We start from the raw sequence: 443,564 nt of genomic DNA on the forward strand, positions 1-443,564 counted from the left end.
GGCCGGCCGATGCAGCCCCGCTCACGGCCGGCACGCTGGCCCGCCGCGCGCCCGCCTGACGCGAGCTTTTTAGCCGCGCCCGACGAAGGGCATCTTCGTCGCCATGATGGTGTGGAACAGCACGTTGGCTTCCAGCGGCAGGTTCGCCATGTAGAGCACCGACTGGCCCACGATCTTGACGTCGATCAGCGGCTCGATCGCGAGTTCACCGCTGGCCTGCGGCACGCCCTTGGCCATGCGCGCGGCCAGTTCGGTCATGGCATTGCCCACGTCCACTTGCCCCACGGCGATGTCGTACTTGCGGCCGTCGAGCGACGCGGTCTTGGTCAGCCCTTCGACCGCGTGCTTGGTCGCCGTGTAGGCGGCCGAGTTCGGCCGTGGAGCGGTGGCCGAGATGGAGCCGTTGTTGATGATGCGGCCACCCATCGGCGTCTGCGCCTTCATCGTGCGGAACGCCTGCTGGATACAGAAGAACATGCCGGTCAGGTTGATGTCGACCACACCTTGCCATTGCTCGGGCGTCCAGTCCTCGAACGGGCCCGGCGGGTTGCCCACGCCGGCGTTGTTGAACAGCAGGTCGACGCGGCTGAAGCGCTCGACGGTGGCGGCGAACAGGGCCTGCACCGAGTCCGCGTTGGACACGTCGGTCGACACCGCGAAGGCGCGCGCACCGGCACCCGATTCTTGCGCCACCTGTTCCAGCGGCTCCAGGCGGCGCCCCGCCAGAACCACGCTCCAGCCGTCACCCAGCAGCGCCAGCGCGGCGGCGCGGCCGATGCCGGAACCCGCACCCGTGACGATGGCGATGCGGCCCTTGTTGTCTTCAGCGCTCATGCTGTCTGTCTCTTTCTCTTTTCGGTTTGTCGATGGTTCGTGCGGCGTGCGAGGCTTGCTTCAGCGGCGCGGCTTGCGCCCCTTCATCTTGTTGGCGGCCTTCTTGACCGCCGACTTGAAGGCCTGCATCGCCGACTGCGGCCCGGCCGTGGCCGAGGAGCCGCGCTCTGCGCGCGACTCGGCGTTGCCGGCCTCAGCCTTGTGACGCGTGCTGCGCTTGGCCGAGGCCTTGACCGGCACGCCAGATGATGCCGCACCCTTGTCCTTCATGGCACGGGCCGTGAGCTCTTCGCCTTCGCGCACGAGGCGGAAGTCGATCTTGCGGCCGTCCAGGTCGACGCGGCTCACCTGCACCCGCACCCGCGTGCCGATGGCATAGCGGATGCCGGTGCGCTCGCCGCGCAGCTCCTGGCGCATCTCGTCGAACTTGAAGTACTCGCCGCCGAGCTCGGTGATGTGCACCAGGCCCTCGACGTACATCGCATCAAGCGTGACGAAGATGCCGAAGGTCGTGGCCGCAGTGACCACGCCGCCGTATTCCTCGCCGAGATGCTCGCGCATGTACTTGCACTTGAGCCAGGCCTCGACGTCGCGGCTGGCCTCGTCGGCGCGGCGCTCGTTGGCGCTGCAATGCAGGCCTGCGGCTTCCCATGCCAGCACTTCCTTGGTGGGAGCGACAGTGGCCTTCTGCGGCTTGCTGGTTGGCGCTTTCACACGCGACGCGAGCCGCTTGGCCAACTTGGCATGCGCCTCGCCGGGCGTGGGCAGCATCGGCAGCTGGTAGCGCGTCTTCGACAGGATCGCCTTGATCACGCGATGCACCAGCAGGTCCGGATAGCGCCGGATCGGGCTCGTGAAGTGCGTGTAGGCCTCGTAGGCCAGGCCGAAGTGGCCGCTGTTGATCGGCGTGTAGATCGCCTGCTGCATCGAGCGCAGCAGCATGGTGTGGATCTGCTGCGCGTCGGGGCGCTCCTTGGTGGCATCGGCGATCGCCTGGAACTCGCCCGGCTTGGGATCGTCGGTGATGCTCAGGCCGACACCCATGGCCTTCAGATAGCCGCGCAGGATTTCCTTCTTCTCGGGCGTCGGGCCTTCGTGCACGCGGTACAGGCCCGGGTGCTTGCCTTCGGCGATGAAGTCGGCGCTGCAGACGTTGGCCGCGAGCATTGCCTCTTCGATCAGGCGGTGCGCCTCGTTGCGCGTGCGCGGCACGATCTTTTCGATGCGGCCGGCGTCGTCACAGATGATCTGCGTCTCGGTGGTTTCGAAGTCGACCGCGCCACGCTTGCCGCGCTGCTTGAGCAGTGCCTTGTAGACGTCGGCTAGGTTCAGCAGGTCCTTGACGCGGTCCTTGCGCTTGGCAGCTTCGGGGCCGCGCGTGTTGCCGAGGATGGCAGCCACCTCGGTGTACGTGAAGCGCGCATGGCTGAACATCACGGCCGGGTAGAACTGGTACGCGTAGATCTCGCCGTCGGCCGCGACCAGCATGTCGCACACCATGCACAGGCGCTCGACCTCGGGGTTGAGCGAGCACAGGCCGTTCGACAGCTTCTCGGGCAGCATCGGAATCACGCGGCGCGGAAAGTACACGCTGGTGGCGCGGTCGTAGGCGTCGATGTCGATGCCCGAGCCGGTCTGCACATAGGCGCTGACGTCGGCGATGGCAACCAGCAGGCGCCAGCCCTTGCCGCGACCCACCTTCGCGGGTTCGCAGTACACGGCATCGTCGAAGTCGCGCGCGTCTTCACCGTCGATGGTGACGAGCGGAATGTCGGTAAGGTCGACGCGTCCCTTCTTGTCGGCGGGACGGACCTTCTCGGGCAATGCCTTGGCTTCGGCCAGGCACTCCGCGGAAAACTCGTGCGGCACGCCGTACTTGCGCACGGCGATCTCGATCTCCATGCCGGGATCGTCGATCTCGCCCAGCACTTCTTTCACGCGGCCAACGGGCTGGCCGAACAGAGCCGGCGGCTCGGTGAGTTGCACGACAACCACCTGCCCCACCTTCGCGGGACCGGTTGCGCCCTTGGGGATCAGGACGTCCTGGCCGTAGCGCTTGTCTTCCGGTGCAACAAGCCAGATGCCGCCTTCGTGCAACAGGCGCCCGATGATGGGCTGCTCGGGACGCTCGACGATTTCCACCACGCGCCCTTCGGGGCGACCGCGGCGGTCCTGGCGCACGACGCGCGCCTTGACGCGGTCCTTGTGCAACACCGCGCGCATTTCGTTCGGCGGCAGGTAGATGTCTGCTTCACCGTCGTCGCGCTGCACGAAGCCGTGCCCATCGCGATGTCCTTGAACAGTTCCTTCGAATTCATCCAGCAAGCCGCTGGAAGTGACATTATTTTTGATATGATCTCCTTCTTTCCTGAAATTCAAAACATTGCTGCTTCGGCAGCTCTGTGGGCCCAGATGGCGGAATTGGTAGACGCACTAGTTTCAGGTACTAGCGAGTAACATCGTGGAGGTTCGAGTCCTCTTCTGGGCACCAAGTTTAAACAGACCTTTACCAGGTCATTCGATTCAAGCCACCGGCCTCCGGTGGCTTTTTTCATGACCGTTTGAATTCGCATCAAACGCTCGATGCAGCCTTCACAAGCGAGGCCAAGCAGACGCTGGAGCTTCTCCACACGCTTCGAGACGACGAAATTGCCGGGCCAAATTGTGTATACTCGTAGTCTTTGCTGAAAAGCAGAACAAGCCCAGATGGCGGAATTGGTAGACGCACTAGTTTCAGGTACTAGCGAGTAACATCGTGGAGGTTCGAGTCCTCTTCTGGGCACCAAATTCAAGCAGACCCTTACCAGGTCATTCGATTCAAGCCACCGGCCTCCGGTGGCTTTTTTCTTGTCCATTCGAATCCGCATCAAACGGGCAATGCGATCAGGTCGTGGCCCTCGGCACCCACGATGCGCGCGCGGGTGAACTCACCCACCTTCAGCGTCTTGCTGATCTTCTCGGGCGGCAGCAGGCGAACCGTGCCGTCGATTTCCGGCGCATCGGCATACGTGCGCCCCACCCCGCCCTTGCGGCCCATGCCCGGCGCCGAATCGACCAGCACCTGCATCGTCGAGCCGACGCGTCTTTGCAGCTTGGCGATTGACACGGCCTCGGCCACCTCCATGAAACGCGCGCGGCGCGCCTCGCGCTCGGCTTCGGGCAGCATGCCCGGAATGTCGTTGGCGGTGGCGCCTTGGACCGGGCTGTAGGCAAAGCAACCGGCGCGGTCGATCTCGGCTTCACGAATGAAGTCGAGCAGATGCTCGAATTCCTGTTCCGTTTCGCCGGGAAAGCCGGCGATGAAGGTGCTGCGAATCACGAGCTCCGGACACACCTCGCGCCAGCGCGCCAGCCGCTCCAGATTCTTCTCGCCACTGGCCGGGCGCTTCATGCGCTTCAGCACATCGGGATGGCTGTGCTGCAAGGGCACGTCGAGATACGGCAGCACCTGACCGCTCGCCATCAACGGAATGATCTCGTCAACGCTCGGGTACGGGTACACATAGTGCAGGCGAACCCAGGCGCCATATGGCTCGGCGATTTCGCCCAGCGTGCGCACCAGTTCGAGCATGCGGGTCTTGACCGGCTTGCCGTCCCAGAACCCGGTGCGGTATTTCACGTCGACGCCGTAGGCCGAGGTGTCCTGGCTGATCACCAGCAGCTCTTTCACGCCGCCTTCGAACAAGGCCTTGGCCTCGCTCAACACATCGCCGACCGGCCGCGACACGAGGTCGCCGCGCATCGAGGGAATGATGCAGAAGGTGCAGCGGTGGTTGCAGCCCTCGCTGATCTTCAGGTAGGCGTAGTGGCGCGGCGTCAGCTTGAGGCCGGCGATGCCGAAAGTATTCGGCACCAGGTCGATGAAGGGATCGTGCGGCTTCGGCAGGTTCGCATGCACCGCATCCATCACCTCCTGCGTGGCGTGCGGGCCGGTCACGGCCAGCACGCTCGGGTGCATCTGGCGCACCAGATTGCCGCCCTGGTCGCCGGTCTTGGCGCCCAGACAGCCGGTGACGATCACACGGCCATTTTCTGCCAGCGCTTCGCCAATGGTGTCCAGGCTCTCCTTCACGGCATCGTCGATGAAGCCGCAGGTGTTGACGATCACCAGATCGGCACCTTCGAAAGTCTTGGCGGTTTGATAACCCTCGGCACTCAGCTGGGTCAGGATCAGTTCGGAATCGGTCAGGGCCTTGGGGCAGCCCAGGCTCACGAAACCGACCTTGGGGGCGGTCGGCGTGGCCGTACGTTCGGGGGAGGCAACTTCGCTCATATGCCTCTATTGTCCCAGCTATCGGTGACGGCAGGACATTCAGGGCCGCTTAATGCCAAAGGCCCCCAGTACCTGCTCGGTGTTTTTCTGCATCTGCTCCTGCATTTGCAGGAAAACGTTCTTCGATTGCTCGACGTAATTGCCCATCAGCCCCTGCAGCATCGGCGACTGCATGGTCATGAAGCGCGACCACATCTCGGGCGTCAGGCCTTCGGCCTTTTCCGCCAGCTGCGCCTGCACCTCTGTCATGGCCTGGATGTTCTTCTCGAGGTACGGCCCCATGTAGCCCTGCATCGCCTGCCCGTAGAAACGGATGATGTTGGCCAGCACCTGTTCGGTGAACATCGGCGCACCGCCCGCCTCTTCTTCGAGAATGATCTGCAGCAGGATGCTGCGCGTGAGGTCGTCGCCGGTCTTGGCATCGCGCACCACGAACTGGGCACTCTGGATGACCAGTTGCTTCACCTCGGTCAGCGTGATGTACGTGGATGTCTCGGTGTCGTAGAGCCTTCGGTTGGGGTACTTCTTGATCACACGCTGTACCGGCTTGACCCCGGACTTCTTGCTCTGCACTGCGGACTCCTTCACATGGACGCCCATGTCATCGGATGATTCTAGGGAGCGGTTTTGCTGCGCCGCGACAAGGTTTACCCTGACCAGACGCGGCACTTTCCTCAATCCGGCGATGTCGCGTACTCCGCGCCGCATGCGTAGCAGGCCGCCGTCTCGGGTCGCTCCTCGTCGGCCTCCCGAAACCGCAGCGGGGTTTTCTGCCCGTAGACCACCCAGCAGCGCGGGCAGTGCTCTTGTCCCACGGTCGGCAGATATGCGCGAGCGCGTTGCTCAGCGCGCTCTTCGGTCAGAGGCATGCCCTGGCGTTGCGCACGCACCACCTCGCGTGCCGCCATGGTGTCGGTGCGCCCACCTGCATAGTCGTTGATGCCGTAGACAGCACGCGCAAACTCAAGAGGAGCCTGCCTCAACAGTGCGGCCAGGCGCTTGTCGGCATGAGCCCGATCAACAGGCGTTGATCGCGTATTCATCTGATCGCTTATCAAGAAAAGTGGAATGGAATTGCAGGGCAGCCAAGGTAGCACAACAACATGGCCAAGGTCTTTGCCTGCATCACCACAAGGGACGATATGTGCACCGGGGAACCCGGTGCATGCTCTGTCAGCTGATCCGGTGGTTGGCCGGGACTGAAGCAGAAATTGGTAGGCGCGATTGGACTCGAACCAACGACCCCCACCATGTCAAGGTGGTGCTCTAACCAGCTGAGCTACGCGCCTAAGGATGTGTCCGAGAAGCAGCTATTGTAGCAGGAGAAAACGTGCTTTTCAGCGACGACGTGCAGATCGCACACCAATCACTGCCGTGACCATGCCAAGAACCTGCGTGAGCCGCGCGGCATCCGCGATTTCAACGGTGAACGTCATCCACGCCGTGCCCTTGATCGACTGCGTCTGCACACCGATCACGTTCATCTTCTCGCGTGCGAACACATCGGAGATATCGCGCAGCAGGCCCTGACGGTCGGCCGCTTCCACAGCCACGTCCACCGCATACACGGGCGCGTCGGCGCCCTTCTTCGCGACGCCCCACTCCACGTCGATGACGCGCTCGCCATCCTTCGCGGCCATCGTGCGGAAGTTGCTGCAATCGCTGCGGTGCACGCTGACACCATGGCCTCGCGTGACGAAGCCGCGAATGGCATCGGGCGGTGCGGGCTTGCAGCACTTGGCAAGCTGGGTCATCAACGAAGACACGCCCACCACGAGCACGCCGCCCTTGCCCGACTTCTCGCTGCCGCGCGCCTTCTTGATGAGCACGCCGTCGTCCGGCCCCGGCGCGGGCTCCGGTGGGCGCAGCAGCGTCTCGATGTTGCGCAGCGAGAACTCGTCCTTGCCCACCACTTCGAACAGATGGTCCGCCGACTTGAAGCCCAGCTGCGACGCCAGGTCCTCGAGCCGCACGGCCGTCTTGCCTTCACGCTGCAGCAGCTTCTCGACCGCTTCGCGTCCGCGCGCCACGGTCTCGTGCGTGATCTGTGCGTTGAACCATGCACGCACCTTCGCACGTGCACGATGACTGGCCAGATAGCCCAGCTCGGCATTGAGCCAGTCGCGCGAGGGCCCGCCCTCCTTGGCCGCGATGATCTCGACCGTCTGCCCGTTCGATAGCGGCGTGTTCAACGGCACCATCGCGCCATCGACACGCGCCCCGCGGCAGCGATGGCCCAGCGTGGTGTGCACGGTGTAGGCAAAGTCGACTGGCGTCGCACCCTGCGGCAGCTCGACGATGGCAGCATCGGGCGTCAGCACATAGATGCGGTCATCGAACAGCCCCTGCCCCTGCAGGCCACCCGAAAGATCGCGCTCCCACGCCAGCAGTTGCCGCAGCACCGCGATCTTCGCGTCGTACTCGCCGCTGGCCCATACGCCCGCGTAGCCCTTGTGGCCCGCTTCCTTGTAGGCCCAGTGCGCCGCCACGCCATGCTCGGCGTGATCGTGCATCTCTTCGGTGCGAATCTGGATCTCGATCGGCTTGCCCGCCTTGCCATCCACCAGCTCGCGCACCACCGTGTGCAGCGACTGGTAGCCATTGGGCTTGGGCCGCGCGATGTAGTCGTCGAACTCTTCGTCGATCGGCTGGAAATGCGAGTGCACCCACGCCAGGGCCGCATAGCAGTCCTTGACGTCGGGCACCACCACGCGCAAAGCAAGGATGTCGAAGACCTGCTCGAAGTCGAGCGACTTGCCGCGCATCTTCTTGACGATGCTGTAGATGTTCTTCGGCCGCCCCTGCACCGCGGCCTTGACGCCTTCGGCCTGCAGCTCGCTCTCCAGCTGCGAGCGCAATTGCTCGACGTGCCCTTCGCGCTCGATGCGCTTTTCGTCGAGCAGGCGCGCGATCAGCTTGTAGGTTTCAGGTTCGAGGAAGCGGAACGAGAGATCTTCGATCTCCCACTTCACCTGCCAGATGCCCAGCCGGTTGGCCAGTGGCGCAAACACCTGCAGCGACTCGCGCGCAACGCCCTCGGGTGCGGGCCGCTTGCTCGCAGCCGCATGCCGCAGCGTCTGCAGGCGCGAGGCCAGCCGCAGCATCACCACGCGCAGGTCGCGCGAGAACGCCAGCAGCATCTTGCGCACGTTCTCGGTCTGCGCACCGGCGCCTTCGACGTGATGCCCCTGCGAAGCCGAGCGAGCCTGCTCCTGCACACGCACCAGCTTGGTCGTCTCGACCGCGAGCGCCGCGAAGTTGTCGCCGAACACCTTGGCGATCACTTCCTGCGGGCGGTTCAGGTGCTGGCACGAATAGACCAGGTAGCTCGCCGCCTGCATGGCCTCGGAGCCGCCCATCTTCGCGACGATGGTGGCCACCGCGTCGGCGTGTGCGAGTGTGTTCTCGCCCGTGTCGAGCTTTTCATCGGCGATCAGCGGCTCGGCGAACGCACGCGCGCGCGCCAGCATGTTCTCCATCACCGGCGTGCGGTCGGCCGTTGCGGCGGACAACGGGTAGTCGACCATGGCCGCGTCGGACATGGGTGCCGTCTGGAGGCTCGAAGAATCGCGCTTCACGCTTCGTTCACTCAATCACTCAGTCGAAAAGGAAGTCGGTGACGGCAGCGATCTGTGCGGGGTCGACAAAGGTCGGCGCATGGCCCACGCCGTCGAACTCGACCAGCTTGGCATGCGGGCCGCGCTGCGTCATGGCCAGGGCCGTTTCGCGCGAGAGCAGATCCGACACAGCGCCGCGAGTGATGAGCGTGCGCGCCTCGATCGCGTCGTACAGGCTCCACATGATCGCGCCACCCTGTGCCGCAGCCTCGGGGGTAATGGCGCGCAGCGCCACGCCGATGGCCGGATCGTAGTGAAGCAGCCAGGAGCCTTCATCATCACTGCCCGCTTCGACCTTGGCCGAACCGTCGGCCGTGCGCTGCGAGGCAGGCACCACCATGTGTTGCGACAGTGCCAGCCACTGGGCCGGAGTGTGCGGGCCAAAGGTGGTCGACAGCGCCCACATGGCATCAGCCGCCGCCTGCACGCTCTCGTAGCTGCCGTTCTTTCCTACATAGGCACCGATGCGCTGCACCGCGGCCGGCTCGATCGTCGGGCCGACATCGTTCGCAATGAAGCGGCGAATGGGCCGCGCCAGCGGCAGTTCCTTGTGGCCTGCAAGCACGAAGCCGATCAGCCCGCCCATGCTGGTGCCCAGGTAGTCGAGCGTGTCGATGGCCTGCTCGCGATGCAGTTGCGCAATCAGCGCGACCATGTCGGCCGCATACACCGGCACTTGATAAAAGGCCGGGTCACGCAACCAGTCGCTGCGCCCACGGCCCACCACGTCAGGGCAGACCACGCGCACATTGCCATTGGCGCGCGCCACGATGGCCTGCGCCAGCAGGTCGAAATCGCGACCCTGCCGGGTCAGCCCGTGCACGCAGATCACGACATGCGCACTGCGCGCGTCGCCCCATTGCCAATAGGCCATGCGATGGCCGCCCTGGGCGTCGTCGCACGCCACGTAATGAAGCGTCGGTTCGGTCATGAAAACGAAGTCGTCCTGGTGCGGATAATTGTCTCGTCGCATCCTAATTCATCCGGAGATTGATCTTCATGCTCAAAGGCAAAACCGCGCTTGTCACGGGGTCCACCAGCGGCATTGGCCTCGCCATCGCCAAGGCTCTCGCTCAACAAGGAGCAAACATCGTGCTCAACGGCTTCGGCGATGCCCAAGCCCCCAAGGCCGAGATCGAAGCGCTCGGCGTGCGCGCCGAGTATCACGGCGCCGACATGAGCAAGCCCGACCAGATCGAAGACATGATGAGCTTCGCCGCGTCGAAGTTCGGCCGCGTCGACGTCCTCGTGAACAACGCCGGCATCCAGCACGTGGCCAAGGTCGAAGACTTTCCCACCGAACGTTGGGACGCCATCATCGCAATCAACCTCACCAGCGCCTTTCATACGACGCGCCTGGCAATTCCCGCGATGCGCGAGGCCAACTGGGGCCGCGTCATCAACATCGCGTCGGCCCATGGCCTCGTGGCGTCGGCGCAGAAGTCGGCCTATGTGGCGGCCAAGCACGGCATCGTCGGCCTGACCAAGTCGGTCGCGCTCGAAACCGCGACCACCGGCGTCACCGCCAATGCAATTTGCCCGGGCTGGGTGCTGACCCAGCTGGTGCAGAAGCAGATCGACGACCGCGCAGCGCGAGAAGGCATCACGGCCGCGCAGGCACAAAACGACCTGCTGGGCGAAAAGCAGCCTTCGCTGCAGTTCACGACGGTCGAGCAACTGGGTGGCCTCGCCGTCTTCCTGTGCTCGCCGGCAGCCGACCAGGTCCGGGGCGTTGCCTGGGCCATGGACGGCGGATGGACTGCCCAGTAAAGGGTAGCCCGCCGGTACGGGTTTCTCTTATTTGAGCTGCACCGAGCCCGACACGCTCACCACCACGCTGGTCTTGCCGGCCTCGACCGGCACAGCCGAATCAGCCGAGAACGACTTGGCCTGCACCGCCATCATGCGCGGACGGATCGGGCCGTTGTCGCTCGCGTTCACCGACACCTCGCGCAGCGTGTAGCCACCGAAGCCGAAGCCCTTGGCCAGCTCGCCGGCCTTCTGCTTGAAGTTCTCGATGGCGATGTTCTGCGCCTCGGTCTCGGTCTTGGCGCGCTGTTCGCGGCTCAGGCCAAAGCCCACGTTGCCCACGCTGAGCGTGGTGATGCGCCCGGCCGTCTGGGTGATGCGCGGGAAGTCGCGGCCTTCGAGCACCAGTTCGGTCGAGCCCTGCCAGCCGTTGATCTTGCCGTCCTTCGTGTAGCGCGGCGACAGGCTGAAGTTGCCGGTGCGCACGTCCAGCTGGCCCGCCTGCGCGTTCTTCTTCGCTTCGGCCAGTGCGGCGTCGAGCGCAGCCTTCAGTTGCGTCTGCACGGTGGCTGCGTCGGTCGCGTCGCGGGTGGTCACGAGCGTCATGCTCAGCATGTCCTGCTGGACTTCGATCGTGCCGGAAGCCGTCAGCTGCAACACGTTCTGTGGCGCGGGTGTGACGACGTTCTGGGCCAGTGCGTTGCCGGCAGCGGCCAGGGCGGCGCAGGCCGCGAGCAGTTTGATTTTTTTCTTCAAGGCGAAGTACTCCCTTTGTTGGTGTGAAAAACAGGCCCGCGTTCGCAGGCAGGCCAGCCGGCGCGTCAGCGGCGCTGGCTGCGCGGCGCGGTAAGCGACTGGCGATCCGCGGCCGGAGGCACCGGCACGATCCGCTCGGCCGGCTGCGATTCTGCCGAATTGATCAAAGCACCCGCCGCGGGCGGGGTCCATTGGCCACGGACCTGCTGCCGCAGCTCGAACAGTTCGGCGGCGGTAAGACGCCGGCCGGCGATCGCCTGTTCGCGGCGGACCTCCTCGCGCTGCGCGGCCCGATGGGCCGCCACCGCGTCACGGACCTCGCTGCGACGCACCTCGCCCACCCTGAAAAAGTCGCCAGACACCGCCAGCGACGGGCCGCAGGCGAAAACGAGGATGAACGGGAGGGCTGAAAAAGGACGTCTCATTGAGTGGAAGTCATCAGGAAAAGCGACTTTGCCACCCCCGCGCTAACGTCAGATGACCAGACGGCGAGCGTCCGCAAGTTTTGTAACTTAGTGTCAAACCATAAGTAAATCCGGCTCAACGACCACTCAACGCCTTCAGAATCGGCCCTGTTACAAATTCATCGTTGTAGAAATGACTCAAGTTCCCGCTCGCACCGACAAGATCGTGATCGTCGACGACGACGCCCGCATCCGCGACCTCCTGCGCCGCTATCTGACCCAGGAAGGTTTTGAAGTGATCGTGGCCGAGGACGGCAAGGCGCTCAACCGCATCCTGTTGCGCGACACGGTCGACCTGATCGTGCTCGACCTGATGATGCCTGGCGAAGACGGCCTCTCGGTCTGCCGCCGCCTGCGCGCCGCCAACGACCGCACGCCGATCATCATGCTCACCGCCAAGGGCGAAGACGTGGACCGCATCGTCGGTCTCGAAGTCGGCGCAGACGACTACCTCGGCAAGCCTTTCAACCCGCGCGAACTGCTGGCCCGTGTGCACGCAGTGCTGCGCCGCCGTCCGCCGCTCGAAGCGCCGGGCGCCCCCTCCACGGAGAACGAGACCGTCACTTTCGGCCCGTTCGCCTTCGATCTCGGCTCGCGCACCTTGAAAAAGGATGGCGAAGAGCTCTCGCTGACCACCGGCGAGTTCGCGATGCTGAAGGCGCTGGTGCGCCATCCGCGTCAACCGCTGTCGCGCGAAAAGCTGGCCCAGCTGGCGCGCGGGCGCGAGTTCGAGCCCTTCGACCGCAGCCTGGACGTGCAGATTTCGCGCCTGCGCAAGCTGGTCGAGTCCGACGCCGCAGCGCCGCGCTACATCCAGACCGTCTGGGGCGTGGGCTACGTGTTCGTGCCGGACGGCACGGCCTGACGCCACGTTGAGAGGTGGCCATCGGCCAATCCACCAGACCAGGCCCCGCTCAGGAGGACGGCGCGCAGGTCACGATGCCGAGCCCGCTCGAAGCGAGCGCGCAACGTGACCGACGCCCCGGCCTCAAGCTGGGCTTCAGCCTTTTCTGGCGCACTTTCTTCCTGCTGGCGCTGCTGCTGATCGGCTGTACCGTCGCCTGGCTGCAGACCTTCCGCTCGCTCGAATACGAGCCGCGCGCCATTCAAACCGCCCACCAGATCGCCTCGCTCGTGAACCTCACCCGCGCGGCGCTGGTGTATTCGGACGCCATCACCCGGGTGTCGCTGATCAAGACGCTGGCCGACCAGGAGGGCGTGCGCATCCTGCCGCGCGAACCCAACGACCGGTTCCAGCCCTACACCAGCGGCGCGCTCGACCTGCGCGTGACCGAGGAGCTGATCGACCAGTTGGGCGAAGGCACCACGGTGGCCAGCCGCGTGAACGACGAAGCCGGCCTGTGGATCGGCTTCACCATCGAGAGCGACACCTACTGGCTGCTGCTCGACCCGACGCGCTTCAGCCGCGTAGGCGGGCGCACCTGGCTGGTGTGGCTCAGCACCGCCATGGCGCTGTCGCTGGCTGGCGCAGCGCTGATCACCCGGCTCATCAACCTGCCGCTCAAGCAGCTGTCGCGCGCGACCATGCAGGTGCGCGAGGGCGAGTACGAGGCGCACCGGCTCGACGAGCGCGCCCGTACCAACGAAATTCGCGCGGTCAATATCGGCTTCAACCGAATGGCGGACCAGCTCGCCAAGATCGAGCAGGACCGCGCCATCATGCTGGCCGGTATCTCGCACGACTTGCGCACGCCGCTGGCCCGGCTACGGCTGGAAACCGAGATGAGCGTGGCCGACGAAGACGCGCGCGACCACATGGCCGCCGACATCGCCCAGCTCGACGCGATCATTGACAAGTTCCTCGACTACGCGCGCCCCGACCATGTCGATCCGCTCCCCGTGCTGCTGCGCGATGTGGTCGACGCCTGTACCTACGCCGTACAGGACTACGAGGAAATGAACATCAAGGTCGAGGTGCCCCCCGACCTGCGGGTGCTGGGCGACGAGGTCGAGCTCACGCGCGTGATCTCCAACCTGGTCGAGAACGCGCGGCGCTACGGCAAGTCGCCCTCCACGGGCGTGGCCGACGTGACGATCCAGGCGCAGGCCAACAACGACGCGGTGCTCATCAAGGTGCGCGACCACGGCGCGGGTGTCGAGCCCGCCCTGCTCTCGCAGCTGACCAAGCCCTTCTTCCGTGGCGATGCCGCGCGCACGTCAGCCGCCGGTGCAGGCCTGGGCCTGTCGATCGTGGCGAAGAACATCGAGCGCATGGGCGGCACCTTTGCGCTGACCAGCACGCCGGGCCGCGGCCTGGCGGCACACATCCGGATGCCGCGCGCGATGCCACCCGGCAGCGCCAAGCCCGGCGAGCCGCAGGGCGGCGGCAAGAAGCCGGCCTGATCCGGCCGCGTCAGCGGTGAAGGAGAACGGCCGCGCGGGCCTCCATCGCGCGGCCCTCACCCACCGGACCGAGCTTCTCGGCCGTCTTCGCCTTCACGTTCACCTGCTCGATCGCAATACCCAGCATGTCGGCGATGCGCTGGCACATGAGCGGAATGTGCGGCGCGAGCTTGGGCGCCTGCGCGATCACGGTGCTGTCGACGTTGCCGATCTCCCAGCCCGCCGCGCGCACCCGGCGTGCCGCCTCGGCCAGCAGCACCGATGAATCGGCACCGCGAAACTGCGGGTCGGTGTCCGGAAAATGCCGGCCGATGTCGCCCAGCCCAGCGCCGCCCAGCAGCGCATCGGTAATGGCGTGCAGCAGCACGTCGGCATCCGAATGGCCCAGCAGGCCGGTGGTGTGCGGCACCTCGATGCCGCCCAGGATCAGCTTGCGCCCTGCCACCAGCTGGTGAACGTCCCAGCCCTCGCCCACGCGGATATTGAAAGCGCTCGTCATGCCAGGCCCTTCTTGCGGCCCAGCAGAACCGCCTCGGCCAGTGCGAAGTCTTCGGGAAAGGTCACCTTGAAGTTCTGCGCGCTGCCTGGCACCAACAGCGGCGACAAGCCGACCGCCTCGATGGCGCCGGCCTCGTCGGTCACGGTGTCGCCTGTGCGTTCCAGCGCATCGAGCAGCATGCCGATGCGGAACATCTGCGGCGTCTGCGCCAGCCACTTGTCGGCGCGCGGCAGGGTCTGGGCCACGCGGCTTTCGGTGGTCGACGACTTCAGCGTGTCCGCCAGCCGCTGCGCCAGAAGGCCGCCGACGGCGTCGTGCTCGCAGGCCGCGATCAGCGCCTCGATCTGGCTCGAAGTGATGAGGCAGCGCGCCGCGTCGTGCACCAGCACCCAGTCGTGTGCGCCAGCGCCCTTCTGCCGCAGCGCCACGAGGCCGTTGCGCACCGTGGCCGCGCGGGTCACGCCGCCCACGCGCAGCAGGTATTCGTTCTCGGCGGGAAAGCGCGGCAGCACCGCATCCACATCGCGGTCGTCCGGCGACACCACCAGCGCCAGCCCGGCGAAGCGCCCCGCCAGCGCGCGGAAGGCCTCCAGCGTGTGGGCCACCATCGGCAGGCCGGCCAAGCGCCGGTACTGCTTGGGCTGCGTGGACTGCGCATGCCCCGCGCGATAGCCGGAGCCGGCACACGGGATCAGCACGAAGAGTCGGGAAGAGGACATGAGGGAGGGCCCGGCGTCGGCGGTGGCCGACAAGCGAATAAGGGGCCGCCATTCTAGAATTGCCCGCTGTGCACACCCCTCGCCAGCCGGCGCGGGGTGTTGTGCATTTCCACCAAGCGTTCCATGGACCTCCCCCACCTCACGGCGGGCAAGCGTTTCACGCTGCCGCGCCCCCCGTTGTCGGCCGATGCCTTGCTGCTGGCGCAGCTGGCCATGCGCGAAAAAGCCGCGGGGCGCGCCACGGCGATGTTCACGGCCGATGCCAACGACGCCCAGCGCCTGATCGACGAGATCGCCTTCTTCGCGCCCGACCTGCGCTGCGCCCTGTTCCCCGACTGGGAGACGTTGCCCTACGACAGCTTCTCGCCCCACCAGGACCTGATCAGCGAGCGCCTTGCCACCCTCTGGCGCATCAGCCAGAAAGAGGCCGACGTGGTGCTGGTGCCCGCCACCACCGCGCTCTACCGGCTGGCGCCGCCGGCCTTCCTGGCCGGCTACACCTTCCAGTTCAAGGCCAAGCAGAAGCTGGAAGAGTCGAAGCTCAAGGCCCAGCTCACGCTGGCCGGCTACACCCATGTGACGCAGGTGGTGAGCCCAGGCGAATACGCGGTGCGCGGCGGCCTGATCGACCTGTTCCCCATGGGCTCGCCGGTGCCTTTCCGCGTCGACCTGTTCGACGACGAGATCGACTCCATCCGCACCTTCGACCCCGACACACAGCGCAGCCTCTACCCCGTGCCCGAAGTGCGGCTGCTGCCGGGCCGCGAGTTCCCGATGGACGACGACGCGCGCGGGCGCTTTCGCAGCCGCTGGCGCGAACTGCTCGAAGGCGACCCGACCAAGAGCCGCATCTACAAGGACATGGGCAACGGCGTGGCCACCGCCGGCATCGAGTACTACCTGCCGCTGTTCTTCGACGAGACGGCCACGGTGTTCGACTACCTCGGGCCGGATGCCACCGTGGTACTGCACGGCGATCTCGAACCGGCTTTCCAGCATTTCTGGCAGGACACGAACGAACGCTACCGGCTGGTGCGCGGCGACCCTGAGCGCCCAGCCCTGCCGCCCGAGGCGCTGTTCCTGAACGCCGAGCAGTTCTACCAGCGCGCCAAGCCCCATGCGCAGCTCGCAATTCGCGGCGATGTGCCTACGGACGCGCCCTACGCCGAGTTCGACAAACTGCCGCCCTTCGCCGTGGTGCGCGGCGCCGAAGACCCGCTGGTCGGCCTGAAGGCCCACATCCGCGCCACGCCGCATCGCGTGCTGCTGATCGCCGAGAGCGACGGCCGCCGCGAAAGCCTGCTCGACTTCCTGCGCGCCAGCGGCGTGAGCCCGCCGGCCTTCGACTCACTGGCCGAGTTCGAAGCCTCCGCCGACGAAAAAATCGGCATCGCCACCGCGGCGCTGGCCTCGGGTTTCGCCTGGCGCGAACAGGGCATCGACCTCGTCACCGAAACCGAGCTGTTCGCCACCGCGCCCACCACGCGCCGGCGCAACAAGAAGCAGGAACAGGTCAGCGACGTCGAAGCGCTCATCAAGGATCTGTCGGAGCTCAACGTGGGCGACCCGGTGGTCCACACCGCACACGGCATCGGCCGTTACCGCGGCCTGATCCACATGGACCTGGGCCAGGGCACCGACGCCGAAGGCAAGCCGCTGCTGCAGGAAATGCTGCACCTGGAATATGCCGACAAGGCCACGCTCTACGTGCCCGTGTCGCAGCTCCACCAGATCAGCCGCTACACCGGCGTCAGCGCCGACGAAGCCCCACTGCACAAGCTAGGCTCCGGCCAGTGGGAAAAGGCCAAGCGCAAGGCGGCCGAACAGGTGCGCGACTCGGCCGCCGAGCTGCTCAACATCTACGCCCGCCGCGCCGCGCGCGAGGGCCACGCCTTCCGTTACTCGCCGGCCGACTACGAAGTGTTTTCCAACGACTTCGGCTTCCAGGAAACGGCCGACCAGAAGGCCGCGATCCACGCCGTGGTGCAGGACATGATCTCGCCCCAGCCGATGGACCGCCTCGTGTGCGGTGACGTGGGCTTCGGCAAGACCGAAGTTGCGCTGCGCGCCGCCTTCATCGCTGTGACTGGTGGCAAGCAGGTGGCGTTTCTCGCGCCCACCACGCTGCTGGCCGAGCAGCACTACCAGACGCTGGTCGACCGCTTCGCCAAATGGCCGGTGAAGGTGGCCGAGATGAGCCGCTTCCGCTCGGCCAAGGAAATCACCGCCGCAGCCAAGGGGCTGGCCGAGGGCCAGGTCGACATCGTGGTCGGCACGCACAAGCTGCTCTCGCAGTCGGTCAAGTTCAAGAACCTGGGTCTGCTCATCATCGACGAGGAGCATCGCTTCGGCGTGCGCCACAAAGAGGCGATGAAGGCCATGCGCGCCGAGGTCGACGTGCTCACGCTGACGGCCACGCCGATCCCGCGCACGCTGGGCATGGCGCTCGAAGGCCTGCGCGACCTGAGCGTGATCGCCACCGCGCCGCAGCGCCGGCTGGCCATCAAGACATTCGTGCGCAACGAGGGCACCGGCGTGATCCGCGAAGCCGTGCTGCGCGAGCTCAAGCGCGGCGGGCAGGTCTACTTCCTGCACAACGAGGTCGAGACCATCGAGAACCGCCGTCAGAAGCTCGAAGAAATATTGCCCGAGGCCCGCATCGCCGTGGCCCACGGCCAGATGCCCGAGCGCGAGCTTGAGCGCGTCATGCGCGACTTCGTGGCGCAGCGCTACAACCTGCTGCTGTGCTCGACCATCATCGAGACCGGCATCGACGTGCCCACCGCCAACACCATCGTGATGAGCCGCGCCGACAAGTTCGGCCTGGCGCAGCTGCACCAGCTGCGCGGTCGCGTCGGCCGCTCGCACCACCAAGCCTATGCCTACCTCATGGTGCCCGACACCGAAGGCCTGACCAAGCATGCGGCGCAGCGGCTCGACGCCATCCAGCAGATGGAAGAGCTGGGCTCCGGCTTCTACCTGGCCATGCACGACCTGGAGATCCGCGGCACCGGCGAGGTGCTGGGCGAGAACCAGAGCGGCAACATGATGGAGATCGGCTTCCAGCTCTACAACGAGATGCTGAGCGAAGCCGTGCGCGCACTCAAGGCCGGCCAGGAGCCCGACCTGCTGTCGCCGCTGTCGGTGACGACAGAAATCAACCTGCACGCACCCGCCCTGCTGCCCGACGACTATTGCGGCGACGTGCACCTGCGGCTGTCGTTCTACAAGAAGCTGGCCACCGCGAAGACGCCCGACCAGATCGACACGCTGCTGGAAGAAATCGTCGACCGCTTCGGCAAGCTGCCGCCGCAGGCGCAGACGCTGATCGACACGCACCGCCTGCGCGTGCTGGCACGGCCCTACGGCGTGGTGAAGGTCGATGCCGCGCCGGGGATCATCAACATCACCTTCAAGAAGGACGCGCCGGTCGATGGCATGGCCATCATCCAGCTGATCCAGAAGAACAAGCACATCAAGCTCGCCGGCAACGAGAAGCTGCGCATCGAGCGCGAACTGAAAGAGCCCAAAGACCGGGCCCAGCTGGTGCGCGACGTGCTGCGCAGCCTGGGCCAACCCATCGTCAAGGAAACCGTCACCGCATGAGCGCTACAGAAATCTCCCCCGGCCTCGTCATCCAGCGCGTGAAGCCGCCGCTCAAGCTCGCCGACTTCAAGCTGATCGCGTTCGACATGGACTCGACGCTGATCAACATCGAGTGCATCGACGAGATCGCCGATGCGGTCGGCAAGAAGGCCGAGGTGGCCGCCATCACCGAAGCCACGATGCGCGGCGAGATCAAGGACTTCAAGGAGAGCCTGCGCCGCCGCGTGGCACTGCTGCAGGGCGTGCCGGTCGAGGCGTTGCAGCAGGTGTACGACGAGCGGCTGAAGCTCAACCCCGGCGCGAGCGAGCTGGTGGCGGCCTGCAAGGCGGCCGGGCTCAAGGTGCTGCTGGTGTCGGGCGGCTTCACCTTCTTCGCGAACCGCGTGAAGGACCGGCTGGACATCGACTTCGCGCGCTCCAACCTGCTCGACGAAGCCGACGGCAAGCTCACCGGCCAGGTGGTCACGCAGAGCTGGGGCGACATCTGCGACGGTGCCGAAAAGCGCCGCACGCTGCTCGAGGTAGCGTCGCTCATGGGCATCTCGCCGCAGGAAACCATCGCTGTGGGCGACGGCGCCAACGACCTGCCGATGATGGGCGAGGCCGGCCTCTCGGTTGCGTATCACGCCAAGCCGAAGGTGCGCGAGCAGGCCATGGTGGCGATTAACGAAGGCGGCCTCGACCGCGTGCTGGAGGTATTGAAATGACCGACACCACCCCGCTCTACAGCGCCGACGCGCTCAGGGACTACGCCAGCGCCCTGCTGCAGAAGGCCGGGCTCGCCGCGTCGATGGCCGACAGCGTGGCGCGCACGCTGGTCGAAGGCGACCTGCTGGGCCATGACACGCACGGCCTCGCACTGCTGGCCGGCTATGTGAAGGAAATCGAGTCGGGCGGCATGACGCGCGACGGCGCTCCCGAGGTGCTGTCGGACCGCCCCGCCGCCGTGCTGTGGGACGGCAAGCGCCTGCCCGGCCCCTGGCTCATGGACCAGGGCATGGACCTGCTGGTGCCGCGTGCGCGCGAGCTGGGCACGGCCTCGCTCGTGATCCGCCGCAGCCACCACATCGCCTGCCTTGCCGTCTACATGCTGCGCGCGCTGCAGGAAGACATGCTGATGCTGCTGGCCTGCTCCGACCCCAATGCCGCCAGCGTCGCGCCCTTCGGCGGCACGCAGGCGGTGTTCACGCCGAACCCGCTGGCCATGGGCTTTCCGCTGTCGCAGGGCGGCGTGATGGTCGACATTTCGGCCTCCATCACCACCAACGGCATGAGCAACCGCAAGCGCGCGGCCGGCGAGACCTTCGCCGAGGAATGGCTGATCGACGCCACCGGCAAGCCGTCGAACAATCCGCAGGTGCTGTTCGACCAGCCGCCAGGCACGCTGCTGCCGGTCGGTGGGCTGAGCCACGGGCACAAGGGCTACGGAATGGCGCTGCTGGTCGAGACCCTCACGGCCGGCCTCGCGGGCCATGGCCGTGCCGACCCGCCCGAGGGCTGGGGCGCGACGGTGCACATCACGCTGCACGACCTGAACGCCTTCGGCGGCAAGGACGCCTTCCTGCACCAGATGGACCATGTGGCGGCCAAGTGCCGCGACAACACGCCCATCGACCCGGCCAAGCCTGTGCGGCTGCCGGGCGAAGGCGGGTTGAAGCGTCGGGAAGCGCAGTCGAAGAACGGGGTGCGGCTGCACCCGTCGATTGCGCGCTCGCTGCACGATGCGGAGCAGCGCCACGGCCTGCGGCTGGCGCAGGCGCTGGTCTGAGCGAGGGTCAGTCTTCTGCGTCGGTGGGCGGTGCGGCTTCGCCCGCGGGGCGCGCCTTGCGCTGGCCGGGCTTGGCCAGGATCTCGACGTAGAACTGCTTGCCGGCCTCTTTCACCACGCCGTCGATGAGGCCGGTGATGGCCGACAGGTGAACGACTTCGGCGTTCTCGGCCTCGGTGCCGAACTTGCAGTCGAAGTCCCAGAAGTCCGCGCCTTCGGGCAATACGCGCCGCCGCTCGCGCTTGATGTACTTGCGGATCTCGTGCTTGATGGCTTCGAGGAGACGGTCGGGGTGCTTACCCTCGACCTGAAGCTGAAAGGTTTTTCTCATGGGTGATCGTAACCAATGTGAAAGCCACCGAATCCGGCACCGCCCGATGCCCTGGATGGGCATCGATCTTGCTCGCTACCATGGCTGCCAGGCAAATCTCGCGGCGACCACGCCGAATCACCCATGCTGACCTTTTTTCATCCGGAGCAGCTGCTGCACCATCCGCGCAGCTATCTGTCGCGTGGACAGATGCGCACCCCACAGGAAATTCCCGAGCGCGCGCTGCGGCTCGTCGCCGCCGTGCAATCGCTCGGCTTCGACCTCCAGACACCGGCCGATGCCGGCATGGCGCCATTGGCCGCCGTGCACAGCGACGACTACCTGCGCTTTCTCGAAGAAGCACATGGTGAATGGAAGCAGATGCCGCCCGACTGGGGCGACGAGGTGATGTCGAACGTCTACGTGCGCGAGCCCAATCGCCTGCGCGGCATCCTGGCGAAGGCGGCGCGCTACCTTGCGGACGGCAGTTGCCCGGTCGGAGCCGAAACCTGGCGCTCCGCGTACTGGTCGGCCCAGAGCGCGGTGGCCGGCGCGGCGGCCATCACCGACGGCGCCCGCGCGGCCTATGCGCTGTGCCGCCCTCCCGGCCACCATGCACGCGTCGATGCCGCCGGCGGCTTCTGCTACCTCAACAACGCCGCCATCGCCGCCCAGGCGCTGCGCGGGCGCTTCGGGCGTGTGGCGGTGCTCGACACCGACATGCACCACGGCCAGGGCGTGCAGGAAATCTTCTATGGCCGCAGCGACGTGATGTACGTGTCGATCCACGGTGACCCGACCAACTTCTACCCGGCAGTGGCCGGCTACGAAGACGAGCGGGGGACCGACGAGGGCGAAGGCTTCAACGTCAACTTCCCTATGCCGCACGGCGCGCCGGAAGCAGTCTTCTTCGAGCGGCTCGACGAGGCCACGGAGGCGCTGCGGCGCTTCGCGCCCGACGCGCTGGTGCTGGCCCTCGGCTTCGACATCTACAAGGACGATCCGCAGTCGCAGGTTGCGGTGACGACCGAGGGCTTCGGGCGCCTGGGCAAGGCTGTTGGCGCGCTGGGCTTGCCGACATTGATCGTCCAGGAAGGCGGCTATCACCTGGAGAGCCTGGAAGCCAATGCAAGCGCCTTCTTCGGGGGATTCGCGGATATCGCGTGATGGTCTTGGCGGCGACGGCCGCCGCGCTGTGTACAGTCGGCGCTTCGAATGGAAGCAGGTAAAGACATGGCGCGCGCAAACGACTGGGCAAGCAAGGTGATGGCATTGATCAATGGTGGCAACCCCACCGCCGCCATCGCGCAGATCAAGGTCGCGCCCTCGGTCAAGGACCTGAAGGCGCTGCAGACCATCATGACGCTCTCGAAAATGAAAGGCCGCTATCCGAACGTGGATGCGGCCATTGCGGACAACCTGGAGCTGCTTGCGGCGCCCCGGCTGCACCGCTCGCCGTGATCGGCAACGCTCTTTACAGCGCCTGACCGAGACGCTTCACGCCCTCTTCGATCTTCGCCACATCGGCCGTCGCGAAGCTCAGACGCAGCGTCGCCACATCGGGCTTCTCGGCAAAGAATGGCGCGCCGGGCACGAAGGCCACGAGCTTCTCGATCGCTCGCTTCGCCAGTTCGTTCGCATCCGCCAGCTTGCCGTTGGCGCCCGTGAGGCGCGCCCAGAAAAACAGGCCGCCGTTGGGCTGCGTGAAGCTCACCGCATCGCCCAGCTCGCGCTTCAGCGCCGCGCCCATGGCTTGCGCGCGCTGGCCGTACACCTCGCGCACATGCGCCAGCGTGGCGGGCATGCGGCCGCTCTTGAGGTACTGGGCGGCAGTGGCCTGCGAGAAGGTGCTCGTGTGCGCGTCGCTGAACTGCTTGCACATCGTTGCCTTGGCCAGCAGCTCGGGCGGAGCAATCATCCAGCCGATGCGCAGGCCGGGGCTCAGCACCTTGCTCAGGCTGCCGCAGTGGGCCAGCAGTTCGCGGCTGCCCGGCACTTCCTTGCTCAGCGCAAGGATCGACGGCGGCGGGGCTTCGCCGAAGTAGAGGTCGCCGTAGGGGTCGTCCTCGACGATCAGCGTCTGGTACTTCACGGCCAGTTCGAGCACCTTCTTGCGGCGCTCCAGCGTCAGCATCGCGCCGCTGGGGTTGCCGAAGGTAGGGATCAGATAGACGAACTTGGGCTTGTGCTCGGCGATGAGCTTCTCCAACTCGTCGGTCTTCACGCCGTTGGCGTCGATGGGCGCGCTGATGAGCTGCGCGCCATAAAGGCGGAAGCACTGGATGGTCGCCAGGAAGGTCGGGCCCTCGACGATCACCTTGTCGCCGGGCGAGATCATGGTCTTGCCCAGCAGGTCCAGCGCCTGCTGGCTGCCGGTGGTGACGATCAGGCCACTCGGGTCGACGTCGACGCCCTTGGTCTTCATGAAGGCGCTGAGCTGGGTGCGCAGCGGCTCGTAGCCTTCGGTGGCGCCGTATTGCAGCGCGCCGCCGGGCTCTTCGGTGAGCGCCTTCTGGCTCGCCTCCTTGAGCCCCTCGACGTCGAACATGGCGCTGTCGGGGAAGCCGCCCGCGAAGCTGATGATGCCGGGCTTGCCCAGCAGCTTGAAGAGTTCGCGGATGGCGGATGTCTCGACGTTGTCGAGGCGGGAGGCGAATTGCATGGTCAGTCTCACTTTCTGGGTGACATTGTCACCAAAGCTCGGGCAATAAAGCTGCGTAAGGCTATCGCCTTTCAACGATATATTGCGCGAGCCGCTCTCACGAAGCCCAATGAAAAAAGACAACATCCCCCTCTTCTTCGCCACCCTGCAGGCGGCCAACCCCACACCCGAGACCGAGCTCGAATACGACAGCCCCTTCGAGCTGCTGGCAGCCGTACTGCTGTCGGCGCAGGCCACCGACGTGGGCGTGAACAAGGCCACGCGCAAACTGTTTCCGGTGGCGAACACGCCGCAGGCCATCCTCGACCTGGGCGTCGAGGGGCTGGAGGAGTACATCAAGACCATCGGCCTGTACCGCAGCAAGGCCAAGCACCTGATCGAGGCCTGCCGCATGCTGGTGGAGCTGCACGGCGGCGAGGTGCCGCGCACCCGTGCCGAGCTGGAGGCGCTGCCCGGCGTCGGCCGCAAGACTGCGAACGTGGTGCTCAACGTGGCCTTCGGCGAGGCGACGATCGCGGTCGACACGCATATCTTTCGCGTGGGCAACCGCACCGGGCTCGCGCCCGGCAAGACGCCGCTCGAAGTGGAGCTCAAGCTCGAGAAGCGCGTTCCGCCGGAATACCGGCTGCATGCGCACCACTGGCTGATCCTGCATGGCCGCTACATCTGCGTGGCGCGCAAGCCGCGGTGCTGGGAATGTGCGGTGGCCACCTTCTGCGCCTATAAACCAAAGACGCCCTCCCCGAAAACGGCCTGAAGAATGACGACACGAAAGAACGACACCCGGACGCTGCTGGCTACCGCGCTGCTGGCAGCCCTCCTCCCGGCCGCGGCCTGGTCGCAGCAGCCGGCCGCGGGCCTGCCGCCCGACGCCATGACGCTCTACGGCGGCCGCTGGTCGACGAACTGCGCCGACGCCTCGGCGCCGACGCTGCAGGTGCTCCAGGACAAGCTGATCGCCGAGAGCGGCAAGCGCCGCGTGGTCACCCGCGAGCCGCAGACAGCCCACAGCTTCTTCGGCAACAGCCCGCCACCGGCAGGTTTCGACGTGGCGCTGATGAGCGACGCGGGCAAGGCCGGCTCGATGACATTCCTCGTCTACCGCACAGCGCGCGGCCAGTACATCACGCTGGACGCCGACAAGCCGGTCGCCGGCCAGCTGGGCCCCGAGTTGATGAAGCAACGCTACTGGCGCTGCGAAGGCGCCGCGCGGGCCGAGCCCCCGCCCACCGAGCCCAAGGCCAAGGTGCCTCCCCCGCCCACGGGCAGCCCGGCGGCGCTGGCGCAGGGCCCGGCGATGCAGAAGGCCTGGCGCGCCGCCCTGGGCGCGCGCGAGAACGACCGCTGGCTGGTGCGCCGCGAAGGCCCGGCACCCGAGCCGCAATGGGTGACGGTCGAGGGCACGCGCTACCTGCTGCACGCCTTCTGCAAGCCGCACGACTGCTTCGACAACAACGCGATCGCGCTCTACGACCAGGGCTCCGGCCGCATCTACGGCTTGGTGCAGCGCAACGGCAGCAACCGCCTCGTAGGCTCGCCGCCGGCGGCGCTCGCGCCTCAGCTCGAAAAGCTCTGGCGCGAACAGTGGCGGCAGAAGAACTGAGCTGACTGGCCGGGGAGCCTGTCAGATGACGGGTGAATTGTCGAAAGTCAGCCAGCTGCCGAACGCAATCTCGCCGGCAGGCCAATCGGCAGCAGCTGCAGGACAGCGCACACCCCGGTGCAGCAGCGTCATCGCGCGCAGCACGCCAGCGTGGGTGACCCACAGCGCGTCGCCCTTGCCCGCCAGCCATTCATCGTGCGCGGCCGCCACGCGCTGCATGAAGGCACGCACGCTTTCGCCATGACCGCCCGCAGGCGCGTCGGCGAAGTTGCCGGTCCAGGCTTCGAAGTCTTCGCGCGGAATGGCGGACCACGGCCGCCCTTCCCAGCCGCCGAAGTTCATTTCGGCGAGCCGGGCGTCGTGCTGTACCCGGAGATCGGGCCGCAATGCAGCGATGGCATCGGCCAGCCCGGCGCAGCGCCGCAGCGGCGAGCTGATCAACCTGATGTCCGCAGGCAGCAAGGGCGCGATGCGCTGCGCGGCTTCGAGCGTCGCGTCCGCATGGGCTTCGAGGTCCGTGGCACCGTAGCAAAGGCCGGGCTCGGCCACCACGGGCGCATGGCGCTGGAGCCAGAGCTTTCGGCGTGTGCTCATGCACGCCACGCCAGCGCGAGGTAGATCACCAGCTCGCAGACCTGCTGCGTCGCGCCCAGGCCATCGCCGGTGAAGCCTTGTAGCCGCCGAAGAAACAGCCTCGCCATCCAGCCCGCGGCCAGAACGGCCGCAAGCACGGCCGCCCCGACGTGCACGGCGTCGTTCGCACACAGCAGCAGCGCCACCGCCGGAACCGTCCACACCAGCGCAATCACCAGCGCTCCGCCGCTGATCGCATCCGCCAGCGGCTTGGCCTTGCTCGCCCCGCTGTCGCCCACATAAGGCAGCCAGCGGATCAGGAACAGCGGCATCAGTCGCGACAGCACGTGCGCGCCGACGATGGCAACGGCCACGGTCTGCAGGCCACGCCCGGCCAGCACGGCGAGCAGCGCGCACTTCAGGCCCAGCGCCAGCACCAGTGCAATCGCACCGAAGGCGCCGATGCGTGAGTCCTTCATGATTTCCAGCGCCCGGTCCCGGTCGGCCGAACCGCCCAAGCCATCGGCCACGTCGGCCAGTCCGTCTTCATGGAAGGCGCCAGTCAGCATCACGGTGGCGACGGTGCTCAGCAAAGCCGCTGCCAGCGCGCCCGCGACGCCGGGCAGCCCCATGCCGACACCCGTGAACACCAGCGCCGCCACCCCACCCACCAGCCATCCGATGCCGGGCAGATGGGCCGCGCTCGCTCGCAGCATCTGAGGGCTGAAGCCGACCCATGCGGCCAGCGGCCCCGTCACCGGCACGCGCGTGAAGAACTGCAGCGCGAGCAGGAAGTGGCGAACGCCGTTCATCCGCTTCAGGCGTCCTTGCGCGACACGCCAGCCGACTCGAAGCTCGCCATCTCGCGCAGGATGCGGCAGGCCGATTCGAGCAGCGGCCAGGCCAACGCACCGCCCGAGCCCTCGCCCAGGCGCAGTTCGAGGTTCAGCAGCGGGTCCAGCCCCAGCCGCTCCAGCAGCAGCAGATGCCCGGGCTCGGCCGAGCAGTGCGCGGCCACGCAGCGCTGCACCACGCAGGGCTGCAGCGCCTGTGCCACCAGCACCGCCGCGCTGGCAATGAAGCCGTCGACCACGATCACGCGCCGCTCCTCGGCCGCCTGAAGCACCGCGCCGACCAGCGTGGCGATCTCGAAACCGCCAAAGGCCGCCAGTGCGTCCAGCGGCGCCGTCGCACCCGCGTGCAACGCAAGCACCTGCCGCAGCACCTCGCGCTTGCGCGCCAGCCCAGCCGCGTCCAGGCCCGTGCCGACGCCGATGCAGACGTCGATGCCCAGCCCGCCCAGCCGCGACAGCAGCAGCGCGGCAGACGAGCTGTTGCCGATGCCCATCTCACCAAGCAGCAGCGCATTGCCCGGCAGCGCACGCACCACTTCGCGCCCGTTGACGATGGCCTGTGCACACTGGGCTGCCGTCATGGCCGGGCCCGTGGAGGCGTCGGCCGTGCCCTCGGCGATCCGGCGCGACACCAGTCCCGGGCGGGGCTGGAAGTCGCGCCGCACGCCGCAATCGACCACCGTCAGCGCCAACCCGTGCTGGCGCGCGAGCACGCTCACGGCGGCGCCGCCGGCAAGGAAGTTCTCGACCATCTGCCAGGTCACGTCGCCAGGAAACGCCGAGACGCCGCGCGCCGCCAGCCCGTGGTCGCCCGCGCAGACCAGCATCTGCGGGGCTTCGAGCACCGGGTTCTCAGTGCCCAGGATGCTGCCGATGCGCAAGGCCAGCGCTTCGAGCCGGCCCAACGCACCGAGCGGCTTGGTCTTGTTGTCGATTGCGCTGTGCAGGCGGGCGGCAAGCGGGGCGTCGGTGATGTCGGAAATGGTGGGGATGGTCTCGGTCATGCAATCAGTCCGGCGAGCACGCCGGCGTCGAAGTGGGTGTCGATGAAGTCGGCCAGGCCGTCGAAGGTGGCGTCCAGCGTGGGCACGGAGGCACCGAACAATGCATGCAGCGTGCCGGGGTCTTCGAACAGGCCGTGAAGGTAAATGCCGAGCACGTTGCCGCGCGCGTTCTGCCAGGCCAGCCCGTCAGGCATCACCGCGTGGCCATCCTGCGCCATCTGCGGGTGTGCGGCGGTCTGGCCGTGATGAATTTCGTAGCCGACAACGGGCACGCCCGACAGCGGGCCCCAAGTGCCGGTCAGCTCGCCGAAGGTCGCGGCGCGATGCCGCACCGTCTTCTCGCGCGCGAACACGGTCACCAGCGGCAGCAGGCCGAGGCCCGGCGCGTTGCCGTCGATGCCGTGCGGATCGACCAGCGCCTCGCCCAGCATCTGCAGCCCGCCGCAGATGCCCAGCACCGCGCCGCCGCGTTCGGCGTGGGCGGCCACGGCGCGGTCCAGCCCCTGCGCGCGCAGCCAGGCCAGGTCGCCGCTGGTGTGCTTGGAGCCGGGCAGCACGATCCAGTCGGCGCCAGCCACGTCGGCCGGCGTGCGGGCCCAGACCAGCCGCACGCCCGGTACGTTCTTCAGCGCCTGGAATTCGTCGAGGTTGCTGATGCGCGGGTACGCCACCACCGCCACGGTGCGGGTGACGGTGCCGCTGGCGCGGCTGCGGTCGTCGAACACGCCGTCTTCCTCGGGCAGGCCGTGCTGCCACCACATCGGCAGCGTGGCCACGGTGGGCACGCCAGTCAGTTCCTGCAGTTGCTGCGGCGCGGGCGCGAGCAGCGAGGCATCGCCGCGGAACTTGTTGAGCACGAAGCCGCGCAGCAGCGCCCGGTCGGCCTCGGGCAGCAGCGCCCAGGTGCCGTACAGGTGGGCGAAGGCGCCGCCGCGGTCGATGTCGGTCGCCAGCAGGCAGCGCGCGCCAGCATGCCGGGCGATGCGCATGTTGACGATGTCGCTGGCCATCAGGTTGATCTCGGCCGGCGAGCCAGCGCCTTCGATCACGACCACGTCGTTGTCGCCGCGCAGTTCGTCTAGCGCCTGCGCAATCTGCGGCCAGACGCGCTCGCTGCGGCCACGCCAGGGCAAGGCCGAGAGTTCTTCGCTCACCTGCCCCATCAGCACCACCTGGCTATGGGTATCGCGCTCGGGCTTGAGCAGCAGCGGGTTCATGCGCACGTCGGGCAGCGCATTTGCGGCCAGGGCCTGGAAATACTGGGCGCTGCCGATCTCGCCGCCATCGACCACGCGGGCGTTGTTGCTCATGTTCTGCGCCTTGAAGGGCGCCACTTTCAGGCCTTGCCGCGCATACCAGCGGCACAGCGCCGTGGCCAGCCAGCTCTTGCCGGCTCCGCTGGTGGTGCCCAGAACCATGACGCACCGCGCCGGCCCGCTTTTCGCCTTTGAACTCATCGGCGGATTGTCGTTGAGCACCGCGCCGGCCCGAAAAAGACCGAGCGAGACAGAACCAAGCCGACGAAATGAGACATTTTTCACACCCAAGGCGTTGCAAACGCATCCGGTGAATCCAACAGTCCCTTTCTTGCGTACACCCGGCATCACACACCGCACTGCACCCCAGGGACCCATGCCAGCCTTGAACGATTTGGCGCTCACCGTCGAGGAACGCGAACCGGGCCAGTTCTTCTGGACCCTGCTCGAAGCCCGCCATGGCGACGAAGCCTCCGAGACCCTCGACTACCGGGTCTACCGGACGGCGGCCAGGCCGCAGGCCAGCTATTCCAGCGCCCTGGCCATGGGCGCGGCGGAGCTGCAAAAAATAAGCGCCGCCGCGAACCTCGCCGGCAAAGCCGGCTAAGCCCACGACGGCGCAAAGACCGCCTTGCGGCGTTCAGGCTGTCAATTTCAATCCTGGGTCGTCTGGGTCGTCTGGGTCGTCTGGGTCGTCACTTTTCAGCGCGTGGCTATCTTGGTCTGTGCGCCGGCCGCAGCAACGGGCGCCGGAGCTTCCCATCCGCCGCCAATGGCGCGAATCAGCCCCACGGCCGCCTGGTACTGGGCCGACTTCACCTGCAGCGCCTGCCGCCGGTTGCGCAGTTCGCTGCGGCGTGCGTCCAGCAGGTCGAGCTGGCTGATGTAGCCATTGCGATAGCGCGTGTCCGACAGGCTGGTAGCGCGCTGGGCCGAGGTCACGGCCTGCGCCTGCACCACCGATTGCTCCTGCAGGATGCGTATGGCAGCCAGCTGGTCTTCGACCTCCTGGAACGCCACCAACACCTGCGTGCGATAGCTCGCGAGCGCGCCGTCGAGCTGGGCATTGGCGCCCTGCACGCCGGCCTCGCGGCGGCCGCCGTCGAAGATCGGCAGCGACAGCAGCGCGCCCACGCCCCACGAACGCGCCGACCACTTGAAGAGGTCGCCGACTTCGGGCGAGGCATAGCCGGCGGCGCCGGTCAGAGAAATGTCCGGGAACCACGCGGCCTGTGCCACGCCGACACGGGCCTGCGCGGCGAGCACCGCGTTCTGCGCCGCCGACACGTCGGGCCGGCGCGTGAGCACCGTGGCCGGCACGCCCGGTGGGATCGACGGCAAGGCGGTCGACCACTCGTCGGTGCGCAGGCCGAAGCTCGAAGCCGAGTCGCCCACCAGCACTGCCAGCGCATGCTCCACCTGGGCGCGCTGGCGGTCGAGTGCGAGCGCGTCCGACTCGGTCGACGACACCTCGGTCTGCACGCGCGCCACGTCGAGCTCGGCGATGTCGCCGGCTTGTTCACGTCGCTGCGACAGGCGCAGCGTGTCGCGGTAGGCCTCGACCTGTTCGCGCACCAGCGCGCGTTCGGCATCGAGCGCGCGCAGCTGCAGGTAGGTCTGCGCCACTTCGGCCTGTACCGCGAGCCGGGTGCTTTGCAGCAGCGCCTCGCGGCCGGTCGCGTCGAGCTTGGCCGCATTGCTGGCGCCCGAGAGGCGGCCGAACAGGTCGACTTCGTACGAGAACGTGGCACCGATGTTGGTCATCGTGGCCGGCGTGGTGCTGGCCGTGGCCTTGTCCAGGCCGGCGCCGCGGTTGGCGCCGGCGCTCAGGCCGATCTGCGGCAGGCGGTCGGCGTTGGCGCTGCGCGCCAGCGCGCGAGCCTCGGCCAGCCGCGCGGCTGCGGCCTGGATGTTGTTGTTGCTGACGTCGGCCTTCTCGACCAGCGCATTCAGCGTCGGGTCATTGAACGCCAGCCACCAGGCGCCGCGTGCCTGTGCCTCGGAAGGCACGGCGCGCGTGAAGCCGGCGGGAGGCGTCGGGCCTTGCTCCTTGAACTGCGCCGTGGTCGTGATCTCGGGCAGGCCCGAAGGCACGGTGGCACAGCCGGCCAGCACCAGGGCGGCCATCAGCGGCAGCAAGGCGGTACGAAGAGGCTTCACCAGCGGTTGAACTGAGAATTTCATGATGAGCTTTCTCTTTGTTATTGATCAGTCGTCATGCGAGGGACGCGGCGATGCAGGCACAGGGTGCAGCCCACCACCGCCCGAGCCACCGTGCGACGGCGCAGCCGGATGCTCGGCCGACACGAAGTCGTCGCCATGCGGCACTTCGCCATGCAGCTTGAGCGGCCGGTTGCCCGCGAGGCGGCGCAGCAGCACGTAGAACACCGGCGTCAGGAACAGGCCGAAGGCCGTCACGCCGATCATCCCGGCGAACACCGCCACGCCCATGGCCTTGCGCATCTCCGAGCCCGCGCCGGTCGACAGCACGAGGGGCAGCACGCCCATCACGAAGGCCAGCGAGGTCATCAGAATCGGGCGCAGGCGCAGGCGGCTGGCTTCGATGGCGGCTTGTATCGGTGTGCGGCCGGCGAATTCGAGCTCCCGTGCGAACTCCACGATAAGAATCGCGTTCTTCGCACTCAGCCCCACCAGCACGATCAGCCCGATCTGCGTGAAGACGTTGTTGTCACCCCCCGATATCCATACGCCCGCCATCGCGGCCATGATGCCCATGGGCACGATCAGGATGATCGCGATCGGCAGCGTCAGGCTTTCGTACTGAGCGGCCAGCACCAGGAACACCAGCAAGATGGCCAGCGGGAACACCAGGAAGGCGGAGTTGCCGGCCAGGATTTCCTGGTACGTCAGCTCGGTCCACTCGAAGCTCACGCCCTTGGGCAGCGTCTCGGCCGCAATCTTGGTGATCGCGTCCTGCGCCTGGCCCGACGAATAGCCCGGTGCCGGGCCGCCGTTGATGTCGGCGGCCAGGTAGCCGTTGTAGCGCATGGCGCGTTCAGGGCCGAAGGTCGAATTCACCTTCATCAGCGCAGCCAGCGGCACCATCTCGCCCGTGGTCGAGCGCACCTTCAGCAGGCCCACGTCTTCGGCACGGGCGCGATAAGGCGCATCGGCCTGCACTCGCACGCTGTACGTGCGGCCGAACTTGTTGAAGTCGTTCGCATACAGGCTGCCGAGGTAGATCTGCATGGTGTCGAAGATGTCCGTCACCGGCACGCCAAGCTGGCGCGCCTTGGTGCGGTCGATGTCGGCGTACAGCTGCGGCACGTTGACCTGCCAGCTCGTGAACATGCCGGCCAGTTCGGGCGCCTGCTGTGCCTTGGCCATGAAGGCCTTCACTGCCGCGTCCATCTGGTCGTAGCCCACCGAGGCACGGTCTTCCAGCTGCAGCTTGAAGCCGCCCGTGGTGCCCAGGCCCGCCACCGGCGGCGGCGGGAACATCACGATGAAGGCGTCCTGGATGCCCGCGAAGGCACCGTTGAGCTGGCCGGCCACCGCGCCGCCGCTCTGGTCGGGGCGCTTGCGTTGGTCGAAGGGCTTGAGCGTTGCGAACACGATGCCCGAGTTCGAGCTGTTGGTGAAGCCGTTGATCGACAGGCCCGGGAAGGCGATGGCGTCTTCCACGTTCGGGTTCTTCTTCATGATGTCGCCCATGCGGGTGATCACCTCTTCCGTGCGGTCGAGCGTGGCGCCATCGGGCAGTTGGGCAAAACCGATCAGGTACTGCTTGTCCTGCGCCGGCACGAAGCCGCCGGGCACCGCCTTGAAGAGGCCGAAGGTCACGGCGACGAGCGCGACGTAGATCGCCAGCATCAGCGCCTTGCGCGAGATCACGCGCTTCACGCCGCCGCTGTAGGCCTCGGAGCCGCGATGGAACAGCTTGTTGAAGCCGCGGAACAGCCAGCCGAAGGCCTTGTCCATGCCGCGCGTCAGCGCGTCCTTGGGAGCATCGTGGCCGCGCAGCAGCAAGGCGGCGAGCGCGGGCGACAGCGTGAGCGAGTTGATCGCCGAGATCACCGTCGAGATCGCAATCGTCACCGCGAACTGGCGGTAGAACTGGCCCGTGAGACCGCTGATGAAGGCCAGCGGCACGAACACGGCCACCAGCACCAGCGCGATCGCGATGATGGGGCCCGACACTTCGCGCATCGCACGGTAGGTTGCTTCACGCGGCGTGAGCCCCGCCTCGATGTTGCGCTCGACGTTCTCCACCACCACGATGGCGTCGTCCACCACGATGCCGATGGCCAGCACCAGCCCGAACAGGCTCAGCGCGTTGATCGAGAAACCGAGGACGTGCAGCACCGCGAAGGTACCGATCACCGACACCGGCACGGCCAGCAGCGGAATGATGGAAGCGCGCCACGTCTGCAGGAACAGGATCACGACCAGCACCACCAGCATGATGGCTTCGAGCAGCGTGTGGATCACCGATTCGATCGATGCGCGCACGAACTGCGTCGGGTCATAAGCGATGCGGTATTCCAGGCCCTCGGGCATGTTCTTGTTGAGCTCGGCCATCGTCTTGCGCACGTTCGACGAGATGTCGAGCGCGTTGGAGCCCGGTGCCTGGAACACACCCATGCCGACGGCCGGGTCGTTGTTCAGCAGCGAACGCAGCGAGTAGTCGGCGGCGCCCATTTCGAGGCGGCCGATGTCGCGCAGGCGGGTCACGGCGCCATCGGTGCCGCTCTTGACGATGATGTCGCCGAATTCTTCTTCGCTCTGCAGGCGCCCTTGCGCATTGATCGACAGCTGCATGTCCACGCCCGACAGGCCCGGCGAAGCGCCGACCACGCCGGCCGCGGCCTGCACGTTCTGGCCACGGATGGCAGCCACCACGTCGCTGGCCGAGAGGCCGCGCTGCGCGACCTTCTGCGGGTCGAGCCACACGCGCATCGAGTAGTCGCCGCCGCCGAAGATCTGGACCTGGCCCACGCCTTCGATGCGCGCCAGCGGATCCTTCACGTTCAGCACCGCGTAGTTGCGCAGGTAGTTGATGTCGTAGCGGTTGTTCGGCGAGACGAGGTGGACCACCATCGTCAGGTCAGGCGCGCTCTTGACGGTCGTGATGCCGAGCCGGCGCACTTCCTCGGGCAGGCGCGGCTCGGCTTGCGAGACGCGGTTCTGCACGAGCTGCTGTGCCTTGTCGGGATCGGTGCCGAGGCGGAACGTGACGGTGAGCGTCAGCACGCCGTCGGTGGTTGCCTGGCTGCCCATGTAGAGCATGCCCTCGACGCCGTTGATCTGCTCTTCGATCGGTGTGGCGACGGTTTCGGCGATCACCTTGGGGTTGGCGCCGGGGTACGTGGCGCGCACCACCACCGAGGGAGGCGCGACTTCCGGGTACTCCGAGATCGGCAACCCGCGCAGCGCGATCAGGCCGGCTATCAGCATCAATAGCGACAGCACGCCGGCAAAGATCGGCCGGTCGATGAAGAATTTTGAGAGATTCATGATGGTTCTCCGGTGGGCGCGGGTGCGCCCTCCTCCGAAATCAGGACTTGGCCGCTTCCGCGACGCGTTCCGGTTGTTGTTGCTTGGGGTCCGCCTTGGCGTCCATGGTCACTTGCTGCGGCGCCACCAGCGCACCCGGGCGGATGTGCTGCAGGCCGTTGACGATGACGCGATCGCCCGCCTTCAGGCCCTTGCTCACGACACGCAGGCCGTTGATGGAAGTGCCCAGGGTCACTTCGCGGTAGGTGGCCTTGCTGTCTTCACCCACGACCATCACGAACTTCTTGTTCTGGTCGGTACCGATGGCACGCTCGCTCACCAGCAGTGCGGTGTCGTTGCGAGCCTGGCCCATGCGGATGCGGGCGAACTGGCCGGGGATGAGCGCGCCGTCCTTGTTGTCGAACGAGGCACGCACACGCACCGTGCCACTGCGGGCGTCGACCTGGTTGTCGATCAGCTGCAGCTTGCCGGTGAAGGGCGTGCCGTCGAGGCCGGCGGTGCCCATCTGCACGGGAATCGACTCGATCTGGCCGCGGGCGCTGGAGCCGCTCGGCAGGTCTTTCAGCGCACGGGTGATGACCTGTTCGTCTGCATCGAAGCTCGCGTAGATCGGGCTCACCGAGACCAGCGTGGTCAGCACCGGAGCGCCCGGACCGGCCGCCACCAGGTTGCCCACCGTCACCTCGATCCGGCCGATGCGGCCCGACACCGGAGCCCGCACCTGGGTGTAGCCCAGGTTCAGGCGCGCCGACTGCAGCGAGGCTTGCGCCGCACGCAGGTTGGCGTCGGCTTCGCGGCCGGCGTTCACACGCTCGTCGTATTCACGCTGGGCAATGGCCTTGTCGTCCCACAGGCGCTTGGCACGCTCCTGCTCGCTGCGGCTGAACGACTGGCGGGCCTGTGCGGATGCCACCTGCGCTTCGGCGCGCTCGACCTCGGCCGCGTACGGTGCAGGGTCGATGGTGACCAGCAACTCACCCTGCTTCACCAGCGCGCCTTCGCGGAAATGCACCGATTGCACGGCGCCCGCGACGCGGGAGCGCACGTCGACGCGCTCGACGGCTTCGAGCCGGCCCGAGAACTCGTCCCAGGCATTGATCTCGCTCGACGCCACGGTGGCGACAGAAACCGGCGTGGCTTGCGGCGCGGCCGGGGCGTTGTTGGCTTCGGCCTTGAAGCTGTACATGCCAACCACCGCGGCGGCCACCGCCAGCAGTGCGGTAATGCCGGTCACGGCGGGCCACAGGCCCTTGCGGGCTACGGAAGACAGCTTTTTCTCGTTGTTCGACATGATGGTTCGTCCTTCTCGATGACTTTGGGGATGCAACAGGCCGCCCCGGCGCTTTTGGCACCAGGAGGCGGAATTCAGGAAAAAGAGGGCCCTCGCACGCTGCCGCGCTGGCAGCGTGTCGATCAGGCAGCCGTGGCTGGCCGGGAGCTAGCTGGGGTGGTTGGGCGCCGCACCCGTGGGCACGGTGGTCGGCGGTGTGGTCGCGCTGAAGAACTCGCGGAAGTGCTGCTGCACCGTGGCCTCACAGGCCACGCAACCCGTGTTCTCGGTGTCGTACAGCGCCTTGGGCCAGTTCGAGGCGCTGGGCAGCACGCTGCTCGTGACCTCGATGCCGGCGGCACGCAGGCGGCCCGCGAAGGTCAGCGCCTCGTCGCGCATGGCGTCGTCCGCACCCACCAGCACCAGCGCGGGCGCCAGTGACGACAGCCGCAGCGAACCGCTAGGCACCGCATAGGGGTGCGTGGCGTTCGAGGGGCAGCTCAGGTACTTCTCCCAGCCGCTGGCCCAGCGGCACTCGGGCTCGTCGCTGGTAGCGTTGCGCAGCGAGGCGGTACCGGCGCACGGATCGAGCATGGGCGACAGCAGGATCTGGCCTGCCACCGGCGGATGTGCCCGGTCGCGAGCGATGAGTGCCACCGCGGCCGCCAGGTTGCCACCGGCTTCTTCGCCGGCCAGGTACACCTGCGCACCCTTGCCGCCGAGCTTGGTGCGCTGCTTGTAGAGCCATTCGAGGGCGGCATAGCCCACCTCGATCGGCTCCGGGAACGGCGACTGGGGCGCCAGCGGGTAAGCCACCGACACCACCACCGCACCCGCTCCGGCCAGCAGCCGGGCCACATTGCGGCCGTTGTCGAGGTCGCCGCAGACGAAGGTGCCACCGTGGAAGTGGAGCACCAGCGGTGCGACGTCACCCTTGGCGCGCTGGCCGTACACACGGGCACCGACCGGTTCGCGGCCGGGCAGCTCGATCGACAGATCGGCTTCCACGCCTTGCGCCGCAGCGCGGGCGGCGGCTTCGGCAGAACGGGACGATGGAACGGGTGACATGGGCGACCTCAGGGAATTGGGCGATGGTTGAAATATAAGTCGCCCAGTGTGACGTTAAACAGGCAAGCCGCCCCTACTCTGTTTCCAAACCGACAACAATCGCGGCGCTTCGCAAGGGTTTGGCGCCTTGTGTGAGAATCCGCTCCCCCCGGTGTGGGCCGGGCACCAACAACAGGCATTCGATGGATCAAATCCAGGCCATGCGGATCTTTGTCCGCGTCGTGGAAGCCGGCACCTTCACCCGGGCGGCAGACTCGCTGGCCCTGCCCAAGGGCACGGTCACCAAGCAGATTCAGGCGCTCGAATCGCGCCTGCGCGTGAAGCTGCTCAACCGCACCACGCGCCGCGTCACCGTCACGCCCGACGGCGCGGCCTACTACGAGCGCGCCGCGCGCCTGCTCAACGACTTCGACGACATGGAAGCCAGCATGACGAATGCGCAGGCCAACCCCACGGGGCGGCTGCGCATCGACATAGGCACATCGGTGGCGAGGCAGATCATCCTGCCCGCGCTGGCCACCTTCTGCGACCGCTACCCCGACATCCAGGTCGACCTGGGCGTGAGCGACCGCACCGTCGACCTGATCAGCGACAACGTCGACTGCGTGATCCGCGCGGGCGACCTCAGCGACCAGTCGCTGGTGGCACGGCGCATCGGCACCCTGCACTTCGTCACCGTGGCGTCACCGGCGTACATCAAGCGCTACGGCGTGCCGCAGCACCCGAACGACATCGAGAAGCGCCACGTGGTGGTGAGCTATTTCTCGGGCACCACGCGCCGCGTGTACCCGCACGAGTTCAAGAAGGGCGACGAGCACATCGAGCTCAACGGGCACTACCGCGTGTCGGTGAACGAGAGCAACGCGCACATCACGGCGGTGCTCGGCGGCTTCGGCATTTCGCAGTGCATCACCTTCATGGCCGAGCCGCTGCTGGAAAGCGGCGAACTGGTCGAGGTGCTGCCGGACTGGAGTCGCGATCCGCTGCCCATTCACGTGGTGTACCCGCCCAACCGGCACCTGAGCGCGAAGGTGCGGGCGTTCGTTGACTGGGCGGCGGAGCTGTTTGCCAAGAACCCGCGGCTGCAGCGCCGCTGAATCGGCCCGCGCGGGCAGCCAAGGCAGGGAGCGCGTCAGTACACCGGCTCGCAGCGCACCTCGGTCTTCACCGAATTGGCAATGAAGCATTCTTCATGCGCCCGGTGGTGCATCTGCTCGATCTGCTCGCGCGTCGGCACGTTCTCGCCGGAAAAGGTCACTTCCGGCCGCAGCGTGACCACCGTCATCGCCATCTTTCCCTCGGCGTTCTTCTCCATCACGCCGGTGGCTGCATCGAAATACCGGTCGACGACGAACTTGCGCTTCACGGCCATGGTGAGGAACCACAGCATGTGGCAGTTCGACAGCGAGGCGACGAACATCTCTTCGGGATCGACCGCCGACGCATCGGACATCGGCAGCGGCACCACGTGCGGCGACGACGAGCCCGCCACTTCCGCGCCGCCGTCGAAGCGCAGCGAATGCCTTCTGCTGTAGGTGTTGCCGAGAAAGTCCTGCTCGCCGCGCAGCCAGAGGATTTCAGCGGTGTAGTGAGCCATGCGCAATTTTCCTTCAGAGATCGATGCGGTAGCGAAACTTGGTGAGGCTGCCCTGGCTCGGCAGGGTGATGAAGGTTTCGATCAGCACGCCGCCATTGGCCGCGATCACTTTCTGCGACGCGAAGTTGTCCGGGCTGGTCGTGATCTCGACGCGGTTCAGCCCCTCGCCCGCAGCAAGCGTCAGCATGGCGCCGAGCGCACGCGTCGCATAGCCCTTGCGCTGCTTCCAAGGCACGACGTTGTAGCCGATGTGGCCCAGGCAGTAGAGCGGCAAGGCGTCGGTGCCGGGCTGCCAGCGCAGGTCGATGCTGCCGCAGAACTCGCCGTCCCACATCCAGCACTTGTAGCCCGGCAGGCGCCGCACCTTGGAGCCGTCGGGCATGACGATGCGCCCGCCTTTGGCTTCGCGGTCCACCAGGCTGGCAAGGAAGCGGTCGGCATTGGCCTTGATGGCGGCCCGTTCCTCGGAGCCCGATTCGGGCCGCGTCTCGTCGCGCGCCCAGCCCCGGTTCAGGGCCGACACATAGCTTGGCAGGTAGGCCTTGGCTGGCCAGACCAGTTCCATCGGACGGGTCTCGGCCTTGGACATGGATGGTTTCATGCCCCCATCAGCCTGACGATCAGCGGCACCAGCAGCGCTGTCGCGATGCCGTTCAGCCCCATGGCCAGCGCGGAGAACGCGCCCGCCGTTTCATCCACCTGAATGGCCCGCGCCGTGCCGATGCCGTGCGCCGCCATGCCGACCGCAAAGCCGCGCACCGCGGGCTCCCTGATGCGCAGCAGGTTCAGCAGCCCGGTCGCCATGATCGCGCCCGAGATGCCGGCAACGGCCGCGGCCACCGCCGCCAGCGAAGGCAGCCCGCCGATCTTCTCGGCCACGCCCATCGCGATGGGCATGGTGGCCGACTTGGGCGCAAGCGACATCATCAACTCGTGCGAGCCGCCCAGCACCCACGCGATGCCGATGGCCGACACGATGGCCGCGACCGAGCCCACCAGCAGCGCCACACCGATGGGCAGCCACAGCCGCCGCAGCCGGCCGACCTGGCTGTACAGCGGCACGGCAAGGGCCACCGTGGCGGGGCCGATCAGGAAATGCACGAATTTCGCGCCTTCGAAATACGTGTCGTAGGGCGTGCGCGTGAGCAGCAGCACGCCGACGATGACGATCACCGAAATCAGCACCGGGTTGACCACCGGATTGCGCCCGCTGCGGGTGTGCAGCCACAGCGCGCCAAGATAGGCCAGCAGCGTGAGCGACAGCCACAGCAGCGGCGACTGCGCGAGGAAGACCCAGATTTCAGAAAGCTTGGCCGGCGCGGTCATTGCGCGTCCTTGCCGGTGAAGCGGATCATCCAGCGGAACGTGAGCGCCGTGACCGTCATGGTGAAGGCCGCGCCGACGATGCCTGCCGCAAGAAACGGCAGCCACTCGCGCCCCACCCGCTCGAAATGCAGCATGACGCCGGTCACGGCCGGAATGAACAGCAGCATCAGGTTGCGCAGCAGATGGCCCGATGTGTCGGTCAGCACCTGCGGCACGCCGCCGCGCACCAGCAGGCCGATGAACAGCAGCACCATGCCGATCAGCGGACCGGGAATGGGCAGGCCGAGCCACTGCACGAGCAGTTCGCCGGCCAGTTGGCAGAGAAAGAGCGTGGTGATGGCGTAGAGCATTTTTCTTGTGGGTGCGGGTGTATGTGTTCAGGACGCGTTTGTCCAGGCCTCTTTCAACGCCTGCTGGCTGGCGGGCGGCAGCACGCCGAGGCGCACGTGGCCCGGCAGGCCGAAGGAGGCGCAGTCGCGCAGCTTGATGCCTTCGGCGCGCAGGTGCTTCAGCAGACCGGCGAAGTCGTCCACCATGGGCTGGGCGACATGAAAGTTCGCGTCGCTGGGCCCGACGTGCCAACCGATCTCACTGCACATGGCCATCTGCGACGCCTTCCAGTCGCGCAAGGTCCCGAGGCTTTCACGAAGCCAGGCCTGCACGTCAGGCTGCGTCCAGGCCGAAAGCATTGCCACGCCGTGCGAGCCCACCGGCCACGAGGCGCTCAGGCGCAGCAAGGCGCGCACCGCATCCTGCGCGTTTGACGGAGCGATCACATAGGCCGCACGTACGCCTGTCATCCCCAGCGCCTTGTTAGGAGACCACATCTGCCAGAGGCGATCCAGGCGGCTCTGGCTCAGCGCAAGGCGGCCCTCCAGGCGCAAGGGCTCGTAGGCGCGGTCGAGCACGCAGGGCACGCCCTCGGGCAGGGCATCCACTGTCTCGAGAATGCCCTGCTGCGCCTGACCCAGCGGCGTGGAGGGATCGCAGCACCAGGCGAGCCGCAGTTGGCGCGCCGGATGCGGTGCGCGCACCACCTGCAACCCATGGGCTCGCGCGGCCGCCGCATAGTCGCCGTAAGACATGGGCGGCAGCGCGACCTCGCCATGGCCGCCGCGATCTTCCAGGGCCGCCCAGGTGGTGATGCGCCGGATGAACTCGCTGGCCCCGGCTGCAAGCACGATGCGCCAGGCTTCCACGCCGTGCATGACCGCAAGTTGCTCACGCAACGCCGTGTAGGCCGGATCGGGATACCGCGAGACGTCGGCAGCGCTGACCCGCTCCAGAGCCTCGGGGCATGGGCCACAGGCATTGGCATTGGTCGAGAAGTCGTGCGGCGCGGCGCCAGCCGCATCAGGACCGCCATGCACCACCGTGCTCATACCCACCTCCAGCCGGCTGTCGCCACGATGACCAGCGACGCGAACACACCCGCCGCCAACGCGGCCCGGCCACCCAGTTGCGCGGTGCGTTGCATGTCCAACGCGGAAGGCGCACGCCCCTCGGCATTCAGCGCATACACGCCCGGCTTCGCCAGCCGCACACCAAGGAGTAGCGCCATCGCCGCCATCGGCCAGCCGCTGTTGGGCGACGGCGTACGGCGCGCCTCTTCTGACAGCCCCGTGGGCCAGCGGCACGCCGCCAGCGCCAGCAGCCCCACGGTGATGCGCGCCGGCACCCACGAGAGCACGTCGTCCGCGCGCGCGGCCCATTTGCCGAGCCAGGTCCAATCACGGCCGTTGCGCTCGCCGCGGTAGCCCCACATCGCGTCGGCGGTGTTCGCGAAACGATAAAGCGCAGCACCCGGCAGGCCGAACAGCACGAACCAGAACACCGGGGCCACGAGCGAGTCGTTGAGGTTTTCCGCGAGCGATTCGATCGCGCTTTCGCGCACTTCGCGCTCGCTGAGCCGGGAGACGTCGCGACTCACCAAGCGCGCCAACTGCTTTCGGCCGGCATCGAGCGAAACGGCCAGCGCGGCCTCGACCGCAAGTACTTCATCGCGCAGCATGCGCCAGGCAAAGAGTGGCTTCAGCAGCAGGCCCAGCAGGAGTGCAACGGCCCATGCAGGCAGCGACAGCACCATGAGCGTCTGCAAGACCATGGCGACGCCCCAGACGCACGCGCCCCCCACGCACCACACCAACGCGCCAATGAAGAACATCGGCAGATCCACCGGCTTCGCGGGGTACGCAGGCGGCGCGATGCGCGAACCGAGCCCGAGGTAGCGTCCCATCCACACGACGGGATGCAACGCCGCAGGCGGCTCACCCAGCCAGCGGTCGATGGCCAGTGCGATCCACAGCGCGGCGGCTACAGCGATGGCGTATTCGAGATTCTGGAGGAGCATGGGAGCCGCCATTCTCGCGAATCAGGCAGTCGCCCTGCCCCGGCGCCACTGCATCAGTGCACCGAGTGCGACAAGCAGCGCGGTCCCCAACGCCACCCAGAGCCGAAGGACGATGGTCTCGGCCTTGGGCGATGGGGCGTCAGCGGGCGTGGGTTCGAGCTTGAGGCCGCTGACGGGCTGGGGGCTGTCCGGCGCTGGCTCGGCTGCCGGGGTAGGAGCTGGCACGGGCGCTGCCGCGACCACGGGCTCGACCGACGGGCGTGGCTGGTGTGAAGGCGCAGGCTGCGACAACTCCGCCTGCGCGAACCGCTGCACGCCCGCATTCCGCTCGCGCAGCCCGGCCGCGCGCACCGCCTCCGCATAGGCCCGTGCCAGCTCGCGTCGCGTGGCGCCATCCGGCTTCCAGTAGTTCAGTCGCACCGCGTCGAGCATGCGCTCCAGCGTCTGCGCGAAGGCCGCCCGGTTGTCACCTTCCAGCCACTCGCGCGTGCCCAGCTTGTATTTGTCGCGCACATACACGTCGTGCAGCGACTGCCACTGGTCCTGCCGCACTGCCTGCGGCGCCGTGACTTGCCAGCCCCAGAGAAACTGCGCAGTCTTGAGCACCTGCAGCGTGCCGCTGTAGCCCTCGGCCTTCTGCGCTTCGATCCATTGCGGGTGCAGGTAGCGCGTCTGCATCTCGCGTGCGATGGCGCCTGCGGCCGTGTCGGTGCGCACCGCACTGCCGTCGCGCAGGTTCTGCACGTACAGCGCCGGGTCCTTGCCAGTGAGCTGGCGCACGGCCTGCGCGATGCCGCCGAGGTACTGGAACGGATCGTCGTTGGTCAGCACGCCATACAGGTTGGAGCTGCGCGCCATCAGCGCCGCATCGACCTGCATGAGATTGCCCGCATAGGCGCCCGGCCGTGCGGCGCCGTCGAGGCCTTTGCCGTAGGCGTGGCCCATGCGATCCATGTAGAGCTGCGCCATCTGCGCATCGCCGCCGCCGCGCTGCTGCTTCTTCCATACGTCGCTCGCAAGCGCGGCCTCCTCGAGCCCGGCGCCATAGCTGCCTTGCTCGTTCGAGAAAACGCGCGCTGTGGACCAGCGCTGCGCCTCCTGCACCGACGCGCCCTCCGAACGCAGCCTGCGCGCCATCGCCTCGCTGTGCTGCGCGACGGCGTTGCCGGGCTCTCGCAAGGCAGCCACCTGCTGCACTGCCTCGTCGAGCCAACGCATCACGTTGGGAAACTGGTCGCGGTAGGAGCCGGTGACGCTGATCAGCACGTCCATGCGCGACCGCTTCAGCACCGACGCGGGAATCACCTCGATGCCCGTCATGCGCCCGCCCTCGTCCCAGCGCGGCTTCACGCCCATGGCGTAGAAGGCCTGGCTTTCCAGCACGCCCTGGTGGCGCGAGGCCTCGCCAGCCCACAGCGTGAAGGCGATCTTTTCCGGCGCCTTGCCGGCATGGGTCTTCGCGTGTCCGGCGATCCAGGCGTCCATCGCGGCAACGCCTGCGTCCCAGGCCGCGCGCGTAGGCACACGGCTCGGGTCGAAGCCGTAGAGATTGCGACCGGTCGGCAGGCTGTCGGGGTTGCGCACCGGATCGCCACCGTAGCTCGACTTCAGGTAGCGGCCGTCGAGCGCCGTGAGCAGTCCTTCGATTTCTTCGTTGTGGGCAAGCACGGCATCGAGCTTCTGCGCGCGTTCGGCCAGCGACAGCAGACTCCGCTGTTCGGCCGAGGTCTTGCCCATGGCACTCGCTGCCTGCGCATCGGTAAGCGCGAGTTCGACCCAGCGCGCGGGCCGCGAGCCGGCAACGCTCTTCGCATCGATCAGAAAAACCTCGTCGATGTCTTCACCCAGCGCCTCGACCAAAGGCTTGCCGAGGATCTGCAGGATCGTCATGCGCCGGCGCTGCGCATCGGGCGCCTGCCCGAAGGTCGCCAGGCCCAGCGGCTGCGCGGTCTGCGCGAGTTCGTCGAGGTACGGATGCAGCACCGCGATGAAGCCGGCAAAGTCCGCGCGAATCCGCGTGGGTGTCCAGTTCAGGTCGCGGTCGTAGTGCTGCTCCACGAACTCGGCCGTCAGCTGCTTTTCCATCGCCGTCTTCACCGGGCCGGGCGACAGCGTCTCCCAGTCGTGCATGCGCTCGTGCATGGCCTGCACGCCGGGCCGAAAACCGGCGGGCGCGAACATCGGCGTCGAATGGCTCACCATGGTCGCGCGACCGCGGCGCTTTGCTGTCGTGGCCTCGCCTAGGTTGTCCATGATGTACGGGTAGACATTCGGCAGATCGCCCAGCGCTAGCAGCGGATCGTCCTGCACCGACAGGCCGCGCTCCTTGCCCGCAGACCATTCGACTGTGCCGTGCGTGCCCACGTGCACCACCGCGCTCGCACCGAACTGCGTGCGCAGCCAGAGGTAGGTGGCGAGGTAGCTGTGGCTCAGCGGAATGCCCGAGCGGTGGTACACCTGCTCAGCCTTGCTCGCCACCTGCGTGCCAGGCTCGAAGCGCGGCGGCTGGCGCAGCACGACGACGTTGCCGAACTGCACGCGCGGGATCACGAAGGCCTGCTCGCCCGCGACGGGGCGCAGCATGGTCGACTTCTCAGGCGGGCCCCAGTAGCTCTCGATGCGGCGCTGCGTTTCCACCGGCAGCGACCGGAACCATGCGAGGTAGCGCGACAGCGGTATCACGTCGGCCAGGTTCTTGTCGAGCAGCGGCTGCAGCTCGTCGCCCTGCCCCGTTGGGTAGTAGGCCCTCATCGTCGCCTGCACTTGCGCGATGAGCGCGTCGGCGCCCGGCAGTTCGGTGCGGTAGCCGGCGGACTTCATTGCTGCAAGCATGTTGCTCACGCTGCGCGGCACATTGAGGAAGGACGCGCCGAAGTTGGCTTCGCCCGGTGGGTAGTTGTAGACCAGCATCGCCACGCGACGATCGGCGGCCGGCGTGCGTTGCAGGCGAAGCAATGCGGCTGCCTTGTCGGCCACTGAGTCGATCTGCGCGGGCAGCGGCTGCAGCGTGCCAGCCGCTGCGTCGCGGGCGCTCACGAGCATCGGGTCGGTCATGCCGGCCAGCTCGCTCGGGCTGTAGTAGGCAGCAATGTCGGTTTGCGACAGACCGTCTTTACTCTGTGCCCATTGCGTCGCGTCCATGGCCAGCGAGGGCAATGTCTGCAGCACCGGCACGCCGATGCGCTCAAGCTCGGCCTTGCGCTCGTTCGGGCTGAAGACCAGCGAGGCATTGACGATCGCATCGGCCACGCGCCGCTCGCCGGCGTGCGTCATGCGAAAGAACAGGTCTTTCTGCTGGCGCGGGCCGTAGAAGGCATAGGCGCGCAGGCCGCGCCATTCGAGCGAGGCGATCAGCGCATCGAGCCAGCCGGTGTCGTCGCCCGTCACGGTGGCGCTGTTGATGGCAATGGCAACCGTGCCGCTGCTGCCGGGCAGCCGTTCGACGACGGCGATGTCGGTTTCGATGCGCGGCCAGCCCGGGTGATAGAGGCCGGCCAGCGGCAGCGGCACGGGGTCGGGCAGGCCATCGAGCTTGCCGGGCTGCTCCAGGGCCTTCATCGCCGCGCCGAGATTGGCCGCGCCCGAGAAGCGCCAGTACTCGCGCAGGCGCTGCGCCCATACGGCATCGACACCGCGCTCGGTCACCAGCGGCGCGGCAGTGGAGGCTTGCCCCTTGGCCACCAGCGCGAATTCGCCGATCAGCACATACGGCGCAGTGCTTCGCGAGATCGTGTCGCCGAAGCGCGCTGCAGCAGCCTGCGCGACGCTGATGTGCGGTGCATCGATGACGAGCAGACGCGCCCCTTCGAGCGCAGCAGTCAGCGTCTCGGGCGAGTCCTGCGACGCCGAAACCACCTGCAACGGCAACCCGGCTTCACGCGCCGCAGCCTCCAATCGAACCACCCGCGCCGGCGAAACCAGCGAGGTGCTCAGCACAACGACACGCCCCCCCGCAGGCTGGGCCTGTGCCGGCGCAAGAAACCCCAGCACCGCCACCAGCAGCCAGAAGAAAAACCGCGTCACTTCCCGCCCTGCGCCGGAACCGCATCCGCCGGCACATAGACCATCGTGCCGTCCTTCAACCGCCAGGCAGTGCCGGCCTTCTCGCCATCACCCTGCCCCGTCGCGCCGCTGGCCTTGAAGCGCGTGATCTTGCGGCCCTCACGCGTGACGATCTCCATGTTCGGCTGGCCCTCGTTGCGGATGATCGTCACCTTGTCCTGCGCGAAGGGGTTCATCGGGTTGTTGATGACCGCGATCATCAGCATGCCGATCACGACCATGAACACGTCGATCAGGTTGATGGTCGAGAGCACCGGATCGTCGTCATCGCTGTCCAGGCTGCTCAGAATGGAAAACTGGCGTCGGCTCATGAAAGCCGGTCCCGAGCATCGAGCACCGACACCAGCTCGCGCATCAGCCAGCGGCGCCGCACGGTATAGACCACGAAGGTGATCGAGGCCGAGGCCAGCGCCACGATCACGCTCGCGAATGCGGGCGCCAGGCTCTGCGCCACGCCCTGCGATTCGCCCGAGGCCACGGCGACGAGCGCGGGGCCCATCGGGATCATGGTGGCGATCAGCCCCAGCATCGGCGCCACGCGACTGCACAGGCGCACGCCTTCGAGCTGCTTGAGCACAACCAGCTCCATCTGCTCCTGGCTGGCCTGCGCATGGCCCTGCAGCACCAGCGCGCGCGATGGGTCGCGGCGACGCTGCAAGTATTCGATGCCGAACGCGCCAAGGCAGTACACGGCATAGACGAAGGACAGCAGCACGCCCAGCGTCACCGGCCAGAGGAACAGGCGCGCAAGCTCGAAGAGAACGGTGTCGAAAGCCAGCATCAGGTGGGCTCCACGGGAGACGGATGGTCGAAAAGGTCCGAAGGCCGACCCCAGCCCTCGTCGAACACCAGCGACGCGAGCGGCTCGCGCTTCGCCCAGCGTTCGCGCTGCAGCATCGGCTCTTCGTAAAAGCTGTGCACGGGCCCCAGGCACAGCAAGGCAATGGGCTCCGCGCCTTCAGGCAGGCCGAGCAGCACCGACACCTCGGCCGGATCGAACAGCGACACCCACCCCATGCCCAGCCCTTCGGCACGCGCCGCGAGCCAGAGGTTCTGGATGGCACAGGAGGCCGAGGCCAGGTCCATCTGCGGCAACGTGCGGCGGCCGAACACGTGCTTCTCGCGGCCCTCGGCCAGCGTCACCACCAGCAGCTCCGCCGCATCGAGAAGGCCCTGCACCTTCAGGCGCATGAACTCGTCCTCGCGCTCGCCGAGTGCGCGGGCGGTCAGCACGCGCTCGTGCTCGACGACACGGTGCAGTTGCTGGCGCAGCGCCTCACCGCGAATGCGGATGAAGCGCCACGGCTGCATGAAACCGACGCTGGGCGCGTGGTGCGCCGCATCGAGCAGCCGGCGCAGCACCTCCGGCGCGACCTGCCCGCCCGCGAAGTGGCGCATATCGCGCCGCTCGTGGATGGCGCGGTAGACCGCCCTCACCTCGTCGACCGCGAACGCATGTGCCATCACGCTCAATCTTCGATGCCGCGTTGCGCAGGAATGCCGGCCTTGAAGGCGTGCTTGACGAGCGTCATCTCGGTCACGGTGTCGGCCAGTTCGATGATCTCGGGCGGGCAGCGCCGGCCGGTGAGCACCACGTGTACATGCTTCGGCCGCGCGCGCAGCGTTTCGAGCACGCCTTCCAGAGGCAGCCAACCGTAGATCAGCGGATAAGTGATCTCGTCGAGCACCACCAGGAAGAACTCGCCCGACAGGATCGCGGCCTTGGCCTTCTCCCAGCCGTCGCGCGCCAGTTGCCCGGAGCGTTCGAGGTCCTGGCTCTTCCAGCTGAAGCCGTCGCCGAGCCCTTCGATCGGGATGCCGATCTGCTCGAACATCCGGTGTTCGCCGAAGCGCGCAGTCGGCACTTTCATGAACTGGTAGATCTTCACGGCCTTGCCGCGGCCGTGAGCGCGCAGCGCGAGGCCGAAGGCGGCGGTGCTCTTGCCCTTGCCGTCGCCTGTGTTGACGATGACGAGGCCTCGGCGTTCGCCTTCTGGTTTCTCGTATGGCTTTTCGCTTGGGGGGGTCTCTATTTGCATGGGAGTTCCAATTCAGTTTTCGGGGGCTGTTCTGTTGTTCGGGGTGCGTGCGAATGACACCGGGTACTCCCCTCCGCGAATGTCCCCCGGCCTGCGGCCTCTTCCTTTATTTCGCTGCGGGGAGCACCCGATGCCATTCGCACATGGACGCTGCTGTTGTGCCGGCCGATCAACGACGGCGCTGCACGATCGCGCCCCGAACAACGCACCGAAAACACAGCGCATCTCATAACGGCAACGCAATCCATTGCTCAGCCACCCGATGCACCCGAATGCGATGGTCGAACACCTGCTCCAGCGCCGCGTGCGTGGCAGGGTCGCTGCAGCCGCCGTGGTGCACCACCCGGCCACGATCCATCACGACAAGTTCGTCGGCCGCCAGCGCCATCGGCAGCTCGTGCAGCACACTGACCACGGTCTTGCCCTCGGCAACCAGCGCACGAGCAGTCTGCATCCAGTCGGCTTGGTGCGGCGGATCGAGGTTGGCGAGCGGCTCGTCCATCAGCAGCAGTTCGGCCTCGACAGCGAGCGCGCGCGCCAGCAGCACCCGCTGACGTTCGCCGCCAGAGAGCTGACCCAGCGGGCGGTCGCGCCAGTCCCAAGCCTGCGTACTGCGCAGCGCACGCTCCACCGCCTCGCGGTCAGCCTCGCTGGGGGCGGCCAGCCAGCGCTGGTGCGGCAGGCGGCCAAGCATGGCGACGTCATAGACCATCAGGTCGTCGGCGCTGCCCTCGCCCGTGCCGCTCTGGCCGAGCCACGAGAGGCGCTGGGCGCGGATGCGCGCCGGTACCTTGTTCTGCGCGTCGCCGAAGAGCCGCACCTCGCCCCGGTGCGCCAGCAGTCCCGCGAGTGCCTTGAGCAGCGTCGACTTGCCCGCGCCGTTCGGACCGACGATGCTGGTCCAGCGGGCGGACGACAACGCCAGATCGATGTCGTGCAGCACCTCGGTTGCGCCGAGCGTGGCGCTCACGCGGCGCGCTTCGAGAGCCGGGGTGTTGTTGTGTCGGCTGCTCATGCCACGCCACTCCGCGCGCCGCGCCGGTGCATCAACCACAGCAGGTAGCTGCCGCCCAGCACGGCCGTGAGCACGCCAACCGGCAGTTCCTGCGGCGCGATCAGCCAGCGCGCCAGCAGGTCGGCCGCCATCAGCAGCAGCCCGCCCATCAGCGCCGACAGCAGGATCAGCCGCGCGTGCGTGGTCTTGATGGCCGAGCGCACGAGATGCGGCGCCGCGAGGCCGACGAAGGCGATCAACCCGGTCTGCGCCACGGCTGCGCCGGTGGCCAGTGCCAGCACCACGACCAGCGCCGCGCGCATCGCGCCCAGCGGCAGGCCGAGGCTGCGCGCGGTGGCCTCGCCGAGCGCGAGCCCGTCGAGCACCGGCGCCAGCGCCCAGGCCAGCAGCAGGCAGACCGCGCCGACCATCGCCATCACCGCGCAGGCACTCCAGCCGACGAGGCCGGTGCTGCCGAGAATGAAGCCCTGAATGGCTTGCAGGATGTCTGCCGAAGCGATGGTGATGAGGTCTTTCGCCGCGCCGAGCACCACGCCGACGATCACGCCGGCAAGCAGCAGCCGCAGCGTCTGCTGCACGCCCCGCGCCAGCATCAGCGTGAGCATTACCGCCAGCACCGCGCCGAGAAAGGCCGCACCCGTGAGCCCGAGCCGCATCACCCACTGCGCGCTGGCGGCGGAGCCGCCGAACATCAGCAGCGCCAGTGCCACCCCGAGCGAGGCGCCCGAGGCGCTGCCCAGCAGGTACGGATCGGCCAGTGGATTGCGGAACAGCCCCTGCGCCACCGCGCCCGCCAGCCCCAGCAGCGCGCCCGCCAGCCACGCGCCGAGCGTGCGCGGCAGGCGGATGTCCCACACGATCTGCAGTGCCACCGGGTCGTGCCGCGCCGCGAGCAGGCTTTCGAAACCGGTGCTGCCGATGCCCAGGCCCAGCACCATCAGCGCAGCGCCCGCCACCAGCAGGCCTGCGCCAAGCAGCAAGACGCGGCGCAGATGGACCGTGTGCCTTCGCGCTGCGTTCACCATTTGCCGCCTTTGTCACTCAGGCACTGCGCCATCAGGCGCGCGGCCTCGTCCATGCGCGGACCGGGGCGCACGAGCACGTCGGACTGTTCCGCGCTGAAGCGGCAGATGCGGCCCTCGCGCACTGCGCGGATGCCGGCCCAGCCGGGGCGCTGCTCCAGCCCTTGCGCGCTGCGCACGCTGACCATGATGAGGTCGGGGTTCGCGCGCACCACGTACTCGGGGTTGAGCTTGGGGAACGGGCCGAGCGAAGCCGGCACGATGTTCCTCACGCCGAGCCGTGTGAGCGTTTCGCCGATGAACGACGACTCGCCCGCCGCGTACGGCGCGCTGTTCACTTCGAAGTACACGCGCATGCCCCTGGCGCTCGCGGGCACCGACTGCGCGGCGGCCGACACGCTGGCATCGATCACGCGCCAGACCTTCGGCGCTTCGTGCGTGCCGAGCACCTGGTCGAGCTTGTCGAGCACGCGCTGCACGTCGGCATGGCTCTTGGGTTCGAGCACCAGCACCTTCAGGCCCAGCGCCTCGAGCCGCTGCGTGACGCGCGACGACTTGGCAAGCAGCACCGCGTCGGGCTTGAGCGCGACGATGGCCTCGACGTTCGGGTCGATCCCGCCACCGAGCTGCGGCAGCGCCTTCACCTGTTCGGGCGAGTTGGAATAGCGATCGACACCCACCAGCCGATTGCAGGCACCGAGCGCACAAATCGATTCGGTAAGCGACGGCAGCAGCGAGACGATGCGCTGCGGCGGCTGCGGCAGGCTCACGGACACGCCGCGCTCGTCGACCACGTCGAAGGCGTGCGCGGCCAGCGCGAACAGGGCCAGGCCGAGCGCGACCAACGGAGTGCGGATCGTCTTTTTCTTCTTCATGCAGCAGGCGCTTTCAGGCTCAACGGCAGGCCTGCGGCCATCAGGGTGACGCGGTCGCAGGCGGCGGCCACGTCCTGGTTCAGGCGGCCGAGCGCGTCGACGAAGGCGCGCGTCTCGCGGCCCAGCGGAATCACGCCCAGGCCGATCTCGTTGCCGACCAGCACCACCGGCCCGCGCGCCTCGCGCAGCGCGACCAGCAGCATGGCGATGTGCGTGGCCGGGGTGCGCGTCACGGGGCGGGCGTCTTCGGAGTGAATCGGCATCAGCAGGTTGGTGAGCCACAGCGTGAGGCAGTCGACCACCACCAGCGTCTCGGGCGTGCTCTGCGTGACGACGGCGCGCGCGAGTTCGATCGGCTCCTCGATGGTGCGCATGCCGGGCACCCGCTCGGCACGGTCGGCCTGGTGGCGCACGATGCGCTCCAGCATCTCGTCGTCGTAGGCCTGCGCGGTGGCGATCAGCACGGCGCGGTGCGTGCGGGAATCGGCCGCGAACCAGTCGATGGCACGCTGCTCGGCGCGGCGCGACTTGCCGCTCTTCTGGCCACCCAGGATGAACTCGTGCTCGATGGTCTTCGGCTTATTCGATTGCGGCATGGATCTCCAACTCGATGGGCATGGCGCCGAAAAGGCGGGCCGTGGCTTGCGGGCTGGAGGCAAACCACGCGTGGAAGTAACTGGCGCGCACCGGGCCCTGCACGTACAGCGCCTCGCCGCCGCGTGCGCCCACGGGCTGCGTCGCGCCGGGCCTGGCAGTGTGCGCGGCGGGCGCCAGTGGCGTTTCGCAGCGCGAATAGTGGAAGGTGTGTCCGCGCAGGGTGTGGCTGCCGAGGGTGAGCTGTTGCGGGCCAAGGCCGGCGAGCCGCTTCTGCATGGTCACGCGGCCCGGCAGCAGGCCCCAGAGGCGGTGGACCTGCGCGTCGTCTTGCGTGGCCAGTTCGTCGAACAGCGCCATCATGCCGCCGCACTCGGCCCAGACCGGCTTGCCCGCAGCGGCATGCGCGGCGAGCGATTCGCGCATCGGCGCGCAGGCGGCCAGCGCTTCGGCGTGCAGTTCGGGGTAGCCGCCGGGCAGCCAGACCGCGTCGCATGCCGGCAAGGCATCGCCTGCGAGCGGCGAGAAAAAGGACAGCCGCGCCCCCAGCGCCGTGAGCACGTCGAGGTTCGCGGGGTAGATGAATGAAAAGGCCGCATCGCGCGCAATGGCGATGGCGCGGCCAGCCAGCAGCGGCGGCACGGCTTCTGCCTCGCCGGAAGCGGGTGCCTCGAAACGCACCTGCGGCAGTTGACTGGTCTGCATCTGCCCGAGCGGCGTGGCGCCCAGCACATCGGCCGCCGCGTCGAGACGCGCCATCGCATCGCCGAGTTCGGTAGCGGCCACGAGGCCCAGGTGCCGCTCGGGCAGCGTGAACCCCGCGTCGCGCGGCAAGGCGCCAAGCCACTGCGAGGGTTCGCGCAGCGCGTCTTTCAACATGCCCGCGTGCCTCTCGCTGGCCACGCGGTTCGCCAGCACGCCGGCCCATGGCAACCCAGGCCGGAAGTTCTGCAGCCCGTAGGCCAGCGCGCCGAAGGTGCCCGCCATGGCGTGCGCATCGATCACCGCCAGCACCGGCAGGCCGAAGCGCTCAGCCAGGTCGGCCGCGCTGGGCGTGCCGTCGAACAGGCCCATCACGCCTTCGATAATCACAAGGTCGCACTCGGCCGCCGCGGCGCGCAGGCGCGAGCGGCAATCGGCCTCGCCGGTCATCCAGAGGTCGAGCGAATGCACCGGCGCGCCGGTGGCCAGCGCCAGCCAGTGCGGGTCGAGAAAGTCGGGCCCGCACTTGAAGGCGCGCACGCGCCGCCCCTGGCGCGCATGCAGCCGCGCGAGCGCCGCGGCGACGGTGGTCTTGCCCTGCCCCGAAGCCGGGGCAGCCACCAGCACCGCGGCGCACGAGACTGCCGCGGCACCGGCGGTGTCGCCTGGTTGGGTAGCTTGGCTTAGTGAGGCGTCCACTTGAGACCGACGTACGCGGTGCGGCCGGCATTGGCGTACAGCCGCGCGAACTGGTAGTCCTTGTTGCCCACATTGTCGACGCGGGCCACGAGGTTGAGGTCTCGCGTGATCTGCGTGCTGGCCGACAGGTTCAGCACGGTGTAGCCACCGAGCTTGATGGTGTTGGCCGCGTCGTCGTAGCGCTTGCTCGAGGACTGCACCTCGGCGCCCAGCGTCCAGCCGGCGACGCGCCAGTCGGCGCCCAGGGTGCCATGGCGCTTGGAGCGGCGTGCGAGCAGGTTGCCGGTGTCGGCGTCCTTCGGGTCCTGCACGTCGAGCGAGGCGCGCAGCGTGACGTCGCCCAGGCGCTGGCTGGCCGACAGCGTGGCGCCCTGCAGGGTGGCACGGTTCACGTTGGTGTAGCAGCCGAACGTCGAGGCACAGCCCGTGGCGGTGCCGACGAAGTTGATCAGGTTGCGCACGCGGTTGCGATACACCACGATGCCTGCGGTGGTGCCGTCCTTGGCGTAGTTCATGCCCAGCTCGACGTTCTGGCTGCTTTCGGGCCGCAGCGTGGACACGCCGTATTCGCTGAAGCGCTGGTACAGGGTGGGCACGCGGAAGGCGGTGCCGGCCGAGGCCGTGAAGCGCAGCGACGGGGTGATGGCATAGCCGTAGGCCGCGCTGCCGGTGGTCTTGCCGCCGAACTCGCTGTCCCTGTCGTGGCGCACATGCAGCTGCAGCGAATGCGGGCCCTGCACGAAGCCGTAGCCGAGCGAAATCGCATCCTGCGAGCGGTCGCGTGACAGCAGCTTCGACGAGGTGGTGGGCGCGTTTTCGAGCGCGTCTTCGCGGCGCTCGAAGGTGGCCGTCACCAGGTGCGGGCCGAAGCGGAATTCGTTCTGGAACAGGTAACCGCGCAGGTTGGTTTCGGTCCGGTAGAACGAAGGCTGCGTCTTGTAGACCGACTGCGAATCGGTCACCTGCACGCGGGTGCTGTAGATGTCGTTCCACTTGGCCGACCAGGTCAGGCCGGCGGTACGCAGCGTGTTGTTCGACACGTCGTCGCGGAACAGGATCGGCGGCTTGGTCCTGTAGGAGACGGTGGCGTCGTAGCCGGCCTTGATGTCGCTGGTGAGCAGCGTGGCCTCCAGGCGCTGGTCCGGCGTGATCTGCAAGCCCAGCTTCACGTTGCCCGAGGTGCTGTTGTAGCCGTCGCGGTCGGGGCTGGTGTAGCCGTCTTTCACCACGTTGCGCTTGCTTGCGGGCTGCACGTTGTAGCCCTTGCTTTCCTCGTGCGCCACGCCGAACGAATAGTCGAACAGGCCCGACTTGCCGCTCACGCCGCCTTCGATCTTGCGCAGGCCCTTGCTGCCGAAGCCGATGCCCGCGTAAGGCGACACGCCCTCTTCGCCGCGCTTGGTGAAGAGCTGGATCACGCCGCCCACGGCGTCGGAGCCGTACACCGCGGCGGCCGGGCCGCGCAGCACTTCGATGCGGTCGATCTGCGAGAGCGGAATGCCTTCCCAGCCGGCGCCGCCGGTCGATTGCGAGTCGATGCGCACGCCGTCGAGGTACACGGCCGTGAAGCGCGTTTCAGCGCCGCGGATGAACAGGCTGGTGGTGTTGCCCACGCCGCCGCTGCGCGAGATCTCGATGCCGGGCAGGCGCGCCAGCACGTCGGCCACGCCGGTCGCGCCGCTGCGCTCGATGGTCTTGCGGTCGATGATGGACACGTCGCCCACCAGGTCCGACAGCGCCTGCGGCGTGCGGTTGGCCGTGACCACCGTTTCGCCCAGCGTGGGGGCGTCTTGTGCATGGGCCAGGCCACCGAAGGCGGAAGCCAGCGCCAGCGGCAGGCAGGCATGGCGGAGACGGCGCGCAGGAGCGCGGCCGCGAGAAAAGCAAACGTGGGAAATCATGAATGAGCCGAACGAACGTCAATACCCCTCGCCGGCCTCCCCGCCGGCGCCTGGGCGCCATGGCCGCCCCATGCACAGATCACGCATGCGGCAGCCGCCTTGTTGGCCGGTATCCGGGCTGGCAGAACGGCCCCTCACCGCCTTCCCAGGCGCCTGTTTCAGGGCACCCAGTGGCTTCGATGGAAAGGGGTTGGCGCCTTGCGGCGCCGTCTGCTTGACCGTTGCGGGGGCAGCGCAGGCGGCTTCGGCCTTGTTCCGTCCTGATGAGGTCGGGGGCTTCCACTCCTGCTTCCCGTTGAACCGCGGCGCGTGAACCACGCCGCAGGCACCAACGGGCGGGATTTTATGCCAGTGACTTGGCTCGCCCCCAGGCTGCGCGCACTTCGTGTCGCTTCTCCTTCCCCCTACCGGGGGCAACACCTGAGGCCCGGTAAAGCCGGTTCCTCGGTGTTCCCGCCTGGGCGGCGCTCGCAGCTAACATCCCAGCCCATGATGCGGCCCGCCTCGGTAGTTCTCAATCTTCGTTCGGCGCTGCAGCGTGTCTTCGGTGTCTCGGGCTGGCAGTCGATGCTGCTGTGGGCCATCGTGGCCGGTTTGCTCGGCACGCTGGCGACCGAACTTTTTCGCGCGGCGCTTTATCACTTCGAGCATCTGGTGCTCGGTCCGGGCGAAGGGCTGGTGGCAATGGCGAAGCACCTGCCGTGGTGGGCGCGCATCGCCTGCCCCACGCTGGGTGGACTGGTGGCCGGCGGCCTGCTGGTGCTGGCGAAACGCGTCGCCTTGCGCAGCGCCGCCTCCGACTACATGGAAGCCATCGTGCTCGGTAATGGGCGCATTCCGGTGGCGCAGACGCTGGTGCGCAGCGCCTCGTCGCTGGTGAGCATCGGCACCGGTGGTTCCATCGGGCGCGAGGGCTCGATGGTGCAGCTGGCGGCGCTGGCGTCGTCTCTGCTGGGGCGGGTGTTCCGCTTTCCGGTCGAGCGGCTGCGGTTGCTGGTGGCCTGCGGCGCGGCGGCCGGCCTGACCGCCGCCTACAACGCACCCATTGCCGGCGCCTTCTTCGTCGCCGAGATCGTGCTGGGCTCTATCGCGATGGAAAGCGTGGGGCCGATCATCATTGCCTCGGTGGTCGCCAACGTCGCGATGCGCGCCCTGCCCGGCTACCAGCCTCCTTACAAGATGCCGGCGTTCCCGGAAATCCACGGCACCGAGGTCGTGCTGTTCTGCGTGCTCGGCGTGCTGCTGGGCTTTGCGGCGGTCGGCTTCCTGCGCGCGTTGCAGGGCAGCCGTGCGCTGTTCTCGCGCTTGCCGGTTGCGTTGCCGTGGCGGCTGGCGTTGGGCGGGCTCGTGATGGGTGCGGTGTCGGTGCCCATGCCCGAGGTCTGGGGCAACGGCTACAGCGTGGTCAATTCGGTGCTGCACACGCCCTGGCCGTGGACGCTGATCGCGATGGTGCTGGTCGCCAAGGCGGTCGCCACGATGGCCACGGCCGGCTCGGGCGCGGTGGGCGGCGTGTTCACGCCGGCGCTGTTCTTCGGCTGCATGGTCGGTGCGCTGTTCGGCCTTGGCGCGCAGGCGCTGTGGCCAGCGGCCACCTCGGCGCCGTTCGCCTATGCCATCGTCGGCATGGGCGCATTCCTGGCGGGCGCCACGCAGGCGCCGCTGATGGCCATCCTGATGATCTTCGAGATGACGCTCAGCTACCAGGTCATGCTGCCGCTGATGGCGGCGAGCGTCATCGCGTATTTCGTCGCACGCTCGGCCAATGCCGGCTCGATGTACGAGATCACCCTGCACCGCAACGAGCAGCGGGACACGCAGATGCGCCTGCGCGGGCTGCACATGCGCGACCTGGTGCAGCCAGCCGAGACGGTGGTCGGCCCGGAGGCAGACCGCGAAGCGATGAGCAGGCTCTTCCTGCAGCACCCGGTGAAGTACCTGTACGTGGTGGACGCGGGCAACCGTTACCTCGGCGTGGTGCCGCTTTCGTCGCTCGGCACGGCGCCAGCGGAAACGACCGCGGGCGCCCTGCTCTCGCAGGCCATCCAGCCGCTCACCGCCGACACCGGGCTGGGCGAGGCGCTGCAGCGTTTTCTCGATCACCTGGGCGAACGGCTGCCCGTGATCGAGAGCGCCGGCAACCCTGTGCTGCTCGGGATTGTTGCCAAGAGCGCGCTGCTCGCCACCTACGTGCGGCTGAGCGAGTAGCGCAGTACTGCTTTTTTACTTGGCGGGACGTACCGCCATCACCTCGATCTCGACCAGGTAGGCCGGGTTGGCGAGCGCCGCCACCTGCATTGCCGAACGCACCGGCAGTCGGGGCTGGGCGGTGGTGCCGAAGAACTGGGTGTAGCCCTCCATGAAGCCGGCGAAATCCATCTTGTTGTCCTTGGCCGGATCGCCGACGAGAAACACCTGCATCTTCACCACGTCGCCCATCGTCAGGCCCAGGCCTGTGAGGCTCTTCTCGATGGCTTTGAGCACGCCGACGGTCTGGCCCTTGGTGTCGCCGCCATAGGCCGCCGCGCTGTTCTTGGGCGCGGTCGCGTCCTGCAGCGGCGGCACCTGGCCCGAGAGGTAGACGTTGGTGAACGAGGATGGCACTTCCACCGCCGCCGAAATCGGGAAGCTGGAGTTCGGAATGCGGTGGCGAATGATTTCATCGGCCGCATGGGCGGCGCCGGTGCCGGCTGCGAGCAGTGCGGCGACGAGCGCCAGCTTCTTCGTGATGGAGGTCATGGTCATGCGTGTTGTCTCTCTGCTGGGGTGGATGAAGAAAGGATCTGCCAGGTATCGAAAGAAGAAGGCCGATCAAGGCCGCAGCTTCTTGACGCTCTCCGCCGCAATGGCGTCAGGATACTGGTTGCCGAAATGGGTACGCGCGTAGCCGACCACGGAAGCGATCTGCTCGTCGCTCAGCATCTTGCCAAAGGCGGGCATGCCTTTCTGCCCATTGATCACCACGTAGAGCGGGTACTCCGCGCTTGCGAGCCGCGGGTTCGAGGCGAGCGCCGGATAGGCGCCTGCGCCCTTCGCCCCTTGTCCCTGCGCCATGTGGCAGCCCTGGCAGGTCGCGCGGTAGATCGCCTCGCCCGAGCTCTCCTGGAATCGGGGGCCGACGGAAAAGACGGGCTCCGGCGACTGCGCGAAAGCAGCCTGGCCGGCCACCGAGGCCAGCGCGCCCAGCGAAAGGCCGAGCAGCGCGCGCTTGAAGGTCGTGATGTTGTTGTTCATGGTGGGTGTGTCCTTCACTCGGCTTTCACGCAACGGCGCGGGCATGCAGCCGCTGGATGGCGTCGAGCGACGAGAGCAGTGCGCCCTCCTGCCAGGCCGGAATGTAGGAAGCGTGCTCGCCAGCCAGCGCGATGCGGCCGTCGACCTGGCACAGGTTCTTGTAGTGCTTCTGGCGCGTCTCGTCGGTCCACATGCCGTAGCAGCCGTGCGTGCCGGGCACGCGGTGCCAGCCCACGGAAATGCCGTTGTCGAATTCGCTCGCGTACTGCGGATGCAGCTGCGTGCCGAACTCGACCGCGCGGCGCACGCGCTCCTCGGGCGCCATGGCGGTGAATTCGTAGGAGTTCGGGCCGTCGAACACGTAGGCGCCCAGCACCACCGACTTGCCCTTGGCGCCATAGCGCGTCGAGGGATACGAAATGCGCGAGATCGGCAGGTCTGTGTAGCTGATGCCGCCGTAGATGTGCTCGTCTTCTTCCCAGAAGCGGCGCTTGAACTGCAGGCCCACCTTCACCGAAGCGCCGTAAGGCACGGCGTTGATGGCCTCCTGCATTGCCGAGCCCACCTGGATGTCGATCTGGCTGAGCACCGACAGCGGAATGGTGCACAGGCACCAGTCGGCCTTGGCCTGCGTGACCGCGCCGCCCTTTGATGCATCGGTGTAGGTGACCGTCACGCCGCGGTCGTTCTGCTCGATCTTCGTGACCTTGGCGCCGTAGCGGATCAGGCTGCCCACTTCTTTCTGGAAGGCCTTGGCGATCATGTCCATGCCGCCCACGGGCTGGAAGATCGCGCTCTGGAATTCGTAGTCTTGCCCGCTGGCGATGTAACGCCAAAGATTCGATTGCAGCAGCTCGCTCATGTCGAGCGGCTTCGACGGTTTGGCCAACGGCATGAGGCCGCCGCCCGCATCGACTTCATAGCCGCGGCGGTCGCTGCTGACGGTGCCTTCGAGATAGCGGAACTGCGTGTCGAGCGCGCCCCAGCGGCGCAGGCCTTCGAGCAGTTTCTCCTTGTCTTCCTTCGTCAGCGCCGCGTCGAGGTTGCCCTGCGTCGTGGCCTTGCCGAGCAGCTCGGCGACGTAGCCCTGGTAGTCGGCCTGCACGTGGCGGTAGCGCTGCGGCTTGCCGCCGTAGGCCTTGCTCGAATGCACCAGCGCGTTGTAGTTGACCTGGACGAAGGGCTCCAGCGCCACGCCCAGCCGCTTGCAGTAGCCCAGCACTGCATGGTGGTGATAGGGAATGCGCCACGGCCCCGGATTGAAGTACTCGCCCTTGGCGAAGCCGCATTGCTGCACGGCGCCACCCAGCTCGGTGAAGGTGTCGCCGCCGCGCAGTGTCCAGCACCGGCCGCCCGCGCGATTGCTGAACTCGAGGACCTTGACCGAGTAGCCCGCGTTGCGCAGTTCGAGCGCGGCGGCCATGCCGGCCAGGCCTGCGCCAAGAACCAGCACCGACGCACCCTTCTTTGCACCATCGAGCTTCGGTGGTCCGCTGTAGTTGGATTCGGCGGCAAAGCCCAGCGAGGTCATCGCCTGGTACATCGCGCCGCCCCCTGCGGTCTTGCCGATGAGCGTAAGCAGGTCGCGCCGACTGAATAAAGTGTTGTTCTTCGTGGTCATTGACAGGCTATTGGAGTTTGAAAGGCAACTGGAAGGCAGCAGAATCCATGCCACGCCCAGGCACCGCCTGGGGGCCGCTTCCTTGGGAAACTACAATCGCCAACCATGCCCGCCTCCAGCCCTATCGATCAGATCGCCGAGCGTGTTGAACGACTGCTTGTGCGTCACGAAGAGGTGCAACGCACCAATGCGCTGCTGCAGGAGCAGGTCGATGCGCTCACGCGCGAACGCGACGCCCTGAAGTCGCGGCTCGTTGCGGCACGTACGCGCCTCGATGCCCTGCTCGAACGGTTGCCGGCTGAACCACCCTCCGAAGATTCCCCCGCATGAAGCAGATTGAAGTACAGATCATGGGCCAGAGCTATCTGCTCGGCTGCCCCGATGGCGGCGAGGCGCAGCTGCGCGAAGCCGTCGAACGCGTGGACGCAGCCATGTGCAAGATCCGCGATGCCGGAAAAGTCAAGGCCCGTGACCGCATCGCGGTGCTGGCTTCGCTGAACCTGGCGTTCGACCTCGCCGCGCAGCAGGCCGCTGTTGTCGCAGCGCCCGCGGCACCAGTTGCCACTTCGGCTGCAGACAGCGTCGAAACCGACGCGAAGGCCACGCAGCTCATCCAGAAACTCGATCAGGCCCTGGCTGGCGATGGACATTTACTCTGAATAAGGCTGGCACGAAGACGGACGAGGCGTAAAATCCAGTCCGTCTGCAGACTGTGTCGGGCTTAATATTTCCTTGTTCCAATGCTCTCCGGAGCCGGGCTTGGTACATCGCTCGACGGGCGTGATCATCTCGCGTCAGATGAACCCGAAGTCCTGCTGCCCTCGCCCACCTGAACCCTGGTTCAGGATGCGGGTCCGGCACATCACCTGCAGACACCTTTTCCTGCCACGGCCCCCTGCATCCACTGCTCGGGGCCGTTGCTTTTTCCAACCCCTCACTTCTCTTGCGTGACTTTCCCGTGAATATCGCTGCCCTGCTCGACCCCCTCCTGATCGCCGAACTCGCCGCTCTCGGCCTCGGCACCGGTTTTCTCGCGGGCCTGCTGGGCATCGGCGGCGGCATGCTGATGGTGCCGTTCATCACGATCATCATGGGCCATCGCGGCGTGCCGGCCGACCTCGCGGTGAAGATGGCCATCGCCACCTCGATGGCGACGATCATCTTCACCTCGGTGTCCAGCGTGCGCGCGCACCACCGGCGCGGCGCTGTGCGCTGGGACATCGTGCGGCGGCTCGCGCCCGGCATCGTCATCGGCAGCCTTGCTGGCAGCCTGGGCGTGTTCTCGCTGCTCAAGGGCACTGCGCTGGCCATCTTCTTCGCGCTGTTCGTGGGCTTCTCGGCCACGCAGATGTTCCTCGACAAGAAGCCCGCGCCCACACGGCAGATGCCGGGCACGGGCGGCCAGCTCGCGGCGGGCGGCGCGATCGGCTTCATCTCGGGCCTGGTGGGCGCGGGCGGTGGCTTCATCAGCGTGCCGTTCATGACGTGGTGCAACGTGTCCATTCACAACGCGGTGGCCACCAGCGCGGCGCTGGGCTTCCCGATCGCGGTGGCGAACGTGCTCGGCTATGCGGTCAGCGGCCAGTCGGTGCAAGGCCTGCCGGCTGGCTCCTTCGGCTACATCTGGCTGCCCGCGCTGGCCGTGATCGCGCTGTGCAGCGTGTTCACCGCACCGCTGGGCGCGAAGGCGGCGCACAGCCTGCCGGTGAAGAAGCTCAAGCGCGTGTTCGCGAGCATCCTTTACCTGCTCGCGGCCTACATGCTCTGGAAGGGCCTGCACGGCTGATCTGGCCGGGCAAAGCCCTTCGGGCCTGAGGTACGCCCCGTTGCGGTGCGCGAAGCCGCGCCGTATAAGGGTTTCATGAAAATCCTCATCGCCGTCGATGGCAGCGCCTACACCCGCAAGGCGCTCGACTACCTGCTTGCCAATCGCGCAATGTTCGTGGACGGGCACCAACTGGTGGTGGTGCACGTGTGCACCGGCATCTCGGGCCATGTCGCGCGCCACCTGAGCAAAGAATTGGTGACGGACTACTACGCCGAGGAAAACGCCAAGGTGCTCGACCCGGTGAAGGCGCTGTTCGCCGAGAGCGGCGTGAGCAACTACACGATCGACTCGCGCCACGGCCATGTGGCCGAGGAAATCCTCAAGTCGGCCGCGGCGGCACAAGCCGGGCTGATCGTGCTCGGCACCCATGGCCACGGCATCTTCGGCCGCGCGCTGATGGGCTCGGTCGCCACCAAGGTGGTCGCCGAAACCAACACGACGGTGATGCTGGTCCAGTAGCCCTTCTTACTGCATGCGCTGCTGCCGCCATTCGCGCGGCGAGCAGCCGAAGCGCTCGCGGAACGCGCGGCTGAAATGCGCCGCGTCGTTGAAGCCGCGGCCATAGGCAATCTCGGCCACCGGCCGGCCCGCGAGGCGCGGCTCCAGCAGGTCGCGGCTGCACGCCTCCAGCCTGCGCTCCCAGATGTACTGCGACGGCGTCAGCGGCTCGCTCCTGAACACGCGGTGGATGTGGCTCACCGACACGCCCAACCCCGCCGCCAGCGTGCCCACCGACAGCGAGGGATCGGCCAGCTGCTCGTCGATGAGCCGCTTCACGCGCGCCAGGTGATACGCCGTGAGGTTGCTGAGCGACGGCGCACTCGCCGCAGGCAGCGTCTGCAGCCCCGCCACCAGGATGTTCTGAACGCCGTTGGCCACCGCAAGCGCCGACGTGGGCTGCAGCGTATCGATGTCTTCGCGCAGCGTGTGGATCATGCCCAGCAGCAGGTGCCCCGCGCCCGCACGGCCTGACACCGTAGTAGCCGTCAGCGCCTCGGTGTCGCGCAGTTCGCTGCGCAGGCGTTCGCCGGGCAGCTTGAGCACGATCTGCTCGAAGGACTCGTCGAACAGCAGCTGATAAGGCCGCGTGCTGTCGTACAGCGCGAAGTCGCCGGCCGCGAGCACGGCGTCGCGGCCGTCCTGCCGCACCACGCCACGGCCGCGCGCCTGGATGCTCACGAGAAAGTAGTCGTCGCTGGAGTGCGAGATGTGCCCCGGCGTGCGCATCACCTTCTGCGGGCCCGAGGTGACGACCGACACGTCGAGCCCGGGCAGCGCGTGCTGGCGGATGCTGCCTTCGAAATCGCAGGTATCGCCTTCGCGCACCGGATCGCAGCCCAGTTGCACGTAGACGTTGCAGATCATGTCGGTCCAGTAGGCAAGCCGCTGGTCCCGCGGGACGGCGTCGGTGCTGAGCAACTGGGTCATCGGGGGTCCTCGGAAAGCCTTGGCAACAAGGGCATGCAACGCTGGAACAAGAACGCCGCCAATCCGGGTCAAGGCGTTCCGGCGGCGCGAATTTACGCTTCAAGCAACCCGCATGCCACAGCGCAAACCCGGTGCGCCGTAGGTGCGGAAGACGCCTCGTTACTTTCATTGCATCTGGAGAACCCCCATGCCGACCACCGTCCACCCCAAGCTGCGCGTTGCCGCCGTGCAGGCCGCCCCCGTGTTCCTCGATCTCGACGGCACCATCGACAAGACCATCGACCTGATGGCGCAGGCCGCGAAACAGGGCGTGCAGCTCGTCGCCTTTCCCGAAACCTGGGTGCCCGGCTATCCGTGGTGGATCTGGCTCGATTCGCCGGCCTGGGGCATGCAGTTCGTGCAGCGCTATCACGACAACTCGCTGGTCGTAGGCTCGGCCGAGTTCGACCGCATCAGGGAGGCAGCGCGCAAGCTCAAGATCTGGGTTTCGCTCGGCTACAGCGAGAAGGCGGCGGGCAGCCTCTACATTGCGCAGGCGCTCATCGACGACCAGGGCAACACGGCGCAGACGCGGCGCAAGCTCAAGCCCACGCACGTGGAACGCACTGTGTTCGGCGAAGGCGACGGCTCAGACCTCGCCGTGGTCGAGACGGCGCTGGGCAACATCGGCTCGCTCTCGTGCTGGGAGCACCTGCAGCCGCTGAGCAAGTACGCGATGTATTCGCAGAACGAGCAGATCCATTGCGGCGCATGGCCGAGCTTTTCGCTGTACCGCGGCGCGGCCTACGCGCTGGGCCCCGAGGTCAACAACGCCGCGAGCCAGGTGTATGCGGCCGAGGGCCAGTGCTTCGTGGTCGCGCCCTGCGCCACCGTGTCGAAGGCCATGAGCGAGCTGATGTGCACCGACGCGGGCAAGCAGCAGATGCTGCGCACTGGCGGCGGCTTTGCGCGCATCTACGCGCCCGACGGTTCGCCACTGGGCACGCCGCTGGCGGAAGACGAAGAGGGTCTGATCATCGCCGACATCGACCTCGGCATGATCTCGCTCGCCAAGGCGGCGGCCGATCCCAGCGGCCACTACTCGCGGCCTGACGTCACCCAACTGCTACTCAACAAGACACGCCGCGAACCCGTGGTAGTGCAGCACACGCCCGAGCCTGAAAGCAGCGTGCCCGAGCCAGTCGCGGCCTGAACCCAAGGAGGCACGCCATGGAATCCGCCATTGCCGAGCATCTGAAGTGCCCTCGCACGCGGCACCGTCGCGTGGAAGACGACTACACGCCGCCCTACCCCGTGTGGTCGGCCCGTGCGCCAACATCGGTGAAGCAGGTCGTGATGGGCTACTTCGGCGTGCAGTCGCGCGGCCCCGAAATGCAGGGCCGCGCCTGCGCCGCGCTGATGAAGATCGCCCGCGACTTCGCCCTGCCCGACGGCCCGGGCCACCATGACCTGACGCACTACGTCGATGCCGAGGGCTTCGACAACATGATCGCCATCGCCTACTGGAGCGACGCTGCGGCCTACGCACGCTGGTGCGCCACGCCCGCAATCGATGCCTGGTGGCGCTCCGACGATCGGCTCAACGAAGGCCTCGGCTACTTCCGCGAGATCGCGTCGCCGCGCGTCGAGCATTTCGAAACCATGTTCAACACACCCGACCGCTTCGAGGGCGTCGGCGTGGTCATGGGCGAGGTCAGCGGCGAACTGCAGGAGCACGGCTACTGGGGTTCGATGCGCGACCGCATCCCGCTCTCGCAGACCGATGCGATGACGCCTTCGGGCACGCGTGCAGTGATCGCCGGCACGCCGGCTCCGGACCAGCGCGTGCGCATCGCGGGCCACGAGAACATCGCGATGATCCGCTCCGGCCAGGAATGGACCGACACCACCGGGCAGGAGCGCACGCTCTACCTGGAAGACATGGAGCCGGTGCTGCGCGAGGGCATGGACTTCCTGCGCGACCAAGGCTTGGGCATCGGCTGCTACAGCAACCGCTACATGCACCACCTCGACGCGAAAGGCGCACCGCTGCAGAAGTCCTTCGGCCTGAGCTACTGGCGTTCGCTGGCCGACATGGAGCGCTGGGCCGAATCGCACCCCACGCACGTCGCGATCTTCGGCAGCTTCATGCGCTATGTGCAGGCGCTGAACTTCCAGCTGCAGCTGCGCGTGTACCACGAGGTGTCGGTGCTCAAGGCCGACGAGCAGAGCTACGAGTACATCAACTGCCACGCGCGCAGCGGGCTGATGAACGGGCTGGCGCCCGTTGCATGAGCCGATTCGATCAGGCTGCGAACAGCGCCTTGTGCTCCGCGCGCAGCAGCGCCTTCTGCACCTTGCCCATCGCGTTGCGCGGCAGCTCCGGCACGACGAAGCAGCGCTTCGGAATCTTGAAGTTCGCGAGCCTGGCCTTCAGGTCGGCCACGATGGCCTCGGCATCCAGCGAAGCACCTGCCTTCGCGATGACGATGGCCACGCCCACCTCGCCGAAGTCGGGGTGCGGCACGCCGACCACGGCACTCTCGGCCACGCCGGCCATCTCGTTGATGTAGCCCTCGATCTCGGCCGGGTACACGTTGTAGCCGCCGCTGATGATCAGGTCCTTGCTGCGCCCGACGATGACGATGTAGCCCAGGCCGTCGATCTTGCCCACATCACCCGTCTTGAAGAAGCCGTCGGAGGTGAACTCTTCCTTCGTCTTCTCGGGCATGCGCCAGTAGCCCGCGAACACGTTGGGGCCGCTGACCTCGATGTTGCCGATCTCGTCGGTGGTGCAGTCGCGGCCGCTGTCGTCGCGCACGCGCAGTTGCACGCCCGGCAGCGCAAAGCCGACAGTGCCGCCGCGGCGTTCGCCCTGTGCGGCGGTGTAGGGGTTCGACGTGAGCATGACCGTCTCGCTCATGCCGTAGCGTTCGAGAATGGTGTGGCCGGTGCGCTCGCGCCACTCGTCGAAAGTCTCAATCAAGAGCGGCGCCGAGCCCGCGACGAACAGGCGCATGTTGCGCACCGCCTCGCGCGTGAGGCCCGGCTCGGCCAACAGCCGCACATACAGGGTGGGCACGCCCATGAACACCGTGGCTTCGGACAGCTTCTGCACGACGCGCTTCGGGTCGAACTTCGAGAACCACAGCATCTTGCTGCCGTTGAGCAGCGCGCCGTGCAGCGCGACGAACAGGCCGTGTACGTGGAAGATGGGCAGCGCGTGGATCAGCACGTCGCCTTCAGTCCAGCCCCAGTAGTCCTTCAGCACCTGGGCGTTCGACAGCAGGTTGCCGTGCGTGAGCATCGCGCCCTTGCTGCGGCCGGTGGTGCCGCTGGTGTAGAGGATGGCGGCCATGTCGTCGGCCTTGCGCTGGGCCGGCGTGTGCTGGTCACTGCATTGCGCGGCAATTTCGAGCAGCGTGCCCGTGCGGTCGTCGTCCAGCGTGAAGACGTGCTGCGTGCCCGCCGCGTTGGCGATCGGCCCCACCCACGACGCATTGCGGCTGGTGCACACCACCACAGCCGGCTCGGCGTTGCCGATGAAGTATTCGATCTCGGCGCTCTGGTATGCGGTGTTGAGCGGCAGGAACACGTAGCCCGCGCGCAGCGTGGCGAGGTACAGCAGCATGGCCTCGACAGATTTCTCGACCTGCACCGCGATGCGCGCGCCCTTCTCCAGCTTCAGCGCATCGAGCAGGTTGGCGATCATGGCGCTGGCGCGCTCGATGTCGCGCCAGGAATAGAACAGGCCGTTGTCGGTTTCGACGGCGATGCTGTCGAGGTCGGCTGGGAAAGCCGCGCGCAGGGCGGCGAACAGGTTGGCGTTGGCGGTCTTCTTCATCTGACGGTTTCTTATCTTCAGAAATTCGGGGTGCGCTTGGCGAGAAAGGCGGCGATGCCCTCGCGGTGTTCGGCGGAGTCGGCGTAGTCGTAGGCGGTGGCCAGCAGGTCGTGGGCCGACGGGGCTCCGGCCCGCAGTGCGGCAAAGGTCTGCTTGTGCAGGCGCGCGGCCTGCGGCGCGAGCGCGGCGATGCGCGTGGCGTGCAACTGCACGGCGGCCGCCACTTCGTTGTCGGGCAGCACCTGCAGCAGGAAGCCCGCGTCGTACAGGCGCTGCGCACCGTGCACGCCAGCGGCGAGCAGCATGTCGCGCGCGAGCACGTCGCCAATGGCGCCATGCACCAGCGCGGCTTCACGCGGCGCCATCGGAAAACCGAGCTTTGCGATGGGCGCGCCGAACTTCGCGGACGCGCCGGCCAGGCGGATGTCGCAGCAGCTCGCGATCTCGATGCCCGCGCCCATGCAGGCACCCTCGATCTGCGCGACGAGTGGCAGCGCGCAGTCGAGCATGGCCTGCAGCGCGGCCCACACTTCGTTCTCGTGAAACTCGCGCAGGCTGGGCTCTTCGAAGCGGAACGACGGGTACTCGGAAATATCGCCGCCCGCGCAGAAGGCCCCGCCCTCGCCGCGCACGACCACGCAGCGCAGGCCAGCATCGTCATTGCGCAGGCTGTCAAACACGGCGCGCAGCTCACGCCACATGGCGCGCGTCATGGCATTGAGGCGCCCCGCGTTCGACAACGTGACGAACGCGATGGCACCTTCCTGGCGCAACGAGATGCCGCTGCCGCCTGTCATTCGATCTTTGCGCCCGAGGCCTTCACCACCGTGGCCCAGCGCTTGATCTCGGAACTCACGAAGCTGCCGTAGGCAGGGCCCGTGAGGGTCGGGATTTCCGAGCCGTTCTGGGCCCAGATGTTCTTGATGTCGTCAGCCGCCAGCACCTTCTGCATCTCGGCGACGATCTGCGGCTGCACATCGGCGGGCGTGCGCCGTGGTGCCCACAGTCCGTACCAGGTGGTCACGGTGTAGTCGGGCAAGCCCACCTCCGCGGCGCACGGCACGTCGGGGAACGCGGGGTTGCGCTTGGTGCCGGCCACCATCAGTGCCTTGATGCGGCCGCTCTTGATGTACTGGGCCGAGGAGCCGAGGCCATCGAACATCAGGTCGACATTGCCGGCGATCAGGTCCGCCAGTGCCGGCCCGGCACCACGGTAAGGAATGTGCGTGATGAAGGTGCCGGTCTGGATCTTGAACAACTCGCCGGCCAGGTGGTGCGAGGTGCCGGCGCCAGCCGAGCCGTAGTTCAGCTTGCCGGGGTTGGCCTTGGCAAGCGCGATGAATTCCTTGATGTTGTTGGCCGCCACGCGGCGCGGATTGACCACCACCACCTGCGGCACGTTGGCCAGCAGCATCAGCGGCACGAAGTCTTTCTCGATGTCGTAGTCGAGCCTGGGATAGACGGACGGCGCAATGGCATGGTGCACCGCGCCCATGAACAGCGAGTAGCCGTCGGCCGAAGCCTTCGAGGCCACGCTCGCACCCAGCGTGCCGCCAGCGCCGCCGCGGTTATCGATGATGAGCGACTGGTTCGTCAGCCGCGAGAACTGCCCCGACAGCGGCCGCGCGAACGCGTCGGTCCCGCCGCCGGCCGGGAACGGCACGATCATCGTCACGGGCTTCGTCGGCCAGCCCTGCTGGGCCCGCGCTGCGCCGCAGAGAACGGCCGCACCGGCGGCAGCCACGCGCAGGACGTCGCGGCGTTGAAAGCTTGGGTTCATGTGTCTCTTCTCCTGTCTGTCGTTGTGGATCTTGCCGCACCATGCGGCTGTTGCAGGCGCTTGTGGCGCCGGCGCTTGGGACTTTCCGATAAGGACCTCAGCCTTTTTTGAAGTACAGGCTTTCGACGTCTCCCGATACTGCCACCTTGCCATCCGCCAGCCAGGTGCGATGCTTGTCCAGGCGCTTGAGGTCGTAGAGGTAGTTGACCATGAGCCCGTAAGACTGCTTGTGCCCCTTGGGCGACGGATCGCCCGCCCAGTTCAGGCGCTCCACGCGGGCGCCGTTGCCCAGGTGAAAGCGAGCGACCGGGTCGGCCGGCGTGCCGTCGACCAGCGCGCGGCCGAGGTACTCGGCGGCGGCCTGCATCAGCCATTGGCGCAGCGGCGACTTCGCGTCGAAGGTGGCGGCCGCGTCGACCGCGGCGAGCAGGCGCTCGGCGGTCGGCGGCAATGAGCCGACGAGGCGGCCGAGCTCGGCTTCGCGCTTCTCGTCGAGGCGCGGCAGCAGGTCGGCGGCGTTCTTCGCGAGCCAGGTGCGAAAGCCCGGAATCGGCGAGAGCGTGGCGAAGGTCTTCAGGCGCGGCAGCTCGTCCTGCAGGGTCTCGACCACGCGCTTGATGAGCGAGTCGCCGAAGCTCACGCCGCGCAGACCGTTCTGCGTGTTGCTGATCGAATAGAAGATCGCGGTGGTGGCCCTTGCCGGCAGCACGGGCACGGCGGCTTCGTCGAGCAGCGGCGTGATGCCGTCGCTGATGCGATCGACCAGCGCCACTTCGACAAAGATCAGCGGCTCGTTCGGCAGGCGCGGATGGAAGAAGCCGTAGCAGCGGCGGTCGCTGTCGTCGAGCCGGTTCTTCACGTCAGACCAGCTCTTGATGTCGTGCACCGCTTCGTAGCGAATGAGTTTTTCGATCAGCGAGGCGGGCGAATCCCAGTCGATGCGGCGCAGTTCGAGGAAGGCCACGTCGAACCAGGTGGAGAAGAGGTGCTCCAGCTCGGCGTCGAGCGCGAGCAGGCGCTTGTCGGCCTTCAGGCACGGAAGCAGGTCAGCGCGCAGGTCGACCAGGAAGCGCATGCCTTCGGGCTCGACCGCAAAGCGCTGCAGCAAGCGCATGCGCGGCGACACCAGCGCGCGGCGCAGGCGCAGCTCGGCCTGGCCTTCGTCGGGCGTGCCGACTGCCGCCTGGTGCTGGTCGCGGGCAGTCTTGAGCTTTTGCGCATCGGCGGCGAAATGCTCGCTCATGAGCGCCCAGTAGTCGCGGCGCTCTTCGGCCGTGGCGGCGCGGTAGGCGTCCGCGATGGCGTGGGCGCGGCGGCCACCCTCGACCTCGCTCACGCGCGGGTCGATCACGGCCTGCAGGTCGGCCAGCACGCGGCGCAACGCGCGCGGCGACAGGGCTTCGTCGGCCTTGCGCAGAGTGACCTGCAGGCGCTCGGCGGTCGAGCGTGCGCTGGGCTTGGGCGCGTTCTTCGGCGCGCTCTTGGCAGCGGCTTCGGGCGCCACGGGCACCTTGGACTTTTCGCCAGAACGCAGCCGCGCCTGGAACCATTCGGTCGCACTCATCGGGGCACTCCAATTTTTGAGGGGATGGTCACGGCATCACCCTGGATTTCTGATGGCTCATGACTTCGCGCAGCGCCTCGCGCTGGCGGGTCATGTGCGTGCGCATGGCGGCGTCGGCGCCTTCGCTGTCGCGCGCCTTGAGCGCGGCGAACACGGCCAGATGCTCCGACAGGCTCTGGTCGAGCCGACCCGGCGCATGCAGCTGCTGCAGCCGCGCAAGCTTGAGGATCTTGCGCAGGTCGCCGATCACCTGCGCCAGCCACTTGTTGTCAGCGAGCTTGATGATCGCCTCGTGAATGATGTGATTGGTGGCGTAGTAGTCGTTGATGCGGCGCGCCTTGGCGTGGCGCACCAGCCGCTCGTGCAGCGCGTCGAGTTCGTGCAGCTCGGCGTCGCTGGCGTTGCGGGCGGCCTCGTAGGCGCAACGGCCTTCGAGCAGCGCGATGACGGGGAAGATCTCGTCGAGGTCACGCTCGGTCACCTCGTTGACGAAGCAGCCGCGCCGCGGCTCGTGCCGCAGCAGGCCTTCGGCGGTAAGCACCTTGAGCGCCTCGCGCAGCGGCGTGCGCGAGATGGAGAGCCGCTCGCACAGGGCTGCCTCGTCCAGGAAGCTGCCGGGAGTCAGCGTGCCGTCGAAGATCTGCTCGCGCAGCGTGGCGGCGACTTCATCGTGCAGGGAGTTGGGGACCAGGCGCATACGGATCGGGGCAGCAAGTGCGACGTAATTTCCTGTAATTACGCGTAATTCTGAGCCTGCGCCCGATCCGGCGCGGCTGGTACTTACCCTGCGAACTTCCGATTGAAGAGGCTCAAGCGCGCGCGGTGGCTGTCTTGGTGCCCGAGCGACCGAACCAGAACCACAGCGCAATGCCGGCAATCACCATCGGCACGCTGAGCCACTGCCCTTGGCTCAGGTTGAGTGCACGCAGGCCGAGGAAATCGTCAGGCTCGCGGAAGTACTCGGCCACGAAGCGCAGCACGCCGTAGCCGATCAGGAACACCGCGGCCACCTGCCCCTGCTTGCGTTCCTTGCGCGCATAGAGCCACATCACCACGAAAAGCAGCAGCCCTTCGAGCAGGAACTGGTAGACCTGCGAGGGATGGCGCGGCAGCATCGATCCGCTCTGCGGAAACACCATGCCCCAGGGCAAGTCGGGGCTGCTGAAGCGGCCCCACAGCTCGCCGTTGATGAAGTTGCCCACGCGACCGGCAGCCAGACCTGTCGGCACGCAGGGCGCAACGAAATCCATCACCTGCCAGAACGGCCGTGCGCGCGAACGCGAGAACCAGACCATCGCGCCGATCACGCCGAGCAGCCCGCCGTGGAAGCTCATGCCGCCCTGCCACACGTAGAGGATTTCGAGCGGATGCGTGAGATAGAACTCGGGCTTGTAGAACAGGCAATAGCCCAGCCGCCCGCCGACGATGACGCCCATCACGCCGAGGAAAAGAATGTCCTCGATGTCCCTGCGCTGCCATGCGCCTGCGCCCACCAGCGAGCGATACGGCTCATGCCGCAGCCGGCGCGTGCCGAGAAAATAGAAGAGCGCAAACGCGGCCAGGTAGGTCAGGCCGTACCAGTGAATGGCCACCGGCCCGAGTTGCAGGGCGATGGGGTTGATCTGCGGATACATGAGCATCCGCGGATTGTGCCCCGGCCGAATGTCGGGGCCGGGACGGGGATATTCAGGCCGCTACCGAAGAACTAGCGCCCGAACTTCCACCACAGCAGCCCCGCCACCACGGCGGGCACCGCGAAGATCAACAGGAAGATCGGCAGCTCCTCGGCCACCGAGTACCCCGCCTTGATCACGCCCACGGCCATGTTGATGCCCGCGCCGATGAACCACGCCGGAATGAACCATTTGGCCGCCACGGCCAGCGCCGCCGAAGAGCCGTCACCCATGAAGCGCGCGGCCAGCAGGAACACCACCAGCAGCACGAAGCCGCCGCCCATCACCATGATCGTGTGCATGTCGTTCGTCCTCCAGGCGGCATCTTGCCGGATCAGCGTGTGGTGTAGCCGCCGTTGGCAAAAATCGTCTGCCCGGTGATCCACCAGCCTTCGGTGACGAGGAAGCGCACGATGGGTGCAATGTCTTCGATGTCGGTGAGGCCCTTCTTCGAGAACTTGCTCAGCGCGGCGGCGCTGCTGTGGTATTCGACGGCCTCCTTGCTCTCCTGCCCGTAGAAGAACGGCGTGTCCATGGGGCCAGGGCCGATCGCGTTGACCGAGATGCCGCGCTCGCCGAACTCCTTCGACGCGGCGCGCGTGTAGTGCTCCACCGCCGCCTTCGAGCCCGGATAGATCGCATAGAACGGCGTGTAGGCCGCCAGCAGCGAGCTCACCAGCGTGACGATGCTGCCGCCGTCGGCCATCGTGCGGCCGGCCTGCTGGATGAAGAAGAAGGCAGCCTTGGCATTGGCGTCGAAGCTCTTGTCGTAGTCGGCCTCGGTGACGTCGAGGATCGGCTTCTTGATGACCACGCCGGCGGTGTTGATCGCGATGTCGACCTGCCCGAAGTGCTTCACGGCCTGGTCGAACAGCTTCACGCTGTTGTCGACCACCGAGAGATCGCCCTGTACCAGCAGCGCGTCGGAGCCCTTGGCCTTGAGCGCGGCGGCGGTTTTCTCGGCATCGGCGCGCGAGGCGTCGCTGTTGTAGTGAATGGCGACGCCGCGGGCGCCGCCGTCGACCATCTGATGCCCGATGAGGGCGCCGAGGTTCTTGCCACCGCCGGCGATGACGACGACCTTGTTCTTGAGAGTGCGTGCGGACATGAATGGACTCCTTTGTAGAGGGTGATGCGTGACGGGAGCATTCAGTCTATTGATCAGCACACTGCAGATAAATCACCCAGCGAAGGCTAGACTGTTCAATAAATCACGAACAATTCAGATTACCCATGGACCGCATCGACCTCCTCCAGGTTTTCGTGCGCGTGGCCGAGGCCGGCAGCTTCACGCGCGCAGCCGACCGCCTGGGCCTGCCGCGCGCGACCATCTCGACGGCCGTGCAGCAGCTCGAAACCCGCCTCGGCTCTCGCCTGCTGCACCGGACCACGCGCCGCGTGGGCCTCACGCCCGACGGCGAAGTGATGCTGGAGCGCGCCCGCGCGCTGGTGGCCGACATGGAAGACATGGAGCAGCAGTTCCTGCCCGCGCACGGCCAGGTGAGCGGCAGGCTCAAGGTCGACGTGCCGAGCCGCATCGCGCGGCGGCTGATCGCGCCAGCACTCCCGGGCTTCTTCGAGCGCCATCCGGCCATCGAGCTCGAACTGGGCTCCAGCGACCGCGCGGTGGATCTTGTGCTCGAAGGCGTCGACTGTGCGCTGCGCGTGGGTCCGCTGGCCAGCAGCAGCCTGGTGGCACGGCCGCTCGGGCATTTCACGTTGATCAACTGCGCGAGCCCGGCTTACCTGGCACGCCACGGCACGCCGCGCACGCCCGTCGATCTGCCGCAGCACATGGCCGTCAACTACGCCTCGCCGACCAGCGGGCGCGCCGCTCCCTGGGAATGGCAGCGCGACGGGGAAACCGCGAGCTTGCGCATGCGCAGCCAGGTGGCGGCGAACAATGCCGAGACCTACATCGCCTGCGCACTGGCCGGCCTGGGCCTGATCCAGATTCCGGCATACGACGTGCGCGAGCACCTCGCGGCCGGCGAACTGATCGAGGTGCTGACCGACGCACGTGCCGAGCCGCTGCCGGTGCAGCTCGTGTACCCGCACCGGCGCAACCTGTCGCGGCGCGTGCAGGCCTTCGCGGGCTGGCTCGAAACCCTGCTCTCCGATTCGCTCGACCCGCGAGCGGTGTCGAAGACGGGTGGCGCGCGGGCATCGCGCAGATAGAGGCAAAGGCAGGCGCCCTGCCCGCTATTTCGCCTGGGCCCGTGCCGTGCGCTCGCGCACGAACGCCACGAAACGCGCCAGCGCCGGATGCGCGGCCTGTGCGGGCCACACGAGGCTTGTCTCGCAGGCCGGCAAGGCCACGCGGCGCCGCCCAACGCCCTTGAACTCGTCGACCTGCCGGTAGACGACGCCCGCGCGCCGGAACTGCATCACGCTGTGCGGCACCCAGGCAACGCCGATGCCGCCCGACACCAGATTGACGATGGTCTGCATCTGGATTGCCTCCTGCGCCACCTGCGGCACGCGGCCGGCCGCGTGATAGAGGTCGAAGACCGCGTCGTGCAGCGAGGGCACGATGCGGCGCGGAAAGATCACCAACGGCTCGGCCAGCACCTCCGCCAGCGGCACGGGCCGCGCGCGGGCGAGCCGGTGCTGCGCCGGCAGGGCCAGCACCAGCGCCTCTTCCTCCACCGGCAACCGGGCCAGCCCTGGCGGCGCCGCACCGGGCGAATGCAGCATCAGCCCCGCATCGATCTCGCCACGTGCGAAGGCTTCGAGCTGCACGTCGCCGGTGGCCTCGACCAGTTCGAGCGCCACCTCTGGGCACAGCACGCGAAATTCACGTACCCAGGCCGGCAGTTGCTCGAAGCCGACGGTCGAGACGAAGGCGATGCGCACCCGGCCCACCTGCCCCGCCGCCGCCGCGCGGGCCCGGGCGGGCAGCGCCTGCGCGCGAGCCAGCAGCTCGCGCACATCTGGCAGCAAGGCCTCGCCGGCCGGCGTGAGCGCCACGCGCCGCCGGGTACGGTCGAACAGCACCACGCCCAGCGTCTTCTCGAGCTGGGCAATGGCTTGCGTGACCGGTGGCTGCGTCATGTGCAGCCGCAGCGCGGCGCGACCGAAGTGCAGCTCTTCGGCCACGGCGACGAACTGGCGCCAGGCCCGCAGGTCGATCAGGGCTTCATTCATACGCCAAGCATATCAATCTGTGCTTGAAATTGGATTGGAAGCAATCAATCAGAAGTCCGATACTTGGGCTCCCCCGATCTCCCCACGATAGAAGAGACACCATGGACACCAAGCCAATCCAGATCAACCGCCGCAGCGCCAACATCGTCGAAGGCAAGAGCCGCGCGCCCAACCGCTCGATGTTCTACGCCATGGGCTACGAAGAAGGCGACTTCAAGAAGCCGATGGTCGGCGTCGCCAACGGCCACAGCACCATCACGCCCTGCAACTCCGGCCTGCAGAAGCTGGCCGACGCGGCCATCGCGGGCATCGAGGAAGCCGGCGGCAACGCGCAGGTGTTCGGCACGCCCACCATCTCCGACGGCATGGCCATGGGCACCGAGGGCATGAAGTACTCGCTGGTCAGCCGCGAAGTCATTTCCGACTGCATCGAGACCTGCGTGGGCGGCCAGTGGATGGACGGCGTGCTGGTGGTCGGCGGCTGCGACAAGAACATGCCCGGCGGCCTCATGGGCATGCTGCGCGCCAACGTGCCGGCCATCTACGTGTACGGCGGCACCATCCTGCCGGGCCGCTACAAGGGGCAAGACCTGAACATCGTGAGCGTGTTCGAGGCCGTGGGCCAGAACGCCGCCGGCAACATGAGCGACGAAGACCTGCACGAGATCGAAAAGCGCGCCATCCCGGGCACCGGCTCTTGCGGCGGCATGTACACGGCCAACACCATGTCCAGCGCATTCGAGGCGCTGGGCATCTCGCTGCCCTACTCGTCGACCATGGCGAACCCGCACGACGAGAAGGCCAACTCGGCCAAGGAATCGGCCAAGGTGCTGATCGAGGCGATCAAGAAAGACCTGAAGCCGCGCGACATCGTGACCAAGAAGGCCATCGAGAACGCCGTGGCGGTCATCATGGCCACGGGCGGCTCGACCAACGCGGTGCTGCACTTCCTGGCCATTGCGCATGCGGCAGAGGTCGAATGGACCATCGACGACTTCGAGCGCATGCGCAAGAAGGTGCCGGTGATCTGCGACCTGAAGCCCTCGGGCAAGTACCTCGCGGTCGACCTGCACCAGGCCGGCGGCATTCCGCAAGTGATGAAGGTGCTGCTGAAGGCCGGCCTGCTGCATGGCGACTGCATCACCATCAGCGGCCAGACCATCGCCGAAGTGCTGAAGGACGTGCCGGACGTGCCGCGCGCCGACCAGGACGTGATCCGCCCCATCGACAAGCCCATGTACGCGGAAGGCCACCTCGCCATCCTGAAGGGCAACCTGTCGCCCGAAGGCGCGGTCGCCAAGATCACCGGGCTGAAGAACCCGGTCATCACCGGCCCGGCGCGCGTGTTCGACGACGAGCAGTCGGCGCTCAAGGCCATCCTCGACGGCAAGATCAAGGCCGGCGACGTGATGGTGCTGCGCTACCTCGGCCCCAAGGGCGGCCCGGGCATGCCCGAGATGCTGGCGCCGACCGGCGCGCTGATCGGCGCAGGTCTCGGCGAAAGCGTGGGACTGATCACCGACGGCCGCTTCTCGGGCGGTACCTGGGGCATGGTGGTGGGCCACGTGGCACCTGAAGCCGCAGCCGGCGGCACCATCGCCTTCGTGAACGAGGGTGACTCGATCACCATCGACGCGCACGAACTCAAGCTCGAACTGAACGTGCCAGAAGCCGAGATCGCCAAGCGCCGCGAAGGCTGGAAGGCACCGGCTCCGCGCTACACGCGCGGCGTGCAGGCGAAGTTCGCGTTCAACGCCTCGAGCGCGAGCTCGGGCGCGGTGCTCGACAAGTTCTGAAATCCACCACTCAGGCCATCATCCACGCGCCGTAGCCGAAGGCCAGAAACCCGAGGCCTACGATCGCGAGGATGCTGCGAGCCTGGAACTCCAGTGCCGGCGGCAGGCTTTGCACGAGAAAGTGCAGCATGGCGCCGGCGCCGATGGTCATGAAGCCCGCGCCAAACTGCTTCATCGGTTCCGGGTCGGGATAGAGAAACACCAGCGCGAAGCCGGCCAGGAAGACGATGTTGGCGAGCACGGTGCCGCGCGTGCGCCAGCGTTTCTGCACCGGCGTGGGCTCGCGCACAGGTGGTGGCCTGCTGCCGTAGCCGTATCTGCTGCGCCCCTCCTTCAGAGCCATGCCGATGAAGAACAGGCCGAACATGCTCGGAAACGCACCGAAGATGCCGAGCCCCCACACCCCGCCCCACATGTTCTGGAAATCGGCCACCAGCGCCTTCGAGGGATCGGCCACGCTGTAGCGCACCTCCACCGCGTCGCCCCACTCCTTGCCCGACAGGCCGCCGCCCAGCCCCTTGACGCGGCGCTTCTGCCCGTCGGACGCGGTGTATTCGACGATGGGCGCGCGCGAAACCGTGGTGCGGCCGTTGCTGTCCTTGCTTTGTTCGTCGACGAACTCGACCAGGCTGCCTTGCACGCTGGTGGTTCCGGCAATCGACTGGTAGCGATGCCAGCCGATGGTGGCCGCACCGTAGAGGCCGGCGAAGCCGATCACCAGCGCCCCGACACCCACGCCCCAGAAAAAGCTCTTGAGCCACCCCACGAGGCCGCCGAGGGCCGGGCCGAGCAGCAGGGACAGCCCGAAGACGATCAGCGCGTGGGTGGTGGCTTCTTCGTCCATGGCACTTCTGCTTGATGCATGCGGTGCCGGGACTTCGGCCGATGGCGCTGACTCAGCGGCGCGGGCGCTGCCCGTTGCTGGTCTTCATGCCCATGTTGGTCTTCTGGCGGTCGATGCGGTCCTGCTTGCGCCGCTCTTCCCGCTCGATGACCTTGCGCTTGGTATAGCCAGACGAATCGGCCCAGGCCCACCACGCGACGGCCATCGCGAACGGAGACAGCACGATCCACCAGCTCCAGCCGGCGACCATGCCTACTTCGAGATACTTGAGGGCCAGTCCAAGCAGGCCCAATGCCAGAAACCACATTGCGAATCCCTCCGGGTCGTACTGGCAACGCATCCGTACGCCGTGCACGGTGCTACCTACAATCGCGTTGAGTCGAATGTAACTCAGCCCTTACCAAATAGATCCCCCATGAAAAGAGTCTTGTTGTCGGCAGCTCTGGGCCTCGGCCTCGTAACGCTCGCCGCGCCCGCCTTCGCAGACCTGGCCCTGGCGACTTCGAAGAACTGCATGAGCTGCCACGCGGTCGAGCGCAAGGTGCTCGGCCCGTCGTTCAAGGACGTGGCCGCCAAGTACAAGGACGACAAGGGCGCCGTCGACACTCTTGCCAGCAAGATCATGAAGGGCGGCTCCGGCGTGTGGGGACCGGTGCCGATGCCGGCGAACAACCAGGTCAGCGAAGCCGACGCGAAGAAGCTCGCAGCCTGGGTGCTGTCGACGAAGTAGGCCCCAGGGGCATCACGCCTGCGGGTTGATGTCCGCCGGTACCGGCCGGCGCTCGATGCGGTCTTCGAGCTGGCCGATGTGCGCGGCCACGGTGTTGTCGGTCTGGTCCGAGCGCAGGCGGATCGCGGTTTCGAGCTGCTCCAGGCGCGCCAGCATCGCCGCCTGACGATCGGCGTTCTGCGCCATGTGCTTGTTCTCCTGCGCCTCCAGGAAATTGCGCAGTTCGGTGAAGCGCGAGGCTTCGGCCTTGTCCGCCAGGTCGCGCTGGACCTGCATTTCCTTGGTGTGGCGCTTGGTGTCGATCAGCACCGAGCTGTGCAGGTACAGCACGTAGACGAGGAAGAAAGCGGCCAGCACCACTGTCAGGCCCAGCATGATCAGGCCCAGCGGCGCCGAGACGGTCATGAAGCCCAGCCACACATCGGTGGATGCAGACAGCGTGCCCCAGTTCAGCGCGGCGAGCGCCGCGATGAGCAGCACGATGACAAAAAGAAAAGCGGATCTCACGCCCATGGGGGCCTCCTTCGGAAAGATCGAACATGTCGAAAACCCGTGCGCGTCGAGGCGCACGGTGGTTGCGACGGTTTTACCTCAGCGAAGAGCTCCGTTCGGCGCAGATGGCCGCATAGACGGCCATGTCCTACAGCACCGGTCAGTTGGTCTGTGACAACTGTTCGAGGATCGCGGGATTTTCGAGCGTCGAGGTGTCCTGCGTGATCGCCTCGCCCTTGGCAATGCTGCGCAGCAGCCGTCGCATGATCTTGCCGCTGCGGGTCTTGGGCAGGTTGTCGCCGAAGCGGATGTCCTTGGGCTTGGCGATCGGGCCGATTTCCTTCGCGACCCAGGCGCGCAGCTCGTTGGCGATCTGCTTGGCTTCTTCACCTGTCGGGCGCGCGCGCTTGAGCACGACGAAGGCGCACACTGCCTCGCCCGTCACGTCGTCGGGCCGCCCTACCACCGCGGCTTCGGCCACGAGGTCGGTCTTGGACACCAGCGCCGATTCGATTTCCATCGTGCCCAGGCGGTGGCCCGACACGTTCAGCACGTCGTCGATGCGACCGGTGATGCGGAAGTAGCCGCGGTCGGCACTGCGCACAGCGCCGTCGCCGGCGAGGTAGATCGTGCCGCCCATCTCCTCGGGGAAGTAGCTCTTCTTGAAGCGCTCGGGGTCGTTCCAGATCGTGCGGATCATCGAGGGCCACGGCCGCTTGATGACCAGCATGCCGCCCGCGCCGTTGGGCAGGTCCTTGCCGGTCTCGTCGACGATCGCGGCCATGATGCCCGGCAGCGGCAGCGTGCACGAGCCCGGCACCAGCGGCGTGGCGCCCGGCAGCGGCGTGATCACGTGGCCGCCGGTCTCGGTCTGCCAGAAGGTATCGACGATGGGGCAGCGCTCGCCGCCGATATTGCGGTGGTACCACATCCATGCTTCAGGATTGATCGGCTCGCCGACCGAGCCGAGGATGCGCAGGCTCGTGAGGTCCCAGTTCTTCGGGTGCACCTTTTCGTCGCCCTCGGCTGCCTTGATGAGCGAGCGGATGGCGGTGGGAGCGGTGTAGAACACGCTGACCTTGTGCTTCTCGATCATCTGCCAGAAGCGGCCCGCGTGCGGGAAGGTCGGGATGCCCTCGAACACCACCTGCGTGGCGCCGGCCGCGAGCGGGCCGTAGGCGACGTAGGTGTGGCCGGTGATCCAGCCGATGTCAGCCGTACACCAGAACACGTCTTCGGGGCGGATGTCGAAGGTCCAGTCCATCGTGAGCCTGGCCCACAGCAGGTAGCCGCCGGTGGCGTGCTGCACGCCCTTGGGCTTGCCGGTGGAGCCCGAGGTGTAGAGGATGAAGAGCGGGTGCTCGGCGTTGACTGGCACGGGGGCGCACTCGGTGCTCTGGCCCTTCAGCGCTTCGGCGAATGTCTTGTCGCGACCTTCCACGCGGTTCCACCCGCTAGGCGTGCGCTCGTACACGAACACCGTCTTGATCGACTCGCAGCCACCCAGCGCGATGCCGTCATCCACGATGGCCTTGAGCGGCAGCTCCTTGCCGCCGCGCAGTTGGTAATTGGCCGTGATGACCGCTACCGCGCCCGCGTCGATGATGCGCTCCTGAAGCGCCTTGGCCGAGAAGCCGCCGAACACCACGCTGTGGGTGGCGCCGATGCGCGCGCAGGCCTGCATGGCGATCACGCCCTCGACTGTCATCGGCATATAGATGACGACGCGGTCGCCCTTCTGGATGCCCTGCGCCTTCAGCGCGTTGGCGAACTGGCTCACGCGGGCGAGCAGTTCCTTGTAGGTGACGTTGGTGACGGTGCCGTCGTCGGCTTCGAAGACGATGGCCGTCTTGTTCTCGACCGGGGTGCCGATGTGCCTGTCGAGGCAGTTGGCGCTCGCGTTGAGCTCGCCGTCGCCGAACCACTCATAGAACGGCGCCTTCGACTCGTCGAGCGTCTTGGTGAAGGGCTTGGTCCAGTCCAAGTTGTCCTTGGCAAGGCGGGTCCAGAACCCTTCGAAATCCTGCTCGGCCTCCTTGCACAGGGCCTCATAGGCGGCCATGCCGGAAATGCGGGCGCCTTCGGTGGCGCGGGCGTCGGGCGGGAACACGCGGTTCTCGACCAGGACGGATTCAATGTTCTTCGATGCGCTGCTCATGCTCTATGTCTCCTGGATGGGTGCGGCCGTAATGTCGACGGGTCCACTTACGGGTCACTGACGGGCTTGCGAAGGTCAGATGTTAGTTCTCGGGGTTATCACGAGTGCGTCACGGGGGCACCTCTAGAATCCCCGGTCCCCAACCACCGCCTTGCCGATGTCCGCTCCCGAACCTTTCGACCCCCGGAACCCGCCCGTACCAGCCCGCGCTTCACCGCTGCGTCCCCTGCCCAAGCTGATCTTCGCGAGCCGCTGGCTGCAGCTGCCGCTGTACCTGGGGCTGATCGTGGCGCAGGCCGTGTACGTTGTGCACTTCCTGGTCGAGCTGCTGCACCTGGTCGAGGCCGCGTTCGGCAGCAAGGAAGCACTGCAGGCGCTCATTACCAGCATCGGCTACAAGACCACGGCGCCGGTCGGCACACTGAACGAGACGGTGATCATGCTGGTGGTGCTGGCGCTGATCGACGTGGTGATGATCTCGAATCTGCTCATCATGGTGATCGTGGGCGGCTACGAGACCTTCGTGAGCCGCATGGACCTCGAAGGCCACCGTGACCAGCCCGAATGGCTGAGCCACGTGAACGCCTCGGTGCTCAAGGTGAAGCTGGCCACCGCCATCATCGGTATCAGTTCCATCCACCTGCTGAAGACTTTCATCAACGCGGACAACTACACCGACCGCGTGCTGATCGCGCAGACCGTGATCCATATCGCCTTCCTGTTCTCGGCAATGGCCATTGCCTACACCGACCGGCTGATGGCCCCGGCGCCTCACGCCGGCGACGGCCACTGAGCCTTGCCCCCTAGCCTGCGTGCGGCGCGTCCCACGCAGGCACTTCGGTGAATCGCTCGGCCAGGAAGTCGAGCATCGTGCGCAAGGTGGCCGGCATGTGCTTGCGAGAGGCGTACACGGCGTACATGCCCACCACTTGCGGCTCGAAATCGCCGAAGAGCCGCACCAGTTCTCCCTTCTGCAGCAGCTCCGACGTGAGATAGGTCGGCAGCATCGCGATGCCGGCCCCTGCCCTTGCCAGGTACATCAGGCTCGCCGCGTCGTTGGCGGAGACATTGCCATCCACGGCCACGGACACCGGCTCCCCGTTGTCCTTGCGCGTGAAGTTCCAGAGGCTGCGTCCAAAGTAGGAATGCGTGAGGCAGTTGCGCTGGGCCAGTTCTTCCACGCGCAGGGGTTTCCCGTGCTCCTTCAGATAGGCGGGTGAAGCGCAAACCACCGATCGGCACGTGGTGAGCCGGCGCGCGATCAGATTGGGGTCGATCTCTGCCGCTGTACGAATCGCGAGGTCGATGCGCTCGTCCACGAGGTTGACGGTTCGATCCAACAGCACCAGGTCAACCATCACGGCCGGATAAAGCCGCACATAGTCGGCAATCGCGTCGGCCAGTTGTGCCTGCGCAAACGAGGTTCCTGTGGTGATGCGCAATTGCCCGCGCGGCGCCTCGGCCGGATGCCGCACCGCGGCCTGCATGTCGCCCGTGAGCTCCAGCACCTGGCGGCAACGCGGCAGCAGCTCTTCGCCAGCGGCCGTGAGGCTAAGGCGGCGCGTCGTGCGGTGCAGCAGGCGCGCGCCGGTCCATTGCTCCAGTTCGGCCACGTAGCGCGTGACTACCGGGCGGGACATGTCGAGCTTGTCGGCGGCGGCCGAAAGGCTGCCCGAATCGACCACGTTCACAAACACGCGCATGGCGTTCAATCGGTCCATTCGAACGATTTTAGGAATAAACAAGCGCGCAAATCGAGGTATTTCTTTCGAAACCAGAAACCTAAGATGTGGTTCATCCCATCCGATCTTTCGATCTTTCACAGGAGTCACTCATGAGCCACATCGCCATCATCGGCGCCACCGGACGCGCCGGCGGCCGCCTTCTGGAAGAAGCCCTGCGCCGCGGCCACACCGTCACGGCCATCGCCCGCAAGGCCACCGACAAGCTGGCAGGCCGCGCAAACGTGAAGGCCGTCGACCTCGACGTGCTCAATGGCGCAGCACTCGAAAAAGCGCTGGCCGGCCACGACGCCGTGTTCAGTGCCGCGCACTTCTCCACGGTGCCGCCCGCGGCCATCATCGAGCCGGTCAAGCGCTCGGGCGTGAAGCGCCTGCTGGTGGTCGGCGGCGCCGGCAGCCTGTTCGCGGCGCCCGGCCTGAAAGTGATCGACACGCCGAACTTCCCCGATGCCTACCGCGCCGAAGCTTCGGCCGGCGGCGTGTTCCTCGACACGCTGCGCAACGAGAAGGAACTCGACTGGACCTTCCTGTCGCCATCCGCCGAGTTCGTCGAAGGCGAGCGCACCGGCAAGTTCCGCCTGGGCAAGGACGACCTGCTGGTAAGCGCCGAAGGCCGCAGCTGGATCACCTTCGAGGACTACGCAATCGCGTTCATCGACGAGCTTGAAAAGCCGGCGCACTCCCGTCAGCGATACACGATCGGCTACTGAAACAAAAAAGGACCCGACGAGGGTCCTTTTTCAATGGGCTGACCGAATCAACGGCCAGTCATGTTCTCCGGCACCACCCACTGGTCGAACTGTTCGGCCGTGAGGTGCCCCGAGGCAATCGCCGCTTCGCGCAGGCTCGTGCCTTCCTTGTGCGCCTTCTTGGCGATGTAGGCCGACTTGTCGTAGCCGATGTGCGTGTTCAGCGCCGTCACCAGCATCAGCGAACGCTGCACCAGCTCCGTGATGCGTTCGCGATTCGGCTCGATGCCCACCGCGCAGTGGTCGTTGAAGCTCACCATGCCGTCGGCCAACAGGCGCACGCTCTGCAGGAAGTTGTGCGCCACCATCGGGCGGAACACGTTCAGCTCGAAGTTGCCCGAGGCGCCACCGATGTTGATGGCCACGTCGTTGCCGAACACCTGCGCGGCCAGCATCGTGACAGCCTCGCTCTGGGTCGGGTTGACCTTGCCCGGCATGATCGACGAGCCCGGTTCGTTCTCGGGAATGCTCAGTTCGCCGATGCCGCTGCGCGGACCACTCGCGAGCCAGCGCACGTCGTTGGCGATCTTGTTCATGCTGGCGGCGAGCGTCTTCAGCGCGCCGTGGGCGTGCACCAGCGCGTCGACGCTGGCCATCGCTTCGAACTTGTTCGGCGCGGTCACGAACGGCAGGCCCGTGAGCTTCGCCAGCTCGGCGGCCACCTGCTCTGCATAGCCCTTGGGCGCGTTCAGCCCGGTGCCGACTGCGGTGCCGCCCAGCGCCAGTTCGCTCAGGTGCGGCAGCGCGGCGCGCACGTGCGCCTCGCCGTGCGCGAGTTGCGCCACGTAGCCCGAGAACTCCTGGCCCAGCGTAAGCGGCGTGGCGTCCTGCAGGTGGGTGCGGCCGATCTTCACGATGTCGGCGAAGTCCTTGGACTTCTGCTCCAGCGTGCCGCGCAGCTTGGCGATGGCCGGCAGCAGCTTGTGCGTGATGGCCTCGACGGCGGCCACGTGCATGGCGGTCGGGAACACGTCGTTGCTCGACTGGCTGCGGTTCACATCGTCGTTGGGGTGCACGAGGCGGCCTTCGCCGCGCTCGCCGCCGAGGATTTCACTGGCGCGATTGGCCAGCACCTCGTTGACGTTCATGTTGGTCTGCGTGCCCGAGCCGGTCTGCCAGACCACCAGCGGGAACTCGCCCGGGTGCTTGCCGGCAATGACTTCGTCGGCGGCCGCCACGATGGCCTTGGTCTTCTTTTCGTCCTGCAGGCCCAGCGCGTGGTTGACCACGGCCGATGCGCGCTTGACCTGCGCCAGCGCCTTGATGATCTCGCGCGGCTGCTGCTCGCCGGAGATGTCGAAGTTCTGCAGCGAGCGCTGCGTTTGCGCGCCCCACAGCTTGTCGGCCGGCACGTCGATCGGTCCGAAGGTGTCGCGCTCGGCACGGGTCTTGGGGGAAGTCGTCATGAGAAAAAGCTCCGCAGGATCATGAAAGGTCGCGCCGCTCGGCGGGCGTGAGCCCGAGTATCGGCCAATAGGAATAGCTCGCATCTGACGGGGCCATTGGCTGGCCGCTGACATCACGATACGCCTCCCGCCTTGACCGCATCATGTCGAAAAGTTATGATCGAAGGCTTCTGACGACCAACAAGTCATGATGAGTTCGGGTTCCCCGCTCTCTTGAACTTGCAGGTCACCCCTTCACTACTCGCGGATCTCCGAATCCCGTCGCGGTGCAAGGTTCTCCCGCCGGGCCCAGCCCGGCAAACCGGCCGGATCTTTTCCGTCCCCATTGCCACGTCACGCTCATCCAGGCGGCGCCCCTCGACCAGGCCCGTTGCCCTGCGAATGAAGCATCCGGCGGGCACTGGCTTCGTCGCCATGTCGTCTTCAGTGCCTGTCGGCAGCCCATCCAATGGGCTGGGGGCGTGGTCGCGTCGCCCTTGCGGGGGTGGCGATCTGTCAACCCCTCACCAAAGGAGCCCCGACGTATGGCCAAAGGAATTCTCATCGACCATGTCTTCAAGGTGTTCGGCGACGAGCCCGAACAAGCCCTGGAGCTGGTCCGGCAAGGTTTTTCCAAGAAGGAAATCCTGGCGCGTACCGGCCAGTCGATCGGCGTGTTCGACGCCACCTTCGAAATCCAGGCCGGAGAAATCTTCGTCATCATGGGTCTCTCGGGTTCGGGCAAGTCGACGCTGGTGCGCCTCTTGAACCGGCTGATCGAACCGACCGCGGGCCGCATCGTGATCGACGGCGCGGACATCAACGAACACTCCGACACCAAGCTGCGCGCGCTGCGCCGCAAGGACATCAGCATGGTGTTCCAGTCGTTCGCGCTGATGCCGCACATGACGGTGCGCGAGAACACCGCCTTCGGCCTCGAACTCTCGGGCACGGGCAAGAAGGAGCGCCTGGCGCAAGCCGACCTCGCGCTCGCGCAGGTGGGGCTGGCGGGCTGGGGCGACAGCTATCCCGACGAGCTCTCGGGCGGCATGCAGCAGCGCGTGGGACTGGCACGGGCGCTGGCCTCGGACCCGTCGATCCTGCTGATGGACGAGGCCTTCTCGGCCCTCGACCCGATCATCCGCACCGAAATGCAGTCGGAGCTGCTGCGGCTGCAGCAGGAGCAGCGCCGCACCATCGTCTTCATCTCGCACGACCTCGACGAAGCCATGCGCATCGGCGACCGCATCGCGATCATGAAGGACGGCCAGGTGATCCAGGTCGGCACGCCCGACGAGATCTTGCGCAGCCCCGCCAACGACTACGTGCGCAGCTTCGTGCGCGGCGTGGACGCGGCAGCCGTGTTCAAGGCGGCGGACATCGCGCGCAAATCGCTCACCGTGGTGTGCGAGCACCCCGAGCGCGGTGCGCGCGCGGCGCTCAAGCTGCTGGAAGACCAGGACCGCGACTTCGCCTACGTGACGAGCCCCAACAAGCGCTTCCTCGGCGTGGTGTCGGCGGACACGCTGCGCGGCGCGCTCGATGGACATTCAGGCCCGCTGGGGCTGCAGCACGCGTTTCTCAACGAGCTGCCGCGCATCGACGCCGAAGCCCCCGTGGCAGGCCTGATCGGCCAGCTCGCGCAGGCGCCGTGCGCGTTGCCGGTGGTGGCGAGCGACGGCCGCTTCTGCGGTGCGATCAGCAAGACGACGCTGCTCAAGTTCCTCGACCGCGACACGCCGCCGATCGAGCCCGTCTTGCCCAACGCTGCCCCTGCTCTCGCCGCCGAGCCGCACTGAATTCACGAAGGACCTGAACGATGAACGACAACACACTTCCTTCCGACCTGAGCACGCCTGCGGCCCCCGCCTTCGTCGATCCGTGGGAGGCGCTCTCGGCCGCGCCCGACACCTCGGCCACCAGCGCCTGGCTCGACGCGCCAGTGAACGCCGCCCACCAACTTGCGGGACAAGCCGACGCCGCCACCAGCGGCTTCCAGCTGCACCGCCTGTGGGACGGCTCCCTGCCCGTCGAATCGTGGATCAACCAGGGCCTCGGCTGGGTGGTCGAGCACTTCCGCCCCTTCTTCCAGACCGTGCGCCTGCCCATCGACAGCACGCTGAACTGGGTGCAGGGCCTGCTCACCGGCCTGCCCACGCTGGCGATGATCGCCCTCATCGGCCTCTTCGCCTGGCAGTTCGCCGGCCGCGCGCTGGCCATCGGCACCACGGTAGCGCTGCTGCTCGTGGCCATGCTCGGCATCTGGCCCGAGGCGATGGTGACGCTGTCGCTGGTGCTGACCTCTCTGGTGTTCTGCATGGTTATCGGCCTGCCGCTGGGCGTGCTGCTGGCAAGCAGCGACCGGGCGCAGCGAATCATGCGGCCGGTGCTCGACGCGATGCAGACCACGCCGGCCTTCGTGTACCTCGTGCCGGTGGTGATGCTGTTCGGCATCGGCAACGTGCCGGGCGTGATCGTGACGATCATCTTCGCGCTGGCGCCGCTGGTGCGCCTGACCAACCTCGGCCTGCGCCAGGTGCGCCCCGACCTCATCGAGGCCGCACGCGCCTACGGCGCTTCGCCCTGGCAGATGCTGGTGAAGGTGCAACTGCCGCTGGCCATGCCGTCGATCATGGCTGGCATCAACCAGGCGCTGATGCTGTCGCTGTCGATGGTCGTCATCGCATCGATGATCGCCGTGGGCGGCCTGGGCCAGATGGTGCTGCGCGGCATCGGCCGGCTCGACATGGGCCTGGCGACCGTTGGCGGGCTGGGCATCGTGCTGTTGGCGATCTCGCTGGACCGGCTGACGCAAGCCATGGGCAAGTCGCGCCGCAGCGCTGGCCGCCGCTGGTGGCACACCGGGCCGGTGGGCTTCGCGCTGCGAGTGCTGCAGCGCCTCGTGGGTTCGCCTTCGCAACCGGGCAACCAGCCGGTTCCCGCCCTGTCCACGCAAGCGCAATAAGCCGCACGGAGGAACACAACGCATGAAGAAAACCAGTTTCATCGCACGCGGCCTGCTGGCCCTCGCCTTCGTGGCCTCGGGCATGGCCGCCCATGCTGCCAACGACCTGCCCGGCAAGGGCGTTACCGTGCAGCCGCTGAAAAGCTCGCTCGCGGAAGAAGCCTTCCAGACGCTGCTGGTGATGCGCGCGCTCGAAAAGCTCGGATACACCGTCGAGCCCATGAAAGACCTGGAGCCCGCCACCGAGCATCTGGCCATTGCCAACGGCGACGCCACTTTCATGGCCAACCACTGGAGCCTGCTGCACGCCGACTTCTACAAGAACAGCGGCGGCGACGCCAAGCTGTGGCGCAAGGGCGTGTACTCGGACGGCGCCGTGCAGGGCTACCTGATCGACCGCAAGACGGCAGAGCAGTACGGCATCACGAACATCGCACAGCTGAAGGACCCTGCCATCGCGAAGCTGTTCGACGCAGACGGCGACGGCAAGGCCGACCTGACTGGCTGCAACCCCGGCTGGGGCTGCGAGCTGGCCATCGAGAACCACCTGACGGCCTATCAGCTGCGCGACACCGTCACGCACAAGCAGGGCAGCTACGCCGCGCTGATGGCCGACACCATCGCCCGCTTCAAGCAGGACAAGCCGGTGCTGTACTACACGTGGACGCCGTACTGGGTGAGCGCCGTGCTGCGCCCGGGCGCTGACGTTGTGTGGCTGCAGGTGCCCTTCTCGTCCTCGCAAGGTTCCTCGCAGGGCGGCAACGTCGACACGCAGCTGCCCAACGGCAAGAACTACGGCTTCCAGGCCAACCAGGAGCAGATCGTCGCCAACCGGGCCTTCGCCGAGAAGAACCCGGCCGCGGCCAAGCTCTTCGAGGTGATGAAGCTGCCGATCGGCGACATCAATGCCCAGAACCTGCGCATGAGCCAGGGCGCCAACACGCAGCAGGACGTGGAGCGGCACACCGACGGGTGGATCCGGGTGCACCGTCCTCTGTTCGACGGCTGGATAGAGCAAGCCCGAGCCGCAGCGCAGTAGGCGCATCGGCTGAGATAATCGGGGGGCGTTTCACACTCCAAAAAAACTCCCCCCACCATGACGACCACGATCCAGCAGGCCGACCTGATCGAATCGATCAGCGCCGCGCTGCAGTACATCAGCTACTACCACCCCGCCGACTACATCGCCCATCTGGCCCGCGCCTACGAGCGCGAGCAGAGCCCCGCGGCCAAGGACGCCATCGCGCAGATCCTGACCAACAGCAAGATGAGCGCCACGGGCCAGCGCCCGATCTGCCAGGACACCGGCATCGTCAACGTGTTCCTCAAGGTGGGCATGGACGTGCGCTGGGGCGGCTTCACCGGCAGCCTCGACGACGCCATCAACGAAGGCGTGCGCCGCGGCTACAACCACCCCGACAACACACTGCGCGCCTCGGTCGTGGCCGACCCGCAGTTCGACCGCAAGAACACCAAGGACAACACGCCCGCGGTGATCTTCACCGAGATCGTTCCCGGCAACACCGTTGAAGTGACGGTCGCGGCCAAGGGCGGCGGCAGCGAGAACAAGAGCAAGCTGGTCATGCTGAACCCCGGCGACAGCGTGGTCGACTGGGTGCTCAAGACCGTGCCCACCATGGGCGCCGGCTGGTGCCCGCCGGGCATGCTGGGCATCGGCATCGGCGGCACGGCCGAGAAGGCTGCGCTGATGGCCAAGGAAAGCCTGATGGACGACCTCGACATGCACGAGCTGCAGGCTAAGAAGAAGTCGGGCGCCGAGCTGAGCAAGGTCGAGGCGCTGCGCATCGAGCTGTACGAGAAGGTCAATGCGCTGGGCATCGGCGCGCAGGGCCTGGGCGGCCTGGCCACCGTGCTCGACGTCAAGATCCAGATGTACCCGACGCATGCGGCGAGCAAGCCCGTTGCGATGATCCCCAACTGCGCGGCCACCCGCCACGCGCACTTCACGATGGACGGCAGCGGCCCTGTCTACCTCGACCCGCCGTCGCTCGACCTGTGGCCCGACGTGAACTGGGCGCCTGACGAGAAGAAGAGCAAGCGCGTCGACCTCGACAAGCTCACGCCCGCCGAAGTGGCAAGCTGGAAGCCGGGCGACACGCTGCTGCTCAACGGCAAGATGCTCACCGGCCGCGACGCCGCGCACAAGCGCATCCAGGACATGCTGGCCAAGGGCGAGAAGCTGCCGGTGGACTTCACCAACCGCGTCATCTATTACGTCGGCCCGGTCGATCCGGTCGGCGACGAAGCCGTGGGCCCCGCCGGTCCGACCACCGCCACGCGCATGGACGGCTTCACCGAAATGATGCTGGCGCAGACCGGCCTGATCGCGATGATCGGCAAGGCCGAGCGCGGCCCGGTTGCCATCGAGGCCATCAAGAAGCACAAGAGTGCCTACCTCATGGCCGTGGGCGGCGCCGCCTACCTCGTGAGCAAGGCCATCAAGACCGCCAAGGTCGTGGGCTTCGAGGACCTGGGCATGGAAGCGATCTATGAATTCGACGTGGTCGACATGCCCGTGACGGTGGCGGTCGATGCCGGCGGCACCAGCGCGCACATCACCGGCCCGGCCGAGTGGCAGAAGCGCATTGCCAGCGGCGAGTTCAAGACCATCATGATGGAAGAAGCTTGAGCGCTGTAGGCGTCTTCGACAGCGGAGTCGGCGGGCTCAGCGTGCTGGCCGCGCTGCGGGCCGAACTGCCGCACGAACGCTTCGTGTACTTCGCCGACACGGCCTATGCGCCGTACGGCGAGCGCGGAGACGCCTATGTGATCGAGCGCTCGCGCACCGTGGTCGAACACCTGCGGCGCGAGCACGGCATCAAGGCGCTCGTGGTGGCCTGCAACACGGCGACCACGGCCGCCATCCATCTGATGCGCGCCGAGAATCCCGACCTGCCGATCGTCGGGCTGGAACCTGGCCTCAAGCCCGCCGTGGCTGCGAGCCGCACGGGGCGCATCTCGGTGATGGCCACGCGCGGCACACTGGCCAGCGCCAAGTACGCCACGCTGCGCGCCTCGTTCGCCGGGTCGGCTGATGTCCGTCCCGTGCCCTGCGACGGGCTCGTGAAGGCCATCGAAGGCTTCGACTCGGCAGGCATCGCGGCACTGTGCGAACGCTACATGGCCGAAGCCGGCCCCTTCGGCGATGCGCCTGGCGAAGTCGACACGGTGGTGCTTGGCTGCACCCACTACCCGCTCGTGAAGGACGAGTTGCGCCGGCATGCGCCGGCCACGCTGCGGTTCATCGACACGGGCGTGCCGGTCGCGCAGCAAACGCGGCGCCTGTTGACAGCGGCGGGCCAGCTCGCGGACAGCGGCAGTGGCGGCCTGCTTCTGCAGAGCAGCGGCGACGTCGCCGTGCTCGAAGCCGCGGCCGCGCGATGGCTCGGACTCCCTTCTGCTGCGGCCACGACCTGACCTGGTCCGAGTCATGCGTCTCCTGCGCCACGCCGCCCTCCTCCTGTGCCTCTCGGCCGCCGGCCTGAGCCACGCGGCCTGCGAGAGTGGCCTTGCCGAACGCATGCACGCCAAGCTGCATCCCAATCGCCCGCTCGACGAGCGGCTCGCGGCCTGCAAGGTCTGGCCGGCCTTTCCCGGACGCAGCATCGTCGTGCTGCCGATGCCGCGCGAAACCACCGACCGGGGCGCCAAGGTCTTCGACCTGGAAATCCTGCTGATCCAGCGCCCCGACAACGGCAACACCGATCGCGACACCGTCATCGGCCGGCTCGTGCAGCCCGAGGCACTCGACGAAGACGCCACCACGTCGATCCAGGACATCCGCATCGACACCTCGCGCTACGTGCTGTCGCCCGAGGCCCGCGCCTTCGGCCTGCGCGTGCGCTACCGGGGCAGCAACGCGCCCGGCAGCCCTCTGGCCAGCGAAACCGTGCGGCTCTACGTGCACCATGGCAAGCAGTTGCGCCAGGTGCTGCAGGAGATCGAGCTCGATCACGACCACGGCGGGTGGGACTCCACTTGCACCGGCCACTTCGAGAAGCTGCGCACCATGCTGTCGGTCGGCAAGGGCAGCAGCAACGGCTTTGCCGATCTGCAGCTGTCGCGCACGCTGCTGCAGAGCCGTGCGCAGGAGCAGGAAGACCAGGGCTGCGTGGAAAAGGCACTGCCCGCGAAGTTCGACACGGTCACGCTGCGCTATGACGGCGAGCGCTTCAAGGCGCCGAAGTCGCTGCAACAACAGACGCCCTGACGGGCGCCTGACCCACGGCCGGTTTTTCACCGAGCCGTCACACTAAGGTAACAGGATGCGCGGTTTAGCCAAAAGAACTACCGCGCACAATGACTTCACCCTCCCAGACCCGCATCCCCTTCAAGCCCCTGTTGCTCGCCAGCGCACTCGCGTTGCTGCTGGGCGCCTGCGGCGGTGGTAACAATTCAGGCGGTTTCAGCGGATTCATTCCGCCCACCAGCACTGCGCCGCCACCGGCCCAGCCGCCCGCCGCGCAGCCGGAGCCCGACCAGCTCGTGTCGAAGGCACGGTTCACGCCCAATGCGGGCACCACCAAGGGATCGTCCGACGCATCGACCGCCATCGCGCTGCCCGACAACGTCATGATCGTGGCGGACGATGAGGCCAACGTGCTGCGCGTCTACCCGCGCGGCGGCGGTGCCGCGGTGAAGGAATGGAGCTACGAGCTCGAAGGCCCGAAGCTGGCCAAGGAGCTCGACCTGGAGGCCGGCACGCGCATCGGAGACACGCTGTACTTCACCGGCTCCAACAGCAACAAGAAGGACGGCGCCGACGCAGCCGCCGACCGCTCGCACCTCTTCGCAGTCAAGGTCAGCGGCACGGGCGCCGCCACCGCCTTCGACTATGTCGGCCAGTTCTCGCTGCTCGAAGCGCAGCTGATCGCCTGGGACACGGGCAACCTCCATGGGCTCGGCGCCAACCGCTTCGGTTTTGCCGTGTCCGCCGCGGCCGGCATCGTGCCCGAGCGCGTCGACGGCTTCTCCATCGAGGGCATGACCAGCGCACCGGGCGACACCGCCCTGTGGCTCGGCTTTCGCGCTCCGCAGACGGGCACTCAAGTACGCGCCAAGGCATTGATCGTGCCGCTGCAGAACTACGCCGCGCTGATGGCGGGCACCACCACGCAAGCCACCTTCGGCGCCCCCATCGAGCTGGAGCTGGGCGGCCGCGGCATCCGCTCCATCGACAAGGGCACCGACGGCAAGTACCTGATCGTCGCTGGCCCGGCTGGCGCCGCCGCGCCCGAGGTGGACCGCAACTTCGCCCTGTTCGCATGGGACGGCAACCCGAACAGCGCGCCGGTGGAACTGTCGAACGACCTCGATGCGCTGCGCAAGGAAACCGGCGGCAGCTTCGAATCCACCGTCGAGGTGCCTGGCCCCGTGACGGCCGGCACGCAGGTGCAACTGCTGCTCGACAACGGCGACACCAAGTGGGACGGCAAGACGGCCTCGAAAGACCTGCCCGCCGTCGACCAGAAATTCGACGGCTTCGTCGTGCGCCTCGGCAAGCCGTGGGTCGACACCGCCGCGCCGAAGCTGCAGAAGTCAATGCCGGCGGCCGGTCGCGTGGGCGTCAACCTCGACACGTCGATCACGCTGTCGTTCAACGAGGCCGTGCGCCTGGGCTCGGGCAGCATCGTGCTGCACAAGGCCGACGGCAGCGTGATCGAGACCTTCCACACCAACAGCCCCGCCGCGCGCCTGCAGGTGGCCTTCAACGTGCTGAAGCTGGTGCCGACGGCCCCGCTCGAGCTGAGCACCGGCTACTACATCACGGTGGATGCCAATGCCATCACCGACGCGGCTGGCAACGCCTTCGCGGGTATTTCCGATGCGACGAAGCTGAGCTTCACGACCACTGCCGGCGCCACACCGCTGGTGGCCGGCGACCTGCTCTTCATGGCAGCCAATGCCGAAGCGCCCGACGCTTATGCCTTCGTACTGCTGAAGGCCGTGAACGGTGGCACGCAAGTGCTGTTCACCGACCGCGACCGCAAGGCGGGCACGACCGAATTCGCCGGCATCACCAACGAAACAGCATTCTTCTGGACTGCGGACCAGAACCTGCCGGCCGGCACCATCGTGACCATCCAGACCGACGTCACCGGCAATCCGATTGCGGACAAGGGCTTCACGCTCGGATCGCCGGGCGGCATCGGCAAATCGGAAACCATCTACGCCATCGCGGGCGGCACCATCGCCGGACTGGGCAACGGCCAGGCGGGACAGATCACCGCTGTCGGCAACCACCTCGCGACCATCACGCTGGGCGGTGCTGCGGGCACCATCCCCGACGCGGTCACGACGGCCGGCACAGGCATCAGCTTCACGGTGCTGCCCGCCAACCAGACCAACGCGATCTACAACGGCTCGCTCGACCGCTCGGACCTGGCAGCCTTTGCTGCCCGCGTGAAGGACCCGGCGAACTGGATCAAGCGCTACGCACCGGAAGTCGGCTATCCGCTGACCAACGACAGCCTGTTCGGCGACAAGCTGCCTTGATTGTTGGCTAGGCACGCAGCGCGGCTTGCCGGCCGCGCTGCATGTCGATCGGCAGCAGCAGCAACAGCCCCGCCACAAACAGCACCGCGGTCGACAAGATCGCGATGCGCTGGTTGCCGCCGGTCATCCATGTGATGGCGCCGAAGCTCAGGGGGCCGACGATGCTCGCCAGCCGTGTCGCGAAAGTCCAGAGCCCGAAGAACTCTGCGAGTTGCTGCGGCGGCGCCAGATAGCCCGTCATGGCGCGACCGGCCGATTGACTCGATCCCATCGAGAGCCCTGCGATGGCGGCCGCCCACCAGAAGCCGCCCTTGGTCGTCACCAGCGCGGCGATCACGCAGACCGCGATCCACGCGACCAGCGTGCAGGCCAGCGAGACCTTGTGGCCGATGCGGTCCTGGATGTAGCCGAAACTGAAAGCGCCAAGCGCAGCCGCGATGTTGAGCACGAAGATCAGCACCATGGTTTCGCTCGCGACGAAGCCGATCACCTGCTCCGCGTAGATCGCCGCAAGCGTGATGGCCACCGCCACGCCGCCCTGGTAGCAGACCGTGCAGGCCAGCAGCCACATGAAGTCGCGATAGGCCCGGGCCTGCCGATATGTGGCGCGGAGTTGCTGCCATGCACCGCCCTGCTCCGCGCGGGCCGCCTGGGGCTTTGCGCGCTCGGGCAGCAACACGAAAGTGACGCAGGCGGCCCCACCGTAGATGACTGCCGTGATCAGCATAGTCACCGGCACGAAATGCGCTGCCGGCAAGCCCTTCGATTGCGACCACAGCACATAGGCCAGGCAGATGCCCAACGCCAGCATGCCGCCGACGTAGCCGAAGGCCCAGCCCCATCCGCTGACCTTGCCCATGCCCTCGGCCGTGGCGAGTTCGGGCAGGAAAGCACCCGTGAGGGACTCGCCGCAGGAATAGAAAGCGTTGGAGACGATCACCAGCGCCATCGCCAGCGCGACGCCGGACGTGCCCGAAAAACCCGGCGTGATGGCAAGCGCCGCTGTCGCGAAGACGCAGCCGATGGTCGCAAAAACGAGCACCCGCTTCTTGGCCGCGCGCAAGTCGGCCCAGGCACCGATGGCGGGCATCGTGAGCATCACGATTGCGTAGGAGGTACTGAGCGCCGCTGTCCACGCGAAGGCGGCCCACGGCGCGCCCTTGGCAATGCCACCCACGAAGTAGGCAGCGAACACGGCTGTTATGACGACCGTGGTGTAGCCCGAATTGGCGAAGTCGTACATCGCCCAGCCGAACACCTCGCGCTTGCGAACGCCCGGGCGCAGCGCGGAGGCGGGAAACAGGGCCATGCGGCCTTGGACCGGGGCGTGGGGTTGCTTAGTGCAGGTGACGCGGACGGCGACCGCCGCCATGGCCACCGCCGCTGCCGCCGCTGCCCGGTCCACCGGTGCCGCGCGGGCGCTTGCCGATTTCGAGCGAGTTCACCAGCGCGTCGAAACGATCGCTGAAGAGGCGGTCGATCTCGGAGACCACGCCACCCAGCTCGGCGCCGTCGAAGTGGCGTTCCATGAGGTTGACGACGTCTTCCACCAGCAGGTCGCGTTGCACCTGCATGATCGCGGCCGGGTTCGGGCCGACGAACAGCATCAGGAAGTCGTCGCGCGATTCTTCTTCGGGGTCGCCCTCTTCCTCGTCGAAGTCGGTGTCGTAGAAGGTGACCTCGATGGCCGCACCGCGTTCGGAGAGCTCGTTCAGGCCCATGCACATCTCGTCGAGCGCCTGGCGGAAATCTTCGTCGCCGGGCACGGTCCAGCACATCTGCAGCGTGTGGTCCTTCTGCTCGAAGCGGATGCCGGGTTCTTCTTCGTAGGTGCTCGTGGCACCGTCGGCCAGCGACTTGGCGCCGGCGTACTTCCAGAGCGGCTTGAGCGCTTCCTGGATCTGGTCGAAGGTGACGTCCGAACGCAGCGGCACGTCGCCGTGCACATGGATCTCAAATGGAGCGTTGTAGCGAGGCATCGAATGCTCCCTTGTAAGTTTGGTACCCGGAACGGGGGTCGAACCCGTATGCCCCGATTAAGGAAGCGGCGGATTTTAAGTCCGATGTGTCTACCAATTTCACCATCCGGGCGTCAGGTTGAACATCGACGATAACCCAAACAAAACAAGCCCCGGCAACGTGGGTTGGCGGGGCTTGGTAGTCGGGGTCGAATCTGGTTGAACCGAGAGAGTGGAGGCGCGACCCGGAGTCGAACCGGGCTAGACGGATTTGCAATCCGTTGCATAACCGCTTTGCTATCGCGCCACGCAGAAATACGAAATCGAACTAGCGAAAAAAAGGGAAGCTGTTGCTTCCCTTTTTCAAAACTGGAGCGGGAAAAGAGTCTCGAACTCTCGACCTCAACCTTGGCAAGGTTGCGCTCTACCAACTGAGCTATTCCCGCGTTTCGAGCCTCGAATTATATACCAGTTTTTCGAGGCTCCACAAGTTTTGCGATCAACCGGTCAGTGCTTGACCGAGCCTTCCGAAGCTGGCGCCCCTGCGCGCTGCTTGGCCAGTTCTGCCACTGCAGCCGCGGATGCAGCCACTTCTTCGTCGGACAGCGGTTCGGGCATTTTCTCGAGAGCGATCTCGAGCACCTTGTCGATCCACTTCACAGGCACGATCTCGAGGCCGTTCTTCACGTTCTCGGGAATCTCCTGCAGGTCCTTGGCGTTCTCTTCCGGAATCAGCACGGTCTTGATGCCGCCGCGCAGCGCGGCCAGCAGCTTTTCCTTCAGGCCGCCGATGGCCGTCACCTCGCCGCGCAGCGTGATCTCGCCGGTCATCGCGACGTCGCTGCGCACGGGAATGCCCGTGAGCGCCGACACGAAGGCCGTCGTCATCGCCGCGCCCGCGCTCGGGCCGTCCTTCGGCGTAGCGCCATCGGGCACGTGGATGTGGATGTCGCGCTTCTCGAACGCCTCGTCCTTGATGCCCAGGCGGCGCGAGCGGCTGCGCACCACCGTGCGCGCGGCCTCGACCGATTCCTTCATCACGTCGCCCAGCGAACCGGTGCGGCTGATCACGCCCTTGCCGGGCATGGTCACGGCTTCGATCGTCAGCAGGTCACCGCCGACTTCGGTCCATGCGAGGCCAACCACCTGGCCGACCTGATTCTGCTTCTCTGCGAGGCCGAAGCTGTACTTGCGCACGCCAAGGAACTCGTTGAGATTCGTGCCGTCGACCGTGACCTTGGGCGTGAACTGCTTGAGCAGCAGGCCCTTCACCACCTTGCGGCAGATCTTGGACAGTTCGCGCTCGAGCGAACGCACACCCGCTTCACGCGTGTAGTAGCGCACGATGTCGCGCACGGCCTCTTCGGTGACGAGGAGTTCTTCTTCCTTGACGCCGTTGTTCTTCAACTGCTTCGGCAGCAGGTACTTGATCGCGATGTGCGTCTTCTCGTCCTCGGTGTAGCCCGAGAGGCGGATGACTTCCATGCGGTCCAGCAGCGCCGGCGGAATGTTCATCGAATTCGAGGTGGCGACGAACATCACGTCGCTCAGGTCGAAGTCGACTTCCACGTAGTGGTCGCCGAAGGTGTGGTTCTGCTCGGGGTCGAGCACTTCGAGCAGCGCGCTCGACGGGTCGCCACGGAAGTCCGTGCCCAGCTTGTCGATTTCGTCGAGCAGGAACAGCGGATTGCGCGTGCCGATCTTGCTCAGGCCCTGCAGCACCTTGCCCGGCAGCGCGCCGATGTAGGTGCGACGGTGGCCGCGGATCTCGGCTTCGTCGCGCATGCCGCCCAGCGCCATGCGGGTGTACTTGCGGCCGGTCGCCTTGGCGATCGACTGCCCGAGCGAAGTCTTGCCCACGCCCGGAGGTCCCACGAGGCACAGGATCGGCGCCTTGACCTTGTCGACGCGTTGCTGCACCGCGAGATATTCGAGGATGCGGTCCTTGACCTTCTCGAGGCCGTAGTGGTCGGCATTGAGCACGGCCTCGGCATTGGCCAGATCGTGCTTGATCTTGGTCTTCTTGCTCCACGGCAGGCCGATGAGCACGTCGATGTAGTTGCGCACCACCGTGGCTTCGGCCGACATGGGCGACATCAGCTTGAGCTTCTTGAGTTCGCCTTCGGCCTTCTTCAGGCCTTCCTTGGACATCTTCGCGAGCTTGATCTTCTTCTCGATCTCCTCGATGTCCGCGCCCTCTTCGCCTTCGCCAAGCTCCTTCTGGATGGCCTTGACCTGCTCGTTGAGGTAGAAGTCACGCTGGTTCTTTTCCATCTGGCGCTTCACGCGGCCACGGATCTTCTTGTCGACGTTGAGGATGTCGACTTCGCGCTCGAGCTGTCCAAACAGGTTCTCCAGGCGCGCCTTGACGTCGTCGAGGTCGAGCACGGCCTGCTTGTTGTCGAGTTTGAGCGGCAGGTGCGCTGCGATGGTGTCCGCAAGGCGGCCCGGATCGTCGATGCTCGAGATCGAGGTCAGGATTTCGGGCGGAATCTTCTTGTTCAGCTTGACGTACTGGTCGAACTGCTGCATCACCGCGCGGCGCAGCGCCTCGACCTCGGTACCCTTCTCGCCGCCTTCGGGCGCCTCGACGGGCGTCACGTTGGCCGAGAAGTGCGTCTCGCCGTCGTCGATGCGGTTCACGCGTGCGCGCTGCTGGCCTTCGACCAGCACCTTCACCGTGCCGTCGGGCAACTTGAGCATCTGCAGGATGGTCGAGACGCAGCCGACCTCGAACATGTCCTCGACCGAGGGCTCATCCTTGGCAGCGGCCTTCTGGGCCACCAGCATGATGCGGCGCTCCGCCTCCATGGCCAGCTCGAGCGCCTTGATGCTCTTGGGGCGACCCACGAAGAGCGGGATCACCATGTGGGGAAACACCACGACGTCGCGCAGCGGCAGCAGCGGCAGGTCGAGGGCTTCGGGAGGCAGAGGGGTATGGCCAGACATGCAGATCCTTCGCGTCTTTGGCTTTAGGCCTTTTTCGCCGCTTCGCGGTACACGAGCAGCGGGGGCTTGTTTTCGTCGATGGTCGATTCCTCGACCACCACCTTGTCGACATTGGTCGCGTTCGGCAATTCGAACATGGTGTCGATCAGCGACTGTTCAAGGATCGAGCGCAAACCGCGTGCACCGGTCTTGCGGGCCAGGGCCTTGCGAGCGATCGCCTTGAGCGCCGCAGGGCGAATCTCGAGGTCCACGCCTTCCATCTGCAGCAGCTTGGTGAACTGCTTCACCACGGCATTCTTGGGCTCGGTCAGGATCTGGACCAGCGCATCCTCGCTGAGTTCCGCGAGCGATGCGACCACGGGCATGCGGCCCACGAGTTCGGGGATCAGGCCGAACTTGATCAGGTCTTCGGGTTCGACTTCGCGGAACACCTCGGTGATGCTACGTTGGGCCTTGCTCTTGACCGCGGCGCCGAAGCCAATGCCCGAGGCCTCGGTGCGGTTTTCGATGACCTTCTCGAGGCCCGCGAACGCACCGCCGCAGATGAACAGGATGTTCGTCGTGTCGATCTGCAGGAAGTCTTGATTCGGGTGCTTGCGCCCGCCTTGCGGCGGCACGCTGGCCATCGTGCCTTCGATGAGCTTCAGCAAGGCCTGCTGCACGCCCTCGCCCGACACGTCACGGGTGATCGAGGGGTTGTCGGACTTGCGCGAGATCTTGTCGATTTCGTCGATGTAGACGATGCCGCGCTGGGCGCGTTCGACCTCGTAGTTGCAGCTCTGCAGCAGCTTCTGGATGATGTTCTCGACGTCCTCGCCCACGTAGCCGGCTTCGGTCAGCGTGGTGGCGTCGGCCATCACGAAAGGCACGTCGAGCATGCGCGCGAGCGTTTGAGCCAGCAGCGTCTTGCCCGAGCCCGTGGGGCCGATCAGCAGGATGTTGCTCTTGCTGAGCTCGACATCGTCGCCCTTGGCCTTTTCCTTGTGGCGCAGGCGCTTGTAGTGGTTGTAGACCGCCACCGACAGCATGCGCTTGGCCGGCTCCTGGCCGATCACGTAGTTGTCGAGGTTGGTCTTGATCTCCAGCGGAGTCGGCAGATCGCTGCGTGCTTCACGCGCTTCTTCGCCCGCCGGGAGCTCGTCGCGGATGATCTCGTTGCAAAGGTCGATGCACTCGTCGCAGATGAAGACCGAAGGGCCCGCGATCAGCTTCTTGACCTCGTGCTGGCTCTTGCCGCAGAACGAGCAATAAAGCGTTTTTTCGCTGGAAGAGCCTTTTTTATCGGCCATGGACTTTTGCCTCGTGACAGGGTATGCACAATGATAACTAAACAAAAACGGCGTTTCCCGTGTGGAAAACGCCGTTTTTTGCCATTTGGCGCCACCGGCGCCCCGCAGCTTTAACCGCGCTTGGCGACGACCTGGTCCACCAGACCGTATTCCTTGGCCTCGTCAGCCGTGAGGAAATAGTCGCGCTCGGTGTCGGCTTTGACCTTTTCCAGCGGCTGGCCGGTGCGCTCGGCCAGGATGCGATTCATCTGGTCCTTGGTGCGTAGGATGTCGCGCGCATGGATCTCGATGTCGGTCGCCTGGCCGCGTGCGCCGCCCAGCACTTGGTGGATCATGATCTTCGAGTTGGGCAGCGAGAAACGCTTTCCCTTCTCGCCGGCCGCCAGCAGGAAGGCGCCCATGCTGGCCGCAAAACCGAGGCACATGGTCGACACGTCGGGCTTGATGAACTGCATGGTGTCGTAGATCGCCATGCCGGCGCTCACGCTGCCGCCCGGGGAGTTGATGTAGAACGAGATGTCCTTGTCCGGGTTTTCGCTCTCGAGGAACAGCAGCTGGGCCACCACGAGATTGGCCGTCTGGTCGTTGACCTCGCCCACCAGGAAAATGATGCGTTCCTTGAGGAGACGCGAATAGATGTCATAAGACCGCTCGCCGCGGCCCGACTGCTCGATGACCATCGGAACCATGCCGAGGCCTTGAATTTCGTTTGCGATCATGAATTTTCTCTCCGGAAGATGGGATCGTTCACTGCTGTTTGCACTGTACGCCAGAGTGAAATGGGGCTCGTGCCGCAAAGCACAAGCCCCATTGGCGTAGCGGGCGGCGGCGGAAATCAGCCTTGCTGTTGCGCCATCAGTTCGTCGAACGACACCGACTTTTCGTTGACCTTGGCCTTGCCCAGGACGAAATCGGTCACGTTGTTCTCGATGACAACGGCTTCGACTTCGGCCAGGCGGTTGTTGTCGCTGAAGTACCAGCGCACCACGTCGGCCGGCTTTTCGTAGCTGGCGGCCAGTTCGTCGATGTGGGCCTTGATCTGCTCGGGCTTGGCCTGCAGGTTGTTGGCACGCACCAGCTCGGCCACCACGAGGCCCAGGCGCACGCGGCGCTCGGCTTGCGGGCGGAACACTTCGTCGGGGATCGGGGCCTTGTCGGCGTCCTTGATGCCGCGCTGCTTGAGCTCGGCGCGGGCGCCTTCGACCATGCGGTTGACTTCCGACTGCACGCTGGCGTTCGGCAGGTCGAGCTCGGCATTGGCCACCAGGGCGTCCATCACGGCGTTCTTGTTGCGGGCCAGCAGGCGGAACTTCACTTCGCGCTCGAGGTTGCGCTTGATGTCGGCGCGCAGGCCTTCGACCGTGGCTTCGGCGATGCCGAGCGACTTGGCCAGCTGCTCGTTGACTTCGGGCAGGTGCGAGGCTTCGATCTTCTTCAGGGTGACCATGAAGTCGGCTTGCTTGCCGGCCACGTCCTTGCCGTGGTAGTCGGCCGGGAACGACAGCGGGAAGGTGCGGCTGTCGCCAGCCTTCATGCCGCGCACGGCGTCTTCGAATTCCTTGAGCATCTGGCCTTCGCCGACGACGAACTGGAAGTCTTCGGCCTTGCCGCCCTGGAAGGGCTCACCGTCGATCTTGCCTTCGAAGTCGACAGTCACGCGGTCGTCGTCCTGCGCCACGGCGTCTTGCGCGCGCTGGGCGAAGGTGCGGCGTTGCTTGCGCAGGATGTCGAGCGTCTTGTCGATCGCGTCGTCGCCCACTTCGGCCGAGAGCTTCTCGACTTCGGCGCCGGACAGGTCGTTGATCTTGACTTCGGGGAACACTTCGAAGACTGCGTCGAAGGCCAGTTCGCCTTCGGGTGCGTCTTCTTTTTCAGTGATGCGGGGCTGGCCGGCAACGCGCAGCTTGGCTTCGTTGGCGGCTTGCGAGAAGGCCTCGCCGACCTTGTCGTTCATGACTTCGTAGTGCACCGAGTAGCCATAGCGCTGGGCCACGACGTTCATCGGCACCTTGCCGGGACGGAAGCCGTCCATCTTGACGGTGCGCGCGAGCTTCTTGAGGCGCGAATCGACTTCGGACTGAATGGTGCCGACCGGCAGGGTCAGCGTGATCTTACGTTCGAGCTTCTCGAGAGTTTCAACGTTCACGGTCATGATGTCTTCCTTGTGAGGGGGCTGGTGCGCGGGGCCTGCATCTTTTTATCAATACAGATCAAGGACTTACACGCGCTAGCGGGATTTAAGCGGAGGCACACGCGTGCCGCGCGCAAAACTGGGCAACCCGCGATTCTAATCGGCTGGAGACACCCCTTTTGGCCGGGCCGGGGGTCTGCACGCGGAGATTTCGCCTCCATCGCCTTTACAGTGGCTGCGATTCGCCATTGCCCACAGGAATGCCCATGCCCCTACAGCGACTGTTCGCCGCCCTCGCCTTCACCCTGATCCTCGCATTCGGCATGCCTTCGCCCGCGCTGGCCAAGACAGCGGGCGCGCCGGCGACGAAAGAGCCGACCATCCAGCAGATCTACGAAGCGGCGAACGGCGGCAGGATGGCGGAAGCCGACGCGATGATCGCGAAGGTGCTGAAGAACCATCCCAACAGCGCGAAGGCCCACTACGTTCACGCCGAACTCCTCGCGATGAACGGCAAGCTCGACGACGCCAGGGACGAACTGTCCCAGGCCAAGGAGCTGTCACCGGGCCTCAAGTTCGCGAAGGCCGACTCGGTCGCCAAGCTCGAACGCAAGCTCGAGAAGCCGGCCGAGATCAAGGCCGAGCCACCGCCGCCCGTGCCCAGCCCGGTCGCCGCGCCAGCCGCTTCACCCGAGAAGGCAGATACGGCGTCGTCGTCCGGACCAATCCCCTGGACACCGATCGGCATCGTGGCCCTTTTCATCGTCGCCTACCTCGTCTTCCAGCGGCGCAGGCGCGCCACCACCTTTGATGCGCCTGCCGCCGCTGGCGCGCCACGGTTCTCCAGGCCCACCAGCGATTCGTCGATGGGCTATAGCAGGGCCGACGAAGACCGGGAGTACCCCGCCTCGGCTCCCGCAGCAGCCGGCCAGGGCCCGGGCATCGGTGGAGCGCTGGCGGCCGGGGCCGTGGCAGGTGTCGGCGCGGTGGTCGCGGGCGAAGTGCTGCGCCACCTGCTGAACGACCGCTCCGACGACCACAGGGGCAGCACCGTCAACATCTTCAACAACCACCGCGACAGTCACGGCAACGCCAGCATGGGCCGCAGCCTCTGGCCCTCGTCCGACCCGGAGCCCGAGCAGCAACCCGACCGCAGCTTCGTGGACAACGACTTCGGCATCAAGGACACAAGCTCGTGGGACGATTCGAGCAGCAGCAGTTCCAGTTCCGACAGCAGCAGTGACAGCGGAAGCAGCGACAGCAGTAGCAGCAGCGATTGGTAGAAGGCAGAAAAGAAAAAGCCCCGTTCCTTGCGAAACGGGGCTTTTTCACTGCTCGATAGACGGGCTACATAGCAGGGCTGGTGCGCGGGGCCGGACTCGAACCGGCACGTTCTTGCGAACGTCAGGACCTAAACCTGGTGCGTCTACCAATTTCGCCACCCGCGCAGTGCCAATCTTTCAGGTGAATGCAAAAGCGGACGGTCCCTTTGCACCATGGAAGCCCATGGGCCAAAGACCATCCGCTTGAAATCGGTCAACTTTCGATTTTAAACGCTAATCGGCGCCTCTTTCGGCTCCCGCTTCACACGAAATGCCGCTGCATACATTGCCGGCAAGGCCAGCAGCGTCAGCACCGTCGCGACGATCAGGCCGCCCATGATGGCCACCGCCATCGGCCCCCAGAACACGCTGCGCGACAGCGGGATCATCGCCAGCACCGCCGCCGCGGCCGTCAGCACGATCGGCCGCAGCCGCCGCACCGCCGACTCCACGATCGCGTCCCACGCCGGCACGCCCGCCGCGCGGTCGAGTTCGATCTGGTCGATCAGGATCACCGCATTGCGCTGGATCATGCCCATCAGCGCGATCACGCCCAGCAGCGCCACGAAGCCGAAGGGCCGGTTCAGCACCAGCAGCGCGCCAGCCACACCGGCAATGCCCATAGGCCCGGTGATGAACACCAGCAACGAACGGCTGAAACTGTGCAACTGCAGCATCAGCAGCGTGAACACCAGGAACAGCATGATCGGCACGCCGGCCACGATCGAGGCCGAGCCCTTGCTGCTTTCCTCCACCGCGCCCGCCACCTCGATGCGGTAGCCGCCCTGTCCGGCCGCCACCCAGCCGGCTTCGAGCTCGCGCAGCTTCGGCAGCAGCTGCGCCGTCACGGTCGCGCCCTGCAGGCCTTCGACCACGTCGCCCTGCACGGTGATGGCGTAGTCGCGGTTCTCGCGCCACATCACGCCCGGCTCCCAGGTGAATACCGGCTTGGCAATCTGCGTGAGCGGAATCGAACGGCCCGAGGTCGTCGGGATGTAGGCGTTGCCGATGTCCGAGATAGCCTGGCGCTCGTCGGGCGCCTGGCGCAGCACGATGTCGATCAGCAGGTCGTTCTCGCGGTACTGGCCCACGGTGGTGCCGCTGAACATGGTCTTGGAGGCCTGCGCGATGGCCTGGCTCGTCACGCCGAGCGCGCGCGCCTTGGCCTGGTCGATCTCGAGGCGGATCACCTTCACCGACTCGTTCCAGTTGTCGTTCACGCCGCGCATGTTGGCGTTGTCGCGCAGCACGGCCTTCACTTCGTCGGCATGGCCGCGCAGCAGCGCCGGGTCAGGGCCGATCACGCGGAACTGCACCGGGTACGGCACCGGCGGCCCGTTGGGCAGCAGCTTGACGCGGCCGCGCACCTCGGGAAACTCCTGTGCCAGCACCAGCGGCAGCTTGATGCGCAGCGTCTCGCGCACCTTCAGGTCCTTGGCGAGCACGATCAGCTGCGACACGTTTGTCTGCGGGAACACCTGGTCCAGCGGCAGGTAGAAGCGCGGCACGCCGGAGCCGATCCAGGTGCTGACCGTCTTCACGCCGGCCTCCTGCATCACGCGCTGCTCGACGCGCTTGGCCACTTCTTCGTTGGCGGCGAAGGAGGTGCCTTCAGGAAACCAGAGGTCGACCAGGATCTCGGGCCGGCTCGAATCGGGGAAGAACTGCTGCTGCACCTTGCCCATGCCGACAATGCCGAGTGCAAAGATCAGAATCGTGGCGCCGATGGTCATCCAGCGGTGCTGCACGCACCAGTTCACCGTGCGGCGGAAGACGTTGTAGAACGGTGTGTCGAACAGCTCGTGCGGCGGTGCATCGGGGTCGTGCGGCTTCACCTTCAGCAGCAGCGTGCCGAGGTACGGCACGAAGTACACCGAGACGATCCACGACAGCACCAGCGCGATCACCGTCACCGCGAAGATCGCGAAGGTGTACTCGCCCGTCACTGACTTGGCGATGCCGATCGGCAGGAAACCCGCCGCAGTGATAAGCGTGCCCGTGAGCATCGGCTTGGCCGTCACGTCGTAGGCGAAGGTGGCGGCGCGGACCTTGTCGTAGCCCTCTTCCATCTTCCGCACCATCATCTCGACCGCGATGATGGCGTCGTCCACCAGTAGCCCGAGCGCGATGATGAGCGACCCCAGCGATATCTTGTGCAGCCCGATGCCGAAGTAGTTCATCGCCAGGAAGGTCACGGCCAGCACCAGCGGAATGGTGATTGCCACCACCAGCCCCGGGCGCATGTCGATGTACCAGCCGAAGCGCCCGCCCTTGTGCAGGCCGAGCGAGATGATGCTCACGGCCAGCACGATGGCCACGGCCTCGATCAGCACGCCGACGAATTCGTTGACCGAGCTCGCCACCGACACCGGCTGGTCTTGCACCTGCGCCAGCTTGACGCCGGCCGGCAGGCGCTGGTCGATGGTGGCGGTGGTGGCCTTCAGCGCCTTGCCCAGCGCGATGATGTCGCCGCCCTTGGCCATCGACACGCCCAAGCCGATCACTTCCTTGCCCTGGTGGTGCATCTTGACCGACGGCGGATCGATGTAGCCGCGGTGGATGTCCGCAATGTCGCCGAGCTTGATCTGGTTGCCCGAGCTGCCGCGAATGGGCATCTCGCGCAGTTGGTCGACGCTGGTGAACTGGCCCGCGACGCGCACCTGCACCACGTCCTGCGGCGACTGGATCGTGCCCGCGCTCTCGATCGCGTTCTGCGAACCGAGCTGCGCCAGCACCGCGTTGAAGTCGAGCCCCAGCTGCGCCAGGCGCTTCTGCGAGATCTCGATGTAGACCTTCTCGTCCTGCACGCCGAACTGGTCGACCTTGGCCACGTCCTTCACGCGCAGCAGCTGCTGGCGCACGTCGTCGGCCAGCGTCTTGAGCTCGGCGTAGCTGAAGCCTTCGCTCTCCAGCGCGTAGATCACGCCGTAGACGTCGCCGAAGTCGTCATTGAAGAACGGGCCCTGCACGCCGGCGGGCAAGGTGGCGCGCATATCGCCGATCTTCTTGCGCACCGTGTACCAGACGTTGGCAACCTCGGTGGACTTCGACGAGTCCTTGATGTTGAAGATGATCTGCGACTCACCCGGCTTCGAATAGCTGCGGATCTTGTCGGCGTACGGCGCTTCCTGCAGCGTGCGCTCGAGCTTGTCGGTGACCTGCTCGGCCACCTGCTGCGCGGTGGCGCCGGGCCAGTAGGTGCGCACGACCATCGCACGGAAGGTGAAGGGCGGATCTTCGTCCTGGCCGAGCTGGAAGTACGCGAAGGCGCCCAGCACCATCAGCACCACCATCAGGTAGCGCGTGAGGGGCGCGTGGTCCAGCGCCCATTTGGAGAGGTTGAAGCCGGCGGGCTTTTCAGTGGGAGTCGCTGCGCCGCCGCTCATTTGCCGGCACCCGCTGCGATCTCCTTGTTCGTCGCAGCGACAGCCGCGACGGGCTGCGCCGATTCCTTCGCACCGGCATTGGCGGCAGCAGCAGCCGCCTCCTTGGACTGGTAGATGGTGACCTTCTGCCCCGGCGACAGCACGTGCACGCCAGCGGCCACGACCATCATGCCGGGCGCAATGCCGCCGGCGATCACGGCCTCATTGCCGTCGGCCGTGGCCACCTGCACGGTCTGCGAACGCACCGTCATGGTCGACTTGTCGAGCACCCATACAGCCGAGCCCTTGCCTTCCTGGCGCAACGCGCTGGTCGGCAGCTTCATCACCGTGGTGGTGCCGTGCGCGAGCGCCTGCGGACGCGCATAGACCGTGGCGCCGAGCGGCGGCGAGGTGGCTGCGTCGATGGCAACCTTGACCGAGTAGGTGCGCGTCACCGCGTCGGCGCTGGCTGCCACTTCGCGCACCTGGCCCTCCAGTTCGTTGCCGCCCGACCAGCCACGTACCGTGACGGGCGAGCCGGCCTTGATCAGCGTGGCGCGGTCTTCAGGCACCGCGAACACCACGTCGCGCGCGCCGTCCTGCGCAATGCGAACGACCGGCGTGCCGGCCTGCACCACCTGGCCCGGTTCTGCCTCGATGGCGGTGATGATGCCGGCCACGTCGGCCACCAGCGTCGTGTAGTTGGCCTGGTTGCCCTGCGAGGCGAGTTGCGCCTGAGCCTGCTCGAGCTGGGCCTGCGCGGCCTTCCAGGTGGTCTCGCGGCGCTCCAGTTCGGCGCCGCTGATGAAGTTCTGCGCCCGCAGTTCGGCGTAGCGCTTCAGATCGGCGGCCGCGAGGTCGCGATTGGTCAGCGCGGCGGCCTGCTGGGCACGTGCGGCTTCAGCGGCGAGGCGGTAGTCCTGCGGATCGAGCTGGGCCAGCACCTGGCCGGCCTGCACGTGCTGGCCGAGCTCGGCCTGGCGCTTGGTGATCTTGCCCGCCACGCGGAAGCCCAGGCGCGATTCGACACGCGCGCGCACCTCGGCAGAAAACTCGGGCTGGGCATCGAATTCGCTCGCGCCAACGGTCACGAACTTGACCGCGCGAACGGGGTCCTCGGCCGCAGGTTTCGGCGAACAGCCGGCCAGAAAAATGGCGGGAAGCAGCAACCATGCGGCACTGCGGACACGGGACGAGAGGACGGCGGAGGCGGTCATGAAACACCCTGGAAAGGACGAACCGGATCATTACTGACCCACTGGTTAGTAATTTAGGGTAAACGTGAACTACTGTCAATGACCCGCCGGTCACTAGGTGCGTTGACCCATCTCCACAAGCCGGTTGTCAGGCAGCTCGAAGTAATCTGAAGCCCGCCCCGCATTGCGCTGCAGCCAGCCGAACAACACACGCCGGACCGGGTTCATGCCCGGCAGGTTTTCCTCGCCGACCGAGGCGCGCGAGACGAAGTAGGACGTCTTCATCGAATCGATCGCCAACGTCTTCTGGTACGCCAGGATGCGGATGAACTCGGGCACGTCGGGCCGCTCCATGAAGCCGTGGCGCGCCGTGACCATCCAGATGCCTTCCATCAGTTGCTCGGCCTCGATGCGGATGCGTGCATCGACGCGCGGGGTGTCGCAGGGCAGCACGCGCAGCACGATCACCTGCTCGTGCAGCACCTGGTTGTGCTTGAGGTTGTGCAGCAGCGCATGCGGCACCGCAGTGGCGTCGGGGTTCAGGAACACGGCCGTGCCGCTCACACGGTGCGGCATGTGCAACGCCAGCGATTCGACGAACGGCCGCAGCGGCAGGCTCTCGGCCGCTGCGGCCTCCAGTCCCAGCCGGCGCCCCTTGGCCCAGGTGGTGAAGACCACCATCACCACGGCCGCCACCGCCAGCGTGAGCCAGCCGCCCTCGGCCACCTTCAGGCTGTTGGCGATCACGAAGGTCAGGTCGACCACCGCGAAGGCGGCCACGCCGACCACCACCGCCACCTTGTTCCAGCGCCACAGACCCCAGGCCACGATGCCGGCCAGCAGCGTGGTCGTCACCATCGTGATCGACACCGCGATGCCGTACGCAGCCGACAGCGCACCAGAGCTGCGGAAGCCCAGCACCAGCAGCAGCACGCCCACCATCAGCAGCCAGTTGACGGCCGGCACGTAGATCTGCCCGATGGCCGTGCCCGAAGTCTGTATCACCCGCATGCGCGGCAGGTAGCCCATGCGCATTGCATGCGCCGTGAGCGAGAAGGCGCCCGAGATCACCGCCTGCGAGGCGATCACCGTCGCCATCGCGGCCAGCACCACCATCGGCAGCACGCCCCACGCGGGAAAGAGCCGGAAGAACGGGTTGTCGATGGCCGCCGGGTTCGCCAGCACCAGCGCACCCTGCCCGAAGTAGTTCAGCACCAGCCCCGGCAGTGCGATGAACATCCACGCCAGGCGAATCGGCTTGGCGCCGAAGTGCCCCATGTCGGCATACAGCGCCTCGCCGCCCGTGAACGCCAGGAACACCGCGCCCAGCACCGCCAGCGACTGCGCCCGATGCTCGACGAGAAAGCCGAGGGCGCGACGTGGGTCCAGCGCCGCCAGCACCTGGGGCTGCTGCAGCACCTGCCACAACCCGGCTGCCGCCAGCACGACGAACCAAAGCAGCATGACCGGCCCGAAGATCTTGCCGACCACGCCCGTGCCCTTCTTCTGCACCATGAAGAGCGCAACCAGGATCACCACCGTGATCGGGATCACCGCGCGCTGCAGCACCGGCGCCTGCACCTCCAGCCCCTCGACCGCCGACAGCACCGAGATGGCCGGCGTGATCAGGCTGTCGCCGTAGAACATGGCCGCACCCACCAGGCCCAGCATGCCGATGACGCTCCACACCCACGGCTTGGTCTTGGGCCCCGCAACCGCGCTGCGCGCCAGCGCCTGCAGCGCCAGGATGCCGCCCTCGCCGTCGTGGTCGGCGCGCAGCACGAACACCACGTACTTCAGCGTGACCACGAACATCAGCCCCCAGAAGATCAGCGAGAGCAGGCCCAGCACCGAGTCGGGCGAGAACGGCACGCCGTGCTCGGGGTTCATCGTTTCCTTGAAGGCGTAGAGGGGCGAGGTGCCGATGTCGCCGAACACAACGCCCAGCGCCGCGATCATGAGCGTGGGCCCCTTCGGATGCGCCGCCTCGCCGTACGCTGAAACCTGGGGCCCGGAAGCCGAAGCGGATGCTTTCATGAAGCAGAAGTTCAAAGTGGCGACGCTGCGAGCATAGTGCCGGGGCTTTGCATCGTCGCTGACAATCGTGGTGTGTCCGCCACTCCCCACCTCGCTGCGCCGCCTGCGCACTACGAAAACTTCCCCGTCGCCTCGTGGCTGTGCCCGCCGCACCTGCGACCGCCGATCGCTGCGATCTATCACTTCGCGCGCACGGCCGACGACATTGCCGACGAAGGCACCGCCTCGCCCGGCGAGCGCCTGGCCGAGCTGCACGCCTACCGTGAAGAACTCGCCGCCGCCGCCCGGGGCGAAGTGCTCCCGTCGTCGCGCTGGCCGCACGTATTCGGCCCGCTGGCCCACAGCATTGCCCAATACAGCCTGCCCGAAGACCTGCTCGCCGACCTGCTGAGCGCCTTCATGCAGGACATCGAGAAGACCCGCGACCGCGGCACCTACACCGACCGCGCCGAGCTGCTCGACTACTGCCGCCGCTCCGCCAACCCCGTCGGCCGCCTGTTGCTGCATCTCTACGGCGTGCACGACTCCGAGGCACTGGCGCAGAGCGACGCCATCTGCAGCGCGCTGCAGCTCATCAACTTCTGGCAGGACCCGAGCGTCGACCTGCCGCGCGACCGCTTCTACTTTCCGCTGACCGACTGTGCCCGCCGCAAGATGACGCGCGAAAACTTCAAGGTCTTTGCGCCGCTCTCGAACGCCCCGCCGCCGCAGGAAGCTATCAATCTGATAGCAGTGGTGTCGCACTGGGCCCGCGAACTCATGCACGAAGGTGCTCCTCTCGTGCACCGCCTGCCCGGCCGCGCCGGCTGGGAGCTGCGCCTCGTCGTGCAGGGCGGCCTGCGCATCCTCGACAAGATCGAGGACCTGGGCTTCGACACCTTCTCGCAGCGCCCCAGCATCGGCAAGACCGACGCGCCCGTGCTGCTCTGGAAGGCCATGCGGATGCGGAGACAATGGCGGCCCATGAAAGCAGCGCCTCCCCGATGAATCCCGAGCAATACGTGCAAGACAAGGCCGCCGCCTCGGGCAGCAGTTTCTATTACGCCTTCCTGTTCCTTCCCAAGCCGCGCCGCGCCGCGATCACGGCCTTCTATGCCTTCTGCCGCGAGGTCGACGACGTGGTCGACGAGGTCACCGACCCCGGCGTGGCCGCCACCAAGCTCGCCTGGTGGCGCACCGAGGTAGCCCAATCGTTCGCGGGCACGCCGCGCCATCCGGTCATGCAGGCGCTGATGCCGCACACCGCGGCCTACGGCATCGAGGCGCGCCAGCTCCACGAAGTGATCGACGGCTGCCAGATGGACCTGGACCAGACCCGCTACCTCGACTTTCCCGGCCTAGCGCGCTACTGCCACCTGGTGGCCGGCGTGGTCGGCGAAGTCGCGGCCCGCATCTTCGGCCAGACCGATCCGAAAACCACCACCTACGCCCACAAGCTGGGCCTGGCGCTGCAGCTCACCAACATCCTGCGCGACGTCGGCGAAGACGCCCTGCGCGGGCGCATCTACCTGCCGGTGAACGAACTGCAGAAGTTCGACGTGAAGGCGCACGAGATCCTGAACCGCGTGCACTCCGAGCGCTTCGTCACGCTGATGAAGTTCCAGGCCGCGCGCGCCCACGTGGCGTATGACGAAGCGCTCGCCCTGCTCCCGCTCGCCGACCGCCGCGCGCAGAAGCCGGGCCTGATGATGGCCAGCATCTATCGCACGCTGCTGCGCGAGATCGAGCGCGACAACTTCCAGGTGCTGAACCAGCGGGTGAGCCTGACGCCGGTACGCAAGTTCTGGCTGGCGTGGAAGGTCCAGGCGCTCGGGCGCATCTAGTCTTGAAGAAGACAGCTGTCATCGGTGCCGGTTGGGCCGGCCTCGCCTGCGCGGTCGAGGCCACGCGGCTCGGCCATGCCGTCACGCTGTTCGAAGCCGCGCACATGCCCGGCGGCCGCGCGCGGCGCGTCGACGACATGCACGGGCTGGCGCTCGACAACGGGCAGCACATCCTGATCGGCGCCTACACCGCCACGCTGAAGCTGATGCGCGATGTCGGCGTGGATGTCGACAGCGTGCTGCTGCGCCTGCCGCTCTCGCTGCGCTTCGCCGATGGTGGCGGGCTCAAGCTACCACGCCTGCCCGCACCGCTTGACCTGCTGGCCGGCATCTTCGCGGCTCGCGGCTGGACGTGGCGCGACAAGTCTTCGCTGCTGCGCACAGCGATCGGTTGGCGGCTTGCGGGCTTTCGTTGCGCCGCAAGCACCACCGTCGCCGACCTGTGCACCAGCCTCACGCCGCGCGTGATGCAGGAGCTGATCGAGCCGCTGTGCGTCTCGGCCCTCAACACGCCCGTGGCGCAGTCGAGCGGTGAAGTGTTTCTGCGCGTGCTCAAAGACGCCCTCTTCAGCGGCAGCGGCGGCGCCGACCTTCTGCTGCCGCGTGCTGACCTGGGCGCACTGCTTCCCGACGCGGCGATCCGATGGCTGGCGCAGCACGGTGCCGTGACGCGCATCGGTGCCCGCGTGCGCGCCATCGCCCCCGGCGGCGCGCAATGGCGCGTCGACGATGAAGTCTTCGACCAGGTCGTGCTGGCCTGCGCGCCGTGGGACGCCGCCCGGCTCGTCCGTGCGTCCGGCCTGCAAGCGGATGCCTGGTGCGACACCACTGAAGCCCTGCGCTTCGAAGCCATCGCCACCATCTACGTGCGCGGCGCCTCACCACTTGCAGAACCGATGCTCGCGCTGCGCAGCAACCCGGCCACGGCACCAGCGCAATTCGCGTTCGACCGCGGCCAGCTCACCGGTCTGCAAGGCGTGCTCGCGATGGTCGTGAGCGCCAATGAAACACCGCGCGAGGTGCTGGAAGAACAGGTAGTCGCTCAGGCGGCCGCACAGTTGGGCCAGACAAACCTGCAGCTCGTGCAGACAGTGGTCGAGAGGCGCGCCACCTTCGCCTGCACGCCCGCACTTTCGAGACCCGCTTCGGCCATCGCCCCCGGCCTGCAGGCCTGCGGCGACTACATCGAAGGCCCCTACCCCGCCACGCTCGAAGGCGCGGTGCTCAGTGGGCTGGCGGCCGCAAAAGCATTGGCAGCCCCATGACGACCGAACTGCGCTATCTCGATTTCGACTACAGCGAAGACACCGAAGGCCACGGCACCTTCGATGCGATGGCATCCACCACGCCCGACAAGATGCCCGAGGTGCAGGCCGAAATCGCGCAGGTGCTCGCCTGGGCCGAAGCCACCTTCCCCGATGCGCGCGGCGCGCTCGAAGAAGGCGCGATGTGGGACTACGACCTGCAGCAGATGCAGGAAGAAGACGCGCGCTTCGTCACGCACACCCTCTCGCTCAGTGGCACAGCCGATTTCTGCGCGGCACTGCGCGAGCAGTTCGCGCTCGACTGAGCAAGAAGAAAAGAATCAGGCCGTCTTGTTGGGCAAGCGCAGCAGGCTCACCCCCAGCAACACGAACGCCCCACCCGACAGCTTGTTGAACAGCCGCGTGCGGCGCGGGTCCGACAGCTGCTTGCGCAGCAGACGCGCCAGCAGCACGTAGAACGCATGCGACAGCACCGAGGCGGCCGCAAAGGTGGTCGTCAGCACCGCGAACTGCATGGCAAGCGGCGCGTCCTGCGTAAGGAACTGGGGGAACAGCGCCGAGAAGAAAAGAATTCCCTTGGGATTGGTCAGCGCCACCGTCAGGCCGTGACCGAACAAGCGCCAGCTCGAACGCGGCGAGGCCCCTGCCGACGAGCCCTGCAGGTCGGCGAACACGCTGCCCTGGCTGCGCCATTGCTTGATGCCCAGGTAGATCAGGTAGGCCGCGCCGGCCAGCTTCAGCACCATGAAGGCATGAGCCGAGGTCGAGAGCACCACGCCCAGCCCGGCCATCGCAGCGGCCGACACCATGAACAGGCCCATTGCATTGCCAAGCGAACTGATCATTGCGCGTCGCGGGCCCACGCTCATCGAATTCGAGACCGCGAGCAGCACCGCCGGTCCAGGTGTGAAAGCGACGAGCAGCGTGACGCCGCAGAAGATGAGCCAGTTGGAGAAATGCACTTTGGGGTTCCTGCCCGGCGTGAGGCCGCAAGACGTTGAGACAGACGGGAAACTATAGTCAGCCCGGCGAATCGCTGCAGACGCCGCGCCAATACCCCTCATCAGCCCACCTCACGGAACAAGCATCCATGGTCACCTGCTACCTGCGCTACATCGTCGATCCCTACAAGCTCAAGGAATTCGAGCACTACGGCAAGCTCTGGATTCCGCTGGTCGAGAAGTTCGGCGGCCAGCATCACGGCTATTTCCTGCCGTCGGAAGGGGCCAACGACGTGGCACTGGCGATGTTCAGCTTCCCGAGTCTGGCTGCGTACGAAAAATACCGCGCCGATTCGATGCAGGACGCCGAATGCCAGGCGGCTTTCAAGTACGCGGAAGAGACCCGCTGCATCCTCAGCTACGAGCGCAGCTTCTTCCGCCCCGTCTTCAAATAGCGCCTCAGGCGCCCAGCGCCATGCACAGCGCGTGCAGGTTCGGCACGATCAGCTGTGGCCGTGCGCCATGCACCCACGGCCGCTCGTCGCGCACCAGCCAGGCCGCCTGCATGCCGGCGTTGAGCGCGCCGACCACGTCGAGCTCGGCGTCGTCGCCCACGTGCAGCACGTCCTTGGGCAGCAGGCCGACCGACGCGGCGGCCGCGCGGAAGATGGGCGCGTGCGGCTTGCCGCTGCCGAAGGCGCGTGCGTTGAAGGCGGTGCGGAACCAGCGGCCCACGCCGGTCTTGTGGATGTCGGCGTTGCCGTTGGAGACCGCCACCAGCGGATAGCGTTCGCTGAGCCACTTCAGCGCCGGCAGCGCGTCGTCGTACAGCGTCACGCGCTGGCGCTCGGCGAAGAAGGCATCGAAGGCCGGCTCGGCCAGCGCCGGGTCTTCTCCCGCTCGCGTGAGCGCGGTGCGGATCGACTCTCGGCGCAGTGCGCTCAGGTCGTGCGCGAGGTCTGAACGCTCCTTGGCGGTGGCTTCGCGCAGCTCGCGCAGGATGCCTGGAGTCATCAACAGCGAGGCCGTCTTCGGCGCTTCGCGCAACAGCCATTCATGCAGCACAGCTTCGGCGCGTTCGATGGTCGGCCAGATCGGCCACAGGGTGTCGTCGAGGTCGAGAGAGATCGCCGAGATGCGCTTGAGATCGAGGGGCGCGGCGCTTGCGGGGGCCGTGGAAGCGGAAGTCATGCCCGAGAATATCGCATGCCTCCAAGCCACGAGACCGCCTCTCCAAGTACCCCCCGTACCCCGCGCACCGCTGTGCTCTGGTGCAACCTGGGCTCGCCCGATGCCCCCACCGCCGCCGCCGTTCGCCCCTATCTCGCCGACTTCCTGGGCGACCCGCGCGTGGTCGAGATCCCGAAGGTGCTCTGGGCGCTGATCCTGCACGGCATCATCCTGCGCACGCGGCCAGCCAAGTCCGCAGCCAAGTACGCGAGCATCTGGATGCCCGAAGGCTCGCCGCTCAAGGTGTGGACACAGAAGCAGGCCACGCTGCTGGCCGGCTGGCTCGGCGAGCGCGGCCACCGCGTGACGGTGCGCGACGCGATGCGCTATGCCAGCCCATCCATCGCCTCCCGGCTCGACGCGCTGCAGGCCGAAGGCACCACGCGCGTGCTGGTGCTGCAGGCCTACCCGCAGTACTCGGGCACCACCACCGCGAGCGTGATCGACGCGGTGAACGCCTGGAGCAGCAGGCAGCGCCGAGTACCCGAATTCCGCTTCGTCAACGACTACCACGACGACCCCGCCTACATCGAGGCGCTGGCGCAGAGCATCGAGAAGCACTGGAAGACCGACGGCCGCGGCGAGGTGCTGCTGATGAGCTTCCACGGCATTCCCGCGCGCAACATCGCGCTGGGCGACCCGTACCAGGCGCAGTGCCTCGAAACCGCACGCCTGCTCGCGGCACGGCTGGGCCTTTCGAGCACCCAGTACCGCGTGACCTTCCAGTCGCGCTTCGGCAAGGCCAAGTGGCTGGAGCCCTACACCGAGCCCACGCTGCGCGAACTCGGCGCCTCCGGCGTGAAGCGCGTGGACGTGGTCTGCCCGGGCTTCCCGGCCGACTGCCTCGAGACGCTCGAAGAAATCTCCATGGAAGGCCGCGAAGCCTTCCTGCACTCAGGCGGTGAAGCCTTCAGCTACATCCCCTGCCTCAACGACAGCCCGGCATGGATCACCGCGCTCGCGGGCATCGCCGAACGCAATCTGGCGGGCTGGCCTACGCAAAGAACAAGCACCACTCCATGAAGCAGGACCTGCACGAAGCCAACCGGCTCTCGTGGAACGCAGCCACTGTCGCGCACAACAGCCACAAGGGCGACCAGGCCGCCTTCTTCCGCAAGGGCGGCTCCACCCTCTTTCCCGAGGAAGCCGGCCTGCTCGGCGACGTGACGGGCCTGTCGGTGCTGCACCTGCAGTGCAATGCCGGGCAGGACAGCCTGAGCATCGCGCGCCTGGGTGCCGAAGTGACGGGCGTGGACATCTCCGACGAGGCCATCGACTTCGCGACGCGGCTGTCGCAGCAATCGGGCATCGCGGCGCGCTTCGTGCGCTCGGATGTCTACGACTACTTTCGCGATGCACAGGCGCGCGGCGAGCGCTTCGACATCGTGTTCTGCTCGTACGGCACTCTGTGCTGGCTCTCCGACATCGGCGCCTGGGCGCGCGGCGTGGCGCAGCTGCTCAAGCCCGGTGGCCGCTTCGTCTTCATCGAGTTCCATCCTTTCGCACTCGTGTTCGACCCCGCCTGGAAGTTCCACTACGACTACTTCAACGAAGCTCCCGTGCCCGAGGAAGGCGTGGGCGACTACGTGGCCGAGTCCGGCGACGGCCTCGTGCGCGAGGGCTACGAGCGCGGCGTGGATAACTTCAGCAACCCGCATCCGAGCTTCGAGTTCACATGGGGCGTGGGCCAGGTGATGACCGCGCTGTCGCTGGCCGGTCTCGTCATCGAGCGGCTCGACGAGTACCCGTACGCCAACGGCTGGAAGCCCTTCGAAGGCATGCGCGACATCGGTGGGCGCCGCATGGCGCCGCCCGAGGGCATGCCGCGCATTCCGCTCATGTATTCGATCTCCGCACGCAAGCCATGAAACCCTTTCGCATCCTCGGTGGCCTTTTTCTGCTGGCGCCCTTCCTGGCCAGCGCGACTGGAACCGTCGAAGTGCCCAAGGGCGTGTGGGAAGGCACGCTCGGCACCAAGGCCATCGTGGCCTGCTTCAACGCCGAATATCCGAGCGGCAGCTACTTCTACAAGCAATACAGAAAGGCCATCGCGCTGGGCCGCTCCGAGAAGGACAGCTTCTGGCACGAAGGCGGCGAGACCGGCCTGTGGGCGCTCGGCCCGGGCAAAGGCACGACGCTCACCGGCACCTGGAAGAACGTGAAGGGCACGCCAGTGACGCTGCCCATCCAGTTGAACCTGTCCGATGCCACGGGCGGCGACAAGGCCTGCGCGAGCGACGGCTATGCAGGCCTGCTCGAAGCACCGCCGAAGATCGAGACCGGGAAGAAAGAGGAATTCGCGGCCGGCCGCAGCTTTCGCCGCCTGCGCTTCGCCGGGCAGGAAACCATCGAACTCTCCGGCCCCGAGCCTACGCTGGCGGCCATCAACCGCGAGCTGCGCCGCGACTTCGACACCAGCAAAGACACGATCAAGGAGTACTTCGACAAGCGCCGCGAGTTCCTCGGACGGGTCGGCGTGCCGGCGGAAGACGAGAACACCGCCGATCCGTCCTACTGGACCTCGCAGTGGCTGAGCATCCGCAACTACACCTGGACGGCCGGCACGGGCCGTGCCGGCATCTCGTGGTTCTATCGCACCTGGGACCTGCAGACGGGCAAGCAGGTCGACCTGTGGACATGGTTCGCCTCTCGCCAGCCGTCGCCGAACGCTCCCGGGCCGGGCCCCATCGCCACCAGCGGCGGCTCCATGACGCCGAAACTGCGCCGCTTCCTGTTCCGCCACGCCGGCATCGATCCGTCGAAGGCCGAAGAGAACTGCGAGTTCAACTACAGGCAAGACGCCTATTACGACCTGACTCTGGAAGCCAAGGGCATGCGCTTCGCGCAGCCCGACTTCGGCAACGGCTGCGCGATCGAGATCGAAGTGCCCTACGCCGACCTCGGCCCGGTGCTCACGCCCGCGGGCAAGGCGGCAGTACGACGCATCGTCGAATCGCCGAATTAGCCCCGTAGCCTTGGCTCAGGCTGCCGGCCTGCGCGCCAGCAGCACCTCGATCGCGGCCTCCATCTCGGCGTATTCCCCTTCGCCGAAATGCTGGCGCATCACCTGCCCCTTGCTGTCGGCTAGGTAGAACGCGGGCCAGTACTGGTTGTTGTAGGCCCGCCATGTGGCGAATCCGTTGTCCTGCGCCACCGGATAGCGGATGTTGAAACGCTCGATCGCGTCCTGCACATTGCGCGTCGACTTCTCATAGGCGAACTCGGGCGAATGCACGCCCACCACGGTGAAGCCCCGGTCCTTGTACGTCTCGTACCAGCGCACCACGTGCGGCAGCGTGCGAATGCAGTTGATGCAGGAGTAGGTCCAGAAGTCGACCAGCACCACCTTGCCGGCCAGCCCCTGCATCGTGAGCGGCTGCGAGTTGAGCCACTTGTCGATGCCTGCGAACTCGGGGGCCTTGCCGTAGTCCCGCAGGCCCGGGGACGCAGCCAGCGCACTGCGCACCGGCCATCCGCCGCCCGCGACCGCTACGAGCGCGGAAGCCCCTGCCGCAAGCCCCGAGAACGCCCTTCTGGACAACATCTTCATGATCGCAAACCTCGTTCGTGTGTCAGACCGACAGCGGTCTGGCGCGATTGTTTGCGGCGCACGCCGTGCGTGCGCATGTGTCACGGCAATTTGAAGTTTGTCCCGGCGGTGTGAAGGCCGCCGGCCTTCAATGCCTCAGAATTTGCCCAGATAGTCCATCTTGCCGATGGGCATGCCCTTGTGGCGCAGCACGTCGTAGGCGGTGGTCACGTGGAAGAAGAAGTTGGGCAGCGCGAACTGCAGCAGGTAGCGCTGCGCGGTGAAATGTGCTTCGCCTTCGCGCGCCTTGATGGTCACGGGGCGCTCTTCCTGGCCGTCGATCTGCGCGCGCTCGACGCTCTTCAGGAAGTCCTGCGTCTTCACGATGCGCGCCAGCAGGTCGTCCCAGGTCTTTTCTTCGTCGGGAAAGCTCGGCGCGGTGATGCCCGCGATGCGGGCCGTGCCCAGCTTGCAAGCATCGCTCGCGCGCTGGATCTGGCCGGCCAGCGTGAGCATGTCGGGCGCCAGGCGCGCCTCGACCAGCGTGGCCGGGTCGATGCCGTTGGCCTTGGCATGCGCAAGGCTCTTGTCGAGCAGGTGGGTGAGTTGGCCGAGTCCGCGGGTAAAGACGGGCACTGACAGGTCGTACAGAGAGAGCGTCATGGTGTTCGAGGCCTTGTTGTGGTTGGAATCGGCGGCGATTGTCACGCCGCCGCTCCTTCAACGACCGACCGCCCGAATAAACCCTTCGATCGGCTCCAGTTGTCCGGGCACGTTCAGCGCGGGCGCGTGACCGCAGGCAGGCACTTCGATGACCTGCAGCCTGCCGGCCGCGCCGGGGCCCCGGCGCTCCATCTCCTCGATCACGCCGGGCAGCACCAGGTCGGACTCGGCGCCGCGCAGGCACAGCACCGGGGCTTCGATAGCGTCGTAGTGCGGCCAGATCAGGTAGTCGTTGTCGTGCGCGCTGAACTGGCGAACCATGGCCGGGTCGTAGTGCGGCGTGACGCGGCCGTCGGGCAGGCGGCGCGTGGAGCTCTCGGTCAGGCGGCGCCACTGCGCGTCGCTGAGCCAACCGTAGGGCTTGTAGACGGTGCGGAAGAAAGCCTCCAGTTCGGCCACCGTGTCGAATGCGGGCGGCTGGCCCGCATAGGCGCGGATGCGCTCGATGGCGGGTTGGGCCAGTTCGGGCGCGTTGTCGTTCAGCACCAGGCTCGCGATGCGCGCCTTCATGCGCGGCTCGAACAGGCCCGACGCGCAGACTGTGCCGATGGCGCCGCCCATCGAAGTACCAACCCAATGCACGCGCCCCAGGCGCAGCTCGTCGCACAGCGCATTGGCGATGCGCGCGTAGAACGCGAGCTTGTATTCCTCGTCGGGCAGCGGGCTCCACTGGCTCAGGCCGCGGCCGATGGTGTCGGGGCAGATCACGCGGAAGCCGCGTGACGCGAAGTGCTGCGCCAGCTCGTCCATGTCGCGGCAGGTACGCGCCAGGCCATGCCAGGCAATGACCACCGGCGCCTCGGGCGCGCCCCATTCGAGCCAATGGACTTCGCGGCCCGCGAGCTGGGTGTAGCGGGAGAGCGGAATGTTGTTGTCGCTCATCGCGCCGCCCTCGCCCGCAGCTTGCCCACGATGCCGGTCGGAAAGTAGTAGACCGACAGCACGAACAGCACGCCCAGCCACAACAACCAGCGATCGGGCGACAGCAGCGCGGCCAGCCACGGCAGCCCGCTCGCGGCCTCGCTGCCCAGGCGCAGCAGGTCTTGCAGATAGCTCTGCGCCACCACGAACAGCACCGCGCCGATGGCCGCACCGTAGATGGTGCCCATGCCGCCGATCACCACGATCAGCAGCACGTCGATCATGATCTCGAAGCTCAGCGAGGTATCCGGCCCGTTGTAGCGCAGCCAGATCGCAAGCATCGCGCCGGCCAGCGTGGCGAACAGCGCCGACAGCACGGCGGCCGTGGTGCGGTACACCACCACGCGATAGCCGATGGCTTCAGCGCGAAACTCGTTCTCGCGAATGGCCTGCAGCACGCGGCCGAAGGGCGAGTTCACGATGCGCAGCAGCGCCAGCACCAGCACCACCGCGGCCACGAACAGCAGGTAGTAGCACAGCAGCCGGCCATCGAGCGAAACGCCGAGGAAAGGCTCTTCCGAGAACTCGAAACTCGGCGAGATCAGCTCGGGCAGCTTGAAGGTCAGGCCGTCTTCGCCGCCGGTGAAATCCGACAGCTGCGAGGCCAGCGTCTGAAAGGCCGAGGCCACGGCCAGCGTGATCATCGCGAAGAAAATCGCGCGCACCCGCAGCGAGAACAAGCCGATGGCGAACGAGAGCACCAGCGAAATCGCCAGCGATGCACCCAGCCCCACCAGCACCGCGCCCCAGCTGGGCCCGAGCCGCGTTGCCGAAATCGCGATGCCGTAGGCCCCGATGCCGAAGAACATGGTGTGCGCAAAGCTCACGATGCCGGTGTAGCCCAGCAGCAGGTCGAAGCTGGCCACCAGCACCACGAACACCAGGATCTTGGCCGCGACGCTCAGCGCCTTCACGCCCGGGAAGATGAACGGCGCGAACGCCAGTGCGATGAACAGCGCCAGCAGCAGCAAGGCCAGCAAGCGGCTCTTCGGCATGTCGTTGGAGAGAAGTCGTTTCAGGAACATGTCGTCTTCTTCCTCAACGATTCGCCACGGGGTACACACCTTGCGGTCGCCACAGCAGCACAGCCACCATCAGGAAGATGCTCGCGAACTGCGTGAGCGTGGGCAGCAGGAAGCCGATGTAGTTGGTCATCAGCCCCACCAGCAGCGCGCCAATGAGCGCCCCGCCCGTCGAGCCCAGCCCGCCGATGATGATGACGATGAAGATCAGCACGTTGACCTGCGCGCCCATCTGCGGCACGAGGTTCTGCTGGAACAGCCCCCACATCACGCCTCCCAGGCCAGCCAGTGCGCTGCCCACCACGAACACACCGACAAACAGCCGGCCGATGCGATAGCCGAGCGACTCGACCATCTCGCGGTCTTGCACGCCGGCGCGAATGAGCAGGCCGATCTTGGTGCGGCCCAGCGTCCATGCCAGCACACCGAACACGACCATGCCCACAGCCACCGCGAGCAGCCGGTACTTGCTGATGGCCGCATCGCCGATCAGCAGCGAGCCGCGCAGCGCCTCAGGCAAAGGCAGCGGAATCTGCGCCGGCCCCCAGATCACCTTGATGAGCTCTTCGCCAATGATCATGCCGCCCATCGTGATGAGGATCTGCTTCAGGTGTTGGCCGTACACGGGCCGCACGATGAAGCGCTCGAAGGCCAGGCCCACCGCCCCGGCGACTGCCATCGCGACCAGCATGGCCGGGAACACCGCCACGAGGTTGCGCCACAGCTCGCCCGAACCGGTCCAGTCGCCCATCAGCCCGAGCACGCTGCTCGCCACGAAGGCGCCAAGCGCGATGAACACGCCGTGGCCGAAGTTCAGCACGTCCATCAGCCCGAATACGAGCGTGAGGCCCGAGGCGATGATGAAGATGATCATGCCCATCGCCAGCCCCGCGACCGTGAGCGTGAGCCAGGTCGAGAACGAACCGGTGAGCGGCAGCGCGACGAGCGCAAGAATCGGGGCCAGCAGCAGCGGCCTCCAGTCGAAGTCGAGTTTCTTCATAAAGCCAGTCCGAGCAGCGATTGCTGCAATTGCGCGTCCGCCGAGAACGCCGCCATGGAGCCGCTGTGCACCACGCGGCCGTTGTCCATCACCGCAACGTTGTCGCCCAGGCGTTGGGCGAAGTTGATGTTCTGCTCCACCAGCAGGATGGTCACGCCGCTGCGCTTGAGCTCGGCGAAGGCGTCGATCATGTTGTTGATCATCACGGGCGCAAGGCCCTTGCTGGGCTCGTCGATGATGAGCAGCTCGCGCGGTTCCACGATGGCGCGCGACACGGCCAGCATCTGTTTCTGCCCACCCGAGAGCTTGCCCGCCGGGTGGTTCCAGAACTTCTCGACCGCGGGGAAGAGCTTGAAGATCCACTTCAGGCGCGTGTCGTCGATCTGCGCTGCGTTCTTCGCGCTGCGCGCGGCGAGCAGCATGTTCTCCTTCACCGTGAGGTCGGAGAAGATGCCCATGTTCTCGGGCACGTAGGCAATGCCCAGGCCGGCGATCTGCGGCGTGTGCTGCGCGGTGATTTCCTTGTCGCCGAAGCGCACCCTGCCCTGCGACGCATGCCACAGGCCCATGATGGTTCGCAGCGTGGTCGTCTTGCCCGCGCCGTTGCGGCCCAGCAGCATCGTGAGCTGGCCCTTGGGCACGGCGAGGTCTACGCCATGCAGGATGTGATACGCCCCGATGTGCGTGTGCACGCCTTCGAGCGTCAAAAGATTCTGTGTGCTCATGCGGCCTCCTTCGCGACGCCCAGGTAGGCCTCTTGCACCACCGGCGAGGCAATCACCTCCGCTGGTTCGCCGTCGGCCACCAGCGTGCCGTTGTGCAGCACGATGATGCGGTCCGCAAGTTCACGCACCACGTCCATCTTGTGCTCGACCAGCAGGATGGTCTTGCTCTTGTCCTGCTTGAGCTTGCGGATCAGGTCGAGGATGACGGGCGCCTCGGCCGCGTTCATACCAGCCGTGGGTTCGTCGAACATGAAGACCTTGGGCTCCAGCGCCATCAGCAACGCCACTTCCAGCTTGCGCTGGTCGCCGTGCGGCAGGCTCGCCACCGTCGCGTGCTCGCGCGATTTCAGCGCCACGTCGGCCAGGATCTGGTCGGCGCGCTCAGTCAGCGCCTTGTGGTCGCTCCAGATGCTCCACAGGTTGAGCCCGCGCCGGTGCGCGCCCTCGCGCGTGGCCTGCACTGCGAGGCGCACGTTCTCCAGCACCGTGAGGTTCGGGAACAGGTTGGTGAGCTGGAAGGCCCGCCCCAGCCCCGCGTGCGTGCGCGCGGACGGGGACAGGCCCGACAGCAACTTCCCGTCGAGCGACACCGTGCCCGCGCTCGCCTTGAGCTGGCCCGAGATCAGGTTGAAGTAAGTGGTCTTGCCCGCGCCGTTGGGGCCGACGATGGCCGTCAGCGTGCCCGGCGCAAAAGCGCAGCTCACACTGTTGACGGCCACGTGCCCACCGAAGCGGATGGTCAGATCTCGGGTCTCAAGCATCGTTGTTGGTCATTGCGAATCGAAAAGAGAAATGAAGAGCGGCCTGCCTCAACAGGTGCCGATCACGTAGTAGTTGGGGCCCGTCTGCTTCAGCGTGGTCGTGACGTAGATGTTCCACAGGCCCATCGACTGTCCCGAGCCGTAGGCATAGGTCAGGCCCCACAGTGCATAGGCACGCCCGGCGACGGTGTGCGAATAGTTGCTCGCGGTGTAGCACGTTCCGCCGCCGCCAGAGCCCGCGGTGGTCGCGCCCGTGGCTGCGGTCGACATGGCGCCCTCCACGTTGCTGGCGTCCAGCGCGGCCACGGTCCAGCTGTAGGTGGTGGACGCGGCCAGGCCAGTGTCGGTGTAGCTGGTGGCGGCGACGGGCGCGGCGTTGACCTTGCTGCCGCCGCGGTACACGTTGTAGCCGCTGGCACCCGTCACGCCGGCCCAGCCGATCACCATGCTGCTGCTGGTCGCGCCCGATGTGCCCACGCCGGTGGGCGCGGGCAGGCCGCCACCGCCCGCCGAACCGGTGACGCGGTCGATCATGGCCTTCATCGCCGCCATCTGCGGGCCCGACTTCTTCGCGTAGTTGGCACTGTCGTAGCCCCACCAGTCCCAGCAGCTGTTGGTGGCTGCCGTGCTGGTCTGCGGGTAGATCAGCACGATGTTGTTGGTGTCGGCCCAACGGTTGTAGCCGGTCTTGCGCACGTACTGGTCGCTCACGTCGGTGTAGTTCTGCTTGCAGCCGTGCAGCACCAGGTGCACACGACACGACGCGGTGGTACAGGCCTGCGGCACGTAGATCCAGCCGGTGGTGGCCATGCCGTGGCCGGTGACGAACTCCGACTGGTTGAACTCGGTGAAGGTGCCGCCCAGCGTGCCGTTGTTGCGCGGGTTCAGCGGCCCGTAGAGCTGCGTGAGGATCTCGCCCGCCAGGTCGAAGCCGCAGTTGTTGATGTAGGGCGCCGCAGTGGTGCTGCAGGCGCTGCCGTAGTCGTCGGTGACCATCGCGTGGCCCGCACCGATGTTGTTCTTGTAGACCGTGTTGGCCGCGGGCACGAAGCTCTGGTAGTAGGTCTTCAGGTCGTCCATTACCGCCTGCTTGACGGTGTTGTCGGACGTACCCGAGAACAGGTAGACCTTGGAGCCGCTCATGTTCGACACCGGGTCGACCGCCCCGCTGGCCGCCCAGCTGTTGGTGGTGCTCACGAGCGTCGACACCGGGATGCTGGTGCTGTGCGTCATGCAGCGCCCGGTGGCGTTGACCACCGAGCCCTCAGCGCAGTAATACGGCCCGCCCGCCACCACGCCGGCGCCGCGCTTGAATGTGGCCGAGTACGCCACGTGCAGTTGCACTGCCATGAAGCCGCCGGCCGACAGGCCCGACACGCTCACCTCCGCCGGGTTGGCGCCGAGCGCCGGCAGCGGCACCGCCGCCGTCGCGGCATGCGCCGCCACCGCCATTGCCGCAGCCGCGGCAAGTCCCTTCCAGTTCCATTTCATCGCTGGCATCGCTGTCTCCTTGTGTTGTGGGTATCGAACGCTTGCTTGCAGACTGACGAATCGGCCGTAGGTCGCGACAGGCTGCGCGGACGCAGGCTGGCGCTTCGCCCGGCGGCCATCCGGGGCGAAAGGGGAGCAGCGCTTCCTTGAGCGCCGCGCGGGTCAGGGGGTGATCGGCGCTGTCGTGTTCAGCGCTTGTTCTTGATCGGGATGTCCATTTCCTCAGGCTTGATCTCGTGCACCAGCTCCGGCACGCCCCAGGCGAACGCCGGGTCGACCTTGATCTTGAAGTGGTACATCGACTGCATCGCCTGGTGGTCTTCCTTGCGGAAGGTCATCTTGCCCTTGGGCGTGTCGAAGCTCATGCCTTCCATGGTGCTGATGAGCTTGTTGGTGTTGGTGTCGCCGTTGGTCTTCTTCAGCGCCGTCACCACCGCCATCGCGGCCGAGAAGCCGCCGGCCGTGAAGAAGTCCGGCGGCGTCTTGAACTGCTTGTAGTGCGCCGACACCATGGCCTCGTTCACCGGGTTCTTCGGAATGCCGAAGTAGTAGTACGCCGCGCCTTCCATGCCCGGCAGCGACTTGTAGGCCGCCATGGCCGGCAGGATGTTGCCGCCGGTGGCGATCTCGATGCCGTAGCGCTTCAGGTCGAGATCGACGATCTTGAACGGGTTGCCCGCGCCGGCCCACACGATCCAGATGATCTTGCGGCCCGGCTGGTCCTTCAGCTTGTCGATCAGGCGCTGCGCGCCGGCCGTGAAGTCGGTGGTGGTGGGCGGCAGGTACTCCTCATGGACCAGCTTGGCTTTCTTGAGCGCGGCGCCGAAGGCCTTCACGCCGTCGCGGCCGAAGGCGTTGTCCTGCGCCAGCGTGGCGACGGTAACGCCGGCCTTGTCGACGGCCACAGCGTTGGAGATCGCGTCCTGGCTCGAATTGCGGCCGGTGCGGAAGATGTACTTGTTCCACTTGTCGCCGGTGATCGAGTCGGCCACCGCGGGCTCGACCAGCAGGATCTTCTTGTATTCCTCGGCCACGGGCAGCATCGCCAGCGCCACGCCCGACGCAGTCGGGCCCACGGCCAGCGCGGCCTTGTCGTCGGAATAGGCCGCCGCCAGCAGCGACTTGCCGAGGTCGGGCTTGCCCTGGTCGTCCTTCTCGATGACCACGATCTTCTTGCCGTTGACCGTCATCGTGCCGCCGGTGGCGTAGTCCAGGCCCATCATGAAACCGGTCTGGGTCTGCTTGCCGTAGGCCTCCAGCGCACCCGTCTTGCTGTAGATGTGGGCAATGCGGATTTCGTTGGATTGGGCCCATGCGGGGGCGGCAGCGGCACACGTGGCGAGTGCAGCCAGCGCGACGAGGTGGCGACGATTCATATTCATGTCTCCTGATATTGGTGACTGAATATTGCACAGTTCGTGCCACGCGCCAACTCGTTGATAACAAAGGCTTCTTCACTCGGAAGATGTGCCTTTCGCCTGAATTCAAAACACTTGTATTGCCTGAATTTCAGACAAGTGTATTTTTTACAGTCAGGGTTTGCCAGAGGTTTGGCGCTGCGCGATCCACTGCTCGAACTGGCGCTGCGCCTGCAGCCTGAATTCGTTGCGCGTGTGGTTGCAGATGGCATGCGCGAGCCGCCGGTACTTCGGCTTTCGAACGCCGCCCAGGGTCGCGTCGAAAAGATGCTCGATGGTCGCCGAATCGGGCTTGTCGCGCGGCTCTTCGAAATTCATCGGCAGGCCGCACCAGTGACAGTTGGATCCGAAAGACGATCTGAGTGCTTGCACGCTCATGGGTGATACGAAATGGGGGTGATGCGATGCCCCCATTCTCGGACCACCCGGATCGCCTACACCGCGAGGCCGATGTCGGCACGCGCGGTGTAGCCAGCGCTGGCGCTGCCCGACATCGTGGGCGTCATCGCCGCAATCTGCGCGGCCGTGTTGTCGCCGAAGACGTTGTCGGTGGACAGCGACACCGCCGCCAGGTTGGCCACGCTCGCGCTGTAGCCGGTGACGTTCGGGTAGATCGCGTTGCAGACGTCGCTGGGCATGGCCAGCTGCGAGGTGAGCACGGAGTTCTTGCCGGTGGTAGCGGCCGACAGGCTGGTGAACACCTCGAAATGCATGTGCGGCCAACGGCCCGAGTAGCAGGCCGGGAAGATGGTCGTGAAGCTCACCTGCCCCGCGCTGTCGGTGACCTGCACGCCGCGCAGGTAGCTTTCGGCCGAGGCCGTGTACAACGAATAGTTGCCGCTGCGGTCGCAGTGCCACAGGTAGATCGCATAGCCCGCCAGCCCGGCGCAGCTGGCGTTGGTGTTCTGCAGCGTCAGCGTGATCGTCAGGGCCACGCCCTGCGCCACGGTGCTCGAACTGATGAAGCTGCTGCGGATGTCGCTTCGCACGATGCCACTGGCGGTGAGCACGTCGGAGGTCGAGCCGGAGGCGGTGTTGGTGCCGTCCGCGGGATAGGGGCCGGAGGTCTCAGCGGGCAACGCGGGGCAGGCACTGCTGCTGGTGCTCGTAGTGGTGCTGGTCGACGTGCTGGAGGTCGTACTCGTGCTGGCTGCCGTGGTACCCGACGTCGCCGCAGCGCTTACGGCGGCAGCGGTCAGCGCACTGGCGCCGCTCGAATCGCTGCCGCCACCTCCGCCGCAACTGGCCAGCAGCGCCGAGGAAGAAAGCCAAAGCAAAGCTCGGCGACGCTCCAGGAGTTGCGCCTCCATGCGCGGAAGGTCTTCTGCCAGGCTGTGGCCGTGGTGTTGCGATTCGGGGTGGGCGCCGAAGGTTTTCATGCGGGGTTTCTTGCAGGTTAAAACCCGCAGCTTCCGCAAGCCGCTTTGCGCACAAATTTCACCGTGTTGCAGCTTTGTTGCTGAACGCGGCCGGCCCGCGGGCCCGGGCGCTTCCTCTTCAGCGGAGCGGATTCGTCATGCGCTCGTACAGCGTCGCGCGCGAAATGCCGAGCAGCCGCGAGGTGGCGAGCTTGTTGCCGCCCGTGCTCGCGAGCGCGGCGGCAATGGCCTTGTGCTCCAGCTCCGCAATCTGTTGGGCCAGCGGCCGCAGCAGCGCTCCCTCTTCGTCGCCCGACAGCTGCATGGCGTCAGGCGGCGCAATCTGGTCGAGCCCCGCTTCGCGCAGGATGCGTTCGAGCTGCACGGCGTCGATGCGCTGCGAGTCACTGCGCATGGTCACCTGCTCCAGCACGTTGCGCAGCTCCCGGATGTTGCCGCGCCAGTGCTGGCCCGCGAGCAGAGCGAGCGCGTCGGGCGTGAGTTCGGGCGGTGCCTCGCCGCTGCGCAGCGCCATGTCTTCGCCCAGCGCTTCGACCAGCGCGGGAATATCCGCGCGCCGCTCGCGCAATGGCGGCACGCGCAGCGGCAGCACATTGAGGCGGTAGTAGAGGTCTTCGCGGAACTGCCCGCGCCGCACCAGCTCGGGCAGGTCGCGCGAGGTGGCGGCGATCACGCGCGCATCGAAGGGCACGAGCTTGTTGGAGCCCAGCGGCTCGATCTCGCCTTCCTGCAGCGCGCGCAGCAGCTTGGCCTGCAGGCCGAGCGGCATGTCGCCGATCTCGTCGAGGAAAAGGCTGCCGCCGTCGGCCAGCTTGAACTTGCCTTCGCGGCCTTTGCGGTCAGCGCCGGTGAAGGCGCCGGGCGCGAAGCCGAAGAACTCGGCTTCGAGCAGCGTGTCGGGCACGGCCGCGATGTTGACGCTGACAAACTGCCCCTTCGCGCGCGCGGACGAGGCATGAATCGCATGCGCCAGCAATTCCTTGCCAGTGCCGGTTTCGCCCAGCAGCAGCACCGGACTGGCCGACTGCGCCGCACGGCGCGCGTGCCGCTTCACTTCCACCGCCGCCGGGCTGCTGCCGATGAAGCTCGCAAAGGTGTACTTGGAACGGCGCTGGCCGTCGGGCGCGTGCTGGTACAGCGGGTTGTTGCGCTGGCTCGCAAGCTCGCGCCGCGCATCGTCGAGGTCGCGCTGCAGCAGCGCGAACTTGCTGATGAGCGGCTGCAGCGTGGTCTCGGGCTGGTCGAACAGCACGATGCCGATGGCACCGATCACCTCACCCATTCCCCCTTCGCCACCCTCGCGCTCTTCGCGCAGCGGAATGCGGCTGACCACGAAGGTGCCGGCCTTGTTGGTGAGCAGGTCGATCAATATCGGCTCGCCGGTCTCGAGCACGCGCCGCATCTGCGTGTTGGGAATCACGTCTTCCACCATGTGCCCCATGAACTGGTCGATGGAAGAAAAGCCCAGCGCCGGCAGGAAGCGCCGGTAGCCTTCATTCACCCACACGATGCGCCCGCTGCTGTCCACCAGGAACATGCCCTGGCTGATGCTTGAAAACAAATGAAACATCGAGCGCGCGGCCAGCGCGAGGATCCCTTCGGCATCGAGGGGCAATGTGGGCGGTGCGGTGGGAGCGGCGGGCATGGCGCGAATCGTAGCGCGCATCAAACCGCAACAAATCGGGCATCAAATGCCTTCAGGAATTGCTCAGGATCCGGCCCGCGGACAAAACCCTTCAGCAAGCCTTAAGTAAATCAATCGTTTGATTTCATGCGTGGTGTAATGCCGGGCATGAACGCGAGAGACCCGATTACCCAGGCCCCGCGCCGCGCACCGCGCAGCGATGGTGCCGAGGCACGCCACCGGCTGCTCCACACCGCGCTGCGGCTGTTCGCGCAAAAGGGGTTTTCCAAGACCTCCACGCGTGAGATTGCCCGCGAGGCCGAAGTCAACATCTCGGCCATCAGCTACTACTTCGGTGACAAGGAAGGGCTGTACACGGCCACCTTCTGCGAGCCGATGGGCGGCGACTCCAGCGACCTGATCGTCGCCTGCAACGCGCCCGGCCAGTCACTCGAAACCACGCTGCGCCTGTGCATGGTGTCCATGATCGACCCGCTCAAGCAGGGCGAGATCGTGCGGCAATGCATCCAGCTGCACATGCGCGAGATGCTGGAGCCCACCAGCCGCTGGGCCGAGGAGCTGGAGCGCGACATCAAGGGTCCGCACCGCGCCATTGCCGACCTGTTGTGCCGCCACCTGAAGGTGGAGCGGGCCGACGACGATATCCACCGCCTGACCTTCGCGATCACCGGGCTGTCGATGCAGCTCTACGTGAGCCAGGATTTCATCGAGGCCATCCGCCCTTCGCTGCTGCGCACGCCGCGCGCCATCGACACCTGGGCCGACCGCCTCACGGGCTACGCGCTGGCGCTGGTGGAGGCCGAAGCGGTCCGCCGTCGCGCCGAGAGAAAGCTGAAGAAATGATGAGAAGACTCCGACTGAAATTGATCGTCACTCTCTGCCTGGGCATCGGCCTGGCAGGTTGCTCGCTGACGCGTCCGCCGACGCAGGTGGAAGCGCCCGTCCCCGCGCAATGGCACGCTCCCCTGCCCCATGGCGGCTCGCTCGCGTCGCTGGCCGACTGGTGGCGCCAGCTCGACGATCCGCTGCTGGTCGAGCTGATCGCCGCCGCCGAGGCTGCGAGCCCCAACGTCGCCAGCGCCGCGGCGCGCGTGGCCGAAGCGCGCTCCACGCGCGTGCAGGCCGGCGCCGCGCTGCTGCCGAGCCTCGACGGCACGGCATCGGCCAGCCGCGGCACCTCGGGCTTTTCTTCCAGCAGCAGTTCGAGCAGCAGCCTCTCGGCCAGCACGCCAATCACCACGCTTCAGGCCGGTCTGCAGTCGAAGTGGGAAGTCGATCTGTTCGGCCGCCTGCGCGCCGACCGCGACTCCGCCGAAGCCAAGCAGAACAGCGCCAACGCCAAGTGGCACGACGCCCGCGTGGCGGTGGCAGCCGAAACGGCCAACGCCTATTTTTCAGAGCGCGCCTGCCAGCAGCAACTGCGCGTGTCCGAAGCGGACGCGCGTTCGCGCTCCGAAACCGCGCGGCTCAACGACCTCTCCGCGAAGGCTGGCTTCACCGCGCAGGCCGATGCCGCGCTGGCACGCGCCAGCGCCTCCGACGCCTCGGGCCGGCTCACGCAGCAGCGTGCCCAGTGCGCGGTGCAGCGCAAGGCGCTGGTGGCGCTCAGCGGCATCGACGAAACCACGCTCGAACAGAAGCTCGCCGCCTCGCCCGCGCAGCGCGCGCTGCCGGTCGTGGGCAGCATCGCCAGCGTGCCGGCCGAGGCGATCTCGCAGCGGCCCGATGTGTACTCGGCCGAACTCGGCGTGGCCTCGGCCAGCGCCGACGTGGGCTCGGCCGAGGCCGAGCGCTACCCCAAGCTCACAGTGTCGGGCTCCATCGGGCGCACGCAGTACCGCGTCGATGGCCTGCGCCAGTCGCTCGAAACCTGGACGGTGGGCCCGATCTCGCTGACCGTGCCGCTGCTCGACGGCGGCTCGCGCAAGGCGAACATCGATGCCGCCAAGGCGCGCTACGCCGAAGCCGTGTCGCTCTACCGCTCCAACGTGCGGCAGGCGGTGCGCGAAGTCGAGGAAGCGCTGGTCAACCTCGACGCCACCGACGCCCGCACCACCGATGCCGACGCCGCGGTAAAGAACTACCAGGCCTCCTTCGACGCCACGCAGGCCCGCTACAGCAGCGGCCTCGCGAGCCTGTTCGAGCTGGAAGACTCGCGCCGCACGCTGTTCACCGCGCAGACCGCGCGCGTCACGCTGCAGCGCGAGCGCACCGAGGCATGGGTTGCGCTGTACCGCTCGATGGGCGGCGGCTGGAACCGCCAGTCGGCCTCGGCCCCATCTTCCGAATCGTCCTCACTGACCTCCACCCCGGCCACCAAGGTCGCGACGTCGCCATGAAATCAATGAAGCGTTCCACCCTCGTCATCGCGCTGATTGCGCTGGTCGTCGTCATCGCGGCGATCTTCTTCATGACGCGCGGCAAGCCGTCGGACAAGTCGGCCGATCCTGCCGCAGCAGCCAAGACCAAGGACGGCGCCCACTCGCCCAAGCCCGCGCTGACCGTCACCGTCGCCAAGCCCGAAGCCACCGAGCTGATGCTCACGCTCGCGGCCAACGGCAACGTGGCCGCCTGGCAGGAGGCCGTGGTCGGCTCCGAGTCCAATGGCCTGAAGCTGGCCGAGGTGCGCGTGAACGTGGGCGACCTGGTCAAGAAGGGCCAGGTGCTCGCGGTGTTCTCGCCCGAGACGGTGCAGGCCGACATCGCGCAATCGCGCGCCTCCCTGGCCGAAGCCCGCGCCACTGCTGCCGACGCCGCAGGCAATGCCGCACGCGCCCGCACGCTGCAGGCCACCGGCGCACTGAGCCAGCAGCAGATCAACCAGTACCAGACCACCGAGCAGACCGCCAAGGCACGCGTCGAGGCGGCAGAGGCCGTGCTGGCCGCGCAGCAGGTGCGCGGTCGCAATACGCAGGTGCTGGCACCCGACGACGGCGTGATCTCGGCACGCACCGCCACGGTGGGCAGCGTGGTGTCGGCTGGCACCGAGCTGTTCCGGCTGATCCGCCAGGGCAGGCTCGAATGGCGCGCCGAAGTGACCTCGGCCGAACTCAGCCGCGTCGCGGTCGGCACCACCGCCTTCGTGGTGAGTGCCAGCGGCGCACAGGTGCGCGGCAAGGTTCGCAGCATCGCGCCCACGGTCGATCCGCAGACGCGCGCAGCGCTGGTGTACGTCGACCTGCCCAACGTGCAGCAGAACACCGGCATCAAGGCCGGCATGTTCGCGCGCGGCGACTTCGAGTTGGGTCGCAGCACGGCGCCGACGGTGCCACAGGCCTCCATCGTGCCGCGCGACGGCTTCAACAACGTCTTTCTGCTGAAGCCCGACAACAAGGTGACCCAGCTGAAGGTACAGATCGGCCGGCGCCTGAACGACCGCATCGAGATCACCAGCGCGCTTCCCGACGGCGCCCAGGTGATCGTGCAAGGCGCGGGCTTCCTCAACGACGGCGACCTGGTGCGTGTGGTGGATGCGCCCGCATCCGCATCCGCGGCGCAGCCGGCCAGGTCTGCGGCCTCCGCTGCCGCGGCCAAGTAAGCAATTCAAAGGAACACGCCCATGAACGTTTCCGCCTGGTCCATACGCAACCCGATTCCGGCGGTGATGCTGTTCGTGCTGCTCACCTTCGGTGGGTTGCTGTCGTTCAACGCGATGAAGGTGCAGAACTTTCCGGACATCGACCTGCCGACCGTGACGGTCTCGGCGTCGCTGCCCGGCGCGGCGCCTTCGCAGCTGGAGACCGACGTCGCGCGCAAGCTCGAGAACTCCATTGCCACCGTGCAGGGCCTGAAGCACATCACCACCAAGGTGCAGGACGGCGCCGCCACGCTGATCGTCGAATTCCGCCTCGAGAAGCCGGTGCAGGAAGCCGTGGACGACGTGCGCTCCGCGGTGCAGCGCGTGCGCGCCGACCTGCCGGCCGACGTGCGCGACCCGGTCGTCACCAAGCTCGACTTCGCGGCCCAGCCGGTGCTGGCCTTCACCATTGCCTCGTCGGCCATGGACAGCGAGGCACTGAGCTGGTTCGTCGACAACGACGTCACCAAGAAGCTGCTCGCGCTGCCCGGCGTGGGCGCGGTGAACCGCGTGGGCGGCGTCACGCGCCAAGTGCACATCGACCTCGACCCGAGCAAGCTGCAGGCGCTGGGCGCCTCGGCGGCCGACATCTCGCGCCAGCTGCGCCAGGTGCAGACCGAAAGCGCGGGCGGCCGTTTCGACCTTGGCGGCAGCGAACAGCCGGTGCGCACCATGGCCACCGTGAAGTCGGCCGACCAGCTCGCCGACATGCAGATCGTGTTGACCGACGGCCGGCGCATCCGCCTCGACCAGGTGGCGCGCGTGAGCGACACCATCGCCGAGCCGCGCGCGGCCGCGCTGCTCAACGGCAAGCCGGTGGTGGGCTTCGAAGTGGCGCGCAGCCGCGGCGCCAGCGAAGTGGAAGTGGGCCACGCGGTGCAGAAGGCGCTGGCCGACATGCGCGCGCAACGCCCCGACATCGAGCTGACCGAGGCCTTCAACTTCGTCGACCCGGTGGAAGAGGAATACAACGGCTCGCTGCACCTGCTGTACGAGGGCGCCATCCTCGCGGTGATCGTGGTGTGGCTGTTCCTGCGCGACTGGCGCGCGACCTTCGTCTCGGCGATTGCGCTGCCGATGTCGGTGATTCCGGCGTTCATCGGCATGCACCTGCTGGGCTTCTCGGTCAACGTGATCTCGCTGCTCGCGCTGTCGCTGGTGGTCGGCATATTGGTGGACGACGCCATCGTGGAGGTCGAGAACATCGTGCGCCACCTGCGCATGGGCAAGTCGCCCTACCAGGCGGCCATGGAGGCGGCGGATGAAATCGGCCTGGCCGTGATCGCCACCACCTTCACGCTGATCGCGGTGTTCCTGCCCACGGCCTTCATGAGCGGCGTGGCTGGCAAGTTTTTCAAGCAGTTCGGCTGGACGGCCTCGCTCGCGGTGTTCGCCTCGCTGGTGGTTGCGCGGGTGCTCACGCCCATGATGGCGGCCTACATCCTGAAGCCCGTCGTCGGCGCCGAGAAGGAACCCGGCTGGCTGCGCTGGTACATGCGCGCGGTGGAGTGGAGCACGCACAACCGCTTCAAGACGATGGTGCTGGCCACCCTCTTCTTCTTCGGCTCGCTAGCGATGATCCCGCTGCTCAAGACCGGCTTCATTCCGCCGGACGACAACTCGCAGACGCAGATCTACCTGTCGCTCGCACCCGGCTCCACGCTGGCGCAAACCACCGCGGCCGCCGAGGAAACCCGCAACCGCGTGATGCAGATCAACCACGTGAAGAGCGTCTACACCACGGTGGCCGGCGGCAGTGCGGGCGGCGACCCGTTCGCGAACTTCGGCACGCCCGAGACGCGCAAGGCCACGCTCACCATCAAGCTCGATGAGCGCGGCGACCGGCCGCGCAAGCAGGTGATCGAGAACCAGATTCGCGCCGCGCTCGAAACGCTGCCCGGCGTGCGCAGCACCGTGGGCCTCGGCGGCTCGGGCGAGAAGTACATCCTGGCGCTGACCGGCGAAGACCCGGTGGCGCTGGCCAGCGCAGCCAGCGCGGTCGAGAAGGACCTGCGCACCATTCCTGGCCTGGGCAACATCACCTCCACCGCGAGCCTGATCCGCCCCGAAATTGCCGTGCGCCCCGACTTCGCACGCGCCGCCGACCTGGGCGTGACCAGCTCCGCCATTGCCGAAACGTTGCGCGTGGCCACTCTGGGCGACTACGACCAGTCGCTGGCCAAGCTCAACCTCGCGCAGCGGCAGGTGCCGATCGTGGTGAAACTGGAAGACTCCGCGCGAAAAGACATCGACCTGCTCGGACGCTTGGCAGTGCCAGGCACGCGCGGGCCGGTCATGCTGAACCAGGTGGCTTCGCTCACGATGGAAGGCGGCCCGGCCGTCATCGACCGCTACGACCGCTCGCGCAACGTGAACTTCGAGATCGAGCTGTCGGGCGTGGGCCTGGGCGACGCCAAGGACGCGGTGACGAAGCTGCCGTCGATCGTGAACCTGCCACCGGGCGTGCGCATCGCCGAGATAGGCGACGCGGAAGTCATGACCGAGCTGTTCGCCAGCTTCGGCCTCGCGATGCTGACGGGCGTGCTGTGCATCTACATCGTGCTGGTGCTGCTGTTCAAGGACTTCCTGCACCCGGTCACCATCTTGTGCGCGCTGCCGCTGGCCCTGGGCGGTGCATTCGTGGGGCTGCTGATCGGGCAGAAGGCGCTGTCGATGCCCTCGCTGATCGGGCTCATCATGCTGATGGGCATTGCCACCAAGAACTCGATTCTTCTGGTGGAGTACGCCATCGTCGCGCGCCGCGACCACGGCATGAGCCGCTGGGACGCGCTGCGCGACGCCTGCCACAAGCGCGCGCGGCCCATCATCATGACCACGCTCGCCATGGGCGCGGGCATGCTGCCGATCGCGGTCGGCTTCGGCGCGGCAGATTCGAGCTTCCGCTCTCCGATGGCGATGGCGGTGATCGGGGGGCTGATCACCTCGACGGTGCTGAGCCTGCTGGTTGTGCCTGCCGTGTTCACCTACATCGACGATATCGAGCACTGGATTCGTCGCACCGTGCGCAAGCTGCGCGGGCAGCCGGTGGATCCGCATATCGACGACGACCTGATCGAGACGCCTGCGGCGGGGCGGTAAGGCGCCCCGGCGGAAATAAAAAAAGCTGCGGCATTGCCGCAGCTTTTTTTTCGTGCCCCAAGGAAGATCAGGCGTCCAGCTGTGCCAGCCGCTTCAGCTTGCGTTCGCTCATGCGCTTGGCCAGGCGCGGAAGCACCAGCACGGCCACCACGATGACGACCAGCGCGATCGACATCGGGCGCTGGAAGAACACCACCGCGCTGCCCTCGCCGATCGACATGGCATTGCGCAGTTGCGCTTCGGCGAGCGGGCCGAGGATCATGCCGACCACCACGGGTGCGGTCGGAAAGTCGAAGCGGCGCATCACCACGCCCAGCAGGCCGATGGCGTACAGCAGGAACAGGTCGAACCCGCTCTGGCGCATGCCGTAGGCACCCACCGTCGCGAAGATCAGGATGCCGGCGTAGAGCTGGGGCTTCGGAATCTTCAGCAGCTTGACCCAGAGGCCGACCATCGGCAGGTTCAGCACCAGCAGCATCACGTTGCCGATGTAGAGCGAGGCGATCAGCGCCCACACCAGCGCGGCCGAGGTGGTGAAGAGTTGCGGGCCCGGCTGGATGCCGTAGTTCTGGAACGCGCCCAGCAGGATCGCGGTGGTGTTCGAGGTCGGAATGCCGAGCGTGAGCAGCGGAATCAACGCGGCCGTCACCGTGGCGTTGTTGGCGGCCTCGGGGCCGGCCACGCCTTCGATGGCGCCGGTGGTGCCGAACTCGGCCTTGGCGTCCTTGTCCTTGGCGAGCTTCTTTTCCATCGCATAGCTCAGGAAAGTCGGAATCTCGGTGCCGCCGGCCGGAATGCAGCCGAAGGGCGTGCCGATGGCGGTGCCGCGCAGCCAGGCGGGAATGGATCGCCTCCAGTCGCGCTTGGTCATGTGCACGCGGCTGAGCTTGTTCTGGCCCTCGACCACCTTGCCTTCATACAGCACGGCGTACAGCACTTCGGCCACGGCGAACAGGCCCACGGCCACCAGCACGATCTCGATGCCATCGAGCAGCTCGGGCACGCCGCCGGTGTAGCGGCCCTGGCCCGAAATCTGGTCGAGCCCGACGCAGCCGGCCGCCAGGCCGACGAACAGCGCCGTCATGCCGCGCAGCGTGCTCTTGCCGAGCACCGCGCTCACGGTGGTGAAGGCCAGCAGCATGAGCAGGAAGTACTCGGGCGGGCCGAGCTTGACCGCAAACTCGGCCACAAAGGGCGCGAACAGCGTGACGATGACGGTGGCAATGGTGCCGGCCACGAAAGAGCCGATGGCGGCCGTTGCGAGCGCCGCGCCCGCCCTTCCGCTCTTGGCCATCTTGTTGCCCTCCATCGCCGTCACCATGCTCGCGGTTTCGCCGGGCGTGTTCAGCAGGATGGAGGTGGTCGAGCCGCCGTACATGGCGCCGTAGTAGATGCCCGAGAAGAAGATCATCGAGGCCGTGATGTCGACCTTGCCGGTGATGGGCAGCAGCATGGCCACCGCCACGGCCGGGCCGATGCCGGGCAGCACGCCCACGGCCGTGCCCAGGGCGCAGCCGACGAGGCACCAGAGCAGATTGATCGGGGTGATCGCCGTGGCGAAACCCGCCATGAGTGCGTTGAAGATTTCCATGTCAGAACCACCCGGTGGAAGTGAGGCCAGGCAGGTTGATGGCCAGGAATTGCGTGAACATCCAGAACACCGGGGCCGCGATCAGCGCCCCGGTGACGATGTCGATGAGCCAGGTGCGCGGTGAGTTGACGCCGCCCAGTCCGCTAGCGCGGCGCAGGCCCTGCACGGCCAGCAGGTAGCACAGCGTGCAGCTCACGATGAAGCCGAGCGTGGTGATGAGCGCCGCGTTGAGCAGCAGCCCCGCCGACACCCAGACAAAGCCGGGCCAGTAGGCATGCTCCGCGCCCGAGGGCGCATCGAGCTCGCGGAAGCCGCCGGTGCGTGCCTCCCACAGGATCCACCCGCCGCACAGCACGAGCACCACGGACACCAGCCAGGGCAGGAAGTTGGGGCCGACGCCGCCGTAGCCGGCTTCGGAAGAAATGCCGATGGCGCCGAAGGCCAGCGCCAGGCCGGTCAGCAGCACGCCGACGCCGACCAGGGTTTGCGGCCAAGTGGCCGCGGGTTGCGCAGGGGCCGAGGATTCTGGAGTTGTCATTTTTTTGTCCTGGAGTGGGAGTACGGGTGCCCCTTCCAGAAACACCGCGGAACCGGCTTTGCCGGGCCGCAGGTGTTGCCCCCGGTAGGGGGTTGGCGCGCGACACGAAGTGCGCGCAGCCTGGGGGCGAGCCGATTTCAGACCATGCCGGATTTCGTCATGATGGCGCGCAGGCTGGCGAAGTCGTCGTCGACGAACTTGGCAAAAGCTTCGCCCGACAGCACGGCCGGCGTCCAGTCGTTCTTCTTGAGCGATTCGGCCCACGACGCGCTCTTCATGGCGGCCAGCACCATGTCGGTCAGCGCCTTGCGCTGCTCGGCCGAGATGCCGGGGGCGCCGTACACGCCGCGCCAGTTGCCGATTTCGACGTCGATGCCCTGCTCCTTCAGCGTGGGCACGTTGATGCCCGGCAGGCGCTGCGCGGAGGTGACGGCAATGGCCTTCATCTTGCCGGCGGCGATGTATTCGGCGAATTCGCTGTAGCCGCTGCCGCCGACGGTAACGTTGCCGCCCAGGATGGCGGCGGTGGCTTCACCGCCTCCGCGGAATGCCACATAGTTGATCTTGGAAGGATCGGCGCCCACCTTCTGCGCAATCATGGCCGCGGCGATGTGCTCGGTGGACCCGCGCGAACCGCCGCCCCACTTCACGCTGCCCGGGTCTTTCTTGAGCTGGTCGACCACGTCCTTCATGGTCTTGAGCGGCGAATTGGCCGGCAGCACGAACACGTTGTATTCGGTGGTCAGGCGCGCAATGGGCGTGGCCTGCTCGAGCTTGACCGGCGGCTTGCCGGTGATGATGCCGCCCAGCATGACCGAGCCCATGACCATCAGGGCGTTTGCGTCGCCCTTGGAGCCGTTCACGAACTGGGCCAGGCCCAGTGCGCCGGCAGCGCCGCCCTTGTTGTCGTAGGTGACGGTGTCGGCCACCTTGGCGTCGCTCAGCGCCTTGCCCAGCGCACGGCCGGTGGTGTCCCAGCCGCCGCCCGGGTTGGCGGGGATCATCATCTTGACGTTGGCTGCAGCACGTGCCGAGAGCGGCAGCGCTCCGGCGGCGGCCAGTGCGGCCAAAGACTTCAGAAAGGTGTCGCGACGCATGCGTGTCTCCTGGAATTGGAAGGAACTTGAAAGGAAGCTGACTTTTAGCTGAGCGCTATCATGCGCCGCCCTGCTGTCAGTTGGCTGTCCGCCAGACTGGGGAAAACACCAAAGTAAACACGCCCGCCGCCACCGTATGAAGCTGCTGCTGGTCGAAGACGACCCCTCGATGCAAATCACCCTGCAGCGAACCCTCGGGCGCCGCCGGATCGACGTGCGCGTCTGCGGCGACGGGGCCGAAGCCGTCGCCCAGTGGCGCGCCATCGAGCCCGACGTGGTCGCCCTCGACCTGAGCCTGCCCAACCTCGACGGCCTGCAGGTGCTGGCCCAGGCACGCGCCGAGGGCCTGCGCACGCCGGTGCTGCTGCTGACGGCGCGCGGTACGGTCGGCGACCGCATCGTCGGCCTGAACGCCGGTGCCGACGACTACCTGCCCAAGCCCTTCGACCTCGACGAACTCGAAGCCCGCATTCGCGCGCTGCGCCGGCGCAGCCACGGCGTTGCCGGACCGGACGCGGGGCTCAACCCGCAGGAGATAGGCGGGCTGCGCTTCGAGCCCGACAACGGCGCCATCTACAACCGCGCCGAACTGCTCGAACTCACGCCGCGCGAGCTGGCGCTGCTGAAGGCGCTGATGATGAAGCCGGGCCACGCCGTGACCAAGGAGCGCCTGTTCGAGCTGGTGTTTCCGGGCGAGACCGAGGTGCAGTACGAGGCTATCGAGGTGGTGGTGTACCGCCTGCGCAAGAAGCTCGCGGGCACCGGCGCGGTGCTGATGACCATGCGCGGCCTCGGCTATTTATTGCGCCCCGAGGCATGACCCGCGTCTCCTCGCTTCGTGCGCGGCTGCTGCTCGGCATCCTCGCGCCGATTGCGGTGTTCATCGTGATCAACAGCGTGAGCCTGTACCGCCAGAGCCTCGCGGCCGCCACCACGGCCTACGACCGCACGCTGCTCGCATCGGCCAAGACCATCGGCGAACAGCTCGACGTGGAGGGCTACGACGACCTGGCGCAGCTGCGGGCCATCGTGCCCTATTCCGCGCTCGAGGCCTTCGAGGCCGACAACCGCAGCCGGCTGTTCTACCGGGTCTCGGCGCTCGACGGTGAAATGATCTCGGGCTTTGCCGAGCTGCCGTTCTGGCGCGGCCGCATTCCGGACCGCAGCGCGTACGCGGCGCTGGTCGACTTCTACGACGCGCAGTTCCGCAACCAGCCGGTGCGCGTCGCGGTGCTGCTGCAGCCTGTAGCAAGCGCAACCGGCCGCGGCATGGCCGTGGTGCAGGTGGCCGAGACGCTGGAGTTGCGCGAAACGCTGGTGCGCAAGCTGCTGATCGACACGCTGTGGCGCCAGTTGCTGCTGATGGGCGTGATCGCGCTGGTCACCGTGTTCGTGGTGCAGCGCGCCACGCGGTCGGTGCGCGAGCTTGGCGAAGCCATCGAGAAGCGCCAGGCCGACGACCTCTCGCCCATCGACGCGCCCGACGCGCCGCGCGAGCTGCGGCCGCTGATCGACGCCACCACGCAGGTCATGGGCCGGCTGCAGCAGCTGCTCGACCACCAGAAGCGCTTTGTGCGCGACAGCGCCCACCAGCTGCGCACGCCGCTGGCTGTGCTGAAGGCACAGGTGCAGTCGGCGCAGCGCGGCGACGTGGCGCCCGAGCAGGCGCTGGGCGAGATCAGCCACACGGTGGAGCGCGCGACCACGCTGGCCAACCAGATGCTGTCGCTCGCCAAGGTGGAGCAACTGCGCCAGCAGCCGGAGTCGGTAACGCTCGACTTCGGCGAGGTGGCCCGGCAGATCGCGCTCGACCTGTCGCCGCTGGTGGCCGACAAGGCGCTCGACTTCGAACTCGCCATCGACGAGCCCGTGCCGGTGCAGGCCCATCACTGGATGCTTCAGGAGCTCACGCGCAACCTGCTGCACAACGCGATCAAGCAGAGCCCCGCGGGCGCCGCGCTGTCGGTCTCGGTGCGCTCCGAAGGCGGGGACGCGGTGCTCACGGTGCGCGACAGCGGCCCCGGCATCTCGCCCGAGCTGCGGCAGCGCCTGTTTGCGCCCTTCTCCGCCGGCAGCACGTCGAGCGGCTCGGGGCTGGGGCTGGCGATCTGCCGCGAGATCGTGCTGGCGCTCGGCGGGCGCATCAGCCTCGACAACCGCAGTGCGCCGGCCGGGGAGGATGGCACCGAACGGGTGATCGGGCTCGACGCCGTCGTGCGCCTGCCGCTGTCGTCGGCGCCGCTCTCGCGGCACAATTCCTGAAATCCACTTCCGACACTCCATGGACCGTCTGCGCATCGACAAATGGCTCTGGGCCGCCCGCTTCTTCAAGACGCGCTCGCTGGCCGCGGAGGAAATCGGCAAGAACCGCGTGCAGGTGAACGGCGACGTCGCCAAGGCCTCGCGCGAGGTCAAGGCGGGCGACACCGTGGCCATGCGCATGGGCCCGCTGACGCGAACCGTGAAGGTGCTCGGCCTCAGCGGCCAGCGCGGACCGGCACCGGTCGCGCAGCAGCTCTACGAGGAAACAGCCGAAAGCGTGGCGGCGCAGGCCGCGTTCCGGGAGCTGCGCCGCATGGGCAGCGAACCGGCGCTGGCCATCGAGCAGGGCCGCCCCACCAAGCGCGACCGGCGCGATCTCGACGGCGCGGTACGCCAGCATGCCGATTGGGACAACCGCTGGAGCGCCTCGCTGCCCCCTGAAGACGACGACCGCTGACGACCATCCATCGGGTCGATCGCTTACGCTGTCGGCTTCGTTGTTCTTCACGGAGTCCTGCTTCATGGCCAGCTTCAAGAAATACCGCGTCGGCGGCAAGTTCAAGCTCTCGCACATCGACCCCGGCGACACGCCCTTCTGCGAGGGCGACGAAGCCTCCCAGCGCGCCGAAGTCGATGCGCTGGCCGTCGAGCTCGACGAGCTGCAGGACCTGCTGCACGCGGAGGGACGGCGCAAGCTGCTGCTGGTGCTGCAGGGCATGGACACCAGCGGCAAGGACGGCACCGTGCGCTGGGTGTTCTCGCGCACCTCGCCGCTGGGTGTGCGCGTATCGGCCTTCAAGGCGCCGACCGTGGACGAACGCGCGCGCGACTACCTCTGGCGCTGCCACGCCGTCGTGCCGCGCACCGGCGAGATCATGGTGTGGAACCGCAGCCACTACGAAGACGTGCTGGTGCCCGTGGTCGAGGGCTGGATCGACAAGGCCGAGGCAAAACGCCGCTACGCACAGATCAACGACTTCGAGCGGCTGCTCACCGAGACCGGCACGGTAGTGGTCAAGTGCATGCTGCACATCGACAAGGACGAGCAGCGTGAACGCCTGCAGGCCCGCATCGACACGCCCGGCAAGCAATGGAAGTTCAGCATGGACGACCTGGAGGTGCGCACCAAGTGGAGCGCCTACCAGCAGGCCTACCAGAACGCGCTGGGCGCCACCTCGACCGACCATGCGCCGTGGTACGTGGTGCCAGCCAACAGCAAGCGGCACCGCAACGTGATGATCGCGCAGCTGCTGGTGAAGACGATGCGTCAGATGAAGCTCAAGGCTCCGCCGCCGGACCCGGCGCTCAAGGGAATGATCGTCAAGTGAGCGACGGCTGAGCAGGCAGGGCCCTCGCGGGCCCATCGAAGCTCAGGAGCGGCGGATCAGCGCCTGCGCCAGCACGCGGCACTTGCCGAACTCGCAGCGCACCGCCCAGGTTCCGCCGTTGTCGCAAGGCACGTTGTAGGTTTCGTAGCCGGGGCCCTTGGCCGTGAGTTCGGCGCGCGGCTGAAGGTTGCAGCGGCCGGCCTTGGCGAGCGTTTCGACGTTGTAGGTATCGACGCCGGTGCGGCGCGGCTTCATGACGACGCCGGGGTCGAAGGTGTTGCCATAGAACGAGTCGCGCACGTTGGGGTCGAGGTTGCGATAGCCGCGCTTGGCCATGCAATGCACGATGGCGATCTGCTGGTGCTCGGCAATCAGCTCCGAGTCGGGACGGCCGTTCCAGTCGATGACGGCGGCGGTGATGCCGGTGTACGACGCCGCGGCGACGATGCCCTGCCCGTACACCGTGATCAGGCCGACGCCCAGCGCGCCCCACATGGCGTCGCCGGTTTCGCTGCGCGCCGTGATGCGGTTCGACGCCGTGCGGCATTCGGCCACGTCGTTGTCGTAGCGCACCTTGTCCACGCCCTCCATGGCGACCATGGGCACATAGGAAGTGCCCCTGCCCGTTCCGGGCTCGGTGGGTGTAGTCGGTGCGCTGGCGCAACCGGCCAGGGCCACGGCAGCGAACGCAATGCTCAGCAGCAGCTTCATGCAATCCCTCGTCTTCTTCGCGATAGTTGCGGGGATTTAACCATACATATAGTTACTCTTGAACCGCATTTGTCGTGAATGCACTACGGCTGACCTGGATCAGTGGGGCCATACCGAGAAGCCCCGTGCGAGCAACATCGCGCGCATGGTTACAGAATGAGAAAATAGGTTACATAAGCGCTGCCGCATCAGCTTTGGGCGCGGCACATCCGAACACCCCTTGAACTACCGTCCCGCACCCTTCTTCGCCAACGTGGTGCTCGTCCTGTCGATGGCACTGCTGGGCGCCATCGGTGCCTTCCTGGGCGGGACGGCCGGCTTGCAGCAATCCGACTCGCTGCTGCACCTGACGCGCGCCGACTGGCAGGTCGACGAAGCCTCGGGCTTCAGCACTCCGCCGTTGAAGCAGGACAGCGGCGCCCTGCCGGACACCTGGAAGCGGGTCGAACTGCCCCTGGCCCTTCCCATCGCGCTGCTGCGCCAGGCGGAGGCCTCCTCCACCAGGACGACGCGCACGACCTGGATCAGGCTGTCCACGCGCGGCCTGCCGCCCGATGCCGGGCCGCTGGCGTTGTACGGCATCCGGATCAAGACCGACGGCACCATCGCGGTCTATGCCGACGGACAACTGGTCCATCGCGCGCAGCAGTCGGGCCCGTTGTGGAACAGCACCCGCACTCCGCTGTGGGTCCAGCTGGACAACAGTGCCGACAGCAAGCCGCCCAGCGAGATCCTCCTGCGACTGGAGCACACCCGCAACGCCCAAGTGGCGCTGTCGTCGCTGTGGATCGGCCCCATCGACGCACTCAGGGGGCGCCACGGCATGCGCCAGTGGCTGCAGCAGGAGCTGCCCGCGATGCTCGGCGCAGCATTCATGGCCGTGGGCGTGTTCGCGCTGTTCGTGTGGTTCAGGCGCCGCGACGAGACGGGCTACCTGCTGTTCTTCAACCTCGCGGCCACTTCCTTCATGCGGGGACTGCACTTCTACGTGAGCCTGCCCGTCGCCAATGACTGGTTCGCGTGGCTGACCGTCAACTCGCTCTTCTGGCTGGTGATGGTGGTGCACTTCTTCCTGCGCCAGTTGCACGGCCTGCAGCTCAAGTGGCTGACCGTCGGCGTGGTCGTGGCGACCACCACCATCGGCCTCGTCACTCTGCCCGGCTTGAACATCGTGCAGAACACGCCGCAGGTAACGCCCCTGATCTACGCTGTCGCGGCGCTGATGGGCACGCTGGTCTGCCTGGTGGGTAGCGTCAGCGCATGGCGCCGCTCCACCGAAGGCCGGCTGGTCGCGGTCGGCATCGGCATCTGCGTGCTGCTGGGCATGACCGACTGGCTGCTGCAGAACAACTTCATCAGCCCCGAAGGCTGGTACCTGGGGGCGTACACCAACGCCGTCACCTTCAGCGTTTTCGGCGCGCTGATGTACCGCCGCTACATGCACGCCATCGGCGAAGTCGAGCAGCTCAATGCGAGCCTTGCGCAGCGCCTGCAGAAGCGCGAGGCCGAACTCGAGCTCAGCCACCGGCGGCTGCGCGAGGTCGAGCGCCTGCAGACCATCAGCGACGAACGCCAGCGCCTGATGCAGGACATGCACGACGGCCTCGGCTCTTCGCTGATCAGCGCCATCCGCTCGGTCGAAGGCGGCGGCATGAGCGACGACAAGGTCTCGCAGATTCTCAAGAGCTGCCTGGACGACCTGAAGCTCACGCTCGACTCGCTGGAGCCGATCGAAGCCGACCTGCTGCTGCTGCTGGCCACGCTGCGCTACCGGCTGGAACCGCGGCTCGAAGGCACCGGTGTCTCGCTGCGGTGGGAAGTGCAGGAGCTGCCGGCCCTCGACTGGCTCGACCCGTCGAGTGCGCTGCACATCCTGCGCATCGTGCAGGAAAGCATCTCGAACATCCTGCGGCACACGCGCGCGACGGAGATACGCGTGGGCACCTCGTTGGAGGGCGCGGGCGTGCAGGTGACGATCGAGGACAACGGCCAGGGCTTCGACGTCCAGAAGGTGATGGGCAATCAGTCCGCGGGGGGCCGAGGCCTGCAGAACCAGCGGCGGCGAGCGCAGGCGATCAAAGGCGTGGTGCAGTGGGAATCCAAACCGACGGGAACGCGGTTCGTGTTGTGGCTGCCGTTGCAGCGGGAGAAGCAGGCGGCTTGAGGCCAGCCTTCAGATGGATACCGACTGCGCCGCCTCAGACACATCAGCGCGAGAGACGATTCCGCGCAGATCCGCCCCAGTGGCCAGAGTCCCCATCACTCCGGCGTGCTGGCCGCCCAGGCGCGACTCGACGAAGCGCTGTGCCACCGCGCCATCGCTGTGCCTGAGCATCTCGCTCGCCTGAAGCGCAAGGGCCATGCGCGTCACGATGGCGCGCGAATTGCCCTCATCGACTGCACCCGCAGAAAGATCGTCGCGCAGACCGGCGATGAACTTCGCATACGCCGCGTTGGCAACTCCCGGCTGGGAGACTTCATCGAGAAAGACTTCGAGCGAGCCCTTCTCGCGGACGAGCGCGCGCACCACGTCCATGCACATCATGTTCGTCGTGCCTTCCCAGATCGAATTGAGCGGCGCCTCGCGGTACAGCCGCGCGATGGGGTTCTCCATGATGAAGCCGTTGCCGCCGTGAACCTGCAATGCCTCGTAGACGAAGTACGTCGCACGCTGGCAGTTCCAGTACTTGACCACGGGCGTTGCCACGCGGGCAAGAAGCCGCTCGCGTTCGTTCGATTCCATGCTGTCGGTTGCGCGTGCGACACGCATCGCCGACAACATGGCCGCTTCGCTTTCCAGCGCCAGATCCGCCAGCACATTCGTCTGCATGGGCAGGTCGGCCATCCGGCGACCGAAGCCGTCGCGTGTCGATGCGTGGTTGATCGCCAGCGTGAGCGCCTGGCGCATCAGGCCCGCAGAACCCACTGCGAAGTCGAGGCGGGTCAGGTGTGCATGCGAGAGGATCTCGCGGATGCCTCGCCCCTCTTCGCCGACCAGCATCGCCCAGGTCTTGTTGAACTCGACCTCGCTCGATGCGTTGGAGCGGTTTCCGCACTTGTCCTTCAGGCGCTGCACGGCAACGCGGTTGGCACTGCCGTCCGGCAGGAAGCGCGGAACGAAAAGGCAGCTCACGCCCGAATTGGTTTGAGCCAGCGTGTAGAAGCCGTCGGAAGTCGGAACCGAAAAGAACCACTTGTGGCCCGTCACGTTGTAGATGCGAGCACCGTTCTCGGTTCCGACGAAGGTGGCCGTGGTCTGCGTCTGGCGCAGGTCGGAGCCGCCCTGCTTCTCGGTCATGGCGTAGCCGATCACGGCGCCCGTTTTCTGCGGGAGCGGCAGGCGGCGCGGGTCGTAGCGACCGGAAAGTGTCTTCTCCCTCCAGAGTGCAAACTCCGGCCGCCCCGCAAAACCAGCACAGGCAGCGTATGCCATGCCAGTGGGGCATCCGGTGCCGTTCTCGACCTGGTTCCACAGGTAGCTCAGCACCGCACGCGCAAGGTGGCCCGAGGGCTCATTGGTTGTCCACGCAAGGCTCGGTACGCCATGCGCGAAACCCAGGGCCATGAGTTGATGCCATGCAGGATAGAACTCGACCCAGTCCAGGCGATTGCCGAACCGATCATGCGTGCGCAGTTGCGGACTGTGTTCGTTGGCCAATCGTGCAAGGTCCTGCACCTCTTCATTGCCCGCCAATGCGCCGACCGCCGTTGCGTCAGGAATGCTCCAGGCCGCATGACGCTCCACGAGCTCTCGTAGAGCCACATCGCCTGTGAATGCGTTGTGGCCGGTGCAAGCACTGGCCTGGTTGAATACCCTGTGCGTCTCGACGCCATCGGCCAGGGGAAACTGAAACGCCAGAGCCGTACTTTCGAGGGGCATGTTCATGAAGGTCTCCAGAAGTTCGCCGCGCTGCAGGCATAGTGAATCATTCTTCGCGATTCGTGAACCTGAATCCGTTCTTTCCCGGGCCGGGCACCCGACGCACCAGGACCGCAAAATGGCACAGTCTTTGCGTGCTCAAGGTACAGCGACCTGGCGCCGCCCCGCCCGCTCCCCAGATCGCGCCGTAGTCACTGGAATAGACAGCCTTGCTCACCATTCAGGTGCCATGCAACCGGTTGGACGCTGAAAGCGTTACAACCGCTGATCCAAACGGAGGCTTCGTTGGCCAAGCTGGACCCTCTGAATACATCGCGCTACTGGCATGTGCCCGGCATGCCGGGCATGGACATGCTGCATGCGGACTTCACGACGCATGAATACGCGCCCCACGTGCACCATTCCTTCGTGATCGCGGTCACCGAGGTTGGAGGCGCCGAATTCAAGAGCCGCGGCCGCACGGGCATTGCCAATCAGCAGGCGCTCCTCGTCTTCAACCCGGCCGAACCCCATTCGGGCCGCATGGGCGGCAGTGCCCGATGGCGGTACCGCGCCCTCTATCTGGCCGAGCCGGGCATCAGGCATCTGATGACGACACTGGGCATCGATCAGACCCGGTACTTCGGATCGAACATCTATTGCGACCAGGAGCTCATCGGCAGCTTTCTGGAGCTTCATCGCGCCTACGACGGAAACAGCGATCAATGGGACCCTCTACGGCAGCAGGAGTTGTTCGTACATAGCTTCGGAACGCTCTTCCAGAGCCACGCACAGCCGGGACAACGCGTGCTCCCGGTGCCGGCAGATGCCAACGTGCTCGCGCCAGTGCTGGAACTGCTGCGCGACTCTTTTGCAGAGCGATTGACCCTCGAGCAGATGGCGGCGGCCGCCGACCTGACGCCCTTTCAGCTGATCGGCGCATTCAACCGCACGATCGGATTGACGCCCCACACGTACCTCACGCAGCTGCGGCTCAGGGCCGCCATCAGTCACCTCACTGCCGGCCGGCCGCTGATCGAAGCCGCTGTTGCGAGCGGCTTTTACGACCAGAGCGCGCTCACCAGGCACTTCAAGCGCACCTTCGGCATGACGCCTCTCCAGTACGTCCGCGCCCGGACCTGCTGAGAAGCCGCTCCCCCCGCCCTCGAGCCATGCGCTGAGGGCCTTCTTTCCTCCGCTTCTTGTTTCCGCTCGGCTCGCGCGGAATTCGGATTCGTCTTTTTGGCGCGATTGCTTCCGGCCGCAATTTTTACCAATACGGGTTTCTCCGCGCTGACTATCGTGCAACTAAATGGTTTCGACCAGCGCAAAGTAATCAGTTCGTTTTCAATAGTGTTTAACCCACAGGTGACCCATGCAAAATGTTGATCGCGGCATTACTGGTTCCTCCCTCGCAGGCTCCGCAATCCTGCTGGAAATAGGTGCAGAGTACGGAATCATTGAATTTCTCCAGAAATCGCCGGTCGTGGACGCTGCAACGGCGTCCCGATCCTGCGGAATCAAGGAATCGGTGATTTCCGCCTACCTCGACTCCCTGAGCAAGGCCGGAATCATCGAGGTGTTGGATGAAAAAGCACCCGCCACCTACAAGGCCGGCAGCAATTTCGACGAATTGATCAATGAAGTCGGATATCTTTCCTGGGCGCTCCGCGCTTGCGCCCCCTTGATCAACAACGCGAAAGAATTTTCGGAAAACAACGAAGAAGCTCAACTCAAATACCCGCGCAGCGGAGGTCTGGTCGCCCGCACATCGAAATGGATGGGAGAAAAATCCTTCTATCCGCAGCCGGAAAACGCCATCGTCGCGATGGCACCAAAGAAAATCGTAGATCTTGGATCAGGCTCCGGAGGGTTCCTGATCCGCATGCTCAGGAAAATTCCGGGCTCAAAAGGCGTTGGAATTGATCTGAGCGCGTCGGCCACCGAACAGGCCGTTCGCGCAGCCAGTGAAGCGGGAATGAGCGACAGGCTCCAGTTCGTGACTGCCCCCATCCAGATCCTCACGGAAGATGCCTCTCTCATCAGGGACGCGGACATCATCCACGCAGGATTTGTCATGCACGATCTTCTTCCCGCCGAAGAAGAAACGCTCGACTCGTTGCTGCGTGCCTGCTGCGCCAATGCAATCAAGGGCACGCTGATCATCGTCGATGCGATTCCTGTTGCTCAATCCGGCTGGGAAAAGCCGTTCGCCGCGGCATTCAATCATCTGCACAATCATTTCATGTCCAGAAAGCTTCTCAGTGAAGATGAATGGACTGAAAAATTGTTCCGCGCGGGCTTTTCCAATGTGCGGGTCGAAATACTTGATCACCCTGGAGGGCGAATGTTGATGGCCAGTAAATAATTGAATTTTCACGGCATTTTTTAACCAACTGTAATTAGGAGCACGAAATGAGCGTTACCATTTCCGATCTGGTTGAGAGAGTTAAAAGTCATCGTTGCTATTCCCACCCGATTTTCAAGAATTGGGTAAAGATCGAACCGGAGCCTCCTGTTGTGGGAGCCCTTTTCCACCAGATCCAGAGCTTCTGCGCGTCCACGCGTCCCGGATGGAGCTTTCCGGATGCGCTCAAGGAGCACGGGCTGCACAGGCAGAGCGAGCTGCTGGAAGAAATCGTCGAGAGCGAATCTGGCCACGGTCCTGAACTGGCGACGATGGCGGGATACATCGTCAACCAGTCGGCCGAAAAGCCCGTGTTTGCAGACCTCTACAACCAGGAGAAGGTCGAAGCGAAGCTCAAGGACTTTTCCAACCAGTTGCTCGGCTCCCTGCCCGGCTACGACATGGACACCGGGTTGACCGCGCAAGTCCGCAAGGCCATCGGTGTCTTCGATCACCGCAAGATGACGGACATCGAAAACACCTACCGGAATCTCGGCACCACGCTGGCGCTGGAAATGATCTCCAACCAGCAATTGATTCCGGGCGAAAAGTATTGCCTGGTGGACAGCGGCATCTACAACGCCGACCTCGAAGTGCCTGAAATGCACTACCTGCTGGAGCACTGGGGCGAAGTCGGCGCCGAGCAGCACCACGAGCAAAACGCCCGCACCGCGGTCGAACTCGCCTTGAAAACCGAATACGCCCACTTGGTCATCGAAGGCGCGGACGATTTTCTCGATTCGCTGACCGGTCTCTGGGACGTTCTGGATGCGGCATTGCTGCAATCCGGTGTCGCCGCAGAGCAGAGAAAAGTGGCTTACGTATAACGGCGGCCCCAAGCCTGGTTGTCATATGGTCGCCTATCTGATTGGCCGGATGTCCATTGTGGACCCGGATCAATACAACCAATACAAGCAACTCACGCCCGGGATCATAGAAAAGTTCGGAGGCAGGTTTCTGACGCGGGGAGGCGAGCGCATGCATTTGGAAGGCGCTCTGGATGATCGGCGCGTGGTTCTTGTCGAATTCAAATCTGCCGATGCGGCGAGAAAATTCTACGAATCGCCGGAATACACTTTTGCAAAGGAATTGCGAAAGGGTGCTGCAGCCGATATGCAGCTCATGGTGATCGAGGGATTTGAATAGCGATAGCTCTTCGCCCTGCCCTTTTGATGCTTTAAAAAACAAACTGGCTGGCACGACCGATGGAGACCCGGTCGTGCCGGAACGAAATATGACAACTATTGCCCTACCTGTTGCTTCAAAAAGCAAAAACTTCTTTTCTTTCGTTGCGCTTCTGCTTGGCGCGGCGGCGTTGGCGCTGGGCGGCGTTTTTCTTCGCCACAGCGAATTGCCTCCGACCGCGAGCGCGGTCTATCGGGTTGCGCTGGCAATTCCGATTTTCTTTCTGCTCGACATGCTTGCGGCAAGAGCCGAGCCCGTGCGCACGACCGGCTCGCCCGCTGAAAAAATGCCGGCCATTCCGATCAAGCTAATTCTTGTCGGATTCATCTTTTCCGGAAATCTGGCGCTTTATCACTGGTCGATGACGCTGACCACGCTGGCCAATTCCAATCTTCTGGCCAACCTTGCCCCGATCTTCGTGGTGCTTGGGTCCAACCTGTTTCTGGGGAAGAAATTCAAGCCCGGCTTCCTGTTCGGAATGCTGTTTGCGCTGGCCGGCGCATTTATCCTGATCGGGCATCGGCTGGATTTTGGTTCGACCTACATGGCAGGAAATCTGTTAGGCCTTTTGACCGCAGTTTTTTATGGCTCGTATCTTCTGGCAGTCAGCCTCGTGCGCTCGAACTATCGAACGATGACTGTCATGGCGTGGAGCAGCGTCGGTACGTTGATCATTCTCCTGCCCATCACGATCCTGCGCGGCGAGTCGCTTGTTCCGCACACGATCAACGGAATGCTGATGCTGCTGGCCTTGGCTGTCGTGTCACATGTCGGAGGCCAGGGCCTCATTGCCTATGCGCTGGCCAAGCTCCCGGCCGCGCTTTCTTCAATCACCCTGCTGATACAGCCTGTCATTGCAACCGTGCTCGGCGCCTATCTGTTCCACGAATATCTGAGCGCCACCGAGTTTGCGGGGGCCGTGATCATTCTGATCGGCATCGTTACCGCACGACGATTTTCATAAGTGTTTCGCCAACCGAGGAATTCATGTCTCCTTATCTCTGCCATATCGAACCCGATTGCTTTCAATTCGAAGCCAATGTCATAGCGCGCCGCCCGAATGCGGTTCTTCTCGACCGGTCTTTCTTCTATCCGGGCGGTGGCGGGCAATTGGCGGATCGCGGCACGCTGCAATGGAATGGTGGCGAAATCAAGATCGGCCGGGTCGAAACGGAGGGTCGCAATGCGTGGCACATCTTCGACGAAGCTGAAACCGCCTCCATTCCCGGCGACAAGGTCGTCGCCAAAGTGGATCAGGATTTCCGCTTCATGATGAGCCAATTGCACACGGGCCTGCACATCCTCAATGCGCTCGTCTATCAGCGCTTCGAGGGCTCGCTGGTAACGGGCGTGCAAATGGCGGCCGACGGCACGGCCCGCATCGACTTCGACTTGCCCGCGGCCGACAACAACGAGTTGCGCAAGCTCGAGCCAGAGCTCAACACCCTCATCTCCGACGGGCTGCAGGTGAATGCGGTGTACCTCGACGCCGCCGGACTCTCGCGCGAACCTGGGGTGCTACGCAGCCGGTCCGTAGCACCGCCGAGCCAGGACGACGGCACCACGCGCATCATCGAAATCGTGGGACTCGACCGGCAAGCCTGCGGTGGAACGCATCTTTCGAAGACTTCGCAATCGGCACCGTTGCGCATCCTGAAGATCGAGAACAAGGGGCAGCACAACCGGAGGATCCGGATCGGCCTGGTCAAATAAGACGAGCGAGCCATGCCGCCCGTTGAACCGCCCCCCTCGCGCCCTCTGCCCGAGGGCTTTTTGCCTCCGAACTGCACGTTCTCCGAGCAAGACTGGCCGGTTCTGGCCAGGCAATGGTTTCCAGTCTCACGTGTCGACGAGGTGCCGGCAAAGCCGAGGCAGGTGATCTTGCTGAATCTGCGGTTGGCCATCTATCGCATGCCGGATGGCATTCGCATCGGCCGGGACATGTGCCCGCACCGCGGACTGCCATTGAGCACGGGGCGCATCGAAGACGACGAACTGGTCTGCGCTTACCACGGCCTCCGCTACGGGTCCGATGGGCAATGCCGCAAGGCTCCGGAGAAGCTTGCACTCAAGACGGTGGAATGCTTCAGGATCACGATGTTTCCTGCTGTTGAACGCCATGGCCTTGTCTGGACTTGCCTGATCCCCCAAGGCGAGCCGGGAATACCGGATATTCATTCGACGATCGAAGCCTCCGATCCGGAGCGTCCGGCATCGCCAATCAAACTTCAATATGAAGATTGGATGAGCTCGGCCAAATTCGAATTTTCCGGCGGTGAAATAACAATCGACTCCGAGCATCACCGGTCGCTGCAGGATCTCGCGCTGAACGAGTACCAAAGGCTGTTCAGCGAGATGGGATTGATCACGACAGCGCCCGCATTGCAGCCGTCCCGCGCCTGATCTTGCGGCGCCAAATTTTCACCAATATCACCGCGTCTCCCGATGTCATGCTGTGCCCAACAGCGAGGCCATCACATGACGCAATCATTCCGCCAAGCAAGCCCTGAAGTTCTGTCGCTCACCGATGCGGTGCTCGACGTTCCTCCAGTAGAGCTATCGCTATATCTACACCGCTTGCTGCTGTTTCTAGCCTGCACTCCCGGGCATTGATGCGGCAGCGGCCCTGGAGCAGGCCGCGTCCGCATTCGTTCACATCGAAACTCAAAAAACAGATAAGTAAATGACCGTCTTCTCTACCGAGTCTTTTGCGGACCATGAACAGGTGGTCTTCGTATCCGACGATCGGGTCGGGCTTCGGGCCATCATCGCCATTCACAGCACCCGGCTCGGGCCGGCCCTGGGCGGATGCCGCATGTATCCCTACGCTGACGAAGCTTCCGCCCTGCGCGACGTGCTTCGCCTGTCGCGTGGAATGACTTTCAAGGCCGCGGCCGCGGGACTCGGCCTGGGCGGTGGAAAGTCGGTGATCCTCGGCGACCCGCGCAAGAGCAAGACGCCCGAACTGCTGCGGGCGTTGGGCGTGGCGGTCAACCGCCTGGGCGGCCGCTACATCACCGCCGAGGACGTGGGCACCACTGTCGCCGACTTCGCCTGGGTGCGACAGAACACCCGGCACGTGGTCGGGTTGCCGGAAGAACTGGGAGGCACCGGAGATCCTTCGCCGACCACGGCACTGGGCGTCTATCACGGCATCGTGGCCAGCGTCGCGCATCGGCTGGACCGCGACCTGCGTGGGCTGACGGTGGCGGTGCAAGGCCTGGGCAACGTCGGCTGGAACCTGTGCCGGTTGCTCGCCGGCGCGGGGGCACGCCTCACGGTATCCGACGTCGATGCGGCGCTCGCGCGCAAGGCCTGCGCCGAGTTCGATGCGCAGGCGGTCGAGCCCGACGAGATCTATGCCGTTCAGGCCGACGTGTTCTCTCCTTGCGCGATGGGCGCCGTCGTGAACGATCGAACCCTGCCGCAGATGAAGTTCCGGGTGATCGCCGGCGGCGCCAACAACCAGCTGGCCGGCGACGAACATGGCAGGCAGTTGCGCGACAAGGAAATCCTGTACGCGCCGGACTTCGTGATCAACGCGGGCGGCCTGATCCGCGTGGCGTCGGAGCACGAGGGTTTCAATTCCACAAAAGTGGATTCGCAGGTGAAAGCCATCGGCGCCACCCTGCAGAGGATCTTCGAACTCGCCGGGCGCACCGGCACACCGACCCAATCCGCGGCCATGCAACTCGTGCAGGAGCGGCTCGGCGGCGGCAACTCCGGCAGAAGCTCGAGCAACGGCAACAACAGCGCCAGCAATGCCCTGGCCGAGCGTGTCGCATGACCACCATCGAGATCCTCAGAACCCTGGTGGCATTCGATACGACCTCGCATCGCTCGAACCTCGACCTGATCCACTGGATCGCCGACTACCTCGCGGGACACCGGGTGAAAGTGCACCTGGTGCACAGCGAGGACAAGCGGAAGGCGAACCTGCTCGCCAGCATCGGCCCCGACATGGCGGGCGGCATGGTGCTCTCCGGGCACAGCGACGTGGTGCCCGTGACCGACCAGAACTGGAGCGCCAATCCCTTCACGCTGGTCGAACGCGACGGCCGCTTCCACGGCCGCGGCGCGGCGGACATGAAGGGCTTCATCGCCGCCTGCCTGTCGGCCGTGCCTGCCTGGCAGCGGCGCCCCTTGGGCCGTCCGATCCACCTTGCTTTCTCCTATGACGAAGAGATCGGGTGCCTCGGCGTTCCGGAGCTCGTGAACCGCTTGAAGACGCAAGTGGAAGCCCCCGCGCTGGCCATCATCGGCGAGCCGACCGAGATGCGGATCGGCGTCAGGCACCGGGGTTTCTTCGGGCACAGGGCGCTCTTCAGCGGGCTTCCCGCGCATTCGAGCGACCCGTCGCTCGGCGCCAGCGCGATCGAGCCCGCCGCCTACCTGGTCACCTGCCTGGCCGGGCTGCGACGCAGCTTTGCCAGCCGGGGTGGCGAGGCCACCATCAACATCGGCCGGATCGACGGGGGCACCGCCATCAACATCGTGCCGGGGTGCTGCGAGGTCTTGTGGGAGTTTCGTCCGCAAGATGAAGCGGCGGCGGAACTCGTGCGCGATACGGTCCGGGATGCGCTGATGGACCTTCCCCTTGGCGTCACGGTCGAGGCGGTGCAGGTAGCGGGCGTGCCGGCGCTGTCGGCACACGACAACGACGCTGCGGTCTCGGTCGCGCGCGAACTCGGCGCACTCTGGCCGGAGGCAGACCTGCCGTTCGGCACCGAAGCGGGCTTCTTCCAGCAGGTCGGCATTTCAACGGTGGTATGCGGCCCCGGCTCCATCGCGCAGGCCCATCAGCCGGACGAATGGATCTCCGCAGCCCAGCTGCAGGCGGCCGATCGCTTCATGCAATCGGCCGGCGCATGGGCGCTCGCCGAAGCCGATGTCTCACCCGCCCCCTCTCTCAAGACAGCATGAAAAACCTCGACGCAGCCACGGTGGCTGATGCCACCAGCGCCTTCGGCACCCTCACCTCCAACGAGCCCCACGATGCAACGCGCCGGATGATTCCCGCGGCGGTCATCGGCAACACGCTCGAGTGGTTCGACTTTGCCGTCTACGGTTTCTTCGCGATCACTATTTCCAAACTGTTCTTCCCCACGGGCGACGAAACCTCTTCGCTGTTGCTGACCGTGGCGACCTTCGGCGTGGGCTTCGTGATGCGGCCGATCGGTGCTGTGATTCTTGGCGCGCTCGGCGACACACATGGGCGCAAAGCCGCGTTGTCGACAACGATCCTGCTGATGGCGCTTGGAACGGCAATGATCGGCCTGGCGCCGACGTACGCCGATGCGGGCCTCTGGGCGCCCGCGTGGATCGTGCTGGCGAGGCTGATCCAGGGCTTCTCCGCCGGCGGCGAGGTCGGAGGGGCGACGGCGTTTCTCGTCGAGCACGCGCCGAAAGATCGCAAGGGCTACTTCGCAAGCTGGCAGCAGGCGAGCCAGGCCGGTGCACTCCTGCTCGGTTCGCTCTTTGGCGCGACGCTGACGGGGGTTCTGAGCCCCCAGCAACTGGAAGCGTGGGGCTGGCGGATTCCGTTTCTGTTCGGCCTGGTCATCGGCCCGGTGGGCTGGTACATCCGCGCCAAGACGCGAGAACCCGCAACCTTCGAGCGGGCCAAGGCAGCCAACCAACAGGCGTCTCCGCTGAGGCAGGTGATGGGCTCCTACCGCAAGGAAATCGTCGCCGGGTTCGGCGTCACCATCGTGTGGACGGTGTGCACGTATTTCTTTCTGGTCTACATGCCGACGTACGCCGTGCGCACGCTGAAGCTGCCGCAGAGCGCATCGCTGTGGGCAAATGGCGCCGGGCTCCTGGTGCTGGTTGTGCTGGCGCCGGTTTTCGGCGGGCTGTCGGACCGGATCGGACGCCGGCCGCTGCTGGTCGGGTTTGCTGCCGCGATCCTCGTGCTGGCCTATCCGGCGCTCTGGCTGCTCACGGCCTTTCCGAGTGCCGCGACCTTGACGGCTGTGCTGATCGTCTTTGCCGTGCTGATCGCCGGGTTCACCGGCCCCGCTCCCGCCGCCATGGCCGAGCTCTATCCACCGCAGGTGAGGTCCACGGGGCTTTCGATTGCGTACAACTTTGCTGTCACGATCTTCGGCGGCTTCGCGCCGTTCATTGCCACGGCGCTGATCGCCCGGACCGGGAGCCCGCTCGCCCCTGCGTGGTACGTGATGTTCGCCGCGGCCGCCAGCCTGGTGGCGCTCCTGGTCGGAGGTTCGGCTCTGCGCAGCAAGGCTTAGTGCCAAAGTTCTTTTCTGCCATGGGCTCGGACAGAAAAAAGCCCCTGTAGTCTCACAACTACAGGGGCTTTTGTCTTGGCGGAACCGGAGGGATTCGAACCCTCGATGAGGCTCTACACCCCATACTCCCTTAGCAGGGGAGCACCTTCGGCCACTCGGTCACAGTTCCTGAAAGAAGCCGAGATTATGCCATCACTTAAGCGCTCGGTTGGTCGAGATCGAACGCTTTATGCAACGCTCGCACGGCCAGTTCCATATATTTTTCGTCGATCACGACCGAGGTCTTGATTTCGCTGGTCGAGATCATCTGGATGTTGATGCCCTCTTCGCTCAGCACGCGGAACATCTTGCTCGCCACGCCCACGTGGCTGCGCATGCCGATGCCGACGATGCTGACCTTGCAGATCTTCGTGTCGCCGACGATTTCGGTCGCGCCCAGCGAGGGCATGACCTTCGACTGCAGCAGGTCGATCGTCTTCGCGTACTCGTTGCGATGCACGGTGAAGCTGAAATCGGTCTTGCCGTCCTTGCTGAGGTTCTGGATGATCACGTCGACTTCGATGTTGGCGTCTGCCACAGCACCGAGGATGTGATACGCGATGCCGGGCTTGTCGGGCACGCCGAGCACCGAGATCTTGGCTTCGTCGCGGTTGAATGCGATGCCGGATACGACGGCTTGTTCCATGTTTTCGTCTTCCTCGAAAGTGATCAGCGTGCCGGACTTGGCCTCTTCATTGATGTCGATGTCCCACGGCGTGAAGCTCGAAAGCACACGCAGCGGCACCTTGTACTTGCCGGCGAATTCCACCGAGCGGATTTGCAGCACCTTGGAGCCCAGGCTCGCCATTTCGAGCATCTCTTCGAAGCTCACGGTCGTCAGGCGACGCGCATCGGGCTCGACGCGCGGGTCGGTCGTGTAGACGCCGTCGACGTCGGTGTAGATCAGGCATTCGTGCGCCTTCATGGCCGCGGCGATGGCCACGGCCGAGGTGTCACTGCCGCCACGGCCCAGCGTGGTGATGTTGCCGTCGTCGTCCACGCCCTGGAAGCCGGTAATGACCACCACCTTGCCGGCGTTCAGGTCGGCCATCACGCGCTCGTCGTCGATGCTTTCGATGCGGGCCTTGGTGTACGAGTTGTCGGTGCGAACCGACACCTGCCAGCCCGCATAGCTCACGGACTCGACGCCCTCGGCCTGCAGCGCAATAGCCAGCAGCGCCGACGACGCCTGCTCGCCGGTCGAGGCCAGCATGTCGAGCTCGCGGTTGTGGGCCACGCCGGGTTTGCTGGGCGCCAGTTCCTTGGCCAGGCCGAGCAGGCGGTTGGTCTCGCCGCTCATGGCACTCGGAACCACGATCATCTGGTGGCCTGCGCGCGCCCACTTGGCGACGCGCTTGGCGACATTCTTGATGCGCTCGGTCGAGCCCATCGACGTACCGCCGTATTTGTGAACGATCAATGCCATGGGTGAAATCAGAGAAAAGGAAAGGGCCGCTTGAAAGGCGGCGCCCTGCGCGCTGTCAGAGCAAAGTCTTTGGCGAGGGCGGGGCATTGTACCAATGCAGGAAATCGCCCTGCCGCTGGACAAAACCGGCGGCCACCTTGAGGTGGATGCGGTGGCCCCGCGTGGTGCAGGCACGGACCTGGTCCAGCAGCTGGTCGAGCTGCGCAGCGCTGGGGGCGCAGCCATGCGATTGCATCAGCCAGTGGCGCAGCACGTTGGCCTGGCGGCCACGCGACAGCGTCTGCAGCGTCGCAATGCGCGGCGGGTCGCCCACGGCGTCCAGGTCTTGCGCCGCCAGCTCGCTCAACAACTGCTGCGCCTGCGCGGCGTGGCCGGCGCTTCGCGCAAAGGTGGCGCGGAACTGCGGAAATGCTTGCTCCAGCGCGGGCAGCAGCACGGAGCGGATTTTGTTGCGGGTGTAGCGCGCGTCGTCGTTGGTCGGGTCTTCGATCCACGGCAGATCGCGGCCGGCCAGCCATTCACGGATATCGGCGCCGGCAACCGCGAGCAGCGGCCGGTAGATGTCGAGCCCGTGGCGTTGCGCATGCACTGGCATGGCCGCCAGCCCCGGCAGCCCCGCGCCGCGAGACAGCGCCAGCAGCAGGGTTTCGACCTGGTCGTCGGCATGGTGCCCCAGCGCTATGGATTTGATAGCCGCCCTCGCCCCATTAGCGCGCGCCATCTCGGCAAACGCCCCATAGCGAGCACGGCGGGCCGCGTCTTCAGGGCTGTCGCCGGGCCCATGCCGGGCATCGACGCGATGAACGACCAGCGGCACGGCCATGCGCTCGCACACCACACGGCAATGCTGCTCGAAGCCGTCGGCCGCAGCCTGCAGCCCGTGATGCACATGAAAGGCAAGCACCTGCCCCGGCCAGCGCGCCGCGCAGGTGGCCAGCAAGGCGGTTGAATCGGCACCGCCGCTGAACCCCACCGCCAGCGGCCAATGCGCCGGCTCGAACGCGGCAATGGCGCGTTCGAAAGCGGAGTTCATGACAGCGCCTGCGCGTTATCTGCCGGTGTCGGCCTTGGTGTCGTTGAAGCGGCCGTAGCTCTGCAGGCGCTCGTAGCGGCGCTCCAGCAACTCCTTCGGCTTCAGGTCGCTGACCTGGCGGAAGGCATCATTGAGCGCGCGCTTGAGAAACGCAGCCATCTGGCGATGGTCGCGATGCGCGCCGCCTACGGGCTCGTTCACGATCTTGTCGACCAAACCCAGCGCCTTCAGGCGGTGCGCGGTAATGCCCAGCGCATCGGCCGCTTCCTGCGCCTTTTCGCTGGTCTTCCACAGGATGGAAGCGCAGCCTTCGGGGCTGATCACGGAATAGATCGAGTACTGCAGCATCAGCAGCTGGTCGCCGACCGAGATGGCCAGCGCGCCGCCGGAGCCACCTTCGCCGATGATGGTGACGATGATCGGCACTTCGAGCTGCGCCATCTCGAAGATGTTGCGGCCGATGGCTTCCGACTGGCCGCGCTCTTCGGCGTCGATGCCGGGGTACGCGCCGGGGGTGTCCACGAAGGTGAACACCGGCAGCTTGAATTTCTCGGCCGTCTTCATCAGGCGCAAGGCCTTGCGGTAGCCCTCGGGCTTGCTCATGCCGAAGTTGCGCGCGGTACGCTCCTTCGTGTCGCGGCCCTTCTGGTGGCCGAGCACCATGCAGGGCACGCCGTTGAAGCGCGCGAGGCCGCCCACGATCGACAGGTCGTCCGAGAAATGCCGGTCGCCGTGCAGTTCGACGAAATCGGTGAAGATTTCGTTGACGTAGTCGAGCGTGTAGGGGCGCTCCGGATGCCGTGCGATCTTGGTGATCTGCCAGGGCGTCAGGTCGCTGTAGATGTCCTTGGTGAGCTGCTGGCTTTTCTTGCCGAGCTGATCGATTTCTTCAGAGATGTCGACCGCGGATTCGGTCTGCACATAGCGCAATTCTTCGATCTTTGTTTCGAGTTCAGCAATGGGCTGCTCGAAGTCGAGGAAGGTTCGTTTCGCCAACGTCTTCTCCTGTTGTTCAGTACGCGACTGGAACCGGGTCCAGCGATCGCCAAATATACCAAGTCGCCACGCTGCAATATGGTGCCCAGGCCACGGCGACGTCGCGGGCATCGCTTCGGCTGACCGGATCGCCCGAAAAATAATTGACGCTGATGCCGTTGAGCAGCCCCAGGTCGTCTACAGGCAGCACGTTCGGGCGCATCAGGTGAAAGATGAGGAACATCTCGGCCGTCCAGCGGCCGATGCCGCGAATGGCCACGAGTTCTTCGATGATGAGCTCGTCCGACATGTCCTTCCACGCATCGACGTGGACCATGCCCGAATCGAAATGCAGGGCTAGGTCGACCAGGTACTCGATCTTGCGCGCCGACAGCCCCGCCCCGCGCATGTCGTCGACCTTGAGCTTGAGCACGTTGGCCGGCGTCAGCTTGCGCGGCAGCGCGGCAAACTTGTCCCAGACCGACTGCGCGGCCTTCACCGAGATCTGCTGGCCCACGACGCTGCGAGCGAGCGTGGTGAACGCATCACCGCGCGATTCGAGACACGCGTCGCCGAACTTCGGAATCAGCCGCTTCATGACGCGGTCTTTCCGCGAGAGGTGCTTGCATGCCTCTTCCCAATAGTCCGGCGTGTAGATCTGAACGCTGGTCTTCTTGCTGGCGGGCATGGGGTTCGTCGTTCCGTTCACTGCGCAGCCGCCCAGGTCGTGCCCGTGGGCGAATCCTTGAGCACGATGCCCTGCTCGAGGAGTTCCTGGCGAATGCGATCGGCTTCGGCGAAGTTCTTCGCGGCCTTGGCGGCGGCGCGCTCCGCGATACGGGCCTGGATGGCCGCGTCGTCCAGCGTGCTGCCGGCCTGCAGGAAGGCCCGCGGGTCGCCCTGCAGCAGACCCAGCGAGCCGGCCAGCGCCTTCAGCAAGCCGGCGATCTCGGCGGACTTTGTGCGGTTGACCTCGCCAGCCAGCTCGAACAGCACGGCGATGGCTTCGGGCGTGCCGAAGTCCTCGTCCATGGCGGCCTTGAAGCGCGCCGCATGGGGATCGGCCCAGTCGACGGCCACGTCGGCCGGGGCAACAAGGTCGAGCGCGGTGTACAGGCGCTTGAGCGAATTGCGCGCGTCGTCGAGGTGCGCATCGCTGTAGTTGAGCGCGCTGCGGTAATGCGTGCGCACCAGGAAGAAGCGCAGGCTCTCGGCGTCGTACTTCTGCAGCACTTCGCGGATGGTGAAGAAGTTGCCCAGGCTCTTGGACATCTTCTCGTTGTCCACGCGCACGAAGCCGTTGTGCACCCAGAAGCGCGACAGCGGCTTGCCGTTGGCGCCTTCGCTCTGGGCGATTTCGTTCTCGTGGTGCGGGAACTGGAGGTCCGCCCCGCCGCCGTGGATGTCGAAGGTCTCGCCCAGGGTGGCGCAGCTCATGGCCGAGCACTCGATGTGCCACCCCGGCCGGCCTGTGCCGTAGGCACTTTCCCACTTGGCGTCGGCGGGCTCGGTCGGCTTGGCGGCCTTCCAGAGCACGAAGTCGAGTGGATCCTGCTTGCCGTCGAGCACGGCAACGCGCTCGCCCGCATGCAGCTCGTCGAGCGACTTGCCCGACAGCTTGCCGTAGCCCGGGAACTTGCGCACCGCGTAGTTGACGTCGCCGTTGTCCGAGCGGTAGGCCAGACCTTTTTGCTCCAGCTTCTCGATGATGCCGAGCATCTGCGGCACGTATTCGGTGGCGCGCGGCTCGATGGTGGGTGGCTCGATGCCGAGCGCGCCGATGTCCTCGTGCATGGCCGCGATCACCTCGTCGGTCAGCTGGCGGATGGTGATGCCGCGCTGCACGGAGCGGGCAATGATCTTGTCGTCGATGTCGGTGATGTTGCGCACGTAGGTCACGGCGTAGTCGCTGGCGCGCAGCCAGCGCTGCACCACATCGAACGCCATCATCATGCGGGCATGGCCGATGTGGCAGAAATCGTAGACCGTCATGCCGCAAACGTACATGCACACCTGTCCCGGTTGCAATGGGGAGAATTCCTCCAATTCACGCGACAGCGTGTTGTAGATGCGCAGACTCATGAGATTCGGAAAGCGTCGCTTCGCGCACGTACGGCACGGGCGAACGACGGTGTTTTTCAGGGGTGACGGGGACTGTGGTCGCGAGGGGTTGGACATGGCCCCTCGGCTACAATGAAACCAAGTATAAACGGCTGCCACCGCGCAGCGTTCGGGTGTTCCCCAAGCCCGCAAGCCTGCATCTCCCCCCATTTCCGCCGAGGCTTCATGAAGCACGCCGCATTCTCCAGACTCTCCATTGCCTTCGCACTGCTGTTCAGCCTGTGGGGCTCCGCCGTGCACGCCAACGAATACGACGACGTGAACGCGCTGCTGCGCCAGGGCAAGTCGAACGAAGCGCTCGCCAAGGCCGACACCTACATCGCCGGCAAGCCGCGCGACCCACAGATGCGCTTCCTGCGCGGCGTGATCCTCACCGAGCAGAACAAGCAGGCCGAGGCCATCACCGCCTTCACGCAGCTCACGCAAGATTTCCCCGAGCTCTCCGAGCCCTACAACAACCTGGCCGCGCTGTACGCTTCGCAAAGCAAGTTCGACCAGGCGCGCAACGCCCTCGAGCAAGCCCTCAAGCTCAATCCGAACTACGCCACGGCACACGAGAACCTCGGCGACGTGTACGCCCGCCTCGCGGCGCAGGAATACGTGCGCGCGCAGCAGTTCGCCAGCACCAACGCCAGCGTCGCGCCCAAGCTCGCGCTGATCCGCCAGATCTTCAGCTCGAAGGCCGAAGCCGAAGCGGCCGCCCTGCCCGCGCCGCCGGTGGTCATCCGCAAGCCGGTCGGCCGCACCAGCAAGTAATCGCCGCCGGCATGGGCGCCCGCAGGGTGCCAGCCGCGCAGCCCCGTCCCTTCATCCGCACATGGAGCCCCGTTTGACGATCCACACCCTGTCCCGTTTCAGCCGCCGTAGCGCCCTCGTCCTGGCCGCCGCACTCACGTTCGCCGCCACGGGCTATGCACAAACGGCCGCGGCACCGCGCGTCAAGCTCGCCACCTCGGCCGGCGACATCGTGGTCGAGCTCGATGCAGCCAAGGCGCCCAAGTCGGTCGAGAACTTCCTGCAGTACGTCAAGGACAAGCACTACGACGGCACGGTGTTCCACCGCGTGATCGACGGCTTCATGATCCAGGGCGGCGGCTTCACGGCCGACCTGCAGCAAAAGCCCACGCGCGCGCCCATTCCGCTGGAAGCGAGCAACGGCCTGAAGAACGACAAGTACACGATCGCCATGGCCCGCACCGGCAATCCGAATTCCGCGACCTCGCAGTTCTTCATCAACGTGAAGAACAACGACTCGCTCAACGCGCCCAACCCCGACGGCTACGGCTACACCGTGTTCGGCAAGGTCGTTGCCGGCACCGACGTGGTCGACAAGATCCGCGCGGTGGCCACCGGCAACAAGGGCGGCATGCAGAACGTGCCGCTCGAAGCCGTCACCATCAAGTCCGCCACGCTGCTGGCGAAGTAATCCCTTTCCCCCTTTCTCAAGCAGGAGCCCTCATGAGCAACCCCCAAGTCGAACTGCATATCAAGAACTACGGCGTGATCACGCTCGAACTCGACGCCGCCAAGGCGCCGAAGTCGGTCGAGAACTTCGTCTCGTACGTGAAGAAGGGGCACTACGACAACACGGTGTTCCACCGCGTGATCCCCGGCTTCATGGTGCAAGGCGGCGGTTTCGAGCCCGGCATGAAACAAAAGCCCACCGACGCCGAGATCCAGAACGAAGCCAACAACGGCCTGAAGAACGACAACTACACCGTGGCAATGGCCCGCACCAGCGCGCCCCACTCGGCCACCGCGCAGTTCTTCATCAACGTGTCCGACAACGGCTTCCTGAACCACACCGCACCTTCGGCCCAGGGCTGGGGCTATGCCGTGTTCGGCAAGGTCATCAACGGCACCGACGTGGTCGACAAGATCAAGGCCGTGAAGACGGGCCGCAAGGGTTTCCATGACGACGTGCCGCTCGAAGACGTGGTGATCGAAAAGGCCGTTGTCACCGCTGAATGACGAACAGGCGCGACGCGGCATGACGACTGTGGCGAACCCGGCTTTTACCGAGCTGGTGGCGCCGCCCGCGTGGCGCACCGTCGACCTGATTTCCGACCTGCACCTGCAGGCCGGCGAGCCCGCCACCTTCGAGGCCTGGCAGGGCTATCTGCAGACCACGCCTGCCGACGCACTGATCATCCTCGGCGATCTGTTCGAAGTGTGGGTCGGCGACGATTCGGCCACCCTCCCCGGCTTCGAGGCGCAGTGTGCCGACTTGCTGCGCCGCACCGCTCAGCGGCTGCCGGTGTTCTTCATGCACGGCAACCGTGACTTCCTCGTCGGCCCGGCGTTCGCGGCGCAATGCGGTCTCACGCTGCTCGACGACCCGACAGTGCTCGTGCTGCACGGCCAGCGCTGGCTGCTGAGCCACGGCGACATCCTCTGCCTGGAAGACACCGAGTACCTCAAGTTCCGCGCGCAGGTTCGCACGCCCGAGTGGCAGGCCGCGTTCCTCGCAAGGCCGCTGGAAGAGCGCCGCGCGCTCGCGCGCTCCATGCGCGTGCAGAGCGAAGACCGCAAGCGCAATCCGTCGACCGTCTGGGCCGATGTCGACACGGCCGCCGCACGCGAGTGGCTGCAACAGGCAAACGCCAGCACGCTGGTGCACGGCCACACGCATCGCCCCGCCGATCACGACATGGGCAACGGCCTGCGCCGCGTCGTGCTGAGCGACTGGGATGCTGCTGCCCATCCGCCGCGCGCGCAGCTGCTGTGCCTCTCCACCGCCGGCGCGCAGCGCGTCGATCTGCGCTAGCCGCGCCGCCGCCAGCAATGTTCAAGTGGCTGCGCCGCCTGCGCGCCCTGCCCCCGATTCCTGAAGCCGCCTGGCAGGCCGCGCTCAGGCGCTACGCCTTCCTGGGCGCACTGCCGGACGCCGACCGGCAACGCCTTCGCACGCTGACGGCCGAGTTCCTGCGCGACAAGGAATTCCACGGCGCCAAGGGCTTCACCATCACCAATGAAGTGGCCCTGGCCATCGCGGCCCAGGCTGTGCTGCCGGTGCTGCACCTCAAGGGCGGACTGAACTGGTACGACGATTTCGTCGGCATCGTCGTGCACCGCTCCGAGGTGGTAGCGCGACGCAAGGTGGTCGACGAGGCCCAGGTGGTGCACGAGTACGGCGAAGTCGTGGCTGGCGAAGCGATGGAGCGTGGCCCCGTCATGCTGAGCTGGGACGACGTGCTGGCGAGCAGCGTCACCAGCGAGCGCGGCTACAACGTCGTGATCCACGAGTTCGCCCACAAGATCGACATGCGCAGCGGCGACGCCAACGGCTGCCCGCCGCTGCCGCCCGGCTTTGCGGGCCAGCGCAACGCGCGCGCGGCCCGCAAAGCCTGGCTCGCCGTGCTGCAGTCCGCCTACGACGACTTCCGCGAGCAGACCATCAAGGCTGAGCGCTTCGGCACCGAGCCGCCGTGGCTCGACGCCTATGGCGCCACGTCGATCAGCGAATTCTTCGCGGTAGCCTGTGAGGCCTACTTCGTGAGCCGTCCCAACTTCGCTCGCGACTTCCCCGGCGTGCTCGCGCTCTTCGATGAATTCTTTCTGCCCAGAAGGCCCTGACACCTGAACAGGGGGCAGTCGATTTGCAGCAGCTGCCCCAAAGAAAAAGGCGCCCCGCGGGGCGCCTTTTTCATGGCCATCGATATCTGGCCGGAGGCCTTGGAGGTTGCCCCTTACTTGCGCAGCAATGCCTTCAGCGCATTCTGCAGACGGCGCGCACTGGAAGCATCGTGCGCCGCGGCCAGCACCTTGCCGGCATCCTGGCCCCAGGTCTGGGCCGGGGCCGGATCGCCACGCTTCGTCAGCAGCTTGAGTTGCAGTGCACGGCGCGCGTCGAGTTGCTCGGCAGGCGTCGGCACTTCGGCGGCCATTTCGAGACGCAGCAGCGCTTCGGCGGCATCGTTCGCGGCGGCCGTCGGCGCAGAGCCGATGGCCTGCGACCATCCAGTGCGCACCGCGGGCGTGACCGCGCGGCCCAGTTCCTGGATGCTCGGCAAGCGGCTGGCGTCGCGCTGTTCCCATGCGCCCAGCACCTGCGTCAGGGCTTCGCCATGCGCTTGTGCTGCGAGCTTGCGCAGCGCCATGTCGGCGCGTTCGAGCGCTTCGCGCTGCGCACGGAAGGCTGCGTCGCCGAGGCGCGGACCGCGATCTTCGAAGCGCGGCGGACGATCGCCGAAGCGGCCGGCTGGTGCACCGCGATCGCCACGCGCGTCGCCACGGGGCGCCCCACGGTCGCCGCGATCACCAGGGCGACCCGGGCCACCGGCACCAGGACGTCCGCCATCGCGACGGTCACCGAAACGGCCACCGGCACCGCGGGCTGCAGGCGCTGCTTCGGCTTTCTTGCTGCTCGGGCGGTCGTCGCCACGCATGGCCACGACTGGCTTCGGTGCGGGCTTCGGCGCCGCGGCTGGCGCTTCCGCAGCGGCGGCTTCGCCGGCGTCATGCGCCTCGCCATCGGTGCGTGCCGAAGCATCGGCGCCGTCGGCGGGAGCCACGAGATCGGCCGAAGCGGCGGGCGCTGCATCGGCGGTCGTGCCGGGCGAGGCTTCCGCATCGCTCGGGCTCGGTGCCTGCTCGGCGCTTTCGCCGAATTCGGCAGCCGCCTGCCCCGGGGCCACGACCTCGGTCGCGCCGACCGATGGGCCGTCGGTCGCGACAGCGGCTTGCTCGGCCTTCGGCGCGGGCGGCGGTGCCTCGCCGCGCAGCGCGCCTTCCAGGCGGGCAATGGCGGCACGGATCTTCTGCACGTCACCGCCGGCATTGGCTGCGTCGAGCGCCTTGGACGCCTCGAGCACATAGCGGTCGTGCTCGCTCATCGCGGCCGACGCCTTTTCGCGCTCTGCCGTCTTGCGGTTGAAAGCTTCGTCGATGGGCGCGCGGAACGCGTCCCACAGCTTCTGTTCGTGGCGGCGGTCGAGCGGCACGCTCTGCGCCTCGGCCTGCCAGCGCTGCTGCAGCGCCTTCACGGCGTCGATGCGCAGCATCGGCTGGGCGCCGAGTTCAGCCGCCTCGGCGATCATGGCCTGGCGGCGTTCGACGCTGGCCTTCTGCGCCGTCTCGAACGGAGCGCGGGCCGCGCCGAAGGCTTCGTTCCACAGCGGCTGCAGCTCTGCGAACACCTTTTCGCCCACGTGGCCGGCATCGCGCCAGCGGTCGGCAAACTGGTGCAGCGCGCGGTTGTGCGCCTTCAGGTCGGTGGCGCCGGCATGCTCGGCGGCCCAGGCCTTGACTTCCTCGATCAGCGCGACGCGGAGCGCGCGATGCTCGGCCGCATCGGCGCGAACCTTTTCGAGCCAGGCCTCGACCACCTTGTGGGCTTCGTTGCAGGCTTCGTCGAAGCGCTTCCAGAGCGCGTGGTTCGGCACGCCGCCCTGGTCGGCCTGCTTCCACTGGTCGCGCAGGGCGCGCAGCGTTTCCTGCATCTTGCGACCACCAAGGGCCTGGCCTTCGGGGCGCTTGAGCAGGCCTTCGGCCTTGGCGACGAGGTCTTCGCGCACCTTGTCGGCGCTCCAGCGCTGCCAGCCTTCGAGTTCGCCGGCTGCCACCAGCGCGGCATGCACGCGGGCTTCGAGCGGCGCTTCGACCAGCTTGCCGTGCTCCTTGAGCACGGCGCGCAGCGCGGCAGCCGCGCCGGCGCTGGCCTTGCCATGGCCTTCGGCGGTTTCCTGTTCGAGCTTGGCGAGCGCAGCCTGCACGGCGTCTTGCGCGGCGGCGCGCACGGCCGGATCGACCTTGGGTGCGGCGGGGCGAGCAGGCGCGGCGGGCTTAGGTGCCACGACCTCACCGCGCGCGGCGCGCAGTTCGTCGGCCCACACGGGCACTGGCGGCAACGGCGCAGCAGCATCGGCGGCAGCAGCAAGGGCCTGGGCCAATGCGCTGTGGAACGCATCGGACACCACCAGCAGTTGCGACTTGGACGATTCGAGCTGCGGCGCGAACTTGGCGTCGAGGCTGGTCCAGTTGGCGTCGGTCGTGATTTCGGCCGCCTGCTGCTGCCAGTGGGTCACGTCGGCGCGCAGCGATTCTTCGGCGGCCTGGGCGTCCTGCCAGCCCTTGGTGGACAGCACTTCGAAGCGCTGCGCCAGCAGCACGGCGGCTTCACGGTGCACCTGGGCGCGGTGCTGCAGGTCTTCGATGCCCTTGACGCGTTCGGCCAGCTTGAGCTTCAGGCCGGCCAGCGGCTCGCGCGACAGCGGCGCGCCGGCCTTGGCGGCGTCGCGCTGCCAGGCCAGCGCATCGGCGATGTTGAGCTTGGACTGGCCCAGCAGGGCTTCGGCCTTTTGTGCCCATTCGGCGGCAATGGCTTCCTGCCCCTTGGCGCGCTTGAGTTCGTCGAGCTTTTCGCGCAGCAGGCGCGCGGCGCCCTTGTCACGACCGCTCAGCTCCTTGAAGACCTCCTGCATCTGCTCGGCAGTGGGAGTGCCCGCGAGCCAGTCGCGGATGCGCGCGGCGCGCTCGCCGGAAGTCGGCGCGGTGAAGGCGCCGCCGGTGAGCGTGTCGAGGGCCTGAAGGTCGTGTGGCTTGGAAGAAGTAGAGGTCACTGCGCGAAATCGTTGTCTTGGTAGAGAAAGCGAAGGCGCCGGCAAAGGCCGGCGCACATCGACATTTTCACCCACTTGCGGCTGGCCATTGAATTCCGTCCAGAAACGGTGGCGTACGCGGGGTTGTGGGCGTGGAGGTTAACGGACTACATATATAGCAAGCTGGAGAAAAAAACCAAGTCCGCGGACCGGATCCTGATCGGGTCGTCGCGCCTCACTTCATGGTCAGGCTGAGCTCGGCGCCCGGCTTCCAGTCGCTGCCGCTGGCACTTGTGCGCACGGCTCCCAGGAAGAGGCGCTCGCTCGGCAGCTTCTTCGCGAGCAGGTAGTCGCGCACGGCCGCGCCGCGCTCGACCGCCAGCTGGCGCATCGACTCCTCGTCGACCGGCACGCTGGCGAACAGCAGTTTTTCCATGTCCGGCACGGGCAGGTCTTTGGCCAGGCCGACGAGGTTGCGCGGCTTGGTGATGTCCGCGCGCTTGTACACGGCGGTCAGCAGTTCGGGGTATTCGGCGTCGGTGACGGGTGGCACGTCGGTGCCGGTCTGGCCGCCGCGCACCGCAACGCGGCGCTTCTCGGCGTAGGCGAGCTGGCGCACGCGCTGGCGCTGGTAGGCGTCGCGCTCCTTCTCGAGGCTGGAAGTGCCGATCACCGTCATCTGCAGCGTGGTCCGGTCGGTCAGCGCCTTCGCGACCTTGTCCAGGCCTTCTTTCGCGGCGGCGCTCAGCTCGGAACTGCCGGGCTCGAAGGTGATGGCACTCGATTCACCGCTGCCGCCGCCCAAACCACCGGTAAGCAGGCTGAACGGTGCCGTCACGGCCTTGACGATCAGGTTGACCACGGCCTTCCAGATCAGCGGGCCGACGCTGAACTGTGGATCGTTGAGCGAGCCGCTGAGCGGCAGGTCGACGTCGATCACGCCGTTGCGGTCGGCCAGCAGGGCCACGGCCAGCTTCACCGGGAGGCTGGCAGGCGCGCCCGCCACCTCGTCGCCGAACTGCAGCTGGTTGAGCACCAGCTTGTTGGTGGCCGTCAGCTGGCCATCGGGCGCGACCTTGTAGTTGACGTCCATGCTCATCTTGCCGCGCTCGATGCCGTGGCCAGCGTAGCGCACCGAGTACGGCGACAGCGGGGCCAGGTCGAGATCGCGCATCTTGGCGGTGATGTCGAGTTCGAGCGGTTTGGCCAGCGGGTTGAGCTTGCCGGTGATTTCCAGCGCGGCTGTCTGCTGCGCCTTGCCGCGCAATTCGAGGTCGGCCAGCGCGGGCCGGCCGCTCTCACCCTTCGGCGGGTTCGACGAGAACGAGCTGAGCTTGCCGGTCAGCTCGCTGAGGTCGGCCGAGTAGTTGGGCTTGACGAACAGGTCAGTGAAGTCGATCTTGCCGTTGACCAGGCTCATCGGGCCGAAGTTGATGACGGGCGCGGGGCCGCTGTCCGCCTGCGCGGTGGCGACTGGCGCGGCGGCTGCCACCGGCTTGGCCGGCTCGGGCGCTCCCCCGACCATGTTTTCGGCCGACACCGGTGCGCCGCCCGAAGGCCTCGCCGGCACGGCTCGTGTCGTGGTGGTCGTGCCGCCCGGGCCCTTGCGGGTGGAGGCTTCGCCCGCTGCCGCAGTGGCGGCGTTGGCTTGTGCCTCGCCCTTCTTGGTCAGGTTCAGCAGGTTGAGCCGGCCGGTGGGGTCGATGATCACGCGGGCGAAGAAGTCGGTCAGCGTGGTCTCGCGCACGTCCACGTTCGGCGGCGCGTTGGGCGCCATGCTGACCTGCAGGCCGCGCAGGCTCAGCGTCTTCCAGCTCAGCAGCTGGTTGGTGTTGCGGTCGAAGCCGGGCGACTGGGTGAGCGAGACACTGTTGGCGCGGAAGTCGTCGAGTGCGGTGTCGCCCGACAGCTTGATGCTCATGCCCGCCGGCAACGTCGCATAGCGCACCGTGCCGCGATAGCTCGCGAAGGCGCGGCGGATGTCGACGTTGAGCGCATCCGCGTAGTAGGCCTTGAAGGTATGGGCGGGGAACGACACCACCTCCAGCCGGCCCTCGGCCGCGAGCGGCTTGAGCACGACATTGCCCTTGTAGTCGAAGCGCCCCGGGTCGGAGCGCCCTGAACCGATGCGGCCGGAAACTTCGAGCGGCGAGGTCGTATTGGTGTCGGGCGCGATCTTCTGGGCGTGGAGCTTGAAGGCAGTGACTTCCACGGTCACCGGGTTCGCGCCGGCCTTGTCCGCATAGGAGAGCGCGCCGTTGTCGACCGCCAGCGTGCCGATGGTCAGCGCCCAGGGCTTGGTGTTGGCGCCGGGCTGCGGCGTTTCGGCAGCCGCAGGCTTGGGGGCAGCGACCTTCGCTTCGGCTTCCTTGGTGCCGCCGCCGGCCGGCGTCTTGAGCCAGCGCTCGAACATCCAGCGTTTCTCGCTGTCGCGCTCCACGCGCACCTTGGGGTTGGTCGCGGTGAACGAGGCCACATTCAATGTGTGCTTCGTCATATCGACCTCGGCGTCGACCAGTTCGAAGCGGCCGACGCTGGCCAGTGCGGTCTTGGCCTGCGTCAGCGCAAGCCCGTCAGCGGCCAGGCGGCGCGCCTTGAACTTGAGATCGGGCTGGGCCCAGGCGATGTCGATCTGCCCGCTGAGCTTGCCATCCAGCGTGGGCTCCAGGCTCTGCGCCAGGTAAGGCGCGGCCAGCGACAGCGGCAGCGCGTCGACCTCGGTCTGCACGTCGGCCACCTTGTCTGTAGCGCTGCCCTTGAACTTGAGCGAGGCGCCGGCAATGGCCGTGCTGCCATTGAACTCTGCCGGCTTTTCCATCGGCCAGGTGACGCCGGTGACGTCGATGCCGAGGTCGGTCACGTCGACGGCGGCAGCGGGATTGACGGTTTCGTCGCGCCAGCCGATGCGCCCGCCGTTCAGGGCCACCTTGTCGACCTGCACCTTCAGAACGGGCTTTGGTGCCGGCTTGCCGGCCGGTGCGCTCGCTGCCGCGGCGGGCGGTGACGCGACCTTCTCGGTCGCGCCGGTGGCCGGGTCGGTGGCCAGCAGATTGAGCTTTCCGGCCGCGTCGCGCGCCACCGCCAGTTGCGGCTTGACCAGCGCGACTTCGCTCAGATGAAACACCGACTCCAACGGGCGCACGTCGGCCAATGCCAGCTTGAGCGAATCGAAGGCCAGCAGGTCGCGGCCACGCGCATCGGCCACCTTGGTGGCATGCGCCTCGACCGTGCCGGTGATCTTCAGCCCGGTGGTCGCGGCTTGCTCGAAGCCGATCTTCAGGTCGGCATCGAGGCTGCCTGCCTGGAGTTTCACCGGCAGGCCGCCCGGGATGTAGCCAAGGTACGGCACGAGGTCCAGCCCCTTGAACTGCACGTGGGCGTCGGTCTTGCGGTTGTCGGAGAAGGGTGTGGTGAAAGCCGCCGAGTCGAATTTGCTGCCGTTGAGCGCGAAGGCGAGCTTGGGCTCGGTGTTGATGTCGCGCTTGGAATCGAGGTTGCTCAGGAAGGGCACCTTGAGCACGAAGTCGCGCAGCTCGTGCTTGCGCTTGACGGTCTGGTCGTCGAAGTCGACCGAGCCGCCATTGATTGCGATGTTGTAGATGGCAAAGCGCGCCGGCTTGGCGTTCGGGTCGGGCGGCGGGCCAGCCGAGAGCTTGGCAAGGATGTCGTCGATGTCGTATTTGCCGTCGGCCTGGTGCGTGAGCAGGATTGCAGGCCCGTCGACCGTGACCGCGTCGATCACTGGTGCGAGCCGGAAGATCGACTGCAGTTCGGCGTCGGCGTAGATGCGGTTGATGGCCACCTGCGACTTGCTGCCATCCGCGGTGGCAATGCGCAGGTCGTTCAGCGTGAGTTCGAGCGTCCAGGGCTTGAAATCGATCTTGCCGACTGTTACCTGCCGCCCCAGCTTCTCGCTTGCGATCTTCTGAAGCTGGCTCTTGGCAATCGGCGGCACCGCCAGCCAGGCAATGACCCAGAAGGCCAACAGAACCAGCACCGCGACGATCCCACGTCGCACCCATTTGTTTTGTTTGATCGAAGCTACGTCCATCGCCAGAGTGTGCCGCAAACAAGCGGCAACGCGAGGTACGCAAAAAGGACGCAAGCCCACCTCCGGAAGAAATGCCAGAAACACCGAGGAACCGGCTTTGCCGGGCCTCAAGTGTTGCCCCCGGCAGGGGGTAGGAGAAGCGACACGAAGTGCGCGCGGCCTGGGGGCAAGCCAAAAGAAAGCCCGGTGATTCGACGGAGTGTCTAGTCACCGGGCTTGATGGCGGGCACAAAACCCATGCCATCGATTCGCGCGACCGGAAGTCAATGGTTCCTGCCGTGCTGGCAGCAAGAGATTGCCACCGTGGATCCTCGGACGCTGAACCCTTGACTTGCACCTCGGGCTGCCGGACCTCGGAAAAACACCTGAAAAGCTCAGGCCCGTCCAGATTAGGCGTCGCACCCTCGGATTGCAAACGCGTTTTACAAAGGGATTTCCCCTAAGCCGAAACGCCTCGAAACGGCAACTTTTTTAAACAACTATTAGCATAACGAAGCAAGTCCTTATGCTTGACCGGGTATTTAGCCACGCTAGAATCCGCCCTGCTCTGATCGCCCGACGCGGCAGAGCCACCCTGAATCCGCTGCCGAACTCCCCCGGCTTGATCAGGTCGCCGCGCCCCTAACCCCCTTCACTCCATGCGCGGAGCCTGATTCGTACCAATCCAAGCGCCGCTGCCTTCATCCATCGCCTTCCGTGGCGTTGCGACTCGGGTGCCGCACAGAAAGGAAGAGCGATGAACAAGGCGTTTGATGTCACGGCCCGCGGGCTAAGGACCTTCGTGTCCGATGTGGCAGACGGCTTTTTTGAAATCACCCACAACGGGTTTGCACTGGTCGGCCTGGCCATTGTGTTCGCGGCCCTCGCCCTCGTGGCGCGGCCCGACCTGCGCAAGACCGGCGAGGAACAACTGATGGGCTGGCTGCAGTCGCGCAAGCCTGCGCCTGAAGTCACCGATCTCGAGCCCACCGCCATCGAGCGCACCACGGCCGCGAGCCCCGCCGACCTGCCCAAGCAGCAGGCCGCCGTGGCTTACTGGCTGAGCAAGAAGTACCGCGTGGCCGCCGAGCCGCTGAGCGTGCTCGTGGCCGAGGCCTATGGCATCGGCAAGCGCACGAAGATCGACCCGACCCTGATCCTCGCGATCATGGCCGTCGAATCCAGCTTCAACCCGTTCGCCCAGAGCCAGGTCGGCGCGCAAGGCCTCATGCAGGTCATGACCCGCGTGCACGGCGACAAGTACGAAAGCGCGGGCGGCACGCTCACCGCCTTCGACCCGGTGACCAACATGCGCGTCGGCGTCAAGGTGCTGCAGGAATGCATCTCGCGCGCCGGCTCCCTCGAAGGCGGCCTGCGCTACTACGTGGGCGCGGCCAACCTCGAGGACGACGGCGGCTACGCCGCCAAGGTGATGGCCGAGCACGAACGCCTGCTGCAGGTGGCCAACGGCCGCGCGCCGTCGACGGTCACGCCGCCAACCGTGCGTCCGCAGCCGATCCCTGTGGCAACACCGCCCAAGCCTGCCGAAGAACGCACTGAGCCGGCCAAGGTGGCCCTGCTCTCCTCCGTTTCCTGAAGAGGTTTCGGGCCGGGTGTAAGCTACACTCGGCGGGTACGCGACTGGCGATAGGCGCAGCACCCGAACACGGTGCCACGCGCTGACGTGGAATACCACTGGGAAGCGTACCGCCTGACCACAACAGGCGTTCAGCCGTTCGCCTGGGCAGCCCTTGTTTGGTTGAAGAACAAGGACCTCGTCTTCAAAGGACTGCCATGTACCAACGCAACATCCTGGTCGAACAGACCGATCCCGAAATCTGGGCCGCGATTCAAGCCGAAAACGCGCGCCAGGAACATCACATCGAGCTGATCGCCAGCGAGAACTACGCCTCGCCGGCCGTCATGGCTGCCCAGGGCTCGCAGCTCACTAATAAGTACGCCGAAGGCTATCCGGGCAAGCGCTACTACGGCGGCTGCGAGCACGTCGACGTGGCCGAGCAGCTGGCCATCGACCGCGTCAAGCAGATCTTCGGCGCCGACGCCGCCAACGTGCAGCCGCATTGCGGCGCCTCGGCCAACGAAGCCGTGATGCTCGCCTTCCTGAAGCCCGGCGACACCATCATGGGCATGAGCCTGGCCGAAGGCGGCCACCTGACCCACGGCATGCCTCTCAATATGAGCGGCAAGTGGTTCAACGTCGTGAGCTACGGCCTGGACGCCAACGAAGCCATCGACTACGACGCGATGGAACGCAAGGCGCACGAGCACATGCCCAAGCTCATCATCGCGGGCGCCTCGGCGTATTCGCTGCGCATCGATTTCGAGCGCTTCGCCAAGGTGGCCAAGGACGTCGGCGCGATCTTCATGGTCGACATCGCCCACTACGCAGGCCTCGTGGCCGCGGGCGTGTACCCCAACCCGGTGCCGCATGCCGACGTGGTCACCTCCACCACCCACAAGAGCCTGCGCGGCCCGCGCGGCGGCATCATCCTGATGAAGTCGCAGCACGAGAAAGCAATCAACAGCGCCATCTTCCCCGGCCTGCAAGGCGGCCCGCTGATGCACGTGATCGCCGCCAAGGCCGTCGCGTTCAAGGAAGCCATGGCGCCCGAGTTCAAGGCTTACCAGCAACAGGTGGTCAAGAACGCCCAGATCGTGGCCGACACCCTCACCCAGCGCGGCCTGCGCATCGTGAGCGGACGCACCGAAAGCCACGTGATGCTGGTCGACCTGCGCGCCAAGGGCATCACCGGCAAGGAAGCCGAAGCCGTGCTGGGCAGCGCCCACATGACGATCAACAAGAACGCGATCCCCAACGACCCGGAAAAGCCGATGGTCACCAGCGGCGTGCGCATCGGCACCCCCGCCATGACCACCCGCGGCTTCAAGGACGAAGAGGCCCGAATCACCGCAAACCTGATCGCCGACGTGCTCGAGAACCCGCGCGACGCGGCGAACATCGACGCCGTGCGCGCCAAGGTTCACGCGCTGACGAGCCGCTTCCCTGTCTACCGCTGATTCCGAGCAAGAAGACCTGACCGCATGAAATGCCCTTTTTGCGGTCATCTTGAAACGCAGGTCGTCGAGACCCGCGTTTCGGAAGACGCCGACTTTGTCCGCAGGCGCCGCCAGTGCAGCGCCTGCGACAAGCGCTTCACCACCTACGAGCGGCCCGACGTCAACTTTCCCGTGGTCGTGAAGAAGGACGGCAGCCGCGCCGACTTCGACTCGACCAAGGTTCGCGCCTCCATGATGCTGGCGCTGCGCAAGCGCCCGGTGAGCATCGAGCAGATCGACAACGCCCTGCTGCGCATCGAGCAGAAGCTGCTGGCCAGCGGCCTGCGCGAAATCGACTCGACCAAGGTCGGCGAACTCGTCATGCGCGAACTCAAGAAGCTCGACAAGGTCGCCTACGTGCGCTTTGCCTCGGTGTACCGCAGCTTCGAGGACGTGGACGAGTTCAGGCAGTTGCTGCGCGACATCTGAGCCGCGTCGGCAACGGCCGTACTCTCACAGGCACCTCAACGGTTCCAGCAAAGCTGCACCAGCGCACTCGAAGCGTCGGTGCTGCTGCCCGCCAGCTTGACGCCCAGCTGGTTGACCGTGAGGGTTCCGCACTCGTCATTGCGCGAAGCCCCCGCTGGAACGGCTTGCAAGGTGTAGCTGGTCTCGTTTCTTGCGACATAGCTGATGGAATAGTTCGCCGTGCCGGACGACGGCGACTGCCCCAGTCCGGCCGGCAGCGCGACGGTCGTCGGCGGATAGCGTCCGTTGGCGGTCATGTAGCGCTCGGTCCACTGCGCCGCCTGCAACAACTGTTGTTTGGCATCGGCGCGCTTGGCCCGCAGCACGTAGCGCGTGTAGTTCGGGTAGGCGATGGCGGCGAGGATGCCGATCACCGTCGTCACGATCATGAGTTCGATCAGCGTGAAGCCGCGCGAGCGGCCCCGTCTACCAGTCTGTGTCCTGGATTGCTTTTTCATGGTTCTCCTCCCTTCAGTCGGTCGACATCAGGCTGCGCCAGCCGAAGCGGCGCACGACGTCGGGCCGTGTCAACGTCTTGCACTCTCCGGCGGCATTGCAGATCACGTCTTTGCCCTTTTCCTTGTTCTTCGGCTGAAGAACCATGTCGTCCTTGCCGGAGCGATTCCGGAAGCCGGCATAGGCCCCCACCGCGCCGGAAGTGGAATACGCAATGCCCTCGGGCGCCGAGCCGCTGAAGAAGTCGATTACCAGCGACCAGCCGTCGTCGCCCGTTCCGGCGGTGCAGGTGACCGAATTGCTGACTGAGCCGGGAATGGTGCTCGAGAACAGCCCGATGCCGCTGGTCAGCACATCACCCGGATAGACGACACGCTCTCCCGACGCAGGCAGCTTCAGGTGCCAGCCGCGCTTGGCCTCCGAGCCGGTGTAGCTCACGGCGTTGTGGGAGACGGTGCGCAACTCGGCATCGCCCTCCTCGACCGGTGTGGCGCCGATGGTCTGCACCACGAGGTCGTTCCTCGTCGCGGTGCTCGAGCTTCCGTTGACCGGGTCCCAGATGCCGTACAGGTACTGGTCGGCGGTCGAGCGCTCGTCGCCGGAGGCGAACAGCCGACCGGTGCCGAACACCACCATGTAGCCACCGCGCGGATGCCCCACAACCACCGGCGCCGTCGTGATCGGCTGGCTGGCGCCGGCCGCGAACAGCGGCTTGTTGTCGAGGCCGGACGGGGTCGCGGCCCCGGTTGCGGCCGGACGATTCGAGCTGAGAGGCCCCATCGTGGCTTTCCACTGACGGCTGTCGGTGCCGCCGAGGTCGAACTTCCAGAGATTGCCGAGCAGGTCTCCGGCGTAGACAAGGTCGACCTTGCCATCGCCATTGAGGTCCACCGGACGTGGCGCGGACAGGCCGTTGCCCGTGTCCTTCTCCTGCGTGACCGGCGCCGGAATCTTGAGCACCGCCTTGTCGCCATCGAGATACTGGATCCACAGCACCGCCTTCTCGCTCTTGCTGTTGTAGCCGTTGCCCAGGATCAGGGCCTTTCGGTCGTTGCTCAACTGGGCGACCTGCAGCGCCCGCCCCGAGAAGGAATCGAGCGCAGGCTGCTGGAACTGATGGCCCAGGTCGTCGTCCGCAAGCGCGGTCGTGTCGATCAGCGCGACGCTGGCGGCCTTGCCCTCGTCGACGCTCTCGGGCCTGGTGGCGTCGAGCACGAAGTAGCCTTTGCCACCCGCGCCCAGCGTGCCCACGAGCAAAGACTTCCAGTTCGCCGCCTTCTGCTCGTCGGTCGTCTTGGCCGAGGATGTCGGCCCCATGTAGATGTCGGCGACGAAGGCACTGCCGTCGACGTAGTACCGGTGGGTGTAGCCGCCTTCGCTGAGCCGCTTGAGATTCGGCGCCGCCGCCGTGCCGTAGAGGCCTTCGGGCACGTAGGCGAACGCCTCCTTGCCGGAGCTCGCGTTGAAAGCATGCAACATGCCGTCGTTGGCGCCGACATAGACCATCGGCGCGCGGGGGATGGCCGCGAACGCCGCATAGGCGTTGCCAGTGAAGCCACTCTTCGGCTGTCCCGCGTACCAGACGCTGGAGCCCACGATGTCGCCGAGCACATGGCCGCGCTTGCGGAACTGGCGGCCGGCGCCCTCGTTGCTGCGGTCGCCGCGCAGGAAGTCGAGCACGGCCCGGCCGAGGGCGGTGCTCTCGGCGTCGGTGTCGGTGCTGGCCTTGAGCGCGGCCCTCTGCGCGTCGCCCAAGTGGGCCCACCTGAACGGCACGCCCGCGCCGGTGGTCGCTGCGCGGCCCGCCGACGCAGCCGTGGTGCCGGAGAAGCTGAGTACAACGCGGTCCCGGTCGTGTGCGCCAGTGCTTGCCATGCGGGTATCGAGCAGGTCGCGCGCCGACCAGTCGGCTTTGGCAGCAAGCCTGCCGTCGGTGCCGAACTTCGTGGCGCTGAGTCTGCCGGACCAGTCGGCCGTGTCGTAGCCGGCCTGATAGACGGAGGTGCCTGTCGAGACTCGGGAAGCGCTGGCGGAAATGGAGGTCAGCGGGGTGCCGGTGTTGACCAGGACCTGTCCAAGGATGGATTTGAAGGCGCTGCTCAGGGCTTTGGCATTGGAAGCCGGCGTGAACGTGCCACGGCTGTTCAGGGCGGCATGCCAGAGGTCCATGCGTGCATTGCCACTGAACGGATCCAGCCATTGGATCGAGCCGTCGACCACGCCGGCATAGTCTCCGCTGTAGGTGGGGTGCAATGCAGTCGTCGAGATTTTCGGTCGCGACCACCAGTCACCCGCAGCACCGAACCCGATGAAGTGGGTCGTCAGGTGCTGCCAGGTGGCCGGATCATTCTTGGGATTCCAGTACTCGGGAACCTTGGCACGCCCCACTGTCACATCGCCCGGTTCGGCAATGATCTTCTTCAGGTTGTTCGGCACGCCTGGTTGCAGATCGCGGGCCCAGTACTCGAAGGTCAAGTCAGCGAGCGTCGGGCGCTTCATCCTCCCGAAGTTGTCGGCATAGGGTGCGTGCGGCGCGTAGAGGGTGCCGTCCGGGAGCCGCCGGTGCGTGCCGTCTTCGTTGGCGACGATGGGCATGAAGCTCTCCAACCCCGAGGGAGGCCAGTAGTCGCCATCTGTCATGAAGATGTGGAACGACCTGCGGCAACCCGACTGCGGGGCTCCGGCCACACCCGGATCATCCGAGAAGGGGCTGTGCTGGCCGGTGATCTGCATGTACTCGCCGGCACGGGTCATCATTTCGTGAAGAGGCGTGCCCCCCGTCGCCTGAACGGCATTGACCCAGGCCATGAAATTGGCGCGGTGAGTCCGGTCCAGCGAACGCATCAGGTTCGCGTTGACACGTCCGCCGATCCTGCAAGGAAGCGCGGCGCTTCTGAATGCAGCGCAGTTGCGATCACTGCGATCGTCGTTCAGCGCCTGCCAAGCGAGGCGGATGCGGTGATCGGGAATGTTAGCCTCGGAGAAGTTCTCCCTGAGAGCAGCCTGCAGGGCAGCCATACCGCTGCCGTACATGCTTCCGGAGTTGTCGACGGAAACGATCACGTTCGGCGCCGGCTCCGCGACCGCGGCATTTCGCGGCACCTGCGCCAGCGGATACTGCGCGGCGTGCACGACGGTCTGTGCCAGCACCAGGCCGGACACGACGGCGCGTCCCGGCAGCTTCCTGATCCTCATCTCTTTCTCTCCCTATATTCAGTTCACCCCGGAGACCGGGTCCGGATCGAAGGACACCTGCAGCTCGACCTTCGTCGCATCCCCTTTGCCGGTGCCGCTGCGCGCTCCCGTGGCAGTCGCCGTGATGCGATACAGCGGGTATTTGCTGTTCCTTCGATCGATCACCTCGATCCAGTACCTGGCGCCGCGCAGCGCCGGACTGCCGGCACTGGGCGCTCCGGTGAACTCGCCGTACCTGGCGTACTCGGCCTTGTAGGCATCGCCGCGCCAGAAGCGGTAGGCCTCGCTGCCGGCGGCGGCGGCGACCGAATCGGGTTCGGAGAAATAGCAGATGCCCCGCTCGCAGCTGTTGGGGCCGTCGTTCATGTAGGCGGTGACCCAGCCCGTATCCCGGTCGGGAAAGACGCGGCCGTCTTCTGCCTTGCGGCAGCGCGCCGCGGCAAGTGCCGAACACGCCACGTAGGTCTTGCTCGCGGAATCGAAGACCAGTTGCCGGATGTCGCGCTCCGCATCCAGCAGCGCTGCCTCGGCAGCCTCGAAGGCGCGCTGGTATTCGCGCTGGTTGCCCGCCATCGACTCGAGAAGCACCGCGGTGCGCGCGCCACCGATCAGCAGCAGGGCCGAAAGCAGCAGCATGATCATCACGATGAACAGCGTGAAGCCATGCTGCGCCGGCAGTTCGCCGGCCAGCCTGCGGGCGGGACCTGTCGCCTTCGCCGTGCTCACAACGCCCCCAGGTCGTTTCGCAGCGAGAACACTGCCGTGTAGACGCGCCGCAGCCTGCCGTCGCCGCTCGTCTTCGAGACCCCGTCGCAGTCGACATGGCTGCCTGCAGGGTTGCTCCTGGAGGTGCCTGCGAGTTGCATGCAGATGCGAACCGTGCGGACGTCGCGGAAGCCCTCATCGACGTCGTCGGCCGTCACGTAGCGCACCACCTGCCGGCTTCCGGATGTGGCGCTGACCCCATACATGACGTCGAAACGCTCCACACCGTCGATGACCGGCTGCGGGGTCGTATTGCCGCTGCCCCGGCACCTGAGCACGCCGTCCGACACGGAGAACTCGCTGGTGATGAGCCGCGCGTTGCCCTGCGCTTCGGGGGCGGCCCTGTCGTATTCGCCGCCCGAAGACCGCCCTGGCTCCTGACCCAGGCAGTCCTTGAAATAGTCGGGGTTCGGTGCATAGCCCAGCTTCAGCTTGTCATTGGCGGAGCCTCCCGCAGACTCCACGCCCTTGATCGCGAAGAAAGCCCGCTCGTCGTTCAGGTTGGTGCCCCGGTCGGCACTGACGTTGAAGTAGTAGAGCGGCTCAGTGGGATCGATGGGGATGTAGCCGGCCTGCCGTATCTGCTGGCCCAGCATCCTGAAGGCCAGCGCCGAGGACTGGTTGAGCGTGTTGACGTCGTCGCCGGTCATGGCGGCGCTGCGCGTGCCGAGCATGGCCGCGATCGCGGCCAGCACGATCAGCATGCCGACGACCAGCGCGACGAGGAACTCGACCAGCGTGAAGCCGGATGGCGTTCGGCGCTTCATGGCTGCGGCACCGCGACGGCGACTTCGAGGCAGGCCTTTCCCGTGGGGCACTGCCAGTTCGGGTCGGGTGCGATGGGGTTGAGCACCGCCGGCTCGTCCCAGGCAACGTGCATGAACAGCATGCCGCCCGCCGTCGCGCTGGCCCTCACGTCGGCCACCCCGCCGGGCAAGGCGGCAGCTATCGCGCGCTTCCAGCTCCACAGATCGTGCGCCGCGAGTTCGGCGGCGTTGCAGGCCGCCCTGCCCCCCTCGCAAGAAGGGCTGGGCCGGTCGGCTGCTGCAGCCGACCAGTCTGACACGTACCGGCTGGGCTTCGCCGCCGCTGCTGCGGGATTGGCACGGATGCGATCGGCCATGTCGCCGGCCAGCTGCATTGCGAAGTTCTGGTTGCTTGCGCCGACGCTGTCGACCAGCACGCGAACCTGGAAACCGGCCAGCGCCAGCAGGCCCAGCGAGAGCACGAGCAGCGCGACCAGCGCTTCGATCATCGAGAAGCCCGACTGCACCCGATGCCGCCGGCGAACGCAAAGACGCTGCATCAGCACGAGCCGTCTCCCTTCCCCAGCCGTACGCGCCCGCCGAGCGCGAGGCATACCGCAACGATGTTGGATGAATCGGCGCTGTCGGCCGGACGAAGGCGAAAACGGCCCGCGCCGGTCGAGTAGCCCATGGGGTCGAACGACATGGCGCCAGCCGCGCCCTTCTCGATGGAGACACGGCCGTCGGGGTCCTGGCGCTTGAGGATTTCGGCGGCGTCGCCGCTTCCGACCAGCGTCTCCCAGCCGCAGCTCCAGTCCCGGCCCTGGCACCCCGTGCGCTGCTGCATGGTCACCTTCACCCCTCGGCGAGCCGCCTCGGCGCGGGCATCGGCGATGCTCGCCATCAGCGCCTTGGCCATGGCTTCGACCCGATACCGTTCGACGAGGCCGTTGAAACTCGGCAGCGCCATTCCCAGCATCACGGCCATCAGTACGATCACGACCATCATCTCGATGAGCGTGAAGCCTCGTTCGGACGCGCAGAATCCGTTGTTGTCCATGTCGTGCCGCCCGCCGCCTTGCACCTGTGTGCCGGACGGGCGCTCCTCCCTGATTTCGATGGGTGCGAATTCTATTTTTCCGATTTCCCGTTGGCCGGCCAATAACGCCAATTGCGCGACAGACGGTCAAAACAAATGGATTGGCGGCGAATTGTTTTCAATGGATTTCAAAATTGACATTTGCAAGGCAATTGATTTAACAAAAGAATGACAAAAGAAAATCCGAATTTCATGATTCAGGCCCTGGATCTCGCGCGCCAGGCCGGCCCGGAGACCGATCCGAACCCCCGCGTCGGCTGCGTGCTGGTGGCGCCCGACGGCACGGTGATCGGGAGGGGCCACACCCAGCAGGTCGGCGGTCCGCATGCGGAGGTGATGGCGCTGCGCGATGCGGCGGCGCGCGGCAATTCGGTCGCCGGCGCGACGGCCTGGGTCACGCTGGAGCCCTGTTCGCATCACGGCCGTACAGGCCCGTGCTGCGATGCCCTGGTCGCGGCCGGCATCGGCCGGGTCGTGGCGGCGATGGCCGATCCCAACCCGCTGGTTTCGGGCCAGGGCTTCGAGCGGCTGCGTGCCGCGGGCGTGGCGGTCGAGGTCGGGCCTGGAGCCGATGAGGCTCGGGAGCTCAACCTCGGCTTCTTCAGCCGGATGGTCCGCAAGACGCCGTGGGTGCGGCTCAAGGCGGCGGCCTCGCTCGACGGCAAGACCGGCCTGCGCAACGGCGTGAGCCAGTGGATCACCTCCGAGCCGGCACGCGCCGATGGCCATGCCTGGCGGGCTCGCGCCAGCGCAGTGCTGACCGGCGTGGGCACGGTGCTGGAAGACGACCCGCGCCTCGACGTGCGGCTGGTGCAGACCACGCGCCAGCCGCGCGTCGTGGTGATCGACAGCCAGCTGCAGACGCCCCCGGCTGCGACGCTCTTCATGCCCGGCCGCGCGGTCTGGATCTACGCCGCCAGGCAGGACGAACAGAAGGCCGCCGCGCTGGAGGCGCGCGGTGCAACCGTCACCTACTTGCCGAATGCGCAGGGCAAGGTCGACCTCGCTGCGATGCTGAAGGATCTCGCCCGCCGCGAAGTCAACGAATTGCATGTCGAGGCCGGGCACAAGCTCAATGGCTCGCTGCTGCGCGAAGGGCTGGTCGACGAGCTGTTGATTTACCTGGCGCCCAAGCTGATCGGCGACGGGCTGGATATCGCCTCGGGCATCCACGTCGGCGGCGCATTGACCGAATTGACGGGCGCTCTTCCCCTCGAATTCCGCGGCTTCGAGCAGATCGGGCCCGACCTGCGCATCGTGGCCCGAGTCGCCGGAAGGGACACCTTCTGACGTTTAGCCCGAAGCCCCTCTCGTTCTCTGCGAAAATGCCGAGATGTTCACCGGAATCATCACCGGCGTGGGGCGCATCGCCGCCATCCACGACCTCGGCACCTCCTCCTCCTTTGGCAAAAGACTCAGCATTGCGGTGCCCGACGGGTATCTCGATGACGTGGGCCTTGGCGACAGCATCGCGCTCAACGGCGCCTGCATGACCGTCACCACGCTCGCTCCCGAGCGACAGCAGTTCACCATCGACATTTCCGCCGAGTCCCTCGACAAGACCGCGGGCCTGACCGACGAGGGCAGCCGCATCAACCTCGAAAAGGCCCTGCGCGCCAGCGACCGTCTCGGCGGCCACATCGTGTCGGGCCATGTGGACGGCATCGGCACCGTGAGCTTCTTCGAGCCCATCGGCGAAAGCTGGGAACTGCGGGTGGTGGCACCGCCCGCGCTGGCCCGCTTCCTCGCCTACAAGGGCTCGATCACCGTCAACGGCGTGAGCCTCACCGTCAACAAGGTGAACGACATCGAAGGCGGCGCCGAGATCAGCATCAACCTGATCCCGCACACCGTCGAAAACACTTCCCTCGGCGGCCTGAAGGCCGGCTCGAAGGTCAACCTCGAAATCGATACCGTGGCGCGCTACGTGGAGCGCATGCTTCAGGCGGGCGTGCTGGTGCCCCCCTCTTCCACGTATTCCAAGGACACAGCCGAATGAACGCCTCCGTCACGCCGATCGGCGCTCCCCGCGCCGCGCGCGCCCCAGCCCCGATCTCGTCGGTCGAGGAAATCGTGGCCGAGCTTGCCGCCGGCCGCATGGTGATCCTGGTCGACGAGGAAGACCGAGAGAACGAAGGCGACATCGTCGTCGCGGCCGACCACATCACGCCCGAGGCCATCAACTTCATGGCGCGCCATGCCCGCGGCCTGATCTGCCTGACGCTGTCGCGCGAGATGTGCGAGCGGCTGCAGCTGCCGCCGATGGTGCAGCGCAACGGCGCCAAGCATTCGACCGCGTTCACCGTTTCCATCGAAGCGGCCGAAGGCGTGACCACCGGCATCTCCGCCGCTGACCGCGCCCGCACCGTGCAGGCCGCCGTGGCACCCAACGCCGTAGCTGCCGACCTGGTGCAGCCCGGCCACATCTTCCCGCTGCAGGCAGTGGACGGCGGCGTGCTGATGCGCGCCGGCCATACCGAAGCCGGCTGCGACCTCGCCGCTATGGCCGGCTGCTCGCCCGCCTCGGTGATCTGCGAGGTGATGAACGAAGACGGCACCATGGCCCGCTTGCCCGACCTGCAGATCTTCGCGGCCGAGCACGGCCTCAAGATCGGCACCATCGCCGCGCTCATCGAGCACCGCAGCCGCGTCGAGTCGCTGGTCGAAAAAGTCGGCTGCCGCGAGATCCAGACCAACTGGGGCGCCTTCACCGCCCACGCTTTCCGCGACAAGCCCAGCCACGGCGTGCACCTTGCGCTGGTACGCGGCAAGTGGGCCCCCGAAGACACGGTGTCGGTGCGCGTGCACGAGCCGCTGTCGGTGCTCGACGCGCTCGAAATCAACCGCTCCTTGCACTCGTGGAGCCTCGACGCCAGCCTTTCGCACATCGCGAACGAGGGCAAGGGCGTGGCCGTGCTGCTGAACTGCGGCGAAACCGCCGGTGAGCTGCTCGCGCAGTTCGACGGCACCGCGCGACCCGCGCAAGCGCCCGAGCGCGGCCGCATGGACCTGCGCAGCTACGGCATCGGCGCGCAGATCCTGCGCGAATGCGGCGTGCACAAGATGAATCTGCTGGGCACGCCGCGTCGCATGCCAAGCATGGCGGCGGGCTACGGGCTCGAAATCGCCGGCTACCTCACGAAAGACTGAACGACCATGCAAGGTTCAAACAAGGGCGAGACAACGCTCAACGGCAAAGGCCTGCGCATCGGCATCGTGCAGGCGCGCTTCAACGCCGACATCACCGATGCGCTGGCTTCGGCCTGCCTCTCGGAGCTCGAGGCGCTGGGCGTGGCTGCCAGCGACATCCATCACCTGCAGGTTCCCGGTGCGCTCGAAGTGCCCGTGGCGCTGCAGGCGCTCGCCGAACGCGGCGGCTACCACGCGCTGGTGGCGCTGGGCTGCATCATCCGCGGCGAAACCTATCACTTCGAACTCGTGGCCAACGAATCGGGCGCGAGCGTGAGCCGCATTGCGCTCGACTACCGCCTGCCCATCGCCAACGCGATCCTCACCACCGAAAACCTCGAGCAGGCCATCGCCCGCCAGACCGACAAGGGCCGCGACGCGGCCCGCGTGGCGGTCGAGATGGCGCAACTGCTGGCCACCCTTTCATGACCGAAGACACCTCCAAGCCCCTCAAGCCCGCTGGCGCCAAGCCGCGCCAGTCGCGCGTCGGCCTCACCAGCACGGGCGCGCGCAAGGCTTCGGCCAAGTCGAACCGCAGCCGCGCGCGCGAGTTCGCGCTGCAGGCGCTCTACCAGCACCTGGTGGGCCGCAACGACCCGACCGACATCGACCATTTCACGCGCGACCTCGCAGGCTTCCACAAGGCCGATGCGCTGCACTACGACGCGCTGCTGCACGGTTCGATCGAAGGCGCCGAGCAGCTCGACGCACTGATCCGCCCCCTGCTCGATCGCAAGTTCGAAGAGATCTCGCCCATCGAGCACGCCGTGATGTGGATCGGCGTGTACGAGTTCCAGAACTGCCCCGACGTGCCGTGGCGCGTGGTGCTCAACGAGTGCATCGAACTCGCCAAGGAGTTCGGCGGCACCGACGGACACAAGTACGTGAACGCCGTGCTCAACGGCCTGGCGCCGCAGTTGCGTCCACTTGAAGTGGAAGCAGACCGCGCTTCGGGGAAAGCAAAGGCATGAGGATTTCGACGCGCGCGCAGCGCATCGAGCCCTTCTATGTGATGGAAGTGGCGAAGGCCGCCAGTGCATTGGCGCGCCAGGTGGCCCACACCGACCGGCCGATGATCTTCCTGAACATCGGCGAGCCCGACTTCACCGCTCCGCCTCTGGTGCAGGAAGCCGCAGCCCGCGCCGTGCGCGCCGGCGCCACGCAGTACACGCAGGCCACCGGCCTCGACCACCTGCGCGAACGCATCAGTGCCTGGTACCGCCAGCGCTTCAACGTCGACGTGCCGGCCCGCCGCATCGTCGTCACTGCCGGAGCCTCGGCCGCCCTGCAGCTTGCCTGCCTCGCGCTGATCGAATCCGGCGACGAGATCCTGATGCCCGACCCGAGCTACCCGTGCAACCGCCACTTCGTGAGCGCGGCGGACGGCAAGGCCGTGCTGGTGCCGACCACCGCCGAAGAGCGCTTCCAGCTCACGGCCGCCAAGGTCGAGGCCGCCTGGACCGACAAGACGCGCGGCGTGCTGCTCGCCTCGCCGTCGAATCCGACCGGCACTTCGATCGCGCCCGACGAGCTGCGCCGCATCCACGAGGTGGTGTCGCAGCGCGGCGGCATCACGCTGATCGACGAGATCTACCTCGGCCTCTCGTACGACGATGCCTTCGGACAGACGGCGCTGGCCATCGACGACAACGTCATCAGCATCAACAGCTTCAGCAAGTACTTCAACATGACCGGCTGGCGCCTTGGCTGGCTGGTGGTGCCCGAAGTGCTGGTGCCGGTGGTCGAGCGCCTCGCGCAAAACCTCTTCATCTGCGCGAGCACGGTGTCGCAGTACGCGGCGCTGGCCTGCTTCGAGGACGAGAGCATTGCCGAGTACGAACGCCGCCGCGCCGAATTCAAGGCGCGCCGCGACTGGTTCATTCCGCAGCTCAACGCGTTGGGCCTGAACGTGCCCGTGGTGCCCGACGGCGCCTTCTACGCCTGGGCCGACTGCACGAGCTTCGCCGAAAAGCTCGGCATCTCGGGCAGCTGGGACTTCGCCTTCGAGACCATGAAGCGCGCCCACGTCGCCGTCACGCCCGGTCGCGATTTCGGCACAGCCGAGACGGCCAAGTTCGTGCGCTTCTCCACTGCCAGTTCGATGGCGCACCTGCAGGAATCCATCGAACGCCTGCGGGCCATGGCAGAGAACCAGGCGCAATGAGCTACGCGTTTCCGATCCGCGTCTACTGGGAAGACACCGACGCCGGCGGCATCGTGTTCTACGCCAACTACCTGAAGTTCATGGAGCGCGGTCGCACCGAATGGCTGCGCTCCCTGGGCGTCGAACAGCGCAAGCTGCGCGAGGAAACGGGCGGCCAGTTCGTGGTGAGCGAAACGCAGCTCAAATACCATCGGCCCTCGCGGCTGGACGACGAACTGCTCGTTACAGCCGATCTTCAACAATTGGGCACTGCGTCGTTGATAATCGGTCAGCGAGTGCTATCAAAAACAGAGCAAGAGCGAACGGGAGCCTCGGCACCCGTCTTGCTGTGCGAAGGCACGATCCGCATCGGCTGGGTGGACGCCGCCACATTGCGTCCCGCACGCATTCCGAAGCAAGTGACGGGAACCCTCGAGCGCTACAGCGGCTCCATGACACAACCTTTCAAGCCATGAACCAAGACCTCTCCATCATCAATCTCCTGCTCCATGCGAGCTTCGTGGTTCAACTGGTCGTGCTGCTGCTGGTGATCGTCTCGATCGCCAGCTGGGCCGCGATCATCCGCAAGTACTTCGCGCTGCGGCGCATGCGTGCCCTCAACGACGACTTCGAACGCGAGTTCTGGTCGGGCACCAGCCTCAATGAACTGTTCGCCTCGGCCGCGCAGAACGCCAAGTTCGCCGGCCCCATGGAGCGCATCTTCGCTTCGGGCATGCGCGAATATCAAAAGCTGCGCGAACGCCACGTGACCGATGCTCCCACGCTGCTCGACGGCGCCCGCCGCGCGATGCGCGCCAGCTTCCAGCGCGAGCTGGACGCGGCCGAGCAGAACCTCTCGTTCCTGGCCACCGTGGGCTCGGTCTCGCCTTACGTCGGCCTGTTCGGCACGGTCTGGGGCATCATGCACGCCTTCACCGGCCTGGCTGCGCTGGCGCAGGTGACGCTGGCCACTGTAGCGCCTGGCATCGCCGAGGCGCTGGTGGCCACGGCCATCGGCCTGTTCGCTGCCATTCCTGCCGTTGTCGGCTACAACCGCTTCGCCCGCGAGATCGACAAGATCGCCATTGCCCTCGAAACCTACATCGAGGAGTTCTCCAACATCCTGCAGCGCAACCTGTCGGCCAATCCGACGGCTGGCGGCGCCGCATCGTCGGTGGCTCCGGCCAACCGCTGAACGGAGGCGCAGCGCATGCCCGCCGTTTCATCCCGGGGCCGCGGCCGCCGGACGATCAACGAGATCAACATGGTCCCGTTCATCGACGTGATGCTGGTGCTGCTGATCATCTTCATGGTCACGGCACCGCTCATCACGCCGAGCGTGATCAACCTGCCTTCGGTCGACCGCGCCAACAAGCAGCCCGACAAGCCCATCGAGATCGTCATCAAGAGCGAAGACGAAGTGCAGATCAAGAAAGACCCGTCCACCGGCTCGGGCGGCACCTCGATCCCCATGACCCAGATCGGCTCCGCGGCCAAGCAGGCCCAGGGCGGCGACGACCAGCGCCCGGTGGTCATCAGCGCCGACAAGTCGGTGAAGTACGAAACCGTCGTGAAGGCGATGAACCAGCTCAAGCGCAGCGGCATCGAGCGCGTGGGCCTGTCGGTCACGACCACGGGCGGCAAATAAGGCATGTCGCTCGCACTGGATCGCCCCGAGTTCGCGCCGCCGCCGCAGCGCGGCACGCCGCGTGCCGTCGTGCTGGCCCTCATTGCGCATGCGCTGCTGATTGCCGCGCTGACATGGGGCGTGCGCTGGCGCAGCGACCCCGACGAAGGCGCGGTCGACGCGGAGCTGTGGTCGTCCACGGTGCAGCAGGCGGCACCCCGTCTTCAAGCACCGCAAGCCCCCACACCTGCCCCCGCGCCGCCGCCGCCCGCACCCGCACCGCCGCCCCCACCGGTGGCGAAGGCGCCCGAGCCCGCACCCGCGCCGAAGGCGCCCGACATTGCCCTGGAGCGCGAGAAGAAGCTCAAGGAGCAGAAGGAACAGAAAGAGCGCGAACTCGAGCAGCAACAGCAGCAGAAGAAGAAAGAGCTCGAAGCCAAGCAGCGCGCCGAAGACGAGGCCCAGCGCAAGAAAGAGCAGCAGCAGAAGCTCGCCGACCAGAAAAAGCAGCAGGAAGCCGAGGCCAAGCAGGCTGAAGCCAAGAAGGCCGACGCCGCTGCGAAGCAGGCAGCCGCCGATCGTGCCGCCGCGCTCAAGCGCATGCAGGGTCTTGCGGGCGCCAGCGGTGCCGACGATTCGAAGGGCACAGCCCAGCGTTCGTCGGGCCCCTCGAGCGGCTACGCCGGCCGCATCGCCGCGGCCGTGCGCCCGAACATCACCTTCCCCGATGCCGACATGGTGAACGGCAACCCGGCCGCGGAGTTCGAAGTCAACCTGGCGCCCGACGGCACCATCGTCGGCGTCAAGCTCAGCAAGTCGAGCGGCCTGCAGGGCTGGGACGAGGCCGCCGAACGCGGCCTGCGCAAGACCGAGAAGCTGCCGCGCGACACCGACGGGCGCATCTTCCCCTCGCTGATCGTGTCGCTGCGGCCCAAACGCTGACGGCACAACGTCGATTCGTGCATCGATTCCGGGCGGCAATGAACAACCGCCCGGAACTCGTTCGATGCCGCGCTGTCTACACGCGGACAACAACAGCCGGGCGCCACGCCCGCACAAGATGAATCCCAACGGCCGCATCCGCTACGGCAGCAGTCCGCTGCTCGCCAGCCCCACCCCCGTGTGGCGCAGCAAATTCATCGTGGCCAGCATCGCCTTCGGCTTCGTGCTGCTGGCAGGTCGGGCCGCCTATGTCCAGATCTTCAACAACGACTTCTTTCAACATCAGGGCGAGGTGCGCTACCAGCGCACACTGGAGCTGCCGGCCAACCGGGGCCGCATCCTCGACCGCAACGGGCTGATCCTGGCCTCCGACATTCCGGCGCCCAGCATCTGGGCCATTCCCGAGGACATCGAGCGCGACGACCCCGAGGTACAGGCCAAGCTCAAGCAGGCCGCCAAGCTGCTCGGCATGCCGCAGAAGGACTTCGACAAGAAGCTGGAGGACGAGGACAAGACCTTCGTATGGCTCAAGCGCCAGGTCGACCAGCCGGTTGCCAAGGAGGTTGCGGCGCTCAACATCAAGGGCATCTACCTGCGCCGCGACTACCGTCGCCAGTATCCCGAGGGCGAGGCGGCGGCGCACCTGGCCGGCTTCACCAACGTGGAAGACATCGGGCAGGAAGGCGTGGAGCTGGCCTTCAACCAGGAGCTGGCTGGCAAGTCCGGCTCGCGCCACGTCCTCAAGGACCGGCTGGGCCACATCGTCGAGGACACCGAGGACCAGGTGCCGCCGACCGAGGGCCACGATATCCAGCTGAGCATCGACGATCGCGTGCAGTTCGTGGCCTACGAGAAGATCCGCGACGCCGTCGTCGCCAACAAGGCGCGTGCCGGCAGCGTGGTGGTGGTCGATGCGCAGACGGGCGAGCTGCTGGCCATGGCCAACTACCCGAGCTACGACCCCAACGACCGCCGCAACCTCACCGGCGAGCAGCTGCGCAACCGCGCGATGACCGACGTGTTCGAGCCGGGATCGACGATGAAGCCGATCACCATCGCCACCGCGCTGCAGCTGGGCCGAGTCACCCCCAAGACCATCATCGACACCAACCCCGGGCGCATCACCGTGTCGGGCGCGACCATCCACGACGACGAGAATTTCGGCGTGCTGACGGTCGAGGGCGTGATCCAGAAGTCGAGCAACGTGGGCGCCACCAAGATCTCGCAGCGCATGACGGCGCAGGAGATGTGGAACTCGCTCACGGCCGTGGGCCTCGGGCAGAAGCCGCAGACGCCCTTCCCCGGCGCGGTAACAGGCCGGCTGCGGCCGTGGAAGTCGTGGCGCCCCATCGAGCAGGCCACCATGTCGTACGGCTACGGCCTCTCGGCCTCGCTGTTCCAGATCGCGCATGCGTACACCGCCTTCGCGCACAACGGCGAGGTGATCCCGGTGAGCCTGCTGAAGAACATGGGCGAGGAGCCGGCCGGCGTGCAGGTGTTTTCGCCGCTGGTCGCAAGCGAGGTGCGCCAGATGATGCACATGGCTGCCGCGCCCGGCGGCACCGCGCCGCTGGCACAGACCGTGGGCTATTCGGTGGGTGGCAAGACCGGCACCGCGCACAAGCAGGTCGGCAAGGGCTACGCCAGCAACAAGTACCGCGCCTGGTACACCGGCATGTCGCCCATCGACAAGCCGCGCATCATCGTCGCGGTGATGGTCGACGAACCCAGCGCGGGCAAGTACTTCGGCGGGCTGGTGGCGGCACCTGTGTTCAGCCAGGTTGTGCAGCAGACGCTGCGCATCATGAATGTGGTGCCCGACCTCGCCGTGGCGCCAATGGCGCACTGAGCCCGCGAACCCGGTTCAGCGCACTACGCTGAGCCGCTTCACGTCGAGCTCGGCCTTGTTGCCGACCAGGTCCTTGTCGAACTCCCCGGATATCTCGACGCGCACCTTGTCGTCGATCTTCACGCCGGCCGGGAAATGCTTGGCGTCGATCTCCACTTTCATGCGGCCGGTGTCGTCGGCAAAGGTGTAGTGCTCGCCGCCGTCATGCGACACGATGAAGCCGCGCAGCGTGGCGTGCTGATCATCCTTTCCGGTGTCGAGCAGTTGCTTGACGCTCATCGTCGGCACGGTGCTGGGGCCGGCGTACTGGGCGGATGCGGCAAAGGGCAACGCCAGGGCCAATGCGAGGACGAGGGATGATTTCTTCATGGCGAGTTCCTCCTTGAACTGCTGATTGGAAAAAGCAGAAAGGATCGTAGCGGGCCCGTCAAAGGGCCCACGCCACCCAAGCACTTGTCGCGCTCTTGCAGCGCGCGATCAGATCAGTCGTAGACGATCAGCGCCTTGCCCGCTTCCGCCTGCGCGGTCCAGCTGGCCAGCGCAGCATCGGTCGGGAAGAACTTGGCGCGCTCGCCCAGTTGCAGCTCGACCTGCGCGCCGCCGCGCGCCATCGACAGACGCACCGGCAAGCCCTGGATCAGGTCGCCGACCTCGGTCTGCTCGGTGCGCGGCGGAAAGTCTTTCAGCAGGCGTGCGATGTCGGGCGCCTTGCCGTTCACCGCCACGCGCAGGAACTTGCCGAAGCGGCAGCGCGCCGTGGCAAGGTCCCACACCTGCTGCACCTGGAAGCGCGCCTCGAAGCCGCCGCGCGCGGGCTGTAGCCGGCCGCTGACGATGACCAGTTCGTCGTCTTTCAGCGTGTTGCGGTTGGCGTTGATGGTCGCCTCGTCGGCGGTGGCGTCGATCGAGTCCGACTTGTCGTCGAGCTTGAAGATCGCCAGCCGGCCGCGCTGGCCGTTGATCACGCGGAAGTCGCTCACGATGCCGGCAATGACCTGCTGGTCGCGGCTGTCGAGCAGGTCGCCGATCTCGCGCTTGCAGAAGCGCCGCACCTCGTGCGAAACCTCGTCGAACAGGTGGCCCGAGAGGTAGAAGCCGACGGCTGTTTTCTCGAGCGTCAGCCGCTCCTTCACGCCCCAGGGCGTGGCGTCGACGAGGTCGGGCTCGGCGGTGGCCGAGCCGTGCTCGGCGTCGCCGAAGATGTCGACCTGCGATGCATTGGCCGCGGTGGCATTCGCAAATTCGAAGGCGCGGTCGAGCGAGGCGATCAGCGACGCGCGGTTCTGCTGAATGGCGTCAAAGGCGCCGGCCTTGATCAGCGCTTCGACCGTGCGCTTGTTGATGCGCTGGCGGTCGATGCGTACGCAGAAGTCGAACAGGCTCTTGAACGGCCCGCCCTCTTCGCGCGCCCGCACCACGGCCTCGACCGCGAGCTGGCCCGTGCCCTTCACTGCCCCCAGGCCGTAGCGAATGATCTTGTTGGTGACCGGCTCGAAACGGTAGTTGCCGCGGTTCACGTCCGGCGGCTCGAAGGTGATGCCGAAGTTTTTCTGGGCGTCTTCGAACAGCAGCTTGAGCTTGTCCGTGTCGTCCATTTCCACGGTCATATTGGCGCAGAAGAACTCGGCCGTGTAGTGGACCTTGAGCCAGCCCGTGTGGTACGCCAGCAGCGAGTAGGCGGCAGCGTGCGACTTGTTGAAGCCGTAGCCCGCGAACTTCTCCATCAAGTCGAAGATTTCGTCGGCCTTGTCCTGGACGATGCCGTGCGTTGCAAGGGCGCCCGCGCGGAATTTCTCGCGGTGCTCGGCCATCTCCTCGAGCTTCTTCTTGCCCATTGCACGGCGCAGCAGGTCGGCGCCGCCGAGCGAGTAGCCGCCCAGGATCTGCGCGGTCTGCATCACCTGCTCCTGGTAGACCATGATCCCGTAGGTCTCGGAGAGCATCTCGGCCACGGCCGGGTGTGGGTACTCCACCGTCTCGCGGCCGTGCTTGCGCGCCACGAAGCTGGGAATCAGGTCCATCGGGCCCGGGCGATACAGCGCGTTCAGCGCAATCAGGTCTTCCAGGCGCGTCGGGCGCGCATCTTTCAGCATGCCCTGCATGCCGCGAGATTCAAACTGGAACACGGCTTCCGTCTTGCCGTCGGAGAACAGCCGGTAGGTGGCCGCGTCGTTCAGCGGGATGTTCTCGAACGCGAAGTTCTCCTGGCCCTTGTGGCGCTTCATGATGAACTCGCGCGCAATCTCCAGGATGGTGAGCGTGGCGAGGCCCAAGAAGTCGAACTTCACGAGGCCGATGGCTTCGACGTCGTCCTTGTCGTACTGGCTCACGGCCGATTCGCTGCCGGGCTGCTGGTAGAGCGGGCAGAAGTCGGTGAGCTTGCCCGGCGCGATGAGCACACCACCGGCGTGCATGCCGATGTTTCGGGTCATGCCCTCGAGCTTCTGCGCGAGCTCGACCAGCATGCGAACTTCTTCTTCCTTCTCGATGCGCTCCGCCAGCTGCGGCTCCATCTCGATGGCGTAGTTGTTCTTGTCGCCCTCGATCTTCTTCTCGGGCGGGTACTGCAGCGTGACCGACATGCCGGGCTTGTTCGGAATCAGCTTGCTGATGCCGTCGCAGAACATGTAGCTCATGTCCAGCACGCGGCCCACGTCGCGGATGGCCGCGCGCGCGGCCATGGTTCCGAAGGTGGCGATCTGGCTCACGGCGTTGCGGCCGTACTTGTCCTTCACGTAGTCGATCACGCGGTCGCGGTTGCCCTGGCAGAAGTCGATGTCGAAGTCGGGCATCGAGACACGCTCGGGGTTCAGGAAACGTTCGAACAGCAGCTTGTATTCGAGCGGGTCCAGGTCGGTGATCTTCAGCGCATAGGCCACCAGCGAGCCCGCGCCCGAGCCCCGGCCCGGGCCCACCGGGCAGCCGTTGGCTTTGGCCCACTGGATGAAGTCACCCACGATCAGGAAGTAGCCGGGGAACCCCATGTTCAGGATCGTGTTGATCTCGAACTCCAGCCGCTCCACGTAGCGCGGGCGCTCGGCCTCGCGCTTGGCCTCGTCGGGGTAGAGGTGCTTCAGGCGCACCTCCAGGCCTTCGAACGACTCCTGGCGGAAGAAGTCATCGATCGGCATGCGCACGCCTTCGCTGACGAAGGGCGTCGGAAAGTCGGGCAGCTGCGGCTTGCCCAGCACCAGCGTCAGGTTGCAACGCTTGGCGATCTCGACCGTGTTGGCCAGCGCGCTCGGCACGTCGGCGAACAGCGCCTGCATTTCGGCGGTCGACTTGAAATACTGCTCTTCGGTGAACCGGCGCACCCGGCGCGGGTTGCCGAGAATTTCGCCTTCGGAAATGCACACGCGCGCCTCGTGCGCTTCGTAGTCTTCGCGGGCGGCGAACTGCACGGGATGCGTGGCGACCACCGGCAGGTGCAGCCGGGCCGCCAGCTGCACAGCGGCGATGACGTGCGGCTCATCCTCGGGCCGGCCTGCGCGCTGCAGCTCGATGTAGAAGCGGTGCGGAAAAATCCCCGCCAGCCGCAATGCCAGCTCGGCCGCGCGCTCGCCCTGCCCCTGCAGCAGCGGCTGCCCCAGCGGCCCGGCCTGCGCGCCCGAGAGCGCAATCAGCCCGCCCGCGAGCTCTTCGAGCCATTCCAGCTTGCAGGCCGCCTGCGACTGGCCCCGGCCCACGTTCTGCGTCCACGCCCGCGCCAGCAGTTCGGATAGGTGCAGATAGCCTTCAATGTTCTGCACCAGCAGCACGATGCGGGTGAGCACGCCGGGCTCCTTGCCCAGCCCTTCCACGAAGACTTCCGCACCGATGATGGGCTTGACGCCCTTGCCGCGGCCCTGCTTGTAGAACTTGACCGCCCCGAACAGGTTGTTCAGGTCGGTGATGGCCAGCGCGGGCTGCTTGTCGGCAGCGGCGGCCTTGATGACTTCGTCGATCCGGTTGGTGCCGTCGACGACGGAAAATTCGGTGTGCAGGCGCAGGTGAACAAACATCCGGCCATTGTAGAAACTGCCACTCCACGATGTGGGTTGGCAATCCCTACAATCGCGCCCCGTGCAAGAGATTCTGAATATCGCGGCCTACAAGTTCGTGGCCATAGACGACAGCCCCGTGCTGCGCGAAGACCTGCGCGCCCGCACGCAGGCCCTGGGCCTCATGGGCACCATCCTGCTGGCGCCCGAGGGCATCAACCTGTTCCTGGCCGGTAGCGCCGACGGGGTGCGGGCCTTTCTTGCCCATTTGCGTGCCGACGCCCGCTTTGCCGACCTCGAGGCCAAGGAAAGCTGGTCCGCCGCTCAGCCCTTTCGCCGCATGCTGGTGAAGCTCAAGCGCGAGATCATCCGCATGGACCATCCGGCCATCCAGCCCGCCGCGGGCCGGGCACCCGGCGTGGACGCCCCCACGCTCAAGCGCTGGCTCGACCAGGGCCACGACGACGAGGGCCGCGAAATCGCCCTGCTCGACACACGCAATGCCTTCGAGGTCGATCACGGCAGTTTCGAAGGCGCCATCGACTGGCGCATCGGCAAGTTCACCGAATTCCCACCCGCCCTGAAAGCGCACCGCGACGAGTTCAAGGGCAAGACGGTCGTGAGCTTCTGCACCGGCGGCATCCGCTGCGAGAAGGCCGCGATCCTGATGCGCGAAGAAGGCGTGGAGCACGTGCTCCAGCTCGAAGGCGGCATCCTCAAGTATTTCGAGCAGGTCGGCGGCGCGCACTACAAGGGCGACTGCTTCGTGTTCGATGGCCGCGAGGCCCTGGCACCCGACCTGAGCGCGCGCTCGGCACGCGCTAGCGCCCGCGCCTCGGAAGACCCCGACCTCGCTATCAAGCAGTAACGGCAACAAGCCCCACGCACGACAGGCCTCCCATGCGCATCCTCCTGGTGGAAGACGAACTGGACATGGCCTCGTGGCTGATCCGCGCGCTCACGCAAAGCGGCTTCGTTGCCGACCACGCGCCCGACGCGCGCACCGCCGAAGCCTTCATGGCCGGCACCGAATACGACGCCATCGTGCTCGACCTGCGCCTGCCCGACAAGCACGGCCTGAGCGTGCTGGCCGACATGCGCAATGCCGACGACCGCACGCCGGTGCTGATCCTCACGGCGCAAGGCGCCCTGCAAGACCGCGTACGCGGCCTGAACCTCGGCGCCGACGATTTCCTCACCAAGCCTTTCGAACTGGTCGAACTCGAAGCCCGCCTGTCGGCCCTGGTGCGCCGCAGCCGCGGCAAGCAGCACCCGCGCCTGCAGTGCGCCTCGCTCTCGTACGACAGCCAGAGCCACGCCTTCACGCTGCGCGGCACGCTGCTGTCGCTCACGCCGCGCGAGCAGGCCGCGCTCACCGCCTTGCTGATGCGCAGCGGCGCGCCGGTCGGCAAGTCGCAGCTTTTCGCCAAGGTGTTCACCAACGACAGCACGGCCGGCCCCGACGCCATCGAGGTGGTGCTGCACCGGCTGCGGCGCAAGCTCGCGGACAGCGACGTGCGCATCGTCACCGTGCGCGGCCTGGGCTACATGCTGGAGAGCATTGCCGATGGATCCTCAGCCCCAGCCCAACCCGAACTCCCCGGCGAAGACGACTGAGCCGCAGCCCCAGCGCTTCGGCATCCGCGCGCGGCTGCTCGCGCTGCTGCTGCCTGGCATCGTCGCGCTGCTGGCGCTCGACAGCTGGAACGACTACAAGGCCCTGACCGATTCGCTCGTGGTCGCCTACGACCAGAGCCTGCTCGAACCCGTGCAGGCGCTGGCCAACGGCATCGTGGTGGCGAGCGACGGCAGCGTGCGCGTGCAGGAGCCGTTCTCGATTCAGGCGATGTTCGAGTCCACGCACCTGCGCTACAAGTACCTGCACGTCGGCGTGCAGCGCATTCCCAAGGGCGAAACACTCGACGTGAATTCGCCCGAGACCACGCTCATGGGCGTGCCCGGCCTGCCCCGCCCGGCACAGCAACCGCCCGACGGCACGCCGGTGTTCTACGACGCGGTGCACGAGCAGCACCCGGTGCGCGTGGCCGCGCTGCGGCAGACGGTGTACGACAACGTCCACCCCGGCGCGGCCTACAGCGTGCTGATCCAGGCGGCCGAGGGCACCGGCCCGCGCACCGAGGCCCAGGCCGAGTCGCTGCGCCAGGAGCTGCTGCGCGACACGCGCATGGTGCTGGTGATGGCGCTGCTGGTGTGGCTCGGCGTGGCGTGGACGCTGCGCCCGCTGGAGCGCCTGCGCAGCTCGCTGCGCGAGCGATCGCGCGACGACCTGACGCCGCTCGACGCCAGCGGCGTGCCGCAGGAGGTCGCGCCGCTGGTGGACGCGGTGAACCACCACATCGCGGGCCATCGGCGCATGGTGGCCGAGCAATCGCAGTTCCTGGCCGATGCCTCGCATCAGCTGCGCACGCCGCTGAGCATCCTGTCGATACAGGCCGGCTACGCGGTGCGCGAGACCGATCCGGCGCGCATGCGCGAGTCGCTGCATGCCATCGTCGGGCAGCTCGCGCGAACGCGCCGCCTCAGCGAACAACTGCTGGCGCTGGCCCATGCCACCACCGAAGACGAAGTCGCCCCTGCCGAGCCCACGGTGGTCGACCTCAACGCCATCGCGCGCGAGGTGGTGCTGCAATACCTGCCGCTGGCGCGCGAGAACGACCAGGACCTGGGCTGGGTCGATGCGCGCGGCGACGGCGCCGCCGAACGCATCGCCACCGCGGGCGACGACGGAGAAGACACGGACGGCACCGACGAAGCCGGCGATGAAGACGACTCACCCGTGCTGCCCGTGGCAGCCAACGCCGCCGAGCTGCACGAGGTGCTTGCCAACCTTGTGCACAACGCCATCAAGTACACGCCGCGCGGCGGCAATATCACCGTGACCGTGCGGCGCGAGGCCTCATATGCGCTGGCCGAGGTGTGCGACAGCGGACCGGGCATCGCACCCGAAAGGCGCGACAGCGTGTTCGAGCGCTTCCATCGCGACCCATCCGTGGCTGCCGTTGCAACACAGGGCGCGGGCCTCGGCCTCACCATTGCGCGCAGCTATGCGCGGCGCAACGGCGGCGAGATCGAACTGGGCAACGCCGACATGCCCGAGAGCCCCAACGGCGGCGGACTGCGCGCGATCCTCAGGCTGCCGCTGCGCGCCTTCTGAGGCCCTTTTTTGCAAGGGTTTCACCCGATACACCGGTACGTGATTACACGTATTTTGCGGGTCGCCGGGCCGTTTGCGCCTGCTCCGAAAGGCGATTGAAAGCCTCGATTCCTAGACTGCGCTCCTTCCAATCGAAGGAGACTCAATGCAGCACCAGCTCGGTGAAGATCCGGCCTCGCACGCGCTTCGGCCCGCTTCAAAATTCAAAAAAGATTACTACGGCGGCGCCCTGCTGATCGTCATCGGACTGGCCGCCGTCTATGCCGGCATCGGCTACCGCGTCGGCGAGCTTGCGCACATGGGGCCGGGCTTCTTCCCGGTCGCGCTCGGCGCGCTGCTGGCGCTCACGGGGCTGCTGATCGCTGTCTCCGCGCGCGGTGACAAGCAAGCTGAAGGCGCAAGCGAAGAAGCCGCGTCGCACGGCCATCCGGGCGGCATGCCCGACATTCGCGGCGGCATCTGCATCATCCTGGGCATCCTCGCGTTCCTGCTGTTCGGCGAGTACGGCGGCCTGCTGCCGGCCACCTTCGCCATCGTGTTCATCTCGGCGCTCGGCGACCGAGACAACACGCTGACCGAGGCGCTGCTGCTGTCGCTGGCGATGTGCTTCATCGCGGTGGTGATCTTCTGGTGGGCGCTCAAGCTGCAGCTGCCCCTGTTCCAGTGGGGAGGCTGACACCATGATCGGTCAATCGCTCCACGACCTCTGGTTCGGCTTCGGCGTGGCCTTCCAGGGCTCGAACCTGATGTGGTCCTTCTTCGGCGTGCTGGTGGGCAACCTGATCGGCGTGCTGCCGGGCATGGGCGCGCTGCAGGCCATCTCGATCCTGCTGCCGCTCACCTACGTGATGCATCCGGTGCCCGCCATCCTGATGCTGGCCGGCATCTTCTACGGCTCGCAGTACGGCGGCGCCATCGGCGCCATCCTGATGAACATGCCGTCGCACCCGCCGCATGCGGTGACCTGTCTGGACGGGTACCCGATGACCAAGCAGGGCAAAGGGGGCGTCGCGCTAGGGGTGACGATGATCGCCTCGTTCTTCGCGGCGTCGGTCGGCATCATCGTGATGATCTTCGCCTCGCCCCTGCTGGTGCAGATCGCGTTCAAGTTCGGCCCGACCGAGATCTTCTCGATCATGCTGCTGGGCCTGCTCGCCGGCTCCACCATGTCGCGCGGCTCGCCGCTCAAGGGCGTGGCCATGACGCTGTTCGGCCTGCTGTGCGGCGTGGTCGGCACCGACGTGAACAGCGGCAGCTTCCGCTTCGCGTTCGGCCTGCCCGAGCTGAGCGACGGCCTCGAACTGGTGGCGATCTCGATGGGCCTGTTCGGCGTGGCCGACTTCCTGCTCAACGTGAACCGCATGAAGACCATCGGCGACACCGGCACGCTCAAGCTCAGCGACATGCGCCCGAGCAAGGAAGAGCTCAAGCGCGCCTTCCCCGCGATGATCCGCGGCACCATCGTCGGCACGGTGTTCGGCGCAATGCCCGGCACGGGCCCGACCATCACCACCTTCATCGCCTACGCGCTGGAGCGCAAGGTGTCGAAGACGCCGAACAAGTTCGGCACCGGCATGATCGAAGGCGTGGCCGGCCCCGAGGCCTCGGCCCACTCGAAGACGCAGGTCGACTTCATCCCGACGATGAGCCTGGGCATTCCGGGCGACGCGGTGATGGCGCTGATCCTGGGTGCGCTGCTGATCCAGGGCATCCAGCCCGGCCCGCAGCTCATTACCGAGCATCCGGACATCTTCTGGGGCCTGATCGCTTCGTTCTGGATCGGCAACGTGATCCTCGTGATCCTGAACGTGCCGCTCATCGGCGTGTGGGTGAAGCTGCTGAAGGTGCCCTACAAGTACCTGTTCCCGGCCGCGATGTTCTTCATTGCGACGGGTGTGTACAGCACGCAGAACAGCCTGTTCCAGATCTGGGAAGTGCTGGTGTTCGGCATCGTCGGCGCCCTGCTGATGTCGCTGGAATTCTCGGTCGCGCCGATCTTGCTGGGCTTCGTGCTCGGGCCGATGGTGGAAGAGAACTTCCGCCGCGCGCTGCTGCTCTCGCGCGGCGACATGTCGGTGTTCGTGACACGGCCGATCAGCGGCACCTTCATCGGGCTGTGCGTGCTGCTGCTGCTGGGCGTGGGCTACTCGGCCTGGCGCGGCCGTGGCGGTCGCAAAGGCATGGTCGAGTTGCCGAAGCTGCCAGAGGGGACGCCGCCTGCTGAGGCTGCCTCGATGGGGGGCGGAGGTAAGTGAGACCACCTGACTCAATGGAAATCCAATAGGAGGAAATCCAGACCGCAATGCCCCGCACGAGCGGGGCATTTTTCATTGGGGCGGACGTTGCCTTAAGCGGTGTAGTCGCACTGCGTCCCACGCGGGGTCGACTCCCGATTCATGGACGTCGTGTGATGGGGGGCAAGAGTGCACAAAACGCGGCCTCGATATCCGCGGCCTCCGGCAGGGAGCGGTCCGCCTCAAACGTCACCGTTTCGATTTTTCTTTTACCGGTTGTCAAGCTCATCATCCGGGCATTTCCTCGATTTGCATAAATGATGACTCCATCCAGTCCGAGTGAATTCATCATCCCATCATCTTTATAATTTTTCAATGCCAAATTCAGACTCCTCATTTGACTCGAACTCTTCTTTAGAAAAACATCATCAATCAAATCATCAGTGATGAGCCTGGGCCGCTTCTCCATATATAACAGAGGCCCTCTCAGCCATTGCCCATCACAATCGGTTGATTTTTTATTGGCGAAATTTTTTATTATTTTGTCAATTCTTTTTCCGCCGGAAGATTTATCAAGATTCACCCACACAACATAAGGACCATTTGCCGCCCCAGCCGTAGCCGCAGAGGGTATAAAAAGCAGAAGGAACACGCCGGCAAGCAATCGACACCAGTCCACCGATTTTTCGACAAGATTTCGATATTTTTTCATGCTACGTGGTCCTTGGAGAGTTATTTTTGTCAATCTCCACTCCTTCGATTCCCATTTCCTTGTTTATCTCGGCCGCATCAGCTTGTTCGATTCCCGGACTGGAAAGATCTTTTTTTGCTTGCTCGTAATAAGCGACTGGAACAAAAAAATTCAAACGATTAGGCCGGCCTTTTATTTTGACGATCTTCCCATCCTTTCTTTTTTCTTCGTGCGGTTCAACTGGATCGATCCTAAAAGGAGAGAAATTTATCTGATCTCCTTGATTGCCGCCCAGCAATATCAAATTTTTGGATCCGCTTTTAGCATAGACAAAGCCCACATGGCTTCCATGTCCGGTCTTGCTATTCTTGACCATGGCAATAGCTCCATATATTGGCTCTTCCAGCTCGACAAATAAAGGGTTTCTGATTTTCAATCTCTCATTCATTTCATAAAACCCGTGCGCGCGCCCCATTGTGGCCTTGCGGTCCGCATAGCCCGCATTTTCAATAGGGTAGTTCGCCTTTGACAAGCACCAGTTCACAAAAGCCGCGCACCAAGCCCGATCGGACATGGATATTGAACCGTCCTTGATTTCTGCGTGATAGTTGATCTCTTTTTCTATCAGTTGCTCCACTTTTCCACGCCTGAGTTTGGCTTCCGCAATGGCAATTGGCATCCAAGGGGCTCGCCCCGGCATCGGATTTATAAGAGCCAAAACTTTACCTGCTCCCTCTTTGGATCGCACTGAGTCCGACGGCTCTGTGCTGGAAGGAATCGGGGGTATCAAAGGAGGAGCGGGACGTGGGGCCTGAGTTGCTCCTGTCAGGCTGGATTTCGACGGCCGCGCGCCGCCGGTTGACCTTTCCTCCCCGCCCCCGTGAATCAGCAGTACTTCACCGGGAAAAATCTTGTCGCCAAGTCGATTGTTTTCAGCCTTGATTTTGGCAATGGTGGTTCGATAAAATTTTGAAATTTTCCCCAGATTGTCTCCAGGCTGAACTACATAGCGCATTGGTCTTTTGATTTCTGTTTTGGAATTATTTATCTTTTCAGAGCCCGCCACGCCTTTCCATTTTCTGGTTCTCGACAAGAGATTGAAGTCCCTTCCTGTTTCGCCCTGAATCTCTCCAATTTTCACCACTTCATTGGTCTTTGGGTTGACCACTTTGACATGCACTGCTGATTTGTCCGCAGGATGAATCACTGGAGGAAAGCGCCCCGTCACATCGGATTTTATTCTTTCCTCCTTGCCACCCATCTCTATTATTATTTCCGTATCCTTCAGAGGCTGGATGCCATTGGTTGCATTGATCCGGCTTACTTCAACCCAGGTTTCCTTTCGAGTTTCCGGTTTGGCGTGATAGCCCTCTATTTCTGCGATGCCATTCATTATTTTGATCAACTCGGCATCACTGCAGTCACGAATCTTCTTATCTCCCGGAATACTGCTGATTTTCAGCAGATCATCTATATATTTTTGAGTATTGTTTTCTTTCTTGGGTGCGTAAGCAGGAATTGCCTCCGAAATTGTCCGGTCTCCGTGCATTCTCTTCAAATTCGCCTTCAACTCCATGCGTCCGGTCTCCTCATCTGGAAAGATAAGAAATGTTCTCCCGGATCTAGTTGTAGCGAAGCCCACATAGCCTTTGGCTTTTTTCGGAGAAGGTATTCCATCCACCATCCGAGCAGTCAGATCTCCCGGATTATTGATTCGCCAGGGCAACGTTCCGCCGTGCCTGAGCAAATGCCGGCCGTCTTCACAAATAAATTCGGCGACCTCGATGTTCGGATGGTAAGTCGCTGAAATCAGTTTTGCCATACTCACTTCTTCCGTTTAAAAATCCAATTCAAATAATCCGGCCCTCATATTCCAAGAGGAAATGATCGATGCCAAAATTTTTTCAGATCACACGTACTTTGAGCGCGCGCATATGAATGCCGCCGAAGTTGTTCGGCAGGGTCAGCGAGGAGCTGGAGCTGAGCGAGTGATCGTTTCGTCAGTCTGGGGCGTGCGGGCCCAGCACCATTGCAAACAATGGTTGCCCGCCGTCAGGCGGCAGACAAAGCCGACGAGAGTGCGAAGTAGTTTGCAGCCGCCGCAATGAGAAATGCCCACCGGGCAAACGCCCGGCAGGCATATATCTCGGGCGTCATCCGTACTGCTCGCGCAACTAGCGTCACGCCGACGCAGTGCAGCTCGCTTTAAACCGGCGTGGTGCCCGTATCGGGTTCGCGCACGCCAAAGGGCTTGCCGGGCAGCGGAATGAATTCGGTCTCGCCGGGCACGTGGCCCATGCGCTGGGCGGCCCAATCGGAGCCGGCCTCGAGGATGCGCTCGCGCCGGCTCGATACGAAGTTCCAGGTGATGTAGCGCGGGCCGTCGAGCGGCTCGCCGCCGATCACCATCAGGCGTGCGGCGGCGCTCGCCGTGAGCACCGCGCCTTGCCCGTCGGGCAGCACGGCCATGGTGTGCGCTTCGACCGGCTCGCCATTCACGCTGACATCGGCATCGACTGCGTAGATGGCCAGCTCGGATGCGAGCGCAGGCAATTCGAAGCGCCCGCCTGCAGGCAAGGCGATGTCGAGGTACACGGTCTGCGAAAGCGTCTTGACCGGCGAGCGGGCGCCGAAGGCTTCGCCCACCAGCACGCGCACCGCCACGCCCTGCTCCACTAGCTCAGGAATCGCATCGGCCGGCGTGTGCTCGAAGCTGGGTTCGGTTTCTTCATGCGCCTGCGGCAGCGCGGCCCACAGCTGCAGGCCGTGGTTCACGTAGGTGTCGGCCTTGAGGCGATCGGGCTTGCGCTCGGAGTGCACGATGCCCTTGCCGGCGGTCATCCAGTTGATGGCGCCGGGAAGAATCTCCTGCACGCTGCCCAGGCTGTCGCGATGCATCATCGCGCCCTTGAAGAGGTACGTGACCGTCGAGAGGCCGATGTGCGGATGCGGCCGCACGTCGTGCTCGCTGCCCGGCTGCTCGGTGGCCGGGCCGAAATGGTCGAAGAACACGAAGGGGCCGACCGAGCGGCGCTGCGCCGCGGGCAGCAGGCGCCGCACCTTGAAGCCACCGCCGAGGTCCTTGTCGTGCGGCTTGAGCAGTTGGGTCTCGGGGGCGGTGTCGGTCATCGTGTTCTCCGTGGGGTGGCGGGTTGCCGGTTATTCGCGCAATCTTGCCACTGTGGCAATGCGTTCGCCGAATGCCCGGGCGGTGTCGAAGTCGCCTTTCAGCATTTCGGCCGGGCTCGCATCGGACGGCGATTGCGTCAGCAGGCCGCCGTAGCCGCCCACGTAGTTCATCGAGTCGCGCGTGGCGGCCTTGCTGTTGCTCGGCAGGATGCCCATGCTGACCCAGATGCCGCTGTGCTGCATCGCGAGCGTCCACAGGTAGGTCATGGTCGTGACCTTGTCGCCGTTCATGGTGGCGCTGTTGGTGAAGCCGGCGAAGAGCTTGTCCTTCCAGCCCTGCGTGTACCAGACCTTCGACGACGCATCGGCGAACTTCTTGAACTGCCAGCTCACGCCGCCCATGTAGGTCGGCGAGCCGAAGACGATGGCGTCGGCCTCGGCCAGCAGCTCCCAGCCGCCTTCGGGCAGGTTGCCGTCCGCGTCGATGGCGAGCAGCTGGGCGCCCGCGCCGTCCGCCACGGTTTGCGCCACGCGCTGGGTGTGGCCGTAGCCGGAATGGAAGACGACGACGATGTTTGCCATGTTTGGGTGCTCCTGAGTGGGTGAGGTGTTGCGATCAGCGCTTGTCGATGCTGAAGCGGCCGGCACCGAAGCCTGCGAGGGCAAGCAGGCCGCCTGCAATGGCGATGTTCTTGTTGAAGTTGATCTGCTGCATCATTTTCATGGCGTCGGGTGCGGACCAGTACTTGTGGAAGAACAGCGCGGTCGCCACGGTGAAGATTGCCATCACGATCGCGGTCCAGCGCGTCTTGAAACCCAGCAGCAGCGCGATGCCGAGACCCAGCTCGACGATGATCGCAATGGCCGCACCCACTTCGGGCAGCGGCAGGCCGACGGACGTGATGTAGCCAACGGTGCCGCCGAAGCCCATGAGCTTGCCGATGCCGGCGGGAATGAACAGGTAGGCGATCAGGATGCGGCCGATCAGGGCCAGCGTGTCTTGTGCCGAATTGGGTGCAGTGGTTGTAGTTGCCATGATTGAAAAACTCCTCGGTTGTTGAAATTGAAAAGGGAAAAGGAAAAAGAGAAGCCGGGCGGCAAGCGCCCGGCAAGGGGGATCAGGCGGCCAGGTCGAACACCAGCACTTCGGCGTCCTTGCCGGCGCCCAGCGTCAGTTGCGATTCGCCTTCCAGCATCGCGGCGTCACCGCCCACGAGCTTCTGGCCGTTCACTTCGAGCTCACCGCGCACCAGGTGCACGTAGCTCTTGCGCTTCGGGTCGAGAGCCAGGCTGGCTTTTTCTTCGCCATCGAGCAGGCCGGCAAACAGGCGCGCATCGGCATGCACCGTCACCGAGCCACCGGTGCCGTCGGGCGAGGCCACGAGGCGCAGCTTGCCGCGCTTCTCGGCGTCGCTGAACTTCTTCTGCTCGTAGCCGGGCTCGATGCCGCGCACGTTCGGCTGGATCCAGATCTGCAGGAAGTGCGTGGTCTCGTCGGCCTTGTGGTTGAACTCGCTGTGCATCACGCCGCGGCCCGCGCTCATGCGCTGCACGTCGCCGGGTGGAATGCTTTCCACGTTGCCCATGCTGTCCTTGTGCGCCAGCTCGCCCGAAAGCACGTAGCTGATGATCTCCATGTCCTTGTGGCCGTGGGTGCCGAAACCGGCGCCCGCCGCCACGCGGTCTTCGTTGATCACCCGCAGGTTGCCGAAGCCCATGTGCTCCGGGTCGTAATAGTTGGCGAAAGAAAAGCTGTGGAACGAGCGCAGCCAGCCATGGTCGGCATAACCGCGTTCCTGTGATTTACGGACTTGCAACATCGTCGAACTCCTTCGGCCCTGCCCTGTGGGGGTGTGCGGGCCTTTTTCGTATGCCGCGCCGGATGCGCAGCGGATGTAAAGAACTTTAGGTCCACACCCCATTCGGAAAGACGCCGCAGTTTGATGGCACCATTCAAATAATTTGATCAATGGAGCCGCCATGCCCAGCCCCCGTGACGTGCTGACCCCCGACGCCCTCTCCATGCTCCAGACCGTGGCCAGCACCGGCAGCTTTGCCGCCGCCGCCCGCGCCCTCGACCTCGTGCCCAGCGCGCTGAGCTACCGGGTGCGCCAGATCGAGGACGCGCTCGACGTGCTGCTGTTCGACCGCAGCGCCCGCCAGGCCAAGGTGACCGAGGCCGGCGCCGAGCTGCTGCGCGAGGCCGACCGGCTGCTCAACGAGATCGACGCAGTGGCCAACCGCGTAAAGCGTGTGGCCACCGGCTGGGAGCCGATGCTGACCATCGCGGTCGACAGCGTGATCGCGCGCGACCCGCTGCTCGACCTGGCCACAGCCTTCTTCGCGCTGGAGCCGCCCACGCGGCTCAAGCTGCGCGACGAGACGCTGCTGGGCACCATCGAGGCGCTGACCAGCGGCGAGGCCGACCTGGCCATCGGCGCGGTGCTCGATGCCGCGAGCCTGGCACTCACCGCCACGGGCATCCGTACCCGGCCGATCGGCGAGCTGCGCTTCGTCTATGCGGTGGCGCCCCACCATCCGCTGGCGCGCCTGGCCCAGCCGCTGAGCGACGCGGTGATGCGGCAGCACCGCGCGGTGGCCGCGGCCGATTCGGCGCGGCACGGACCAAGCATGACGGTGAACCTCATGGGCGGGCAGGACGTGCTCACCGTGCCGAGCATGCAGGCCAAGATCGCGGCGCAATTGCACGGACTGGGTGGCGGCTTTCTGCCTGAGCCGATGGCGCGGCCCTACATCGAGGCCGGGCATCTGGTCGAGCTGAAGACCGAGCGCATGCCGCCAATGGGAACGATGCATTGCGCATGGCGCGTGCGCAGCGCGGGCAAGCCGGGGCGGGCGCTCGAATGGTGGCTGGCGCAGTTCGAGCATGAAGGCACGCGGCGTGCGCTGCTCGAGCGGCATCGGGGTCGATGAGGGGTTGACGAGTATTGCCGAGGATTCGCGCAGCGCCGCTAAGGGTGTGTCCTCAGGCGAAGCGGCTCTCGGACCGATGTAGAGTGCAGACACATCCAACCGCATTCCATCCAGAAGAAAAGAGTTCGTCATGAGCACTCGCGCAACTGCAAAGAAGCCGGCCAAGGCCGCCGACCGTCACCGAACCCCGGCCACCCCGCGCGCGCCGCGCAATTTCGCCGTCATCGGCGCCGGCATCGCCGGGGTGGCTTGTGCACGAACGCTGGTGCAGGCCGGCCACAAGGTCACGCTGTTCGAACGCGAGGCCACAGCCGGCGGGCGCATGGCGAGCATCGACACCGCCTTCGGCCGCTTCGACAGCGGCGCGCAATACTTCACCGTGCGCGACCCGCGCTTTGCGCTGGCGCTCGAAAGCACGCCCGGCCTGTGCAAGCGCTGGAGCGCCAACCTCGTGCGCGTGCTCGACGCCCACGGCCGCGTGGCCGAGGCGGCCCTGCCCTCGCTCGAGCCCCACTGGGTGGCGCAGCCCGGCATGGACGCGCTGGCCGCCCACTGGGCCAAGCCGCTGGGCGACAGCCTCATTACCGGCACGCAGGTCACGCAGATCGAGCCCGATGCGCTCGATGCGAAGCGCTGGCAACTGCGCACCGCGGGCGCCGACGATTCGCAACACGTGTATTCCGGCTTCGACGCCGTGCTGCTCGCCGTGCCGCCCGCACGCACCCGCGCGCTGCTGGGCGACGGCAAGCTCTCGGCCACGCTCAGCCGCAAGATCGAGCCCGTGCGCATCGCGCCCTGCTGGACGCTGATGGTCGCCTACCCCCAGGCCAACCAGCCCACCATGTCGCACCTTGGCCCGCAATGGAATGCAGCCCGCAGCACCCACCACCGCGTGGCGTGGCTGGCGCGCGAATCGTCCAAGCCCGGCCGCGAGCCCATCGAGCGCTGGACGCTGCAGGCCAGCGCCACGTGGTCGCAAGAGCACCTGCGCGACACGCCCGCGCGCGTCGAAGCCAAGCTGCTGCGCGCCTTCGCCGAGATCACCGGCATCCATGCCACGCCCGCGCACGCCCAGGCCCTGTGCTGGAACGAAGCGCAGACGCAGGTGCCCGTGGGCACGACGCACCTCTGGGACAGCAAGGCCCGCATCGGCGTGGCCGGCGACTGGTGCACCGGCCACCGCGTCGAAGACGCTTTCCTCTCGGGCCTGTCGCTCGCGCTCGACGTCATCTGATCGGGAGATGAGGGAGACCGGCCGCTTCGCGCCCTCGCCCACCGGCCCGCTGCATGCGGGCTCGCTGGTGGCCGCGCTCGCGAGCTGGCTCGACGTGCGCGCCCGCGGTCCGCAGGCGCGCTGGCTGATCCGTATCGAAGACGCCGACACCGAGCGCTGCCTGCCCTACATGGGCGAACACATCCTCCAGCAACTGGCCGACTGCGGCCTGCTGCCCGACGAAACCCCGGTGTGGCAGACGCAGCGCACCGCGCGCTACGAAGCCGCGCTGGCCCGGCTGCAGGCGCGCGGCCTCGCCTACCCCTGCGGCTGCTCGCGCAAGGACATCAACGAAGCCCTCGCGCGACTCGGCCAACGGCACGAGCGCCACGGCGAGCGCGTCTACCCCGGCACCTGCCGCGATGGGCTGCACGGCAAGCCCGCGCGGGCCTGGCGCTTCGCCACCGAAAAGTTCGAGGCCGACCGGCCGCCCACGCCGGGCGTGCCCTGGGATGAAGCGGCCGATTCCGGCACGGGCAGCGAACTCTGCTGGACCGACCGCCGCCTCGGCCGCCAGTACCAGAACGTGAGCCGTGAGGTCGGCGATTTCGTGCTGCGCCGCGCCGACGGCCCCTGGGCCTATCAGCTCGCCGTGGTGGTCGACGATGCCGAACAGGGCGTGACCGACGTGGTCCGCGGCGAAGACCTCACCGACAACACCGCCCGCCAGATCCTGCTGCAGCGCGCGCTGGGCTTTTCCACGCCCAGCTACCTGCATACGCCGCTGGTGCGCGGCGCCGACGGCGACAAGCTGTCGAAGCAGAACGGCGCAACATCCATCGACACAGGCTCCCCCGCCGCCGCGCTGGCCGCGCTCGACAGCGCCGCGCGCGTGCTCGGATTGCGGCGCACCACGGGCGCCAACTGCGCGGACGCCCTGGCCGGTTGGGTGCCCGAATGGCGCGCTCTCTACAATTCGCGGCCTCCATGAACTTTCCCGACACCGTGCCCAACGACATCCCGCGCAGCGAAGATGCGCCCACTCCAGACGCCAGCGACGAAGAAGAAGCGGCCAAGCCGCACCCGCTGCACCGCCGCCTCAAGAGCTTCGTCAAGCGCGCCGGCCGCACCACCGAAGGCCAGGCACGCGCCTTCTCCGAACTGGGCCCGCTGTTTCTCGTGCCCTACAAGCCCGAACCGCTCGACCTGACTGCGGCCTTCGGCGGCCGCGCCGGCCCGACCGTGCTGGAAATCGGCTTCGGCATGGGCGAGGCCACGGCGCACATCGCGACCGTGCTGCCCGAAACCAATTTCTTCTGCTGCGAAGTGCACGAACCCGGCGTGGGCGCGCTGCTCAAGCGCATCGGCGAGCAGTCGCTGTCGAACATCCGCATCTGCGCGCACGACGCGGTCGACGTGCTCGACCACATGCTGCAGCCCGGCACACTTGCCGGCGTGCATGTGTTCTTTCCCGACCCGTGGCACAAGAAGCGCCACAACAAGCGCCGCCTGATCCAGCCCGAGTTCGTGACCAAGCTGGCGCAGCACTTGCGCCCCGGCGGTTACATCCATTGCGCCACCGACTGGCAGCCCTACGCCGAGCAGATGCTCGAAGTGCTTGCGGCCGAGCCGCTGCTGCGCAACACCGCCGAGGGCTACGCGCCCAAGCCCGAATACCGCCCGCTCACCAAGTTCGAGAACCGCGGCATCAAGCTGGGGCATGGGGTGTGGGACCTGGTGTTCGAACGCGCCGCCTGAACGGCCTCGGCCCTTCCCGGGCCCTCTCATCAGGGAATTCCGCCCCGGCACCCGACTTCCCCCCCGGCCCCGTTATTGCTACACTTTTTTACTAATGTGAAAGAAGGTGTCCAATGAACCCATCTCGCAGGGAATGGTTGAGCAAGGCGGCGTGGGGCGCACTGGCGCTGGGAAGCGGCATCGTCCGACCGGTCATGGCCCAGTCCACGCGCGCGGCGGGCGGCACACCGCGTGTCGTGCTGCTCGGGCAATCGGTGCCTCTCACCGGCAGTGCCTACGAAATAGGCACCGCCTTCGCCGCCGGCAGCCGCCTCGCGGTGAGCGACTTCAACGACAAGAACGCCGCCACCGGCCTGCAGCTGAAGCTGCTTCAGCTCGACGACGGCTACGACGCGGCCCGCGCCGCCGCCAACGCGCGCACCCTGCTCACCACCAACAAGGCCGACATGCTCTTCGGCTTCGTCGGCACGGCCAGCAGCGAGGCCGGCGCGAACGTCGCCACGCAGCAGGGCAGCCTGCTGTTCGCGCCCTTCGCGGCCTCCGACACGCTGCGCGGCGCCGAACACCCCAACGTGTTCCATGTGCGGCCCGGCATGATCGACGAGGCCCTGAAGATCGTGAAGCAGTGCGCCACCGTGGGGCAGACCCGCATCGCGCTGGTGGGCGACGACGACGCCATGGGCCGCGCCGGCCTGGCGGCCGTCGAGCAGGCCATCACCGAGCTCAGGCTCACACCGCTGGTCGCGAGCGCGCTGGTGCCGCCCACCGGCAACAAGCTCGATGCAGCACTGAAGACCGTGCAGCAGCAATCGCCCCAGGCCATCGTGCTGGTGTCGCTCTCGGGCACCACGGCCAACGCCATCCGCGCGCTGCGCAAGAGCGGTTACTCGGGCAGCTTCATGGCTTTTTCCATCGTCGGCATCGACCCGCTCTACGCCACGCTGGGCAAGGACATCGGCGGCATCGTGATCTCGCAGGTGGTGCCGTCGCCGCGGCCCTCGGCCATTCCCATCGTCAAGGAATACCTCGCGGCCGTGGACAACTCCGACCAGACCGCGTCATACGAGGGCCTCGAGGGTTTCATCGCGGCCAAGGCGGCCGGCGAAGCGGTGCGCCGCGCCGGCCGCGGCTTCAACACCGCGAGCCTGCAGCGCGTGATGTCGGGCATGACCGACTACGACGTGGGCGGCTTCCGCATCAACCTGCGCCCGGGCCTGCGCGACAGCGTGCGCAACATCGACCTGATCAGCATCTCCGCCGACGGCCGGGTCTTGCGCTGACGGCAGCAGGCGACCCTAGCCCGTGCTTACCAGCTTCTGCAGCGCATCGAGCGACAGCAGCTCGATGCGCCCGTAGCCCAGCGCGACCACGCCCTCGCCCGCCAACGCATTGAGCTCCTTCGACAGCGTCTGCCGCGTCACGCCCAGCATCATCGCCAGCGCTTCCTGCGGCAGTTGCAGCTCGTGCCGCAGGTGCACCGACTGCGTGGCATCGCCGCGCGCCAGCACCAGCAGCCGATGCGCCACGCGGGCGCGCAGGCTGCGCAGCGTGGCATCTTCGGTCAACCCGTAGAGCATGCGCACGCGCGCCGCCAGCATCGCGGCGATGGCGTTGGAAAAGACCACATCGCGCATCAGCTGCCCGAAGGCCTCGGGTGGCACCATCAGCAGGTCGAGCGCCTCGAGCGCGGTGGCGTCGTGCGTGCGCGGCGAGCCGTCGATCAGCGTGATCTCGCCGAACCAGTTGCCGGGCTCCAGCACCGCGAGGATGGCCTCGCGCCCGTCCTGGCGCAGCGATGAAATCTTGATGGTGCCCGCCACCAACCCGTAGAAGCCGCCGCCCGCCGCGTGAATGGGATCGCCCTGGCGAAACACCATTGCGCCGCGCCGCACGTGGTGGAGTTCGGCCGCGCCCAGCAGCGCCTCGCGCTGGGCGCGCGGCATGCTCATGAACCACGGATTGCCCTCCAGCGCGGCGCGGTGCGCAGCGGAAAGACGCGGTCTAGAGGAGGCAGCCATGGGCATGAACCGCTGCGAGGCGGGGGTTTACCAGAACCCCACATTGTCAAATTCTTGACAGTTCAAGGTCAAGCGCAGGCATACAGTGGCCGGCACCCCACAAGAACGGAGACCCCAGCGATGAACGCACGCGCAAGTTTCAAGAGCATGCAGGAAAGCACGCGCGAAGACTGGCAACTGATCGGCGGCGAATTCATGCAGTTCACGACCGGCCTGCCGGCGCGCGTGATCAAGCACCTGCAGATTCTCGAAGGCGACTACGGCGGCTTTCCGGTCGACCGCTACACCCACTCGCTGCAGACCGCCACCCGCGCCCTGCGCGACGGCCGCGACGAGGAGTACGTGGTGTGCGCGCTGCTGCACGACATCGGCGACACGCTGGGCAGCTTCAACCACCCCGACATCGCCGCCGCCATCCTCAAGCCCTTCGTGAGCGAAGCCAACCACTGGATGGTGCAGAACCACGGCATCTTCCAGGGCCACTACTTCTTTCACCACATCGGCCTGGACCGCGACATGCGCGACAACTTCAAGGACCACCCGCACTACGAGCGCACGGCCGAGTTCTGCGCGCTCTACGACAACCCCGCCTTCGACCCCAAGGCCGAGACGCTGCCCATCAGCGAGTTCGAGCCCATGCTGCGCCGCGTGATGGCGCAGCCGAAGCAGAGCATCTACAAGGCCGCGCTGACCGAACCCGCGGCCGCCTGACATCGACAAGAGGAAACCATGAACGCCTTCTCCCAACCCGAAATCCAGAAGCTCGTCTCCGCCGAGGAGTGGCAGCTTCGCGTCGACCTCGCCGCCTGCTACCGCCTGGTAGCGCTCTACGGCTGGAGCGACCTCGTGTTCACGCACATCAGCGCGCGCATTCCCGGCCCCGAGCACCACTTCCTGATCAACCCCTACGGCCTGATGTTCGACGAGATCACCGCGTCGAGCCTGGTCAAGGTCGACCAGCAGTGCAACAAGATCATCGACTCGCCCTACCCCGTGAACCCGGCGGGCTTCGTCATTCACAGCGCGGTGCATGCCGCGCGCGAAGACATCCAGTGCGTGCTGCACACCCACACCAAGGCCGGCATCGCCGTCAGCGCGCAGAAGAACGGCGTGCTGCCCATCAGCCAGCAATCGACCTTCGTGCTGGCCTCGCTGGCCTATCACGACTACGAAGGCGTGGCCTTCCGCGACGACGAAAAGCCGCGCCTGCAGGCCGACATGGGCAGCGCCAACTTCCTCATGCTGCGCAACCACGGCCTGCTGACCTGCGGCAAGACCATTGCCGACGCCTTTCTTTCGATGTACACCTTCGAGAACACCTGCCAGATCCAGATTGCGGCGCAATCGGGCGGCAGCGAACTCACGCAAGTCAACCCGAAGATCGTCGAGGGCGTAGGCCAGGCGATGAAGGTGCAGACCGGTGGCCTGGGCGGCCAGTTCGTCTGGCCCTCGCTGATCCGCAAGCTCGACCGCATCGACGACAGCTACAAACAATAAGACAGCGTCGACCCCGGTTTCCACGGCTGCCAGCGCCTGCACGACAGGTGCTGGCGGCTATTTTTTTACGCATCAAAACTACAAGAACCACCGAGGAGACAAACCCAATGGACGCCACCGTCATCGTTACCCGCTTCCTGTTCGGCGCGCTCGCGCTTGTGATGTTCGGGCTCGGGCTTTCGCTTTCGCTCGCCGACTTCAGGCGCCTCTTCAAGCACCCGAAGGCCGTGACCATCGCGCTCGTGCTGCAGGTCATCGGCCTGCCGCTGGCTTGCTACGCGATCATCGTGGGCTTCGGCCTGTCGCCCGTGTTCGCGGTCGGGCTGATGCTGCTCGCGGCCTCGCCCGGCGGCATCTCGGCCAACCTGTTCTCGCACCTGTTCGGCGGCAACGTGGCGATGAACATCTCGCTCACGGCCGTGAACACGCTGCTGTCCATCGTCACGCTGCCGCTCATCGCGAACTGGGCCATCGGGCACTTCGCTCAAGGCGGCCAGGTGGTGCCGCTGCAGACGCGCAAGCTGGTGGAGGTGATCGCCATCGTGCTGGTGCCGGTGGCCATCGGCATGTTCGTGGCCTCGCGCAGCCCCGGCTTCGCGGCGCGCATGGAAAAGCCGACCAAGATCTTCAGCGGCGTCGTGCTCGCGGTGGTGACGGTGCTCGCCATCGCCAACGAGTGGAAGACCATGGCCGCCACCTTCGCCGAGATCGGTGTGCCGGTGCTGCTGTTCAATCTCGTGAGCCTGCTCGCGGGCTACTACCTGAGCCGCGCCGCGGGCCTCGACAAGCCGCTGGCCACCGCCATCAGCTACGAGATCGGCATCCACAACTCCACGCTCGCGATCTTCATCGCGGTGAGCGTGCTCGGCAGCTTCCAGCTCGCGCTGCCGGCGGCCATCTACTCGGTGGTGATGTACATCACCGCGCCGCTGTTCGGCTGGCTGCTGTTGCGCCGGCCCGCACCGGCCGCCGTGCCTGCGCGATGATCGGGCGATGGAACTCCGGCAACTGCGCTACTTCGTCAAGGTCTGCGAGCTTCGCAGCATGGGCCGCGCGGCGGTCGAGCTGGGCGTCGTCACCTCGGCGCTGAGCCAGCAGATCAGCCGGCTCGAAAGCGAGTTGTCCACCCGGCTGCTGCAGCGCAGCTCGACCGGCGTTGCGCCCACCGATGCGGGCGTGGCCTTTCTCCACCAGGCCCAGCTCACGCTGCGCCATGCCGACGACGCGGTGCGCGCCGCGCAGCAGGCGCGGCTCTCGGGCCACGTGAGCGTGGGCCTGGCACCCACCACCGCCACGGTGCTCGGCGTGCCGCTGATGCGCGCCATGCGCGAGCGCTACCCCGAGGTGCGGCTGCACATGGTCGAAGCGCTGTCCGGTCACCTCACGACCATGTTGCAGGCGCGGCAGCTCGACCTGGCCGTGCTGTTCCAGACCGACACGCCGCGGCGCTGGAGCGTGACCCCGCTGCTGGCCGAGAAGCTCTTCGTCATTGCATCCCCCACGCTGCCGCAGCGCCCCACCGGTGCCCGCGTGCGCCTGTCGCAACTGGCCGAACTGCCGCTGATACTGCCCAGCGGCAGCCATGGCCTGCGCGCCACGCTGATGGCGGCCTTCGCCCGGGCGCGCATCGCGCCGCGCATCGTGGCCGAGGTCGACGGCCTCGCGCTGCTGATGGATGCGGTGCGCGCGGGACACGGCGCCACCATCCAACCCGGCGCCGCTACCGCACGGCACGACCGCGACGACCTGCAGCTCACGCAGATCGCCGACGCGCACGTGGGCCGCCGCAACCTGCTCGTGAGCCTGTCGGACGACGAGCTCTCTCCCGCCGCGCTGGCCACCCGCGTGGTGATGGCCGACACGGCGCGCGCCCTGGTGCGCGATGGCAGTTGGACAGGAGCAAGTCTTCTCGAAAACTGAACACCCGTTGCCCGGATCGGCCTTTCGCCTGAAGGCCGGCGTGCCTAGAGTCTCCCGTATTCCAAGGAGACCCACGAGTGATAGATGTTCTGGTTGTCGGTGGCGGCAATGCCGCGCTGTGCGCCGCCCTGATGGCACGCGAGGCCGGCGCCTCGGTGCTGCTGCTCGAAGCCTCGCCCAAGGCATGGCGCGGCGGCAACTCGCAGCACACGCGCAACCTGCGCTGCATGCACGACGCCCCGCAGGACGTGCTGATCGAGGCCTACTCTGAAGAGGAATACTGGCAAGACCTGCTGAAGGTGACCGGCGGCCTCACCGACGAGCATCTGGCGCGCCTGGTGATTCGCGCCTCGTCGAATTGCCGCGACTGGATGCGCAGCCACGGCGTGCACTTTCAGCCGCCGCTGTCGGGCGCGCTGCACGTGGCGCGCACCAACGCCTTCTTCATGGGTGGCGGCAAGGCGCTGGTGAACGCCTATTTCCGCAGCGCCGAACGGCTGGGCGTGCAGATTCGCTACGACACGCCCGTGGCCTCGGTCGAACTCGATGGCGACCGCTTCATGGCCGTGCGCACCGAAGCCGGCGAGCGCATCGCCGCAAGAAGCTGCGTGCTGGCCGCCGGCGGCTTCGAGTCGAACCGCGAGTGGCTGCGCGAGGCCTGGGGCCGGAACGAGCGCGGCGAGTGGCCGGCCGACAACTTCCTGATCCGCGGCACGCGCTTCAACCAGGGCGTGCTGCTGAAGCACATGATCGCCGCGGGCGCAGACAGCATCGGCGATCCGTCGCAGGGCCACATGGTGGCCATCGACGCGCGCGCACCGCTGTACGACGGCGGCATCTGCACGCGCATCGACTGCGTGTCGCTCGGCGTGGTCGTCAACCGCGAGGCGAAGCGCTTCTACGACGAGGGCGAAGATTTCTGGCCCAAGCGCTACGCCATCTGGGGCCGGCTCGTCGCGCAGCAGCCGGGGCAGATTGCCTGGTCGGTCATCGACCAGAAAGCGGTCGGGCGCTTCATGCCGCCGGTGTTCCCCGGCACGCAGGCCAACACGCTCGGCGAACTGGCACGCAAGATCGGCCTCGACGAAGCCACCTTCGTGCGCACGGTGGAGGACTACAACACCGCCTGCCATGTGGGCCGCTTCGACCACACCGCGCTCGACGACTGCCACACCGAAGGCCTCGCGCCAGCCAAGACGCACTGGGCGCGCCCCATCGACACAGCGCCCTTCTACGCCTACCCCGTGCGCCCCGGCATCACCTTCACCTACCTCGGCCTGAAGGTGGACGAAACAGCAGCCGTGCGCTTCGGCGGCCGGGCCAGCCCCAACCTGTTCGTGGCCGGCGAAATGATGGCCGGCAACGTGCTCGGCAAAGGCTACACGGCGGGCGTCGGCATGAGCATCGGCACGGCCTTCGGGCGCATTGCCGGCACGCAGGCCGCGAACGCGGCAAAGAACCTTTCGAAGAAATCCCCGGAGACCGCCCTTGCAGCAGCTCACTGATCTCGTCGCACGCGCCCGTGCGGATGCCGACGGCATCGGTGGCGGTGCCACGTCGCGCGTGATCCCGATACAGCCCGCCCTTCCGTTGACAGCGAGCGAAGGCGAAGTCGCCCGCATCCTGCAGATCTGCAACGCCTGCCGCTACTGCGAAGGCTTCTGCGCCGTGTTCCCGGCCATGACGCGCCGGCTCGAATTCGGCAAGGCCGACACGCACTACCTCGCCAACCTGTGCCACAACTGCGGCGCCTGCCTGCACGCCTGCCAATACGCGCCGCCGCACGAGTTCGCGGTGAACGTGCCGCAGGCGATGGCGCAGGTGCGCATGCAGACGTATCACGACTACGCCTGGCCGCCTGCAATGGGTGCGCTCTACCAGCGCGCGGGCCTCACGGTTGCGCTCGCTCTGGCCGGTGGGCTCGCGCTCTTCCTGGTGCTGGCAGTGGCGATGTCGGGCTCGCTGCTGCACGAGCCGCTCGCGGGCAATTTCTACGCGATCTTTCCGCACAACTTTCTCGCGCTGGTGTTCGGCGCGGTGTTTCTCTTCGTGATGTTCGCGCTGGCCATGGGCGTGCGGCGCTTCTGGCGCGAGGTATCGCCGTCGCGCGACAACGTGCCTGCCGAAGTGACCGGCGTACGCAACGCAGCCAGCGCCGAGGCCGCGCAAGACGCGCTGCGCCTGAAGTACCTGGGCGGCGGCCACGGCGAAGGCTGCAACAACGAAGACGACCGCTTCACCCTGTGGCGCCGGCGTTTCCACCACTTCACCTTCTACGGCTTCATGCTGTGCTTCGCGTCGACCTGCGTGGCCACGCTGTACCACTACCTGTTCAGCCTGCATGCGCCCTATGCGCTCACCAGCCTGCCCGTGCTGCTGGGCACCGCGGGCGGCATCGGCCTGGTGGTGGGCCCGGTCGGACTGCTGTGGCTGAACCTGCGGCGCGACCCGGCGCACGGCGACGCGGCGCAGCGCCCCATGGACCGCGGTTTCATCGCCCTGCTGCTGCTCACCAGCATCACCGGCCTTGCGCTGCTGGCGTGGCGCGACACGCCCTTCATGGCATTGCTGCTGGCGGTGCACCTGGGCGTGGTGATGGCGCTGTTTCTCACCCTGCCCTACGGCAAGTTCGCGCACGGCATCTTCCGCTCGGCCGCCTTGCTGAAGTTCGCCATCGAGAAGCGCCTGCCCAACCGCCTGCAGCTTGGCGCCGACTGAATGAACCCCATGCATCCGAACGAAACCCCATGACACAACCCGGCGTACTCCAGATTCCCTCCATGAAGGGCCGATGCTCCGATGCCGAATGGCAGGCCCGCATCGACCTCGCGGCCTGCTACCGGCTGGTGGACCTCTATGGCATGTCCGACATGATGGCCAACCACATCTCCTCGCACGTGCCGGGCGAGAAAGGCGCCTTCCTCATCAACCCCTACGGAATGATGTACGAGGAGATCACCGCCTCCAGCCTCATCAAGGTCGACCAGGACGGCAACATCCTCTCGAAGCCCGACTTCGGCGAGCTGGACTACGGCATCAACAAGGCCGGCTACGTGATCCACAGCGCCGTGCACGCGGCACGGCCCGACGTGGCCTGCGTGATCCACACGCACAGCTGGGCGTCGATGGCGGTGTCGTCGCTCGAATGCGGCCTGCTGCCGCTCACGCAAACCGCCATGCGATTCCTGAAGATCGGCTACCACGACTACCAGGGCGTGGTGCTGAACACCGAGGAGCAGGCCTCGCTGCTGGCCGACCTGGGCGACCGCGAGGCCGTGATCTTCCGCAACCACGGCGCGCTGGTGGTGGGCCGCAGCGTGGGCGAAGCCTTCAACTGGATGCACCGGCTCGAGCTGGCCTGCCGCGCGCAGATCGGTGCGATGTCTTGCAACACGCTGCTAAGGGCCGTGCCGCAGCAAGTGCTGGAGGAAACCTGGAACAACTACCAGCCCGGCACGCGCCGACCCTACGGCCTCATGGAATGGCCTGCGCTGCTGCGCAAGCTCGACCGGATGGACCCGGGCTTTCGCGACTGAACACCAGACCGACTACCCACGAGAACACAACAATGACACGAGACAAGCCTTCTTCCCGCTTCTTGCAAAAGCTCTTCTGCGCCACGGCACTGCTGGCCGCCGGCCTCAACGCCACCGCACAGACGGCCTACCCGAGCAAGCCCGTGCGCGTGGTCGTCGCCTTCACAGCCGGCGGCACCACCGACATCCTCGCGCGCGCCGTCACGCAGCACATGTCGGAAAAACTCAAGCAGTCCTTCATCATCGACAACAAGCCCGGTGGCGGCGGCAACATCGGCACCGAATTCGTGGTGCGTGCACCGGCCGACGGCTACACGCTGATCGTCAATTCGGTCGGCCCGATGGCCGTCAACCAGACGCTCTACAAGAACCTGCCCTACGACCCACTCACCGACCTTGTGCCGGTGGTGCAGATCGCCGACGTGCCCAACGTGCTGGTGGTGAACCCCGAGGTGCCCGCGAAGACGCTGGAGGAATTCATCGCCTACGCCAAGGCCAACCCCAACAAGCTGAACTACGGCTCCACCGGCGTCGGCACCTCGTCGCACCTGTCGAGCTACATGCTCAGCAAGCGCATCGGGGCCGAGACGCTGCACGTGCCCTACAAGGGCGCTAACGCGCTCAACGACCTGCTCGCGGGCCGCGTGCAATTCATGTTCGCCACCATTCCATCGGTCATCGCGCACATCAAGGCGGGCAAGCTCCGGGCCATTGCGGTGAGCAGCCAGAAGCGCTCGCGCTCGCTGCCCGACGTACCGACCGTGGCCGAGAAGGGCTTCCCCGATTTCTCCGCCGGCTCGTGGTTCGGCTTCTTCGCGCCCAAGGGCACGCCAGCCCCGGTGATCGCGCTGCTCAACAAGTCGGTGAACGAGGCGCTGCCCTCGCTCGAGGCGCAGATGATCCGCGAGGGCGCCGACCCGGTGGGCGGCACACCCGAGCAGTTCGGCAAGTTCACGCGCCAGGAGTACGAGAAGTGGAAGGCGATCGTGCGCGAATCGGGTGCGACGGCCGAATGAGCTCGCCGCTGCGCATCCTGATGACGCCGCAAGCCGCGGCGCAGACGGCGCCCGGCCTGCCCGCGGCGCTCGGCGACCGCACCCACGTGGTGGTGAACCCGGGCGACGACGCCGACGTAGCTTTTGTCTCGCGCGACGTCACCGGCCTGTCGACCAAGCACGAGGTGCTGCCGCACACGCAGGCCTTTCACGACGCAATGCGCCACGCGCCCTCGCTGCGCTGGGTGCACGCGCATTCCGCGGGCGCCGACCGGCCGGTGTACGGCGAGCTGCGGGCGCGCGGCGTGGAGGTTACGACCTCGTCGGGCGCCAACGCCGGCGTGGTCGTGCAGACCGCGCTGGCAGGCGTGCTGATGCTGGCGCGGCAGTTTCCACAGCTGCTGGCCGCGCAACGCGCACGCACTTGGTCGCCGCTCATGGGCAGTGGCCTGCCGCGTGATCTTGCGGGGCAGACGGCAGTGGTCGTCGGCTGGGGGCCGATCGGGCAAGGCCTCGGTGCGCTGCTCGCGGCGCTCGGGCTTCGTGTCGTGTCCGTGCGCGGGAGCGAGGCCTCGGCCGCCGCGCCAGCCCACCAGAGTGTGAGCTACGAACAGCTGCACACAGTGCTGCCGAAGGCGGACTGGCTGCTGCTGGCCTGCCCGCTGAGCGATCGCACGCGCGGCCTCATCGATTCGGCGGTGCTGGCGCGCATGCCCGCCGGTGCGCGGCTCGTGAACGTCTCTCGCGGCGAAGTGATCGACGAGCCGGCGCTCATCGATGCATTGCGCAGCGGCGCGCTGGCCGGTGCGTATCTCGACGTGTTCGCGCACGAGCCCCTGCCGGCCGACTCGCCGCTATGGAGCCTGCCGAACGTGATCGTCACGCCCCACAGCGCCGGCCATTCGGACGGCAATGAGGCCCGCGTGGCAGCGATCTTTCTCGACAACCTGCGGCGCTGGGTACGCAACCAGCCGCTGCTGAACCGCGTGGCGTGAAGCGCGCGCTCTTTTCAATAGCCAATAACAACGACGCCACGACATCCAGACCATGAAATCCTCCCTCCCGCACCCCTCGACTTTTCTGCGCACCTGCATGGCCGCCCTGCTGCTGGCCACCGCCGCGGCGTCTTCCAGCGCGGCCGATTGGCCCGCCAAGCCCATCACCCTCGTCGTGCCCTTCGTGGCGGGCGGCACTACCGACATCGTCGCGCGCACCGTGGGCCAGAAGCTGTCGGAAGCGCTCAAGCAGCCGGTCATCATCGACAACCGCGGCGGTGCGGGCGGCACTGTAGGCGCGGCCATCGCGTCGAAGGCGCCGGCCGATGGCTACACGCTGTTCATGGCCACCATCGCACATTCGATCGCGCCGGGCCTCTACAAGCGCCTGCCCTACGACTTCCAGCGCGACTTCGATCCGGTGGCGCTGGTGGCATCCACGCCCAACGTGCTGATCGTGAACGAGAAGGTGCCCGTGAAATCGGTGGCCGAACTCGTCGCCTACATCAAGGCCAACCCGGGCAAGGTCAACTACGGCTCGGCGGGCAACGGCAGCACGGAGCACATCTCGGGCGAGCTGTTTCGTTCAATGACGAAGACCGACATCGTGCACGTGCCCTACAAGGGCGGCGCGCCGATGATGGCCGACCTGATGGGCGGGCAGATCCAGATGGCCATCGAAACCAGCCCCTCGGCCGCACCGCACATCCGCGCCGGCAAGGTGCAGGCGCTGGCCGTGACCACGAAGACACGTTCGCCCGCCTACCCCGGCGTACCCACGCTCGACGAGGCCGGCCTCAAGGGCTACGACATGACCACCTGGTTCGCGCTCATGGCACCGCACGGCACGCCGCCCGAACTGGTGCAGCGCCTGAACACCGAGGTGTCGCGCGTGCTGCAGCAGTCTGACGTGGTGAAACGCTTCGAGGAACAGGGCGTGACGGGCGGCAGCATGAAGCCGGCCGAGCTCGCAACCTTCATCGGCAGCGAGACGACGAAATGGGTGAAGGTAGCGAAGGATTCGGGCGCCACCGCAGAGTAAGCACGGCCCCGGCTATCGGAGAAGACCTACGGCCAGCGCGGAAACCCGCCGAGAGGGCATGGCGGCGTTATCTGCAGAATAGGAGGCCATGCGCATCAGAACCCCGGCTTCCTTTCTCGCTCCCGCCTCCGCCCTTCTCTCCCTCGCGCTCCTGCTTCCCCCTGCATCCGCTGCCCCTGCCGCGGCAGATGCAGCGCTGACGCCCGAGGCCCGCATCGAGGCTCTCATCGCCCGTATGACAGTGCAGGAGAAGGCCGGCCAGCTCACCCTGTACGGCCCCGCCGACATCGACACTCCCAACAACCCCCAGGCCGGCTGGCGCAATGCACAGCAGGAGACTGCCGACGTGCGCGCCGGCCGGCTCACAGGCCTGTTCAACAACGCCGGCCTCGAAGGCAAGCGGCGGCTGCAGCAGATTGCGGTGAACGAGTCGCGCCTGGGCATTCCGCTGATCTTCGGCGCGGACGTGATACACGGCTTTCGCACCATGTTCCCGATGCCGCTGGCCGAGGCCTCCAGCTGGGAGCCGGACCTGGCCGAGCGCACCGCGCGCGCCGCGGCGGTCGAGGCCACGGCCGACGGCTTCCGCTGGACCTTCGCGCCCATGGTCGACATCGCGCGCGACGCACGCTGGGGCCGCGGCCTCGAAGGCGCGGGCGAAGACGTATACCTCTCGCGGCAGTTCGCCGCCGCGCGCGTGCGCGGCTTCCAGGGGTCGGACCTTTCGCGGCCCGACTCGATGCTGGCCACGCCCAAGCACTTCGCGGCCTACGGCGCGGGCGAAGGCGGGCTCGACTACAACGTGAGCGACATCTCGCAGCAGACGCTGCGCGAGGTGTACCTGCCGCCGTTCCGCGCGGCGCTGGATGCCGGCGCGCTCTCGGTGATGAGCGCCTTCAACGAAATCGGCGGCGTGCCCTCCACCGCCAACCACTCGCTGCTCACAGGCGTGCTGCGCGACGAATGGAAGTTCCAGGGCTTCGTGGTCTCCGACTACACGGCCGACGAAGAGCTGGTGGAGCACGGCTACGCCGCCAACCCGCGCGAGGCCGCCAAGCAGGCCTTCATGGCCGGCACCGACGTGAGCATGCAGAGCGGCCTGTACATGCGCTACCTGCCCGACCTCGTGGCCTCGGGCGAAGTGCCGATGGAGCGGCTCGACGAGGCCGTGCGCCGCGTGTTGCGCGTCAAGCAGAAGCTGGGCCTGTTCGACGACCCGATGCACGGGCTCGACGGCCCACCCGCCTCGCAGCGCCCCGAGAACCCCGAATTCATCTCACTGGCCCGCGAGAGCGCGCGCCGCTCCATCGTGATGCTGAAGAACGAGCGCATGCTACTGCCGCTGCCCAAGGCCGGCACGAAGATCGCGCTGATCGGGCCCTTCGCCGAGGGCACCGTCGACCTGATGGGCGCGTGGAGCCTGTTCCCCGGACAGTCGGCACCAGTGGGCATCGACCAGGGCCTGCGCGGGGCGCTGGGGCCCAACTCGTCGGTGAACGTGGTGCGCGGCTCGGGCATCGAGTCGACGCTGCCCGGCGGCATCGACGCCGCGGTGGCGGCCGCGCGCGATGCCGACGTGGTGGTGCTCGCCATCGGCGAGAGCGAGAAGATGTCGGGCGAGGCGCGCTCGCGCAGCGACATCGGGCTGCCGCAAGCACAGCAAGACCTGGCCGAGGCCGTGGCCGCCACTGGCAAGCCCGTGATAGTGCTGTTGAGCAACGGCCGAGCGATGGCGCTCAAGGGCGCGGTGCGCAATGCGCGCGCCATCCTCGTCACGTGGTTCCTCGGCGTGCAGACCGGCAACGCGATCGCCGACGTCGTGTTCGGCGACTTCAACCCCTCGGGCCGCCTGCCCGTGAGCTTTCCGCAAACGGCCGGCCAGGTGCCCTACTACTACGCCCACAAGCGCACCGGCAGGCCGTCGCCCGAGAACGCGCCAGGCACGTCATTCAAGACGCGCTACCTGGACGCGACGAACGAAGCGCTCTACCCCTTCGGCTTCGGCATCGGCTATTCACCGGTGCGCTACGACAACGTCGAGCTGAGTACAGAGCGGCTGCCGATGTCGGAAACGCTGCGCGTGCGCGCCACCGTCACCAACACCGGCCAGCGCGACGCGGAAGAAGTAGTGCAGCTCTACATCGGCCAGCGCGCGGCAAGCGTGACGCGGCCGGTGCGCGAGCTGAAGAGCTTTCGCAAGATCGGCATCGCGCCGGGAGCTTCAGCGGTCGTCGAGTTCACGCTCACGGCCGACGACCTTGCGTTCATCGGCCGCGACATGAAGCCGACCGTCGAACCCGGCGAGTTCGACCTGTGGGTGGCGCCTTCGGCCGCAAACGGCATCCGCAGGCGCTTCGTGCTCACGCGCGATTGACGCCGGGCGTGCAAGGCGCCGCGGCGGCTCAGTAGGTGGTCGCGCCAGTTGTGTTGGTGGCGTGTGTCATCGCCGCATCCGGCTGGTTCGCAGAAGCCACCGGCGGCTGCACCTGCGATTCCAGAACTTCCGTCGGATGGATGCCGGTGTTCGCGCGAATCGCCTCGGCCTGCACCTGCGCACGGTCGGCGCCCGACACAGGCGCCTGCACCTGCGATTCCAGAACCTCTGTTGCGTGAATGCCGTTGTTGGCGCGCATGGCGTCCTCGGCCACCGCATCGCGCGACTGGGTCGAATGCGAGATCTGCGGATAGTCGGGATCGGCCAGCCCGCCTGCGTGCGCGAGCGATGTCAGCACCAGCGCCGGAACGGCGGCAATGCAGAGGGTTGCGATACGAAATCTCATGGTTGTCTCCTTGAGTGATGACGATGAATTCACTCTAGGACGCGGTACTTACCAGGCCGTGAGAGGCCGCTTACGCAGCAGTGAGAGTTTGCTTAGATGAGCGTGAGAAGGCGCGCAACCGGCAAGGGCGCATACTGGCCCACCTTTGCTGCACCGGGGCCTCGCACGCGAGACCCTGCCCCTTTCGATGCCGGGCTATCTACTCAAGCTGGAGCGCATCGCCATCGCGGGTGCCGACGACCTCGTCATTCAATCGCTGCTCGATCGGCAACAGTTCTCGGACCCTTTGGGCACGGCTGCCGCGCAGGGAATCTCTTCTGCCTCGTGGCCAATGTTCGGGCTGCTGTGGCCCTCGGGCGCGCAACTGGCCGCGCGCATGGCATTGCACCCCGTGGTGCTGGGCGCGCGCGTGCTCGAGATCGGCTGCGGCCTCGCGCTAGCAAGCCTGGTCGGCCATCGGCGCGGCAACGACATGACAGCGAGCGACTGCCACCCGCTCGCTGGCGGCTTCCTGCTGGAGAACCTTCGGCTGAACGCCTTGCCGCCCATGAAATACAGGCGCGGCCATTGGGGCATGCAGGAGACCGGCGCCGACGGCGACGTGCACGGCCTGTTCGACCTCGTGATCGGCAGCGACCTGCTGTACGAGCGCGATGCGGAAGGCCTGCTCGCCGCCTTCATCGCCCGCCACACCAGCCCCGCCGCCGAGGTGTGGATCGTCGACCCGGACCGGGGCAACCGGTCGGCATTCAACAGGCAAATGGCGGACGAAGGCTTCGGCATGTGCGAGGAGCGGCTGGACCAGATCGCAACCGTGAGCCGGGCGGCGTATCGGGGGCGGTTGCTGACGTACCGGCGTGCGACTGTTTGAGGCTCTATATTCGGCCGCTTCTGAATCGGAAGGCTGCCTTGTGGAGACAACGAACATCCGACGCGCCAGACCGGACGATGCCAAGGGCATCGAGGCGCTGTACTGCGAGCTGATCGGCGACACGCGCGTGTGCGTCCTGCCGGAGCACATCGCCGAACTGGCGAACGACTCTCGAACGGCGCTGCTTGTTCTGGAGCATGAGGGCGTGCTGCGCGCGACGGCCTTGCTGAACTTCTGCACCGATGTGATGTACAGGGCCCAGCCCTTCGCCGTGGTCGAGAACATCGTTGTCGGCGAGGCGTTTCGCGGCCAAGGCTCGGGAGCGGCACTCCTGCGGCACATCGAAGACGAATGCATCGCGCACGACTGCTCCAAGATCATGCTGCTCAGTTCAGTCGAGCGCGGCGAAGCACACCGGTTCTTCGAGCACTGCGGCTTTGCAGGCTCGAAGAAGAAAGGCTTCGTCAAGTACCGCAGAGACTTCCAGCGCGACGATGCGGGCATCCGAACACCATGACGATCACGCCCAACCACGCCCTCCCCATCGACCACTTCCTCGACCTCGTGTCCGACACGCTGGTCAACAGCTACTGCTTTCGATCGACGGGCCGAGTGACCGCGACGATCGGCAAGAAGAACGGCCCTTTGGCCGGGCCGCTGTTCAACTACCGCCTGATATCCGACGACAGCATCGAGATCATCCATTCGGACGGGCGCATCGAACGCTGGATCGGCATCCGCGTCGAAGGCGGCCTGCTGCACGTCGAGCGCGACGGCCAACTCCAAACCTTCACGATCAGAAAACCTACCCCATGAAAGTCAAACGACTGGTCGCCAACTTCGCAACGCCCGAGCCCGCGCGTGCGGCTGTCTTCTACAAGGACATCCTCGGCCTCGATCTGCTCATGGACCACGGCTGGATCCAGACCTACGGCTCGCAGGCCGAGATGACGTTGCAGGTCAGCTTCGCGTCGGAAGGCGGCTCGGGTACGCCAGTGCCCGATCTGTCCATCGAGGTCGACGACATCGACACGGCCTTCGAACGCATGAAGGCCGCGGGCTTCGCCATCGAATACGGCCCGGCGGACGAACCCTGGGGCGTGCGCCGCTTCTACGTGCGCGATCCGTTCGGCAAGCTGGTCAACATCCTCGCGCACGCCTGACGGCCACGCGCTCTCGCGAGCCTCAATCGAGCCCGTGAAACACGCTGTCGTCCGGCCCGATATGCGAGGGCGGCGTCCAGGCAGCATCGCGCATCGAGCGGCTGACGAGTTTTTCCACGCCCAGCAGCGTGGCAAAGATCGCCATGCGCACCGGGATGCCGTTGTCGGTCTGGCGGAAGATGGCCAGGCGCGGGTCGTTGTTCAGGTCGACGCTCAGGTCGTGCGAGCCGGGGCGGCCATCGCGCGGCAGCGGATGCATCACGACCACCTCGGGCTTGCAGGCCGATTCGATGAGCGCGCGGTTGATCTCGAACGCGTTGTCGAAGCCCTCCAGCACTTCGTCGTTCGCGAAGCGCTCTTTCTGGATGCGCGTGGCGTAGATGATGTCCGCGCCAGCAAGCGCCTGCGCGGGCGTGGCGGCGGTCTCGACGACGTGGCCGTTGCGGCTCACGGCCTCCACGATTTCCGCGGGCATTGCGAGCGACGGCGGCGAGACCAGCGTGAACTTCAGGCCGCGGTACAGCGCGAGCAGCTTGATGAGCGAGTGCACGGTGCGCCCATACTTCAGGTCGCCGACCATCGCGATGTGCGCGCCGTCGACCAGCTTGCCCAGGCGCGAGAACTCGCGCTGGATGGTGTACAGGTCGAGCAGCGCCTGGCTGGGGTGCTCGCCCGGGCCATCGCCGCCGTTGATGACCGGCACGTTGGTGGCGCGCGCGAATTCGGCGACCGAGCCCTGCTCCGGATGCCGCACCACGATCGCATCGGCATAGCCGCTGATGACGCGGCTGGTGTCGTAGATCGATTCGCCCTTGGCCATCGACGAAAAAGTGAAGCCCGTGGTGTCGCACACCGAGCCGCCCAGCCGGCAGAACGCCGCGCCGAAGCTCACGCGGGTGCGCGTGCTGGCTTCGAAGAACAGATTGGCCAGCACGGCCCCTTCGAGCACGCGGCTGACCTTGCGTCGGCGCGCGATGGGCTGCATCACGTCGGCCAACTGGAACAGTTCGTCGATGGCGTCGCGGTTGAACTGGCTGACCGACAGCAGGTGGTGCGAGCCTTCAGTGGCCAGCGCCTGGCGCAAGGCACCTTCATGTGCGCTTTGCGTATATTCACTGCGCCGCCCGTCTGAAGCCAGGATTTCGCTCACGAAGCGCCGTGCGACTTCGGGCATGGCCCTGAATTCATTGGATTCGTCGGGCAGGAGCCAGGCGTCGAGCGCCCTTCTGCGGCTGCCGATGCGCTCTGCGAAAGCATCACGCGTCATGTTGAGTTGACGCATCGCGTCGCGAAGGAGCACCTGTTGCGGCATGTTCATGGGCCGCAAATATATACTCAATGCGTATATTTTGGCAACAACCACAAAGTGATCGGCCATGAAAAAACGGGCCCGAGGGCCCGTTCTTTCTTTTGCAACACCCGAAGGTGTCGTGGTCGGTGCTTACAGGCCAGCTTGGCGCGTGAACGACACGCTGGGCTTCTTGTACGCAGCCGGCACTTCGTCGCGGTAGAACGCGCGGCGGTCGAGGCTGGCGAACGGGTCGTGTGCCTTGGCAACGGCTTCGGCTTGCACGGTCGCGCGATTGGCGGTCGAGGTAAAGGCTTGTGCGCCAGCGCCCGAGGCATCGCTGTATTCGTTGCCAGCACGAGCGGCGGCAACGGCTTGCGGTGCGACTTCAGCGCGGGTCACAGAAGAGTTCACGACGTGCACGCCGTCGTAGGTTTCTGCGTGGGCTCCGGCAGCAGCCAGGAGCGAGAGGGCAGCAGCGGCGAGGATCTTCGAGGCATTCATTTCAATCTCCTTCAAGTGATGGGTTGGTGAGGAGAAGTTTGATCCTGAAGAGCCCTGAAAAACGCCGTCGAAATGAACCACGGCGTTCACAGGATTGAAACAATCAGGGCCTTGAAAAGAAGCCGGTCAATAGGGGTTGCCCCATGAAACGGCAGCCTCAGTGGCTGATCATCCACGGCCGCCTCGAAGGCGCGGACTTGGCCCCGTTGGGCGCCGTCACCGTCGCACCCCGCTTGCCCGAACTGCAGCAGCCGCAGCCCGCCGGATGCTTGAAGCGCGCGTAGTCGCGCGAACTGCCGGGCTCATGCCGTGCGCGCTCGTTGGTCTCCATGGCGCGGCGCGTGCCCGAGGCCATCAGCGCGAGCCGCGGTGCGGCTGAAAGTACGCGCGGCGAGGCGCATCCGCAATCGGGGCATGCGGCGGGCTCGTCGCGCAGGCCCGAAGGCCGCAGCGCCTCGAAGCCGCCACATTGCCCGCAGGCGTAGTCGTAAGTGGGCATGGCCTGGCTGTCTTTCAACGCAGGTCGTGCGACAGCGGCATGCTGATGCTGCCGTCGATCATCTTCACCGGGCCCGAGGCGTTCGGATTGATGTCGAAGTCGAAGATGCCCGTGGGCAGCCACAGCGTGGCGCACGAGTTGGGTACGTCGACCACGCCGCTGATGTGGCCCTGCACCGGCGCCGTGCCAAGAATCGAATAGGCCTGCGCACCCGAGTAGCCGAACTTCTTCAGGTACTCGATGGCGTTCAGGCAGGCCTGGCGGTAGGCGACGTTCACGTCGAGGTAGTGCTGCTTGCCGCTCTCGTCGACGGAGATGCCTTCGAAGATCAGGTAGTCGTTGTACTGCGGCGTGATCGGGCTGGGCTTGAAGATCGGGTTCTTGATGCCGTACTTGGCCATGCCGCCCTTGATGAGCGTGACCTTCATGTGCACCCAGCCGGCCATTTCGATAGCGCCGCAGAAGGTGATTTCGCCGTCGCCCTGGCTGAAGTGCAGGTCGCCCACGCTGAGGCCTGCGCCGTCGACGTACACGGGGAAGAACACTTTGGAGCCGCGCGACAGATCCTTGATGTCGCAGTTGCCGCCATGTTCGCGCGGCGGCACGGTGCGCGCACCCTCGGCGGCGGCCTTCGCCCTCGCCTCGCCGGTCATCTTGCCCATGTGGGCGGTGCCGGCGAACGGCGGATTGGCAAGGCCGGGCACGCGATCGGGGTCGGTGGCAATGAGCGCCTTCTCGCGCTCGTTCCACATGTCGAGCATGGGCTTGTCGGGCAGGCAACCGATCAGGCCGGGGTGGATGAGGCCCGCGAAGTTCACGCCCGGAATGTGGCGCGAGCTGGTGAACATGCCCTTGAAGTCCCAGATCGATTTCTGCGCTTCGGGAAAGTGGTCGGTGAGAAAGCCGCCGCCGTTCTTCTTCGAGAAGAAGCCGTTGAAGCCCCAGAGGCTGTCCTGCTTGGCGCCGATGTCGAGCAGGTCGACTACCAGCAGGTCGCCGGGCTCTGCACCCTTCACGCCCACAGGGCCCGAGAGGTAGTGCACCGTGCTCAGGTCGATGTCGCGCACGTCGTCGGCGCTGTCGTTGTTCTTGATGAAGCCGCCGGTCCAGTCGAAAGTCTCGAGGATGAAGTCGTCGCCCGGGTTGACCCAGCAGGCCATCGGAATGTCCGGGTGCCAGCGGTTGTGAATCAACTCGTTCTCGGTGGGCGACTTGGTCAGATCGACCTTGATCAGCGTGTCCGTCATTTGCAGTGGCTCCTGGTTGGGTTGTGGTTGAACGGAAATCAAACGGAGAGGTAGGCCTTGATGTGGTCCACGTCGGTCTTGTCGCGCGCGGTCTCATGCACGAGGCGGCCGCCTTCGATGACGAAGAGCCGATCGGCCACGTCCATCGCAAAGCTGAGCACCTGCTCGGACACGACGATGGTGATGCCGCGCAGCTTGCGGATCTCGTTGAGTGCCTTGGCGATGTCCTTGATGATCGAAGGCTGGATACCTTCGGTGGGCTCGTCGAGCAGCAGCACCTTGGGGTCGGTGACGAGGGCGCGTGCAATCGCAAGCTGCTGTTGCTGGCCGCCCGAGAGGTTGCCGCCCTTGCGGCTCTTCATGTCCCACAGCACGGGGAACAGCGCGTAGATTTCTTCGGGAATGCGGCGGGTCTTCGAGTTCTCGAGCCCGGTCTGGATGTTCTCTTCCACCGTCAGTGTCGGAAAGATCATCCGGCCCTGCGGCACGTAGGCAATGCCTTTTGCCACGCGGCGGAAGCTCTCGTCGCGCGACACGTCCTGGCCCGCCACTTCGATGCGCCCGCTCTTCAACGGCAGCACGCCCATGAGGCTCTTGAACAGCGTGGTCTTGCCCATGCCGTTGCGGCCCATGATGGCGATGGTTTCGTTGGCATGGCCCTCGAAGGAGATGCCGTGCAGGGCCTCGCTCTGGCCGTAGGCTACGTGCAGGTCTTCTACCTTCAGCATGAGGTTGCTCATATCTTTGGACTCTCTCGGGTTGTGTTCGGGGTGCTTGCACAGGCCGCTGGTGCACGACTGATCAACGACTGCTCTGTCCAACGATCACGTCGATGGGGTGCCTTGCGCAGCGAAATAAAGGAGGAGCCCGAAGGGCGGGGGACATTCGCGGAGCAAGGTACCCCGTCGGCGTGATCGCACCCTGAACGACGGCCCTTCATCTAGTGCCCCAGATAAACATCGATGACCTTGGGATCAGCCTGCACCTTCTCCATAGGCCCCTCGGCAAGGATCTTTCCCTGGTGCATCACGGTGACCTTGTGCGCGATCTGCTTCACGAAGGCCATGTCGTGCTCGATGACGATCACCGCGCGGTTCTGGCAGATGCGCTTGAGCAGGTCGGCCGTGAGCTCTCGTTCGCGCGCGCTCATGCCGGCGATGGGCTCGTCGAGCATCAGCAGCTCGGGCTCCTGCATCAGCAGCATGCCGATCTCAAGCCACTGCTTCTGGCCATGGCTCAGCAGGCCGGCCTCTGTGTCGAGACGGTCGGCCAGGCCGATCTCTTCCGCAATCGCCTGCACCTTGGCCTTGACCTCATCGTCGCACTTGAAAGCCAGCGCGCCGAACACCGAGCGGCCCTTCGGGAACGACACCTCCAGGTTCTGGAACACGCTCAGGTTCTCGTAGATGGATGGTGTCTGGAACTTGCGGCCGATGCCCAGCCGCACGCGCTTGTGCTCGGCCATCTTCGTGAGCTCGGTGTTCTTGAACTTGATGCTGCCCGCGCTTGCGCGCGTCTTGCCGCAGATCAGGTCGAGCAGCGTGGTCTTGCCTGCCCCGTTGGGGCCGATGATCACGCGCAGCTCGTTGCGGTCGATGTACAGCGTGAGGTCGTCGATGGCCTTGAAGCCGTCGAAGGAGACGGTGAGGTCTTCCACGGCGAGCGCGAAGTCGGTGTTGCTCATGAGGGTGTGGCTCCGGGTTCAGTCGTCAGGCGCGCTGGCTGCCGACGCCTTCGGGCAGCGTGGGTTCGGGTTGTGATGCTGTCGGCGGCGCCACTGGTGCGGCTGCAACCGGCGGCTTGACGGCTGCATCGCGCAGCGCCTGGCGACGCGACTTCCACCACGGCCGGATCTTTTCTTCCCACACTCCGGCAAGCCCCATCGGGAACGCCATGGTCACGCCGATGAAGAGCCCGGCCATCAGGAACAGCCACAGGTCCGGAAAGCTCTCGGAGAACAGCGTCTTGCCCGCATTCACCAGCAGCGCGCCGTACACCGCGCCCACCAGGCTCATGCGCCCGCCTACCGCGCAGAAGATCACCATCTCGATCGAGGGCACGATGCCCACGAAGCTCGGCGACATGAAGCCCACCTGCAGCGCGAACATCGCACCACCGATGCCCGAGAGCCCGGCCGCCAGGCAGAAGATGAAGACCTTGAAGTTCGACACGTCGTAGCCCGAGAAGCGCACGCGGTCTTCCTTGTCCCGCATGGCAAGCAGCAGCGTGCCCAGCTTGCTGGTCTGCACCCAGCGGCACAGCAGGATGCTCGCTACCAGCAAGCCGACGCAGACGTAATACAGCACGTACTTGGCGCTGTCGGTGCGCGTGTCCCAGCCCAGCATCGTCTTCAGGTCGGTCATGCCGTTCACGCCGCCCGTGTAGCCCTGCTGGCCGATGATGAGCACGGTGCAAATGAGCGCAACCGCCTGCGTGATGATCGCGAAGTACACCCCTCCCACGCGCCGCTTGAACATCGCAAAGCTCACGAGCCAGGCCAGTGCCATCGGCGCCAGCACCACCAGCGCAAGGCTCAGCGGCAGGCTCTTGAAGGGCAGCCACAGCGTGGGTAGCTCGGTGATCTGGTTCCAGTCCATGAAGTCCGGAATGCCAGGCGTCGACTGGATCTTGGTCGTGATGGGATCGGAGGCTTCGAGCTTGAGGAACATCGCCATCGCATACCCGCCGATGCCGAAGAACACGCCCTGCCCCAGGCTCAGCACGCCGCCGTAGCCCCACACCATGACGAGCCCCACGGCCACGAAGGCGTAGGTGAGGTACTTGCCCACGAGGTTGAGGCGGAAGATGTCGAGCGACAGCGGCAGCACCACCGCGAGCAGCAGCACCAGGAGCAGCAGGCTGCCGAGCTGGTAGCGCTGGATCGAGGCCTTGATGAAATTCATCGATGACTCCAAAGCAAAAAAGAGGAGTTGAATGCGCGCAGGAACCGTAGCGAGCGGCCCGAGGTCGCATTGAGGACCGGAGCCGCACTCTCGTGCGGCGAGGACCGCAGATGCGAGATCGGGTCGCGCAGTAGGTTCATGCGTGCCTTCAACGGCGGACCTTGACGGCGAACAGGCCTTGGGGGCGCATCATCAGAATCAGCACGATCAGCGACAGCGTCAGCACCTTGGCCATCGAGCCGGTCATGAAGAACTCGGAGATCGACTGCGTCTGCGCAATGCCAAAGGCCGAAACCACCGTGCCGAAGAGGCTGGCCGCGCCGCCGAAGGTGACGACCAGGAAGGCGTCGACGATGTAGAGCGAACCCGAGGTCGGCCCGGTCGAGCCGATGGTGGTGAAGGCCGCGCCCGCCATGCCGGCAATGCCGCAGCCGATGGCAAAGGTCAGGCGGTCGGTCTTCTTCGTGTCGATGCCGGTGGCGTTGGCCATCGTGCGGTTGGCCACTGTGGCGCGCACCCGCAGACCCCAGCGGCTCTTGTGCAGAGCGATGAGCACGCCGCCCGTGACCAGCGCTGTGAGCGCCAATACGAACAGGCCGTTGATCGGGATGTCCAGGCCTTCATGCGGCGTCCACGAGCCCATGAGCCATTCGGGCAGCGTGGGACTCACTTCCTTCGGGCCGATGAAGGTGCGAAAGATCTGCTGCAGACCCAAGCTCACGCCCCAGGTGGCGAGCAGCGTGTCGAGCGGTCGCTTGTACAGGTGGCGAATCAGCACCCACTCCACGATCCATCCGGTGACGAAGGCGAAGACGAAGGCCAGCCCGATGGCGATCGGGAAGTAGTACGGCATGAACGCCGGCGCCAGGCTTTCGGTGATGCGTGCAGCCAGGTAGATCGAATAGGCGCCGATGGTCATGAACTCGCCATGCGCCATGTTGATCACGCCCATCTGGCCGAAGATGATCGCCAGGCCCAGCCCCATCAGCAGCAGCACCGCGAAGAGGCTCAGCCCCGCGAAGCCCTGCATGAGGCCGATGTTCATCATGTCCGACAGAGTCATGGCGGGAAGTCCGGAATGTTGGAGTTGCCCCCTCTCCCGCCAGCGGGAGAGGGTTGGGGTGAGGGCCGACGGCCTGCTTGCTGGCTTACTGGTAGCCCTTCGGGAACGGATCCGGCTTGATCAGCTCAGCCGACTCCGCCACCACCTTGAACGTGCCATCGAGCTGCCCCTGCCCGATACGCGCCTTGCTCCACAAGTGGTGGTTCGCATCCAGCTTCACGTAGCCTTCTGGCGCCGTCTTCAGCTCGATGCCCGGCGAACCCGCGACTACCTTGTCCACGTCGAAGCTGCCGGCCTTCTCCACCGCCGCCTTCCACAGCCACGGACCGAGGTAGCCCGCTTGCGTCACGTCGCCGATCACCGCGTCCTTGCCGTACTTCGCCTTGAAGGCTTCCACGAACTTCTTGTTGTTCGCGTTGTCCAGCGTCTGGAAGTACTTCATCGACGAGTAGAAGCCCGCGAAGTTCTCGCCGCCCACGCCGGTCATTTCGTCTTCCGTCACGGCCAGCGTCAGCAGGAATTGCTTGTCGCCCGTGATGCCCGCAGCCTTGAGCTGCTTGTAGAAGGCCACGTTCGAGCCGCCCACCACGGCCGCAAAGATGCAGTCGGGCTTGGCCACCTTGATCTTGTTGATCAGCGAGTTGAAGTTGGTGTGGCCCAGCGGGTAGTACTCCTCGCCCTTGACCGAACCCTTCTGGAAGTTCTCGATGTGCTTGCGCGCGATCTTCATCGAGGTGCGCGGCCAGATGTAGTCGGAGCCCACCAGGAAGAAGGTCTTGGCCTTTTTTTCCTTCGCGCCCCAGTCCAGGCCCCAGATGATCTGCTGCGTGGCTTCCTGGCCGGTGTAGATCACGTTCTTGCTCTGCTCCAGGCCTTCGTAGAAGGTCGGGTAGTACAAGAGGCCGTTCTCTTTCTCGAACACAGGCAGCACGGCCTTGCGCGAGGCGCTGGTCCAGCAACCGAACACGGCCGCGCAGTGATCGTTGACCAGCAGCTTCTTCGACTTCTCGGCGAAGGTCGGCCAGTCGGAGGCGCCGTCTTCCTTGATGACCTTGATCTTGCGGCTCAGCACGCCGCCCATGGCGTTGATCTGGTCGATGGCGAGCTGTTCGGCCTGGATGGAGCCGGTCTCCGAAATCGCCATGGTGCCGGTGGACGAATGCAGCTGGCCCACCGTTACCTCGGTGTCGGTCACGGCGAGCTTGGTGGTGTTGACCTTGGCCGTGGGGAATTGCCCCTGGCCGAAGCTCAGGCCGCTCAGGCCCATCACGGGCAGCGCGGCGGCGCCCTGCAGCAGACGGCGGCGGCGCAATGCCAGGGCATCGAGAGAAAGATCTGAATCACGCGACATCAGGAAACTCCAGGCAGGTTGTTGGAAAGTAGAGCCGCGCACCATCGCAGTGCATCGGACGGTGCCTCGAGCACCATGGCTGGTACTTTAGAAATCACCCGGGTTTGCGCGAATACGTCATTCAACGTAGCGGCGGGAGCCGGCCCTGCCCGCAGACTCGCGAGCCAGACATCGGTGGAAAACATCGAGGGTAAAGAAGCACAGGGAGCGCTTCTTGCTGTACCTGCCCCATGCCACCGCCGCCGCGAGAACCAGCCATGCAATCCGTCTCCGGACAGAAGATCTTTCGCATCCGCCGCGACTACAACGCCTGGGTCGCGAACGAAACGCTGGAGGACTACGCGCTGCGCTACACGCCGCGCAGCTTTCGCAAGTGGTCGGAGTTCCGCGTGGCCAACGCGGCCTTCGGCGCCACCTCGTTCCTGGCACTGGAGGCCATCGGCGGCGCCATCGCGCTGAGCTACGGCTTCTCGAATGCGCTGTGGGCCATCCTGGTGGTGGGGCTCATCACCTTCCTCACGGGCCTGCCCATCTCGTACTACGCGGCCCGGCACGGCGTGGACATGGACCTGCTCACGCGCGGCGCGGGCTTCGGCTACCTTGGCTCCACGCTCACATCGCTGATCTACGCGAGCTTCACCTTCATCTTCTTCGCTCTGGAGGCGGCCATCCTCGCGCTGGCGCTGCAGATGTACCTCGACTGGCCGCTATGGCTGCTGTACATGGTGTCGTCGATCGTCATCATTCCGCTGGTGGCGCGGGGGATCACGCTCATATCGGGGCTGCAACTGTGGACGCAGCCGATCTGGATCGTGCTGTTCGTCTGCCCGTTCATCGCGGTACTGGTGAAGAAGCCCGAGCTGTACGCCGACTTCACCAGCCTGGTCGGACGCACCTCAGACAGCAGCGGCTTCGATCCGCTGATGTTCGGCGCCGCCGCCACGGTGGCCTTCTCGCTGGTGGTGCAGATCGGCGAGCAGGTCGACTACCTACGCTTCCTGCCAGAGAAGACCGCCGCCAACAGTGGCCGCTGGTGGACCGCGGTGCTCATCGCCGGGCCGGGCTGGATCGTGCCGGGCATGCTGAAGATGATGGGTGGCGCGTTCCTCGCCTTCCTGGCCCTGCAGCACGAGATACCGGCCAACCACGCGATCGAGCCCACGCAGATGTACCTCACGGGCTTCTCGTACGTGCTGCGCGACCCGGCCTGGGTGCTGGGCATCACGGTGCTGTTCGTGGTGATCTCGCAGATGAAGATCAACCTGACGAACGCCTACGCAGGTTCGCTCGCGTGGTCTAACTTCTTCGCGCGGCTCACGCACAGCCACCCGGGGCGCGTGGTGTGGCTGGTGTTCAACGTGGTCATCGCGATATTGCTGATGGCGCTGGGCGTATTCGCGGCGCTGGAACACGTGCTGGGCTTCTACAGCAACATCGCCATCGCATGGGTCGGCGCGCTGGTGGCCGACCTGGTCATCAACAAGCCGCTGGGCTGGAGCCCGAAGACCATCGAGTTCAAGCGCGCGCACCTGTACGACATCAACCCGGTGGGGCTGATGGCGATGCTGGTGGCGGCTGCGCTGGCCATGCTGGCCTACTCCGGCGTGCTGGGGCATTGGGCCCGCGCCTTCTCGCCCTTCATCGCGCTGGTGACGGCCATGGCCGTGTCGCCTCTGCTGGCCTGGCGTACGCGCGGGCGCTACTACCTCGCGCGCACAGACATCGACCGCTGGAAGCCGGGCCAGAGCGTGAAGTGCTCGGTGTGCGACAACAGCTTCGAGTCTGAAGACATGGCGCACTGCCCTGCCTACAGCGCGCCGATCTGCTCGCTGTGCTGCACGCTCGAATCGCGCTGCCACGACCGCTGCAAGACAAACTCGCGCGCGGCCGAGCAGATGAGCGGCTGGCTGCAGGCGCTGCTGCCGCCGGCGCTGTCGGCGCGGCTGAACTTCCGCGTGGCGCACTACCTGCTGATAGCCGCCTCGCTCATCGCGTTGCTGGCCACCGTGGTCGGCGTGGTCTACGCGCAGGAGGCGCTGGCGGGCACCAGCGATTCGGTCATGGCCACTGCCTTTCTCAAAGTGTTCGCATTGCTCTCCGTCGTGGCCGCTGTGGCCGCGTGGTGGGTGGTGCTGGGCAGCGAAAGCCGGCAGATGGCGCAGGAAGAATCGAACCGCCACAACAACCTGCTGGCCCTCGAAATCGAGGCGCACCGCCGCACCGATGCTGCGCTGCAGACCGCCAAGGAAGCCGCCGAGGCCGCGAACCAGGCCAAGACGCGCTATGTGGCCGGCATGACGCACGAGTTGCGCACGCCGCTCAACAGCATCCTGGGCTACTCGCAGATCCTGCTGAAGGGCGACGCCGTGACGCCGCCGCGCGAGGCGGTGCAGACCATTCACCGCAGCGGCGAGCACATGCTGGGCCTGATCGACGGCCTGCTCGACCTGGCGCGCATCGAGGCCGGCAGGCTGCAGCTGGAGCCCGCGCCGCTCGCGCTGCCGGCCTTTCTCGACCAGCTCGTGCACATGGTGCGGCCGCAGGCGGAGAACAAGGGCCTGGCCTTCGTCTTCACGCACGCCGGGCAGTTGCCGCCATGGGTGCATGCCGATGCGAAGTGGCTGCGGCAGATTCTCATCAACCTGCTGACGAACGCGGTGCGCTTCACCGACAGCGGCACCGTCACGCTGCATGTGGATGCGCGGCGCGAGGTGCTGCGCTTCGACGTGGTCGACACCGGCATCGGCGTGGCGGCGCAGGACCACCAGCGCATCTTCCTGCCCTTCGAGCGCGGTGCGGCGGGCCGCCGTCGCGGCGAGCCCGGCACGGGGCTGGGCTTGACGATCACCGGGCTGCTCACTTCGCTGATGGGCGGCGAGCTCAAGCTGGCCTCGACCTCTTCGCAAGGCAGCACCTTCAGCGTACGCGTGTACCTGCGCGAAGTGGCCGACCCCGGCCCGCAGGCCAGCAAGGCCGGCGCGCTGCGGCAACCCGTGTCGGGCTATATCGGCGCGCGCCGCACGCTGCTGGTGGTGGACGACCAGCCCGTGCAGCGCCAGATGCTCGCCGGCATGCTCGCGCCGCTGGGCTTCGAGGTGCGCGAGGCTGCGAGCGGCACCGAATGCCTCGACAGCCTGCGCGAGGAGCTGCCCTCGGCCATCCTGCTCGACCTGACGATGGACGACATGGACGGCTGGCAGACCGCCGCGTCGGTGCGCGCCTCGGGCTTTCGCGACATCCCGATCATCATCGTCTCGGCCAACATGTTCGAGAACCAGAGCGAGCGGCTGCGCGCGGCGGACTGCCAGGCCTTTGTGGGCAAGCCGGTGATCGAGTCGGCGCTGATCGCCACGCTGGAGCGGCACCTCGGCCTCGAATGGCTGTCGGGCAGCGATGCGTTGCCGCCCGCCGCTGCAGAAGACGTGCCGCAGCGCCCGCGCCAGCTTGCCCTTTCGGAAGACGACCGCGCCGAGCTCATGCGCCTCGTGCAGATGGGCCATGTGCGCGGCCTGCACACGGCGCTCGACCGGCTGGCGGCCGCCTCGCCCGCAGCGGCATCGACCTGCACCTGGCTGCGCGGCATGGTCACGCGCTTCGAACTCGACAACCTCCGCAACGCACTGGCCGAAGATGCAGACACCCTCGCCCCCTGAATCGCCATCATCATCCGAACGCCCCGTGGTGCTGGTGGTGGACGACGCACCCAGCAGCCTCGGCATGCTGTGCGACACGCTGGAGGCCAGCGGCTACACCGTGCTGGTGGCGGCCGACGGCGAGGCCGCGCTGCAGCGGCTCGAACTGGTGGTGCCCGACGCAATCTTGCTCGACGGCCTGATGCCCGGCCTCTCGGGCTTCGAGACCTGCAGGCGCATCAAGGCCAACCCGGCATGGGCGCACATTCCGGTGCTGTTCATGACGGGGCTTTCTGAAACCTCGCACGTGGTCGAGGGCTTCGAATGCGGCGGCGTCGACTACGTGGTGAAGCCGATCCGCGCGCAGGAGGTGCTGGCGCGGCTGCACACGCATGCGCGCAACGCGCGCATCACGCGCATGGCGCGAGACGCTGTCGACGTGGCCGGCATGGGTGTGGTGTTCATCGACACGCGCGGGCGCATCGCGTGGCGCTCGCCGCAGGCCGCGCTGTGGCTGCATGCGCTGGAAGACCCGGTGGCGCCGGGCCTGCTGCCCGCTTCGCTGGAACCGGCTCTCGCACCGGGCGCGGCCATTGCCATAGGCACCGCCACGGGCATGCGGCTGTCGGTGCGCAACCTCGGCGCGGCGGCACTCGGCGAGACGATGCTGCTCTTCGCCATCCAGCGCGAAGGGCCGGCCGCCCGCCTGGCCGACGCCGCACTCACGCCGCGCGAGACCGAGGTGCTGTCTTGGCTCGCCAAAGGCAAGACCAACCGCGACATCGGCGAGATCCTGGGCACCAGCCCACGCACGGTGAACAAGCACCTGGAGCACATCTTCGAGAAGCTGGGGGTGGAAACGCGGGCGGCTGCGGCGGCGCTGGCGAGCGGTATGTAACCCCCATGGGGTAACCGCCCCAACGGCACTGGGCTATAGCCCTCGAATGCTCTGGTTGCACCCAGAATGGGCATGCCACCGGAGAAATAGATGCTTTCAAGCCTTCTGCAGTTTCCTCCCCGCGAAAGTGCGTACAGGCGCAAGTTCCTGAACAACACGGACGAGAACCTGTTCATGGGTTCGTTCGAGAGCTTCGCGGCGGCCGAGGCTGGCGCACCGCCCTCCAAGGCCGTTGGCTACGCCAATGCCGACGCGGGCGAGCTTTACAGCCCGCAGATCTATTTCTACGACTATCCCGGTCTCTTCTGGCTGGGCCGCTCCATCGACGCGGGCCTGACGCGCGTGTTCGACCTGGGCGGACACGTCGGCATCAAGTACTACGCCTTCCGCCGCGTGCTGAGCTACCCCGACACCCTGCGCTGGACGGTGTGCGACGTGCCTGGCGTGGTCGAGAGCGGCCGAGCGATGGCCGTCAAGCGCGAAGCGACCGAGCAACTCGGCTTCACCACCGACTACCGCGATGCGAGCGGCTGCGACGTGCTGTATGTGTCGGGCAGCCTGCAGTACCTGCCGACCCGCATGGACGCGATTCTTTCCGCACTGGCCGTGAAGCCCAGGCGCATCGTCATGAACACCACGGCCGTGCACCCCGAGCGCACGATCTACACGCTCAACAGCATCGGCGTGGCCGTGTGCCCGTACCGCATCCAGCACCACGACGAACTCCTGGCCGACCTCGCGCGCTCCGGCTACAGGAAGCGCGATGTGTGGCGCAACGAGGGCAAGCCTATCGAGGTGCCCTTCGTCGACGGCGGGGACAAGCCGTACTACGCGGGCTGCTGCTTCGACCTCATCACCTGATCGCCCGCCGATGCATCGGCCCGGTCAGGGAATGACGGCCGGCAGGTTCTGGTCGGCCGTGTGGCGCTGTTCGGGCGTCATTGCGTCGTAGAGCTTCGACAACGCATCGCTTACTGCCTGCGTGCGCCGGGCACGGTCTTGTGCCTGCATGGCGCGCTGCTGCGCGAACTGCACGGCGGTCAGGTCGTCTGGTGGCGCCGCGGCAGTCATGCCGGCGCGGCTGGCCATGTCCCACACCGCATCGGAGAAGCGGTCCCACAGCTGTGACTGCTCGGGCGTGATCATGAGTTGCACGCGCAAGTCGTAGAGCTTGTCGCGGATCTTGCCCGCAGCGGTTGCCGGCGTGGACAGGCCGTCGCCTGTGCGCGGGCTCGTCGTGCTGTCGGGCCGCGTACCGCGCCGGCCTCCGCCCATGCCACCGCCACCGCCACCGCCGAATTGCGCAAAGCAATGGCCGCTCACGGCGACAAGGGCAGCGGCAAGCGCGAAGCGCTGCAGGGGTCGATTCATCATCATTGCGGGTTCTTTCGATGCCTGGCCCTCGAAGGACCACCGCGCATTTCAGGCGCGGCAGCTGTCCCGGGCGTTGCGAGCCCGTAAACCCGGGGTAAAGCAGGCCGTCTTTACTTCTGGATCGAGGCAGCGCTTCATCGGCATCGAAAACATCTTGACGGCCTTCAAAAAGATATTAAAGTGATATCACTTTTAACGGAGGCTACATGCAAGAGAAGACCCCCACAACACCGCGCAAGGTCCGCAAGGAGCGCCCCTACCGGTCGATCAACGGCTACGGCGTGTCGGCCGTGGTGCTGCTGCTGATCGCTGTCGGCATATGGGCGCTGGTGCAGCGCCTGATGCCGCTGCCCATGAGCATTCTGCTGATCGTGATCGGCCTCGTGCTGATCCCTGGCCTCTACATGCTGCAGCCCAACGAGGGCATCATCCTCACGCTGTTCGGCGAGTATCAGGGCACCGACCGCACCGAGGGCCTGCGCTGGACCAACCCGCTGCAAAGCGGCCAGAAGATCTCGCTGCGCGCACGCAACCTCAACACACCGCCGCTGAAGGTGAACGACAAGCGCGGCAACCCGGTGGAGATCGGCGCGGCGGTGGTATGGAGGGTCTACGACACGGCGCAGACCGTGTTCGAGATCGACGACTACAACAAGTTCGTCGCCATCCAGGCCGAAGCAGCCATCCGCCACCTTGCCACTCTCTATGCCTACGACAGCGGCGACGACCTGCAGAGCGAAGAAACCACGCTGCGCGCCGGGCTCGACACGGTGGCCGATGCACTCAAGGACGAGCTGAACCAACGCTTTGCCAGCGCGGGCGTCGAAGTGCTCGACGCCAAGCTCACCCACCTCGCCTACGCCCCCGAGATCGCGCAGGTGATGCTGCGCCGCCAGCAGGCGGTGGCCATCGTCAGTGCGCGGCACCAGATCGTGGCGGGCGCGGTCGGCATGGTCGAGGCAGCGCTCAAGGGCCTGTCGGAGCGCAATCTCGTGGTGCTGGACGACGAGCGCAAGGCCTCGATGGTGTCGAACCTGCTGGTGGTGCTGTGCTCCGACCGGGAGACGCAGCCCGTGGTCAACACCGGTACGCTGTACACCTGAAGCCCGTCTCTCTACCCGCACCCGATGGCCAGTCCCGGAAAAAAATCCTACCCCCTGCGCATCGATCCGGCCCTGTGGGCCGAGATCGAACGCCTGGCGGCGCAGGAGCTGCGAAGCGCGAACGCGCAGGTCGAGTTCCTGCTGCGCGAAGGGCTGGCCAGGCGAGGAAGGCTGCCCGCCGCGGACGCAGGCAAGCCCGACGAGCCTGCGTCGTCCCCTCAGTGATAACCCCGAATCCGCTGAAGGCCGAATGACAGCCCCGGCTTCTACGATGGCAGTAGCAGGCAGCGCTCACGCCGCCGCTTCCTTCCTCCTGGAGACATCGTGACGAAGCCCATTCTTTCTTCTTCCTTTCGCACCCTCACCCGCCGCGCAGCCCTTCCGCTGATTGCAGCCCTCGCGCTCGCCGGCTGCGGCGGCCTCGGCGGCGGCAGCAAGCCCGCCACCGGCGACATCCACGTCATGACCTCGGGCGGCTTCACCGCCGCCTACAACGACCTGCGCCCCGAGTTCGAGCGCAGCAGCGGCCGCACCGTGAAAACGGCATACGGCGCCTCGATGGGCAATGCCGACGACTCGATCCCCAGCCGCCTCGCGCGCAACGAGCCGGCCGACGTTGTGATCCTCGCTCGCCCCGCGCTCGATGCACTCGTCGCACAGGGCAAGGTCGTGCCCGGCAGCCAGGTCGACCTGGTGCGCTCGGCCATCGGCTTCGCAGTGCGCAAGGGCGCACCCAAGCCAGACATCAGTTCCGTCGATGCACTGAAGCGCACGCTGCTCGCGGCCCCGTCCATCGCCTACTCGGCCAGCGCAAGCGGCACCTACTACGAGACCGAGCTGCTCAAGAAGCTCGGCATCGAAGACCAGGTCAAGCCCAAGAGCAAGCGCATCCTGAGCGAGCGCGTCGGCACGGTGGTAGCGCGCGGCGACGCAGCGCTCGGCCTGCAGCAGGTGAGCGAGCTGTTGCCCATCGCCGGCATCGACTACATCGGCCCGCTGCCGGCAGAAGTGCAGCAGGTGACGGTGTTCTCTGCCGGCGTGGCCACCGCATCGAAACAACCCGATGCGGCACGGCAGCTGATCCGCTATCTCAACTCGCCCGCTGCCGCGCCCACCATTGCCAAGACGGGGCTGGAGCCACTGACCGCGCCGTAAACTGACGCGCATCCCCCAGCTCTCATCGACGACACACGCCATGACGATCTCCCCCGCCCTCGTTTCCGCTTTCGCGCCCGGCGGCACGCTGCGCGCCTCGATCAACCTCGGCAACCCCATCCTGGCCAACAAGGACGCGGCCAGCGGCGAGCCGGTAGGCGTCTCGATCGATCTGGCGCGAGAGTTCGCACGGCGGCTCGGTGTGGGCGTCGAGCTGGTGGTGTTCGAGAAGGCGGCGGCTTCGGTCGAGGCTGTAAAAAACGAAAAGGCCGACATCGGCTTCTTCGCCATCGACCCGGCACGCAGCGAAGGGCTGCTGTTCACCGCGCCCTATGTGCTGATCGAGGGTAGCTACCTCGTGCCCGAAGCTTCGGTGCTCGCCGACAACGCGCAGGTCGATGCGAAGGGCCACCGCATCTCGGTCGGCTCAGGCAGCGCCTACGACCTGTTCCTCACGCGCGAGATCAAGGCAGCCGAGATCGTGCGGCTGCAGGGCGCGGGCCCGGCGCTTGCAGCACTGCGTTCAGGCGAAGTCGAAGTGGCGGCCGGCATCCGCCAGATGCTCGAAGGCGAAGCGCAGCGCGCACCCGGCGTGCGCGTGCTCCCGGGCCGCTTCATGGTGATCCAGCAGGCCATGGGCACGCCGGCCAGCCGCGGCGCCGCGGCACAAGCGCTGCTCGCCGCCTTCGTCGAAGAGATGAAGGCCAGCGGCTTCGTGGCCGATGCGCTGAAGCGCCATCGCATCGAGGGCGCGAGCGTGGCACCCGCGGCCTGACCTACCGGCGCTTCAGCCGTCAGAGCTTGTACGCCTCCACCGGCCCCCGCGAGTAGAAGAGAAAGTAGCCCGTCGAAGTCTGGAAGCCGTTCTTCTTCCAGCCCGCCGGCACTTTGAAGATGCCTAGCTGCTCGCTCGCCATGCCAACGAAGGCGGTGCCCTCCTTGTCGGTGGTGATGCGAGCCCATTGCTCGCGCGTGACCGGCTTCATCTGCATCTTCGGTTCGCTCCACTCGGGCGTGCGCACCTTGTCGCGCATCACGTAGCGGTCGCCCTGCTTCTCTATCTTGATCAGTTCCTTGAGCGCGCCGTTCTGCTTGACGGCGTAGGTGCCGACCAGTTCGGCCTCGGGTCCGCTGCTGCTGCTTGCGCCGCATGCGGCAAGCAGCAATGCCGACGCCCCGGCGGCCAGCCATTTCAATGCTGTGTTCATGTTGATCCTCGTGCGATGAGGCGCGCACCGACCGATATGCCGGGCGGCGCGCGCCGGTTCAAACAATGCTCAGCGCTTGTCGTTCTCGCGCAGCTTCAGGCTGCCCTGGAAGCGCAGCGCATGCGGGTACTCTTCCTTCTCGACCCCGGCATCGACCGCCGCCATCTTCTGCTGGCTCACCTGCGTCTTGGCCAGCAAGGTCGCCGGCAGGTTGACCACACCCTTGATCTGGTCGTACTGCGCCTGCGTGATGCGCCCCACGCTCAGCAGCCGGAACGCATCGCGCTCGATATTCAGCAGCAGCGGCTTGTTGCTTGCAAAACTCTGCGCCTTGGCCAGCAGTGCGCTCCAAGACTGCGCGCTGTAGTTGCTCACGTAGTAGTCCTGCCCGGTCGGCCCGGCCAGTACGGCCGTGCAGCCTGGTAGCTCGATCTGCGTGCTGTTGTTCGACATCACGAAGGTCTGGCGCTTTTCCATCGCGTCGCCGTATGCCAGCGTGACGGGAACGGTCCAGGTCGAGGCCGGGTACACGTTCTGGTTGGGGAACGACTCCTGCGTGATGTTCACGTAGGTGCTGTTGCCCGCGCACTGCGCGTCGACCGTGAGCAGCGGAATGCCGGTCTGGCGGATGAGGCTGTCGCCGATGTCGCTCACCTTCTTGTCGGTGGCCTTCTCCAGCGAACTCCACAGCCGCGAAGGCGTGACGTTGCCGTACGCGTAGTCCTTCAGGTAGATCTGCAGGCCCTTCTGCATCGCCTCTTCGCCGATGTAGTTCTGGATGGTCTCCAGCACGTGGCTGCCCTTGTTGTAGACGAAGATCGACGGGCTGATGAAGCCGAACGAACCCGCGTCGTTGAGGTTGCGCTGCACCGGCACCGCCGTGTTCTTCAGGTCGGCCACGATCACGTTGTGCTTGTCCAGCACGTAGTCGGAGAAGCTGTAGTACTCGGGGTGGAACTTGATCGTGGTGCGCCTTTCGAACCAGCGCGCGAACGACTCGTTGAGCCACACGTTGTCCCACCAGTCGAGCGTGACCAGGTCGCCGAACCACTGGTGCGCCACCTCGTGCGTGACCACCGTCACCGAGTACAGCGTGGGCGTGTCGCCCGGCTTGGTGAGCACCGAATCGGCAAACTCGAAGATCGAGCCCCAGTTCTCCATTCCACCGAAGCCGGTGTTGGGCTTGTTGTTGTAGCTGTCGTTGGCCGCGACGGTGTCGAACTTCTTGAAGGGCAGCGGGATACCGGTGTACTTGTAGTAGTAGTCCATCGACACCTTGGTCCACTCCATCGCGAACTTGGCCCAGTCGGCGCGGCCCGGCGGCGTGAACCAGCGCAGCGGCATGTCGCTGCCGTCGAGCGGGTTCTTGAAGTTGTCGGCCAATATGTCGAACTTGCCGCCGCCGAAGAAGGTCAGGTACATCGGCATCGAGGGAGTCTTCTCGAATGCCACGCGCTGGTAGCCGTCGGGCAGCTTCGTTGCCTCGGTCTGTGCGCCGTTCGACACCGTCTTCCAGTCGCCCGGCACCTCGGCCGAGATCTCGAAGGTGTGGCGGAAGGCCGGCTCGTCCCAGCCCGGGAACCACTGCCGCGCGTAGTTGGTTTCGCCCTGCGTCACGATGGCATCGCTGCTCACGCCCTCGGGCGTTGAGAGCCCCACCTTGAAGATGCCTGTGGCGGCCGAACAGAACGGGTTGCGCGCCACCTCCGCGGGCGGGCAGTACTCGGCGTCGGAGAACTGGATCTTGCCGTCCCACTCCATGTGCAGCAGGTACTTGCCCTTTGCGATCTGGCCGTCGTTCAGGCGCAGCTGCACGAAGTCGCCCAGCGTCTGCGGCGTGGGAATCAGCGGAATCGCCTCGGCGGGGCTCGACACCTTGCGCAGCGTGGTGCGGCCCTTTGCAAAGTTCAGGTTGTGCGCGGCAACGACGATGGCGTCGACCGGCTTGAGCACTTCGATCTCCACATCGCCACGGCCCACGAAAGTCTTGAGCGCCGCATCGGGACGGAACCACAGCTTGTAGTTGCTGGGCCAGACGGTGTCGGGCAGCTCCATCGGCTTGGCCGAACGATCGACCGCTGCGACGGCGGCATTCGCCGAATTGGGCACGCCGTCGTCGGGCGTCTTCGAGGTGGGGTCGGACACGGGTGCCGAAACAACGGAGTCCGAGGGTGCGCTGAGGCCGGTGCCGGCACCGCCGAGCGAAGCGCCGCCACTGTCTCCGCCGCCGCCGCATGCCGTCAGAACGGCAAGGGTCACTGCGGTGATGGCAAGATAATTGACCACCGGGGTACTGAATTTTTTCATGATCGCCTCTGAGTACTCTTGGTAAGAAGAAACATGCGCCGTCCCGCATGCGCCCGGCGGATAGCCGGCGATGCGCGTAACGCGCGCGGTGATGAGATGAACAACGGGGTTATCTGGGAAGAAAAACGGGCAACACACTGCCCTCCCGGCGAACGCTTTCGTTCGTCAGGACCGCACAGTCATGCAAGGTCACACCGCGTGCGAGGCGGTGGTCCCAGGATGCGAGGCGTAAGAGGTTCCATTCCCGTCAGACGCGGGGTGATGGGATGCAAGCGCGGGGCTGTAGTGCGAAGGCTCGCGCTCAGTGCCGGCGCATCTGCGCGGTGCGTTTCCGCGAAGCGGAAGCAGCACGAACCATGTCGGTTATGGCAAGACTTTCTGCGGCTCTTGTCGTTGATTTCACGCGCATTCCCTCGTCCATTGATGTGCGCCAGTTTTAGCTGAACGAACAAGTCAGCTCAACGAATCGCGGAACTTTTCTCTCTCAAAATGTTCGCGCGCCATAGGCCGAATGGCGTCATGACATGCAGCGCACGCCGTGCGCTATGTAGATGGTTCTAGCGTCGAAACACCTGCTCACGCAGATGACAGAAATCGGCCCCATGCACTGTGACTGCGTGGCCACAGTACGAAGGTACAAGCCTTAGAAAAGCTCAGGAAAGCTGTGAACCTGAGACTGCTGCAGCGCCGTGCATGCGGTCGCGCAGCCACAACAAGAGGCCGCATGCGAACACCACGACCTGCGTGCCGATCAGCAGCGCGAAGCCCGCGAAGAAACCGGAGGCCGATGCCGCCGATGCAGCGGCCGTGCTCGCGGTGCCCGAGACATGCGACACCGCGCCGATCACGCCGCCCATCAGCGCCGGCATGAAGCCCGCCACAAGGCTGCCCGCGCCATTGGTCACGCCGAACGCACTGGCCGTGTGCTCGGGCCGCGAGCAGTACTGCACCGTGCTCGGAATGGCCGGACTCTGGAGGCCCCAGAAGAAGTTGGCCGCCACTAGGCAGCTTGCCGCCGCGTATGGATCGCGTGCGTTGATGGCCATCAGCACCGACAGCGCCACACCCAAGCTCGCACCCATGAAGATGAAGGGCACACGCTCGCGCCCGACCTTGTCGATGAGCACGCCGCCCATGAACACCGCGAGCACCGTGGCGTATTGCGGCAGCGAGGCCAGCCAGCCCATCTCGCGCATCGAAAAGCCTCGCGCTTCGCGCAGATACGTCGGCAGCCAGTTGCTGCTGCCCCAGAGGTAGGCCAGCGCGGCCGAGGTCAGCAGCGTGATGAGGAACAGGTGCCGCGTGTGCAGCGCGCCCTTCACGATGCCGCCCACGCGCGCCATCGCCTCGCCGAACGACGAAGGCTTCACGCCATCGGCATGCACCGGCGGCATGCGCACGAAGGCCAGCACCAGCGGAATGCCGAGCACGATGTTCAACACGCCGAGCACGTGGAACGATGTGTCCCACGCGAACTGCGTGAGCAGATAGCCAACCAGCGGATAGCCAATGGCCAGCCCCAGCCCCGTGCCCATGTTCACGAAGGCATTGGGCTTGCCGTTCTCGTCGCTGCGGAAATGCGCCTTGATGTACGCAGAGGCCAGCGAGAACAGCGGCCCCTCCGACACGCCCAGCAGGATGCGCGAGGCCAGCAGCATGCCGTAGCTGTGGAACATCGGCGAGGCCCACGTCACCACGCCCCAGAGGATCAGGCCGTACACCAGGCTGCGCCGCACACCGAACAGCGCCGAGCAGAACGGCGTGAGCACGAAAGCCGACACGCCGTAGCCCAGCATGAAGGCCGTCGCGAGGAAGCCCTGGCTCACGCGGTCGGTGGCCGCGATGCCCACATGGTTCAGGAACGCGGCATCGGTGATCAGCACCGCGATGTTGATGCGGTCCACGTAGGAGATCGCGACGATCACGAACAGCGTGATGACACCGTACCAACGAAAGTTCTTGCTACTGCCGATGCTGTTGCTCTGCATGACCTGTCCTGCCGATGTGGGAGTGGTGACGCGCCTGTGCGCCTAGAACATGTGGCGCATGCCGAACTCTGTGCCGCTGGAGGCGCGGTTCGGCGCGGTGATAGCGCCCGAAAGAGCTTGCGACGCACCATTGCTGTTGCTGATGCGCGCGATGGTGGCGTACAGCGCGGTGCGCTTCGACAGGTTGTGCACGTAGCCGATCGCCAGCTTCGACGAGGTTGGCTTCAGCGCTGCACCGACAGGCTCCAGCCGGTAGCGCGCATACGAGGCCTTGATCTCGCCGGGCCCGATGGGCAGCTGCAAGCCGACGAGCGCGCCCTTGGCATCGGTCGAGCCCTTCGACTCCTTGTACAGCTCGCTCGTGAGCTTGAGGTTCATGAGCGACGCATCGAAGGTATAGGACGCGCCGAGGTTCGTCACGCGCAGGTCGCCGCTCGCATAGCGCGTGCGGCCGGTGGCCAGCGCGATGTTGAGCCCGCCGCTCTGGTAGCCGAAGCGCGCGCCCGTGTGGTCGCCGTCATGCTCGTTCGACACCCGCGTGCCAGGCAGCACCGAGTTGGAATCGTTCTCGCCCATCGCGTACATCACCTGCCCGTAGAAGCCGCCGAGGCTGGCCGGCAGCAGGTAACCGATGCTGTTCGAGGCACGCGTGCCCGTGGGCGCGACGAGGCCACCGAGGCCCGAGAAGTAGATCTGGTTCGCGCCGATGCCGCCGCCCGTGCCGAAGGGGTCGAAGATGGCAGTGTTCCAGAACGCCGGCACATAGTCGCGCCCCAGCCGCAGCTCGCCGAACGGCCCTGCAAGGCTCACGGTGGAGCGGCGGTTGAAGCTCAGCACGCCCGCGGTGCCGTTGCCGCTGGCCTGGTTGTTGGAGTTCGACGGAAAGCCCGTGCCGCTGTCGTTCTGCAGACCCATCTCCAGCCAGAAGTTGGCCGAGTAGCCGCCGCCCAGGTCTTCCGTGCCGCGAAAACCGAGGCGGCTGAACATGTTGCCGCTGTTGGTCAGCTGCGTCTTGTGGGCCGAACCGTTGCCGCTGCCCTTGGTGTAGGTGACGGCTGCGTCGACCACGCCGAAGAGCGTGAGGGAAGATTGGGCCAGCGCTCCGCCAGCCGTGCTGGCCGCAGCCAGCGCGATCAAGTAGTTTTTCATTGGATTTTCGGGAGTGGTTTTTCTCTGGCCGCGGGCCTCAGATGTCGAGCACCAGCCTCTCGCCCTTGCAGCGGGAGACGCAGATCATCATGGTCTTGTTGGACGCACGTTCGATCTTGGTGAGGATGCCGTCGTGATGGTCGACCTCGCCTTCGAGCACAGCCGTTTCGCAGGCGCCGCAGACGCCTTCCTTGCAGCTGTGGTCGGGGTTGAGGCCGGCGTCGATCAGGCTGTCGAGAATCGACTTGCCCGCCGGCACCTCGACGCTCTTGCCGCTCTTCGCACACTGCACCACGTAGCTCTGCGTGGCGCTGGGCGCCTCCACATGCACGGCGGCGAAGCGTTCGATGTGCGCGTTGGTGTAGCCCAGTTGCTCGCAGCCCTTCTCGAAGGCATCGAGCATCGGCGTGGGGCCACAGCAGTAGTAGTGGCTGGCGCTGCCCTTGCCCGACAACAGCTCGGCAAGGTTGGGCGGCGCGCCCTTCTCGTCGTCGAAGTGCCAGGTCAGCTGCACCGACTTTTCTTTCGCCAGCGCTTCGATGCCGTCGCAGAAGGCTGCCTCCTTGCGGGTGCGTGCGCAGTACAGGATCTCGACCGGCTTGCCGATGGCCACCAGCCGCTGCAACATGCACCAGATGGGCGTCACGCCGATGCCGCCGGCCACGAGCACCGAGCGTTCCGCGCCCTCCTCCAGCTTGAAGTTGTTGCGGGGCGCCGAGATGGGCAGCGTCATGCCCACGCGCAGCTGCTGGTGCACGTAGCGCGAGCCGCCGCGGCTCTTGCGGTCGTTGAGCACGCCCACCACGTAGCGCTGGCGGTCGCTCGATGGGTTGCACAGCGAGTAGCTGCGCACAAGCCCGTTGGGCAGGTGTAGGTCGATGTGGGAGCCGGCCTCGAAGGCAGGAAAGTCCACGGCAGGCGTGGCCGGCCGGAACTCGACGCTCACGATGCCGTCGGCCTCGTAGCGCATGGTGTGCACGAGGGCGTTGAGCGTGGGAGAAGACATGGCGATGCTCGCTTCCCGCTCAGGCTGTTGCGGCTTCCGCCAGCTGGGCCTGCGCCAGGTTGCGCATGTGGCGACGCAGGCGAACGATGCCCAGATCGTGCTGGTACAGGTTCTCGTGCTGGTTGGCGTCGGGCTCCATCTCTTCGAGCATCACGCGGTCCTGCTCCAGCACGTGCCAGTGGCGCGCTTCCAGCCGGTTCTTGTAGAGAAAGCGCCAGGTGTCGCGCTGCCAGCCCGGCTCCAGCTTGCGCACGCGCCAGAAGAAGGTGGCCGTCATGCCCTTCACGATCGGCGAGAAGGCTCCAATGATGATGAAGTTGCCGCCAGGGCCGCCGGTCTTGGGGTACGGAATTTCCAGGCGCATCCAGTGGATGCCGGTGTCAGCCCACTCGGTCCAGTCGAAGTTGACGTTGCGCTGGCCTTCCTTCTCGAACACGAAGCCGATGTCGGTCGGACGAATGCCGAACTTCGCACTCGAGTCGCCCTCGGCCATCGAATGCGACTGCTTGTGCAGGTACGTGCCGTGCATCGGGTCCATCACGTTGTCGAGCACGTAGCGGTAGTCGCCCTTCCACTCGGTGTAGCAAAGGAAGCTCGAATACTCGGCGTCGTCGGTCAGTTGCTCGGGCAGCACCAGCGGCGGCGCAATGTCGACCGGTTCCTTCGAGTTGTAGAGAAACACCGCACCCGCGCGCTCCTGCACATGGAAGTGCCGAGTCGCCTTCGAGCCTTCGAGCTTGCAGCCGGGGCTGCCGGGCACGCGCGTGACGACACCGTCATGCCGCACCTCGACGCCGTGATACGGGCACGAGAGGCGGTCGCCCAGTACCACGCCCTGCGACAGCGGCGCACCGCGATGCGGGCAGCGGTCTTCCAGCGCATGCAGCACGCCTTCGCCGTCGCGCCACAGCGCGATCTTGCGGCCGAGGCGGCGCAGGGAGATGGGGTTCTCCTTGATGAAGTGCGAGGGGCAGATCGGATACCAGAGGTCCTTCAGGCCGATCTCCAGAAGATGATCGACAGGATCGGCGGGAACGGGTTGGATGGCGATGGTCATGGTGGGTACTCCTCAGGCGGCCAGCGCGGCCATTTCCTTGCGGTACAGCGCCTCGGTCCAGGGCTGGCCGCCTGGCGTGGCAAGGCCGCTGTCGTTGAGCCGCTGCACGAGCCCTGGCAGGTCGTGGATGCCATCGCCGAAGGCGCGCTCGATCACGTCGCCCAGCAGGTCTTCGTAAGTGGTCGCGGGGCGCTGGCGCGCCTGGTGCGGTTGCAGGTAGCGGTCTTGGGGTTGCATCGTGAGCCTCCGTGGGGCGAGCGAGGTGAAGTGAATCAGGCGGCGGCCATGGCCGGGGTTGCGAGCGGCGCGGTCCAGGCGTCGTAGCCATAGACCCAGTCGGCATTGCCACCTTCGCGCAGCCAGTTGTTGCCGCGCGAGCCGAGCTGCACCTGGCTGGCGCGTTCGATGCGCGCCTTCTCGAAGCCCTGCAGTGCGGCCGGAACGTCGGCCATGGCCACGCCTTCGAGGTGGCGCGAGAGCACCACCGCGTCTTCGATGGCCATGCCCGCGCCCTGCGCCATGAAGGGCAGCATCGGGTGCGCGGCGTCGCCCAGCAGCGCCATGCGGCCCTGCGCCCAGGCGGGCATCGGATCGCGCTCGTACAGCGCGGTCTTCAGCACCGTGTCGCAGGCGTCGAGCAGGGCACGCGCCTCGGGGTGGTAGGCCACGTACTGCTCGCGCAGCTCGTCGACACTGCCCGGCGCGGTCCACGACTCGAGGTGCCAGGTGTCCTGCGGCGTGGTGGCGAAGATGAAGATGTCCTTGCCGCGGTTGAGCGGGAACGTGACGATCTGGCTCTGCGGATTGGGGCCCCACCACTTGGTGAAGGCTCCCAGGTTGGGCACGCCGGCCACGCGCTCTGCGGGCACCACGGCGCGGTACGCGACGATGCCGGTGAAGCGCGGGCTCTCTGCGCCGAACATCGCGGTGCGCACGCAGGAGTGGATGCCATCGGCACCGATCAGCGCGCCGACGCGGGCACTGGTGCCGTCGGTGAAGGCGATGGTCACGCCGGCTTCATCGGCGGCGATGGTCTCGGCGCGCTTGCCGAGCGCGACCTGCTCCGCCGGGAACATGTCGGCCAGCGCGGCCAGCAGGTCGGCGCGGTGGATGGTGAGCTGCGGCGCGCCATAGCGCTGCTCAGCTGAGTCGGCCATCTCCAGGCGCGAGGTTTCTTCGCCGGTGTCGTAGGTGCGGCTGATGCGGTGCGACGGGCGTGCTGCCGTCACGCGGGCCGCCTCGCCCACGCCGAGGCCGTCGAGCGCGCGCACGGCATTGGGCGTGAGGTTGATGTCCGCGCCGACGCGGGCGAACTGCTTGGCCTGCTCGAACACGATCACGTCGTGGCCCGCGCGCCGCAGCGCAATGGCAGCCACGAGGCCGCCGATGCCGGCGCCGACGATGCCGATGGTTGATTCGCTTGTCTTCATGAGAGCTTCTTTCGCGTGCGGCCGGCTTATTCGGCAACGATGTTGCGGGCCTTGATGATCCTGGCCCATGTGGCCGTCTCATCGCGGATGTAGGCGGCGAACTCGGCGGGCTTCATGGCCGCGTCGGTCATGCCCTGCAGCTTCAGGCGCTCGCGCACCTCGGGCTGCGACAGCATCTCGGCGGCGTCCTTCGCGAGCTGTTCGACCACGGCGGGCGGCGTGCCCTTGGGCGCCATCAGGCCGTACCACGAGGTCACGGTCACGCCCTGGATGCCCTGCTCCGCCAGCGTGGGAATGTCGGGTGCGGCGGGGCTGCGCTTGGCCTCCGTGATGCCGATGGCGACCAGCTTGCCCTGCTTCAGGAAAGGCAGCGTCGCGGGCAGGTTGCTGAACATCAGCGGCACCGAGCCGCCGAGCACGTCGTTGAGCGCGGGCGGCGTGCCCTTGTAGGGCACATGTAGCATGTCGATGCCGGCCTGCTGCTTGAACAGCTCGCCCGCCAGATGCAGGCCGCTGCCCACGCCGGGCGAGGCATACGACAGCGTGCCGGGCTTGGCCTTGGCCTGCGCCACCAGCTCCTTCGCATTCTTGATGCCCGATGCGGGCGACGCCACCAGCACGTTGGGCGCCTTGGCCAGCATGGTGATCGGCACGAAGTCCTTCGCCATGTCGAACGGGAAGTTGGGCATCAGCGTCGGGTTGATGGTGACGTTGCCCGCCGGAATCACCAGCAGCGTGTGGCCGTCGCCCTTGGCGCGCTTGACCTTCTCCATGCCGATGTTGCCGGCCGCGCCGACCTGGTTGTCGACCACAGCCGCCTGACCGTAGCGCTTGGCAAGGCCATCGGAAAGCACGCGGGCCAGCGTGTCGACCGGGCCGCCGGGCGGGAACGGCGAGATGATGGTGAAGCGCTCGCTGGCGAGCTGCTTCTGGGCCTCGCTCTGCTGCGCGTGCACGGGTGCGGCGAGCGTGAAGGCCGCCAGTGCGGCGAACAGAACGGAGAAGGAGAAACGTCGTTGCATGAGAGTCGAGGGATTCGAGGGGTTCATTTCTTTTCGGTGAGGAAAGCGCCCTTCGGGCCTTCCGCGTTCTTCTGGCGGCGCGTGTTGCCGTCGAGGCCGCCGTCCACCGCCCATTCGGCGAACACCGTCGGGCCCGGCTCGAACTCGCGCGGCTGCCATTCGGCGGTGAGCTGGTCTTCGTCGGCGTAGTACTCGATGAGGCCGCCCGCCGGGTTCTTGAAGTACCAGAAGTACGCCGACGACACCGGGTGGCGGCCCGGGCCCAGTTGCGTCTCCCAGCCACGGCGCGAGAAGTGCAGGCCACCGCCGAACACTTCGTGGATGTCGCGCACGGTGAAGGCCACGTGGTTCAGTCCGCGCTTGCCCGAGGGAATCTGCAGCAGGAACAGGTCGTGGTGGCCGCCCTCTGCCGCGCAGCGCATGAAGGCGCCGCGGTTCGGATAGCTGTCTGACGCCACGAAGCCGAAGCGCTGCGCGTAGAACACGCTGGTGGCCTTCACGTCGCTCACGAAAAACACGACGTGGCCGACTTCGATGGGTGTCGCGCGCTCGTAGATCGGCGCGGCCTGGTTGATGCGCAGCTTGGCATTCCAGGTGTTCATGGCGGCGCAATCGACTTCCACCGCGCGCTTGCGGCTGACCTGCAGGCGCACGGCCAGACCGTTGGGGTCGATGCAGCCGATACGGCGTGCGCCTTCGACCGTGCTGTCGAAGAAGACTGGGTCTTGCGCGATGGCAGCGGCATAACGGTCGAGATCCGCATCGCTCTCGACGCCCCACACCACTTCGCGCAGCGTCGGGCCCTCTTCCATCGCGGGCGGCAGGCCTGGCTTGTCCAACGCCGCGACGACTACCTTGCAGCCGTTGAGGCATTCGAAGACGAGTTCGTCGGCGGCTTCCGACTTCAGCGTGAGGCCCCAGTCCTCGAAGAACTGGCGGCATGCGGGCAGGTCGTCCGCGCCGTAGGTGATCTGGTCGATGCCAAGTACGCTCATGGTGCGGTCCTCTTCAGTTCGCCCATGGGAGCGGTTGTTCGTTCGTGCCCCAGTACATGCTCTTCTGCTCCATGTACTGGAAGATGCCTTCGCGGCCCTTCTCGCGGCCCAGGCCGCTGTCGCGCCAGCCGCCGAACGGCGTGGACACGGAGAACTGCTTGTAGGTATTGACCCAGACCGTGCCGGCCTGCACCGCGCGGCCGAGCTTCCAGGCGCGCTTGAAGTCGCGGCTCCACACGCCTGCAGCCAGCGCGTAGACGCTGTCGTTGGCCTGCGCGATCAGCTCTTCCTCGTTGTCGAAAGGCATCGCGACGAGCACCGGGCCGAAGATTTCTTCCTGGCTGATGCGAGCGCTGTTGCCCAGGCCTTCGATGATGGTCGGCTTGTAGAAATAGCCCCGGTCATAGTCATCGCCATGCGGGCGTACGCCGCCCGTGCGAATCCTGCCGCCTTCGGACACGCCGAGGTCCACATAGCGCTCGATGCCTTCGCGGTGCTTCGCCGTGATGAGCGGCCCCATCTGCGTGCGCTCCGAAGCCGGGTCGCCCACGCGCAGCGCATTGGCGCCTTCCGCGAGGCGCGTCAGGAACTCGTCGTAGATGCCGCGCGCCACGAAGAGGCGCGAGCCCGCGATGCACGACTCGCCCGACGAACTGAAGATGCCGTACAGCACGCCGTTCACCGCGTGATCGAGGTCCGCGTCGTCGAGCACCATGGTCGGCGACTTGCCGCCGAGCTCCAGCGACACCAGCATCATCTTGTCGGCCGCAATGTGCGCGATGTGCTTGCCCGTGGTGGTGCCGCCAGTGAACGACACGCGCTTGACCAGCGGATGCTTGGTGATCGCATCGCCAATCACCGAGCCCTTGCCCGGCAGCACGCTGACGATGCCCTTCGGCACGCCGGCCTGCTCGCAGATGCGGGCCAGTTCCAGAGCCATCAGCGGCGTCACCTCGGCGGGCTTCACGACCACCGCGTTGCCGGCAGCCAGCGCAGGCGCCAGCTTCTGCGCCTCGCTGGCAATGGGCGAGTTCCACGGCGTGATGGCCGCGACCACGCCCATGGGCTCGTGCACGCTCATCGTGACAAACGCGCCGCGCGACGGCGTGATGGTTTCTTCCAGCGTCTCCAGCGCGGCGGCGAAGAACTGGAAGGTGCCCGCGGCGCTGGCCACGAGGTTGCGTGTTTCGGTGATCGGCTTGCCGTTGTCCAGGCGCTGCTTCTGCGCGAGCGATTCGCTCTCTTCTCGGATCAGTTGCGCCACACGGTGCAGCACGGCGGCGCGCTCGTGCGGCAGGCGCTGGGCCCAGCCGCTGGTGCGGAAGGCCTGGTCGGCGCGAGTGATGGCCTCCTCGACATCGGCGAGGCTCGCGGCCTTCAGGCGCGCGATGGGCTCGCCGGTAGCGGGGTACAGGCTTTCGTAGACGTCGCCGCCGCCCAGGCGCCATTCGCCGGCAATGCAGATCGGAAGGAGTTCGGAAGAAATCATGGAGTGACTCAGATGGCGAGCGCGGCGACGCGGTTGCGTAGCGCGCGCACGGCGCTGTACACGGTGAGCGCGGATGTCTTGGGGTTGGCCGCGAGCGGCTTGTTGCGCATGGTCAGCTCGAAGCTGCCGAAGGCGCCTTCGGCTTCGACGGTGTGCACGTTCTCGGTGGTGGCGGGGTCGGCAATCAGGCGCACCTGTGTCCTGTCGAGCCCGAGCCCCGCGAGCGAGACGGTGGCGGCGACGTTGGCGTTCTTCGGATAGAGCAAGGCCGCTTCGCGCGCGCTGCCTTCGAAGATCACGGTGGGCTGCACCAGCGCATCGAGGTCGCGGCCCTGTTCGGCCGGCGTGCCCTTCCATGCCTGCGGCGGTTTGCGGCCGGTGTAGCGCACGCTGTCGAGGCCGCCGATGCGGGCCGCGGCGAGTGCATCGATTGCACCGATGGCGCCGGGAATCAGCTGCACCTGCGTCTTGCCTGCGATGGCGGCGGCTTCGAGCTTTTCGGCGAAGCCGGCGGCCGACAGCGCGCCGACCGAAGCGACCACGCAGGGCGTGCCGCGTGCCAGCGCGGGCAGCACATGCTCTTCGATGGCCGCATGGCCAGCCGTCTCGACCACGAGGTCGATGCCATCGGCAGGCACGCTACTGCCAACCTGCACGCCGGGCGCAACCTTCTGCGCCGCGGCCACGCCCTCGGCGGGCACGACGATGGCAACCACCTCCAGGGCAGCATCGCCCTTGAGCAGTTCGAGCACCGAGGTGCCGATGGCACCGCAGCCTACAAGGGCAATACGCAATGCGGGCAATGCGCTCACGTCCGTCACTCCACCGAAGCGGCGGCAGCCTTGCCGAGCGCCGGAATCTGGGTGACGGTGTTGGTCGGCGGGCCTGCGAAGGCGCTCTTGAAATCGCCGATGGAGAGCATGTCGATCTCCAGCAGGAACGGGCCCTTCTTCGCCAGCGCCTCGCCCAGCTTCGCCTTCAACTCGTCCATGCGCTGCACGCGGGCATGCGGCAGTGACAGCGACTTGCACAGCAGCGCGTACTCGGGCGTGTGCAGGTCGGCATAGCAGCGGCGGCCGCCGTACTGCGCGTCCTGGATGTTCTTGATGACGCCGTAGCCCTTGTCGTTCATGAGCACGATGACCATGTCGGCCTGTTCCTGCACGGCGGTTGCGAGTTCGCCGAGGTTCAGGATGAAGCCGCCGTCGCCGGCCAGGCAGAAGGTCTTGCGGCCCGAGGCCGTTTCGGCCGCGCCGATGGCAGCGCCAATGGCCATGGGCATGCCCTGCCCGATGCCGCCGCCCGTGGCGTGCACGCCTGCGCTGGGTTCGAAGATGCGCAGCTCGCGGTTGCCCCAGGTGCTGTTCGACACGGTCACGTCGCGCACCCAGTTGAAGTTGCGGCCGGCGGCGGACTGCAGCGCCCTCACGAGCTCGGCATACGGGCCGAGGCCGTCGGTGAGCGAGGCCACGGCCTGCTCGTGCGCGGCGCGCAGGTCGGCGAGCAGTTCGGGGTCGGCCTTGTACTTCGCGGCTTCGAGGCGATCGGCCAGGCCTTCGAGGGCCAGAGCGGAGTCGCCGCAGACGAACAGGTCGGTGGCGTAGCCACGGCCTTCGGCGGCAGCATCGGCATCGATGCGCAGCAGCGGGCGCGGCAGCTTCAGTTCGTACTTGAGCGTTTCGTTGCCGCGCAGGCGCGAGCCGACAACCAGCATCGCGTCGCAGCGCTGGTACAGCGCCTCGACCGGCTTGTGGATGTTGTACGAGCCGAGCGAACCGGCATCGTCTTCGGGCACCGTGCCACGGCCCTGCGTGGTGGTGACCACGCCGAAGCCGAGCTTCTGCAGGCGCTGGATGGCGGCTCGGGCGTGGCGCGCGCCGCCACCGACCCACAGCATCGGGCGCTTGGCTGCAGCAAGGCGCGCAGCCAGTGCGTCGAGCGAGGCCGCCGAAGGCACAGGCCGCTCGATGGGCAACGGCGACAGGTCGGCCGGCATGGTCGTCAGGGCGGACTGGATGTCGATCGGAATCTCCACGCTCACCGGGCCGGTCGGCGCCGTCATCGCAAGCTGCACCGCGCGCTTGAGCGTGCCGAGCACCGTCTCGACGCTGCGCACGCGCAGGGCCGCCTTCGACACGGCCTTGAGCATGGTGAGCTGGTCGGGCGCCTCGTGGATGTACGACATGCCCTTGTCGAGGTACGGCGTCTCGATCTGCCCCGTGATGTGCAACAGCGGCGCGCCGGCGGTCAGTGCCTCGACCATGCTGCCCGCGATGTTGCCGGCGGCCGGGCCGGTGCTGGTGAGGCACACGCCGAGGCTGGCCGTGGAGCGCGCATACGCATCGGCCATGTTGCCGGCTCCGGCCTCGCCGCGCGCCGGCACGAAGCGGATCGCACCGCGCTGCGCGAAGGCGTCGAGGATCGGCATGTTGTGGATCGAGATCACGCCGAAGGCCGCCTTGACGCCGCACTGTTCGAGAAAAGCGGCGACGACTGCGCCGACGGTGACCGTATTGTTGTTCGTGGGGTTATGCATGGCGCGAGAGGCCTCCGGAAATGTCGATATGGCTGCCCGTCGTGTACGACGCGAGCGGGGAAGCAAGAAAAAGAATCGCGCGCGCGGCTTCGGTCGGAAGCCCCAGGCGACCCAGCGGGATGTGTTTGTTCTTCGCGAGCTGCCCGCTCCATGCGGCCCAGTCTTGCGACTTGTCTTCGCGCGCCTCGAAGCGGCGGCGCCATTGGCCCGACTCGACCAGGCCGATCAGGATGCCGTTGACGCGCACGCCCTGCGGAGCGAATTCGGTGGCCATGGAGCGCACGAGGTTCAGCAGGCCGGCGCGCGCGGCCGAGGTGGCAACCATGTGCGGCTCGGGCTGGCGCGCCAGCAGCGAGTTGGCGCAGACGATGGAAGCATCGCCCAGCACCACGCGCTGCGCCGCGAGTTGCGGCAGGAAGGCGCGCGTGGGGTTGATGACGGAGAAGAACTTCAGGTTGAGCTCTTCGGTCCAGGCTGCATCGTCGGTGTCGGCGAAGGTGGAGACGCGGCCCTGCCCTGCGTTGTTGACCAGCATCGATGCCGGGCCGAGCGCGGCTTCGCTGGCGGCGGCGAAGGAGCGGACCGAGGCACCGTCGAGCACGTCGCATGGCTGGGCGAAGAGCTTGGCGTTCGGGTACCGCGCGTGCAGATCGGTCACGGCGTCGTCGAGCCGCTCTGCATTGCGGCCGCATAGCGCGACAGATGCGCCGCAGCCGAGCAGCAGTTCGACGGTGGCCAGGCCGATGCCCGACGAACCGCCCGTGACCACGGCCACGCGGCCGGCCAGCGCCTTGGCTGCAAAGAAGGAGGAAGTCTGCTGTGCCATGACCGTCATGCGCTGCGAAGCGGCACCACCTTGGCGGCGCGCGCTGGGGAGTAATTCAGCAAGCCCGAGATCTCGTCGGCCGTGCCGCGCACGCGCAGCACCATCTCGTCCATGCGGCTTTCTTCGATGTGGTCCGAGGTGATGGTGGCGCCCAGCGCCGCCACGATGTGGCCGCTGTGGTCACGCACCGGCGCGGCGATGCTGGAGATGTTCGACTCGAAGAAGCCCTCGCCCAGCACATAGCCGCGCTGGCGGTCGGCCTGCACCATGTCGAAGAGTTCGTTCACGGTCTTGGGCGTGCTCGGCGAGAAGGTTTCGAGCTTGTCCTCGGGGTAGAGCGCGCGCAGCTGCGGCAGCGTGAGGTCTTCGAGCAGGATGCGGCCGAGCACGGTGGCATGGGCCGGCAGACGCGTGCCGACGGTGACCGAGCTGGCAAAGGGCGTGGGCGGTGCGACCTTGGCAACGTAGACGATGGAGCGGCCATCGCGCACCACCAGGTTGCAGGGCGTGCGCAGTTCGTCGCACAGGCGGTTGAGCAGTGGTGTGCCGAGCTGCGTGAGTTCCAGCGAGGCGAGGTATTCGAAGCCCAGGCGCAGCACGGCCAGGCCCAGGCGGTAGTCGCGCCCACCCTCGGCGCGCTCGAGGAAACCCATGTTCTCAAGCGTGGTGAGCAGGCGGAAAACGGTGGAGCGCGGCAGGTCGAAGCGGCGGGCCAGTTCGGGGGCGGAGAGCGTGCGGCTTTCGCGGCTGAACTCGCACAACACGCGCAGGCCGCGCTCCAGCGCGGGCACGTTGTAGCGGTCGGCGCCCTCTTCCATCGTCTCGTTGTCGTTGTTGGCCATGCCTCTTTTTCCTTCCTTGGATGTCTTGTGTTTGTGTTGCGGTCAGCCGGCGAGCGATTCGCGCAGCAGTGCGGCGACGGCCTGCGGTTGTTCCACATAGCCGGCGTGGCCCGCATCGTCCACCAATTCAAGCGGCACGCCGCACTGGCGCGCGACTTCTTCGCAGGCGGCCGGAGGCGTGATCACGTCGAGCGCGCCGCAGGCCACGCGTACGGGCATGGGCGGCGGCAGGTCGGCCAGCAGGTCGGCGTTGCACAGCAGCTCGACGGCCTGGCGATAGCCGCGGTCGTTCAGCCGGGCCATGTTCCAGCGCACCCATTGGCGGGCGTGGCCGCTGGCCTTGTCGGAGACGAGCCGGCCCGCGCGCTTCGCGGCCATGCCGGCGATGCCGAGTTCGTCGAGCGTGGCGAGGCGTTCGGTGCGCACCTTGGCACGAGCCTCCGCGCGGGACGGAGCGCCGTAGCCGATCGCCGGGCTGACGAGCACGAGGCGGCGGATGCGCGAATCGGTGCGTGCGGCCGACGCAGCGGTGATCGCGCCGAGCGAATGGCCGACCAGCACGCACGACTCGATGCCGAGTGCATCGAGCAAGGCGCTGAGACATGCCGCGTAGTCGGCTGCGGTCGGCGCGGCGGCTTCGAGCGGCGTCGATTCGCCATAACCCGGTGCGTCCCACGCAACCACGCGGGCCTGCGACGCGAGCAGCGCGGCGGTGTCGATCCACGACGCCGCGCCCGAGCCGATGCCGTGCAGGCACACGACGACCGGGCCCTGGCCGCATTCGCGCACCGACACCACGGCCCCACCGGCGACCGCGACATTGCGGGCCGGAAAGCGTGCGTCGAGCCGCGCCAGCTCGGAGGCCGGCAGCGTCAGCGCGTCGGTGGCGATGGCGTCGTTCATGGCTTGTTCGCTCAGCGCTTGATCTTTGCGAGGGGGTGATCGGCCGGGTACGTCGGCGTCACGGGCTTCTTCGCGCCGAGCATCACGCACATCAGCGCGTCTTCGTCGCCGATGTTGATCTCTTCGCGGTACACGCCGGGCGGCACCGAAATCAGGTCGCGGTCGGTCATGATGGTTTCGAAGCGCTCGCCGTCTTTCTCGATCACCACCTTGAGCTTGCCGCGAATCAGGAAGAACACTTCTTCCACGTCGGTGTGCAGGTGCGGCGGGCCTTCGTGGCCGGCCGGGATGACCATGGTCGAGAAGGTGAAGTGCTCGGCGGGCACGGTGTTGACGTCTTTCGCCACACCGGTGCCGCCCGTGCCCACGTAGCGCATCTGCGCGCGGCGGAACTTGGGGTCGAAGTCGGACTGGAACTTCAGCGCGTCCCAGTCGTACTTGCGGGTTTCGTAGCGCGCGATGCGGGTGTTCATCCACTCCGCGAGGCTGCTGCCTTCGGGCTGCGCCAGGCTATTGGTGCCGGCTTCGTTGATCTTCTGCTGTTCGGACAGATCGCTCATCGGGTGTACTCCTTGGTCGGAAAAATTCAGTGCATCGCGAAGCCGCCGTTGACGGCCAGCAACTGGCCCGTCACGAAGCGTGCGAGGCCGGAAAGCAGGAACAGGGTCGCGCCGCACACGTCGGCGGCTTGCTGCTCGCGGGGAATGGCGCGGCCTTCGAGGTACTTCTGGTGGCGCGCCATCGGCACGTATTCGGTGGCCTCGACCAGCGTGAGGCCGGGCGCGACGGCGTTGACGGTGATGTTGTCGCCGCCCCACTCGCGCGCCAGCGAGCGCGTCATGGAGATGACGGCTCCCTTGCTCGATGCGTAGGCCAGCAGGTTGGGCGCGCCCCACAGCGCCGTGTCGGACGCGAGGTTGACGATGGCGCCGCGGCCGCTTTCGGCCAGCGCGCTGCGGCAGGCGCGGCCCATGAGCCAGCTGCCGCGCACGTTGACGTTCATCACGCGGTCCCACATGTCGATTTCGAGCTGGTGCGCGTCGCGGCCGCCCGAATTGGTAATTGCGGCGTTGTTGACGAGGCCGTCGAGTCCGCCGAGCAGGCGGATGGCTTCGTCGGCGCAGGCCACGATGGAGCCGGGGTTCGACAGGTCGACCGGCAATGCGTGGGCTGTGTGGCCCGCTTCGCGCAGCGCCTTCGCCTCGGTCTCGGCCAGTTCGCCCAGGATGTCTGCCAGCACCACGCTCGCACCTGCCGCGGCAATGCACTGCGCGAAGGCAAGGCCCAGGCCGCGCGCGCCGCCGGTCACGAGGACGCGGCGGCCGGCCAGCAGGTTGGCCGGCAGTTCGGCCAGCAGTGCCTGCAGGCTCGATGGATCGGGAATGGCTTTGAGTTCGGTCATGGGATGCGGGCTTCAGTCGGTTCAGTCGGCCTGGATGCCGAGCTCCTTGATGACCTTGCCGAAGCGCGTGTAGTCGGCGGCGTTGGTCTTGCCGAGCACGTCGGCGTCGCCGCCCACGGGCGTGGTGCCGAGCACCGCCATGCGCGCAACGATCTCGGGCATCTTCAGGATTTCGTTGAAGTGGCCGTTGAGCGTCTTCACGATTTCGGGCGGCAGGTTGCGCGGGCCCCAGAGGCCGTTCCAGGCCGTCACTTCGACGTCCTTGTAGCCCTGCTCCGCCAGCGTCGGCACGTTGGGCGCGAGCGGCGAGCGCTGGGCCGAGGCCACGGCCAGCGGGCGCAGCTTGCCGTTGGCGAAGTACGGCGACACCGGGCCGAGCGTGATGAAGGTGACGGGCACGTGGCCGCCGAGCACGTCGTTGACGGCGGGCGCCACGCCCTTGTACGGCACGTGCGCGAGGCTAGTGCCCGAGGCGCGGGCGAACATCTCGCCGAGGATGTGCATCGGCGAGCCGCTGCCCGGGCTCGCATAGCTCAGCGACTTGCCGCCCTTTGCTGCGGTCACGGCGTCCTTCAGCCCGGCGAAGCCGCTGCCGCCGCTGGCCACGAGGAACAGCGGCTGGCTGCCCGTCTGCACGATGGGCGTGAAGCCGTTCAACACGTCGTAGCCCGACGAGCCATTCGTCTTCAGCACCAGCTGCGCGATGGAGAAGGTGCTGGGCGCGAGCAGCAGCGTGTAGCCGTCGGGCGCTGCCTTCGACACGTAGGCGCTGCCGATGATGCCGCTGGCGCCGGGGCGGTTGTCGACCACCACGGGCTGGCCGACGCGCGTCGAGAGCTTTTCGGCGAAGAGCCGCGCCAGTGCGTCGGTGTCGCCACCGGCCGGATAGGCAACGACCAACGTGATCGGCTTGCTCGGGTAGCTGTCTGCCCAGGCGAGTCCGGTGGCGCAAGCGGCGGCCAGGGAAATGGCAGCGGCGATGGCGTGGCGGCGTGTCTGTTTCATCGGGTCCGTGTGATCGTGGTTTTGTTTCACTAAAGAAACAACGATTTATTAATGGAACGCCGTGAGAATACCGAGGAAGACAACTTCGTGACTAAGTAGAAACCCTTATTTTTGTGACTCAACGAAAACAGGGCGGCCTGTTCGGGCCGCCCTGCGGGGGGGTGGGAGCGTCGGGCTCTTCAGCCGCCGTAGCGCGCCACGGTGAGGCCTTCCATGTCGATCTCGGGCGCCTTGCCCGCAATCAGGTCGGCCATCACACGGCCGGTGCCTGCCGCCATGGTCCAGCCGAGGGTGCCGTGGCCGGTGCTGAGCATCAGGTTGGGAATGCGGGTGGCGCCGATCACGGGCGTGCCGTCGGGCGTCATCGGGCGCAGGCCGGTCCAGAAGGAGGCGTCGCGCACGTTGCCGCCCTTGGGGAACAGGTCGGTCACGACGTGTTCGAGTGTGTCGCGACGGCGCTCGTTGAGCTGCAGGTCGAAGCCCGAGAGCTGGGCGGTGCCACCCACTCGGATGCGATCGCCGAGACGCGTGACCGCCACCTTGAAGGTCTCGTCCATCACGGTCGATTCGGGTGCGCCGCCAGCGTCGGTGATGGGCACGGTGATCGAGAAGCCCTTGACCGGATACACCGGCAGCCGAATGCCCAGCGGCTTGACCAGCGCGGGCGAATAGCTGCCGAGCGCGACCACGTAGCGCTCTGCGGTGAAGCTGCCGGCATCGGTGCGCACTGCCGTCACGCCCTTGGCTGCATCGTGTTCGATGGCCTGGATGTTGATGCCGAACCTGAACTTGACGCCCTCGGCTTCCGCCAGCTTGGCCAGCGCCTGCGTGAACTTGAAGCAGTCGCCAGTCTCGTCACCGGGCAGGCGCAGGCCACCGACGAATTTGTCTTTCACGGCCGCGAGGGCGGGCTCGTACTGCACGCAGCCTTCGCGGTCGAGCACCTGGTACGGCACGCCGGAAGCCTTGAGCACTTCGACATCCTTCGAGGTGCCGTCGAGCTGCTGCTGCGTGCGAAAGAGTTGCAGCGTGCCCTGCATGCGCTCGTCGTAGGCGATGCCGGTGTCGGCGCGCAGTGCCTTCAGGCAGTCGCGGCTGTATTCGGCGAGCCGCACCATGCGGCCCTTGTTGATCTCGTAGCGCGCCTGCGTGCAGTTGCGCAGCATCGACAGGCCCCAGCGCCACATGGCCGGATCGAGCATGGGCTTGATGACCAGCGGGCTGTGCTGCATGAGCATCCACTTGATGGCCTTGACCGGCACGCCGGGCCCGGCCCACGGCGCTGAGTAGCCGGGCGAAACCTCGCCCGCGTTGCCGAAGCTGGTTTCGAGCGCGGGCGCCGGCTGGCGCTCCAGCACCGTCACCTCGTGCCCGGCGCGCGCCAGGTAATACGCCACCGAGGTGCCGATGACACCGCTGCCGAGAATCAAGACCTGCATGAGAACAACCCTTTGAAAGCTGCTGCAACGCAGCCGAGGGTACAGGCTAAGCGCTACAGGCCGAGAGCATCCTGCAATTGCCGTGCCGTCCAGCGCTTGGGCTGTTGCGGCCAGGCATCGAGCAGCGCGACCATGCGCGCGTTGCGCGGTGCGCTCAGGCCGTGCTCCTGCGCGAGGCGCACGACCTCGCCGCTGAGCGAATCGATCTCGGTGCGGCGGCCGAGCGCGAGGTCGTCGGCCATGCTGGAGCGCGCCTTGGCATCGATGCGCAGCATGCGTCCCGCGATGATGCGGAACAGCCAGTCGGGCAGGCGCAGCAGGCTGACCAGCCGATGCGCCGGAACGGCAGCCACCTGCGCCGGCGCAATGCCCGCAACATTGAGGATGCCCAGCGCTTCCTCGATCAGCGACGCGAAGCAGCGGCGGTAGCCGCGCAGCATCAGCTCTTCGCGCAGGGGCAGGCCCGAGAGCGCGTTGACGGGGTTGTTGAGGTTGAGCATCAGCTTGCCCCACTGCACGGGCAGCAGGTCGGCATGCAGGTCGAGCGGCACGCCGGCGCGCTCGAACACGGGCAGCCACGGGCGCAGCGCGGCGTCGTCTTCCGCGGCCAGCCGGCCGGGAGTGCCGCGATGGAAGGCGCCAGGGCCGATCTCGGCCACGTTGTAGGGCACCATGCCGGCGCGCACATTGAGCGAAGGGCCGGTCTGCGATGCGGCCGCGCAATTGGAAATACCGTTCTGCAGCGAGACCACCGTGGTGCCCGCGGGCAGCGCGAAAGCCAGCTCGCCCGCCGCCGCAGCCGTGGCGCCGCTCTTCACGCACAGGAGCACCAGCGAAGGCCGTGCACCGACGGGGACCTGCTCGCTCAATCGCAGCTTTTCAGCGGACAGCTTGCGCGTTGCGCCGTCCATGTCGGTGAGCGTCAGGCCGTGCTTGGCGAGCTTTTCGAGCACGCGCGGACGGCCGACGAAAGTAACGGGCACACCGGCCGCCGCGAGGCTGCCGCCTATGAAGCACCCGATGGTGCCCGCCCCCATCACAAGCACTTCATCGGGGGTAGCGACGGGCATGAAGTGCTTGTTCCTGATGCGTGTCTGTCAGGCGCGTTCCGCGACCCAGGCCTGCACCGATTGCAGCGCGGCCGGAAGGCCCGCCGCATTGGTGCCGCCGGCCATGGCCATGTCGGCCTTGCCGCCGCCCTTGCCGCCGACCTGCTGGGCCACGAAGTTGACCAGCTCGCCGGCCTTGACCTTGCCCACGCTGTCGGCCGTGACGCCGGCTGCGATCTGCACCTTGTCGCCGTCGACTGCGGCCAGCACGATGGCGGCGGTCTTGAGCTTGTCCTTCAGTTTGTCCATGGTGTCGCGCAGCGTCTTGGCGTCGGCGCCGTCGAGCTTGGCGGCCAGCACCTTGATGCCCTTGACGTCCACGGCCTGCGACACGAGTTCGTCGCCCTTGGACGATGCGAGCTTGCCCTTGAGCGCACCCACTTCGCGCTCGAGCGCCCTCACCTGTTCCAGCACCTGCGTGAGCCGGCCCTGCAGCTCGGCGGCCGGCGACTTGAGCGTGGCGGCCACGCTGTGCACGGTCGATTCGAGGTCCTGCAGGTACGACAGCGCATTGGCGCCCGTGACGGCTTCGATACGGCGCACACCAGCGGCCACGCCGCCTTCGCTGACGATCTTGAAGAGGCCGATGTCGCCCGTGCGGCCCACGTGGGTGCCGCCGCACAGTTCGCGGCTGGTGCCGATGTCGAGCACGCGCACAGTCTCGCCGTACTTCTCGCCGAACAGCATCATCGCGCCGGTCTTCTGGGCCGACTCCATGTCCATCACGCGGGCGTGCGTCTCGGAGTTGGCGAGGATCTCGGCGTTGACGCGCTTCTCGATCTCGAGGATCTGCGCGTGCGTGACGGGTGCGTTGTGCGCGAAGTCGAAGCGCGTCTTGTCGGCATCGACCAGCGAGCCCTTCTGCTGCACGTGATCGCCCAGCACTTCGCGCAGGGCCTTGTGCATCAGGTGGGTGACCGAGTGGTTGCGCATGGTGGCGGCGCGGCGGGCGGTGTCGACCGCGGCCTTGACCGCGTCGCCGACCTTCAGCGTGCCCTGGGTCTGCGTGCCGTGGTGGCCGAACACGTCGGCCTTGATCTTCTGTGTGTCTTCCACGCCGAACTGCACGCCTTCGGCAACGAGCACGCCCTGGTCGCCGACCTGGCCGCCGCTCTCCGAATAGAAAGGCGTGGTGTCGAGCACGACGATGCCGCTCTGGCCTTCCTTCAGCTCTTGAACAGCCGCGCCTTCGAAGTACAGCGCGACGACCTTGGCGCTTTCCTCCAGGTGGTCGTAGCCGGTGAAGGTGTTGCCCGCGCCGGCGTATTCGACGTTGCGGTCCATCTTGAACTTGCCGGCTGCGCGGCCCGCGGCCTTCTGCTTTTCCATGGCGGCGTTGAAGCCCGCCTCGTCGACGCTCACGCCGCGCTCGCGGCACACGTCGGCCGACAGGTCGAGCGGAAAGCCGTAGGTGTCGTGCAGCTTGAAGGCCACTTCGCCCGGCAGTACCTTGGCGTCGCCGGCCAGTGCCGCATCGAGGATTTCCATGCCGTTGGCCAGCGTTTCGAAGAAGCGTTCTTCCTCGGCCTTCAGCGTGTCGGTGATGCGCTTTTCGTCGGCCACGAGCCTCGGATATGCGTCGCCCATGAGCTTCACGAGGTCGGGCACGAGCTTGTGGAAGAAGGGCTTCTTCTGGCCCAGCTTGTAGCCATGGCGAATGGCGCGGCGGATGATGCGGCGCTGCACGTAGCCGCGGCCTTCGTTCGACGGGATCACGCCATCGGCCACCAGGAACGAGGTGGCGCGGATGTGGTCGGCGATCACCTTGAGCGAGTTGTTGCTCAGGTCTTGCGTGCCGGTTTCGCGGCCGGCGGCCTTGATGAGCGCGTCGAAGATGTCGATTTCGTAGTTGCTGTGCACGTGCTGCAGGATCGCGGCCAGGCGCTCCAGGCCCATGCCGGTGTCGACGCAGGGTGCGGGCAGTTTCTTGACCGAGCCATCGGGCTGCATGTCGAACTGCATGAACACGTTGTTCCAGATCTCGATGTAGCGGTCGCCGTCTTCGTCGGGGCTGCCGGGCGGGCCGCCGGGAATCTCGGGGCCGTGGTCATAGAAGATTTCGGAGCACGGGCCGCAGGGGCCCGTGTCGGCCATCATCCAGAAGTTGTCGGACATGTAGCGTCCGCCCTTGTTGTCGCCGATGCGCACGACGCGTTCTGGCGGCAGGCCGATTTCCTTGGTCCAGATGTCGTAGGCCTCGTCGTCCTCGATGTAGACCGTGGCCCAGAGCTTCTCGGCCGGCAGCTTGTAGACCTTGGTCAGCAGCTCGAAGGCCCAGGTGAGCGATTCGCGCTTGAAGTAGTCGCCGAAGCTCCAGTTGCCCAGCATCTCGAAGAAGGTGTGGTGGCGCGCGGTGTAGCCCACGTTCTCGAGGTCGTTGTGCTTGCCGCCAGCGCGCAGGCAGGCCTGGACCGAGGCTGCACGCACGTAGTTGCGCTTGTCTTCGCCGAGGAACACGTCCTTGAACTGGACCATGCCCGAGTTGGTGAACATGAGCGTCGGGTCGTTGCCCGGCACCAGCGAGCTCGAGGCCACGACAGTGTGGCCCTTGGAGGCGAAGAAATCGAGAAAGGTCTTGCGGATGTCCGCGACCGTGAATGTGGGCTGGCTCATCTTTGGATTCGTCTTCTGTCGAGGGCGGCGCGGCGATGGCGACCCTCTTGTCGAACCCACTGCGGCGAACCGGCCTAACTGCTTGATTTGCTTGAACAAACGATTATAGGTTTGGCCATGGCGCCCGCGCCCGGATCGGGCCGCACCGGGAAAACTGCACGATCCGGACTCCGCGGCTAATATGTGACTTGGCGCAAAAAACGAGAACCAAATACGGTCTGCGCCATCCGTACTTGTACGGACAAAAGATCAAGGAGTTCGCATGGCAAGCCAAGAGGCGGAACAACACTGGCAGATCGAAGACCTGGATTTCTCGCGCATCGCGCTCGACAAGGTACGCCCGGACGAGAACCTCTTCTACCTGGTGACGTCCGCCTCCTTCATAGAGAGCGGCTCCGACCTCTACACGCAGAACCTGGTCGACTTCTTCCGGGGCGACGACGAAGTCACCGACTGGCTGTCGAACCACTGGGAGCAGGAAGAATTGCAGCACGGCAAGGCCCTGCGCGCCTACGTTCGCCACGTGTGGCCTGAGTTCGAATGGGACACCGCCTACCAGGGCTTCCTTGAGGAATACGCGACCTACTGCAAGGTAGAGCTGCTGGCGCCGACCCGCGCCCTCGAAATGACCGCCCGCTGCGTGGTCGAGACCGGCACCGCCACCTACTACCGCGCCATGGCCCGCAGCACCAACGAGCCCGTGCTGCAAGACCTGGCCACCCGCATCGCGACCGACGAGGTCAACCACTACAAGCACTTCTACCGCTTCTTCCGCCGCTATCGCGAGCAGGAAAAGCTGAGCCGCTTCCGCGTGATGGGCACCATCGGCCGCCGCACGCTCGAACTCAAGAGCGAGGACGCCGACTGCGCGATCCGCCATGTGGTGAAGGCGCGCTCGCCCGGCCGCGCCAGCGACACGGCCTACGTGGAGCGGCTGAGCGCGGACATGAACAGCACCATCCGCACGAACCTGAGCCCCGGCAACACGCTCAAGATGCTGATGCGGCCGCTGGAGCTGCCGGCGAAGGTGCAGGCGGTGATCCAGTACCCGATCAGGCAGTTCATGCAGCACGTGTTCCTGCGCTGAGGGATGGCTGGATAGATAGATGTGCGGGTTGCCGGCGCCGCACAAAAAAAACCCAGCACAGGGCTGGGTTGAACCTCTTGAGTGCTGTCACGCACAGAGAACTCGCACTTCGAAGCGAGTCCGCAAAATCTAGGGCCTCATGCCCCGGCGCCTTGTCGGACAGGACCGACACTTCAGATCGATGGGTCTGATCAGGTGAGCGCCAGCGGTCTGCCAACCGCACAAAACTGCCAAATAGTTCACGTTTTAATAAGTGTCCTACGGCGACTGCCTGTTTCCGGCTGACACCGGCGTCCGGGGCGACCACAGACCATACCGATGCTGTCACGCAACAGGGCCGCATAAAAGAAGAGCTCTCTGTCAGTGCTTAGAGCCGGCCCACCAGGGTCACTCGGACCCGCTTCGGCGGGTATTTTTTTGGCGCGACGCCGCACGGACCGAGCCCACGCCCCGGCCCCCTCGCTGCTTTCAGTTCGCCGAGGTCAGCCCCGGCTTGCGGGTTCCGTCCAGCGAATACAGCTGCGGCCGGTCTTCCGCGGTGCCTTCCGCCACCAGCCCATGCGCCACCGCCTGCGGCTGGCGATAGAGCTCGTTCTCGAGGCGCCTGACGCGTTCGGCATACATCCGGGCCAGGGCGCTGTGATGCTCTGCCGCCGCCTGATGCTCGATGCGCGCCATTTGCGCCTCTTCAAGAAGTGCCGCCGCGCGCCGGAGGTACGCGGTGTGATTCGGGCGAAACAAGAAGTCGAACGTCATTTCACGCTCCTTTCCGCAAGGGTGCGGTGGAGTCATGTTCCTCCGCGCCCGCCTTCAAGTCTGTCGGAACGCGCCTACCCTCGGGCTACCCATTTTCTCTTGACTTGCCCATACCACACGGCCGTGACACGTTGTTCCTTCTTGACGGGGACAACGTTGTGGAAAACTGTGTGCGCATCGCTCGAAAGCCTTGCCTGGCGTGGCCTGCAACGCGATGCCTGCGAAAGAGGCAGTGCGCGAAAAAAATTTATGAGTGCCGCCGACCGCTGCCGGACTACCCCATATCCGACCGCTTGCAATTGAAGACCGTGCCCGAATCGACCGCCCGCAGCATCGGCACCTTGCCCACGAACGTCACCCCGGCACTTATCAGACGCCACTCCCCCGCCTTGAACAGCTTGAAAAGGTTCGTGACTTCATCGCCCGCGGCAGGAATGGCATTGAAGACGTAGACCGGCTCGCCGCCCTGGGTCTCGTCCATGCTCAGCAACTCGGCCCGCATCTTGCCCATGGTGTCTGTGTCTTTGGTCCTCTGGCGCACGATGTCCATGTTGACGGTACGAGAGTGCTCGTCGATCGAGATCCTGCGGATCCAGGGCGCCGGCCCTGCGCTGTTGTGGGCTGGCACGCATGCGATCGTTCCGGCTGTGGCCAAGCCTGCTGTCGCGGCGAAGAACAGGTGAAGGGCTAAGTGAGTGGGCTTGAGTTTCATGCTCGGTTGAGGCTCCTGGGTCGAAGGACATGCATCTATACTCCCGCCTGTCGTCGCTCGCAGGCATGCAGTCGGCGACTTGCCAGATGCGGGTGTAGTTCAATGGTAGAACGGCAGCTTCCCAAGCTTCATACGAGGGTTCGATTCCCTTCACCCGCTCCAACAGCTCCCGCGAATTCCTGCGTGTCTTCCTTCAGGCACCTGCCGTATTGCTCCCGGCACCAGCAAGACCGTGTCGAAACGGTCGGGGCGCTGTGGCAAAGGTGCCTCCATACGGCCTTTGCGATCACGTAGCATCCGGCCCATGAGCTACACCGTGAAACTGGTCGATTTCCCCGACGCCCCGGCCGACGTCATCGCCACTGCGGAGTCGCGCTTCCGCCGCGAACTCGACAAGCTGCTGGGCGAGAGCGTCGAAGCCGCGCTGAAGGCATTCGAGAACGCCAGCGAGTCCAGCGCCGACGAACTCAGCAAGGACGAACTTGCGCTGGCCGCCACCTGGGCCAAGGCCTACGAAACCGCCAAGACTGCCGGCTTTCGCGCACTCGGCGAAGCCGACGAGGCCTACTTCGAGATCCGCCTCGACTGACCTGCCCGTTCTTTCCCCTCGACTCCAGGACCAGTCCATGAAACTGCTGTTCGCCCTGCTTCTCTGCGCCCTGCTCTGCGCCTGCGCGAGCGCACCGAACACGGCACCGGCCGCAGGAACAACGGCAGCAACGCCGCCCGCCGCCGAGTCGGCACCGGCCCCGCCCACGGGCGTGCAGTGGCGCTACATCAACTCCAAGTCTTACGAGGCACTGAATGCGGGCCTCGGCAACAGCCACCGCTTCGAGAGCAGCGTCGGCTGGATCGATGTCTACGTGTACGACATGAAGCGCGCCTGGCAGCCGGGCGTGGACGACCCTCAATTCGACGAGCACTTCAAGAGCACCATCGCCGAGGTGCAGCGCGCCACCGCCCAGGGCATGTACGCAAGCGCCAGGATCGGCCCCACCCGCGACGTGCGCATCGAAGGGCTGACCTTCCGCACGGTCTCGTTCCGCCTCGTGCATGCAAAGGACGCCAAGGCCTACGACTCGTTCACCTACCTCGCGGTGCGCAACGGCAAGCTGCTGAAGTACCGCATGTCCTTCAACGCGCCAGCGCCGGCCAACGTGGAAGTCATTGCGCGCGAGTTCATCGAACGCAATGTGCGCACCGGCCCCGACACGCCAGTCGGCACGCGCCAGCTACGCAGCACCTGACGGGCGCAGCGGCAAGACGCCTTCTGCCTTGTAGCCGCGCAAGCCGCCAAGATCGAGCACCGTCAGCCCGCGCTTTTCGAGGCGGATGAGTCCCAACGCCTGAAAGCGCTGCAGCGCAACATTCACGCGCTGCCTCGATACGTTCGCGAGCAATCCGATCTCTGTCTGCCCCACTTCCAGAAAGCGCGGCGCATCGGGATACAGATCAGGGTTGAACAGGCTCGCCAGGCAGTTCGCGACCCGCGCGTCGGTGTCGAGCAGGCGCTCATGCTCCAGCGCGCCGATGAAGAGACTGAGCCGCGCGTTGAGCAGTTCCTGCAGATAGTGGTTGAACGGCACGCTGGTGCCGCGCAGCCATTCGAAGGTGCGCCGAGGCATCAGCGCCACGCGCGTGGGTCGCAGCGCGAACACGTCGTAGCGGCGCGCCTCGTGCTTGAACAACGAGCCTTCGCCGAACCACACGCCGGCCGACACGCCCGTGAGTGTCGAGACCCGTCCGTCTTCGGATGCGACCGACATCTTTGCGAAGCCATCGATCAGCGCCATCCAGTGCTCGACCGGCTCGCCGGCGCGCGCAATGCAGCCGCCGCGCGCGAACTGCCGTTCCTGCATGCTGCCGAGCACGTGTTCGAGGTCAGCCGGCGACAGGGCCGACGCCCATTTGGAACGCCGCACCGTCTCTTCCAGCACCTGCGCAGCGGAGGAAGAAGAAAAAGGCTCGCTGGGTGAATCAGGGATTACCTGTAGCAATTCGCGCGTCATGTGTCGTCGCAACGACCGCGCCCCGGAACGTCCATTCGTATTCTTTCAAGACATACAACACAGGAGACGTCCATGTTCGCTACACCCCGTCGCCCGCACAAGCGGGTTTTTCCGTGGCCGCGCCGGCCCCGCGCCCTTGCCGCGGGTCTCGCCATGGCAGGAGCTCTGCTCGTCGCGGGATGCGGCGGAGGCTCCGACGGCGGATCGGGGTTTTCGTTCATTCCCGGCGCCAGCCCACCGCCCGCGACGCAGACGCCGGCCGCGTTCCAGGTGAAGACGCTCTCGTCGTCGCCCGACATGGTCAGCGGCGGCGACTCGCTGATCGAAATCACCGCGCCCGTTGGCGTGGCGCTCGACAAGGTTCGCGTAAGCCTGAACGGCAAGGACGTGAGTTCGCAGGTGCCGGTGGCCGACAGCACGGCCCGCGTGCTGCGCGGCCTCGTCACCGGGCTCACGACGGATGCTTCCAGCACCACGGGCAGCACCAATACGCTGGTGGTCAGCAACGCCGACAACACTGCGCAGCGCACTGAGACGAAGCTGGTCAACTACCCCATCACCGGGCCCATCCTGTCGGGCCCGCACATCTCGCCCTATGAATGCCGCACGGTGCAGAACGGCCTGGGTTCGCCGCTCGACGCCGACTGCTCGGCCGCGACGCAGGTGGTCTGGTACTACCGCAGCACCTCCAATACTTTCAAACCGCTTTCAGACCCCACGGGCACGCGCCCCGCTGACCTCGCGACCACCACCACCAACGACGGCAACACCGTGCCCTACATCGTGCGTGTGGAGTCGGGCACCATCAACCGCGGCGTGTACCGACTCGCGGTGCTCGACAACCCGACCAAGGACGCACCCGCCACCTGGAAGCCCGGCGCGGGCTGGAACAAGAAGCTCGTCGTGTACTTCGACTGCTGCGGTTCCGCCCAGTACAACCAGGGCGTGCATCCCATCGAGACGATCCTCGGCGATGTGGGCCACATCCAGCTGTCGCGCGGCTTCGCCTTCATGAACTCGACCGAGCTCTGGAACAACCAGCACGCCAACCCGCACCTGCAGGGCGAGACGCTGATGATGCTGAAGGAGCACGTCATCGAAGAATTCGGCGCCGTGCCCAAGTGGACGGTCGGCTTCGGCGGCTCGGGCGGCGCGATCCAGCAGTACCTGATCGCGCAGCTCTACCCGGGCCTGCTCGACGGCATCCAGCCCATCGTGTCCTTCCCCGAGACGCTGATGCCCGAGGTGATGGAGTGCCGGCTGCTCAACAACGTCTACAAGCTCGACACCACCACCTGGACCACGGCCAAGCAAAACGCGGTGAACGGCTTCAACACCAACACCTGCACGAGCTGGGACCTGTCCTTCGCGAGCATCATCAAGTCCGACAACGCGGTGGGCTGCGGCTTTCTCGAACCGGCCAACGTGTCGAACGTGTTCAACCGCACGACCAACCCCAACGGCATCCGCTGCGACCTGTTCCAGACCAACGTGAACCTGCTCGGCAAGCGCGCCGGCACGCAGGAGGCGCGTCGCCCCATCGACAACGTCGGCGTGCAGTACGGCCTGGCCGCGCTGAACAGCGGCGCGATCTCGGTGACGGAGTTTCTCGACCTGAACGAGAAGGTCGGCGGCTACGACGGCGACGGCAACACGCAGGCTGCGCGCTCCGTGGCAGACCCCGATGCGCTGAAGCTCACCTACGCGGGCGGCTTCAAGAACAGCTTCAAAGGACCGGGCCTTGCGAACATTCCGATCATCACGCAGCGCGGCAATGCCGATGCCGTGGGCGACATCCACGACACGATGCAGGACCTGATCATCCGGGCCCGCCTGCAGCGCGCCAACGGCCGCAGCGACAACCAGATCATCTGGACGCTGGGATCGAAGTCGCCCGTCGACTACATGTCGGCCTCGCTCGACCTCATCAACAAGTGGCTGGACAACATGGCCGCCGACACGGCTGCACCGTCCATCGACAAGGTGGTGCGCAACAAGCCCGCTGGCGCGAACGATGCCTGCTGGGACGCGAGCGGCACGCGCATCGACGAAGCCGCGTCGACCAATCCGGCGGCCAGCTGCAACGTGGTGTACCCGCGCTTCAGCACGCCGCGCCTCGTTGCTGGCACGCCGCTGGTCAACGACGTGCTCAAGTGCCAGCTGAAGCCGGTGAATGCGGCTGACTACTCGGTGACCATTGCGGGCGCCGATCTGGCGCGCCTGCAGACCATCTTCCCGAGCGGCGTGTGCGACTGGAGCAAGCCGGGCGCGGGCCAGGAGGCGCTGCGCGGCACCTTCTTGCGGCTGCCGCTGAACTAGCGAGACGAGGTTGGGCGGGAGGCGCCCGGCAGCTTCGCCACCCGCTCGGCCAGGAAGTCCACCAGCACGCGCACGCGCAGCGGCTGGCGGCGGCGCGGGGCATACAGCAGGTGCACCTCCTGCGCCGGGCCGGTGTGGCGGCCGAGCACGCGCACCAGCCGGCCATCTGCGAGCAGGTCGGCCACCATCCAGGTGGGCTGCAACGAGATGCCGGCGCCGCCGAGCACGCTGTCGAGCAGAGCCACCGCGTTGTTCACCCGATAGCGGCTGCGCACCGGCACGGTGACGGGGCCATCGGGGCCTTGCAGCAGCACGCCGTCGTCGCCCGCCGCGTAGCGCAGGTAGTCGTGCGCCAGCAGGTCCTGAGGCTTGCGCGGCTTGCCGCGTGCCGCGATGTAGTCCGGTGACGCGACCAGCACGCGCGGCCACGTGCCCAGGTGGCGAGCGACCAAGTCGGGCGGCAAGGCGCCGCCGACGCGCAGCGAAACGTCGATGCGCTCCTCCAGCGGATCGACGAAGCGGTCGTCGAGCGCCAGCTCCAGTTCGATGTCCGGGTACAGGCCCAGGAACTCCACCGCCATCGCGTTGAGATGCCGCTGGCCCATGGTCACCGGCGCGCTCATGCGCAGCAGGCCGCGCGGCTGCTGGATGCCTTCGCGCACGTCGGACACCGCGTCGCCGTAGTCCTCCAGCATGCGCCGTGCGCGCTCGTGAAAGCGCTGGCCTTCCTCGGTCAGGCTCAGGCCTGCTGCGGTGCGCCGCAGCAGGCGCACGCCGAGCGAACGCTCCAGCCCCGCGACCAGCTTGCTGACGGTGGGCTGCGTGGTGTCGAGCGCGCGGGCCGCGCCCGACAGGCTGCCCAGCTCCACGCTGTGCACGAAGGCTTCGAGGGCGCGCAGGGTGTCCATGGTGTATTCGCATTTGGAATGGTCTGGATGCCATTCTGCCGTCTACCCATCCGGATACGCATGAAAGAAAGTCGAGGCCTTGCTTCAGCTTTCATCCAAGGACCTCTTCTCATGACCACATCGACACTCGCATCGATCCTGCGCCACGGCGCCCTCGCGCTCACCCTGGCCGCCACAGCCGCAACTTCAACAGCAGAACCGGCGGCCTACTGGAGCCCCAGCTGGATGGCCAGCACGCAACCCATCTGGAACGGCGACTTCGTGCTGCCCACCGGCCTGCCCTTCCAGTTCAACCGGCAGACCGTGCGCCAGGTGGCGCGGCTGAGCATCGGCGGGTCGCGGCTGCGCGTGGTGATCAGCAACGAAGGCGGGGTGGCGCCGCTGTACATCGGCGCAGCGCGCGTGGCCCGGCATGCCGAAGGCTCCGCGGTGGTCGAGGGCAGCGACCGGCCGCTGCGCTTCGGCGGGCAGGCCGACGTCACCATCCCGCCCGGCGCGCGGCTGGTCAGCGACCCGGTGGACATCGCCATGCCCGCTCTCGGCAAGGTTGCGGTGTCGCTTTATCTGCCGCGGCCGAGCCAGCCCGCGGGCTTTCACTTCGATGCGCGGCAGATCGCCTACGTGGCCGATGGCGACCTGACCGGCGCCGCGCACCTGCCGGCAGCGGCAACGCAATGGAGCACCCGTGTCTACGTCAGCGGCCTGATCGTCGAGACACCCCAGCCACCAACCACCGTCGTCACCCTCGGCGATTCGCTGACCGATGGCAACGGCTCCACGCCCAGCGCCAACACCCGCTGGCCCGACGCGCTGGCCGAGCGGCTGGTGGGGCGCAATGTCGCGGTGCTCAACGCCGGCATCTCCGGCGGCCGCCTGCTGAAGGACGGCATGGGCCGCGCCGGCCTGGAACGCGCAGGCCGCGATGTGTTCGCCCAGCCGGGCGTGCGCGCCATGATCGTGCTGCTGGGCACCAACGACATCGGCTGGCCCGGCGGCCCGTTCGCACCAAACGAACCCGCCGTGCGCGCGGAAGCCGTCATCCAGGGCCTGCGGCAGCTGGCGGAGCTGGCCCATGCCCACAACGTGCGCATCATGGCCGGCACCATCGCGCCGACCGAACGCGCGCTGGAGGGCACACCGCTCGAAGGCCACTACTCGCCCGACAAGGACAAGGTGCGCCAGGCCGTGAACCGCTGGATCCGCGAAGGCGGCGCGTTCGACGCCGTGGTCGACTTCGACGCGGTGTTGCGCGACCCGGCCCGGCCCTCGCGGCTGAAGGCGGCGATGGACTCGGGCGACCACTTGCATCCGGGCGATGCGGGTTACAGGGCGATGGCAGCGGCGGTCGACCTGGATGCTCTGCTGGGCACGCCTGCTCGACCCTGAAAATACTGTACATAAATACAGTATTTCTCTAAAATTCGTCGTCTCCAAGAACAACTTCAAGGCGACGCCGATGACCACCGCCAATCCGCCTGCGCTCACTGCGCAGGTTCTTTTTTTCTCCAGGTTGCACCAGTTGCAGCCTCCCTCCCGTACGGGTCGGATCTCGACCTGGCCTTTCAAAGTGACCCGCGACAAGGGGGACATTCGCGTGCAGGCAGCGCGCGTCATCCGCACGACGGCCGAGAGCTGGTGGCCGTCTGAATCCTGAAGAAGCGCCCGATGGCCGAGTCCAATAAGCTTCTCGTCGGACTCTTTCCCGCCAGGGAAGTGCAAGCTGAAATAGAGGCGCACCGCAAGAACTGGTGGTGGCCCAGAGGCTGCTCCTTTCCGCCCGTAGACCGCCTGCACCTGACGCTCCAGTACCTCCCCGATCAGCAGGGCAACGCCGAGCAACGTCTGCGCGCCGCGCTCTCCGAAGTGTCGATGCAGCCACTGCAACTCACGCTCGACCGCTCCTGCACATGGTCGAACGACGCCTCGGTAGTGCAACCGTCGGAGCATGAAGATTTGCGGCGCCTTCAGTACGACATCAGCCGTGCGCTGGTGCGAGCCGGCTTTTCCCTCGATGTCCATGTCCGTGGATGGACGCCGCACGTCACGATCGCACGGGACGCCGAACGCGCAGCAAGGCCCACTTCCCTGGAGCCCATCCGCTGGACGGCAACAGAGTTCCGACTGGTCCGTTCGCACTTAACGCATCCGTTTAACCACGAACCTCTCGGCTCCTACCCCCTGCATTGAGGTGCGGCATTCCTCCGGCGCTACAGTGGCTGCATGCTGACGCCCCCCGACCTGTCGCGCGAAACCGTCGCGCAATACCTCGCCGATGCCTATGGCCTGCACGACGCCCGCATCGAATTCCTGCCCCTCGGCGCGGATGTGAACTCCGCCGTCTTTCGCATCAATGCGAGTGACGGCGCCGCGTACTTCCTCAAGCTGCGCAGAGGCGATTTCGACCAGCCGGTCGTCGCGGTCCCAGCCTTCCTTCACCACGAGCAAGGCATCGAAGCAGTGATGGCACCGTTGCCCACAACGAGCCGGCAACTCAGCGCGCAAGGCCACGGTTTCGACTGGGCGCTCTATCCCTTCTTCGACGGCAAGAACGGTTTCGAACGCACATTGACGAACCGCCAATGGACCGCGCTCGGCACCGCATTGGGCGCGATCCATCGCACCGAACTACCCGAAGCGCTGTCGGCCGGTCTTCCCAAAGAGCACTACGCCCACCACTGGCGTGAAGGCGTCCGCCGCTACCAGCGCCGGTTCATCAACGGCGTGAAGGGCGACGACATCGTCAAGCGCTTCCTCGCCTTCTGGGAGGAGCATGCGGAAGAGATCGACACCGTCGTCTATCGCAGCGAACAGCTCGCCTCCATCCTGCTCGAACGCCCGCCGCAGCTGGTGCTGTGCCACTCCGATCTCCACGCGGGCAATGTTCTCGTCGGCGACAACGACCGCATTTCCATCGTCGACTGGGACACGCTCATCCTCGCCCCGAAAGAGCGCGACCTGATGTTCATCGGCGGTGGCGTCGGCCACGTGTGGAACCAGCCGCAGGAAGAAGCGCTGTTCTACGAAGGCTACGGACTTAAAGACATCGACCTCGTCGCCCTCGCCTACTACCGCTACGAACGCATCGCAAAAGACGTGCTCGAGTTCTGCGACCAGATGTTCGATGCCACGGCCAGTGCTGAAGACCGCGAAGAAGGCCTGCGCCAGATGCAGAGCCAGTTCCTGCCCGGCGACGTCGTCGCCATCGCGCACCGGAGCTACGACGACATCACCTGACCCGGCCCGAGGTCGTCAGATCAGCATGTCCTGCACGTCGTCCTCGAATCCGGCAATCGGCTGCGCCTTGGCCAGCGCAAGCCACACCGCGAACGGAATGCGATCGAACGCGCGATGCACGGCCGCTCGCGCGACCACAAGGCGTTCGCCCTCCAGCACCATCACGCCGCATTCGACCGGCACTTCTTCTGGTTTGGCGATGCAGCGGCCCTTCGCGTCGTTGCCCAGCACGTACCAGCACTCGCCACCCAGGTCGAGGTACGCCGCGCGCTTGTCGGGCTTGCGCAGGTCGCCCAGCAGGTCGGCGCGGCTCACCTTTACCTCGTGCACGATGGGGTGCGCGTAAGCCTCCACGCTGGTATTGCGGATGGAGAACACATCGGGCCGCGCAACGCACCAGCGCGGCTTGTCGCCCTCTTCCAGCGGCGGCAGTCGGGCGCGCAAGCCCAGGCCGCGCCATGCGATGCGGCCGCCGCGCGTCATCTCGCGCGCCACGCGCTCCACCAGCGCTTCGTGCGGCGACAGCGCGGCGCGGTTGATGGTGAGCGTGGTGGCGATGCGCGCAATGCCGGTGTCGGTCACGCGCAGCGTCTCGTGGCCGTGCACCGTACGCACGCGCTCCAGATAGCCGCTGGCGAGCAGTTCGACCTCGATGGTGTCGCAGCACGGCCAGCCGGCCGAACGGTAGATCTCGCGCAGGCGCCGCGCATGCGGCTTGCCGAACGGCACCGCCGTCTGCATCGGTGGCGGAGGCTCCACCACCGGTGGCGGAAAGCCGGGGTCGGTCACAGGCGGCACGACTGGTGGCGGGTCGCCCTCCGGCGGTGGCATGGGCGGCGGCGGTGGTGGCACGGGCACATCGGGCGCTGGTGGCGGCGGCCCGATAGGCGTGGCGACGATGGGGTCGAAAGCGGCGAGTGCGGACATGGCGGAAACAGGTTAGCGAAAAGCGGAGGAAGGCGCGAGGCATGGAACGATCGGTTGCATTCGGTCGTTCCCTTCCCGCGTCAATGAAAGTCGCGGCTCGTGTTGCTCTGCGCGAGCCGGCCCATGAGCGGCGTCAGGTCCCTGAAGCCCGTGGCGATCAGGTGCTGCACCTTGCCGCCGCTGTCGTCGTCGCGCTGCCATGTGCCCTGCACTGCGAGCAGGTGCGACTTGAGCAGCGGCTCGCGCCAGGCCTCGATGACATGGCTCCAGACGATGACGTTGACGTTGCCCGTCTCGTCCTCCAGCGTGACGAAGATGGTGCCGTTGGCGGTCTGTGGGCGCTGCCGTCCCTTGACGATGCCGCAGGCGCGCGCGGTCTGCCCGCTGGGCAGCGAACGCAGTTCGGCCGCGCTCATGAGCTTCATGCGCGCAAGGCGCGGGCGCAGCAGCGCGAGCGGATGGCGGCGCAGCGTGAGACCGAGCGCCGCGTAGTCGCCGACGATCTCCTCCCCCTCGGGCGCGGCCGGCAGCAGCAGCGCCTGCTCGTTGATCGGCACGCCCCGCAGCAGAGCCGGCGACCGGTGCTGCGCGGTGGCGTCCCACACCTGCTGGCGCCGATGGCCCGAGAGCGACATCAGCGCATCGGCGGCGGCCAGCGCGGCCATGTCCTTGCCGTCGAGTTCGGCGCGCAGGGCAAGGTCTTCGGTGCTCGTGAAGGGCGATTGGTCGCGTGCTTTGAGCAGGCGCTCGGCGCCACCCTTGCTGAGGCTCGATATGCGGTTCAGGCCCAGCCGCACCGCAGGCTGGTTCTCGTTGCCGAGGCGGTCGATGTAGCGTGGATCGATGCCTGGAGAACGCAGCGCATCGGGATCACGGGCTTCGAGCGTGGTGTCGAGTTCGCTGCGCGTGACGTCGACCGGGCGCACCTCGACGCCATGGCGACGTGCGTCCTGAACGAGCTGCGACGGGCTGTAGAAGCCCATCGGTTGCGAATCGAGCAACGCGGCGAGGAAGCAGGCCGGCTCGTAGTTCTTGAGCCAGCTGCTCACCGTTACCAGCAGCGCAAAGCTGGCGGCGTGGCTTTCGGGGAAGCCGTAGTCGCCGAAGCCCATGACCTGCTTGAAGATGGCCTCGGCGAATGCCCTGGGGTATCCGTTTTTGACCATGCCATTCACGAGCTTTTCGTGGAATTTGTCGAGGCCGCCCTTGCGCTTCCATGCCGCCATGGCACGCCGCAGTTGATCGGCCTCGTCGGCCGTGAACTTGGCCGCGATCATGGCGATCTGCATCACCTGCTCCTGGAAGATCGGAATGCCCAGCGTTCGCTCCAACGCAGGGCGCAGCTCTTCCTTCTCATAGTGGATAGGCAGGTTGTTGCGCTTCCGCTCCCGCTGCTTGAGATACGGATGCACCATGCCGCCTTGTATGGGCCCGGGCCGCACGATGGCAACCTCGATCACCAGGTCTTCGTACGTTCGCGGCTTCAGGCGCGGCAGCATCGACATCTGCGCCCGGCTCTCGATCTGGAACACGCCGATGGTGTCGGCGTCGCAGATCATGTCGAACACCTTCTGGTCGTCGCTCGGTATCTGGTGCATCTCCAGCATCGAGCCCCGCCAGCGATTCATGTGAGCGAGCCCCCGGCGGATCGCGCTGAGCATGCCGAGCGCGAGCACATCGACCTTGAGCATGCCCATCGCTTCGAGATCGTCCTTCTCCCACTGGATGACGGAGCGGTCTTTCATCGACGCCTTCTCGACCGGTACCAGCCGCGTGAGCTTCGTGTGCGTGAGCACGAAGCCGCCCACGTGCTGGCTCAGGTGGCGCGGAAAGCCCTTGAGCCGCTGCGTCATCTCGATCCAGTGCATCAGCTTGAGTTCGTCCTCCTCGACACCGACGCGCGCCGAAGCCTGGCGCAATTGCTCGCCGAGCACTGTCTCGTCGAACCAGTAGTGGTCTTTCGCGAACTCGTCAATCAACCGCTCGTCGATGCCGATGGCCTTGCCCACGTCGCGCAACGCGCTGCGTGCGCGATAGCAGATGACGACGGCGGCGATGGCGGCACGGTCGCGGCCATATTTTTCGTAGATGTACTGGATGACTTCCTCGCGCCGCTGGTGCTCGAAGTCGACGTCGATGTCGGGCGGCTCGCGGCGATGGCGGCTCAGGAAGCGCTCGAACAGGAGCGTGCCCTTATCTGGGTCGATAGCTGTGATGCCAAGGCAGTAGCACACCGCCGAGTTCGCGGATGACCCACGCCCTTGGCAAAGGATCTTCTGCGATTTTGCGAAGCCGACAATGTTTTCCACCGTGAGAAAGAACATCTCGTATTCGAGGTCGATGATGAGATCGAGCTCCTTGCGGACCTGCCGGCAAACGCTCTCCGGAATACCCGAGGCATACCTTTCAAGCGGATACCTTTCGAGTGCCCCTTCCCACGTCTTGCGCACCAGCGTCTGCGCCGGCGTCTCGTGGTTTCCCACGCTCTCAAGCGGGTACTTGTAGTTCTCGCGGATCACTTCAGGGTCGAACCTGCACCGCCCGGCCACCAAAAGCGTGTTCGTCAGCATCTCCTGAAAATAAAGTTCCGCCAGCCGCATGCGCGGCCGCAGATGCCGCTCGGCATTCGACTGCAGCGCAAAGCCGCATTCGGCCACCGTCTTGCCTTCGCGCACCGCCGTCAGCACGTCGTGCAACGGCTTCTGCGAGCGCACGTCCATGCGCACGTCACCGGCGGCCACGAGCGGCACGCCTGTTTCCTCGCCCGCCTGCATCAGCGTGACGAACCAGAGGTCGTCGTCGAGTTCGTTGAACAGCTCCACGGCCAGCCAGAGGTTTTCGCCGTACAGCGCCTTGGCGGCCATCAGGTCTTCGTGCAGCGTCGCAACATCCATCGCACCGCCGGGGTTGCGATGCGGTACGAAAAGAACCTGGCAGTGCTGCAGCGAAGCCACGTCGCTGTCTTCCCAGCTCACGCGGTACTCGCCCTTGGGCAGTTCGGTGTTGCGCGCGGCGGTGATGAACTCGCACAGGTTGCCCCAGCCCTCGGTGTCGTTTGCGATCACCACAAGCTTGAAGCGCTCGAACTGGAACTCGCTGCCGAACAGCAGGCGGAAAGCGGAGTTACGCGGGATCTCCGGCTCGTCGGGATGCTCGCGCTCGTGCTCGGCCAGCTTCGCCGGAAGGTCGCGCAGGGCCACATGGGCCCGCACGATGCCCGCCACCGAGCATTCGTCGGTAATGGCAAGCGCGATATAGCCGAGCTGGTAGGCCCGCTCCACCATCTGCTCCGGCGTCGAAGCGCCCCGCTGGAAGCTGAAGTTGGTCAGGCAATGCAGCTCGGCATAGTCCGGCAGCGTCGGCGCGGCTTTTTTGCGCAGCGGCAACGGCAGCGCATGCACCTTGGCCGAGTTGCGCCCGCGCAGTTGCTTGCCGCTCAGGTCAGGCATAGAAGCCCTGCAGATACCAGCGCACCTCGCCGGAAGAAAAGCGCGCGGCGGGCCGCTCGCGAAAGATCCACACCAGCCCGGCTTCGGGGCTTTCCGCGACGTAGTAGTCGCGCATCGCGGGCTGGCCGCCGTCTTCCTTGTCGCCCCACCAGCCCGTCTCGACACGCTGCGGCCCGATCAGCCTGCTCAACGGGCCGCGATAGCACGGGCGCTCGCCGTCCATTTCGAGCAGCAGCGGCTCGGGCAGCAGCCACGGCGGGTAGATGGCATCGGGCTGCGACGCCGCGGCCCTTGCGGCCTTTGCTTCCTTGCGGGCCTTGTCGCCGGGCGCCTTTTCCTTTTCTTTCTGCAGCGCGGGCTGCCATGCCTGCTTGCGCTCGGGCCGGTGGTCGGCCTGCGCCGACGGCACCACCACCTGCTGCGCTCCGAGCCGCACGCTGAGCCGCTCGACCATCTCGTGCAGCCTGTCGCCCTTGCGGTTGTCTTCCGGCAGAAAGCTGGTGCTGGCGCCAGCCCACGGATCGGTTTCGAGCGTGCGCAGCCTGAGCCAGCTCGCGGGCGCGGCCAGCGTGGTGAGGGCCAGTTTTTCGGACAGCAGGCGGCGCAGGTGCGCCATGTCCTGCGTGGGCTCGGCCGTGCGCACGGTGACTTGCTGGTGCGGCGGCAGGTTCACGCCATTGAAGCGCTTGAGATCGAGCGTCCACTCCAGTTCGAGCGCGCGCGCACCACGCTGGCGGGCACGCAGCCAGATCTGCAGGGCCGACAGCAGCCGGTTGGCCGACCACATGAGTTCGGGGGCGGTCTCGGCCAGCGCGGGCAGCTCCAGCTTCTGCTCGAACACGTCGGGCAGCGTGAGCCAGGCATGGCTTTCGGGGCGCAGGCCCCATGCGGCGTCGAGCGCCTCGCGCAGCCCTGCGCCGAAGCGCCGCGTGAGGCCGCCGCGCGGAAGCGCCGCCACCTCGCCCCAAGTGCGGCAACCCAGGCGCGCAAGCAGGTCGAGGTGTTCGCGCGCGGCGCTCAGAGTGTCGAGAGGCAGTCCGGCCGGCACCTCCTGCGGCCGCTTTTCCTGTCGCACGAACAGGCGCAGCCGGGCCAGCGCGATCAGGCTCGTGGCGCCCTGCGCACCCTGCATGCGAACGTCGGGCGCGGGGTTGTCGGCAAGCAACTGGCGCATCAGCTGCAACCGCCCGCCCCACAGGCGCTCGCAGGCGGAGACTTCGAGCATCAGTGCCTCGTCTTGCCAAGCCACGTGGGGCGTGTACTGCAGCGCCCACCAGCCCAGCGCTTCGGGCGTGGGCAAGACAGGAGCATCGGGCGTGTCGGCGTCAAGCGACCACCGCAAGGCGATCCAGTGCATCCGGGCCTCCTTTCCACGCGTCGATGCGCACCACGGTCGCCGAGGTTGCCGACTCGCCGGCCGGCACCGTACCCAGTTGCTGCAGACGCAGCTTGCGGCGCAGCCGGGCGGCGGCCAGCAATGCGGTCATGCGTTCGTTGCGCGCCGGCAGCATCACCGGCGTGGCCAGCGGCGGGCCGCGACGCTTGAGGATGTGCAGCTCGATCTGCGATGCGTCAGCCTCGCAGCGCCCGGCACGAATGCGCAGCCGCGCCGGCGAGGCCGACAGCGCGACCGATTCGGGCCGGCACACGAACAGCAGCACCTCGTGCTGCGCAGCCGCCAGCTGCAGCCGCCGCAGCTCACCCACCCGCGCCTGCGGCAGCCAGGCCACGACGGCGGCGATGTCCGCGCAGCGCAGTGCCTGCTCGCAGGCCCACAGCCGCGCGGCCGGAGCCTCGCTCCTGATCCACATGAGGGCCTCCACCGGCAGTCCCTGCGCCGCGAGCGACGGCCCGCAAGGCTCATAAGGTGCACCGACCAGCACCACCGGCCCGCCCCGCGCCTGCACCGCCTGCGCCAGCGCGGGCAGCAGCAGCCGCCAGACATGAGCCTCGGGCACGGCCTGCAGCAGCTCCGTCATCGCGCCGACCGGCCAGCCGCCACCCGGCAACTGCGCGTCGAGCGCAGTGTGGCCGGTGGCGACGACCTGCGCGTCGGCCAGGCCGAGTTCGTCGGCATGCCAGACGCCACGGCCTGCGGCAGCGGAAAAGGAGTCGAGGAAAGGAAGGCCCATGGTGAAGACTGTTAACTGTATTTTTATACAGTATTCCATGGCCCACGACAAGAAAGCTGCTTTTCTCTTTTTTGCCCCATCGTCGGATACTGGCCGCCGATGCCGCCCTCGAAGGATTTCCCTCTCACCCGCGCCGAACTGCTGCGCCTGGGCGCCGCGCTGTGCGCAAGCGCCGCGCTCCCCGCCTCCGCACAACCGCAGAGCAAGTCCGCCATGAACACCCGCCCCATCCCCTCCACCCAGGAAGCCCTGCCCGTGATCGGCTGCGGCACCTGGATCGGCTTCGACCAGCGCCCCGGCAGCGAGGAATACAAGCGCCTTCCCGGCGTGCTCGACGCCCTGTTCGCGGCCGGCGGCACGATGATCGACAGCTCGCCGATGTACGGCCGCTCCGAGGAAACCACCGGCGAGCTGCTGGCCGCAGCGAAGCCGCGCGACAAAGCCTTTCTTGCCACCAAGGTCTGGACCTCGGGCCGCGAGGCCGGCATTGCGCAGATGGAGCAATCGTTCGCGCGGCTGCGCACGCAGCGCATGGACCTGATGCAGGTGCACAACCTCGTCGACTGGCGCACGCACCTCGCCACGCTGCGCGGCTGGAAGGAGAAAGGCCGCGTGCGCTACATCGGCATCACGCACTACACGGCCTCGGCCTACGACGAGGTCGAGGCCGTGCTGCGCGCCGAGAAGCTCGACTTTCTGCAGATCAACTATTCGCTCGACGCGCGCGAGGCCGAGCAGCGCCTGCTGCCGCTGGCGGCCGAGCGCGGCGTGGCGGTGATCGTCAACATGCCCTTCGGCGGCGGTGGCCTGCTGCGCCGGCTTCGCGACAAGCCGCTGCCCGCGTGGGCCGGCGAGATCGGCTGCACGAGCTGGGCGCAGGTGCTGCTGAAGTTCGTGCTGAGCCACCCGACGGTGACCTGCACGATTCCCGGCACCAGCCGCGGCGAGCACATGGCGGACAACGCTGCGGCCGGCGCAGGCACATTCCCCGATGCCGCCTTCTGGCGCCGCGAGGCCGCCGCTATTCGAACTTGACGTTGTGCTCCCGCACGGTGGCGCCGAAGGCGTCGTACTGCGTGCGGAAGAACTCGGCGAACTTCGCGGGGCTCATGCCGTAGCCCTCGAAGCCCTGCTGCACCAGTTGGGCATGCACGTCTGGCCGCTTGAGCGTGTTCTGCAGCTCCAGCGAGAGCTTGTCGGTAATCGCCTGCGGCAGCCCCGGCGGCCCGAAGAAGCCGGCCCATGGCGTGATGGTGAGCTTGCCCAGCCCCAGTTCGCCGCCGGTCGGCACGTCGGGCAGCAGGCCGCTGCGCTGCGGCAGCAGCGTTACCAGCGCGCGGATGCGCCCTTCCTTCACGAAGCCCGGCGCCAGCGTGCCGGTGGTGAACATCATCTGGATCTGGCCGCCCAGCAGGTCGGTCATGGCCTGCATGTCGCCCTTGTAGCGCGCGTTGACCACCTTGCGGTCACCCAGCAGCTGCAGCATCGCAAGCTCCGAAGCGCTGTTGCTCGATGCCGAGTTGTAGGCGCCCGGCTTGGCCGAGACCATTGCCAGCAGTTCGTTCACGCTCTTCACCGGCAGGCTCGTCGGCACCACGAGGAACATCGAGAACTGCCCGGCCGAGCTGATCGGCGTGAAGGCCTTGAACGGGTCGTAGGGCGGCGTCGGCCGCAGCGTGGGCGCCGCCACCATCGCGGTGTTGGTGCCCATCAGCAGCGTGTAGCCATCAGGCCTGGCCGACGAGGTGGCCTGCGCCGCAAGCACGCCGTCGGCGCCGGGCCGGTTCTCCACGATCACCTGCTGGCCGAGCTGCTTCGACAGCCCCTCCGCGATGATTCGCGTGAGCACGTCGGCGCCGCCGCCGGGCGCGAAGCCCACGATCAGCCGCAGCGGCTTGTTCGGATACGCATCGGCGCTCCAGGCCGCCGCGCCGGGCAGCATCGCGGCCGCAAGAGCCGGGAGCGCCGCCATGGTCAGGGTTCTGCGTCGCATGAAAGGCTCCTTGGTTCAGAAGAGATGCCGCACACCGAATTCCCACCCCGACGAGCGCTGCCCTGCGCCCGGTGCAACGCCGCCGCTGACCACATAGCGGGCCTGCCCGCTGTTCATCAACCGCGCATAGGTGCCGTAGAGCGCGGTGCGCTTGGAGAGGTTGTGCACGTAGCCGATGCCGAACTGCCGCGCGTCGTCGCGGTTGCGCGGCATGCCGTTGGCGTTGCGCAGGCTCTCGTCGCTGCGGTCGTCGAGGTAGGCATAGCTGATGCGGATGCGGCCGACCTCGAAAGCCGGAATGTGCGCGCCGATCTCGGTGGTGTTCTTGCGCACCGTGCCGCCCGCGAGCTTCACCGTCACCTTGTTGTAGAGCGCGAAGAACTTCGCGAAGCCCGCATCCCACGAGCCGCCGATGTTGGCGTGCGTGTAGTTGCCGATGGTGGTGGTGGCGTCGAAGTGCGAGCGCGTGACGGCCGCCGCGATGTCGAATGCGCCCGAGGCGAAGCCGAAGCGCGCGCCGGCGAAGTTGCCGTCGTCGCGGTTCGCAACGGTGGAGTCGTTCTCGCCGGTGCCGACCATCGCCATGCCGTAGAAGCCGCCGATGTTGGGCGGCAGCCAGTAGCTCACCGTGTTGCTGCCGGTGATGGCCGTGGGCAGCGGCCCGGTGCCCGCGCCCGCGAAGGTGAGGTTGCCCGCGCGCGCCACGCCGTTGGCGTTGAAGGGGTCGAAGTAGATGCTGTTGTAGTGCGTGGGAATGAAGTCGTGGCCCAGCCGCACTTCGCCCAGCGTGTCCGACGAGAGGCTCACGAAGGACATGCGGTCGAAGGTTATGGGCCCTGCCGCGCCCGCGCCGCTCGTCTGGTTGTTGCTGTTGCTCGGCCGGCCGGTGCCGTTGTCGGGGTTCAGGCTGCCTTCGAGCCAGAAGCCCGCGCGCAGTCCGCCGCCCAGGTCTTCGGTGCCGCGAAATCCGAGCCGGCTGGTCGAGAGCCCGCCGTTCGACAGCGCCTTGACCGAGCCGCTGCCGGCGCCGCTCGTGTACTGGATGCCGAGGTCCACCACGCCGAACACGGTGACGCTGGATTGCGCATGCGCCGCGCCGCTGCTTGCCAGCCCCAGCGCCGACCACATCAAAAATCTCTTCATGGTTTTTTGTCTCCTGCTTCTTCTCTTCGGTTGAAAAACTCTGGAATCGCGCGCAGGGCTGCGCCACCGGGTGCGAACGGGGGTTCGCACCGGTTGGCGAAGGCCGGGGATGAAAAAGGTCTAGCTCGAGGGCTCGGGGCGTTCGGTGCGCACGAGCACTGCGCCCTTGGAGAGCGGACTCACGTTGCGCCGGTACTGCTGCAGCCAGCCGGTGTCGAAGGCCGGCGGCGGCGCCTGCCAGTCGGCGCGACGGGCCTGGAGTTCGGCGTCGGTCAGCGCGATGTCGAGGCGGCGCGCGTCGAGGTCGATGGTGATCACGTCGCCGTCGCGCACCAGCCCGAGCGGGCCGCCCAGCGCGGCTTCGGGCGACACCTCGGCCACCACGAGCCCCTTGCAGACGAGGCCCGAGAGATGCCCGTCGGTGAGCAGTGCGACCTGGTCGCCGAGGCCCGCGCCATCGACAGCGAAGACCACGCGCGATGCCCCGCCACCCATGGCCGGACCGCCGCAGGCGCCGGCGCCGCGCATCACGACCACCTGGCCGGGCACGATCTCGCCCTTCTTCAGCGCGGCGATGGCTGCGTCAGATGTCCAGAAGCACACGGCCGGCCCGGTGAAGCGCCGCACCTTGCGCTCTGCGATGCCGGTCTTGATGAGGCCCGATTCGGGCGCGAGGTTGCCGCGCAGCAGCACGATGGCCGGCAGCGGTGCGACCGGGCGGTCGATGGGGCGGATCACTTCGGCGTCGGCCACTTCGGCGTTGCGCAGGTTCTCTGCCACCGTGCCACCGGTGACCGTCAGCGCACTGGTGTCGAGCAAGGGTTCGAGCTGCTTCATCAGCGCGCGGCAACCGCCCGCTGCCTCGAAGGCTTCGATGGAATGCTCGCCGATGGGCCGCACGCCGGCCAGCACCGGTGTCGTGGGGCCGAGGCTTTCGAAGAGGCCGTACACGTCGACGCCGCACTCCCCCTCGGTCGCTATCGCCTGCAGGTGCTTGGCGGTGTTGAGCGAGCCGCCGACGGAAAGCACCGCGCGCACCGCGTTGACGAAAGCGCCGGGCGAGAGGATGTCGCGCGGCTTCAGGTCGTTCCACACCATCTGCACGATGCGCGTGCCCGCGGCGCGCACGTCGGCCATCATCTTCTCGCTCAGCGCGGCCACCGGCGCGCTGCCGGGCAAGGCCATGCCGAGCGCTTCGCAGACGATGTGCATCGAGTTCGCGGTGCCCAGGCCCGAGCACACGCCCGGCCCGCGGATTGCTTCGCGGCTCATGCCCACGAGTTCTTCCACCGGCAGGTTGCCGGTGACAGCGTGCATCGCGCCGATGAACACTTCCTCGATGTCCATGTGCCTGCCGCGGTACTCGCCGCTGGGCTGGTAGCCGCAGGGCACCAGCAGCGTCGGAATGTTGAGCCGAGCGGCAGCCATGAGCTGGCCCGGCACCGTCTTGTCGCAGGAGGTGAGGCACACCATGCCGTCGAGCTGTGCGCCTTCGACTGCCACCTCGATGTCGTTGGTGACCAGATCGCGTGCGCCAAGCATGTAGGCGCCGCGCGCGCCGGCGCCGGTGATGAAGTCGCTGGGCGCTGCCGTGCGGATCTCGAAAGGAATGCCGCCCGCGGCGCGGATCGCGGCCTTTATCTCCCCCGCCACGCGGTCGAGATGGCTGAAGCAGGCGGCCAGCTCCGACGAACTGTTGACGACGGCGATCTTGGGCTTCTCGCAATCCTCTTCCGGAATGCCGAGCGCGCGCCAGTGCGCATTGCGCACCGACCACAGGTAGGAGCCGCGCGGGAAGTTGCTGCGCAGGGGGCGGGTCATGAGCGATCTCCGGATGCGTTGTTCTTCTTGGTGATCTCGATCACGCCGCGGTCGGCGTCCACGCGCACCCAATCGCCGGTTGCGATGCACTCGAGCGGGTCGCGCTCGAAGTCGGTCATCGAGGGCGAGTGCGTGACCACGGCGCCCAGCGCCATCTTGGTCGTCATCTCGTTGAAGAGGAATGCTGCCGGCGCCGAGTTCATGAGCCGCGTCATGTGGAACATCGCCGACCAGCCCGACGAGCCCTTGGCTCCCGGAAACACCAGCACCTTGCCCGCGAAGCTCTGGCCGCGCAGTTCGTGCCGCGTCTCGATGACGGTGCCGGTGCGCGGATCGATGCCGCCCCAGCCCGAGATGCGGTCGCGCGTGACCAGGGCCTCGCCCTCGGCTACGCCGCCCACCACCTTGCGGCCACGGATGACGATGGTTTTCTCCGTGATGACTGCGTCGCTCATGCGTAGCCTCCGTTCCAGCGGCCGGTGCAGGCGGCATCGATGCATTCGGCCGTGCTGCCGAACCAGGCCTGCACGCCGAGGATGGCGGGCAGGTAGTGGGCCTGCTTGGCCGAATCGAGCGCCACCGTCTTCGTGCCCTTGGGCACGGCGCGGCTCATGGCGGAGCAGCTGTCGCTCATGATGATTCCGCCCGCGTCCTCGATGATCTTCGTGTATCCGTTGCGATCGGCCAGTGACTTGATGGCGCGCGGCGTGAAGATCCACAGCTCGCAGCTCGGATGCACCTTGCGGCCCTCGATGAGCTGCGCGGCCTCCCAGATCTGCTCGATGGTGTAGTGCGGGCAGCCCAGCATCACGTACTGGATTTCCGAGTCCTTGCCCGTGACGTTGATCTTCTCGTAGGTGGCGCGGCGCTCGGCCTCGCCGTAGCGCAGCACCTCGACCGGCGCACGGCCGCCGAGCGCCTGCTCGAGCGTGAGCGCCTCGGGCGTGATGCCGGCAATGTGATACATCTCCACGCCACCCGATGAAGATGCCGCGGCGCCGAAGTGCTTGAGCCGCGGCAGGTTGGGTACGCGGCCAATGCCGCGCCTGCTGTGCACCACCGGCACGCGCTCCTGCACGTGCTCGCCGATGTAGTAGCCGAGCAGGCCCCAGTCCTGCACAGACTCGACCTCGATGTCTAGCTCGACCACGTGCGTGGCGCGGCGATTCTCGTCGAGGTGATAGCCCCAATACGGAATACGTCCGGTGAGCATGGCGGCACCCGTGCTCTCGCGGCCTTCGGTGTTGGTGCGCGCGCCCAGCACCGAATTGCAATACACGACCGCCGACGACTCCATCCACGCGCAGTGCTCGCCGCGCGTCGGGATGTTGCCGACCTGGTAAGGCGTGCAGGTGTTCATGATCTGCGCGCCCAAGCCGGCTGCATGCCGCTCGCTCTTGTTGTAGAACTGGACGATCTCCTCGCTCACGCCCATGCGCTCGGGCTGGCCGGGGTCGAAGCCCAGCTGCAGGTGGCTGGTGAAGACCTTGAACTTCGGGATCTCGACGGTTTCCTGGCTGTCGAGGCTGAATTCGGAGAACACCGCATCCATGCCGCCGCCCTTGGCGAGCGCGAAGTCGCGCTGGAAGGGCGTGGTCGATGTGATGGTGGCGCAGACGTTGCGCGTCTCGACCAGCCGCTCGGCGCCCAATGCCTCGCCGTAGCGCATCAGCAGGTCCATCGCCTTCTGCACGGCCGGGCCGTCGCGCCCGTCGTACATGGCTTTTTCTTCATCGCTCAGGTGCATGGCCTGTGTCTCCGTTCTTCTGTGTCGTGGGGGGTGAACCCCGGCCGGGCCTGCTAGCCCGGCGAGGGTGTGGGCACGTGGCCGCCGATGTCGCGCGCAATGCTCAGCGCGATGTCGTGCAGGCGCGGTGCGAGTTCGTTGCGCAGGCGCTCCTCGGTGAAGACGAAGGCAGCGCCGCCGCCGTTGAGCGACATCACTTCGCCGTCAGGCCCGATGAGGGGCACCGACACGGAGTTGATCTCGCGGTGGAATTCGCCGAGCGACAGGCAATAGCCCAGCCGCTTCGATTCGCCGATGGCGCGATTCATGTTCGGCGCGATGCTGTCCCACTCGGGGCCACGCAGCAGGCGCATCGAATCGATCAGCTGGTTGCGCTGCACCTCGGGCAATGCCGAGAGGTACGAGCGGCCGAGCGCCGAGTTGGCCAGCGGCGCGCGCGAGCCCACGTCGAGCCGCGCCGAGAGCATCGACGAGCGCGGGCGGCAGGCTTCGATGAGCACCATCTCCATGCCGTCGCGGATCGCGAGGTAGACCGAGGCACCCACCTCCTCCGCCATCGCCTGCATGCTGGGCCGAGCTGCGGCGCGCACGTCGAGGCTGCCGAGGAACACGCGCGACAGCGACACCACGCCCGGCCCGAGCATGAAGCGGTCGGCCGCCTGCGCGGGCTTGAGCATGCCCAGCGAGAGCAGCGTGGCGACCAGCCGGTTGACGGTGGGGCGCGGAATACCGGTGATGCGCGCAATGTCGGCATGGCCCAGCACCGGGCGTTCTTCGCTGAAGCAGCGCAGCACCGAGATGCCGCGCTCCAGCGCGCTCACGGTGTCGGAGCGCTCGCCGCGCACTTCCACCGGTTCGGCCGCGGAAAAGGAGGTGTCGTTTTTTTCAGTGGACATGGAGGGACCCTTTGCAAGACTCTTCTCAGGACTCTCCAATGTAGAGGCTCGCGAAGAGAGGGCGTCCGGGGTCATGGCCGATGGCTCAGGCGCCGGCTTCGGCCGTTGCAGGCGACGCCACGCCCTGCCCAATTCCGGGTGCCCCGGCTCGCAGGTACACGCCCTGGGCCAGCAGCTCGGACTGCAGCGCCCCCACGTCGATGAAGCGCGGCGCGATGCCGCCGCGCGATGCCAGCGCCGCCGCCACGCCCGCGGCCTGGCCGGTTATCCAGCACTGGGGAATCTCGCGCATGAAGCCGTGCGAGTTGCGGTCGCACGAGATGTGGCGCCCGCAGGCCAGCAGGCCGTCGAGCTTCTGCGGCACCAGCGCGCCGTAGGGAATGGAGATGTTCGGAAACTTCGGCGACACCGCGGGCGACACGCCGATCTCGTCGGCCAGCGGCACACCGTCGGGCCACTGGCTGCGCAGCACCGAGCCCACGCCGCTCAGGCGACGCGCATGGCGCACGCCGATCTGCGGCGCGCTCAGCATCAGGTAGGCGTTCTCGAAGCCCGGTGCATGGGCGCGGAAGTAGTCCAGGTGCGCGGCCATGGCGCGGTGCGAGCGCACTTCCACGGCAGTGAGGTCGTCCACGTCGAGCGCCGAGTAGCCCGACTGGCGCGGCCCCATGAAGAGGGCAACGTCGTTGCGCCACGAGACGAAAGGCCGCTCGAACAGGCCGCATTGCTCGCGGCCGCCCGCCATGAAGGCGGTGAAGGCCTCGGGCTGGCCGGCCTTGAACTCGATCCAGCGGTTCATGTCCACGCCGCCGAAGAGCCACGAGGTGTTCATGCAGTGGTGCACGTCGGCCTCTTCGATGTCGTTCACGTAGTCGGCGCCGGCGCGGGCGAACAGGTCGCCGTCGCCGGTGGCGTCGACCACCACGTCGGCCATGATGGCCATGCGGCCTTCCTTGCTCTCGAACACCACGCCCTTGACGGCACCGTCCTGCACGATGGGAATGGCGGCCCATGAGTGGTAGATGAGCTTGACCTTGCGCTCCAGCACGATCTCTTGCGAGAGCAGCTTCAGCCGCTCGGGGTCGATGGTGGGCGACCAGGTGACGACGCCGTGATAGGCGGCAGTGCGCTGCGACCAGTGTGCGGCCTTGGCCGTGTCCTGCGAGCCCCAGTCTGCAGGCGAGGGGCCGGCGATGGCGTCGGCCGGCAGTCGGTCGAACAGCTCTTCGGCGAAGCCGCGGATCACCAGCTTGCCTTCCCAGTCGGTCATGCGGTCGATCCAGATGACGAGGCCGCCGGTCGACAGGCCTCCCAGGTGGTTGTAGCGCTCCAGCAGCGCCACATCGGCGCCCGCGCGGGCCGCTGCTGCTGCGGCCGCCGTGCCCGACGGGCCGCCTCCGACCACCAGCACGCCGCAGCGGTGATAGACCGGAATGCTCTTGCCGGGCTCGGCCCAGCTGCCGTGGTCAGGCCGCTTGACGCGGCTGTCGCGGTCGAAGATGTCGGAAGACAGGATGCGCTCGTCGGTACGGACGACAGTTTTCATGAATGCGTTCTCGGCTTGGCTTGTTTCGTCGTATTTTGATTTCACTTTCCATTTTGTCAAACTCAAAAGCCATATCTCTGGGGTATTCCCTAGTAAATATGGATTTTTATGGTTTTCAAGATCAATATAGAAAAAGAAATCCAACGGAGACATCGATGAAGAAACTTCACGGCACCCGCCGTGCCTTCGGCTCGGCCCTCGGCGCCGCAGCCTTCCTGGGCCTTGCATCACTGGCCGTGGCGCAGGACTTTCCGGCGCGCGGCAAGCCCATCCGCATCGTCGTGGGCTTCACCGCCGGCGGCGGCACTGATGCGCAGGCGCGCATCGTGGCGCAGAAGCTCGGCGAGGTGCTGGGCACCAGCGTGATCGTCGACAACAAGCCCGGCGCCAGCACCATGCTGGCGGCCAACGAGGTGTCGCGCGCCCTGCCCGACGGCTATACGCTGCTGTACGCGCCCTCGTCCACCATGGCGCAGAACCCGCACACATTCGCCCAGGTGCCCTACGACCCGTTCAAGGACTTCACCGCCATCTCGATGGGCGGGCGCGGGCCGCTGGTGCTGTCGCTGAGCACCAGCGTGCCGGTGAACAACGTGAAGGAACTGGTGGCCTACGTGAAGGCGCACCCCGGCAAGGTGAGCTATGCCTCGTTCGGCGCGGGAACCTCGTCGCACATCTACGGCGAGGCCTTCGTGAAGAAGACCGGCATCGACGCGGTGCACATCCCGTACAAGGGCGGCTCCGACGCGGCGAAAGACCTGATCGGCGGACGCGTGCAGTACATGTTCGACTCGGCCTCGTCGGCCATCATCACCTCGGCCACGGGCAAGGTGAAGATCCTCGCGGTGGCCGCCAACGCGCGCATTGCCGCGCTGCCCGACGTACCCACATTCGCCGAGCAAGGCTACGCGGGCCTCGACCTGCCGAGCTGGCTGGGCTTCTACGGGCCGGCGCGCATGCCGGCGCCGGTGGTCGAAAAGCTCAACACGGCGCTCGCGAAGGTGCTGGCGATGCCGCAGGTGCGCGATTTCTATCGCAGCGGCGGCTACGAGGCCGGGGGCACCACGCCGGAGGAGTTTGCCGGCATCACGCGCTCGACCTACGACAGCTGGGGCGCGATGGTGCAGCAGGTCGGGTTGGCCAAGCAATGAGCGGCATGCGCTCCCTTCTTGATCGCCGCCGCTTTACCGCCTGGCTTGCGCTCGGTGCGGCCATGCCACTGCTGGCAGCCCATGCCGCCGCACCTTTTCCGGACAAGGGCCGCACCATTCGCATCGTGCTGGGGCTGGCGGCCGGTGGCGCGTCGGACTCGCAGGCACGCTTCGTCGCCAACAAGCTCGCCGAGGTGCTGCAGACGCCGGTGATCGTCGAGAACCGGCCGGGCGCGAGCTTCATCCTTGCGACTGAAGAGGTGATCCGCGCCGTGCCCGACGGCTACACCTTCATGTACGCGCCCTCCTCCGTGGTGGCGCAGAACCCGCAGACGCTGGCGCAGGTGCGCTACGACCCGTTCAAGGACCTGACGCCGATCTCGCTAGGCGCGCGCGGGCCGCTGGTGCTGACCGTGCATGCGAGCGTGCCGGCGCGCACGGTGCAGGAGCTGGTGGCGTACATCAAGGCCAACCCGGGGAAGATGAGCTACGCCTCCTTCGGCACCGGCACCTCGTCGCACATCTACGGCGAGGCCTTCGCGCGGCAGGCGGGGTTGGACGTGGTGCACGTGCCCTACAAGGGCGGCGCCGACGCCGCAAAAGACTTTCTCGCAGGCCGCGTGCAGTACTACTTCGATGCCGCGCCCAACGCCATACAGAACACGGCCACCGGCAAGGTGCGCATGCTGGCCGTAGCGGCGCCCAAGCGCAGCCCGATGCTGCCCGACGTGCCCACCATGGGCGAACAGGGCGTGAGCGGCGTGGACATGCCGAGCTGGCTGGGTTTCTATGGGCCGGCGCGCATGCCGGCTCCGGTGGTCGAGAAACTGCATGCCGCGCTGGCGCAGGTGCTGGCGATGCCGGCCACGCGCGACTTCTTCCGCCAGGGCGCGTACGAAGCCGAGTCGTCGAGCCCCGCGGAGCTGGCCGCGCTGACGCGCGCGACCTACGAGCAGTGGGGCGACATCATCCGCAAGCTGGGGCTGGTGAAGCAGCAGCAATAGGGTTCAGCGAAAGAACTCCAGCAGCCGCGCATTGACTTCGTCGGCGCGCTCGTACTGCGCCCAGTGCCCGGCGCCGTCGATCACCACGCCTTCGCGCCCCGGGCCTTCGGCCACCAGCCGCGCCACCAGCGGGCGCGGGTCGGCGGTGACGTCGTACTCGCCCCACAGCAGCAGCGTAGGCACGCCCAGCGTACCGAGCGCCTGCTGCAGCCCGCCCGACTGCGACACCTCCTTGCTGCGAAAGCGCGTGCCATGGCACGAGATGTCATGGATCTCGAAGGCCAGCGCGTCGATGGCTGCCGGGTCGTGCAGCATCAGCGCGGCCAGGTTGTTCAGCAATGCGGCGCGTTCCGCCTCTCGGTCTGGGGCGGCGCGCCAGTTGATCATCTGAGCCGTCATGCGCCGCAGCGTGCCGTGGCCGCCGCTGCCCACGAGCGCGAAGCGGCGGATGGCTCCGCGTCGCACTGCGAACCGTGCAGCCGTCAAGCCGCCGAAGGAGAAGCCGCCGAGGTCGATGGGCGTGCCAGCGCCGATGAGCTGGTCGAGCGTGCCGCCGAGCGCATCAAGCAGCGGTGGCAGCGAGTCTTCGCCCGGCGCCACGCGCGGCGGCGCATCGGATTCGTTGAAACCTGGCATGTCGGGCAGCCACAGCGTGCGGTCGGCCGATAGCGCCTCGGCGTTGCGCAGCCAGTGCATCCAGCTGCCATGGCCGCCGTGCAGCAGCACCAGCGGGGGCCGGGCGGTGTCGGTGCCGAAGCGGCGCCAGCGCACGCGCACGCCCTCGTGCACCGGGTCGTAGTGGGTCGACAGCGCGTCGATGCGGGCGATGGCCTCGCGGGCCTCGGTTTCTTCTTGTGTGGTCATGGCAGCATCCGCTGGAGTTCGGCCTCGCCGTCGAAGAATTGGTGCTTGAGCGCGCCCAGCACGTGCAGCGCGAAGAGCACGTAAAGCACATAGCCCGCCCAGACATGCACGCCGCCCAGCACGGTGTGCCAGGTTTCCTTCATGGTGGGCTCGATGGCCATGATCCAGCCGATGCGCGGCCATTCGAACAGGCCGAAAAGCTGCATCGGGTGGGTGGCGGCGTCTTTCCAGGCCGAGTCGTGCATCCAGCCCGACAGCGGCAGCAGGATCATCAGCAGATACAAGGCGCCGTGGGCCGCATGCGCCGCGAACCGTTCGAGCGCACCGTACGAGCCCGGCATGGCCGGCGGCTTGTGCGTGGCGCGCCACAGGAGCCGCAAAATCACCAGGCCCAGCACCGTGATGCCGATCGACTTGTGGGTGTCGACGGCCGGGCGCACCCAGTCGTCGGGGTAGTGGTCGACCAGCAGGATCAGGGCGATGTTGACGGCCATGAGCACGGCTATCAGCCAGTGCAGCGCGATCGCGGTTCGGGTGTAGCGGGTTTGTGCGAGCATGCGGGGAATTTTCGGGCGTGGGGCGACTCAGTCGATGACGCGTGCGATTGTCCCGGCTTTGCCTTGGGACTTTCGAAACCGCAGGCCGAGTTTTTGCGTATCGACAACGAACCACCGACCGACAGCCGCCCGGGCACCTTCTCTTGAACGATCCTTTCCAAAGCGCCTTCGTGGCCGCATCGCCGCGCCTGTCTCCACCCAGCACGCCACTGCGAAGCTGGCTCATTCATGGAAGCGTGCTCGTGCTGTGGGCACTGCTCTTCGCCATGGCCTTCAAGGTCGGCAACGTCGGAGCCTGGTCGGTGGGGGTGGCCTACGTGCTGTACGACACCGTGCTGCTGCTGTTCGTCGCCTGGATGACGCTACCGATATTGCGGCCCCGGCCCTCTCCTTCCCCTGCGGCCGCGGTGAGGCGCAACACGCTGGGCGTGATCGTCGCCTCGCACAACGAGGCCGCCGTGCTGCCCGTGACGCTATCTGCCCTGCTCGGCCAGACCGACGCACCCGACCGCATCGTGATCGCGGACGACGGTTCGACCGATGGCACGGCAGAGCTGCTGACCACGCACTACGGGCTCGTCGCGCCCGAACTTGGTTCGCTGAGCGCTGCCAGTGCAACACACCCCTCTCTTTACTGGCTGCGCCTGCCGCACGGCGGCAAGGCAGTGGCACTGAACGCGGCCGTCCTGTGCATCGACACCGACACCGTGCTCACGGTCGATGGCGACACGCTGCTCGACAGCCATGCCATCGGCGCCGTCCGCCGAGCCTTCTCCGAAGAGCCGAACCTCGTCGCCGCTACCGGCGTCATCACCCCGGTGTGCAGCCGCTCGCTGGCCGGCCGCTGCTTCCAGTGGTTCCAGACCTATGAGTACATCCGCAACTTCCTCTCGCGCTATGCATGGATGCGCGTCAACGGCCTGCTGCTGATCTCCGGCGCCTTCGCCGGCTTCAGGACCGACGCGGTGCGCGCCGTGGGCGGCTTCGACACCGACTGCCTGGTGGAAGACTACGAACTCATCCATCGCCTGCACCGCCATGCGCAGGCGAACGGCCTGCCATGGACAGTGCGCGTGCTGGGCGACGCACAGGCACACACCGATGCCCCGAGCAGCACCGGCGCCTTCCTGCGCCAGCGCCGCCGCTGGTTCGGTGGCTTCCTGCAGACGCAGTTCTGGTATCGAGCGATGGTTGGTGACCGGCGCTACGGCTGGCTCGGCGTCGCGATGCTGCCGGTGAAGGCCATCGACACGCTGCAGCCGCTCTACGGGCTGGCCGCCTTCGGGCTGCTGCTGATGTATCTGGTGCGCGGTAACTTCGGCGTGCTGGCGCCGGTGGCCGGCGTGATCGGCGCGAAGATCGTGCTCGACCTCGCCTTTCACCTGTGGTCGGTGTACCTGTACCGGCGCTGGATCGGCCACAGCAGCGAAGCGAACATGGCGCAGGCCTTCATGGCTGCGCTGGTCGAGCCGTTCACCTTTCAGATCCTGCGCCACACGGGTGCGGCCTGGGGTTGGTGGACTTTCCTGACGGGGCGCGGTACGTGGGGGCGGCAGACGCGCGTGGGGTTGGTCGATGCCGATGGTGCGCGGCGGGGCCCGCACTAGTGCGTCAGGCGTAGACACACGCATCCACCGTTGGCGTTCGTGAAGTCAGCCGCGCGAACACTCGCGCGCTGAAGACAAAGTGTTGCTCAATCTTTTGACCAGATTGACAGCAAGACTTGGGAATCACCGGAGGTTTCGCATCAAGCGAGATCCCGGTGGTTCTTTGTCACTTCACTCACGTTGGACGCCAGATGCTGTCACTCGCCCAATCTCGAGAACCCGAACTCCTCGACGAGAGGCCCGCCCGTCAATCCCGTTCGGCCACACCAGCAGACCCGACGCTGTGGGAACTCTATGAGTCACACCGAGGCAAGGTCTCGGACAAGTGGATGCTCTACCTTTCGGAGTACGAGCGACTGCTGGCGCCGCGGCGCCCATCGGTCATGCGCATGCTGGAGATCGGCGTCCAGAATGGTGGATCGCTGGAAATCTGGGCGCGCTACTTCCCCGAGCTTCGCCGATTGGTCGGATGCGATATCAATGCCGACTGCGCAAGACTCTCCTTCGAGGACGCCCGCGTCTCAGTGGTGCTCGGCGATGCCAACACCGATGCCGTCGCCAAACGGATCACCGCGCATTGCGAACGCTTCGACCTGGTCATCGACGATGGCTCGCACCTGTCGGGCGACATCGTCCGGTCGTTCTGCCGCTACTTCGATCATGTGACGGACGGGGGCCTCTACATCGTCGAAGACCTTCATTGCAGCTACTGGCACAGCCATGAGGGCGGGCTTTTCCATCCGACTTCGCCCATGGCTTTCTTCAAGCGCCTTGCGGATGTGCCGAACCACGAGCACTGGGGCGTGAGTCGCACGCGCAGGGATAGCCTGCATCTCTTCCTCCAGGCCCATGGCGCAGACATCGACGAGGCAGTGTTGAGCCGCGTGCACTCGGTGGAGTTCATCAACTCCATGTGCGTGATCCGCAAGGACGCACCGTCCGCCAATGTCCTCGGCCAGCGCTTCATCGCCGGTCGCGAGGAGCCCGTGGTCACAGGGCTTGTGCCCCTGCACCTGAAGGAGCCCATTCGTACCGATGAGCAGTTCAACCCGTGGGCCCGCACGAAAGTGGAGCGGGAGAAAACGCTGGCAAGCGCCCTGGAGGCTTGCGAGCAGCGATGCGCGACCCTTTGCGAGCAGCTTGCGCAACGCGAGTGCGAACTCGCACAGGTATCGGCCACTTCCGATAGAGCGCTCAAAACCCTCGACATCACGCGCGCGCAACTGGCCGAGGCCGACACCCAACGCCACGCCCTGCTGCAATCGACCAGTTGGAGGGTGACGGTGCCGCTGCGATGGCTGGGACGACAGGCGCGTCGGGCCAGGCGCGTGCCGCGACTGCTGTCCGCCGTTGCGGCGCAACGCCGTGGTGCGGTCCAGACGGTCCGTTCCGCAGCACGGATCTATCGAGAGTCTGGTTTCGGCGGGGTCGCTCGTGCGGCTGCAGCCTTGGAAGCTCGTGCCGCGCAGGCCACAACAAACGACGCGCCGCCCTATGCGCGCTGGGTCGAGCGCTATGACAGCATCGATGAAAGAAAACGCGCCGACTTGCGCCGGCACCTGGCACAGCTGCCTCGGCAGCCGCTGATCTCCGTGGTGATGCCGACCTACAACGCCAACCCCGCTTGGCTGCGCGCGGCCATCGAGTCGGTAAGGGGCCAGATCTATCCGAACTGGGAGCTCTGCGTCGCGGACGACGCATCCACTGACCACAGGGTCCGGAAGGTGCTCGACTCTTATGCGCACGACGTGCGGATCAAGGTGATCTACCGCCCGGAGAACGGGCATATCTCGGCCGCCTCCAACAGCGCTCTCACTCTCGCCGAGGGTGAATGGATAGCGCTCCTGGACCACGACGACCTGCTGAAGGAGGACGCACTCCTGTGGATGGCCGACGCGATTGTTCGTGCGCCCGAAGCGCGACTTTTCTATTCCGACGAGGACAAGCTCGACGCGAGCGGTGAGCGTTTCGATCCCTACTTCAAGCCCGACTGGAATCCGGACCTCTTCTATTCGCAGAACATGTTTTCGCACCTGGGCCTGTACCACGCTGAGTTGGTGCGGCAAGTGGGCGGCTTCCAGGTCGGCATGGAAGGCGCGCAGGACTATGACCTCGTGCTGCGCTGCATCGAGCACGTCGCGCCAGAGCAGATCCGGCACGTTCCGCGGGTCCTGTATCACTGGCGCGCTCACGCGGAAAGCGCAGCGGGCAATGTCGACGCCAAACCCTACGCGCAGCTTGCCGGCGAACGCGCGCTCAATGAGCATTTCCAGCGCCGTGGTATCCAGGGTTTCATCGCACATTCGGACAACGGCTACCGGGCGCACTACGCGTTGCCCGAAGTCCGCCCACTGGTGACGCTGATCATCCCCACACGCAATGGCCTGTCGCTGCTGCGCCGCTGCATCGGCAGCATCCGGACGCGGACGGACTACCTGAACTTCGAGATCCTGGTGATCGACAACGGCTCCGACGAACCTGAGGTCCTGGACTATCTCGACGAGCTTTCGAGCCAACGCGATGCCAGGGTGCTCCGGATCGACGGCCCTTTCAACTACTCCGCGCTGAACAACCGCGCCGTGGCCCACGCAAAAGGCGAACTCGTCGCACTGCTGAACAACGACACCGAGGTCATCTCACCGGATTGGCTGTCTGAGATGGTCTCCATCGCATTGCAGCCCGGGGTGGGCGCCGTCGGTGCGAGGCTCTGGTACGCCGACGATACGCTGCAGCACGGCGGTGTCGTACTCGGCATCGGCGGCGTGGCAGGCCACAGTCACAAACGGCTGCACAGGCAGGGCCTCGGCTACTTCGGGCGTGGCAGCCTCATCCAGACATTCTCGGCTGTGACCGCGGCGTGCCTGGTGGTTCGCCGCTCCACCTACCAGGCGGTGGGTGGCCTCGACGAAATCAACCTGAAGGTGGCATTCAACGATGTCGACTTCTGCCTGAGGCTGCGCGCGGCCGGGCTGCGCAATGTCTGGACGCCTTATGCCGAGCTCTACCACCATGAATCCGCCACTCGCGGTTCCGACGAGGCACCGGAAAAGCAGCAGCGTTTTGCAGCGGAGGTGCACTACATGCTGGACCGATGGGGTGACGAACTGCACTGCGATCCTGCCTACAACCCCAACCTGACGCTGACGACAGAAGACTTTGCGCTGGCGAGCCCGCCGCGCCTGTCGACTCCCGCCTGACGCTGCGGCGTGCCAGGCCGCAGTCAGCTCAAGCGCCGAAGCGGAAGCTCGACACCACCAGACCGCCCATGAAGGCGTCTTCGTGGTACACGCGCTCGCCAGCCTCTGCCTCGGCCGCTCCGACGGCCACCATCAAAGGAATCAGATGCTCTTCACGCGGATGCGCCATGCGCGCCGCCGGGGCTGAATCCCAGTCGAGCAATTGCGCGCTGCGCTCGCCAGCGGAGCTCTTCACCACCGCCTCATCGAGCCAGTCGTCGAAAGCCTTCGACACCCCATGCGCCTGCGGGCCGAAGTTGCGCAGGTTGTGATAGCTCAGCCCGCTGCCGACGATCAGCACGTTTTCGTCGCGCAGCGGTGCGAGTGCGCGGCCCAGCGCTAGGTGCTCGGCCGGGTCGAGCCCGCGCCGCAGCGACAGCTGCACCACCGGCACGTCGGCCTTCGGGTACATCGCGGCCATCGGCGCGAACATGCCGTGGTCGTAGCCGCGCTCGGGATCGATCTGCACCGGCAAGCCGGCAGCAGCGATCAGCGACTGCACGCGCTGCGCGAGTTCGGGCGAGCCGGGCGAGTCGTAGTGCACCTCATAGGTGTGGGCCGGGAAGCCGCCGTAGTCGTAGATCATTGGCGGCTTGGCGTTGCCCTGCACCGTGAAGGCAGGTGCCTCCCAATGCGCCGACACCATGAGGATGGCGCTGGGCGTGCGGCCGATCTGGCGTGGCATGTCGGCCAGCGAGGCGGCGAGCTGGTCGTAGGTCGGGCCCATTTCCTTCTTCATCCAGGGCCAGGGGCCGCCGCCGTGCGAGATGAAGTACGTGGGCAGGCGCGAAGCGTTGTTCGCGGTGGTGTTGTCGTGGGTCAAGCCGATGCTCCTTGAAAGCGTTGCATCGACTGTAGACATTTCCTGCAGGGAAATCGACAGGCTACGATGCATCGAATCAGTTCCTCACAGGAAAGCTTGAAGGATGCTCACATGGACCGGATGACCAGCCTGCGGGTGTTCCGCGAAGTCGTGGAGGCGGGCAGTTTCGTGGCTGCGGCCGAGCGGCTGAACATGTCGCCGCCAATGGCCAGCAAGCACGTGGCGCAGCTTGAGAAATCGCTCGGTGCGCGGCTGCTGCACCGCTCCAGCCGCCACCTGAGCCTGACCGAGGCTGGCACCGCCTGGTACGAGCAGAGCCGCCGCGCACTCGACCTGCTCGACGCGGCCGAAGCCGCCATCGGCCAGACGCACGACACGCCACGCGGCCAGCTCAAGGTGAGCGCGCCCGTGTGGTGCGCCACGCCGCGTTTCGCGCGGGTGCTGGCCGACTATCGCGAGAAGTACCCGGAGGTGCTGGTCGACATGCACCTGGAAAACCGCAAGGTCGATCTTGCGGCCGACGGCTACGACCTGGCCTTGCGCGCCACGCAGGAGCCCTCGCCCGCCTTGATCGCCAGGCCGCTGTGCCGCGTGCCCTTCTTCCTGGCGGGTACACCGGCCTACCTGAAGCGCATGGGCGGCGTGCCAGCCGTGCCCGCCGACCTCGCGAAGCTGGGCGCCATCGTGCCGAGCTACGTGAACCTGGACAACCTCGCGCTCAAGGGCCCGGGCGGGCGGATGTTTCCGCTGCGGCTGGCGCCCGCCATGCGCTCCGACGACACCACGCTCACGCTGCATGCGGTGCACGCGGACATGGGCATCGCCTTCATGCCGCTGTGGCTGATCGACGACGACATCGCGCAGGGCCGGCTGGTGCGGCTGCTGCCGGAGTTCGAAGCCACGCCCGTCACGCTCTTCGCGGTGTACACCAGCAGGCAGTACATGTCGCCCAAGCTGCGTACTTTCATCGACTTCCTGGGCGAGCGGCCGGGCCTGGATGCGCCACCGAACGCACCTTTTCGGGGCAAGGTCATGCAGGCGCGGCTACAGTCCTGAGCTCTCCGGGAGACTCAGTCCTTGTTCCGCTTCTTCGAAAAACTCCTCCATCCGTACCCCGCCGCCGAACCCGCATTGCCGCCGCAGGGCTTCCTTGCTTTTCTCTGGGCCTGCACGCACGGCGTGCGCGGCAAGATCGCGGCAATGGCGGCGCTCACCGCCGTCATGTCGATCTTCGAGGCGGCGCTGTTCGCGATCCTCGGGCGCATCGTCGACTGGCTCGGCCCACAGGTGCCTGCGCGCCTGTGGGCAGACCGCGGCACCACGCTCATGTGGCTGGCCACGTTCCTGGTGATCAGCATCGGCGTGGTCGCGCTGCAGACCATCGTGAAGCACCAGACGCTCGCGGTGAACCTGCCGATGCGCCTGCGCTGGAACTTTCACCGGCTGATGCTGGGCCAGAGCATGGCCTTCTACCAGGACGAGTTCGCCGGCCGCATCACGGCCAAGGTGATGCAGACCGCGCTCGCGGTGCGGGACACCGTGTTCGTGCTGGCCGACGTGCTGGTGGCCATGGGCGTGTACGTGGCCACCATGATCATCCTGGTGGGCGTGCTCGACGCGCAGCTGGTGTGGCCCTTCATCATCTGGCTGGCGCTGTACATCGGCTCGCTGGTGTACTTCGTGCCGCGCCTGGGCAAGGTCGGCAAGGCGCAGGCCGACGCCCGCGCGATGATGACCGGCCGCGTGACCGACGCCTACACCAACATCGCGACCGTCAAGCTGTTCTCGCACACGCAGCGCGAGGCCGGCTTCGCGCGCGACGCGATGCGCGAGTTCATGAAGACCGGCTACGGCCAGATGCGCCTGGTGAGCGCCTTCGAAATCGTCAACCACACGCTGAGCATGGGCCTCACGGCCGGCATGGCGGGTGTGGCACTGTGGCTGTGGTCGCACGGCACGGTCGGCGTGGGTGCGGTGGCCGCGGCCACGGCAATGGCGCTGCGGCTGCAGGGCATGTCGCACTGGATCATGTGGGAGATGACCAGCCTGTTCGAGAACATCGGCACCGTGCAGGACGGCATGAAGACGCTGTCGCGCCCGCGCACCGTGCTCGACGCGGCCGATGCCTCGGTGCTCGACGTGCCGCGCGGCGAGGTGCGTTTCGAGCATGCGAGCTTCCGCTATGCCGACGCAGGCCGCCGCGTGATCGACGACCTGAACCTGACAGTGAAGCCGGGCGAGAAGATCGGCCTGGTCGGCCGTTCGGGCGCGGGCAAGTCGACGCTGGTGAACTTGCTGCTGCGCTTCCACGACCTGGAAAGCGGCCGCATCCTGATAGACGGGCAAGATATCGCGCACGTCACGCAGGACTCGCTGCGCAGCCACATCGGCATGGTCACGCAAGACACCTCGCTGATGCACCGCTCGGTGGCCGACAACATCGCCTACGGCCGGCCCGACGCCACGCATGAGCAGATCGAGGCGGCCGCCGGGCGTGCGGAAGCGCACGACTTCATCCAGACGCTGGGCGACGCGAGCGGGCGCCGCGGCTACGAGGCACATGTGGGCGAACGCGGCGTAAAGCTCTCGGGCGGCCAGCGCCAGCGCGTGGCCATTGCGCGCGTGATGCTGAAGGACGCACCGATCCTGCTGCTCGACGAAGCCACCAGCGCGCTCGACTCGGAAGTCGAAGCCGCCATCCAGCAGAGCCTCTACACGCTGATGGAAGGCAAGACGGTGATCGCGATCGCGCACCGGCTGTCGACCATCGCGGCGATGGACCGGCTCATCGTGCTCGACGAAGGCCGTGTGGTTGAAGAAGGCGACCACCGCACGCTGATGGCGCAAGGCGGCCTGTATGCGCGGCTTTGGGCGCACCAGAGCGGCGGCTTCCTCGGCGACAGCCTCGAGGAAGACGAAGCACTGCGCGCCTGATCGTTGTCAGGTCGGCAACGCGCCGGCCTCGTATTGCGCAGCGAACTCCCCGCTCGGCGGGATCGGCTTGATGATGTCGATCAACACACCGTTCGGGTCGCGCGTGATGAAGTGGCGCTGGCCGAAGGCCTCGTCGCGCAGCGGCAGCAGGATCGGCAGGCCGGCGGCCTTCAGCCGGTCGTGCACCGCGTCGGGGTCGTCCACCTCGAAATTCAACAGCGTGCCGCCAGCCACCTGCCCGCGCGCGGCCGCCGGAATGGTTTCGTGCCGGCCGTCGAGCACGGCGAGATTCACCGAGGGCTCGTCCGCCAGTTGCAGGTGCACATACCAGTCGCTCGTGAACAGCGGCGTGAAGCCGAAGTGCGCCTGGTAGAAGTTCGCCGTTCTCGCCACGTCGTTGGTCATGAGAACGGGGTAGTAGCTCGTCACTTTCACGATGGGTCCTTTCATTTAACATACAGGCTGCATGTAAATTTGAATATAACTTACAGACAGACTGTATGTAAATGGCCGATTCACCCACCCCAGTCCGAACCAATCGTGAACGTACGGAAACCACCCGCCTTGCGCTGATCGAGGCGGCGCGTGCGCTCTTCGTCGGCAAGGGCTACGGCGATACCTCGACGCCGGATATTGCGACGGCCGCCGGCATCACCCGCGGCGCGCTGTACCACCACTTCGCGGACAAGCGCGACCTGTTCCGTCAGGTGCTGCTGCGCGAAGGCGAAGCCGTGGCCGCCGACATCGAGGCGGCCACGCCCGAGCAACTATCGCCGCGCGAGGCGCTGCTCGAAGGCAGCAAGGCCTATCTGAACGCGATGACGGCGCCGGGCCGCACGCGGCTGCTGCTGATCGACGGCCCCGCGGTGCTGGGCATGGCCGAAGTCATGGCCATGGACGATGCGACCTCGGCAAAGTCGCTGCGACAGGGGCTGGAGCGCGCCGGCCTGGGCAAGGACAAGGGCGAGGCGTCGCTCGACGCCCTGACCCCGCTGCTCGCGGCGGCCTTCGACCGGGCCGCGCTGGCCATCGACGCAGGCGCGGACGTAGAGGAAACCCGTACGGCGATGCTGTGGCTGCTCGAGCGGGCGCTCGGCCCGGTCAGGAAGCGCTGATGCGGGACATGTCGTGGGCCGATGCTTCGCACGCGCCTACATCGCACGCCGCCCCCTGCCGACAGTGATGCCGCGAACGCGGCGCAATGCTGGACTCATCTTCAACCCAGAGGAGTCTTCGCGTGAATTCCATCATCTACATCGTCGGTCTGGTCGTGGTTGTCGTAGCCGTGCTTTCGTTCTTCGGCCTTCGCTGAGACCGGGCACGCGCCACCGACTCCCGCACCATGCACAACGGGGCCGCTTGCGGCCCCGTTTCTTGTCGTGGCCGCCCGAAGCTCGCCGGGCATAATTTGCGCGCCCCGGCGCCGTGCGGGGCCTCATTGACCGATTGGCTGCGAAGGGACCCTGTTGACCAACACCGCGCTGCGCGAATCTGCTTTTCCGGATGCGGTGATCACCGAGGCGATCCGATGGACCGAACAGAGCGGCCCGCTCGACGACGCGCAAGCCCTTCGCATCGCCGCCTCGCGCACAGCCGATGCCCACGGGCAGATCACCGAACGCGCGCTACAGCTCGGCGAGCGCATCGGCCTGCAGCCTGAACTCGCACGTGCCCGGCAGTGGGCGCCGTGGGTGCTGCTCGCGCTGGTGGCGCTGATCGTCATGGCCGGTCTCGGGCTGGCGGGCAGCGTGGTCGGCGGCGGCGAGCGCCACATCAACGTGATCGTCGCGCTCGTGAGCCTGCTGGGCCTGCACGCGCTCACGCTGCTGCTGTGGCTCGCGGGCCTGTGGATGCCGCTCGGCTCGTTCAATACCGCATCGCTCGGCTGGATCTGGCTGTCGCTCACGGCGCGGGTGGCGGGCGGCAAGCGTGGACAGGCGCCGGTGCTGGTGCGCGCGGCCACGGGGCTGCTGTCCCGCGCAAAGCTGTTGCCATGGGCCTTCGGGCTGGTGAGCCACGGCATCTGGTCGCTGTCGTTTGCCGTGGTGCTGGCCGCGATGCTATTCGCGCTCGCGTTTCGCAGCTACACGTTGAGCTGGGAGACGACGATTCTTGACCCGGACTTCTTCGTGCGCGTAGTGCAGGTGCTGGGCTGGGCGCCAGCGAAGCTCGGCTTTCCGGTGCCCGATGCCGCCACCGTGCTGGCCGCAACTCCCGGCGCTGCAGGCCAGCGCACCTGGGCGCTGTGGCTGACCGGCTGCATCGTCGTCTACGGGCTGCTGCCGCGCGTCGTGCTCGTGCTGCTGAGCGCCTTCGTCTGGAAGCGCCGCCGCAAGGCGCTGCAGCCCGACTGGCGCGAGCCCTACTACCGCAAGCTGCTGGCCCGCTTCGCCGCGTTGGCGCCGGCGGCCATCGTCGATGCCGATCCAGGTCGCACGCACAGCGCCCTGCCCGCGGGCCTGCCTGCCTCGGAACTGCATGACGCCCTCTTCGTCGTCGGCTTCGAACTGCCGCCCGACATGCCGTGGCCTCCAGCCGCCCTGCCCGCCGGCGTCGAGACGCAGGCGCAGCGCATCGACGGCAGTGCGCCCGCGCGCCGCGCCCTGCTCGACCAATTGGCCCATACCCATCCGCGCACGGTACTGCTGGTGTGCCACGCCGCATCGAGCCCCGACCGCGGCACCGAACGCTTCCTGCGCGAAGTGCTGGCGCATTGCGGCGAGTGCCGCCTGTGGCTGGCCGACGCACCCGGTGCGAGCGCCACGCAGCGATGGCTCGACTGGCTGCGCGACACTGGCCTGGAGCGCATCACCGCCAGCGATCGCCTGGACATCGCCTTGCCGGAAAGCGCGATCGCCCCATGACGCAACAGCCCATCCGCATCGCCGTCGTCGGCCACACCAACGCCGGCAAGACTTCGCTGCTGCGCACGCTCACGCGGCGCATCGGCTTCGGCGAGGTGTCGCAGCGCCCCGGCACCACGCGCCATGTCGAATCGGTCGACCTCGACGTGAACGGCGAAGCCGCCGTGCGCTTCTTCGACACGCCGGGCCTCGAAGACGCCGTCGCGCTGCGCGAGCACCTCGCCGGCTTCGATGCGCAAGCGACGCCCCCCGACCGCATCCGCCAGTTCTTGCAGGGCCCCGAAGCCCATGGCGTGTTCGAGCAGGAGGCCAAGGTGCTGCGCACCATGCTCGACATTGACGCGGCCTTTCTCGTCATCGATGTGCGCGAACCGGTGCTGCCCAAGTTCCGCGACGAGATCGAGCTGCTCAACTCCTGCGCGCGCCCCGTGCTGCCGGTGCTGAATTTCGTGCGCGATGCCGCCAGCCGCGAGCCCGCGTGGAAAGAGCTGCTCTCGGCCTACGGCCTGCACGTGCAGGTGCGCTTCGACGCGGCCGCCCCGTTCGTCGGCGCCGAGCAGGACTTGTACAACGACCTCGCCACGCTGCTGCGCGAGCGCCGCGACCTGCTGCACGGCGTTGTCGATGCACTGGCCGACGAAGCGGTGCAGCGCCGCCAGTCCGCCTGCACGCGCATCGCCGCCCTGCTGGTCGATGCCGCTGCGGTGCGCCGCACGGTGTCCTCCACCGAATTTGCCGACGCCGCGCGACGGCAGGCCCTAGTCGCCGCGTTGCAGAAGGCAGTGTTCGACAAGGCCCAGCGCTGCACCGACGACCTGCTCGCGCTCTACGGCTTTCGCCAGGGCGACGCCGATGAGGCCCCGCTGCCGATGATCGAAGGCCGCTGGACGCTCGACTTCTTCAGCCCCGAAGCCATGAAGGACGCGGGCCTGCGCCTCGGCAAAGGCGCGGTCATCGGTGCGGCGGTGGGCGTGGTCGCCGACCTAGCCGTGGCCGGCATCTCGCTCGGCGCGGGTGCGGCGCTGGGCGGAGCCATCGGCGGTGCGGTGTCGCAGGGCTGGGGGCCGCTCGGCCGCAAGCTGGCCAACAAGCTGCGCGACGTGCACGAACTCACCGTGGAAGACGGCGTGCTGTTCACGCTGGTCGCGTGGCAGCTGAAGCTCACGCAGGCGCTGGAGCAGCGCGGCCATGCGGCCACGCAGCGCATCGCCGCCGAATCGCCCCAGGACGGCGATTCCCCCACGCGAGCCGCCGCGGCCGCGGTGCGCGGCGCGCAGCCGGCACGCAACCATCCCGAGTGGGAATCGACAGGCATTGCAACGCGCAGTTTCTGGCGCCCCTCGCCCCAGCGCGAAGCGCTCGTGGCCGAGCTGTCACAGACGTTGCTTCGCGCTTTCGAAGCGCCTTAATTCGCCCCTGCCAGCGCCTGCAGCTTTGCGTAGTCGCCCGGCCGCGCCCCTACCTGCTCGGGCGTCGAGCGCTTGACGATCCGCTCCAGGAACAGCTGCCGGTTGACCGGCGCCACGGTCATGCCCTTGTCGCGCAGGAACTTCTCGTCCTCAAGCTCGCCGGCGATCACGCCGACGTTGGTCCACTTCGCGGTTTCCACCAGTACCTTCTCGACCATCGCCTGCTGCGCCGGCGCGAGCCTGGCCCATGCGGCCTTGCCGATGACGATGCCCAGCGTGTCGTAGACATGCGCCGTCAGCAGCACGTACTTCTGCACCTCATAGAGCTTCTTCGACTTGACGATGTCCAGCGGGTTTTCCTGCGCCTCCACCTCGTTCTTCTTGAGCGAGCTGTAGAGGCTCATGAAAGGCAGCGTCACCGGCTTGGCGTCGAGCGCGGTAGCAAACAGCTGGTAGGCCGCGGCGGCAGGCACGTAAAGACGCAGGTCGCGGAAGTCTTCGGGCTTCGACAGCGGCTTGGCCGACGTGACCTGGCGCGCGCCGTAATACACGGCGGCCACCATGCGGTTGCCGCTCCGCTCGTTGTAGCCCTTCATCAGGTCGGCCAGCAGCGGGCTCGCCAGGTACTTGCGCATATGGTCGAGGTCCTTGAAGGCGAAGGGATAGCTCCCCAGGCTCAGCGGCGGATAGCCCTCGGCCAGCGTGGCCTGCCCGACGTAGGCGATCTGCACGGAGTCGTTCGCCAGCATCAGCGGAAAATCGGCCTCCTGCCCCAGCTTGGAAGACGGCACCACCTCGATCTTGATCTTGCCGTCGGACTGTTCGGCGATCTTGCGCGCCGCAAGCTCTGCCTGCTGGTGGAAGATGCTCGTGGGCTCGTAGACATGGCCCCACTTGAACTGCAGCACCTGCGCATGGGCGGCTACCGCCCCTGCGAGCGCCATGCAAAGAACACCGGCGCGGCGCCATGGCAACAAGCTTTTCATCGACTCTCCCTCGGGTTGAGAACAGTCCGGCCGTATGCAAGATCGACGCCATGGCAGCGGACGGACGCCGGGCAAATGCGCCCGACCCGGGAATCGTAAATATTTGCAACAAACATCGAAAGCGGGTTTGCCCGACTCCGGCCCGCGCGCCTACGATGCCAGCCCCGAGCCACCGCACCATGACGACCACCCTTCGCGCCATCCGCGCCGACATCACCACGCTGCAGGTCGACGCCATCGTCAACGCCGCCAACTCCTCGCTGCTCGGCGGCGGTGGCGTGGACGGCGCGATCCATCGCGCCGCAGGGCCGGAGCTGGTGCACGAATGCCGGCTGCTGGGCGGCTGCAAGACGGGCGATGCCAAGCTCACGAAGGGCTACCGCCTGCCTGCCCGCTTCATCATTCACACGGTCGGCCCTGTGTGGCGTGGTGGCGAGGCGGGCGAGCCCGAACTGCTCGCGTCGTGCTACCGGCGCTCGATGGCGCTCGCCGCCGGGCAAGGGGTGGGCAGCATCGCGTTTCCGAGCATCAGCACGGGCATCTATGGCTATCCCGTCGAACTGGCGGCAAAGGTCGCGGTGAGCACCGTGCGCGAAGTGCTGGCGGTCGTCACGTCAGTGGAGGAAGTCGTCTTCTGCTGCTTCTCGCCGGACGACCTTGCTGTCTACGAGGCTGCACTGGCCGAAGGCGCGCGCTGAAAGAAAAGCCAGAAAAGCTGTCAGCGAGTCAAATACCAGTTCCGACGAACAACAAAACCACGTCCCATGTCCGAATCTCCCTTCGAGCCCGACGACAACACCGACAACAGCAACGCGGGCATGCGCAAGGGCCTGACCAGCTATGGCGACCGCGGCTTCTCGCTCTTCCTGCGCAAGGCCTTCATCAAGGGCGCGGGCTACACCGATGCGGCGCTCGATCGCCCCGTGGTCGGCATCGCCAACACCGGCAGCGCCTACAACCCCTGCCATGGCAATGCGCCTCAACTCATTGAGGCCGTCAAGCGCGGCGTGATGCTCGCGGGCGGCCTGCCGATGGACTTTCCGACCATCTCGGTGCACGAGAGCTTCGCCGCGCCGACCAGCATGTACCTGCGCAACCTGATGTCGATGGACACCGAGGAGATGGTGCGCGCGCAGCCCATGGACGCCGTAGTGCTCATCGGCGGCTGCGACAAGACCGTACCGGCGCAGCTCATGGGCGCGGCCTCCGCCGGCCTGCCGTCGATCCAGCTCATCACCGGCTCGATGCTCACGGGCAGCCACCGCGGCGAACGCGTGGGCGCCTGCACCGACTGCCGGCGCTACTGGGGCAGGTATCGCGCGGGCGAGATCGACGCCGAGGAAACCGCCGACGTCAACAACCAGCTGGTCGCGAGCGTGGGCACCTGCTCGGTGATGGGCACGGCCAGCACCATGGCCTGCATTGCCGAGGCGCTGGGCATGACGATGCCGGGCGGCGCCTCGCCGCCAGCCGTAACGGCCGACCGCATCCGCATTGCCGAGCAGACCGGCGCGCAGGCCGTGCAGATCGCGCGCGACCGCCTCACCATCGACAAGGTGCTGACCCCCGCCGCCTTCGAGAACGCGATGCGCGTGCTGCTGGCCATCGGCGGTTCGACCAACGGCATCGTGCACCTCGCGGCCATTGCCGGCCGCATGGGCCTGGACATCGACCTGCTCGCGCTCGACCGCATGGGCCGCGAAACGCCGGTGCTGCTCGACCTGAAGCCCTCGGGCCAGCACTACATGGAAGACTTCCACGCCGCCGGCGGCATGGCCACACTGCTGCGCGAACTCAAGCCGCTGCTGCACCTCGATGCACTCACGGTCACGGGCCGCACACTGGGCGAGGAAATCGAGCGCGCAGGGCCAGGCTTCAGGCAGGACGTGGTGCGGCCCGCCAGCCAGCCGATCTATCCGCAGGGCGGCATCGCGGTGCTGTGGGGCAACCTGGCGCCAGGCGGCGCGATCATCAAGCAATCGGCCGCCGACCCGGCGCTGATGGAGCACGAGGGCCGCGCCGTGGTCTTCGAGAACGCCGAAGACCTGGTGCAGCGCATCGACAGCGACGCGCTCGACGTCACGCCGCAAGACGTGCTGGTGCTCAAAAACATCGGCCCCAAGGGGGCGCCTGGCATGCCCGAGGCGGGCTACATCCCCATTCCACGCAAGCTCGCGCGCGCCGGCGTGAAAGACATCGTGCGCATCTCCGACGGTCGCATGAGCGGCACCGCCTTCGGCACCATCGTGCTGCACGTGACGCCCGAGTCGGCCATCGGCGGGCCGCTGGCGTATGTGCGCAGCGGCGACCGCATCAGGCTCAGCGTGGCCAAGCGCGAGATCTCACTGCTGGTGACGGACGAAGAACTGGCGCGCCGAGCGGAAGAGACGACGGTGGTCGAACCCACCGCCGAGCGCGGCTACAAGAAGCTGTTCCTGCAGACCGTGATGCAGGCCGACAAGGGCGTGGACTTCGACTTTCTTCGCGCGCCGAACACCGTGGGCAAGGTGCCACGATAAAGCGCATGACCGACGATTTCTACGACGAGCTCGCACCGCTCTATCACCTGATCTATCCGGACTGGAACGAGAGCATCCGCCTGCAGGGCGACAAGCTCTCGCAACTCATCGAGGCCGAATGGCCCGGTGGTGGCGCGCATCGCAAAGTGCTCGACGTGTCGTGCGGCATTGGCACGCAAGCGCTCGGGCTCGCGGCACTCGGCCACGTGGTGACGGCCTCCGACCTGTCGGCCAACGAGATCGAACGCTCGCGGCATGAAGCGAAACTGCGCGGCCTCGACATCGCTTTCTCGGTGTGCGACATGCGCGAAGCGCACACGCATCACGGCAGCGGCTTCGACATCGTGATGTCGTGCGACAACTCGATGCCGCATCTGCAGACCGACGCCGACCTGCGGACCGCCCTGCGCCAGATGACCGCCTGCCTGCGCCCCGGCGGCGGCTGCGTCGTCAGCGTGCGCGACTACGCGAAGGAAGAGCGCGGCAGCAACATCGTGAAGCACTACGGCGCGCGCGTGGAGAACGGCCAACGCCATGTGCTGTTCCAGGTCTGGGATTTCGATGACGGAGGCACGGGCGAGCACTACGACCTTGGCTTCTTCTTCGTCACGGAAGACCTCGCCACGCACGCAGTGAGCACGCGCGTGATGCGATCGCGCTACTACGCCATATCGACGACGCGGCTGAGCGAGCTCATGCAAGAAGCGGGGCTGCAGAACGTTCGGCGCATCGACGGCGCGTTCTTCCAGCCGGTGCTGGTGGGTACGCGGCCCTGAGCGCCTCGACTCACCTCTTCATGCGCAGCATCGACCGCATTCCCGTCAGGAATTGCTCGTCGGTGCTGTTCCACCGTGCATTGGCCAAATGGGCACTGTCCGGTCCGGCCGGGAAGCGCAGCGCTTCCGACTCTTCCGTAGCAGCAGCGAAGACGGCCGCCGCGACCTGATCCGGAGTCGTCACCGCGCCGGCAGTCCCGAACTGCGCCATGAGCTGCCCTGCATACGCCTGGTACGGCGGCGAGATCAAGCCGTTCATGCGGTCCATGCCGTTTGCCGTGAAGGCCGTCCCGGGACCATAGCCGGGCTCCACGAGCCTGACGTGCACACCAATGGATTCGAGTTCGAAGAACAGGGCCTCGGTGAACCCTTCGATGGCGAACTTGCTCGCCGCGTAGGGCGCAACCATCGGCATGCCGGCGAAGCAGACGCTGGAGGTCACGTTGACGATGGCCCCTTCCCCGCGCTCGCGCATGAGCGGAATCATGGCCTGGGTCATTGCCATGACGCCGAAGGTGTTGGTCTCGAACACCTCGCGCACGGTTTCCATTGGCGTCACCTCGAAGGCCGAGAACAAGCCGATTCCCGCGTTGTTCACCAGCACATCGATCTTGCCGAAGGCGGCGATGCCTTGGCCAATGGCTTGCACGATGCTGTCGTTGTTCGTCACGTCGAGCTGGACCACGCGCAAGCGCTGCGAAGGCTCACCCAGAAACGCCGGATCCGGTTTGCGCATCGTCGCGACGACGTTCCAGCCTTGCTTGAGGAAATGCTCTGCCGTGGCTTTGCCGTAACCCGAAGAGCAGCCAGTGATAAGTACAGTTTTCATGTTCGATGTCCTTTGAAGATCGGTCCGATGCTAGGGTTCTTGACCAAGACGATCCATCCCGCCTAATCTCGATTTCATGCGCGATCGTCTAAACGCTGACCCACTGGCTTCCATCGTGGCTTTGCTCCGTCCACGAACCGTTCTGTCGAAGTTCGTCAGCGGCGCGGGTAGCTGGGCAGTGCAATACCCGAACTACGGACAGCCCAGCTTCTGCCTGATGCTGAAAGGCTCGTGCTGGCTGAGCCTGGACTCGGCTGAGCCCTTCCTGATGGAACCCGGGGACTACGTCTTGCTGCCGGCAACGCCCGGCTTCCGGATGGGCAGCGACCTCGAGGCCATGGATCGCCCCACGATGCGCATCGCAGATGCCAGCCCGGCGGGAGAGATCCGCCATGGCACCCAGGGTGACGAGGCGGCAGTCAGGATGCTCGGCGGCTACTTCCTGTTCGACCCGACGAGTGCCCCGCTGCTGGTGGGGCTCCTGCCGACAGTGGTCCACATCAAGGCCGCTGACAGCGGAGCGGCGCGCTTGACGTGGATTGCGCGCGCCATCGATGAAGAGAACACGACGCCAAGACCCGGTGGCGACGCCATCCTGACGCGCCTTGTCGAGATCATGCTGATCGAGGCCCTGCGCTGGCGGCCGACACAAGACGACGCGCCGATTTCCGGGCTCCTGGCGGGCCTGGCAAATGCGCGAATGGCGGATGCGCTGCGGCTTATTCACGAGGACGTGGCACGGCGCTGGACCATCGAGGATCTCGCAAAGAAAGTCGGAATGTCGCGCGCCGCATTTGCCGCCCGCTTCACACAGATTCTTGGTGTGCCCCCGATGGAGTACGTGCTGCGATGGCGGATGGCTCTGGCCAAGGACATGCTGTGGCATAACGGTCTTTCGCTTGGAGAGGTCGCGCATGCAATCGGCTATCAGTCGGCAAGCGCGTTCAGCACTGCCTTCAGCCGCTCGGTGGGGCTGTCTCCAAGCACGTTCGCACGCACTGGTCGCACCAACGCGCCTGCGTGATTTCAGGGCTCGTCAGCGGGCACTCGCTGGTCACTGTCCCGTCACGGGGCAAACCTAGCATCCGGCGGCTTTCGTTTCTCTTTCAACAAATATTCGAAAACTTCACATGAAAAAGAACGTTCCCGCGCCCGCGCCCCGCCCGGTTCGCGCCGCCATCGCAACCATCGGTGGCTGCCTCGTGATAGCCGCCTGTGGTGGCGGCAACGACGGAGGTGTCTCGTTCCCGGTCCTCCCGCCGGCACCGGCGCCCGCACCCGCCCCGGCTCCCCCTGCCCCCGCACCGCTGGGCACGCTCGACGGCTCCGTGCCCCTGGTCATCGGCCATCGCGGCCTGCCGGGGCTGTACCCCGAAGAAACCAAGGTCGCCTACGAAGCCGCGGCCGATGCCGGCGCCGATTCGCTCGAGACCGACCTGCACCTCACCAAGGACTGCGTGCTCGTCGCACGTCACAACCCCTGGCTCAGCGACAACACCAACATCGCCGACGTCGCCGCGACCAACACCACCGTTGCGGGCCGCAAGCGCACCGTGCCCGGCGTGCTGGTCGACGTGAAGTACCCGGCCATCGAGGCCAACGGCCCGGCCCAGTACCTGAGCGACCTGACCGACCCGAGCGATCCGAAGTCGGTGCTCAAGTCGCTCATCGTCGACGGCGAGGACCACACCAACGACTGGTCCATCACCGACTTCACGATGGACGAGCTGCGCCAGTGGATCCGCGGCACCACCTACGACGCCAAGGACCAGCGCCCCACCGACCTCAACGGCAAGCTGCCGATCCTGAGCTTCCAGGAAGTGATCGACATCGCCAAGGCCAAGAGCGCCTCCACCGGCCGCACGCTCACCGTGTACCCGGAAACCAAGAACCCGATCTGGAACAACGCGCAGGCCATTGCCAACGGCTGCGGCCCTGCTGGCAGCCATCCGCTCGAAGACGCGCTGCTGAAGATCATGAACTTCAACGATCTGAACCGGAAAGACGCGCCGATCTTCGTGCAGAGCTTCGAGCCCGAGAGCCTGAAGTACCTGCGCTCGGCCGGCATGAAGGCCCGCGCCGTGCAACTGGTGGACGGCAACGACGTCAACTACCAGACTGGCGAGATGATCTACGTCACCAAGGACGTCTACACCTTCGTCGACGGCCGCCCCTACAGCTGGACGCTGGCCGGCAACCCCAAGTGGTTCGGCGAGATGCTCACGCCCGCGGGCCTGGCCGACGTGAAGACCTATGCCGACGGCATCGGCCCGTGGAAGCCGCAGGTCATGGCCCACACCATCGTGCCCTTCGTCACGCCCAACAAGGGCCTGGCCGACGTGAACACCATCAAGCCCACCAGCCTGATCGCCGACGCGCACAAGGCCGGCCTGTTCGTGCACAGCTACACCTTCCGCAACGAGGCGAAGTACCTGGCCGGCATCTACAAGGGCGACCCGACAGCCGAGTACCTGGCGTACTTCCGCGCCGGCATCGACGGCGTGTTCTCGGACTTCGCGAACACGGCGTTCGCGGCGCGCAAGACGTACCTGAAGGAAACGGGCCGCTGAGGCAGAACGGCGAAAGGCAGCCAGCACGATGTACCCCGGAGAACGACTCAACGGATACAGCCACCTGCTGGGCCTGCTGCTCGCGCTGCCTGCAACGGCGTTGCTGCTCGCCAAGACCTTGCCCACCGGCGACCCCGCGCGCATCGCGGGAGCGCTGGTGTTCTCACTCTCGGCCGTGGCCCTGTATGCGGCCTCCACCCTCTTCCACAGCACGCGCGGGCGGCTCAAGCGCATGTGGGAGCGTGCCGACCACTGCGCCATCTACCTGCTGATCGCCGGCACCTACACACCCTTTGCGCTGGTCACGCTGCAAGGCCCATGGGGCTGGCTGCTGCTGGCGACGATCTGGGGCGCGGCGCTCTTCGGCATCTGGCGCGAGCTGATGCCGGCCAAGGGCGGCGGGGCGAAGAAGCCCTCGCTGGCGCTGTACATCGGAATGGGATGGCTCGGCGTGCTGGCCGCCGTGCCGCTGGCCGCGCGGCTCGACGGCGCGGGGCTCGCATGGCTGCTGATCGGCGGCGTGCTCTACACGGCGGGTACCGTGTTCTATCGCAACAGGCAAGGCTTCCGGCACGCGCACGGTGCGTGGCACCTGTTCGTGCTGGCAGGCACTGCGAGCCACTACGTGGCGGTGGGCTGGTTCGTGCTGTAGGGGCCCGCGGCCCGGTCGTGCGGGGATAATCGCCGACCGATGATCGTCCGACCCCGCCCTCATTGGCTGCGCATGCTCTTCGTGTGGCGCGGCTCGGTCCTGCTGGACATAGCGCCGCAGCTCCTGTGGACCACCGCCTTCGCGGTGCTGGTGACGGTGCTTCACGGCCGGCTGTTCCAGTGGAAGGTGCCGCTCAATTTCGTGCCCTTCTCGCTCATCGGCCTGACGCTGGCCATCTTCCTTGGCTTTCGCAACGGCACGAGCTATTCGCGCTACTGGGAGGCGCGCACCCTGTGGGGCACGCTGCTCAATGAAACCCGCTCGCTGGTGCGGCAGGTGCTGACGCTGGCCGATGCGCCCGCCGAGGCAGGCAAGCCGACGCTTCGCCTCATCGCCTTCGTGCATGCTCTGCGCCACCAGTTGCGCGGCACCGATCCCTCGGCCGACCTCGCGCGGCTGCTGTCGCCCGAAGACTGCGCCCGCCTGCAGGCCGCGCGCTTCAAGCCGGCCGTTCTCCTGCTGATGGTCGGCGAATGGCTGCGGGACAAACGGAGGGGCGGCCATCTCGACCCGACGCTCGCGCAGGCCATGGAAATTCCGCTGGGCCGCCTGACCGAAGCGCTGGGCGGATGCGAGCGCATCGCGGGCACGCCGATTCCGTTCACCTACTCGGTCATCATCCACCGCACGATCTACCTGTACTGCGTGCTGCTGCCCTTCGGCCTGGTGGACGCCATCGGCCCCATGACGCCGGTGGTGGTCGCGTTCATCGCCTACACCTTCTTCGCGCTCGAAGCACTCGGCGCCGAGATCGAAGACCCCTTCGGCACCTCGCCGAACGACCTTGCGCTGGACGCAATGTCCCGCACGATCGAATCGACCTTGCGCGAGATGATCGGCGAGCCGCAGCCGATGCCGACAGAGTCAAGATCCGACAAGTACATGCAAACCTGAGAGGGAATACTCGCGCCATGGAACAAAAGATCGTTTCCCCCGCTAAGTCGGACCTTCGGGCCATTGCCACCCAGCTCATGCACGCGTCGGAGCTGGTGTCCGAAGCCAGCGGTCACGAGTTGACCGGTACAAGGACAGACCTCGCCGCACTGCAGAAAGTCATCGACTCGAAGCTCGTCGAGCCTGAAGCCACCTACTCCCTTCAGGCGCTGGGCCTCGCATTCGGCAAAGTGTTCATCAGCACTCGTACCGATTTCGACTGGTGGATGGTCGAGGACGAGTACGGACGGGACCCCGCGCTCCGGTACAAGCAGACCTCGCTCCTGCTGTTTCCCAAGACCATGATCTCCAAGCGGATCGAGGACGGCAAGGCAGTCAACGTCACGGAGATGTTCGAGGGGCTGCAGGAAACCGTTCGCGAGGTGTTGGCCGAGCACTACCCGGATGCCTGATCTGGCTCGAAGCACCGCATGAAAACCATCGCGCCAATCGCCGCCATGCTTGTGGCCGCCTGCACGACCATCGCGCCCAGCGCCTACGGACAGGCCCCGGCTTACGCAGGCCCGCTGTTCGACACGCACCTGCACTACAACCAGGAAGCCTGGGACGGCAACACCGGCCCTTACCCGCCCGCCGAGGCGCTCGCGCGCATACAGCGCAACAACGTCAAGGCGATCATTGCCAATTCGCGCCCCAACGCTGGCACGCAGACCCTGGCCGCAGCGCGCGAGACACGCGCCGCGGGCGTGACGGTCGTGCCCTTCGTGCGCCTGTACCGCAACCGCGACGACTACACCAACTGGTTCCGCGACGAGACCATCTACGAGATGGTGCAGACCGAGCTTGCGCGCGGCACCGCGAGCGGACCCTATCGCGGACTCGGGGAATTCCACCTGTACGACAGCGCCGATGCCAACGGCCCCGTGGCGAAGAAGCTGATAGCGCTGGCTGAGCAGCGCAAGCTCGCGGTGCTTGCGCACGTCGACGACGTGGCAATCGACCTGCTGATGGCAAACGCGCCATCGAAGGGCCAGGCCCTGCGCCTGATCTGGGCCCACACCGGCATCGGCGGCCCACCGGTCGAACGGGTACAGGCGCTGCTGGAGCGCTATCCGCTGCTGATGGGTGAGCTCTCGTACCGCCCGGGGCTGACCTGCGAAGGCGGCAGGCTGTGCCCCGAATGGCGTGCGCTGATCCTCAAGTACCCGGGTCGCTTCATGGTCGGCTCCGACACCTGGGTCAACCAGCGCTGGAGCGCCTACGACGAGACGATGCGCGGCTACCGCACCTGGCTCGGCGATCTGCCGGCCGACGTAGCGCAACGCATCGCCTGGGGCAACGCCGCCGCGCTGTTCGACCTTCGCTGATCAGCCTGCCAGCGCGGCCACCGCAATGCGCGTCGCCGACGCAATGACATCGTTGCGCCCCTTCGCGTCCTTCTGCGGAAAGGTCAGGTAGACCGACAGCACGATCGGTGCACCGGCCGGCGGCCACAGCACGCCGACATCGTTCGTGGAGCCATACGAGCCCGATCCGGTCTTGTCCCCCACCTTCCAGCCGGCCGGCACGCCCGCCAGAAAGCGCTCTGTGCTCGTGGTGTTGCCCAGCAGCCAGGTCTGCAGCTGGTCGCGCTGCACAGTGCCCAGCGCATCGCCCAACGCCAGCCGCTGCACGCTGTCGGCCATGGCCGCGGGCGTGGTGGTGTCGCGCGGGTCGCCGGGGATGCTGGTGTTGAGCTCGGGCTCGGTACGGTCGAGCCTGAAGGCCTGGTCGCCGATGCCGCGCGCAAAGGCGGTAACGGCGGGCGGGCCACCCAGCACCTTCAGCAGCAGGTTGGCGGCCGCGTTGTCGCTGTACTGGACGGTGGCGGCGCACATCGCGGCCACGGTCATGCCGGTGGCAATGTGCTTCTCGGTGATCGGCGAATAGGCGACCAGATCCGCCTTGCTGTAGCTGATGTTCCTCGACAGCAGGCCGCTGTCCTTGGTGCTGCGTTCGAGCACGGCCGCGGCCAGCATCAGCTTGAAGGTGCTGCACAGCGGAAAGCGTTCGTGCGGCCGGTGCTGGATGCGCGCGCCGCTGCCGGTGTGGAAGCCGACCACGCCCAGGCGGCCGCCCGAGGCACTTTCGAGCGCGGCGAGCTGCGCTTCAGCCGAAGACTGCGATGCCGTACCAGACCACGCAGTGCATGCGCTGGCGAGCGGCAAGACGGAGGCGGCAAGCAGCAGGCTTCGGCGCTGGACTAGAGGGTTCATTTCGTTTTCTCTTTCTTTGGTCGAGTGGATGGTACGAAGCGAATCCTAGGAGCGGCACCCTCGTCGTTCCAGCCTCCGGACGGCGTTGTGCGTCCCGGGTGTATCCGCTGTAACGGCAAGGTTTATTCAACCATATAGTTGAATACTGATCTGGAAATGCCTATATTCAACCTCATGGTTGAACTAGAACTCGCAGACGAACGGCTCGACGCCGTATTCCACGCCCTGGCCGACAGCACGCGCCGCACCATGCTGCAGTTGCTGTCCCACGGCGAATGCAGCGTGGGCGAACTCGGTGCGCCGTTTCGCATGTCCTTCGCGGGGGCGTCCAAGCACGTGAAGACGCTGGAGCGCGCGGGCCTGGTATCACGCACCGTGCAGGGCCGCGCGCACGTCTGCCGGCTGGAGCCCGCAGCACTGGCCACGGCAGATGCCTGGCTGCGCTACTACGAAGGCTTCTGGAACAACCGTCTCGACGCGCTGGAGCAGGAACTGCGGCGCGAAGAGAAATCGCGCAAGTGATCTCCCCTTCTTCATTCACAAGGAGCACATACCCATGACGATCAAGCACAGCCTCGGCCAGAAGGTCGACCCCGGCACCCTGCGCATGGAGCGCACCCTGCCCGCCCCCATCGAGCGCGTGTGGGCCTACCTGACCGACCCCGACAAGCGCGCCACCTGGCTTGCCGGCGGCACCATGGCGCAGAAACCGGGCGAGATGTTCGACCTGCGCTTCAACCATACCGAACTCACCGGCGAGGTGGCCCCTGATCGCTACGCCGAATGCCGCCAGCCCATCGTGCAGAAGTCGCGGCTGGTGCGCATGGAAGCGCCGACGCTGCTCACGATCAGCTGGGACGAAGGCCCGGCGCCGTCGGAAGTCACCTTCGAGCTCAAGCCGCAGGGCAACACCACGCAGCTCGTGCTCACGCATCGCCGGCTGGCAAGCCGCAAGGACATGGTCAGCGTGGCGGGCGGGTGGCATGCGCACGTCGATGTGCTCATCGAGGTGCTGGCGGGGCGCAAGCCACAGGGCTTCTGGACGAACCACGCAGCGCTCGAGAAAGACTACGAAGCGCAGATTCGCTGACTGAAGCAGCACGTTCCTCCTTTCATTTCTCTCACGCGGGGCCTTCGGGCCCCGTTTCTTTTGGGCGTTGGCGTTCGCGGGGATTGTCAAACCGTTGTCACCTGAGAACCTCAGCATCTGAGGCATTAAGAGTATTTGTGTGTTTTGTTGTAAATAACTTAATTTGCACAAGAACAGAAAGACACCCACGTTCCTTCGGCGCAGCCGCGGGATATGCGTCTCAGAACTTCGAGGGAAACATGATCAGAGGAATGAACACGCGCCGCGCATGGGCAGGAACAAGCATGTGCGCCCTGCTGCTTCTTACCGCTTGCGGTGGAGGTAGCGGCAACGGCTTCCCACCCATCGGCACACCGTCGCCTGGTAGCGGAAGCAACCCGGCGCCGACAGTCAACCAGGGCAAGAGCGGGCCCAAGGCACTCGTCGTCGAGATCGACGGCCTCACGCATGCGGCGCTTCGCGACGCCATGGCACAGAACAAGGTGCCGGCATTGCAGTCGCTGCGCGTTGCACCGGCATGGACCGGCGGCGCCAACGGCACGCTGAGCGAACAGCGCACCACCGACGGCCCGGGCTGGGCCACGCTGCTGACCGGCACATGGGCGCAGCGCCACGGCGTGCGCTGGGACACGAACGACCAGCGCATCGACGTCAAGCTCGCGCCCTCGGTCTTCGCGCTCGCCAGGCAGAACAAGACGACCGCCTACAAGACAGCTTCCGTCACCGCAAGCGCGCTCTATCCGCTGCTGCTGTCGAACGAAACCGGCACGCTCGACAGCGCAATCGACTGCGCCGGCGCCGACACCTGCGTCACCGACCGCACCGCGCAACTCATCGACACGGGCTACGACCTGCTGGTCGCGCAGTACGGCGCACCGGGCGCGGCGGCAAGCAGCGGCCTGAAGAGCGACGCGTACCAGCGCGCGATCGCCGACACCGCCGCCGGCGTGGGCCAGTTGCTGGCGCGCATCGCGCAGCGCACTGCCAACGATCCGAAGGAAGACTGGCTCGTGATCCTCACGACCAGCCACGGCCTCGACACCTTCGGCGGTGCAACCGGCCTGCAGGACAACGACAACAAGACCATCTTCATCGCGAGCAACAAAACGCTCGCGGCGCAAGCCGGCGTCGGCACGACCGCTCCTGCTGACGCAAGCCTGCTCGCACTTTCGGCCGCCACCGACATCGCGCCGACCGTGTTGCGTCACCTCGGCGCGCTGCCCGCGGCCGCCGACTACCGCTTCAACGGCCAGGCCCTGCAGGCGGCCACGTCGCTGCGCGGCCTCTCGGCGAAGACGGGTGCGGACAAGCGCAGCATCGAGCTGTCGTGGACGCTCGCCGGCACCACGACCGCGCCAGTGCAGGTGCTGCGCGACGGCAAGCTGGTGGCTACGCTGCCCGCCGGCTCGACTGCCTACGTCGGCCCCATCGTCGCCGAGAGCGACGGGCTGTACACCTTCCAGTACGCGGTCGTCGCCAACGAGGTCACCGTGGCGCTCACCGCGCAGATCGCCTACGTCAAGCCGGTACCGCCGGAACCGCCGGTGACGCTCGCTCCCACGCTGGTGAACGGGCTGGTCAACTACTACCCGCTCAACGCCCTGCCTGCAGTCGATGCGAAGAGTGCCTCCACGCTCGCCCCTTGGGCTGCCGACGCCAACGGCGGCACGCTGGTCGACGACAGCTTCCCGGCACCCAACAAGGCCAAGGCGCTGCGCGTCGACAGCACCGTGAAGAACGCCAGTGGCATGGCCGGCTATCGCCTGGTGCAGAACAGCGACGTAACCACCAACCCGGCGGTCACGGCCTTCACCATCGGCTTCTGGATGCGCACCGACAACACCTGCAGCCAGGGCGTGAGCAACGGCGGCACGGTGATCGGCAACAAGAACTACACCACCGGCGGCAACGCGGGTCTGGCCATCGGGCTGTTCGGCAGCTGCGAGATCCGCTTCAACGTAGGCACGGGCAGCGCACGCGCCGACAGCAACGGCTACAGCCTGAGCGCTGGCCAGTGGGCCTACGTGGCGGTGGTGATCGACAAGGCCGCACTCACGATGAAGGGCTACGTGATGGACCCCGTCAGGGGCATCCAGACCAACAGCACCGCCATCACCAGCGCGCTGGTCGACAAGCTCGGCGGCCTGGGCAACGGCCTGGGCCTGAACGAGGACGGCACCGGCCTCTACTACCAGCGCGAAACCTCTTCGCCGCGCGGCGCCATGGACTTCGACGACTTCGCGATCTGGAACCGCTCGCTCACGAACGACGAGCTGACCAGCATCTTCAAGTCGGGCACGCCGCTGTCGACGCTGCCCTGACCCCAATCACCCCCGAGCCCCAAGACAACAACGATTCCAGAGGATCAAACCATGCAAGTTCAAACCCTTCTTTGCGCGCGCCTCGTGCCCGCGCTCGTTCTGGCCTGCGCCCTTTCCGCCTGCGGCGGCAGCGGAGGTGGCGGCGGCTTCGTCGGCGGCACACCGACGCCCCCCACCACGCCCACGCAACCCGACACCGGCGTTGCCCCCGTGAAGAGCTGCGCACCCTGAGCCCCGCCGAACCATGTCCAACCAAAACAACAAGCCCATGACGAACTCACGTCGCAAATTCCTCACCGGCACGGCCACGACCGGCGCCGCCGCCCTTGCGCTCTCGGCCTTTCCGCCGAGCATCCGCCGCGCGCTCGCCATTCCGGCCAACAACAAGACCGGCACCATCCAGGACGTCGAGCACATCGTGATCCTGATGCAGGAGAACCGTTCGTTCGACCAATACTTCGGCACGCTGATGGGTGTGCGGGGCTTCGGCGACCGCTTCACCATTCCGCTGCCAAAGGGCTTGAACGTGTGGCAGCAAAGCGATGCCAGCGGCAAACCTATCCTGCCCTACCACCTCGACAGCCGCAAAGGCAACGCACAACGCGTGAGCGGTACCCCCCACTCCTGGAGCGACGGCCAGAACGCCTGGGACGGCGGGCGCGCCTACCAATGGCCGCGCTACAAGACCAATGCGTCGATGGGCTACTTCAAGGAGGCCGAAGTAACGTTCCAGTTCGCGCTGGCCAATGCCTTCACGCTGTGTGACGACTACCACTGCAGCATGCATACGGGCACCAACTCGAACCGCATGTTCCACTGGACCGGCACCAACGGCCCCACGGGCGCCAACGTGGCCACCGTCAACAACGAATGGGACGACATCGGCCCGTCCACCACCGGCTACGAGTGGAAGACCTACCCCGAGCGGCTGCAGGAAGCCAAGGTCAGCTGGATCATCTACCAGAGCCTGCCGGACAACTTCACCGACAACCCGTTGGCCGGCTTCAAGCAGTACCGCAAGGCCAACGAGGATTCGGGCAAGCCGGTGAGCAACGACGGCCCGTCGCCCGCCTACGACCCGGCCAGCGACGACGCCGGCAACCCGCTCTACAAGGGCATTGCCAACACCATGCCCGACGGCGGCTTCCTCGAGCAGTTCCGCCAGGACATCAAGAACGGCAAGCTGCCGAAGGTGTCGTGGATCGTTGCGCCCGCGGCCTACTCCGAGCACCCCGGCCCCTCGAGCCCGGTGCAGGGCGGCTGGTACATCCAGGAAACGCTGGACGCGCTCACCGCCGTGCCGGACGTGTGGAGCAAGACCGTGCTGCTCATCAACTTCGACGAGAACGACGGCTACTTCGACCACTACCCCTCGCCGGCCGCGCCCTCGCTCAACCCCGACGGCTCGATGGCCGGCAAGACCACGCTGCCCGAGGCCGACCTCGCCGTGGAGCGCTTCACGCACCCGAAGCCGCCGGGCACCAGCGGCCAGCCCGCACCTGATGGCCGTGTGTACGGCCCCGGCGTACGCGTGCCGATGTATATCGTCTCGCCATGGAGCCGCGGCGGCTGGGTCAATTCGCAGGCCTTCGACCACACCTCGGTGATCCGCTTCATCGAGGCACGCTTCGGCGTGAAGGAGCCCAACATCTCGCCGTTCCGCCGCGCAGTGTGCGGCGACCTCACCAGCGCATTCAACTTCGCCACGCCCAACACGGAAGCACTTCCCACGCTGACGGGACGCACGACCAAGGCTGACGCCGACAAGCTGCGTGCCGACCAGCAGGCCCTGGCGCAAGTGGCGTTGCCGCTCGACCCGCAACTGCCGCGCCAGGCCACCGGCACACGCCCCTCGCGCGCCCTGCCATACGAGCTGCACACGAGCGCGCGCGCCGATGTCATCAAGGGCCAGATGCGGCTGATCTTCAAGAACAGCGGCAAGGCTGCGGCCGTGTTCCATGTGTACGACAAGCTCAACCTCGACCGCCTGCCGCGCCGTTACATGGTCGAGCCCGGCAAGACGCTCGACGACACGTGGAACCCCACGACCGACAACAGCGGCTTCTACGACCTCTGGGTGCTCGGGCCAAGCGGCTATCACCGCCACTTCAAGGGCGACCTCAACCGGCTTCGCGCCGGTGGCGCACCCAGCCCCGAAGTGCAGGTGTGCTACGACATTGCAAACGGCAACGTGTACCTGGAAATGCTCAACGGCGGTGGTGGCGCCTGCAAGTTCACAGTGCGCGCCAAGGCCTACCGCGACGACGGCCCGTGGAACGCCACGGTGAACGGCGGCGGCAAGGCCGAGCAACTGTGGGTGCTGGCCAGCAGCGGCCAGTGGTACGACTTCGCCGTTACCTGCGATGCCGATCCGGCCTTCTATCGCCGCTTTGCCGGCCGCGTCGAAACCGGCAAGCACTCGGTGAGCGATCCGGCCATGGGCCTCGCCGATCTCTGACAACGGACGGGGCCAACGCACCTGCATCGGGATATTGGCCGGCACAATTGCACGGCCCCTGTGCCTGTTCACGTGCAACCGGGGCGGCTGTCACACTGACGCCGCCCCTTTTTCTTTTTTACGCCGGCATTCCATGCTCCAAGAAGAACGATTCCTGCGCATCCGCAGCCTGCTCGCCACCTTCTCGCGACTCAGCGTCGAGCGCGTCATGCAGGACCTCACGGTGTCGCGCGAAACGGTGCGCCGCGACCTGCTCGAACTCGAAGGCCTGGGCGAACTGCGCCGCGTGCATGGCGGTGCCGTTGCCATCAAGGCGGAGCCCGAGCCGCCGCTCGCGGTGCGGCTGGTGGCGCGCCAGCGCGAAAAGCGCGCCATTGCCAAGGCCGCCGTCGCACTACTGCGGCCGGGGCAGACCATCTTCATGGACGCGGGCAGCACCATGTCGATCTGCGCGGAAGAGATCGGCACGCTGAGCGGCATGACGGTCATCACCAACTCGCTGAACATCGCGCTCAAGTTCGCGGGCGCGGGCGAAGGCCGGCTCACCGGCAACCAGACCATCCTGCTGGGCGGCCAGATCGACGTGAAGGCGCAGGCCACCTGCGGCGACACCACGGTCGAGGCCATACGCCGCTACCGCGCCGACGTGGCGCTGCTGTCGCCGGTGGGGCTGCACGCCAAGCATGGCGCGATGAGCTTCGAGCACCACGAGGCCACCGTGGCGCGCGCCATGGCCGAGCAGGCGCAGCAACTGGTGCTGTTGGCCGACCACGCCAAGATCGGCCAGGCCAGCCGCGTGACCTATGCGCGGACGACGGACATCGACGTGGTGGTCACCGATGCCAAGGCGCGCGAACTGCCGGGGCTGTCGGCACTGCGCAAGGCGTGCGAGCGGGTGATAGTGGCCTGAGGCGCATCGCATGCTGCGACCGGACGCGCCCCCTGCCTCACGATGGGCGATGGCGGCCCTGGGTGCCGCAGCCTTCTTGCTCGCATCCGCGCCGGGCCTGGCTTCCGCTGCATCAGGCTGCCTCGAAACGGCCACGCAGGCCCCTTCACCGTCGCGCGCACTCGCGATGGCGACCTTCGCACTGCAGGAGCACGAGGCCTTCGGCGGCCAGTCCATGGATGCCGAAGGCCGCATGACCGAAGCCGGCGACTCCGAAGCCGAGGACACGCGCCGCACGGTGCCGGGCCTCGCGCCATGGCAGCGGGTGCTGGGCTACTGGCAGGCCGTCGATCCGCAGCTCCCGTCGCTCGTTCGCTTCGGCGCACTGCGGGGCGCCGACCGGCACCTGCTGATGCAGGCGTTGAACGAAGCGACGGCCGGGCGCCTGCAGGGCATGGGCGTCGGCCCCGACGAGGGGCTTGATTCAGTGGAGCTGCGCGCCGTTCAGGCCGCACTGAGCCGGGTCGCGGTGATCGACACGCCCTGGTCCGCGGCCTTCATCAGCTGGCTGGCGCGGCAGGCGGGGCTGGCGGACGACGAGTTCGTGTTCTCCGAGGCACACGTCGACTATGCGGGTGCTGCGTGGCAAGCCGGCGTCGAGGAGGCTGCGGGCCGCCCCACGCGCTACGCCCTGCGCGCCTGCGATCTGACACGCACGCCGCCGCGCGTCGGCGACCTGGTCTGCCAGGCACGCGGCGCGGGCGCCGGATTCGACACCTTCGACAAGATCGGTGAAGTGCTGGCCGCGCGGGACACCGGCGGCGAACCGCTGCCCATGCATTGCGACGTGGTGGTGGCTGTGGATGCCACGGGCTTCGACACCGTGGGCGGCAACGTGCTGCAGTCGGTCACGCGGCGCCGGCTCGACTTTGCGCCGGGCACGCGCTGGCTGGACCCGAGCTACCTGCCCGAGGGATGCACGCCGGGCGCTCCGGGGTGCATCGATCGCCACATGAGCCGCCAGCCCTGGTCGCTGCTGCTGCAGTGGCGCTGAGCGCGCTTACGCTTCCTTGTAGTACGCCTCGACTGTGCCCTTGAGCTTGAGCAGCAGCGGCTTGCCCTTGCGGTCGAGGGTCTTGCCGGCGGGCACCTTGATCCAGCCTTCGCTGATGCAGTATTCCTCGACGTCGAGGCGGTCCTTGCCGTTGAAACGGATGCCGATGTCGTGCTCGAACGCGGCGGCCACGTGGTGCGGGCTGCGCGGATCGATGGAGAGGTGGTCGGGAAGGGGTGGGCGGGGAGTGGCTTCTGTCATGGCGCGTGATGATAGGGGCTCCCGGGCCCGACCCTATCGCCGCTTCTTCGCGGGCCTTGCAGGCGGCTTGGGCGCGAAGCCCAAGGCGGCGCGTGCCAGTGCGTCGGCCTCGCCGTTGCGGTGGCGCGGAATCCACTGCACGCGCACGTCGTCGAAGCTGCCGAGCAAGGCGCGGGCATCGTCGAACAGGCCGGCCAGGCGCTCGATCGGTTTCGCCCCGGCCGGGCCGAGCTGCTCGACCAGGATGCTGTTGTCGCTATAGGCCCGCACCGCCGTCGCGCCCCGCTCGCGCAGGTCTTGCAGCGCGAGCGTCAGCGCCCGCAGTTCGGCCTCGTTGTTGCAGCCTGTGGCATGCGTGGCTTGCGACAGCGTGTGGCGCTTGCCGTCAGGCGCGGTGATGACGGCGCCGATGCCCATGCGCCCCGGGTTGGGCGTGGCGCTGCCGTCGCAGTAGACGGTCCACGGAAGGCTGTCGGGCCTGGCTTCTCCTGCACTCATTCAGCAGTTGCCGCGCTTGATGCCTGCGAGGTTCTGGCAGGGCCGCTGGCCGGGCGGCGGCCCAGGGTCGTGCGCATGCGGTGGCGGCCGGCGAATGGGGCGCACGCCGTCGTAGTACGGGTCGGGGCTCAGGATGACGACGGCCGGGGGATCGGCCGCCGCGGGCTGCGTGTCGGCGGGATAGCGCGGGATGATGGCCGGGCCCGAGGGCGGATTGCTCGCCACCTGGTTGGGCGGTGCAATCGGTGCTGTCGGGGTCGGCGCCGGCGTGTAGTCCGGCCGGCGCGCCTCGGCGGGCGGCGACTCAAGGATCGGCACCTGCCGCGACTGCTTGCTACCCGCCGGGCAAGCCACGTTGGTGTAGGAGATGGCCCCGCTGGCGTCCGTGCAGCGCACCACCTCCGCCGCATGTGCGCCCAGCGCCGCAGCGAAGATCATGAGGGAGGCAGCCAAGGTGCGCATCAGTCGATTTTTCGGCAGGGTTGCAGTCAGGTCAAACACCCGGGGACCGCCCCGGGTCATCCACTGTAGCCGTTGCGAGCGCGTTGTGCACCTGCGGCATGATCGCGGGCATGGACAACCACCGCCCGCACCCGCTCGTCATCGTCAAGCTTGGAGACACCTTCGAGGCCCTGCGCGCGCAGCGCGGCGACTTCGAGCACTGGATCGCCGACGGGCTCGACACGCACGCGCTGCCCCTGCTGGTGGTCGATCCGCGCCGCGGCGACGCCCTGCCCGACCCGGCCGAAGTGTCAGGCGCGGTCGTCACGGGTTCGCACGCGATGGTGTCGCACCGCGAACCCTGGAGCGAGACCACGGCCGCCTGGCTCGCGCAGCTCGTGGCGCGCGACACGCCGGTGCTCGGCATCTGCTACGGCCACCAGTTGCTCGCGCATGCGCTCGGCGGCGAGGCCGGCGACCACCCGCAGGGCGCGGAGGTCGGCACCGTGACCGTCACGCTCGACAATGCCGCCGCTACCGACCAGTTGCTGCACGGCCTGCCCGCGCAGTTCCCGGCCCACGCGGTGCACTGGCAGAGCGCTCTGCGCCTGCCCGAAGGCGCAGTGCGGCTGGCCGGCAACGACCACGAGCCGGTGCACGCGTTCCGCGCGGGCGCGCATGCCTGGGGCGTGCAGTTCCACCCCGAGTTCGACGCCGACGTCATGCGCGGCTACATCGACCAGCTGGCCGGCGACCTGGCTCGCGCCGGCACCGACCCGGCCGCACTGCGCGAGCACGTGGTCCCGACCGATGCAGCGGCCGGCCTGCTCGGGCGCTTCGCACGGATCGTCGAAGCGCATCACGGCGTCTGACGCCATGCGCTGACAAAAAGCGCGTTTCGCTTCGGTTAAGGTGCGGTCCATTCGCCGTTTGCCCAACCCATCTTTCATGACCACTCCCTCCCCCGCGCCGACCCGCAAGCATTTTTCGATGCTCCGGGAATTCCACCTGGCCGACGCCTTCACGCTCGGCAATGCAGCCTGCGGGGTGGGCGCGGTGTTCCTCGCAATGGCCTTCATGGCGAGCCAGTCGCTCGCGCAGTTCCTGTGGTCGGCCGCGCTCGCACCGGCCGCTTTCATCTTCGACGTGCTCGATGGCCGGATCGCGCGCTGGCGCCAGACGCAATCTGCCCTCGGTCGCGAGCTCGACTCGCTGGCCGACATCATCTCCTTCGGCATGGCGCCCGCCGCGCTCGGCTTCGCAGCCGGACTGAACAGCGGCTGGGACTGCGTGATCCTGATCTATTTCGTGGGCTGCGGCGTGAGCCGGCTTGCGCGCTTCAACGTGACGGCCGAGGCACTGTCGGCCGGCTCCGACAAGGTGAAGTACTTCGAGGGCACCCCCATCCCGACCAGCGTGGTGCTGGTGGGCGTGCTGGCATACGCGGCCTGGCAGGGCCACATCGGCAGCGCCTTGTGGGGCGGCGCCTGGGTCATCGGGCCGTGGCAGTTGCATCCGCTCACGCTGCTGTTCGCCCTGTCGGGCACGCTCATGATCAGCAAGACGCTGCGAATCCCGAAGTTCTGACCGCTCACTCGAGACGAAGGAGACACGCCGATGACCATGAAGCTGTATTTCGACCCGCACAGCCGCTCGCACATCGCCAAGTGGATGCTCGACGAAGCCGGCGCCGACTACGAGATCGTGACCACCCTGCTCAAGGACAAGGCGCACAAGAAGCCTGAGTTCCTGAAGATCAACCCTGCGGGCAAGCTGCCGGCGCTGGTCGACGGCCAGGCGCGCGTCTTCGAGAACGCCGCCATCTGCATGTACGTGGCCGAGAAGTTTCCCGGCAAGCGGCTCGCTCCCCCCGTCGGCACACCGGACCGGGGCCGCTACCTGTCGCTGATGGTCTATTCGACCGCGCAGCTGGAGCCCGCGATGGGCGACGCCATCCTGAAGATCCGCAGCAACAACAGCGCGCGCGGCTGGACCAATTTCGAAGCGGCCAAGGACGCGGTCGAGCGCGAACTGCGCTACGGCCCCTACCTGTTCGGCGCGCAATTCACCGCGGCCGACGTGATGATCGGCTCGATGCTCATCTGGCACCGCGCCTTCGGCGGCGTCCTGAACCGGCCTACGCTCGACGCCTACATCGACCGGCTGCAGGCCCGGCCCAAGGGCATGAAGTTCGGCTGAACTCTGCGCGGCATGCCGCGCTGGTGACAACGCGCGGCAAAGGTACGTCCTTTAATCGGCTTCCTTGTTCCTTTCCAATAAGAGAGACGCCCGCATGACATCGAAGAACGCCACGCCTTCCCGGTTTTCGCTCACGGCCCTTTCCGTGGGCCTGGTCGCCTTGCTCGCCGCCTGCGCGAGCACGCCGCCGCCCGGCGGGCGCAGCGTGACCATCGAGCGCACCACCTTCGGCATCCCGCACATCACCGCGCCGGACTACGAGGGCCTGGCGTACGGCAGCGCCTATGCGCATGCGCAGGACAACGTCTGCCAGACGGCCGAGCACCTGCTCACACTGCGCGGCGAGCGCTCGCAGTTCCTGGGCGCGCAGAACACCGGCGACCTGGGCCTGGGCCGCGCGCCGAATGCGCAGATCGACCTGTTCATCCGCTATCACATGGACGACGCCGCGCTGGCGCGTGCAGGCGCTACCACGAGCCCCGACGTGCAGGCCGCGCTGCGCGGCTACGTGGCCGGCTACAACCGCTACCTGCAAGACGCCGGCCCCAACGGGTTGCCCGAAGCCTGCCGCGGCAAGCCCTGGGTGCGGCCGATGACGACTGGCGACCTGTCGCGCGCCACCGAGATGTCGATGATCCAGGGCGGCCTGGGCGCGCTGGCGGGCGCAGTGCTGGCCGCGGTGCCGCCCGCCCCCGGCGCCAAGACCAGCGCCGCGCCGGTGGACCTGAAGGAAGCCGTGGCCGAAATCGGCCGCCACAGCTTCAACGCCAACCCCGAGGGCGGCGAGCTCGGCTCCAACGGCTGGGCCTTCGGGCGCAATGCCACGCCGGACGGCAAGGGCCTGCTGCTGGGCAACCCGCACTTTCCGTGGACCGGCACCAACCGCTTCTGGGAAATGCACCTCACCATCCCCGGCAAGCTCGACGTGATGGGCGCCACCGGCGGCCTAAGCCCGGTGGTGGCCATCGGCTTCAACAAGGACGTGGCCTGGACGCACACCGTGTCGACCGGCAAGCGCTTCACGCTGTACGAGCTGAAGCTCGACCCCAATGACCCGACGGTGTACCTGGTCGACGGCCAGCCGAAGAAGATGGTTGCGCGCACCGTGGCACTGCCCGCCGCGGCAACGGGCGGCACCGCGCCGCCGGTGCAGCACACCTTCTATTCGACCGACTGGGGCCCCGTGATCTCGCTGTCGCGCGCCGGCCTGGGCTGGACCGCGCAGAAGGCCTACGCCATCCGCGACGCCAACACGCTCAACGTGCGCTCGGCCGAGAGCTGGATGAAGATGGCACTGGCCCGCAACGTGACCGAGCTACGCGCCGCCATGGGCAACCAGGGCATGCCGTGGATCAACACCATTGCGGCCGACCGCGACGGCAACGCGATGTACGCCGACCTGTCGGTGGTGCCCGACGTATCGGCCGACATGCTCAAGAGCTGCGCGCCTTCGCCTGCCGCCGCCGCGCTGCTCAACGCGGCCGGGCTGCCGGTACTCGACGGCTCGCGCAGCGCCTGCGCATGGAACCGCGACAGCGCGGCCGCCGCGCCCGGCATCATCGCGCCGGCGCGCATGCCGGTGCTCATCACGCCGGACTACGTGCAGAACAGCAACGACAGCTTCTGGCTCAGCAACCCCGAAACCGCGCCGATGGCTGGCGTGTCGCCGTTGGTGGGCCCGATCGGCGTGCCGCAACGGCTGCGCACGCGCAGCGCGATCATGGAAATCCGCGGCCGGCTCTCGGGCGGCGACGGCCTGCCCGGCAACCGCATGGGCGCGGCCGAGCTGCGCAGCGTGATCTTCCGCGACAGGAATCTCGCAGGCATGCTGGTGATGGCCGACCTGCAGGCCGCCTGCAGCGCCGCCGGCAACACGCTCACCACCGATCAGGCGCTCGGCTGCCGCGTGCTCACCGCCTGGGACCGCACCAGCAATGCCGACTCGAAGGGCGCACCGCTGTTCCGCGAGTTCTGGCGCAAGACGAAGGACGTGCCCAAGGTCTGGCGCGTGCCGTTCGACCCCGCGCAGCCGGTGGCGACGCCCGCCGGGCTCGACATGGCCACGCCGGCCACGCGCGAAGCCGTGTTCAAGGCGCTGGGCGACGCGGTCGGCATCCTGCGCACCGCCGGCTTCGCGGCCGACGTGCCGCTGGGCGTGCCGCAGTCGCGCCTGGTGCGCGGCCAGAAGATCGCGCTGCACGGCGGCGACGAGTTCGAGGGCGTGCTCAACAAGCTGGAGTCGCAGGGCCAGTCGCTGATAGACCCGAAGGGCTACAACGTCAACTACGGCAGCAGCTACATGCAAGTCGTGACCTTCGACGCCAACGGCCCGGTTGCTCAAGGCCTGCTGACCTACGGCCAGAGCAGCGACCCGGCTTCGCCGCGCGCCTACGACCAGTTGCCGCTGTTCGCGGCCAAGCAGTGGCACCCGCTGCCATTCCACCCCGCCGACGTGCGGGCGCAGCGCGAAGGCACTCCGCTGCAGCTCGCGTACTGACACCGCCCATCCATGTCACAGCAAACCGCCCCTTCCCACACCGCCCCGAGCGGGCTCGGCGAACTGATCCGCATCGCCGAGGCGCAGCCGCTGTCGCCAGCCTGCGATCACTTCTACTTCCTGCGCCACGGGCAGACCGGCCGCAATGCGCTGCGCATCTTCCAGGCGGTGGACGAGCCCCTGAGCGAGCTTGGTCTGCAGCAGGCCGCGCGCGCCGCGGGGCTGCTGGCCGGCGAGCCGATCAGCACCGTCGTGTGCAGCGACGCGCGGCGCGCGCACGACACGGCGTACACCGTGGCCACGACGCTGAAGCTCGTGCCGGCCGCACAGGCCGCGCTGCGCGAGCGCAACTTCGGCGCGCTGATCGGCACCTCGTCCGCCAACATCGACTGGGCATGTGAGCCAGAGGGCGGCGAAACGCTCACGCAGTTCGTCACACGCACGCGCGACGCGCTCGACACGGCCCTGCGGCTGCCCGCCCCGGTGCTGGTGGTGGCACATGGCGGCACGCTCTACGCGCTGGCCGCCCTGCTGGGCGTGCCGGTCGACGTCGGCCTGCTCGGCAATGCACAGCCCTTGCGTTTCGAGCGCCGCGGCCCCACATGGGCCGTGACGCCGCTGCTGCGGCAAGCCGACGGCGACGCAGCCCTGGCCTAGCCTCCCCCCACTCCTCGGGCCTTGTTGCCGTCCACCCAACGAACCGCCACACACCATGGAATTCAAGGACTACTACAGCGCACTGGGCATCGACCGCACCGCGTCCGACGACGAAGTGCGCAAGGCCTACCGCAAGCTCGCCCGCAAGTACCACCCCGACGTCAGCACCGAGCCTGACGCCGAGAAGCGCATGCGCGACATCAACGAGGCCAAGGACGTGCTTGGCGACAAGGAAAAGCGCGCTGCCTACGACGCGCTGGCCGATCGTGTCGCGCGCGGAGGCCATCCTGAGGGCGACTTCCAGCCACCGCCGGGCTGGGACGAAGGCTTCGAGTTTCACCGCGGCCCGCGCCAGGGCCCGGCCGACCACGCTGACTTCAGCGAATTCTTCTCGTCGCTGTTCGGCGAGGCCGAACGCCGCGGCGCCGCGCGGCAGAACTTCCGCGCGCGCGGCGAAGACCATCACGCGGCCATCGAGATCACGCTCGAAGACGCGCTCAACGGCGCCGAGCGCGAGATCACGCTGCGCGCGCAGACCGTCGACGCACAGGGCCACCCGCAGTGGGAGAACCGCACGCTCAGCGTGAAGATCCCGCCGGGCGTGCACCCGGGCCAGTTCATCCGCCTCGCGGGGCAAGGCATGCCCGGCCACGGCGGCGAGCCGCCCGGGGACCTGTACCTCGAAGTGCGCATCGCGCCGCACAAGCTGTACCGCGTGGAAGAGCGCGACCTGTACATGACGCTGCCCATCACGCCCACCGAAGCCGCGCTGGGTGCGCAGGTGCAGGTGCCAACGCCCACCGGCGGCGTGGTCGAAGTGACCGTGCCGCGCAACGCGCGCAACGGCCTGAAGCTGCGGCTCAAGGGCCGTGGCTTCGCAGGCAAGACGCCCGGCGACCTGTACCTGCTGCTCGACATTGCGCTGCCGCCCGCCGACAGCGACGATGCGCGCAAAGCCTACGAACAGCTGGCGCAAGCCACGGCATCGTTCCACCCACGCCAGCATCTGGGAGTCTGAGCATGGTGAATTTCACTGTCACAACCGCCACCGCCGTCAGCACCTCGCAACCGCTCGCGGCGAGTGAACTGGCGCACGCCGTTGGCGCCGACACCGCCTGGGTCGTGCAACTGGTCGAGGTCGGCATCCTGCGGATCGAAACGACCGAGACCCAGCCCGAGCGCTGGCAGTTCTCCAGCGCCGACCTGCAACATGCGCTCGAAGCGCGCCGGCTGGAGCGCGACTTCGGCGTGGGGCTCGACGCTGCCGCGCTGATCCTCGACCTGCAGCACGAGGTGCGCCGGCTCAAGGCGGTGCTGCAGGCGCGCGGCCTGCGCTGAGCTACTGCATCTGCTGCAGGTTGCCGATGCGCACCAGCATCTCGGTGAACATCTGCAGGTCGGCGTCGAGGTCGGGCACTTCCTTGTATTCCTTGGCGTTGTGCCCGGTGTACTTCTTGCCGGGCATGCCGGGGCCGAAGCTGATCGCGTTGGGCATCTGCTTGGCCGTGGTGGCGCCGGCCGCGGATACGGGCTTGGCCTCTAGGCCGGTGGTGTCGCCGTAGATGTTGAGCAGCGTCGTCAGCCACTGGCCAGAAGGGTCGCGCGCCATCCAGTTGCCCTGGTCGTACTTGATCTCGACTGTGGCCTTGTTCGCCGCAGCCCAGTCATTGATCTTCGCGGTGACTTGGGCCTTGAGTTCTTCGGGCGTGCGGCCGCGCGGCATGCGCGTGTTGACCGCCACGACCACCCGGCCGTCGGCACCGGTGCGGATCAGGTTGGGAGAGAAAGTCAGTGGCCCCATGAAGTCGTCCCTGTAGCCCAGGCCGATCTTCTCGCCGAGGTAGCCGGTGCCGTAGAGCGCATCGACGTACTTCACCGCCTTGAGGAACTGGTTGTCGGCCAGCGTCACACCGGACTCCAGCAGGAACAGGCCCAGCCGCGGCAGCGGATTCACGCCGTTCTGGGGCTCCGAGCCATGGGCCGAGGTGCCGGTGACCTTGATGGCGATGCTGTCCCCGTCACGCGTGATGGCAATCGCAAACTTGCCGCCCTGCGGTTCGTACTTCTGCAGGAAGGCCGGCTTCGCGGCTTCGAGCTTTGCGAGCACCGCAGCGAGGTCGCCGCCCTTGAGCGTGGCGGTGGCGGTCTGCGAAATCGCGTTGACCGCGGCGGCTGCGCCCATGTCCGTGATCGCGGTGACTGCACCATCGGTTTTCTCCGCAGGGAAGAACACACTCAGCGAGCCCGCGCCCTTCTCGGCCACGACCGCGGGGTAGCCGCTGTCGAGCACGATGTTGTAGGCCGGCAGCGGCACCTTGCCGCGGTAGTACTCCATGGCGTCGCCACCGGTTTCCTCGGTGGTCTCGATCATCAGGCGCATGGTGCGCTGGATCGGCAGGCCGCTTTCCTTCACCGTCTTCATTGCATAGAGCACGGCAGCGATGGAGCCCTTGTCGTCGATGGTGCCGCGGCCGTAGAGGCGGTCGCCCACGCGCACCATGGTGAACGGGTCGAGCCGCGTGCCGTCGTCGAGCACCCATTCTGAAAGCACCGCGGGCACCACGTCGGAATGCGTGAGGATGCCGAACTCTTCAGTGCCCTTGCCCTTGAGGCTGACTTCGAAGATGCGGTTGTCGACGTTGCGATACGCAAGCCCGAAGTCTCGCGCCATCTTCTCGACCAGCTTGCCGAAGTCGATGATCGTCGGGTTCTCGTGCGGCGGGATCTGCACGTTGCGCGCAGTCGGCAGCGCCACCATGGCACCGAGGCTCGCGATCACGGCCTTCTGGTTGTGCAGGCGGTTGTACAGGCCGAGCAGACGCGCGATGTTGGTGAGGTCGTCACCAGCCAGCGGTGCCTTCTTGCGATAGGCGGCCACGGCGGGCTTCAGCTCGGGGTTGGCCTTCTCGGCCTGGGCCAGGAAAGCGTTGAAGCTGGAGGCGGGCTTGCCGCCTTGCCAGGCCGCGGCCAACTGGTCGAGCGCGGGTTTCTTGAGCGTCTCCGAGAAGGCCGGTGCGGTGAGGCCAACTGCCATCAAGCCCATGGTGAGGGCTGGCAACGAGAAGCGAAATTGCAGCATGTGCGTGACTCCCTTTTCACAAAAATGGAAGCCTTCGACGATACCCGAGCCACGCGCTGCGACAGGTCTCTGCGCACTACGAAGAAACGTTGCGCACGAGGGAGAAAGCGCAGCGTTAAGTTCGCCAACCGCGCGCGTTACTGCATCTGCTGCAGGTTGCCGATGCGCACCAGCATCTCGGTGAACATCTGCATGTCGGCGTCGAGGTCGGGCACTTCCTTGTACTCCTTGGCGTTGTGCGCCGTGTACTTCTTGCCGGGCATCGCGGGGCCGAAGTTGATGGCGTTGGGCATCAGCTTCGCGGTGGTGCTGCCAGCCGTGGGCACCGGCTTGGCCTCGAGGCCGGTGGTGTCGCCGTAGATGTTCAGGAGGGTCGAGAGCCACGCGCCCTTGGGGTCGCGCGCCATCCAGTTGCCCTGGTCGTAGGCAACCTCGAGCTTCACGTTGTTCGCGCTCGCCCACGCATCGATCTTCGACGTGACCTGCGCCTTCAGCTCGTCGGGTGTGCGCCCGCGCGGCATGCGCGCGTTGACCGTGACTTCGAGCCTGCCGTCATTGCCCATGCGCACGAGGTTGGGCGAGAAGGTCAGCGGGCCCATGAAGTCGTCGGCGTAGCCCAGGCCCATCTTCTCGCCGAGGTAGCCGGTACCGTAGAGCGCGTCGATGTACTTCACGGCCTTCAGGTAGTGGTTGGCGGCCAGTGGCACGCCGGACTCCTGCAGGAACAGCGCGAGGCGCGGCAGCGGATTCACGCCTTCCTCCGGCCGCGAACCATGGGCCGAAACGCCTGTCACTTTCAGCTCGATGCTGTCGGCGCCGCGCGCAATGTCGATGGCGAACTTGCCGCCCTGCCCTTCGTATTTCTGCAGGAAGGCCGGCTTTGCTGCTTCGAGCTTTGCGAGCGCGGCCGCAAGATCGCCGCCCTTGAGCGTGGCCATCGCCGTCTGCGAAATCGCGTTGGCCGATGCGGCGCCGCTCATGGCCGTGATGGCTGTCGATGCGCCATCCGCCTGCTCCGCCGGGAACAACACCTTCAGCGCGCCCGAGCCCTTCTCTGCAACCACGGCCGGGTACTTGCTGTCGAGCACGATGTTGTAGGCCGGCAGCTGCGTCTTCGTGCGGTAGTACTGCATCGCGTCGCCACCGGTTTCCTCGGTGGTCTCGATCATCAGGCGGATGCTGCGCTCGATGGGCAGGCCGCTTTCCTTCACGGCCTTCATTGCATAGAGCACGGCCGCGATGGAGCCTTTGTCGTCGATGGTGCCGCGGCCGTAGAGGTAGTCGCCCACTCGGGTCATCTTGAAGGGGTCGAGCCGCGTGCCATCGTCGAGCACCCATTCGGACAGCACCGCAGGCACCACGTCGGAATGCGTGAGGATGCCGAACTCCTCGCCGCCTTTGCCCTTGAGGCTGACTTCGAAGATGCGGTTGTCGACGTTGCGGTAGGCAAGCCCGAAGTCGGTCGCCATCTTCTGCACCAGCTGGCCGAACTCGATGATCGACGCGCTTTCATGGGGCGGCACCTGCACGTTGCGCACCGTCGGAATCGCCACCATGGTGCCGATGCTCGCAATCACGGCCTGCTGGTTCTTCAGGCGGTTGTAGAGGCCGAGCAGGCGCGCGATGTTGACGAGGTCGTCGCCGGCCAGCGAGGCCTTCTTGCTGCGGCACGCATTCACGCTGCTCTGCAACGCGGGCTGGCTCTTTGCAGCCTGCGCAAGGAAGGCGTTGAAGTCGGCGGCCGGCTTGCCGGCCTGCCACGCGGCGGCGAGCTGATCGAGTTGGGGCTTCTTGATGGTTTCGGCGTGCGCCTGCGCACCAAGGGCGAGCGCGACGCCCAAGGAAAGCGCCGACAATGAAAATCGAAAATGCTGCATCAGGGTCTCCCCCTCATTCTGAAAACACTCCCCGACGATAGCCGAGCAAAGAATCGAACGAACAATGAACAACAGCACCGACAAGATCCGCTGCGCCTGGGCCCAGACCGACCCGCTGCTGGCCGCCTATCACGACGCCGAATGGGGCGTGCCCGAGCACGACAGCCGCGCGCTGTGGGAAAAGCTCATGCTCGACGGCTTCCAGGCCGGCCTCTCGTGGCTCACCATCCTGCGCAAGCGCGACGCGTTCCGCAAGGCTTTCAAGGGCTTCGTGCCGGAGAAGATCGTCAAATTCACCGAGGCCGATGTCGAGCGGCTGATGCAGGACGCCGGCATCGTGCGCTCGCGCTCGAAGATCGAGGCCACCATCGGCAATGCACGCGCCTACCTCGCGATGCAGGCGGCGGGCGAAGATTTCTCCGAATTCATCTGGGGCATGGCGGGCGGCAAGCCCATCGTCAACCGCACCGGCAGCGTTCCGGTGAAGACGCCGCTGTCGGAGGATATTTCCGCGGCGCTCAAGAAGCGCGGCTTCAAGTTCGTGGGCCCCGTCATCGTCTACGCGTGGATGCAGGCCACAGGCATCGTGGACGACCACGCGCACGACTGCCACCGGCACGGCGCCAAACACAACCCCAAGCCCCAATGAAAAAACCGGACGCTGCTTTCGCAGGTCCGGTTTTTTATTGACGTGTGACTGAGGCGGCTTGCGCCGCCTTCAATTACAGGCCGGCTTGACGCGTGAAGGTCAGGCCCTTCGCTTGCGAGGGGATCACGCTGCCAGCGAAGGTTTCGGGACGCAGGTTCTGACCAGGTGCGTGTGCAGCGGCAACAGCCTCGCTGCGAACAGTGGCGCGGTCGACCGAAGCGGCCAGTGCGGGCGTTGCGGTCGACGCAGCGCCTTCGTTGTCGCCATAAGCGTTGCCGGCACGGGCAGCTGCCACGGCTTGGGGCGCCACTTCGGCGCGGCTGTAGCCGGAGGTCAGGGGCTGAACGCCTTCGTAGGTTTCTGCATGGGCGCCAGCGGCGGCGAGCAGGGACAGAGCGGCGGCGGCGAGGATGTTCGAGGTCTTCATTTCAATTCCTTCTTCATTGGGCTTTTGGGTGCCCCAAGTGTGCACCGCGATTCCTAGGGTAAACCCCCGCTTAATCGAATCGCAGTGTTCATGAAATTGAAACAATAACGAGGAACTTTCGGTCGAGGCTAACTCAACTGCCCTTTCGGTCGCCGGAAATGCGGTTAGTTTGTGTACTTTTCTTCTAGCCCGTCAAGCGACGGCCATCGCGCAAGCAAATCCAAGCACGTTGCATGCCAGCTACTTCGCCTGCAAGCTCTCTGTCTCCCCAATGGGCCCGGTCCGCGACCTTTGCACAATTCGCAATTCAAGAAAGATCGTGCCCATAATGAAGGCTTGATTGGGCAAATGGTTGCGAATGAGCCTCGCCGTATTTGCGAATCTTGCGAATAACCGGATCAAGCGATGAAGAAGACTTTCATGGGCGTGCGGCTGCGCAGCCTGCGCGAAGAGCGCGGCCTGAGCCAGCTCGCGCTCGCGCAGCAGTTGGGCCTGTCGCCCAGCTACCTGAACCAGATCGAGCAGAACCAGCGGCCGCTCACGGTGCCGGTGCTTCTGCGCCTGCATGCCACGCTGGGCGTCGACATCCAGGCCTTCTCCGAAGACGAAGAAGCGCGCCTCATCGCCAGCCTGCGCGAGGCACTGGCCGACAACCCCGGCGGCGATGCCGTCGCGCTGGCCGAGCTGCGCGAAGTCGCCACCCAGATGCCCGCCGTGGGCCGCGCATTGGTCGCGCTGCACCAGCGCCACCGCGATGCGATGGAGCGGCTCGAAGCACTGGCAGGCGAACTCGGCGACGGACGCGGCGATCTCGCACGAATGCCGCAGGCGCGGCCCATGCCCTTCGAGGAAGTGCGCGACTTCTTCTTCGCGCACCAGAACCACATCGCGCCGCTCGATGAAGCGGCCGAAGCCCTCGCCGCGCAATGGCGCCTGCGAGAAGGCAGCCCCGGCGACCGCCTCGCGCGCCAGTTGCTCGATGCGCATGGCGTGCGGGTTGTGCCCGCCGAAGACGGCGAGGCCGGCGCGCAGCGGCGCTACGACCCGGGCTCGCGCGTGCTGCGGCTCTCGCCCTACCTGGAGCCCGGGCAGCATGCATTCCAGCTCGCCACGCAGCTCGCCTTCTTCGAAGTGGGCGACATGCTCGACGAGCTGGTGGCCGCCGCGCCGCTGTCGAGCGACACGGCCCGCTCGCTCGCGCGCATCGGCCTGGCCAACTACTTCGCCGCCGCGCTGCTGCTGCCCTACGGCGAGTTCCTCGAAACTGCCGAGCAGCTGCGCTACGACATCGACCAGCTGGCGCGCCGCTTCGGCGTGGGCTTCGAGACCATCTGCCACCGCCTGAGTTCGCTGCAGCGGCCCGAGGCACGAGGCGTGCCTTTCTTCCTGATCCGCGTCGATCGCGCGGGCAACATCTCGAAGCGGCAATCGGCCACGCACTTCCACTTCTCGAAGACCGGCGGCACCTGCCCGTTGTGGAACGTGTACGAGGCCTTCGCGCAGCCCGGCCGCGTGCTCACGCAGCTCGCTCGCATGCCAGACGGACGCGCCTATCTCTGGATTGCACGCACCGTGTCGCACGGCTATCGCGGCTACGGTTCGCCCAACAAGACCTTCTCGATCGGGCTGGGCTGCGACATCAGCCACGCCACGCGGCTGGTCTATTCAAAGGGCATGGACTTGCGCGATCCCGATGTGCCCACACCCATCGGCGCGGGCTGCAAGGTGTGCGAGCGCGAGGCCTGCCCGCAGCGCGCGTTTCCGTTCGTGGGCCGGCCGCTCGACGTGGACGAGAACCAGAGCCGGTTCATGCCTTACGCGGCAGCACCGTCCGGCAACAACGCGATCGTCAGGAGCGCGGCCAAGCGCGCACCAGGGTCCGCAGCGCGACCCCGCCGCTCCCCTTGACCTCGGCGCGATAAGTGCCCACCAGGGCCTCGCGCTCGGCTGCGGCCTGCGGGTCGTTGCGCCAGGCCAGCAAGGCGGCCACATCGGCATCGGGCAGCGCAGCGAGCAGTGCCTGCGTTACCTGCTTTTCGAACTCGCGCGCCACCAGCATCAGGTTGCGCGGGCGCGTCGACGTCACACCACGCGACCACAGCGTGTCGAGAGCCATGTCGAGCGTGCGGTCCGGCAGCGAGCTGAGTTGTCCGCCGTTGCCGCGCGCCAGTTGCTTGACCACCGCGCTCATCAGCAGCTGGCTTGAAAAGTCGATCTCGCGAACATCGGCCACGGCCATGCGTTCGAGCAGTTCGGTGCGCACGGGATCGGCCGGCTTGGCGCGCTCGCGGTTGAAGAACTCGGCCCTGCTGGCCTCGCTCATCGCGGTGTAGTCGGTGCGCAGCTTCACGAAGCGGGCCACAGCGGCCTGCACTTGCGGGCTGAGTGCGGCACCGCCGTTGCCTGCCGATGCCACTTCCTGCTGGATAGCGGACACCGAGGCAGCGGTGTTGAATGCGCGCGTGGCGGCCGTGTCCAGCGCCTTGAGCGCCTTGTCGGCGATGGCCTGGTCATCGGGGTCAAGCAGTTCCTTCGCACCGCGCGCGACAGCGCCGGGTGCATAAGAAGCCTGGTAGCGCGCCTGCACGCCTTCGAACTGCAGGAGTGCTTCCGCGCGGTTCTGCGCCCAGCCCATCAACGGGGCCAGAAACAGCAAAAGCAACAGGGAGAAACGGAACGGCGAAAGACGGATCGGAGAGAGCATGGTGCCATTATTGGCACACCTGCCCGCTCCCCACGTCGCGCCATCTTGTGAAGTAACTCAAAAGTTCAGGCTCGTCGCCATGGAATCGAAACGTGCCGGCTTGCAGCCAAGCAACTGGATGTGACCGGCCGCGAGGCATATGATTCAACCGAGATATTTCGCAAATTCGATTGAATAATTTTCATGCTCCAGTCGATCCTCGAAATACGTCATCTGCGCACGCTCATCGCGCTTCGCGACACCGGCAGCCTGGTGCGCGCGGCGCAATTGCTCAACCTCACGCAATCGGCGCTGTCGCACCAAATCAAGCTGCTCGAAGACCGCTACGACGCACAGCTGTTCGAGCGCAAGTCGGTGCCGCCGCAGTTCAGCACCACCGGCCTGCGTCTGCTGCAGTTGGCCGACACGGCGCTGCCGCTCATCGAAGAAGCCGAGCGCGACGTGGCGCGGCTCGCGCTGGGGCGCAGCGGCCAGCTGCGCATCGTGGTCGAGTGCCACGCCTGCTTCGACTGGCTCATGCCGGCAATGGATGCGTTCCGCCAACGCTGGCCCGAGATCGAGCTCGACATCGTCTCGGGCTTTCACTCCGACCCGATCGCGCTGGTGACGCAGAACCGCGCCGAAGTGGCGGTCGTGTCCAGGGAAGGCTCCGACGAAGCGGTGGACTATCACGCGCTGTTCCGCTTCGAAATCATGGCCCTGCTGGCCAACGACCATCCGCTGACGGCCAAGGCCTATCTCACCGCGCGCCACTTCACTGACCAGACGCTCATCACCTACCCCGTGCCCGATGAAGTGATCGACGTCGTGCGGCAGGTGCTGGCGCCTGCGGGCGCGGAGCCTGCGCACCGGCGCACGACCGAGCTCACGGTGGCGATGCTGCAGCTGGTGGCGAGCGGGCGCGGCGTGGCAACACTGCCGCTGTGGGCGGTGCAGAACTACCTGGACCGCGGCTACGTCACAGCCCGGCGCGTGGGCAGCAAGGGGTTGACGGGGCGGCTCTACATGGCATGCACGCCGGGCACGTCGGAGCAGCCGTGGCTGGCGGACTTCGTGCGCATCACGCGAGAGAACTGCTTCAGGAGCCTGCCGGGAATCGAACTGCTCTGAGCGTTTTTTCTCTTCAGAACCGCGTGCCCACCGACAGCCGCACCATGTCCTGCGCGGTGAAGTTCACCTTCGGGTCGTAGGCCGCGCGAACGAACCAGCGCGGCCAGTCGTAGGTGACTGTCAGGCCCGCGCGGCGAATGAACCGGCCATCGACAGTGCCCTGCTTGGCCAGCAGGTCGACAGTCAGGCGTTGCCGCTCGGGCAACGGCACGCGGTAGATCAGATGCACGTCCTGCTGGTCGGGGTTCAGCCGGTTGTCGCGGATCAGCGAGAGCGACAGCGCCGTGCCGTCCGTCCACTTGTAGCCGCCATACACCGTGTACGAATCGTTTGGGTCGAAGTTCAGGTTCGCGTAGTTGCGAAGGTTGGTGCGGCCCAGCCCCGCGCCGACGAACCAGCTGTCGCCGGTTTCCACCGCCAGGCTGCCGCCCACGAACCCACCCGAGGCGGCCTGCAACGACGGCAGCACCCGCACCGGCCCCAGCGTGAAGGTGTGGTCCCACCCCACGCGCGGCTGCGCGAAGTCGAGTACCGGCGAGCGGAACCAGCCGATCCAGACATTGCCGTCGCCGTAGGTGTAGCGCAGGTTCATGTCCAGCCCTGGCCCTGCGGGAAGACCGCCGCCTAAAACCCGGTAGGCGCCCACGGTGAGCTTGAATGGCAGTTCGGCCGGTTCATCGTCGGCCCATGCGGCCGGCGCGAGGCACAGCAGGGCCGTGGCGGCGACGAATCTTCGATGGCGTGCCGGCGTGCTCAAAACATGCTCGCGCCGATGTTGATGAGCAACGCGAGCACAGTCGTGTTGAAGAGGTAGGCCAGGATGCAATGCACCGAGCCGATGCGCCGCAGAGGCTTGGACACGAAGGACACATCCGCCGTCTGCCCCGAGGTGCCGATCACCGCGGAGAAGTAGAAGAAGTCGCCGTAGGTCGGCGGGTCGTCATCCGGAAACTGGAGGCCGGGTTTTCGCCCCTGGCCCGCCCCAGCGTAGTAGTCATGCGCGTAGTGCAGCGTGAACATGATCTGCGTGAAGGCCCACGACGACATCACCGTGAGCCCGGCCAGCGTGATGTGCGCGATCTTCTCCAGGCCGTGCATGTCCTTCACCACCGCGAGTTCGCCGCCGATGGCCGCCAGGCTCGCAATGGCGGACACCACCACCAGCACGAGGATGACGATCTGCCCATCGTCCTGCATCTGCGCGCGATAGCGCATGTGCTGCTGCGACGACCGGGTCATCATGACCGCGGCCAGCAGCACGTACAGGCAGGCTCCCGTGTTCCACGCGATCAGCAGGCGCGTGACCAGGTGGGCTTCGACAGCCGAGGGTATGAGCACGCCGGTCGCAATGGCGATGGCCGTGGCAATGAAGAGTCGCGGCCGGGCGGCCATCTGGCGGAGGAATCTGTGTCGCTGGAGTTTCATCAAGGCTTGGGCACGGCACGCCGCCGGGGTGGCGGCGCTACGGCCTGACCTGCGACTGTCGACGATGCTCTCTTGCGGCTACCTGACGAAGCGCCTTTCTGGCGCACCGCGCCGAGCAGCCAGTCACGAAAAGCCGCGACTTTCGGCCGGTCGCGGCTGCCCTCGGGGCACACAAGGTAGTACGCGAAGTCTTCGAGCCACGTCACTTTCGAGAGCTGCACGAGCCGGCCCTGCGCGATCTCGGGAGCCATCATGGCCGCGGGCAGCAGCGCGGCGCCCTGCCCTGCGAGCACCGCCTGCAGCAACAGGCCAGCGTCGTCGAAAGAAGGCCCGCGCGCCGGGCCGGCATCTTCGATGCCCTGCGCCTCGAACCACAGGCGCCAGCCCTTGCGATCGGCATCGTTCACGCGCGGCCACTGCAGCAGGTCGGCCGGTTTCTTCGGCTTGCCGTATTCGACGACCAGCGCGGGAGCGGCGACGGGAACCATCTCGACCGTGAGCACGCGCTGGCTGGCAAGCCCGGGGTACTGGCCCATGCCGTGACGGATGGCGACGTCTACGCCGTCGCGCGAGAAATCGGCCAGCGCATTGCTGGTCAGCACCTGCAGGTCGATGTCGGGATGCGCGTCCTGGAAGGACTTCAGGCGCGGCACGAGCCACGCCGAAGCAAAGAACGGCGTGGCGCTCACGGTGAGCAGGCCGGTCTCCGCAGGCACGGCCACCTTCTGCGTGGCATCGCTGATCTGCCTGAAGGCATTGCGCACGGGCGGCAGATAGGCCTGGCCCGCGTCGGTCAGGAAGACGCCGCGATTGACGCGGCGGAACAGCTGCACGCCGAGATGCAGCTCCAGCGTCTTGACGAGCTGGCTCACGGCGCCGGGGGTCACGCACAGCTCGTCCGCCGCGTTCTTCACCGAGAGATGGCGCGCCGTGGCTTCGAAGGCGCGGAGTGCGTTGAGGGGCGGGAGCTGGTGTTCCATTATTTAGAAATTCTGATTCAGTAACAGCAGAAATTCTGGTTTGCGGCTCAGATTGATAAGCGGGAATATTCGCACACCCGAAATCAATCAATTCAGATATTCTGATCTTTAAAGGTCTATGCCCTTGAGCCACACGCCAACCTCATCGCAAGCCGGCGGCCTCTTCCGCGGCTGGCTGGTGGTCGCAGGCGCCTTTGCCGTGACCTTTGTCGGCTTCGGCAGCGCCTACACCTTCAGCGCCTTTCTCGAATCGCTGCAGAAAGACTTCGGTGCCTCGCGCGGCTCGGTCTCGCTGGTGTTCTCGCTGGCAGGCTTTCTCTACTTCGGCCTCGGCGTGCTCAGCGGCCCGCTGGCCGACCGCTGGGGTTCGCGGCGGCTGGCCGTCGCCGGCATGGTGCTGGTCGGGCTGGGGCTGGCGCTTGCGGGGCAGGCGCGAAGCCTGACGCAGATCTATCTCGCTTATGGGCTGGGCGTCGGCCTCGGGGTCGGCGCGTCGTATGTGCCGGTGCTGGGCGCGGTGCAGCGCTGGTTCGTCAGGCGGCGCGGCTTTGCCTCGGGGCTGGCCGTGAGCGGCATCGGCGTGGGCACGCTGGTGATGCCGCCGCTGGCATCGCTCTTCATCGAGACGCTCGGCTGGCGGAACGCCTACCTGGCGCTAGGCGCGCTGGCGATGGTGGTGGGCGTGGGCATGGCGCTGCTGATCGAGAACGACCCGCGCGACCGCGGGCTCGGCCCCGACGGCGATCCGCCGCAGCCTCTGGCCACGTCCGCCCAAGCCGAGGGCTTCACGGTGCGCGATGCCGTGCGCTCGCGGCGCTTCGCCGGCCTGTACGTGGCCTGCCTCATCAGTTCCTTCGGCCTGTTCGTGCCCTTCGTGCATCTGGTGCCCTACGCGCTGGACCATGGCGTGCCCAATGCGCATGCGGTGCTGCTGCTGGGCGCCATCGGCGTCGGCAGCACGGCCGGGCGCTTCTTTCTGGGCGGGCTGGCCGACCGTATGGGACGCGCGCAGACCATGCTGCTGATGTCGGCCGGCATGGCGCTGTCGCTGCTCGTGTGGGCAGCGTCCAGCGGCTTCTGGGGGCTGGCGGTGTTCGCGTTTTTCTACGGCGCGTTCTACGGTGGCTTTGTCGCGCTGCTGCCGGCGCTGGTGATGGACTACTTCGGCGGACGCAACATCGGCGCGATCATCGGCGTGCTCTACACCAGCGTGGCCTTCGGCACGCTGGTCGGCCCGGCCGCTGCGGGCTTTGCCTTCGACGTGAGCCGCAGCTACCTGCTGCCGATTCTTTTCAGCGTGGGGGCCAACCTCGTGGCGGCCGGCATCATGTGGGCGATGTCGCGGATGGACGCTTCTGCAAAGCTGGCCAGCACGGCCTCGCCGCGGGGTACAGTCGGGCATGACCCAAGCACCGCCCGCCGCTCCTAGTCCGCCTCCCGCATCGGCTGCACCTGCCGAAATCACGGAAAACCAGGCGATCATGCGCGCCTGGGTGCTTTTCACCGTGTTGTTCGTGGTGGTGATCGGCCTGCTTTGGGCCCTGCACTCCCACTACGGCTGACCACCGCCAGCGTCCGGCTCAGGACGCCTTCTGCACCAGCTTCAGCACGCTCGAAAAATCGAGCGCGCCATGGCCCGCGAGGCTGTGTGCCGCATACAGGCTGCGCGCCAACCCACCCAGCGGCGTTGCCGCGCGCACGGCGGTCGCGTTTTCCTGCGCGAGCCCCAGGTCCTTGAGCATCAGGTCGGTACCGAAGCCGCCGGCATAGTTCTTCGAGGCGGGCGAGGTTTCCATCACGCCCGGCATCGGGTTGTACTTTTCGAGCGCCCAGTTGCCGCCCGAGCTGCGGCGCATGATCTCCGACAGCACCTTCGGATCGAGCCCGTTGGCCACGCCCAGCGCCAGCGCCTCCGAAGTGCCGATCATCAAAATGCCGAGCAGCATGTTGTTGCAGATCTTCGCTGTCTGCCCCGCACCGGCAGCGCCGGCGTGGAAGATGTTGGCTCCCATCTTTTCGAGCACCGGACGCGCGCGCTCCAGGTCTTGCACTTCGCCGCCGACCATGAAGGTCAGCGTGCCGGCAATCGCGCCGCCAGTGCCGCCCGACACGGGCGCATCGATCATCGCGATGCCCTTGACGGCGGCCGCTTCAGCCACCTTGCGCGACGTGGCCGCGGCGATGGTGCTGCTGTCGATCACCAGCGTGCCGGCGCGAATGCTGTCGAGCAGGCCGGGCTTGCCAGCGCCACCGAGGAACAGGCCCTCGACATGCGCGCTGGCCGGCAGCATGCTGATGACGACCTCGGCGTCGACCACCGCTTCTGCAGCCGAAGCGGCAATGGGCAGGCCCTCGCCGCCGAACTTCTTGCAGGCCTCGGCCGAGAGGTCGAAGGCGCTGAGCGTGTGGCCGGCCTTGAGCAGGTTCATGGCCATCGGGCCGCCCATGTTGCCGAGGCCGATGAATGCGATCTTCATTTGTCTTGTCTCCGTTGTTCTGTGCGGGAAATGATGAAACTCAGACCAGCGACGCCAGCTCGGCAGGCATTTCGCCGCGCGGGCGCAGGTGGTCTTCGATGAAGGCGGGCGTGATCTCGTCGAGCGTGGCCGGGCTCCAGCGCGGGTTGCGGTCCTTGTCGACCAGCACGGCGCGGATGCCTTCGGCAAAGTCCTTGTGCGCGCAGAAGCCCAGCGAAGCCCAATACTCAAGGCGGAACACTTCGGCCAGCGACATGCGCAGCACACGCTGCCACAGCTCGAAGCTCAGCGCAGCCGAACTCGGCGCGCCCTTGGCGAAGGTCTTGGCCGCCGTCTGCAGCCACGCGTCGTCGCTTTGCAGGTCATGCAGGCGCTTCGCGATGTCGAGCAGGTCGTCGCCGGCCATCAGGGCGTTGATGATGTCGTAGTGCTCTCGCACCTTCGAGGCCGGCATCTCCGCCCCCTCGCCTGCCTTGGCGAGGATGCGCGACAGCGTGGCGCGGTCGGCCTTCTGCTCGCCTGCCCACCGCGTGGCGCCGATAGCTTCGAGCACTTCGCCCTTGCGCTCCTGCGGTACCAGCACATCGGCCAGTCCGCAGAAGATGGTGTCTGCGGCATTCACGTTGGCAGCCGTGAGCGCGAGAAACAGCCCCGTGCGGCCCGGCGTGCGGCGCAGGAACCAGCTGCCGCCCACGTCGGGGTACAGGCCGATGTTGATCTCGGGCATCGCGATGCGGCTTTGCAGCGTCATCACGCGGTGCGATGCGCCGGCCAGCAGGCCCACGCCGCCGCCCATCACGATGCCGTGGCCCCAGCACAGGAAGGGCTTGGGGAAGGTGTGGATCAGGTAGTCGAGCTCGTACTCTTCGCGGAAGAAGTCTTCGGCGTAGGTGTTGCGCGCGGGACCGCAGTCGAGCAGCGTCTGGTAGAGCTGGCGCAGGTCGCCGCCGGCGCAGAAGGCCTTCTCGCCTGCCGCCTGCAGCAGCACGCCGACGATGCCGGCGTCTTGCGCCCACTCGCGCAGCTTTGGCGTGAGCAGGCGCACCATGTCCACGGACAGCGCGTTGAGCGAAGCCGGTGCGTTGAGCGTGGCTACGGCAAAGCGCTGGCCACCGGCGGTCTTGATTTCGTCGAAGAGAACTACGGAGTCGGTCATTGTCTTGAGGGGTTCTGGATGCGGGGCTTCAGCGGATATCGCTGTCCCCTTCCAGCAATTTTCGCGCAACGATCACGCGCATGATCTCGTTGGTGCCTTCGAGGATCTGGTGAACCCGCGCATCGCGAACCAGCCGCTCCAGCGGAAACTCGCTGAGGTAGCCGTAGCCCCCGTGCAGCTGCAGCGCGTCGTTGCAGACGTTGAAGCCCGCATCGGTCGCAAAGCGCTTGGCCATCGCGCAATAGGTGCTCGCATCGGCATGGCCAGCATCGAGCTTCGATGCCGCGAGCCGCACCATCTGCCGCGCAGCAACCAGTTCGGTCGCCATGTCGGCCAGCTTGAACTGCAGCGCCTGGAAGCTCGCCAGCGGCTTGCCGAACTGCTGGCGCTCGTGCAGGTAGCGGCGCGCTGCATCCAGCGCGCCCTGCGCAGCACCCACCGAGCAGGTCGCGATGTTGATGCGCCCGCCGTCCAGCCCTTTCATGGCGATGCGAAAGCCCTCGCCTTCCTTGCCCAGCAGGTTCTGCGCGGGGATGCGCACGTTGTCGAAATTGATGGTGCGCGTGGGCTGGCTGTTCCAGCCCATCTTGTGCTCCTTCTTGCCGTAGCTGATGCCCGGCGCGTCAGCCGGCACCGCAAAGGCCGAGATGCCGCTCGCGCCCGCACCACCCGTGCGTGCCATCAGCACCAGCACGTCGGTCGAGCCCGCGCCCGAGATGAAGGCCTTGCCGCCGTTGATGACGTACTCGGCGCCCTGCAGCTCGGCGCGCGTCTTGAGCGAGCCAGCATCCGAACCGGCGCCGGGCTCGGTCAGGCAGTACGAGGCGAGCTTGCGCCCGCTCGTCAGTTCTTCGCCCCACTGCTGCGCCACTGCATCGGTCGCCCAGGTGCCGAGCATCCACGTCGCCATGTTGTGGATCGTGATGAAGGCCGTGGTCGAGGGGTCGACCGCGGCCATCTCCTCGAACACCAGCGCTGCGTCGAGTCGCGGCAGGCCGAGGCCGCCGACGCGCTCGGGCGCATAGAGGCCGCAGAAGCCCAGTTCGCCGGCCTTTGCGATGGCCTCCTTCGGGAAGATGGCCTCGGCGTCCCACTGCGCCGCATGCGGCGCGAACTCGGCCTGTGCAAAGTCGCGCGCACTCTGTGCGAAGGCGCGCTGCTCTTCGGAAAGTTCGAAGTCCATCCGGCGGACTTCTTACTTGAGGCTGATCGTCGTGTTCACGCCGTGCGAGACGGTGCTGTCGTCGAACCAGCGTGCCGTCACCGTCTTGGTCTGCGTGTAGAACATGATGACCTGCTTGCCGTACGGGCCCAGGTCGCCCAGCTTCGACGCACGCGAGCCGGTGAACGAGAACATCGGAACCGGCACCGGAATCGGCACGTTGATGCCGACCTGGCCCACGTCGATGTCTTCCTGGAAGCGGCGCGCCGCAGCGCCCGACTGCGTGAAGATCGCCGTGCCGTTGCCGTTCGGGTTGCTGTTGATCAGCTCGATGGCTTCGTCGATGTTCTCTGCATCGGCAATGCAAAGCACCGGGCCGAAGATTTCCTGGTCATAGATCGTCATGCCGGGCTTCACGCCGGTGAAGATCGTCGGGCCGACGAAATTGCCCTTCTCGTAGCCGGGTACGGTGGGCTTGCGGCCGTCGAGCACCAGTTGAGCACCGTCAGCTTCGCCACGTTCGATGAGGCTGTTGACGCGGTCGTACGCCGCGCACGAAACCAGCGGGCCCACGTCCACGCCCTTTTCAGTGCCGGCGCCGATCTTCAGCGTCTTCGCCTTCTCGATGAGCTCGGGCACCCAGTTGCGCGCCTCGCCCACCAGCACCGCGACCGACACGGCCATGCAGCGTTGACCGGCGGCACCGAAGCTCGCGCCGGCCAGCGCATTGAGCGTCTGCTCCTTGTTCGCGTCGGGCATCACGATGGCGTGGTTCTTCGCGCCCATCATGCATTGCGCGCGCTTGCCGTTCAGCGTGGCGCGGTTGTAGACGTGTGTGCCGACCTTGGTCGAACCCACGAAGCTGATCGCCTTGATGTCCTTGTGATCGCAGATGCCGTTGACGATGGCTTCGCCGCCATGCACCACGTTCAGCACGCCGGGCGGAATGCCGGCTTCCAGCGCCAGTTCGCACAGGCGCATGGTGACCATCGGGTCCTGCTCGGAGGGCTTCAGCACGAAGGTGTTGCCGGTGACGATGGCCATCGGGAACATCCACAGCGGAATCATGGCCGGGAAGTTGAACGGCGTGATGCCGGCGCACACGCCCAGCGGCTGCAGCAGCGTGTAGGTATCGACGCCATTGGCCACGTTGTTGGCCAGCTCGCCGAGCTGCAGGTTTCCGATGTTCGATGCGTGCTCGACCACTTCGAGGCCGCGGAACACATCGCCTTCCGCGTCGGGCAGCGTCTTGCCCTGCTCGGCCGTGAGGATCGCGGCGAGCTCGCCCATGTGTTCGCGAATGAGTTGCTGCAGCTTCAGGAAGATGCGGGCGCGCGCACCGATGGGCGTCTTGCGCCAGGTCTTGAAGGCTTCCTTGGCAGAGGCCACGGCGGCATCCAGCTCGGCCGGAGTCGCGAAGGGCACGCGGGCCAGCACCTGCTGCGTGGCCGGATTGACGACGTCGCGCCATTCGGTGGTCTTCGATTCGACCAGCTTGCCGCCGATCAGCAATTTGACGGTGGCGACCTGGGTCGAGGGCGTGGTGGTGGCGTCCATGGGGTTTGTCTCCTGTGAATCCGGTGAAATTCGGGTGCCGGTCTGGCCGGTTCGGTCACGCATCCTAGCTTTGCAGATTTGCCATGACAATAGACAAATATGCGCGGCCGCTTTGCAAAAATGCAGAGCCTCAAACCAAAAACACGAGGGCACATGGACTGGGACAACCTTCGCTACTTCCTCGAACTCGCCCGCTCGGGCACCCTGATGAGCGCGGCCCGCCGGCTCGAGGTCGACCACACCACCGTCGCGCGCCGCATCCAGGCACTGGAAAAGGAAGTCGGCGCCCCGCTCTTCTCGCGCGAATCGGGCGGCCACCGGCTCACCGAGGCGGGCCGGCGGCTGCAACCGCAGGTCGAGGCAATGGAGAGCGCCTTCCGCACCGTTGAAAGCGCAGCGCCGGCCTCGCAGGAAGGCTTGTCGGGGCTGGTGCGCATCGGCGCGACCGAGGGCTTCGGTACGGTGGTGCTGGCGCCGCAGCTGGCGCTGTTCGCGGTGCAGCATCCGAAGCTCACCATCGACCTGCTCGCGATGCCGCGCCTCGTGCATCTGTCGCGGCGCGAGGCCGACATCGTGATCTCGCTCGAGCGCCCGGCGCGCGGGCCGGTGGTGGTCACCAAGCTCACCGACTACACGCTGCGGCTCTACGTCTCGAAAAAGTACCTGGCCGCACACAAGCCCATCAAGACGCGCGAAGACCTGCGCGGCCACACCTTCATCAGCTACGTCGACGACCTGCTTTTCAGCAAGGAACTGCAGTACCTCGACGAACTGCACCGCCCCGACGCCTTCGCGCTGCGCAGCACCAGCGTGCTCGCACAGCACAGTGCAGTGGTCGCGGGCGCAGGCATCGCGGTACTGCCAGCCTTCATCGCGGAGAACGACAACGCGCTGCGCCCCGTGCTGCCCGGGCAAGCGAACTTCACGCGCACGTTCTGGATGTCGATGCCGGCGGAGACCAAGCATCTCGGGCGCATGCAGACGGTGTGGAACTTCCTGCGCGAGACGGTACAGGCGCGGCAGGCGCTGTTGCTTCTGGCCCCGCCCGGCGATGAGAATGGCGCGTCACAGCAGCAGCAGCAACGCCCGGCCCGCCCGCGCAGGCCAGCCCCGTAGCCAGCCCCCAAACACGGAGACCCGCCCCATGCCACGCCACCGCCCCGCACGTCTTGAACACATCGCAGGCATCGGCGTCGACCGCATGGGTGCCATTGCCGACGATGCCGATGGCCCGCCGTTTCTTCGGCTCGAGAACCTCGACGTCGACATCCCGCCCGACCCCGAAGCCATTGCGCGCACCGTGCGTGGGGCCTCGGAAGATTCGGACAACAGCTACTTGCCCTTCGTCGGCCAGTCGCGATTGCGCGATGTGGCGGCGCGGCATGTGTCGGCGCTGTCGGGCGTGGCGTACAGCGGCGCGCGCAACTGCGTGATCTCGGCAGGCGGGCTCTCGGGCATCCTCAACGCGCTGCTCGCGACCGTCGAGGTGGGCGACGAAGTGCTGGTGACCGATCCGACCTACGCGGGGCTGCTCAACCGCATCCGCCTCGCCGGCGGTACGCCGAAGTACGTGCCGTTCCAGTTCAACCCCAGTGGCGAATGGAAGCTCGATCGCGCCGCGCTGCAAGCCGCCGTCGGTCCCCGCGTGCGCGTGATGCTGCTGATGTCGCCCTCGATGCCCACGGGCGGCTGCTTCGATGAAGACGACTGGCGCGCCATCGCCGCACTGTGCGTGCAGCACGACCTGACGCTGATCCTCGACAGCGCCATGGAACGCCTGCTGTTCGACGGCCGGCAAGTGATCCACCCGGCAGGATTGCCCGGCATGGCCGAGCGAACGATCACCGTAGGCTCGTCGGCCAAGGAGCTGCGCATGATCGGCTGGCGCGTCGGCTGGACCGTGGCGCCGGAAAGCTACATGCCTGATCTCGTGGCCGTGTCGCTGGCCAATGTGGTGGTGCCGGTGGGCATCGCGCAGGATGCAGTGGCAACGGCGCTGGAACAATCGGTGCGCACGCTCGCGCCGTACGTGGGCGAGCTGGAGCGGCGGCGTGACACGGTGCTGGACGAACTTCGCGGCCTGCCTGTCGGTGTGCCGGGCGGCGGCTGGTCGCTGCTGCTGCGCACGAGCGACTTCGGCATCGATGGGCAGACGCTGTCGCAGCGCCTGCTGTCGCATCGCGTCTGCGCCACGGCAATGCAAGGCTGGGGCGAGACGCATGGCGCGCAGTATCTGCGCTTCGTGTTTTCCAACGAGCCGGTCGAGCGGCTGCGCGGGTTGGGAGACAAGGTGCGGGCTGCGCTGGGCGCCTGAGCGCTCAGGACAAGCTCAGGAAAAAAGGCGCTTCAGAAATCCAGGCTTTGCCGCGGGCGCTGCAGCCTTCTCCAGCAGTTCGATCAGCCCTTCCACGCGCGGCTTCTTGAGCCGGCGCGCATAGTCGATGTAGCTCTCGTCCTTGTCCATCCTGTAGAGCCGCGGCGGCATCGGCAGGCCTTGCACCGCGCCCAGCAACACTCGCAGCACGTCGATCTGGTTCATGCGGATGGCGCTCGTGATCGCGGACTCGCCGAACGACGGAATGATCTCGTTGGACTGTGCGAGGCCCGCACCGAGCAGGGCCTTGATCGCCGCCACATCGCCTTCGACAGCCGCCGCGCCCAATGCATCGAGCGCCGCCGACTTTTCGGGCGAGAGACTGGCCTTGTAGGCATCGCTGCGCTTGTCGTCCTCGTCGCGTGCGTCGCCGCCTTCCATGATCATGAAGTCGGTCACCAGCGCCACGGGTTCGCCTGCCGCGTCGAGCGCCCAGAAGCTGGGGTAGCTGCCGTCGCCCCAGCCCGAGCGGAAGATCACCATGTTGCTCGCCGAGCCCGGCCCGAGCGGGTAGTGGTCAACGACGTTGGCGTCGCCCATCTCGCCCGCGAGCACGTCGTCGTAGTAGCTGATGAAATCGGGGTCGGCGGATTCGCGCTTGTCGCGCTCGGCCATGGCGGCTGCGGCGTCGGGGTCCATGAAGCAGCCGACGCCTGCGTCGACCGGGTAGCCGTAGAACTCGCCGTCGCCCAACGCTTCGAGCGACTCCCCTTCCATCAGCGCCATCTGCCAGTTCAGATCGGCGGCGCGCAGGCTGCCGCGGTCACGCAGCCACAGCACCGCCAGCGCATGCCGGCCCTTGTCGTGCAGCACTTCGACGGGGAAGGCGCCGCGCGCCTGCAGCTCGCGCGCCAAGGGTTGCCGTTCGGGCTGCACCAGCGGATCGCAGGCCACCACGCGCCCGCTCGTGATCTGCACCGGGCCGCAGGGCAGCCGCGCCAGGTGCCGCGCGCGCAGCGCATCGTCGTCGAGGAAAACGGCCTGGAGGTTGTCGATGTCGAGGTAGGGCATCGGCCCAGTTTCTCACTTCGCTGTGTCGGCCGGCCACACCGGCGGATGGCTGCCCGGCGGCATCGAAGGGCGCGGCCACGCGGCGGGCGTTCGCGACAGCTGCGCGCTGTGGCGCAGCGCGGCCAGTTCACCAAAGCCGGAGGCCGAGGTCTCGACGCACGGCTTGAGGTCGGGCCTTGCAATCGACAAGCCGCCGGGCACGCGACCGAGGCTGCGCAGCCAATGCCCCGTCTGCGCCAGCGACACCTGCACCTGCCAGCTGCCGCCCTCCTGCTGCTGTCGCCACAGCGCAGCGGCGGCACCGAATGCGATCAGGTAGCCGGTCGCTTCGTCGAGGATCTGCATCGGCAGCGGCTTCGGCTTGCCATCGCCGGCGGCCTCGCCTTCGGCGTGGTTGAAGCCCATTGCGGTCTGCACGAGCGAATCGAAACCGCGGCGATTGGCCCACGGACCTTGGGTGCCGTAGGCCGTCAGCGACACGCACACGATGCCCGGCCGCAACCGCGCCAGCTCCGCCGGCCCGAAGCCCAGCGATGCGATGCCGCCGGGCCGGTAGCCCTGCACGAAGACATGCGCCTGCGTGGCGAGCTGCTGCAGCACGGCCCGGCCCTCGTCGGTGCGCAGGTCCACATGCGTCGAGAGCTTGCCGCGGCTGGTGTCGGCGATGGATTCGATGTTCGGCAGGTTCGGCGAATTGACGAGCATCACGTCGGCGCCATACGCCGCCAGCGCGCGGCCACCGACCGGACCCGCGAGGATCCGCGTCAGATCCAGCACGCGCACGCCGGTGAGTGGCCGTTGATCTTCGCGCAGCGGCGTCAGCGCGAGCGGCGGTGCGTCGCCGATCCGTTCGATGGTGAACAGCGGTTGCGCCGCAATGGCCTGGCCTTGCGGCGTTGCGTCCCACTCGTCGAAACGGCGCAGCGCGGTTGCCACCAGCCCTTGCGCAGCGGCGGCATCCTCGAATTCATGCGCGCGCCAGGTCGCCATCACCGCCTCGGCTTCGGCGCGCGTGGCAGTGGCCGGGTCCAGCTTCATGAGCCTCAACGCCCCATCGCGGTGATGCGCAAAGTTCGCGTGAATGCGCACCCAACCATCGGCGCAGCGGTACAGCCCCGAGAAGGTGTCCCACGGATTGGGCACGCGCCCGTCGAGGCTGAACCAGCCGGTGCAGTCGAGCGCCGCATGCTGCATGTCGACGCCGACCTGCTGGCGCGCCGAACCTCGCAGGTGCCCGAGCTCGCAGGCAGCCAGTGCCGCCGCAGCGATGGTGCTCTGTGCCGCCACGCCGACAGCGAAAGACGACGGCAGCACCGGGTCGGCGCCCGTAAGCCGTACAAACGGCAAGGCTTCTGCGGGCAAGCCTGCCTGCCGCCAGATGCCGCCCAGAACTTCGCTTGCATTCATTCCTGTGTGCTCCAAAGAAAAAGGCAGGGCCCGCTCTCGCGGCCCTGCCCTTCGTTGTCGTTACGTTCGCTGCCCTGTTACTGGATCAGCTTGGCGCCGGTCTTGGACTGCAGCGTGTCGAAGCTGACGCCCGGCGCCAGCTCGACGACCTTCAGGCCCTCGGGCACCACATCCATCACGGCCAGGTCGGTGATGATGCGGTCGACCACGCCCACGCCCGTCAGCGGCAGGGTGCACTTCTCGAGGATCTTCAGGTCCTCGGTGCCGTCCTTCTTCTTGGCCACGTGTTCCATCAGCACGATCACGCGCTTCACGCCAGCCACCAGGTCCATCGCACCGCCCATGCCCTTGACCATCTTGCCGGGGATCATCCAGTTGGCGAGGTCGCCCTTGGTGCTGACCTGCATCGCGCCCAGGATCGACAGGTTGATCTTGCCGCCGCGAATCATCGCGAAGCTGTCATGGCTGCCGAAGATGGCCGAGCCGGGCAGCGTGGTCACGGTCTGCTTGCCGGCGTTGATCAGGTCGGCGTCGACCTGGTCTTCGGTCGGGAAGGGGCCAATGCCGAGCATGCCGTTCTCGCTCTGCAGCCACACTTCTTTCGTGCCGGTGTGGTTGGCCACCAGCGTCGGAATGCCGATGCCGAGGTTGACGTAGAAGCCGTCTTCGAGTTCTTGCGCGGCACGGGCCGCCATCTGGTCTTGGGTCCAGGGCATCTCAGGCTCCTTCTTTCTTGTTGGCGGGCACGGTGGGCACGGGCACTTCGCTGGTGGCGGCGGCCTGGGCGATGGCGGTCTGGGCCTCGACCTTGGCGGCGGCGGCATCGACCGAGGCGCTCACGGTGCGCTTCTCGATGCGCTTCTCGGGGCTGGCGTTGAGCACGATGCGGTGCACGTAGATGCCCGGCAGGTGGATGTCGTCGGGAGCCAGCTCGCCCACTTCGACGATCTTCTCGACCTCGACGATGCAGATCTTGCCGGCCATGGCAGCGGCCGGGTTGAAGTTGCGCGCCGTCAGGCGAAAGCGCAGATTGCCCGACTTGTCGGCTACGTCGGCCTTGACCAGTGCCACGTCGGGCACGAGCGAACGTTCCATCACGTAGGTTTCGCCGTCGAATTCGCGCAGCTCCTTGCCTTCGGCCACTTGCGTGCCCACGCCGGTCTTGGTGAAGAAGGCCGGAATGCCCGCGCCGCCGGCGCGCAGCTTCTCGGCCAGCGTGCCCTGGGGCGTGAATTCGAGCTCGAGTTCGCCGGCCAGGTACTGGCGCTCGAACTCCTTGTTTTCGCCCACGTAGGAGGCGACCATCTTCTTGATCTGGCGCGTTTCCAGCAGCTTGCCGAGGCCGAAGCCGTCGACGCCCGCGTTGTTCGAGACAACTGTGAGGTTCTGCACGCCGGAGTCCTTGAGCGCTTCGATCAGCGCTTCGGGAATGCCGCACAGACCGAAGCCGCCGACCGCGAGCATCTGCCCGTCGGCCACGACCCCCTTGAGTGCCGCGTCTGCGGAGGGATAAATCTTGTTCACTCGGGCTCCTTGATGGATGAATGGAGAGTGGGTGGGAAAGCCCTGAACGATACTACCTACTCGCATACGTAGTATTTCGTAATGGTGACCCCCGATGCCCGAGATCGATTACCGGCTGGCTTTTGAGCATGCACCCGTCGGCATGGTGGTTTCGAGCAACCGCACCATCGTGGCCTGCAACGTGCGCGTGTGCGAGATTTTTGGCGCAACGCCCTCCGCGCTGGTCGGGCATTCGTTCAGCATCCTGTACCCCAGCGTGGCCGAGTTCGAGCGCATCGGCAAGCGCATGGAGCCCTTTCTGAACGCCAGCGGGCACTACGCCGACAACCGCATGATGAGGCGCCTGGGTGGCCTGCACGGCGCCATTGCAGGCGAAACCTTCTGGTGCCACGTCACGGGCCATGCGATGAATCGCGCCGCCCCGCACGAGGCCGGCATCTGGACTTTCGAAGACCTGGGCTCGCGCCGCGCAGTAAAGGCCGAACTCACGCCGCGCGAGCGAGAGGTGGCGGCGCAGGTGATGCGCGGGCTGACCTCCAAGGAAATCGGCAAGGCGCTGGGCATCAGCCACCGCACGGTGGAGCTGCACCGGGCGCGGTTGATGCGCAAATACGCGGCTGCGACCACGGCCGAGCTGGTGCAGAAGCTGATCGCGGGTTAAGCCCGACGATTGCCGGGGCCCGCCGGAAGTTCCGGCCACAAGCCACCTGATCGTTGCGAAAACGGAAACGCCGTGTCGTCGAAACGCCTGCTCCGTTGCGCGCAGCGAGGCCTATCGTTGAGGCCATGCAGGGCAGGAAGCCCGCAACCACTCAGGAGTCTGAAATGTCCACACGTATCCATTCCGAAACCAGCCTCTTGCTGCAAACGCAGGCCTCGTTCGCACGGGCCCACGCGCTCGCTGTGCAGAAGGTGCCCGTCGCACTGACGCTCTCGGCAATCATCCTGTCGATCATCAACGTCAAGCTGTAGCCGTTCATGCTGTGGCAGGCTTGGGGCTCGACTCCAGGCCGCCCGACATGACCGTTCCATCCAGCATTCTTCCCTTCTGGGAGCGATTCCAGGCCGCCGCCGGCGCCGACGTGTCCGCCCGCTTTGGCGAGGCCTTCTACTTCGACGACAACGAGGCCGGCGCCACCGAACTGGCAAAGCTCGTCCTGGACGGGCGCAAGCGCGGCACCGCGAGCCTCGAATGGTCCTTCGAATCGACCGGCAGGCCACGGCCCAAGCCCGGTGACCTGAGCGTGGTGACCGACTGGCATAGCAAGCCCCTGTGCGTGATCGAAACCCTCAGCGTGGTGGTCATGCCCTTCGATGAGGTCGGTGAAGACTTCGTGGCCGTCGAGGCCGAAGGCGATTGCTCGCTGCGCTACTGGCGCGAAGGCCACTGGAAGTACTTCAGCGGCGAATGCGAGCGTCTCGGCAGGAAGCCCGACCTGCGCATGCCGGTGCTGTGCGAGACCTTCAAGGTCGTCTACCAGGAAGACTGAGGGCCCCGCCCCCTTCAATCCGGCTTGATGTCCGCCGACTTGATCACCTTCGACCAGGTCGCCAGTTCCTGGTCGACGAATTTCGCGAGCGTTGGCGAGTCCATGTAGGTCGCGAAGGCGCCCTGCTCGTCGACCTTCTTGCGGAAGGCTTCGCTCTCCACGATTTTCTTCAGCTCCGCGCTGAGCCTGGCGACGACCTCGGGCGGCGTCTTCGCCGGCGCGAACACCGCGAACCACGACTCGACCTCGTAGCCCGGCAGGCCCGCCTCGGCCGATGTCGGCACATTGGGCATCGACGGATGGCGCTTTGTGCCCGTATAAGCCAGCGCCTTGATGCGCCCGCCCGCGAAGTGGCCGATGACCGAGGGCGGCGTGGTGATGAACATGTCGACGTTGCCCGAGATCAGGTCGTTGATGGCCGGGCCCGAGCCCTTGTAGGGCACATGCGTCATCGCCTGCTTCGACTGCCGCGACAGCAACTCGCCCGCGATGTGCTGGATCGAGCCGTTGCCCGACGAGGCGTAGAACAAGCCGCCCTCCTTCTTCTTGCCGTATTCGATGAGTTCCTTCATCGAGTTCACCGGGAGCTTGCCGCTCACCGCGACGACGTGCGGCGCGCGCATCACCATCGCCACCGGCACGAAGTCTTTCGTCGGGCTCCACCTGATGTTCGGGTAGAGCGAGGGGTTGCCGACGTGGAAGCCCGAGTACTGCATCAGCAGTGTGTAGCCGTCCGGCGCGGCGCGCGCCACGAACTCGGTGCCGATGTTGCCGCTGGCGCCAGGCTTGTTGTCGATGACCACGGGCTGGCCCAGCGCGCGCTGCAGCGGATCGCCGACCATGCGCGCCATGATGTCGGTGGAGCCGGCCGGCGACGTGGGCACGATCATGGTGATCGGCTTCGAGGGCCATGTATCGGCAGTTGCAGCCGAGGCAGCCAAAGCAAGGACGACCGCGAGAAGGCGGTGGATGGGTTTCATGGTTTGTCTCCGGTGGTTTTGTATTTGGCTTGCTGTCTTCGGGGCCGCGCCGTCAGGGCGCCAGCTCCGATATCTCGATCAGGTTCAGGTCGGGGTCGCGCACATAGACCGAGCGGATGCGCGATGTAGCGCCCGTACGCATCACCGGGCCTTCGAGGATCGGCACGTCGTGCTCCTTCAGCCGCGCGATGACTTCCTCGAGCGGCACGCTGGCAATGAAGCACAGGTCGAGCGACCCCGGCGTCGGCAGCTGCGCCTTGGGCTCGAACTCGTGGTCCTTGATGTGCAGGTTGATCTTCTGGTTGCCGAAGCGAAAAGCCTTGCGGCCGGCGCCGAAGCTTTCGAGCGCCATGCCCATCACATCGACGTAGAAACGGATGCAGGCTTCTTCGTGCGCAGTCGTCAGCACGAGATGGTCCAAGTGGTCGATCACGGGTGGAGCTCCTTCCGTCCGCGCTCCTTGGCACGGGCAACGATGTCATTGAAATCCGCGGGCGGTGCATGCCGCGTCAGCCGATGGCCCGCGCGCGAGACCTGGCTCGACAGCTCGTGCTGTACGAGCGATTCCAGCTCGGCCGCGGCGGCGATCAGGCCGCCCAGGTCCATGCCGGTGTCGTAGCCCATGCACTGCAGCATGTGCACTACGTCTTCGGTCGCCACATTGCCGGTCGCACCCGGGGCATAGGGGCAACCGCCGACGCCGCCGAGCGACATGTCCAGCCGGTGGATGCCGGCCTCGACGGCGGCCACTGTGTTTACAAGGCCCATGCCGCGTGTGTTGTGGAAGTGGGCGGTCCAGTCCATCTGGGGATGAACCGCGATGACGTTCTCGCAGAGGGCCTGCACCTGCGTGGGATAGGCCATCCCAGTCGTATCGCACAGCGTGATGCCCTGCACCTCCAGCGCGGCGAAACGGTCGATCCAGCCTTGCACCGCTGCCAGCGGCACCTCGCCCTCCATCGGGCAGCCGAACACGCACGAGAGCGACACGTTCACCGGCACCCCGGCCTGCTTCGCCAGCGCAACGACCCCGGCCAGCTGCGCGAACGACTGCTCACGCGTCATGCGCAGGTTGGCGAGGTTGTGCGTCTCGCTCACCGACATGACGATGTTGAATTCGTCGATGCGGCTTTCCAGCGCACGCTCGGCGCCACGTACGTTCGGCACCAGCGCGGTATAGACCACGCCGGGGCGCCGGGCGATGCGGTGCATCACCTCCTCGCCGTCGCGCAATGCCGGAATCGCTTTTGCCGAAGTGAACGACGTGACTTCGATCTTGGCGTAGCCCAGCGCGCTGAGCCGGTCGATCAGCGCGACCTTGTCGTCGGTGGGAATGAAGCGGCTCTCCATCTGGAAGCCGTCGCGGGTGGCGACCTCGTTGATGAGCAGCCGCGTGCCGTTGCCCGTCTTCATACGAGAAGCCCGCTTTCCGCGCGGCGCGCTGGCCAGCCGGCGCTTTGCAGATCGCCGGTGTGCTCGCCAAGGCGCGGCGCGGGATGCGCGATGCGTCCCGGCGTGGCGCTGAGCTTGGGTACCACGCCGGGCACCTTCAGCGTGGCGCCGTCCGATGTGGGCGCCTCAACGATCATCTCGCGCGCCAGGTACTGCGGGTCGCTCGCGATGTCGGCCACGGTGTAGATGCGCCCGACCGGCACGCCAGCAGCGTCGAGTGCGGCCAGCACTTCATCGCGGCTGCGCTGCAGCGTCCATGCCTCGATGGCAGCGTCGATCTCCGCCACGCGCCGCACGCGCCCATCGTTGTGCACGAGCTCCGCGTCGTTCTCCAGGTCCGCGCGCCCGATGGCCCGCATCAGCCGGCGGAAGATGCTGTCGCCGTTGCCGGCCACCAGCACGTAGTGTCCGTCGTTGCACCGGTAGGCGTTGGTCGGCGCAATGCCGGGCAACGCGCTGCCGGCGCGCTCGCGCACGGCGCCGAAGGCGTCGTACTCGGGCAGCAGGCTTTCCATCACGTTGAACACCGACTCGTACAGCGCCACGTCGATGAACTGACCTTCCCCGCCATGAGCCATACGATGGTGCAGCGCAGTCAGCACGCCGATCACGCCGTGCAGCGCTGCCAGCGTGTCGCCCAGCGACACCCCCACGCGCACCGGCACCCGCCCCGGCTCGCCGCTCAGATAACGCAGCCCGCCCATCGATTCGCCAAGCACGCCGAAGCCGGGCTTGTCGCGATAAGGCCCGGTCTGCCCGTAGCCCGAGATGCGCAGCATGATCAGCCGCGGGTTCAGCGCGTGCAGCTGCTCCCACCCCAGGCCCCAGCCTTCGAGCGTGCCGGGCTTGAAGTTCTCGATGAGCACGTCAGCCTCGAGCGCCAGCGCGCGCGCTGCCTCCTGGCCTTCGGCGCTGCGCAAGTCGAGACACACCGAACGCTTGTTGCGCGACTGCACCTCCCACCATGCCGAAGTGCCATCGCGCAGCAGCCGCCACTTGCGCAGCGGGTCGCCGACACCGGCCGGCTCGACCTTGATCACATCGGCGCCGAACTCCGCCAGTGTCTTCCCGGCGAAGGGGCCGGCAATGAGCTGGCCGAGCTCCAGCACTTTCAGGCCTTCGAGTGCATTCATGTCCGCGTCCGTCTCCTTGTTGGGTAAGGTCCGACTCTAGGAACAGATTGCGCCGGGCGGAATTGCTGTGATGGCAGTACCTCTTCGCAAAACGCGAAGGGGTGGCCCCGCCTCTCTAGAATCCGCCGATGCCCAGCCCGATCAACCCCGCCCGCGTCGACTTCGTGACGCTGCGCCTGTTCTGCGCGGTCGCGCAGTCGGGCAGCATCACCAAGGGCGCGGAGGCCTGCCACCTCGCGCTGTCGGCGGCAAGCCGGCGGCTTTCGGACTTCGAGGCAGCAACAGGATCGAAGCTGCTCGAACGCAGCGCGCAAGGCATCGCGCTCACGCCCGCCGGCCATGTGGCGATGCAGCATGCGATGCGGCTGTTCCAGGGCTTCGAGCAGTTCAGCAACGAGATCAACGACTATTCGAGCGGCGTGCGCGGCCACGTGCGGCTGTGGGCCAACATGTCGGCGCTGACCGAGTTCCTGCCCACGACGCTCGCGACTTTTCTCGCGCAGCATCCCGACATCCGAGTGGAGGTCGAAGAGCAGTTAAGCGGCGACATCGTGCGCGCACTGGTCGACGGGCTCGCCGACGTCGGCGTGTTCGCGGAGAACACACCCGCCTATGGGCTCGACGTCGCGCCCTTCCAGACCGACGAGCTCGTGGTGCTGTGCGCAAAGCAGCATCTGCTGGCGCGCAGCCGCGTGAAGCAGGTCGACTTCAAGACCTGCCTCGCGCACGAATTCGTCGGCCTGAACCGCAGCAGTTCGCTGCTGGAGCTCACGTCGCGCGCGGCAGAGTTGGCCGGCATCCCGATGCGCCTGCGCGTACAGGTGCGCAGCTTCGATGCGATGTGCCACATGATCGCGGCCAACCTCGGCATCGGCGTGGTGCCGCTGGCCGCGTGCAAGGCGCAGGTTGCGGCGCTCGATCTGAAGGTCGTGCGGCTGAAGGATGCGTGGGCCACGCGGCGGTTGCTGATGGCGACGAAGATGGGGGCCACGCTCTCGCCCGCTGCACAGCTGTTGGTGCGTCAGCTACTCGCCTCATCGACCTAGCGGGCGAAGACTCAGCCAGCCATCATCCGCTTGACCGCCGCGATCCACTTTTCGAACGCCTTCATCTGGTCGCCGACGAACTTGCGCGTCGTCTCATCGGTGCAGTTGCCGTCCGCGTCGAACTTGCCACCTGCGCCGCCGATGAAGACCTCGGGCTTCGCCAGCACCATCGCGTTCACGAACAACAGCACGCGGCGCAGGTCGTACTGAACGCGCGCGCCGCCAACCGGCCCCGGCGATGCCGACAGGATGGCCACCGGCTTGTGCGCGAAGGGCTGGTCTTCGCCGCGGCTGAGCCAGTCGATCATGTTCTTGAACCCGCCCGGAATCGAGAAGTTGTATTCGGGCGTGGCAATCACCACGCCGTCGGCGCGGCGGATGCGGTCGCGCAGCGCCTGCACCGATGCGGGGTAGCCCTTGGCGAACACGTCTGCGTCGAACACCGGCACCTCGCGCCACTCGACGACCTCCATGGCCATCGGCTCGGGCATCAGCGAGCCTGCGAGGTTCAGGGCGGCCCGGTTGATGGAGCCGGTGCGAAGACTGCCGCAGAGGCCGACGATGTCGAGGGTGCTCATTCGGTTTCCTGTTCTTGTGCTGGGGTTGGTGGTCGGCAACTATGGCGTCGGCCAGGTCACCGGGAAAGTGGTTTTCGCGGAAACCACATTTCCTTCAAACGGAAAAGTCCGGCGCGCAGCCGGACTCGAGGGCGCGCTGATCTTCACGGGGTGCTCCTTGGAGATTGATCGAAAAACGCCCCCAGTCTATCTGCGCAACGCCCTCCCGCCTTCCCTTGCTACTTCGCCTCTTCGGCCTCCAGCACCGCCCACTCCTCGTCGGTGAAGAGCCGCGAGCGCGTCAGGAAGCGCAAGCCTTCCGGCCCCTCCAGCGAGAACATGCCGCCGCGCCCCGGCACCACGTCGATGATCAGCTGCGTGTGCTGCCAGTACTCGAACTGCGGCCCGCTGATGTAGAACGGCATGCCGCCGATGTGGCCGAGCAGCCGGTCGTAGTCGCCCACGATGAACTCGTCGCGCCCGTAACACATGGGCGCGCTGCCGTCGCAGCAGCCGCCCGACTGATGGAACATCAGCGGGCCGTGCTTTGCGGCGAGCCTGTCGATCAACGCGAGCGCGGCATCGGTCGCGGTGACGCGCAGGACTTCGCCGGTCATCAGAAGAAGCCCAGCTTGTTCTCGCTGTAGCTCACCAGCAGGTTCTTGGTCTGCTGGTAGTGGTCGAGCATCATCTTGTGGTTTTCGCGACCGATGCCCGACTGCTTGTAGCCACCGAAGGCCGCATGCGCCGGATAGTGGTGATAGCAGTTGGTCCACACGCGGCCGGCCTGGATGCCCTTGCCCATGCGGAAGGCGCGGTTCATGTCGCGGCTCCACACGCCGGCGCCCAGCCCGTAGAGCGTGTCATTGGCAATGGCGAGCGCTTCTTCCTCGTCCTTGAAGGTGGTGACGGACACCACGGGGCCGAAGATTTCTTCCTGGAAGATGCGCATCTTGTTGTGGCCCCTGAACACGGTCGGCTTCACGTAGTAGCCGTCGGCCAGGTCTCCTTCGAGCTTCTGGCGCTCGCCGCCGATCAGCACCTTCGCACCCTCCTGCTTGCCGATGTCGAGGTACGACAGGATCTTCTCGAGCTGCTCGCTGGAAGCCTGCGCGCCGATCATCGTGGCCATGTCGAGCGGGCTGCCCTGCTTGATGGCGGCCACGCGTTTCAGCGCGCGTTCCATGAAGCGGTCGTAGATCGACTCCTGTATCAGTGCGCGCGACGGGCAGGTGCACACCTCGCCCTGGTTCAGCGCGAACATGGTGAAGCCTTCGAGCGCCTTGTCGAAGAAGCCGTCGTCCTTGTCCATCACGTCGGCGAAGAAGATGTTGGGCGACTTGCCGCCCAGCTCCAGCGTGACCGGAATCAGGTTCTGGCTCGCGTACTGCGAGATCAGCCGGCCGGTGGTGGTCTCGCCGGTGAAGGCGATCTTGCCGATGCGGTTGCTCGACGCCAGCGGCTTGCCCGCCTCCACGCCGAAGCCGTTGACGACGTTCAGCACGCCCGGCGGCAGCAGGTCGCCGATGATTTCCATCAGCACCAGGATCGACACCGGTGTCTGCTCGGCCGGCTTCAGCACCACGCAGTTGCCGGCTGCCAGCGCTGGCGCCAGCTTCCACACGGCCATCAGGATCGGGAAGTTCCAGGGAATGATCTGGCCGACCACGCCGATGGGCTCGTGGAAGTGGTACGCGAAGGTTTCATGGTCGATCTCGCTGATGCCGCCTTCCTGCGAGCGGATGCACGAGGCGAAGTAGCGGAAGTGATCGATGGCCAGCGGCAGGTCGGCCGCCGTGGTTTCGCGGATGGGCTTGCCGTTGTCCCAGGTTTCGGCGGCCGCCAGAACCGCCAGGTTTTCCTGCATGCGGTCGGCGATCCTGTTCAGGATGTTGGCGCGCTCGGTGGTCGAGGTGCGGCCCCAGGCGCCCTTGGCCTTGTGCGCGGCGTCGAGCGCGCGGTCGATGTCGGCCGCCGTGGAGCGCGGCACCTCGCAGAAGACCTTGCCGGTGACGGGTGTGATGTTCTCGAAGTACTGGTTGTCCACCGGCGCGACCCATTCGCCGCCGATGTAGTTGCCGTAGCGCTTCTTGAACGGCACCGCGGTACCGAATTTGCCCGGTTCGAGCATGTCCATGACTTTGTCTCCATATGCAAGGTAGTGGCGCCACGACATGCGGCGGCCCGCATGGACTACCGCAAGCCACATACCCGGCCGGATCGGGACATTCCCTAGGCACCTGCGCACTGCAAACCGATGCCGGAGCGGGTTTTCATTCGCAATCTGCGACATGTTCGCGCGAATATGGCGACTAGGATGTCGCACAAGGCGAAAACCTATCGGAGACACGCATGAGTGGTGAAGCGCATTTGCCATCGATCGGAGTGGATCAGGCCCGCGAGCTGTTCTTCGCGCAGGGCCGCGACCCTGCGCCGTGGATCGCACCGCACATCTCGCGTTCCTGGCAGCGCAGCCGCCCGGTCGACCATCACGTGATCGACCCCGAGCCGATGGCGCTGGCATTGCTGAGCGAACGGCGCGAGCAGGCCATGCGGCTGCTGAACTGCGCACAGCCCGAGCTCGACGGCCTTGCCGAGCATGCGGTCGGCAATGGCTGCGTGGTGATCCTGTCGGACGCCAGCGGGCTGATCCTCGAAGAGGTCGGCAGCGCCGACTTCCTGCCCAAGGCCGAGCGCATTGCGCTGCAGCCCGGCGTGGAATGGTCGGAGCACAACCGGGGCACCAATGCCATCGGCACCGCGCTGGCGGAGCGAGAAGCGCTGATGGTGCTGGGCGGCGAGCACTACCTGGCGCAGAACGGCGCGCTCGGCTGTGCGGCAGCGCCGATCTTCACCGGGCGCGGCGAACTGGCGGGCGCGCTCGACATCTCGGGCGAGACGGTGCGCGTGAACACGCATGCTCTGGGGCTGGTGCGCATGGCGGCGCAGCAGGTCGAGCACCGCATGATGCTGGCCGAGGCCGGCGGCCACGTGCTGCGCTTCCACGCGCGGCCGGCACTGATCGGCACCGCGCGCGAGGGGCTGATGGTGATCGAGGGCGGGCGCATCGTCGCAGCCAACCGTGTAGCGCTCGAACTGTTCAGCCGCTCGTGGGACGGCCTGCTCGACCTGGATGCCGAAGCTTTTCTCGGCGCGAACTGGCCGCGCATGGAGCACCGGCGCAACCTGCTGACGCTGCCGGGCGGGCGGCAGATCGCGATGGTGATGGAGCGTTCGAACACGCCGGACACAGCGCGTACCACCACTCGCCACGCCACGTCGTCCCCGGGCATGACCACTGAAGCCGACGATATACAACCGCTGCTGCACAAGGCCGTGCGGGTGCTGAACGAAGGCGTCTCCGTGCTGGTCAACGGCGAGACCGGCAGCGGCAAGGAAGTGTTCTCGCGCCGGCTGCATGCCGCGAGCCGGCGCAGTGCGGGGCCCTTCGTGGCAGTGGACTGCGCCTCGCTGCCAGAAACACTGATCGAGTCCGAGCTGTTCGGCTACGAGGAAGGCGCTTTCACCGGCGCGAAGCGCAAAGGCATGGCGGGCCGCATCCGGGAGGCCCACGGCGGGGTGCTGTTCCTCGACGAGATCGCGGAGATACCGCTGCCCTTGCAGACGCGCCTGCTGCGCGTGCTCGAAGAACGCGTGGTCACGCCGCTGGGCGGCGGCCAGGGCGTGGCGGTGGACTTCGACCTGGTCTGCGCCACGCACGGCCACCTGCCGGCACTGGTGGAGGCCGGGCGCTTTCGTGCCGACCTGATGTATCGCGTGGCAGGGTTCACAGTCGCCCTGCCGCCGCTGCACCAGCGCGGCGACCGGCACGCGCTGATCTCGCGGCTGTTCCTCGAAGCGGGCGGCGCGGCCAAGCACCTGCGGCTGGAGAGCGATGCGCTCGAAGCGCTGGCCGCCTACCGCTGGCCGGGCAATGTGCGGGAGCTGCGCAGCACGCTGCGTGCGGTCGTGGCGTTGGCCGATGCGGGCGATTCGGTGACGACCGCCATGCTTCCCGCGCATCTGGTCGGCGCGTGGACTTCGCCGCCCGACGACGCGACGCCCCATGCCCTGCCACACACCGAACCGCTGATGAGCATCACACGCCACGCCATCGACGAGGCACTCAAGGCCTGCGATCACGACGTGGCGAAGGCCGCCCGCCGGCTGGATGTTCACCGCAGCACCATCTATCGCCATCTTGCGCGCCAGCGCGGCAAGCCCGAGGCACATTGACTGGACAGTCCGCAGGCTGAAGGCGCGGGCCTGCGCAGACATGCGCTTCTCACCCGCCGGCATAACCAAAGACTGACTTGCCCCGCAATGCCGGAGCGGCCAGACTTTGTGCATGGCCTCTCTTCCGCATCCATGACCACCGGCAGACGTGCACGGCGCTTGTCGGCCGTTCCTTCGACCTTGCGGATTCCCCTGGCCGCCCGGGCTTCGGGCGACGCGATGTTTCCGCAAGTGGCCGTGCGGGACGCATACGCCGCGGGCATCCTGGAGCAGATCCGCGACGACGGCCAAGCGCTGCCGGAAGACCGGGCAACCATCTACAGCATCCTCTCGCGCACCCGCCGCTTCCGCAGCCTGGCCCAGGACTTCCTCAAGCAGCACCCCGGCGGCCGCGTGGTGAACATGGGTTGCGGCCTTAGCCATTACTTCCAGTGGCTGGACGACGGCAAGTCCCACATGACCGACGCCGACCTGCCCGAGGTGCTCGAAATGCGCCGCGAGCTGATCCCCGAGACGAATGAACGCCACGACCTGCGCGAGCTCGACCTGACCGCGCCCGACTGGTGGGAACAGCTGGGCCTGCCGCGCAAGCGCAACGCTGCGCCGGTTTTCCTGTTCACCGAAGGCGTGCTGATGTACCTGAAGCCCGAGCAGGTGCAGGCGGTGCTCGCCACCTTCGGCGAACGCGCGCCCGCAGGCTCGATGCTGGCCTTCGACGCCATGTGCTGGCTTGCGGTGGGGCGCGGAAGGCAGCATCCGTCGGTGCGCACGACCGGTGCAGAGTTTCTCTGGGGCATCCGTCGCTCTACCGAACTGACGCAGCCCCACCCGCGCCTGCAGCTGACCGACACTTACCGCGTGCTGGAAGGCATCGGCCTGCCCTACACCTTGTTCGCGCCGATGGTCATGCTGTTCCTCGGGGTGCCGCTGTATGCGCTCTACGCGCTGAAGGCGACGGACGTCGCCGATACATAAACGCACAATTTTGCGAAGTGCCGGCTTTGTCCGGCCCGCGCTGCGCGGAATGGCTGACGCGGTGCGGCCCCGGGCCAGGTCAAGCTACCAGCTGTTCCCGGTCGCGGAGAATGCTCTATCGTCTTCGCTGCTTTTCTTTCTTCCCCCTCAAGATTCGCAACCCTCAAGAACCACATGCTTGATCGCCGATCCTTCCTTGCCGCCGGTGGTGCCGCTGCCGCACTCGCCGCCCTCGGACTGCCCCAGGAGGCACTGGCCGCCAACGGGCTGCAACTGAGCCAGCCCACGCCCTTTTCCTTCGACGCGTTGATCGCACAGGCGAAGTCGCTCGCCGCCAAGCCCTATGCGGCGGCCGCGCCACTGGCGCCCGAGGTGCTCGACCGCATCGACTACGACGCGCACGGCAAGATCAAGTTCGACCCCGCCAACGCCCTCTTTCGCGACGGGCCCGGCGCCTTCCCCGTTACCTTCTTCCACCTCGGGCGCTTCTTCCAGACGCCCGTGCGCATGCACGTGCTCGAGAACACCGACGGCGACGCATTTTCCCGCGAGGTGCTCTACAGCCCCTCCTATTTCTCGATGCCGCCCGACAGCCCCGCGCGCGCGCTACCGCCGGGCGCAGGCTTCGCGGGCTTTCGCCTGCAGGAAAGCCGCCTGGGCGACCAGAGCAAGCTCGACTGGCAGAAGAACGACTGGGTCGCGTTCCTCGGCGCCTCGTACTTTCGCGCAATCGGCGAGCTCTACCAGTACGGCCTGTCGGCGCGCGGCCTTGCGCTCGACGTGGCAGTGCCCGACAAGCCCGAGGAATTTCCGACCTTCACGCGCTTCTACTTCGAGACGCCGGCCGCCAACAACACCACGTCGATGACGGTCTACGCGCTGCTCGAAGGGCCGAGCGTCACGGGCGTGTTCAAGTTCATCATGCAGCGCGGCAAGGCCGTCATCATGGACATCGACGCGCGCATGTTCCTGCGCCGCGACGTGTCGCGCCTGGGCCTGGTGCCGCTCACGTCGATGTACTGGTACTCGGAAACCATCAAGCCCACCGCAATCGACTGGCGCCCCGAGGTGCACGACTCCGACGGCCTCGCAATCTGGAACGGCGCGGGCGAGCGCATCTGGCGCCCGCTCAACAACCCCACGCAGACGCGCGCCTCGGCCTTCGCCGACACCAAGCCGCGCGGCTTCGGTCTGCTGCAGCGCGATCGCGCCTTCGACCACTACCAGGACGGCGTGAACTACGAGAAGCGCCCGAGCCTGTGGATCGAGCCGCTGGGCGACTGGGGCGAGGGTTCGGTGCAGCTCATCGAGATTCCGACCGACGACGAGATCCACGACAACATCGTCGCCTTCTGGGTGCCCAAGGCCGATGCGAAGGCCGGGGCCAGCTACAGCCTGCAATACCGGTTGCATTGGACCGACCAGGAACCCTTTCCGTCGCCGCTCGCGCGCTGCGTGGCCACGCGCATCGGGCGCGGCGGGCAGCCGGGCCAGCCGCGTCCGCAGGGCGTGCGCAAGTTCATGGTCGAGTTCATCGGACAGCCGCTGCAGGCCGTGCCCTTCGGCGTGAAGCCCGAGGTGATGCTGACGGCAGCGCGCGGCAAGTTCTCGTACGTGTTCGCGGAGGCCGTGCCCAACGGCGTGCCGGGGCACTGGCGTGCGCAGTTCGACTTCACGCCCGAAGGCAACGAGCCGATCGACATGCGCATGTACATGAAGAACGGCGACCAGACGTTGACCGAGACCTGGCTGTACCAGTACCAGCCGGGCTGAAATCGCGGGCGCTTCAGCGCTTGCCGGCCTTGATGTAGGGCGCGAAGAGTTCCACCGCCCAGTCCACGAACACGCGCAGCTTGGCGCTCAGGTGCCGGTTGGTCGGGTACACCACGTGCAGGGGATACGGCTCGGGCGCCCAGCCCTGCAGCACCTCGACCAGCGCGCCGCTGGCCAGGTAGGGCGCGGCCATCACATCGAAGGTCTGCGCCACGCCCATGCCGGTGAGCATCGCGCTCAGGTGCGCCGTGCTCTCGTTCACGCCCACCACGGTGTGGCCGTGGATCTCGATGCGCTCCTCGCCGCGCCCATAGCGCAGCGGAATCGGCCGGTTGCTCAGCGACGAGAAGTAGCCCACCACGCGATGCGTGCCGTCGCCGAGGTCCGCAGGCGTCTTCGGCACGCCGTGGCGCTCCAGATAGGCCGGCGTGGCGCAGGTCACGAAGGGCAAGGTCGCGATGCGGCGCGCCACGAGCGACTGGTCGGTCAGCTCGCCGGCACGGATCACGCAGTCGACCGCATCGCCGATCAGGTTCACCGGCCGGTCGCTCACGCCGATCTCGAGTTCGATCTCGGGATAGCGCGCATGGAACGTCGGCAGCTGCGGAATCAGGATCATGTTGGCCAGCGAGGAGCCGACGTCCACCCTCAGCCGACCGCGCGGATTGGCCTGCGCGTTGGTGAGGTCGGACTCGATGTCTTCCAGTTCAGCCAGCACGCGCGCGGTGCGCTCGTAGTAGGCCGCGCCCTCGGGCGTGACCGTCACGCGCCGCGTGGTGCGCTGCAGCAGCTTCACGCGCAGGTGCGTTTCGAGCTGCTGCACCATCTTCGTCACGGTGGGCTTGGGCATCTGCAGCGAGTCGGCGGCGCGCGTGAAGGTGCCGGCCTCGACCACGCGGGCAAACACGCGCATGGCGGTGATCTGGTCCATCGCCGGATTATTAGTGATCCGGAAATAAACAAATCCCGCGCGCCGTCTTGGTCCGCGTGGGGGTCGCGCCCAAACTTGCTTCCATCGACAACGCTGCATTGCAGCAACCACCAAGGAAGAAACCATGACCCTCAAGCTCGACGACAAGATCGCCCTCGTCACCGGCGGCACCAGCGGCATCGGCCTGGCCACCGCGCAACGCTTCGTGGCCGAAGGCGCGCACGTGTTCATCACCGGCCGCCGCAAGGCCGAACTCGACGCGGCCGTGAAGGCCATCGGGCGCAACGTGACCGGCGTGCTCGGCGACGTGTCGAAGCTCGAAGACCTCGACCGGCTCTACGCCACCATCAAGCAGGAGAAAGGCCGCCTCGACGTGCTGTTCGCCAACGCGGGCGGCGGCAGCCTGCTGCCGCTGGGGCAGATCACCGAGGAACACTTCGACAAGATCTTCGGCACCAATGTGCGCGGCCTGCTCTTCACGGTGCAGAAGGCGCTGCCGCTGATGCCCAAGGGCTCGTCGATCGTGCTCAACGCATCGATCACCAGCATCAAGGGCAACCCGGCCTTCAGCGTCTACAGCGCGACCAAGGCGGCGGTGCGCAGCTTTGCGCGCAGCTGGACGGTGGACCTGAAGGACGCCGGCATCCGTGTGAACGCCGTGAGCCCGGGCGTGGTGCCGACCCCCGCCTACGACCTGCTGGGCCTCACGGCGGAGCAGGTGCAGGGCTTCGTCGAGGGACAAACCCAGAACATCCCGCTGGGCCGGGTCGGCACGCCCGATGAAATCGCCAAGGCCGTGGTGTTCCTGGCCTCCGACGACAGCAGCTTCGTCAACGGCGTCGAGTTGTTCGTCGACGGCGGCATGGCGCAGATCTGACGATCAGCGCTTGGTGACGGACACCAGCTCCACTTCGAAATTCAGCGTGGCGTTCGGCGGAATCACGCCGCCCGCGCCGCGCGAACCGTAGGCAATCGACGGTGGGCAGGTCAGCTTGGCCTTGCCGCCGGGCTTCATCTTCTGCACGCCTTCGGTCCAGCATGGGATCACGCCGTTGAGCGGGAACTCGGTGGGTTCGCCGCGCTTGTAGGAGCTGTCGAATTCCTTGCCCGTGTCGGGGAAGGTGCCGCGGTAGTGAACCTTGACCACGTCGGTGGCCGCGGGCGAAGCGCCGGTGCCTTCCTTGATCGACTGGTAGATCAGGCCGCTTGGCGTGGTCACGGGCGCAGATTGCGCGAACGCGGCGGGCATTGCAAAGACGGACACGAGAGCGGCACAGAAAAGAGACTTCACAAAACACCTCGAAGGTTGAGAGGCCCCGATTATGGCCAGCGGCCCATATCGGCCCATGCCGGCCTCGTTGGAACGGCCCTTGCTTTGCTGAATGTGCACTGTCAACATTCACGCAGAGAGGAAGCCGCATGAACTCCACCGAAGCCAGCACAGGCGCAGCAGCGCCGGCCCACACAGGCACCGGCCATCTCAAGAAAGTGCTCGGCCCCGTGCAACTCTGGGGCATTGCGGTGGGCCTCGTCATCTCGGGTGAGTACTTTGGTTGGAGCTACGGCTGGAACACGGCCGGCACGCTCGGCTTCCTGGTTGCCACGGTGCTGGTGGCCACGATGTACACCACCTTCATCTTCAGCTTCACCGAGCTCTCCACAGCCATTCCGCATGCGGGTGGTCCTTTTGCTTATGCGCGGCGCGCCTTCGGACCCAACGGCGGTTTTGTCGCGGGCTTTGCGACGCTGATCGAATTCGTCTTCGCGCCGCCGGCCATCGCGCTGGCCATCGGCGCGTACCTCAACGTGCAGTTCCCGGGCATCAACCCGAAGTGGTTCGCCCTGGGCGCGTACGTGATCTTCATCGCGCTCAACTGGGTCGGCGTGGGCATAGCGGCGGCCTTCGAGTTGTTCGTGACGGTGCTGGCCATCGTCGAGCTGCTGGTGTTCATGGGCGTGGTCACGCCGGGCTGGACCATGGCCAACTTCGTGGCCAACGGCTGGGCTGGTGGCAGCGTGCTGAACGGCGCGGCCATCTCGGGCATCTTCGCCTCCATACCGTTCGCGATCTGGTTCTTCCTCGCCATCGAGGGCGCGGCCATGGCCGCCGAAGAGGCGCGCGACCCGCACCGCACCATTCCCATCGCCTACACCACGGGCATCGTCACGCTGGTGGTGCTGGCCTTCGGCGTGATGATCTTCGCGGGCGGCGTGGGCGACTGGCGCAAGCTCGCCAACATCAACGACCCGCTGCCACAGGCCATGAAGGCGGTGGTGGGCGATAACAGTGGCTGGCTGCACATGCTGGTGTGGATCGGCCTCTTCGGGCTGATCGCTTCGTTCCACGGAATCATCATGGGTTACTCGCGGCAGATCTTCGCGCTGGCGCGCGCGGGATACCTGCCGCGCTACTTCGCCGGCCTGAGCCCGCGCTTCGACACGCCGCACCGCGCGCTGCTGGCCGGCGGCGTGATCGGCGTCATTGCCATCTTCAGCGACGAGTGGGTGCAGTTCGGCGGCCAGACGCTCACCGCCAACATCGTGACCATGGCCGTGCTCGGCGCCATCGTGATGTACCTGATCTCGATGGCCGCGCTGTTCAAGCTGCGCCGCACCGAGCCGAACCTGCTGCGCACCTACCGCGCGCCCTTCTACCCGGTGTTCCCGGCCATCGCGCTCGGGCTCGGCGTGGTGTGCCTGGGTGCGATGGTGTGGTTCAACGGCATGCTCACGCTGCTGTTCATCGTGCTGATGGCCGCGGCATACGGCTACTTCCTGCTGACATCAGCGCAGCGCAAGGCGGCCGCGCCCGACGAGATGCTGTCTTCTTCGACGACCTCCGCCTGACACCTGAAGAAAGATGCTGTATCGCACCACCATCGCCGACCAGGTCTTCGCCTTCGAAGACCTGCGGCAGGTCATGGCCTTCGCGAGCCCCGCGCGTTCGGGAGACTACCTCGCGGGCATCGGCGCGGCCACCGCGCAGCAGCGCATGGCCGCGCGCCATGTGCTGGCCGACACGCCGCTCAAGCAGTTCCTCTCTGAAGCGCTGATTCCGTACGAGAGCGACAACATCACGCGCCTCATCATCGACAGCCACGACGCGCAGGCCTTCGCGCCGGTGTCGCACCTCACGGTCGGCGACTTTCGCAACTGGCTGCTGTCCGAGGCTGCCACCACCGCCACGCTCACCGCGCTAGCGCCGGGCCTCACGCCCGAGATGGTGGCGGCCGTGTCCAAGATCATGCGCAACCAGGACCTGGTGTCGGTCGCAAAAAAGTGCAGCGTGGTCACGCGCTTTCGCGACACCATCGGCCTGCCCGGCCACCTGGCCGTGCGCCTGCAGCCCAACCACCCGACCGACGACCTGCGCGGCGTGGCGGCCTCCACGCTCGACGGCCTGCTCTACGGCGCGGGCGATGCGGTGATCGGCCTCAACCCGGCCTCGGACAGCATGCCGGTGCTTGGCCAGTTGCTGCGCATGCTCGACGAGGTGATCCAGCGCTTCGAGATTCCCACGCAGAGCTGCGTGCTCACGCACGTGACCAACACGCTCAAGCTGGCCGAAGCCGGCGCACCGGTGGACCTGGTGTTCCAGTCGATTGCAGGCACCGAGAAGGCGAACCTCTCCTTCGGTGTGACGCCCGAGCTGCTCGACGAGGCCTACGCGGCGGCGCTGTCGCTCAAGCGCGGCACCATTGGCGACAACGTCATGTACTTCGAGACCGGCCAGGGCAGCGCGCTCTCGGCCAACGCCAACTTCGGCGTCGACCAGCAGACCTGCGAGGCGCGCGCCTATGCGCTGGCGCGGCGCTACAAGCCCTTTCTCATCAACACTGTCGTCGGCTTCATCGGGCCGGAGTATCTGTACGACGGCAAGCAGATCATCCGCGCCGGTCTCGAGGATCACTTCTGCGGCAAGCTGCTGGGCCTGCCCATCGGCTGCGACATCTGCTACACCAATCACGCCGAGGCCGACCAGGACGACATGGACACGCTGCTCGTGCTGCTGGGCACGGCGGGCATCAACTTCATCATGGGCATCCCGGGCGCGGACGACGTGATGCTCAACTACCAGAGCACCTCCTTCCACGACGCACTGTTCCTGCGCGAAACACTGGGCCTGAAGCGTGCGCCGGAGTTCGAAGCGTGGCTGCAGCGCATGCAGATCACCAATGCGGCCGGCCAGCTGGCACCGCCCTCTTCCAACCGGCTGCTGGCCGACATGAGCGGGCTGTCCGCACTCGCGTCATGAGCGATTCACCGGTCACCCCCAACCCCTGGGCGCAATGGCGCTCGGCCACGCCCGCGCGGCTGGCACTGGGCCGCGCCGGCGCCGGCATGCCGACCGACGAGACACTGCGCTTCGGATGGGCGCATGCGATGGCCCGCGACGCGATCCACGCCGCGCTCGACGTCGATGCGCTCGAAGCCGCCTTGACCGCGCAGCGCTGGGAAGTGGCGCGCGCACGCAGCCGCGCCGCGGACCGCACCGAATACCTGCGCCGGCCCGATCTCGGCCGCCAGCTCGATGAAGACGCAGCCACGCGCCTGCTCGGCGACCGGCGCTACGGCTGCGATGTCTGCGTGGTGGTCGGCGACGGGCTCTCCTCGCTCGCGGCGGCGCGTCATACGGTGCCGCTGCTCGCGGCATTGCGATCGCACCTGCCGCCCGACACGAGCTTTGCCCCCGTGGTCATCGCCACGCAGGCGCGCGTGGCGCTGGCCGACGAAGTGGGCGAACTGTTCGGCGCGGCGCTCTCGGTCATGCTGATCGGCGAGCGCCCCGGCCTCAGCTCGCCCGACAGCCTCGGCATCTACCTGACCCATTCGCCAAAGCGCGGCCGGCACGACGCCGAGCGCAACTGCATCTCGAACGTGCGCCCCGAAGGCCTGCCCTACGAAGTGGCCGCGTTCAAGCTGGCATGGCTGATGCGAGAGTCCCTGCGCAGGGGGCTGACCGGCATCGGGCTCAAGGACGAGAGCGATCTCGCGGTGCTCGAACAGCGCCAGGCGCCATCACTCGCGCGCTGAGCACAACCCACAAGCGGCAACGCCGGAACTGTCACGAGCGCTTCGTACGCTCGTCATCGTCTTTTTTTGTCCAACGCATGCACTCAAACAGGAAAAAAGCAATGCAACGTCGCCTCCTTCTTCTCTCGCCAATTGCCGCTGCGATGGCTGCGGCCGGCTGTGCCAGCCTGTCGTCCTCGGCGGGGCCGGCCCTTTCGCCCGGCCACTGGGATGCCTTCAACCGCGCACAGATCGAGAGCCTGATCGCCAGCCTCGGCAAGGGCAGCCCGGGCTACAACGCCGCGAAGCGGCCGTACGTGGTATTCGACTGGGACAACACCAGCGTCTTCCTCGACATCGAAGAGGCCTCGCTCATCTACCAGCTCGAGAACCTCGTCTTCGGTGCCACGCCCGCGCAGCTCGAAGTGGCGCTGCGCAAGAACATCCCGAAGAAAGACTTCCTGCCCGCGTACAACAACGCGGCCGGCCAACCGGTGAACATCGACCGCGTGGTGCCCGACATCGTCGCGAGCTACACATGGCTTTACCAGAACTACAGGGGCCTGAAGGGCGACCAGTCGCTGGCCGTGGTGGCACTGAGCCCGCACTACGGCGCATTCACCACCAAGGTGCGCTACCTGTACGAAGCCATCGGCGACACCTTCGACCACGACACGGCCTACCCGTGGGTCACGTACCTCTTCGCCGGCATGAACGAGGCGCAGGTGCGCAAGCTCACGGCCGACACGGTGGCGTGGCAGCTGAAGGAGCCGGTCGCCAAGGTCAAGTGGACTTCGCCCACCGCGCTGTCGGGCCGCGCGGGCGTGGTCTCGGTGAGCTGGAAGAACGGCCTGCGCCTGCAGCCCGAAATGCAGGAGCTGTATGCCGCCTTCCGCAACGCGGGCTTCGACGTGTGGGTGTGCTCGGCGTCGTTCGTCGATGTGATCAAGGAGATCTCGTCGAACCCCGCCTTCGGCTACAACAACCCGCCCGAGCGCGTGCTCGCAATGGAGCTGGAGCGCGATGCCAGCGGCGTGATCCAGCCCGAGTTCCGGCGCGGCTACGACCAGACGCAGGGCCCGGGCAAGACGAAGAACATCCAGCGCTTCCTGGTCAGCAAGTACGGCTACGGCCCGAGCTTCGTGGCCGGCGACAGCGAAGGCGACCAGAACATGATGGCCGACTTTGCAGACACGAAGAAGGTGCTGATCGTCAATCGCCTGCGCGACCCGAAGACCGACATCGGCAAGTTCTCGGCCATGGCAGTGCAGAACTACGGCAAGGCCGACACGCGCTACCTGCTGCAGGGGCGCGACGACAACACGGGCTCGTGGGTACCCTCGCAGCTGCACACGCCGCTGGGTGCAGCACAGGGCAAGGCGCTGAAGTAAACGCGGCGCACCGCGGGCGGTTGCCTATGATCCTGGCATCGAACACCAGGAGACAACATGACAACGGCCCGCTACCCCCTTGCCGAACTGAAAGACCTGCCCGAGGACATCCGCACCGCGATCCTCGCCGTGCAGGAAAAGGCCGGCTTCGTGCCCAACGTGTTCCTCGGCCTGGCGCGCCGCCCCGCCGAGTGGCGCGCGTTCTTCGCGTATCACGACGCGCTCATGCTCAAGGAAGAAGGCTCGCTCACCAAGGGCGACCGCGAGATGATCGTCACCACCACCAGCGCGGCCAACCAGTGCCTGTACTGCGTGGTGGCGCACGGCGCGCTGCTGCGCATCTACGAGAAGAAGCCGCTGGTGGCCGATCAGGTGGCCGTGAACTACCGCAAGGCCGACATCACGCCGCGCCAGCGCGCGATGCTCGACTTTGCAATGAAGGTCTGCGACCGCTCGCACGAGATCGACGACAGCGACTTTCCGCCGCTGCACGCCCACGGCTTCGACGATGAGGACATCTGGGACATCGCGGCCATCACCGCCTTCTTCGGCCTGAGCAATCGCCTGGCCAGCTTTAGCGGCATGCAGCCGAACAACGAGTTCTTCCTCATGGGGCGGCTGCCCCGCGAGAAGAAGTAGTCGGGCCCGCTCAGGCCTTGTTGCGGCAGGACGCGAGCGCGTCCAGTGCCGGCTTGTAGGTGGGCGTGGTCACGTCCATCACGCCGAGCACCGTGTGGTACAGGTTGTCGTGCGTGAGCGGCGCATCGAGCCCCGCCTCCATGCACGAGCGCGAGAGCTTGCGCCGCTCGCTCATGCCTTCGCTGAACCACGTGACCATGGGCACGTGCTTCTGCGCCTCGGGCGCGAAGCTGTAGGGCACACCGTGCAGGAACAGGCCGTACTCGCCGAGCGACTCGCCGTGGTCGCTCACGTACAGCATGGCCGGGTCGTACTGCTTCGATTGCGCCTTGAGCCAGTCGATGGTCTGGCCGAGGAAGCGGTCGGTCTGCACGATCGAGTTGTCGTACACGTTCATCAACTCGGCGTGGCCGCACTCGGCCAGCGCATTGGTCTTGCACTCGGGCAGGAAGCGCTTCACATCGGCCGCCGAGCGCTTGTAGTAGGCCGGGCCGTGGCTGCCCATCTGGTGCATCACCAGCACGATGCCCTTGGCGCGGCGCTCGGCCGGCAATGCGGCGATGCGCTCGTCCAGGCCCTTGAGCATCACGTCGTCGAGGCATTCGTCGCCGTCGCACAGAGCCTTCTTCGTGGCGGCATCGAGGCCGTCGAAGGCCGAGGCATTCGGCACGCGGGTGCAGACGTCCTTGCAGCCAGCCTGGTTGTCGAGCCAGAACACGGCCAGCCCGGCGGCCTGCAACACGTCGACGAGGTTCTCGTAGTCGTCCTTGCGTGACTCATATCCCTGCTTGCCCAGCGGCGAGAACATGCACGGTACCGAGGCCAGCGTGTTGGTGCCGCAGGAATGCACGTCGCGGTAGCTCAGCACGCCGCGCTTGGCCAGCTCGGGCGTGGTGTCGCGCGCATAGCCGTTGAGGGCGAAATGGTCGGCGCGGGCCGTCTCGCCCACCACCACCACGAACAGCGGCGGCTTGGTCTGGGCCGCATAGCTCGCGCCCAGCGCCGTGCCGGCGGTGATCGGAATCAGCTTGCCGCTGCGCTTGAACAGCGGCTTGATGAGCAGCGCACCCGTGGAATAGAGGGTTGCGATGGGGTTCATCATGTAGCGCAGATGAACGTTGTTGCGCATCAGCGGCGCCAGCTCGCGGTTCATGGACACCGCCGCGCCGAGCGCCACGACCACCGACAGCAGCAACAGCGCCACGTTGCGCCATAGCTTCGACAGAATGCCCATCGGCGCGACGGGCACCCGCCACAGCAACCAGGCCGCAGGCAGCACCACCACTCCCACGTTGAAGGCCATGCGCCAGCTCAGCAGGTCGCGCGCCTCGTTCGGGTCGGTCTGCAGCGCGTTGGCGATCATGGTCGGGTCCATCACCACGCGGTACTCGAGCATGTAGTGCTGCACCACCGCGGCCAGCACGACCACGGCGAGCCACAGCGGCTTCATCCAGCGGGACCAGGCGGTGAGCGACAACATGGCCGCCGAGCCGCACAGCGTGAGCAGACTCATGACCACGATGGTCGTCATGTAGGTGCTCGGCGCACCACCGATGCGGGCCAACTCGTTCCACAGCGGCCAGTTGGTGGTCAGGACGAGGTAGAGGCTGAGCCACAGGACGACCACGGCGGCCGAACGCGGCCGCTCCAGCCAGAGATTGAAGCGCACCCACGGGCTGCCGGAGGCAGGCGAGTGTGGCGTTTTGGAGTCAGAAGTACCCACCCGCTGCAATGGGGCGGGAGCGATTCGCGAAACAGACATGTGCCGAATGTAACGAACCCGCCTGAAGGGAGCCTGAACTGACTATTCAGTCAGTGTTCAGGCTGGCCCTGCGCATCCTCAGCATCCTCATCCTCGCGCGCCGCCGCGTCACGAAAGCACCGCTGGAAACGGCCAGGCTCAGCGGCCGACTGATGCCGCGTTCCACCATGATCGACACCACCGCGCCCAGCATCGCCGCCGCCACGATGTCGGAGGGGAAATGCAGGCCCAGGTACACCCGGCTCCACGCCACCACGGCGGCCACCAGCAGCGCCGCCAGCATGGGCCAGCGGGAAGGCAGGCACCAGAGCGCAAAGGCCGCGGCAAAGGTGCCGGCCGCATGCAGGCTCGGGAAACCGGGCCGCACGCCCTGCGGAACCCACTGGATGCCCAGGCCATAGAACGCAGGCCGGGGAATCGGCGCCACCGCACGGATCATGTTCACGATCAGCCACACGGCCAGCACACTCATCAGCACCGTGAACAGCGCATAGCGCCAGCGCCGGCTGAACAATGCGCAGACCCCGATGGCGAGCGTCAACAGAGCAGGCAGCAGGTTGGAGGAGAACTCTGCGAAGCCCAGGCTCCGTGCCGGTACCGACATGCCCGCGTTGATCAGCCTGAACAGCGCGAAATCAAGGTCCTGCATGTGCGGGCACCGCCGGCCTCACTGCGCGCGAGCCGAAGCGCGTTACTCCCACCTCGATGGCAAAGCCCACAACCCAGCAGACCCAGGCCGTCCAGAGCGTGTGGCTCATGTAGTGGGCGCCGCGCAGCTGCTGTGACACACCCAGCACGAGCCCTGCAACCATCGCCGCCCCCAGCCAGATTGCTGCAGCGCGGGACGACACCCGGCGCAGCACGAAATACCCGCCCACATAGGCAAAGGCCGCCGAAGCATGGCCGGCCGGGAAGCACCCGCCGGGCCCGCCGTCGTCGACGCCCCACGACCAGTGAGACACATAGCGCGCCAAGCCGCCGAACTCCTGCAGATCCCAAGGGCAGCTGGTGTGGCTGGCATGCTTGAGCAGGCTGACCGCAATCACCGAGAGCAGCACGGTCAGGGCCAACTGGGCACGGCTGCCTGTACTCAGGCGGCGCAGCAGGCCGAGCGGCCACCGGATCGCGGCGAACAGCGCGATCACGAGCACCCAGCTCAGATTGCGGGCGCCTTCATGCATGACATGAACCATGAAAGGGTTTTCGCGCAGGGGAAAACCCATATGGGAACCCGCCATGCGCGCCAGCATCAGATCCCCGCCCGTCGCGTCCCACGCCATCAGTGCAACCAGTGCGATAAGGGTCAGAACCCCCAGACGAAAATTGGGAAAACGAGTCATGGACGAAGGCAGGACTGAAAAACAGTCGCGAGCCTACGTTTGCGGAATGAACCGAGCCTGAAGCAAGATGAACCGAACCTGACTGAAAGGCCCGGTGCAACTCGGTGACGCTAGACTGCAATTTTTCTTGGAAAGACATGCGTGCGCATATTGCTGGTCGAAGATGACAGTGCATTGGCAGATGCCGTCTGCAGCTATCTGTTGGCCAAGGCTTTCGTGGTCGACGTGGCGCCCAGCCTGGCCGACGCGCGCGGCGCCCTGCTCTCGGTGCAGTACGCAGCCGTGCTGCTCGACCTGCACCTGGGCGACGGCGACGGCCTCTCGCTGCTGCCGCAGATTCGCGCCCTGCCCGAGCGCCCCATCGTCATCGTGCTGACGGCGCGCGACCAGGTAACAGACCGCATCCGCGGCCTGGATGCCGGCGCCGACGACTACCTCATCAAGCCCTACGACCCCGCCGAGCTGCTTGCACGCCTGCGCGCGGTCGAGCGGCGCCGCAGCTCCAGCAGTTCGCCGGTGCTGCACCTCGGCACGCTCGAGATCGACCTGGCGCACGACATGGTGCGCAAGGACGGCTCGCCGATCACGCTGACGCAGAAGGAATGGGCGCTGCTGCGCGTCATGGCCACGCGGCCCGAGCGCATCCACACGCGCGAGAACCTCGCCGATGCGCTGTACGGCTTCGGCGACGAGGCCGACAGCAACACGCTAGAGGTCTTCATCAGCCGCCTGCGGCGCAAGCTCGGACGCAGCCACATCCAGACACTGCGCGGCCTCGGCTACCGGCTGTCGTTCTCCGCGGACGACGACGAATGAGTGCCTCCAGCTTCGCGGCCGGCCGCGACTCGCTCGCCGGCCGGCTGACCCGCACCCTGATCATCTGGGTCGGCGGCGTGTGGCTGTTGTGCGTGTTCGCCGTGGTCTGGTATGTGGACCGCGAGATCAACCACAACTTCGACAACGAACTGGTCGAGGTCTCGCACCGCATGTTCGCGATGGCGGTGCAGGAACTGGAAAAGCTGCAGCACCCGGGCCAGGAGCCGCCGCGCGAACCGCTGATCGCGCCCAAGCAGCTGTTCTCGGAAGACGCGGTGATCTACCAGATCGTCGATCTGCACGAGCATGTGATGCTGCGCTCCGCCGAGGCGCCCGCGGACACCTTCGACGTGCCGCTGGCCGCCGGCTTCGCGAACAACCCGACCTGGCGCATCTACACCGTGCGACACCCGACGCTGGGCCTGTTCTTCCAGGTGGCGGACCCGCTCGACGAACGCCGCCACGCCCTCAACCGCACGCTCTTCGGCCTGATCATTCCGCTCGGCGCAGTGCTGCCGCTGCTTGCGCTGGTGTTGCGCAACGTGGCGCGCACCGAGCTGCGGGTGCTGCAGGATCTGGCCGGCGAGATCGAGAAGCGCAGCGGCGCCGACCTGAGCCCGATCGCCCTGCCCGGCGGGTTGCCCAAGGAGTTGCGCACTGTCGGCGATCACGTCAACCGGCTGCTGGAGCGGCTGTCTCACTCGCTCGACGTGGAGCGCGCCCTGGCGGCCAATGCCGCGCACGAGCTGCGCACGCCGCTCGCCGCCGCCCGCCTGCGGCTGCAGACCGCGCTGGAGCACGACCTGCAGCGTAACGACGTGCAGGCCGCGCTCGATGCGCTGCACACTCTCAGCCATCGCACCGAAAAGCTGCTGCAGCTGTCGCGCGCGGAATCGGGCGCCTCGCTCGCGCGCACGCGGGTCGACCTGGTGCAGCTTGCCGGCACCGTGGCGCAGGAGTTCTGGCAAGACCCGCAGAATGCCGAGCGGCTCATGCTCAAGGTGCCCGACAGCGTCGTGCCACTGGCCCTCGGCGACGTCGATGCTCTCGCAATTGCCCTGCGCAACCTGGTGGAGAACGCGCTGCGCTACGGCGGCGGCCGCGTCGTCATCGAGGTGATGTCGCCTTGCACCCTGGCCGTGCGCGACACCGGCCACGGCGTTACCCCCGCGCAGCTCGAAACCCTGCGCGAGCGCCACGTGCGCCACAGCTCCGACCGCGCGGGCTATGGCCTGGGCATTTCGATCGTGGGCACCATCGTCGAGAAGCACGGCGCGAAGCTCGAACTCTCGTCGCCGCCCCTGGGCGCGGCGCACGGCTTCGAGGCGCGCATCGTGCTGCGGCCGGCCTGAGCCTCTTCAGCGCCGGGCAGCTTCCTTCTTCGGCACAAAGCCATAGGAGTTGTCGAAGCCGAACTGCCCGGCGTCGTACATCGCCTTCATCTTCTTCACGAGATGCCGCTGCACCGGCTTGGGCAACGCAAAGTAGTTGTCATTGGCGGTGGTCTTGCGATCGCCGTCCAGATGACCGGTGATGGCGTGGATCGTCGCCTTGCGGCCCAGATGGAAAGCGACGATCTTGATGCGCCCCACGTAGTCGTCGTTGTCGATGTGATCGGCGTCAACGGGGTTGAAGAAGCGATACACGAGGATCGGGTCGACCAGCCCGTCGCCGTCGATGTCCGCGAGTTCGATGAGCTTCGAGCGAAAGTTGACGCCGGCCTCGTCCTTGTTGGCGAAGTCGCGGATCGACCATTCACGGGTCAAGGTGTTGTCGCCGCCCACCTTGTAGAGCGAGGCCTGGATGGCCGAGGACAGCAGTTCCCCGTCGTATGGCTCGTCCTGCTTTTCGCCGAGCAGCAAGACGTAGCTGCCCGACTTGTCGGTGTAGCAATAGCGCTTGAATGCGGGGAGTTCAAGCCCAGCCTGCTTCAGCGCCTCGGCGCTCACGTACGGCGCATTGGCTGCGCATTCGTTCTTGCCGGGTAGGCTTGTCTGGGCGTGACTGCCGGTGACAAGCAATGCCAGGAGCGTTAACGCCAGGAGCTTCCGCTTCATCGGACCGCCGTTCACTCGCTCACCAGCGCGCGCAGCCAATCGGGCAGCGCCAGCGCCTTCTGCTTCGGAAAGTCGACCCAGATGGTGGTCGCGCCGCCAGCTGCGCAGATCACGTCGGGCTCTTCCTCGCGGGCCATGGTGCCCCAGCTCTCGAAGGTGGTGCGGCCGGGGTCGCTCACGTACATCTTGAGCAGCACGTTGCCCGGGTATTCGATCTGGCGGTAGAAATTGCAGAAGGCGTTGACGATCACCATGCCCTCGCCGCCAGGCTCGGGCTCGAAGCCGATGGAGTGCATCCAGTCGATGCGCGCGGTTTCGAGGTAGCGAAAGTAGGTGCCGTTGTTCAGATGGCCCATTGCATCCATGTCGCCCCATCGGATCGGGATCGACGTTTCATACACGAGCTTTTTCTTTTCAGGGATTTCGATTCTCATCGGTGCGCCTTGATGGATGCGAGGATGCCCAGCACGAACAGCAGCGCCGCCGCCCACTCGGCGGCCTGCGGCCAGCGGCCGTCCCAGACGAAGGAATAGAACAGCGCGAACAGCGTCTCGCTGACGATCAGCTGGCCGCACAGGCTGGCGGACAGGCGCTGGCTCGCGACGTTCCAGAGGATGGTCGCCAGCCACGACGAGCCGAAGCCGCTCGCCAGCGCGATCCACACGAACAGCATGCCGTCGGGCTGCGCCTTCAGAGTGGCCACGTCGCTGCCCGCAACCAGCCACAGCAGCAAGGCGCCCAGGCCAGTCGCCACGCCGAGCCAGTTGGCCCAGTCGGTTGCGTTGAGCTCGGTGTGGCGCTGCAGCCAGGCGGCGTTGAGCAGGCCGTACACCGTCCAGCTTGCCATTGCGGCCAGCGCCAGCGCGATGCCCCAGCCGAAGCGGGCACCGCCACTGCCTGCGCCGTGCTGCGCGGACCATGCGCCGTAGATCATCAGCGCGATGCCCGCGCCCGTGAGCAGCAGCCCCGGCAGCAGCGCGCGCATCCGCAGGCCGACGGGCCGGCCCAGCAGCATCATCCAGACGGGGATCGTGCCGATGATGAGGCTGGGTACCTCGGTGCCCGCCGCCTCGATGCCGAAGGCCAGCAGCAGGTAGTAGCCGGTAAAGCCCAACACGCTGAGCCCCAGCGCCGCGAGCGCCTGCCGCCCGTTCGGCCAGCGCACGGCGGCAGGCCGCGCAAACACGGCAAGCGCCGAGATCGCTCCGAACACCGCGAAGCGCGAGGCCGTGATGTCCACCATGCCGAAGTGACCCACCATGCGCGGTGCCACGAAGGTCAAGCCCCAGAGCGCACCCGCGGCCAGTCCGGCCGCAATGCCGACCCAAGCCCGCGGACTCAGAGCGAGAACCCGTCGTCGGCCGCGATGACGGCGCCGTTCACGAAGTGGCTCTGGCCGCTGGCCAGCAGCACGATCAGGCCGTCCAGGTCTTCGGGCTTGCCCACGCGCTTGCGCGGCAGCATGTTGACCAGCTTGGCGCCGCCTTCGGTGCTCCAGTGTTCCTCGTTGAGCTCGGTCGTGATGTAGCCCGGGCACAGCGCGTTCACGTTGATGCCGAAGCGACCCCATTCGAGCGCCATGGCCTTGGTCATCTGCACCACGGCGATCTTGCTCATGCAGTACGTGCCGATCTGCGGCATGACCTTGAGCGCCGCCGCCGACGCAATGTTGATGATGCGCCCACCGATGTAGGTGCCAGGCGCCGTGCCCTGGGCGCGCGCCAGCATGCGCTTGCCGACCTCTTGCGCCACGAAGAAGGAGCCCTTCACGTTGGTGTCGAAGATGTAGTCGTAGTCGTCGGGAGTCACGTCCTGCAGGCGCTGTGTGGTGCTCACGCCCGAGTTGTTGACCAGGATGTCGATGGCGCCCACCTCTGTCTCGGCACGCGCGACCGCCGCCTTGATGCTGCCGATGTCGGTCACGTCGAGCTCGACCACGTGGGCGTCGCCGCCCTCGCCTTCGATGCGTGCGCGCAGCTCCTTGAGCTTCTCGACGCGGCGGCTGGCCAGCACCACCGCGGCGCCCGCACGAGCCAGGGTTTTCGCGAACTGGGCGCCGAGCCCGCTGGAGGCGCCGGTGACGAAGGCCACGCGGCCGGAAAGATCGATGCTGTATGCCATGAACTGAATCCTGTGGAGTCGCGCAGGTGACGCCCAAGCGCCCCGCCCACGAGTGACACGGACCGCCCGTGGACGCCGCATAAAATGCCCCGCAACCCGGGAAGCCCCGCGCCTCGAAAAATCATTATCGACCCAACCCACATGACCCACGACGAAATCCTCGCCCAGTTCGGCCCTCGCGAAGCCATGGAATACGACGTGGTCGTGGTCGGTGGCGGCCCGGCCGGCCTCTCGACCGCGATCCGGCTCAAGCAACTCGCCGCGCAGCACGAAAAAGAGATCTCGGTCGTGGTGCTCGAAAAGGGCTCGGAGCCCGGCGCGCACATCCTCTCGGGCGCCATCATGGACCCGCGCGCGCTCAACGAACTACTGCCCGACTGGAAGGAACTGGGCGCCCCGCTGAACCAGCCGGTGACAGACGACGCGATGGTGTTCCTGGGCGAGAAGTCGAGCCTGCGCACTCCCAACCTCTTCCTGCCGGCCTGCTTCCAGAACCACGGCAACTACATCATCAGCCTGGGCGCCTTCACCAAGTGGCTGGCGCAACAGGCTGAAAATCTCGGCGTCGAGATCTTCCCAGGCTTTCCTGCCGCTGAAGTGCTCTACAACGAAGACGGTTCGGTGCGCGGCGTGGCCACCGGCAACATGGGTGTCGGCAAGGACGGCGAACCGACCGAGAACTTCCAGCTCGGTATGGAGCTGCTGGGCAAATACACGGTGTTCGCCGAAGGCGCGCGCGGCCACCTGGGCCGCCAGCTCATCGCAAAGTACAAGCTCGACGCAGGTAAAGACCCGCAGACCTACGGCCTCGGCGTGAAGGAAGTCTGGGAAATCGACCCCAAGCGCCACCAGCCCGGCTTCGTGCTGCACACCGCCGGCTGGCCGATGGACAACAACACCTACGGCGGCGCCTTCCTCTATCACATGGAGGACAACAAGGTCACCATGGGCTTCATCACGGGACTGGACTACAGCAACCCCTACCTGAGCCCGTTCGAGGAAATGCAGCGCTGGAAGCTGCACCCCAACATCCGCTGGTACCTCGAAGGCGACGAGGCCAAGGGCATCAAGCCGGCCAAGCGCATCGGCTACGGCGCGCGCGCCATCACGGCCGGCGGCCTGATGTCGCTGCCCAAGACGGTGTTCCCGGGCGGCGCACTGGTCGGCTGCGAGGCCGGCTACCTCAACGTGAGCCGCATCAAGGGCAGCCACGCCGCCATCAAGACCGGCATGCTGTGCGCCGAGGCCGCCTTCGACGCGGTCACAGCCGGCCGCCAGCACGACGAGCTCACGGCCTACCCGGCCGCCTTCGAGAAGAGCTGGCTGCACGCCGAGCTGAACAAGGCGCGCAACTTCAAGGCCTGGTTCAAGAAGGGCCTGGGCATTGCAACTTTCATGAACGGCATCGAGCAATGGCTGCTCAAGGGCCACATTCCGTGGACGCTGCACCGCAACAAGCCCGACCACCAGTACCTGAAGCCCGCGGCGGAGTGCAAGCCCATCGTCTATCCGAAGCCGGACGGCAAGCTCACCTTCGATCGTCTCTCCAGCGTGTTCATCAGCAACACGAACCATGAAGAGCAGCAGCCGGCCCACCTGACGCTGAAGGACGCGACGGTGCCGGTCAACGTCAATCTCGCCAAGTTCGCGGGCCCTGAGAGCCGCTACTGCCCGGCCGGCGTGTACGAGTTCGTCGGCACGGAAGACGGCAAGCAGCGCCTGCAGATCAACGCGCAGAACTGCGTGCACTGCAAGACCTGCGACATCAAGGATCCGACGCAGAACATCGTGTGGGTTACGCCTGAGGGCGGTGGCGGGCCGAACTACGTGGGGATGTAAGGCGCTCTGCGCTTGTGTGGCAAAGCCCTCTTCGGAGGGCTTTTTCGTTTCGGTGCTGTTTGCGTTCGGGGGTGCGCGCGAAGGCCACCGAGTGCTGCTGGCCCCGACCTTTAGCGGGGACCAGTGGACTCCACGCGAGGCGTGACCCTGAAGAACTTGCGGGCCTTGGCCGAGAAGCCGAAGGCGTACACCCACCACGCCATGAGGCCGAACAGCAGCACGATGCCCGCTGCCTCCGCCGAGTTGTCCACGCTTGTGCTCGAAGGAGCGAGGCGCCAATACGAGTTGCGCGTCGACATGAAAGGCAGGCCGAGCTTCAGATATGCAAGCAACACGACCGCCGCAGCGAGCAACAGCAAGCCCAGCCACCGTCCATAGGCGGTGCGCCGTTGCGTGCCGATCAGTGCGCCAACGGCGCTCGCGACGAGTCCCAAGCGCCATGCGAAGTCGAAGAACAACAGCATGCCGCCCGCTTCAATCTGCGGGTTCTGCACCAGGTAGGCCATGAGACGCCAGATACCGAGCGCCGACAGCCCACCGACAACCACCGCAAGAAGTTGCAGAAGCCAGGCCGCGATCGGCTTCCTTGCTGCAGGCCGCTGTGGCGGTGCCCGATCGACTGGGGCCTCGGGCGGCGCGTAAGGATTGGCTTGGTGCGCACCGGGCCCCACATCTGGCACTTCAAATCTGCTGTTCATGGTTGGTCCTCCGCTCCAGCGGGTACTTTAAGCGCGAACTTTTACGAGGCAGGAGCACGACAGGAACCTCTCGTCCGTTTTTTTCGCGGCGATGCGTCCGTTCGGAAACCCGTGGCGTAAATGGAATCAGGACGGCGATGCACGTCGCAGTCCGCCAACCCATTCAACCTATCGAAGAGGATCTTTCGCCATGAACACCCTGCTCCACCGCATCGCCATCGCCGCCGCTCTGACCGTCGCCGCCGGCCACGCGCTCGCCGCCGACCCAGCCCCCGCTCCTGCGCCGGCCACCAAGGCCGCGCCTGCCAACAAGCTGTCCGCCGCCCGCGCGCTGATTGCCGACAGCAAGTGGACTGCAGCCATCAGCGAACTCGAACGCGTCAACGACACCGGCAATGCCGACTGGAACAACCTCATGGGCTACACCCTGCGCAAGTCCGGCGCCGGCAAGTGGGCCGCCTCGGAGAAGTACTACGACGCCGCGCTGAAGATCGATCCGAAGCACGTCGGTGCGCTCGAATATTCGGGCGAGCTGTACATCTCGATGGGTGACCTGCCCAAGGCCGAGCAGCGTCTTGCCGCGCTGGGCCAGGCCTGCAACATGGCTTGCCCCGAGTACAAGGACCTGAAGGCTTCCGTCGAAAGCTTCAAGGCCGGTGGCGCCAAGACGAGCTGAGCATGAGGCGGGCCGGCCGGCCCGCCTCATGCGGCTACTTGGCAACCAGGAAGACGTAGTCCGCGCTGTAGTCCTGCCGGATGCGCTTGCCTGCATCGGCCTGCGCCTCGCACCCCTTTGCCGGCGCAGTGCCGCCAAGGGTATTGATGCGCTGCACGCCGGTGACATCGGCCAACTTGCCGGGACCGCCGGCCGACTTGGCGGACAGCAGCAGCCACGGAATGTCGGCCTCGCGCTGGCCGTTGGCGCGGGCCTTCACCGTGCCCAGCGTCTTGCTGCCGTCCAGTGCGGTCCAGTTGGGCCCCGCGCCGTGCGTGCCGGCTTTGGCGCCGCCGGGGCCGTAAAGCTCCGCCTCGGGCGCCACGAACTGCCAGGCCAGCGCGCCCTTGTCGCCGACCTTGCATTCGTAGATCTGCACGCCCACTGCGTGCCAGGTGAAGGCGGCGCGTTCGCCATCGGATGCCCTGATGGCGGCCGGCAGCTCGGTGGCTGGCGATGCGCAAGCGGCAAGCAAGGCGGCGCCCAGCAGGGCAGTGCACGAGGGAAGAATTCGCGTCGATTTCAATGTCATGGCATTTCCCGGTTCAAGAAGAAAAGATAAACGAACGAGTGCGGACCGGATCATCCGGCCCTTCTCCAGAAACGACACGCACGCAGGAACGGATGCAATACTCGCCCGCATGAATAGAAATATTCTGATGAGCCTGCAAGACCTGATCGCCGGCGCGGCCCGTGGCGACCACGCGTGCTTTGCCCAGATCTACGAACGCACGCACCTGCATCTGTTCGGCGTCGCGGTTCGTATGTTGGGCAATGAACAGGCGGCCGAAGACGTGCTGCAAGAGGCCTATGTGAGCATCTGGAAAAACGCGGGCGGCTATCGCTCCAGCGTCGACGGGCAAGAGATCCAGCCCATCACCTGGCTGATCGCGATCGTGCGCAACAAGGCGCTGGACGCGCTGCGCGCGCGCAAGCGGCGCAACACCCACGAACAACCGCTGGCCACGGGTCCGGACGGCGAGGCAGAAACCGAGGCCGATACGGCAGCCGACCCGGCCCCCGGCGCAGCGCAGCTGTTCGACCAGGCCATGCATGCGCTTCGCATCGATGGCTGCATGTCTGCGCTCGACGGCAGCTTCCGCCAGAGCCTGGCGCTTGCCTACTACCAGGGCCTGTCGCACACCGAGGTGGCTGCACAGATGAATGCGCCGCTCGGCACGGTCAAGGCCTGGATCCGGCGCGGGCTCGACAAGCTGCGCGCCTGCCTGAGCGCGCAAGGGGTGGCGCCATGAGATACACCGACGCCCGCCTGCTCGATGCACTGGCATCGGCCTACGCATTGGGCACGCTCGAGGGCGGCGCGCGGCGGCGCTTCGAGCGGCTGATGCGCGATCGCGCGGACGTGCGCGACGTGGTCGCGCAATGGGAGCAGCGGCTCGGGCAGCTGGCCCTGTCGGTGCCGCAGCGCAAGCCTTCGGCCGATCTCTGGCGCGCGATCGCCGCACGCACCCAACCCGCCCAAGCACAGCAAGCACGACAGGCGCGGCCTTCTCGCTGGACCAGCTGGCTGCGGCCCGCAGGCTTCAGCTTCGGCGGGCTCGTGGCGGGCGTCATCGCCGCAAGCGCGCTGTTCCTTGCCGTGCCCGGCACCTTCATCACGAGCGACCAACTCGCGATGCGCACGGGCGAGCGGCTGCCGCAAAGCTATGTGGGTGTGCTCACCGACACCGAGGGCCGGGGCCGATTGCTGGTCAGTTCGCTGCGGCATGGCCGCACGGTCACGCTGAAGGTGCTGGGTGCGACGGCGCTGCCCGTTTCGGGCGATGAACGGCTCGTGCTGTGGGCCTTGCCCGCCGATGCAGCGCCCTTCGCCATCGGCACGGTGCCCGCGAGCGGCGCTGGCACGCTGACGCTGCCCGACACCTCCGAGAAACTTCTGTCGAAGGTCTCGCGACTCGTCGTGACGCGCGAGCGCAGCGCCTCGCCCGCGGCTCCCAGCGCCGACGTAGTGTTGAGCGGCGCCTGCGCCAAGCTCTGGTGAGCCTCGCTTATTCTTGCGGCTCACAGGAGACAAAACCCATGCAGATCGTCATCACCGGCGGCGCCGGTTTTCTGGGCGCGCGCCTCGCACGCACGCTGTTGAAGCAAGGCAAGCTTTCGCTGGCCGGCGCACCGGCCCAGCCCATCGAACGCATCACGCTGGTCGACCGCGCGGGCGCTCCCGCCGACCTCGCGGCCGATGCGCGCATCACCACCGTGACGGGCGACCTGAACGCACAGCTCGCCGCTGACGCAGATGCCACCGTCTGGCGCGAAGCCGATGCCATCTTCCACCTGGCCGCCGCGGTGAGCGGTGAATGCGAAGCCGACTTCGACCTCGGCATGCGCAGCAACTTCGCGGCCACGCATGCCTTGCTCGAAAAAGTACGCACGCTCGGCACGAAACCCGTGCTGGTGTTCGCCAGTTCGCTCGCAGTGTTCGGCGATTCGCCCGAGCAGCCGCTGCCGAAGGTGATCGAAGACCACACGCTGCCCACGCCGCAGACCAGCTACGGCATCCAGAAATTCATTGGTGAACAGCTGGTGGCCGATTTCACGCGCAAGGGCTTCGTGCGCGGGCGCAGCGTGCGGCTCATGACAGTGAGCGTGCGCCCGGGCAAGCCCAACGGCGCGGCCTCGGGCTTCTTCAGCGGCATGATCCGCGAGCCGCTGGCCGGGTTGCCCGCCGCCTGCCCCGTGCCCGACGCAACGCCTGTCGCCATTGCGTCACCGGCGCGCACCATCGAAGGCATCATCCGCGCCGCCGAGGCCAGCGATGCGCAGTGGGGCCCGCGCACCGCGCTCAACCTGCCCTCTCTCGCCACCACGGTCGGCGAAATGGCCGCGGCGCTGGAGCGCGTGGCCGGCAAGGCCGCCACCGCCCTGCTGGACCGCACACCCGACCCGACGATCCAGCGAATCGTGAAGACCTGGCCGGGCCACATCGATACCGTGCGCGCGAGGGCGCTGGGGCTCACGTCCGACGAAAACTTCGAGGCCGTCATTCGCGAGTACGTCCGTGAAAATCCCGACGCGGTAAAGCTCCCGGGTGTTGCATAGTCCGTTGCGCCTGACGCGCACCTGACCCCAACCCCCGGAGACATCATGAAACTCGGCCACATCGCCGCCGCCTGCCTTTCGCTTGCCCTGGGCACTTCCGCCTTCGCGCAGCAACCGACCGTTCTGAAGATCGGCTATGCGACCTCCAAGGAGTCGCACTATGGCGTGGGCTCCACGGTGTTCTGCGAAGAAATCGAGAAAGGCACCCAAGGCCGCTACAAGTGCCAGCACTTCGCCAACTCGGCACTCGGCGGCGAGCGCGAGCAGATCGAGGCCATCCAGCTCGGCACGCAGGACCTGGTCAACACCTCGACCGGTCCGGTGGGCAACTTCGTGCCCGAGGTCAAGATCGTCGACATTCCGTTCCTGTTTCGCGACTACGACCATGCGCGCAAAGTCATGGACGGCCCCATCGGCCAGGACATCCTGACCAAGTTCCCGAGCAAGGGCATCATCGCGCTGGCCTGGACGGAGAACGGCTTTCGCCACATGACGAACAGCAAGCGCGACATCGTCAAGCCCAGCGACGCAGCCGGCCTGAAGATGCGCACCATGGAAAACAAGGTGCACATGGACGGCTACCGCACCTTCGGCATCCTGCCCACGCCCATGGCTTTCCCTGAACTGTTCGGCGCGCTGCAGCAAGGCACGGTCGACGGGCAGGAGAACCCGATTCCGGTGATCCTGTCGTCGAAGTTCTCGCAGGTGCAAAAGCACCTCTCGCTCACGGGCCACGTGTACTCGCCGGCGCTGCTTCTGCTGTCGCCGAAGGTGTGGAACAAGCTGTCTGACGCCGACAAGAAGGTATTCACCGAAGCCGCGAAGAAGGCCGCCATTGCCCAGCGCAAGAAGGTCAACGACGACGAGAACAACGGCATTGCCCAGCTCGAGAAAGACGGCATGAAGGTCACGCGCACCGTCGACGGCGCCGCCTTCCGCGAGGCGCTGAAGCCCGCCTACGTGAGCTACGCCAAGGAATTCGGCGCGGACAACATCAAGAAGATCACGGACGTCAAGTAAGCCCTGAGCCGCAACGGCCGGCCCTCCGGCAACGCGCCCGGCACGCATGCGTGCGCCGGGCGCTTCGTTTTTCAGACAGAACAGAGAACAACACAAAGTGCAAGCCTTCGAGCGCTACTTTCTCGCCGCCAACCGCTGGGCGCTGATTCTTCTGCTGGCCGCCATGTCGGTCATCATCTTCACCAACGTCGTGCTGCGCTACACCACGAGCCAGTCGCTCGAATGGGCCGAGGAGGTGTCGCGCCACATGATGATCTGGCTCACCTTCCTGGGCGCCGGGCCGGTGCTGCGCTACGGCGGGCACATCGCGGTCGAGAACCTGCAGGACGCCTTGCCCCGCAGCGCGGCCGTCGCGGTGCGCATCGTCGTCGCCGGGCTGCTCTTCGCATTCTTCGGCTTCATGGTCTGGTACGGCTGGCTGTACATGGAACGCACGATGTTCCAGCTCACTGCCGTGACTCAGATTCCGTTCGCCTACATCTACAGCGCGATGCTGTTCGGCGGCATCTTGTTGATCGTGCACTGGCTGCTGGTGGTGCGCGGCTACGTGCTGCGCAGGGAGTTCGCGTCCGACGCGCACTTCGACGCCAACGCCTCGGCATCGCTGTAAGGAGAACGACCATGGATGCCAGCATTGTTCTGATCGTTTCCGCCTGCATTTTCCTGGCCATCGGCGTGCCGGTGGCCTTTGCGCTGGGCCTTTCCACCGTTACCACGCTGATCCTCGCGGAGAACTACCCGCTGATGGTGCTGCTGAAGGAAACCTTCACCGGCATCGACAGCTTTCCGCTGATGGCGGTGCCCTTCTTCATTCTTGCGGCCGAACTCATGAGCGGCGGCTCGCTCACCGAGGTGCTGCTGCGCTTCGCAGGCCAGTTCGTGGGCCACCGACGCGGCGGGCTGGGCTACACCAACGTGGTGTCGCTGACCTTCTTTTCGGGCATCTCGGGCTCGGCGCTGGCCGACGCGGCGGGGCCGGGGTCGATGCTCATCAAGATGATGGACAAGGCCGGCTACGACCGCTCGTACGCGGCGGCGCTCACGGCCTCGACCGCCATCGTCGGGCCGATCATTCCGCCCTCGATCATCATGATCATCTACGCGCTGCAGGACGAGAGCGTATCGGTCGGCACGCTGTTCGCGGCCGGCATCATGCCGGGCATCCTGATCGCGGTGGCGATGTGCGTCGTGAACTTCTACGTCTCGAAAAAGCGCAACTACAAGGGCGATGGGCAAACGCCTCCGCTGCGCGAGATCCTGGTCACGACCTGGAAGGCGATTCCTGCGATCCTGCTGCCGGTGGTGATCCTGGGCGGCATGCGCGCCGGCTGGTTCACGCCGACCGAGGCCTCGGTGGTGGCGGTGTTCTATGCGCTGGTGTGCGGCAAGTTCGTCTACCGCACGCTCGAGTGGAAGATGCTGCCCGACATCCTCTCGCGCTCTGCCCTGCTGTCGGCTTCGGTGCTGATCATCATCGGGCTGTCGGCCTCGTTCGCGTGGGTGCTGACCATCGAGGGCATTCCGCAGCAGATGGCCGAATGGCTCATCAGCATGAACCTCTCGCCGTGGATGTTCCTGATCATCGTCAACGTGTTCCTGCTGCTGTTCGGCATCTTCATCGAGCCGCTGCCGGGTGTGATGGTGCTGGCGCCGATCCTTGCGCCGGTGGCCATCAAGCTGGGTGTGGACCCGGTGCACTTCGCGATGATCGTGATCTTCAACCTCACGCTGGGCATGATCACGCCGCCGGTGGGCGGGCTGCTGTTCGTGACCTGCAACGTGTCGAAGGTGCCGATGTCGGCGCTGGTGAAGGAGCTGGTGCCGTTCCTTTGGGCCCATGGGGCGGTGCTGGTCATCCTGACCTTCGTGCCCGCGCTGAGCACGTGGCTGCCGCACGTGCTCGGGTTCAAGTAGCGGCCCGGGCTCCGGGGCCTGATCGGCCCGGTGAATCGGCGGATGTTCACTGCCAGAATCGGGCGACGGGCCAAGGGCCAACAACCGACAAGGAGGGGACTGCGCCATGAATCGATTCCTGAGCTGCCTGCTGGGCGGCGCCTTGCTGGCTCCGGCTGCCTTCGGCGCCCCGCCCGCAACGCCCGCCGCGGCACCAGCCCCCGTATCGGCAGCAGCGCCGGCCGATCCCGCCTCCAGCATCCGCGAAGTCGAAGCCGCCGTGCGCGCCTGGGCCGCGGCCTGGTCAGCCCGGGACGTGGTGCGCTACCTGGCCGCCTATGCACCCGACTTCACGCCGCCGCGAGGCCAGGACCGCAAGGCCTGGGAGGCGGACCGCCGCGCGCGCATTACCGACAAGACGACCATCAGCGTGAGCATCGACAGCCTGGTCATCAGCGTCCAGGGGCAGGCGGCCAGCGCGAGCTTTCAACAGACCTACAGCGCCGACAAGCTGCGCGAGAAGAGCCGCAAGACGCTGGAATTGCAGCGCGTGGGCAACCAGTGGCTCATACGCAAGGAAAGCGCGGGCTGAAGGCCAGCCGCGATTGCCCCTGTAAGGCAAACGGTTCATGAAGATGTCACCACTTGCAACGATGCTGCAGCCCTCGATTCCCGAAAGCTGTGGCTGCCATGTTTCCCACCAAGACCGACAAGGCGCGCGACGAACTCCAGGGCGGACAGCGCACGCTCAGCCAGCGTGAGCGCGCCCTGCTGCTGATGGCCGATGGCCGGCGCTCGCTGACCGACTTCAGTCCGCTGTTCTCCAACCGGGTTGAAGCCGAACAGGCGATCCAGGCGCTGGTGCAGCGGGGTTACCTGCAGGCCCCGCAGGCTGCTGCTGCGGCACCGGCGCCCGCACCGGTAGCAGCCCCCGCCCGGCCCGCGCCTATCGCCGCCGCCGAGCCGATCCAGGTCGCCACCACCTCGGCCGACACCTTCGACGGCAAGCGCTCGCTGGCCACCACGCGCATGTTCCTGTTCGACATCTGCGAGCGCATGTTCGTGCGGCGCGACCCGAAATTCGCGCTGCAGATGCGCGACGCCCTGCGCGAGGCCCGCGACCGCGAGGCGATGCTGACCATCGCCGCGCTGATGCTCACCGAGATCGAGAAAACCGCCGGGGTGGAGCGGGCCGAATCGCTGCGCGAGCGCATCGACAAGCTGCTGCCGCCGGCCGAAATCATCCACTGACGCCGAACCCCGGCCCCGCGCGATCCACTACACTCGCCAGGGTCAGGAGAGAGCCCCGCGTGCCGGGGCCGCCGAAGGCGCAGGGGTTTCCCGAACGCTCAGGCAAAAGGACTGACAAGGCGCCGGTGAACACCGGCGTTTCCTTGCTGGAGAGAGGCCGTTGCAGTGAAAACTGCCCATCGGCCCACCGAAGGAGCAAACCCCGATCGTGGGGCGAATCTCTCAGGTAAAGCGGACAGCAGGGGTGGCCCATGGCTTGCGTCATGGATTTCGTCTGCCCCTTTGGAGTGCCCCGTGGCTGCTTCTTCCGCCCCCGCTACCGAACTTCTCAAGACGCCGCTGTACGACCTCCACGTGGAGCTCGGTGCCCGCATGGTGCCCTTTGCCGGCTATTCGATGCCGGTGCAGTACCCCGCCGGCCTGATGGCCGAGCACAAGCACACGCGCGACGCGGCCGGCCTGTTCGACATCTCCCATATGGGCCAGCTGCGCCTCGTCGGGCCCGATGCGGCGGCGGCTTTCGAAACCCTGATGCCCGTCGACGTGGTCGACCTGCCCGCCGGCAAGCAGCGCTACGGCCTGCTGCTGAACGACGAAGGCGGCATCCTCGACGACCTGATGTTCTTCAATGAAGGCAACGGCTCGATCTTCGTGATCGTCAACGGCGCCTGCAAGGTGGCCGACATCGCCCACATCCAGCAGAAGATCGGCAGCCGCTGCCAAGTGCAGCCCCTGCCCGACCACGCCCTGCTCGCGCTGCAGGGCCCGCAGGCCGCGGCCACGCTGGCGCGGCTGTCGCCCGGCATCGAGCGCTTCGTGTTCATGACGGGCGGCGCGGTGCAGATCGGCGGCATTGCCGCCTTCGTCACCCGCAGCGGCTACACCGGCGAAGACGGATTCGAGATCTCGGTGGCCGCCAAGGACGCCGAGGCGCTGGCCCGCCTGCTGCTGGCCCAGCCCGAGGTCAAGCCCATCGGCCTGGGCGCGCGCAATTCGCTGCGGCTCGAAGCCGGGCTTTGCCTCTACGGCAACGACATCGACACCACCACCACGCCTGTCGAGGCCTCGCTCAACTGGGCGATGCAGAAGGTGCGCCGCACGGGCGGCGCGCGCGAAGGCGGCTTTCCAGGCGCGGCAAAGATCCTCGCGCAGCTTGCCGTAGCTGCCGCAGGCGCTGCCGGCCACACCGACCACGACACGCTGAAGCGCAAGCGCGTGGGCCTCGTCGCCCTCGAACGCATTCCGGTGCGCGACGGCACGGTGCTGCAATCTTTCGAAGGCCATGACATCGGCATCGTCACCAGCGGCCTGCTCGGCCCGACGGCCGACCGCTGCATCGCCATGGGCTACGTGGCCACCGCCTTCGCCGAGCCGGGCACGCGCGTGCAGGCCATCGTGCGCGGCAAGCCGGTGCCGATGGAAGTCTCGACGATGCCTTTCGTGCCCACCCGCTACTACCGCGGCTGAGCCTGGTCGACAGGCTAGGCTCTGCACCCCGATTCATTTTTTCCACGAGGAGTTTTTCCATGAGCATCAAGTACACCAAGGACCACGAATGGGTGTCGGCCGAAGGCGACGCAGCCACCGTCGGCATCACCGTGCATGCGCAGGACGCGCTGGGCGACGTGGTGTTCGTCGACCTGCCCGAAGTCGGCAAGACCTTTGCGCAAGGCGAAGTTGCCGGCGTCGTCGAATCGGTCAAGGCCGCGGCCGACGTGTTCATGCCCGTGTCGGGCGAGATCACCGAAGTGAACGAAGCGCTGCGCGCCGATCCGTCGCTGGCCAACAGCGACCCGCTGGCCGCCGGCTGGTTCTTCAAGGTCAAGCTGAGCGAGCCCGCGCAGCTCGACGCCCTGCTGGACGCGGCCTCCTACGACAAGTTCGCCGCCGAATCCTGATCCGCTGAGTTCCTCAGCCACCTTCCTTCTTCTCCCCGAGCCCTCACCGCCATGCCGACGCCCGCCCTTCCCTCTTTGCAAGAACTAGAGAACGCCGAAGAATTCCTCGCCCGCCACATCGGCATCGATGCGGCGGACGAGGCGCGCATGCTGCCGGTGATCGGCTCGGAAACGCGCGCGGAGCTCATCGACGGCATCGTGCCCGCGGCCATCCGCCGCGCAAAGCCGATGCGCCTGCCCGCACCGGCAACCGAAGCCGATGCGCTGGCCGAGCTGAAGGTGATGGCGTCGAAGAACAAGGTGTTCAAGAACTTCATCGGCCAGGGCTACTACGGCACGCACACGCCGGGCGTCATCTTGCGCAACGTGCTCGAAAACCCCGCCTGGTACACCGCCTACACGCCCTACCAGGCCGAAATCTCGCAGGGCCGCATGGAAGCCCTGCTCAACTTCCAGACGATGGTGTGCGACCTCACGGGCATGGCCATCGCCAACGCCTCGATGCTCGACGAGGCCACGGCCGCAGCCGAGGCCATGACGCTCGCCAAGCGCAGCGTGAAGAGCAAGAGCAACGTGTTCCTGGTGTCGGGCGATTGCCATCCCCAGACCATCGAAGTCATCAAGACGCGCGCCGCGCCTCTGGGCATCGAAGTGAAGGTGAGCACCGTGTCGGAAACGCTGCCGCACCTGATGGTGAGCGGCGAGTTCTTCGCCGCGCTCGCACAGTACCCCGCCACCACCGGCCACGTGCACGACCTGCGTCCGCTCGCGGGCCACGCGCATCAGTGCGACGCCGCCCTCATCGTCGCGGCCGACCTGCTGGCGCTCACGCTGCTCGTCGCACCCGGTGAATTCGATGCCGACATCGTCTGCGGCACCACGCAGCGCTTCGGCATGCCGCTGTGCAACGGCGGCCCGCACGCCGCCTACCTGGCCTGCCGCGACGAATTCAAGCGCTCGCTGCCGGGCCGCCTGGTCGGCGTGAGCGTCGACACGCACGGCCAGCCCGCATACCGCCTCGCACTGCAGACGCGCGAGCAGCACATCCGCCGCGAGAAGGCCACGTCCAACATCTGTACCGCGCAGGTGCTGCCGGCCGTGGTGGCCAGCATGTACGCCGTGTACCACGGGCCCGATGGCCTCACGCGCATTGCGCAGCGAGTGGCAGCGCTCACGGCAATCCTCGCCAAGGGCCTCACGCAGATGGGCCGCGAGCCGGTCAACACCACCGCGTTCGATTCACTGACCATCCGCACCGGCGAAGACACGCCGGCGATCATCGAGCGCGCGCAAGCCGCCGGCGTCAACCTGCGCCAGCGCCTGCAACAGCACCTGGGCATCTCGCTCGACGAGACCAGCACGCGCGCCGACGTCGAAACCCTGTGGAGCCTCTTCGCGCCCGCCGGCACGCAGGCGCCGCGCTTCGATGACCTGTCGGGCAGCACCACGCCGCTGATCCCCGAAGACCTTCGCCGCAGCAGCGCCTTTCTCACACACCCGGTGTTCAACACCCACAAGAGCGAAACCGCGATGCTGCGCTACATCCGCAGCCTGTCGGACAAAGACCTGGCGCTCGACCGCAGCATGATTCCGCTGGGCAGTTGCACGATGAAGCTCAACGCGACGAGCGAGATGATCCCCATCACCTGGCCCGAGTTCGCCAACATCCACCCCTTCGCACCGGCTGACCAGCAGCAGGGCTATGCCCAGCTCGACGCCCAGCTGCGCGCCTGGCTGTGCGAAGCCACCGGCTACGCGGGCATCAGCCTGCAGCCCAACGCCGGCTCGCAAGGCGAGTACGCAGGCCTGCTGGCCATCCGCTCGTTCCATGAAGCCAAGGGCCAGGGCCACCGCAACATCTGCCTGATTCCGTCTTCCGCACACGGCACCAACCCCGCGAGCGCGCAGATGGTGGGCCTGCAGGTGGTGGTGACGGCCTGCGACGCGCAGGGCAACGTCGACATGGACGACCTGAAGCGCGCCTGCGAAAAGCACAGCGACAAGCTGGCTGCAGTGATGATCACCTACCCCAGCACGCACGGCGTGTTCGAAACCCGCGTGAAGGAACTGTGCGAGCTGGTGCATGAACACGGCGGCCGCGTGTATGTCGACGGCGCCAACATGAACGCGCTGGTCGGCGTGGCTGCGCCGGGCGAGTTCGGCGGCGACGTGAGCCACCTGAACCTGCACAAGACCTTCTGCATTCCGCACGGCGGCGGCGGCCCCGGCGTGGGCCCGGTGTGCGTGGTCGAAGACCTCGTGCCATACCTGCCTGGCCACGCGACGGCCGGCGTGCCGTCGAACGGCGTGGGCGCCGTGTCGGCCGCACCGCTGGGCAATGCGGCCGTGCTGCCGATCAGCTGGATGTACTGCCGCATGATGGGCGCCAAGGGCCTGCAGGCTGCGACCGAAACGGCCATTCTCAGCGCCAACTACATCAGCGCGCGCCTGAAGGACCACTACCCCACGCTGTACGCGAGCCCCAACGGGCACGTCGCGCACGAGTGCATCCTCGACCTGCGCCCGCTGAAGGACACCAGCGGCGTCACCGCCGAAGACGTGGCCAAGCGCCTGATCGACTACGGCTTTCACGCGCCCACGCTGAGCTTCCCCGTGCCTGGCACGCTGATGGTCGAGCCGACCGAGAGCGAGCCGCTGGCCGAGCTCGACCGCTTCATTGACGCGATGATCGCCATCCGCGGCGAAATCCGCCGCATCGAAGAAGGCGTGTGGCCGAAGGAAGACAACCCGCTCAAGCACGCGCCGCACACGGCTGCGAGCCTGCTCGGCACCGAGTGGAGCCACCCGTACTCGCGCGAACTCGGCGCGTTTCCGCTGGCCGAACTCAAGAACGCGAAGTACTGGCCGCCCATCGGCCGCGTCGACAACGTGTACGGCGACCGCAACCTGTTCTGCAGCTGCGTGCCCGTGGACGACTACAAGGAAACCGAAGAGGCCTGACGAAACCCGAGAAGGCGGGCGGCAACCCAGCGGCCCTTCTATGGCGGGGATTCGCGACGATAGGTCGCCCACTTCACGGTCAGGATGTCTGCAGCGATCTTGGCGGCATTGACGCCCGCATAGGCTTCGGACGGATCGAACTGGAATGCCTCCTGGTATCGCTTGACCTGCGCATAGTCCTGGTCGAAAGTCATCGGACCCATGAGTTCGGCAGGATCGGTGCCCGCTGGAAGCGCGAGGAATTTCTCCGAATCGGTTGCACTCTGGTAGAGGTCGACGCTCATCAGGTTCATACGGGTGTCCTCGAGGTTTTGATTTTGAGAACAAAGCCTCAGCGACATCCGTGCAGCACGCAATCGGTCCGCGCCTACACAGCGCGCCGGAGGAATGCTCACGGGCGCCCGTGTACGTCGGGCGCCGTGCGGCGTCAGGGTTGCTTCTTCTTCGCCACGTCGCCCGTGGCGATCTGCTGGCGCAGGCCGCGCAGGCTGGTCTTCACCTTGCGCTCGTTCTCCGGCCCCATGCGCACCATGATCTTCTGGCCGGAAGACAGCGACTCCAGCTTGGGGTCAGCGTATTCATAGCGCACCCACGGCCGGGTCGAGGGCACGTCACCCTTCACCTCGACCAGCCGCACCTCCACCGGCCCCTTGGGCTCGGGCGCCTGCAGCAGATGGTCGATCACGGCAATGAGCCGGTCGTTGAAGTAGCGGCCCGGATAGCCCAGCTCTTCGTACGCCTGCTGGAACAGCGGATAGAGCTTTGCGTACACGGCCGCCGCCTTGGCCGGGTCGACCGACTCGGCCAGCAGGACGACGGCGTTGTAGCGCGCGGCGTTGTTCGCGGCAATCGTCTGTACCTGCCCCTGCTGCCCGTCGGTGATGAAGCGCTGGCCCGTGGGCAGCACCGGCCATGCGCTGGGCGGAGCCTGTTCGCGCGCGAGGTTGTCGACGGTGGTGACGAAGCGGCGCACGATGCCGTCGGGGTGCATGTACGCTGCAACGTTCTTGCCGCCGAACAGTTCGATCAGCGCCTTCGTCACGCGCGCATCGGAATCAGGCAGCTTGGGCAATGCCGCATCGGGCGGGGCCAGTGCATCCATGGGGTTCTGCGGCTCGGCGGACGCTGCCGAGGGCGGCGCCGGTGGTGGCGGCGGTGCGGGCGCGTCATTGGGCGCCGCGGCCACTGGCACGGGTTCTGCCAGCATCTGCTGCTGATACCAGCGCCAGCCAAGGTAGGCAGTCCCGAGCAGCACCAGCACGAAGGCGACGATGGCGCCTATGGGCATTTCGCGGCGGGGTCTGAACTCAGGGGCGTCGCGCGTGTCGCTGTCGGGCTCGGGCATGAGGTGGGTTTCCTTGTGCGGGAATGTCGGGGAAGCGAACGGCTATGGTGCACCAATTCGGGCTGCGCACCAGCCTCGTCGTCGTAACGCCCTGTGACGCGCCCGCCGCGCGGAAGTTCGCACGCTCAGCCCGCGAGCCGCACCACATGCGCCTGCCGCGGATCTACCTTGCCCGCGTGCAGGTCGGCGATCACGGCTTGCGCATGCGCGAAGCCCTCGCCTTGTGCCAGCGTCATCCATCGATTGCCGGGCCTGCTCAGCTCGGCGATGAAGCTGCCTTGCGCCTCGTTGAAGCGCCGGTTGACCTCCTGCGGGCCCCAGTCGGCATTGCGCTTGCGAATCTGCACGGGGGCGAAGTAAAGCTTGGGCGTCGGGCCGGGCAGCGAGGTTGTGTCACCGAGAAATTCCGTCTTCTGCGCGGAGCCCGCATAGCAGTCGTACACCAGCGCTTCGCCGAAATGGTGGTGAATGGTCGCGCGCAGGTCGTCGTTGCCCGAGAAGTCGACGTACAGCGTGGGCACATCGGCCGGCAGCGCCGTCACTTCTTCATAGCTCAGCGTGCGGTCGTAGCAACCCAGGCTCTCCACGAAAGCGCGATTGGCGTTGGACGTGGCCGCGATCAGCTGCAGCCCTTTGCGCTCGCGCAGGCAAAAGGCCGTGCCGAACGCGGTCTTGCTCGACGCGCTCGACACCACGACCTGCTTCGCGCCGAAGAAGGCGCTGTCTTCCAGGAAGTCGGCCAGCATGAACGAGGTGATGAACAGCGGGCGCACCAGCATCTGGTAGTCCTCCAGCGCGGCGACGTAGCCCGCGTCGTTGCTGCAGCGCATGTACTGGTTGTAGGCCGACACCAACTCGCTGCGGTGCGGCGCGCCGTCGTAGAAGCCGCGCGGCGTTACGCGCACCGGCTGCATGCGCAGGTGGCTCGCTATGGGAAAGTAGCCGTAGAAGCGCTCGCCCACCGCCACGCCCTCCACATTCGAGGCGACCACATCGGCAAAGCCCCAGGCCGGCATGTGGCCCCAGTCGGCATCACCAGTCGGAAAGAACTGCCAATACTTCATGACCGCGTCGCCGAAAGCCGCGTAGGTGATGTTGTTGGTGGTCAGCGAGAAGCGGCCGATCTTCAGCAGCACCTCGCCGGGCTGCAGCTCGCCGGTGTCCTGCGTGGTCACGACACGGGTGGTGCCGAGGGCGTTCTTGCGCGTTTCGAGGCGGGTTAAAGTGAATGCGTTGTTCATTCGCAAACTGTATGGCGGCCCGTTTCCCGGCGGGTTCGGAAAACCGTCGATGCCGGACGCACCCCGCTCCAAGCCCCTGAAACGCCCCACGCAGGCACGCAGCAAATTCACCGTGCAGGCGATCTACGACGCCTTTGTTCGGATTTGGTCCGTGCACGGCTGGGAGGGCGTGACCACGCGCGCAGTGGCGCTGGAAACCGGCATCGCGGTCGGCACGCTCTACGACTACTTCCCCGACAAGGAAGCCCTGCTCTCGGGCTATGTGCGCCACTGCATCGAGGCGCTACTCGCGCGGCTCGATGCGGAAGTGATCGCACCGGCCGACATCGGCTGGCAAACGCGCGTGCAGCGCCTCGTGCGCATCACCTGCGACACTCGGCTCGAAGGGCTGCCGGCCTTCGACCACGAGATGCTGATGCTCGAACACCGCGTGGCGGAGCCCAAGCATCACCGCCGCGTGTACGACGAACTGGCTGACAGGTGGCTCAAGGCCTTTGCCGCTTGCACGGACCTGCAGCCGCAGCCCTCCCCCGCCACCATCCATGCGCTGCTGACCGCCGCATGGGGCGGCCGGCGCTATCGCCTGCTGGTGCAGCCCGAAGCGGGCAACGACGAGTGGGTGGCCGAGATGGAAGCGATGGTCATGGCGCGCTTGTCTACGAACTTGTCGGCGCGCTGAGCGATTGCAGCCACGCCAGCGTGGCCTGCAACTCGGCCGGACGGATCTCATGCGCACCCGGAAAGTCCGCCCCCGACAGCGCCACCGGCAACGTACGTGCGAACTCGCGCGTGGCCTGCGCAGCGCTCGGCGGAATCACGTTGTCGGCGCTGCCATGGCTCACCCACAACGCCTTGCCCTCGAAGGCCTCGGGCGCCGCGACGTGCGGCAGCACCTGAGACAGCAGCCGGCTGTGCCACACCATCGCGGCACGCACGCTCTCAGGCTTGGTCAGCAGCAGCGACAGCGCCATGATGCCGCCCTGGCTGAAGCCGCCGACCACCACGCGTTCTGGCGGCACGCCGAGTTGCTTGCCAGCCGAGGCGATCATCTCGCCGACCAGGAAGCGGCTTTCGCGCTCCTGCTCTTCGTCGATCCGGCGTTCACCGCCGGGCAGCACCTGGAACTCGAACCACGCGTAGGCGTCGGGCGACAGCACATAGGGCGCGCGCAGGCTCAGCACGTTGAACTGCGGCGGCATCATGCGCGCGAGGCCGAACAGGTCTTGCTCGTTGCTGCCCACGCCGTGCATCAGCACCAGCAGCCAGGGTTCGCGAACATCGGGTTGCGCGCCGTGCGCGAGAAACTTCAGGGGCAGATGCAGTTGGGTCATGGTTCGAAGCTCAATGAAATCCTTGTGCCAGCTCGCGCGTGACCTCGGCGGCAGGCAGCTCGCGGCAGCCCGTGGCGTTCTGCCCCGACCACAGCGGAGAGAAGTCGCCGTTGCCCTGCGCCTCGGCCTTGGCACGCAAGGGTGCGATTCCCGATGTGGCCAGCGGAAACTCCGGTGCGGCCGCGCCGATGGGCCCCAGCTCGCGCATCACGCGGTTCACGATGCCGCGCGCCGGCCGGCCGGTAAAGAGATTGGTCAGCGCCGTATGCCGCGCGGCCCTGCTCTTGAGCGCCTCGCGATGGAGCGCGCTCGTGGTTGCCTCGGGCGTCAGCAAGTAGGCCGTGCCAATCTGCACGCCCGCCGCGCCCATCGCCATGGCCGCGGCCACGCCCGCTGCATCAGCAATGCCGCCGGCCGCGATCACCGGCACCTTCACGGCGTGCACCAGCTGCGGCAGCAGCGCGAAAGTGCCGAGCTGCCGCGTCAGGTCATGCGACAGGAAATGCCCGCGATGCCCGCCGGCTTCCAGCCCTTGCGCAATGACCGCATCCACGCCGCGCGCTTCGAGCCACTGCGCCTCTTCGACCGTAGTGGCCGAAGCCAGCACCTTCGCGCCCCAACCGTGCACCTGCGCCATCAGCGCTTCTGACGGCAGCCCGAAATGAAAGCTCACCACCGGCGGGCGGAATTCGGCCAGCAAATCGGCCACTTCCGCGCTGAAAGGGTTGCGCCCCGGGCCGGTGGGAATGTTCGCCGCGTCGATGCCGAACTCGGCGTAATACGGTGCCAGCGCGGCACGCCAGGTCGCTTCACGTTCGGCGCTCGGCACCGGCGGGGTGTGGCAGAAGAAATTGACGTTGTAGGGCTTGCCGGTGCCCGCGCGAATGGCAGCGAGCTCGCTGCGCATGACGTCGGGGCTCAGCATGGCACCTGGCAGCGAGCCCAGGCCACCGGCATTGCTGACAGCAATGGCCAGCGCGCTACCCTGCACGCCGGCCATAGGAGCCTGAATGAGCGGAAGGTCCGTTCCGATGAGTTGTTGCAGCGTGGTCATTTGGAGCGCTCCTTGTTCGTGTGTCGCCGGGTGCCGGCCATTCTCCCGCCAAGCCGGAGGTTGCGGCGGCGGCGGGGTCATCATCGCCAAATGGCTTCGGCACAATCGCGCGCATGCCCATCCTGAACCCGACGCGGCCCGCTCACTCGCGGCCGCTGCAGCGCACCATTGCTGCTGCCATTGCCACCGCCAGCCTCGTCATGCTCGGCGGCTGCCCGCAGAAAGAAGAAGCCCCCGCTACCACCGCCAACGCGCAGCCGGACGAAGCCGCAGTGGCCGTGGCAACCGCCGAGGCCGTTGCCCCCGCCGCACCGCCAGCACCACCCGCACCACCAGTGCCTCGCCCCACCGCATCGGCCACGCTCAAGCGAGCCGAACTCATGGCGCTGGTGTTCCCCGACTCCCAGGGCCCGGGCGCCTCGCCCCGACAGCCCGACACCGTCTCGCTGCCCGAGAGGGCCAACGAGGGCAAGACAGTGCCCGGCAGCGAGGCCGATCAACAGGCTCAGGTGTCGCCGCGCGAGGTGGTGCGGCTGGACGATACGCACGCCGTCATGCTGACCGAGACCGTGCCGCTCGACGACCGGGGCGAGCCGATGAACGGCCACGTGAACGGCGCATGGCTCGGCGCCTACTTCTTCGAGCAGAGCGCCGAGGGCTGGAAACTCGCGAGCCGCAGCGACGCTGTCGACTACCTAGGCTTCATGGGCAACCTCGGCACCACCAAGGTCGAGCGCATCGCACCCCAGCGCTTTGCGCTGACCATTGCCCACGGCAGTTGCTGGCAGGGCTACTGCGGGCAGTGGCTGTCGGTGTATGGGCTCGAAGCGGGCAAGGTGCGCGTGCTGGCAAGGGGCATTGCGCTGTCGGCCACCAATGAAGGCGCCGACGAGTCCTGCGAGAAAGCGCCCAGGCCCGGCAAGTCGGAAGAGCCGCCACGTGGCGCGTGCTTCGACGTCAGCGGCACGCCGAGCTTTACGCTGGGCACCGACGAAGCGCCGGGCGAAATGCGCATCGCGTTCAAGGGCGAACGGACGAGCGGCACCAAAAACCGCCGCGTGCTCACCATCGACAGCACACTGGTCTATGCCTGGCGCAACGGCGCCTATGTGCTGACCGAAGGGCGCAACCCCGTTCCGTCGTTCTGACGGGCGAGCGCTGCGACACCAACCCCGCCAGTTATTCCTCGCTCGTCCACTCAACCTGCACGCCCAGGCTGCGCAGGTTCTCCACGAAGCGCGGATGCGCCCGGCGGATCGGTGCGGCGTTGCGGATCTCCGACTTGCCCTCGATGCTCGCCGCCACCATGAACAGCGCGATCGCCACGCGAATGATGTAGGGGCTCTCGACCACCGCGGGCGTCAGTGGATTGCCGCCGAAGGTAATGAGCCGGTGCGGGTCAGACGAGAACACGTGCGCCCCGAACTTCGAGAGCTCGCCCGTCCAGCCCAGCGCCCCGTCGTACACCTTGTTCCAGAACATCGCATTGCCCTGGGCGCGCACGCCCAGCGCAATGAAGATCGGCAGCAGGTCCACCGGAAAGTACGGCCACGGCGCCGCCTCGACCTTGGTGAGCACGTTGCTCGTGAAAGGTGTCTGCACCTTCAGCGGACCAGTGCGGATGGCACGCGACCAGCCGTCCGCATGCTCGATCTGCACGCCGAACTTGGCGAAGGTGCGGTCGAGCAGCGGAAAGTTTTCGGGGGCGCTGTTGCGCACGACCACGTCGCCGCCGGTGATGGCGCCCAGCGCCAGGAAGGTCGTGATCTCGTGGAAGTCTTCGTCGAAGCGAAACTCGCCGCCCTTGAGCGCGCCGTTGCCATGCACCGTGAGCCGCGAGGTGCCCATGCCCTCGATGCGCACACCGATCATGGCCATGAAGCGGCAGAACTCCTGCACGTGCGGCTCCGACGCGGCATTGGTCAGCGTCGAGGTGCCGCCCGCGGCGGCTGCGCACAGCACGAAGTTTTCGGTGGTCGTGACCGAGGCGTAGTCGAGCCAGTGGTCGGTCGGCGTGAGCCGGCCTTTGCTGCGCACCAGCAGCGAGCCCTCGGTGCGCTCGACCTCGCCGCCGAAGCGCTGGAACACCTCCACGTGCGGATCGATCTCGCGCACCCCCAGCGTGCAGCCCTTCACGTTGTCTTCAAGCCGCGCAACGCCGAAGCGCGCCAGCAGCGGCGGCACCAGCATGATCGATGAGCGCATCTCCTCGGGCAGCCGGTGCAGCGATGCGTCGAAAGTGGTCTCGCGGTGGTGCAGCTCGAGCGTGCCGGTCTCGTGGTCCATGTGCACATCGCTGCCGAGGGTGCGGAAGATGTCGAGGATCTTGCGCACGTCGGTGATGTCGGGCACGCCATGCAGGCGCAGCGGCTCCCAGGTGAGCAAAGTGGCACAGAGCACCGGAAGCACGGCGTTCTTGTTGGCGGAGGGGGTGATGCGGCCACGCAGCGGCGTACCGCCGTGCACGATGAGGTTGGACATGAAGAAGAAACAGAAACGGGGGGAGCGGGAGGCGGCGGGAAAAGGGTCGGAAACAGTCCGAAACCGGAGACGGGCACTTTACCGTCTGAAACCCGCATGTACGGGGCCGAAGTTGTAAGAACTTCAAAGCAGAAGCCACTGAGTTGGCAATTCTTTCGCATTACTGCACGCCAGCAAGTTCGGTCAGGACAGCCGGTTTGCGGTACTTCATGATCGCCGCATGGACAACCCGATGCCCCGCGAGCCCGACATATTCGTCCCCCTCATGGCCTGGATCGAGGAGCGGCTCGACGACCACCTCACGCTCGAACTGATCGCGCAACGCGCGGGCTTTTCGGCGTACCACTTCTCCCGGATGTTCACCGCCCGCATGGGCCGCAGTGTCATGGCGCATGTGCGCGGGCGTCGACTCGTGCGCAGCGCCCGCAGGCTCTGCAGCGAGCCCGACGTGAAGCTCATCGATCTGGCCCTGGATTGCGGCTTCGAATCGCAGGAGGCTTTCACGCGCGCATTCAAGCGCCTCTTCGGCGCGTCACCCGGCCGCTTTCGTTCCGGCTTCTCTCCTACCCCCATCGAAGGACAGTTTCCAATGAATTCCCCCAGCAGCACCCCCACGGCAGTGGCCCGATTGCCCGAATTGACCAGGCTCGAGGCGTTCCGCGTCGCGGGCCCATCCCGGCGCTTCGACGACGCGACGAAGTCCGACATTCCCCAACTGTGGTCTGCGCTTGTCGGTGCCTTGCCGCTGAAGGGCCAGGCCCCGAGCTGGGCGACGTACGGCGTGGTCTGGAGCGTGGACCAGGAGGCCGGGAGCTTCATGTACATGGCGGGCGTGGGCGTGGAAACCGACGGCGATCTCCCCAAGGGCTTCGAAGTGAAGGAGATTCCGGCGGCAACCTACGTCGTTTTTCGCATCGCCCTGAACGGGTCCGCGCTGCACCCGCAAGTCAAGAGCGCCATGGCGATCATCTGGGGCGAGTTGATTCCCGCCTCCGGCCTGCGGGTCGTCGACAGCCCCGACTTCGAGATGTACGACGGTCATTTCGCGCCCGACCAGCCAGGGGCCGTGATCGACTTCTACGTGCCCGTGGAAGCCTGAGCTCCCGGGCGGTGCCCACTCACGACGAACTTGTTACTCCCCCGCCGCGCCCTCGCTCGCCTAAATTGGTTGCACCCAGCCAGCCCCGCTGGAAAACAACCTCGAAAGGACAAGACAAATGAGCCACGCCTACACCGGCGGCTGCGCGTGCGGCGCAATCCGTTACGAGATCTCGGCCGAGCCCATCTTCCAGAACGACTGCCAGTGCCGCGACTGCCAACGCAAGAGCGGCACCGGCCACGGCTCGTACCTCACCTTTCCACGCGCCGGCGTGAAGCACAGCGGCAATGCCACGCTGTGGGACATGGTCGGCGACAGCGGCAACGTCAAGACCCGGGGGTTCTGCCCGAACTGCGGCTCGCCCGTGTACCTGACCTTTGCGGCGATGCCCGACGTCTTCACCGTGCACGCGGCAAGCCTCGACGACCCCGGCCGGTACAAGCCGCAGGCGGTTACATACACCGTGCGCGGGCACGGATGGGACTTTCTCGATCCGGCACTGCCCAAGTTCGACAAGATGCCGCCGATGTAAGCGGCCCCGCCCGCTCGCTCAGGGTTCTGCTACCGGCCCGGCAACTCGATCACCTCGCGCACCAGGTCGATGAAGGCTCTCAGCCCCGCCGGCACGTTGCGCCGGCTCGGGTAATACAGGCAGATGCCCGGGTAGCTTGGCGACCACTCTTCCAGCAGCGGCACCAGCCGGCCGCTGGCCAGGTCTTCTGCGACGTGGAACATCCCCATGTAGGCAATGCCCACGCCTGCGCGCGCCGCCTCCAGCATCAGCAGGGGCTCGTCGAGCGTGATGGGGCCGGGCACGTCGAGCGTCATCGCCTCGCCGTGGCGCGCGAACTCCCAGCGGTAAACGATGCCGCTCGAAAAGCGCCAGCGCACGCAGCGGTGCGCCATCAGGTCGTCGGGCACCTGGGGCGCGGGGTGCTTCTGCAGATATTGCGGCGATGCGACCACCACCATGCGCTGCTCGCCGCTCATGGACACGGCCACCATGTCGCGCGGCACGGCCTCGGCCAGGCGGATGCCGGCGTCGAAGCCCTCGGCCACGATGTCGATCATCCGGCGCTCGGTCACGATGTCTACCTTCATGTCGGGGTAGCGGCGCAGGTACTCCAGCACCACCGGCGCGAAGATCATCTGCGCCGCACCGACCGAACTGTTGAGCCGCAGGGTGCCGGTGGGCGTGTCGCGCAGCTCGTTGGTCGCCTCCATGGCACCGCGAATGTCGGCCAGCGCCGGCGCGATGCGCGCGATGAACTGCTCGCCCGCCTCGGTGGTGGACACGCTGCGCGTGGTGCGGTTGAACAGGCGCACGCCCAGCCGCGCCTCCAGCCCCGCCACCGTGGCGCTGAGGGCCGAGCGCGACATGCCCATGTCGACCGCCGCCGCCCTGAAACCGCCGTGCCGGGCCACCGCCAGCACCGCCTCCAGCTCTATCAATCCGCTGCTGTGCATGGTGGATTGTCCTGATTATCTGAATGACGCATGGTGATTTGGCCGGCTTCTCAAGTCAATGCTCGCGCCCTAGATTTGATTCAAGCCGGTTTTCCGCTCCGGCGAATCCAAGGAACACACCATGCGCAACATCGACCAGATCTACATCGACGGCGCCTTCGTCACCCCCCACGGGCGCGAACAGGCCGAACTCATCAACCCCGCCACCGAGGCCGTCATCGGCCACGTCACCCTGGGTGACCGCGAAGACACGCTGCGAGCGATTGCCGCCGCCAAGCGCGCCTGGCCCGCCCATGCACGCAGCACCAAGTCCGAGCGCATCGCGCTGCTGCACCGCCTGCATGCCGCGGTGCTGGCCCGCGCCGACGACATCAATGCCGCCACCACCGAGGAGTACGGCGGCCCCGTGTCCCGCGCCAGCTGGGTTGCACGGTATGCGGCAGAGGCCTTCCTGCTTGCGGCGAAGACGCTGGAGCAATACCCCCTCACCCGCCAGATCGGCAGCGCGCAGGTCGTGATGGAGCCGGTCGGCGTGGCCGGCCTCATCACGCCCTGGAATTCCAACGCCGGCTTCATCTGCAACAAGCTGGCCACCGCGCTGGCCGCAGGCTGCACCGTGGTCATCAAGCCCAGCGAGATGAGCGCCATCCAGACCCAGGTGGTCACCGAGGCGCTGCACGCTGCGGACCTGCCGCCGGGGCTGTTCAATATCGTCAACGGCCGGGGCGACGTGGTGGGCGCAGAGCTCAGCAGCCACCCCGACATCGCCAAGATTTCTTTCACCGGCAGCACTGCCGTGGGCAAGGCCATCCAGCGCGCCGGGGCCGACACCCTGAAGCGCGTGACGCTGGAGCTCGGCGGCAAGTCGCCCACCGTGGTGCTGGACGACGCCGACTTCGCCACCGCCATTCCCCTTGCAGTGACGGCCGGCTTCCAGAACAGCGGCCAGGCCTGCCTGGCCGGCACCCGCATCCTGGTGCCCGAACACCGGCTGGACGAGGCCATCGCGCTGGCCCGGACGGCAGTCGAGGCCGCGAAGGTCGGCGACCCACGCGACGCCGCGACCGAGATCGGCCCCATGGTCAGCCGCAAGCAGTGGGAGCGGGTGCAGGGCTATATCCGCAAGGGAACGGAAGAAGGCGCGCGACTCATTGCCGGTGGCGAGGGCCGCCCGGCCGGCCTCGACGCCGGCTTCTACGTGCGCCCCACCCTGTTCGCCGGAGTACGCAACGACATGGTCATCGCGCGTGAAGAAATCTTCGGGCCCGTGCTCTGCCTCATTGCCTACCGCGACGAGGAGGACGCCATCGCAATCGCCAACGACACGGTCTACGGCCTGCAGGCGGTGGTGCTGTCGGGCAGCGACGAACACGCCCTCGCCGTGGGCTCCCGCCTGCAGGCGGGCCGGGTGCTGATCAACGGCCTGCACCACGAGCCCCTGGCGCCCTTCGGTGGATTCAAACAATCGGGTATCGGCCGCGAATTCGGCACCTTCGGGCTGGAGGCGTATCTGGAGCCCAAGTCGGTGATACGGGCGGCCTGAACTCGAAGGCCTTCCCTACCCCATCAGCGCCTCGCACTGGACTTCGATACGGGCGTGGAGCAGGCCCAGCGTTACCGAGAGAAGCCGCTGCAGCGAGCCGCGCTGGCATGCATCGAAGAGCGGCGCGGGGTCTGCGTCGGACGAAGCGGCATCGCGCCGGTCTTCGTCCCAGGCGAGGAGCTGAACCAGCGTTTGCGCGCCCTGCACTACGTCGCGTGCGTCGTTCAGGAATGCGGCCTGGCTTTGTTGAGAAAAATCGAGTCGGTCGCCCTGGACCCATTCGAAAGGTTTGAACTGGGCGGTGGGTCGATAGAGCGCGCAAGCACAACGGGCGTTGGTGCTTGCGTCGTTTGAAGAAGCATTGGCCATGGGCCTCCCAAGGATGTCGATTTGCAAAAACCGACGCACCCGCTGCTAAACGAGGGCGGCAGCTCGAACGGGTTAGCAGACCGGGACATCCTTGCGGAAACCGGCAGGGCGCGAGCCCTCCCGTTCGAGCCGCCTAAAAAATAGGCGCAAACGAAAAAGCCGCAGACCATGTGCGGTAGCTGCGGCTTTCGTCGCAGGATGTCAGCGGGCTGCTAAACCCGGCCTCGCTTGTCGCGGGGCGGAGGCAATGTACGCGGTGTCGGTGGCGGCCGTCAAGTTTGGGAGGTTAAGGGAATTGCGCTGAAGTCGCCGGGTGAGTCGATGAGTTGCGCATCGATTGAGACAGCTGAACTCCCCACCACAAGAAAGAGGCCCTCCAGGGCCTCCTTTTACTCAGGGATAGGCTTGGCCTTCTTGTTGCCCGTGTCTTCTGGGTAAGCCTCAAGGGCTGCCAAGAACTGGGCTAGCTCCCGCTTTGGGAATGCTCGGGGCAACCGGTGTGTCACACCCATTTTCTTCAACCGTTTTTCAGCTCCATTTACTATGTGAGCCCAACGACCGTCCAACAGTACCAAGTTGGCCGACATGACCGCGCCGAACGCATGAACGAAATCCGAAGAGTCGTGCTCGCCAAAAACTGCCTTCTCGTCAACGACAAAATCGCGAAGCAAGGCGTTCATAACCAAGTCGCGCAACGTCGCGCCTAGCGCCCGTTTATCGATATTGGCAAACGCTACTTTTTCGGGGTCGGATTTCACTGAACCCACCGCCTTGGCAATGCCAATTTGGAGCTCTTCAAGAGCGCTCCTCACAATCGCTCGATTCTCGTCAGAGTCGCTGATAAGGCCGGCCATGGTGAGCTTGTTGCCGTTATCCAGCCAGCGACGAGCCAGCTCAAGCAGTATGAGGTTCTCTCGTTTCCCGTCTTCAGTGGATCTCCCATGAAGCTGTATGAAGCCGGGGTCTGCGCCGAAATCAGCCACAAACATTCGAGGAAGCGCTAGGTCAAAAAACTCTTCGGCGGCAATCGCTTGTTCGGTGTCGCTCACGCCACTGAACTCACCAAAGTTGTGTAGCGAGACGAGCAACGTACCGCCCGAGCGATGAAGGGCAGCTATAAAGCGGTCCCTCAGTGGCTTGTCCTCGGAAAACTGCCGCACGGCCCAATGGTCCATATAGACGACCGGCTCAAACAAGGTCTGGCGCATTTGCTGTTCACCAGCCTCGTCCTTAAAAAAGTAGATCATGCTTGGCTTTCTTGTTAGGTGTCCGTATCTGCGCGATGGCAGATGCTCATCTCTGCGCTACAAGCCGCCGCCGGGAAGCAAAAGTTGCTACGGCGGATTCGCTGCGTAGCCGCCGTCCAAAGGAGCTCCCTAGCATCTTCGTTCATCCAACAAGAGCATTGGGATTGACGGAAATGCCCTCGCACTGAAGTCGCATAGTTGTGTGCGCGATGCACCTCCTCCCCAGTCCTCAGCATGATCCGCTTGGCGCATCCTGTAAGCCTACCGATCGCCGTCGTTGTCGCTTCGGACAACTTGCCGCAACACACGTTCTGCCGATCGAATGCAGGCGCAGATCATCATCTCGCCGATCGTTCACCATAGATCCATTGCAGCCCATAGCTCTGTCGCGGGAACTCGCATTGGTCAACGTGTGCGTCTAAGCCCGCAAAATGAACCTTCCGCCCCACATGATCAATCCAAATGATGCTCCGCCCGCCGACCGGTACAAGCGCTTCCATTGATGACTTCCGCACTAGTGGCTGGAGAACTGCAGCCTGCGGCTCCGAGGATTCAGGCTACTTTTCAAGGTGGAACGGTCTCTGTACTGCCGCAGTAGTGGCCACCCAGGCCGGTGAATTCCCGAAAGCCAAGATTCTTTGGCTGCTCGGCGACGCGTGTTCCCTACGCATCGAGTCGAGCAACCTCAATGAGCCACTCGGCCCCTTCTCCAAGCAGTCTGGTCAGTCGTTTAGCTTGGCGGACTTTGACGACCTCGATATCGAGCTGTTCGATGCATTCCTCCCCGAGCTCGACGACGTCTTCCTGCGCGCCAGGATCGCGGACATCCTATGGCTACGCCGCCGGCCTCGCAAGATCCACGATGCTCTAACAGCCATCGACGCCTACCGAAGCACCGCCCTCAATTGCCAAGCATGGTTTATGCAGGATACGAAGGATTGCTGGCATAGAGCCATCACGCTCGCGCTTCAGATTCGAACGCCCGCCGAAGCTCTTCTTGCTGAAATGACAATGTCGCTCCTGTCTGCGATCAACTTCGAACTGAACGATGGTGATGCGGCTCATTCGATGGTTGAGACGCTGCTCGAGTATGGTCTCGCCGAAGAGCAACTCGGCAACTTGGCTGAACGGCTCATCCTGCGTTCACAACGCTTTTTGTCGTCGGAAGAAGGAAATCGCTTCTTCCTCGCAAGACACTACCTCTCCCTCGCCAAGCGCTGCCTCGGCCTGGATGAAGAGCCAGAACGATGCGCAGACGTCGACTGCCTTATCGCGCAGGCATTCGCCGACGAAGCCGCGGCGCGCATAGCAGGCGAGCATCGCAGCTATGTTGTAGCGGCGAGCTTCTACGCGGATGCTGTCCAAGCGTTGCTCGCCATCCCAAAATCTCTACGAGCTGCGCGGGGCGTAGACGAAAAGCTGAAAGTTCTTCGTCAGACGCAGAGGGAAGTGGCTATGCACTCGACAGGGGATTTTTTGCCAATGCGCGGCAAAGCTGTCGACGTCGAAGATATCCGCCGCAGCGTGCGCGAAGAGGTGTCAGGCAAGGACTTGTTGGAGGCACTTCTCGCTCTTGCCGAAAGCTGGCCACTGGCCTCACGGAGGCGAACCGAGGAGACAACACGGCAGCGGATGAAGGAGTTTTTCTTCAGTCGCCTATTTGCATCCGAAAAGCTTTCTAGCGACGGTCGAGTTATCGCCAGGAGCCCAGCCTCCGGCGATTTCACTCAGGAATCAGAAGCATCGAGCGAGGCGGTGTGGAACAAGATGGTTCAAGACCATGGGGTCCATATCCACTACGGCGTTCAGTCTTCTATCGTTCCTGCTCTCAGGCAGGTTTTGCTTGAGCACTTCATCAATGGCGAAGACTTGGTCAATATCGTCGCGCAGTCAGGAATGATTCCGGCCGAGCGCGTGCCTTTGGTAGCGAGGGGACTTAAGGCTGGTTTCGACGGGGACTTCATCGTTGCCTTGCACCTCCTAGTGCCTCAGCTAGAGCATCTGGTCCGAATGCACCTACAGAACAAGGGAGCAAAGACGATCACGACTGATGCTGAAGGTCTTCAGATGGAAGCTGGATTAAGCAGCTTGGTCAAGCTTCCCGAGATGGAGGCGGTGTTTGGTCCAGATCTAGCGTTTGAAATTCGCGCGCTGTTTTGCGATGGATTCGGCCCGAACCTCCGTAATGAGCTAGCGCATGGGCTGCTGGCCCCGGGCGCTCTCTTGAGTGCAGAGAGCATCTACGCTTGGTGGCTCATCTTCAGCACCATCTATCAACAGTATTGGTACCGAGACACAGCAAAAACCGCTACTGGCAAAGGAAAATAGACGCCGCTCGAAGGGCGTTCCCGCAGCGGACCACACCACCGAACGGACTGTCTTATTTATCTACGCCAACTCCCGCAACGCCGCCCGCGCACAAACCAAAAACGGCTCAATCAACGGACTATCCCAATCGCTCCGCCAGCAAGCCGCAATCTCCATCCGCGCATCGACATTGCGCAAAGCCCTGAACACCACCCCGGGCGGCCGACCGATTTGCGCACAGGCGGGCAATATCGCCACGCCCTTCCCCGCCAGCACCAGCGCCAGTGCCGACACCATCGTCTCGACCCGCTGCGCAATCGGCATGCTCACGTCGTGCCGCCGCAGCAGCGACGCGACGACCGATTTGTCTACATCGCCCTCGGGCATGGGCAGCCCGATAAGCGGCAGGCCCGAGAGGCGCGCCAGCGGAATGCTGGGCAGTCGCGCCAGCGGTGAATCGGCACGCACGGCAAGCATCAGCGGCTGGCTGCCGATGCGCTCCGACGCAATGCCCGCCTGCGCAATGGGAGGAATGCAGATGGCCACCGACACGTCGGAGTTGGTGAGGGCCGATACGTTGTTGACGGCGTTCAGCTCCGCATACTGGATCTCCACCTCGGGCAGCCTGCGCCGCAATTCGTTTTCCAGACGCGGCAGCACCAGGTAAGACAGCACGACCATGGTGCCGATGGTGAGCCGGCCCCGGCTGCCCGAGCCGACGGCGCGCGCGGCGTCGAAGCCTTCGTTGGCCAGCAGCAGTGCCTCTTTCGCGCGCCGAAACAGTGCATTGCCCGCATCGGTTATTTCCATGCCGTGCGCGGCCCTGCGAAAGAGCGGCGTGCCCACCGCCGCCTCGAGGTTCTTGATGTGAACGGACAGCGGCGGCTGCGCCATGTTGAGCCGGCGCGCGGCCTTGCCGACGCTGCGCTCCTCGGCGACGGCCACGAAATAGCGAAGGGTTCGAAGGTCTGGGGTAGCCATACGCTGTGCATATGCCTTTTCTGGAAAACAGTATTGGACGACTTGTTGCGGCGCATCAATCATTTGCGCCATGAAAAACTTTCCCGTCCTTCTTCCAAAGTCCGAGATCTGCGAGATGCCAGCAACAACCATGCGCAGGCTGGTCGCGCAGCGCGAGCTCTCGCCGGTGGAGATCGTCGAAGAGGTGCTGCGCCGCGCCGATGCGCTGCAGCCGCACCTGAACTGCTTCATCACGCTGTGCCATGAACAGGCGCTGCAGCAGGCCAGGGAGGCCGAACAGGCGCTGATGCGCGGCGAGGCTTCGGGCCTGCTGCATGGCCTGCCCTTCACGGTGAAGGACATCGTCGATACGGCGAACGTGCGCACCACTTACGGCTCTTTGCTGCACCGCGACCATGTGCCCACGAAAGACGCGGTGGCCGTGGCGCGGATGCGCGAGGCCGGCGCCATCCTCATCGGCAAGACCACCTCTTCTGAATTCGGCGCCAAGTGCCTGACCGATGCGCCGCTGTTCGGAAGCACCCGCAACGCGTGGAATGCGTCGCGCACGAGTGGCGGCTCCAGCGGCGGTGCGGCGGCGTCGATGGCGGCGGGCATCGCGCCGCTCGCCATTGCCACCGACGGCGGCGGCTCCACGCGCATTCCCGCCGCGTGCAACGGCGTGGTCGGCCTGAAGCAGAGCCTGGGCGTAGTGCCCCACAGCCAGGTGCAGGACGCGTTCGGCAACTACACCTACGTGACGCCCACCACGCGCAACGTGGCAGACACGGCACTGATGCTGCAGGCCATGACGGGCGCGCACGGGTCCGACCCGTGGTCGCTGGGCGTGCCGGCCCAGCGCTACTTCGACGACCTGCAAGCCGGCGGCGATCTTCGCGGCAAGCGCATTCTTTTCTGCGCCGCGCCTGCTGGGCGGCCGATTGCGGCAGAGGTTGCATCTGCCTTCGAAGCCGCTCTGGCAACGCTGGAGTCGATGGGTGCCGTGCTGGAGCCGATGTCGGGCGGAGGCTTCGACGTGGAGCCTGTGTGGCGCGTAATCAACCACACCAGCTGGCGCGGCCGCTTCGCGCCCATGGCTGCGGCGCACGGCGACCAGATGAGCCCGTCGCTGCTGCAGCAGCTTGCACTGGCCGAGCATGTGGACGGCGTTGCGTTCCAGCAGGCGATGTTCGCGCGGACTGCGTTGTTCCGCGACGTACAGGCACGGCTGGAAACGCACGACTTCATCTTCACGCCCACGCTCTCGCGCACGGCCCTGCCCATCGACCAGGACCTGTTCGGCAGCATCGAGATCGACGGCAAGGAATACGCCGAGGTGCGCGCGAACTGGTTCCCCTGGACGATGCCGTTCAACCTCACGGGTCACCCCGCGATCAGCCTGCCCTGCGGCGCGGACCGCGAGGGCCTGCCCATCGGCATGCAGTTGGTCGGCCGCTTCCGCGAAGACGGGCAACTGCTGCAAGCCGCTGCCTCGTTCGAAGCAGCGCACTGGCCGGCGAATCCGCTGCCGGTCGTGGCTTTCTGAAGCCACCGCCCCTTTTTGCTCTTTTCTCTCTTCCGATTTTTCAACCAGCAGGTAGCCACCATGACCTCGTTCCTGAAGACACTCGTGCTCGGCGCGTCGATTGCCCTGGCCGGCATCACCGCGCACGCCGACAACGCGCCCGTGCGCCTCATCATCGGCGTTCCGCCGGGCGGAGCGCTCGACAACCTGGCACGCTCCATCGCCGAAGAATTGCGCGGCTCGCTCAAGGAGCCCGTTCTGGTGGAGAGCCGCCCCGGTGCGTCCACGCGCATTTCCATCGAGGCGGTGAAGGCCGCTCGACCCGATGGCCGCACGATCCTCATCGGCGCAACACCGCCCTTCGTGCTGTTTCCGATGACCTATGCGCGGCTGAACTACGACGTCGACAAAGACTTCATTCCCGTCGCGCATCTGGCCAACGTGCCCAGTGTCGTTTCCACCGGCGCAGACCAGCCGTACAAGACGATTCCCGAATATGTCGCGTGGATCAAGAAGAACCCCGCTCAGGGCAGCGTGGGCATAACAAACCTCGGCGGCGGCCTGCACTTCAGCGTGTGGCAGCTGTCGAAGGCCATCGGCGTGCCGCTCACGGCCGTCTCTTACCGGGGCGGCGCTCCGCTGGCGACGGACATCATCGGCGACCACGTGCCGCTGGGCGCCGACGCGCTGGCCACGCAGCTGGAGCTGCACCGCTCGGGCAAGCTGCGCATCCTTGGCGTGGCGGGCACGAAGCGGCTGAGCTGGCTGCCCGATGTTCCGACCCTCAAGGAAGCGGGCTACGACGCCTTCGACCGTGCCAACGCGTCCTATGCCGCCTTCGTGCCGGCGGGCACGCCGAAAGACGTTGTCGCGAAGCTGGAGAAAGCCTTCCTGGCCGCAATGCGCAGCCAGCAGGTGCGCGGCCAGCTCGACCGCATGGGGCTCGACGCAACCGGGCTGCCCGGCGCCGAAGTGACGCGCCTCATGAACGAAGACCGCGAGTACTGGCGGCCCATCGTCAAGGCTTCGGGCTTCAAGAGCGATGAGTGAAGCGGCGGCGGAAGACGAGGAAAGGGCCGCGTGGGCGGTGCTCGTTGTTGCAAGCCTGGGTGCGTTTCTCTGCTTCCTGAACCTCAGCGCGCTCAACGTGGCGCTGCCTTCGGTGGCGCGCGGCCTGAACGCTTCGCCATCGCAGGCGAGCTGGATCCTGCTGTCTTACATGCTGGTCAGCACGGTGTGCATCCTCAGCTTCGGGAGGCTGGCTGATCTGTGGGGACGGCGGCGGCTTTTTCTTGCGGGGCTGGGGCTCTTTCTGATTGCGTGTGCGGCCTGTGCGGCCGCAACGAGCTTCGGCGCCATGCTGTTCTTTCGCATCTGCCAGGCCGTGGGTGCGGCTGGCGTCATGGCCAACTCCAGCGCATTGGTGGGCGATGCCTTCGGCCGCAAGAAGGTGGGGCTGGCGCTCGGCGTACTCGCCATGGTGGCCGCGCTTGCGCAGGTCGTGGGGCCGCTGGCTGGCGGCTTTGTCGTGTCGTGGTGGGGCTGGCGCGTTCTCTTTGTGCTGAACGTGCCTGTCGGGCTTTGCGTGCTGGCTTGGTCATGGCGGGTTCTGCCGAAGAGCGCGGCGGCGGCCAAGGCCGAGCGCTTCGACCTGACCGGTGCCCTGCTGTCGTTCGCCGGCATCGGAGGCGTGATCTATGCGCTCTCGATGGTGGGAACGCGCGGCTGGGCGAGCACGCCGGTGTGGGCCTTCATGCTCTCAGGCGTCTGCGCCCTCCTCTTGTTCGCCAAGGTGCAGCAGCGCACGGCGAGCCCCTTGGTCGACCCGGCGTTGTTCAGGGACTCGGGGCGTCGCACGGCGTACGCAGGCATCCTGCTTCTGTCGATGTCGCAGGCTGCGCCACTGCTGCTCGTGGCCCTGTATCTCCAGGCTTGCGCGGGGCTGGCGCCATCGGAGGCGGGCATGCGCATCGCGCCGGTCGCGCTGGGGATGCTGATGGCCGCTCCTACAGCCGGCAGCCTGATGCGGCGCTTCTCGCCCCAAGCCATCTGCGTGGCGGGCCTGCTGCTTGCCGCAGGCGCGCTGGCGCTGTTGGCGGCCATGCTGCAGCCGGCCATCGGCGCCGGGCAACTGGCCGCATGCCTGTGGATGCTGGGCCTGGGCATCGGGAGCTTCGTGACGCCCAACAACGCGTCGATTCTGCAAAGCGTGGTGCCGCAGCGCCGGGGCATTGCGAACGGCGTGCGCTCGACGCTGCAGAACACCGGAATCATGATGGGAACGGCCCTGGCGTTGAGCGTGGCGATGGCCGGTCTGCCCTACAGCTCGCAGCTCATGATTCTCGGGAATGGCGGTTCAGGGCTCTCGGGCGTCGATGTCGCTGCATTCACTCAAGGGGCGAGAAATGCTTTCGCGATGCTCGCCTGTCTTTGCCTTGCAGGTGCGGCGCTGATCCCGAACTGGAAGCCGTAGAACCACGCAATGTGATTTTGGGTCTGCTACGATGCCGCTCGCGGGAAAACAGCCTCCCGTTCTGCAAAGTCAGACGGTGTCCCGTCCAAGCGCTGGTGACTCACAACGGAGCTATCCGTGGACACCGCCTTTCCTGACGCACCCATTGCGCTTGCCGCGCCACCCCAGCCGATCTCTCTCATCGAAGCCCCTGCGCTTCTGGCTGTGAAAACCCGATGAGCACCACTTCCGCATCTCGCCCACGCATGGGTTTCGCGCGCCTGCTGCCTTCCGGAGTCGATCCTGGCGCATTGCCCTTGCTCGCGGCGCGGGGGCTTCGCGCCTTCGGGGACGGGTACATGGCGGTACTGCTGCCGGCCTATCTGCTGTCGATCGGACTCGGGACGCTGGAGGTAGGCATCGTCAGTACCGCGACGATGCTGGGCTCGGCGCTGGCCACGCTCGCGGTCGGCGCTTGGGGATACCGCTTTGCTGGCGGTCGGCTGCTGCGCGGCGCTGCTTTGCTGATGGCCGCTACGGGCCTGGGCTTTGCGGGCCTGTCCTCGTTCTGGCCGTTGTTGGTGGTCGCGCTGGTCGGCACGCTCAACCCCAGTTCCGGCGACGTCAGCGTGTTTCTTCCGCTTGAGCACGCCCGCCTGGCAGCGGCGGCACAAGGCCATGCACGAACAGCATTGTTTGCACGCTACAGCCTCCTGGGTGCCCTGTGCGCAGCCTTGGGCGCGCTGGCCGCCGCCGTACCGGACTGGCTGGTTCGGCACAGCGAGCTCGCGCGGCTCGACGCGCTGCGCGGGATGTTCGTGGTCTACGCGGCAATCGGGCTGATCGTCTTCTGGCTCTATCGGAATCTGCCTGCCCACGCCGGAGCCAACAACGCGGACAGCCTGCCCGTCGCGCCGACACCCCTGGGGCCGTCGCGCCGCGTCGTGGTGCGATTGGCGGCACTCTTCAGCGTGGACGCGTTTGCCGGCGGACTGACGGTCAACGCGCTGATGTCGCTGTGGCTGCTGGAGCGATTCGGCTTCTCGCTGACCCAGGCCGGCGTGTTCTTCTTCTGGACCGGACTGCTCAGCGCAGCGTCGCAGCTCGCTGCACCGCTGGTCGCCCGACGCATCGGGTTGCTCAACACCATGGTCTTCACGCACCTGCCGGCCAACGTCTGCCTGGTGCTGGCAGCGCTGGCGCCAAGCCTGCCCGTCGCGCTGGGCCTGCTGATGATCCGCAGCGCACTCTCGTCGATGGATGTGCCAACGCGAACGGCCTACGTGATGGCGGTCGTGACGCCAGCGGAACGCAGCGCCGCGGCGAGTTTCACCGCCGTGCCGCGGAGTCTGGCCGCAGCCATCAGCCCGACGCTCAGCGGCGCCCTGTTCGCGGCCGGATGGATCTCGTTGCCGCTAGTCGCATGCGGGTTGCTGAAGATTTCCTACGACCTTGCGCTCTGGCGTGCCATGCGACGGGATCGACTCGACGAGGGGTAGCCGCTCGGCCCTGATTGCGAAGAACAGGCGTGCCGTGGCTTTCAGGGAAGCTTCGCGATCACCTTGATCTCGAACTTGAAGCCGTAGAGCCACGTCACGCCGATGCCGGTCAGCGTTGGATGCGGCGCGCTGCCCCAATAGTCCGGCAGCACTTTCCAGACCGTGTCGAAGTTCGATTCCGGGTCGACGATGAAGACGGTCACGTCGACCACGTCGTCGAAGGTGCAGCCCGCGGCCCCGAGGATCCCGTTCAGGTTTTCGAACGCGAGCCGCACCTGCGCCTCGAGGTCGGGCTCCGGAGAGCCGTCTTCGCGGCTGCCGACCTGCCCTGAGACGAACAGGAAGCCGTTGGAGCGGACTGCCGGCGAGTAGCGGTTCTTTTCATAGAGCGCCTGGCGCCCGGGCGGGAAAACGACGTCGCGTTTGGCCATGAGTTGCTTCTTCCTTCTTTGATGGCGATGAAGGGACTTTAGGCAGCCGTGCTTCTCCGATAAACGGGCAAAGCCAACAATCACTGTTTGCAGAACCCAAACAATCGTCGGATCAACAGGAACAGCGGGCATGGATCGTTTTGACGCAATGCAGGCATTCGCCCGCGTGGTGGAAGCAGGCAGCTTCACCAAGGCGGCCGAGACACTGCACATGAGCAAGACCAGCGTGACGCAGCTGGTGCAGCAACTGGAGGCAAGGCTGCGCGTGAAGCTGCTCAACCGCACGACGCGCAAGGTGAACGTCACGGCCGACGGGGCGGCCTACTACGAGCGCGTGGTGCGCCTGCTGGCCGACATGGACGATGCGGAGACCAGTCTGTCGAGCGCCTCGGCGTTGCCCCGCGGACGGTTGCGGGTGGATGTGCCCAGCCCGCTGGCCCGCATGATCCTGGTGCCGGCAATGCCGGCGTTTCACGCCCGCTACCCCGACATCCAGCTCGACATGGGCGTGAGCGATCGCATGGTGGACGTGATCGGCGAGAACGTCGATTGCGTTGTGCGCGGCGGCGAGCTCACCGACCAGTCGCTGATGGCGCGCCGCGTGGGCAACCTGCAGCTGGGGGTTTACGCGGCGCCGAGCTATCTGGAACGCGCGGGCATGCCTTCACACCCGCGGGAGCTGGAAGACACGCATCACCGCATCGTGGGCTTCCTGTGGTCGCGCAGCGGCAAGACCTTTCCGTATGCCATGCGCCTCGGCGACGAGAGCATCGAAGTGCAAGGCCGCTATGTGCTGTCGGTCGATGACGGCAACGCTTACCTCGCGGCCGGGCTGGCGGGCATGGGGGTGCTTTGGCTGCCGGACTACATGGCCGAACCACATCTGCCGAGCGGCGAGTTGGTGCCTCTGTTCGAAGGCTGGCAACTCGATCCGATGCCCTTGTACGTGGCGTTTCCGCCGAACCGGCATGTCAGCGCCAAGCTGCGGGTGTTCATCGATTGGGTCGTCGAGCTGATGGCGCGCCACGCGCCCGTCGACGGCCGGGGTGATGTCAGGCCGCGACGGTAACGCCGTTGCGCTCGAGCACCGCCAGCAGTTTTGGAATATCGGGCGGCCCGGCCGGGATCTCGTGGTCGACGGCGGCGAACATCTGGGCGGCCAGCGCGTTCTGCCCGGTGATCTCGAGCATCTGCCCGCCACCCTTGCCGTAGTGAAAGCCGTGCACCGTGCCGCGCGGTACATGCACGAGCGTGCCGGGCCGGCACATGTGAGCGGCGCCATCGCAGAGAAACTCGACCTCGCCGCCGAGCACGTAGAAGGATTCGTCCCAGTCGTGGCTGTGCGGCGGCGGCCCGGTTCCTTCGTCACCCCGCTGCAGGGTGATGCCATAGCTTTGCGTCGCCGCGTTCGATGCCAGCACCGTCACCTTCGTGCCGAGCACGTTCAGAGGAAGTTCACGCCGGTCGGGCGTCAAGACAAAGTACGGAATCGTCATGGTCAAGTCCTCGGGAGTGCGAGCGCGATTCTGCGCGCCCGCACTCCAGGAGACATATGCCGATGCTCCGGATGCAGCCTTTTCATTCCGTTACCGACGGTGGCCCCTGCGTCTTCGACGACCTCAGGGTGCGCGAACCGGCGTGACCTTGCGGATCAGGTTGCCGAAGGTGTCGGCCACGTACAGATTGCCGGCAGCATCCACCGTCACCCCGTAAGGCTGCTTGAACGTGGCAGCCGCGCCGATGCCGTTCTGCGCGCCCAGCACACCGGGCTGGCCAGCGAGCGTGGAGACCACGCCTGCCGGCGTGATCTTGCGCAGCAGGCTGTTGCCTGTGTCGGCCACGTAGACATTGCCGTCGCTGTCCACCGTCAGGCCGCCAGGCCTGCTGAAAGATGCCGAGCTGCCGGCCCCGTCGGTCGCGCCAACCTGGCCCGAACCGGCCAGCGGCATGACCACGCCGCCGGGCGTGATCTTGCGGATCCGGTTGTTGCCGCTGTCGGCAACGTAAATGTTGCCGGCCGCGTCAGTCGCTATGCCGTAGGCCTGCCCGAAAGATGCCGCAGTCCCCGTGCCGTCGGCGAAGCCTGCAGTGCCCGAGCCGGCCAGCGTGGTGACGTCCTCGGCAGGCGTGATCTTTCGGACAACGGCGCCGATGAATTCGAGCACGTAGATGTTGCCGTTGGCGTCCGTGGCCACCGACGAAGGGGTATTGAACGTGGCAGAGGTGCCGTGGCCATCGAGCGACCCGATGGCCCCACTGCCCGCGATCGTGATCACGTCGGCCGCGGGCGTGATCTTGCGGATGCGGTTGCCGCCGAATTCCGCGGCATAGGCATTGCCCGTGGAGTCCAGCGCAAGACCGGACAGGCCCGAGAACGAGGCTGCAGTGCCGTTGCCGTTTTGCGAAGTACCGCTGCCGCCACCGCCCGCAAATGTCGTGACATCGCCAGCGGGCGAGATCTTCCGCACAAGGTTCGTTGCCGTATCCGACACGAGCAGGTTGCCGCTCTTGTCGACGACCACGCTGTACGGGAGATAGAACGATGCGGCGGTACCGTTGCCATTGACCGAGCCGGTAGTGCCGGACCCAGCGAGCGTGGACACCTGCGCCACCGCCGCCGAGCAGGCGACCGCCACGTCGCCGATGTCGGCCGAGGCTTTGCCGCTGCCCTTGGTCACGGTGCAGAACTGCCACAGGGGCTGGGTGCGCACGCTGACCTCGTAGGCCGAGCCTTCGGTGAGCGCGGTGGCAAAGGTGAACTTGCCGTCGGCCGTGAGTTTCAGGTCGTCGCCCGCATTGTTCTGGAGCACCAGGCTGCCGGTGAGGCCGGTGACGGTGCCGCCGACCGTATGCGTCACGACGACGGGGGTCTGGGGTTGCGCCGGCGCGACGATCGGCACGAAGCCCGAGCCGCCGCCACCCCCACCGCCGCAGGAAGCCAGCAACACGATCGCACTGGCCACGGCACCGCAGCGCCCGTAAAAACTCACTTGACTGGAAAACATCCACTGCCCTCTTTGGTTTTGTCGATTCACGAAGAGAAACCCGCGCTCCGGTCGAAGTGCTACCGGCGGTTTCAGATCGTTGATTTTTGTTAACTATTTGTTTCTTCGCCATCACCGGAACTAGGTAGATGGCGGAGCGAGGCACGGCTGCGCCCGCGCGGCGCCGCGGCGGGCAGAGTCTTCAGGGCCGCGAGGCGGACACTTCGCGCAGGCGCTGATGCGCTGCACCATCCCACGCCACGGGCTGCTGGTTCTTCGCGCTCAGATAGTGGTGCGTGAACACCACCAGGTAGGCATCCAGCGTCTGTTCGGCGGCATGCTCGCCTGCCAGGTTCATGCACATCGCGGCCACCTCGCTGGTGCAGAAATGGTCGTCGCGGCCGGAGTTGCGCAGCTTGTACTGCGTGATCTGCTCCGGCTGCAGGCTCAACACCGGCAGCCGGTCGAGGTAGGGGCTCCTGCGAAACATCTTGCGTGCCTCGGCCCATGTCGCATCGAACAGGATGAAGAGCGGGCGTTTCGCGGTGCCGCTGCTGGCCTGGTCAGGCGACGGAACGGTCAGAACCACGCGCTCGGGCGCCGCGTACTGCCCCGGGAACACCACGTAGGGTTGCCATTGCGGGTCGTTCAGCAGTGCCAGCAGCGCGGGATCGGTTTCGGTACGGGCCCAGCCGAAGGCGAAGGTATCGGCCACCACGTCGGCGACCAGCCAACCGGTGTTGGTGGGCTTGAGCGGCTCGATGTCGGCCATGAGCAGGCACACCCCCGCGCGCGTTGCCACCGAAGGGCGCACGGCGCACATGCAATGGCTGGGCACCAGGCGGCAGCCCGCGCAGCGCTCGCGCTTGAAGCCACCACGGGCGAGAAAGGGCTTGGCGCTTCGCGCCAGGCGGGCGGCGCGAAGGAGGGAGACGGCGTGGGGCATGCGCCGATTCTCGGTCCCACCGGAATCCGTAGAAATTACACATTCGCGCCGATAGAGGCTCTGGCAGGCCCTGCACTGGAGGAAAATCCATTGCATACAAAGGCAATACACCCATAACGCCATGACACTCGACGAACTCTTTGCCAATGACGAGTCGCTCCCCACCGTGCCGAAGGTGGTGTCCGACCTGATTGAGATGCTGCGCGACGACGACGTGCCTTTCGCGGCCATCGCGCATCGGATCGAGCTTGACCAGGTGCTCGCGGCCAGGGTGCTGCAGATGGTCAACTCGCCGTTCTTCGGGCTCCGGCGAAAGATTTCCTCGATCCAGGGCGCGATCCTGATGCTCGGGCTCTCCGCCATCCGGTCATTCGTGGTGAGTTCGGGTTTGTCAGGCGCCTTCCGGAAGGTGGACGGAGTCAACCTTCCAGCCTTCTGGGCCCACAGCCTGCGCGTGGCGTCGGTCTCGAGGTATCTGGCTTCGAAGACCCGGCACGTCGACCCCAACCTGGCGTTCACCGCGGGCAGCATGCATGCCATCGGCCACCTGATCATGGCGCAGGCAATGCCCGATCGCATGGCCGCGCTGAATGCCGTCCACCCCTTGGACGCGCTGGGGCGAGCGCAGCTCGAGCTCGTCGAGTTCGGCTACCACTACGGCGATGTGAGTGCATCCCTGGCGCAGCGCTGGGGCTTCGCTCCCGACCTCGTCGGTGGGCTTTCGAGCTTCGTGAGCCCGGCAAAGTCGGAACATGCCGATGCGCTCGGCGGCATTCTTCATCTGGCCGTGTGGCGCGTGGCACTGGAGCGCCAGGGCGTGGACCTGAGCAATATCGGCGGCTTCTGGCCGAGCCAGTCGGCGCTGGCCGTCGGTATCACCGAGGACATGGTCCAGGAAATGCCGGCGCCGCGTGAGCTTGCTGCGGACCTCGAGTCGATGATCGCCTGACGGAAGGAAGACATGGGCGGCCCGGATGGCCGCGGCACGCGGACCATGCGAACATCCGCGCCCATGAACGACTTCCACTTCGGCATCGACCGCTTCTCGCACTTTCAGGGCGTATTGCGACTGGCAGGCCATGCCTTCTCGCGCAGCGCCGAGGTGCGCACCATCGAATTGCTGTTGGGCGACGGGCAGATCGCAGCCCTGGAGCGCATCCGGTTGCCGAGCGTGGACCTGGCGGGGCGCCACGGGCGTGTCGCGGTGGCCTGCCGCTTCGACGAGACACTGGTGGTGGGTGAAGATCCGGCCCCGTTGATGTCCGCGCGCCTGCGCATCCGGCTGAGCGACGGGAGCGAGCACCTGATCGAAGAGCCCGGCTCCCTTGGCAGCAAGAACCGGGTAACGGCGCTGTTCGATCGCTTCAAATCGATGGTCTGCGAGCGGCCGCCGGGGCATCTGCTGGAAGTAGGTTCGCGCGCGCGGGTGGGCGTGACGCGGCGCGAATGGCTGCCCGAGGGCTGGCGCTACACCGGCATGGACGTGGTGCCGGGGCCGAACGTGGACGTGGTGGGCGACATCCACCTGGCCAGCAGCTTCCTGCCGGTGGAAGGCTTCGACGCAGTGATGTCGCATGTGGTGTTCGAGCATCTGATGATGCCCTGGAAGGCGGCGGTGGAAATCAACCGCGTGATGCGCACCGGCGGCATCGGCGCCATTCTCGCGCCGCAGACCTGGAGCCTGCACGAGGAGCCGTGCGACTACTTCCGCTTCTCGCGCCATGCGTGGCAGGCGCTCTTCAATGCCGCCACCGGCTTCGAGATCATCGAGGCGCAGCACGACATGCCGGGGTACATCGTCGCGCAGCACCTGATGCCGGACACGGCCTTCCGCGAGCTGCCGGGCATGCTGACTTCCGGCGTGCTCTTTCGCAAGACAGGGCCCAGCACGGTCGACTGGCCAGTGGATCCACGCCAGATCAGCGACGACCGCTACCCGGTGGTCTGAGCCGCGACGCGGCGCCGCGCGAGGATCGACAGAGCGGGCCCGGCGGGGTGGTCGGGCTGCTCATGCGCGATGCGCAGGTCGTTGAAACCGAGCATGCCCAGCACCTGCAGCAGCGCGTCGCGCTCCATCCAGGCCGGTGCATGGACGAGTCCGCCGCAGAAGATCGGGTCGTCCTGCTGGCCTGGGCCATAGGGCACGCGGCGGTGGTAGCGCAGGGCGCGCCCGCGCCAGGCAACGTTCTCCACCCCGGCGACCAGGTCGCGGCGGGTATCGCCCTGCGGCATCGCGGCATCGTCGATCACGTGGGTCCAGAGGAACAGGGTGTCCGTGCGCTCAGCCAGCGCCTGCAGCAGCTGGAGCGGATCGGCCATGTGGTAGAGCACCCCGCTGGCGACTATCAACGGCCAACGCCGCGCATCGTTTGCGAAGAAGCCCATGAAGTCGCCCAGCAGGAAGGAGGCGTCGCGCAGGCCGCACAGTTCCTTGACGATCAGGCACTTGAGAAAGGCCTGCCGGTTGGCCTCGATCGCAAGCACCGAGCGCGCCCCGGCCTGCAGCAAGGCGGCGGTGTGTGCGGCCTCCAGCGGACCCAGTTCGAGCACATCGCGGCCCTGCAGCCCGCCGAGCGTGTCTGCCAGCCACCGAATGCGCGCGTCGTCCCAGAGATCGCTGCGCGTACCGGCGCTCAGGCCGAGCGCGGGCGGCAGGCTGCCGACCCAGCTGCCGCGCATCAGGTCCAGTGCGTTCTGAGGGTGTGGCGAACGCAGCTCGTAAGCGGCCTGGCCGGACGCGCCGCCGTCATGCTCGATGTTCTCGCGCATTGCCTGTTGCGCCAGGGCCAGCCGGTCCTGGCCGCTGCCGCGTGCCCCGCGCTGCAGCACCATCAGGAACTCGCAGCCTATGCAGTCATGGAAGAAGGTCTCGCCCAGCGCGACCAGCCCGAGCTCGCGCAGCTCCTGCATGATCAGCCGGAAGCTGGAGGCGGTGAACACCCAGGCATGGCAGTCGCGGTAGACGGAGGGGTCGGCACCCAACGCGTTTTCGTAGCCTGCGTGTGCGACGCCGGCAATGCCGAAGGGGCCCTGCCAGCCGGGGCCCCACACCGCCGCGCCGCTGCGCGTGGCGCTGTAGGCGGCCTGGTCGTACAGCGCGCCCACGCCGTGCCGACGGCGTCCGTCGACGAAGGCCTGCAGCACCTGGCCGGTGGTCGAGACCGGGCGGAAGTAGTCGAAGGTGTAGCGGCGATCAGGGATCAGCAGATACAGGCGGCCGGTGTCCGACAGCGCTCGCTCGCAGCGCTGCAGAAAATGAACCGGGTCGGTCAGGTGCTCGAACACGTGGCTTGCCACGATGTGCTCGAAGCGCTCCCCCTGGGGCAGCAGCACGTCGAGCTCGGCGCCGTCGTCGATGGCATCCACCTCCTCGATCATCGAGATGTCCACGCTCGGATCGTCCGCGTATTTGCGCCGCAGTTCATCCGCGCTCGCGTGGTCGACCACCGACACGTTGAAGCCGGCGGACTTGCGCAGGATCGGTGAGTAGGAGGCGCCGAACTCGAGGGCCCGTTCACCGGACGCGATGTGGGAACGGATGTGGTCGCGGAAGTTCATGGGTAAAGCACGGCTGTGCGCATGGCGTTGCAGGATGTATAAGACCCGCAGTGTGGCCGAGAAGGGCCCGCTTTTACTAACGGTGTCCGGAGACTTCATGCGAACGATTCACTCATTGCTGTCCTTCGCGCGTCGCCGCATCGTCCAGATCGTTCTCTGGTTCTACACCGCCGGCTCGAAGCTGCGGCAGCAGCGCGAAGTGCGCGGCGAGCGCCAGCCACGCTTCGAATCCGACGAGATCGTCGTACCGGCGCATGGCGACATGTACGCGATCGTGGTCAAGTACGCGGGCCACGGCGAATCCGCCAACCTGCATGTGCTGCTGGACGCATTGCGGCGCGCGCAGGTGAACACCGTGCTCGTGTGCAACGGCGAAGTGCCGCCCGAGGAGCTTCGCGCGCTCTCGCAGCGGGTGCACCGGGTGATGGTCCGGCGCAATATCGGGCGCGACTTCGGCGCCTACCGCGCCGCCACGCTGAGCCTGCTGTCGCAGGGCGTGAAGCCAGAGCGCATGATGTACTTCAACGACAGCCTGCTCTACATCGAGGGCACCGAGCTCGACCGCCTGGTGGCCGAATTCATCTTCAGCGAGTTCGACGTGGTCGGCCTGGGCGAGAACCAGTACCAGCATCACGTGGGCTCCTATGCCCTGTCCGTGAGCGGTGCCGCCTTCACGCACCCAAAGTTCCGCCAGTTCTGGCAGGACTACATACCCTACGACCTGCGCAAGCACACGATCCATGCCGGAGAGCTGGGGTTGACCGGCGTACTCAAGGACCTGAGCTGCTCGATCGACGTGGTCTACGACGTGACGCGGCTCGCCCGCAAGCTCGGCAGCATGCCGCTGCACGAAGTGGTGGACGCCATGCGATGGCTGCCTTTCGGCTTTCGCCGGCACGCGCTGATGGACGTGCTGGGCCAGTCGATCAGCGCGCGCGGAATGATCCTGAACGCCGGCGCGCTTGAAGGCAGCGCTGCCGCGCACGATGCGCCGGCCGCCGGCCAGCGGCCCGCAGGTACGCCGACCCTCGGTGCCATGCGCAGCCTGCGCGACGCGGACGGACGCGTCGCCTTGCTGAACCGGGAGACGCCTGCAGTGCGCGCGACGCCGAAGACGAGCGCATCGGAAGGCATGGCACAGAGCGCACAGCGGCTGTCGCGCCAGCTACTGATCGACCACATCCTGGAGCACGTGACCAACGGCAGCCAGCTGCACTTCGGCTTCGGACTCTTCTATCGCCTGTTGGGCTGCCCGGTGGTCAAGCGCGACCTGTTCTCGCGCGGCCTGTATCGCGAGCATGACTGCGCCGATATCCTGGACA

Annotated in this window: 414 protein-coding genes, 9 tRNA genes, 1 pseudogene and 4 riboswitches (2 of these 428 only partly in view); of the genes and pseudogenes, 205 read left to right on the forward strand and 219 right to left on the reverse strand. The window is 66.4% G+C overall.

Annotated elements, in window-relative coordinates:
• A protein-coding gene (locus ACZYSP_RS03750) for an NAD(P)H-hydrate dehydratase (protein WP_093073867.1) crosses the window boundary here: on the forward strand, positions 1 to 59 show its 3' portion. It extends 1,402 nt beyond the left edge of the window; the window shows 59 of its 1,461 coding nt (coding positions 1,403-1,461); its start codon lies off the left edge, out of view; its stop codon occupies positions 57 to 59.
• A 10-nt stretch (positions 60 to 69) separates the two neighbouring features.
• On the opposite strand, the gene ACZYSP_RS03755 is transcribed toward ACZYSP_RS03750, so the two are convergent.
• Together ACZYSP_RS03755 and rnr are read right to left on the reverse strand one after the other, a co-directional pair.
• Positions 70 to 834, reverse strand: coding sequence for an SDR family oxidoreductase (locus ACZYSP_RS03755; RefSeq protein ID WP_093073865.1), 765 nt, complete (start codon positions 832 to 834; stop codon positions 70 to 72).
• 60 nt (positions 835 to 894) lie between these two features.
• Complete coding sequence (gene rnr / locus ACZYSP_RS03760; protein WP_371258766.1) at positions 895 to 3,159, reverse strand: ribonuclease R; 2,265 nt, start codon at positions 3,157 to 3,159, stop codon at positions 895 to 897.
• A gap of 81 nt (positions 3,160 to 3,240) precedes the next feature.
• Between rnr and ACZYSP_RS03765 the strand changes: the two genes are divergently transcribed.
• Positions 3,241 to 3,325 (forward strand) — tRNA-Leu (locus tag ACZYSP_RS03765).
• A 209-nt stretch (positions 3,326 to 3,534) separates the two neighbouring features.
• A tRNA-Leu gene (locus tag ACZYSP_RS03770) sits at positions 3,535 to 3,619 on the forward strand.
• Positions 3,620 to 3,700: 81 nt separating this feature from the next.
• On the opposite strand, the gene rimO is transcribed toward ACZYSP_RS03770, so the two are convergent.
• The 6 genes from rimO to ACZYSP_RS03800 form a co-directional block, all read right to left on the reverse strand.
• The gene (gene rimO / locus ACZYSP_RS03775; RefSeq protein WP_093073863.1) at positions 3,701 to 5,107 is read right to left on the reverse strand and encodes a 30S ribosomal protein S12 methylthiotransferase RimO; all 1,407 of its coding nucleotides are present in this window, start codon (positions 5,105 to 5,107) and stop codon (positions 3,701 to 3,703) included.
• A 39-nt stretch (positions 5,108 to 5,146) separates the two neighbouring features.
• Positions 5,147 to 5,707 carry a polyhydroxyalkanoate synthesis repressor PhaR gene (gene phaR, locus ACZYSP_RS03780; RefSeq protein ID WP_093073861.1) on the reverse strand — a complete coding sequence of 187 codons (561 nt, stop codon included), beginning with the start codon at positions 5,705 to 5,707 and terminating at the stop codon, positions 5,147 to 5,149.
• A gap of 74 nt (positions 5,708 to 5,781) precedes the next feature.
• The gene (locus ACZYSP_RS03785) at positions 5,782 to 6,150 is read right to left on the reverse strand and encodes a hypothetical protein (RefSeq protein WP_093073859.1); all 369 of its coding nucleotides are present in this window, start codon (positions 6,148 to 6,150) and stop codon (positions 5,782 to 5,784) included.
• 169 nt (positions 6,151 to 6,319) lie between these two features.
• Positions 6,320 to 6,396: transfer RNA gene (locus ACZYSP_RS03790), tRNA-Val, on the reverse strand.
• A gap of 48 nt (positions 6,397 to 6,444) precedes the next feature.
• Positions 6,445 to 8,649, reverse strand: a complete 2,205-nt coding sequence (locus ACZYSP_RS03795; RefSeq protein WP_371127378.1) for a RelA/SpoT family protein — start codon at positions 8,647 to 8,649, stop codon at positions 6,445 to 6,447.
• Between the two features lie 55 nt (positions 8,650 to 8,704).
• Positions 8,705 to 9,697: an alpha/beta fold hydrolase gene (locus ACZYSP_RS03800; RefSeq protein WP_093073857.1), complete on the reverse strand. Its 993-nt coding sequence runs from the start codon at positions 9,695 to 9,697 to the stop codon at positions 8,705 to 8,707.
• A gap of 26 nt (positions 9,698 to 9,723) precedes the next feature.
• Between ACZYSP_RS03800 and ACZYSP_RS03805 the strand changes: the two genes are divergently transcribed.
• Entirely contained in the window at positions 9,724 to 10,494 is a 771-nt protein-coding gene (locus ACZYSP_RS03805) for a 3-hydroxybutyrate dehydrogenase (RefSeq protein WP_093075152.1), read from the forward strand.
• Between the two features lie 27 nt (positions 10,495 to 10,521).
• On the opposite strand, the gene ACZYSP_RS03810 is transcribed toward ACZYSP_RS03805, so the two are convergent.
• Both ACZYSP_RS03810 and ACZYSP_RS03815 read right to left on the reverse strand, forming a co-directional pair.
• Entirely contained in the window at positions 10,522 to 11,229 is a 708-nt protein-coding gene (locus tag ACZYSP_RS03810) for an SIMPL domain-containing protein (RefSeq protein WP_093073855.1), read from the reverse strand.
• A 65-nt stretch (positions 11,230 to 11,294) separates the two neighbouring features.
• Positions 11,295 to 11,654, reverse strand: coding sequence for a hypothetical protein (locus ACZYSP_RS03815; RefSeq protein WP_093056529.1), 360 nt, complete (start codon positions 11,652 to 11,654; stop codon positions 11,295 to 11,297).
• A 172-nt stretch (positions 11,655 to 11,826) separates the two neighbouring features.
• Here ACZYSP_RS03815 and ompR point away from each other — a divergent pair, with 172 nt between their 5' ends.
• Both ompR and ACZYSP_RS03825 read left to right on the forward strand, forming a co-directional pair.
• The gene (gene ompR / locus ACZYSP_RS03820) at positions 11,827 to 12,558 is read left to right on the forward strand and encodes an osmolarity response regulator transcription factor OmpR (RefSeq protein WP_007837017.1); all 732 of its coding nucleotides are present in this window, start codon (positions 11,827 to 11,829) and stop codon (positions 12,556 to 12,558) included.
• A gap of 74 nt (positions 12,559 to 12,632) precedes the next feature.
• Positions 12,633 to 14,057: a sensor histidine kinase gene (locus tag ACZYSP_RS03825; protein WP_489012950.1), complete on the forward strand. Its 1,425-nt coding sequence runs from the start codon at positions 12,633 to 12,635 to the stop codon at positions 14,055 to 14,057.
• A gap of 10 nt (positions 14,058 to 14,067) precedes the next feature.
• Here ACZYSP_RS03825 and ispF read toward each other — a convergent pair whose 3' ends face one another.
• Together ispF and ispD are read right to left on the reverse strand one after the other, a co-directional pair.
• Positions 14,068 to 14,556, reverse strand: a complete 489-nt coding sequence (ispF, locus tag ACZYSP_RS03830) for a 2-C-methyl-D-erythritol 2,4-cyclodiphosphate synthase (protein ID WP_093073853.1) — start codon at positions 14,554 to 14,556, stop codon at positions 14,068 to 14,070.
• Positions 14,553 to 15,275, reverse strand: a complete 723-nt coding sequence (ispD, locus tag ACZYSP_RS03835) for a 2-C-methyl-D-erythritol 4-phosphate cytidylyltransferase (protein WP_093056590.1) — start codon at positions 15,273 to 15,275, stop codon at positions 14,553 to 14,555. Before ispD ends, ispF begins: the two co-directional genes overlap by 4 nt.
• 123 nt (positions 15,276 to 15,398) lie before the next feature.
• Between ispD and mfd the strand changes: the two genes are divergently transcribed.
• The 3 genes from mfd to ACZYSP_RS03850 are packed head-to-tail and all read left to right on the forward strand — an operon-like array spanning position 15,399 to position 20,649.
• On the forward strand, positions 15,399 to 18,881 hold the full coding sequence (gene mfd / locus ACZYSP_RS03840; RefSeq protein ID WP_093073851.1) for a transcription-repair coupling factor: 3,483 nt from the start codon (positions 15,399 to 15,401) through the stop codon (positions 18,879 to 18,881).
• On the forward strand, positions 18,878 to 19,588 hold the full coding sequence (gene serB / locus ACZYSP_RS03845) for a phosphoserine phosphatase SerB (protein WP_093073849.1): 711 nt from the start codon (positions 18,878 to 18,880) through the stop codon (positions 19,586 to 19,588). The genes mfd and serB overlap by 4 nt, the downstream gene beginning before the upstream one ends.
• Positions 19,585 to 20,649, forward strand: a complete 1,065-nt coding sequence (locus ACZYSP_RS03850; protein WP_093073847.1) for an Ldh family oxidoreductase — start codon at positions 19,585 to 19,587, stop codon at positions 20,647 to 20,649. The genes serB and ACZYSP_RS03850 overlap by 4 nt, the downstream gene beginning before the upstream one ends.
• Positions 20,650 to 20,656: 7 nt before the next feature.
• Here the strand turns inward: ACZYSP_RS03850 and ACZYSP_RS03855 are convergent, their stop codons facing one another.
• Positions 20,657 to 20,980: a DUF6172 family protein gene (locus ACZYSP_RS03855; RefSeq protein ID WP_093056523.1), complete on the reverse strand. Its 324-nt coding sequence runs from the start codon at positions 20,978 to 20,980 to the stop codon at positions 20,657 to 20,659.
• A gap of 123 nt (positions 20,981 to 21,103) precedes the next feature.
• On the opposite strand from ACZYSP_RS03855, the gene ACZYSP_RS03860 reads away from it, so the two are divergent.
• Together ACZYSP_RS03860 and ACZYSP_RS03865 are read left to right on the forward strand one after the other, a co-directional pair.
• A complete protein-coding gene (locus ACZYSP_RS03860) occupies positions 21,104 to 22,126 on the forward strand; it encodes a histone deacetylase family protein (protein ID WP_093073845.1) in 1,023 nt (340 codons plus the stop codon).
• Between the two features lie 66 nt (positions 22,127 to 22,192).
• Entirely contained in the window at positions 22,193 to 22,420 is a 228-nt protein-coding gene (locus ACZYSP_RS03865) for a hypothetical protein (protein ID WP_081267286.1), read from the forward strand.
• Positions 22,421 to 22,433: 13 nt separating this feature from the next.
• On the opposite strand, the gene ACZYSP_RS03870 is transcribed toward ACZYSP_RS03865, so the two are convergent.
• Positions 22,434 to 23,621 (reverse strand): aminotransferase-like domain-containing protein, encoded by a 1,188-nt coding sequence (locus ACZYSP_RS03870; RefSeq protein ID WP_093073843.1) that lies wholly within the window; start codon positions 23,619 to 23,621, stop codon positions 22,434 to 22,436.
• A 109-nt stretch (positions 23,622 to 23,730) separates the two neighbouring features.
• On the opposite strand from ACZYSP_RS03870, the gene nth reads away from it, so the two are divergent.
• Entirely contained in the window at positions 23,731 to 24,378 is a 648-nt protein-coding gene (gene nth / locus ACZYSP_RS03875; protein ID WP_093056519.1) for an endonuclease III, read from the forward strand.
• Between the two features lie 3 nt (positions 24,379 to 24,381).
• On the forward strand, positions 24,382 to 25,224 hold the full coding sequence (locus ACZYSP_RS03880; RefSeq protein WP_093073841.1) for an Ivy family c-type lysozyme inhibitor: 843 nt from the start codon (positions 24,382 to 24,384) through the stop codon (positions 25,222 to 25,224).
• 21 nt (positions 25,225 to 25,245) lie between these two features.
• On the opposite strand, the gene ACZYSP_RS03885 is transcribed toward ACZYSP_RS03880, so the two are convergent.
• From ACZYSP_RS03885 to ACZYSP_RS03900, 4 genes are read right to left on the reverse strand one after another with little or no spacing between them, the layout of a single operon-like run.
• Positions 25,246 to 25,818: a histidine phosphatase family protein gene (locus tag ACZYSP_RS03885; RefSeq protein WP_093073839.1), complete on the reverse strand. Its 573-nt coding sequence runs from the start codon at positions 25,816 to 25,818 to the stop codon at positions 25,246 to 25,248.
• Positions 25,815 to 26,609 carry an adenosylcobinamide-GDP ribazoletransferase gene (locus tag ACZYSP_RS03890; protein ID WP_093073837.1) on the reverse strand — a complete coding sequence of 265 codons (795 nt, stop codon included), beginning with the start codon at positions 26,607 to 26,609 and terminating at the stop codon, positions 25,815 to 25,817. Before ACZYSP_RS03890 ends, ACZYSP_RS03885 begins: the two co-directional genes overlap by 4 nt.
• A gap of 5 nt (positions 26,610 to 26,614) precedes the next feature.
• Complete coding sequence (gene cobT, locus ACZYSP_RS03895) at positions 26,615 to 27,655, reverse strand: nicotinate-nucleotide--dimethylbenzimidazole phosphoribosyltransferase (protein WP_093056515.1); 1,041 nt, start codon at positions 27,653 to 27,655, stop codon at positions 26,615 to 26,617.
• Positions 27,652 to 29,112 carry a cobyric acid synthase gene (locus ACZYSP_RS03900; protein ID WP_093075149.1) on the reverse strand — a complete coding sequence of 487 codons (1,461 nt, stop codon included), beginning with the start codon at positions 29,110 to 29,112 and terminating at the stop codon, positions 27,652 to 27,654. Before ACZYSP_RS03900 ends, cobT begins: the two co-directional genes overlap by 4 nt.
• Positions 29,113 to 29,287: 175 nt before the next feature.
• On the opposite strand from ACZYSP_RS03900, the gene ACZYSP_RS03905 reads away from it, so the two are divergent.
• Positions 29,288 to 29,518: a hypothetical protein gene (locus tag ACZYSP_RS03905; protein WP_093073835.1), complete on the forward strand. Its 231-nt coding sequence runs from the start codon at positions 29,288 to 29,290 to the stop codon at positions 29,516 to 29,518.
• Between the two features lie 95 nt (positions 29,519 to 29,613).
• Here ACZYSP_RS03905 and ACZYSP_RS03910 read toward each other — a convergent pair whose 3' ends face one another.
• The 4 genes from ACZYSP_RS03910 to ACZYSP_RS03925 form a co-directional block, all read right to left on the reverse strand.
• Positions 29,614 to 31,095: an efflux transporter outer membrane subunit gene (locus ACZYSP_RS03910; protein ID WP_093073833.1), complete on the reverse strand. Its 1,482-nt coding sequence runs from the start codon at positions 31,093 to 31,095 to the stop codon at positions 29,614 to 29,616.
• A 24-nt stretch (positions 31,096 to 31,119) separates the two neighbouring features.
• Positions 31,120 to 34,389, reverse strand: a complete 3,270-nt coding sequence (locus ACZYSP_RS03915) for an efflux RND transporter permease subunit (protein WP_093073831.1) — start codon at positions 34,387 to 34,389, stop codon at positions 31,120 to 31,122.
• 40 nt (positions 34,390 to 34,429) lie between these two features.
• Entirely contained in the window at positions 34,430 to 35,680 is a 1,251-nt protein-coding gene (locus ACZYSP_RS03920; protein ID WP_354336290.1) for an efflux RND transporter periplasmic adaptor subunit, read from the reverse strand.
• 147 nt (positions 35,681 to 35,827) lie between these two features.
• Positions 35,828 to 36,727 (reverse strand): alpha/beta hydrolase, encoded by a 900-nt coding sequence (locus tag ACZYSP_RS03925; protein ID WP_093056510.1) that lies wholly within the window; start codon positions 36,725 to 36,727, stop codon positions 35,828 to 35,830.
• Between the two features lie 182 nt (positions 36,728 to 36,909).
• On the opposite strand from ACZYSP_RS03925, the gene ACZYSP_RS03930 reads away from it, so the two are divergent.
• Entirely contained in the window at positions 36,910 to 37,824 is a 915-nt protein-coding gene (locus ACZYSP_RS03930; protein WP_093056509.1) for a LysR family transcriptional regulator, read from the forward strand.
• 35 nt (positions 37,825 to 37,859) lie between these two features.
• On the opposite strand, the gene ACZYSP_RS03935 is transcribed toward ACZYSP_RS03930, so the two are convergent.
• The 17 genes from ACZYSP_RS03935 to ACZYSP_RS04015 all read right to left on the reverse strand — a co-directional run bounded on the left by ACZYSP_RS03935 (position 37,860) and on the right by ACZYSP_RS04015 (position 54,909).
• Positions 37,860 to 38,324: an OsmC family protein gene (locus tag ACZYSP_RS03935; protein WP_093056508.1), complete on the reverse strand. Its 465-nt coding sequence runs from the start codon at positions 38,322 to 38,324 to the stop codon at positions 37,860 to 37,862.
• Between the two features lie 13 nt (positions 38,325 to 38,337).
• The gene (locus ACZYSP_RS03940; protein ID WP_256216625.1) at positions 38,338 to 38,925 is read right to left on the reverse strand and encodes a GNAT family N-acetyltransferase; all 588 of its coding nucleotides are present in this window, start codon (positions 38,923 to 38,925) and stop codon (positions 38,338 to 38,340) included.
• Positions 38,922 to 39,650: an LrgB family protein gene (locus tag ACZYSP_RS03945; RefSeq protein ID WP_093073827.1), complete on the reverse strand. Its 729-nt coding sequence runs from the start codon at positions 39,648 to 39,650 to the stop codon at positions 38,922 to 38,924. The genes ACZYSP_RS03940 and ACZYSP_RS03945 overlap by 4 nt, the downstream gene beginning before the upstream one ends.
• Positions 39,647 to 40,000, reverse strand: coding sequence for a CidA/LrgA family protein (locus ACZYSP_RS03950; RefSeq protein ID WP_093073825.1), 354 nt, complete (start codon positions 39,998 to 40,000; stop codon positions 39,647 to 39,649). Before ACZYSP_RS03950 ends, ACZYSP_RS03945 begins: the two co-directional genes overlap by 4 nt.
• A 27-nt stretch (positions 40,001 to 40,027) precedes the next feature.
• Positions 40,028 to 41,032 carry an aminotransferase class I/II-fold pyridoxal phosphate-dependent enzyme gene (locus tag ACZYSP_RS03955; protein ID WP_093073823.1) on the reverse strand — a complete coding sequence of 335 codons (1,005 nt, stop codon included), beginning with the start codon at positions 41,030 to 41,032 and terminating at the stop codon, positions 40,028 to 40,030.
• On the reverse strand, positions 41,029 to 42,000 hold the full coding sequence (gene cbiB / locus ACZYSP_RS03960; RefSeq protein ID WP_093073821.1) for an adenosylcobinamide-phosphate synthase CbiB: 972 nt from the start codon (positions 41,998 to 42,000) through the stop codon (positions 41,029 to 41,031). The genes ACZYSP_RS03955 and cbiB overlap by 4 nt, the downstream gene beginning before the upstream one ends.
• 21 nt (positions 42,001 to 42,021) lie before the next feature.
• A complete protein-coding gene (gene cobN / locus ACZYSP_RS03965; RefSeq protein ID WP_093073819.1) occupies positions 42,022 to 46,023 on the reverse strand; it encodes a cobaltochelatase subunit CobN in 4,002 nt (1,333 codons plus the stop codon).
• On the reverse strand, positions 46,020 to 46,373 hold the full coding sequence (locus ACZYSP_RS03970; protein WP_093073817.1) for a DUF2149 domain-containing protein: 354 nt from the start codon (positions 46,371 to 46,373) through the stop codon (positions 46,020 to 46,022). Before ACZYSP_RS03970 ends, cobN begins: the two co-directional genes overlap by 4 nt.
• The gene (locus ACZYSP_RS03975) at positions 46,370 to 46,843 is read right to left on the reverse strand and encodes a MotA/TolQ/ExbB proton channel family protein (protein WP_093073815.1); all 474 of its coding nucleotides are present in this window, start codon (positions 46,841 to 46,843) and stop codon (positions 46,370 to 46,372) included. Before ACZYSP_RS03975 ends, ACZYSP_RS03970 begins: the two co-directional genes overlap by 4 nt.
• Positions 46,843 to 47,526 (reverse strand): 5,6-dimethylbenzimidazole synthase, encoded by a 684-nt coding sequence (bluB, locus tag ACZYSP_RS03980; protein WP_093073813.1) that lies wholly within the window; start codon positions 47,524 to 47,526, stop codon positions 46,843 to 46,845. The genes ACZYSP_RS03975 and bluB overlap by 1 nt, the downstream gene beginning before the upstream one ends.
• 5 nt (positions 47,527 to 47,531) lie before the next feature.
• Positions 47,532 to 48,101: a cob(I)yrinic acid a,c-diamide adenosyltransferase gene (gene cobO / locus ACZYSP_RS03985; RefSeq protein WP_093056498.1), complete on the reverse strand. Its 570-nt coding sequence runs from the start codon at positions 48,099 to 48,101 to the stop codon at positions 47,532 to 47,534.
• 226 nt (positions 48,102 to 48,327) lie between these two features.
• Positions 48,328 to 49,116 carry an ABC transporter ATP-binding protein gene (locus ACZYSP_RS03990; RefSeq protein ID WP_093073811.1) on the reverse strand — a complete coding sequence of 263 codons (789 nt, stop codon included), beginning with the start codon at positions 49,114 to 49,116 and terminating at the stop codon, positions 48,328 to 48,330.
• Positions 49,113 to 50,138, reverse strand: a complete 1,026-nt coding sequence (locus tag ACZYSP_RS03995) for a FecCD family ABC transporter permease (protein WP_093056496.1) — start codon at positions 50,136 to 50,138, stop codon at positions 49,113 to 49,115. Before ACZYSP_RS03995 ends, ACZYSP_RS03990 begins: the two co-directional genes overlap by 4 nt.
• Positions 50,135 to 51,013, reverse strand: a complete 879-nt coding sequence (locus ACZYSP_RS04000) for an ABC transporter substrate-binding protein (protein ID WP_093073807.1) — start codon at positions 51,011 to 51,013, stop codon at positions 50,135 to 50,137. The genes ACZYSP_RS03995 and ACZYSP_RS04000 overlap by 4 nt, the downstream gene beginning before the upstream one ends.
• Positions 51,010 to 51,609: a bifunctional adenosylcobinamide kinase/adenosylcobinamide-phosphate guanylyltransferase gene (locus ACZYSP_RS04005; RefSeq protein ID WP_093073805.1), complete on the reverse strand. Its 600-nt coding sequence runs from the start codon at positions 51,607 to 51,609 to the stop codon at positions 51,010 to 51,012. Before ACZYSP_RS04005 ends, ACZYSP_RS04000 begins: the two co-directional genes overlap by 4 nt.
• Positions 51,593 to 53,008: a cobyrinic acid a,c-diamide synthase CobB gene (locus tag ACZYSP_RS04010; RefSeq protein ID WP_093073803.1), complete on the reverse strand. Its 1,416-nt coding sequence runs from the start codon at positions 53,006 to 53,008 to the stop codon at positions 51,593 to 51,595. Before ACZYSP_RS04010 ends, ACZYSP_RS04005 begins: the two co-directional genes overlap by 17 nt.
• Positions 52,993 to 54,909, reverse strand: coding sequence for a TonB-dependent receptor domain-containing protein (locus tag ACZYSP_RS04015; protein ID WP_093073801.1), 1,917 nt, complete (start codon positions 54,907 to 54,909; stop codon positions 52,993 to 52,995). The genes ACZYSP_RS04010 and ACZYSP_RS04015 overlap by 16 nt, the downstream gene beginning before the upstream one ends.
• Before the next feature lie 87 nt (positions 54,910 to 54,996).
• Positions 54,997 to 55,256, reverse strand: a riboswitch (cobalamin riboswitch).
• Positions 55,257 to 55,398: 142 nt separating this feature from the next.
• On the opposite strand from ACZYSP_RS04015, the gene ACZYSP_RS04020 reads away from it, so the two are divergent.
• Entirely contained in the window at positions 55,399 to 57,117 is a 1,719-nt protein-coding gene (locus ACZYSP_RS04020; RefSeq protein WP_354336292.1) for a ClcB-like voltage-gated chloride channel protein, read from the forward strand.
• Between the two features lie 15 nt (positions 57,118 to 57,132).
• On the opposite strand, the gene ACZYSP_RS04025 is transcribed toward ACZYSP_RS04020, so the two are convergent.
• The 3 genes from ACZYSP_RS04025 to ACZYSP_RS04035 form a co-directional block, all read right to left on the reverse strand.
• Positions 57,133 to 57,654, reverse strand: a complete 522-nt coding sequence (locus ACZYSP_RS04025) for a RidA family protein (protein WP_218149736.1) — start codon at positions 57,652 to 57,654, stop codon at positions 57,133 to 57,135.
• A gap of 66 nt (positions 57,655 to 57,720) precedes the next feature.
• Positions 57,721 to 58,143 carry a c-type cytochrome gene (locus tag ACZYSP_RS04030; RefSeq protein ID WP_256216624.1) on the reverse strand — a complete coding sequence of 141 codons (423 nt, stop codon included), beginning with the start codon at positions 58,141 to 58,143 and terminating at the stop codon, positions 57,721 to 57,723.
• A gap of 25 nt (positions 58,144 to 58,168) precedes the next feature.
• Positions 58,169 to 59,764, reverse strand: coding sequence for a flavin monoamine oxidase family protein (locus tag ACZYSP_RS04035; RefSeq protein ID WP_218149735.1), 1,596 nt, complete (start codon positions 59,762 to 59,764; stop codon positions 58,169 to 58,171).
• A 105-nt stretch (positions 59,765 to 59,869) separates the two neighbouring features.
• Between ACZYSP_RS04035 and ACZYSP_RS04040 the strand changes: the two genes are divergently transcribed.
• The 4 genes from ACZYSP_RS04040 to ACZYSP_RS04055 all read left to right on the forward strand — a co-directional run bounded on the left by ACZYSP_RS04040 (position 59,870) and on the right by ACZYSP_RS04055 (position 62,051).
• Positions 59,870 to 60,094: a hypothetical protein gene (locus tag ACZYSP_RS04040; protein ID WP_019652365.1), complete on the forward strand. Its 225-nt coding sequence runs from the start codon at positions 59,870 to 59,872 to the stop codon at positions 60,092 to 60,094.
• Complete coding sequence (locus ACZYSP_RS04045) at positions 60,091 to 60,423, forward strand: cell division protein ZapA (protein WP_093073796.1); 333 nt, start codon at positions 60,091 to 60,093, stop codon at positions 60,421 to 60,423. Before ACZYSP_RS04040 ends, ACZYSP_RS04045 begins: the two co-directional genes overlap by 4 nt.
• Positions 60,424 to 60,728: 305 nt before the next feature.
• Complete coding sequence (locus tag ACZYSP_RS04050; RefSeq protein ID WP_093056586.1) at positions 60,729 to 61,550, forward strand: sulfite exporter TauE/SafE family protein; 822 nt, start codon at positions 60,729 to 60,731, stop codon at positions 61,548 to 61,550.
• Positions 61,551 to 61,625: 75 nt separating this feature from the next.
• Positions 61,626 to 62,051 carry a universal stress protein gene (locus ACZYSP_RS04055; RefSeq protein ID WP_093056488.1) on the forward strand — a complete coding sequence of 142 codons (426 nt, stop codon included), beginning with the start codon at positions 61,626 to 61,628 and terminating at the stop codon, positions 62,049 to 62,051.
• 6 nt (positions 62,052 to 62,057) lie between these two features.
• On the opposite strand, the gene ACZYSP_RS04060 is transcribed toward ACZYSP_RS04055, so the two are convergent.
• Positions 62,058 to 63,020, reverse strand: coding sequence for an AraC-like ligand-binding domain-containing protein (locus ACZYSP_RS04060; protein ID WP_093073794.1), 963 nt, complete (start codon positions 63,018 to 63,020; stop codon positions 62,058 to 62,060).
• Between the two features lie 187 nt (positions 63,021 to 63,207).
• On the opposite strand from ACZYSP_RS04060, the gene ACZYSP_RS04065 reads away from it, so the two are divergent.
• Both ACZYSP_RS04065 and ACZYSP_RS04070 read left to right on the forward strand, forming a co-directional pair.
• Positions 63,208 to 64,212 (forward strand): carbon-nitrogen hydrolase family protein, encoded by a 1,005-nt coding sequence (locus ACZYSP_RS04065; RefSeq protein WP_093073792.1) that lies wholly within the window; start codon positions 63,208 to 63,210, stop codon positions 64,210 to 64,212.
• 17 nt (positions 64,213 to 64,229) lie between these two features.
• Positions 64,230 to 65,294 carry a phenylacetaldoxime dehydratase family protein gene (locus tag ACZYSP_RS04070; RefSeq protein WP_093073790.1) on the forward strand — a complete coding sequence of 355 codons (1,065 nt, stop codon included), beginning with the start codon at positions 64,230 to 64,232 and terminating at the stop codon, positions 65,292 to 65,294.
• Positions 65,295 to 65,304: 10 nt separating this feature from the next.
• Here the strand turns inward: ACZYSP_RS04070 and ACZYSP_RS04075 are convergent, their stop codons facing one another.
• The 8 genes from ACZYSP_RS04075 to ACZYSP_RS04110 form a co-directional block, all read right to left on the reverse strand.
• Positions 65,305 to 66,843 (reverse strand): malonate--CoA ligase, encoded by a 1,539-nt coding sequence (locus ACZYSP_RS04075; protein ID WP_093073788.1) that lies wholly within the window; start codon positions 66,841 to 66,843, stop codon positions 65,305 to 65,307.
• Positions 66,844 to 66,860: 17 nt separating this feature from the next.
• On the reverse strand, positions 66,861 to 67,640 hold the full coding sequence (locus ACZYSP_RS04080) for an enoyl-CoA hydratase/isomerase family protein (protein ID WP_093073786.1): 780 nt from the start codon (positions 67,638 to 67,640) through the stop codon (positions 66,861 to 66,863).
• Positions 67,637 to 68,623 (reverse strand): Bug family tripartite tricarboxylate transporter substrate binding protein, encoded by a 987-nt coding sequence (locus ACZYSP_RS04085; protein WP_093056482.1) that lies wholly within the window; start codon positions 68,621 to 68,623, stop codon positions 67,637 to 67,639. Before ACZYSP_RS04085 ends, ACZYSP_RS04080 begins: the two co-directional genes overlap by 4 nt.
• Before the next feature lie 97 nt (positions 68,624 to 68,720).
• Entirely contained in the window at positions 68,721 to 70,187 is a 1,467-nt protein-coding gene (locus ACZYSP_RS04090) for a malonyl-CoA decarboxylase (protein ID WP_093073784.1), read from the reverse strand.
• A 28-nt stretch (positions 70,188 to 70,215) separates the two neighbouring features.
• The gene (locus tag ACZYSP_RS04095) at positions 70,216 to 70,884 is read right to left on the reverse strand and encodes a GntR family transcriptional regulator (protein WP_093073782.1); all 669 of its coding nucleotides are present in this window, start codon (positions 70,882 to 70,884) and stop codon (positions 70,216 to 70,218) included.
• 112 nt (positions 70,885 to 70,996) lie between these two features.
• Entirely contained in the window at positions 70,997 to 71,827 is an 831-nt protein-coding gene (gene lgt / locus ACZYSP_RS04100; RefSeq protein WP_093056479.1) for a prolipoprotein diacylglyceryl transferase, read from the reverse strand.
• Between the two features lie 65 nt (positions 71,828 to 71,892).
• Positions 71,893 to 72,162 carry a hypothetical protein gene (locus ACZYSP_RS04105; protein ID WP_093056478.1) on the reverse strand — a complete coding sequence of 90 codons (270 nt, stop codon included), beginning with the start codon at positions 72,160 to 72,162 and terminating at the stop codon, positions 71,893 to 71,895.
• 32 nt (positions 72,163 to 72,194) lie between these two features.
• Positions 72,195 to 72,968 carry an SDR family oxidoreductase gene (locus tag ACZYSP_RS04110; protein ID WP_093073780.1) on the reverse strand — a complete coding sequence of 258 codons (774 nt, stop codon included), beginning with the start codon at positions 72,966 to 72,968 and terminating at the stop codon, positions 72,195 to 72,197.
• A gap of 125 nt (positions 72,969 to 73,093) precedes the next feature.
• On the opposite strand from ACZYSP_RS04110, the gene ACZYSP_RS04115 reads away from it, so the two are divergent.
• Positions 73,094 to 74,038 (forward strand): LysR family transcriptional regulator, encoded by a 945-nt coding sequence (locus tag ACZYSP_RS04115; protein WP_093073778.1) that lies wholly within the window; start codon positions 73,094 to 73,096, stop codon positions 74,036 to 74,038.
• A gap of 24 nt (positions 74,039 to 74,062) precedes the next feature.
• Here the strand turns inward: ACZYSP_RS04115 and ACZYSP_RS04120 are convergent, their stop codons facing one another.
• Positions 74,063 to 75,007, reverse strand: a complete 945-nt coding sequence (locus ACZYSP_RS04120; protein ID WP_093073776.1) for a LysR family transcriptional regulator — start codon at positions 75,005 to 75,007, stop codon at positions 74,063 to 74,065.
• 101 nt (positions 75,008 to 75,108) lie between these two features.
• On the opposite strand from ACZYSP_RS04120, the gene ilvD (ACZYSP_RS04125) reads away from it, so the two are divergent.
• Entirely contained in the window at positions 75,109 to 76,803 is a 1,695-nt protein-coding gene (ilvD, locus tag ACZYSP_RS04125; protein ID WP_093056474.1) for a dihydroxy-acid dehydratase, read from the forward strand.
• 10 nt (positions 76,804 to 76,813) lie between these two features.
• Here ilvD (ACZYSP_RS04125) and ACZYSP_RS04130 read toward each other — a convergent pair whose 3' ends face one another.
• Positions 76,814 to 77,647 (reverse strand): DUF3592 domain-containing protein, encoded by an 834-nt coding sequence (locus ACZYSP_RS04130; protein WP_093056473.1) that lies wholly within the window; start codon positions 77,645 to 77,647, stop codon positions 76,814 to 76,816.
• A 52-nt stretch (positions 77,648 to 77,699) separates the two neighbouring features.
• Positions 77,700 to 77,954, reverse strand: a complete 255-nt coding sequence (locus tag ACZYSP_RS04135; protein WP_093056472.1) for a TIGR04438 family Trp-rich protein — start codon at positions 77,952 to 77,954, stop codon at positions 77,700 to 77,702.
• Between the two features lie 108 nt (positions 77,955 to 78,062).
• Here ACZYSP_RS04135 and ACZYSP_RS04140 point away from each other — a divergent pair, with 108 nt between their 5' ends.
• Positions 78,063 to 78,377: a c-type cytochrome gene (locus ACZYSP_RS04140; RefSeq protein WP_093056471.1), complete on the forward strand. Its 315-nt coding sequence runs from the start codon at positions 78,063 to 78,065 to the stop codon at positions 78,375 to 78,377.
• 12 nt (positions 78,378 to 78,389) lie between these two features.
• On the opposite strand, the gene ACZYSP_RS04145 is transcribed toward ACZYSP_RS04140, so the two are convergent.
• Together ACZYSP_RS04145 and acs are read right to left on the reverse strand one after the other, a co-directional pair.
• On the reverse strand, positions 78,390 to 78,890 hold the full coding sequence (locus tag ACZYSP_RS04145; protein WP_093073774.1) for an SPFH domain-containing protein: 501 nt from the start codon (positions 78,888 to 78,890) through the stop codon (positions 78,390 to 78,392).
• A 139-nt stretch (positions 78,891 to 79,029) separates the two neighbouring features.
• On the reverse strand, positions 79,030 to 81,027 hold the full coding sequence (gene acs / locus ACZYSP_RS04150) for an acetate--CoA ligase (RefSeq protein WP_093073772.1): 1,998 nt from the start codon (positions 81,025 to 81,027) through the stop codon (positions 79,030 to 79,032).
• 157 nt (positions 81,028 to 81,184) lie between these two features.
• Here acs and ACZYSP_RS04155 point away from each other — a divergent pair, with 157 nt between their 5' ends.
• Positions 81,185 to 81,820, forward strand: coding sequence for a YqhA family protein (locus ACZYSP_RS04155; RefSeq protein ID WP_093056468.1), 636 nt, complete (start codon positions 81,185 to 81,187; stop codon positions 81,818 to 81,820).
• Between the two features lie 10 nt (positions 81,821 to 81,830).
• Here the strand turns inward: ACZYSP_RS04155 and ACZYSP_RS04160 are convergent, their stop codons facing one another.
• Complete coding sequence (locus tag ACZYSP_RS04160; protein ID WP_093056467.1) at positions 81,831 to 82,748, reverse strand: LysR family transcriptional regulator; 918 nt, start codon at positions 82,746 to 82,748, stop codon at positions 81,831 to 81,833.
• Between the two features lie 113 nt (positions 82,749 to 82,861).
• Here ACZYSP_RS04160 and ACZYSP_RS04165 point away from each other — a divergent pair, with 113 nt between their 5' ends.
• Positions 82,862 to 83,479: an NAD(P)-dependent oxidoreductase gene (locus ACZYSP_RS04165; protein WP_093073768.1), complete on the forward strand. Its 618-nt coding sequence runs from the start codon at positions 82,862 to 82,864 to the stop codon at positions 83,477 to 83,479.
• Between the two features lie 47 nt (positions 83,480 to 83,526).
• On the opposite strand, the gene fumC is transcribed toward ACZYSP_RS04165, so the two are convergent.
• A complete protein-coding gene (gene fumC, locus ACZYSP_RS04170) occupies positions 83,527 to 84,924 on the reverse strand; it encodes a class II fumarate hydratase (RefSeq protein WP_093056465.1) in 1,398 nt (465 codons plus the stop codon).
• Between the two features lie 524 nt (positions 84,925 to 85,448).
• On the opposite strand from fumC, the gene proV reads away from it, so the two are divergent.
• The 7 genes from proV to ACZYSP_RS04205 all read left to right on the forward strand — a co-directional run bounded on the left by proV (position 85,449) and on the right by ACZYSP_RS04205 (position 94,384).
• Positions 85,449 to 86,702 carry a glycine betaine/L-proline ABC transporter ATP-binding protein ProV gene (gene proV, locus ACZYSP_RS04175; protein ID WP_093073766.1) on the forward strand — a complete coding sequence of 418 codons (1,254 nt, stop codon included), beginning with the start codon at positions 85,449 to 85,451 and terminating at the stop codon, positions 86,700 to 86,702.
• 20 nt (positions 86,703 to 86,722) lie between these two features.
• Entirely contained in the window at positions 86,723 to 87,868 is a 1,146-nt protein-coding gene (gene proW, locus ACZYSP_RS04180; protein ID WP_093073764.1) for a glycine betaine/L-proline ABC transporter permease ProW, read from the forward strand.
• Positions 87,869 to 87,890: 22 nt separating this feature from the next.
• Positions 87,891 to 88,907 (forward strand): glycine betaine/L-proline ABC transporter substrate-binding protein ProX, encoded by a 1,017-nt coding sequence (gene proX / locus ACZYSP_RS04185; RefSeq protein WP_093073762.1) that lies wholly within the window; start codon positions 87,891 to 87,893, stop codon positions 88,905 to 88,907.
• Between the two features lie 57 nt (positions 88,908 to 88,964).
• Positions 88,965 to 90,518 (forward strand): fumarate hydratase, encoded by a 1,554-nt coding sequence (locus ACZYSP_RS04190; protein WP_093056461.1) that lies wholly within the window; start codon positions 88,965 to 88,967, stop codon positions 90,516 to 90,518.
• Positions 90,515 to 91,306 (forward strand): glutamate racemase, encoded by a 792-nt coding sequence (murI, locus tag ACZYSP_RS04195; RefSeq protein ID WP_093073760.1) that lies wholly within the window; start codon positions 90,515 to 90,517, stop codon positions 91,304 to 91,306. Before ACZYSP_RS04190 ends, murI begins: the two co-directional genes overlap by 4 nt.
• Positions 91,307 to 91,319: 13 nt before the next feature.
• The gene (locus tag ACZYSP_RS04200) at positions 91,320 to 92,099 is read left to right on the forward strand and encodes a PA3715 family protein (RefSeq protein ID WP_093073758.1); all 780 of its coding nucleotides are present in this window, start codon (positions 91,320 to 91,322) and stop codon (positions 92,097 to 92,099) included.
• Positions 92,100 to 92,188: 89 nt separating this feature from the next.
• A complete protein-coding gene (locus tag ACZYSP_RS04205) occupies positions 92,189 to 94,384 on the forward strand; it encodes an Ig-like domain-containing domain (RefSeq protein WP_354336297.1) in 2,196 nt (731 codons plus the stop codon).
• Between the two features lie 7 nt (positions 94,385 to 94,391).
• Here ACZYSP_RS04205 and ACZYSP_RS04210 read toward each other — a convergent pair whose 3' ends face one another.
• From ACZYSP_RS04210 to tig, 9 genes are all read right to left on the reverse strand, one after another.
• Positions 94,392 to 95,693 carry an MFS transporter gene (locus tag ACZYSP_RS04210; protein WP_093073755.1) on the reverse strand — a complete coding sequence of 434 codons (1,302 nt, stop codon included), beginning with the start codon at positions 95,691 to 95,693 and terminating at the stop codon, positions 94,392 to 94,394.
• A gap of 28 nt (positions 95,694 to 95,721) precedes the next feature.
• Positions 95,722 to 96,363, reverse strand: a complete 642-nt coding sequence (locus ACZYSP_RS04215) for a DUF6806 family protein (RefSeq protein ID WP_093056456.1) — start codon at positions 96,361 to 96,363, stop codon at positions 95,722 to 95,724.
• 20 nt (positions 96,364 to 96,383) lie between these two features.
• Positions 96,384 to 96,475: transfer RNA gene (locus tag ACZYSP_RS04220), tRNA-Leu, on the reverse strand.
• Between the two features lie 100 nt (positions 96,476 to 96,575).
• A tRNA-Cys gene (locus tag ACZYSP_RS04225) sits at positions 96,576 to 96,649 on the reverse strand.
• 63 nt (positions 96,650 to 96,712) lie between these two features.
• A tRNA-Gly gene (locus ACZYSP_RS04230) sits at positions 96,713 to 96,788 on the reverse strand.
• A 61-nt stretch (positions 96,789 to 96,849) separates the two neighbouring features.
• On the reverse strand, positions 96,850 to 99,291 hold the full coding sequence (lon, locus tag ACZYSP_RS04235; protein ID WP_093056455.1) for an endopeptidase La: 2,442 nt from the start codon (positions 99,289 to 99,291) through the stop codon (positions 96,850 to 96,852).
• A 23-nt stretch (positions 99,292 to 99,314) separates the two neighbouring features.
• Complete coding sequence (gene clpX, locus ACZYSP_RS04240; protein ID WP_007829783.1) at positions 99,315 to 100,580, reverse strand: ATP-dependent Clp protease ATP-binding subunit ClpX; 1,266 nt, start codon at positions 100,578 to 100,580, stop codon at positions 99,315 to 99,317.
• Between the two features lie 110 nt (positions 100,581 to 100,690).
• Positions 100,691 to 101,299: an ATP-dependent Clp endopeptidase proteolytic subunit ClpP gene (clpP, locus tag ACZYSP_RS04245; protein ID WP_093056454.1), complete on the reverse strand. Its 609-nt coding sequence runs from the start codon at positions 101,297 to 101,299 to the stop codon at positions 100,691 to 100,693.
• A 116-nt stretch (positions 101,300 to 101,415) separates the two neighbouring features.
• Positions 101,416 to 102,732 (reverse strand): trigger factor, encoded by a 1,317-nt coding sequence (gene tig / locus ACZYSP_RS04250; protein ID WP_093056453.1) that lies wholly within the window; start codon positions 102,730 to 102,732, stop codon positions 101,416 to 101,418.
• A 245-nt stretch (positions 102,733 to 102,977) separates the two neighbouring features.
• On the opposite strand from tig, the gene ACZYSP_RS04255 reads away from it, so the two are divergent.
• Positions 102,978 to 103,994: a tetratricopeptide repeat protein gene (locus tag ACZYSP_RS04255; RefSeq protein ID WP_093073753.1), complete on the forward strand. Its 1,017-nt coding sequence runs from the start codon at positions 102,978 to 102,980 to the stop codon at positions 103,992 to 103,994.
• Positions 103,995 to 104,072: 78 nt separating this feature from the next.
• Here ACZYSP_RS04255 and ACZYSP_RS04260 read toward each other — a convergent pair.
• From ACZYSP_RS04260 to ACZYSP_RS04275, 4 genes are all read right to left on the reverse strand, one after another.
• A tRNA-Leu gene (locus ACZYSP_RS04260) sits at positions 104,073 to 104,159 on the reverse strand.
• Between the two features lie 101 nt (positions 104,160 to 104,260).
• The gene (locus ACZYSP_RS04265; protein ID WP_093073751.1) at positions 104,261 to 107,419 is read right to left on the reverse strand and encodes an efflux RND transporter permease subunit; all 3,159 of its coding nucleotides are present in this window, start codon (positions 107,417 to 107,419) and stop codon (positions 104,261 to 104,263) included.
• Positions 107,416 to 108,615, reverse strand: a complete 1,200-nt coding sequence (locus tag ACZYSP_RS04270) for an efflux RND transporter periplasmic adaptor subunit (RefSeq protein ID WP_093073749.1) — start codon at positions 108,613 to 108,615, stop codon at positions 107,416 to 107,418. The genes ACZYSP_RS04265 and ACZYSP_RS04270 overlap by 4 nt, the downstream gene beginning before the upstream one ends.
• 93 nt (positions 108,616 to 108,708) lie before the next feature.
• The gene (locus ACZYSP_RS04275; protein WP_093073747.1) at positions 108,709 to 110,553 is read right to left on the reverse strand and encodes a potassium transporter Kup; all 1,845 of its coding nucleotides are present in this window, start codon (positions 110,551 to 110,553) and stop codon (positions 108,709 to 108,711) included.
• Positions 110,554 to 110,703: 150 nt separating this feature from the next.
• Here ACZYSP_RS04275 and hpnC point away from each other — a divergent pair, with 150 nt between their 5' ends.
• The 4 genes from hpnC to ACZYSP_RS04295 are packed head-to-tail and all read left to right on the forward strand — an operon-like array spanning position 110,704 to position 114,024.
• Positions 110,704 to 111,618: a squalene synthase HpnC gene (gene hpnC / locus ACZYSP_RS04280; protein WP_093075139.1), complete on the forward strand. Its 915-nt coding sequence runs from the start codon at positions 110,704 to 110,706 to the stop codon at positions 111,616 to 111,618.
• A complete protein-coding gene (gene hpnD / locus ACZYSP_RS04285; RefSeq protein ID WP_093073745.1) occupies positions 111,615 to 112,454 on the forward strand; it encodes a presqualene diphosphate synthase HpnD in 840 nt (279 codons plus the stop codon). The genes hpnC and hpnD overlap by 4 nt, the downstream gene beginning before the upstream one ends.
• A 2-nt stretch (positions 112,455 to 112,456) precedes the next feature.
• Positions 112,457 to 113,719 carry a hydroxysqualene dehydroxylase HpnE gene (gene hpnE / locus ACZYSP_RS04290; RefSeq protein ID WP_093073743.1) on the forward strand — a complete coding sequence of 421 codons (1,263 nt, stop codon included), beginning with the start codon at positions 112,457 to 112,459 and terminating at the stop codon, positions 113,717 to 113,719.
• On the forward strand, positions 113,716 to 114,024 hold the full coding sequence (locus ACZYSP_RS04295) for a hypothetical protein (RefSeq protein WP_093073741.1): 309 nt from the start codon (positions 113,716 to 113,718) through the stop codon (positions 114,022 to 114,024). The genes hpnE and ACZYSP_RS04295 overlap by 4 nt, the downstream gene beginning before the upstream one ends.
• A 15-nt stretch (positions 114,025 to 114,039) precedes the next feature.
• Here the strand turns inward: ACZYSP_RS04295 and ACZYSP_RS04300 are convergent, their stop codons facing one another.
• Positions 114,040 to 114,681, reverse strand: coding sequence for a LysE family translocator (locus tag ACZYSP_RS04300; protein WP_093073739.1), 642 nt, complete (start codon positions 114,679 to 114,681; stop codon positions 114,040 to 114,042).
• A gap of 128 nt (positions 114,682 to 114,809) precedes the next feature.
• Between ACZYSP_RS04300 and ACZYSP_RS04305 the strand changes: the two genes are divergently transcribed.
• Positions 114,810 to 115,115 carry an NIPSNAP family protein gene (locus ACZYSP_RS04305; protein WP_093073737.1) on the forward strand — a complete coding sequence of 102 codons (306 nt, stop codon included), beginning with the start codon at positions 114,810 to 114,812 and terminating at the stop codon, positions 115,113 to 115,115.
• 4 nt (positions 115,116 to 115,119) lie between these two features.
• On the opposite strand, the gene ACZYSP_RS04310 is transcribed toward ACZYSP_RS04305, so the two are convergent.
• Complete coding sequence (locus ACZYSP_RS04310) at positions 115,120 to 115,851, reverse strand: HAD family hydrolase (protein ID WP_093073735.1); 732 nt, start codon at positions 115,849 to 115,851, stop codon at positions 115,120 to 115,122.
• A 15-nt stretch (positions 115,852 to 115,866) separates the two neighbouring features.
• Here ACZYSP_RS04310 and hemH point away from each other — a divergent pair, with 15 nt between their 5' ends.
• From hemH to ACZYSP_RS04325, 3 genes are read left to right on the forward strand one after another with little or no spacing between them, the layout of a single operon-like run.
• A complete protein-coding gene (hemH, locus tag ACZYSP_RS04315; protein ID WP_093073733.1) occupies positions 115,867 to 116,913 on the forward strand; it encodes a ferrochelatase in 1,047 nt (348 codons plus the stop codon).
• Positions 116,910 to 117,758: a class I SAM-dependent methyltransferase gene (locus tag ACZYSP_RS04320; protein WP_354336304.1), complete on the forward strand. Its 849-nt coding sequence runs from the start codon at positions 116,910 to 116,912 to the stop codon at positions 117,756 to 117,758. The genes hemH and ACZYSP_RS04320 overlap by 4 nt, the downstream gene beginning before the upstream one ends.
• A complete protein-coding gene (locus ACZYSP_RS04325) occupies positions 117,755 to 118,855 on the forward strand; it encodes a hypothetical protein (RefSeq protein ID WP_093073729.1) in 1,101 nt (366 codons plus the stop codon). Before ACZYSP_RS04320 ends, ACZYSP_RS04325 begins: the two co-directional genes overlap by 4 nt.
• 15 nt (positions 118,856 to 118,870) lie before the next feature.
• Here the strand turns inward: ACZYSP_RS04325 and ACZYSP_RS04330 are convergent, their stop codons facing one another.
• The 12 genes from ACZYSP_RS04330 to ACZYSP_RS04385 all read right to left on the reverse strand — a co-directional run bounded on the left by ACZYSP_RS04330 (position 118,871) and on the right by ACZYSP_RS04385 (position 130,504).
• The gene (locus tag ACZYSP_RS04330) at positions 118,871 to 119,434 is read right to left on the reverse strand and encodes a thioredoxin family protein (RefSeq protein ID WP_093075136.1); all 564 of its coding nucleotides are present in this window, start codon (positions 119,432 to 119,434) and stop codon (positions 118,871 to 118,873) included.
• A gap of 141 nt (positions 119,435 to 119,575) precedes the next feature.
• Entirely contained in the window at positions 119,576 to 120,082 is a 507-nt protein-coding gene (locus ACZYSP_RS04335) for a DUF1993 domain-containing protein (RefSeq protein WP_093075133.1), read from the reverse strand.
• 57 nt (positions 120,083 to 120,139) lie between these two features.
• The gene (locus tag ACZYSP_RS04340) at positions 120,140 to 121,024 is read right to left on the reverse strand and encodes an alpha/beta fold hydrolase (RefSeq protein WP_093073727.1); all 885 of its coding nucleotides are present in this window, start codon (positions 121,022 to 121,024) and stop codon (positions 120,140 to 120,142) included.
• Entirely contained in the window at positions 121,021 to 122,088 is a 1,068-nt protein-coding gene (locus ACZYSP_RS04345; RefSeq protein ID WP_093073725.1) for a branched-chain amino acid ABC transporter permease, read from the reverse strand. Before ACZYSP_RS04345 ends, ACZYSP_RS04340 begins: the two co-directional genes overlap by 4 nt.
• Positions 122,089 to 122,101: 13 nt before the next feature.
• On the reverse strand, positions 122,102 to 123,085 hold the full coding sequence (locus ACZYSP_RS04350) for a branched-chain amino acid ABC transporter permease (RefSeq protein WP_093073723.1): 984 nt from the start codon (positions 123,083 to 123,085) through the stop codon (positions 122,102 to 122,104).
• On the reverse strand, positions 123,082 to 123,810 hold the full coding sequence (locus ACZYSP_RS04355; RefSeq protein WP_093073721.1) for an ABC transporter ATP-binding protein: 729 nt from the start codon (positions 123,808 to 123,810) through the stop codon (positions 123,082 to 123,084). The genes ACZYSP_RS04350 and ACZYSP_RS04355 overlap by 4 nt, the downstream gene beginning before the upstream one ends.
• Positions 123,807 to 124,571, reverse strand: a complete 765-nt coding sequence (locus ACZYSP_RS04360; RefSeq protein WP_093056434.1) for an ABC transporter ATP-binding protein — start codon at positions 124,569 to 124,571, stop codon at positions 123,807 to 123,809. The genes ACZYSP_RS04355 and ACZYSP_RS04360 overlap by 4 nt, the downstream gene beginning before the upstream one ends.
• A 48-nt stretch (positions 124,572 to 124,619) precedes the next feature.
• Complete coding sequence (locus ACZYSP_RS04365) at positions 124,620 to 126,071, reverse strand: extracellular catalytic domain type 2 short-chain-length polyhydroxyalkanoate depolymerase (RefSeq protein WP_307615215.1); 1,452 nt, start codon at positions 126,069 to 126,071, stop codon at positions 124,620 to 124,622.
• Between the two features lie 179 nt (positions 126,072 to 126,250).
• Entirely contained in the window at positions 126,251 to 127,438 is a 1,188-nt protein-coding gene (locus ACZYSP_RS04370; protein ID WP_093056432.1) for a substrate-binding domain-containing protein, read from the reverse strand.
• A 156-nt stretch (positions 127,439 to 127,594) separates the two neighbouring features.
• Positions 127,595 to 127,798: a hypothetical protein gene (locus ACZYSP_RS04375; RefSeq protein ID WP_256216622.1), complete on the reverse strand. Its 204-nt coding sequence runs from the start codon at positions 127,796 to 127,798 to the stop codon at positions 127,595 to 127,597.
• Positions 127,799 to 127,914: 116 nt separating this feature from the next.
• Positions 127,915 to 128,859, reverse strand: a complete 945-nt coding sequence (locus ACZYSP_RS04380) for a dioxygenase family protein (protein ID WP_093073715.1) — start codon at positions 128,857 to 128,859, stop codon at positions 127,915 to 127,917.
• Between the two features lie 118 nt (positions 128,860 to 128,977).
• Complete coding sequence (locus tag ACZYSP_RS04385; RefSeq protein WP_093075131.1) at positions 128,978 to 130,504, reverse strand: sigma-54 interaction domain-containing protein; 1,527 nt, start codon at positions 130,502 to 130,504, stop codon at positions 128,978 to 128,980.
• Between the two features lie 138 nt (positions 130,505 to 130,642).
• On the opposite strand from ACZYSP_RS04385, the gene ACZYSP_RS04390 reads away from it, so the two are divergent.
• From ACZYSP_RS04390 to ACZYSP_RS04405, 4 genes are read left to right on the forward strand one after another with little or no spacing between them, the layout of a single operon-like run.
• A complete protein-coding gene (locus ACZYSP_RS04390; RefSeq protein ID WP_093073713.1) occupies positions 130,643 to 131,347 on the forward strand; it encodes a TetR/AcrR family transcriptional regulator in 705 nt (234 codons plus the stop codon).
• Positions 131,347 to 132,843, forward strand: a complete 1,497-nt coding sequence (locus ACZYSP_RS04395; protein WP_093073711.1) for an efflux transporter outer membrane subunit — start codon at positions 131,347 to 131,349, stop codon at positions 132,841 to 132,843. The genes ACZYSP_RS04390 and ACZYSP_RS04395 overlap by 1 nt, the downstream gene beginning before the upstream one ends.
• On the forward strand, positions 132,840 to 134,042 hold the full coding sequence (locus ACZYSP_RS04400) for an efflux RND transporter periplasmic adaptor subunit (RefSeq protein WP_093073709.1): 1,203 nt from the start codon (positions 132,840 to 132,842) through the stop codon (positions 134,040 to 134,042). The genes ACZYSP_RS04395 and ACZYSP_RS04400 overlap by 4 nt, the downstream gene beginning before the upstream one ends.
• A 21-nt stretch (positions 134,043 to 134,063) precedes the next feature.
• Positions 134,064 to 137,180 (forward strand): efflux RND transporter permease subunit, encoded by a 3,117-nt coding sequence (locus ACZYSP_RS04405; protein ID WP_093073707.1) that lies wholly within the window; start codon positions 134,064 to 134,066, stop codon positions 137,178 to 137,180.
• A 67-nt stretch (positions 137,181 to 137,247) separates the two neighbouring features.
• Here ACZYSP_RS04405 and ACZYSP_RS04410 read toward each other — a convergent pair whose 3' ends face one another.
• The 3 genes from ACZYSP_RS04410 to ACZYSP_RS04420 all read right to left on the reverse strand — a co-directional run bounded on the left by ACZYSP_RS04410 (position 137,248) and on the right by ACZYSP_RS04420 (position 140,406).
• Entirely contained in the window at positions 137,248 to 138,771 is a 1,524-nt protein-coding gene (locus ACZYSP_RS04410; RefSeq protein WP_093056426.1) for a tripartite tricarboxylate transporter permease, read from the reverse strand.
• 1 nt (position 138,772) lies between these two features.
• Positions 138,773 to 139,309, reverse strand: a complete 537-nt coding sequence (locus ACZYSP_RS04415; RefSeq protein ID WP_093073705.1) for a tripartite tricarboxylate transporter TctB family protein — start codon at positions 139,307 to 139,309, stop codon at positions 138,773 to 138,775.
• 137 nt (positions 139,310 to 139,446) lie between these two features.
• Positions 139,447 to 140,406 carry a tripartite tricarboxylate transporter substrate binding protein gene (locus tag ACZYSP_RS04420; protein ID WP_093073703.1) on the reverse strand — a complete coding sequence of 320 codons (960 nt, stop codon included), beginning with the start codon at positions 140,404 to 140,406 and terminating at the stop codon, positions 139,447 to 139,449.
• A 136-nt stretch (positions 140,407 to 140,542) separates the two neighbouring features.
• On the opposite strand from ACZYSP_RS04420, the gene ACZYSP_RS04425 reads away from it, so the two are divergent.
• From ACZYSP_RS04425 to ACZYSP_RS04440, 4 genes are all read left to right on the forward strand, one after another.
• Entirely contained in the window at positions 140,543 to 141,226 is a 684-nt protein-coding gene (locus ACZYSP_RS04425; protein ID WP_093056424.1) for a response regulator transcription factor, read from the forward strand.
• Positions 141,223 to 142,668 (forward strand): sensor histidine kinase, encoded by a 1,446-nt coding sequence (locus ACZYSP_RS04430; protein ID WP_093073701.1) that lies wholly within the window; start codon positions 141,223 to 141,225, stop codon positions 142,666 to 142,668. The genes ACZYSP_RS04425 and ACZYSP_RS04430 overlap by 4 nt, the downstream gene beginning before the upstream one ends.
• A 19-nt stretch (positions 142,669 to 142,687) precedes the next feature.
• Positions 142,688 to 143,125, forward strand: a complete 438-nt coding sequence (locus ACZYSP_RS04435; RefSeq protein ID WP_093056422.1) for an RNA-binding S4 domain-containing protein — start codon at positions 142,688 to 142,690, stop codon at positions 143,123 to 143,125.
• Positions 143,126 to 143,189: 64 nt separating this feature from the next.
• Positions 143,190 to 143,996, forward strand: coding sequence for a PPK2 family polyphosphate kinase (locus tag ACZYSP_RS04440; protein ID WP_093073699.1), 807 nt, complete (start codon positions 143,190 to 143,192; stop codon positions 143,994 to 143,996).
• A 42-nt stretch (positions 143,997 to 144,038) separates the two neighbouring features.
• Here ACZYSP_RS04440 and ACZYSP_RS04445 read toward each other — a convergent pair whose 3' ends face one another.
• The gene (locus tag ACZYSP_RS04445; RefSeq protein ID WP_093073697.1) at positions 144,039 to 144,707 is read right to left on the reverse strand and encodes a hypothetical protein; all 669 of its coding nucleotides are present in this window, start codon (positions 144,705 to 144,707) and stop codon (positions 144,039 to 144,041) included.
• A 220-nt stretch (positions 144,708 to 144,927) separates the two neighbouring features.
• Here ACZYSP_RS04445 and ACZYSP_RS04450 point away from each other — a divergent pair, with 220 nt between their 5' ends.
• A complete protein-coding gene (locus ACZYSP_RS04450) occupies positions 144,928 to 146,871 on the forward strand; it encodes a sensor histidine kinase (RefSeq protein ID WP_177192709.1) in 1,944 nt (647 codons plus the stop codon).
• Between the two features lie 9 nt (positions 146,872 to 146,880).
• On the opposite strand, the gene ACZYSP_RS04455 is transcribed toward ACZYSP_RS04450, so the two are convergent.
• Positions 146,881 to 148,593 carry an acyl-CoA dehydrogenase family protein gene (locus tag ACZYSP_RS04455; protein ID WP_177192733.1) on the reverse strand — a complete coding sequence of 571 codons (1,713 nt, stop codon included), beginning with the start codon at positions 148,591 to 148,593 and terminating at the stop codon, positions 146,881 to 146,883.
• Positions 148,594 to 148,872: 279 nt separating this feature from the next.
• On the opposite strand from ACZYSP_RS04455, the gene ACZYSP_RS04460 reads away from it, so the two are divergent.
• The 10 genes from ACZYSP_RS04460 (at position 148,873) to ACZYSP_RS04505 (ending at position 158,409) form a co-directional block, all read left to right on the forward strand.
• The gene (locus ACZYSP_RS04460; protein WP_093073695.1) at positions 148,873 to 149,712 is read left to right on the forward strand and encodes an AraC family transcriptional regulator; all 840 of its coding nucleotides are present in this window, start codon (positions 148,873 to 148,875) and stop codon (positions 149,710 to 149,712) included.
• A gap of 229 nt (positions 149,713 to 149,941) precedes the next feature.
• Positions 149,942 to 150,934: a class I SAM-dependent methyltransferase gene (locus ACZYSP_RS04465; protein WP_354336309.1), complete on the forward strand. Its 993-nt coding sequence runs from the start codon at positions 149,942 to 149,944 to the stop codon at positions 150,932 to 150,934.
• A 47-nt stretch (positions 150,935 to 150,981) separates the two neighbouring features.
• A complete protein-coding gene (locus ACZYSP_RS04470) occupies positions 150,982 to 151,800 on the forward strand; it encodes a hypothetical protein (RefSeq protein WP_093056417.1) in 819 nt (272 codons plus the stop codon).
• Between the two features lie 25 nt (positions 151,801 to 151,825).
• Positions 151,826 to 152,119 (forward strand): DUF1330 domain-containing protein, encoded by a 294-nt coding sequence (locus ACZYSP_RS04475; protein ID WP_093073691.1) that lies wholly within the window; start codon positions 151,826 to 151,828, stop codon positions 152,117 to 152,119.
• A gap of 88 nt (positions 152,120 to 152,207) precedes the next feature.
• Positions 152,208 to 153,122, forward strand: a complete 915-nt coding sequence (locus ACZYSP_RS04480) for a DMT family transporter (RefSeq protein ID WP_093073689.1) — start codon at positions 152,208 to 152,210, stop codon at positions 153,120 to 153,122.
• A 23-nt stretch (positions 153,123 to 153,145) separates the two neighbouring features.
• Positions 153,146 to 153,871, forward strand: a complete 726-nt coding sequence (locus ACZYSP_RS04485) for an alanyl-tRNA editing protein (RefSeq protein WP_093073687.1) — start codon at positions 153,146 to 153,148, stop codon at positions 153,869 to 153,871.
• Positions 153,872 to 153,883: 12 nt separating this feature from the next.
• A complete protein-coding gene (locus tag ACZYSP_RS04490) occupies positions 153,884 to 154,561 on the forward strand; it encodes a Rieske 2Fe-2S domain-containing protein (RefSeq protein WP_093073685.1) in 678 nt (225 codons plus the stop codon).
• A gap of 280 nt (positions 154,562 to 154,841) precedes the next feature.
• Positions 154,842 to 155,945, forward strand: a complete 1,104-nt coding sequence (locus ACZYSP_RS04495) for a Leu/Phe/Val dehydrogenase (protein WP_354336314.1) — start codon at positions 154,842 to 154,844, stop codon at positions 155,943 to 155,945.
• On the forward strand, positions 155,942 to 157,081 hold the full coding sequence (gene argE / locus ACZYSP_RS04500; RefSeq protein WP_093073681.1) for an acetylornithine deacetylase: 1,140 nt from the start codon (positions 155,942 to 155,944) through the stop codon (positions 157,079 to 157,081). The genes ACZYSP_RS04495 and argE overlap by 4 nt, the downstream gene beginning before the upstream one ends.
• Positions 157,078 to 158,409: an MFS transporter gene (locus ACZYSP_RS04505; RefSeq protein ID WP_436318302.1), complete on the forward strand. Its 1,332-nt coding sequence runs from the start codon at positions 157,078 to 157,080 to the stop codon at positions 158,407 to 158,409. Before argE ends, ACZYSP_RS04505 begins: the two co-directional genes overlap by 4 nt.
• A gap of 76 nt (positions 158,410 to 158,485) precedes the next feature.
• Here ACZYSP_RS04505 and ACZYSP_RS04510 read toward each other — a convergent pair.
• From ACZYSP_RS04510 to cysS, 6 genes are all read right to left on the reverse strand, one after another.
• Positions 158,486 to 158,578, reverse strand: a tRNA-Ser gene (locus ACZYSP_RS04510).
• Between the two features lie 27 nt (positions 158,579 to 158,605).
• Positions 158,606 to 159,874, reverse strand: coding sequence for an aspartate kinase (locus ACZYSP_RS04515; RefSeq protein WP_093056409.1), 1,269 nt, complete (start codon positions 159,872 to 159,874; stop codon positions 158,606 to 158,608).
• Positions 159,875 to 159,929: 55 nt separating this feature from the next.
• The gene (gene tilS, locus ACZYSP_RS04520) at positions 159,930 to 160,907 is read right to left on the reverse strand and encodes a tRNA lysidine(34) synthetase TilS (protein WP_489012965.1); all 978 of its coding nucleotides are present in this window, start codon (positions 160,905 to 160,907) and stop codon (positions 159,930 to 159,932) included.
• Between the two features lie 15 nt (positions 160,908 to 160,922).
• Positions 160,923 to 161,903 carry an acetyl-CoA carboxylase carboxyltransferase subunit alpha gene (locus ACZYSP_RS04525; RefSeq protein WP_093056407.1) on the reverse strand — a complete coding sequence of 327 codons (981 nt, stop codon included), beginning with the start codon at positions 161,901 to 161,903 and terminating at the stop codon, positions 160,923 to 160,925.
• A 16-nt stretch (positions 161,904 to 161,919) separates the two neighbouring features.
• The gene (locus tag ACZYSP_RS04530; protein ID WP_093056579.1) at positions 161,920 to 162,570 is read right to left on the reverse strand and encodes a DNA-3-methyladenine glycosylase family protein; all 651 of its coding nucleotides are present in this window, start codon (positions 162,568 to 162,570) and stop codon (positions 161,920 to 161,922) included.
• Between the two features lie 17 nt (positions 162,571 to 162,587).
• Entirely contained in the window at positions 162,588 to 163,964 is a 1,377-nt protein-coding gene (gene cysS, locus ACZYSP_RS04535) for a cysteine--tRNA ligase (RefSeq protein WP_093073675.1), read from the reverse strand.
• A gap of 204 nt (positions 163,965 to 164,168) precedes the next feature.
• On the opposite strand from cysS, the gene ACZYSP_RS04540 reads away from it, so the two are divergent.
• From ACZYSP_RS04540 to ACZYSP_RS04560, 5 genes are all read left to right on the forward strand, one after another.
• Positions 164,169 to 164,759 (forward strand): tetratricopeptide repeat protein, encoded by a 591-nt coding sequence (locus tag ACZYSP_RS04540; protein ID WP_093056405.1) that lies wholly within the window; start codon positions 164,169 to 164,171, stop codon positions 164,757 to 164,759.
• 61 nt (positions 164,760 to 164,820) lie between these two features.
• Positions 164,821 to 165,429 (forward strand): peptidylprolyl isomerase, encoded by a 609-nt coding sequence (locus tag ACZYSP_RS04545; protein ID WP_093073673.1) that lies wholly within the window; start codon positions 164,821 to 164,823, stop codon positions 165,427 to 165,429.
• Between the two features lie 32 nt (positions 165,430 to 165,461).
• A complete protein-coding gene (locus ACZYSP_RS04550) occupies positions 165,462 to 165,974 on the forward strand; it encodes a peptidylprolyl isomerase (protein ID WP_093056403.1) in 513 nt (170 codons plus the stop codon).
• A 19-nt stretch (positions 165,975 to 165,993) separates the two neighbouring features.
• On the forward strand, positions 165,994 to 166,770 hold the full coding sequence (locus tag ACZYSP_RS04555) for a UDP-2,3-diacylglucosamine diphosphatase (protein ID WP_093073671.1): 777 nt from the start codon (positions 165,994 to 165,996) through the stop codon (positions 166,768 to 166,770).
• 17 nt (positions 166,771 to 166,787) lie between these two features.
• Entirely contained in the window at positions 166,788 to 167,579 is a 792-nt protein-coding gene (locus ACZYSP_RS04560) for a M90 family metallopeptidase (protein WP_093056401.1), read from the forward strand.
• Between the two features lie 113 nt (positions 167,580 to 167,692).
• Here ACZYSP_RS04560 and ACZYSP_RS04565 read toward each other — a convergent pair whose 3' ends face one another.
• Together ACZYSP_RS04565 and ACZYSP_RS04570 are read right to left on the reverse strand one after the other, a co-directional pair.
• A complete protein-coding gene (locus ACZYSP_RS04565; RefSeq protein ID WP_093055964.1) occupies positions 167,693 to 170,563 on the reverse strand; it encodes a DUF349 domain-containing protein in 2,871 nt (956 codons plus the stop codon).
• Positions 170,564 to 170,777: 214 nt separating this feature from the next.
• The gene (locus ACZYSP_RS04570; RefSeq protein ID WP_093073669.1) at positions 170,778 to 174,593 is read right to left on the reverse strand and encodes a DUF748 domain-containing protein; all 3,816 of its coding nucleotides are present in this window, start codon (positions 174,591 to 174,593) and stop codon (positions 170,778 to 170,780) included.
• Positions 174,594 to 175,329: 736 nt separating this feature from the next.
• Between ACZYSP_RS04570 and ACZYSP_RS04575 the strand changes: the two genes are divergently transcribed.
• The 3 genes from ACZYSP_RS04575 to nrdR all read left to right on the forward strand — a co-directional run bounded on the left by ACZYSP_RS04575 (position 175,330) and on the right by nrdR (position 178,079).
• Positions 175,330 to 176,169: a lytic transglycosylase domain-containing protein gene (locus ACZYSP_RS04575; RefSeq protein ID WP_093055958.1), complete on the forward strand. Its 840-nt coding sequence runs from the start codon at positions 175,330 to 175,332 to the stop codon at positions 176,167 to 176,169.
• 30 nt (positions 176,170 to 176,199) lie between these two features.
• Positions 176,200 to 176,325: riboswitch (ZMP/ZTP riboswitch) on the forward strand.
• Positions 176,326 to 176,366: 41 nt separating this feature from the next.
• Positions 176,367 to 177,611 carry a serine hydroxymethyltransferase gene (gene glyA, locus ACZYSP_RS04580; RefSeq protein WP_093073667.1) on the forward strand — a complete coding sequence of 415 codons (1,245 nt, stop codon included), beginning with the start codon at positions 176,367 to 176,369 and terminating at the stop codon, positions 177,609 to 177,611.
• A gap of 24 nt (positions 177,612 to 177,635) precedes the next feature.
• Complete coding sequence (gene nrdR, locus ACZYSP_RS04585; protein ID WP_007836918.1) at positions 177,636 to 178,079, forward strand: transcriptional regulator NrdR; 444 nt, start codon at positions 177,636 to 177,638, stop codon at positions 178,077 to 178,079.
• Between the two features lie 35 nt (positions 178,080 to 178,114).
• Here nrdR and ACZYSP_RS04590 read toward each other — a convergent pair whose 3' ends face one another.
• The 6 genes from ACZYSP_RS04590 to ACZYSP_RS04615 are packed head-to-tail and all read right to left on the reverse strand — an operon-like array spanning position 178,115 to position 184,340.
• Complete coding sequence (locus ACZYSP_RS04590; protein WP_093073665.1) at positions 178,115 to 178,576, reverse strand: type IV pilin protein; 462 nt, start codon at positions 178,574 to 178,576, stop codon at positions 178,115 to 178,117.
• Positions 178,577 to 178,589: 13 nt separating this feature from the next.
• Entirely contained in the window at positions 178,590 to 181,769 is a 3,180-nt protein-coding gene (locus tag ACZYSP_RS04595; RefSeq protein ID WP_489012974.1) for a pilus assembly protein, read from the reverse strand.
• Between the two features lie 18 nt (positions 181,770 to 181,787).
• Positions 181,788 to 182,495 (reverse strand): pilus assembly PilX family protein, encoded by a 708-nt coding sequence (locus ACZYSP_RS04600; protein ID WP_093073661.1) that lies wholly within the window; start codon positions 182,493 to 182,495, stop codon positions 181,788 to 181,790.
• Complete coding sequence (locus ACZYSP_RS04605) at positions 182,492 to 183,301, reverse strand: PilW family protein (RefSeq protein WP_093073659.1); 810 nt, start codon at positions 183,299 to 183,301, stop codon at positions 182,492 to 182,494. The genes ACZYSP_RS04600 and ACZYSP_RS04605 overlap by 4 nt, the downstream gene beginning before the upstream one ends.
• Positions 183,298 to 183,840 (reverse strand): type IV pilus modification protein PilV, encoded by a 543-nt coding sequence (gene pilV, locus ACZYSP_RS04610; RefSeq protein WP_177192732.1) that lies wholly within the window; start codon positions 183,838 to 183,840, stop codon positions 183,298 to 183,300. The genes ACZYSP_RS04605 and pilV overlap by 4 nt, the downstream gene beginning before the upstream one ends.
• A complete protein-coding gene (locus ACZYSP_RS04615) occupies positions 183,840 to 184,340 on the reverse strand; it encodes a GspH/FimT family pseudopilin (RefSeq protein WP_093073655.1) in 501 nt (166 codons plus the stop codon). The genes pilV and ACZYSP_RS04615 overlap by 1 nt, the downstream gene beginning before the upstream one ends.
• A gap of 58 nt (positions 184,341 to 184,398) precedes the next feature.
• Here ACZYSP_RS04615 and ACZYSP_RS04620 point away from each other — a divergent pair, with 58 nt between their 5' ends.
• The 12 genes from ACZYSP_RS04620 to ACZYSP_RS04675 all read left to right on the forward strand — a co-directional run bounded on the left by ACZYSP_RS04620 (position 184,399) and on the right by ACZYSP_RS04675 (position 194,129).
• Entirely contained in the window at positions 184,399 to 184,551 is a 153-nt protein-coding gene (locus ACZYSP_RS04620; protein WP_354336324.1) for a hypothetical protein, read from the forward strand.
• Positions 184,548 to 185,669, forward strand: a complete 1,122-nt coding sequence (ribD, locus tag ACZYSP_RS04625; protein WP_436318303.1) for a bifunctional diaminohydroxyphosphoribosylaminopyrimidine deaminase/5-amino-6-(5-phosphoribosylamino)uracil reductase RibD — start codon at positions 184,548 to 184,550, stop codon at positions 185,667 to 185,669. Before ACZYSP_RS04620 ends, ribD begins: the two co-directional genes overlap by 4 nt.
• A 43-nt stretch (positions 185,670 to 185,712) precedes the next feature.
• On the forward strand, positions 185,713 to 186,378 hold the full coding sequence (locus ACZYSP_RS04630) for a riboflavin synthase (RefSeq protein WP_093073651.1): 666 nt from the start codon (positions 185,713 to 185,715) through the stop codon (positions 186,376 to 186,378).
• The gene (ribBA, locus tag ACZYSP_RS04635) at positions 186,375 to 187,529 is read left to right on the forward strand and encodes a bifunctional 3,4-dihydroxy-2-butanone-4-phosphate synthase/GTP cyclohydrolase II (protein ID WP_093073649.1); all 1,155 of its coding nucleotides are present in this window, start codon (positions 186,375 to 186,377) and stop codon (positions 187,527 to 187,529) included. Before ACZYSP_RS04630 ends, ribBA begins: the two co-directional genes overlap by 4 nt.
• A 6-nt stretch (positions 187,530 to 187,535) precedes the next feature.
• Complete coding sequence (gene ribH, locus ACZYSP_RS04640; RefSeq protein ID WP_093055938.1) at positions 187,536 to 187,997, forward strand: 6,7-dimethyl-8-ribityllumazine synthase; 462 nt, start codon at positions 187,536 to 187,538, stop codon at positions 187,995 to 187,997.
• Positions 187,994 to 188,539 carry a transcription antitermination factor NusB gene (gene nusB / locus ACZYSP_RS04645; RefSeq protein WP_007837974.1) on the forward strand — a complete coding sequence of 182 codons (546 nt, stop codon included), beginning with the start codon at positions 187,994 to 187,996 and terminating at the stop codon, positions 188,537 to 188,539. The genes ribH and nusB overlap by 4 nt, the downstream gene beginning before the upstream one ends.
• Positions 188,536 to 189,732: a pyridoxal phosphate-dependent aminotransferase gene (locus ACZYSP_RS04650; protein ID WP_093073647.1), complete on the forward strand. Its 1,197-nt coding sequence runs from the start codon at positions 188,536 to 188,538 to the stop codon at positions 189,730 to 189,732. Before nusB ends, ACZYSP_RS04650 begins: the two co-directional genes overlap by 4 nt.
• Positions 189,729 to 190,187: a tol-pal system-associated acyl-CoA thioesterase gene (gene ybgC, locus ACZYSP_RS04655; RefSeq protein WP_093055934.1), complete on the forward strand. Its 459-nt coding sequence runs from the start codon at positions 189,729 to 189,731 to the stop codon at positions 190,185 to 190,187. Before ACZYSP_RS04650 ends, ybgC begins: the two co-directional genes overlap by 4 nt.
• Entirely contained in the window at positions 190,184 to 190,906 is a 723-nt protein-coding gene (gene tolQ / locus ACZYSP_RS04660) for a protein TolQ (protein ID WP_093055932.1), read from the forward strand. Before ybgC ends, tolQ begins: the two co-directional genes overlap by 4 nt.
• Before the next feature lie 15 nt (positions 190,907 to 190,921).
• Positions 190,922 to 191,359, forward strand: a complete 438-nt coding sequence (locus tag ACZYSP_RS04665) for an ExbD/TolR family protein (protein WP_093055930.1) — start codon at positions 190,922 to 190,924, stop codon at positions 191,357 to 191,359.
• Positions 191,360 to 191,362: 3 nt separating this feature from the next.
• Positions 191,363 to 192,280: a cell envelope integrity protein TolA gene (gene tolA, locus ACZYSP_RS04670; RefSeq protein ID WP_093073645.1), complete on the forward strand. Its 918-nt coding sequence runs from the start codon at positions 191,363 to 191,365 to the stop codon at positions 192,278 to 192,280.
• Between the two features lie 118 nt (positions 192,281 to 192,398).
• Positions 192,399 to 194,129 (forward strand): peptidoglycan D,D-transpeptidase FtsI family protein, encoded by a 1,731-nt coding sequence (locus tag ACZYSP_RS04675; RefSeq protein ID WP_093055926.1) that lies wholly within the window; start codon positions 192,399 to 192,401, stop codon positions 194,127 to 194,129.
• A 15-nt stretch (positions 194,130 to 194,144) separates the two neighbouring features.
• Here the strand turns inward: ACZYSP_RS04675 and ACZYSP_RS04680 are convergent, their stop codons facing one another.
• Positions 194,145 to 194,498 (reverse strand): YgiW/YdeI family stress tolerance OB fold protein, encoded by a 354-nt coding sequence (locus tag ACZYSP_RS04680; protein ID WP_093055924.1) that lies wholly within the window; start codon positions 194,496 to 194,498, stop codon positions 194,145 to 194,147.
• Between the two features lie 113 nt (positions 194,499 to 194,611).
• Positions 194,612 to 198,130: a DNA polymerase III subunit alpha gene (gene dnaE, locus ACZYSP_RS04685; RefSeq protein WP_093055922.1), complete on the reverse strand. Its 3,519-nt coding sequence runs from the start codon at positions 198,128 to 198,130 to the stop codon at positions 194,612 to 194,614.
• 61 nt (positions 198,131 to 198,191) lie between these two features.
• Here dnaE and ACZYSP_RS04690 point away from each other — a divergent pair, with 61 nt between their 5' ends.
• The 5 genes from ACZYSP_RS04690 to ACZYSP_RS04710 all read left to right on the forward strand — a co-directional run bounded on the left by ACZYSP_RS04690 (position 198,192) and on the right by ACZYSP_RS04710 (position 203,539).
• Positions 198,192 to 198,977: a sulfurtransferase gene (locus ACZYSP_RS04690; protein WP_093073643.1), complete on the forward strand. Its 786-nt coding sequence runs from the start codon at positions 198,192 to 198,194 to the stop codon at positions 198,975 to 198,977.
• A 32-nt stretch (positions 198,978 to 199,009) separates the two neighbouring features.
• Positions 199,010 to 199,726, forward strand: coding sequence for a response regulator (locus tag ACZYSP_RS04695; RefSeq protein WP_093073641.1), 717 nt, complete (start codon positions 199,010 to 199,012; stop codon positions 199,724 to 199,726).
• Positions 199,677 to 201,284 (forward strand): sensor histidine kinase, encoded by a 1,608-nt coding sequence (locus tag ACZYSP_RS04700; protein ID WP_093073639.1) that lies wholly within the window; start codon positions 199,677 to 199,679, stop codon positions 201,282 to 201,284. The genes ACZYSP_RS04695 and ACZYSP_RS04700 overlap by 50 nt, the downstream gene beginning before the upstream one ends.
• A gap of 145 nt (positions 201,285 to 201,429) precedes the next feature.
• A complete protein-coding gene (locus ACZYSP_RS04705; RefSeq protein ID WP_176928806.1) occupies positions 201,430 to 201,960 on the forward strand; it encodes a tripartite tricarboxylate transporter TctB family protein in 531 nt (176 codons plus the stop codon).
• A 4-nt stretch (positions 201,961 to 201,964) separates the two neighbouring features.
• The gene (locus ACZYSP_RS04710) at positions 201,965 to 203,539 is read left to right on the forward strand and encodes a tripartite tricarboxylate transporter permease (RefSeq protein WP_093073637.1); all 1,575 of its coding nucleotides are present in this window, start codon (positions 201,965 to 201,967) and stop codon (positions 203,537 to 203,539) included.
• A 139-nt stretch (positions 203,540 to 203,678) separates the two neighbouring features.
• Here ACZYSP_RS04710 and ACZYSP_RS04715 read toward each other — a convergent pair whose 3' ends face one another.
• From ACZYSP_RS04715 to ACZYSP_RS04740, 6 genes and pseudogenes are all read right to left on the reverse strand, one after another.
• Positions 203,679 to 204,230, reverse strand: coding sequence for a hypothetical protein (locus tag ACZYSP_RS04715; protein WP_143062551.1), 552 nt, complete (start codon positions 204,228 to 204,230; stop codon positions 203,679 to 203,681).
• 1 nt (position 204,231) lies between these two features.
• Positions 204,232 to 206,031, reverse strand: coding sequence for a LysM peptidoglycan-binding domain-containing protein (locus tag ACZYSP_RS04720; RefSeq protein WP_489012985.1), 1,800 nt, complete (start codon positions 206,029 to 206,031; stop codon positions 204,232 to 204,234).
• 383 nt (positions 206,032 to 206,414) lie between these two features.
• The gene (locus ACZYSP_RS04725; protein WP_093055912.1) at positions 206,415 to 207,338 is read right to left on the reverse strand and encodes a pirin family protein; all 924 of its coding nucleotides are present in this window, start codon (positions 207,336 to 207,338) and stop codon (positions 206,415 to 206,417) included.
• A gap of 30 nt (positions 207,339 to 207,368) precedes the next feature.
• On the reverse strand, positions 207,369 to 207,920 hold the full coding sequence (locus ACZYSP_RS04730) for a flavodoxin family protein (RefSeq protein ID WP_489012988.1): 552 nt from the start codon (positions 207,918 to 207,920) through the stop codon (positions 207,369 to 207,371).
• Positions 207,921 to 207,954: 34 nt separating this feature from the next.
• A pseudogene (locus ACZYSP_RS04735) lies at positions 207,955 to 208,422 on the reverse strand (DoxX family protein); the annotation flags it as partial.
• A 34-nt stretch (positions 208,423 to 208,456) separates the two neighbouring features.
• The gene (locus ACZYSP_RS04740; RefSeq protein WP_489012990.1) at positions 208,457 to 209,158 is read right to left on the reverse strand and encodes a pirin family protein; all 702 of its coding nucleotides are present in this window, start codon (positions 209,156 to 209,158) and stop codon (positions 208,457 to 208,459) included.
• 160 nt (positions 209,159 to 209,318) lie between these two features.
• Here ACZYSP_RS04740 and ACZYSP_RS04745 point away from each other — a divergent pair, with 160 nt between their 5' ends.
• The 5 genes from ACZYSP_RS04745 to ACZYSP_RS04765 all read left to right on the forward strand — a co-directional run bounded on the left by ACZYSP_RS04745 (position 209,319) and on the right by ACZYSP_RS04765 (position 214,523).
• Complete coding sequence (locus tag ACZYSP_RS04745; RefSeq protein ID WP_093176006.1) at positions 209,319 to 210,272, forward strand: LysR family transcriptional regulator; 954 nt, start codon at positions 209,319 to 209,321, stop codon at positions 210,270 to 210,272.
• A 130-nt stretch (positions 210,273 to 210,402) separates the two neighbouring features.
• On the forward strand, positions 210,403 to 211,506 hold the full coding sequence (locus ACZYSP_RS04750; RefSeq protein WP_093073629.1) for an NAD(P)/FAD-dependent oxidoreductase: 1,104 nt from the start codon (positions 210,403 to 210,405) through the stop codon (positions 211,504 to 211,506).
• A 7-nt stretch (positions 211,507 to 211,513) separates the two neighbouring features.
• Positions 211,514 to 212,476 (forward strand): tRNA glutamyl-Q(34) synthetase GluQRS, encoded by a 963-nt coding sequence (gene gluQRS / locus ACZYSP_RS04755; RefSeq protein ID WP_093073627.1) that lies wholly within the window; start codon positions 211,514 to 211,516, stop codon positions 212,474 to 212,476.
• Positions 212,473 to 213,243, forward strand: coding sequence for a tRNA (guanosine(46)-N7)-methyltransferase TrmB (trmB, locus tag ACZYSP_RS04760; protein WP_093073625.1), 771 nt, complete (start codon positions 212,473 to 212,475; stop codon positions 213,241 to 213,243). Before gluQRS ends, trmB begins: the two co-directional genes overlap by 4 nt.
• Positions 213,244 to 213,356: 113 nt before the next feature.
• Entirely contained in the window at positions 213,357 to 214,523 is a 1,167-nt protein-coding gene (locus ACZYSP_RS04765; RefSeq protein WP_093073623.1) for an ABC transporter substrate-binding protein, read from the forward strand.
• 15 nt (positions 214,524 to 214,538) lie between these two features.
• On the opposite strand, the gene ACZYSP_RS04770 is transcribed toward ACZYSP_RS04765, so the two are convergent.
• On the reverse strand, positions 214,539 to 215,261 hold the full coding sequence (locus tag ACZYSP_RS04770; protein ID WP_093075123.1) for a Crp/Fnr family transcriptional regulator: 723 nt from the start codon (positions 215,259 to 215,261) through the stop codon (positions 214,539 to 214,541).
• A gap of 120 nt (positions 215,262 to 215,381) precedes the next feature.
• Here ACZYSP_RS04770 and ACZYSP_RS04775 point away from each other — a divergent pair, with 120 nt between their 5' ends.
• From ACZYSP_RS04775 to ACZYSP_RS04825, 11 genes are all read left to right on the forward strand, one after another.
• Entirely contained in the window at positions 215,382 to 215,972 is a 591-nt protein-coding gene (locus ACZYSP_RS04775; protein WP_093073621.1) for an HD domain-containing protein, read from the forward strand.
• An 18-nt stretch (positions 215,973 to 215,990) separates the two neighbouring features.
• Positions 215,991 to 216,758: a class II aldolase/adducin family protein gene (locus ACZYSP_RS04780; protein ID WP_093055891.1), complete on the forward strand. Its 768-nt coding sequence runs from the start codon at positions 215,991 to 215,993 to the stop codon at positions 216,756 to 216,758.
• 107 nt (positions 216,759 to 216,865) lie between these two features.
• Entirely contained in the window at positions 216,866 to 217,744 is an 879-nt protein-coding gene (locus ACZYSP_RS04785) for a bile acid:sodium symporter family protein (protein ID WP_093073620.1), read from the forward strand.
• 7 nt (positions 217,745 to 217,751) lie between these two features.
• Positions 217,752 to 218,678 (forward strand): LysR family transcriptional regulator, encoded by a 927-nt coding sequence (locus ACZYSP_RS04790; protein WP_093055887.1) that lies wholly within the window; start codon positions 217,752 to 217,754, stop codon positions 218,676 to 218,678.
• A 77-nt stretch (positions 218,679 to 218,755) separates the two neighbouring features.
• Positions 218,756 to 220,183 (forward strand): FAD-dependent tricarballylate dehydrogenase TcuA, encoded by a 1,428-nt coding sequence (gene tcuA, locus ACZYSP_RS04795; RefSeq protein ID WP_354336336.1) that lies wholly within the window; start codon positions 218,756 to 218,758, stop codon positions 220,181 to 220,183.
• Positions 220,167 to 221,396, forward strand: coding sequence for a tricarballylate utilization 4Fe-4S protein TcuB (gene tcuB / locus ACZYSP_RS04800; RefSeq protein ID WP_093073616.1), 1,230 nt, complete (start codon positions 220,167 to 220,169; stop codon positions 221,394 to 221,396). Before tcuA ends, tcuB begins: the two co-directional genes overlap by 17 nt.
• Positions 221,397 to 221,425: 29 nt before the next feature.
• Positions 221,426 to 222,214, forward strand: coding sequence for a class II aldolase/adducin family protein (locus ACZYSP_RS04805; protein ID WP_093055881.1), 789 nt, complete (start codon positions 221,426 to 221,428; stop codon positions 222,212 to 222,214).
• A gap of 32 nt (positions 222,215 to 222,246) precedes the next feature.
• Entirely contained in the window at positions 222,247 to 223,230 is a 984-nt protein-coding gene (locus ACZYSP_RS04810) for a Bug family tripartite tricarboxylate transporter substrate binding protein (RefSeq protein ID WP_093055879.1), read from the forward strand.
• Positions 223,227 to 224,204, forward strand: coding sequence for a D-2-hydroxyacid dehydrogenase (locus ACZYSP_RS04815; protein WP_093073615.1), 978 nt, complete (start codon positions 223,227 to 223,229; stop codon positions 224,202 to 224,204). The genes ACZYSP_RS04810 and ACZYSP_RS04815 overlap by 4 nt, the downstream gene beginning before the upstream one ends.
• Positions 224,205 to 224,256: 52 nt before the next feature.
• Positions 224,257 to 225,246 carry a tripartite tricarboxylate transporter substrate binding protein gene (locus ACZYSP_RS04820; RefSeq protein WP_093073613.1) on the forward strand — a complete coding sequence of 330 codons (990 nt, stop codon included), beginning with the start codon at positions 224,257 to 224,259 and terminating at the stop codon, positions 225,244 to 225,246.
• Between the two features lie 88 nt (positions 225,247 to 225,334).
• Complete coding sequence (locus ACZYSP_RS04825) at positions 225,335 to 227,620, forward strand: glycoside hydrolase family 3 N-terminal domain-containing protein (RefSeq protein ID WP_093073612.1); 2,286 nt, start codon at positions 225,335 to 225,337, stop codon at positions 227,618 to 227,620.
• A gap of 28 nt (positions 227,621 to 227,648) precedes the next feature.
• Here ACZYSP_RS04825 and ACZYSP_RS04830 read toward each other — a convergent pair whose 3' ends face one another.
• The gene (locus tag ACZYSP_RS04830) at positions 227,649 to 228,026 is read right to left on the reverse strand and encodes a hypothetical protein (RefSeq protein WP_093073610.1); all 378 of its coding nucleotides are present in this window, start codon (positions 228,024 to 228,026) and stop codon (positions 227,649 to 227,651) included.
• Positions 228,027 to 228,213: 187 nt separating this feature from the next.
• Between ACZYSP_RS04830 and ACZYSP_RS04835 the strand changes: the two genes are divergently transcribed.
• Genes ACZYSP_RS04835 through ACZYSP_RS04850 form a run of 4 tightly spaced genes read left to right on the forward strand, consistent with a single transcriptional unit; the run spans position 228,214 to position 230,060 of the window.
• Positions 228,214 to 228,897: a class I SAM-dependent methyltransferase gene (locus ACZYSP_RS04835; RefSeq protein WP_093075120.1), complete on the forward strand. Its 684-nt coding sequence runs from the start codon at positions 228,214 to 228,216 to the stop codon at positions 228,895 to 228,897.
• Positions 228,898 to 228,937: 40 nt separating this feature from the next.
• Positions 228,938 to 229,414, forward strand: coding sequence for a GNAT family N-acetyltransferase (locus ACZYSP_RS04840; RefSeq protein ID WP_218149734.1), 477 nt, complete (start codon positions 228,938 to 228,940; stop codon positions 229,412 to 229,414).
• Positions 229,411 to 229,713: a hypothetical protein gene (locus ACZYSP_RS04845; protein ID WP_093073608.1), complete on the forward strand. Its 303-nt coding sequence runs from the start codon at positions 229,411 to 229,413 to the stop codon at positions 229,711 to 229,713. Before ACZYSP_RS04840 ends, ACZYSP_RS04845 begins: the two co-directional genes overlap by 4 nt.
• Complete coding sequence (locus ACZYSP_RS04850) at positions 229,710 to 230,060, forward strand: VOC family protein (protein ID WP_093073606.1); 351 nt, start codon at positions 229,710 to 229,712, stop codon at positions 230,058 to 230,060. The genes ACZYSP_RS04845 and ACZYSP_RS04850 overlap by 4 nt, the downstream gene beginning before the upstream one ends.
• Positions 230,061 to 230,082: 22 nt before the next feature.
• Here the strand turns inward: ACZYSP_RS04850 and ACZYSP_RS04855 are convergent, their stop codons facing one another.
• The 9 genes from ACZYSP_RS04855 to urtA form a co-directional block, all read right to left on the reverse strand.
• Positions 230,083 to 231,378: an aspartate carbamoyltransferase gene (locus tag ACZYSP_RS04855; RefSeq protein WP_093073604.1), complete on the reverse strand. Its 1,296-nt coding sequence runs from the start codon at positions 231,376 to 231,378 to the stop codon at positions 230,083 to 230,085.
• A 123-nt stretch (positions 231,379 to 231,501) separates the two neighbouring features.
• A complete protein-coding gene (locus tag ACZYSP_RS04860; RefSeq protein WP_093055861.1) occupies positions 231,502 to 231,852 on the reverse strand; it encodes an alpha/beta hydrolase in 351 nt (116 codons plus the stop codon).
• A gap of 157 nt (positions 231,853 to 232,009) precedes the next feature.
• A complete protein-coding gene (locus ACZYSP_RS04865; protein WP_093055998.1) occupies positions 232,010 to 232,351 on the reverse strand; it encodes a zinc ribbon domain-containing protein in 342 nt (113 codons plus the stop codon).
• 14 nt (positions 232,352 to 232,365) lie between these two features.
• A complete protein-coding gene (fmdA, locus tag ACZYSP_RS04870; protein ID WP_093055859.1) occupies positions 232,366 to 233,598 on the reverse strand; it encodes a formamidase in 1,233 nt (410 codons plus the stop codon).
• Between the two features lie 38 nt (positions 233,599 to 233,636).
• Positions 233,637 to 234,326 carry an urea ABC transporter ATP-binding subunit UrtE gene (gene urtE, locus ACZYSP_RS04875; RefSeq protein ID WP_093075114.1) on the reverse strand — a complete coding sequence of 230 codons (690 nt, stop codon included), beginning with the start codon at positions 234,324 to 234,326 and terminating at the stop codon, positions 233,637 to 233,639.
• A gap of 212 nt (positions 234,327 to 234,538) precedes the next feature.
• Positions 234,539 to 235,282: an urea ABC transporter ATP-binding protein UrtD gene (gene urtD, locus ACZYSP_RS04880; RefSeq protein WP_093073602.1), complete on the reverse strand. Its 744-nt coding sequence runs from the start codon at positions 235,280 to 235,282 to the stop codon at positions 234,539 to 234,541.
• Positions 235,283 to 235,307: 25 nt separating this feature from the next.
• A complete protein-coding gene (urtC, locus tag ACZYSP_RS04885; protein WP_093055855.1) occupies positions 235,308 to 236,501 on the reverse strand; it encodes an urea ABC transporter permease subunit UrtC in 1,194 nt (397 codons plus the stop codon).
• Positions 236,502 to 236,649: 148 nt separating this feature from the next.
• On the reverse strand, positions 236,650 to 237,564 hold the full coding sequence (gene urtB, locus ACZYSP_RS04890; RefSeq protein ID WP_093073600.1) for an urea ABC transporter permease subunit UrtB: 915 nt from the start codon (positions 237,562 to 237,564) through the stop codon (positions 236,650 to 236,652).
• Positions 237,565 to 237,649: 85 nt separating this feature from the next.
• On the reverse strand, positions 237,650 to 238,915 hold the full coding sequence (urtA, locus tag ACZYSP_RS04895) for an urea ABC transporter substrate-binding protein (RefSeq protein ID WP_489013004.1): 1,266 nt from the start codon (positions 238,913 to 238,915) through the stop codon (positions 237,650 to 237,652).
• A 257-nt stretch (positions 238,916 to 239,172) separates the two neighbouring features.
• Here urtA and ACZYSP_RS04900 point away from each other — a divergent pair, with 257 nt between their 5' ends.
• From ACZYSP_RS04900 to ACZYSP_RS04910, 3 genes are all read left to right on the forward strand, one after another.
• A complete protein-coding gene (locus ACZYSP_RS04900; RefSeq protein WP_256216616.1) occupies positions 239,173 to 242,568 on the forward strand; it encodes a hybrid sensor histidine kinase/response regulator in 3,396 nt (1,131 codons plus the stop codon).
• On the forward strand, positions 242,546 to 243,445 hold the full coding sequence (locus tag ACZYSP_RS04905) for a response regulator transcription factor (RefSeq protein WP_093055847.1): 900 nt from the start codon (positions 242,546 to 242,548) through the stop codon (positions 243,443 to 243,445). The genes ACZYSP_RS04900 and ACZYSP_RS04905 overlap by 23 nt, the downstream gene beginning before the upstream one ends.
• A 90-nt stretch (positions 243,446 to 243,535) precedes the next feature.
• On the forward strand, positions 243,536 to 244,306 hold the full coding sequence (locus ACZYSP_RS04910; protein WP_093073596.1) for a TIGR04325 family methyltransferase: 771 nt from the start codon (positions 243,536 to 243,538) through the stop codon (positions 244,304 to 244,306).
• 24 nt (positions 244,307 to 244,330) lie between these two features.
• Here the strand turns inward: ACZYSP_RS04910 and ACZYSP_RS04915 are convergent, their stop codons facing one another.
• On the reverse strand, positions 244,331 to 244,819 hold the full coding sequence (locus tag ACZYSP_RS04915; protein WP_177192708.1) for a Spy/CpxP family protein refolding chaperone: 489 nt from the start codon (positions 244,817 to 244,819) through the stop codon (positions 244,331 to 244,333).
• Between the two features lie 206 nt (positions 244,820 to 245,025).
• Between ACZYSP_RS04915 and ACZYSP_RS04920 the strand changes: the two genes are divergently transcribed.
• From ACZYSP_RS04920 to ACZYSP_RS04935, 4 genes are all read left to right on the forward strand, one after another.
• Entirely contained in the window at positions 245,026 to 245,922 is an 897-nt protein-coding gene (locus ACZYSP_RS04920; protein ID WP_093073592.1) for an SPFH domain-containing protein, read from the forward strand.
• A gap of 24 nt (positions 245,923 to 245,946) precedes the next feature.
• Positions 245,947 to 246,147: a type II toxin-antitoxin system antitoxin gene (locus tag ACZYSP_RS04925; protein WP_093073590.1), complete on the forward strand. Its 201-nt coding sequence runs from the start codon at positions 245,947 to 245,949 to the stop codon at positions 246,145 to 246,147.
• 99 nt (positions 246,148 to 246,246) lie between these two features.
• Positions 246,247 to 247,077 carry a substrate-binding domain-containing protein gene (locus tag ACZYSP_RS04930; protein WP_177192707.1) on the forward strand — a complete coding sequence of 277 codons (831 nt, stop codon included), beginning with the start codon at positions 246,247 to 246,249 and terminating at the stop codon, positions 247,075 to 247,077.
• A gap of 40 nt (positions 247,078 to 247,117) precedes the next feature.
• Positions 247,118 to 247,852 (forward strand): transporter substrate-binding domain-containing protein, encoded by a 735-nt coding sequence (locus ACZYSP_RS04935; RefSeq protein ID WP_489013009.1) that lies wholly within the window; start codon positions 247,118 to 247,120, stop codon positions 247,850 to 247,852.
• A 19-nt stretch (positions 247,853 to 247,871) separates the two neighbouring features.
• On the opposite strand, the gene ACZYSP_RS04940 is transcribed toward ACZYSP_RS04935, so the two are convergent.
• The 22 genes from ACZYSP_RS04940 to alaS form a co-directional block, all read right to left on the reverse strand.
• The gene (locus tag ACZYSP_RS04940; RefSeq protein ID WP_093073586.1) at positions 247,872 to 248,285 is read right to left on the reverse strand and encodes a hypothetical protein; all 414 of its coding nucleotides are present in this window, start codon (positions 248,283 to 248,285) and stop codon (positions 247,872 to 247,874) included.
• Between the two features lie 69 nt (positions 248,286 to 248,354).
• Positions 248,355 to 250,592, reverse strand: a complete 2,238-nt coding sequence (locus ACZYSP_RS04945; protein WP_093073584.1) for a M1 family metallopeptidase — start codon at positions 250,590 to 250,592, stop codon at positions 248,355 to 248,357.
• A gap of 653 nt (positions 250,593 to 251,245) precedes the next feature.
• Positions 251,246 to 252,580: an MFS transporter gene (locus ACZYSP_RS04950; protein WP_489013012.1), complete on the reverse strand. Its 1,335-nt coding sequence runs from the start codon at positions 252,578 to 252,580 to the stop codon at positions 251,246 to 251,248.
• Between the two features lie 42 nt (positions 252,581 to 252,622).
• Positions 252,623 to 253,729, reverse strand: coding sequence for a porin (locus ACZYSP_RS04955; RefSeq protein ID WP_093073579.1), 1,107 nt, complete (start codon positions 253,727 to 253,729; stop codon positions 252,623 to 252,625).
• Positions 253,730 to 253,766: 37 nt separating this feature from the next.
• Complete coding sequence (locus tag ACZYSP_RS04960) at positions 253,767 to 254,735, reverse strand: PDR/VanB family oxidoreductase (protein ID WP_093073577.1); 969 nt, start codon at positions 254,733 to 254,735, stop codon at positions 253,767 to 253,769.
• Positions 254,736 to 254,754: 19 nt separating this feature from the next.
• Positions 254,755 to 255,792, reverse strand: coding sequence for an aromatic ring-hydroxylating oxygenase subunit alpha (locus ACZYSP_RS04965; RefSeq protein WP_093073575.1), 1,038 nt, complete (start codon positions 255,790 to 255,792; stop codon positions 254,755 to 254,757).
• Positions 255,793 to 255,804: 12 nt separating this feature from the next.
• Positions 255,805 to 256,029, reverse strand: a complete 225-nt coding sequence (locus ACZYSP_RS04970; protein ID WP_093055826.1) for a recombinase-like helix-turn-helix domain-containing protein — start codon at positions 256,027 to 256,029, stop codon at positions 255,805 to 255,807.
• Positions 256,030 to 256,064: 35 nt separating this feature from the next.
• Positions 256,065 to 257,222: an FAD-dependent monooxygenase gene (locus ACZYSP_RS04975; protein ID WP_093073573.1), complete on the reverse strand. Its 1,158-nt coding sequence runs from the start codon at positions 257,220 to 257,222 to the stop codon at positions 256,065 to 256,067.
• A gap of 26 nt (positions 257,223 to 257,248) precedes the next feature.
• The gene (locus ACZYSP_RS04980) at positions 257,249 to 258,244 is read right to left on the reverse strand and encodes a Bug family tripartite tricarboxylate transporter substrate binding protein (RefSeq protein ID WP_093073571.1); all 996 of its coding nucleotides are present in this window, start codon (positions 258,242 to 258,244) and stop codon (positions 257,249 to 257,251) included.
• Positions 258,245 to 258,267: 23 nt separating this feature from the next.
• Positions 258,268 to 259,239 (reverse strand): VOC family protein, encoded by a 972-nt coding sequence (locus tag ACZYSP_RS04985; protein ID WP_093073569.1) that lies wholly within the window; start codon positions 259,237 to 259,239, stop codon positions 258,268 to 258,270.
• A 13-nt stretch (positions 259,240 to 259,252) separates the two neighbouring features.
• A complete protein-coding gene (locus ACZYSP_RS04990; RefSeq protein WP_093073567.1) occupies positions 259,253 to 260,728 on the reverse strand; it encodes an aldehyde dehydrogenase in 1,476 nt (491 codons plus the stop codon).
• Between the two features lie 8 nt (positions 260,729 to 260,736).
• Complete coding sequence (locus tag ACZYSP_RS04995; RefSeq protein ID WP_093075107.1) at positions 260,737 to 261,531, reverse strand: aspartate dehydrogenase; 795 nt, start codon at positions 261,529 to 261,531, stop codon at positions 260,737 to 260,739.
• A 14-nt stretch (positions 261,532 to 261,545) separates the two neighbouring features.
• Positions 261,546 to 263,264: a thiamine pyrophosphate-binding protein gene (locus ACZYSP_RS05000; protein ID WP_093073565.1), complete on the reverse strand. Its 1,719-nt coding sequence runs from the start codon at positions 263,262 to 263,264 to the stop codon at positions 261,546 to 261,548.
• Entirely contained in the window at positions 263,257 to 264,090 is an 834-nt protein-coding gene (locus ACZYSP_RS05005) for an SDR family oxidoreductase (protein WP_093075104.1), read from the reverse strand. The genes ACZYSP_RS05000 and ACZYSP_RS05005 overlap by 8 nt, the downstream gene beginning before the upstream one ends.
• Positions 264,091 to 264,095: 5 nt before the next feature.
• Positions 264,096 to 264,932, reverse strand: coding sequence for an IclR family transcriptional regulator (locus ACZYSP_RS05010; protein ID WP_093055816.1), 837 nt, complete (start codon positions 264,930 to 264,932; stop codon positions 264,096 to 264,098).
• A 42-nt stretch (positions 264,933 to 264,974) separates the two neighbouring features.
• On the reverse strand, positions 264,975 to 265,835 hold the full coding sequence (locus tag ACZYSP_RS05015; RefSeq protein ID WP_093073563.1) for an alpha/beta fold hydrolase: 861 nt from the start codon (positions 265,833 to 265,835) through the stop codon (positions 264,975 to 264,977).
• An 11-nt stretch (positions 265,836 to 265,846) separates the two neighbouring features.
• Positions 265,847 to 266,395 (reverse strand): cupin domain-containing protein, encoded by a 549-nt coding sequence (locus tag ACZYSP_RS05020; protein WP_093073561.1) that lies wholly within the window; start codon positions 266,393 to 266,395, stop codon positions 265,847 to 265,849.
• 26 nt (positions 266,396 to 266,421) lie between these two features.
• Positions 266,422 to 267,237 carry an SDR family oxidoreductase gene (locus ACZYSP_RS05025; protein WP_093073559.1) on the reverse strand — a complete coding sequence of 272 codons (816 nt, stop codon included), beginning with the start codon at positions 267,235 to 267,237 and terminating at the stop codon, positions 266,422 to 266,424.
• A 21-nt stretch (positions 267,238 to 267,258) separates the two neighbouring features.
• Entirely contained in the window at positions 267,259 to 268,242 is a 984-nt protein-coding gene (locus ACZYSP_RS05030) for a Bug family tripartite tricarboxylate transporter substrate binding protein (protein ID WP_093073557.1), read from the reverse strand.
• 179 nt (positions 268,243 to 268,421) lie between these two features.
• Positions 268,422 to 269,681: a D-amino acid dehydrogenase gene (locus ACZYSP_RS05035; RefSeq protein WP_093073555.1), complete on the reverse strand. Its 1,260-nt coding sequence runs from the start codon at positions 269,679 to 269,681 to the stop codon at positions 268,422 to 268,424.
• A gap of 53 nt (positions 269,682 to 269,734) precedes the next feature.
• On the reverse strand, positions 269,735 to 270,751 hold the full coding sequence (locus ACZYSP_RS05040) for a 2-dehydropantoate 2-reductase (protein ID WP_093073553.1): 1,017 nt from the start codon (positions 270,749 to 270,751) through the stop codon (positions 269,735 to 269,737).
• A 27-nt stretch (positions 270,752 to 270,778) separates the two neighbouring features.
• A complete protein-coding gene (gene alaS, locus ACZYSP_RS05045) occupies positions 270,779 to 273,403 on the reverse strand; it encodes an alanine--tRNA ligase (protein ID WP_093073551.1) in 2,625 nt (874 codons plus the stop codon).
• 262 nt (positions 273,404 to 273,665) lie between these two features.
• On the opposite strand from alaS, the gene ACZYSP_RS05050 reads away from it, so the two are divergent.
• Positions 273,666 to 274,490 (forward strand): ferritin-like domain-containing protein, encoded by an 825-nt coding sequence (locus tag ACZYSP_RS05050; protein WP_093073549.1) that lies wholly within the window; start codon positions 273,666 to 273,668, stop codon positions 274,488 to 274,490.
• A 468-nt stretch (positions 274,491 to 274,958) separates the two neighbouring features.
• On the opposite strand, the gene ACZYSP_RS05055 is transcribed toward ACZYSP_RS05050, so the two are convergent.
• Both ACZYSP_RS05055 and ACZYSP_RS05060 read right to left on the reverse strand, forming a co-directional pair.
• Positions 274,959 to 275,246 (reverse strand): hypothetical protein, encoded by a 288-nt coding sequence (locus ACZYSP_RS05055; RefSeq protein ID WP_093055798.1) that lies wholly within the window; start codon positions 275,244 to 275,246, stop codon positions 274,959 to 274,961.
• A gap of 274 nt (positions 275,247 to 275,520) precedes the next feature.
• Positions 275,521 to 275,958 carry a hypothetical protein gene (locus tag ACZYSP_RS05060; protein WP_489013021.1) on the reverse strand — a complete coding sequence of 146 codons (438 nt, stop codon included), beginning with the start codon at positions 275,956 to 275,958 and terminating at the stop codon, positions 275,521 to 275,523.
• Positions 275,959 to 276,046: 88 nt separating this feature from the next.
• On the opposite strand from ACZYSP_RS05060, the gene ACZYSP_RS05065 reads away from it, so the two are divergent.
• From ACZYSP_RS05065 to ACZYSP_RS05075, 3 genes are all read left to right on the forward strand, one after another.
• Positions 276,047 to 276,120, forward strand: a tRNA-Gly gene (locus ACZYSP_RS05065).
• A gap of 142 nt (positions 276,121 to 276,262) precedes the next feature.
• The gene (locus ACZYSP_RS05070) at positions 276,263 to 276,547 is read left to right on the forward strand and encodes a hypothetical protein (protein ID WP_093055786.1); all 285 of its coding nucleotides are present in this window, start codon (positions 276,263 to 276,265) and stop codon (positions 276,545 to 276,547) included.
• A gap of 37 nt (positions 276,548 to 276,584) precedes the next feature.
• The gene (locus tag ACZYSP_RS05075) at positions 276,585 to 277,205 is read left to right on the forward strand and encodes a hypothetical protein (RefSeq protein WP_093073431.1); all 621 of its coding nucleotides are present in this window, start codon (positions 276,585 to 276,587) and stop codon (positions 277,203 to 277,205) included.
• On the opposite strand, the gene ACZYSP_RS05080 is transcribed toward ACZYSP_RS05075, so the two are convergent.
• Positions 277,191 to 277,967 carry a Crp/Fnr family transcriptional regulator gene (locus tag ACZYSP_RS05080; RefSeq protein WP_093055782.1) on the reverse strand — a complete coding sequence of 259 codons (777 nt, stop codon included), beginning with the start codon at positions 277,965 to 277,967 and terminating at the stop codon, positions 277,191 to 277,193. The genes ACZYSP_RS05075 and ACZYSP_RS05080 overlap by 15 nt on opposite strands.
• A gap of 72 nt (positions 277,968 to 278,039) precedes the next feature.
• On the opposite strand from ACZYSP_RS05080, the gene ACZYSP_RS05085 reads away from it, so the two are divergent.
• Positions 278,040 to 280,286, forward strand: coding sequence for a DUF6351 family protein (locus ACZYSP_RS05085; protein ID WP_143047747.1), 2,247 nt, complete (start codon positions 278,040 to 278,042; stop codon positions 280,284 to 280,286).
• Here ACZYSP_RS05085 and ACZYSP_RS05090 read toward each other — a convergent pair.
• Entirely contained in the window at positions 280,283 to 281,194 is a 912-nt protein-coding gene (locus tag ACZYSP_RS05090; RefSeq protein ID WP_093073427.1) for a LysR family transcriptional regulator, read from the reverse strand. The genes ACZYSP_RS05085 and ACZYSP_RS05090 overlap by 4 nt on opposite strands.
• Positions 281,195 to 281,305: 111 nt before the next feature.
• Here ACZYSP_RS05090 and ACZYSP_RS05095 point away from each other — a divergent pair, with 111 nt between their 5' ends.
• The 4 genes from ACZYSP_RS05095 to ACZYSP_RS05110 all read left to right on the forward strand — a co-directional run bounded on the left by ACZYSP_RS05095 (position 281,306) and on the right by ACZYSP_RS05110 (position 284,428).
• Entirely contained in the window at positions 281,306 to 282,580 is a 1,275-nt protein-coding gene (locus ACZYSP_RS05095) for an SGNH/GDSL hydrolase family protein (protein ID WP_093073425.1), read from the forward strand.
• Between the two features lie 70 nt (positions 282,581 to 282,650).
• A complete protein-coding gene (locus ACZYSP_RS05100; RefSeq protein ID WP_093073423.1) occupies positions 282,651 to 282,848 on the forward strand; it encodes a hypothetical protein in 198 nt (65 codons plus the stop codon).
• Between the two features lie 11 nt (positions 282,849 to 282,859).
• Complete coding sequence (thpR, locus tag ACZYSP_RS05105) at positions 282,860 to 283,381, forward strand: RNA 2',3'-cyclic phosphodiesterase (RefSeq protein ID WP_093073421.1); 522 nt, start codon at positions 282,860 to 282,862, stop codon at positions 283,379 to 283,381.
• Between the two features lie 33 nt (positions 283,382 to 283,414).
• Entirely contained in the window at positions 283,415 to 284,428 is a 1,014-nt protein-coding gene (locus ACZYSP_RS05110; RefSeq protein WP_354336350.1) for a phosphotransferase enzyme family protein, read from the forward strand.
• A gap of 15 nt (positions 284,429 to 284,443) precedes the next feature.
• On the opposite strand, the gene ACZYSP_RS05115 is transcribed toward ACZYSP_RS05110, so the two are convergent.
• From ACZYSP_RS05115 to imuA, 4 genes are all read right to left on the reverse strand, one after another.
• Entirely contained in the window at positions 284,444 to 285,355 is a 912-nt protein-coding gene (locus ACZYSP_RS05115; RefSeq protein ID WP_093073417.1) for a hypothetical protein, read from the reverse strand.
• An 80-nt stretch (positions 285,356 to 285,435) separates the two neighbouring features.
• Positions 285,436 to 288,804, reverse strand: a complete 3,369-nt coding sequence (locus ACZYSP_RS05120) for an error-prone DNA polymerase (RefSeq protein ID WP_093073415.1) — start codon at positions 288,802 to 288,804, stop codon at positions 285,436 to 285,438.
• The gene (locus ACZYSP_RS05125) at positions 288,797 to 290,161 is read right to left on the reverse strand and encodes a Y-family DNA polymerase (protein WP_093073413.1); all 1,365 of its coding nucleotides are present in this window, start codon (positions 290,159 to 290,161) and stop codon (positions 288,797 to 288,799) included. The genes ACZYSP_RS05120 and ACZYSP_RS05125 overlap by 8 nt, the downstream gene beginning before the upstream one ends.
• Positions 290,130 to 290,936 carry a translesion DNA synthesis-associated protein ImuA gene (gene imuA / locus ACZYSP_RS05130; RefSeq protein ID WP_489013027.1) on the reverse strand — a complete coding sequence of 269 codons (807 nt, stop codon included), beginning with the start codon at positions 290,934 to 290,936 and terminating at the stop codon, positions 290,130 to 290,132. Before imuA ends, ACZYSP_RS05125 begins: the two co-directional genes overlap by 32 nt.
• A 99-nt stretch (positions 290,937 to 291,035) precedes the next feature.
• Here imuA and ACZYSP_RS05135 point away from each other — a divergent pair, with 99 nt between their 5' ends.
• Complete coding sequence (locus ACZYSP_RS05135; RefSeq protein ID WP_354336352.1) at positions 291,036 to 291,971, forward strand: aldo/keto reductase; 936 nt, start codon at positions 291,036 to 291,038, stop codon at positions 291,969 to 291,971.
• On the opposite strand, the gene ACZYSP_RS05140 is transcribed toward ACZYSP_RS05135, so the two are convergent.
• From ACZYSP_RS05140 to ACZYSP_RS05170, 7 genes are all read right to left on the reverse strand, one after another.
• Positions 291,958 to 292,929, reverse strand: a complete 972-nt coding sequence (locus ACZYSP_RS05140; RefSeq protein ID WP_093073409.1) for a Bug family tripartite tricarboxylate transporter substrate binding protein — start codon at positions 292,927 to 292,929, stop codon at positions 291,958 to 291,960. The genes ACZYSP_RS05135 and ACZYSP_RS05140 overlap by 14 nt on opposite strands.
• Before the next feature lie 15 nt (positions 292,930 to 292,944).
• The gene (locus ACZYSP_RS05145; protein WP_093055759.1) at positions 292,945 to 294,072 is read right to left on the reverse strand and encodes a porin; all 1,128 of its coding nucleotides are present in this window, start codon (positions 294,070 to 294,072) and stop codon (positions 292,945 to 292,947) included.
• A 120-nt stretch (positions 294,073 to 294,192) separates the two neighbouring features.
• Positions 294,193 to 295,893, reverse strand: coding sequence for a dihydroxy-acid dehydratase (gene ilvD, locus ACZYSP_RS05150; RefSeq protein ID WP_093073407.1), 1,701 nt, complete (start codon positions 295,891 to 295,893; stop codon positions 294,193 to 294,195).
• Positions 295,890 to 296,348 (reverse strand): aconitase X swivel domain-containing protein, encoded by a 459-nt coding sequence (locus tag ACZYSP_RS05155; protein ID WP_093073405.1) that lies wholly within the window; start codon positions 296,346 to 296,348, stop codon positions 295,890 to 295,892. The genes ilvD (ACZYSP_RS05150) and ACZYSP_RS05155 overlap by 4 nt, the downstream gene beginning before the upstream one ends.
• Entirely contained in the window at positions 296,345 to 297,640 is a 1,296-nt protein-coding gene (locus ACZYSP_RS05160) for an aconitase X (RefSeq protein ID WP_093073403.1), read from the reverse strand. Before ACZYSP_RS05160 ends, ACZYSP_RS05155 begins: the two co-directional genes overlap by 4 nt.
• A gap of 53 nt (positions 297,641 to 297,693) precedes the next feature.
• Positions 297,694 to 298,536: an IclR family transcriptional regulator gene (locus tag ACZYSP_RS05165; RefSeq protein ID WP_489013031.1), complete on the reverse strand. Its 843-nt coding sequence runs from the start codon at positions 298,534 to 298,536 to the stop codon at positions 297,694 to 297,696.
• Between the two features lie 85 nt (positions 298,537 to 298,621).
• A complete protein-coding gene (locus ACZYSP_RS05170; protein WP_093075095.1) occupies positions 298,622 to 300,082 on the reverse strand; it encodes an FAD-dependent oxidoreductase in 1,461 nt (486 codons plus the stop codon).
• Between the two features lie 155 nt (positions 300,083 to 300,237).
• On the opposite strand from ACZYSP_RS05170, the gene ACZYSP_RS05175 reads away from it, so the two are divergent.
• Entirely contained in the window at positions 300,238 to 301,233 is a 996-nt protein-coding gene (locus tag ACZYSP_RS05175; RefSeq protein WP_093073400.1) for a Bug family tripartite tricarboxylate transporter substrate binding protein, read from the forward strand.
• Positions 301,230 to 302,237 (forward strand): Bug family tripartite tricarboxylate transporter substrate binding protein, encoded by a 1,008-nt coding sequence (locus tag ACZYSP_RS05180; protein ID WP_093073398.1) that lies wholly within the window; start codon positions 301,230 to 301,232, stop codon positions 302,235 to 302,237. Before ACZYSP_RS05175 ends, ACZYSP_RS05180 begins: the two co-directional genes overlap by 4 nt.
• Before the next feature lie 3 nt (positions 302,238 to 302,240).
• On the opposite strand, the gene ACZYSP_RS05185 is transcribed toward ACZYSP_RS05180, so the two are convergent.
• Together ACZYSP_RS05185 and ACZYSP_RS05190 are read right to left on the reverse strand one after the other, a co-directional pair.
• Positions 302,241 to 303,101, reverse strand: coding sequence for an alpha/beta fold hydrolase (locus ACZYSP_RS05185; RefSeq protein WP_093073396.1), 861 nt, complete (start codon positions 303,099 to 303,101; stop codon positions 302,241 to 302,243).
• Positions 303,098 to 303,658: a cytochrome b gene (locus tag ACZYSP_RS05190; protein ID WP_093073394.1), complete on the reverse strand. Its 561-nt coding sequence runs from the start codon at positions 303,656 to 303,658 to the stop codon at positions 303,098 to 303,100. The genes ACZYSP_RS05185 and ACZYSP_RS05190 overlap by 4 nt, the downstream gene beginning before the upstream one ends.
• A gap of 143 nt (positions 303,659 to 303,801) precedes the next feature.
• Here ACZYSP_RS05190 and ACZYSP_RS05195 point away from each other — a divergent pair, with 143 nt between their 5' ends.
• Positions 303,802 to 305,265, forward strand: a complete 1,464-nt coding sequence (locus ACZYSP_RS05195) for a glycosyltransferase family 2 protein (RefSeq protein WP_093073392.1) — start codon at positions 303,802 to 303,804, stop codon at positions 305,263 to 305,265.
• 191 nt (positions 305,266 to 305,456) lie between these two features.
• A complete protein-coding gene (locus ACZYSP_RS05200; protein WP_371258761.1) occupies positions 305,457 to 308,462 on the forward strand; it encodes a glycosyltransferase in 3,006 nt (1,001 codons plus the stop codon).
• A 28-nt stretch (positions 308,463 to 308,490) separates the two neighbouring features.
• On the opposite strand, the gene ACZYSP_RS05205 is transcribed toward ACZYSP_RS05200, so the two are convergent.
• The gene (locus ACZYSP_RS05205) at positions 308,491 to 309,324 is read right to left on the reverse strand and encodes a DODA-type extradiol aromatic ring-opening family dioxygenase (RefSeq protein ID WP_093073390.1); all 834 of its coding nucleotides are present in this window, start codon (positions 309,322 to 309,324) and stop codon (positions 308,491 to 308,493) included.
• A 111-nt stretch (positions 309,325 to 309,435) separates the two neighbouring features.
• Here ACZYSP_RS05205 and ACZYSP_RS05210 point away from each other — a divergent pair, with 111 nt between their 5' ends.
• Positions 309,436 to 310,380, forward strand: coding sequence for a LysR family transcriptional regulator (locus tag ACZYSP_RS05210; RefSeq protein ID WP_093073388.1), 945 nt, complete (start codon positions 309,436 to 309,438; stop codon positions 310,378 to 310,380).
• 21 nt (positions 310,381 to 310,401) lie between these two features.
• Entirely contained in the window at positions 310,402 to 312,258 is a 1,857-nt protein-coding gene (locus tag ACZYSP_RS05215; protein WP_093073385.1) for an ABC transporter ATP-binding protein, read from the forward strand.
• 6 nt (positions 312,259 to 312,264) lie between these two features.
• Here ACZYSP_RS05215 and ACZYSP_RS05220 read toward each other — a convergent pair whose 3' ends face one another.
• Positions 312,265 to 312,708 (reverse strand): VOC family protein, encoded by a 444-nt coding sequence (locus ACZYSP_RS05220; protein ID WP_256216613.1) that lies wholly within the window; start codon positions 312,706 to 312,708, stop codon positions 312,265 to 312,267.
• 56 nt (positions 312,709 to 312,764) lie between these two features.
• On the opposite strand from ACZYSP_RS05220, the gene ACZYSP_RS05225 reads away from it, so the two are divergent.
• The 3 genes from ACZYSP_RS05225 (at position 312,765) to ACZYSP_RS05235 (ending at position 316,531) form a co-directional block, all read left to right on the forward strand.
• Positions 312,765 to 313,373 (forward strand): TetR/AcrR family transcriptional regulator, encoded by a 609-nt coding sequence (locus tag ACZYSP_RS05225; RefSeq protein WP_093073383.1) that lies wholly within the window; start codon positions 312,765 to 312,767, stop codon positions 313,371 to 313,373.
• Positions 313,374 to 313,724: 351 nt separating this feature from the next.
• Positions 313,725 to 315,122 (forward strand): DUF2868 domain-containing protein, encoded by a 1,398-nt coding sequence (locus ACZYSP_RS05230; protein ID WP_093073381.1) that lies wholly within the window; start codon positions 313,725 to 313,727, stop codon positions 315,120 to 315,122.
• A complete protein-coding gene (locus ACZYSP_RS05235) occupies positions 315,119 to 316,531 on the forward strand; it encodes a GTPase/DUF3482 domain-containing protein (protein WP_093073379.1) in 1,413 nt (470 codons plus the stop codon). The genes ACZYSP_RS05230 and ACZYSP_RS05235 overlap by 4 nt, the downstream gene beginning before the upstream one ends.
• On the opposite strand, the gene ACZYSP_RS05240 is transcribed toward ACZYSP_RS05235, so the two are convergent.
• A complete protein-coding gene (locus ACZYSP_RS05240) occupies positions 316,528 to 317,517 on the reverse strand; it encodes a sialic acid TRAP transporter substrate-binding protein SiaP (protein ID WP_093073377.1) in 990 nt (329 codons plus the stop codon). The two genes, ACZYSP_RS05235 and ACZYSP_RS05240, sit on opposite strands and share 4 nt — an antisense overlap.
• A gap of 179 nt (positions 317,518 to 317,696) precedes the next feature.
• Here ACZYSP_RS05240 and ACZYSP_RS05245 point away from each other — a divergent pair, with 179 nt between their 5' ends.
• The 3 genes from ACZYSP_RS05245 (at position 317,697) to ACZYSP_RS05255 (ending at position 320,812) form a co-directional block, all read left to right on the forward strand.
• Entirely contained in the window at positions 317,697 to 318,215 is a 519-nt protein-coding gene (locus tag ACZYSP_RS05245; protein ID WP_093073375.1) for an O-acetyl-ADP-ribose deacetylase, read from the forward strand.
• Positions 318,216 to 318,281: 66 nt separating this feature from the next.
• Entirely contained in the window at positions 318,282 to 320,036 is a 1,755-nt protein-coding gene (locus ACZYSP_RS05250) for an IlvD/Edd family dehydratase (RefSeq protein ID WP_354336358.1), read from the forward strand.
• A gap of 5 nt (positions 320,037 to 320,041) precedes the next feature.
• A complete protein-coding gene (locus ACZYSP_RS05255; protein WP_093073371.1) occupies positions 320,042 to 320,812 on the forward strand; it encodes a class I SAM-dependent methyltransferase in 771 nt (256 codons plus the stop codon).
• Positions 320,813 to 320,822: 10 nt separating this feature from the next.
• On the opposite strand, the gene ACZYSP_RS05260 is transcribed toward ACZYSP_RS05255, so the two are convergent.
• On the reverse strand, positions 320,823 to 321,641 hold the full coding sequence (locus ACZYSP_RS05260; protein WP_093073369.1) for an SDR family oxidoreductase: 819 nt from the start codon (positions 321,639 to 321,641) through the stop codon (positions 320,823 to 320,825).
• Positions 321,642 to 321,717: 76 nt separating this feature from the next.
• Between ACZYSP_RS05260 and ACZYSP_RS05265 the strand changes: the two genes are divergently transcribed.
• From ACZYSP_RS05265 to ACZYSP_RS05290, 6 genes are all read left to right on the forward strand, one after another.
• Positions 321,718 to 322,665, forward strand: coding sequence for an AraC family transcriptional regulator (locus tag ACZYSP_RS05265; protein ID WP_093073367.1), 948 nt, complete (start codon positions 321,718 to 321,720; stop codon positions 322,663 to 322,665).
• A gap of 106 nt (positions 322,666 to 322,771) precedes the next feature.
• Complete coding sequence (locus tag ACZYSP_RS05270) at positions 322,772 to 324,211, forward strand: glycerophosphodiester phosphodiesterase family protein (protein WP_307615472.1); 1,440 nt, start codon at positions 322,772 to 322,774, stop codon at positions 324,209 to 324,211.
• Positions 324,212 to 324,239: 28 nt separating this feature from the next.
• Positions 324,240 to 324,863: a PAQR family membrane homeostasis protein TrhA gene (gene trhA / locus ACZYSP_RS05275; protein WP_093073363.1), complete on the forward strand. Its 624-nt coding sequence runs from the start codon at positions 324,240 to 324,242 to the stop codon at positions 324,861 to 324,863.
• Between the two features lie 39 nt (positions 324,864 to 324,902).
• Positions 324,903 to 325,817, forward strand: a complete 915-nt coding sequence (locus ACZYSP_RS05280) for a bestrophin family protein (RefSeq protein WP_093073361.1) — start codon at positions 324,903 to 324,905, stop codon at positions 325,815 to 325,817.
• Positions 325,818 to 325,834: 17 nt separating this feature from the next.
• A complete protein-coding gene (locus ACZYSP_RS05285) occupies positions 325,835 to 326,269 on the forward strand; it encodes a DUF3806 domain-containing protein (protein ID WP_256216612.1) in 435 nt (144 codons plus the stop codon).
• Between the two features lie 45 nt (positions 326,270 to 326,314).
• Entirely contained in the window at positions 326,315 to 327,184 is an 870-nt protein-coding gene (locus tag ACZYSP_RS05290; protein WP_371258792.1) for an amidohydrolase family protein, read from the forward strand.
• Here ACZYSP_RS05290 and bla read toward each other — a convergent pair whose 3' ends face one another.
• On the reverse strand, positions 327,185 to 328,072 hold the full coding sequence (gene bla / locus ACZYSP_RS05295) for a class A beta-lactamase (protein WP_093073357.1): 888 nt from the start codon (positions 328,070 to 328,072) through the stop codon (positions 327,185 to 327,187).
• Positions 328,073 to 328,246: 174 nt separating this feature from the next.
• Here bla and ACZYSP_RS05300 point away from each other — a divergent pair, with 174 nt between their 5' ends.
• The 7 genes from ACZYSP_RS05300 (at position 328,247) to ACZYSP_RS05330 (ending at position 335,884) form a co-directional block, all read left to right on the forward strand.
• A complete protein-coding gene (locus tag ACZYSP_RS05300; protein ID WP_093055698.1) occupies positions 328,247 to 328,594 on the forward strand; it encodes an ArsR/SmtB family transcription factor in 348 nt (115 codons plus the stop codon).
• 34 nt (positions 328,595 to 328,628) lie between these two features.
• Entirely contained in the window at positions 328,629 to 329,162 is a 534-nt protein-coding gene (locus tag ACZYSP_RS05305) for an SRPBCC family protein (RefSeq protein WP_093073355.1), read from the forward strand.
• 284 nt (positions 329,163 to 329,446) lie between these two features.
• Positions 329,447 to 331,483 carry a LamG-like jellyroll fold domain-containing protein gene (locus tag ACZYSP_RS05310; RefSeq protein ID WP_093073353.1) on the forward strand — a complete coding sequence of 679 codons (2,037 nt, stop codon included), beginning with the start codon at positions 329,447 to 329,449 and terminating at the stop codon, positions 331,481 to 331,483.
• 51 nt (positions 331,484 to 331,534) lie between these two features.
• Positions 331,535 to 331,714, forward strand: a complete 180-nt coding sequence (locus ACZYSP_RS05315; protein WP_093055695.1) for a hypothetical protein — start codon at positions 331,535 to 331,537, stop codon at positions 331,712 to 331,714.
• A gap of 37 nt (positions 331,715 to 331,751) precedes the next feature.
• Positions 331,752 to 333,941: a phosphocholine-specific phospholipase C gene (locus tag ACZYSP_RS05320; protein ID WP_093075086.1), complete on the forward strand. Its 2,190-nt coding sequence runs from the start codon at positions 331,752 to 331,754 to the stop codon at positions 333,939 to 333,941.
• Between the two features lie 133 nt (positions 333,942 to 334,074).
• Positions 334,075 to 334,851, forward strand: coding sequence for a DeoR/GlpR family DNA-binding transcription regulator (locus ACZYSP_RS05325; RefSeq protein ID WP_093055693.1), 777 nt, complete (start codon positions 334,075 to 334,077; stop codon positions 334,849 to 334,851).
• A gap of 10 nt (positions 334,852 to 334,861) precedes the next feature.
• On the forward strand, positions 334,862 to 335,884 hold the full coding sequence (locus ACZYSP_RS05330) for a DUF2272 domain-containing protein (RefSeq protein WP_093073351.1): 1,023 nt from the start codon (positions 334,862 to 334,864) through the stop codon (positions 335,882 to 335,884).
• Between the two features lie 6 nt (positions 335,885 to 335,890).
• Here the strand turns inward: ACZYSP_RS05330 and ACZYSP_RS05335 are convergent, their stop codons facing one another.
• From ACZYSP_RS05335 to ACZYSP_RS05345, 3 genes are read right to left on the reverse strand one after another with little or no spacing between them, the layout of a single operon-like run.
• A complete protein-coding gene (locus tag ACZYSP_RS05335) occupies positions 335,891 to 336,145 on the reverse strand; it encodes a DUF3297 family protein (protein WP_093055689.1) in 255 nt (84 codons plus the stop codon).
• 33 nt (positions 336,146 to 336,178) lie between these two features.
• Positions 336,179 to 336,643 (reverse strand): ribonuclease HI family protein, encoded by a 465-nt coding sequence (locus ACZYSP_RS05340; RefSeq protein ID WP_093073349.1) that lies wholly within the window; start codon positions 336,641 to 336,643, stop codon positions 336,179 to 336,181.
• Positions 336,644 to 337,105 carry a hypothetical protein gene (locus ACZYSP_RS05345; RefSeq protein ID WP_093073347.1) on the reverse strand — a complete coding sequence of 154 codons (462 nt, stop codon included), beginning with the start codon at positions 337,103 to 337,105 and terminating at the stop codon, positions 336,644 to 336,646. It abuts the gene before it with no gap.
• 110 nt (positions 337,106 to 337,215) lie between these two features.
• Between ACZYSP_RS05345 and ACZYSP_RS05350 the strand changes: the two genes are divergently transcribed.
• From ACZYSP_RS05350 to ACZYSP_RS05380, 7 genes are all read left to right on the forward strand, one after another.
• Complete coding sequence (locus ACZYSP_RS05350; RefSeq protein WP_093075082.1) at positions 337,216 to 337,956, forward strand: glutamine amidotransferase; 741 nt, start codon at positions 337,216 to 337,218, stop codon at positions 337,954 to 337,956.
• Positions 337,957 to 338,032: 76 nt separating this feature from the next.
• The gene (locus ACZYSP_RS05355) at positions 338,033 to 338,671 is read left to right on the forward strand and encodes a CDP-alcohol phosphatidyltransferase family protein (RefSeq protein ID WP_093073345.1); all 639 of its coding nucleotides are present in this window, start codon (positions 338,033 to 338,035) and stop codon (positions 338,669 to 338,671) included.
• Positions 338,672 to 338,701: 30 nt separating this feature from the next.
• A complete protein-coding gene (locus tag ACZYSP_RS05360) occupies positions 338,702 to 339,283 on the forward strand; it encodes a glutathione S-transferase family protein (RefSeq protein ID WP_093055682.1) in 582 nt (193 codons plus the stop codon).
• Between the two features lie 94 nt (positions 339,284 to 339,377).
• A complete protein-coding gene (locus ACZYSP_RS05365) occupies positions 339,378 to 341,780 on the forward strand; it encodes a penicillin acylase family protein (protein WP_489013049.1) in 2,403 nt (800 codons plus the stop codon).
• A gap of 12 nt (positions 341,781 to 341,792) precedes the next feature.
• Positions 341,793 to 342,437 (forward strand): histidine phosphatase family protein, encoded by a 645-nt coding sequence (locus ACZYSP_RS05370; RefSeq protein ID WP_093073341.1) that lies wholly within the window; start codon positions 341,793 to 341,795, stop codon positions 342,435 to 342,437.
• 55 nt (positions 342,438 to 342,492) lie between these two features.
• Positions 342,493 to 343,455, forward strand: coding sequence for a DnaJ C-terminal domain-containing protein (locus tag ACZYSP_RS05375; RefSeq protein WP_093055677.1), 963 nt, complete (start codon positions 342,493 to 342,495; stop codon positions 343,453 to 343,455).
• A 2-nt stretch (positions 343,456 to 343,457) separates the two neighbouring features.
• Positions 343,458 to 343,775, forward strand: coding sequence for a chaperone modulator CbpM (locus ACZYSP_RS05380; RefSeq protein ID WP_093073339.1), 318 nt, complete (start codon positions 343,458 to 343,460; stop codon positions 343,773 to 343,775).
• Position 343,776: 1 nt separating this feature from the next.
• On the opposite strand, the gene ACZYSP_RS05385 is transcribed toward ACZYSP_RS05380, so the two are convergent.
• Complete coding sequence (locus ACZYSP_RS05385; RefSeq protein ID WP_093073337.1) at positions 343,777 to 345,516, reverse strand: dipeptidase; 1,740 nt, start codon at positions 345,514 to 345,516, stop codon at positions 343,777 to 343,779.
• Between the two features lie 137 nt (positions 345,517 to 345,653).
• Positions 345,654 to 347,393: a dipeptidase gene (locus ACZYSP_RS05390; RefSeq protein ID WP_489013053.1), complete on the reverse strand. Its 1,740-nt coding sequence runs from the start codon at positions 347,391 to 347,393 to the stop codon at positions 345,654 to 345,656.
• Between the two features lie 64 nt (positions 347,394 to 347,457).
• On the opposite strand from ACZYSP_RS05390, the gene ACZYSP_RS05395 reads away from it, so the two are divergent.
• Positions 347,458 to 348,042 (forward strand): DNA-3-methyladenine glycosylase I, encoded by a 585-nt coding sequence (locus ACZYSP_RS05395; RefSeq protein ID WP_093073333.1) that lies wholly within the window; start codon positions 347,458 to 347,460, stop codon positions 348,040 to 348,042.
• A gap of 73 nt (positions 348,043 to 348,115) precedes the next feature.
• On the opposite strand, the gene ACZYSP_RS05400 is transcribed toward ACZYSP_RS05395, so the two are convergent.
• The gene (locus tag ACZYSP_RS05400) at positions 348,116 to 348,469 is read right to left on the reverse strand and encodes an alpha/beta hydrolase (protein ID WP_093073331.1); all 354 of its coding nucleotides are present in this window, start codon (positions 348,467 to 348,469) and stop codon (positions 348,116 to 348,118) included.
• 405 nt (positions 348,470 to 348,874) lie between these two features.
• Here ACZYSP_RS05400 and ACZYSP_RS05405 point away from each other — a divergent pair, with 405 nt between their 5' ends.
• A complete protein-coding gene (locus ACZYSP_RS05405) occupies positions 348,875 to 350,377 on the forward strand; it encodes a short-chain fatty acyl-CoA regulator family protein (protein WP_489013056.1) in 1,503 nt (500 codons plus the stop codon).
• Here ACZYSP_RS05405 and ACZYSP_RS05410 read toward each other — a convergent pair.
• Positions 350,319 to 351,173, reverse strand: a complete 855-nt coding sequence (locus ACZYSP_RS05410; protein ID WP_093073328.1) for a hypothetical protein — start codon at positions 351,171 to 351,173, stop codon at positions 350,319 to 350,321. The genes ACZYSP_RS05405 and ACZYSP_RS05410 overlap by 59 nt on opposite strands.
• Positions 351,174 to 351,356: 183 nt before the next feature.
• On the opposite strand from ACZYSP_RS05410, the gene ACZYSP_RS05415 reads away from it, so the two are divergent.
• A complete protein-coding gene (locus ACZYSP_RS05415; protein ID WP_093073326.1) occupies positions 351,357 to 352,283 on the forward strand; it encodes a LysR family transcriptional regulator in 927 nt (308 codons plus the stop codon).
• 13 nt (positions 352,284 to 352,296) lie between these two features.
• Here ACZYSP_RS05415 and ACZYSP_RS05420 read toward each other — a convergent pair whose 3' ends face one another.
• The 3 genes from ACZYSP_RS05420 to gcvA are packed head-to-tail and all read right to left on the reverse strand — an operon-like array spanning position 352,297 to position 354,688.
• Positions 352,297 to 353,040 (reverse strand): hypothetical protein, encoded by a 744-nt coding sequence (locus tag ACZYSP_RS05420; RefSeq protein WP_256216611.1) that lies wholly within the window; start codon positions 353,038 to 353,040, stop codon positions 352,297 to 352,299.
• A complete protein-coding gene (locus ACZYSP_RS05425; protein ID WP_093055659.1) occupies positions 353,037 to 353,675 on the reverse strand; it encodes a DUF1345 domain-containing protein in 639 nt (212 codons plus the stop codon). Before ACZYSP_RS05425 ends, ACZYSP_RS05420 begins: the two co-directional genes overlap by 4 nt.
• A gap of 32 nt (positions 353,676 to 353,707) precedes the next feature.
• Positions 353,708 to 354,688 carry a transcriptional regulator GcvA gene (gcvA, locus tag ACZYSP_RS05430; protein WP_436318391.1) on the reverse strand — a complete coding sequence of 327 codons (981 nt, stop codon included), beginning with the start codon at positions 354,686 to 354,688 and terminating at the stop codon, positions 353,708 to 353,710.
• Positions 354,689 to 354,806: 118 nt separating this feature from the next.
• Between gcvA and ACZYSP_RS05435 the strand changes: the two genes are divergently transcribed.
• A complete protein-coding gene (locus tag ACZYSP_RS05435) occupies positions 354,807 to 356,117 on the forward strand; it encodes an MFS transporter (protein ID WP_354338261.1) in 1,311 nt (436 codons plus the stop codon).
• The gene (locus ACZYSP_RS05440; RefSeq protein WP_177192697.1) at positions 356,089 to 356,250 is read left to right on the forward strand and encodes a hypothetical protein; all 162 of its coding nucleotides are present in this window, start codon (positions 356,089 to 356,091) and stop codon (positions 356,248 to 356,250) included. Before ACZYSP_RS05435 ends, ACZYSP_RS05440 begins: the two co-directional genes overlap by 29 nt.
• Before the next feature lie 18 nt (positions 356,251 to 356,268).
• Here the strand turns inward: ACZYSP_RS05440 and mmsB are convergent, their stop codons facing one another.
• Genes mmsB through ACZYSP_RS05460 form a run of 4 tightly spaced genes read right to left on the reverse strand, consistent with a single transcriptional unit; the run spans position 356,269 to position 361,040 of the window.
• Complete coding sequence (mmsB, locus tag ACZYSP_RS05445; RefSeq protein WP_354338258.1) at positions 356,269 to 357,165, reverse strand: 3-hydroxyisobutyrate dehydrogenase; 897 nt, start codon at positions 357,163 to 357,165, stop codon at positions 356,269 to 356,271.
• Positions 357,166 to 357,205: 40 nt separating this feature from the next.
• On the reverse strand, positions 357,206 to 358,321 hold the full coding sequence (locus tag ACZYSP_RS05450) for an enoyl-CoA hydratase/isomerase family protein (protein WP_489013062.1): 1,116 nt from the start codon (positions 358,319 to 358,321) through the stop codon (positions 357,206 to 357,208).
• Positions 358,322 to 358,349: 28 nt separating this feature from the next.
• The gene (locus ACZYSP_RS05455) at positions 358,350 to 359,504 is read right to left on the reverse strand and encodes an acyl-CoA dehydrogenase family protein (protein ID WP_354338255.1); all 1,155 of its coding nucleotides are present in this window, start codon (positions 359,502 to 359,504) and stop codon (positions 358,350 to 358,352) included.
• 12 nt (positions 359,505 to 359,516) lie between these two features.
• Positions 359,517 to 361,040 (reverse strand): CoA-acylating methylmalonate-semialdehyde dehydrogenase, encoded by a 1,524-nt coding sequence (locus ACZYSP_RS05460; RefSeq protein ID WP_093073314.1) that lies wholly within the window; start codon positions 361,038 to 361,040, stop codon positions 359,517 to 359,519.
• Positions 361,041 to 361,193: 153 nt separating this feature from the next.
• Here ACZYSP_RS05460 and ACZYSP_RS05465 point away from each other — a divergent pair, with 153 nt between their 5' ends.
• Complete coding sequence (locus tag ACZYSP_RS05465; RefSeq protein ID WP_354338254.1) at positions 361,194 to 362,156, forward strand: LysR family transcriptional regulator; 963 nt, start codon at positions 361,194 to 361,196, stop codon at positions 362,154 to 362,156.
• A 28-nt stretch (positions 362,157 to 362,184) separates the two neighbouring features.
• Complete coding sequence (locus ACZYSP_RS05470) at positions 362,185 to 363,354, forward strand: pyridoxal phosphate-dependent aminotransferase (protein ID WP_354338253.1); 1,170 nt, start codon at positions 362,185 to 362,187, stop codon at positions 363,352 to 363,354.
• A 15-nt stretch (positions 363,355 to 363,369) separates the two neighbouring features.
• Here the strand turns inward: ACZYSP_RS05470 and ACZYSP_RS05475 are convergent, their stop codons facing one another.
• The 4 genes from ACZYSP_RS05475 to ACZYSP_RS05490 all read right to left on the reverse strand — a co-directional run bounded on the left by ACZYSP_RS05475 (position 363,370) and on the right by ACZYSP_RS05490 (position 367,356).
• Positions 363,370 to 364,425, reverse strand: coding sequence for a DUF4241 domain-containing protein (locus ACZYSP_RS05475; RefSeq protein ID WP_354338252.1), 1,056 nt, complete (start codon positions 364,423 to 364,425; stop codon positions 363,370 to 363,372).
• A 12-nt stretch (positions 364,426 to 364,437) separates the two neighbouring features.
• The gene (locus ACZYSP_RS05480) at positions 364,438 to 365,832 is read right to left on the reverse strand and encodes a CoA transferase (protein ID WP_354338250.1); all 1,395 of its coding nucleotides are present in this window, start codon (positions 365,830 to 365,832) and stop codon (positions 364,438 to 364,440) included.
• A gap of 77 nt (positions 365,833 to 365,909) precedes the next feature.
• Positions 365,910 to 366,548 (reverse strand): 3-oxoacid CoA-transferase subunit B, encoded by a 639-nt coding sequence (locus ACZYSP_RS05485; RefSeq protein WP_093055639.1) that lies wholly within the window; start codon positions 366,546 to 366,548, stop codon positions 365,910 to 365,912.
• A 1-nt stretch (position 366,549) separates the two neighbouring features.
• On the reverse strand, positions 366,550 to 367,356 hold the full coding sequence (locus ACZYSP_RS05490) for a CoA transferase subunit A (RefSeq protein ID WP_093055637.1): 807 nt from the start codon (positions 367,354 to 367,356) through the stop codon (positions 366,550 to 366,552).
• A gap of 94 nt (positions 367,357 to 367,450) precedes the next feature.
• On the opposite strand from ACZYSP_RS05490, the gene ACZYSP_RS05495 reads away from it, so the two are divergent.
• From ACZYSP_RS05495 to ACZYSP_RS05505, 3 genes are all read left to right on the forward strand, one after another.
• Positions 367,451 to 368,017 carry a LuxR C-terminal-related transcriptional regulator gene (locus ACZYSP_RS05495; protein WP_093055635.1) on the forward strand — a complete coding sequence of 189 codons (567 nt, stop codon included), beginning with the start codon at positions 367,451 to 367,453 and terminating at the stop codon, positions 368,015 to 368,017.
• A gap of 164 nt (positions 368,018 to 368,181) precedes the next feature.
• Positions 368,182 to 368,328: a hypothetical protein gene (locus ACZYSP_RS05500; protein ID WP_176928800.1), complete on the forward strand. Its 147-nt coding sequence runs from the start codon at positions 368,182 to 368,184 to the stop codon at positions 368,326 to 368,328.
• Positions 368,329 to 368,375: 47 nt separating this feature from the next.
• A complete protein-coding gene (locus tag ACZYSP_RS05505) occupies positions 368,376 to 368,846 on the forward strand; it encodes an ASCH domain-containing protein (protein WP_354338248.1) in 471 nt (156 codons plus the stop codon).
• 14 nt (positions 368,847 to 368,860) lie between these two features.
• On the opposite strand, the gene ACZYSP_RS05510 is transcribed toward ACZYSP_RS05505, so the two are convergent.
• The 4 genes from ACZYSP_RS05510 to ACZYSP_RS05525 are packed head-to-tail and all read right to left on the reverse strand — an operon-like array spanning position 368,861 to position 372,411.
• The gene (locus ACZYSP_RS05510; RefSeq protein WP_093055631.1) at positions 368,861 to 369,826 is read right to left on the reverse strand and encodes a Bug family tripartite tricarboxylate transporter substrate binding protein; all 966 of its coding nucleotides are present in this window, start codon (positions 369,824 to 369,826) and stop codon (positions 368,861 to 368,863) included.
• Between the two features lie 52 nt (positions 369,827 to 369,878).
• Positions 369,879 to 370,259: a VOC family protein gene (locus ACZYSP_RS05515; protein WP_093176238.1), complete on the reverse strand. Its 381-nt coding sequence runs from the start codon at positions 370,257 to 370,259 to the stop codon at positions 369,879 to 369,881.
• Positions 370,256 to 371,239, reverse strand: coding sequence for a hydroxymethylglutaryl-CoA lyase (locus ACZYSP_RS05520; protein ID WP_354338247.1), 984 nt, complete (start codon positions 371,237 to 371,239; stop codon positions 370,256 to 370,258). The genes ACZYSP_RS05515 and ACZYSP_RS05520 overlap by 4 nt, the downstream gene beginning before the upstream one ends.
• The gene (locus tag ACZYSP_RS05525) at positions 371,236 to 372,411 is read right to left on the reverse strand and encodes a CaiB/BaiF CoA transferase family protein (RefSeq protein WP_354338246.1); all 1,176 of its coding nucleotides are present in this window, start codon (positions 372,409 to 372,411) and stop codon (positions 371,236 to 371,238) included. Before ACZYSP_RS05525 ends, ACZYSP_RS05520 begins: the two co-directional genes overlap by 4 nt.
• A 128-nt stretch (positions 372,412 to 372,539) precedes the next feature.
• Here ACZYSP_RS05525 and ACZYSP_RS05530 point away from each other — a divergent pair, with 128 nt between their 5' ends.
• Positions 372,540 to 373,457, forward strand: a complete 918-nt coding sequence (locus tag ACZYSP_RS05530; protein WP_354338245.1) for a LysR family transcriptional regulator — start codon at positions 372,540 to 372,542, stop codon at positions 373,455 to 373,457.
• An 11-nt stretch (positions 373,458 to 373,468) separates the two neighbouring features.
• On the opposite strand, the gene ACZYSP_RS05535 is transcribed toward ACZYSP_RS05530, so the two are convergent.
• The 3 genes from ACZYSP_RS05535 to adh all read right to left on the reverse strand — a co-directional run bounded on the left by ACZYSP_RS05535 (position 373,469) and on the right by adh (position 376,151).
• Positions 373,469 to 374,035 (reverse strand): NADPH-dependent FMN reductase, encoded by a 567-nt coding sequence (locus ACZYSP_RS05535; RefSeq protein WP_354338244.1) that lies wholly within the window; start codon positions 374,033 to 374,035, stop codon positions 373,469 to 373,471.
• Between the two features lie 218 nt (positions 374,036 to 374,253).
• On the reverse strand, positions 374,254 to 374,631 hold the full coding sequence (locus ACZYSP_RS05540; RefSeq protein ID WP_093055621.1) for a DUF779 domain-containing protein: 378 nt from the start codon (positions 374,629 to 374,631) through the stop codon (positions 374,254 to 374,256).
• Positions 374,631 to 376,151 (reverse strand): aldehyde dehydrogenase, encoded by a 1,521-nt coding sequence (gene adh, locus ACZYSP_RS05545; RefSeq protein ID WP_093055619.1) that lies wholly within the window; start codon positions 376,149 to 376,151, stop codon positions 374,631 to 374,633. Before adh ends, ACZYSP_RS05540 begins: the two co-directional genes overlap by 1 nt.
• A gap of 215 nt (positions 376,152 to 376,366) precedes the next feature.
• On the opposite strand from adh, the gene ACZYSP_RS05550 reads away from it, so the two are divergent.
• From ACZYSP_RS05550 to ACZYSP_RS05560, 3 genes are all read left to right on the forward strand, one after another.
• Complete coding sequence (locus ACZYSP_RS05550) at positions 376,367 to 378,250, forward strand: sigma-54-dependent Fis family transcriptional regulator (protein WP_354338243.1); 1,884 nt, start codon at positions 376,367 to 376,369, stop codon at positions 378,248 to 378,250.
• Positions 378,251 to 378,382: 132 nt separating this feature from the next.
• Entirely contained in the window at positions 378,383 to 379,225 is an 843-nt protein-coding gene (locus tag ACZYSP_RS05555) for a class I SAM-dependent methyltransferase (protein WP_093055615.1), read from the forward strand.
• Between the two features lie 174 nt (positions 379,226 to 379,399).
• Positions 379,400 to 380,998: an OpgD/OpgG family glucan biosynthesis protein gene (locus ACZYSP_RS05560; protein WP_093176257.1), complete on the forward strand. Its 1,599-nt coding sequence runs from the start codon at positions 379,400 to 379,402 to the stop codon at positions 380,996 to 380,998.
• A gap of 13 nt (positions 380,999 to 381,011) precedes the next feature.
• Here ACZYSP_RS05560 and ACZYSP_RS05565 read toward each other — a convergent pair whose 3' ends face one another.
• Entirely contained in the window at positions 381,012 to 381,929 is a 918-nt protein-coding gene (locus ACZYSP_RS05565; RefSeq protein ID WP_354338242.1) for a LysR family transcriptional regulator, read from the reverse strand.
• 124 nt (positions 381,930 to 382,053) lie between these two features.
• Here ACZYSP_RS05565 and ACZYSP_RS05570 point away from each other — a divergent pair, with 124 nt between their 5' ends.
• On the forward strand, positions 382,054 to 382,806 hold the full coding sequence (locus ACZYSP_RS05570; RefSeq protein WP_097198897.1) for a glucose 1-dehydrogenase: 753 nt from the start codon (positions 382,054 to 382,056) through the stop codon (positions 382,804 to 382,806).
• Between the two features lie 3 nt (positions 382,807 to 382,809).
• Here ACZYSP_RS05570 and ACZYSP_RS05575 read toward each other — a convergent pair whose 3' ends face one another.
• Entirely contained in the window at positions 382,810 to 383,178 is a 369-nt protein-coding gene (locus ACZYSP_RS05575; protein ID WP_176928807.1) for an FKBP-type peptidyl-prolyl cis-trans isomerase, read from the reverse strand.
• Between the two features lie 170 nt (positions 383,179 to 383,348).
• Between ACZYSP_RS05575 and eat the strand changes: the two genes are divergently transcribed.
• From eat to ACZYSP_RS05600, 5 genes are all read left to right on the forward strand, one after another.
• Positions 383,349 to 384,776: an ethanolamine permease gene (gene eat, locus ACZYSP_RS05580; RefSeq protein WP_093055605.1), complete on the forward strand. Its 1,428-nt coding sequence runs from the start codon at positions 383,349 to 383,351 to the stop codon at positions 384,774 to 384,776.
• Positions 384,777 to 384,789: 13 nt separating this feature from the next.
• Positions 384,790 to 386,184: an ethanolamine ammonia-lyase subunit EutB gene (locus tag ACZYSP_RS05585; protein WP_354338241.1), complete on the forward strand. Its 1,395-nt coding sequence runs from the start codon at positions 384,790 to 384,792 to the stop codon at positions 386,182 to 386,184.
• Positions 386,181 to 386,963, forward strand: a complete 783-nt coding sequence (eutC, locus tag ACZYSP_RS05590) for an ethanolamine ammonia-lyase subunit EutC (RefSeq protein ID WP_093055602.1) — start codon at positions 386,181 to 386,183, stop codon at positions 386,961 to 386,963. Before ACZYSP_RS05585 ends, eutC begins: the two co-directional genes overlap by 4 nt.
• Before the next feature lie 101 nt (positions 386,964 to 387,064).
• Positions 387,065 to 388,333, forward strand: a complete 1,269-nt coding sequence (locus tag ACZYSP_RS05595) for an HAD family hydrolase (protein WP_354338239.1) — start codon at positions 387,065 to 387,067, stop codon at positions 388,331 to 388,333.
• A gap of 57 nt (positions 388,334 to 388,390) precedes the next feature.
• Positions 388,391 to 388,972 (forward strand): peroxidase-related enzyme, encoded by a 582-nt coding sequence (locus ACZYSP_RS05600; protein ID WP_093055598.1) that lies wholly within the window; start codon positions 388,391 to 388,393, stop codon positions 388,970 to 388,972.
• Between the two features lie 10 nt (positions 388,973 to 388,982).
• Here ACZYSP_RS05600 and ACZYSP_RS05605 read toward each other — a convergent pair whose 3' ends face one another.
• Genes ACZYSP_RS05605 through ACZYSP_RS05615 form a run of 3 tightly spaced genes read right to left on the reverse strand, consistent with a single transcriptional unit; the run spans position 388,983 to position 392,074 of the window.
• On the reverse strand, positions 388,983 to 390,734 hold the full coding sequence (locus ACZYSP_RS05605; protein ID WP_354338237.1) for a phosphoethanolamine transferase: 1,752 nt from the start codon (positions 390,732 to 390,734) through the stop codon (positions 388,983 to 388,985).
• A gap of 46 nt (positions 390,735 to 390,780) precedes the next feature.
• On the reverse strand, positions 390,781 to 391,383 hold the full coding sequence (locus tag ACZYSP_RS05610) for a phosphatase PAP2 family protein (RefSeq protein ID WP_354338235.1): 603 nt from the start codon (positions 391,381 to 391,383) through the stop codon (positions 390,781 to 390,783).
• Entirely contained in the window at positions 391,370 to 392,074 is a 705-nt protein-coding gene (locus tag ACZYSP_RS05615; protein ID WP_354338233.1) for a phosphatase PAP2 family protein, read from the reverse strand. Before ACZYSP_RS05615 ends, ACZYSP_RS05610 begins: the two co-directional genes overlap by 14 nt.
• Positions 392,075 to 392,215: 141 nt before the next feature.
• Here ACZYSP_RS05615 and ACZYSP_RS05620 point away from each other — a divergent pair, with 141 nt between their 5' ends.
• Both ACZYSP_RS05620 and ACZYSP_RS05625 read left to right on the forward strand, forming a co-directional pair.
• Positions 392,216 to 392,890, forward strand: a complete 675-nt coding sequence (locus tag ACZYSP_RS05620; RefSeq protein ID WP_093073278.1) for a response regulator transcription factor — start codon at positions 392,216 to 392,218, stop codon at positions 392,888 to 392,890.
• The gene (locus tag ACZYSP_RS05625) at positions 392,887 to 394,242 is read left to right on the forward strand and encodes a sensor histidine kinase (RefSeq protein WP_093073276.1); all 1,356 of its coding nucleotides are present in this window, start codon (positions 392,887 to 392,889) and stop codon (positions 394,240 to 394,242) included. Before ACZYSP_RS05620 ends, ACZYSP_RS05625 begins: the two co-directional genes overlap by 4 nt.
• A gap of 6 nt (positions 394,243 to 394,248) precedes the next feature.
• Here the strand turns inward: ACZYSP_RS05625 and ACZYSP_RS05630 are convergent, their stop codons facing one another.
• From ACZYSP_RS05630 to ACZYSP_RS05645, 4 genes are read right to left on the reverse strand one after another with little or no spacing between them, the layout of a single operon-like run.
• Positions 394,249 to 394,947 (reverse strand): M949_RS01915 family surface polysaccharide biosynthesis protein, encoded by a 699-nt coding sequence (locus tag ACZYSP_RS05630; protein ID WP_489013078.1) that lies wholly within the window; start codon positions 394,945 to 394,947, stop codon positions 394,249 to 394,251.
• 11 nt (positions 394,948 to 394,958) lie between these two features.
• Complete coding sequence (locus tag ACZYSP_RS05635) at positions 394,959 to 395,381, reverse strand: acyl-CoA thioesterase (RefSeq protein ID WP_093073272.1); 423 nt, start codon at positions 395,379 to 395,381, stop codon at positions 394,959 to 394,961.
• On the reverse strand, positions 395,378 to 396,265 hold the full coding sequence (locus ACZYSP_RS05640; protein WP_256216675.1) for a DMT family transporter: 888 nt from the start codon (positions 396,263 to 396,265) through the stop codon (positions 395,378 to 395,380). Before ACZYSP_RS05640 ends, ACZYSP_RS05635 begins: the two co-directional genes overlap by 4 nt.
• A gap of 20 nt (positions 396,266 to 396,285) precedes the next feature.
• Positions 396,286 to 397,068: an SDR family oxidoreductase gene (locus ACZYSP_RS05645; RefSeq protein ID WP_093055581.1), complete on the reverse strand. Its 783-nt coding sequence runs from the start codon at positions 397,066 to 397,068 to the stop codon at positions 396,286 to 396,288.
• Positions 397,069 to 397,209: 141 nt separating this feature from the next.
• Between ACZYSP_RS05645 and ACZYSP_RS05650 the strand changes: the two genes are divergently transcribed.
• Positions 397,210 to 398,907, forward strand: a complete 1,698-nt coding sequence (locus tag ACZYSP_RS05650; RefSeq protein WP_093073270.1) for an electron transfer flavoprotein-ubiquinone oxidoreductase — start codon at positions 397,210 to 397,212, stop codon at positions 398,905 to 398,907.
• A 110-nt stretch (positions 398,908 to 399,017) separates the two neighbouring features.
• Here ACZYSP_RS05650 and ACZYSP_RS05655 read toward each other — a convergent pair whose 3' ends face one another.
• Complete coding sequence (locus tag ACZYSP_RS05655) at positions 399,018 to 399,605, reverse strand: hypothetical protein (protein ID WP_143062536.1); 588 nt, start codon at positions 399,603 to 399,605, stop codon at positions 399,018 to 399,020.
• A gap of 190 nt (positions 399,606 to 399,795) precedes the next feature.
• Here ACZYSP_RS05655 and ACZYSP_RS05660 point away from each other — a divergent pair, with 190 nt between their 5' ends.
• Positions 399,796 to 400,281, forward strand: coding sequence for a tetratricopeptide repeat protein (locus tag ACZYSP_RS05660; RefSeq protein WP_489013081.1), 486 nt, complete (start codon positions 399,796 to 399,798; stop codon positions 400,279 to 400,281).
• Positions 400,282 to 400,315: 34 nt separating this feature from the next.
• Here the strand turns inward: ACZYSP_RS05660 and ACZYSP_RS05665 are convergent, their stop codons facing one another.
• The gene (locus ACZYSP_RS05665) at positions 400,316 to 400,852 is read right to left on the reverse strand and encodes a DUF3455 domain-containing protein (protein WP_354338230.1); all 537 of its coding nucleotides are present in this window, start codon (positions 400,850 to 400,852) and stop codon (positions 400,316 to 400,318) included.
• Between the two features lie 127 nt (positions 400,853 to 400,979).
• Here ACZYSP_RS05665 and ACZYSP_RS05670 point away from each other — a divergent pair, with 127 nt between their 5' ends.
• The 11 genes from ACZYSP_RS05670 (at position 400,980) to gcvP (ending at position 412,403) form a co-directional block, all read left to right on the forward strand.
• Positions 400,980 to 401,573 carry an RNA polymerase sigma factor gene (locus ACZYSP_RS05670; protein ID WP_354338228.1) on the forward strand — a complete coding sequence of 198 codons (594 nt, stop codon included), beginning with the start codon at positions 400,980 to 400,982 and terminating at the stop codon, positions 401,571 to 401,573.
• Positions 401,570 to 402,322, forward strand: a complete 753-nt coding sequence (locus tag ACZYSP_RS05675; RefSeq protein WP_354338226.1) for an anti-sigma factor — start codon at positions 401,570 to 401,572, stop codon at positions 402,320 to 402,322. The genes ACZYSP_RS05670 and ACZYSP_RS05675 overlap by 4 nt, the downstream gene beginning before the upstream one ends.
• Positions 402,323 to 402,360: 38 nt before the next feature.
• Entirely contained in the window at positions 402,361 to 403,380 is a 1,020-nt protein-coding gene (denD, locus tag ACZYSP_RS05680) for a D-erythronate dehydrogenase (RefSeq protein ID WP_093073258.1), read from the forward strand.
• 45 nt (positions 403,381 to 403,425) lie between these two features.
• Positions 403,426 to 404,400 carry a TRAP transporter substrate-binding protein gene (locus ACZYSP_RS05685; protein WP_093055567.1) on the forward strand — a complete coding sequence of 325 codons (975 nt, stop codon included), beginning with the start codon at positions 403,426 to 403,428 and terminating at the stop codon, positions 404,398 to 404,400.
• A gap of 97 nt (positions 404,401 to 404,497) precedes the next feature.
• Positions 404,498 to 405,010 (forward strand): TRAP transporter small permease, encoded by a 513-nt coding sequence (locus tag ACZYSP_RS05690; protein WP_093055565.1) that lies wholly within the window; start codon positions 404,498 to 404,500, stop codon positions 405,008 to 405,010.
• A gap of 11 nt (positions 405,011 to 405,021) precedes the next feature.
• Positions 405,022 to 406,314: a TRAP transporter large permease gene (locus ACZYSP_RS05695; protein WP_093055563.1), complete on the forward strand. Its 1,293-nt coding sequence runs from the start codon at positions 405,022 to 405,024 to the stop codon at positions 406,312 to 406,314.
• Between the two features lie 106 nt (positions 406,315 to 406,420).
• Entirely contained in the window at positions 406,421 to 406,885 is a 465-nt protein-coding gene (locus ACZYSP_RS05700; RefSeq protein ID WP_093073256.1) for a L,D-transpeptidase Cds6 family protein, read from the forward strand.
• A 98-nt stretch (positions 406,886 to 406,983) separates the two neighbouring features.
• On the forward strand, positions 406,984 to 407,544 hold the full coding sequence (locus ACZYSP_RS05705) for a hypothetical protein (protein WP_093073254.1): 561 nt from the start codon (positions 406,984 to 406,986) through the stop codon (positions 407,542 to 407,544).
• Positions 407,545 to 407,577: 33 nt separating this feature from the next.
• Positions 407,578 to 407,668: riboswitch (glycine riboswitch) on the forward strand.
• A gap of 12 nt (positions 407,669 to 407,680) precedes the next feature.
• Positions 407,681 to 407,793, forward strand: a riboswitch (glycine riboswitch).
• A gap of 45 nt (positions 407,794 to 407,838) precedes the next feature.
• Complete coding sequence (gene gcvT / locus ACZYSP_RS05710) at positions 407,839 to 409,011, forward strand: glycine cleavage system aminomethyltransferase GcvT (protein ID WP_354338224.1); 1,173 nt, start codon at positions 407,839 to 407,841, stop codon at positions 409,009 to 409,011.
• 59 nt (positions 409,012 to 409,070) lie between these two features.
• Entirely contained in the window at positions 409,071 to 409,442 is a 372-nt protein-coding gene (gene gcvH / locus ACZYSP_RS05715) for a glycine cleavage system protein GcvH (protein WP_093055555.1), read from the forward strand.
• Positions 409,443 to 409,493: 51 nt separating this feature from the next.
• Positions 409,494 to 412,403 (forward strand): aminomethyl-transferring glycine dehydrogenase, encoded by a 2,910-nt coding sequence (gene gcvP, locus ACZYSP_RS05720; RefSeq protein ID WP_354338222.1) that lies wholly within the window; start codon positions 409,494 to 409,496, stop codon positions 412,401 to 412,403.
• A 38-nt stretch (positions 412,404 to 412,441) separates the two neighbouring features.
• On the opposite strand, the gene ACZYSP_RS05725 is transcribed toward gcvP, so the two are convergent.
• The 3 genes from ACZYSP_RS05725 to ACZYSP_RS05735 all read right to left on the reverse strand — a co-directional run bounded on the left by ACZYSP_RS05725 (position 412,442) and on the right by ACZYSP_RS05735 (position 414,989).
• Positions 412,442 to 412,696, reverse strand: coding sequence for a hypothetical protein (locus ACZYSP_RS05725; RefSeq protein WP_093055551.1), 255 nt, complete (start codon positions 412,694 to 412,696; stop codon positions 412,442 to 412,444).
• A gap of 134 nt (positions 412,697 to 412,830) precedes the next feature.
• A complete protein-coding gene (locus tag ACZYSP_RS05730) occupies positions 412,831 to 413,748 on the reverse strand; it encodes a DUF3014 domain-containing protein (protein ID WP_097198878.1) in 918 nt (305 codons plus the stop codon).
• Between the two features lie 125 nt (positions 413,749 to 413,873).
• Positions 413,874 to 414,989, reverse strand: coding sequence for a DUF2855 family protein (locus ACZYSP_RS05735; RefSeq protein WP_354338220.1), 1,116 nt, complete (start codon positions 414,987 to 414,989; stop codon positions 413,874 to 413,876).
• 49 nt (positions 414,990 to 415,038) lie between these two features.
• Here ACZYSP_RS05735 and ACZYSP_RS05740 point away from each other — a divergent pair, with 49 nt between their 5' ends.
• Positions 415,039 to 415,668, forward strand: coding sequence for a TetR/AcrR family transcriptional regulator (locus tag ACZYSP_RS05740; protein WP_489013089.1), 630 nt, complete (start codon positions 415,039 to 415,041; stop codon positions 415,666 to 415,668).
• Here ACZYSP_RS05740 and ACZYSP_RS05745 read toward each other — a convergent pair.
• Both ACZYSP_RS05745 and ACZYSP_RS05750 read right to left on the reverse strand, forming a co-directional pair.
• The gene (locus ACZYSP_RS05745; RefSeq protein WP_093176315.1) at positions 415,646 to 416,320 is read right to left on the reverse strand and encodes an alpha/beta hydrolase; all 675 of its coding nucleotides are present in this window, start codon (positions 416,318 to 416,320) and stop codon (positions 415,646 to 415,648) included. The genes ACZYSP_RS05740 and ACZYSP_RS05745 overlap by 23 nt on opposite strands.
• 10 nt (positions 416,321 to 416,330) lie before the next feature.
• A complete protein-coding gene (locus tag ACZYSP_RS05750) occupies positions 416,331 to 417,374 on the reverse strand; it encodes an NAD(P)H-dependent flavin oxidoreductase (protein ID WP_093073240.1) in 1,044 nt (347 codons plus the stop codon).
• Positions 417,375 to 417,487: 113 nt separating this feature from the next.
• On the opposite strand from ACZYSP_RS05750, the gene ACZYSP_RS05755 reads away from it, so the two are divergent.
• On the forward strand, positions 417,488 to 418,522 hold the full coding sequence (locus tag ACZYSP_RS05755; RefSeq protein WP_093073238.1) for a hypothetical protein: 1,035 nt from the start codon (positions 417,488 to 417,490) through the stop codon (positions 418,520 to 418,522).
• Between the two features lie 31 nt (positions 418,523 to 418,553).
• On the opposite strand, the gene ACZYSP_RS05760 is transcribed toward ACZYSP_RS05755, so the two are convergent.
• The gene (locus ACZYSP_RS05760) at positions 418,554 to 419,855 is read right to left on the reverse strand and encodes a UDP-N-acetylglucosamine 1-carboxyvinyltransferase (protein WP_093055537.1); all 1,302 of its coding nucleotides are present in this window, start codon (positions 419,853 to 419,855) and stop codon (positions 418,554 to 418,556) included.
• 220 nt (positions 419,856 to 420,075) lie between these two features.
• On the opposite strand from ACZYSP_RS05760, the gene ACZYSP_RS05765 reads away from it, so the two are divergent.
• Positions 420,076 to 420,954 (forward strand): AraC family transcriptional regulator, encoded by an 879-nt coding sequence (locus ACZYSP_RS05765; RefSeq protein ID WP_093176323.1) that lies wholly within the window; start codon positions 420,076 to 420,078, stop codon positions 420,952 to 420,954.
• A gap of 118 nt (positions 420,955 to 421,072) precedes the next feature.
• Positions 421,073 to 421,486 carry a GFA family protein gene (locus ACZYSP_RS05770; RefSeq protein WP_093073234.1) on the forward strand — a complete coding sequence of 138 codons (414 nt, stop codon included), beginning with the start codon at positions 421,073 to 421,075 and terminating at the stop codon, positions 421,484 to 421,486.
• Positions 421,487 to 421,515: 29 nt separating this feature from the next.
• Here ACZYSP_RS05770 and ACZYSP_RS05775 read toward each other — a convergent pair whose 3' ends face one another.
• A complete protein-coding gene (locus ACZYSP_RS05775) occupies positions 421,516 to 422,421 on the reverse strand; it encodes a LysR family transcriptional regulator (protein WP_354338213.1) in 906 nt (301 codons plus the stop codon).
• A 121-nt stretch (positions 422,422 to 422,542) separates the two neighbouring features.
• Here ACZYSP_RS05775 and ACZYSP_RS05780 point away from each other — a divergent pair, with 121 nt between their 5' ends.
• Positions 422,543 to 423,964, forward strand: coding sequence for an aldehyde dehydrogenase family protein (locus ACZYSP_RS05780; RefSeq protein ID WP_354338212.1), 1,422 nt, complete (start codon positions 422,543 to 422,545; stop codon positions 423,962 to 423,964).
• Between the two features lie 15 nt (positions 423,965 to 423,979).
• On the opposite strand, the gene ACZYSP_RS05785 is transcribed toward ACZYSP_RS05780, so the two are convergent.
• Both ACZYSP_RS05785 and ACZYSP_RS05790 read right to left on the reverse strand, forming a co-directional pair.
• A complete protein-coding gene (locus ACZYSP_RS05785) occupies positions 423,980 to 424,333 on the reverse strand; it encodes a hypothetical protein (RefSeq protein WP_354338211.1) in 354 nt (117 codons plus the stop codon).
• A 389-nt stretch (positions 424,334 to 424,722) separates the two neighbouring features.
• Positions 424,723 to 425,580 (reverse strand): hypothetical protein, encoded by an 858-nt coding sequence (locus ACZYSP_RS05790; protein ID WP_354338209.1) that lies wholly within the window; start codon positions 425,578 to 425,580, stop codon positions 424,723 to 424,725.
• A 465-nt stretch (positions 425,581 to 426,045) separates the two neighbouring features.
• Here ACZYSP_RS05790 and ACZYSP_RS05795 point away from each other — a divergent pair, with 465 nt between their 5' ends.
• A complete protein-coding gene (locus tag ACZYSP_RS05795; RefSeq protein ID WP_489013673.1) occupies positions 426,046 to 427,908 on the forward strand; it encodes a DUF4209 domain-containing protein in 1,863 nt (620 codons plus the stop codon).
• A gap of 60 nt (positions 427,909 to 427,968) precedes the next feature.
• Here the strand turns inward: ACZYSP_RS05795 and ACZYSP_RS05800 are convergent, their stop codons facing one another.
• Entirely contained in the window at positions 427,969 to 428,940 is a 972-nt protein-coding gene (locus ACZYSP_RS05800; RefSeq protein WP_354338206.1) for a LysR family transcriptional regulator, read from the reverse strand.
• Positions 428,941 to 428,983: 43 nt separating this feature from the next.
• Between ACZYSP_RS05800 and ACZYSP_RS05805 the strand changes: the two genes are divergently transcribed.
• From ACZYSP_RS05805 to ACZYSP_RS05820, 4 genes are all read left to right on the forward strand, one after another.
• A complete protein-coding gene (locus ACZYSP_RS05805) occupies positions 428,984 to 430,393 on the forward strand; it encodes an amidase (RefSeq protein ID WP_354338204.1) in 1,410 nt (469 codons plus the stop codon).
• 60 nt (positions 430,394 to 430,453) lie between these two features.
• Complete coding sequence (locus ACZYSP_RS05810; RefSeq protein WP_354338202.1) at positions 430,454 to 431,422, forward strand: tripartite tricarboxylate transporter substrate-binding protein; 969 nt, start codon at positions 430,454 to 430,456, stop codon at positions 431,420 to 431,422.
• Positions 431,415 to 432,845, forward strand: a complete 1,431-nt coding sequence (locus ACZYSP_RS05815; RefSeq protein ID WP_354338200.1) for an MFS transporter — start codon at positions 431,415 to 431,417, stop codon at positions 432,843 to 432,845. The genes ACZYSP_RS05810 and ACZYSP_RS05815 overlap by 8 nt, the downstream gene beginning before the upstream one ends.
• A 215-nt stretch (positions 432,846 to 433,060) precedes the next feature.
• Positions 433,061 to 434,323, forward strand: a complete 1,263-nt coding sequence (locus tag ACZYSP_RS05820; protein WP_093081462.1) for an MFS transporter — start codon at positions 433,061 to 433,063, stop codon at positions 434,321 to 434,323.
• A 41-nt stretch (positions 434,324 to 434,364) separates the two neighbouring features.
• Here the strand turns inward: ACZYSP_RS05820 and ACZYSP_RS05825 are convergent, their stop codons facing one another.
• Positions 434,365 to 434,754 carry a RidA family protein gene (locus tag ACZYSP_RS05825; RefSeq protein WP_093081464.1) on the reverse strand — a complete coding sequence of 130 codons (390 nt, stop codon included), beginning with the start codon at positions 434,752 to 434,754 and terminating at the stop codon, positions 434,365 to 434,367.
• A 130-nt stretch (positions 434,755 to 434,884) separates the two neighbouring features.
• On the opposite strand from ACZYSP_RS05825, the gene ACZYSP_RS05830 reads away from it, so the two are divergent.
• Positions 434,885 to 435,823, forward strand: coding sequence for a LysR family transcriptional regulator (locus ACZYSP_RS05830; protein ID WP_354338198.1), 939 nt, complete (start codon positions 434,885 to 434,887; stop codon positions 435,821 to 435,823).
• On the opposite strand, the gene ACZYSP_RS05835 is transcribed toward ACZYSP_RS05830, so the two are convergent.
• The 3 genes from ACZYSP_RS05835 to ACZYSP_RS05845 form a co-directional block, all read right to left on the reverse strand.
• A complete protein-coding gene (locus ACZYSP_RS05835) occupies positions 435,807 to 436,250 on the reverse strand; it encodes a cupin domain-containing protein (RefSeq protein ID WP_093050504.1) in 444 nt (147 codons plus the stop codon). The genes ACZYSP_RS05830 and ACZYSP_RS05835 overlap by 17 nt on opposite strands.
• A 123-nt stretch (positions 436,251 to 436,373) precedes the next feature.
• Entirely contained in the window at positions 436,374 to 437,759 is a 1,386-nt protein-coding gene (locus ACZYSP_RS05840) for an NHL repeat-containing protein (RefSeq protein WP_354338197.1), read from the reverse strand.
• 181 nt (positions 437,760 to 437,940) lie between these two features.
• Positions 437,941 to 438,684 (reverse strand): tRNA-uridine aminocarboxypropyltransferase, encoded by a 744-nt coding sequence (locus ACZYSP_RS05845; RefSeq protein WP_093050510.1) that lies wholly within the window; start codon positions 438,682 to 438,684, stop codon positions 437,941 to 437,943.
• Positions 438,685 to 438,805: 121 nt separating this feature from the next.
• Between ACZYSP_RS05845 and ACZYSP_RS05850 the strand changes: the two genes are divergently transcribed.
• Positions 438,806 to 439,633: an HDOD domain-containing protein gene (locus ACZYSP_RS05850; protein WP_093050513.1), complete on the forward strand. Its 828-nt coding sequence runs from the start codon at positions 438,806 to 438,808 to the stop codon at positions 439,631 to 439,633.
• 63 nt (positions 439,634 to 439,696) lie between these two features.
• Entirely contained in the window at positions 439,697 to 440,632 is a 936-nt protein-coding gene (locus tag ACZYSP_RS05855; RefSeq protein ID WP_218149791.1) for a methyltransferase domain-containing protein, read from the forward strand.
• Here the strand turns inward: ACZYSP_RS05855 and ACZYSP_RS05860 are convergent.
• Positions 440,617 to 442,242: a methyltransferase domain-containing protein gene (locus tag ACZYSP_RS05860; RefSeq protein WP_093081474.1), complete on the reverse strand. Its 1,626-nt coding sequence runs from the start codon at positions 442,240 to 442,242 to the stop codon at positions 440,617 to 440,619. The genes ACZYSP_RS05855 and ACZYSP_RS05860 overlap by 16 nt on opposite strands.
• Before the next feature lie 97 nt (positions 442,243 to 442,339).
• Here ACZYSP_RS05860 and ACZYSP_RS05865 point away from each other — a divergent pair, with 97 nt between their 5' ends.
• Positions 442,340 to 443,564, forward strand: partial view of a rhamnan synthesis F family protein gene (locus tag ACZYSP_RS05865; protein ID WP_143062633.1) — the 5' portion only. The gene runs 113 nt beyond the window's last position; 1,225 of the gene's 1,338 nt are visible here — the first part of the coding sequence; its start codon is at positions 442,340 to 442,342; the stop codon falls past the right edge of the window.

The sequence above is a fragment of the Variovorax sp. F042 genome (assembly GCF_057814215.1).

Excerpts from the sequence above, each read along its gene's own strand:
- ACZYSP_RS04650 (WP_093073647.1), top strand. The coding sequence starts at position 188,536 with ATGAGGATTTCGACGCGCGCGCAGCGCATCGAGCCCTTCTATGTGATG.
- ACZYSP_RS05730 (WP_097198878.1), bottom strand. The coding sequence starts at position 413,748 with ATGCCCGAGCCCGACAGCGACACGCGCGACGCCCCTGAGTTCAGACCC.
- tolA (WP_093073645.1), top strand. The coding sequence starts at position 191,363 with ATGTCGCTCGCACTGGATCGCCCCGAGTTCGCGCCGCCGCCGCAGCGC.
- ACZYSP_RS05790 (WP_354338209.1), bottom strand. The coding sequence starts at position 425,580 with ATGATCTACTTTTTTAAGGACGAGGCTGGTGAACAGCAAATGCGCCAG.
- glyA (WP_093073667.1), top strand. The coding sequence starts at position 176,367 with ATGTACCAACGCAACATCCTGGTCGAACAGACCGATCCCGAAATCTGG.
- ACZYSP_RS03850 (WP_093073847.1), top strand. The coding sequence starts at position 19,585 with ATGACCGACACCACCCCGCTCTACAGCGCCGACGCGCTCAGGGACTAC.
- ACZYSP_RS05495 (WP_093055635.1), top strand. The coding sequence starts at position 367,451 with ATGCCCGAGATCGATTACCGGCTGGCTTTTGAGCATGCACCCGTCGGC.
- ACZYSP_RS04005 (WP_093073805.1), bottom strand. The coding sequence starts at position 51,609 with ATGCCGCAATCGAATAAGCCGAAGACCATCGAGCACGAGTTCATCCTG.
- ACZYSP_RS04430 (WP_093073701.1), top strand. The coding sequence starts at position 141,223 with ATGACCCGCGTCTCCTCGCTTCGTGCGCGGCTGCTGCTCGGCATCCTC.
- cobT (WP_093056515.1), bottom strand. The coding sequence starts at position 27,655 with ATGACCGAGACCATCCCCACCATTTCCGACATCACCGACGCCCCGCTT.
- ACZYSP_RS03880 (WP_093073841.1), top strand. The coding sequence starts at position 24,382 with ATGACGACACGAAAGAACGACACCCGGACGCTGCTGGCTACCGCGCTG.
- ACZYSP_RS03855 (WP_093056523.1), bottom strand. The coding sequence starts at position 20,980 with ATGAGAAAAACCTTTCAGCTTCAGGTCGAGGGTAAGCACCCCGACCGT.
- gcvA (WP_436318391.1), bottom strand. The coding sequence starts at position 354,688 with ATGGAACACCAGCTCCCGCCCCTCAACGCACTCCGCGCCTTCGAAGCC.
- fmdA (WP_093055859.1), bottom strand. The coding sequence starts at position 233,598 with ATGACGGACACGCTGATCAAGGTCGATCTGACCAAGTCGCCCACCGAG.
- ACZYSP_RS04390 (WP_093073713.1), top strand. The coding sequence starts at position 130,643 with ATGCCGGGCATGAACGCGAGAGACCCGATTACCCAGGCCCCGCGCCGC.
- ACZYSP_RS05665 (WP_354338230.1), bottom strand. The coding sequence starts at position 400,852 with ATGACATTGAAATCGACGCGAATTCTTCCCTCGTGCACTGCCCTGCTG.
- hpnD (WP_093073745.1), top strand. The coding sequence starts at position 111,615 with ATGAATCCCGAGCAATACGTGCAAGACAAGGCCGCCGCCTCGGGCAGC.
- ACZYSP_RS04395 (WP_093073711.1), top strand. The coding sequence starts at position 131,347 with ATGAGAAGACTCCGACTGAAATTGATCGTCACTCTCTGCCTGGGCATC.
- ACZYSP_RS05325 (WP_093055693.1), top strand. The coding sequence starts at position 334,075 with ATGCTCCAAGAAGAACGATTCCTGCGCATCCGCAGCCTGCTCGCCACC.
- ACZYSP_RS05815 (WP_354338200.1), top strand. The coding sequence starts at position 431,415 with ATGAGTGAAGCGGCGGCGGAAGACGAGGAAAGGGCCGCGTGGGCGGTG.
- ACZYSP_RS05575 (WP_176928807.1), bottom strand. The coding sequence starts at position 383,178 with ATGCCCGCCGCGTTCGCGCAATCTGCGCCCGTGACCACGCCAAGCGGC.
- ACZYSP_RS04710 (WP_093073637.1), top strand. The coding sequence starts at position 201,965 with ATGATCGGTCAATCGCTCCACGACCTCTGGTTCGGCTTCGGCGTGGCC.
- fumC (WP_093056465.1), bottom strand. The coding sequence starts at position 84,924 with ATGACGACTTCCCCCAAGACCCGTGCCGAGCGCGACACCTTCGGACCG.
- ACZYSP_RS05560 (WP_093176257.1), top strand. The coding sequence starts at position 379,400 with ATGCTTGATCGCCGATCCTTCCTTGCCGCCGGTGGTGCCGCTGCCGCA.
- ACZYSP_RS04590 (WP_093073665.1), bottom strand. The coding sequence starts at position 178,576 with ATGAAAAAGCAATCCAGGACACAGACTGGTAGACGGGGCCGCTCGCGC.
- eutC (WP_093055602.1), top strand. The coding sequence starts at position 386,181 with ATGAGCGATTCACCGGTCACCCCCAACCCCTGGGCGCAATGGCGCTCG.
- ACZYSP_RS05755 (WP_093073238.1), top strand. The coding sequence starts at position 417,488 with ATGCCCATCCTGAACCCGACGCGGCCCGCTCACTCGCGGCCGCTGCAG.
- ACZYSP_RS05775 (WP_354338213.1), bottom strand. The coding sequence starts at position 422,421 with ATGCACAGCAGCGGATTGATAGAGCTGGAGGCGGTGCTGGCGGTGGCC.
- ACZYSP_RS05000 (WP_093073565.1), bottom strand. The coding sequence starts at position 263,264 with ATGCATAACCCCACGAACAACAATACGGTCACCGTCGGCGCAGTCGTC.
- ACZYSP_RS04595 (WP_489012974.1), bottom strand. The coding sequence starts at position 181,769 with ATGAGGATCAGGAAGCTGCCGGGACGCGCCGTCGTGTCCGGCCTGGTG.
- ACZYSP_RS03905 (WP_093073835.1), top strand. The coding sequence starts at position 29,288 with ATGCCAGCCTTGAACGATTTGGCGCTCACCGTCGAGGAACGCGAACCG.
- ACZYSP_RS04440 (WP_093073699.1), top strand. The coding sequence starts at position 143,190 with ATGGCCAGCTTCAAGAAATACCGCGTCGGCGGCAAGTTCAAGCTCTCG.
- ACZYSP_RS05075 (WP_093073431.1), top strand. The coding sequence starts at position 276,585 with ATGAAACTGCTGTTCGCCCTGCTTCTCTGCGCCCTGCTCTGCGCCTGC.
- ACZYSP_RS04320 (WP_354336304.1), top strand. The coding sequence starts at position 116,910 with ATGAAGCAGGACCTGCACGAAGCCAACCGGCTCTCGTGGAACGCAGCC.
- ACZYSP_RS04985 (WP_093073569.1), bottom strand. The coding sequence starts at position 259,239 with ATGAGCGTACTTGGCATCGACCAGATCACCTACGGCGCGGACGACCTG.
- ACZYSP_RS05005 (WP_093075104.1), bottom strand. The coding sequence starts at position 264,090 with ATGGCACAGCAGACTTCCTCCTTCTTTGCAGCCAAGGCGCTGGCCGGC.
- ACZYSP_RS04410 (WP_093056426.1), bottom strand. The coding sequence starts at position 138,771 with ATGGAAATCTTCAACGCACTCATGGCGGGTTTCGCCACGGCGATCACC.
- ACZYSP_RS04960 (WP_093073577.1), bottom strand. The coding sequence starts at position 254,735 with ATGTCTTCTCCCACGCTCAACGCCCTCGTGCACACCATGCGCTACGAG.
- ACZYSP_RS03870 (WP_093073843.1), bottom strand. The coding sequence starts at position 23,621 with ATGCAATTCGCCTCCCGCCTCGACAACGTCGAGACATCCGCCATCCGC.
- ACZYSP_RS04085 (WP_093056482.1), bottom strand. The coding sequence starts at position 68,623 with ATGAACCCAAGCTTTCAACGCCGCGACGTCCTGCGCGTGGCTGCCGCC.
- ACZYSP_RS05685 (WP_093055567.1), top strand. The coding sequence starts at position 403,426 with ATGAAACTCGGCCACATCGCCGCCGCCTGCCTTTCGCTTGCCCTGGGC.
- ACZYSP_RS04365 (WP_307615215.1), bottom strand. The coding sequence starts at position 126,071 with ATGCCAGCGATGAAATGGAACTGGAAGGGACTTGCCGCGGCTGCGGCA.
- ACZYSP_RS04515 (WP_093056409.1), bottom strand. The coding sequence starts at position 159,874 with ATGGCATTGATCGTTCACAAATACGGCGGTACGTCGATGGGCTCGACC.
- ACZYSP_RS04550 (WP_093056403.1), top strand. The coding sequence starts at position 165,462 with ATGAGCAACCCCCAAGTCGAACTGCATATCAAGAACTACGGCGTGATC.
- ACZYSP_RS04740 (WP_489012990.1), bottom strand. The coding sequence starts at position 209,158 with ATGTTGCAAGTCCGTAAATCACAGGAACGCGGTTATGCCGACCATGGC.
- ACZYSP_RS03860 (WP_093073845.1), top strand. The coding sequence starts at position 21,104 with ATGCTGACCTTTTTTCATCCGGAGCAGCTGCTGCACCATCCGCGCAGC.
- ACZYSP_RS05660 (WP_489013081.1), top strand. The coding sequence starts at position 399,796 with ATGAACACCCTGCTCCACCGCATCGCCATCGCCGCCGCTCTGACCGTC.
- ACZYSP_RS04845 (WP_093073608.1), top strand. The coding sequence starts at position 229,411 with ATGACGATCACGCCCAACCACGCCCTCCCCATCGACCACTTCCTCGAC.
- ACZYSP_RS04620 (WP_354336324.1), top strand. The coding sequence starts at position 184,399 with ATGGGTGCGAATTCTATTTTTCCGATTTCCCGTTGGCCGGCCAATAAC.
- ACZYSP_RS04980 (WP_093073571.1), bottom strand. The coding sequence starts at position 258,244 with ATGCAACGACGTTTCTCCTTCTCCGTTCTGTTCGCCGCACTGGCGGCC.
- ACZYSP_RS04810 (WP_093055879.1), top strand. The coding sequence starts at position 222,247 with ATGACACGAGACAAGCCTTCTTCCCGCTTCTTGCAAAAGCTCTTCTGC.
- ACZYSP_RS05200 (WP_371258761.1), top strand. The coding sequence starts at position 305,457 with ATGCTGTCACTCGCCCAATCTCGAGAACCCGAACTCCTCGACGAGAGG.
- ACZYSP_RS05465 (WP_354338254.1), top strand. The coding sequence starts at position 361,194 with ATGGACTGGGACAACCTTCGCTACTTCCTCGAACTCGCCCGCTCGGGC.
- dnaE (WP_093055922.1), bottom strand. The coding sequence starts at position 198,130 with ATGTTTGTTCACCTGCGCCTGCACACCGAATTTTCCGTCGTCGACGGC.
- ACZYSP_RS05160 (WP_093073403.1), bottom strand. The coding sequence starts at position 297,640 with ATGCACCTGAGCGATGAAGAAAAAGCCATGTACGACGGGCGCGACGGC.
- ACZYSP_RS04265 (WP_093073751.1), bottom strand. The coding sequence starts at position 107,419 with ATGAGCGGCGGCGCAGCGACTCCCACTGAAAAGCCCGCCGGCTTCAAC.
- ACZYSP_RS04060 (WP_093073794.1), bottom strand. The coding sequence starts at position 63,020 with ATGACCCAGTTGCTCAGCACCGACGCCGTCCCGCGGGACCAGCGGCTT.
- ACZYSP_RS05440 (WP_177192697.1), top strand. The coding sequence starts at position 356,089 with ATGACCCAAGCACCGCCCGCCGCTCCTAGTCCGCCTCCCGCATCGGCT.
- urtB (WP_093073600.1), bottom strand. The coding sequence starts at position 237,564 with ATGACTCTGTCGGACATGATGAACATCGGCCTCATGCAGGGCTTCGCG.
- ACZYSP_RS05190 (WP_093073394.1), bottom strand. The coding sequence starts at position 303,658 with ATGCTCGCACAAACCCGCTACACCCGAACCGCGATCGCGCTGCACTGG.
- ACZYSP_RS04545 (WP_093073673.1), top strand. The coding sequence starts at position 164,821 with ATGGAGCCCCGTTTGACGATCCACACCCTGTCCCGTTTCAGCCGCCGT.
- nrdR (WP_007836918.1), top strand. The coding sequence starts at position 177,636 with ATGAAATGCCCTTTTTGCGGTCATCTTGAAACGCAGGTCGTCGAGACC.
- ACZYSP_RS04975 (WP_093073573.1), bottom strand. The coding sequence starts at position 257,222 with ATGAAGACAAGCGAATCAACCATCGGCATCGTCGGCGCCGGCATCGGC.
- ACZYSP_RS05585 (WP_354338241.1), top strand. The coding sequence starts at position 384,790 with ATGCTGTATCGCACCACCATCGCCGACCAGGTCTTCGCCTTCGAAGAC.
- imuA (WP_489013027.1), bottom strand. The coding sequence starts at position 290,936 with ATGGGCCTTCCTTTCCTCGACTCCTTTTCCGCTGCCGCAGGCCGTGGC.
- ACZYSP_RS05335 (WP_093055689.1), bottom strand. The coding sequence starts at position 336,145 with ATGACAGAAGCCACTCCCCGCCCACCCCTTCCCGACCACCTCTCCATC.
- proV (WP_093073766.1), top strand. The coding sequence starts at position 85,449 with ATGGCCAAAGGAATTCTCATCGACCATGTCTTCAAGGTGTTCGGCGAC.
- ACZYSP_RS04970 (WP_093055826.1), bottom strand. The coding sequence starts at position 256,029 with ATGCAACCCCAAGACCGCTACCTGCAACCGCACCAGGCGCGCCAGCGC.
- ACZYSP_RS05475 (WP_354338252.1), bottom strand. The coding sequence starts at position 364,425 with ATGCCCTACCTCGACATCGACAACCTCCAGGCCGTTTTCCTCGACGAC.
- ACZYSP_RS04615 (WP_093073655.1), bottom strand. The coding sequence starts at position 184,340 with ATGGACAACAACGGATTCTGCGCGTCCGAACGAGGCTTCACGCTCATC.
- ACZYSP_RS05525 (WP_354338246.1), bottom strand. The coding sequence starts at position 372,411 with ATGAATGCACTCGAAGGCCTGAAAGTGCTGGAGCTCGGCCAGCTCATT.
- ACZYSP_RS03945 (WP_093073827.1), bottom strand. The coding sequence starts at position 39,650 with ATGACCGCGCCGGCCAAGCTTTCTGAAATCTGGGTCTTCCTCGCGCAG.
- ACZYSP_RS04865 (WP_093055998.1), bottom strand. The coding sequence starts at position 232,351 with ATGCCCACTTACGACTACGCCTGCGGGCAATGTGGCGGCTTCGAGGCG.
- ACZYSP_RS05740 (WP_489013089.1), top strand. The coding sequence starts at position 415,039 with ATGCCGGACGCACCCCGCTCCAAGCCCCTGAAACGCCCCACGCAGGCA.
- ACZYSP_RS04750 (WP_093073629.1), top strand. The coding sequence starts at position 210,403 with ATGAGCACTCGCGCAACTGCAAAGAAGCCGGCCAAGGCCGCCGACCGT.
- ACZYSP_RS05030 (WP_093073557.1), bottom strand. The coding sequence starts at position 268,242 with ATGAAACAGACACGCCGCCACGCCATCGCCGCTGCCATTTCCCTGGCC.
- ACZYSP_RS05355 (WP_093073345.1), top strand. The coding sequence starts at position 338,033 with ATGACCACTCCCTCCCCCGCGCCGACCCGCAAGCATTTTTCGATGCTC.
- ACZYSP_RS04090 (WP_093073784.1), bottom strand. The coding sequence starts at position 70,187 with ATGAGTGCGACCGAATGGTTCCAGGCGCGGCTGCGTTCTGGCGAAAAG.
- ACZYSP_RS05315 (WP_093055695.1), top strand. The coding sequence starts at position 331,535 with ATGCAAGTTCAAACCCTTCTTTGCGCGCGCCTCGTGCCCGCGCTCGTT.
- ACZYSP_RS05450 (WP_489013062.1), bottom strand. The coding sequence starts at position 358,321 with ATGACCGACTCCGTAGTTCTCTTCGACGAAATCAAGACCGCCGGTGGC.
- urtC (WP_093055855.1), bottom strand. The coding sequence starts at position 236,501 with ATGAATTTCATCAAGGCCTCGATCCAGCGCTACCAGCTCGGCAGCCTG.
- ACZYSP_RS04785 (WP_093073620.1), top strand. The coding sequence starts at position 216,866 with ATGGACGCCACCGTCATCGTTACCCGCTTCCTGTTCGGCGCGCTCGCG.
- adh (WP_093055619.1), bottom strand. The coding sequence starts at position 376,151 with ATGGACATGCTCGAACCGGGCAAATTCGGTACCGCGGTGCCGTTCAAG.
- ACZYSP_RS04680 (WP_093055924.1), bottom strand. The coding sequence starts at position 194,498 with ATGAAGAAATCATCCCTCGTCCTCGCATTGGCCCTGGCGTTGCCCTTT.
- ACZYSP_RS05255 (WP_093073371.1), top strand. The coding sequence starts at position 320,042 with ATGACCGACGATTTCTACGACGAGCTCGCACCGCTCTATCACCTGATC.
- ACZYSP_RS05245 (WP_093073375.1), top strand. The coding sequence starts at position 317,697 with ATGACGACCACCCTTCGCGCCATCCGCGCCGACATCACCACGCTGCAG.
- ACZYSP_RS04405 (WP_093073707.1), top strand. The coding sequence starts at position 134,064 with ATGAACGTTTCCGCCTGGTCCATACGCAACCCGATTCCGGCGGTGATG.
- denD (WP_093073258.1), top strand. The coding sequence starts at position 402,361 with ATGCAGATCGTCATCACCGGCGGCGCCGGTTTTCTGGGCGCGCGCCTC.
- ACZYSP_RS05240 (WP_093073377.1), bottom strand. The coding sequence starts at position 317,517 with ATGAAAAGCTTGTTGCCATGGCGCCGCGCCGGTGTTCTTTGCATGGCG.
- serB (WP_093073849.1), top strand. The coding sequence starts at position 18,878 with ATGAGCGCTACAGAAATCTCCCCCGGCCTCGTCATCCAGCGCGTGAAG.
- gluQRS (WP_093073627.1), top strand. The coding sequence starts at position 211,514 with ATGAGGGAGACCGGCCGCTTCGCGCCCTCGCCCACCGGCCCGCTGCAT.
- ACZYSP_RS05750 (WP_093073240.1), bottom strand. The coding sequence starts at position 417,374 with ATGACCACGCTGCAACAACTCATCGGAACGGACCTTCCGCTCATTCAG.
- ACZYSP_RS05020 (WP_093073561.1), bottom strand. The coding sequence starts at position 266,395 with ATGAGCGATCTGTCCGAACAGCAGAAGATCAACGAAGCCGGCACCAAT.
- ACZYSP_RS04530 (WP_093056579.1), bottom strand. The coding sequence starts at position 162,570 with ATGCCCGCCAGCAAGAAGACCAGCGTTCAGATCTACACGCCGGACTAT.
- ACZYSP_RS03900 (WP_093075149.1), bottom strand. The coding sequence starts at position 29,112 with ATGAGTTCAAAGGCGAAAAGCGGGCCGGCGCGGTGCGTCATGGTTCTG.
- ACZYSP_RS05820 (WP_093081462.1), top strand. The coding sequence starts at position 433,061 with ATGAGCACCACTTCCGCATCTCGCCCACGCATGGGTTTCGCGCGCCTG.
- ACZYSP_RS04130 (WP_093056473.1), bottom strand. The coding sequence starts at position 77,647 with ATGGACGAAGAAGCCACCACCCACGCGCTGATCGTCTTCGGGCTGTCC.
- ACZYSP_RS05350 (WP_093075082.1), top strand. The coding sequence starts at position 337,216 with ATGGACAACCACCGCCCGCACCCGCTCGTCATCGTCAAGCTTGGAGAC.
- ACZYSP_RS05305 (WP_093073355.1), top strand. The coding sequence starts at position 328,629 with ATGACGATCAAGCACAGCCTCGGCCAGAAGGTCGACCCCGGCACCCTG.
- ACZYSP_RS05175 (WP_093073400.1), top strand. The coding sequence starts at position 300,238 with ATGAAGAAACTTCACGGCACCCGCCGTGCCTTCGGCTCGGCCCTCGGC.
- ACZYSP_RS04915 (WP_177192708.1), bottom strand. The coding sequence starts at position 244,819 with ATGATGAATCGACCCCTGCAGCGCTTCGCGCTTGCCGCTGCCCTTGTC.
- ACZYSP_RS05290 (WP_371258792.1), top strand. The coding sequence starts at position 326,315 with ATGCTTGTGGCCGCCTGCACGACCATCGCGCCCAGCGCCTACGGACAG.
- ACZYSP_RS05480 (WP_354338250.1), bottom strand. The coding sequence starts at position 365,832 with ATGAATGCAAGCGAAGTTCTGGGCGGCATCTGGCGGCAGGCAGGCTTG.
- ACZYSP_RS04375 (WP_256216622.1), bottom strand. The coding sequence starts at position 127,798 with ATGAATTTCGAAGAGCCGCGCGACAAGCCCGATTCGGCGACCATCGAG.
- ACZYSP_RS05550 (WP_354338243.1), top strand. The coding sequence starts at position 376,367 with ATGAGTGGTGAAGCGCATTTGCCATCGATCGGAGTGGATCAGGCCCGC.
- ACZYSP_RS04110 (WP_093073780.1), bottom strand. The coding sequence starts at position 72,968 with ATGTCCGCACGCACTCTCAAGAACAAGGTCGTCGTCATCGCCGGCGGT.
- ACZYSP_RS04275 (WP_093073747.1), bottom strand. The coding sequence starts at position 110,553 with ATGATCGCGGCGCTGGGCGTTGTGTTCGGCGACATCGGCACCTCGCCC.
- ACZYSP_RS03925 (WP_093056510.1), bottom strand. The coding sequence starts at position 36,727 with ATGTCACCCGTTCCATCGTCCCGTTCTGCCGAAGCCGCCGCCCGCGCT.
- ACZYSP_RS05125 (WP_093073413.1), bottom strand. The coding sequence starts at position 290,161 with ATGCACTGGATCGCCTTGCGGTGGTCGCTTGACGCCGACACGCCCGAT.
- ACZYSP_RS04765 (WP_093073623.1), top strand. The coding sequence starts at position 213,357 with ATGAACCCATCTCGCAGGGAATGGTTGAGCAAGGCGGCGTGGGGCGCA.
- ACZYSP_RS04155 (WP_093056468.1), top strand. The coding sequence starts at position 81,185 with ATGTCCGCTCCCGAACCTTTCGACCCCCGGAACCCGCCCGTACCAGCC.
- ACZYSP_RS05260 (WP_093073369.1), bottom strand. The coding sequence starts at position 321,641 with ATGAAAACTGTACTTATCACTGGCTGCTCTTCGGGTTACGGCAAAGCC.
- ACZYSP_RS05415 (WP_093073326.1), top strand. The coding sequence starts at position 351,357 with ATGCTCCAGTCGATCCTCGAAATACGTCATCTGCGCACGCTCATCGCG.
- ACZYSP_RS05805 (WP_354338204.1), top strand. The coding sequence starts at position 428,984 with ATGCCAGCAACAACCATGCGCAGGCTGGTCGCGCAGCGCGAGCTCTCG.
- ACZYSP_RS04120 (WP_093073776.1), bottom strand. The coding sequence starts at position 75,007 with ATGAATGAAGCCCTGATCGACCTGCGGGCCTGGCGCCAGTTCGTCGCC.
- ACZYSP_RS04860 (WP_093055861.1), bottom strand. The coding sequence starts at position 231,852 with ATGAATGCCTCGAAGATCCTCGCCGCTGCTGCCCTCTCGCTCCTGGCT.
- urtE (WP_093075114.1), bottom strand. The coding sequence starts at position 234,326 with ATGCTGAAGGTAGAAGACCTGCACGTAGCCTACGGCCAGAGCGAGGCC.
- ACZYSP_RS04160 (WP_093056467.1), bottom strand. The coding sequence starts at position 82,748 with ATGGACCGATTGAACGCCATGCGCGTGTTTGTGAACGTGGTCGATTCG.
- ACZYSP_RS05520 (WP_354338247.1), bottom strand. The coding sequence starts at position 371,239 with ATGAAGACGGGCAACGGCACGCGGCTGCTCATCAACGAGGTCGCCACC.
- ACZYSP_RS05630 (WP_489013078.1), bottom strand. The coding sequence starts at position 394,947 with ATGAAGCGGAAGCTCCTGGCGTTAACGCTCCTGGCATTGCTTGTCACC.
- ACZYSP_RS05165 (WP_489013031.1), bottom strand. The coding sequence starts at position 298,536 with ATGTCCACTGAAAAAAACGACACCTCCTTTTCCGCGGCCGAACCGGTG.
- bluB (WP_093073813.1), bottom strand. The coding sequence starts at position 47,526 with ATGGCACATGCGTTCGCGGTCGACGAGGTGAGGGCGGTCTACCGCGCC.
- ACZYSP_RS04725 (WP_093055912.1), bottom strand. The coding sequence starts at position 207,338 with ATGACCGACACCGCCCCCGAGACCCAACTGCTCAAGCCGCACGACAAG.
- ybgC (WP_093055934.1), top strand. The coding sequence starts at position 189,729 with ATGAGCTACGCGTTTCCGATCCGCGTCTACTGGGAAGACACCGACGCC.
- ACZYSP_RS04080 (WP_093073786.1), bottom strand. The coding sequence starts at position 67,640 with ATGACAGGCGGCAGCGGCATCTCGTTGCGCCAGGAAGGTGCCATCGCG.
- ACZYSP_RS05600 (WP_093055598.1), top strand. The coding sequence starts at position 388,391 with ATGACAACGGCCCGCTACCCCCTTGCCGAACTGAAAGACCTGCCCGAG.
- ACZYSP_RS05460 (WP_093073314.1), bottom strand. The coding sequence starts at position 361,040 with ATGGACGCCACCACCACGCCCTCGACCCAGGTCGCCACCGTCAAATTG.
- ACZYSP_RS04945 (WP_093073584.1), bottom strand. The coding sequence starts at position 250,592 with ATGAAAAAATTCAGTACCCCGGTGGTCAATTATCTTGCCATCACCGCA.
- ACZYSP_RS05500 (WP_176928800.1), top strand. The coding sequence starts at position 368,182 with ATGTCCACACGTATCCATTCCGAAACCAGCCTCTTGCTGCAAACGCAG.
- ACZYSP_RS05375 (WP_093055677.1), top strand. The coding sequence starts at position 342,493 with ATGGAATTCAAGGACTACTACAGCGCACTGGGCATCGACCGCACCGCG.
- ACZYSP_RS04715 (WP_143062551.1), bottom strand. The coding sequence starts at position 204,230 with ATGAAAAAATATCGAAATCTTGTCGAAAAATCGGTGGACTGGTGTCGA.
- ACZYSP_RS04475 (WP_093073691.1), top strand. The coding sequence starts at position 151,826 with ATGGTCGCCTATCTGATTGGCCGGATGTCCATTGTGGACCCGGATCAA.
- ACZYSP_RS05035 (WP_093073555.1), bottom strand. The coding sequence starts at position 269,681 with ATGCAGGTCTTGATTCTCGGCAGCGGTGTCATCGGCACCTCGGTGGCG.
- ACZYSP_RS04145 (WP_093073774.1), bottom strand. The coding sequence starts at position 78,890 with ATGGGCGTGAGATCCGCTTTTCTTTTTGTCATCGTGCTGCTCATCGCG.
- ACZYSP_RS05510 (WP_093055631.1), bottom strand. The coding sequence starts at position 369,826 with ATGAAACCCATCCACCGCCTTCTCGCGGTCGTCCTTGCTTTGGCTGCC.
- ACZYSP_RS04345 (WP_093073725.1), bottom strand. The coding sequence starts at position 122,088 with ATGTTCCTGAAACGACTTCTCTCCAACGACATGCCGAAGAGCCGCTTG.
- ACZYSP_RS05635 (WP_093073272.1), bottom strand. The coding sequence starts at position 395,381 with ATGAGAATCGAAATCCCTGAAAAGAAAAAGCTCGTGTATGAAACGTCG.
- pilV (WP_177192732.1), bottom strand. The coding sequence starts at position 183,840 with ATGCAGCGTCTTTGCGTTCGCCGGCGGCATCGGGTGCAGTCGGGCTTC.
- ACZYSP_RS05040 (WP_093073553.1), bottom strand. The coding sequence starts at position 270,751 with ATGCCCGTCGCTACCCCCGATGAAGTGCTTGTGATGGGGGCGGGCACC.
- ACZYSP_RS04295 (WP_093073741.1), top strand. The coding sequence starts at position 113,716 with ATGACGACCGAACTGCGCTATCTCGATTTCGACTACAGCGAAGACACC.
- ACZYSP_RS04605 (WP_093073659.1), bottom strand. The coding sequence starts at position 183,301 with ATGAAGCGCCGAACGCCATCCGGCTTCACGCTGGTCGAGTTCCTCGTC.
- ACZYSP_RS04215 (WP_093056456.1), bottom strand. The coding sequence starts at position 96,363 with ATGCCTCGCTACAACGCTCCATTTGAGATCCATGTGCACGGCGACGTG.
- ACZYSP_RS05705 (WP_093073254.1), top strand. The coding sequence starts at position 406,984 with ATGTTTCCCACCAAGACCGACAAGGCGCGCGACGAACTCCAGGGCGGA.
- urtA (WP_489013004.1), bottom strand. The coding sequence starts at position 238,915 with ATGTCGCGTGATTCAGATCTTTCTCTCGATGCCCTGGCATTGCGCCGC.
- ACZYSP_RS05320 (WP_093075086.1), top strand. The coding sequence starts at position 331,752 with ATGACGAACTCACGTCGCAAATTCCTCACCGGCACGGCCACGACCGGC.
- ACZYSP_RS03950 (WP_093073825.1), bottom strand. The coding sequence starts at position 40,000 with ATGCTCTACGCCATCACCACGCTCTTTCTCTGCCAACTGGCCGGCGAA.
- urtD (WP_093073602.1), bottom strand. The coding sequence starts at position 235,282 with ATGAGCAACACCGACTTCGCGCTCGCCGTGGAAGACCTCACCGTCTCC.
- nusB (WP_007837974.1), top strand. The coding sequence starts at position 187,994 with ATGACCGAAGACACCTCCAAGCCCCTCAAGCCCGCTGGCGCCAAGCCG.
- ACZYSP_RS05140 (WP_093073409.1), bottom strand. The coding sequence starts at position 292,929 with ATGCGACGCAGAACCCTGACCATGGCGGCGCTCCCGGCTCTTGCGGCC.
- proX (WP_093073762.1), top strand. The coding sequence starts at position 87,891 with ATGAAGAAAACCAGTTTCATCGCACGCGGCCTGCTGGCCCTCGCCTTC.
- ACZYSP_RS04055 (WP_093056488.1), top strand. The coding sequence starts at position 61,626 with ATGAAAATCCTCATCGCCGTCGATGGCAGCGCCTACACCCGCAAGGCG.
- ACZYSP_RS04350 (WP_093073723.1), bottom strand. The coding sequence starts at position 123,085 with ATGAAGAAACTCGACTTCGACTGGAGGCCGCTGCTGCTGGCCCCGATT.
- mfd (WP_093073851.1), top strand. The coding sequence starts at position 15,399 with ATGGACCTCCCCCACCTCACGGCGGGCAAGCGTTTCACGCTGCCGCGC.
- ACZYSP_RS03930 (WP_093056509.1), top strand. The coding sequence starts at position 36,910 with ATGGATCAAATCCAGGCCATGCGGATCTTTGTCCGCGTCGTGGAAGCC.
- ACZYSP_RS04340 (WP_093073727.1), bottom strand. The coding sequence starts at position 121,024 with ATGAGCGACAACAACATTCCGCTCTCCCGCTACACCCAGCTCGCGGGC.
- ACZYSP_RS04030 (WP_256216624.1), bottom strand. The coding sequence starts at position 58,143 with ATGAACAACAACATCACGACCTTCAAGCGCGCGCTGCTCGGCCTTTCG.
- ACZYSP_RS05310 (WP_093073353.1), top strand. The coding sequence starts at position 329,447 with ATGTGCGCCCTGCTGCTTCTTACCGCTTGCGGTGGAGGTAGCGGCAAC.
- ribD (WP_436318303.1), top strand. The coding sequence starts at position 184,548 with ATGACAAAAGAAAATCCGAATTTCATGATTCAGGCCCTGGATCTCGCG.
- ACZYSP_RS04730 (WP_489012988.1), bottom strand. The coding sequence starts at position 207,920 with ATGGCAAACATCGTCGTCGTCTTCCATTCCGGCTACGGCCACACCCAG.
- ACZYSP_RS04400 (WP_093073709.1), top strand. The coding sequence starts at position 132,840 with ATGAAATCAATGAAGCGTTCCACCCTCGTCATCGCGCTGATTGCGCTG.
- ACZYSP_RS04720 (WP_489012985.1), bottom strand. The coding sequence starts at position 206,031 with ATGGCAAAACTGATTTCAGCGACTTACCATCCGAACATCGAGGTCGCC.
- ACZYSP_RS05595 (WP_354338239.1), top strand. The coding sequence starts at position 387,065 with ATGCAACGTCGCCTCCTTCTTCTCTCGCCAATTGCCGCTGCGATGGCT.
- alaS (WP_093073551.1), bottom strand. The coding sequence starts at position 273,403 with ATGAGCCAGCCCACATTCACGGTCGCGGACATCCGCAAGACCTTTCTC.
- trmB (WP_093073625.1), top strand. The coding sequence starts at position 212,473 with ATGAACTTTCCCGACACCGTGCCCAACGACATCCCGCGCAGCGAAGAT.
- ribH (WP_093055938.1), top strand. The coding sequence starts at position 187,536 with ATGCAAGGTTCAAACAAGGGCGAGACAACGCTCAACGGCAAAGGCCTG.
- ACZYSP_RS05370 (WP_093073341.1), top strand. The coding sequence starts at position 341,793 with ATGTCACAGCAAACCGCCCCTTCCCACACCGCCCCGAGCGGGCTCGGC.
- ACZYSP_RS05615 (WP_354338233.1), bottom strand. The coding sequence starts at position 392,074 with ATGACTCGTTTTCCCAATTTTCGTCTGGGGGTTCTGACCCTTATCGCA.
- ACZYSP_RS04575 (WP_093055958.1), top strand. The coding sequence starts at position 175,330 with ATGAACAAGGCGTTTGATGTCACGGCCCGCGGGCTAAGGACCTTCGTG.
- ACZYSP_RS04950 (WP_489013012.1), bottom strand. The coding sequence starts at position 252,580 with ATGCAGAGCAACAGCATCGGCAGTAGCAAGAACTTTCGTTGGTACGGT.
- ACZYSP_RS05330 (WP_093073351.1), top strand. The coding sequence starts at position 334,862 with ATGCTGCGACCGGACGCGCCCCCTGCCTCACGATGGGCGATGGCGGCC.
- ACZYSP_RS05800 (WP_354338206.1), bottom strand. The coding sequence starts at position 428,940 with ATGGCGCAAATGATTGATGCGCCGCAACAAGTCGTCCAATACTGTTTT.
- ACZYSP_RS04355 (WP_093073721.1), bottom strand. The coding sequence starts at position 123,810 with ATGAGCACACAGAATCTTTTGACGCTCGAAGGCGTGCACACGCACATC.
- ACZYSP_RS05010 (WP_093055816.1), bottom strand. The coding sequence starts at position 264,932 with ATGGCCAACAACGACAACGAGACGATGGAAGAGGGCGCCGACCGCTAC.
- ACZYSP_RS05170 (WP_093075095.1), bottom strand. The coding sequence starts at position 300,082 with ATGAAAACTGTCGTCCGTACCGACGAGCGCATCCTGTCTTCCGACATC.
- ACZYSP_RS04850 (WP_093073606.1), top strand. The coding sequence starts at position 229,710 with ATGAAAGTCAAACGACTGGTCGCCAACTTCGCAACGCCCGAGCCCGCG.
- ACZYSP_RS05285 (WP_256216612.1), top strand. The coding sequence starts at position 325,835 with ATGGAACAAAAGATCGTTTCCCCCGCTAAGTCGGACCTTCGGGCCATT.
- ACZYSP_RS05810 (WP_354338202.1), top strand. The coding sequence starts at position 430,454 with ATGACCTCGTTCCTGAAGACACTCGTGCTCGGCGCGTCGATTGCCCTG.
- ACZYSP_RS05470 (WP_354338253.1), top strand. The coding sequence starts at position 362,185 with ATGCCACGCCACCGCCCCGCACGTCTTGAACACATCGCAGGCATCGGC.
- ACZYSP_RS04780 (WP_093055891.1), top strand. The coding sequence starts at position 215,991 with ATGAACGCCTTCTCCCAACCCGAAATCCAGAAGCTCGTCTCCGCCGAG.
- ACZYSP_RS04675 (WP_093055926.1), top strand. The coding sequence starts at position 192,399 with ATGAATCCCAACGGCCGCATCCGCTACGGCAGCAGTCCGCTGCTCGCC.
- ACZYSP_RS05675 (WP_354338226.1), top strand. The coding sequence starts at position 401,570 with ATGAGATACACCGACGCCCGCCTGCTCGATGCACTGGCATCGGCCTAC.
- ACZYSP_RS05400 (WP_093073331.1), bottom strand. The coding sequence starts at position 348,469 with ATGAAGACCTCGAACATCCTCGCCGCCGCCGCTCTGTCCCTGCTCGCC.
- cobO (WP_093056498.1), bottom strand. The coding sequence starts at position 48,101 with ATGCAAATAGAGACCCCCCCAAGCGAAAAGCCATACGAGAAACCAGAA.
- ACZYSP_RS04205 (WP_354336297.1), top strand. The coding sequence starts at position 92,189 with ATGACTTCACCCTCCCAGACCCGCATCCCCTTCAAGCCCCTGTTGCTC.
- ACZYSP_RS05505 (WP_354338248.1), top strand. The coding sequence starts at position 368,376 with ATGACCGTTCCATCCAGCATTCTTCCCTTCTGGGAGCGATTCCAGGCC.
- ACZYSP_RS04165 (WP_093073768.1), top strand. The coding sequence starts at position 82,862 with ATGAGCCACATCGCCATCATCGGCGCCACCGGACGCGCCGGCGGCCGC.
- tilS (WP_489012965.1), bottom strand. The coding sequence starts at position 160,907 with ATGAACTCCGCTTTCGAACGCGCCATTGCCGCGTTCGAGCCGGCGCAT.
- ACZYSP_RS05765 (WP_093176323.1), top strand. The coding sequence starts at position 420,076 with ATGGACAACCCGATGCCCCGCGAGCCCGACATATTCGTCCCCCTCATG.
- ACZYSP_RS05390 (WP_489013053.1), bottom strand. The coding sequence starts at position 347,393 with ATGCAGCATTTTCGATTTTCATTGTCGGCGCTTTCCTTGGGCGTCGCG.
- ACZYSP_RS04560 (WP_093056401.1), top strand. The coding sequence starts at position 166,788 with ATGTTCAAGTGGCTGCGCCGCCTGCGCGCCCTGCCCCCGATTCCTGAA.
- ACZYSP_RS05780 (WP_354338212.1), top strand. The coding sequence starts at position 422,543 with ATGCGCAACATCGACCAGATCTACATCGACGGCGCCTTCGTCACCCCC.
- ACZYSP_RS04900 (WP_256216616.1), top strand. The coding sequence starts at position 239,173 with ATGCAATCCGTCTCCGGACAGAAGATCTTTCGCATCCGCCGCGACTAC.
- ACZYSP_RS04455 (WP_177192733.1), bottom strand. The coding sequence starts at position 148,593 with ATGAACATGCCCCTCGAAAGTACGGCTCTGGCGTTTCAGTTTCCCCTG.
- cysS (WP_093073675.1), bottom strand. The coding sequence starts at position 163,964 with ATGAGTCTGCGCATCTACAACACGCTGTCGCGTGAATTGGAGGAATTC.
- rimO (WP_093073863.1), bottom strand. The coding sequence starts at position 5,107 with ATGAGCGAAGTTGCCTCCCCCGAACGTACGGCCACGCCGACCGCCCCC.
- ACZYSP_RS05835 (WP_093050504.1), bottom strand. The coding sequence starts at position 436,250 with ATGACGATTCCGTACTTTGTCTTGACGCCCGACCGGCGTGAACTTCCT.
- ACZYSP_RS04330 (WP_093075136.1), bottom strand. The coding sequence starts at position 119,434 with ATGTTGTCCAGAAGGGCGTTCTCGGGGCTTGCGGCAGGGGCTTCCGCG.
- ACZYSP_RS05110 (WP_354336350.1), top strand. The coding sequence starts at position 283,415 with ATGCTGACGCCCCCCGACCTGTCGCGCGAAACCGTCGCGCAATACCTC.
- ACZYSP_RS04495 (WP_354336314.1), top strand. The coding sequence starts at position 154,842 with ATGACCGTCTTCTCTACCGAGTCTTTTGCGGACCATGAACAGGTGGTC.
- gcvP (WP_354338222.1), top strand. The coding sequence starts at position 409,494 with ATGCCGACGCCCGCCCTTCCCTCTTTGCAAGAACTAGAGAACGCCGAA.
- ACZYSP_RS05185 (WP_093073396.1), bottom strand. The coding sequence starts at position 303,101 with ATGACCACACAAGAAGAAACCGAGGCCCGCGAGGCCATCGCCCGCATC.
- ACZYSP_RS05435 (WP_354338261.1), top strand. The coding sequence starts at position 354,807 with ATGCCCTTGAGCCACACGCCAACCTCATCGCAAGCCGGCGGCCTCTTC.
- ACZYSP_RS04770 (WP_093075123.1), bottom strand. The coding sequence starts at position 215,261 with ATGGCTGCCTCCTCTAGACCGCGTCTTTCCGCTGCGCACCGCGCCGCG.
- ACZYSP_RS04940 (WP_093073586.1), bottom strand. The coding sequence starts at position 248,285 with ATGAACACAGCATTGAAATGGCTGGCCGCCGGGGCGTCGGCATTGCTG.
- ispD (WP_093056590.1), bottom strand. The coding sequence starts at position 15,275 with ATGTCCTCTTCCCGACTCTTCGTGCTGATCCCGTGTGCCGGCTCCGGC.
- ACZYSP_RS04190 (WP_093056461.1), top strand. The coding sequence starts at position 88,965 with ATGACGACCACGATCCAGCAGGCCGACCTGATCGAATCGATCAGCGCC.
- clpP (WP_093056454.1), bottom strand. The coding sequence starts at position 101,299 with ATGATCGCAAACGAAATTCAAGGCCTCGGCATGGTTCCGATGGTCATC.
- ACZYSP_RS05080 (WP_093055782.1), bottom strand. The coding sequence starts at position 277,967 with ATGACGCGCGAATTGCTACAGGTAATCCCTGATTCACCCAGCGAGCCT.
- ACZYSP_RS05085 (WP_143047747.1), top strand. The coding sequence starts at position 278,040 with ATGTTCGCTACACCCCGTCGCCCGCACAAGCGGGTTTTTCCGTGGCCG.
- ACZYSP_RS05270 (WP_307615472.1), top strand. The coding sequence starts at position 322,772 with ATGAAAAAGAACGTTCCCGCGCCCGCGCCCCGCCCGGTTCGCGCCGCC.
- ACZYSP_RS04665 (WP_093055930.1), top strand. The coding sequence starts at position 190,922 with ATGCCCGCCGTTTCATCCCGGGGCCGCGGCCGCCGGACGATCAACGAG.
- thpR (WP_093073421.1), top strand. The coding sequence starts at position 282,860 with ATGGCCGAGTCCAATAAGCTTCTCGTCGGACTCTTTCCCGCCAGGGAA.
- ACZYSP_RS05380 (WP_093073339.1), top strand. The coding sequence starts at position 343,458 with ATGGTGAATTTCACTGTCACAACCGCCACCGCCGTCAGCACCTCGCAA.
- ACZYSP_RS05120 (WP_093073415.1), bottom strand. The coding sequence starts at position 288,804 with ATGCCTGACCTGAGCGGCAAGCAACTGCGCGGGCGCAACTCGGCCAAG.
- ACZYSP_RS03920 (WP_354336290.1), bottom strand. The coding sequence starts at position 35,680 with ATGTCGAACAACGAGAAAAAGCTGTCTTCCGTAGCCCGCAAGGGCCTG.
- ACZYSP_RS04065 (WP_093073792.1), top strand. The coding sequence starts at position 63,208 with ATGCCGACCACCGTCCACCCCAAGCTGCGCGTTGCCGCCGTGCAGGCC.
- ACZYSP_RS05650 (WP_093073270.1), top strand. The coding sequence starts at position 397,210 with ATGACCCACGACGAAATCCTCGCCCAGTTCGGCCCTCGCGAAGCCATG.
- ACZYSP_RS05095 (WP_093073425.1), top strand. The coding sequence starts at position 281,306 with ATGACCACATCGACACTCGCATCGATCCTGCGCCACGGCGCCCTCGCG.
- ACZYSP_RS05360 (WP_093055682.1), top strand. The coding sequence starts at position 338,702 with ATGACCATGAAGCTGTATTTCGACCCGCACAGCCGCTCGCACATCGCC.
- ACZYSP_RS04955 (WP_093073579.1), bottom strand. The coding sequence starts at position 253,729 with ATGAAAAACTACTTGATCGCGCTGGCTGCGGCCAGCACGGCTGGCGGA.
- ACZYSP_RS04040 (WP_019652365.1), top strand. The coding sequence starts at position 59,870 with ATGCCCGCCTCCAGCCCTATCGATCAGATCGCCGAGCGTGTTGAACGA.
- argE (WP_093073681.1), top strand. The coding sequence starts at position 155,942 with ATGACCACCATCGAGATCCTCAGAACCCTGGTGGCATTCGATACGACC.
- ACZYSP_RS05235 (WP_093073379.1), top strand. The coding sequence starts at position 315,119 with ATGACGCAACAGCCCATCCGCATCGCCGTCGTCGGCCACACCAACGCC.
- ACZYSP_RS05760 (WP_093055537.1), bottom strand. The coding sequence starts at position 419,855 with ATGTCCAACCTCATCGTGCACGGCGGTACGCCGCTGCGTGGCCGCATC.
- ACZYSP_RS04990 (WP_093073567.1), bottom strand. The coding sequence starts at position 260,728 with ATGATTTCTTCCGAACTCCTTCCGATCTGCATTGCCGGCGAATGGCGC.
- ACZYSP_RS04540 (WP_093056405.1), top strand. The coding sequence starts at position 164,169 with ATGAAGCACGCCGCATTCTCCAGACTCTCCATTGCCTTCGCACTGCTG.
- ACZYSP_RS05220 (WP_256216613.1), bottom strand. The coding sequence starts at position 312,708 with ATGAAAGGACCCATCGTGAAAGTGACGAGCTACTACCCCGTTCTCATG.
- ACZYSP_RS05530 (WP_354338245.1), top strand. The coding sequence starts at position 372,540 with ATGCCCAGCCCGATCAACCCCGCCCGCGTCGACTTCGTGACGCTGCGC.
- ACZYSP_RS04695 (WP_093073641.1), top strand. The coding sequence starts at position 199,010 with ATGCGCATCCTCCTGGTGGAAGACGAACTGGACATGGCCTCGTGGCTG.
- ACZYSP_RS04445 (WP_093073697.1), bottom strand. The coding sequence starts at position 144,707 with ATGAAGCTGCTGCTGAGCATTGCGTTCGCTGCCGTGGCCCTGGCCGGT.
- ACZYSP_RS05485 (WP_093055639.1), bottom strand. The coding sequence starts at position 366,548 with ATGCCCTGGACCCAAGACCAGATGGCGGCCCGTGCCGCGCAAGAACTC.
- ACZYSP_RS03755 (WP_093073865.1), bottom strand. The coding sequence starts at position 834 with ATGAGCGCTGAAGACAACAAGGGCCGCATCGCCATCGTCACGGGTGCG.
- ACZYSP_RS04270 (WP_093073749.1), bottom strand. The coding sequence starts at position 108,615 with ATGACCGCCTCCGCCGTCCTCTCGTCCCGTGTCCGCAGTGCCGCATGG.
- ACZYSP_RS04700 (WP_093073639.1), top strand. The coding sequence starts at position 199,677 with ATGGATCCTCAGCCCCAGCCCAACCCGAACTCCCCGGCGAAGACGACT.
- ACZYSP_RS05605 (WP_354338237.1), bottom strand. The coding sequence starts at position 390,734 with ATGTCTGTTTCGCGAATCGCTCCCGCCCCATTGCAGCGGGTGGGTACT.
- ACZYSP_RS05770 (WP_093073234.1), top strand. The coding sequence starts at position 421,073 with ATGAGCCACGCCTACACCGGCGGCTGCGCGTGCGGCGCAATCCGTTAC.
- ACZYSP_RS03910 (WP_093073833.1), bottom strand. The coding sequence starts at position 31,095 with ATGAAATTCTCAGTTCAACCGCTGGTGAAGCCTCTTCGTACCGCCTTG.
- trhA (WP_093073363.1), top strand. The coding sequence starts at position 324,240 with ATGTACCCCGGAGAACGACTCAACGGATACAGCCACCTGCTGGGCCTG.
- mmsB (WP_354338258.1), bottom strand. The coding sequence starts at position 357,165 with ATGAAGATCGCATTCATCGGCCTCGGCAACATGGGCGGCCCGATGGCC.
- ACZYSP_RS03815 (WP_093056529.1), bottom strand. The coding sequence starts at position 11,654 with ATGAGACGTCCTTTTTCAGCCCTCCCGTTCATCCTCGTTTTCGCCTGC.
- ACZYSP_RS05410 (WP_093073328.1), bottom strand. The coding sequence starts at position 351,173 with ATGCTCTCTCCGATCCGTCTTTCGCCGTTCCGTTTCTCCCTGTTGCTT.
- ACZYSP_RS04095 (WP_093073782.1), bottom strand. The coding sequence starts at position 70,884 with ATGCGCCTGGTCCCCAACTCCCTGCACGATGAAGTCGCCGCCACGCTG.
- ACZYSP_RS04420 (WP_093073703.1), bottom strand. The coding sequence starts at position 140,406 with ATGCGTCGCGACACCTTTCTGAAGTCTTTGGCCGCACTGGCCGCCGCC.
- ACZYSP_RS05455 (WP_354338255.1), bottom strand. The coding sequence starts at position 359,504 with ATGGACTTCGAACTTTCCGAAGAGCAGCGCGCCTTCGCACAGAGTGCG.
- ACZYSP_RS05210 (WP_093073388.1), top strand. The coding sequence starts at position 309,436 with ATGGACCGGATGACCAGCCTGCGGGTGTTCCGCGAAGTCGTGGAGGCG.
- ACZYSP_RS04325 (WP_093073729.1), top strand. The coding sequence starts at position 117,755 with ATGAAACCCTTTCGCATCCTCGGTGGCCTTTTTCTGCTGGCGCCCTTC.
- ACZYSP_RS05565 (WP_354338242.1), bottom strand. The coding sequence starts at position 381,929 with ATGGACCAGATCACCGCCATGCGCGTGTTTGCCCGCGTGGTCGAGGCC.
- ACZYSP_RS05025 (WP_093073559.1), bottom strand. The coding sequence starts at position 267,237 with ATGACCGAACTCAAAGCCATTCCCGATCCATCGAGCCTGCAGGCACTG.
- ACZYSP_RS03785 (WP_093073859.1), bottom strand. The coding sequence starts at position 6,150 with ATGAATACGCGATCAACGCCTGTTGATCGGGCTCATGCCGACAAGCGC.
- ACZYSP_RS03795 (WP_371127378.1), bottom strand. The coding sequence starts at position 8,649 with ATGTCCGACGCGGCCATGGTCGACTACCCGTTGTCCGCCGCAACGGCC.
- ACZYSP_RS04825 (WP_093073612.1), top strand. The coding sequence starts at position 225,335 with ATGCGCATCAGAACCCCGGCTTCCTTTCTCGCTCCCGCCTCCGCCCTT.
- ACZYSP_RS05695 (WP_093055563.1), top strand. The coding sequence starts at position 405,022 with ATGGATGCCAGCATTGTTCTGATCGTTTCCGCCTGCATTTTCCTGGCC.
- ACZYSP_RS05090 (WP_093073427.1), bottom strand. The coding sequence starts at position 281,194 with ATGGACACCCTGCGCGCCCTCGAAGCCTTCGTGCACAGCGTGGAGCTG.
- ACZYSP_RS04745 (WP_093176006.1), top strand. The coding sequence starts at position 209,319 with ATGCCCAGCCCCCGTGACGTGCTGACCCCCGACGCCCTCTCCATGCTC.
- ACZYSP_RS04835 (WP_093075120.1), top strand. The coding sequence starts at position 228,214 with ATGCCGGGCTATCTACTCAAGCTGGAGCGCATCGCCATCGCGGGTGCC.
- ACZYSP_RS04505 (WP_436318302.1), top strand. The coding sequence starts at position 157,078 with ATGAAAAACCTCGACGCAGCCACGGTGGCTGATGCCACCAGCGCCTTC.
- tolQ (WP_093055932.1), top strand. The coding sequence starts at position 190,184 with ATGAACCAAGACCTCTCCATCATCAATCTCCTGCTCCATGCGAGCTTC.
- ACZYSP_RS05365 (WP_489013049.1), top strand. The coding sequence starts at position 339,378 with ATGACATCGAAGAACGCCACGCCTTCCCGGTTTTCGCTCACGGCCCTT.
- bla (WP_093073357.1), bottom strand. The coding sequence starts at position 328,072 with ATGAACCCTCTAGTCCAGCGCCGAAGCCTGCTGCTTGCCGCCTCCGTC.
- ACZYSP_RS04470 (WP_093056417.1), top strand. The coding sequence starts at position 150,982 with ATGAGCGTTACCATTTCCGATCTGGTTGAGAGAGTTAAAAGTCATCGT.
- hemH (WP_093073733.1), top strand. The coding sequence starts at position 115,867 with ATGCCTCCAAGCCACGAGACCGCCTCTCCAAGTACCCCCCGTACCCCG.
- eat (WP_093055605.1), top strand. The coding sequence starts at position 383,349 with ATGAACTCCACCGAAGCCAGCACAGGCGCAGCAGCGCCGGCCCACACA.
- ACZYSP_RS05300 (WP_093055698.1), top strand. The coding sequence starts at position 328,247 with ATGGTTGAACTAGAACTCGCAGACGAACGGCTCGACGCCGTATTCCAC.
- ACZYSP_RS04925 (WP_093073590.1), top strand. The coding sequence starts at position 245,947 with ATGGCCAGTCCCGGAAAAAAATCCTACCCCCTGCGCATCGATCCGGCC.
- ACZYSP_RS04630 (WP_093073651.1), top strand. The coding sequence starts at position 185,713 with ATGTTCACCGGAATCATCACCGGCGTGGGGCGCATCGCCGCCATCCAC.
- ACZYSP_RS04705 (WP_176928806.1), top strand. The coding sequence starts at position 201,430 with ATGCAGCACCAGCTCGGTGAAGATCCGGCCTCGCACGCGCTTCGGCCC.
- tig (WP_093056453.1), bottom strand. The coding sequence starts at position 102,732 with ATGACCGTGAACGTTGAAACTCTCGAGAAGCTCGAACGTAAGATCACG.
- ACZYSP_RS05540 (WP_093055621.1), bottom strand. The coding sequence starts at position 374,631 with ATGACCGGCGAAGTCCTGCGCGTCACCGCGACCGATGCCGCGCTCGCG.
- ACZYSP_RS03940 (WP_256216625.1), bottom strand. The coding sequence starts at position 38,925 with ATGAAACCATCCATGTCCAAGGCCGAGACCCGTCCGATGGAACTGGTC.
- ACZYSP_RS04555 (WP_093073671.1), top strand. The coding sequence starts at position 165,994 with ATGACGACTGTGGCGAACCCGGCTTTTACCGAGCTGGTGGCGCCGCCC.
- ACZYSP_RS05070 (WP_093055786.1), top strand. The coding sequence starts at position 276,263 with ATGAGCTACACCGTGAAACTGGTCGATTTCCCCGACGCCCCGGCCGAC.
- ACZYSP_RS05060 (WP_489013021.1), bottom strand. The coding sequence starts at position 275,958 with ATGAAACTCAAGCCCACTCACTTAGCCCTTCACCTGTTCTTCGCCGCG.
- ACZYSP_RS04015 (WP_093073801.1), bottom strand. The coding sequence starts at position 54,909 with ATGATTTCCCACGTTTGCTTTTCTCGCGGCCGCGCTCCTGCGCGCCGT.
- ACZYSP_RS05795 (WP_489013673.1), top strand. The coding sequence starts at position 426,046 with ATGCTCCGCCCGCCGACCGGTACAAGCGCTTCCATTGATGACTTCCGC.
- ACZYSP_RS03955 (WP_093073823.1), bottom strand. The coding sequence starts at position 41,032 with ATGAGCACGGTGGTGCATGGCGGTCCTGATGCGGCTGGCGCCGCGCCG.
- ACZYSP_RS04480 (WP_093073689.1), top strand. The coding sequence starts at position 152,208 with ATGACAACTATTGCCCTACCTGTTGCTTCAAAAAGCAAAAACTTCTTT.
- ACZYSP_RS03805 (WP_093075152.1), top strand. The coding sequence starts at position 9,724 with ATGCTCAAAGGCAAAACCGCGCTTGTCACGGGGTCCACCAGCGGCATT.
- ispF (WP_093073853.1), bottom strand. The coding sequence starts at position 14,556 with ATGACGAGCGCTTTCAATATCCGCGTGGGCGAGGGCTGGGACGTTCAC.
- ACZYSP_RS05735 (WP_354338220.1), bottom strand. The coding sequence starts at position 414,989 with ATGAACAACGCATTCACTTTAACCCGCCTCGAAACGCGCAAGAACGCC.
- ACZYSP_RS04335 (WP_093075133.1), bottom strand. The coding sequence starts at position 120,082 with ATGACGCTCTCTCTGTACGACCTGTCAGTGCCCGTCTTTACCCGCGGA.
- ACZYSP_RS05700 (WP_093073256.1), top strand. The coding sequence starts at position 406,421 with ATGAATCGATTCCTGAGCTGCCTGCTGGGCGGCGCCTTGCTGGCTCCG.
- ACZYSP_RS03970 (WP_093073817.1), bottom strand. The coding sequence starts at position 46,373 with ATGAGCCGACGCCAGTTTTCCATTCTGAGCAGCCTGGACAGCGATGAC.
- ACZYSP_RS05745 (WP_093176315.1), bottom strand. The coding sequence starts at position 416,320 with ATGACCCAACTGCATCTGCCCCTGAAGTTTCTCGCGCACGGCGCGCAA.
- ACZYSP_RS05610 (WP_354338235.1), bottom strand. The coding sequence starts at position 391,383 with ATGCAGGACCTTGATTTCGCGCTGTTCAGGCTGATCAACGCGGGCATG.
- ACZYSP_RS04075 (WP_093073788.1), bottom strand. The coding sequence starts at position 66,843 with ATGAAGAAGACCGCCAACGCCAACCTGTTCGCCGCCCTGCGCGCGGCT.
- ACZYSP_RS05385 (WP_093073337.1), bottom strand. The coding sequence starts at position 345,516 with ATGCTGCAATTTCGCTTCTCGTTGCCAGCCCTCACCATGGGCTTGATG.
- ACZYSP_RS04435 (WP_093056422.1), top strand. The coding sequence starts at position 142,688 with ATGGACCGTCTGCGCATCGACAAATGGCTCTGGGCCGCCCGCTTCTTC.
- ACZYSP_RS05850 (WP_093050513.1), top strand. The coding sequence starts at position 438,806 with ATGACACTCGACGAACTCTTTGCCAATGACGAGTCGCTCCCCACCGTG.
- ACZYSP_RS04820 (WP_093073613.1), top strand. The coding sequence starts at position 224,257 with ATGAAATCCTCCCTCCCGCACCCCTCGACTTTTCTGCGCACCTGCATG.
- phaR (WP_093073861.1), bottom strand. The coding sequence starts at position 5,707 with ATGGGCGTCCATGTGAAGGAGTCCGCAGTGCAGAGCAAGAAGTCCGGG.
- ACZYSP_RS05855 (WP_218149791.1), top strand. The coding sequence starts at position 439,697 with ATGAACGACTTCCACTTCGGCATCGACCGCTTCTCGCACTTTCAGGGC.
- ACZYSP_RS05055 (WP_093055798.1), bottom strand. The coding sequence starts at position 275,246 with ATGACGTTCGACTTCTTGTTTCGCCCGAATCACACCGCGTACCTCCGG.
- ACZYSP_RS05535 (WP_354338244.1), bottom strand. The coding sequence starts at position 374,035 with ATGAGCACCCTCGACATCGTCGGCCTCTGCGGCAGTCTTCGCACCGGC.
- ACZYSP_RS04200 (WP_093073758.1), top strand. The coding sequence starts at position 91,320 with ATGCGTCTCCTGCGCCACGCCGCCCTCCTCCTGTGCCTCTCGGCCGCC.
- ACZYSP_RS05180 (WP_093073398.1), top strand. The coding sequence starts at position 301,230 with ATGAGCGGCATGCGCTCCCTTCTTGATCGCCGCCGCTTTACCGCCTGG.
- ACZYSP_RS03890 (WP_093073837.1), bottom strand. The coding sequence starts at position 26,609 with ATGAACGGCGTTCGCCACTTCCTGCTCGCGCTGCAGTTCTTCACGCGC.
- ACZYSP_RS04255 (WP_093073753.1), top strand. The coding sequence starts at position 102,978 with ATGCCCCTACAGCGACTGTTCGCCGCCCTCGCCTTCACCCTGATCCTC.
- ACZYSP_RS05845 (WP_093050510.1), bottom strand. The coding sequence starts at position 438,684 with ATGCCCCACGCCGTCTCCCTCCTTCGCGCCGCCCGCCTGGCGCGAAGC.
- ACZYSP_RS03935 (WP_093056508.1), bottom strand. The coding sequence starts at position 38,324 with ATGGCTCACTACACCGCTGAAATCCTCTGGCTGCGCGGCGAGCAGGAC.
- acs (WP_093073772.1), bottom strand. The coding sequence starts at position 81,027 with ATGAGCAGCGCATCGAAGAACATTGAATCCGTCCTGGTCGAGAACCGC.
- ACZYSP_RS05645 (WP_093055581.1), bottom strand. The coding sequence starts at position 397,068 with ATGGCATACAGCATCGATCTTTCCGGCCGCGTGGCCTTCGTCACCGGC.
- ACZYSP_RS04020 (WP_354336292.1), top strand. The coding sequence starts at position 55,399 with ATGATGCGGCCCGCCTCGGTAGTTCTCAATCTTCGTTCGGCGCTGCAG.
- ACZYSP_RS05155 (WP_093073405.1), bottom strand. The coding sequence starts at position 296,348 with ATGAGCGACGCAGTCATCACGGAGAAAACCATCGTCATCCGTGGCCGC.
- lgt (WP_093056479.1), bottom strand. The coding sequence starts at position 71,827 with ATGCTCATGTATCCGCAGATCAACCCCATCGCCCTGCAACTCGGGCCG.
- ACZYSP_RS04115 (WP_093073778.1), top strand. The coding sequence starts at position 73,094 with ATGGACCGCATCGACCTCCTCCAGGTTTTCGTGCGCGTGGCCGAGGCC.
- ACZYSP_RS04805 (WP_093055881.1), top strand. The coding sequence starts at position 221,426 with ATGACACAACCCGGCGTACTCCAGATTCCCTCCATGAAGGGCCGATGC.
- ACZYSP_RS04465 (WP_354336309.1), top strand. The coding sequence starts at position 149,942 with ATGCAAAATGTTGATCGCGGCATTACTGGTTCCTCCCTCGCAGGCTCC.
- ACZYSP_RS05115 (WP_093073417.1), bottom strand. The coding sequence starts at position 285,355 with ATGTCCGCACTCGCCGCTTTCGACCCCATCGTCGCCACGCCTATCGGG.
- ACZYSP_RS04855 (WP_093073604.1), bottom strand. The coding sequence starts at position 231,378 with ATGAACATGCCGCAACAGGTGCTCCTTCGCGACGCGATGCGTCAACTC.
- ACZYSP_RS05830 (WP_354338198.1), top strand. The coding sequence starts at position 434,885 with ATGGATCGTTTTGACGCAATGCAGGCATTCGCCCGCGTGGTGGAAGCA.
- ACZYSP_RS03865 (WP_081267286.1), top strand. The coding sequence starts at position 22,193 with ATGGCGCGCGCAAACGACTGGGCAAGCAAGGTGATGGCATTGATCAAT.
- ACZYSP_RS04905 (WP_093055847.1), top strand. The coding sequence starts at position 242,546 with ATGCAGACACCCTCGCCCCCTGAATCGCCATCATCATCCGAACGCCCC.
- ACZYSP_RS05395 (WP_093073333.1), top strand. The coding sequence starts at position 347,458 with ATGAACAACAGCACCGACAAGATCCGCTGCGCCTGGGCCCAGACCGAC.
- ompR (WP_007837017.1), top strand. The coding sequence starts at position 11,827 with ATGACTCAAGTTCCCGCTCGCACCGACAAGATCGTGATCGTCGACGAC.
- proW (WP_093073764.1), top strand. The coding sequence starts at position 86,723 with ATGAACGACAACACACTTCCTTCCGACCTGAGCACGCCTGCGGCCCCC.
- ACZYSP_RS03825 (WP_489012950.1), top strand. The coding sequence starts at position 12,633 with ATGCCGAGCCCGCTCGAAGCGAGCGCGCAACGTGACCGACGCCCCGGC.
- ACZYSP_RS04790 (WP_093055887.1), top strand. The coding sequence starts at position 217,752 with ATGGAACTCCGGCAACTGCGCTACTTCGTCAAGGTCTGCGAGCTTCGC.
- ACZYSP_RS04070 (WP_093073790.1), top strand. The coding sequence starts at position 64,230 with ATGGAATCCGCCATTGCCGAGCATCTGAAGTGCCCTCGCACGCGGCAC.
- ACZYSP_RS05670 (WP_354338228.1), top strand. The coding sequence starts at position 400,980 with ATGAGCCTGCAAGACCTGATCGCCGGCGCGGCCCGTGGCGACCACGCG.
- ACZYSP_RS04140 (WP_093056471.1), top strand. The coding sequence starts at position 78,063 with ATGAAAAGAGTCTTGTTGTCGGCAGCTCTGGGCCTCGGCCTCGTAACG.
- ACZYSP_RS04920 (WP_093073592.1), top strand. The coding sequence starts at position 245,026 with ATGCAAGAGAAGACCCCCACAACACCGCGCAAGGTCCGCAAGGAGCGC.
- gcvH (WP_093055555.1), top strand. The coding sequence starts at position 409,071 with ATGAGCATCAAGTACACCAAGGACCACGAATGGGTGTCGGCCGAAGGC.
- ACZYSP_RS04035 (WP_218149735.1), bottom strand. The coding sequence starts at position 59,764 with ATGACCACGAAGAACAACACTTTATTCAGTCGGCGCGACCTGCTTACG.
- ACZYSP_RS04385 (WP_093075131.1), bottom strand. The coding sequence starts at position 130,504 with ATGCCCGCCGCTCCCACCGCACCGCCCACATTGCCCCTCGATGCCGAA.
- ACZYSP_RS04305 (WP_093073737.1), top strand. The coding sequence starts at position 114,810 with ATGGTCACCTGCTACCTGCGCTACATCGTCGATCCCTACAAGCTCAAG.
- ACZYSP_RS04380 (WP_093073715.1), bottom strand. The coding sequence starts at position 128,859 with ATGAAAACCTTCGGCGCCCACCCCGAATCGCAACACCACGGCCACAGC.
- ACZYSP_RS04425 (WP_093056424.1), top strand. The coding sequence starts at position 140,543 with ATGAAGCTGCTGCTGGTCGAAGACGACCCCTCGATGCAAATCACCCTG.
- ilvD (WP_093056474.1), top strand. The coding sequence starts at position 75,109 with ATGGACACCAAGCCAATCCAGATCAACCGCCGCAGCGCCAACATCGTC.
- ACZYSP_RS03915 (WP_093073831.1), bottom strand. The coding sequence starts at position 34,389 with ATGAATCTCTCAAAATTCTTCATCGACCGGCCGATCTTTGCCGGCGTG.
- ACZYSP_RS05050 (WP_093073549.1), top strand. The coding sequence starts at position 273,666 with ATGGCAAGCCAAGAGGCGGAACAACACTGGCAGATCGAAGACCTGGAT.
- ACZYSP_RS05340 (WP_093073349.1), bottom strand. The coding sequence starts at position 336,643 with ATGAGTGCAGGAGAAGCCAGGCCCGACAGCCTTCCGTGGACCGTCTAC.
- lon (WP_093056455.1), bottom strand. The coding sequence starts at position 99,291 with ATGTCTGGCCATACCCCTCTGCCTCCCGAAGCCCTCGACCTGCCGCTG.
- ACZYSP_RS03885 (WP_093073839.1), bottom strand. The coding sequence starts at position 25,818 with ATGAGCACACGCCGAAAGCTCTGGCTCCAGCGCCATGCGCCCGTGGTG.
- ACZYSP_RS04025 (WP_218149736.1), bottom strand. The coding sequence starts at position 57,654 with ATGACCATGACCTCCATCACGAAGAAGCTGGCGCTCGTCGCCGCACTG.
- ACZYSP_RS05250 (WP_354336358.1), top strand. The coding sequence starts at position 318,282 with ATGTCCGAATCTCCCTTCGAGCCCGACGACAACACCGACAACAGCAAC.
- ACZYSP_RS04415 (WP_093073705.1), bottom strand. The coding sequence starts at position 139,309 with ATGACAACTCCAGAATCCTCGGCCCCTGCGCAACCCGCGGCCACTTGG.
- ACZYSP_RS04360 (WP_093056434.1), bottom strand. The coding sequence starts at position 124,571 with ATGCTTGAGACCCGAGATCTGACCATCCGCTTCGGTGGGCACGTGGCC.
- ACZYSP_RS04000 (WP_093073807.1), bottom strand. The coding sequence starts at position 51,013 with ATGAAGAAGAAAAAGACGATCCGCACTCCGTTGGTCGCGCTCGGCCTG.
- ACZYSP_RS05135 (WP_354336352.1), top strand. The coding sequence starts at position 291,036 with ATGCCGCCCTCGAAGGATTTCCCTCTCACCCGCGCCGAACTGCTGCGC.
- ACZYSP_RS05100 (WP_093073423.1), top strand. The coding sequence starts at position 282,651 with ATGACCACCGCCAATCCGCCTGCGCTCACTGCGCAGGTTCTTTTTTTC.
- ACZYSP_RS05015 (WP_093073563.1), bottom strand. The coding sequence starts at position 265,835 with ATGAACGACGCCATCGCCACCGACGCGCTGACGCTGCCGGCCTCCGAG.
- ilvD (WP_093073407.1), bottom strand. The coding sequence starts at position 295,893 with ATGACCCGCCCCCTGCGCAGCAACTTCCCGCGCGGCTCCTACCTGTGG.
- ACZYSP_RS04045 (WP_093073796.1), top strand. The coding sequence starts at position 60,091 with ATGAAGCAGATTGAAGTACAGATCATGGGCCAGAGCTATCTGCTCGGC.
- ACZYSP_RS04775 (WP_093073621.1), top strand. The coding sequence starts at position 215,382 with ATGAACGCACGCGCAAGTTTCAAGAGCATGCAGGAAAGCACGCGCGAA.
- ACZYSP_RS04210 (WP_093073755.1), bottom strand. The coding sequence starts at position 95,693 with ATGGCCCTGTTTCCCGCCTCCGCGCTGCGCCCGGGCGTTCGCAAGCGC.
- ACZYSP_RS04490 (WP_093073685.1), top strand. The coding sequence starts at position 153,884 with ATGCCGCCCGTTGAACCGCCCCCCTCGCGCCCTCTGCCCGAGGGCTTT.
- ACZYSP_RS04935 (WP_489013009.1), top strand. The coding sequence starts at position 247,118 with ATGACGATCTCCCCCGCCCTCGTTTCCGCTTTCGCGCCCGGCGGCACG.
- ACZYSP_RS05555 (WP_093055615.1), top strand. The coding sequence starts at position 378,383 with ATGACCACCGGCAGACGTGCACGGCGCTTGTCGGCCGTTCCTTCGACC.
- ACZYSP_RS05225 (WP_093073383.1), top strand. The coding sequence starts at position 312,765 with ATGGCCGATTCACCCACCCCAGTCCGAACCAATCGTGAACGTACGGAA.
- ACZYSP_RS04965 (WP_093073575.1), bottom strand. The coding sequence starts at position 255,792 with ATGACCATCGCCATCCAACCCGTTCCCGCCGATCCTGTCGATCATCTT.
- ACZYSP_RS04105 (WP_093056478.1), bottom strand. The coding sequence starts at position 72,162 with ATGCACACGATCATGGTGATGGGCGGCGGCTTCGTGCTGCTGGTGGTG.
- ACZYSP_RS05345 (WP_093073347.1), bottom strand. The coding sequence starts at position 337,105 with ATGCGCACCTTGGCTGCCTCCCTCATGATCTTCGCTGCGGCGCTGGGC.
- ACZYSP_RS05265 (WP_093073367.1), top strand. The coding sequence starts at position 321,718 with ATGCGCGATCGTCTAAACGCTGACCCACTGGCTTCCATCGTGGCTTTG.
- cbiB (WP_093073821.1), bottom strand. The coding sequence starts at position 42,000 with ATGCTCCTCCAGAATCTCGAATACGCCATCGCTGTAGCCGCCGCGCTG.
- ACZYSP_RS05825 (WP_093081464.1), bottom strand. The coding sequence starts at position 434,754 with ATGGCCAAACGCGACGTCGTTTTCCCGCCCGGGCGCCAGGCGCTCTAT.
- clpX (WP_007829783.1), bottom strand. The coding sequence starts at position 100,580 with ATGGCCGATAAAAAAGGCTCTTCCAGCGAAAAAACGCTTTATTGCTCG.
- ACZYSP_RS05405 (WP_489013056.1), top strand. The coding sequence starts at position 348,875 with ATGAAGAAGACTTTCATGGGCGTGCGGCTGCGCAGCCTGCGCGAAGAG.
- ACZYSP_RS04830 (WP_093073610.1), bottom strand. The coding sequence starts at position 228,026 with ATGAGATTTCGTATCGCAACCCTCTGCATTGCCGCCGTTCCGGCGCTG.
- ACZYSP_RS04310 (WP_093073735.1), bottom strand. The coding sequence starts at position 115,851 with ATGACTTCCGCTTCCACGGCCCCCGCAAGCGCCGCGCCCCTCGATCTC.
- ACZYSP_RS03990 (WP_093073811.1), bottom strand. The coding sequence starts at position 49,116 with ATGAGCAGCCGACACAACAACACCCCGGCTCTCGAAGCGCGCCGCGTG.
- ACZYSP_RS05625 (WP_093073276.1), top strand. The coding sequence starts at position 392,887 with ATGAGTGCCTCCAGCTTCGCGGCCGGCCGCGACTCGCTCGCCGGCCGG.
- ACZYSP_RS04815 (WP_093073615.1), top strand. The coding sequence starts at position 223,227 with ATGAGCTCGCCGCTGCGCATCCTGATGACGCCGCAAGCCGCGGCGCAG.
- ACZYSP_RS05840 (WP_354338197.1), bottom strand. The coding sequence starts at position 437,759 with ATGTTTTCCAGTCAAGTGAGTTTTTACGGGCGCTGCGGTGCCGTGGCC.
- ACZYSP_RS05280 (WP_093073361.1), top strand. The coding sequence starts at position 324,903 with ATGATCGTCCGACCCCGCCCTCATTGGCTGCGCATGCTCTTCGTGTGG.
- ACZYSP_RS05725 (WP_093055551.1), bottom strand. The coding sequence starts at position 412,696 with ATGAACCTGATGAGCGTCGACCTCTACCAGAGTGCAACCGATTCGGAG.
- ACZYSP_RS04485 (WP_093073687.1), top strand. The coding sequence starts at position 153,146 with ATGTCTCCTTATCTCTGCCATATCGAACCCGATTGCTTTCAATTCGAA.
- ACZYSP_RS05655 (WP_143062536.1), bottom strand. The coding sequence starts at position 399,605 with ATGAACAGCAGATTTGAAGTGCCAGATGTGGGGCCCGGTGCGCACCAA.
- ACZYSP_RS05785 (WP_354338211.1), bottom strand. The coding sequence starts at position 424,333 with ATGGCCAATGCTTCTTCAAACGACGCAAGCACCAACGCCCGTTGTGCT.
- ACZYSP_RS05860 (WP_093081474.1), bottom strand. The coding sequence starts at position 442,242 with ATGAACTTCCGCGACCACATCCGTTCCCACATCGCGTCCGGTGAACGG.
- ACZYSP_RS05425 (WP_093055659.1), bottom strand. The coding sequence starts at position 353,675 with ATGGCCGCCCGGCCGCGACTCTTCATTGCCACGGCCATCGCCATTGCG.
- ACZYSP_RS04570 (WP_093073669.1), bottom strand. The coding sequence starts at position 174,593 with ATGGACGTAGCTTCGATCAAACAAAACAAATGGGTGCGACGTGGGATC.
- ACZYSP_RS04135 (WP_093056472.1), bottom strand. The coding sequence starts at position 77,954 with ATGTGGTTTCTGGCATTGGGCCTGCTTGGACTGGCCCTCAAGTATCTC.
- ACZYSP_RS03800 (WP_093073857.1), bottom strand. The coding sequence starts at position 9,697 with ATGCGACGAGACAATTATCCGCACCAGGACGACTTCGTTTTCATGACC.
- ACZYSP_RS05570 (WP_097198897.1), top strand. The coding sequence starts at position 382,054 with ATGACCCTCAAGCTCGACGACAAGATCGCCCTCGTCACCGGCGGCACC.
- ACZYSP_RS05145 (WP_093055759.1), bottom strand. The coding sequence starts at position 294,072 with ATGAAGAGATTTTTGATGTGGTCGGCGCTGGGGCTGGCAAGCAGCGGC.
- ACZYSP_RS03975 (WP_093073815.1), bottom strand. The coding sequence starts at position 46,843 with ATGCTGGCTTTCGACACCGTTCTCTTCGAGCTTGCGCGCCTGTTCCTC.
- ribBA (WP_093073649.1), top strand. The coding sequence starts at position 186,375 with ATGAACGCCTCCGTCACGCCGATCGGCGCTCCCCGCGCCGCGCGCGCC.
- ACZYSP_RS04370 (WP_093056432.1), bottom strand. The coding sequence starts at position 127,438 with ATGAATCGTCGCCACCTCGTCGCGCTGGCTGCACTCGCCACGTGTGCC.
- ACZYSP_RS04910 (WP_093073596.1), top strand. The coding sequence starts at position 243,536 with ATGCTTTCAAGCCTTCTGCAGTTTCCTCCCCGCGAAAGTGCGTACAGG.
- nth (WP_093056519.1), top strand. The coding sequence starts at position 23,731 with ATGAAAAAAGACAACATCCCCCTCTTCTTCGCCACCCTGCAGGCGGCC.